Origin of the sequence: Starkeya sp. ORNL1 (assembly GCF_012971745.1) — a bacterium.
In the GTDB taxonomy this organism is placed as follows: domain Bacteria; phylum Pseudomonadota; class Alphaproteobacteria; order Rhizobiales; family Xanthobacteraceae; genus Ancylobacter.
Genome location: NZ_CP048834.1, coordinates 5,014,884 through 5,471,126, shown reverse-complemented (window position 1 = coordinate 5,471,126; position 456,243 = coordinate 5,014,884). Strand labels below are relative to the sequence as shown.

The window sequence follows — 456,243 nt, the reverse complement described above, 5'->3', positions numbered from 1 at the left end:
CCCCTGTCGCGCAACCTGGCAATCGCGGAGCGAACAACCGAACGCGATACCTGGAACTGCTGGGTGAGCTCGCTTTCGGTCGGCAGCTTGCCTTCGTAAGGGACGCGGCCTTCTTCGATCCAGGTCAGCAACGAACGGTACACCACATCGCTGCGGCTCCCCTCACGCAGCGGAGCGGTAATGTCGGGAAGGTCTGTCATGACCACAGGCGGCCTCGATTCCATGCCGCAACTGCTAACACATTTCGCTGAAATTGGGCAAGCGCCGTAACAAATTGAGCACAAATTAATTGACAACTCATGCAACGCCCGTAATTTGGCGCTCGATTTGTTACATGCCAGCGAGTGAGGGCTCCTTGAAGAAGATCGCTATCTCGGACCTCCGGAGCCAGCGCTGGTACAATGCGCCAGCCATGCGCACCTTCAATCACCGCTCCCGCACCTTCCAGATCGGCTACTCCAAGGGCGATTTCGAGAACAAGCCTGTCATCGCCATCGTCAATACCTGGAGCGACTTCAACCAGTGCCATTCGCATTTCAAGCAGCGTGTGGAGGAAGTGAAGCGCGGTGTGTGGCAGGCAGGCGGGTTTCCCATCGAGGTTCCGGCTATCTCGCTCAGCGAGCCGATGATGAAGCCGACGACCATGCTCTACCGAAACCTGCTCGCCATCGAGACCGAGGAGGTGCTCAGGGCGCACCCGGTCGACGGTGCGGTGCTGATGGGCGGCTGCGACAAGACCACTCCCGGCCTGCTGATGGGTGCCTTCAGCATGAATCTGCCCTGCATCTTCGTGCCGGCCGGACCGATGCTGAACGCGCGATGGCGCGGCCATACGCTGGGCAGCGGCAGTGACAACTGGAAGTTCTGGGATGAGAAGCGAGCCGGCAACATCACCGACGCGCAGTGGCAGAGCATGGAGGAATCGATCGCCCGCTCGCCAGGCCACTGCATGACCATGGGTACGGCCTCGACCATGACGAGCGCGGCGGAAGCACTCGGCATGACACTGCCCGGTGCGGCCTCGATTCCTGCGCCCGATTCCAACCATGTGCGGATGGCGTCGGATTCCGGTCGCCGCATCGTCGAGATGGTGTGGGAGGACATGCGGCCGAAGAGCTTTGTCGACATGAGCTCCTTCGAGAACGCGGTCGGCGTGGTGATGGCGCTCGGCGGCTCGACCAATGCGGTCATCCATCTGATCGCCATGGCGCGGCGGCTATCGATCCCGCTCGACCTGGAGACCTTCGACCGCATCTCGCGGCGAACGCCGGTTCTGGCCAATCTGCGTCCGTCCGGCAAATTCCTCATGGAGGACTTCTATTATGCGGGCGGGCTGCGTGCACTGATCCGCAATATGCTCAGTCTGCTGAACGGCGATAGCCTTACCGCCAATGGCCGGACACTCGCGGAGAACGTCGCCGACGCGGACTGCTTCGACGCGGACATTATCCGGCCCCTTGAAAACCCGATCCTGGCCGAGGGTGGGCTGGTGGTGCTCAAAGGCACGCTCGCTCCGCGCGGCGCGGTGATCAAGCCCGCAGCGGCGACGCCCGCCTTGATGAAGCACCGGGGCCGGGCGGTCACTTTCTCCAGCCGCGACGATCTCGCCAGGCGCATCGACGATCCTGACCTCGACATCACCGAGAACGATGTGATCGTGCTCAAGGGCGCGGGACCAGTCGGCGCGCCGGGCATGCCCGAATGGGGCGCCCTCCCCGTGCCGAAGAAGCTGCTCCAGAAGGGGGTGCGCGACATGCTGCGAATCTCCGACGCGCGTATGAGCGGAACCAGCTTCGGTGCCTGCGTGCTGCACGTATCGCCCGAAGCCGCGCGCGGCGGCCCGCTGGCGCTGGTCGAGGACGGCGACATCATCGAGATCGACGTGGCCGAGCGGCGGCTCGACCTGCTTGTGGCTGAAGAGGAACTCTCTCGCCGCCGCGCCGCCTGGCGCGAGCCGCCACCTTACTACTCGCGCGGCTATGGCGCGATGTTCGCGAAACACGTGACTTCAGCCGACGAGGGCTGCGACTTCGATTTCCTCGGCCCGGCCGGCGAGACGCCGGAGCCCAAGATCTACTGACTTACGAGACCTGCTGAATTTCAGGGACGCCCGATGACGAGCGAAGCCGACAAGTCCATTAACGACCGCCTCAAGCGCTGCGGCACCGCCACTATCTCGACCGTGCTGACCAAGCGCGGGCTAAACCACGCCTTCATGTATGGCGTCGCGCCGCTGCCGGGTTCCAAGCCGCGGATGGTAGGGCGAGCCTTCACCATGCGTTCGGTGGCCATGCGCGAGGACAAGCTCGCCGCCGACAAGGCGATGGACCCCAGGCTGAACCTGCAGCGCCGCGCCACTGAGGAATGCGGCGTCGGCGAGGTGCTGGTGATCGACTGCCGCGGCGACGTGAACGGCGCGAGCGGCGGCCTCATGCTGTTCGAGCGCATGCGCGTGCGTGGCTGCGCCGGCGTCGTCTCGGACGGTGGTGTGCGCGATGCATGGGAGATCGCCGAAAGCGGCTTTCCGGTCTACGCCCGGGCCGTGTGCCCGCCCAACAGCACGCTCGCCCACCGCTTCGTCGAGCTGAACGTGCCGGTGACCTGCGGCGGGGCGGCGGTCTATCCCGGTGACTTCATCGCCGCCGATCCAGACGGCGTAATGGTGATCCCGCAGGAGATCGCAGACGATATCTCCCGCGAGGCGCTCGCCTATGAGCAGCAGGAGGAGTTCATTCTGCAACGCCTGCGCGCCGGCGCCTCGATCTACGGCACATATCCGCTCGAAGAGGCGGGACTTGCCGACTACGCGGCCTGGCGCGCGGAGCGCGACAAGGGTTGACTGGCATGGTGATGCGGCCAGCGTAGCAGCATCGCCGGCGTCCATCGTGCCAGGGGGAGGAGCGCAGCCGGTGACCGTGAACAATACCAACAGCGTCGTCCCGGCGACGGCGCCGCTCCTTTCGGTGCGCGACCTCTCCGTCCGCGCCGGCGCATTGCCGCTGGTGCACGGCGTCAGCTTCGACCTCGAGCCCGGCACAATGACCGCGCTGGTCGGCGAATCGGGCAGCGGCAAGAGCCTGACGGCGCAGGCGATCCTTGGCCTGCTCGATCGCGATGTCTATGCGGTCGCTGGCACCGCGATGGCCTTCCAGGGCGACGCGCTCGGCTTCGACGGGAGGCGCCTGCCGAAGGGCTTCCACGGCCAGCTCACCGGCTATGTCATGCAGGATCCTTCCTCGGCGCTCGACCCGACTATGACGGTCGGCCGTCAGATCGCGGAGATGTTCGTTGTCCATCGCGGCATGGACCGGCGCTCGGCCCTGCGTGAAGCGACCCGCATGCTCGACCTTGTGCGCATCCCCAGTGCCGCCTCGCGCATCGGCGACTACCCGCACCAGTTCTCCGGAGGCATGAAGCAGCGTGTGCTGATCGCGATGGCGGTAGCGCTGTCGCCCCGCCTTCTGATCGCCGACGAACCAACCACTGCTCTCGATGTGACAGTGCAGGCCGATATCCTTGCCCTGATCGACGATCTGCGTCGGCAGCTGCAGATGGCCGTGCTCATCATCACGCATGATTTCGGCGTGGTGTACCAGTGCGCCGATCGGGTTTTGGTGATGTATGCCGGCAAGCTGGTGGAAGGCGGGGCGACGCTGCAGATCACCGAGAATGGCCGCCATCCCTACACGCGGGGGCTGATCGCCTCGATCCCGGACCTCGATGATCTCGATCGCGCCGTGGTGGCCATCCCCGGCCATCCGCCGCGACCGGAACGGAGCTGGGACGACAGCTGTGCTTTCCAACCGCGCTGTTCATTCAAGGCCGCGCGCTGTGTCGCCGAGCCGCCCGAACTGGAGACACTCGATGACGGGGCTCTGGTGCGGTGCTTCGAATGGCTGCGAGTTGCCCAGGAGCGCCTGACATGACCGCAGCCTTGGCTATCGAGCACTTGAGCTTCGGTTACCCGACGAGCGGCCTCGTCTCGGGCACCGGCGTTGTGGTCAAGGCGCTGGACGATGTCTCGTTATCGGTCGAGCCAGGCCGGGTACTCGGCATCGTCGGCGAATCCGGCAGCGGCAAGAGCAGCCTGCTTCGCGCCATTGTAGGTCTCAACCGCGGCTATACCGGCACGATCTACTACCGAGGCGAGCCGATCGACCACGCCGCGAGTGCCGTACGGCGATCCGACTTCCGCGCCGGGGTGCAGATGATCTTTCAGGATCCCGGCGGCAGCCTCAATCCATTCAAGACCATACGCCAGACGCTCACCGCGGCGCTGGCCCGAGCGCCATCGCCCAAGGTCGGCTCCGGCCAGCTCGAAGCCCTGCTGCATCAAGTCGGCATGAACGTCTCTGCGCTGGACCGTCGGCCCTCCGAATTCTCCGGGGGCCAGCTGCAGCGGCTCGCAATCGCGCGAGCCCTCGCCTGCGATCCGTCGGTGCTGCTTTGCGACGAGCCGACCTCCGCGCTCGACGTGTCGATCCAGGCGCAGATCCTCGACCTGTTCGGCCGGCTGAAGGGCGAAGGCCGGGCCTTCATCTTCGTCACCCACAATCTCGGCGTACTCGGCCACGTCGCTGATACGATCGCGGTGATGTATCGCGGCCGCATCGTGGAGGTCGGGCCGGCGCGCGAGCTGATCGCCGCACCGAAGCAGGCCTACACCGCCGCCCTGATCGCCGCGTCGCCGCGCCTCAAGCATCGTGGCCTGCTGCTGGAGAATGCCCGGCGCCGGCTCGCCTCCGCGCAAGCGGGAGCCGTGTCATGATCACCTTCCTCGGTTCGCGACTGTTCAACGCGGCGGCGACGCTGGTCGCAGCGGTGATCGCAACATTCGTCATGATCCGCATAGCACCAGGCGACCCGGTGCTGGTGCTGCTCGGCGACCTCGCCACGCCCGACCAGATCGCGGCGGCGCGCATCCAATACGGCCTCGACCGGCCGATCTACGAGCAATTGCTGATCTATCTCGGCAAGGCCTTCACGCTCGATTTCGGTAATTCGGTCATCCAGGGGCGTCCGGCGATCGAAATAGTCGCGCAGCGCATGATGGCGACGCTGACGCTCGGCGCGGTAACCTTCGCCCTGGTCATCGCGGTGGCCGTGCCCCTCGGCCTCGCGGCTGCACTCTGGCGCGACCGTTGGTTCGACCGCGCCACCTCAAACACCTCGCTGGTGGTGCTCGGAATTCCCGATTTCTGGCTGGGGCTGGTGTTCATCCTCGTCTTTGCCCGCTGGCTCCAGATCCTGCCGAGCTCAGGCTGGTCATCACCGAGCTCGATGGTGCTGCCGGCGGTCACCCTGGCTCTGCCGCTGATCGCGGTAAATATGCAGCTGATGCGAAACGAGGCGATTGGCGTGCTGAAAGCCAACATGGTGAGGATCCTGCGCGCCAAGGGAATCCCGACGGCACGCATCATCAGCCACCATGTGCTGCGCAATGCGCTCCTGCCGGTACTGACTGTCGGCGGCGTGCAGTTCGGCCACCTGCTTGGCGGCGCGGTCATCGTTGAGACCGTGTTCGGCTGGCCCGGTCTCGGGAAAGAACTCATCACGGCGATCAGCTATCGCGACTATGCAGTGGTGCAAGCCTGCATCTTCGTCATGACGTTCCTGGTTGTAGCGGTAAACTTCGCGGTCGATGTCGGCTACCGGATCGTCGACCCGCGCCTGCGGCGGAGCTAATCCTTGACGGCGACAACCCTCCCCTCTCCCAAGGCAATGCTCCGTCTGGCGCCGACCGAATGGCTGGCGCTGGGCTTTGTCGCCCTCTTCTTCCTGGTCGGACTCGCGGGCCCGTATCTGATCGACTTCAACCCGGCGGCAACCGATACGGCCGCCCGGCTGAAGCCACCCTTCACGGCGTTCGCCAATGGCAGCATTGCCTGGTTCGGCACCGACGCGGTCGGCCGCGACGTGGCAAAGCAGGTGATCTATGGCGCGCGCGTCTCGCTCGTCGTGGGCTTCACCTCGGCCGCGCTTGCCACCGTCTTCGGCGTCGTGGTTGGCGTCTGGGCGGGATGGGCCGGCCGGCGCACCGAGCAGTTCCTGATGCGCATCGTCGACATCCAGCTCGCCTTTCCCTCGATCCTGATCGCGGTATTCCTCGCGGCCTTTATCCAGCCGAGCCTGCTGTCGGTGATCCTCATTCTCGCCATCACCCGCTGGGCCGTAGTGGCGCGCGTTGCCCGCGCGATCACAGCGCGCACGCTGGCCAAGAGTTACGTCGAAGCCGCCATCATTTCGGGCGAGAGCACATGGCGGATCGTGCGCGACTGCATCCTGCCCAATCTGTGGATCCCCCTGCTTATTCTGATGTCGGCTGAACTCAGCCTCATCATCCTGGCCGAGGCTTCGCTCGGCTTTCTCGGCCTGGGGACACCGATCGACGTGCCGTCCTGGGGCCGCATCATTTCGTCGGGCCGCAATTATCTCGCCAATGCGTGGTGGATTGCGACGCTGCCAGGGCTGGTTATCGTCGTTGTCGTCGTGTCGATCGGCGTGGCCGGCGAAGTGCTGCGGCGGCGGCTCGCCCGCGGCGTCTCGGCATCGCCATAGGCGAGCAGGCGCGCGGCGAGTTTCGATTTCAAAGGGAGCGGGACTGACGTCAACAGCACCCATAGCGGTATTCTCGGATCGCAAGGCGCGACGTGCTCGACGTATTTTCTTCGTGAGCTCCTTACCGCGCGCTGAGCACCTCCGCGCCGGGCTCCAAACCCGCTTGGACGGCCTGAGAGGCTAAGAGGCCACCGACTGCTTCCGGTATGCGTCCGGTCAAAACGTCCGAGCATCCCAACGCAGAATGCGCTCGACGAGGAATTGTTTTGATTTCAATGGCTTAGGAATGGTGGGCGCGACAGGGATTGAACCTGTGACCCCTACGATGTCAACGTAGTGCTCTCCCGCTGAGCTACGCGCCCATTCCGTCTTCTCGTCGAGCGGGGCTCCCCTATAACGAGTCGCTCGCCCGCGCGCAAGGCGCTCCGAACGCCTCATTCACACCCGTTTAGCTCACGCCGCCAGCATCTTGCCGACCTCGTTGACGAGATCGCGCAGATGGAACGGCTTGGAGAGCACCTTGGCATCCTTCGGCGCCTGGCTGTCGGCGTTCAGCGCCACCGCGGCGAAGCCGGTGATGAACATCACCTTGATGTCGGGATCGAGCTCGGTCGCCCGCCGGGCGAGCTCGATGCCGTCCATCTCCGGCATCACGATGTCGGTCAGCAACAGCTCGAACGGCTCCTCGCGCAGCCGGTCATAGGCCGACTTGCCATTGTCGAACGAGACGACGTCGTAGCCTGCATTCTCCAGCGCCTTCACCAGGAAACGGCGCATGTCATTGTCGTCTTCGGCGAGCAGGATTTTCGTCATCCCCCAACCACCTCTCGTCCCTTCGCGGTTCGCACGCCCGCACATGTGCTTGCGCGCGAATCGACGCGCGATGCCCTCGGCGTGATTAGCACATCGCGCCTGTGCTGGTGGTTGCTTCTTGGTCGCCATTTCGTGGCCATTTTCTTGCGATCACAAGCGCAAAGCCGGCAGCGCATCGGCATTCCGCGCCCGGCGAGGGCGTGCTAGACAAGAGGGATACGCGGCGAACCGCACCGGACCTCGTGTCCCGCAGTTCGCTCGTCTTGCGCAACCCGGGCATCAGGTGATCGGCCGGCTCTATGATGGCTGTCGTCGCGGAGATGATCGACCCGCCCTTCGAGGTGGCTGAGCCGTCGACGATCGCGGCACCCTTCCTGTTCAACTCCCCGCACAGCGGCATCATCTATCCCAAGGCCTTCGTCGAGCAGGCGCGCCTCGACCTGCAGAGCCTGCGCCGCTCCGAGGACACCTTCGTCGACACGCTGTTCAGCGCTGTGACCGAAGTGGGCATGCCGTTCATGCGTGCGCATTTCCCGCGCTGCTATGTCGATGTGAATCGCGAGCCCTATGAGCTCGACCCGCGCATGTTCGAAGGCCGCCTGCCGGCCTACGCCAATACCCGCTCGATGCGGGTCTCCGGCGGCCTCGGCACCGTGGCCCGCATCGTCGGCGAGGCGCAGGAGATCTATGGCCGCCGCATCCCGGTGGACGAGGCGATCACCCGCATCGAGAATTTCTACAAGCCCTATCACCGCGCCCTGCGACGGATGATGGTGCAGATGCAGCGCGGCTTCGGCCTCGCCGTGCTGATCGATTGCCACTCCATGCCCTCGAACACCGGCCACCGCGACGAGCGGGCGCGTACCGATATCGTGCTCGGCGACCGCTACGGCACCAGTTGCGCCGGCGTCATTACCGACGTGCTGGAACTGGAGCTGCGCCGGCGCGGCTTCGCGGTGGTGCGCAACAAGCCTTATGCTGGCGGATTCATCACCGAGCATTACGGCAACCCCGCCTCCGGCATGCATGCCGTGCAGATCGAGATCAACCGTGCGCTTTATATGGATGAGCGCAGCTATCAGCCCTCCCCGCGCTTCGACGAGGTACGCCGCAACCTCCTCGAAGTTGCCGAGGCCCTGATGAAAATCGACCAGCTGCACCTCGCGCCGCTGCGCACCGCAGCCGAATAATCATTTCATTGCAAACACTTAAGCCGGATCCTACGAAATTTTGATCGGGCGATGCGAAATGCCGCACAAGAGCCTTGCAATTTGGACATGAGAGATATACGAATTCTGCACGCTCGGTTCAGCCGAACGCTTCCCCCTCAAAATATTGGGGCCAGACCGCGGAGTTTTCAGCGGCAGGGAAACGTCGGCTCAAGCGTGCGGAGCCCGCCTTGAGGCGCTCGGTGACGTCGCAGTGAGAGTTCGGCCGCAACAAAGAGCCGACCCGCGAGACGTAGCGCTGAAAAGAAAGGGGCCGCTCACGCGAACGGAGCGGCCCAAGTCTAGGGAGGAAACGCCCAAGGAGGGCAGTACGGAGCGACGCCAATCGCTACCGTACGATCTGCAAGATGCGTGTGCATTGCGGAATAATCAAGGCATATCGCGCATTCCAGGCGCACCACCCCAGCGATAGCCGGAAAGGTGTGACTTTATTGCCGCGAGCATGCTTCCGCTTTTACCGCCGAGCCCCGGGATCAAGACCTGCGGCTCGGCGTATTTCTTTGCAATATCAAGAATGACCCGTGTCTCGCCGGGGATAACCGGGGACGACACTGCGGAAGCTCCGAAAATTCGGCTGATCGTGCGACAAATTGGCAATCGCAGCCAGAAGGTGCCCTGCCACCCACGCTGAAGGGGACAGCACCGGCAGCACCCCGCGCCAGGGACCGCCCAAAAAAGAAAGGGGCCGCTCACGCGAACGGAGCGGCCCAAGTCTAGGGAGGAAACGCCCAAGGAGGGCAGCGGGCACGACGCCAATCGCGCACCGCATTGCAGCAATATGCCATTGTGGCGTACAAAATACAAGGAAAAAAGCGAAAGAAATGAAAGTAGCAGTCAACCGCTGAAGCGCGAATGCGCTAAAACGCGCGCCAGACGCGCGAGACGCCTTCCCTTCCCTGAGGGACGCACCTAGGCTTTCCTAACCCGGCAGGACATCCGTCGCAACAGGAGGTGGCCGAGCCTCACGCGATCTTTCCCAGCCATCGGAACTCAAGCATTTATTGCCGGAATCCAAGCACTTGGCAGAAAAGAAAGGGGCCGCTCACGCAAGCGGAGCGGCCCAAGTCTAGGGAGGAAACGCCCAAGGAGGGCGGCGGGAACGCGACGCCAATCGCGTCCTCGCGCTGCAAGAATATGGCAGCACGGCTTCCCGATAGCAAGTCTTAGGCATGCCCAATTGCGCGGCAGGGCGAGATGGCAGCCATGCGCCAGACGCCGGGCTCTGCGCCGTCGCTTCGCCTTCGTTCACGATCTTGGCCTTCGCGCGCGAAGAGGACGTTGCCGTCGCCCGCAGCGGCGGATAAGGAAATCGGCCAACGCGCGAACTGGGGCGCGAACCGGGGGAACGACATGGGCGCCGTGGACTTCGAAGCCTTCGTCCATGAGCTTGCCGATGTCTCCGGCCAGGCGATCCTGCCCTTCTTCCGCACCGCGCTCGGCGTCGAGGACAAGAGCCGCGGCGCCGCCTTCGATCCCGTCACCGCTGCCGACCGCGCCGCCGAACAGGCGATGCGCGCGCTGATCCGGCGCAATTTCCCGGGTCATGGCGTCATCGGCGAGGAATACGACAATGAGCGCCCCGACGCCGAGTTCGTCTGGATGCTCGATCCGATCGACGGCACCAAGTCCTTCATCGCCGGCATGCCGGCCTGGGGCACGCTGATCGGCCTCGTCCGCAATGGCCGGCCGGTCTACGGCATGATGCACCAGCCCTTCATCCGCGAACGCTTCTACGGCGATGGCGACGGCGCCCGCTATCGCGGACCCGCAGGCGAGCGCAAGCTCGGGGTGCGCGCCTGCGGCAGCCTCGGCGATGCGCTGATGGTGACGACCAGCCCGCGCTTGATGAACGAGGCGGACCGCGCCCGCTTCGAAGTGGTCGAGGAGCATGTGCGCATGTCCCGCTATGGCGGCGACTGCTACGCCTATTGCATGGTCGCCGCCGGCCATGTCGACCTCGTCATCGAGACCAATCTGCAGGACCACGACATCGTGCCGCTGATCCCGATCATCGAAGGCGCGGGCGGCATCGTCACCGATTGGTCGGGTGATCCGGCCGTGGGCGGCGGGCGTGTCGTCGTTTCCGGCGACCGCCGGGTGCACGATGCCGCGCTGGAGATGCTGGCGAAGGGCTAGAAGAGGCGCCCGTTAGAGCATGTTCCGCAAAAGTTGGAAGACTTTTGCGATCAGAACATGCTCCAACTCATTGAATCTAGAGCACTATCTTATCGCTCGGATGACTCCATCCGAGCGATAAGATAGTGCTCTAGCCTCTGAAGTCCGCACTGCCCGGGATGAAGGCGTCGAACGCGGCGAAGAGCTGCTCGCGATAGACATCCCGCTCCTGGAGCAATTCGTGCCGCGCCCCCGGCACCACCAGGTGCGCGCCGGCGATCAGCCGGGTGCCGAGATGCTCGATGGCGCTGGTGGAGACCACCTGGTCGGCGCCCGCCGCGATCATCAGCAGCGGCTGCCGGATGGCCCTCGCCGTCGCCGGATCGGCGAGCCGGTCCATCAGGTCGAACGCCGCCTTCACCCAGCCGATGGTCGGCGCACCGACATCGAGCTCGGGATGCTCGCGCGAGATAGCGAGGTTGCGCTCGTAGCGCACCCGGTCGGAAGAGAGCTTGTTGCCCTCGAACGGCTTGTTGGTGGCGTGCTGCGAGGCCCCCGCCGGCACATAGAAGCCGCCGAGGCCGAGCGCACAGAGCAGCCGCGAGGTGCGCCGCGCCGCTTTCTCATGGGTCAGCAGCGCGATCTCCAGCATCGGCGCCACCAATACCATGCGCTCGAACCAGCGCCGGCCGAGCCGCGCGGTGTCGAGCAGTACCGCCGCGCCCATGGAATGGGCGAGCGCGAAATAGGGCGGCGGGCAATCCGGCATCATCACGTCGCGCACGAAAGCCTGCAGGTCGAGCTGGTGGTCGGCGAAATCCGGCACATGGCCCTTCATCGGGTCACGCAGCAGGCGCTGCGAACCGCCCTGCCCTCGCCAGTCCAGCACCGCTACGCCGAAGCCGCGGCGGCGCAGGTCCGTCACCGTCTCGAAATATTTTTCGATCTTTTCGGTGCGCCCGGGGAACACGCATACCGTGCCGAGCCGCGGCGCCAGCGGCTGCCAGCGCGCATAGCGCAGCGCGACGCCGTCCGCCGTCGTGACACTGCCGCACACCGCCCCATCGGGAACAGGATTTGCCGTCGTGGGGTAGAGCTTCATCAAGGGACAATGGTCACGGGAGCAAGTGGGGGAACAGGCGGGGAAATCGAGCGATACACGGAGCCGCAATGGCTCACAAGCGCGATAGCACCATCGTCCCCGGTCGGGGCAGCCGCTCAGTAACGCTTGTCGCCATAGCCGATGACCTTCATGCCGCTGATGGCGCCCGAAGCGGCGTCGACGACGAGCTGCACGCGCTCGCCCCGCGGGCCATTGGCTTCGAGGATGATGGTGGTGCCGCGCTGCTTCACCACGGTGATCTGCGAGAAGCCGCGGTTGCGCAGCATGTTGACGGCGCCATTGGCATCCATGCTCTGCGCGGCAGCGGCGCCGCCGCTGGGCGGGGCCTGGGTTTCATAGGGTGCATACGGTCCGAGAGCAGGCTTGCCGGGTGTCGGCGCAACAGTCATGCCGCCCCAGGGGCCGCCGACTGTGATGCCGATGCCCTGGGCCAATGTCGGCGCGGCGCCGAGCGCCCCGCTCAAGAGCAGCACGGTCAACGCCAACGCGGCCGATACGCGTGCCGCCACCGTCCGGATACCTCCCACGCCCGACCCCTCGCCGGCGCAGAATCGTCCTGCGAAAACAAGGGCCAGCCTTCCAGTTAGGGACGATGCGCTGAACATGAACCGAAGCGGCCGTTCATCGACCGTTCATCTAGAGTGAGGCGGGATATCGCCCGCGGAGCTGCGGAAACCGAGGCTCCGCATTGTTGGGGCGGTGTATACAATCCGTGCCCTGAACAGCGTCCGAAGCCCCCCTTCACCCGCCATTCATTGGCCGGGCAAGGTTGTGGCGCGGATGTGCGCTCCCGCCTTGCTTTCATCACAAGGTCAGCACAATTGACCTAATTCAGCCGATGAGAAGCTGCGTGCGCGGCTGTGCGCGATGCCTCTTGCGAAGGCGTTTTCCACAACCCATTTCGAGATTGCACCGGCCAATCGGCGGTGCGTAACCGGGCCCTGCTCAGGCGAGAGGGCTCATCGCATGTCGCTTCACAGGAGGATATGCCATGCGCAGTTTTGATCTTTCCCCGCTCTATCGTTCCACGGTCGGTTTCGACCGACTGTTCTCGCTGCTCGACCAGGTCGGCGGCGTCGATGTCGCCAACACCTATCCGCCCTACAACATCGAGCGGACCGGCGAGAACGCCTACCGCATCACCGTTGCCGTCGCCGGCTTCACCGAGCCGGAGCTTGGTATCGAGGTGAAGGAGAACACGCTCTCCATTCGCGGCGAGAAGCAGGCGCAGGATAGCGCCAAGTCGTCCGACGTGCTCTATCAGGGCATTGCCGCGCGAGCCTTCGAGCGGCGCTTCCAGCTTGCCGACCATGTCGAGGTACGCGGCGCCAGCCTGGAGAACGGGCTGCTCCATGTCGATCTCGTCCGCGAGATCCCCGAGACGCTGAAGCCCCGCACCATTCCGATCAATGGCGGGACGGCGAAGGTCATCGAGGCCAAGGCCGCGTGACCACCGCGTGATCGTGGGCTGATCGAGCCCGAACAACCGTCATGGCGCCCCGGTCTCAGGCCGGGGCGCTTTTATTTTGGAGATTCCGTCGCCTCTTGCGGCCGTCATCCCGGCCGAAGCGAAGCGCAGAGCCGGGATCGCAAGAAGGTAGAGAACGTCGCGCGATCCCGGATACGGCCCGGCGGCCGTTCCGGGATGACGACAACAAAGCGGCGAGACTCAATTCGACGAGGTCTTGGGCTTCGCCTCGGCCGGCTTCTTGGTCGCATCGCGCGAGAGCACGGAAGCCGTGCCCGCCGAGACCGAACCCGCCGGCGTTGCGGTGCCCGCACCGGTGCCCTTCTTCGCATCGGCCACCACTGGGGGGGCCTCCGGTGTCGGGACCGCCACGCCGGGAATCACCCGCACCGGCGTCTCCGACTTCGACGCCTCGGACTTCGACGCCTCGGACTTCGACGCCTCGGACTTCGACGCCTCGGACTTGGGCGTCTCCGGCTTGGCAGCGGTCTCCTTGGCCGGCGGGGCCGCAGGCTTTGCCTCAGCCGGCTTGGCTTCGGAAGGCTTGGCTTCGGAAGGTTTGGCTTCCGCCGGCTTGACCTCCGCTGGCGTGGTCTCCGGCTTCACCTCGGTGGAGGTCGATGGCGCGCCGCCGGGGGCGGTCGCGCCAGGCGGCGCGTTGATGCCGGGCGAGGCAGCGCCTTCATTGTCGCCGGGAGACAGCGGCGGCAGCGGCGCGGCCGGCGGCAAGGCGGCGGTCTTCGGGGCCGGTGGCTTCTTTGGCGGATTGCGCAATGGAGCCGGCGGCAAAGGCGTCCGCTCGGCGCGATCATTGCCGATCGGGCGCATCGAGAGAACCTCGCCGGAATAGCGGTCGATCCGCACCCGCAGCCGGACGCCGTCGCCGTCTGTCGCCTCGGTGACATAGGCATTGCCGGCGACCCGCGCGGGATTGATCGAGACAAAGCCCATGGAGCGCAGCATCGGCCGCACATCGTTCGCCGAAAACTCCGGCGCCGGCGCCCGGTAGCGGCGATAGCCGCGCGGCGGGCCGTAATCATAGCCCGGCGCGTCATCATAATAGGGCGAAAAGAATTGCGCCGCGGCCGGCGTCGGCGCGCCAGCGACGAGGCCGCCGAGCAACAGTCCGAAAGCCGGCACGGCGAGGCCGGACAACGTCAGGAATCGCGGCCGCATCGCGGCCCGGCGGCGAACGGAAAGTGACGATGTCGACATGATTGCGCTGTCTTCCAATGGGGAGAGCGTTGCCCATCTTAACTATAGCCGGGAATGCGGCGCCGCTGAGACGCGGCGGCAGCCGATACCCATGCCGGGGGATTCGGCGCAACGGCGTTGCGCTGCACTGCCGCACAGCATACCGTTCGTTTCAAAGAGAGGACCCTTGCCGCAACAAGAGCGAATTTCGCTGCGCCGCACAGGCGCATCGGCGCTTGTGCGCGAGCGGCAATTCTGGCATCTTCGCGATTAATAGGGCAGTCTTGCTGTCCTATAGCAGGCAATCCGACCAGCCGGATGATACCGGCGGCGGCATAAGCCTCGCCGGAGGTGCCTTGCCGGGTTGCGGTAACGCCTCTGCCGGACAGACGATAGCAGCCTTGGGATCCAGGGCGACTTATGGAGATGATGATGAGCGAGGAATTCGGCGGCAACGTCGCGCGCAACGTCGGAGAGGGTGCGGTTCGTCCGGCCACGACGGGCCGTGCCGCCGCCAAAGACGCTCCCCTCACCGTCATCGACCCCGGCCTGCCGGCCGCATTCGGCCTTTATGATCCGCGCAACGAGAAGGATTCCTGCGGCGTCGGCTTCATTGCCGACATCAAGGGCCGCAAGTCGCACAAGATCATCCAGGACGGCCTGCAGATCCTCCTGAACCTGGAGCATCGCGGCGCGGTGGGCGCCGACCCGCGCGCCGGCGACGGCGCCGGCATGCTGGTGCAGATCCCGCACAAGTTCTTTGCCAAGGAAGCGTCGAAGCTCGGCTTCACGCTGCCCGAACCGGGCCACTACGCCGTCGGCCACATCTTCATGCCGCGCGATGCGGAAGGCCAGGCCATCATCCGCGAGACGCTTGAGCGCGTGGTCGCCGAGGAGGGCCAGGTGTTCCTCGGCTGGCGCGACGTGCCGACCGACAATTCCCATCTCGGCCACACCGTGCTGCCGACCGAGCCCGGCCATGCCCAGATCTTCATCGCCCGCGGCGAAGGCACGCCGGATGAGGACGCGTTCGAGCGCCGCCTGTTCATCCTGCGCAAGGTGATCTCGAACATCATCTATGACGCCGGCGACCCGCGCACCAAGGGCTATTACCCGGTGTCGCTGTCCTGCCGGACCATCGTCTACAAGGGCATGTTCAATGCCGACCAGCTCGGCACCTATTATGCCGACTTCCACGATGAGGATTTCGAGAGCGCGGTGGCGCTGGTCCATCAGCGTTTCTCGACCAACACCTTCCCGGCGTGGTCGCTGGCCCATCCCTACCGGATGGTGGCGCACAATGGCGAGATCAACACGCTGCGCGGCAACGTCAACTGGATGGCGGCGCGCCAGGCGTCGGTGGATTCCGAGTTGTTCGGCAACGACATCTCCAAGCTCTGGCCGATCTCCTATGAGGGCCAGTCCGACACCGCGTGCTTCGACAATGCGCTGGAATTCCTGACGCAGGGTGGCTACGGCCTCGCCCACGCGGCGATGATGCTGGTGCCTGAGGCCTGGGCCGGCAACCCGCTGATGGATGAGGAGCGCCGCGCCTTCTACGAGTACCACGCCTCGATGATGGAGCCGTGGGACGGGCCCGCCGCCATCGTCGCCACCGACGGCCGCCAGATCGTCGCGACGCTGGACCGCAACGGCCTGCGTCCGGCGCGCTATCTCGTCACCTCCGACGACACCATCGTGCTCGCCTCGGAAATGGGCGTGCTTACCTTCCCGGAAGAGAAGATCGTCACCAAGTGGCGGCTCCAGCCGGGCAAGATGCTGCTGGTCGACATGGTGGAAGGTCGCCTCGTCCCCGACGAGGAGATCAAGACCGAGCTCGCCCGTGCGCATCCGTACAAGGAATGGCTGAAGCGCACCCAGCTGGTGCTGGAAGACCTGCGCGCCGTCGAGGCCCGCGAGGTGCGCACCGACGTGTCGCTGCTCGATCGCCAGCAGGCCTTCGGCTACAGCCAGGAAGACCTCAAGCTGCTGATGGCGCCGATGGCGACCACCGGGCAGGAGGCGGTCGGCTCCATGGGCACCGACACGCCGATCTCGCCGCTGTCGCGCAGGTCGAAGTCGCTGTTCACCTATTTCAAGCAGAACTTCGCCCAGGTGACGAACCCGCCGATCGACCCGATCCGCGAGGAGCTCGTCATGAGCCTCGTCTCCTTCATCGGGCCGCGGCCGAACATCTTCGACCTGGAGGGCAATGCCCGCCGCAAGCGGCTCGAGGTGCGCCAGCCGATCCTGACCAATGCCGACCTCGAGAAGATCCGCTCCATCGGCTTCATGGAGGAGCGCTTCGACACCCGCACGCTCGACATCACCTACCCGTCCGACAAGGGCGCGGCGGGCATGGGCGATGCCGTCGAGCGGCTATGCGAGCGCGCCGAGGCCGCGGTCCATGGCGGCTACAACATCATCATCCTGTCGGATCGCCTGACCGGGCCGGATCGCATCCCGATCCCCGCGCTGCTGGCCACCGCGGCCGTGCACCATCACCTCATCCGCAAGGGCCTGCGCACCGCCGCCGGCCTCGTTGTGGAGACGGGCGAGGCGCGCGAGGTGCATCATTTTGCCTGCCTCGCCGGCTATGGCGCGGAAGCGATCAACCCTTACCTCGCCTTCGAGACGCTGATCGCCATGCGCGACGACATCCCGGAGGAGGTCGACGAGTATGAGATCGTCAAGCGCTTCATCAAGTCGGTCGACAAGGGCCTGCTCAAGGTCATGTCCAAGATGGGCATCTCGACCTACCAGTCCTATTGCGGCGCGCAGATCTTCGATGCGGTCGGGCTGAACACCGATCTGGTGAAGAAGTACTTCTTCGGCACCGCCTCGACCATTGGCGGCGTCGGCCTCGCCGAGATCTCGGAGGAGACCGCGATGCGCCACCGCGACGCCTTCGGCGACGCGCCGGTCTATCGCACCTCGCTGGATGTCGGCGGCGAATACGCCTTCCGCCTGCGCGGCGAGGAGCATGCCTGGGATCCCGAGACCGTCGCGGTGCTGCAGCACGCGGTGCGCGGCAATGCGCAGGACAAGTACCGCAGCTTCGCCAAGCTGGTGAATGATCAGGGCCACAAGACCCTGAACATCCGTTCGCTGTTCCGCATCCGCACCGCCGAGGAACTCGGCCGCAGCTCGATCTCGATCGAGGAGGTCGAGCCCGCTGCCGACATCGTCAAGCGCTTCGTCACCGGCGCCATGTCGTTCGGCTCGATCTCGCGCGAGGCGCACACCACGCTCGCCATCGCCATGAACCGCATCGGCGGCAAGTCGAACACCGGCGAAGGTGGCGAAGAGGCCTCGCGCTTCAAGCCGCTGCCGAACGGCGACAGCATGCGTTCGGCGATCAAGCAGGTGGCTTCCGGCCGCTTCGGCGTGACGGCGGACTATCTCGTCAATGCCGACATGATCCAGATCAAGATGGCGCAGGGTGCCAAGCCCGGCGAAGGTGGCCAATTGCCCGGCCACAAGGTCGATGCGGTGATCGCCAAGGTGCGCCATTCGACCCCCGGCGTCGGCCTCATCTCGCCGCCGCCGCACCATGACATCTATTCGATCGAGGATCTCGCCCAGCTCATCTACGACCTGAAGAACGTCAACCCCGAGGCCGACATCTCGGTGAAGCTGGTCTCCGAGGTCGGCGTCGGCACGGTCGCGGCCGGCGTCGCCAAGGCGCGCGCCGACCACATCACCATCTCCGGCTTCGAAGGCGGCACCGGCGCCTCCCCGCTCACCGCCATCAAGCATGCCGGTAGCCCCTGGGAGATCGGCCTTGCCGAAGCGCACCAGACGCTGACGCTGAACGGCCTGCGCGGTCGCATCGCGCTTCAGGTCGATGGCGGCCTGCGCACCGGGCGCGACGTCATCATCGGCGCGCTGCTGGGCGCCGACGACTTCGCGTTCTCCACCGCGCCGCTCATTGCGGCGGGCTGCATCATGATGCGCAAGTGCCATCTCAACACCTGCCCGGTCGGCGTCGCGACGCAGGACCCGGTGCTGCGCAAGCGCTTCAAGGGCGCGCCGGAGCACGTCATCAACTACTTCTTCTTTGTTGCCGAGGAAGTGCGCGAGCTGATGGCGGAGATGGGTGCGCGCACCTTCAACGAGCTGATCGGCCAGTCCGAATGGCTCGACAAGCGCGCCGCCATCGACCACTGGAAGGCGAACGGCCTCGACTTCACCCGCATCTTCGCCAAGCCGAATGTCGGCCCGGACGTCGCCATCTTCCATTCGGAGCGGCAGAACCATCCGATCGCCCATGTGCTCGACCGCAAGCTGATCGCCGAAGCGATGCCGGCGCTCGAGACCGGCGAGAAGGTGGTGATCGAGACCACGATCAAGAGCATCGACCGCTCGGTCGGCGCCATGCTCTCCGGCGAGGTGGCCAAGCGCTATGGCGATGCCGGCCTGCCGGAGGACACGATCGAGGTGAACCTGACCGGCACCGCCGGCCAGGCGTTCGGCGCCTTCCTCGCCACCGGCATCTCGGCGACGCTGGTCGGCGAAGCCAATGACTATGTCGGCAAGGGCCTGTCGGGCGGGCGCATCGTGGTCCGTCCGCCGGATCACAGCAGCATCGTGCCGGAGAACTCGATCATCGTCGGCAACACCGTGCTATACGGCGCGACCTCGGGCGAATGCTACTTCCACGGCGTCGCCGGCGAGCGCTTCGCGGTGCGCAACTCCGGCGCCATCGCGGTGGTCGAGGGCACTGGCGACCATGGCTGCGAGTACATGACCGGCGGCATCGTCGTGGTCATCGGCCAGACCGGGCGCAACTTCGCGGCCGGCATGTCCGGCGGCGTCGCCTATGTGCTGGACGAGGACAACTCGTTCAAGAACCGCTGCAACCTCTCCATGGTCGATCTGGAACCGGTCGAGGAGGAAGAAGACCTCCTGGAGCGCCTCCACCACCATGGCGGCGACCTGGAGTTCAAGGGCCGCATCGACATCATGGCCAATATGGGCCATGGCGACGAGGAGCGGCTCCACCAGCTCATCGCCCAGCATCTGCACTACACCGGTTCGAAACGGGCGCAGACCATCCTCGACAACTGGGCCGAGTACCGCGGCAAGTTCGTCAAGGTGATGCCGGTCGAGTACCAGCGGGCGCTGCGCGAGATGGAAAAGGCGCGCAGCCTGCAGGCGGCGGAGTAATCCGGGCCGCCATAGCTGGCAAATCGTCTCAGGTCGTCATCCCGGCCGAAGCGTAGCGTAGAGCCGGGATCGCTCTCCGATTTCCTGCGATCCCGGATACCGCCTGTCGGCGGTTCCGGGATGACGGCCTCGGTATCGAGGTGAGTTTCTGGGCGCGGCGGTGTGCCGCGCCCATTTCCCCAATTGGCATGATTGATGTATCTGCACCGGGAGGTGGAATGCCTCCAAGGTGGCGGTGCTCCGCGAAAGAGGGCGCGATGGGTAAGGTTACGGGTTTTCTGGAGATCGATCGGCGCGAGGCCAAGTATCAGCCGGCGTCCGACCGCATTCGCCATTTCCGCGAATTCACCTTGCCGCTGCCCGACGCCGAGGTCGCCAACCAAGCCTCGCGGTGCATGGATTGCGGTATTCCGTTCTGCCACGGGCCGAACGGTTGCCCGGTGCACAACCAGATCCCGGATTGGAACGACCTCGTCTATAGCGGCAATTGGGAAGAGGCGGCGCGCAACCTCCATTCCACCAATAACTTCCCGGAATTCACCGGCCGCATCTGCCCCGCGCCGTGCGAGGAAGCCTGCACGCTGAATCTCGAGGACGTGCCGGTCACCATCAAGACGGTGGAACAGGCCATCGCCGACAAGGCGTGGAAGTCAGGCTGGATCAAGCCCGAGCCGAACCCGCACAAGACCGGCAAGAAGGTCGCCGTGGTCGGCTCCGGCCCGGCCGGCCTTGCCGCCGCCCAGCAGCTCGCCCGCGCCGGGCATGACGTCCATGTCTTCGAGCGCGAGCCGAAGGCCGGCGGCCTGCTGCGCTACGGCATCCCCGACTTCAAGATGGAAAAGCACTATATCGACCGCCGCGTCGCCCAGATGGAGGGCGAAGGCGTCACCTTCCACTACGGCGTGCATGTCGGCGTGACGAAGTCGGTCGAGGAACTGATGGCGAGCTTCGAGGCGGTACTGATGTGCGGCGGTGCCGAGCATCCGCGCGACCCGCGCCTGCCCGGCCAGGAGCTCGAAGGCGTGCAGTACGCCATGCCCTATCTGGTGCAGCAGAACCGCCGCATCGGCCATGAGGATGTCAGCCGCGAGCAGCCCATCCTCGCCGCCGGCAAGCATGTGGTGGTGATCGGCGGCGGCGACACCGCGTCCGACTGCGTCGGCACCGCCTTCCGCCAGGGTGCGCTCTCGGTGCACCAGCTCGACATCCGCCCGGTGCCGCCGATGAAGGAGGACAAGCTGGCGGTGTGGCCCTATTGGCCGACCAAGTTCCGCACCTCCTCCTCGCAGGCCGAAGGCGCCGAGCGCGAGTTCGCGGCGGCAACGCTGGGGCTGGAAGGCAAGAAGGGCCGCGTCACCGCGGTGCGCTGCGCCCGCGTCGACAATAAGCGCCAGCCGATTCCGGGCACCGACTTTCTGCTCAAGGCCGATCTCGTCTTCATCGCGCTCGGCTTCTCCCATCCGGTGCACCAGGGCATGCTGGAAGAGGCCGGCGTCAGCCTCGACGGGCGCGGCAATATCTCGGCGAACGAGGACGACTACGCCACTTCGGTGCCGAAGCTGTTCGCCGCCGGCGACATGCGCCGCGGCCAGTCGCTGGTGGTGTGGGCCATCCGCGAAGGCCGCCAGGCCGCGCGCTCGGTGGACATGTTCCTGATGGGCGCGTCCGTCCTGCCGCGGTAGAGGACACTCCTGCTCCCTCTCCCGCTCACGGGGGAGGGTTGGGGTGGGTGCCTCTCCGACAGCGTCCGGCTGTTTCCCCCTCCCGGCTCGCGCACGCTCGCCACCCTCCCCGCAAGCGGGAGAGGGAAGAATCCTTACGGCGTCGTCGTGGTCCCCGCAGTTCCGGGAGACGGAGCCGGCGTTGCCGGTGCTGCTCCGGTTGCAGGCGCCGCAGCAGCCGGCGCGGACGGTGCGCCCGGCGGCGTCCAGCGGAAATCGTCGGCGCGACCATTAACCGGGCCTAGCGGCTCGCCGCTGACCAGCACGCGCGAGGCGGCGGTGTCGGGGATGCGCGCCGGCTCGCCGGGCCTTGCCCCGCCGGCGAGCGTCTTCGCTGCGCCGGTGGCGCCGGCGCCAGTAAGCTGGATGAGCATCGGCAGGCTGCTGCCGGTGGCCGGCGACGCCCCCGCAGCAGCAGTGGCCGTCGGCACCGCGCCGCCATTCAGCAGCTTGCCCAGCGAGCGATCGACGAAGAAAGCGAGCTTGCGCCCGCCCGCGCGGGTGAAGCCGGTGCCGTCCGCAGTACGCAGCCGACGCCGCTGGCCGTCCACCGCCGGGCCGGACATAAGGAACTTGCCGTTCTCGTCGACAAAGCCATCCCACACATCGGCAAACACCAGACCGGCCTTCTCGACATGCTCCTTGAGCAACTCATTAAGCTTGGCGTTGCGATCGCTCGCCTTGTTGTCGTCGACCGGCGGCAGGCCAACGACGACCACCGGGCGGCCGTGATTCTTCAGCACGGTGAGCAGTTCATCGAGCCGTTTGCCGTAGATTTCACGCCAGCGCTCGTCGAACAGTTCTGCCTTGCCCAGTTCGTCGGTGATCGGGCGCAGGTCATTGCTGCCGGCGAACACCACGATGGCGGTGGCCTCCTGCGAGCTCGCCAGTGCCGGCACGGCTCCGAGCCAGTTGAACTGGCTGGCCGGGCCGAAGCCGGATGCGCTCTCGGCCTTGCCGATCACCGCGATGCCGCCGCGCTCGGCGGCGAAGGCGTCCGCCAGCCCTTGTGCCAGCGGAGTGGCATATTCGTCGCCGATCACCAGCACGACATCGGTGATCTTCACCGAATTGTCCTTGCGCGCCGCCTCGATGGACGCGAACACCGTCCCGCGCGGCTCGGTCGGCTGCTCGGCCTGGACCGGCGCCACACGCCGCGGGCGCACCGGTTCGCCACCGCCTGCCGACGGCAGGTAATCCTGCCCGCGGCGCGGCACGGCATAGCGCGGCGGCGGCGGATCGTCGTTGCCGCGGAAGAGCTCGAACAGCGGGAAGAGCGGGTGCCATTGCTGCGGCTGGCGCTGCTGCGGCGGCGGAGCCACCTGCTGGCGGCCCGGGGCCTGCTGGCGCTGCGGGCGGGTTTGCTGCTGCGGCGCGTTGCGCGAGGAGCCGATTTCGGCCGGCGGGCGGAACCAATCGGATTGAGCGAAGCTTGGCGAACTGGCGAGGAACAGCAGGCCAGCGCCAAGCAGCCCACCCTCAAGCCACGCGTTTCGCCCGATCCCTCGCATCCGCCATTACCACCTGGTGCGTTCGTTCATACACCAGCGGTGGACCATTATCGCGGCCGTTTCAAGACCCTGCGCGTGCGCGCTCCAGCACTTCGCCGCTCGGCAGGCCGTCGGGGAGCAGTCCGGCGCGCATCTGGAAGTCCCGCACCGCCACCCGAGTCTTCTGGCCGAGGACGCCGTCGGTGGTACCGACATCATAGCCGCGCGAGGCGAGGCGCTGCTGGAGTTCGACACGCTCCGCCCGGCTCAGCGGCTTCTGGTCGGTCGGCCATTGCTGCACGAAGGCGTCGCCGCCGCGCAGCCGGTCGGCGAGATGGCCGATGGCGAGCGCGTAGGAATCTGCCGGATTGTAGCTGAGGATGGCCTTGAAATTCTCGGTCATCAGGAAGGCCGGTCCCTTGGCACCCGCCGGCAGCAGCAGATAGGCGGTATCGGCGCCGCGCGAGAAGGCCCGCCCCTCAGGACGCCTGATGCCGAGCGCCGCCCATTCAGCGAGCGGCTTCTTCACGCTCTTGTCGGCAAGCAGGTAGTTGAAGCCGCGCGGCAGCACCACCTCATAGCCCCAGCTCTTGCCGGCGACCCAGCCGCCGCGCCGCAGCTTGTTGGCGGTCGAGGCCATGGCATCGGCGACGGAATCGACGATGTTGCGATGGCCGTCGCCGTCGAAATCCACCGCATCGCGCTGGAATGCGGTCGGCATGAACTGGGTGAGGCCGAAGGCCCCGGCCCAGGAGCCGCGCAGATGGCTCTCGGGAATGTCGCCGCGATCGACGATCTGCAGCGCGGCGATGAATTCGTCGCGGAAATAAGCCTGCCGGCGCCCGACGCAGGCGAGCGTGCCGGTCGCGTTCAGCACCGAATAGGAACCGCGCGCCGCGCCGTAATTGGTCTCGATGCCCCAGATCGCGGCGACCACATAGGGGTCGACCCCATAGGTGCGCCCGACCGCGTCGAACACCGCACGGTTCTGCGCCATGGCCTCGCGGCCCTTGGCGATGCGGCTGTCGGCGACCAGCATCTGGACATAGTCGCCGGTGGAGCGGGTGAATTCCGGCTGCGTCTCCAGCTTTGCCATGATCGACATGTCGGGTGTCATGCCGGCCGTCAGGCGATTGAACCCGGCGGCCGACACGCCGCGCTGCTGTGCCAATGGGGCGAGCGAAGCGATGCAACGCGAGAAATTCGCCTCGTCACGGGCGAGCGCCTGCGGCGCCATGTCGGGATGGCTGGAGTGCACCGCGACGGCGGGAGCTGGCTGCGCCGCATAGGAGCGCACCTGCGCGGGGGCCGGCAGCGCGCCGGTGATATCAGGCCCGGCCGAGCAGGCACCGAGCGCCAGCGCCCCGACAAGGCTGGTCGCCAACAGGCCCAGACCGGCAGCCGGTTTTCTGGCCGCGGACGCACGAACACGCATGACGCCTACCCTTACGCAATACACGTCAGGAGTTAGGCGTCCGCATGGTTGCGGCGAGATTAACGGAAAGCGGAAATTTCGAAGTTTGGTTAGCGGCTGTTCATGCCGCGCTCGGCGTCAGCATCCTTCGAGGCTCGCTACGCTCGCGCCTCAGGATGACGTCGCTTTTTAAAGAACCACGTCATCTTAAAGAACCACGTCATCCTGAGGTGCCCGGCGCAGCCGGGCCTCGAAGGATGCTCAAGCAGATGGCCTCACCCATTCCTTTCCGACAGCCGCCGCTCCCAGGCGAGCGCGTGCTCGACGATGGTCGGCAGGTCGTCGAGCTTCGGCGTCCAGCCGAGTTCGCTGCGGATGCGCGTCGCTTGCGCCACAATGGCGGCGGGATCGCCGGCGCGCCGGCCGGAGACCTGCACCGGGAAATCGACGCCGGAAACGCCCTTCACCGTGTCGATCACCTCGAACACCGAATAACCCCGGCCATAGCCGCAATTCAGCACCGCGCTGGCGCCGCCGGCCCTGAGGTGGCGCAGCGCGTCGAGATGGGCGCTGGCGAGATCGCTGACATGGATATAGTCGCGCACGCAGGTGCCGTCCGGCGTCTCGTAATCGGTGCCGAATACCTGCATGCCCGGCCGCTTGCCGAGCGCGGTCTCTGCCGCGACCTTGATGAGATGCGTCGCGCCGGCGGTCGACTGGCCGGAGCGGCCGAGCGGATCGGCGCCGGCGACATTGAAATAGCGCAGCGCCACATAGCCGAGCGGATGGGCGACGGCGGCATCCGCCAGCATCCATTCGCTCATCAGCTTGGAGCGGCCATAGGGCGAGATCGGTGCCAGTGCGGCGTTCTCGGCCACCGGATCGGCGCCGATCATGCCGTACACCGCGGCGGTCGAGGAGAAGATGAAATGCGGCACCCCGGCCGCCACCACCGCCTCGATCAACGCCCGCGTCTTCACCGTGTTGGCGAGATAATAGCCGAGCGGGTCGGCGACCGATTCCGGCACCACGATGCGCGCGGCGAAATGAATGACGGCCTCGATCCGATGCTCCCGCACCAGGCGGCGCACCAGTTCGCCGTCCGAGACGTCGCCCGAGACCAGCGTGGCAGCGGGATGTACCGCCCAGTCGAAGCCGGTCGAGAAATCATCGAGCACCACGACGTCGTGGCCGGCATCGATCAGAGCGAGCACCATGTGGCTGCCGATATAGCCGGCGCCACCCGTCACCAGAACCGTCATGGACCTCTCGTCAGTCTTGCGCGTTATTTCGAAGTGAAAGCAGTTTTAGGATCAATGCGACGTCTTGCCGGGCCCGCTTTGGCGCGACGACGCCAACGGAAACCGCAATACACGCTTTGTCAAACGACGCACAATAGCAGTAAGCTCAGTCACCTACTGCGGCATAACTGCCGCTGTCATGCCTTCGCCATCCTGGCAGCTTTTTATCCGTCCGTTCCATCAGCTCAATCGGTGTCAGCATCTTATGGCAAGCCCCATCCGCAAAGCGATCCTGCCTGTCGCCGGCCTCGGCACCCGCTTTCTGCCCGCCACCAAGGCGGTTCCCAAGGAAATGCTAACCGTCGTTGATCGGCCAGTGGTCCAGCACGTCGTCGACGAGGCGCGCGCTGCCGGCATCGAGCACATCGTCTTCGTCACCGGGCGCAACAAGGCGGTGATCGAAGACCATTTCGATCGCCAGTACGAACTCGAGGACACGTTGAAAGAGCGCGGCAAGCTCAAGGAACTCGATGCGCTGCGCGCCGAGACCATGGGTCCCGGCATGACCAGCTTCACCCGCCAGCAACTGCCGCTCGGCCTTGGCCATGCGGTGTGGTGCGCCCGTGACATCATAGGCAACGAGCCGTTCGCCTTGCTGTTGCCGGACATGCTGCACATGTCGCGCGGCCGCAATGGCTGTCTCGCCCAGATGGTCGACGCCTATGCCAAGACCGGCGGCGGCAACCACATTGCGGTCTATGAGGTGCCGGACGACCAGACCAACCAATACGGCATCGTCGGCCAAGGCGCGAATATCGGCGACGGCGTGTTCAAGATCTCAAAGATGGTCGAGAAGCCGGCTAAGGGTACTGCGCCTTCTAATCTCGCCATCTCCGGCCGCTACATCCTGCAGCCGGAAATCTTCGATCTGCTGGAGAACCAGGAGCGCGGCGCCGGCAACGAGATCCAGCTCACCGATTCCATGCTGAAGCTGGCGGAAGAGCAGGAGTTCTACGGCGTCACCTTCGACGGCGCGATCTATGATTGCGGCTCCAAGCTCGGCTTCCTGATGGCCAACGTCGCCTACGCGCTGGCGCGCCCGGATATCAGGGGCCCGTTCCGTCACGAACTGAACGCGCTGCTAGCGGCAAACCAGCGCGCCGCCGAGTAACTCCCGGGCATCATCCCGACAGTCCCCCTCCCCGCTTGGCGGGAGGGGGCTAAAGGATCAACGCTGCAATCTCAGCCCGACGGTCACGACATTTGCCGTGTAGTCGTCGCCCGGCACCGACGAGTTGAGCCGCAAATGGCTCACATTGCCGGTGAGTTCGGCATAGCGGTTTATCTTGTAGATAAGCCCGGCGCCGACCGTGAAGGTGCCCTGAGTGAGCCCGGAGCCCTCATAATCGTCCATCCTATAGGCAACCGAGGCGGTGCCGATCAGCCAGCGGCGGAAGGCGTGCTCGACCTCCAGGCTGACTTCATGGATGAAGTCGCCCGAGGCATTGGCATAGGTGGTCTCGCCGACTGCGGTGCGCGCGGCGAGTTCCACCGTCGTCAGCCCGGTGGCTTCCCAGCGCAGCGAGGCGTCGGCCACCAGGCCGCCAATGTTCTCGAGCTGCGGATCGACATATTCGCGCCACGTATAGCCGACCGAGGCAGCACCGGTGAGCAGCCCGCTCAACCGAAAATCCGAACCGACCGTGGCGGTGATGCCGCGAGAATCGCGATTGAAGCCGGAGGAATCCGGCACCACGTCATAGACGCGGTGGTCCGCCACGATCTGCGCGAACGGCTTCACGCCAGGCATCAGCTCATAGGCGCCGCGCAGCCGCACCCCATAGCCGGTGACATTCTGGTCCGCCTGGCTCGCCGTGGTGCCGTCGGTGAGCTCGGCCGGCGCGTGGTCCTCGCGCTCGATGATGCCGGCGACCGTCGCCTCGAAGCGGTTGAAGCGGCGGGTGAGGCCGAGATCGATGCCGCTCTGATAGACCAGAGGCGGGTTCTTGGCGCCGGCCACCGCGTCGACCGAGCCGGCCGCCTCGGTGGTGATGGCGCCGCGCACCACGGTGTCGATGCGGGTCAGCGAATCGACATCGATCCGGCTGCGGATGGTGCCCTCGGCCTCCGGCCGGTTATTGCCGTCGACATTGTAGAAGCGGGTATAGCCGCCGCGCAGTTCGATATCGAGCGCGTGGCGCGACCAGTCCGAGCGCGCCGCGAGGCCGCCGCCGACTTCCGTGAAGCTTGAGCCGGCGCCGTTCGGCACCCGCAGCGCATTGCTGTCATAGCCGCCGCGCATCTCCGCATAGGGCGTGACGATGAATGTGCCGACCCTGAGCCCGACCGGCGCGAACGGATCGTCCTCGGCTGCCGCACGGCGTCGCTTGCGCAACGGCGCCGTGGAAAGGCTGGGGCCGCTGTCGGGCAGCGTCAGCGTGTCGAGCGGCTGTTCGATATCGGGCAGCACGTCGAGCGCGCCGACGCCTTCGCTGGAGAGCCCCTCGCCCGCCGTCGAGCTGGTGTCGGTGTGCGCGGTGACCGAACCGCGCAACGCAGTGCTGGCATTTGCTTGATCATTGCCGGCATCGCCCTGGTCGACCCCGCCGCGCAGCGTGGTCGCATCGTCCGTGCCGCGCAATTCCTGCGCATGCGCCGCTCCCGCCGCCGCGCACAGCGCGACGCCGAGCGCAGCAAAGGCGCTCAGAACAGAGGGACTGCGCGTCAAGAACCGATATCCGCTTTGCCGGGGCGAGAGACAGATTCGACCGTGCGCTTTTATGGTTAATGGGTGGTTTCCAGAGCGACGTCAGGCGGCGCGTACATGAAGCGTCGCACCTTCGACGCGCTCCACCACGACGCGACTGCCGGTGGGCGCATCCGTGCCTTCGATGCGCCAGACCGTGTCGTCGACACGCACCCGCCCGACCCCACCGCTGATCGGTTCGTCGAGCGTGAAGGCGCGCCCCACCAGCGCCTCGGCGCGGCGATTGAGGAAGGGCCGGTCGCTTGCCTTATCGGCCTTCGGTCGGATGCGGTAGCCGATCAGCACCGCGACCAGCGCGAAGGCGGCGAACACCACGATCTGCACCTGCCAGCCGGTATCGAGCGCGAGCGCGAACAGCCCGGTGGCCGCAGCCGCGAAGCCGAGCCACAGCAGATAGGTGCCCGGCGCGGTGAGTTCGCCGATCATCAGCAGGCCGGCAAGGATGAACCAGTTCCACAGCCCGAGCTGTTCGATGAAGGACATGGCGCTAGACCGCGGGGCCGGTCGGGCGACGCACCACGGTGGAGCCGGCCTTCGGAGCATCCGGTCCGAACGCGCCCTTGGCGATTTCGGCGATGCCGGCGAGCGAACCGATGATAGCGGTCGCCTCATAAGGCAGCATCAGCACCTTCTGGTTGGGCGAGGTGATGATGCCTTCCAGCGCCTTCACGTATTTCTCGGCGATATAGTAGTTCAGCGCCGCCGGGTCGCCGGCCGCTACCGCGTCCGACAGCATCTGCGTCGCCTTGGCGTCGGCCTCGGCGAGGCGCTCGCGGGCCTCGGCATCGCGGAACGCGGCTTCGCGCCGGCCTTCGGCCTCGAGGATCTGCGACTGCTTCTCGCCCTCGGCGCGCAGAATTTCGGACTGCCGCTGGCCCTCCGCCTCCAGCACCACCGCGCGCTTCTCGCGCTCGGCCTTCATCTGCCGCGCCATGGAGGAGACGAGATCGGCCGGCGGCACGATGTCCTTGATCTCGATGCGGGTGATCTTCACGCCCCAAGGCGAGGCCGCGGCATCCACCACCTTCAACAGCCGCTCATTGATCTCGTCGCGATGCGAGAGCAACTGGTCGAGGTCCATCGAACCCATGACGGTGCGGATATTGGTCGTCGTCAGCGCCATGATCGCGAGGTCGAGGCGCGCGACCTCATAGCTGGCGCGGGCGGCGTCGAACACCTGGAAGAAGGCGATGCCGTCCACCGTGACGGTGGCATTGTCCTTGGTGATGACGTCCTGCGTCGGGACGTCCAGCACCTGTTCCATCATGCTGATCTTGGTGCCGATGCGGTCGACGAAGGGCATGATGAGATTGAGGCCCGGTGACAGCGTTCCGGTGTAGCGGCCGAATCGCTCGACGGTATACTGGTAGCCCTGCGGCACCGTCTTGACGCCGGCAAAGATGGTGCCAACCACCAGCACAAGAATGACCAGCGCGAAAATATCGAGGCCGAGAGGCAACATGAGGCGATTCTCCGCAAGCGGCGCGAGTGTGCCGTCTCGGCCCACCAACGACAAGTGACGAAGAATGTAAGCAGGAACCGCGACATGCCGCCGACATTGCGAGATTAGAGCGATTTCATGCCATTTTCACTGGCGCGAAGCATCATCCGCAGCCAGACTGCGCGCGCTGGCAATCCAAGGGCAACTTCATGCGGCTGATGAGGCTTGTGCTCCTCGCGGCGACCCTCGCTTTGACGGGAAGCCTCAGTGCGCGTGCCGGCACGGTTACCATCGCGGCGACCACCTCGCTGCAGGATTCCGGCCTGTTCGCCTACCTGCTCCCGAAATACACCGCGCTTACCGGCACCAAGATCGATGTCGTGTCGCGGGCCTCCGCCCAGGCGCTGCTGGTGGCGGAGCATGACGGCGCCGACCTCGTGGTGGTGAACGAGCCCGACGCGCTGACGCGCTTCGTCGACCAGCGCCACGGCGTCTACCGGCGCCGGCTGATGGCGAATGATTTCCTGATTGCCGGCCCGCGGTCCGATCCGGCCAAGGTCGCGCGCACCAAGGACGGCGCCGCCGCGCTGCGTGCCATCGCCCAGGCACGCGCGCCCTATGTTTCGCGCGCCGACAATTCCGGCACCCACACCAAGGAGCAGAAGCTGTGGGCGCGTGCCGGCATCAATCCCAAGGCCCGCACCGGCAACTGGCTGCGCGAGACCGGGCTCGGCATGGGCGACACCCTGGAGATCGCCGACAAGCTCGGCGCCTACATATTGACCGACCGCGCCACCTTCGTCGCGCGCCGCAACCGGCTGAAGCTCGACGTGCTGGTCGAAGGCGATCCGGACTTCTACAACCCCTATGAGATCGTGATGGTCTCGCCGCTGCGGCACCCGCGCGGCAATGCCGAGGAGGCGAAAGCCCTGCTCGACTGGCTGACCGGCAAGGACGGCCAGGCGGCCATCGGCGATTTCAAGGTCGACGGCACGGTGCTGTTCCACCCCAGCGTGGAATAGCGTTGGTCAGCGGCCTCCGGTCGTGATCCCGACCTCTCCATGTCGTCATCCCAGCCGAAGCGCAGCGTAGAGCCGGGATCGCAAGAAGGTGTTGCTCGCTACCTTCGTGCGATCCCGGATCGGCCTGCGGCCGTCCGGGATGACGACTGCGTGGATGAGAAAGAAAAGAAAAAAGGCGCGGTCGTCGCCGGCCGCGCCCTTCATTCCGATCAGGCAGTGCTCAAGCCGCCTCTTCGACCGCCGGGCGGGTGTCGAACAGCAGCTCGTTCGCGCCCTTCTCCACCCGCACCACGTCGCCATCCTTCACCGTGCCGGCGAGGATGCGGCCGGCCAGCGGATCCTGCAGCAGTTTCTGGATCACGCGCTTCAGCGGGCGCGCGCCATAGGCGGCGTCGTAGCCCTTCTCGGCGAGGAAATCCCGTGCCTCGGGGGTCAGCTCCAGAGTGATCTTGCGATCCTCCAGCAGCTTGCGCAGCCGCGCCGCCTGGATATCGACGATGGCGCCCATCTGGTCGCGGCGCAGGCGGTGGAACAGCACGATTTCGTCGACGCGGTTGAGGAATTCCGGGCGGAAATGCGCCCTCACCGCTGTCATCACCTCGTCGCGCACCGCTTCGCTGTCCTGTCCCTCCGGCTGGTTCACCAGGAACTCCGAACCGAGGTTCGAGGTCATGACGATCAGCGTGTTGCGGAAGTCGACCGTGCGGCCCTGCCCGTCGGTGAGCCGTCCGTCATCGAGCACTTGCAACAGGACATTGAACACGTCCGGATGCGCCTTCTCGATCTCGTCGAACAGCACCACCTGGTAGGGCCGGCGCCGCACCGCCTCGGTTAGTGCGCCGCCCTCCTCATAGCCGACATAGCCGGGAGGCGCGCCGATCAGCCGGGCCACCGCGTGCTTCTCCATGTATTCCGACATGTCGATGCGCACGAGCGCGGTGTCGTCGTCGAACAGGAACGCCGCCAACGCCTTGGTCAGCTCGGTCTTGCCGACGCCGGTCGGGCCGAGGAACATGAAGGAGCCGATCGGCCGGTGGGGATCCTGCAATCCCGCCCGCGCGCGTCGCACGGCCGTCGAGACGGCCTCCACCGCCTCCCGCTGGCCGATGACGCGCTTGGCCAGCTCGTCCTCCATCCGCAGCAGCTTCTCCTTCTCGCCGGTCAGCATCTTGTCGACCGGCACCCCGGTCCAGCGCGAGACCACGCCGGCGATGTGATCGGGCGTCACCGCCTCCTCGACCATGCCAGCCGGCGTGGAGCCGTCCTTCGCCTCGATCGCGGCGAGCTTCTTCTCCAGCGCCGGGATCTTGCCATAGGCAAGCTCGCCGGCCTTCTGGTACTCGCCGGCGCGCTGGGCGTTGGCGAGTTCGGTGCGCGCGGCTTCCAGCTCGCTCTTGAGCTTCTGCGCGTCGCCGAGCTTCTCCTTCTCCGCCTTCCAGCGCTGGGTGATGGAGGTCGACTGCTCCTCGAGCTCGGCCAGTTCCTTCTCCAGCTTCTTCAGCCGGTCCCGGGAGCCGGCATCGGTCTCCTTCTTCAGCGCCTCCTGCTCAATGCGCAGGCGCACGATCTCACGGTCGATCGAGTCCAGCTCCTCGGGCTTGGAATCGACCTGCATGCGCAGCCGTGAGGCCGCCTCGTCCATAAGGTCGATCGCCTTGTCGGGCAGGAAACGGTCGGTGATGTAGCGGTTCGACAAGGTCGCCGCCGCCACCAGCGCGCTGTCGGTGATGCGCACGCCGTGATGCAGCTCGTACTTCTCCTTGATGCCGCGCAGGATGGAGACGGTGTCCTCCACGCTCGGCTCATTGACGAAGACCGGCTGGAAGCGGCGGGCCAGCGCGGCGTCCTTCTCGACATGCTTGCGGTACTCGTCGAGCGTGGTGGCGCCGACGCAGTGTAATTCGCCACGCGCCAGCGCGGGCTTGAGCAGGTTCGAGGCGTCCATCGCCCCGTCCGCCTTGCCGGCGCCGACCAGCGTGTGCATCTCGTCGATGAACAGGATGATGCCGCCTTCCGCCGCCTCGACCTCGGACAGCACGGACTTCAGCCGCTCCTCGAACTCGCCGCGATACTTCGCGCCGGCGATCAGCGCCCCCATGTCGAGCGCGAGCAGCTTCTTGTCCTTCAGGCTCTCCGGCACGTCGCCATCGACGATGCGCAGCGCGAGGCCCTCGACGATGGCGGTCTTGCCGACGCCGGGCTCGCCGATCAGCACCGGATTGTTCTTGGTGCGCCGGGACAGCACCTGGATGGTGCGGCGAATCTCCTCGTCACGGCCGATCACCGGGTCGAGCTTGCCCTCGCGCGCCGCCTCGGTGAGGTCGCGGGCATATTTCTTGAGCGCATCATAGGCGTTCTCCGCGGTCGGGCTGTCCGCGGTGCGGCCCTTGCGCAGTTCCTCGATGGCGGTGTTGATCTTCTGCGGCGTGGCGCCGGCCTTGATGAGAATCTTGCCCGCCTCGCTGTCCTTCTCCAGCGCCAGCGCGAGCAGCAGCCGCTCGACGGTGACATAGCCGTCGCCGGCCTTCTTCGCCGCCTGCTCGGCGGCGTCGAACACCCGCGCGGTGCCGGGCGCCAGATAGACCTGGCCGGCGCCGGAGCCCTCCACCTTGGGCAGCTTCTTCAGCGCCGCTTCGGTCTCGGCCAGCACCATGCGCGGATCGCCGCCGGCGCGCGCGATCAATCCGGCGCACAGGCCCTCCGGATCATCGAGCAGCACCTTCAACAGGTGTTCGGGCGTGAATTGCTGGTTGCCCTCGCGCAGCGCAAGCGACTGCGCCGACTGCACGAATCCGCGTGCGCGCTCGGTATAGATGTCGAAGTTCATATCTCTTGCCTCCTGGCCCCCCGCTCGCCCCCTGGAGGCACGAACGGTCGTTCGGGACAGCGGCGCCCGTATCCCGGCCGCCGCGGCGGACCCCGTTACAGCAATCCGCCTCGCCTCATGTAGTGTGGCGGATCGGCAACGGAAGGGCTTTGAGCGAGGTCAATTATACCGTCCTCGCAAATATTGCTTCTTCCCTCTCCCGCACGCGGGGGAGGGTGGCCCGCCGTAAGGCGGGTCGGGATGGGGAAGCGGCAAGGCGTCGGGGAGGCCCCCTCCCCGCCCCTCCCCCGCAAGCGGGAGAGAGAGAAGACGCCCGTCCACCCGCAATCTCAGCTCGGCCTCTCCGCCAGCATCATGTAGTTGACCGAGAGGTCCCCCGCCCGCCGCCATTCGTCGGCCAGCGGGTTGAAGATCACCCCTTCGCGGTCGATGACCTCCAGCCCGCCGGCGGCCATCGCCGCCTCCAATTCGTCCGGGGTGACGAATTTGCGCCAATCATGGGTGCCGCGCGGCAGCCAGCCCAGCACATACTCCGCGCCGACGATGGCGAGGGCGAAGCTGCGCTTGGTGCGGTTCAGCGTCGCCGCACACATCAGCCCGCCCGGCTTCACCATCTCGGCGGCCCGTCGGATGAACAGCGACACGTCGGCGACGTGCTCCACTACCTCCATCGCCAGCACGGCGTCGAAGCGCTCACCGGCATCTGCCAGCGCCTCCGCCGTGGTCGCGCGATAATCGACGCTGACGCCGCTCTGCTCGGCATGGAGGCTCGCGACCGCAATGTTCCGCTCGGCCGGATCGATGCCGACCACCGACGCCCCCATCCGCGCCAGCGGCTCGCTGAGCAGGCCGCCGCCGCAGCCGATGTCGAGCAGCCGCAGGCCTTCCAGCGGGCGCATCGCCCGTGGATCACTGCCGAAATGCATGACCAGCTTCTCGCGCAGATAGCCCAGCCGGACCGGATTGAAGGTGTGCAGCACCTTCATCGTGCCGCGCGGATTCCACCATTGTGCGGCCAGCGCGGCGAAGCGCTCGACTTCGCGGGGATCGACGGTGGTTTCGGCAGGATGCGGCATGATGGCCTCTCGCGAGGGATTCCAAGGTCGTGAGCCGGCGTTGCGGGCCGGGCGCGACGCCGATATGTATACGCGCCTTTCGGCCGGGGAACCCCCTATTCCCCCGGCCTCGAAGAAAAGAACAAGCGGTACGGTCTGGAATCCATGGCACGTCTGGTGATGAAGTTCGGCGGCACGTCCGTCGCGAACGTGGAGCGCATTCGCAACGTCGCGCGCCACGTCAAACGCGAGGTCGAGGCCGGCCACCAGGTCGCGGTCGTGGTCTCCGCCATGTCCGGCAAGACCAACGAACTGGTCGCCTGGTGCCGCGAGACCGCGCTGCTGCACGATTCGCGCGAATATGACGCCATCGTCGCCTCCGGCGAGCAGGTGACGTCTGGCCTGCTCGCCATCGCGTTGCAGGATCTCGGCATCCCCGCCCGCTCCTGGCAGGGCTGGCAGCTGCCGATCTCGACCGACGACGCCCACAGTTCGGCGCGCATCCTCGACGTCAATGGTACGGAGCTGATCCGCCGCTTCAGCGAGAGCGGCGAGGTGGCGGTGATCGCCGGTTTCCAGGGCATGCACCTGCCGTCCGGACGCCTGACCACGCTCGGCCGCGGCGGCTCCGACACCAGCGCGGTGGCAGTCGCCGCCGCCATCAAGGCCGATCGCTGCGACATCTATACCGATGTCGACGGCGTCTATACAACCGATCCGCGCATCGTTCCGAAGGCCAAGCGGCTGGACAAGGTGGCGTTCGAGGAAATGCTGGAAATGGCGTCGCTCGGCGCCAAGGTGCTCCAGGTGCGCTCGGTCGAGCTCGCCATGGTGCACAAGGTGCGCACGTTCGTGCGCTCCAGCTTTACCGACCCGGATGCGCCGGAACTGCGCACCAACGGCGATCCGCCGGGAACCCTGATCTGCGACGAGGAGGAAATCGTGGAGAGTGAAGTCGTCACCGGCATTGCCTTCGCGCGTGACGAGGCTCAGGTGAGCATACGACGCGTGGCCGACAAGCCGGGGATCGCCGCCGGCATCTTCGTGCCGCTCGCCGAAGCCCACATCAATGTCGACATGATCGTCCAGAACATCTCGGCGGAAGGCTTCACCGACATCACCTTCACCGTGCCGACCGCGGACTTCGAGCGCGCCAAGGCGGCGCTCCAGGCGGCGCGCGAGAACATCGGCTTCGAGACCATCGAAGGCGCCACCGACGTGGTGAAGATCTCCATCATCGGCATCGGCATGCGCTCGCACGCCGGCGTCGCTGCCCGCGCTTTCCGGGCGCTGGCCGAGCGCGGCATCAATATCCGCCTCATCAGCACCTCGGAGATCAAGATATCGGTGTTGATCGACGCCGCCTACACTGAGCTTGCCGTCCGGACTCTCCATTCGGTATACGGGCTCGACGCCTGAAAAATTAGTGAGCCGGCACGAAGCATGCTTCGCGCCGGATGAGTGAAACTCCGGGTTGCGGTTCCCGGAAACCGAGGACGGCCGATGCGAGGCGCGCTCGGCGGCCCGCGCGTGCTTCTGAGGCGACTTCGCGAGGTCATGGCGGAGCCGGTCAGCGCGCAGGACCGCCTCGACAAGATCGTGGTGCTGATTGCCGCCAACATGGTGGCCGAGGTGTGCTCGGTCTATGTGCTGCGCGTCGACGGCACCCTCGAACTCTACGCTACGGAAGGCCTGAACCGCACCGCGGTGCATCTCACCGTCATGCGCATCGACGAGGGCCTGGTCGGCACCGTGGCCCGCGAGGCCGAGCCGGTGAGCCTCTCCAACGCGCAGGCGCACCCCGCCTTCTCGTATCGCCCGGAGACCGGCGAGGAGATCTACCACTCCTTCCTCGGCGTGCCGATCCTGCGCGCCGGCAACACGCTCGGCGTGCTGGTGGTGCAGAACCGCGCCCACCGCACCTACACCGAAGAAGAGGTCGAGGCGCTGCAGACCACCGCCATGGTCCTCGCCGAGATCATCGCGTCGGGCGAGCTCACCGCCATGGCCCGGCCCGGCGCCGAGCCGGCGGCGCGGCGCCCGCTCCACATCAAGGGCCTCGCGCTCTCCGAAGGCATCGGCCTCGGCCATGTCGTGCTGCACGAGCCGCGCATCGAGGTGACCAAGGTCATCGCCGATGACGTGCCGGGCGAGCTTACCCGCCTCGACGAGGCGATCGAGACGCTGCGCTCCTCGATCGATGCCATGCTGGAGGACGAGGGCGTCGCCCGCGTCGGCGAGCATCGCGAGATCCTCGAAGCCTATCGCATGTTCGCCAATGACCGTGGCTGGACCCAGCGCATGCGCGAGGCGGTGATGACCGGCCTCACCGCCGAAGGCGCGGTCGAGCGCGTGCAGTCGGACACCCGCGCCCGCATGCTGCGCATGACCGATCCGTACCTGCGCGAGCGCATGCACGACATTGACGACCTCGCCAATCGGCTGCTGCGCCAGCTCACCGGTCGCGCCGGCGGGCCGGAAAAGAGCCAGATCCCGGACAACGCCATCATCGTCGCCCGCAATATGAGCCCGGCGGCGCTGCTGGACTATGACCGCGCCCGGGTGCGCGGCGTCATCCTCGAAGAGGGCGCGGCCACCAGCCACCTCACCATCGTCGCGCGTGCCCTGAACGTCGCCGCGGTCGGTCATGTCGAGAACATTGTCGGCCTGGTCGATCCGGGCGACGCGGTGATCGTCGACGGCATCAGCGGCGAGGTGCATGTGCGCCCGCCGGCCGATGTCGAGGCGGCCTATGCCGAGAAGGTGCGCTTCCGCGCCCGGCGGCTGGAGCGCTACGCCGCGCTGCGCGACGTGCCGAGCGTCACCAAGGACGGCGTGCCGATCGAATTGCACCTGAATGCGGGCCTGCTGGTCGACCTGCCGCACATCGCCGAGACCGGCGCGGTCGGCATCGGCCTGTTCCGCACCGAACTGCAATTCATGATCGCCTCGGCCTTCCCGCGCACCAACGAGCAGCTGAAGCTCTATCGCTCGGTGCTCGACGCCGCCGGCGACCGCCCGGTGGTGTTCCGCACCCTCGACATCGGCGGCGACAAGGTGCTGCCCTATATGCGCGCCATCGAGGAGGAGAACCCGGCGCTCGGCTGGCGCGCCATCCGCCTCGGGCTCGACCGGCCCGGCTTGCTGCGCAGCCAGATCCGCGCGCTGCTGCGCGCCGCCACCGGGCGCGAGTTGCGCCTGATCTTCCCGATGGTCTCGGCGGTTGAAGAGTTCGACCGCGCCCGCCATATCGTCGAGCGCGAATTGACCCATCTGCGCCGCCACGGCCATGATTTGCCGGAACGCGTGCTGGTCGGCGTCATGCTGGAAGTGCCGGCGCTGCTGTTCCAGCTCGAGGAATTGTTCTCCAAGGTCGATTTCGCCTCTGTCGGCTCGAACGATCTGGTGCAGTTCCTGTTCGCCGCCGACCGCGGCAATCCGCGTGTCGCCGATCGTTTCGATTCGCTCTCTCCCGCCTCGCTGCGGGCGCTGAAGCTGGTCGCCGATGTCGCCGCCAGGCACGGCAAGCCGGTGACGCTGTGCGGCGAGATCGCCTCGCACCCGCTGGAAGCGCTGGCGCTCGCTGCCATCGGCTATCGTAAGCTCTCGGTCTCCCCGGCCTCGTTCGGGCCGGTGAAGGCGATGCTGCTGGAACTCGACCTTGCCGCGGCGTCCGCTCTGGTCGCGCCGCTGCTCGCCAACGGCGCCAGCCAGGGGTCGGTGCGCTCCCGCCTGAAGGCGTTCGCCGAGGCCGCGGGCCTGCCGCTCTAGCGACGGCGCGTTCGCTTTATTCCTGCCGTTTCAACGTCTGACTTTGTGATCGTCATGTTGCCCGATGCCCGCCTCGACCAGTTGCTCGCCCGCCATGCGGAGATCGAGCATGCGCTGTCCGCCAGCCCGGACGCGGAGGCCTATGTCCGGCTGTCGCGCGAGTTCGCCGACCTCACGCCGCTGATCGAGCGCGTCAAGGCGCTGCGGGCCGCCCAGCGTGAACAGGTCGATGCCCGCGCGCTCATCGACGACCCCTCGACCGATGCCGAGATGGCAGCGCTCGCCTATGCCGAATCGCAGGAACTCGATGCCCGCATCGAAGAACTGGTGCGCGAGGTGCGGCTCGCGCTGCTGCCCAAGGACGCCATGGACGAGCGCGGCGTCATCCTCGAAGTGCGCGCCGGCACCGGCGGAGACGAGGCGGCTTTGTTCGCCGGCGACCTGTTCCGCATGTATGAGCGCTTTGCCGCGCTCAATGGCTGGTCGGTCGAGGCGCTCTCGATGAATGAGGGCACCGCCGGCGGCTTCAAGGAAATCATCGCCGCCATCCATGGCCGCGGCGCCTATGCCAAGCTGAAGTACGAATCCGGCGTGCACCGCGTGCAGCGCGTGCCGGACACCGAGGGGTCGGGGCGCATCCACACCTCCGCAGCCACCGTCGCCGTGCTGCCCGAAGTCGAGGACGTCGATATCGACATCGACGAGGGCGACCTGCGCATCGACGTGTTCCGCGCCTCAGGCGCCGGCGGCCAGCACGTCAACAAGACCGAAAGCGCGGTGCGCATCACCCACATGCCGACCGGCGTCGTGGTCGCGGTGCAGGACGAGCGCTCGCAGCACAAGAACAAGGCCCGCGCCATGGCGTTGCTGCGCGCCCGGCTCTATGACGCCGAGCGCGAGAAGCGCGACAGCGCCCGCGCCGCCGACCGTCGCGGCCAGGTCGGCTCCGGCGATCGCTCCGAGCGCATCCGCACCTATAATTTTCCGCAAGCCCGCGTCACCGACCACCGCATCGGCCTGACGCTGCACAAGCTGCCGGAAATCCTTGCCGGCGAAGGCCTTGGCGAACTGGTCGAGGCGCTCACCACCGAGCATCAGGCCGCGTTGCTCGCGGAAGCCGAATCCGGCTGGGCGCAGGCGTGACCAGGCGTGTCGCGCTGGTTGCCGAGATGATGCGCCGGCTCGCCGGCGTCGAGACGCCGGAACGTGAGGCCCGGCATCTGCTGAAAGCCGTGCTCGGGTTTTCCGACATCGAGTTCATCGCCCGCCCTGATGCGCCAGTGTCCCCGCAGCACACCGCGCAGGCTCTCGACCTCGCTTCCCGTCGCGCCAATGGCGAGCCACTGGCACGTCTCATTGGCCGCCGCGAATTCTGGAGCCTGGACTTCGCCCTGGCGCCGGAGACGCTGGTGCCGCGCCCGGAGACCGAGACCCTGGTGGAAGCGGCGCTGGCCGTCTTCCCCGACCGCGGTGCCGCATTGCGCGTGCTCGATCTCGGCACCGGCACCGGCGCCCTCCTCGCCGCCTTCCTCAGCGAGCGCCCGAACGCCCTGGGCATCGGCGTCGATCTCTCGGACGGTGCCGCTCGACAGGCCCACGCCAACCTGGCGTCGCTCGGCCTGGCGAATCGCAGTGCCATCATCGTCGGCAATTGGGCCGAGGCGATAAAGGGCGGCTTCGACCTTGTGCTTTCCAACCCGCCTTACATATCAAGGGGTGAGATAGTCGCCCTCGATACGGAGGTGCGCGTTCACGATCCGCTTCTGGCGCTCGACGGGGGTGACGACGGCCTTGCTGCCTATCGCGCTATTGCCCGCGTCTTGCCCCGCCTGTTGCGCGAGGGCGGCCGGGCGATCCTGGAACTCGGTATCGGACAGGAAGCGGAAGTCGCGCATCTGCTGGAACACGTCGGCTTGCCGCCGGACGGTCCGGCGCGCCGCGACCTTGGCGGCATTCCCCGCGCCATCGTTACGATTGCTGCACCGGTTTGCGTGCCCTGCGGCAAAAAAGGGCTTGGAACGCCGGATCGAACCGATTAGTGTTGTTTGCAGGAATCGTCCCCAGACCCCATCCGCCACTGCGAGATTTGAACGTCGGCTCTTCAAATCGAGTGGCGTCTGGCAATGTCGTCCGCACATGTTGCGATGGCGTGCCGGGGTCCGAGCGGGATGAATGCTTCACCGGTTTGTCGTGTACAGCTCGGCGGTAGCACGACGAAGCATGGGGGTTGACCGTTGCGCGACTATCGTGCGCCGGTCGAATCTTCGATTGGTCTCAGTCCTGTGGTTTCGATCCTTGATCGCAACCCGTGGCTGCGATGCAACGAACGATGCCTTCCCATGACACGAGGCTCGATGGTCGGCGACAGTCGACGGTCGGCCGGCGCCTTCGGGCGGCGGCGGTCCGTTCCTGTGGCACCAACGGGCAGCAAATGTCTGCGCCCCTCGTCGCTGGACTTGATGAGGCGATTGACCCGCTTGCGCGCGGCATCGGTACGGATTAGCCCCCGGCCGGCCACGACAGGCACCAGAGATCAGCTCGATGCGAAATAATAACCAGCAGAAGCGTATGCGTGGCCGCAACAACAACCGTCGCAGCCAGAACCCGCTCACGCGTGTCTATGAATCGAACGGCCCGGATGTGAAGGTGCGCGGCACTGCGCATCACATCGCCGAGAAATACCAACAGCTAGGCCGCGATGCGCAGGCCTCCGGCGACTATGTCGCTGCGGAGAACTACCTGCAACACGCCGAGCATTATTTCCGCATCATCGCCGCGGCGCAGGCGCAGTTCGGCGTCCAGGGCCAGCCCTTCCAGCGCTCGGACGAGGACGACGACGAGTTCGACATGGACGAGGCCGGGAGCTTCGAGGGCGGCGGCCAGCCGTTCCAGCAGCAGCCCTACGGCCAGCGCGAAGGCGGAAACCGCGATAATCGCCAGGATCGTGACAATCGTCAGGATCGCGATAATCGCCAGGATAGCGGGATGCGCCAGGATCGCGACAATCGCGAGCTGCGCGGCGACCGTGATGGCAATCGCGACAATCGCGATCGTGACGGCAATCGCGACAACCGCGACCGCGACGGCAATCGCGACAGCGGCCAGCGCGATTTCCAGCCCCGCGAGCACCAGCAGCGCGACAATTATCGCGACGGCAATAATGGCCCGCGCCGCGACAATCGGCAGGATCGCGACAACCGCGGCGACCGGGACAATCGCGAACTGCGTGGCGATCGCGACAACCGTGATCGTGACAATCGCCAGGACCGGGACAATCGCGATCGCGACAACCGCGACCGCGCCCCGCGCGAGGCGCGCGAAGGCGGCGAGCACCAGCCGCGTGATTACCGCGAGCCGCGGGAGAATCGCTGGCAGCGTGGCGAAGGCCGCCCCCAGCGCGAAGCGCGCGACGAGGTGCCCTATCGGGATCCGGCCCAGCAGCCGCAGCCTTCGCTCGGCCCGGACGTGGAAGCCGAGATCGGCCTGCCCGCCTTCATCACCCAGGGCGGCGTAGCGCCCACCCCGATCGAGGTGGCTGCCGCCCCGGCGCCTGCCCCGGTTCCCGCGCCCGCCCCGGCTCCCGAGCCCGTCGCGGTGAGCGAGACCCCGGCCAGCGAGCCGCCGGCTGCAGAGGCGGCGCCGGAAGGCGAAGTCGCGGAGAAGGAAGTCCGTCCCCGCCGCCGCCGCTACCAGCGCCGCACCACCACTGAGGCCGCCGAGGGCGAGGCCCCCGCGGCCCCGGCCGAAGCCGGCGAGTAAGCCGGGACGCATCGAATGAAAAAAGGCCCGGACAGCGTCCGGGCCTTTTGATTTATGGAGCACGCCAGAACGTCGAGCACGCCAGTACGTCGATCGCATCAGGATGTCATGGCCTCGTCTCCTTCCTCGCGCCAAGCAGCGCCTTCAACTCTTCGCCTCGCCGCAGGAGACGCGGGGAATCGACCTTCCGGGCGATGGACTGGACCGTGCCGAGTTCCAACTCAGCGCCAATATCGTCGTCCAGCTGGGCGAGCAGCGTCGCGAGCGACAGCCCGGCGTCGGCGGCATTGATTGCCGAGCCGATCTCGTTCCAGAGCGAGCACGCAATCTGCAGCTCGCGCACTGCCTCGCCTGGACGATCGTCCGCAATGAAAAGCTCCGCCTTGGCTTCGGCCGTCAGTGCCTGGATTGACGCCATCGGCCAGCGGCGTGGCTGCGTCTCCAGCTCGGCGATAATCTCCTTCGCTCGCTCTGCCCGCCCGGTCCGCGCCGCCACCTTTGCCAATGTGGCGAGGAGCAGCCCACGGCGCTGCAAGGCCGGCCAGCCGGTCCCGAGCAGGGAGCGTTCGAGGCCACGATAAGCGGCTTCCGCCTGCCCCTGCTTGAGCTGCAGGAGTGCAAAACCCGGCTGTGGATCCCAGCCCACCGCATGGGCAGCGCGATAGGCGGCTTCGGCCTCGACGAGGTCTCCCGCGGCGAGATGGATGTCGCCCAGAACGCGCAATGCGTCACCCGTCGCCCAGGGTGCGTCGGTCGCGAGCTGATCGAGGGCGTCGCGCACCATCTGCTCCGCCTGCTTCAGCGTACCCTGCACGCCGAGAACCTCGGCCCGATGCAGTCGGCACGAGCCGGTGAGATTCTCCAGCCCGCAGGCGCTGCACCAGCGTTCATAGCCCAGGGTCCACTGGTCGGCTCGCGTCCAGTCACCAAAATTCCGACAGGCCCAAAGGATGTTGCAATAGAGGATTCCGCCGACCACGGGATCGATGTCGCTCGACAGACCGAGCGCCGCGGCGAAATCCTGATCCTCCAGTCCCGAGCCGGTCTCCCCCAGGCAAAGCTTGAAGAAGCCGCGATAGACCAGGCCAAGCGACTCCACGACCGGATCTTCGAGATCCCTGCCGACTGTGTAGGCCTGTTCGGCAAGGACGAGTGCCCGCTCCGGCTCGCCCTCCGCGGCTGCGACACGCGATCCCATCCAGCACCAGAGGCCGTATTCGCGGCTGGTACTGGCTGCACCGATCAACGCCGCAGCACGCGTGTGCCAGCCCTTGGCGACCGCCAGTTCGCCTCTTTCCAGGTGGATTCTGGCAAGCGCGACCGCCGGATGAGCCGCCCGCAGGCGTTGCCCGGCCATGCCGTAGGCCGCGACCGCACGTGTCAGGGGTGGAACGGCGTCCCTCGGCCGCCCGCAGCACTCGATGGCGAGCGCCCATTGCTCGAGATCGGCGGCCAGCAGTTCGTCGGCAGCGTCCGCCTCGGCGAACGAAGCCGCCGCGTCATGCCACTTCCTGGCGGAGACCGCCGCCCGTGCAGCCAGGATTTTCACCCCCGCCTGCCGTCCAGGCTTGGGAGAATGCGCGGCCGACGGATCTGCGGAATCCGGCATCCGGTCCGAAACGGCCGACGGATCGAGGCAAAGCCGATATCCGAACCGCGGCAGGCTGCGGAGCGCCGCTTCCATGTCTCCCTGGCGCAGGATGGCGCGAGCAAGGCTTGCCACGCGCTGCAAGGAGGCCTCGGTCACGGTGACACCCGGCCATAGCGTATCGAGCAATTCTGCCTTGCTCAGAGCCCGGTCCTGATGTCGCAGGAGAATGGCGAGGAAATCGAACACCAGAGGCTGCGGCCCGAGGTCCTTGCCGGCGAGACGAAGGCCGCGAGCTTCCTCGTTCAGCTCGAACGCGCCGAAACGATAGACGCCCATCGACCCCGCCTCCCATGGCAAATCGGCAAATGATCAGAAGAACATGAGAGTGGCGTAAGGACGCCCGGCTGTCCCTCTTGTCATCTTCAACCTGCCTCGCGGGCGAAGCTACCGGAAAACCCCGGGAGCAACGAGAGCCTCGCACAGGAGAGAAAAATGGACCTCTATGTCATCCGCCGGCCCGGCGCCTGGGCCGATCTTCAGGAACTCGAAGCCGCCGGCGCCAAATCGGCAAGGATCGGCAACGACGAGATGAGTGACCGTGTCCGCTGGATAAAGAGCTACGTGGTTCACGAGCCGGACGGGCGTATCGGCACGTTCTGTATCTATCAGGCGCGCGATCCGGAATCGATTCGCGAGCATGCCCGCAGGGTCGGCATGCCCGGCGAGGATTTCTATCGCGTGGCCACGACCGTCATCGTCCGCGACGACCCCGCGGAAGCGAGCGCGGCGGCGTGAACTTTCGGTGCCCGGAAATCCTCATCCCCGGGCATCCACCTCCTTGAGAGGGAACAACCGCGGATGGCCGGGACAAGCCCGGCCATGACACGGGGAATGATTACGTCCGCTGCCGCCACCCGGCGGGGTGGACGGAACCCCTCAGTAGATCAGCCGCACCTGGTCGCCTTCGGCGATCAGCCCGCCTTCCAGGATCTCGGCGAAGATACCGCACTGCATGTGCCCGAAATTGCGCATCAGCGTGCCCGGGATGTCCAGATCGCGCTTCGCCGTCACCGGATCGACATTGGTCGCCGCGCAGCGGACGATGCGGTCGGACACCTTCAGCCGCACATTATTGCCGACCTGGATAGTGTGGCCGACCAGTTCGAACTCCTCCCACGCCTCCAGCCCCTCGAGATAGAGGTTGGCGCGGAAACGCAGCGGGTCGACCGGCGCGCCCAGCATGTCGCCGAGCGCGCGGCAGCTGGCGAGATTGATCAGCGAGACATAGCCTTCGGTGGTGTCGACGAAGCGGAAGCCACCCGGCGCCTCCAGCACGCGCGGTGCACCACGCAGCTCGTAGCGCACATAGCGCTGGAAGAACGCCTCGATTGCCGCGCGGCCCTCGGGCGTCTTGAGGTCGCCACGCACTGCTTCGGCGTCTTCATGCCGGATAACGAGCGTCGAGGTCTCGTCCTCATAGCGCGCATCGAGTGCGGCAAGCCGCTCATTGCGCATCAGCATCAGGAACTTGATCTTCGGCTGGAACGCTGGCGCCTCCGGATCGAAGCCGGATACGCCGTTCTCGATCGCGAACATACGGTCGCCGGGGAAATATTCGCCGGCCTTGAGCTCGATGAGCTCCAGCCGTTCCGGCGTCAGCCCCTTGACCGGATAGCGATAGAGCGCGTCAACGGTGGCGAAGGCCTCGGAGGCCGTCGGCGCCGGAGCGGGTTCGGAGATGATGGGTTCGTCAATCGATTCGGTCATTGCACGCACCATATTAGGTTCACCGGGTCTCGTCAGCCGCTCCGCGGCGCGAGTCCTGCATTTCGGCCCTTCCCTCGGGCCGCGAATCCGTATGAATTCACTCTGACTTGTCCCGGGGAAAACCAGGGAACCGACCATGCCAAGGCTGTTTACCGCGCTAGAAATCCCTCCAGACATCGGCGCCACCCTCGCGAGCTTGCGCGGTGGCATTCCGGGAGCCCGCTGGATATCCCCTGAATTTTACCATGTGACATTGCGCTTCATCGGCGATGTCGACTACGCGGTCGCCCGCGATGTCGCCTCCGCGCTGGATGAAGTCGAGCGATTCGGCTTCGAACTGGCACTCGACGGCGTCGACCAGTTCGGCAATCACAAGCCCCGCGCCATCTTCGCCGCGGTGAGGTCCAATCCGGCGCTGACCGAATTGCAGGCCGAGCAGGAGCGGCTGATCAAGCGCGTCGGCCTGCCGCCGGAGGGGCGCAACTACAAGCCCCATGTGACGCTCGCGCGGTTGCGCGACAGCGCACCTAGCCAGGTTGCCGAATACCTCTCCATCCGTGGCTTCTACCGCAGCCCAACCTTCGAGGTGCCGCGCTTCGTGCTGTTCTCCTCCCGCGATTCGGTCGGCGGCGGCCCCTACAAGGTGGAAGCCTCCTATCCGCTGATGTGAGTGTGCAAACGGTCGTCGCAGCAATTTTCGATGCGAATCATCCACTACTTGCGAAGCGGGACACGCGGGGCCATTTCCTGTCGCGATTGGAGGAAATCATAGATGGCCGCTGCCTCGCAGGAATTTGACAATCGCTCCTACGCTTCGGACAAGCGCCAGGTGAAGTCGGGTTTTTGGCGCAAGCTCGGTTCCGTCGGCGCACGCCTGCCGTTCGCCGAGGATGCCACGGCCGCCTATTATTGCGCGCTCGACCGGGCGACGCCGTTGCGGGTGCGTGCGCTGTTGTTCGGCGCGCTGGCTTATTTCGTGCTGCCGCTCGACACCATTCCCGACGTGCTGCCGGCGCTCGGCTTCACTGATGACGCTGCGGTAATCGCCACCGCGCTCAACCTGCTTGCTGCCCATATCCGGCCCGAACATCGCGAGGCCGCGCGGGGCGCACTGGAGCGGCTGCGTGCCGGCAAGGCACGCTGAGCTGTTCGCAACAATCGCCGTTTACGCACAGAGGGTTCACAGTGGCGGCGACGCCGGTTATCCCTTAAGTGGGGACGAGGGAATCGTGCGCCGCCGCCCTGCGGACAAGCGCAATCGGGGGAGATCGACCATGGCCCGTCGGATCGTGTGCGCGGCACTCGCCGGCTTGGCATTCGCAGCTCTCGGCGTCGGTGCCGCAGCAGCCCAGGGTGCGCCAAAGCTGGTCGCGCAATTCGGCGACTGGGGTGTCTATATGGACCAGAGCGGTCAGGGCAAGATCTGCTACGCCCTCTCCCAGCCCAAGACACGGGTGCCCGAGGCGCTGAAACGCGACCCGGCCTATTTCTTCATCAGCACCCGCACCGCGGAGAATGTGAAGAATGAGGTCAGCGTCATTGTCGGCTTCCCGATGAAGGAGGGTTCCGATTCCACCCTCGCCATCGGTCCGGCCAACTTCACCCTCTATACGCGCGAGACCGGCGCCTGGGTGCGCAACGTCGCCGAGGAGGCACGCCTCGTCGACACCTTGCGCAAGGGCAAGGACGTGGTGGTGAAATCCACCTCGCGGCGCGGCAATGTGACCACCGACACCTATTCGCTCAACGGCGTATCGGCGGCAATCGACCGCGCAGCGCAGGAGTGCCGTTGACCTGTATGCTACCTTGATACTGCCGCTGAGAGGCCCACCGATCAGCCAGTGCCCTGTCCGCCCGGGTGGTTTTGTCCGGGCGATTCGCCCGAGCCATCAGAGGTGCAGATGCCGCTCGAGATTCGCCTGATCCCCTGTCTCGCCGACAATTATGCGGTGTTGCTGCGTGACTCCGCGACCGAGACGACCGTTGTCGTCGATGCGCCGGAAGTCGCGCCTATCCTCGCCGCGCTCGATCAGGAAGGGTGGAACCTCACCCACATCCTGGTCACTCATCACCACACCGATCACATTGCCGGCGTCCAGGCGCTGAAGGAGCGTTTCGGTGCCACCGTGATCGGACCGAAGGCCGAGCGCGACACCATCCCCGGGCTCGACTTCGCCGTGGTGGACGGTGATCCGGTCGCGATCGGCGGCCTCGTTGGCCGCGTGCTCGAGACCCCCGGTCACACCAAGGGGCACATCGTGTTCCTGTTCGAGGACGAGCGGCTGCTGTTCTCCGGCGATACGCTGTTCGTCATGGGCTGCGGGCGCCCGTTCGAGTGCGATCCGCCGGTGCTGTGGGAATCGCTGCTGCGCCTGCGGGCTTTGCCGGACGACATCGCCGTCTATTGCGGCCATGAATACACCCTCTCCAATGCCCGCTTCGCCGCCAGCGTCGATCCGGACAATGCCGAGTTGCTGGAACGCCTGCGCGATGTCGAAGCCAAGCGCGCCATCGGCAAGCCGACGCTGCCGACCACCATCGGCCTGGAGAAGGCGACCAATCCCTTCCTGCGGGCCGACGATGCCGAACTCGCCGAGCGTATCGGCCTTCCGGGTGCCGAGCCCGGCGTGGTCTTCACCGAGTTGCGCTCGCTGAAGAACAGTTTCCGGGGCTGAGGAACAGTGGAGGCCGAGCCATGACCGGCTTGCCGGACGCCGCGCAGGTCATCGCCCGCCTCGGCCTCGTGCCGCATCCGGAAGGCGGGCATTTCCGCGAGACCTTTCGCGATCCCGCGCGCATCGAGGATGGCCGCTCGGCCTCGACCGCCATCTATTTCCTGCTCGCCGCCGGCGAGCGCTCGCACTGGCACCGCGTCACCAACGCCGTCGAGGTCTGGCACTGGCATGCCGGCGCGCCGCTCGCCCTGATGCTGGCGAAGTCGGATGCCGGCCCGGTGGAGCGCCTCGTCCTAGGCCCGGATGTGCTCGATGGCGAAGAGCCGCAGCGTGTCGTGCCGCGCGGCTGGTGGCAGGCGGCGGAAAGCCTTGGCGCCTGGACGCTGGTCGGCTGCACCGTGGCGCCGGGCTTCGAGTATGCCGGCTTCGAACTGGCAGCGCCGGGCTGGTCTCCAGGCTAGCTTTTCCGGCTGTTCCTGGCGAGCAGCGTCGCCACCAGGGCGCCGCCGACGATGAGCGCGCAGGCCACCGCCAGCGTCCAGCTCGCGGCCGCATAGCCGGCTACGACCAGCAGCAACGTCGACAGCACCGGCGCAGCATAGGAAGCGACGCCGAGCAGGCGAATGTCGCCACGCTTCATGCCGATATCCCAGGCATAGAAGGCCAGACCGACCGGGCCGATGCCGAGCGCGGCAACGGCGATCCATTGCGTCGCGCCCACCGGCCAGACCGCCGGCTCGAAGGCGAGATGGCACAGCACCGAAAGCGCCGCGGTTATCAGGCAGAAGCCGGCGACCACCTCGGTCGGCACATTGTGGAAGCGCCGCGAGAGCACGGAATACGTCGCCCACACCACGGCGCACACCGCAGCGGCGGCATAGCCCGGCAGATATTCAGGCGCGAAGCCGAGCCCGCCGGCCTTGCCGGCCAGCAACACCACGGTGCCGGCAAGCCCCATCACGGCGCCGATGATATGCGGCGCGCGCAGGCTCTCGCCCGGCAGCAGCGAGGAGAGCAGCACGATCAGCAACGGCCAGAGATAGGCGATCAGCCCGGCCTCGGCCGGTGGCGCCAGCTTCAGCGCCGAAAAATAGAAGAAATGGTAGCCGAACAGGCCGCCAACGCCGTGCAGCCACACCGGCCAAGGCTGGCGCAGCACCTCGAGCCCCACCCCGCGCACCAGCGCCGCGATGAGGCCGACCGTGCCGCCAATGGCGAAGGTGAGCGTGGTGAGCAGGAAAGGCGGCACCGCGCCGGTGGCCGAGGTGGCAAGCGCCAGCGTCGACCAGAGCAGGATCGCGGTGAAGCCGATAAGGGTGGCGGAAGTGCGGGTCATGAAACGCGGCAAGGATACGCGATACGGTACGCGGAACGCGAGGGAAGGAGCGCTCCCCATACACCAAGGTACTCCACATACGAAGGCCTGCCGCGCCGCACGCGGCAATGCCTCCTCAAAACGACGCGCGCACAAGCAACGCGTCGCCGGCCTCACACCATGTATTGCCCGCCATTGGCGGTGAGGGTCGAGCCGGTGATGAAGCTCGCCTCGTCCGAGGCGAGGAACACCACGCAGCGCGCCACCTCGTCCGGCTCGCCCAGCCGCCCCGCCGGAATGAGCGGCAGCACGTTCTTGTCGAGCACTTCCTGCGGCATCGCCTTCACCATCTCGGTGGCGATGTAGCCGGGGCAAATGGCGTTCACCGTGATGCCCTTCTTGGCATTCTCCTGCGCCAGCGCCTTGGTGAAGCCGATCTCGCCGGCCTTGGCGGCGCAGTAATTGGTCTGCCCCACTTGGCCCTTCTGACCGTTGATCGAGGAGACGGTGACGATGCGCCCGAAGCTGCGCTCGCGCATGCCCTCGATCACCTGGCGGCACATGTTGAACATCGAGTTCAGATTGGTGTTGATGACGGCGCCCCATTGTTCCGGCGTCATCTTGTGCAGCATGCCGTCGCGGGTGATGCCGGCATTATTGACCAGCACCTCGACCGGACCGAGCTTGGCCTCGACCTCGGCGACGCCGGCCTTGCAGGCCGCGAAATCCGAGACGTCCCATTTGAAGGCGGCAATGCCGGTGGCGGCGGTGAACTGCGCCGCCGCCTCTTCATTGCCGGCATAATTGACGGCGACCGAATAGCCCGCTGCTTTCAGCGCAGTCGCAACGGCGGCCCCGATCCCGCGGGTGCCGCCGGTCACCAACGCAACTCGACCCATGTGCACTTCCCCCTCAGACATGCCCTCCCGGCATATCGCCGGCTTGTACGGCTTTTTCATTGGAGGACAAGGCGCAAGGGCTGTCCTAAGCTCGACGCCTTGTCGCAGGCTGCATATCCAAATACCGCACGCTTCAGTTGCGCTCGACGCACATGGCGATGCCCATGCCGCCGCCGATGCACAGCGTCGCCAGCGCCTTCTTGGCGTCGCGCTTCTGCATCTCGTAGAGCAGCGTCGTCAGCACGCGCGCGCCGGAGGCCCCGATCGGATGGCCGATGGCGATGGCACCGCCATTGACGTTCACCCTCGCCGGATCCCAGCCGAGTTCGCGGTTCACCGCGCAGGCCTGCGCCGCGAACGCCTCATTGGCCTCGATAAGATCGAGGTCGGCGGCGCTCCAGCCGGCCTTCTCCAGCGCGCGGCGCGAAGCCGGGATCGGCCCGGTGCCCATGATCGCCGGATCGACGCCGGCCTGCGCCCAGGAAACGATGCGGGCGAGCGGCGTCTTGCCAGCGGCGGCGGCCTTGGATGCGGTCATCAGCACGACGGCGGCGGCGCCGTCATTGATGCCGGAGGCGTTGCCGGCGGTCACCGTCCCGTCCTTGGCGAAGGCCGGGCGCAGCTTGCCCATGGCGTCGATCGTGGCGCCGTGGCGCGGATACTCGTCGTCGGCGACGATGATGTCGCCCTTGCGCGAGGCGATGGTGACCGGCACGATCTCGTCCTTGAAGCGCCCGGACTTCTGCGCCGCCTCGGCCTTGTTCTGCGAGCGAACCGCGAACTCGTCCTGCTCATCGCGGGTGATCTGCCACTGCCGGGCGATATTCTCGGCGGTGTTGCCCATGTGGTAGCCATTGAAGGCATCCCACAGGCCGTCCTTGATCATGGTGTCGACCATCTCAAGGCCGCCCATCTTGGTGCCGTTGCGCAGATGCGCGCAGTGCGGCGCCTGGCTCATGGATTCCTGGCCGCCGGCGACCACGATGTCGCTGTCGCCGTTCATCAGCGCTTGATAGCCGAGCGCCACTGCGCGCAGGCCGGAGCCGCACAGCATGTTGACGCCCCAGGCCGGGCTCTCGATCGGGATGCCCGCGGCGATCGAGGCCTGGCGCGCGGGGTTCTGTCCGGCGCCGGCAGTGAGGATCTGGCCCAGTATGGTCTCGGTCACCGCGGCAGGCTCGACGCCGGCGCGCTCGAGCGCGGCGTTGATTGCAACCCTGCCGAGCTCATGGGCGGGAAGCGACGAGAGCGCGCCGTTGAAGGCGCCGACGGGCGTGCGCGCCGCGCCGACGATGACGATGTCGTCTTTCATGAATGCCGTCCTCCGGGATTACGGGCAGACCGGCCCCGTGGGAACCGGCGTTGTTGCTTATGTGTGGCCGCATGGTGGGAGGCTCAAGTGACCCGTGTCAATGCCGTCGCGAGGTGCCTCATGTCGACAATTTTGTGCGTCGAACAATCCTGTAGCGGTCGGTCTGGAAACGTCCTAGTGTTTCAAAGGGAAACGACTAAGGCGACAGGATAACATGGCAAAATCGACCGAGCCCGTCACCATCAAGAAGTATGCGAATCGCCGCCTCTACAATACCGGCACGAGCACCTACGTGACGCTCGAAGACCTCGCCCTGATGGTGAAGAACGGTGAGGATTTCGTCGTCTACGATGCGAAGACCGGGGAAGATATTACGCACTCGGTTCTCACCCAGATCATCTTCGAGCAGGAAGGTAAGGGGCAGAACCTGCTGCCGATCAACTTCCTCCGGCAGATCATCCGCTTCTATGGCGACAGCATGCAAATGCTGGTGCCGCGTTATCTGGACATTTCCATCGAGAACTTCACGCGCGAGCAAGAGAAGTTTCGCGATCAGGTGGCGAAGACCTTCGGCGGCGTTCCGAGCTTTGCAGCCTTCGGCGCAATGGAAGAGCAAGTGCGTCGCAACATGGAGATCTTCGACCGCACCATGAAGATGTTCATGCCCAATGGCCGCGCCGAAGACAGTGCGATTCCGGCGGAAAAGTCCGACGATCTCGACGAACTCAAGCGTCAGGTCGCCGAGATGCAGAAGCGGCTCGACCGCATTGGCGAGAAGGGCGAGAACAAGGGCTGAAAGGCCGCCGCCATTCTCTTGGCTATCGTCATCCCGGAACGGCCGCAGGCCGTACCCGGGATCGGATGACGTTGCGGAGAGCGATCCCGGCTCTCTGCCTACATCTCAGGGATGCAGCGGACGGGGCCGCTCGGCCGCAAGGCCTATCAGTGCGCCCTGGAGATAGTCGCAGCCCCATTGGGCAAGCTGCTCCGCGGTAGCCTCGTCCGGCACCCATTCGGCCACCGTCTGCATCCCCATGTGCCGCGCCAGATCGAGCAGCGTGCGCACGAAGAAGCGGTCATCCTCGGATTCCATCAAGGCGCGGATGAAGCTGCCGTCGAGCTTCAGCATGTCGACGCCAAGCCGGCGCAGATTGCGGAACGAGGTGTAGCCGGCGCCGAAATCGTCCATCGCCACCGTGCACCCGATCTCGTGCAGCCGGTGGACGAAGCGGCGGGTCACCTCGACATCATGGATCGCGGCGGTCTCGGTCAACTCGACGACGAGACGGCCAGCCAGGCCGCGCCGGCCGCGTTCCTCCAGCAACGCCAGCCAGGCCCGGTCATTGACCGTGCTTGGCGAGACATTGACCGAGAGCCGCATCTCCGGATTGGCCACCAGCACGTCGAGCGCCAGTTGCAGCACGCGATTGTCGACAAGCCGCATCAGCCCGAACTTTTCGGCGATGGGCACCACGGCAGCGCCGCTGAGCAGGCCGCCATCAGCGCCCTCGACGCGGACCAGGCATTCATGCAGCACGATGCGGCGCGAGGCCGCCTCGGCTATGGGCTGGAAGGCCAGCATCACCCGGCTGCCGGCGAGCGCGGTGACGATGTCGTCGGTCAGTCGCAGATTGGCGCGCCGCGCTGCTTCGCGCTCGACGCTCGGCTGATAGGGCTGGTAGCTGCCGCGCGCGAAGGTCTTGGCGTGCTCCAGCGCATCCTGCGCGTGGGTGAAGATCTCCGGCACCGCGCGGGCATGGCGCGGCGCGATCACCCCGCCCGCCGTCACCGAGACCGCCACCGCCCCGCCGCTGGTCTGCAGCGCATCGTCGACCACCGCCGAGATGAAGCGCTGCGCTGCGGTCGCCATGTCTTCCGGCGAGCAGTCCCGGAGTACGATGGCGAACTTGTTGCCGGAGAAGCGGCCGATCTCGTCATGGGCGCGCATCCGCGCCCTGAGGCGCTGGCCGACCATGTCGATGACCTCGTCGCCGACCTCGAAGCCATAGGCATCGTTGAGCCGGCCGAGATGGTCGACGCCGATCAGCAGGAAACCGAACTGGCTGCGATAGCGGGCCGCATCCGCCAGCCGCTCGCTGAGCAGCTGCGCCAGATGCTGGCGGTTGATGTGGCCGGTCTGCACGTCGATCCGCGCCGCACGGTCGAACTCGCGCTGGCCGAGATTCTGCGTGCCGATGCGGCGCACCACGCCCTCGACCCGCGCCGGCCTGTGGTCCGGCCCGGCGAACCAAATGCCGCGGTCCTCCAGCCAGACCGGCTCCTGCACGCCGTCGACCGATCGCAGGCGGTAGATGGTCTCGAAGCGGCAGCCGGTGCCGGCATCCAGATTCTTGTCGGCCATCACGGCCTCGACGCGGCTGCGCCCACCCTCTGGATCGACCAGCAAGGCATAGTCGGCGCCGCTCGCAATACTGCCAATGTCGGCGACGCCGAGCACCTCGGCCGCATAGGCATCCCAGATGAGCCGGTCCGGCACCACCGTCCATTGATAGGCGGCGCCGCCGCTCTCGCCGACAATGCGGGCGACGACGTGGGGTGTCAGCGCGGCTGCGCGGGAAGCGTCGGAATCAGAAGCACTCGGCAAAGACATCTTGGTCCGTATCAGGGAAGCCCCGGCCCGGGGACAGTCCCCTCTTACACGGTGATTTCGGCCCGGCGAGCAAAACCAGTGTCACCGCGAGCGATTTCCGCCGCAAGCGTTAACACTCCATGATGGCACTATGATACCGACAGGCATCGCCCTATTCGGGACGCTCGATGGCGAAATCGCGGCGCGCGACACGGATCGAGATCGAATAGCCGGCGACGATGTCGAGCAGCATCAGCGCGAGCAGAATCGCGAAGGTCGAGGTCGCCGCCGGCGCCACCAGAAGGAACTCCACCAGGGCAGCCACGAACACCAGGGTCGAGAGCATGTGGTCGACGATGGAGCGCGTCGAGGCGCTGGTCGCCTTCACGATCTCGAAGAACAGGAACGCCAGCGACAGCACGATGAAGACGTCGCTCAACGTGACGTCCCAGCTCACGCCGGACACCATCGGAACGCTGAACAGCACGTTGGCCCAGGCATAGCCCGGCGTGATGAAGGCAAGGATATTGTAGATCGCGAGCGGAATGATGAGCAGCGGAACGGTCGCGATCATCGGGGCCCCAGCAGGTTGTCGGGAAGGTAGCCGCTAACAGTCATCTACACGGCGTGCAGGGAAGCGGCCTTGCGGCCGCATCCAGATCCGCGCACCGGGGCGTGGCGCCCCGGATCGGGCTCACGCCCAGGCCAGGCTCACGCCTCGGCCTTAACCTTCAGCACCTGCCGGCCGCGATACATGCCGGTCTTTAGGTCGAGGTGGTGCGGACGGCGCAGCTCCCCCGAATCCTTGTCTTCGACATAGGTCGGCTGCTTCAGGGCGTCGGCGGAACGGCGCATGCCGCGGCGCGACGGGCTGGTCTTCTTCTTAGGAACGGCCATAGTCTCAACTCCTGTGCCGGCGTGTTCCATCGCCCGCAAGGGCGGCCGGTGCCGGATAGCGCATGTTCGGAGTGCGGGCTTATACAGTCTCGCGCCTTGAAGCGAAAGGGGGCGGGGAAGCGAAAGCAGACCCCGGCATCCGCGAGCCTCATCGGCCGGTGCCAAGGCACGAGGTGAGCTCGCCGCCCTCCGCCGGAATCCGCGCCTGCAGCCGCGCGGCGAGGCGCGACATCCCGGCCCCCGGCTTGGCCGCATCGCGTCGGTGCGGATTCGGCAGCATCACCGCGAGCAGCGCCGCCTGCCGGGCATTCAGTTCGCCGGCCCCCTTGCCGAAGGCGCGGCGCGACGCCGCCTCGATGCCGAACTCGCCGTTCGGGCCCCATTCGGCGATGTTGAGATAGACCTCCATCTGCCGTCGCTTGCTCATGACGAAATTGATGTAGAGCGCCAGCGGGAATTCGAGTCCTTTGCGGATCACACTGCGCCCGTTCCACAGGAACAGGTTCTTGGCGAGTTGCATGGTGATGGTGGAAGCGCCGCGCGACGCGTCGAGCCCGTCGCTCTCGTCAATGACATTGTTCAGCTCGACGAGGTCGACGCCCATATGCTGGCAGAAGCGCGCATCCTCCGAGGCGAGCACGCTCCGCACCAGCACCGGCGCGACGCGATCGAGCGACACCCAGTCGCGCACCACCGGCCGCAGTGTCGCCCAACGCGCCAGCATCAGCGTCGAGACCGGCGGCACGATGTTGTAGACGATGGTCAGCACCAGCGGGATGAGCGCGAGCAGCAACGCCGCTTTCGCGATCTTCCTCACCCATCTGCCGATCATCCGCCACTCCCCCGCCCGGCCCTTACCTAACGGCCGCGCACGGCTCTCGCCAACCCCGTGGCGTCACAAGCACTTGACCGCAACCCCGGTCTGCGGCACGCAGCCGCAGCAACCGGGCGATCACGTGATGACCGACAGCCTTACCGAGACCCTAGCCGCCACCGCCGACGCCGTCGCCGACTATATGGATCGCGCCATCACCGATACGGGAACGGCGAGCGCGCGCCTCGCGGACGCCATGCGCCATGCCGCGCTCGGCGGTGGCAAGCGGCTGCGCCCCTTCCTCGTCGCCGAGAGCGCTGCCCTGTTTGGCGTGCCGCGTGCCGGCGCCATGCCCGCCGCCGCCGCGCTGGAATGCGTGCATTGCTATTCGCTGGTCCATGACGACCTGCCGGCCATGGACGACGATGATCTGCGCCGCGGCCTGCCCACGGTGCACCGCGCCTTTGACGAGGCAACCGCTATCCTCGCCGGCGATGGCCTGCTGACGCTGGCCTTCGACATCCTCGCCCGCGAGGACACCCATCCGGACCCGGCCGTGCGCGTCGCGCTGATCGCCGGCCTCGCCCGTGCCGCCGGCACGCAGGGCATGGTCGGCGGCCAGATGCTGGATCTCGCCGCCGAGGGCCGATTCGACGATGCCGGCCGCGGCCGGCTGGGTGTGAACGACGTCGCGCGCCTCCAGGCGATGAAGACCGGCGCACTGCTGCGCTATGCCTGCGAGGCCGGCGCGCGGCTCGGCGGCGCGTCCGAGGCGGAGCGCGCAACGCTCGATACCTATGCGCTGGCGATCGGCCGCGCCTTCCAGATCGCCGACGACCTGCTCGATGTCGAGGGCGACGCCGGCGCGGTCGGCAAGGCAGTCGGCAAGGATGCCGAGGCCGGCAAGGCAACATTTGTCGAGCTTTTCGGCGTCGCCGGCGCCCGCGCCGAGCTTGGCCGACTGGTTGCGGAGGCGGAAGCGGCGCTCGCGCCCTTTGGCCCGCGTGCAACACTTCTTGACCAAGCGGCGCGATTCATCGCCAACCGGCGTAATTGACGGTATCCACCCCTCGACGCGGCGCCGTCTTGTGTCCATCTTATAGGTGACGTAAGCGTCGCGACGCGGCGGGTGCGTCGCTTGGAGGTTAAAATGCGTTTCGCCTCGTTCGCCATTGCCGCTGTTATCGCGGCTGCTGCTGCGGTTCCGGTCCAGGCTCAGGACGGATCGAGCACGCGCCTCATCATCCGCAAGCCGCCGCCGAAGTCGTATCTCGATCCCGGCACCGTGGTGAAGCCCGGCAGCATGCCGTATCTGAACTATATCGACACGCAGGCGATGCGTTATCCCTCGTACGGCAGCGACAGTTCCATCACCGGCAGCCGCTATCCGCTTCCGGATCGCTACTACCTGCCGGGTTACTGATCCCCGGCATCAGCTTTCAGATGGCAGGGCCGGGCCGTGAACATCCTTCTGGCCTTCGCCCCCTTCCTCGCCTTTGCCCTGATTGATCGCCTCGTCGGCGCGACCGAAGGTCTCGTCGCCGCGGCGATTATTGCTTTGGCGATGGTCATTCGCGACCGCGTCAACGGCCGCTCCCCCAAGATACTGGAAATTGGCACCGCCCTGCTGTTCGGCGGGCTCGCCGCCTATGCGCTGTTCGTCAAGCCCGACTGGTCGATCCTCGGGGTGCGGCTGCGCGTCGATGCCGGGCTGCTGTTGATCGTGCTGGCGACGATTGCGCTGCGCCAGCCCTTCACGCTGCAATATGCCCGTGAAAGCGTGGCGCCCGAGCTGTGGGACAGCCCGCAATTCCTGCGCACCAATTACGTCATCACCGCCGTCTGGGCGCTGGCCTTCGCCGTGCTGGTGATCGCCGACCTGGTGTTGATCTACCGGCCGGACATCCCACCGAAATTCGGCATCTTCGCCACCGTGCTGGCGCTGCTCGGCGCGGCGCGATTCACCAGGAGCTATCCGGACCGGGTGCGGGCGAACGCGGCCTGAGCGACGCGCCCCCTCTCCCCGACGGGGAGAGGAATATAGGCCGGGCGCGGCCTACTTCGCCCCGCCGAGCTCGGCGAGAATCGCATCGCCCATGCCGCTGGTGCCGACCACCGTGGTGCCTTCGGACTTGATATCGTTGGTGCGGTAGCCCTTGTCGAGCACGCCGGCGATCGCCGCATCGATGCGGTCGGCGGCCTCAGAGAGACCGAACGAATAGCGCAGCGCCATGGCGAGCGAGCCGATCATCGCGATCGGATTGGCGAGGCCCTTGCCGGCAATGTCGGGGGCGGCGCCGTGCACCGGCTCATAGAGCGCGCGGCGCTTGCCGGAAATCTCCTCGACGCCGCCGAGCGAAGCCGACGGCAGCATGCCGAGCGAACCGGTCAGCATCGCCGCGACGTCCGAGAGGATGTCGCCGAACAGGTTATCGGTGACCAGCACGTCGAACTGCTTCGGCGCCCGCACCAGCTGCATGGCGCACGAATCGGCCAGTTGGTGCTCCAGCGTCACGTCGCCGAACTCCGCACCGTGAACCTCGCTCACCACCTGCTTCCACAGCACGCCGGACTTCATGACATTGTGCTTCTCGGCCGAGACCACCTTGTTGCGGCGGGTGCGGGCGAGCTCGAAAGCGACGCGGGCGATGCGCTCGATCTCGTAGGATTCATAGACCTGGGTGTCGACGGCGCGCTTCTGGCCGTCGCTGAGGTCGGTGATGGACTTCGGTTCGCCGAAATAGACGCCACCGGTCAGTTCGCGCACGATCAGCATATCGAGCCCGTCGACCAGCTCGCGCTTCAGGCTGGAGGCATCGGCCAGCGCTGGGTAGCAGATCGCCGGACGCAGATTGGCGAACAGCTGGAGATCCTTGCGCAGCCGCAGCAGGCCGGCCTCGGGGCGCGCCTCATAGTCGACATTCGCCCATTTCGGGCCGCCGACCGCGCCAAGCAGGATGGCGTCGGCCGCCAGCGCGCGCACCATCGCCTCTTCGGAGATCGGAATGCCATGCACATCATAGGCGGCGCCGCCGACCAGATCCTCTTCCACCGCGAAGGAGGCGAGGCCCGTGGTCTCGAGCCAGGCAATGACGCGCTTCACCTCGGCCATCACCTCGGTGCCGATGCCGTCGCCGGGAAGCAGCAGGAGCTTATGGGTCGCCATGTCCATCCTCGCCTGAAAGTGCGCGTCGCTATTGGCCGCGAGTGCTAAAGGCTGGCGCCTCGGCTGGCAAGATGAGCGCTCCATAAAGAACCGCCGGCCCTTGCGGACCGGCGGCGGGAGGAGCAATGCGCCGGGGTGCCCGACGGGATCAGAAGGTCTTCTTCGTCATCTCGCCGGCAATGTAGTCGGCCTGCCGGATTGCCAGCGCGACGATGGTCAGCGTCGGGTTCTCGGCGCCGCCGGTGGTGAACTGGCTGCCGTCGGAGATGAACAGGTTCGGTATGTCGTGGGTCTGGCCGTGCTTGTTGACCACGCCGTCGCGCGGCTTCTCGCTCATCCGGTTGGTGCCGAGATTGTGCGTCGAGGGATAGGGCGGCGTCGGAATGGTGCGCGTCGCGCCCACCGCCTCATACATCGCCGAACCCTGCTTGTAGGCGTGGTTGCGCATGGCGATGTCGTTGGGGTGGTCGTCGAAATGCACGTTCGCCACCGGCATGCCGTTCTTGTCCTTGACGTCGGTGTTGAGCGTGACGCGGTTGGTCTCCTGCGGCATGTCCTCGCCGACGATCCACAGGCCGGCCATGTTGACATAGCCGTCCATCGCCGAGCTGAAGGAGCGGCCCCAGCCGCCGGGGTCCATGAAGGCGGCCATGAAGGGCACGCCGATGGAAAGCGTCTCCATCTCATAGCCGCCGACGAAGCCGCGCTTGGTATTAGGCGTCGCCTCGTCGCGCACGATCCCGGCCATGGTGGTGCCGCGATACATGTGCACCGGCTTCTCGAAGATGCCGTACACCGAGCCCGTCATATGGCGCATGTAGTTGCGCCCGACCTGGCCGGAGGAATTGGCGAGGCCGTCCGGGAACATCGCGCTTTCGGAATTCAAGAGCAGCCGCGGGCTCTCGATCGAGTTGCCGGCGACCGCGACGATGCGGGCCTTCTGGCGCTGCGTCTTGCCGTCCTTGTCGACATAGACCACGCCGGTCGCCTTGCCCGACGCATCATGCTCGATCTTCACCACCATGCATTGCGGGCGCACTTCGAGATTGCCGGTCGCCTCGCCGCGCGGAATCTCCGCGATCAGCGTCGACCATTTCGCACCCGACTTGCAGCCCTGGAAGCAGAAGCCGATCTGCTGGCAGGAACCGCGATCGTGGCGCGGCTCGCTGTTGATCGCCATGCGCCCGGTCGAGACCTCCTTGTAGCCGATCTTCTTGGCCCCGGCCTCGAACACCTTGAAGTTGTTGTTGCCCGGCAGGCCCGGAATGCCATTGGTCCGGGTCACCCCCATCCGGTCCTCGGCCTGCGCGTAATAGGGCTCCAGCTCGGCGAGCGTGATCGGCCAGTCGAGCAGGTTCGCGCCGTCGATATTGCCATAGGTGCTGGCGGTCTTGAATTCGTGCGGCTGGAAGCGCAGCGAGGCGCCGGCCCAGTGCACGGTCGAGCCGCCGACCGACTTCACGATCCAGGCCGGCAGGTTCGGGAAGTTCTTGTGCACCCGCCATGTACCGGACGTGGTGCGCATGTCGGTCCAGGCGAGCTGCGCGAAGCTCTCCCACTCGTTGTTGACGAAGTCTTCCATACTGTGCCGGGCGCCGGCCTCGAGGATCACCACCTTCACGCCCTTGAGCGCGAGTTCGGTGCCGAGCGTGCCGCCGCCGGCGCCGGAGCCGACGATGACGACGAGTGAATCATCATTCAGATCGAAGGGTGCAGCCATGTTCGCGTCCTCCCCTCAAAGCCAGGCAATGTCGTTGAAGCCGCGGTCGATATAGCCGCCCTTGTCGGCCGAGGCGCCCTCGTATCCGAAGATCGGCCACACCTCCTCCTGGTTGTAGAGGCTGACCACCATGCCGCCCCTCACCTTCTGGAAGAAGGCGCCGTCCTCGATCTGCCGCAGGATCGCGACGCGCTGGTCTTCCCAACCGAGATCGGCGTAGCCCACGCCGTATTTCGCCTTGGCGAGCGTATCGAGGGTGAGGACGCCGTCTTCCACCAGCGCCTTGAGCGCGGGATCGGTGGCGCCGGTCTCATAGACTTTCATGGCGATGGCGTAGTTGCGGTCGGGAATGCGGTCGTGCGGATAGATGTCGCGCGCCATCACGATCAGCGTGCGCATGGTCTCCGGCTTGAGATTGGTGACCTCGAGGCCCCAGGCCTCGTTCGGGTTCATCACCGCCGCGCCCGTCACCATGAGGGCGCCGGCACCGAGGCCAACCTTGACCGCTCCGGCAAGAAGCGCGCGGCGCGAAGGTCCGCGCGCGTCGATGATCGTCGTCATTGCTTCCTCCTGATATTATATTTTAGTTGTTTTGTCGTCTTTACTTGTAGCGCAGGCTTTATTTGTAGCGTCCGCGGCTCTGCAGCACCTCTATCTTGTAGCCATCGGGATCGGTGACGAAGAAGAACTTCGCGAGCAGCGAGCCCTCGCGGAAGAATTCCTTGACCGGATTGGGATTGAGCCCGAGCTCGATGAAGCGGGCATGCTCGGCGTCGAGATCATCGACGGCGAAAGCGATGTGCCCGTAGCCGTCGCCGAGAGTGTAGGGCTCGGTGCGGTCGTGATTGACGGTCAGCTCGACCTCGAAGTCGGCCGCGTCATTGCGCAGATAGATCAGCGTGAAGCCGTCAAAGCCGAAGCGGTCGGCAATCTTCAGTCCGAACGCCTTGCCGTAGAAATCCACCGAGCGCGCTTCGTCGAGCACCCGGATCATCGAATGAATGGCCTTGGCCAATATGCACCTCCTTCGGCGAGAATCCGCCAATCGAGAGGATGCTAGGCCGCGCCCGCGAGGCGTGGTGGTAGACCGCTAGCACATTGCCGCGCGGCCCCTTGTGAGGCGGGCGTGGCGGAGCCTCATTCAGCGGCCTGCAATTCGCTCGCGCACGCCCGGCGCGCCATCTCGCGCGGCGCGCTGGGCGCCTTGCCGCGCACTTCGCCGAGATAGATCAGGCAGGAGCAGCGCAGCAGCGAGGCGAAATTACTCACCTCCCCATGCAGTTCCAGCACCTCGTCATGCAGCGTGGTGACGAACTTGCCGAGACTCATGCCCTGATGGGCGGCGACCTCTTCGAGGATGGCCCAGAACGCCGCTTCCAGCCGGATCGACGTCGAATGGCCGCCGATCCGCACCGATCGCGTCTGGCTCTCATAGGTCTCGGGCGCTTGGCCCGCGAAGATGTGGCACATGGGGCGTCTCCCGGAACGTCCGATTATAGTTTCGAACGATTCCACTCCCGGAAGACGTGGATGTAAAGCCGGAAAACAGTCTAGGTCGCGCACTCATTGAGCGCGCGCGCGATCCGACGAAAGGTCGTCGAGCGCGACCCCGCTTGATGATGACTCCGTACCGGCTCAATCAGCCGTCACCTCGTGCGCGGCCTGGCGCCATAGCCCGCCATGAAAAGCGCGACACCGCTCTCGATCGCGATGTCAGCCCTCTGCTTCGTCAGCGGTTCGAGACCCAGCAGGCCGATCAAGGGGACGTCGACCGAAATGAGCTGGAGAAACTGCATCGCTGCAAGCTTCGGGTCAGGAATGGCCATGTCTCCCCTCTCGCTCGCGTCGCGCAGGAAGCTTTCGATCCTCTCCTGCAGGACCTTCGGGCCCGACTCGTAGAAAATGCGTCCGAGTTCGGGAAACCTCGGCACCTGGGCGATGATGCTGCGGTAGAAGGCGAGCGCGTCGCCGGTCGCGAACATCGCCATGAAATTCTGCGCGATGGTCCGCAGCACCTCCTCGACATCGTCGGAAGCCGAGGCCGACTCCCAGATCGCCTGTGCGGTCTGTCCGCACTTGTCGCTGACCAGGGCCGCGAACAGCGCCTCCTTGCTGGGGAAATAGGCATAGAGCGTTGCCTTGGAAACCTTGGCCTCCTTCACGATCGCGTCCGTGCTGACGGTGTCGTAGGGCTGGTCGAGGAAGAGCGCATGCGCCGCCTCCAGCAGCTGCCGCACCTTGGGATTGGTCCGGTCGGGCCAGGCGGCAAGACCAGCCGCGCTCGCCGGAGCACCAGCGGGATCCGCGTCAGCGCCAGGGTGCTGCATTGTCGAAGGATGCCGGATCATGGCGTGCCACTGCGAAAAAATTGAACTGTACCGTACAGTTTATCATTGACCTCCCGCACGACTTGCGTCAAGTGTCGTCGCTGAACTGTACGGTACAGTACATGGCCATACGAGGCTTCATGCGCAAGCGTCTCCCGATTTCTCCAAGGCCCTCCACGCGTGAGCCGCGCCGGTTGGGCCCGCTCATCGCCTGCCTCGTCTCGGCCACCGCACTGTCCGCCTGCGGGGAAGCGGCCAGCGCTCCGCCGCAAGCGCACGAGATGGTCAAGGTGCAGACCGTGTCGTTTCAGCCGATCGCCCGCACGGTGTCGCTGACCGGGACCATCGCCGCACGCATCGAGAGCAAGCTTTCGTTTCGCGTTGCCGGCCGGATCGCCGCGCGCAAGGTCGACGTGGGTGACCACGTGAAGGCCGGCGACGTTCTGGCGACGATCGAGACCCCGGAGCAGGAAGCCGATGTGCAATCCGCCAGGGCCACGCTGCGGGCCTCCGAGGCGACGCTGGTGCAGGCGCAGAGCAGTTTTGCCCGTCAGAAGCAGCTGATCGCGAGCGGCTTCACGACACGCAGCAATTTCGATTCAGCCCAGGAGCAGTTGCGCAGTGCCGAAGGGGCGGTCGAGTCCGCCCGCGCGGATGTCGGCACGGCGGAGCAACAGCTCTCCTTCACGATTCTGAAGGCCGACGCCGACGGCGTGATCACCGCGCGCGATGCCGAGGCCGGCCAGGTCGTCGCGGCAGCACAGACGGTCTTCACCTTGGCGCGCGACGGCGCGCGCGACGCGATCTTCGATGTCTATGAAGCCCTGCTCGCCGATACGCCTCCCAGCGATCGCGTCGAGATCCGGCTGCTTTCTGATCAGGACGTGGTCGCCACCGCCGTCGTGCGCGAGGTCTCGCCTACCTTCGACGCGGCGACGGGCACCGTTCGGGTGAAGATGTCGCTGATCGACCCGCCGGCCGCCATGGGTCTCGGCGCCGCCGTGTTCGGGAGCGGCAAATGGGCAGCGAAGAATCTGATTCCGCTGCCCTGGACATCGCTTTCCGCAGGCGAAGCCGGACCGACGGTGTGGGTCGTCGATCCGAAGACCAACGCCGTGTCGCAGCGCCCGATCACCGTCGACCACTACGGGACGGGACAGATCCTGGTCAGTGCCGGGCTGAAGCAAGGCGAGACCGTCGTGACCGCCGGCGGCCAGTTCCTGCGTGCGGGACAGGTGGTCGCCATTGCCTCGGGAGAGCCCTCATGAATCTTCGTCCAGCTCTCGTCGGCCTCCTCGCTCTGGTCGCGCTCAGCGGCTGTTCGCCGAACGAAGCGGCTCCAGCGCCGCCGACGCGCCCCGTGCTGTCCGTCGTGGCCACGCCTCGGGACGACGCAACCATCAGCTTCACCGGTACGGTCCAGCCTCGCTTTTCCCGCGATCTCGGCTTTCGCGTGCTTGGCCGCGTGGTCGCGCGCGACGTCGATGTCGGGCAGACGGTCAAGGCCGGCCAGCTTCTCGCCTCGCTCGATCCGATGACGCTCAGTCTCGCGGTCCGGCAGATCGAAGCGGAACTTGCGAAGGCGGAGGCTCAACTCGTCTACGCGACCGCCACTAAAGATCGCAAGAAAGCGCTTCTCGCCCAGAAGGTCGCCTCGCAAGCCGATCTCGACACCGCCGAGGAGGCTCTCGCCACCGCGAACGCCGCCGTGGTGCGTGCGCGCGCCGGCCTCGACAAGGCGAAGGAGCAACTGTCTTACACCCGCCTCGTCTCCGACACCGACGGCATCGTCACCGCGGTGAACGCCGAGGTCGGCCAGACGGTCAATGCCGGCGACACCGTCGTCACCGTGGCGCAGGCCGAGATACGCGAAGCCATGGTCGACGTTCCCGACGAGATGGCGCAGTCGCTGAAGGTGGGGGACCCGTTTGCGACGACGCTCCAGGTCGACCCCGGCATAGCGGCACGCGGACGCGTGCGCGAAATCGCGCCGCAGGCCGACGCCGCAACCCGGACGCGGCGCATCCGCATCACGCTCGATGCACCGCCGCCGACCTTCCGCATCGGGACGACCGTCACCGCGACCCCCAGCCGGACTGAACTCGCCTCCATCGACTTGCCGCCCTCCGCATTGCTGAAAGCCGATGGCCGTTCGTTCGTCTGGGTCGTCGACGAGAAGGCCCTGACCGTGTCGCGCAAGCCCGTGGAGGTCGCGAGCGATCTCGGTGGAACGCTTCGGATAAAGAGCGGAATCGACGCGGGAGCCCGGGTCGTGACCGCCGGTGTGAACAGCCTCGCCGAAGGCCAGAGGGTCAGGATCGACCCGGAGATGATCCCATGAACGGCTTCAACCTGTCGGATTGGGCGCTGCGCCACCGTTCGCTCGTCTGGTACTTCATGCTCATAGCATCGGTCGCCGGCGTCCTCGCCTATTTCAATCTCGGCCGTGAAGAGGATCCCAACTTCACGATCAAGACGATGCTCATCACCGCCACCTGGCCCGGCGCGTCGATCGAGGACACGGCCACGCAGGTCACCGACCGGATCGAGAAGAAGCTCGAGGAGATCACCACCCTCGACTACACCAAGAGCCAGACATCGCCAGGCCGGACCACGATCTTCCTGAACCTGCGCGACACCACGCAGGGGCGTGCCGTCACCGACACCTGGCTGCGGGTGCGCAACATTCTTTCCGATATCAAGGGCGACCTGCCCGCGGGCGTGCAGGGCCCGTTCTTCAATGATGATTTCGGTGATGTCTACGGCAACATCTACGCCTTCACGTCGGATGGCCTCACCCAGCGCCAGCTACGCGATTATGTCGAAGCCGCAAGGGCCAGGATCCTTGAGGTGGCGAATGTCGGCAAGGTCAACCTGGTCGGCGCGCAAGACGAGATCGTCTATCTCGAATTCTCCACCCAGCAGATGGCGGCGCTCGGCCTCACGCAGCAGACCATCATCAACGCGCTGAGCGCGCAGAACGCGGTCTCGCCGTCCGGCACGGTCGAGGCCAACGGCGAGCGGGTTTCAGTCCGCACCAACGGGCAGTTCGGGTCGGAGAAAGACCTGAGCAAGGTCAATCTCTGGATCAATGGCCGTTTCTTCAGGCTATCGGACGTTGCGACCATAAGCCGAGGCTATGTCGACCCGCCGACGTCGCTGTTCCGCTACAACGGGCAGCCCGCCATCGGGCTCGCGATCGGCATGAAGCCCGCCGCCAACCTGCTCAAGTTCGGGGAGGCGTTGGTCGAGGAGATGCGCCAGATCGAGGCTGAGCTTCCCATCGGCGTCGAGGTCCACCAGGTCTCGGACCAGCCGCACGTGGTCGAAGAGGCGGTCGGCGGCTTCACCCGGGCGCTCGCCGAGGCGATAGCGATTGTCCTCATCGTGTCGTTCATCAGCCTCGGCATGCGCGCCGGCCTCGTCGTCGCCCTGTCGATCCCGCTGGTGCTCGCCATCACCTTCGTGGCGATGCAGTATTTCGGCATCTCACTCCAGCGCATCTCGCTCGGCGCGCTCATCATCGCGCTCGGCCTGCTCGTCGATGACGCCATGATCGCAGTGGAGATGATGGTCTCCCGCCTCGAAGTCGGCGACACGCTCGAGAAAGCGGCGACCCACGTCTATTCCTCCACCGCCTTTCCCATGCTCACCGGCACGCTTGTCACGGTCGCGAGCTTCATTCCCGTCGGCCTCAATGACAGCAGCGCCGGCGAATTCACCTTCACGCTTTTTGTCGTCATCGCCGTTTCGCTGGTCGTGTCATGGATCGTCGCGGTGGTCTTCACGCCGCTTCTCGGCGTAGCCTTGCTGCCAAAATCCATGAAGAAGCATCGCGAAGAACCCGGGCGGTTCACGCGTCTCTTCCGGTCCATCCTGTACGCCTGCGTCCGCTTCAAATGGCTGACGATCGCGGCCACGCTCGCCCTTTTCGTCGGCTCGCTTGTCGGCATGGGATTCGTGCAGCAGCAGTTCTTCCCGTCGTCCGACCGGCCGGAGGTGATCGTCGACTGGACGGCGCCGCAGAACGCCTCGATCACCGAGACCCGAGCGCAGATGGACCGCTTCGAAGCGAAGCTGCAGGGCGATGACGACATCACCTTCTGGTCGTCCTATGTCGGCGAAGGCGCCCAGCGCTTCGTGCTGTCCTACGACGTGCAGCCGGCAAGCCCCAATTTCGGGCAGGTCGTCATCATGACCAAGGGGCTTGAAGCGCGCGATCGCGTCATCAAGCGCCTGAAGGCGATTGGCGAGCAGGAGTTCATCGGCACCGACGTCTTTGTTCACTCGCTCGACATCGGGCCGCCGGTCGGCCGCCCGATCCAGTACCGGGTCAGCGGTCCCGATGTCGCAAAGGTCCGCGCTTATGCCCGGGAGGTCGCCGGCATTGTCGGTGCCAATGCGAACACCGATCGCGTCACCTATGACTGGAACGAACCGGCCCGCGTGGTGAAGATCGACATACTGCAGGACAAGGCGCGTCAGCTCGGCGTCACCTCGCAGGACGTCGCGACGGTGCTGAACGGCGTCGTCGGCGGATCGACGGCGACGCAGATTCGGGACTCCATCTACCTCGTGAGCGTGGTCAGTCGCGCACGCTCGACCGAGCGCGCCTCGATCGAAACCCTGGAGAATCTTCAGATTCCGGCCCAGAACGGCCGGTCCTTTCCACTCGCCGCGATCGCGACGTTCCACTATGAGCTGGAGCAGCCCATCCTGTGGCGGCGCAATCGGATCCCGACGATCACCGTCAAGGCGGCCCTGACCTCTTCGGTCCAGCCGGCAACCGTCGTTGACCAGATCAAGCCCGAGCTGGACGCGTTCATCGCCAGGCTGCCGCCTTCCTACCACGTCGTCACCGGCGGCGCGGTCGAGGAGAGCGCCAAGGGTCAGGGCCCGATTGCCGCGGTCGCGCCCGTCATGTTGATCATCATGGCCACGCTCCTGATGTTCCAGCTCCAGAGCTTCCAGCGTCTGTTCCTGGTGGTGGCGGTGGCGCCGCTCGGCCTGATCGGCGTCGTCGCAGCCCTGCTCCCCTCGGGCGCACCGCTGGGCTTCGTGGCGATCCTTGGCGTGCTGGCACTCATCGGCATCCTGATCCGCAACTCTGTCATCCTGGTCGTTCAGATCGAGCATCTGATCCAGGAAGGCCATGCGAAGTGGGATGCGGTCCTCGAGGCGACCGAACACCGGATGCGGCCGATCATGCTCACGGCCGCGGCGGCCTCGCTCGCGCTCATCCCGATCTCGCGCGAAGTATTCTGGGGACCGATGGCCTACGCCATGATGGGCGGGATCATCGTCGGTACGGTGCTGACGCTGCTATTCCTGCCGGCGCTCTACGTGGCGTGGTTCCGGATCAGCGAGACCGAACACGCGGCGATCGCCGACGAAGCGACGGCGCCCGGACGGCCCGATGAAGTGGTGCCGGCATGACCGCAGCGGGAAGCGCCCGACACATCGGGGCGCGCGGCGGCCGGGGCTCGCCCCATCAGCGGCGAATCCGCGCCGTCACCTCGATCTCGATCTTCATCTCCGGCTTGAGCAGGCCGGCGACGATCAGCATCGAGGCCGGGCGGATCTCGCCGAAATAGGCGCCGAAGATCGGGAACAGTTGTTCGGCATAGGCGGGGTCGGTGATCACGTAGTTGGCCCGCACCACATGGGCGAGCGAGGTGCCGGCCTCCTCCAGCACGGCAATGATGGTGCGGAACGCATTGTGCGCCTGCTCCTCGACGGCGTCGGGCATGCGCATGGTGGCGTAGTCATACCCGGTGGTGCCGGCGACGAACACATAGTCGCCGTCCACCACCGCCCGCGAATAGCCGGCGGCCTTCTCGAAAGGCGAGCCGGTCGATATCAGCCGACGCTCACCCATCGCCGCCCCTCGCGCCTCAGGCCCAGGGCCGCTCGGCGGCGAGCCGGGTCTCGTAGGACTGGATGACGCCAGCCTTGGCCTCGGTGAGGCCGATATCGTCGAGCCCGTTCAGCAGGCAATGCTTGCGGAACGGATCGATCTCGAAGCTGATCGTGCCGCCGTCCGGCCCCTTGATGGTCTGCGATTCCAGATCGACCGAGACCGTCGCGTTGGAGCCGCGCGAGGCGTCGTCGAACAGCGCCTGCAGCTGTTCATGCGTCACCTTGATCGGCAGGATGCCGTTCTTGAAGCAGTTATTGTAGAAGATGTCGGCGAACGAGGTGGAGATCACGCAGCGAATGCCGTGGTCCAGCAGCGCCCACGGCGCGTGCTCGCGCGAGGAGCCGCAGCCGAAATTGTCGCCGGCGATCAGGATCTGGGCGTTGCGATAGGCCGGCTTGTTCAGCACGAAATTCGGGTTCTCGCTGCCATCCTCATTGTAGCGCAGCTCATAGAACAGGCTCTTGCCGAGGCCGGTGCGCTTGATCGTCTTGAGGTACCGCGCGGGGATGATCATGTCGGTGTCGACATTGACGAGATGCAGCGGCGCCGCGACCCCGGTCAGCGTGGTGAACTTGTCCATGGCAGTACCTCCTAAGCAGTGCCGCAGGGCGGCCCCGGCTGAATAGCAAAGCCGGCGTGCGAATCCTAGCATTTGCACGTTTCAAATCTATCCGGCCTGCGCCTCGATCCGCTCCATATCGTCATCGGAGAGGCCGAAATGGTGGCCGATCTCGTGGATCAGCACATGGGTGACGATCTTGCCGAGCGTCTCGTCGTGCTCCGCCCAGTAATCGAGGATCGGCCGGCGATAGAGGAAAATCATGTTGGGCATGGCGAAGGTCTGGGTGCCGTAGCCTTGCGCCAGCCCGACGCCGTGGAACAGGCCGAGCAGGTCGAACTCGCTCTCCGCCTCCATGCGCTCCATCACCTCTTCGGTGGGGAAATCATCCACCTGCACCACGACATTGCCGCACATGGCGCGAAAGCGCTCGGGCAGGCGCGCATAGGCGGCTTCGGCCATGACCTCCATTTCGGCCAGGGTCGGGGCTTTCATGCGGCGCAACGCGCCGATTTCGTCTGGCATGGTCTCGCTCAAGATACGCCTCAGCGCAGATAGGTGAGAATGAGATAGGCAGCGAGCACGATGCACGCCAGCACCGCCAGGGATCGGCCGATGCGCCGCCCCCAGACTTCCATGGGGTCGTCCTCAGGGGGGAAAAGGTGCGGTTCGCGGGCCATGCGTGAGCCTAACCTTCCGCACGCTTTCAGGCCACCTGGCATTACGGCAGTTCGAAGGCTCCGCCGCGCCGGCGCCGCCTTGGTGAACGCTGGCTGAACACCGCTCTCAAGCACCGTTCAGCCTGCGCTCGCTACATTCGTTTTCACACTCACACGAAGCGCCCCAGAGCGGGCCGGACGAGGACCAGACCATGCTTCGCAAGCTCACCATTTCGGCGGCGCTGGTCGGCATCCTCGGCGCGGCTGTGCTCCTGGCTCCCGCTTCCTCGACCACCGGCGCCCTCAGCGCCGCCTCCATCGACGCCACCCAGATCGAGGCGCCGGTGTTCTCCAACGTGGTCGTCAATAATAATAACGGGTGACCACTAACCCATCGGAACATAAGCGACGACAGCACGTTCAAGGTAAGCGTCAACTGCTCCCTTGGCGCGCTGGTTCCTGGAACGGGGGGCGGAAAGCTCGTTCGAGGAGTGCGTACCATGAAGTCCCTCTACACGCTCGGCGTCGCGGCGGGTTTCACCGTCCTTGCCGCCGGCTTCTTAACTCCTGTGAGCGCCGCACCCGCGGCTCCCATTGCCATCAAGCAGGCCCTCGGAGAAGCGCCGAGCAACGTGGTCGACGTCCGCCACGGCGGTGGCGGCGGGCACGGCTGGGGTGGTGGCGGCGGCGGCATGCGCTGGCGTGGTGGTCACTGGGGCGGTGGCGGTGGTCACTGGGGCGGTGGCGGCCGGCGCTGGGGTGGCGGTGGCTGGAATCGCGGCTGGCACGGCAATCGCTGGTATGGCGGCCGACGCTGGTATGGCGGCGGCTATGGCGGCGGCTGGTACGGCGGTGGTTGGGGCTGGGGCTTTCCGCTGGTCGTCGCGCCCTATGCCTACAACAACGGTTACTACAACAACGATTGCGGCTATGTGACCGTCCGGCGCTGGGTAAATGGCCGCCGCGTGTGGGTTCGCCGGTATCAGTGCTGGTAAATCGGCACATTTCCTCTCGGAAAGCCCGGCCTCGCGCCGGGCTTTTTATTATGCTGTGCTGCAACCTCCCGGTATTGTGACGAATTAACGTAACGTAAGTACAGGAGACAAAACACCATCGCCGCTCCATTTCCTGTTTGCTCCCGGATGGGGCGCAATCAGGAGTAAAGTCGATGGAAATCGGAGCATCTCGTATTGCCGGCGGGCTGGCGGCTGGGATCCTGGCTGTCGCCTTTGTTGCCGTGCCGCTGGGCACCGCTGAAGCCCGGGTGGGCGGAGGCGGCGTGCACGCTGGTGGCAGGGCCTGGGTGCACGGTGGCGCTGGCTGGCACGGCGCGGGCTGGCACGGCGCGGGCTGGAATCGTGGCTGGCACGGTAACTATGCCCGCTATGGGCGCTATGGCCGGTACGGCCGGTATGGCTACGGCTATGGCTATCCTTTGGCGGCCGGTGTTGCCGCCGGCGCGCTCCTCGCAGCGCCCTATGCCTATGGCAACAGCGGCTACTATGGCACTGACAATTATGGCGACGGTTACTATGGTGGCACGAATTGCCGGACCGAGATGGTACCGCACGGCAATATTCACACGCGCTATTTCGTACAAGAGACGGTCTGCAATTGAGGCATGAAGGGAACCGGCGGCGCGATGCCGCCGGTTTCTTTGAGGCTGCAAGTGCTGGACGTCTTTGAAAACTTGGCCGTGTGCGGCGGCTTTAATGGCGGGGTCTTGCCGGCTCCCATTTTTGTGACCATCTGACGATAGGTAAGAACCGGCGACGAGCCGCCTTCCACTCTCCATCTTTCTCCTGACGGGGCACACCAGGAGTTCGTTCGATGGAAATGAAATCGTCTCGTATGGTCGGCTGGCTATCGGCAGGCGTCCTCGCTGTCTCGCTCGCGGTCGTGCCGCTGAGTTCCGCTGAAGCCCGCATGGGCGGCGGTGGTGGTGGTGGTGGTGGTGGCATGCATGGCGGCTTCGGCGGAGGCGGCTTCGGTGGAGGCGGTTTCGGCGGCGGCACGCCGTGGATCCATGGCGGTGGCGGCGGAGGCTGGGGCGGACATGGCGGTGGCTGGAACGGCGGCGGCTGGAACCATGGCTTCCACGGCCATTACGGTCATTACGGCTATGGCTACAGCCCCTTCTTCTATAGTCCCTTCGCCCTAGGCTATGGCGACGACTATTACGACAACGGCTATTACGGCAACGGCTACTACGGCCCGTCCTGCCAGACCGTCGTGGTGGCGCGGGGCACGCCCCACCACCGCTATTATGTGCGCCAGAATGTCTGTAACTGATCGCACAAACGAGAAGGCCGGGGCATGACCCCGGCCTCCACTGGATACGTAGCTCGCAGATGCCTGGCGCGCTGACCGCGCGGCGTCAGCTGGCGCGGGGCCAGGTGCGGACGTCGACGAAGTGACCGGCGATCGCCGCGGCCGCGGCCATGGCCGGCGAGACCAGATGGGTGCGGCCCTTGTGGCCTTGCCGACCCTCGAAATTGCGGTTCGAGGTGGAGGCGCAGCGCTCCTCCGGGCCGAGCTTGTCGGGGTTCATGGCGAGGCACATCGAGCAGCCCGGCTCGCGCCACTCGAAGCCCGCCGCCAGGAACACACGGTCGAGCCCTTCGGCCTCCGCCTGCAGCTTCACCAAACCCGAGCCAGGCACCACCATGGCATTCACATTGGCGTGGACGCTGTGGCCGCTAACGATCGCCGCAGCCGCCCGCAGATCCTCGATGCGCGCATTGGTGCACGAGCCGATGAACACCCGGTCGAGCGCGATGTCGGTGATCCGGGTGCCGGCGGAAAGCCCCATATAGGCCAGCGCCCGCTTCTTCGCCTGGCGCCGGTCCTCGTCCGCGATCAGCTCCGGATCCGGCACCCGGCCTTCGACCGAGATAACGTCCTCCGGGCTGGTGCCCCAGCTCACGATCGGCGGCAGGGCGCTGCCGTCGAGCCGCACCACATGATCGAAATGGGCGCCCTCGTCGGAGCGCAGCGAATCCCAATAGCGGCGCGCCGCATCCCAGTCCGCGCCCTTCGGTGCGCGCGGGCGACCCTTCACATAGGCGTAGGTGGTGTCGTCCGGCGCCACCATGCCGGCGCGGGCGCCGCCCTCGATCGCCATGTTGCAGACCGTCATGCGGCCTTCCATGCTGAGGTTGCGGAACACCTCGCCGGCATATTCGATCACGTAGCCGGTGCCGCCGGCGGTGCCGGTGGCACCGATGATGGCGAGCGTCACGTCCTTCGCCGTCACGCCGTCCGGCAATCTGCCGTCGACGATGACATGCATGTTCTTGCTCTTCTTCTGGATCAGCGTCTGGGTGGCGAGCACATGCTCCACTTCCGAAGTGCCGATGCCATGGGCCAGCGCGCCGAAGGCGCCGTGGGTCGAGGTGTGGCTGTCGCCGCACACGATGGTGGTGCCCGGCAGGGTGAAACCCTGCTCCGGCCCGACGACGTGGACAATGCCCTGCCGGCTGTCGAGCTCGTTGAAATATTCGACACCGAAATCGCGCGCATTGGCGGCGAGCGTCTCGACCTGGAGGCGGCTCTCCGGCTCGTGGATGCCGCCTTGGCGGTCGGTGGTCGGCACATTGTGGTCGACGACGGCCAGCGTCTTGCTCGGGGCATGCACCTTGCGGCCATTGGCACGCAGGCCCTCGAACGCCTGCGGGCTCGTCACCTCGTGCACGAGATGGCGGTCGATATAGAGCAGGCAGGTACCGTCGGGCTGACGGTCGACGACGTGGTCGTCGAAGATCTTGTCATACAGGGTACGGGGAGCGGACGTGCTCATCTTGGTCGTCTCACGAAAACGTCGGGAATGGAAAGCGGATGGCAGAACGCAGCCGGGAGCAGGCGCACTCCGGGCGGCGCTCAGCTAAGCTGTGCGGCGGCGCAGGCGGTGAAGCGGCCGAAGAAGCGCGCCGGCAGGCGCACATGGTCCGGCACCGCGGCAAACCCGATGGTGGTCGGCAGATGGCGGCGCACCTCCGGCCGTGCGCCAGCGCACACCCGGTCCCTCGCCTTCATCGCGGCTTCCACCTCGTTCATCATGGAATGCTTCTAGCAAGTCTGCGGTGGCGACACAAATGCCGTGTCGGTGACGATCCGCCGGGGGCATGCCGTGGGCGCATGTCTTCCACGCCGCGCGCAGGCGCAACCCGCTGGAAGCACAGTTGTAATAAAGTATTTCAGCAAGCAGGCGCCGCGGGCATGGCAAATTCCCCTGCGAAAATAATGACTTGGCGAACCAGATGCCGCACCGTTAGACTTATCCCAGCGTCATGCTGGAGGCGAAAATGCGTCCGACGGATATCGTCCTCTTCGCAGCGGCCATAGGCGCTCTTGCCCTTGCCGTGGAGGGGCACAACCGCACCGACATTTCAGCGCAAGACGTCAAGCCCGAGCACAGCAACCTCATCACCTGCCCGATGCGCCAGCCGGACTTCGCGACGGTGATGCATGCGGCTTTCGTCGGCGACGGCACGCTGATCGTCGAGCAACAGACAAGCACGCGGGTGAGTCACATCAAGGACTGCTGAGGCGAGGTCGCTCTGCTTCAACATCCTTCGAGGACCGGCTTTGCCGGGCACCTGAGGATGAGGCTGCTTTTATGAGGACCACCTCATCCTGAGGTGCTCGCGCAGCGAGCCTCGAAGCATGCTCGCCCCAAGCGCATGGGCCCGTCAAAGCAAAATGGCCGGGACAAGCCCGGCCATTGGAATCTCGATGCGACGCCGGAGCGATCCGGCAGACGATCACTCGGCGGCAGTGACGGCCGGGCCCTTGGCCTTGCCCTTGACCGTGCCGGGCTTGTCCTGGCGCTCGGCGATACGGGCCGACTTGCCGCGGCGGTCACGCAGATAATACAGCTTGGCGCGACGCACCTTGCCGCGACGGACAACCTTCAGGCTGTCGATGTTCGGCGAATAGAGCGGGAAGACGCGCTCGACGCCCTCGCCATAGGAGATCTTGCGAACAGTGAAGTTCTCATTGATCCCGCCGCCGGAGCGCGCGATCACCACGCCTTCATAGGCCTGGACGCGGGTGCGCTCGCCTTCCTTGACGCGGACGTTCACGATCACCGTGTCGCCCGGCTGGAAGTCCGGAAGGGTCTTTACGGCGGAGAGCTTCTCGATCTGCTCGGCATCGAGCTGCGCGATAATATCAACCATTTTATCACCTCAGGCGAACGTCACCGCGAGCGGGCGTCCGCATCTTGCTGTTTTCAGTTGGAACAGTGATGGCGCGCCCTATACGCGAAGTCGCGCCGCTTGTCATTCCCTATTCGTCGCAGAACCGTCATGCGCAAGTGCCTCATGCGCCTGCCACAAGTCCGGCCGGCGCTCGCGGGTGGCGGCCTGCGACTGCGCACGCCGCCATTTGGCGACCTTCGCGTGATCCCCGGAGGTAAGCACCTCGGGAATTCCCTGCCCCTCGAACACCGCCGGCCTTGTATATTGCGGGTATTCCAGCAGCCCGTCGGAGAAGCTCTCCTCGGTGCCGGATTCCGGATGGCCCATCACCCCCGCCAGCAGCCGGACGCAGGCGTCGAGCAGCACGAAAGCGCCGATCTCGCCGCCGGAGAGCACGACATCGGCGATCGAGACCTCCTCGAGCCCACGCGCCGCGACGAGGCGCTCGTCGACCCCCTCGAACCGCCCACAGACGATGACGACCCCCTCCCCCGCCGCCAGTTCGCGCACCCGGGCCTGCGTCAGTGGGCGGCCACGCGGGGTCATCAGCAGGCGCGGGCGGGTATCACCTTCGGGCGCGGCGGCATCGACGGCACGCGCCAGCACGTCGACCCGCATCACCATGCCCGGCCCGCCGCCGGCCGGCGTATCGTCGACCGAACGGTGGCGGTCGGTGGCATGATCGCGCGGATCGATGGCCTCGACGCTCCACGCCGTACCGAGCGCGCGCCCGGCCAGCGAGAGGCCGAGCGGGCCCGGAAACATCTCCGGGAAGATGGTGAGAACGGAGGCGCGCCACATGAGCTGCCCCTATTCCCGGTCCGCTTCCGGCGGCGGCTCGTCTTCCCTGGCCCATTCCGCCGGATTGATCGTCACCGTGCCGCCCTTGATGTCGACCGCCGGCACCACGGCCTTGGTGAACGGCAGCATCAGGGTCTTGCCCTTCTCCGTCGGCGCGATTTCGAGAATGTCGTCGGCGCCAAAATTGTGCACGGCGACGACGGTGCCGAAGGCCGCGCCCTCGACGGTCACGGCCGCCAGGCCGATCAGGTCGGCGTGGTAGAAATCGTCCTCGTCCTCGATCGGCGGCAATTGCGTGCGCGTGACATGGAGGCCGACATTGGTCAGCGCCTCCGCCGCCTCGCGCGTGTCGACGCCTTCCAGACGGGCGACGAAATGCTCCTTGCCCGGCCGCATCGTCGTGATGCGGAATTTCCGCTTCCCGGTCTCGTCGGTGAGCGGGGAATAGCGGCGCAGCGCCTCGGCATCGGCGCCGAACACGAACAGCCGCACCTCTCCCCTCACGCCATGCGGCGCGCCGATGCGGGCGAGGAGGATGCGGTCGGTGGGCATTGGCGTCGCTCGGGGGCGGGCATCCTTCGAGGCTCGGGCAATGCCCGAGCACCTCAGGATGACGTTGCTTTTAGAACCACGTCATCCTGAGGTGCGAGCGAAGCGAGCCTCGAAGGATGCTGAAGCAGGGCGCCGCAGCACCCCGCTCAGACATCACTCGGTCGGGGCAGCAGCAGCCTCGGCGGCCTTGGCGGCAGCGGCGGCGCGCTCCTGCGCCTTCTTGCCGGGCACGGCCTTCTCCGGATTGTTGCGGACTTCGCGCTTCTTGATGTCGAGGCCATCGAGGAAACGGGCGACGCGGTCGGTCGGCTGCGCGCCCTTGGCGAGCCAGGCCTTGGCCTTCTCGACATCGAGGGTGAAGCGGTCGGCGGCGTCCTTCGGCTTCAGCGGATCGAAGGTGCCGATCTTCTCGATGAAGCGGCCATCACGCGGCGAGCGCGAGTCGGCGACGACGATGCGGTAGTAAGGACGCTTCTTGGCGCCACCACGGGCGAGACGGATCTTGAGGGACATTGTTCTTTCCTTTCAGGTACGTACGTTCGTTGAGAGCTATTTCTTCTTCGGCGGGAAGCCCGGCAGCCCGGGAAGGCCGCCCGGCTTCGGGCCGAGGCCCGGCAATCCGCCCGGAAGTCCGGGAAGGTTGCCGGGGAATTTCGCGGGGAGACCGCCGGGCATGCCGCCATTGGGCAGCCCTCCCGGCATCTTTTCCGCCATCTGCTTCAGGGCTTCCGGCGAGGGCATGCCGCCGCCCATGCCGAACATGTTGGCGAGGCCGGCCATCGGGCCGCGCTTGCCGGCGGGCCCGCCCATCATCTTCATCATGTCCGCCATCTGGCGGTGCATCTTCATCAGCTTGTTGACGTCTTCGACCTTGGTGCCAGAGCCGGCGGCAATGCGCTTGCGGCGCGAGCCGTCGAGCACCTTCGGATTGCGCCGCTCCTTGCGGGTCATCGAATCGATGATCGCCTTCTGGCGCTTGATCATGCGGTCGTCGAGACCGGCATTGGCCATCTGGTTCTTCATCTTGCCGACGCCGGGCAGCATGCCCATCAGCCCGCCAAGGCCGCCGAGCTTCTCCATCTGCTCGAGCTGGCCGCGCAGGTCCTCAAGGTCGAAATTGCCCTTGCGCATCCGCTCGGCGGCGGCCATCGCCTTTTCGGCGTCGATGTTCTCGACCGCCTTCTCGACGAGGGAGACGACGTCGCCCATGCCGAGGATGCGGCCGGCGACGCGGCGGGGATCGAAATCCTCCAGCGCGTCCATCTTTTCGCCGGTGCCGATCAGCTTGATCGGCTTGCCGGTCACCGCGCGCATCGAGAGCGCGGCGCCGCCGCGCCCGTCGCCATCGGCGCGGGTCAGCACGATGCCGGTCAGCCCGACGCGCTCGTCGAACGCCTTCGCGGTGTTCACCGCGTCCTGGCCGGTGAGGCTGTCGGCGACCAGCAGCACTTCGTGCGGACGCGCCGTCGCCTTCACCTCGGCGACCTCGGCCATCAGCGCCTCGTCGAGCGTGACGCGGCCGGCGGTGTCGAGCATCACGACGTCGAAGCCGCCGAGGCGCGCAGCCTCCATGGCGCGGCGGGCGATCTGCACCGCGCTCTGCCCGGCAACGATCGGCAGCGTTTCGACGCCGACCTGCTTGCCGAGGGTAGCCAGTTGCTCCATCGCCGCCGGGCGGCGAGTGTCGAGCGAGGCCATCAGCACCTTGCGGTTCCCCCGCTCGGTGAGGCGCTTGGCGATCTTGGCGGTCGAGGTGGTCTTGCCCGAGCCCTGCAGGCCGACCATCAGGATCGGCACCGGCGGCGCGGCCTCCAGATCGATCGGCTTGGCATCGGAGCCGAGTGTCGCCACCAGCTCGTCATGGACGATCTTGACGACCATCTGGCCGGGGGTGACGGATTTCACCACCTCGGCGCCGACCGCGCGGGCGCGCACCTTGTCGATGAAGGAGCGCACCACGTCGAGCGCGACGTCGGCTTCGATCAGCGCGCGGCGTACTTCGCGCATGGCCTCGTTCACGTCGGCCTCGGAGAGAGCGCCGCGCTTCTTCAGCCGGTCCAGTATGCCGCCAAGGCGGTCACTGAGTGAATCGAACATGCGTCCGTTTGCTCCATGCTCCCGTAATCGAGGCAAAGCCGAAAAACGCCCGAGGGCGCACAGCGCTGTCGGGCGGGAACCTCCGGTCTCAAGGGCCGGGCGGCGGGACGGCTCGCAAGGATGAGCGAGAATGAAGGCGGGTTACTAATCGCCGGATGTGGCGAAGTCAAGGAAAGCCGGCCTTCCCCTGCGCGCGCGACCACGCCTGCCTTGCGCGCGACGGCGGCTTCGGGCACATCCAACGCGCCTTCCCGCCACCATGCCTTCCCGCCAGCGCGCAGGATACTTCCGAGGATCGCCGATGTCCGCAGCCAAGGCCACGCCCGTCTCCCCGCTCGCCCCGAAGACGACGCCCGAGGTCGGGGAAGTCGCCGGCGTGCGCTTCGCCACCGCCGAGGCCGGCATCCGCTACAAGGGCCGCACCGACGTGCTGCTGCTGGCGCTCGACAAGGGCACCACGGTCGCCGGCGTCTTCACCCGCTCGAAGTGCCCGTCCGCCCCGGTCGAATGGTGCCGGGCGCAGCTTGGCGGCGGCAAGGCCCGCGGCCTCGTGGTGAATTCCGGCAACGCCAATGCCTTCACCGGCAAGAAGGGCCGTGTCGCCACCGAACTCACCGCCAAGCTCGCGGCGAAGGCGCTTGGCTGCAAGCCGAGGGAGATCTTCCTCGCCTCCACCGGCGTCATCGGCGAGCCGCTCGACGCCACCAAATATGAAGGCGTGCTCGACGAGACCGCCACCCGCCTCGCGCCATTGCCGTGGATCGAGCCGGCGCGCGCCATCATGACCACCGACACCTTCCCGAAGCTCGCCACCGTGAGCGTCGAGATCGACGGCGTGCCGGTCACCATCGCCGGCATGGCCAAGGGCGCCGGCATGATCGCGCCGGACATGGCGACCATGCTCTCCTTCGTCTTCACCGATGCGCCCATCGCCGCGCCCGTGCTCCAGGAATTGCTGTCGAAAGGCGTCACCGACAGCTTCAACGCCGTGACCATCGACGGCGACACCTCGACCTCCGACACCCTGCTCCTGTTCGCCACCGGCGCCGCCAAGGGCATCAAGGAGGTCAAGGACGCCAAGGACGCCCGCCTCAAGGCCTTCCGCAAGGCGCTGCAGGGCGTGCTCGCCGACCTCGCGGAACAGGTCGCCCGCGACGGCGAAGGCGCCCGCAAGCTGGTGCGCATCGCCGTCACCGGCGCCACCTCGAAGCGCTCGGCGCGGCGCATCGCCATGTCGATCGCCAATTCGCCGCTGGTGAAGACCGCCATTGCCGGCGAGGACGCCAATTGGGGTCGCGTCGTCATGGCGGTGGGCAAGGCCGGCGAGCCGGCCGACCGCGACCGCATCGCCATCCGCTTCGGCACCATCCAGGTGGCCGCCGAGGGCGCGCGCGATCCGAGCTATGACGAGCAGGAGGTCTCCACCTACATGAAGGGCGACGTCATCGATCTCGGTGTCGATCTCGGCCTCGGCAAGGGTGCCGACCGGGTGATGACCTGCGACCTCACCAAGGAATATGTCGCCATCAATGGCGATTATCGTTCCTGATATCGGGAAATAACCCGCATTTCGGATAATTCGGGCAGCGTGGCGTTAATATCTTGCCGGTAGCCTATTGGGGTCGTTCGTGAAACTCGTTCTGGTAGCCGCCTGTGCTCTGGTCGATGCCGACGGCCGCGTGCTCATCACCGAGCGCCCGGCCGGCAAGGCTCTGGCCGGATTGTGGGAATTCCCCGGCGGCAAGGTCGAGGCTGGCGAGCGGCCGGAGGAGACGCTGATACGCGAGTTGGCGGAAGAACTTGGCATCGTCGTCAAGGAAGCCTGCCTCGCGCCGCTGACCTTCGCCAGCCACACCTATGCGGACTTCCAGCTGCTGATGCCGCTGTGGATCTGCCGCCGCTGGGAAGGACTGGCGCAGGGCCGCGAAGGCCAGCGTCTCGCTTGGGTGCGTCCCAGCAAGCTGCGGGACTATCCCATGCCGCCGGCCGACGAGCCGCTGATACCGGTAATCGTCGACATTGTCGGGTCCGGGGGTGTCGGACTGCCTTGAGTGGAGTGGGCCACAATGGTGCCGTGCCGGAATCTGCCCGATGAGCCCGGATTCTCGGGCAAGCTGAGGGATTTCTGGCGCGACGAGGGCGCAGCCACGTCCATCGAATATGCCATCATTGCCGCAGGCATCAGCACTGTCATCGCCGGCGCGGTCTATTCGCTCGGCGACGCCGTCAACGAGCAATATTACGTCAAGATCCTCGCCGCGGTGCGCGCGGTGCAGCCGGCCAATCCGGCCAATCCCTGACCGCCGATCTTAATCCGCCCCGCCCGGCTTCAACGGGATTTCCCGCGCGCCCAGCGCATCCGCCAGCCGGTGCTTGGCCGAACCCGGGCGCAGCGGCTGCTGCTGGCTCTCATGCGGCGCCCAGCCGGATATCCAGACGATCTCGAACGTCGCCCGCAGCCGCCCGTCCGGATCGGTGAAGCGCTCGGCATAGACCTCCACCGCGCGCGCCAGAGTCTCGCGCCGGAGCGGCGCGCGCCGCCGGGCGCTGAGCGGGTTGGCCGCGCCCATGCGGCGCAGATCGGCGAACAGCGCGAACGGATCGGCATAGCGCACCACCACGCGGTCGACATCGGTGACCGGCAAGGCAAAGCCGGCGCGTTGCAGCAGCCCGCCGAGGTCGCGCAGATCGGCGAACGGCGCGACGCGCGGCGAGATGCCGCCGACCGTATCGCTCTCGGCGATCGCAAAGCTCTCGCGCAGTTCGTTGAGCGTGCCGCTGCCGAACAGCGCGGCGAGCAGCAGCCCATCCGGCCGCAGGGCGCGGCGGATCTGCGCCAGCGCGCCCGGCAAGTCGTTCACCGTCTGCAAGGCGAGCGCGGAGACCGCGAGATCGAACGCGACCGGCGCCAAAGGCAGCAATTCCGGATCGGTGACGACATCGACGTCGGCCCGCTCGCCGGGACCGAAGGCATAAAGCCGGCCGACGCTACCGGTGAGCGCGTGCCGTACTGCTTCCCCGGCGGTGCCGATATCGGCCGCGACCTCGAACTGCCGCTTCACCGCCGTCAGCCGGTCGGCAAGATCCTCCGCCACCCGGTCGAGCAGGAAGGTCGCCGGCCCGAGCCGGAGTGCGCGCCGGCGCCGGGCCGTGAGCGCGCGGGCATCGAATATGTCGGGAGCGGACATTGGCTGCCTCGGCTGTTGCGCGCGTCTTAGTCCTCCCGCCCGTCCCGGTCAAAGCATGCTAGGCTCGGTACATGGATACGGAGGCACCCGCACCACCGCTCGCTACGCGCCTGCGCCATGGCACGGCCATGGCAATGCTCAAGCTCGGCCGTGGCATTGCCGACCTTGTGCTGCCGCCCGGCTGCATCGCCTGCCGCGCCGCGGTGAGCGATCCCGGTGCCCTGTGCGCCGCATGCTGGCGCCGGCTGGAATTCATCACGCCGCCACTGTGCGAACGGCTCGGCACGCCCCTGCCCTATGACTCGGGCAGCCGAATCTCCCCTGGAGCGCTGGCCCAGCCGCCGGCCTACAGCCGCGCCCGCGCCGCCGTGACGTTCGGCGAGGTCGCCCGCGATCTGGTGCACGCGCTGAAATATGCCGACCGCATCGAGCTCGCCGCCCCGCTCGGTGGGCTGATGGCGCGGGCCGGCGCCGAATTGCTCACCGAGGCGGACGCGCTGGTTCCGGTGCCGCTGCATCCGCTGCGGCTGTGGCGGCGACGCTTCAATCAGTCGGCAGCGCTGGCGATGGCGATCAGCCGCAGCGCCAATGTTCCGGTGCGCACGGGGTGGCTGGAACGGCGGCGCGCGACGATCCCGCAAGTCGGCCTCGACCGTGCCGCCCGCGCCGCCAATGTCGCCGGCGCCTTCGTCGTCCCGGAGGAAATGGTGGGCGAGGTACGCGACGGCCGCATCGTCGTCGTCGACGATGTGCTCACAACCGGCGCCACGCTCGACGCCTGCGTCAAGGCGCTGAGCCGCGCCGGCGCCGCCGAGGTCGATGTGTTGGTGTTCGCACGGGTTGTTGACGACGCGTCCACGCCCATATCATAGGCTACCCCTTCAACACCAAGCGCCCGGTGCCCGATGTCAGCGGTCGAAATCTATACGACGAGTTCCTGTCCCTATTGCCACGCGGCCAAGGACCTGCTGCGCCGCAAGGGCATCGAATTCTCCGAGATCAATGTGACGGGCGACGCCGAAGGCCGCGCGGCGATGACCCGGCGCGCCCATGGCCGCAGCAGCGTCCCCCAGGTCTTCATCAGCGGCAACCATGTCGGCGGCTGCGATGACCTCTATGCTCTCGACGAGGCCGGCGAACTCGACCCGTTGCTGGTCGCCGACTGATTGTCTCATTTGCGTACGGAGAACAGCATGAGCGCCCCCGACACCCGCCAGGCCGCCGCATCGCAAGGCGCGCCCTTCAAGGCCGCTTTGGTGCAGATGCGCACGGCAAAGAACGTGGGGGCGAATGTCGAGGCGGCGAGCGCGCTGATCCGCCAGGCGGCGGCCGAGGGCGCCAGCTACATCCAGACCCCGGAAATGACCGGCACCATGGAGGAAAACCGCGCCGCGCTGTTCGCCATCCTGCATGAGGAGGAGAGCGATCCCGCGCTCGCTGCCTTCCGCACGCTGGCGGAGGAGCTGAAGGTGCATCTGCATGTCGGCTCGCTGGCCGTGCGGGCGAGCGAGCACCGTGCCGCCAACCGCTCCTATCTCATCGCGCCGGACGGCTCGATCGCCGCGCGCTACGACAAGATCCACATGTTCGACGTCGATTTGCCCAATGGCGACGTCTATCGCGAATCCACCGCCTACCGCCCGGGCGAGATTGCCGTGCTGGCCGATCTTCCAGAGATCCGGCTGGGCTTCACCATCTGCTACGACCTGCGTTTCCCGGCGCTGTTCCGCGCCCTGGCCGAGGCCGGCGCCGGCATGATCGCGGCGCCTGCCGCCTTCACCCGCCCGACCGGCGAGGCGCACTGGCACATATTGCTGCGCGCCCGTGCCATCGAGACCGGTTCCTATGTGCTGGCGGCCGCGCAGGGCGGCAAGCACGAGAATGGCCGCGAGACCTTCGGCCACAGCCTCATCATCGACCCCTGGGGCACCATCCTCGCCGAGGGCGGCACCGAGCCCGGCATCATCACCGCCGAGATCGACCCCGCCAAGGTGGCGGCGGTGCGCACGCGCATCCCCTCGCTCGACCATGGCAGGCGCTTCGAATTGGTGCCGCCCGGCGAGGTGACACGGCTGCGGGTCGCCGGTGACGCAGCATGATCCGCTATCAGCTACGTTGCGACGCCGACCACGATTTCGAGAGCTGGTTCCGCGATTCCGCCGCCTATGAGGGCCAGCGCAAGAAGAAGCTGGTCGCCTGCCCGGTCTGCGGCTCCGCCAAGGTGGAGAAGGCGATCATGGCGCCGGCACTTGGCCGCGGCACGAAGAAGTTCGCGCAAGACGCCAACTCTGCGCCAGCTTCCGCCCCCGTCGAGACAACGGCCGCCGAGGCTCCACAGCCGGTAGCGCTGATCTCCGAGAAGGAGCGCGAACTGCGCGAGATGCTGCGCGCGGTGCGCGAGCACGTGGTGAAGAATTCCGACTATGTCGGCGACGAGTTCGCCACGGTCGCCCGGCAGATGCACGAGGGCGAGGTCGAGAAGCGCTCCATCTATGGCGAAGCCAGCGCCGAGGAAGTGAAGTCGCTGATCGAGGACGAGATCGAGATCCACCCGCTGCCGAGCCTGCCGGACGAGCGGAATTAGGCGCTCTGCTGCAGCATCCTTCGAGGCCCGGCCAAAGCCGGACACCTCAGGATGACGTCGTTTTTAAAGCCACGTCATCCTGAGGTGCGAGCACTAGCGAGCCTCGAAGGATGTTGCAGCAGGGCGACCTACCCTACCCGCCCGCCGCCATCGCCTTGGCGATCTCCGGCATGAGCCGCGTCCGCAACCCGTCCTCGTCGATCGGGCCGACATATTTGTAGGCGATGCGCCCGTCCTTGCCGACGATGAAGGTCTCCGGCACGCCATAGACGCCCCATTCGATCGCGGCGCGGCCATTGGCATCGACGCCGACCGCGGCGAACGGATTGCCGAAGCGGCCGAGGAAACGCCGGGCATTCTCGGCATCGTCCTTGTAGTTCAGGCCGACGAGGCGGAAGCCCTGCTGCTTCGACAGTTCGACCAGCAGCGGGTGCTCGTCGCGGCACGGCGCGCACCAGGAAGCGAACACGTTCAGCACCGTCACCTGGCCCTTGAGCACCGCGGACTCCAGCCCCGGCACCGGCGCGCCGTCGCGGGCGAGCCCGTCAAGCGCGGGCAAATCGAGCACCGGTGCCTCATGGCCGATCAGGGCGGACGGCAGGCGCGAGGGATCGCCGGAGAACAGGCGGCCATAGAACAGTGCCGCCAGCGCCGCGAAGGCGATCAGCGGCAGCAGCACTAGCAGCCGCCGTCGCGGCGGTGCCGGCTGGCCTTCGATAGGGGTCTGGGCGGGCGCTTCGCTCATTGCCCCTCCTCGCGGCCGGCGGAGCGGCGGCGCACGCCGCGCGCATCCATTTCGTCGAGCGAGCGGCGCACCGCGCGGCCGTCGAGCATGATCCAAGCCACCAGCGCAGCCAGCACCGCCGCCGAGCCGGCATAGGCGGCGAGGATGAAGGAGGCGTGTTCCCCGAGCATGGCTTTACCTCAGGCGAACGCGGCTTCGGCGGCGGCCCTCGCTTCGAGCGAGCGCAGCCGGCGGCGCAATATCTCGTTGCGCATCGCCATCAGATGCAGCGTCAGCATCAGCAGCGTGAAGCCGATGGCGGTGAGCAGCAGCGGCCACAGCAGGCTCGGATCGATGGTCGGTCCGCCCAAGCGAAACACCGAGGCCGGCTGGTGCAGCGTGTTCCACCAGTCGACCGAGAATTTCACGATCGGCACATTGACGAAGCCTACCAGCGTCAGCACCGCCGCCGCGCGCCCGGCCTGGTTCGGATCCTCGACCGCCGAGCGCAGTGCCAGCAAGCCGAGATAGAGCAGCAGCAGCACCAGCATCGAGGTCAGCCGCGCATCCCACACCCAATAGGTGCCCCACATCGGCCGACCCCAGAGCGAGCCGGTGAGCAGGCACAGGAAGGCGAATACCGCCCCGATCGGGGCCATCGCCTTGTGCGCGACATCCGCCAGCGGATGCCGCCACACCAATATGCCGAGCGCGGACAAGGCCAGCGCCGTGTAGCCGAGCATGGCGAGCCAGGCGAACGGCACATGGATGTACATGATCTTCACGGTCTCGCCCTGCTGGTAGTCGGCAGGGGCGCGGAAGGCGAGCACGAAGCCCGCTGCCAGCACGATGGCGCTCGCCGCCGCGAGCCACGGCAGCACCCGCCCGGAAAGGGCGAGGAAACGGGTCGGGTTCGCGAAGTCCATCAGCGCCATGGCGCGGTTCTAATCGGCTGCAGGACGGGGGGCAACTCACGCATCCTGCGGCACAACGCGGATGTGATGGCCGTAACGGTAATCAACGGAGGTGTGATGGGCGGACGCGCCCTCGCCGGATGAATGCCCGGTGAATGCCACGTTCAGCCTCGATTCCTGAGGCCGTCCCTAGCTTGACGACACGATGGCGTGATTCCCGGGGCCCTTCCGGTTTGGAAAATGGGCTCTAAGTCTCGCCGTGCCCAGTAAGCAGACGGTGCCCCGGGCGGGGGCCTCCGGAAGACGGAGACAAACTGATGCCGGCGACCCAATCGAGCTCAACCGCGGCTGTTCTGCGCGTCCGTCGCGCCAATCCCACCGACCTTACCGATGTTCGCCGCCTCCAGGCGGCATCGCTGCGCGGCTTTGCGCGTCGCGTGCATGGCGAGGAGGTGATCGAATCCCTCATTCCGCGCATCGGCACCTTCGACGCCGAGCTGGTGTCCGACGGCACCTTCTTCATCGCCGAAATCGAGGGCGAGGCGGTGGCCTGCGGCGGCTGGTCGATGCGCGAGCCGAGCTACATGGGCAGCGAGATCGAATTGCCGACCACGGCCGGCGGCGTTGATGTGCCGCACGTCCATGGCGTGTTCGTGCATCCGCTCTTCATCCGCTACGGCATCGGCTCCGCCTTGCTGGAGCGCATCGATGCCGACCTGCGCACCCAGGGCTTCGCCCGTGCCCGGGTGGCGGCGACGCTGGCGGCCGAAGGCTTCTTCGCCGAGCGCGGCTGGCGCCGCCAGGGCGCGGTGTTCGGCGCGCTGGACGGCGGGTTGATCTTCGTCGCCATGGGCATGGAAAAGCGCTTCGCCTCGGACCTGCGTTTGGCGGCTTAATTCCCAAAGTCGTCATCCCGGACGGGCCGCAGGCCCGATCCGGGATCGTAGGAAGGTGATGCGCGGGACTTCACGCGATCCCGGCTCTCCGCTGCGCTCCGGCCGGGATGACGACCCAGCAGGGGTCGCTATGGATTGAACCGTCCCGTCGCCGCGGCGAACAGTTCGCCCAGCATGTCCAGGCGCCCTCTCATGCCGCTGATCTTGGTCGGCGTGGCCTCGCCCACCGGGTAGCGGCGGGCGACCGGCACCTCCGTGGTGCGCAGGCCCAGCCGCGCCGCGCGCACGGTCAGATAGAACAGCAACTCATAACGCACGAACACGTCGCGAAACGGCGCCACGCGCGGATCGGCGAGGTAGCGCGCCGAGTAGGCGCGGAATCCGTTGGTCGTGTCGGTGTACCAATGCCCGGCGGCAAGGCTCAGCACCGGCGCATGGATCAGCCGGCCGGCGAGATGGCGATCCCGCGGCGTGTTCTCGGCGACGCCGCCGGCGACATAGCGCGAGCCCTGCACATAGTCATACCCCTCGTCGAGCTTCTCCAGGAACAGCGGGATGGCATCGACGCCATCCTTGCCGTTGCCGTCGACAGTGACGACGCCGTCATAGCCCTCGTCCAGCGCGAAGGCATAGGCGATGCGCAGCTGCGCGCTCAATTTGCCAGGCGCGGTCTTGGTCAGCAGCGCGCGCACGCCGACGAAACGCAGGAAATCGGGATCGAGCGAGCCGTCGGTCGAGCCGCCATCGGCGATGACGATGTCGCATGCCGGGGCAAGTTCGGCGATTTGCCGAAGCTGGCGGCGGATGCGCTCGCCCTCATTGATGACCGGGATCACCAGCACATGGCGGTGCTGCTTGGGCCCCAGGATGTCGGTGCGATGCGCCGGGATGGCACGACTGGGCGTATCGGTGCTCATAGAGGATCGGCCCCAGCGGCCAGCACGGCGGACGGCATGTAGAGTTCGGAGATCAGTTCGGCGGCGCCCGCCGCCGCGTCTTCCCATGCCCCCGCCGCCTTCATCTCCGCCGAGATCCAGCCATCATAGGAGGCTTCGCCGAGCGCCGCGGCGATCGGACCATGGTCGACGCCGGAAGCGCCGAGCGCGGCGAGTTGCGGCTCGCTGACATGGAAATGGCTGGCAAAGGGCGCCGCTTCGACGATCACCGCCGGGTCCTCCTGGTTGAGGAACATGGTCCCGGTGTCGATCTGCAGCCGAACGCCGGGATGGTGGATCGCCTTCACCAGATCCAGCGCCTCGCGGGTCGTGGTGGCGAACTTGCAGCCATAGACCGGCGCATTGGCCTCGAAGGCGAGCGTGGTGCCCTCATCGGCGAACAGCGGGGCCAGGTAGCCGAAGAAGTCGGCCGCGATCCGGAACGCGGCATCGGGCGCCAGATCCCCCGGATTGCGCACCCCCGGCGCGCCGAACACGCAGGCCCCCGCCCCCAGCGCACCGGCTACCCGCGCCACTTTGGCGAGATGATCGCGCAGCCGCGTTCTCGCCTCCTCGGCGCCGAACAACGCAACGCCGCTGATGCCGAACAAGATGCCCTGCATGGCGACGATGCGAAGCCCTTCGCCCTCGATCGCGGCGCGCGTCTCGGCAAGGCGCGCCGGCGCCGCCGGCCAGCCCGGCACCGATTTGCCCGGCGCGATTTCGATGCCGGAGTATCCCAGCCGGCTAAACACCTCACAGGCCGCCGGGTCACTTACGCCGTCCGGCAGCAGGATGTTCGAGATCGCCATTCCCTTCACGATGTCGCCCCGGCCTTGACCGCCTCGATGCCGCGCTCGTCTGCGACGAAGCCGCAAATGGTGTCGAGACACTTCTGCGCCGACATGATGAACGCCCCCTCCCCGCCGAATGCCTGGGCATGCCGGGTGCCGACACGGTACTCCGGCGCCGGATACTTCTCCTCCCCGACCACGACGCCGGGGAAGTCGCACTCGATGATCTCGCGCATCCGCACCGGCTCGGTGAACAGGTTCACCAGCTTGAGCCCGACGCGCCGCGTGGTGCCGATATCGGCCCACAGCCGCGAGACCGGATACCACTGGAACAGCCCAGCCGGATTGATGAGATCGGTCTGGTTGTGGTGCAGCAGGTCGTAGATGGCGTTCTTGCGCAGCCCGGGCCCGAACAGCGCCGGCAGCCGCACGATGCGCACCAGCGGGAACGTGTCCTTGGCCCACTCTTCCAGCTCGTAGCGGTGGCGGCCATAGGCATGGTTCGCCGCCGGGTCGATCGCGGTGGCCTCGTCGCCGCCGGCGGCCGGGTCGGGATAGACGTCGATGGTGGAGATCAGGATGAGCTCGCCGATCTTCGCCGCGCCGAGCGCGTCGGTCAGCAGCTTGATGCCGGCGCGGTCCGCCTCGGGATCGCGGTTCGCCATCCATTTCACCGCGGAGACCCCGGCGCAGACCACAAGGTCGAAGGAGCGCCCCGCCATCTCGTTGATGTTACGGCTGTTGTAGCGTTCGTCGAACACCGTCGCCGCGTCGAGATTGGAGCCGACGAAGCCGGTATGACCGATCAGTGCCGTGATCATGTCAGTCGCCTCCCGTGGTTGCCGCCTCAGGCGCGCCGAGCCGGAACGCGCCGGTCTCATCAACAACGTTCAGCCGGCTGGAACGTGCCGTGCGCTCGCTGCGCAATTCGCGCACCACGGTGCGTCGGCGCCGCCCGCCAGTAGCGGCATGGATCTGCACGACATATTCCGACAGCAACCAGAACATCAGCGAAAACAGGAACATCATCCCCGCCATCTGCAGCGACAGCGTGGTCCAGCCGGCCTCGACGTTCGGCTTCAGCAGGAACACCAGCACCACATAGGCCGCATAGAGTAGCGACAGCGCACTCGCCAGCATGGCGAACAGCCCGAGCATCCGCACTGGCGTCGCACCGAGGCTGATGGCGAGCCGCACTGCCTTGCTCGCGCGAGCAGCGAGGGAGGAGACCTGCTCCGGCTCCGGCGACGTCTCCGCCACATCAACCTCTGTAGCGGCAAATCCCGGCCCGCAGGTGCGCGCCTTCAGCAGCAGTTCGGCATTCTGCCGGGAGAGCAGATAAAGCGCCGCCTCACGCTGCATCAGCCCCAACTCGACCGGCGAGGGCTTCAAGGCAGCGCCGGTCATCGAGGACAGGAATTGGTAGGCGGCACGGTGGATGAAGGTGTCATGCACCGCCACCGCGCGGTCGAACACCGCATCATAGCCGGCGCGTATCCGCTCCACCGCCTCCGGCACCGCTGCGACCGCGGCTTCGGTGAGCGAGAGCAGAAGCACATGGTCGCACACCGCATTCTCCATGCCGACCATGCTGGCGACTTCACTGTCGAGCCATTCGGCAAGCACCAGGCAGGTGGCGTCCGGTAGCGTGGCGACCAGGCTCTTCAGCTCGCGAACACCCGCGCCCGAGCCGTCGGCGACCAATATGGTCTCGACATCGGTGAAGTTCTCGCCGAGCACCGCCAGCAGCCGGTCGAGAAGCGCGCGATCCGGCAGCGTGTCCCTCACCACCAGTATCAGCGAGACCGAGGTCAGGCGTTCGCGTCTCATGCGCTCTCTTTCCATTGGTGGGCGCGCAGCATCTCCAGCACATCGTAGATGTTGTCGATCTTCGACCCCATGACACTGAGGATGCGCGGGCTGGCGACGCAGGTCTCGGCGAGGATCGGCCGGCCGTCATCATCCTCATTGCGCAGGAGGACGGTCTTGATCTCGAAGATGGAACGCACCGGCTCGACCTTCGCCAGCACGGGCAAGAAGCGCGCCGCATCGCGCAGCATTGCCATGGCATTGCTGCGGGTGGGCAGAGCATTGCCATGGCCCGGCTCGGTCCAGGCTTCGTGCGGGGTGTAGCGCACATGGCTGAGCGAATGCAGCTTCGCCGCCGGAAACGGCATGGTGGAGAAGAACGGCCCGTCCATCACCGTGATGCCGACGTCGGCGATATCGCGCGGCGGCGGGATCAGCAGCATCTCGGCCAATTCGCGCTTGAGGCGTGCTTTCACCGGGATGCCGACATCGTCGAGCGCCGCGTAGGTGCAATTGACGACAAGTCCGGCCTCGATGGTCTCGCTTGGCAAGGTCACGCGGACCGGTCGCGCCGGCGCGGCGATGGGCTCGACCCTCACCGGCGTCCCCAGCCGTACATCGACATGGACGTCGGCGAGCCGCTGCGCGGCGGAGCGCGCCAGCGCCACCGCGTCGAAGGCCAGTTCGCGGGTGAGGAAGGCGGCTTCGATCAGGTCGGGATCGAACAGCCGCGCCAGCGCCGCCGGCGCCTCGCGGCACAGTACGCCGATCTTGCCGCAGAAGCTGGCGAACTGCCCGGCATTGACCCGCGAGGTCGCGGCGATGGCGTAGAGCTTCACCATGTCGGTGCGCACGGCGAAGCCGTAATCGGCGACGAAGCGTTCGAAATTCGCCCGCGAGCGCTCGGCGGTCGAGAGCGAGCGGGGATAGTGGTAGCCGTTATGCACCCGCGCCTGGTTCACATAGGAGGCGCGGCGCAGCAGGCCGGCCTCCCGCTCGCACAGCATCACACGCGCAAAGCCGAGGCGGCGCAGTTCGACCGCGATCTCGCAGCCGAAGAACCCACCACCGATGACCAGCGCGTCGACGCTTCCCATGCGCCTAACCCGCCGCCGTCCGGTAGGTCCATAGCGAGTGGCAGGCATAATTGAAAATCGGCACGGTGGTGAGGATCACCAGGCTGACGAGCAGATGGTGCACGCCGAGCGAGGCGAGGCCCAAAGCCATCAGCCAGTTCAGCACGAAGCCGGCGCCGACCACGATCCAGAAGCGGGTGAAGGTGCGCGCGTCCATCGCCGCTTCGAAGGTCCACAGGCTGTTGCCAGCATAGGACACCAGCGTGCCCAGAATGAAGCCGGCGATGGCCCCGGTCACGATGCCGCGCCCGAGCCCGTCGACCATCAGCGACATCATGCCGACATAGGCGAGGCTGCTCGCCACGCCGACGACGAGGAACCGCACGACACGCCGCTGCAGCAGGGCTTTCGCAGTCGAGATGATCGGTTCCATGGGGCTTTGGAATGTTGGGGCTGGCGGGTGTTTTGCAGACTATCCGTTAAAAATCCCGCCGCGCGATCGGCGAGATGTCGCGCGATGATTAACGGGTTGTTGGGGAAGGCGCTCTGCTTGAGCATCCTTCGAGGCTCGCTACGCTCGCACCTCAGGATGACGTGGTTATTTAACGCTACGTCATCCTGAGGTGCCCGCCGCAGGCGGGCCTCGAAGGATGCCCACCGCCGTGTCCCCAAAACGATTTGAGCGCGCCCCGTGAGGGAACGCGCTCAAGCATTCGTCTCACCCGAGCAGCGGCGAGCCCACCAGCCCGCCGCCTCGCGTCACATCACGGCTTCGGCGCTTGTGCCGGGGCGGCCGGCGCGTCGGTCTTCGGAAGCAGGTCGGCCGGGCTCGGCGCGGCGGTGGTCTTTTCCACCTTGGCAGCGTCGCGGACCTTCTGCACCGCCTCGGCCTGCGCCTTCTGGGCGAGGAACTGCTCGATCTGCGGCTTCACGTCATCGAAGCTCGGCAGCGGCTTCTGGCGCTTGTCCTCGAGCTTGATGACATGCCAGCCGAACTGCGTCTTCACCGGCTCGGAAACCTCGCCCGGCTTCATCGCGAACGCCTTGTCGGCGAATTCCGGCACCATCTGGTCCTTGGTGAAGTAGCCGAGATCGCCGCCATTCTCCTTGCCCGAGGGATCCTCGGTGAGCGCGGAGGCAAGCTTGGCGAAATCCTCGCCCTTCTTCAGCTTGGCTTCCACGTCCTTGGCCTTGGCCTCGGCGGCAGCCGACGCCTTCTCATCCTTCGGATCCTCGACGCGGAACAGGATGTGGCGGGCGCGCACTTCCTCTTCCGGCTTCTGCTGCTTCAGCGCTTCGTCATAGGTCTTCTTCAGCTCGGCATCGCTCACCGCCGCCTTGGTGGCCTTGGAGAGCGCGGCCTGCATCAGCAGGCGCTTCTTGGCGAAAGCGAGCTGCTGGGCAAATTCCGGCGCCTGGTCGAGCTTGTCGGCCTCGGCCGACTGGGCGAGCGCGGTGAGGTCGATCAGGAAGCCGAGCACATATTCCTGGCGGGCCGGCCCCTGGAGCTGCGGCGGCAGGCTGCCGCCGAGCTCGTCCTCGGCGATGGTGAGGTCGGACTTCTTGATCTCGATGCCGTTCACCCGCGCCAGCACGGGATCGGCGTCAGTGGCTCCGGGGGCAGGCGCAGCGGCCGCCGGCGGAGTGGCAGGCGCCGGGCTCTGTGCATGGGCGGGCAGCGCGGCGACGCCGAGCGCGGCGGCGCTAAGAAGCGCGGCGGCGAACGCGGCACGCGGGGAACGGAATGTCATGGATGCCTGTCCTTGGAGGTTTGCGGTGGTCCGCGTTTCGGGCGGCGAAAGCTGGCCCAGTCCGGCCGGCGTTGCAAGCGGGGGGTGCAGGAGGCGCGCCCTTCTGGCAAGCACGCCCGCCCGCGATTGACAACCCCCAAACCCGTTCATAAGTGTGGCACGCCGCGCGGGCCCTCCCGCGCGCTCGCATTTATGTTACCGGACCGCGCTATCACACGCACCCGGCATGACCGACGGACCCATTTCGGCCGCAAATGCCGTCTCGATCGGTTGGCTGACCGGTTGATCGCTAAACGGGGCTCGGCGGCCCGTCACCGCCGCGCCCTTCTCTGCCCCGACGGGACGTGGATTGGAAGCACGATGCTCGGCGCCATTGCGCGAAAGCTTTTCGGATCGGCCAATGACCGCCGGGTGCGCGGTTACCAGCCGAAAGTCGCCGCCATCAATGCCCTGGAACCGGAAGTCGCGGCGCTGTCCGACGAAGCATTGCGGGCGCGCACTGACGCCTTCCGCAAGCAGCTCGCCGAGGGCACCGACCTTGAAGACCTCCTGGTGCCGGCCTTCGCCACGGTGCGCGAGGCGGCCAGGCGCGCGCTCGGCCAGCGGCATTTCGACGTCCAGCTGATCGGCGGCATGGTGCTGCACGAGCGCGGCATCGCCGAGATGCGCACCGGTGAAGGCAAGACGCTGGTGGCGACCACCACGGTCTATCTCAACGCGCTGACCGGCAAGGGCGTGCACGTCGTCACGGTGAACGACTACCTCGCCAAGCGCGACGCCGAATGGATGGGCCGGGTCTATAAATTCCTCGGCCTCACCGTCGGCATCATCGTCCACGGCATGGACGACGACGAGCGCCGCGCGGCCTATGCCTGCGACGTCACCTACGCCACCAATAACGAGCTCGGCTTCGACTATCTGCGCGACAACATGAAGTACGAGCTCGGCGCCATGGTGCAGCGTCCGCACCATTATGCCGTGGTCGACGAGGTGGACTCGATCCTGATCGACGAGGCGCGCACCCCGCTCATCATCTCCGGCCCGCTCGACGACCGCTCGGAGTTCTACAACACCATCGACACCTTCATTCCCCGGCTGTCGAAGGAGGACTACGACGTCGACGAAAAGCAGCGCTCGGTCTCCCTCACCGAAGCCGGCATGGAGAAGATGGAGCAGCTGCTGCGCGATGCTGGGCAGCTGAAGTCCGACAGCCTCTACGACATCGAGAACGTCTCGGTGGTGCACCATGTCAACCAGGGCCTCAGGGCCCACACGCTGTTCCAGCGCGACAAGGACTACATCGTCCGCAATGACGAAGTGGTCATCATCGACGAGTTCACCGGCCGCATGATGCCGGGCCGCCGCTATTCCGAAGGCCTCCACCAGGCGCTGGAAGCCAAGGAGCGCGTGCAGGTCCAGCCGGAGAACCAGACGCTCGCCTCCATCACCTTCCAGAACTATTTCCGCATGTACGAGAAGCTGGCGGGCATGACCGGCACGGCCAACACCGAAGCGGCCGAGTTCGGCGATATCTACCGCCTGGAAGTGATCGAGATCCCGACCAATCTGCCCGTCGCCCGTGTCGACGACGATGACGAGGTCTACCGGACCGCCGGCGAAAAATACAACGCCATCATCGAGTTGATCGACGACTGCAAGAAGCGCGGCCAGCCGGTGCTGGTCGGCACCACCTCGATCGAGAAGTCCGAACTGCTCGCCGAACTTCTGAAGAAGCGCGGCTTCAAGCAGAAGGACTTCACCGATCCGGACGCCTTCCGCCCGCTCTATGACGGCGACCAGGGCCAGACCGAGGACAAGGTGTTCGCGGTGCTGAACGCCCGCCACCACGAGCAGGAATCCTACATCGTGGCGCAGGCCGGCGTGCCCGGCGCCATCACCATCGCCACCAACATGGCCGGCCGCGGCACCGACATCCAGCTCGGCGGCAATGCCGACATGCGCATCGGCCACGAGCTTGCCGACATGCCGGAAGGCGAGCAGCGCAACGCGGCCGAGCAGGCGATCCGCGACGAGATCGCCAAGCTGAAGAAGCGGGCGCTCGAGGCCGGCGGGCTCTATGTCATCGGCACCGAGCGGCATGAAAGCCGCCGTATCGACAACCAGCTGCGCGGCCGCTCCGGCCGCCAGGGCGACCCCGGCCATTCGCATTTCTTCCTGTCGCTCGAAGACGACCTGATGCGCATCTTCGGCTCCGACCGGCTCGACGGCATGCTGCAGCGCCTCGGCCTGAAGGAAGGCGAGGCCATCGTCCATCCCTGGATCAACAAGGCGCTGGAGAAGGCGCAGCAGAAGGTCGAGGCGCGCAACTACGACATCCGCAAGAACCTGCTGAAATACGACGACGTCATGAACGACCAGCGCAAGGTGGTGTTCGAGCAGCGCGTCGAGCTGATGCAGGACGAGGACGTCGCCGAGACGGTCGCCGAAATGCGCCATGGCGTGGTCGAGGACCTCGTCACCAAATATGTGCCGCCGACCGCCTATCCCGAGCAGTGGGACACGGCAGGCCTCGCCGAGGAGCTGCGCCGCGTGCTCGGCCTCGATCTGCCGGTGGTCGACTGGGGCCACGAGGAAGGCATCGCCGACGAGGAGATGCGCGAGCGCATCCTGCGCCGGGCCGACGAAGCGATGGCCGCCAAGGTCGCGCAATACGGCCCGGACATCATGCGCTATGTCGAGAAATCGATCCTGCTGCAGACGCTGGACCATCTCTGGCGCGAGCATCTGGTCACGCTCGACCATCTGCGCCAGGTCATCGGTCTGCGCGGCTATGCCCAGCGTGATCCGCTGAACGAGTACAAGTCGGAAGCCTTCCAGCTGTTCGAGGCAATGCTCTCCAGCCTGCGCGAGGCGGTCACCGCCCAGCTGATGCGCGTCGAGGTCGTCACCCAGCCGCCGCCGATGGACGAACTGCCGCCGATGCAGGCGCACCATCTCGATGCCGACACCGGCGAGGACGAGTTGCTGTCCTATACGGACGCCGAGATCGCCCGCGAGGCGACGCTGGCTCCTGCCGCCGACGCGGCGTCGCCGCGGCGCGATCCGAACGATCCCTCGACCTGGGGCCGCGTCGGCCGCAACGAGGCGTGCCCCTGCGGCTCCGGCAAGAAGTTCAAGCACTGCCACGGCCGGTTCGCGTAAGGTTGGCCGGCGCCTAGAGCCCTTCCCGTTCGGATGGAAACATCCGAACGACAAGAAAGCGCTCTAGATTCAATAAGCTGGAGCAATTCCTCTTCGATCAGATGATTCCATCTGATCGGGAAATGCTCTAGCGCGACCGGTCCACGGCAAATCGGATGTCGTCATCCCGGGCGGCCGAAGGCCGATCCGGGATCGCGCGCCGAAAGAGGTCCACCTTCGTCACGTGATCCCGGCTCTCCGGCTGCGCCTCCGGCCGGGATGACGCCTTCGATATTCTCGTCTCGCGGGGGACAAATCGGCTCCAGCCGCTGTAGCGTGCGTCCCTCCTCTCGGAGGCTCGCCCGTGCCGCACTGGCAAACCGACATCCATGCCTGCGAGGCGCGCTTACGCGATGCCGCGCTTGCCGGCGACGTCGCCGCGCTCGATGCGCTATTGGCCGACGACCTCGTCTTCACCAACCAGAACGGCCAGGTTCTGAACAAGCAGGACGATCTCGACCTGCACCGCAACGGAATGCTGCGGCTGGAGAGCCTGGCTTTCTCGGAGTATCGGCTGCGCCGGCTCGACGAGGCCCATGTGCTGGTCACGCTGCGGGCGGACGCCGAGGGCCGTGCCGGTGGCCAACCCTTCACGGCGGCACTGCGTTTCACCCGCGTCTGGCAACGCCAGGACGACAGGAGCCACGGCGGCGCCTGGCAAATCATCGCCAATCATTGCTCGGCGGTGGCGTAAGGCGATCCCCAAGCCGTCCCCGTGGGCCTTCGTCCGGCCGGAGGCGTAGCCGTAGAGCCGGGATCGCACGAAGGTAGAGAACCTCACGCGATCCCGGATACGGCCTGACGGCCGTTCCGGGATGACGACAAATGCCGGGAAAAGAAACTACTGCGAGAAGCCGCCGGTCGAGCGGATCGCGGCGCCTGGCAGTTGCTGGGTGCCATAAAGCGGCTGATCAGCGCTGGGCGCCGGCTGCGCGGTAGCGACCGGCCGCGGCGCGGCCGGGGCGGTGGAGACCGGCTTCGGCGCGGCGGCGGGAACCGACGGGCGGGCCGGCGGAATCGGCACCGCAGTCGGCAGCACGGCAGCTTGCGCGGGAGCGTCGGCGGCCGGCGCCGTCATCGCCACAGGCGGCGGCGCAGCAGCGGGTGCCGGGGCCGGATCACTCTGGCCGAACCACTTGCCGAGCGAGAAGCCTGAAGACGCGGCCGGTGCCGGCGTGGTCGAAGCGGTGCTGGCCGGCTCGCTGCCGCCGCCGAACAGCTTGGTCAGGAAGTTGCCGCCACCCGAGGAATTGTCGATCGAGGCGACCCGTGCGGTCGGCTGCGCCTGCGCGCCGGAATTGGCGAACAGCACGGTCTCAGAGCGCGATCCGCCCGGCGCATCGGTTGGACGCGGCGGCGGCATCGGCACGCCGGAACGCACGCCGGTGGCAAGCGCGACGCTGGCCTCGGCGGTCGGAGCGGCAGGCGACGCGGCAGCCGGCCCGGCGTCGGCGGTCTGGATCGGCGGCGTATCGGTGGCGGTCGGCTGGCCCGGCGGGCGCACATTCGGCGGCAGCGTGCCGGGGGTGCGCACCAGGCTGTCCGGATTCTGCACCTTGGCCAGGAACACCTTGTGCATGCCGCCATCGGTGCCGGTCTTGACCGGCGCCAGCGGCGTGCGCGGCGCCAGCGAAGCGACCTGCGCGTCATCCTGCGTACGCTTGGTCGCGATCTCCTGCTCCAGGTCCGCCGGCTCGGTGGAAGCCGGGCACGGGCCTGTCGGGTTGAACTTGGCGTTCGGGTCGGTCGGCGTCTCGTTGAAGACGTAGCGCTTCTCGCAGACATCGACCTTGGGCGGCGCCTTGGTGATCTCGAAGGTGTCGTAGCCTTCCTTGATCATGCGCCAGAAGGCCATGTTCGGGTTGTTGCGATGCCGCGCCATGTTGGTCGGCGTCATCCGGAACGGATAGGCCTGCACCTGGAAGGAACGCTGTCCGCCGGTGAAGCTGTCGCGACCGAGCGCAAAGATCTCCTGGATCTGCTCGTCGGTCATGGCATAGCAGCCGGAGGACGAGCAGTCGCCATGCACCATCAGATGCGCGCCGGTACGGCCCCAGGCTTTGTCATAGGCGTTGGGATAGCCCATGTTGAAGGCGAGGTAGTAGCTGGAGTTCGGGTTCATCTGCCCGGGGGTGATGGTATAGAAGCCTTCCGGCGCCTGCCGGTCACCTTCCGTCACCTTGGGTCCGAGCTCGCCCGACCAGCGGCAGATCGGGTAGGTCTTGAGCAGTGCGTAATCGCCGTCCTTGGTCTGCTTCCAGACCTCAAGCTCCGACTCTTCCTTGAAGATGCGCACCGTGATCGGGCTGGTGGGCGTCATGCCCTTCTTCTCGATCAGCGCGACGGTCTCCGGCGCGAGCGGGCGCATCGCCTTGGCACCGACACCACCACCCGAGCCGTTGCAGGCGGCCAGCGCCAGCGCACCGACGCCAATGAGCAGGGCCGCGCGCAGCCTTCCGGCCAGCCCGGTGCGGGAGAAGAGGGAAGCTTCCGTGCGGCTCAACGCAGAACTCCTCAGTCCGACCCGTGAGGCGATGAGCTTAATGAATAAAGCGTTATCCTTGACGGCTCGTTACCGCAAGTGCAGCAAGGACACGCCGTCAAAGCTTCAATAGGCACGTCCTACAACCCCCTGCCGATGGCAAGGAATTTCTCCCGCCGCGCCTTGCGCAGCGCCGCCGGATCGAGCCCTGCGAGATCGGTGAGCGCCGCCTCGATGGCGTCGGCCGCCGAATCCATCGTCGCCTCGGGATCGCGGTGTGCGCCGCCCGGCGGCTCGGAGATGATGGAATCGATGATGCCGAAGCGCGAAAGATCCTGCGCGGTGATGCGCATATTGGTTGCGGCTTCCTGCGCCTTCGCGGTGTCGCGCCACAGGATCGAGGCGGCACCTTCCGGCGAGATCACGCTGTAGATCGCATGTTCCAGCATCAGCACCCGGTTCGCGGTGGCGATGGCGATGGCCCCGCCCGAGCCACCCTCGCCGATGATGACGGCGACATTGGGAACGCCGAGCGACAGGCAGGCATCGGTCGAGCGGGCGATTGCCTCGGCCTGGCCGCGTTCCTCGGCGTCGAGGCCGGGAAAGGCGCCGGCGGTATCGACCAGCGAGATCACCGGCAATGAGAAGCGGTCGGCAAGCTCCATCAGCCGCACCGCCTTGCGGTAGCCCTCGGGCCGCGCCATGCCGAAATTATGCTTGATGCGGGTCTCGGTGGTGGAGCCCTTCTCATGGCCCATCACGCACACAGCCTGCCCCCGGAAGCGGGCGAAGCCGCCGAGGATGGCCTCGTCCTCGCCGAACTTGCGGTCGCCGGCGAGCGGGGTGAAATCCTCGAACAGATGCGCGGAATAGTCGGAGAAATGCGGGCGCGAGGGGTGGCGGGCGACCTGCGTCTTCTGCCAGGGGGTGAGATTGGCATAGAGCTGGGCCAGCGCCTCGCGGGCCTTGACCTCCAGCCGGCCGATCTCCTCGCCGATGGCGACGGCGTCGCCCTGCTCGGAGAGCGTCTTCAGTTCCTCGAGCTTGGCCTCCAGCTCGGCCACGGGCTTTTCGAAATCGAGGTAGCTGCGCATGTGCTGTCGGCGGGCTCGCATACGGACGTGATGAGGGCGGCGGTGATCCGCCCGGTTCGAAGGCGCGCGAAGCTGTGCCCCGAGAGGGTGGCGGCGTCAAGGCGGACGGTGACGACGCAAATCGCGCTTTCCGCCGCGCGCGTCTACCGCGCCAACTCGCGCGACAGATACTCCACCAGCGCCCGGACCTTCGCGGAAGGGTGCGGGCCGGCGGGATAGACCGCGTGCACCGCCAGCGGCGCCACCTCGAAATCGCCCATCACCCGGACCACGTCGCCGGAAGCCAGGTCGTCGCGGCACATCCATTCCGAGACGAGGGCGACGCCAAACCCGGCACGGACGCAAGCCATCATTCCCTCGCTGGAATCGATGCTGATCCGGGGTTCGAGTTCGATCGAGACCGCAGCGCCGTTGCGCATGAAGCTCCAGCCGCGCCGCGAGGCGGGCCCCGGGCCGAAGATACAGTCATGGCCCAGCAAGTCCGACGGCACTATGGGTTGGCCGCGTGCAGCGACATAGCGTGCGGAGGCCACCGGAAACCGGGCCCCGACAGCAAGGCGCCGCGCCCCGAATCCCGACGATGTGAGGTCGCCGAGCCGGATCGCCACGTCGACGCCCTCGGCAATGAGGTCAGTGCGCGCGTCGGCTATGACAAAGTCGAGTCGCAGCAAATGGTTAGCGGCAAGGAACGGCTGCAGCAACGGGATTACGATGCGCACCCCGAACGTGACCGGCATGGCGACGCGGATCAGCCCGCGCAGGCTGTCGATGCCGCGTGCGGCGTCCTCCGCCGCCTCGAGATCGGCGAGCACCTGCTTGGCACGCTCCAGGAAGGTAGTGCCTGCCTCGGTCGGCGCCACCCTCCGCGTGGTGCGCAACAGCAGCTTAATCCCGAGCCGCGCTTCCAGTTCGTTGACGATGCGCGAAACTGAGGGCTGCGACAGGCCCAATTCCCGGCCAGCGCGCGAGAAGCTGCCGCTCTCGGCCGTGCGGACAAAAACCGTGAGTTCCTGAAGCCGATCACTCATTTGACTAGCATATAAATGTTCTTCGAAGTGGGCACATTCTCCCATTTGTATGGATGAACCATCCTCCCGGCCATCGCAATAGCAAACCGGGAAACAATCCCATGGCCCTTCAAGACACGCTGAACGCCTTCCGCGCCAATTTCGAAGCCGGCGGGCCGCCCTATAACGCGCCTGGCTGGATCCACGAACCGATGCACCGCGCCACCGACGAGTTGATCGCGTCCGGCCTTGCCGGGCATGCGCTCAAGGCCGGCGACGTGGCGCCCGCCTTTACGCTCCAAGATGCCGAGGGTAACGCCGTCGCATCGCAGGACCTCCTCGCCCACGGCCCGATGATCGTCACCTTCTATCGCGGCGTATGGTGCCCCTATTGCAACTTCGACCTGCAGGCGATCCAAGCGGCCTTGCCAGACTTCGAGGCGCGCGGCGCCCGGTTGGTTGCCGTCTCGCCGCAGACGCAAGCCAATAGCCGCCGCTCGATGCGCGACAACAAGCTCAGCTTCCCGATCCTGTCCGATCCGGGCAACGAGGTCGCCGCCAGCTTCGGCCTGCGTTTCGGGCTGCCGGATTATCTGATCGACCTCTACAAGAACGTCTTCAAGAACGACCTTGCCGTAGCCAATGGCGATCCGAGCTGGACCTTGCCGATGCCGGCCCGCTTCGTCATCGCCACCGACGGCACCATTGCCTATGCCGAGGTGAATCCGGACTACACCCGTCGGCCCGACCCGTCCGAATTGCTGCCGGTGCTGGACCGGATGCGAACGGCAAGCCCGGCTTGAGTCGATCCCCCGGGCGGCAACGCGGTATTGTCGGATGGCCGGGCTTGACCCGGCCATCCCCAAATTCCGGCACCAGCGTTCAGCCTGGGGATGACTGCCGCCTCGAATGGCAGGCGTCCTTGATGCTCACCCCTCGCCCAGCGGGTGCAGATCGCGCACCAGGCTCTTCAGCCGCTCGTCCAGCACATGGGTGTAGATCTGCGTGGTCGAGACGTCAGCGTGGCCGAGCAGCGTCTGCACCACGCGCAGGTCCGCGCCATGGGCCAATAGATGACTGGCAAAGGCGTGGCGCAGCACGTGCGGCGAGAGCTTGCCGGGATCAAGCCCGGCGGCCAGCGCGAGGTCTTTCAAATCGAGCCCGATCTGCTGGCGGGTGATGTGCCCGCTTGCCGCCACCGAGGACGGGAACAGCCAGCGCCCCGCGGTGCCCTGCTTCGAGGCCGCCAGCGCGGTGCGCCACGCCGCCATCGCCGCCTTGGCCGGCTCGCCGAGCGGGACCATGCGCTCCTTGTTGCCCTTGCCACGCACGATAATGGCATCGCCCGAGGCCCGCGCGGCGGTCGCCGGTAGCGCCGCGAGCTCGGAGACACGCAGCCCGGTGGCATAGAGCAGCTCGATGAAACAGGCGACGCGGACCCGTCGCGCGGTCTCGCCGGGCGGGATCTCCGCCTCCGCGATCCGCGCATGGGCGGTAGCGATCAGCCGGCTGACCTCGTCGAGCGTCAGTACCTTGGGCAAGGGCCGGCCGCGCTTCGGGCCTTCCAGCACAGCGGCGGGGTCCTCGCCGCGATACGCTTCGAGATAGAGAAAGCGATGCAGTTGCCGGATGGCGGACAGCCGCCGCGCCACGCTCGCGGTGGCAAAGCCGCGCCGGGTCAGATCCGCGAGATAGCCGCGGATCGCGTCGGTGCCGGCGTCAGTGACATCAACGCCTTCGGACGCCAGGAATTCCTCATAGTCGGCGAGGTCGCGGCCATAGGCTTCCAGCGTGTTGGCGCTCGCCCCGCGCTCGGCCGCCAGCATGTCGAGGAACAGTGCGACCGGACCACGGGCCGGCCGGCTCACTTGGCGAACCGCTCCTGCGGGACATTGACGCTCATCTCGCGCGGGTGCGGCTCGACCAGATTGGCGAACGACCACAATACGCCATAGACGGCGGCGCCGATCAGCCCAAGGATGACGAGAAGTCGGATCAGGCTGGGCATGTCGGGCTCAGATAATGGCGGGCATCGGACGTGGAACACGGCATCGTCGAATCGAGGACGCATGCCCGTGCTCATGCTAGAGCATGATGCCGGAAAGCGCGATGCGGTTTTCCGGCGCTTTGCTCTAACATATTGGAATTGATCACATTCATGAGTTCGGATCAATTCGACGAAAATTCTTCGCGATCGGGCGTCCTTCACCCTGTCGGCGAAAGCCGGGAGGCGCGAATTGCCTCGCTCCGCCGTGGATGATACGTCCGCGTTTTCAATCAGGGGCCGGACGGTCGGCATCATGATCGCCTTCGCCAGTGAACCCGAGGACGAGAAGGCAGCGCGGCTGCGGGCACAGCTCGGCGCGCGCTCGGTGGTGCTCGTCGGCATGATGGGCGCCGGCAAATCCTCGGTCGGCAAGCGCCTCGCCCGCCGGCTCGGCCTGCCTTTCGCCGACGCCGATAACGAGATCGAGAGCGCGGCCGGCATGTCGATCCCCGACATCTTCACCCATCATGGCGAGCCGGCCTTCCGCGACGGCGAGCGGCGCGTCATCGCCCGCCTGCTGGAGGGCGGCCCGCTGGTGCTCGCCACCGGCGGCGGCGCCTTCATGAACGCGGAGACGCGGGCGCGCATCGCCGAGCACGGGCTCTCGGTCTGGCTGAAGGCCGATCTCGACGTGCTGTTGCGCCGGGTGCGTCGCCGCGACGACCGCCCGCTGCTGAAGAGCGACCCGGAGGCGACGCTGACCCGGCTGATCGACGAGCGTTACCCGGTCTATGCCGAGGCGGCGGTCACCGTCCATTCGCGCGAAGTGCCGCACGACACCATGGTCGAGGAAGTCGTCGACGCACTCGCGCTCCATCTCGATGCGGCCGCCTTGGCCGGAGGACAGTCATGATGCGCGCCGACGACAAGCCCCTGCCGCAGGACCCGTCGACGTATGTGCGGGTCGGTCTCGGCGCGCGTGCTTATGACATCATGATCGGCCCAGGCCTCCTCAAAGAATGCGGCGAGCGCATCGCCCGGCTGCGCCCCGGCGCGCGGATCGGCATCGTCACCGACGAGAATGTCGCCGAACGGCACCTTTCCACCGTGATTGCTTCGCTGGAAGCGGCGGGGCTGGAGCCGCGCGTCGTCACCGTGAAGCCCGGCGAAGGCTCCAAGAGCTTCGACACCTTCCGCCAGGTGCTGGACGAACTCATCGCCGCGCGCATCGAGCGACGCGACCTGGTGCTGGCGCTCGGCGGCGGCGTGGTCGGCGACCTCGCCGGCTTTGCCGCGGCAGCGCTCAGGCGCGGTGTTGATTTCGTGCAGGTGCCGACCAGCCTGCTGGCCCAGGTGGATTCCTCGGTTGGCGGCAAGACCGGCATCAATTCGCCGCTCGGCAAGAACCTGATCGGCGCCTTCCACCAGCCGATCCTGGTCATCGCCGACACCGACGTGCTCGACACCCTGCCCTTGCGCCAGTTCCGCTCCGGCTACGCCGAGGTGGCGAAATACGGGCTGATCGACAATGCCCCGTTCTTCGCCTGGCTGGAGCGCAAATGGGGCGATGTGTTCGCCGGCGGCCCGGCGCGCATCGAGGCCATTGCCACCAGTTGCGCCGCCAAGGCCGACGTCGTCGCCCGCGACGAAAAGGAGACCGGCGACCGCGCGCTCCTGAACCTCGGCCACACCTTCGGCCATGCGCTGGAGGCCGGTGCCGGCTTCTCCGACCGGCTGTTCCACGGCGAAGCGATCGCCGTCGGTATGGCGCAGGCGTTCCGCTTCTCCGCGAGCCAGGGCCTGTGCGCTCCCGAGGACGCGACACGGGTCGTCGCGCACTTCAAGGCCGTCGGCCTGCCGACGCGCATCGCCGATATTCCCGGCGAATTGCCGGACACCGACGGGCTAATGGAGCTGATCGCGCAGGACAAGAAGGTCTCGCGCGGCGCTTTGACCTTCATATTGGCGCGCGGCATCGGCAAGAGCTTCATCGCCCGCGACGTCGATCCCGCGCTGGTGCGGACCTTCCTCGACGCGGAACGTCGATGACCGCAGCCCTCGCCCGGCTCCGCGGCGCGCTGGCTGCCCGGCTGGCGCGCGAGCCGCGCCGCCCGCCGCCGGAACCCGCCGCTCCGACCGCGGCGGAAGAAGTGCAACAGGCCATCGCGCAGCTTCAGCTGGCCGGGCAGCTCAGTAATGACGACCGCGACATGGTCGCCGGCCTGCTCAATCTGCGCGAGCTCGAAGTCTCCGACATCATGGTCCACCGCACCAAGATGGCGACGCTAGATGCCGGCGAGCCGCCGGGCGAGATCGTGCGCGAGGTGCTGGCCTCGCCCTTTACCCGCCTGCCGATCTGGCGCGATAGCCCGGAGAACATCACCGGCGTGCTGCACGCCAAGGACCTCTTGCGCGAATTGCAGGCGCTGGGCGGCGATGTCGCGCGCCTCGACCTCGACAAGATCGCCCTGCCCGCCTGGTTCGTGCCGGACAACACCCTCGTCACCGACCAGCTCAAGGCGTTCCGCCGCCGCAAGCAGCATTTCGCCCTCGTCGTCGACGAGTATGGCGAGGTGATGGGGCTGGTGACGCTGGAGGACATCCTGGAGGAGATCGTCGGCGACATTGCCGACGAGCACGACAAGGCCTTCACCGGCGCCCGCCGGCATCCGGACGGTTCGGTGAGCGTCGAGGGGTCGGTCGCGATCCGCGACCTCAACCGCGCCATGGGCTGGCATCTGCCGGACGAGGAGGCAACCACCATTGCCGGCCTCGTCATCCATGAGGCCCGCATCATCCCGGAGCCGGGCCAGACCTTCCTGTTCCACGGCTTCCGCTTCCAGGTGATGCGCAAGCAGCGCAACCGCGTCACCCTGCTGCGGGTGATGCCGCTCGCACCGAAACGTGTGCTGTCGGCATCGCCCGGCGCCGCATCGGGCCGCCTCTGATATCTGGAATAAAGCGCCTTCGCGCCTATATCTTGGGAGCTACTCTCCCGGCGCTTTCGCCTCGATGGCGAGGGCGTGCAGCCCGCGGGCGATTTCGTCCGCGAGCAGCCCGTTCACCACCCGATGCCGCGCGATGCGGCTCTGGCCGCGGAACGCCTCGGCGACGATGCGCACGCGCAAGTGCGTGAGCTGGCCCGGACGATGCCCGCCATGGCCTTCATGGCGATGGCTCTCGTCTTCCAGTTCGAGGACGCTCGGCGACAGTTCGGCGAGCGCTGTGCGCACGCGAGCCAGCGTCTCGGCGACGGCGTTATCGGAAGGATTGGAGTGGCCGCTCATGTGCGATGCGGTATCGCGCGGGTCACACCGCGTCAATATCACCATTACGCATGGGTGACGTCGTGACGGTTTCTTGTATACCTCCCTTCGCACCCTCATAATCCCGGTCATGAAGCTCGACTCCCCCATATTCGATCGCGTCCGCGTCAAGCCGGACAAGGATCGCCGCCTGAAGGCCGAAGGCCCGACCTGTGAATGGGTCGGCTGCGACCAGGCGGCGACGCATCGCGCGCCCAAGGGGCGGCACCGCGAAAACGAGTTCTGGCGGTACTGCTTCGACCACGTGCGCCTGTACAACCAGTCGTATAATTATTTCGCCGGCATGCCGGACGACGCCGTCGCCGCCTATCAGAAGGACGCGCTGACCGGCCACCGGCCGACCTGGAAGATGGGCCAGAATGGCGGCTCGCGCGGCGCCGAGCGCGTACGCGAGAGCATTCCCGAGGGCGGCTTCGCCGATCCATTCGGCGTGTTCGGCGAAATGGGCGGCCAGGCCCGTCCCGAGGCCGAGCCGCCGCGCGAGAGCCGGATGGTCCGCAATGTCGAGCGCCGCGCACTGGAAACGCTGGGTGTCGAGCTCGGCGCCACCGCCGAGGAGATCAAATCCCGCTTCAAGACGCTGGTGAAGAAGTACCACCCGGACGTGAATGGCGGCGACATTTCGACCGAGGACCGCCTGCGCGACGTCATACAGGCCTATAATCACCTGAAGAGCGCCGGCTTCTGCTAGGGCCCTTGCCGTTCGGATGAACCATCCGGGCGACAAGAAAGTGCCATGCATTCAATAAGCTGGAGCGTGTTCACGGAACATGCTCTAGAGCGCATGACGAAACTGTACGAAGGACCGCGTGGCTGCGCGGCAACGGAGGAAGAATGACCGCGACGCTCACTCAGGCCGCTCCGGTTCCCGACATGAAGGTGTCGGTCCGGCAGGTTTTCGGCCTCGACATCGACCTCGACGTTCCCGCCTACGCCGAGCCCGATGCCTATGTGCCGGACCTCGATCCGGATTACCTGTTCGACCGCGCCACCACGCTCGCCATCCTTGCCGGCTTCGCGCACAACCGCCGCGTGATGGTCACCGGCTATCACGGCACCGGCAAGTCGACCCATATCGAGCAGGTCGCCGCCCGCCTCAACTGGCCGTGCGTGCGCGTCAATCTCGACAGCCACATCAGCCGTATCGACCTGATCGGCAAGGACGCCATCGTGGTGAAGGACGGCGTGCAGGTCACCGAGTTCCGTGACGGCATCCTGCCCTGGGCCTACCAGAACAACGTCGCCCTGGTGTTCGACGAATATGACGCCGGCCGGCCGGACGTGATGTTCGTGATCCAGCGCGTGCTGGAGAGCTCCGGCCGCCTGACGCTGCTCGACCAGAACCGCGTCATTCGCCCACACGCGGCGTTCCGGCTGTTCTCCACCGCCAACACCATCGGCCTCGGCGACACCACCGGCCTCTATCACGGCACCCAGCAGATCAACCAGGCGCAGATGGACCGCTGGTCCATCGTCACCTCGCTGAACTATCTGCCCCATGACAAGGAAGTCGACATCGTCTCGGCCAAGGCGAAGCACTTCCAGACCACGGAAGGCCGCGACACCGTCTCTCGCATGGTGCGCCTCGCCGACCTGACGCGTCAGGCTTTCATCAATGGCGACCTGTCGACCGTGATGAGCCCGCGCACCGTCATCACCTGGGCCGAGAACGCCGACATCTTCAAGGATCTCGCCTTCGCCTTCCGCGTCACCTTCCTCAACAAGTGTGACGAGCTGGAGCGCACCCTTGTCGCCGAGTTCTACCAGCGCTGCTTCGGCAAGGAGCTGACCGAGTCCGCCGTCAACGTGGCGCTGAGCTGACGGAACCACGACTTGCTCCCTCTCCCCGTGGGGGAGAGGGCTGGGGTGAGGGGGGACGGCGCGCAAACGTCCACCACCCTCCCCCTCACCCGGCGGCTGCGCCGCCGACCTCTCCCCGTTGGGGAGAGGTAATTCGAGCCCCTGAGCGGAACACCATGATCCCGTCCAACCGCAATCCGCGCACCCCGCCCAAGGAATCCCCGACCGAGCCGCTGAAGCGCGCCGTCTCCGGGTGCCTGCGCGCCATTGCCGGGGAAAAGGACATCGAGATCAGCTTCGGCAATGAGCGCCCCGGCTATGCCGATGGCCGCGCCCGGCTGCCGGAGCCGGCCCGCCGCCTCACCCGGCAGGACGCCGCGGTGCTGCGCGGCCACGCCGATTCCATGGCGCTGCGCCTCGCCTGTCATGACCCGAAGGTGCACAGGAAGCTGGTGCCGGTCGGCCAGACCGCGCGCGCCGCCTTCGACGCCGCCGAGCAGACCCGCTGCGAGGCAATCGGCGCGCTGCGCATGGACGGCGTCGCGCTCAATCTCACCGCGATGCTGGAGGACCGCTACCAGCGCGCCAATTTCTCCAATCTCGCCGACCGTTCGGATGCGCCGATCGAGGATGCGCTGTCGCTGATCCTGCGCGAGCGCCTCACCGGCATGGCCCCGCCCGCCTCGGCGCGTGAGCTGGTGAACCTGTGGCGCGGCTTCGTCGAGGAGCGCGGCGCCGAGGCGCTGTCCGAGCTCGCCGATTCCACCGCCGACCAGCGGCGCTTCGCCGAGGCGATGCGCGATCTCCTGTCCTCGCTCGGCATGGGCGAGGACATCGCCCCGTTCGACGAGGACAACGACCCCTCGACCGACGCCGACGACAAGCGCGACGACGATTCCGGCAAGGGCAGCGACACCGAGCAGGACGAGAACACCGAGGGCAGTACCGAGGTCGACACCGAGCTCTCCTCCGACCAGACGCCGGAGGAAAGCGAGGAGCAGGAGGAGCGCCAGAGCTCCGAGATCTCCGACGATCCGGAACTGGGCGAGGCCGACGAATCCTCCGAGCCGTGGCGCCCGCAGAATCTCTCGCCGCCCGAGCCGCGCCCGCCGGAATACCACCCCTTCACGCCGCGCTTCGACGAGACGGTGAACGCCGACGAACTGTGCGATCCCGAGGAGCTCTCGCGGCTGCGCTCCTATCTCGACAAGCAGCTGGTGCATTTGTCCGGTGTCGTCGCCCGCCTCGCCAACCGCCTGCAGCGCAAGCTGATGGCGCAGCAGAGCCGCGGCTGGGAGTTCGACCTGGAAGAGGGCATGCTCGATCCGGCGCGCCTGCACCGCGTCATCATCGACCCGATGCAGCCGCTGTCCTTCAAGCGCGAGCGCGACACCGATTTCCGCGACACCGTGGTGACGCTGCTGCTCGACAATTCCGGCTCGATGCGCGGCCGTCCGATCACCGTCGCCGCCGCCTGCGCCGACATCCTCGCCCGCACGCTAGAGCGCTGCGGCGTGAAGGTCGAAATCCTCGGCTTCACCACCAAGGCGTGGAAGGGCGGGCAGGCCCGCGAAGCCTGGCTCGCCTCCGGCAAGCCGGGCGCGCCCGGCCGGCTGAACGATCTGCGCCACATCATCTACAAGGCGGCCGACGCCCCTTGGCGGCGCGCGCGAAAGAATCTCGGCCTGATGATGCGCGAGGGCCTGTTGAAGGAGAACATCGACGGCGAGGCGCTCGACTGGGCGCACAATCGCCTGCTCGCCCGCAACGAGTCGCGGCGCATATTGATGATGATCTCCGATGGCGCGCCGGTGGATGATTCCACGCTGTCGGTGAACCCCGGCAATTATCTGGAGCGGCATCTGCGCTGGGTGATCCAGCAGATCGAGAACAAGTCGCCGGTGGAGCTGATCGCCATCGGCATCGGCCATGACGTGACGCGCTACTACAAGCGCGCCGTGACCATCGTCGACGCCGAGGAACTCGGCGGCGCCATGACCGACAAGCTCGCCGAACTGTTCGACGAGCGTGCCGAGAAGAAGCGCGCCGCCAGCAAGGCCAAGGGAGCCGGCGGGCGGCGGCTCAACTAGCCGCCCCTTGAACTTTCCGCGACGCTCCCCATCTAGGCTTCATCCCCCAGAACAGGGCTTCCGGTTCGAAGGCGCTTCGTCAGCGCCGCGCCGGATGTGAGCGGGTCAGGACGGATGTACTCCGGCTCGCTCTTTCCCTCCGGTCGCCTGACGAGCGACCGGGCCTCTGGCGGGATTGGATTTGGTTGACAGCACTGATCGACCGTCACGCGCGGCTTGAGCATCCTTCGAGGCTCGCTGCGCTCGCACCTCAGGATGAGGTTGGTTCTTTTAGAACGCCCTCATCCTGAGGTGCCGGCCTTCAGGCCGGCCTCGAAGGATGCTGAAGCTATCGTCATCACACCCCGAATGGCGGCGACCGTCTCGCGGCAGCCGGTGCTTCCTCGATGGCGGTGCCGGGGCCGGGATCGTCCGGCAGATGTGGCTCGGCGACCACTTTGGCGGCGGCAGCCGGCATCACCACCGGCCGGACCGGCGCGGCAACCGGCGGTTCGGGTGCGAGCGGCGGCGCGCTGGCGGCCGGGGCGAGCGCGGAGATGTCGCGCGGCGTCTCGGCACCCGGTGCATCCGTCTTGGTCGGCGTCGCGGCGGGCGCCGGCGTCTCCGACAGCACGGGCCGCGCCTCGATCGCAGCCGCGATCGCCGCCTTCACCCGCTCCGCCTCGTGCTCCAGCATCGGCGTCGAGGTGACGCCCGGCGGCGTCATCCAGGCGAAGGCGTCCAGCCGGCCGCTCAGCGGCGAGATCGGCGACCAGCGCTCGGCGACGATGCCGTCCGCCACCCAGGCCGGGTCGCGCGGCGCCCGCACCGCACGTGCGGTCCATTCGCGCGCCTTGCCGACATCGCCATTCTCTGCCGCTTCCAGCTCCGCCATCAACAGGCACAGACGCTGCGTCGCCGTATCGGTGAGCGGCGCCAAAGCGGTGCGCGCGGTGGCGAAATCCTGCGCGTCGAGCGCGGCGCGGGCCAGCACCATGGCGCTCTCGGCATGGGCCGGCGCGCGGGCAGTGAGGTTGCGCACCCGCTTCAGCCGCTCGCGGGCGGCGTCGCCGGGGCGCAAATGCAGATAGGTTTCGCCGAGATCGGGATGCGGGGTTACGGCAAAGGCGGTCTCGATGATCTTCGCCGCCTTGCGCGGATCACCCGCCGCGCCCAGCAGCCGGCCGGCCACTTCCGCCGCCGGCACCAGGGTCGGCGCAAGACGCACCGCCTCGATGGCGCGCTCGCGCGCCGCCGCGGGATCGGAAAGCTCCAGCGCGGTCGCCTGCGCCGCCAGCAGCACGGCACGCCGGCGGCGGTGGGCCGCGCGGTCGAGCCCGCCATGCGAGGCCTCGCGCTCGAGCACGGCGAGCGCGCCGGAAAAGTCGCCGGCAATACACCGTGCTTCGATTACCGCGTCGGAGGCCCAGGCGAGGCCCGGCTCCTGCCGTGCCGCTTCCTCCGCCGTGAGCAGCGCCGCGCCGGCATCGCCGCGCCGCCGCGCCTCGACATGCAGGCCGCGCAAGCCGAGCAGGCGTGTCGTCGGATTCTCGGTCATGGCGCGGAACGCCGTCTCGGCGCCTTCGGTATCACCCGCCAACTGCGCCGCCTGCGCCGCCAGCAGGCGCGCGAGCGGTTCATGGCCGAGCAGACGGTCGGCATCGGCGGCAGCACGCCGCGCGCCGGGCAGGTCGCCCGAGCCGACGGCGACCAGGCCGCGTGACACCGCCGCCCAGCCGCGCGTGGCGCGCCGGTTGCGGAACGCCATGGCGACGATATCGGGCGAGCGGAACACCAGCCGGATCAGCGACCAGATCAGGATCGCGCCCGCCATCGCCGCGAGCAGCGCGCTGGCCGCGACCATGACGCTGGTCTGGATGTGCCAGCCCTGCCAGACGATGGCGACCTCGCCGGGCCGATCGGCCAGCCAGGCGACGCCGAAGGCGACCAGCGCAAGGACGAGGAGATAGACGACAAGCCGTATCACGGTGCGCTCCCGGCGAGTTGGGCGAGGATCTGCCGGTTCAGGGTGTCGATGTCGGCGAGCGCCTTCTGGCGCGCCGCGATGTCGGCGAGGACCGGCTGGGCCGCGTCGCGCGCGCCGGCGGGCAGCGCCGCGATCTCCTGGGCGGCGCCGGCCATGTCGTCGCGCAGCAGCGCCGCGGCGACCCTTGCAGAGGCGGCTTCCGCTTCGCTGGTGCTCGCCGGATCGGCCTGTTCGACCCGGCGCACGCTGACGAGGCCTTCGGCGCTACGCGACAGCCGGGTGAAGAACCCCTCATCGGCCGGCGCTGGCGCGGCGGGTTGATCCGCGGACGGTGCGGCGGGAACTGCCGGCGCCTCGACCTTGGTGGCCAGCCGCTTGAGCAGAGCCGGACCGGAGGGAAAGCCGCCGGCGGCATAGGCGTCGAGCGGCTGCAAGGCGTCGGCCTGGGGCCCGAGCAGATTGCGTGCCGCCGCGAGCTCCGCCGCGAAGGGGGAACCGCGCAGCACCGCCTCGCGCAAAGCGCCGAGCGCGGCAAGCTGCGCCGCACCCCTGGCAGCGGTCTCATTGGCCTTCGCGACATCTGCGACGCGCTGCTCCAGCGCCGTCAGCTTCTCGCCGAGCGCCGTCACCGCATCCGGCGAGACGGTGGGCCGCTCGGCGGCAGTGCTGGCAGTCGTGCTGGCTTGCTTCGCCAGTGCCTCTACCGCGTCAAGCCGGGCAGTGAGTTCGGGCGACTGCGCGGCGCTCGCCTCGCTCGCCCGCTTCGCCAGAGCCTCCACCGCGTCGAGCCGGGCAGTGAGTTCAGGCGACGGAGCGGCGCTCGCCTCGCTCGCCCGCTTCGCCAGCGCCTCCACCGCATCGAGGCGGGCGTTGAGCTCAGGCGACACAGCCGCAGGCGCTTCGCTCGCCGACGCAGGCGCCGCGGATTGCGGCGCAGGCGCGGATTCCAGCGCCGTCACCTTGCCCTGCACGCCATCCAGCGTCGCGTTGAGCGTGTCTAGCCGCTGGCCGAGCGCCGCCACCGCCGCGGAGCCGTCGGCAGCCTGCGGGCGCGCTTCGAGCGCATCGGTGCGCTGGCGCAGCTCGACGGTGCGCGCCTCGAGATCGGTGAGGGAATCGAGGCTATCGGTCGCCCCGAAGAAGGACAGCGCCACCATCGTGGCGATGGCACCGCCGAGCAGACCGGAGAGCAGCGCGATGATGAGGCCGGCCAGAAAGCCAAACGACCCCCTCGCTTTCGGCGGCGGCACGGCAGGCGGCGGCTCAGTCGCTTCCGGCGCCGCATCGGTGCCCCGCGCTGTGTCCGCGTGCGGCGGCTCGCCCGCCCCGTTCTCGCTGGGGGCCTCGGGCGCCGCCACTTCGGGCGACGGCGCTTCGGGCGGGGTTGCTTCCGGCGGGGTCAGATCCTTGGCGGCAAGGTCGATCACGGTTGGCGGCCGGCGACGGGCGCGCCCGCCGACCTCACGCAACGCCTCGTCCTGCGCAGGGGTTTCCGCGCGCGGCGAAGCGTCTGCCTGTGGGGGCTGGCCCGAGGAGGGTCCGCCTGCCGGGTCGTCTGTCGCCACTGCACACCTCACCGATCAAGAACGCCGATCTGGAGCCATCCGGGATAGACCGGCCAACCATCCTCTGCAACCATCGTGTCGGCGGTATGGTTTCACGTCTCCAGCAAGGCGAGCAATGCATCCTCGTTCGGTGCATCGGCGACGACGGCTGGCGCCCCGACCGCGCGAAGTGGCGCCGCCACTTTGGAAGAGAAGCAGAGATGGCAGATGCGCGCGAATTCCGGCTGCAGCCCGGCGCGCAGCGCGTGGCCCGCGAGTGTCGCCGCGGTGCGCGGCGAAAAATGCAGGGCTGCGTCGATCTGCCCGCCCGCCAGCGCGGCACGCGTCGCCTCCATAAGGCCAGTCGCCGGTACCGCGCGGTAGATGGTGAACAGCTCGACCGTGATGCCGGCGCCGGCAAGTTCGGCAGCGAGATCGACCGCCCGGTCCTCACCGGCGACATGTAACAGCCGCGACCCGGCCGGCACCTCGTGGCGCAGCAACCTGGCCAGCGCCGCCCCATCCCCATCGGCCACCGTTACTCGCGCAAAGCCGGAAGGAGCGGCAGCCGCGGTACGCCTGCCGACGGTGTAGAGCGGCGTAGCGCGCAGGGCATCGAGTTCCGGCCGCGCAGCCAGCGCGCGGGCGCCATTCACACTGGTCAGCACCACCCCGTAGAAGGCGCCGGGCGGCAGCCGCGCATCGTCAAGCGGCGCCACAATCAGCATCGGATCGACGATCGCTTCATGCCCGGCCGCTTCCAGTCGCCGCGCCGTTGTGTCGGCATCCGGCTGCGGGCGGGTGACGAGCACGCGCATCGGGCTCAGGCCAGCATGTGAGCCGGGGCGCGGGCACGCACCTCGCGCCCGGCATCCGCGCCGAGGCTGGCCGCATCCGCGACATCGCCCTCGCGTGCCGTCTCGATGGCTTCGCGTCCGTCGTTCGACAGCAGCAGGCCGCGAAACGCGATGCGCCCGCCAACCACCGTGGCCAGCCCGCCGATCGGCGTGCGGCAGGAACCGTCGAGCTCGGCGAGGAAGGCGCGCTCCAGCGTCACCGCGGCAAAGGTCGCCGCATCGGTCATCAAGGCGAGCGCTGCGGCGCAATGCTCGTCGCCGATCCGCCCCTCGATGGCGATGGCGCCCTGCCCCACGGCGGGGAGGAACGCCTCGGTATCGAGCACGCAGGTCGCCTTGTCCTGAAGGCCGAGCCGGGTCAATCCGGCGAGCGCCAGCAGCGTGGCGTCGAATGTGCCCTCGGCAACGCGGGCGAGCCGCGTCTGCACATTGCCGCGCAGCAGCCCGATGGCGAGGTCCGGCCGCAGCCGGCGCAACTGCGCCTCGCGCCGCAAGGAGGCGGTGCCCATTTTCGCGCCCTGCGGCAGGTCGTCGAGTGAGGATCCCTCGCGCAGGATCAGAGCGTCGCGCACATCCGCCCGCGGCAGATAGCCGGCGATGTGCAGCCCATCGGGCAGCACCGTCGCCATGTCCTTGGCGGAATGCACCGCGAGGTCGATGCGGCCGCCAACGAGGGCGTCCTCGATCTCCAGGGTGAACAGCCCCTTGCCGCCGGCCTCGCTCAGGGCCCGGTCGGTGATAGCATCGCCGGAGGTGCGGATCACCTCGATGGCGACCGCATCCGCCTCCCATTGATGGGCGGCAAGGAGGGCATGGCGCACGGCATGGGCCTGCCAAAGCGCGAGCGGACTGCCGCGCGTGCCGATACGGAGCTTTGTAAGCGATTGCATCATAAGGTCATGCGATGATAGCGGTTCATGCACGGCCCCAAACACCTCCCGGCGTACAAAGTCAATGAGTGACCTCCTCCTGCTCGGCATCGAGACCACCTGCGACGAAACCGCCGCGGCGGTGGTGCGCCGGCGTCAGGGCGGCGTCGGCGAGATATTATCGAATGTGGTGCTCTCGCAGGTCGACGACCATGCGGCCTATGGCGGCGTGGTGCCGGAAATCGCCGCCCGCGCCCATGTCGAGGTACTCGACCGCGTCATCGAGCGCGCGCTGGCGGAAGCCGGTGTCGCCCTGCGCGATCTCGACGGCATCGCCGCCGCGGCCGGACCGGGGCTGATCGGCGGTGTCATCGTCGGGCTCACCACCGCGAAGGCGATCGCGCTGGCCTCCGGCAAGGCGCTGATCGCGGTGAATCACCTGGAAGCCCATGCGTTGACCGCACGCCTCACCGACGGCGTCGGCTTCCCCTATCTGCTGCTGCTGGTCTCCGGCGGCCACACCCAGCTGGTCGCGGTACGCGGCGTCGGCGATTACGAGAAGCTCGGCGGGACCATCGACGACGCCATCGGCGAAGCCTTCGACAAGACCGCCAAGATGCTCGGCCTGCCCTATCCGGGTGGGCCCGCGGTCGAGCGCGCCGCGCAAAGCGGCGATCCCGTGCGCTTCAGCTTCCCGCGCCCGCTCGCCGGGCGGCCGGAGCCGGATTTCTCGCTCTCCGGCCTCAAGACCGCGGTGCGGGTCGAGGCGCTGAAGATCGCGCCGCTGTCCGAAAAGGATGTCGCGGACCTCTGCGCCTCGTTCCAGAGCGCCGTGGTCGACATGATCGCTGACCGGGTACGGCTCGCCCTGCGGATCATGCGCGAGCGCGGCGAGAAGCCGACGGCGCTGGTGCTCGCCGGCGGCGTCGGCGCCAACCAGGCGGTGCGCAAGATATTGCACAAGGTGGCGACCGAGGGCGGCACCCGCCTCGCCGTGCCGCCGCCGGAACTGTGCACCGACAATGGCGCGATGATCGCCTGGGCCGGCGCCGAACGGCTCGCGCTCGGCCGCAAGGATAGTCTCGAATTCGCGCCGCGCGCCCGCTGGCCGCTGGAGGAGACCGCCCCGGTCGACGAAGAGCAGCCGGCCTGATGGCTGCCCCGATCCGCAACGTCGGCGTGATCGGTGCCGGCGCCTGGGGCACCGCGCTCGCCAATGCCGCGGCGCGGGCCGGGCGGACGGTGTTTCTCTGGGCGCGCAATCCCGGTCTCGTCAACGAGATGCGCACGAGCCGCCGCAACGAAGCGCATCTGCCCGGCGTGACGCTCGCCGCCACGGTCCATCCGACCATCGACCTTGCCGAGGCCGCCGCCTGCCAGGCTGTCCTGCTGGTGGTCCCGGCCCAGGCCAGCCGCGACGCCGCGACCCTGCTGGCGACCCATCTGCGTCGCGACACACCGGTCGTCACCTGCGCCAAGGGCATTGAGCGCGGCACGCATCTGTTCATGACGCAGGTGATCGAGGACGCCTGCCCGCAGGCGATACCGGCCGTGCTCTCCGGCCCCAGCTTCGCCGCCGACGTCGCCGCCGGCCTGCCGACCGCGGTGACACTGGCGGCGAGCGACGCCGCACTGGCGGAGTCGCTCGCGAGCGCGCTCGGCTCCGCCTCGTTCCGGCTCTATCACAGCGATGATGTGCGCGGCGTCGAGATCGGCGGCGCGGCCAAGAATGTGCTCGCCATCGCCGCCGGCATCGTCGCCGGGCGCAACCTCGGCGCCAGTGCCGGCGCCGCCCTGGTGGCACGCGGCTTTGCCGAATTGGCGCGGCTGGGACGTGCCTTCGGTGCACGGCCGGAGACGCTGACCGGGCTTTCCGGCCTCGGCGACCTCATCCTCACCGCCTCCACCGCGCAATCGCGCAATTTCGCGCTCGGCCTCGCGCTGGGACGCGGCGAGCCGGCGCCGGCCAGACTGGCCGAGGGCGCCTCGACCGCCGCGGTGCTGGTCGAACTCGCCACGCAACATCATGTGGAAATGCCGATCGCGGCGGCGGTGGACAGCATCATTGCCGGGCGCTGGGATATAGATCAGGCCATCGGCGCGCTGCTGGCGCGCCCGCAAAAGGCGGAGGGGTGAGAATGGCGCATTGGCTCTACAAGTCCGAACCCGTCAAATGGTCCTGGGACATGCAGGTCGCCGCTGGGCCCAAGGGCACGCACTGGGACGGCGTGCGCAACCACCTCGCCAAGCAGCAATTGCTCGCCATGAAGAAGGGCGAGCACGGCTTCTTCTACCATTCGAACGAGGGCAAGGAGATCGTCGGCATCGTCGAGGTGATCAAGGAGGCCTATCCCGATCCCGGCGACGAGAAGGGCGTGTTCGTCATGGTCGACCTCAAGGCGGTGAAGAAGCTGCCGCGCCCGGTGAGCCTCGCCGAGATCAAGAACGAGCCGCGCCTCGCGGAGATGGCACTCCTGAAATATTCCCGCCTCTCGGTGCAGCCGGTCACCGACGCCGAATGGAATATCGTGCTGGAGATGGCGGGCGCCAAGCGCTGAGGCTTCGTTCCCAGACATCAGAACCGCCTCATCCTGAGGTGCCGCCACAGGCGGCCTCGAAGGATGTTCACGCCGAGCATCCTCTGCTTCACCATCCTTCGAGGCTCGGGCTTCGCCCGGGCACCTCAGAGCCTGACTCAAAATTCGACTTATCCGTTGAAGGAACCACCTTTCCACCCCCATCCCCGGACTTGATCCTGGGATCCAGACTTCAACCGGGTGCATGCGGTGGGGCTGGATCCCCGGATCAAGTCCGGGGATGAGGGCCAATTGGAGTTTTCGGTCAGGCTCTCAAGATGAGGTTGTCGGTGAGCAGGACCCTCGGGGCATGGAACCGCAAGGAACCGCGCGCCGTTTCATCTGCAACGGAAATGGCGACGCGAGGACGCCATGTACGTCGCCTTCGAGATTCTCACCGTGCTGATCGTCGCCTGCGCCATGGCCCCGGCGCTCGCCCATGTGCTGGAACTGCCGGGCAAGATGCGGCTCGATGAGCCGCGATACCGCACGGTACAGACCATCTATCATCCCGGCTTCACCATTGCCGGCGCCGCCGAGCCCGCGGGAATCATTGCCACCTTCCTGCTCGTGCTGGCGACCCCACTCGGCTCCACGCGGTTCTGGCTGATTCTCCTCGCGCTCGCCGCGCTCACCTTCATGCAGTTGATCTTCTGGCTGGTGACCCAGCCGGTGAACCGGCACTGGTTGCGGGAGACGCAGCTGAGCGGTTCGGCCAAGCGCTTCTTCGGCACTGAAAGCCACGATGCCGCCGGCGCGGCGGAACCGCACTGGAAGGAGCTTCGCAGCCGCTGGGAGCGCTCGCATCTGATGCGCGCGGCAGCCGCGATGCTCGCCCTCATAGTCCTCACCACGGCCGTCGCGCTTTAGAGCGTACCAGCCGATTGGGCTTGACGGCGGAAGCATTGGTCCCGATCAAGCCGGTCATGCCCACATTGATGTCGGACCCGACCGTCTTCATCCGCACCGAGACGCTGTTGCGGCCGGTGCCGCTGGTGCCGGAAATCACGCTCCACCTCGCTGACGAGGCGCTCCCGATCTGGCAGCGCACCGAGGAGGAACTGGGTGAGATAGGCCTGCCGCCACCCTTCTGGGCCTTTGCCTGGGCCGGCGGGCAGGCGCTCGCCCGCCATGTGCTGGACCAGCCCGAGATCGTCGGGGGCCGCCGCGTGCTGGATTTCGCCTCCGGCTCCGGCCTCGTCGCCATCGCCGCCGCCAAAGCCGGCGCCGCGCGGGTCGAGGCCTGCGACATCGACGGCTTCGCCCACGCCGCGATGCTGCTGAACGCGAAGGCCAACGGCGTCTGCCTGCATGTGCTCACCGACGACATTGTCGGCGAGGATCTCGGCTGGGACGTCGTGCTCGCCGGCGACATCGCCTATGAGCGCGACACTGCGGCGCGGGTATTCGCCTGGCTGGAGGCCCTCGCCGGCCGTGGCGCTGCGGTCTGGATCGGCGATCCCGGCCGCTCCTATCTGCCGCGCGAGCGGCTGGAAAAGGTTGCGGACTATGGCGTGCCGGTCAGCCGCGAGCTGGAGGATGCCGAGATCAAGCGTACCTCGGTCTGGCGTCCTGCCCCGCTTTAGCCGGACGTATGAAAGACCAAAGTCGGCATGGCCGCGCCTTGTCCGCCGTCGGCCACCTCCCCATAATCGCTACACATGAAACGCGGCCGAGTTCGCGAACGGAAGGGAAGAACGCCATGTCCGAGCACAAGATTTACGATGTACCCTCGGTGTGGGCGGCGCGCGCCTTCCTCGATGAGGCCGCCTACCAGGCGAAGTACGACGCCTCGATCCGCGATCCCGACGCCTTCTGGCGTGAGGAAGGCAAGCGCATCGACTGGTTCAGGCCCTATTCCAAGGTGAAGAACACCTCGTTCGCGCCCGGCGCGGTCTCGATCAAATGGTTCGAGGACGGCACCACCAACATCGCCTGGAACTGCATCGACCGGCATCTCGAGGCGCGCGGCAACCAGGTCGCCATCATCTGGGAAGGCGACGATCCCAATGAGTCGCGCCACATCACCTACCAGCAGCTGCACGACGAGGTGTGCCGCTTCGCCAATGTGCTGCGCAACCGCAATGTCGAGAAGGGCGACCGCGTCACCATCTACATGCCGATGATCCCGGAAGCCGCCTATGCCATGCTGGCCTGCGCGCGGCTCGGGGCGGCGCATTCCGTGGTGTTCGGCGGCTTCTCGCCGGACAGCCTCGCCGGGCGCATCCGCGATTGCGGCTCCAAGGTCATCATCACCGCGGACGAAGGCGTGCGCGGCGGCCGCAAGGTACCGCTGAAGGCCAATGTCGACGCCGCCATCGCCAAGGTCGGCGGCGATGTCGACATCGAGCATGTCGTGGTGGTCAAGCGTACCGGCGGCGCGGTGGAGATGAAGCCGGGCCGCGATGTCTGGTATCACGCCGCCGCCGATCTGGTCACCAATGAGTGCCCGGCCGTCGAAGTCCACGCCGAGGACCCGCTCTTCATCCTCTATACATCAGGCTCGACCGGCCTGCCCAAGGGTGTGCTGCACACCACGGGCGGCTACCTGGTCTATGCCTCGATGACCCACCAATACGTCTTCGACTATCATGAAGGCGACATCTACTGGTGCACGGCCGATATCGGCTGGGTCACCGGCCACAGCTACATCGTCTATGGCCCGCTGGCGAACGGCGCTACCACGCTGATGTTCGAGGGCGTGCCGAACTATCCGTCGAACTCCCGCTTCTGGGAGGTGATCGACAAGCACAAGGTCAATATCTTCTACACCGCGCCGACCGCGATCCGCGCGCTCATGCAGGCCGGCGACGAGCCGGTGAAGAAGACCTCGCGCTCTTCGCTGCGGCTGCTCGGGTCGGTCGGCGAGCCGATCAATCCGGAAGCCTGGGAATGGTATCACCGCGTCGTCGGCGAGGATCGGTGCCCGATCGTCGACACCTGGTGGCAGACCGAGACCGGCGGCATCCTCATCACCCCCCTGCCCGGCGCGACCAGGCTGAAGCCCGGCTCGGCGACGCGGCCGTTCTTCGGCGTCGTACCGGAGATCGTCGACGCCGGCGGCGTCGTGCTGGAAGGCCCCTGCGAGGGCAATCTATGCATCGCCGACAGCTGGCCCGGGCAGATGCGCACGGTCTATGGCGACCATGAGCGCTTCATGCAGACCTATTTCTCCGCCTATCCGGGGCACTACTTCACCGGCGACGGCTGCCGGCGCGATGAGGACGGCTATTACTGGATCACTGGCCGGGTCGACGACGTCATCAATGTCTCCGGCCACCGCATGGGCAGCGCGGAGGTGGAGAGCGCCCTGGTCGAGCATCCGAAGGTGTCGGAAGCCGCGGTGGTCGGCTATCCCCACGACATCAAGGGCCAGGGCATCTACGCCTATGTGACCTTGATGGCCGGCGAGGAACCCAGCGAGGAGTTGCGCAAGGAGCTGGTGGTGTGGGTGCGCAAGGAGATCGGCCCGATCGCCTCGCCGGACCTGATCCAGTTCGCCCCCAGCCTGCCCAAGACCCGCTCGGGCAAGATCATGCGCCGCATCCTGCGCAAGATCGCCGAGGACGAGTTCGGCAATCTCGGCGACACCTCGACGCTCGCCGACCCGACCGTGGTCGACGACCTGATCTCCAACCGGCAGAACAAGAAGGCCGCCGGGGTGGCGTGATCATTCAAGAGTGTCATCCCGGACGGCCGCAGGCCGATCCGGGATCGTAGGAAGGTGAAGCACGGGACTTCACGCAATCCCGGCTCTTCGCCCTACGGGCTCCGGCCGGGATGACGACGCGATTGGAAGCGGCAATAGTCAGCCCCGCACCAGATCCCCGAGCAGGCTCGCCGCCACCGAGAGCTTCGACACGGTGAGCCCGGACCCGGCGATCTCGTGCATGGCGTTGCGGGCGCGCTCGACCTCGCTGCCGCGGGCCTCGGCCCACTTCGCCACGCCCTCGACGCCCGGACCGTAATTCGCCAGCACCTCGGAAGTGAGCCGGCGAACCGCTATCTCGAATGAGGCCAGCGCGCGCTCCAGTGCCAGCCGGTCATAATAGTCCGGCGCCGAAATCCCGCGCGCCTGGCCGAGCAGCCGGTCGAGCCGGAAATGCAGGCCGATCGCGAAAAAGGTCTCGGCGGCATCGGGGATCGAGGCGCCGGAGCGGTCGGCGATCATCACGATGTCGGTCGAGTTTTCGATCGCCGGCAGCCGCGCCACGCGGTGCGCCAGATCCTCCGGCACGCCGGCCTGCACCCAGGCGGCGACGCGGGCGTCATGCTGGCTGCGGGTCTCCTCGGCGAGCAGTTCGCGGACCACGCCGTGGAGCACCTCGCCGACCGGCTTGATGCCCGCGGCATAATGCGCGACCAGCGCGTCGAGCCCGGTGCGCAGATCGACATTGCGCAGGAACCACACGGTGCGGTCGAGCACCAGCTTCTGCACCGCGGCGTAGAGCTCGAGTTGCACCGCGCCCGGCACCTTGGTGTCGAGCGCATCGATCTCGGCGCTGAGCTCGGAGAGGTCGAAGCCGTCCCAGGTTGCCGCGAACGCCTTGGCGATGCCGCCGGCTTCCGCCCCGGTCTCGTCGGTGATGCGCGCGGCAAACGCCGGGCCGCCATGATTGATGATGGCATTGGCGAGCCGGGTGGCGATGATGTCGCGCCGCAGCCGGTGCTGCTCGATGCCATCCAGGAACCGCTCTTGAAGCGCGGTCGGGAAATAGGCCGTCAGCTCGCGGGCAAGATAGGGATCGTCCGGAATGTCGGTGTCGGTGAGGTCGGACTGCAGCGTGAGCTTGGCATAGGCCAGCAGCACCGCGAGTTCCGGGCGGCTCAGCCCCTCGCCGCGGCCACGCCGCTCGGCAATCTCGGTGTCGGACGGCAGGAACTCCACCGTCCGGTCGAGCAGGCCGCGCGCCTCCAGCGCCTGCATCAGGCGCTGATGGAAGCCGAGTTCGTCATGCGCCTGCCGCTCGGCGAGCGAGAGCGCCAGCGTCTGCAGATAGTTGTTGCGCAGCACGAGGTCTGCGACCTCGTCGGTCATGCTGGCGAGGAAGCTGGCGCGGGCCGGCGCATCGAGCCGCCCGTCGCGCACCGCCGGCACCAGCGCGATCTTGATGTTGACCTCGACGTCCGAGGTGTTCACGCCGGCCGAATTGTCGATGGCGTCGGTGTTGAGCCGCACACCACGACGCGCCGCCTCGATGCGCCCGCGCTGGGTGACACCAAGATTGGCGCCCTCGCCGATCACCTTCGCACGAACGTCCGAGCCGGTGATGCGGATGGCGTCGTTGGCACGGTCGCCGGCCTGCGCGTCGGTCTCGTTCGACGATCGGATATAGGTGCCGATGCCGCCGAACCAGAGCAGGTCGACCGGCGCCTTGAGGATGGCGCTCATCAATTCGGCCGGTGACGCCGCCGCCTTGTCGAAGCCGAGCGCGGCGCGGATCTGCGGGGACAGCGGGATGCTCTTGGAGGCGCGCGGGAAGACGCCGCCACCTTCCGAGATCAGCGACTTGTCATAGTCCTGCCAGGAGGAGCGCGGCAGCGCGAACAGCCGCTGGCGCTCGGCCAGCGAGGCCACCGGATCCGGGTTCGGATCAAGGAAGATGTCGCGATGGTCGAAGGCGGCGAACAGCCGGATGGTGTTCTCCAGCATCATGCCGTTGCCGAACACGTCGCCCGACATGTCGCCGACGCCGACAACGCTGAACGGCGCGGTACGGATATCGACATCCATCTCGCGGAAGTGCCTGCGCACCGCTTCCCAGGCGCCACGGGCGGTGATGCCCATCGCCTTGTGGTCGTAGCCGACCGAGCCGCCGGAGGCGAAGGCGTCGCCGAGCCAGAAGCCGCGGGCTTCCGACAGGCCATTGGCGATATCGGAGAAGGTCGCGGTGCCCTTGTCGGCGGCGACGACGAGATAGGGATCGTCCTCGTCGTGGCGCACCGTGGCAGCCGGATGCACGATCTCGCCGCCCTCGATATTGTCGGTGACGTCCTGCAGGCTGCCGACGAACAGCTTGTAGGCGGCGATGCCCTCATTCTGGATCGCCTCGCGCGGCCCGGCGGGAAGCTGCTTCGGCACGAAGCCGCCCTTGGCGCCGACCGGCACGATGACGGCGTTCTTCACCTGCTGCGCCTTGACCAGGCCCAGCACCTCGGTGCGGAAATCCTGCGGGCGGTCGGACCAGCGCAGGCCGCCGCGCGCGACGCGGCCGAAGCGCAGATGCACGCCCTCGACCCGCGGCGAATGCACGAAGATCTCGAACAGCGGGCGCGGCAGCGGCAGGCCCTCGACCTTGCCGCTGGCGAACTTCACCGCGATGGTCGAGCGCGGCTTATCATTGGTGTCGGTCTGGTAGAAGCTGGTGCGGATCGCCGCCTCGATGAGGTTGGCGAACAGCCGCAATATGCGGTCCTCGTCGAGGCTGGCAACCTCGGTGAGCGCCGCCTCGATACGGGCCTTGACCTCGGCCTCGCGCTCGGCGCGGCCGGCTTCGCCTGCCGGGTCGAAGCGCGCGGTGAACAGCGCGACCAGGTCGGCGGCGATCTTGGGATGAGCGTTCAGCGTCGCCCACAGATAGTCCTGGCTGAAGGGCGTGCCGACCTGGCGCAGATAGCGCGCGAAGGTACGGACCAGCGCGATCTCGCGCCATTGCAGGCCGGCATTCAGCACCAGAGCGTTGAAGCCGTCGCTCTCGGTGGCGCCGGAGAGCACTGCCATGAGGCAGGCATGCAGCCGTGTCTCCAGGGCGTCGAGCGCGATCGCCCCGCCGCCGCGCCGCGCCAGCACCATGTCATGGACAAAGGCGGTCTCGGTGCCTTCCGGACGCACCGTGAAGGTGCGCTCGTCGACCACGGTGAAGCCCATGGCTTCGAGTTGCGGCACGCGCTCGGAGAGCGGGCGCGGTTTGGCGTGGCTCAACACCTTCAGCCCGACCCGGGTACGGTTCGGCCCCTGCTCGCCCTCGGCGGCATGGAAATGCGCGCGGATGGGGTGCTTGGGACTGAGCCGCTCGATCAGGCGCAGGTCCGCGAGCGCGTCCTGCGGCGCATAGCCGGCCTGGTAGCCAGCGGGGAACGCCCCGGCATAGCGGGCGTGCAGCGCATTGGCCCGCTCCGCCGGATAGACCAGCGCCAGGGCCTCGGTGAAGCCGTCGTCCCAGGTGCGGACGATGGCGGAGACGGCATCTTCCAGCTCGTTGCGGTCGGGGCTCAGCGCCTCCTCGCGCACCCGCTCGATGATGAAGTGCACGCGGGTCAGCGGGCCATCGAGGAAGAGCGGGCGGAACTCGGCGACGCGGCCGCCGAACGCCCGCGCCAGATAGGCGCCGACCCGCTCGCGCGCCTCGCTGTCGTAGCGGTCGCGCGGGATATAGGCGAGCACCGAAACGAAGCGGTCGAAGCGCTCGCGCCGCGCCAGCACACGCACGCGCGGCCGTTCCTCGAGCTGCATGATGGCGAGCGCGAACTGGAACAGCTCATCATCGTCGATCTGGAACAGGTCGTCGCGCGGATAGCTGTCGAGCACATTGACCAGCGCCTTGCCGGAATGGCTGGCGGGGTCGAAGCCGGCACGCGCCAGCACCCGGCGCGCCTTGCGGCGCAGGTACGGAATGGCGCTGCTCGGGCTGGTATAGGCCATGGAGGTGAACAGGCCGGCGATGCGCAGTTCGCCCACCAGTTCGCCCTTGTCGTCGAAGCGCTTGAGGCTGACGACGTCCATCCACACCCGGCGATGCACGCGGGAGACGACATTGGACTTGGAGACGATCAGCAGCACCGGCTCGCGCAGGAAGGCGGCGAGGCGTGGGCCGGTGGTCATCGGCTCGCCGGCGCGGCGGAACAGCCGCAGCGATGGGTCGCGCAGCAGGCCAAGGCCGGTCTCGTCGACCGCATTGATCTCCGGGCCTTCCGGCTTGTTGTCGATCTCATAGTCGCGGCAGCCGAGGAAGGTGAACTGCCCGGCCAGCAGCCATTCGACGAAGGCGGTCGCCTCCGCGATCTCGTCTTCGGGGAGCGGCGGCGGGTTGGCGCGCATGTCGGCCAGCGCCGCCTGCACCCGGGCCAGCATCGGCTTCCAGTCGTCGACGGTGACGCGCACGTCGCCGAGCATGTCCTTCAGCGCGGTCGCCAGCGCCTCGCAGCGCTCATCGGCGATGCGGTCGACATGCAGATGGATCAGGCTCTCGCGCCGGCCGCGGGCTTCCGCGTCCGGGACCGAGGGCGCACCGAGCAGGTGGCCCGAGGCATCGCGCTCCACGGCGAGGATCGGATGGGCGACGAGGCGCACGCGCACGCCTTGCGCGGTCAGTTCGTCCATCACCGAATCCAGGAGGAACGGCATGTCGTCATTGACGATATCGACGACGGTGATGGCCGCCAGCCGGTCGCCCTCCTTGATGCTTGCCGGCGAGGCGACGCGGATATCGGGCGCGCCCGGTCGGCGCTGGGCGAGGTGCGCATAGCTGTCGCGCGCGAGGCCGGCGAGTTCGTGGGCGTTGTAGACGAGGATGTCCTCGGCGGCGGTACGCCCGAACAGCGCTGGCACAAAGCTGGAGGGCACATCGCCGTCCGTCGCCTTCAGGATCAGCGCAGCCTGCTCGACCAGCGTACGCGCGGCGCGCTCCTCGTCACTCGCAAGGAACCCTTCGATGCCCATGGACGTCCTCCTTCGGCTGCGCTCGCGTTCACGCGGGTTTTATGCGCGGGTTTCGCCGAAGGAAGCACTTACGCCGGACGTTTCTGTGACGGTATTTGCATAAACAGCAATCAACAGCACGAAATTTGCGCAGAATTTGCGGTAGTCAGTGCCGGAAGTGGCGGATGCCGGTGAACACCATGGCGACATTGGCCTCGTCGGCGGCGGCGATCACCTCGTCGTCGCGGATCGAGCCGCCCGGCTGGATCACCGCGGTCGCCCCGGCGTCGATCGCCGCCCGCAGCCCGTCGGCGAATGGGAAGAAGGCATCGGAGGCGACGACGCAGCCGCGCGTCAGAACATCCGTCTGGCCGGCGGCTTCGGCGGTCTCCACCATCTTCAGCGCGGCGATGCGGGCGGAATCCACCCGGCTCATCTGGCCGGCGCCGATGCCGATGGTGGCGAGGCCGCGCGCATAGACGATGGCGTTCGACTTGACGTGCTTGGCGACGCGGAAGGCGAAGCGCAAATCCGCCAGTTCCGCCATGGTCGGCGAGCGCTTGGTGACGACCTTCAACTCCATGTCGTCGACCACGGCATTGTCGCGGGTCTGCACCAGCAGGCCGCCGGCGACCGATTTCATGCCAAGGCCCGGCGCGCGCGGATTGGGCAGCCCGCCGGTGACCAGCAAACGCAGGCTCTTCTTGGCGGCGACGATGGCGGCCGCCTCGTCGGTGGCGGCGGGGGCGACGATCACTTCAGTGAAGATCTCGACGATGGCCCGCGCGGCTTCCACGTCGAGCGTGCGGTTCAGCGCCACGATGCCGCCGAACGCCGAGGTCGGATCGCAGGCCAGTGCCTTGCGATAGGCGGCTTCCAGCGTCTCGCCTTCGGCGACGCCGCACGGATTGGCATGCTTGACGATGACCACCGCGGCGGCGCGCTCGGGATCGAACTCGGCCACCGCCTCGAAGGCGGCGTCGGTGTCGTTGAGATTGTTGTAGGAGAGCGCCTTGCCCTGCAGCTGGTGGGCGCTGGCGACGCCGGGGCGGGAATCGCCGCCGAGATAGAAGGCGGCATCCTGGTGCGGATTCTCGCCGTAGCGCAGCGACTGCGAGAGCTTGCCGCCGAACACCCGGCCGGCCGGCGCGATCTCGCCGGTGACGGTGGCGAACCAGTCGGAGATGACGGCGTCATAGGCGGCGGTGCGGGCGAAGGCGACCTGGGCGAGGCGGCGGCGGGTGTCGCGCGTGGTACCGCCCTGCTCCTCGAACTCCTCGGCCACCGCGTCATAGTCGGCGGGGTCGACGATGACGGCGACGTCCTCGTGGTTCTTCGCCGCGGCGCGGATCATGGCCGGCCCGCCGACATCGATATTCTCGATGCATTCCTCGAGCGTGCCTTCCTTCGCCACCGTCGCCTCGAACGGATAGAGGTTCACCACCACGAGGTCGATGGGCTTTATGCCGTGCTCGGACATCGCTGCCTGGTGGTCGCTATCGGCGCGCACCGCAAGGATGCCGCCATGGATGCGCGGATGCAGCGTCTTCACCCGCCCGTCCATCATCTCCGGCGAGCCGGTCACCTCGGAGACGTCGGTCACCGGCAGTCCGGCCTCGGCGATCGCGCGAGCGGTGCCGCCGGTGGAGACCAGTTCGACACCCTTGGCGGCGAGCCTTTGGGCGAAGGCGACGAGCCCGGTCTTGTCGGAGACCGAGAGCAGAGCGCGGGAAATGGGACGGACATCGGTCGACATGGCGGCAGCACGGCTTGTGGCGGGAGAGCCGCGACTAACACGGATGGCGGCCGGCGTGAACCGTCGCCCGTACTAGTTTCCCAACCCCAGCGGCGTCATCCCGGCCGGAGGCGTAGCCGCACGGCCGGGATCGTAGGCAGGTGAAGAACGTTTTCGCGATCCCGGATCGGCCTGCCGGCCGTCCGGGATGACCACAACCCACAGGTTAGATATGCGGCAGCTTCGGCTCATCCGCGCGGATGAAGGTCCAGACCACGCGGGGCTGATAGCGCCCGCTCCCCGTGATCACGATCTGCGCGCTGCGGCGCGGGCCGCCATTGGCGGCGAGATAGACGCTCTCCTCGATATCCACCGCCACATTGGGCGCGGTGAAGATCCATTTCTCGCCGGTGGGCAGTGCGATCAGCACGGTATGGCCGTCGGCCAGCCGGTTCGCCGCGACCGAAGGGTGCAGATGGAAGCGCACCGCGTAATTGTCGGCCTCGTTGCCGGTGAATTCCTCGCCATGGGCGACGCGGAACATGTCCTCGCCGTCGAGGCGGGTGCCGTCCGGCGCGAGGCGCCAGGAGCGCTGGTGCACCACGCCGAGGCGCTTGGCGTAGCCGTCATGCGTCGCCCGCACGATCTGCGCGCCGTCGCGCTGCTTGCGCTCGACCTGCACCTCGCCCGGTCCTTCGAGGATCGGCGTGCCGCACAGCCGCATCATCGCACCGCCGCCGACGAAACGGCAGGAGGAAGTGCCTTCAAGGGTCGCGGTCGATTGCGCCGCGGTCTGCCGCGCCGCCGGCAGCCACGCCTCGCGGCTGATCGCCGGCATGCCGCAATTGACCACGATGCGGTTGCGGCCCGAGGAGAATTCGAAGGAAAGGCAGCCGGCATGGGCGTCATGGCTGATGGCGATCGGCGGCGGCCGGCCGGTATCGGCGATGACGACGCTGCCCGCGGCCTCGATGCGCTGATAGCCCGAATGCGGCGCGTTGGAGACTGGGGTACCGCGCGCATCGTCATAAGCCAGCACGGTGGCGAGCGAATCTGCCGGCGTCGGCCCCATGCCGTTGAAATGTGCGAACGCGCCGTCGCCGTGCCGGAAGAAGCGCAGCATCGGCATCATGCGGTCGATGGCGTTGATCAGCGCAGGCGGCGGCGGCAAATTGCGCGCATGGAAGGCCTGGCGGATCGGCAGCAGGTCCAGCAGCAATTCGATCAGCACGCCGGGATTGCGGCTGACATGCCCGCCATCGGGCAGGATCTGGCGATCGAGCTCTTCGGCCAGCCGCCTTGTGGCGGTGCGCAGCAGCCGCGCCTGGTCGGCCATGCACAGCGCCGCCAGGCACAGCGTCATGGTCGCGAGCAGGCGGGTATAGCCCTCCTGGGTGTCCGGCTCGATGTTCTTGAGATAGCGCACCTGCTTTGTCAGGCTGCGCATGAAGCGGCGATAGAAGGTCTGGTCGGCGTCCTGCAGGATCAGCGGCGATTGCGTCAGCCAGCTGATGATCCGCCGCGCCGCGACTTCCGGCTCGGCGCCGATCGGATCGCGCCGGCCGCGCAGCATGATCCAGTCGTTCACCAGCGCCCGCGCATTGGCCCGCGCCAGCGCGGTGCCGGCGGCGCGCAGATGGCGCAGCCAGGCAAAGGATAGCAGCGCCTCGCCCCATTCGCGCGAGGGATGCGGGATCTCGAACGGCGAGCGGCCATCCGTGCTCGCCACCTTGCCGGCGAAGGCGAAGCGGCCGGAATAGATCTCGCCGGCCCGCGTGGCGTCGCCGGTACGCATGTCCTGCGGCGCGATGAGCAGCCGCGAGGGCACCGGGATGGTGGCGATTCGCCATGGCAAAGACGGCTTGCCCATGGCGCGTGCGCGCACCATGCGCCAGCCGAAACCGGTGACGAACCACGCCAACCGGGCACGCTCCGCATAAATGTCGCGGGACGACATGTCCGTGTCCTCTACCGCTCGCGGACTCGTCGTCCGCCCCCGATGGAACAGCTTAGTCGTGCAACAGTCTCCGGCAACTGCATTGAACCGCTATCAACATGCATGATTCACGCCTTGCGGCCAAATTCACGCTTTACGCAACCGTGCCGCGAAGAATCCGTCGAGCCCGGACTGCCGAGGATCCGGGTCCGGCAGGTGCACCGGCAAAGTGCGCAGGAAGCCCGCCGGAGTCAGCCACTCGGCGGCGATGCCGTCCTCACCTGGGCCAATCGATTCGATCCGGTAGTCGGGCCGATTCGCCAGCAGCCGCTCGACCTGGCGCTCGCCTTCCTCCAGCTCCAGCGAGCAGGTCGAATAGACCAGCAGCCCGCCCGGCTTCACCAGATCCGCGGCGCGATCGATGAGGCGCGCCTGCAGGCTGACGAGGCTGGCAATGTCCGCCGGCCGCTTGGTCCAGGCCACGTCTGGATGGCGGCGGATGGTGCCGGTGGCGGAACAGGGCGCATCCAGCAGCACGGCATCGAACTGCTCATATTGCCGCATCGGCCGCCATTGCGTCGCGTCCGCCTCGACGATGGCCGCCTCGAGGCCAAGCCGTGCGAGGTTCTGCTTGAGCCGCTTCAGGCGCGGACCGGAGCGGTCCACCGCGGTGACCTCGGCGCCACTGGCTGCCAATTGCGCGGTCTTGCCGCCGGGCGCGGCGCACAGGTCGGCGATGCGCATGCCTGGCGCGGCACCGATGAGCCGCGCGGGAATAGCCGCGGCGGCGTCCTGCACCCACCAGGCGCCTTCAGTGAAGCCCGGCAGCGCGGTGACATTGCCGGCCTCGGTGAGGCGGATCGAGCCGGTCGGCAGCAGCCGGCCGCCGAGCTTTTCCGCCCAGAGGGCCGGATCGGCCTTCGCGGTAATGTCGAGCGGCGCTTCGACGCGCGAGGCCATCGCGATCTCCCGCGCCAGCGCGCCGCCATAGGCCGCGCTCCAGCCGTCGCGCAGCCATTCCGGCACGTCGAGATAGGGATCGAGCGCATCAAGGCCCTTGGTGCCCTCGCGCACCAGCCGGCGCAGCACGGCATTGACGAGGCCCTTGAAGCCGGCGGTCGCCGGCGCTTCCCCGGCCAGCGCGACCGTGGTGTCGACAGCGGCATGGTCCGGCACGTCCATCAGCGCGATCTGCGCGGCGCCGACGAAGAGCAGCGTGTCGACCCGCGCGGCGCTGGCCGGCAGCGGCTTCTCCAGCAGGGAGCGCACCAGTGCCCGCAGCGTGCCGAGCCGGCGCAGCACCGTCGAGGCGATCATGCGGGCGAGTGCGCGGTCGCGATCCTCGAGGCCGCGCGTCAGCCGCTCCATCGCCTCTTCCAGCGGGCGGCCATTGGCCAGCACGGCGTCGATCGCGTCCGCCGCGGCGCGGCGGGCGGCGAGTCCTTGAGCGTCGGTCTGTGGTGATTCTCCCATAATGGTCGAACTAGAGCCCTTTCCGTCCGGATGGAACCCATCCGGACGATAAGAAAGTGCACGAGCTTAAGGCCGAGCATGTTCTGATCGCAAAAGTCATTCAACTTTTGCGGAACATGCTGCGCTTGTCGTGGGGAACACAACCGCGGGTCGGGGCTTGTGAAACGGCGTGGGATTGGTTCCTATCGCCCCCTCAACGCCCACCCGCGCGCAAGCGCGCAAGACCAGACGACGAAGGTTTCATGGCCAATAACGTCCTGATCGCCGATATCGGCGGCACCTCCTCCCGCCTCGCCCTTGTCGGCGCCGACGGCGTTCCGCACGAGGTGCGCATCCATCGCAATGACGAGTTCGCCGGCTTCGAGCAGTTGCTCGCGCACGATCTCGCTGAGCGCGGGGCGACCGTGGTGGCCGCGGCGCTCGCCATCGCCGGCCCCAGCGAGGACGATCATGTGAAGCTGACCAATCGCGACTGGTCGCTGTCCAAGATTGCGATGCGCGAGAAGTTCGGCTGGCAGGACTTCGTGGTGGTGAACGATTTCGAGGCACTGGCCTACGGAGTGCCGGCGCTCGGCTCTGCGGACCTGCTTGGCGTGGGCGGCGGTCACGCCGCCGAAGGCGCGCCGATGCTGGTATGCGGGCCGGGCACCGGCTTCGGCGTAGCCGGCCTCGTCCGCTCCGGCGGCGAGTTGATCGTCGTCAGGGGCGAAGGTGGCCATTGCCGGCTGGGCGCCACCAATGCGCAGGAGGCTCGCCTGCTCGCCCATCTGGTACGCGCCCTCGGCCCGGTGGTGGTGGAGCACGCGCTCTCCGGCTCCGGCCTCGCCCGCATCCACACCGTGCTCAGCGGCGACCGGCTGGCGCCGGAGGCGGTGATCGCCGCCGCTCTGGCCGGCGAGGAGACCGCTGTCGAGACCTGCCAGATCTTCCTGCGGCTGTTCGGCCGGATCGCCGGCGACCTGGCGCTGACCTTCGATGCGCGCGGCGGCGTCTTTCTCGCCGGCGGGGTGGCGACCGGTCTCGCGCCGCTCTTCACCGCTTCGCCGTTCCGCGAGGCGTTCGAGGAACACCCGCCCTTCGGCCCACGCCTGATGGCAACGCCGGTGCAACTCATCATCCATCCGACGCCCGGCCTGATCGGCATCGGCCAGGTGGCGGCGAAGATCAGCCAGCGGCTAGCTTCGTAAATTCCGCGTCGTCGGCCGCGGCCTCGACGGTCGCGGCATCGAGGCCGAGCGCGTCCAGTGTCGCGTGGAAATGGCTCGGCAGCGGCGCGCGCACGTCGAGCGGCGGCTTCCTGCCTTGCGGCAGCACCACGCGGCGCGAATGCAGATGCAACCGCAGCCCGCCCGGCAGGCGCGAGGCGCCGCCATAGATCTGGTCGCCGAGGATCGGGTGGCCGATGGCGTCGAGATGCACGCGCAACTGGTGGGTGCGCCCGGTGAGCGGCGACAGCGCCACCACGGCGAGCCCGTCCCCGGCGCCGATCAGCCGCCATTCGCTGATCGCCTGCTGTCCCTTGGGATCCACCGCCATCCACCAGCCGCGATGCGGCGAGCGCTTGGCGAGCCTGAGCTCGATGCGCCCCGACGTCTCCTTGGGCACGCCGCGCACCACCGCCACATAGGTCTTGCCGACCGTGCCATTGGCGAAGGCCTTGCCGAGCTCGGCCAGCGCCTTGCGATGGCGTCCCAACACCAGGCAGCCCGAGGTGTCCTTGTCGAGCCGGTGCGCCAGTTCCGGCGCATGGGGCAGGCCGAATTGCAGCTCGGCGAGATGGTCGGCCAATGTTACGCCGCCCTTCGGCCCCTTGTGCACCGGCAGGCCGTAGGGCTTGTCGATGACCAGCACCATCCCGTCGCGGTGCAGGATGCGGGCGGCGATGTCGATGGGATCAGCGGGAGAGTTCATCGCCCGGTCACATCACAAAGCGTGGGCGGCGTCGAGCCTGATGCCTACAGCTTTGGATTCTCCGTGACCGAGGCACCTTTGCGCCACCTCCGCGTTAACGGCCATGTGCGTCATTCCTCAGGGAGGCTTTGATGGATACCAGGACGGAGATCATCGACCTCGAAAAGCGCTTCTGGCAGACCATGATCGACCGCGATGTCGATACCGCCGTCGGCCTCATGGCGGACACCTGCATCGTCACCGGCGCGCAAGGCGTCGCCAGCATCGACAAAGCGACCTTCGCCCGGATGATGAAGGGCGGCAAATGGGATCTGCATGCTTTCTGGTTCGACGAAATACAGGTTGCCTCGCCCTCACCGGACGTCGCCATCATCGGCTACAAGGTTCGGGAGAAGCTGACGGTGGACGGCCAGAAGCTCACCATGGAGGCCGCCGACGCCTCGACCTGGGTCCGTCATGACGGCAAGTGGCTGTGCACGCTGCACACCGAATCGGTGCTCGGCGACCCCTTCGGCCGCGACCGCAAGGCGGCTTAGGTCTCCGGAGGGCCCTATGCGCCCTCATCCCCGGGCTTGACCCGGGGATGCGGGTCTATTGATCAGCTCTTCCGCAGTTCTTCCTGCACATCGAGCGTGCTGCGCACGCCGATATCGTCGAAATGCTCCTCGATGAACCGGTCGGCCGCCTCGCGCCCGATGTCGCGCAGAAACTGCAGGAACTCCCATTCCGCATTCATCTTGGTCGAGGCGTCGAGCGCGATCAGCTTCTCGGCACCGTCGATGCGGTGCAGGCGCAGATCGCGGTAGCCGGCCATGCCGTCGCCCTTGCGGTCGAGATTGCCCTGGCCGAGCAGGCGGGTCACGAATTCCGCAGCACGCAGCTGGGCGAGCAGCGAGGCGTTGAAGGTGATTTCGTTCAGCCGGTCCTGGATGTCGCGCGCGGTGCGCGGCGTCTCGCGGCGGATGATCGGGTTGATCTGAACCAGTAATATGTCGTCGGTCTTCACCGCATTGTAGAATGGGAACATGGCGGGGTTGCCCATATAGCCGCCGTCCCAATAGGGCACGCCGTCGATCTCGACCGCCTGGAACATGAAGGGCAGGCAGGCCGAGGCCATGATCGCCGCGGGGGTGAGCTGGTGCTTCGAGAAGATGCGCACCTTGCCGGTATGCACATTGGTGGCGCTGACGAAGACATGCACATGGGCGCAGGACTGCACCGCGTCGAAATCGACATGCTCGGCGATCAGATCCATCAGCGGATTGATGTTGAGCGGGTTGAAATCGTACGGCGACAGGAACCGGCTCGCCATGTCGAAGGCGATATAGGCCGGGTTGGCGTTCAGCGACCACTGCCCCATCAGCCGATCGAGCAGCGTGCGCTGCAACGGGCTGGCGCGGCCGGCGCGGGAGACGTCGCGCCAATAGCCGGCGAGCGCGGCGCGCGCGCCTTCATTGCCGCCATGAGCGAGGCCTGAGGCCAGCACCGCCGCATTCATGGCGCCGGCGCTGGTGCCGGATATCCCCTCGATCTCGATGCGGCCGTCTTCCAGCAGCCGGTCGAGCACGCCCCAGGTGAAGGCGCCATGTGCGCCGCCACCCTGGAGCGCCAGATTGAGCGGCTTCAGCTTGGGCGAGACCGGCGCCGGGGCCTTGGTCTTGACTGCTTCTTCGCCGACCGGGCCGTGGACCGAGATGGCGCTGGCGACGGTCTCGACCTTGGACTCAGCGGCGGCCTGCTCCACCGCCGCAGGCTTGCTCGCGGCGGACTTTTTCGGAGCCGGCGGCTTGGCCGCTGGAGCCTTGGGCGCCATCGTCTCGTCGACAATCGTCTTGGCCGCGGTCGTCTTGGACAAGGTCGTGTTGGTCCCGGTCGTCTTGGCCGCGATCGTCTTGGCCCCGGTCGCCTTGGGCGCAGCCCTCTTGGCCGCAGCCACCTTGGCGGCGGGTTCCGGCGCCACCGGTTGCTGCGCGGCCGCCTTCTCGACCGCCGGCTTGCTGGCGGCGGCCCGGGCCGTAATGCGGCGTCCCCGCACCACCGGCCGTCCCCGCTTCGGCTTCCCGGTCTCCGCCATTATTCAGCGACCCAGCCGCCGTCGATCTGCTGCATCGAGCCGGTGATCGACCGTGCCGCGTCCGACGCGAGGAACACGGCAAGCGCCGCGACTTCCTCTACCGTGATGAACTCCTTGGTCGGCTGCGCCGCCAGGATCACGTCGTGCTTCACCTGCTCCTCGGTCATGCCGCGGGCCTTGGCGGTGTCGGGAATCTGCTTCTCCACCAGCGGCGTCCACACATAGCCGGGGCAGATGGCGTTGCAGGTGATGCCGAAGGTGGCGGTCTCCAGCGCCACCGTCTTGGTGAGCCCGGCGATGCCGTGCTTGGCCGCGACATAGGCGGATTTGAACGGCGAGGCGACAAGGGCGTGCGCCGAGGCGGTGTTGATGATGCGCCCCCATTTGCGCGCCTTCATGCCGGGCACGGCGGCGCGGGTGGCATGGAAGGCGGCCGAGAGGTTGAGCGCGATGATGAGGTCCCATTTGTCGGCCGGGAATTCTTCGATCGGCGCGACATGCTGCACGCCGGCATTGTTCACCAGCACGTCGACCGAGCCGAACGTGTCCTCGGCGAACTTGATGAGCGCCGCACACTCGGAGCCCTTGGTCAGGTCGGCCGCGTTATAGGCCACCTTCACGCCATGCTCGGCCTCGATGCCGGCACGCAGCTTCTCGATCTCGCCGGCATCGCCGAAACCGTTGAGCACGATGTTGCACCCTTCCCCCGCAAGCCCCTTGGCGATGGCGAGGCCGATGCCGCTGGTCGATCCGGTGACGACGGCGGTCTTTCCCTTCAGCATGCGCTTCTCCTCGAGGTGGAACGGTGGGCAACGGGACGTGAGGTAGAGAACGTTGCGGACGCCGGCGGGCCTGCCCATATCGGCGCTGCGACGTGGAATGTCGCGACGCAATACGGTATCACGCTCTCGTCCGCTGCAAAGATGCCGGCAAGGAAAGAACCGGGTCATAAGCCGGTCAAGGTTTCCTGATCCATATGGCTCGACTACGATGATGCCATGACGCCATTAGACACCGCACGTCCGGAGACGATCGGGCACGACCACGATCACGGCGCTTGCGTCAGCGACGCGCTGGCGCGGGCCGAGGCGTGCTGCGATGTCCGCGGCGTACGGCTCACTCCGCTGCGCCGCCGGGTGCTGGAGACGCTGGCCGACAGCCATGTGCCGCTCGGCGCCTATGAGCTGGTGGACCGGCTCGGCAGCTCCGGCGAGAAGCCGCCGCCGATGTCGGTCTATCGCGCGCTGGATTTCCTGGTGGCGGAGGGCCTCGCCCACCGCATCGAGAGCCGCAACGCCTATCTCGCCTGCGGGCGCGCGCATGGCAGCGAGGACGTCATCGTCTTCCTGATCTGCGAGCGCTGCGGCCAGGCTGCCGAGGTCGCCTCGCACGCGGTCGGCCGCGACCTCGCCTGGGCGACCCGCGCCGCCGGCTTCACGCCGCGCACCCCGGTGATCGAGATCGCCGGCACCTGTTCACGGTGCCAGGCCGGTGCCGTTACTGATCCTTCGCGCGGTGCCGGTTGACCGCGCGCCTCGCCACGCCTACTCCGTCCGCGCCTCATTGTGAGATGTCCGTATGAACGCTGTCGTCGCCCCCGAGCTTGAAGCCGCCGGACCAGCGGACCGGCGCCGGACCGTGCCGGTGATGGTCGGCAACATTGCGGTCGGCGGCGGCGCCCCGGTCGTGGTGCAGTCCATGACCAACACCGACACCGCCGATGTCGAGGCCACGGTGCGCCAGACCGCGGCGCTCGCCCGCGCCGGTTCGGAACTGGTGCGGCTGACGGTCGACCGCACCGAATCTGCCGCGGCGATCCCGCATATCAAGGAGAAGCTGCTGAAGATGGGGCTCGATGTCCCGATCGTCGGCGACTTCCACTATAATGGCCATATCCTGCTGGCCGAGCATCCGGACTGCGCCGCCGCGCTCGACAAATACCGCATCAATCCCGGCAATGTCGGCTTCGGCGAGAAGCGCGACCGGCACTTCACCACCATCGTCGAGCTGGCGCTGAAGCACGACAAGCCGGTGCGCATCGGCGCGAACTGGGGTTCGCTCGACGACGACATGCTCACCCGGCTGATGGACGAGAACGCCGCGCTGCCGCGTCCGGCGGACGCCCGCGCCGTCACCCGCGAGGCGCTGATCCGCTCGGCGCTGCTCTCCGCGGCGCTGGCCGAGGAGATCGGCATGGCACGGGAGAGGATCATCCTCTCCGCCAAGGTGTCGGCGGTACAGGACCTGATCACCGTCTATTCCGAGTTGGCCCGCCGCGCCGACTATGCGTTGCATCTCGGCCTGACCGAAGCCGGCATGGGCTCGAAGGGCATCGTCGCCTCCACCGCGGCGATGGGCGTGCTGCTGCAGCAGGGCATCGGCGACACCATCCGCGTCTCGCTGACCCCGGAGCCCGGCGGCGACCGCACCCGCGAGGTGACGGTGGCGCAGGAGATGCTGCAGACCATGGGCCTGCGCACCTTCGTGCCGCTGGTCGCCGCCTGCCCCGGCTGCGGCCGCACCACCTCCACCACCTTCCAGGAACTGGCCTTCGAGGTGCAGGACTTCATCCGCACCAGCATGCCGGAATGGAAGCGGCATTATCCCGGCGTCGAGGCTTTGAACGTCGCGGTGATGGGCTGCATCGTCAACGGCCCCGGCGAGAGCAAGCATGCCGATATCGGCATCTCGCTGCCCGGCACCGGCGAGTTCCCGACCGCGCCGGTCTATATCGACGGCAAGAAGGCGATGACGCTGCGCGGCCCGACGCTGCGCGAGGATTTCAAGAAGATCGTCACGGACTATGTCGCACGCCGCTACGGCGTGGTGCGGGCCGGGGCGGCGGAGTAGGCAAGCCCCTTCTGCTTCATCATCCTTCGAGGCCCGGCTTTGCCGGGCACCTCAGGATGACGTTGCTGTTAACGGAACCACGTCATCGTGAGGTGCGAGCCTGCTCGGGTCTTGTCCTTGGCAAGCCAAAAGAAAGAATCCCGAGCCTCGAAGGATGCCCACGCAGTGCAGCGCTGACTACCTGCCCCCTTGCCCCACCGTTGCCTCCCCACCACTTTCAGCGTAAAAGCGCGCCCTCCCGCGCCTGTGCAGGGCCGGGCGTCTGTCTGATCCGGAGAATATGATGGGCTACAAGGTCGCCGTCGTCGGCGCCACTGGCAATGTGGGCCGCGAAATGCTCGACATCCTCGCCGAACGGGGCTTCCCCGCGGACGAGGTCATTGCTCTCGCCTCGCGCCGCTCGGTCGGCACCGAGGTCTCTTTCGGTGACAAGACGCTCAAAGTCAAAGCCCTGGAAAACTACGACTTCTCCGACACCGACATCTGCCTGATGTCGGCCGGCGGCGATGTGTCGAAGCAGTGGTCGCCGAAGATCGGCGCCCAGGGCTGCGTGGTGATCGATAATTCCTCGGCCTTCCGCTACGATTCCGACGTTCCGCTGGTCGTGCCGGAAGTGAATGCCGACGCGGTGAAGGGCTTCACCAAGAAGAACATCATTGCCAACCCGAACTGCTCGACCGCGCAGCTCGTCGTCGCGCTGAAGCCGCTGCACGATCTGGCGACCATCAAGCGTGTCGTGGTCTCGACCTACCAGTCCGTCTCCGGCGCCGGCAAGGACGCCATGGACGAACTGTTCACCCAGACCCGCGCCGTGTTCGTCTCGGACCCGGTGGAGGCCAAGAAGTTCCCGAAGCGCATCGCCTTCAACGTCATCCCCCACATCGACGTCTTCATGGAAGACGGCTTCACCAAGGAAGAGTGGAAGATGATGGCGGAGACCAAGAAGATCCTCGATACGAAGATCAAGCTCACGGCCACTTGCGTGCGCGTGCCGGTCTTCGTCGCGCATTCCGAAGCGGTGAACGTCGAGTTCGAGAAGCCGATCACGGTGGAAGAGGCGACCTCGGCGCTGCGCAATGCGCCGGGTATCCTGGTGGTCGATAAGCGCGAGCCCGGCGGCTACATCACGCCGTACGAGGCGGCGGGCGAAGACGCCACCTACATTTCGCGCATCCGCGAGGATGCGACGGTGGAGAACGGCCTCGCCTTCTGGTGCGTGTCGGACAATCTGCGCAAGGGCGCGGCGCTGAACGCGGTGCAGATCGCCGAATGCCTCGTCAACCGCAAGCTGCTGGCGCCGAAGCAGAAGGCGGCGTGAGTAGAACGCTCCGCCTCGAAGGACAAAGACGGTGAAAGCCGGGGCAACAGCCTCGGCTTTTTCTTTGGTGACAACGCCAAACGGGCGACGTCATCCTGAGGTGCCGCCCGTGGGCGGCCTGGAAGGATGCTGAAGCAGAGCGACGGCCATCGCCGATGAGCATCCTTCGAGGCTCGCTTCGCTCGCACCTCAGGATGACGTGGTCCCGACACCCTTCCGGACACGATCATCCGAACGACAAGAAACTGCTCTAGAGAGCGCTCCCATAGGTCAACCATGGCCCGGACACGAGGAACGTGCGTGATCGTCTTCCCCAACTTCCCCTCCCGAAACGGTGAACGCACCATCACCTTTCCGCCGCACTCGGGCCGCACCACGACGCGGGATGTATCTTGGCAGGATGAATCGGGGGAGATGCCGTGCTGAATCGCGTCGCCACACTCGCCTGCGCGCTCACGCTCAGTGCCGGCCCGGCGCTCGCCCACCCTCATGTCTGGGTGGATGTGCGCTCGCAGCTCGAATATGGCCCGGACGGCGCCTTGACCGGCGTGCGCCATGTCTGGACCTTCGATGAGGGCTTCTCCGCCTTCGCGCTGCAGGGCCTGACCGAGGGCGAAGGCGGCAAGCCGAGCGACACGGTGCTCAAGGAGCTTGCCCAGACCAACATCGATTCCATGAAGGAATTCGACTATTTCACCTTCGCCCAGCGCGGCAAGGAGAAGCTCGCCTTCGCCACGCCTCGGGACTACGGCCTGACCTATGACGGCACCGCGCTGACGCTGCATTTCATCTTGCCGCTGGCCAAGCCGATCGCCAGCGCCGGCACCACCACGCTCGACGTCTATGACCCGACCTATTTCGTCGCCTTCGCGCTGGCCGACGAGAACCCGGTGAAGCTGGAGGCGGCGCCGAAGGGCTGCACGCTCGGCCTCCACCGCCCGGACCCGGCGGTCGGCGGCTCGACGCAGACGCTTTCCGAGAGCTTCTTCAACGCCTTGACCACGTCGAGCCAATTCGGATCGCAATTCGCCAACCGCGCCACGGTGACTTGCCCGTGAGCCCCATCACCCGGCGTGCCCTCGGCTGCGCTTGTGTCGCAGCGCTTGCGCTCATCGCCGGCGCGGCGGCGGCCCATGCGGCCGGCCCGTTCGGCGTCGGCCCGAGCGCTGCGGAGCCGCAGCAGATCGGCGGAATCACCGGCTATATCCTCGGCAAGCAGGCGGAATTCTACCGGCTGCTGACCGGCGCGGTGCGCGCCGCCAAGGCCGACGGCAGCGCCTTCGGCACGCTTGGCGCCATCTCGTTCGCCTATGGGGTGTTCCACGCCGCCGGCCCCGGCCACGGCAAGGCGGTGATCTCCTCCTATCTGCTGGCCAATGAGGCGACGCTCAAGCGCGGCGCCGGCCTCGCCTTCGCCAGCGCGCTCGCCCAGGCGCTCGCCGCCATCCTCATCGCCGGCATCTTCGCCGTGGTGCTCGGCGCCACTGCGCTCGCAACCCAGCGCGCGGTCTCCCTGATCGAGATCGCCGCCTATGGGCTGATCGTCGTGATGGGCGTGCGCCTGGCTTATGTGAAGGGCCGCGCCCTCCTCGCCGCCTGGCGCGGCACCCCGGCACATCTCCACGGGCCAGACTGCGATTGCGGCGATGCCCATGCCCATATGCCGGCGCCGGAGGACCTGCCGAAGGAAGACGGCTGGCGCGCCTGGTGGAGCGCGGTGCTCTCGGTGGGCCTGCGCCCCTGCTCCGGCGCCATCTTCGTGCTGGTGTTCGCCCTCGCCCAGGGCATCTTCTGGGTCGGCGCTGCCTCCACGCTGCTGATGGGGTTCGGCACGGCGCTGACGGTCACCGCCATCGCCGCCATCGCGGTGTTCGGCAAGCGCATCGCGGTGCGGCTTGCCGCCAACCGGCAAGGCAATGGCGGCGCTGTCCTGCTGCGCGGCGTCGAATTCGCGGCGAGCCTCGCGCTCATCGCCTTCGGCCTTGCCCTCCTCACCGGCTACATGGCGAGCGAGCGTCTCGCGCTCGGCTGACGCAACACGCCTGTGACTTGCACGCACATGACTTGACGTCCGCTCCCACGCGTCCACTATTCGCTCATACGAGGTGCCGGCGAACGGCACCCGCAGAGGAAACGCCAACGGACCACGGCCGGGCTGATGCCCACGCCGCGAATCGGGAGGAAGAGGCAGGCGACGGCGTCGCTGGCCGTGACAGGCCGAAACCATCAGCAGCGCCCCACCCCGCATCACTGTTCCGTTCACGGCAAGGCCGCCGGTCGACATCGAGAGGTGGACCGCATGATGTCTTTCGCCGCCGGCCCCGCGCCCATGGCTGCCTTTGGCGGCGTTGGCCTCGCCCCGGATATTCCGGGCGGCCATCACACCGGCCAGCATTATTTCGACGGCAACGAGACGCGCCCGGCGGCTGATCGCGAGCAGGAGCTGATGGCGCGCCTGCCGAACCTGGTGCGCAGCGCCAAGGTGGCGAAGGGCTGGGCCTGGATGCTCTCCAGCTTCGAGAGCCGGGCGATCTTCTCCCGCGAGGCGCTGGCGAAGCTCCCGGTGTTGCGCCGGCGCGACCTCGCCTTGATGCAGGCCGGCAAGCCGCCCTTTGGCGGGCTGGTGCCGGAGCCGGTCTCGGCCTTCAAGCGCATCTTCGCGGCAGCCGGCACCTATGATCCGGAAGGCGCCGGTTACGACACCTGGCGTGCGGCACGCGCGCTGTTCGCCGCCGGCATCCGCAAGGGCGACCTCGTGGTCAATTGCCTCTCCTACCACCTCGCGCCCTCGGGCTTCATCGTCGATTCCGGCTGCCGGGCGCTGGGCTGCCCGGTGATCCCGGCCGGTCCCGCCGAATTCCAGGAAGAGCTCGATGCGCGAGTCGAGATCATCGCCCATCTGGAGCCGGTCGCCTATGCCGGCACGGCCGAGCTCGCGGTGCGCCTGATCGAGCGCGCGGAAGCGGCCGGGCGGCCGCTTTCCTCGCTGCGCGTCGCCTTCGTGCCGGAGGGCGAGACCGAGCCGGCGGCACGCGGCGCGCTCAATGCGCGCGGCATCGCGGTGTTCGAGGCGATGACCACGCCGGAACTCGGCGTCATCGCCTTCGAGACCGAGGCGCATGACGGCTTCGTGCTGAATGAGGGGCTGGTCGCCGAGATCGTACGCCCCGGCACCGGCACGCCGGCGACGCCCTTCGAGCAAGGCGAACTGGTCGTCACCTCCTTCGACCCGCACCACCCGCTGATCCGCCTCGCCACCGGCCAGCTCACCACCGAGCGACCCGGTATCTCGTCGTGCGGACGCACCAATCTGCGGCTCTCGGGCTGGCAGGGTGCAGCGACGCCGCGCGGGTGAGGAAGGCCAAGTGCCTTCCCACTTCCCTCTCCCCCACAGAACTCGGCTGTTACCGAGTTCTGCATTCCAGAAGATCAAAGTCGGATACATCCGACTTTGACGGGAGAGGTGGCCCGCGTAGCGGGTCGGTGAAGGGCGACGCGGCTGCCGAGTTCCGAGCCCCCTCACCCCAACCCTCTCCCCCTCGGGGAGAGGGAGAAGGTCTCAGTCCTTCATATAGTCGTGCACCACGGTGCCGAGGCCGAGGGTGAGGTCCGCCTTGCAATGCAGGGCGGAGACCACTTCGAGCACCGGCAGCTTGGCGACGTCGGCGATGGCGTGCGGGAACAGGCCGAGCGCGGCCGGGCCGGTCCAGGCCTCCTTCAGCGTGACCTCCTCCAGATAGTATTCGACCAGTTCGCAGATCCGCGTCGTGCCATCGACATGCGGAATGATCTTGACGAGATAGCTCGGGGTGAGCATCGACTTCAGCACCGCGTCATGGTCGGCCTTGCGGTGCTTGTAGCCCATGGTGCCGGAGGCGCAGAGCACGCTGCCATAATAGAGGCTCGCCACCAGCACGTCGCTCTCCACCGCGATCTTGGGCTTGGCCAGCTTCTTCGGAAAGCCCCAGATCTCGCGGCCGCCGGCGATCGGCGCGTCGTCGTCGAGATACATGGAATGCACATAGCCGCCGGCCTTGCCGTTGAAGGTGACGGGGATCACCTGCCCGGTCTCGGTATAGTCACCGAAGCCGGTCGAATCCGGCATGCGGATGAACTCGTACTTCACCAGCGGCTCGGTGATCTTGAGCGGCTCGGGCACCACCTTCTCCAGCGCCGCCGGATCGGTGCGGTAGGTGATGATGAAATATTCGCGGTCGAAGAAGCGATAGGGTCCCGGCGGATAGGAAGGGCTGGTCAGCGGCATGGAAGTCGCCGTCTTGCGCACGTCTTCGATCTTCATGGGGATATCCTCGATGCGGGCGGTGCCAGATTAGGCAGGTTTTCCGCATTGCAACAGACCCCAGCATTCGCGACCGCACGATGACGGGACCTGGAAACGAAAATGCCCGGCGCAAGGCCGGGCATTCGATGTGTGGAACCGAGCGATGCTTTACCGGGCTCAGAACTTGTAGACGAGGCCGCCCTTCACCGCATTGTACTCGGTCTCGTCGGCGAACTGGCCTTCATAGCTGATGTTCAGCGACAGGCCGGTGCTGATGCCGACATCGAGGCCGGCACCGACGACGAGGCTGTCCTCGGCGATCGGCGTGCCCGCCACGGTGAAGCCGGCACCCGTAGCCGAGAACGCCATCGCCATTTCCGGGGTCACGCCGTCAAAGGCATGGCGCCAGGCCAGCGACGCATGCGGGGTGACCGCCGCGCCCGACATCTCGAAGGTGGTCGCCACGCGCGCACCGAGCGTGGTGTAGGTGGTGTCGAAGTCGAGGCCGTCCGAGGTGAGGCCGGTGATCGGTGCGTTCTTCTCGGTGAAGCCGTCGGTCTCGATCCGGCTCCAGGCGATCTGCGCGAACGGCTCCAGGGCAGCGTTGGCCACCTGGAACACGTAGGCGGCCTCGGCGAACAGGCTTGCGGTGGAGCCGTCATAGGACGCGGTCGGCTTCTCGGTGACGTCGCCGACCACCACGGTGCGGTGGCTGTCGAGCTCGCTCCAGCCATAGGAACCGCCGCCGCGGACCTTGAAGGCATCGAAGCTGGCGCCGGCATAGGCGGCGATCAGCACGGTGTCGGCGTTCACGCTGGAGGAGCGATCATCGACATCGCTTTCGGCGGAGGAATAGCCGCCGGCAAGACCGAAGGTGAAGTTGTTCATGGTCACGTCGGCGCCGGCAAGGAAGCCGCCGACCGTGCCGTTGACCGCGGCCGCGTTGCCGTCGCTATTGGCGTCGATCCACTGGCCGAAGCCCTGCGCCCAGGTCGCATAGACCGGACCGACCGGCGCCGCCGGCGCCTTCAGCGCCTTGAAGGCAGCGGGTTCCGGCGCCTTGGTCGCATAAGCGGTGGCCGGGCCGTCGGCATTGAGCGCGGCGAGCGCGCCGGAGGTGCCCACCGGAGCCTGGCGCAGGCGGCTGACCAGCGTGTCGGTCACCAGCGTGTTCTGGCTGAACAGCACCGCGCCGACCGAAGCGTGCGCTTCGCCCGAGAGCAGGTCGAACGCCCGCTGCGCTTCTTCGGTGGTCGAGACCAGGATGTTGTCATAGACCTTCCAGCCTGGGCCGCCCGCCTCGACCGCCCCCCCGACGGAGCGCTGGTTGCGCGTGGCGCCGATGCTGGAGAATGTGACGTCGTTGCGGTTCAGCATCAGATAGACGGTGGTCTCGTCATAGCTGAGCGTCGGAGTGAGGAAGGCGAAGTCGGAGACAACGTCGCCGAACGCGCCGTCAATGCCGCCTTCCGAAGTCAGGATGGTGTAGCGGGTGCCATAGGTGAAGTCGCTGCCGACGGCGTCGACCAGTACCTTGGCATCCTCGTCGATGGTGGTCTCGCCCTTGACGATGATGAGGTCGCTCTCGCCGCCGGCGGTCGCGGTCACTTCATATTCGGCCAGCTCGTTGAAGGCCGCATTGCCGTTGATGGTCAGCGTGCCGACCTCGCCAGCGGCACCCGGCGCGATCAAGGCGCGGCCGCTGTTCGTGAGGCCGCCAATGATGCCGTTGCCGCGCAGCGTGCCGCGAATGTCGCCATAGACCGCGGCGCCTTCGAGCGTCACCACCGAGTTGCCGAGATCGGCGTCGTCGAGGATCAGCGTGCCCCAGCTGACGCGGGTCGAGCCGGCGAAATCGGTCGAGCCGGTGAAGGTAACGCCGGCGCTCACCGCGACGTACAGTTCCTCGAAGTTGCGATAGGTCTTGGTGTTGCCGACCTCGTCGAGATTGAAGCTGCCGCTGTCGCCGAAGGCGAGCTGGTCGCTGCCGGTGCCGCCGTCGACGATGCCGCTGACGCTGCTGCCATTGTAGCGGATGAAGCTGTCGTTGCCCGCTCCCATGTCGACCGCGGTGCCGTTGCCGCCGACGATCGAGCCGTAATTGTAGAAGATGTCGCCATACTCGCCGACCAGCTTCACGCCGAAGCCGTTCTCGCCGGTGATCGAGCCGTGATTGGTGATGGTGGTGGCGGCGACCGCCGAGCCGTCATTGCCGTCGTCGATCAGGATGCCGTTGTCCTTGCCGTAGATCAGCGAGTCGGCATCGGCATTGGTGATGGTGCCGCCGCCCATGGCGACGCCTTCGGACTTGTTGAGCTGGCCGTCCTTCGAGCCCTTGGCGCCGAGGCCCTTGATGGTGCCGTAATTGATGACGGTACCCGCAAGGTCGATATCGACGCCGTCGCCGTCGCCATTGGCCGAGACGCTGTCGATGCGGCCCTCGATGGTGCCGTAGTTCCAGACGACGCCGGTGCCGTCCGAGCCGACGCCGGAGCCGTTGAGGCCGACGATCGAGGCGTTCTCGTAGTTGGTGACATTGATGTATTGGCCGGCAGTGACGCCGTGGCGCGAGCCGGTGATGGTGGCGCCGGAATAATTGTCGACGGTGCCGCCGAGATCGTCGCCGAAGTCGACGCCGTCGGCCTTGTTCACGTCGGTGTCGACGGTGTTCAGGCTACCGCCGACCACGTCGCCGTAATTGGCCAGCCGGCCGCCGGCGCCGAGGCGCACGCCGTCATCATGCTGGCCGTCAATGGTGCCGGTGCTGTTGTTGGTGACGAAGGTATAGCCGTTCGTCACCGCGCGCAGGTCGAGCGCCTGGCCGGTCGCCGAGCGGATGGTGCCGGAATTGGTGATGGTCACCGTCGAGCCGCTGGCCAGCGGGCTGTTGATGCGGATCGCGTCATTGCTCGAACTGATGAGACCGTCGACTTCGTTATTGATGGTGATGTTGCCGGTGACGTTGTTCGCCGAATCGATGGCCCGGGTCGTCGCCGTCACGGTGCCGAGATTGGTGATGACCACGCCGGCGCCGGTGGCATTGCCGTTCCAGGTGATGGCGGTGCCGGTGACATTGAGCTCGGCGCCTGCGCCGATGACGCCAGTCTCGACGCCCTGCAGCGTCTGCGGGTTGGTCTCCGTGCCGGCAATCGAGAAGGTGCCGGCGAGCGCGGGCAGCGGCGCCATGGTGAGGCAGCCGGCCGCGAGCAGCGCAATGCGGCTCGTCGACGAGAACATCGTGGTCATGTGAAATCCCCAGCTTTGCACAGAACCGGAGGCCCCAATTACCCCTCCGGAAAGTCAGAACTGGTTGGCTAGAGAGCCCACATGACAGTCGGGCGACAGCTCCGACGGAGCGCCGGAGATTCATTGGTACGAGAATGATTCAATAATCTGCTGTGGCGAAGCGGCAACGTTGTACGGATTCCGGGATCAATTTCCGGCCGCAAATACAAAGCCGGCTAAATTTGATCTCAGAGCACCAGCAATCCGCCCTTGCCGTCCTCGGTGCCGATCGCCACCGCCCCCCCGTCCGGGCGCCAGGCGAGAGCGGTCACCGCGCCGCCACCAGGGGCGCGGATCAGGATTTCCGCGGCATCGGCAATGCGCACCATGAGCGCGAGGCCGTCTTCATAGCCGACCACGACCACCTCGTCCTTGGGATGCGCGGCGACCGCGGAAACGCGGACATCGCGCGGCGCCAGCATGGTCGGCGGCTTGCCCATCGGCCCCTCCTTGGAGGCGAACGGCCAGAGGATCGCCTCGGTCGCGCCCGAGGTGACGAGGAAGCGCCCGCCCGCGGTGAACTCCATGGAGCGCACGCGCGAAGGGTAGCCGCTCATGCGCATATGCGTGCCCTCGGGCAGCTTCCAGCCATGCAGCGCCGGCTCCTGCATGGTGGTTACAAGGAAGCGCGCCTCGGGATGCCAGATGACGCCACGATGCGAGCCCTTCCATTCAAGGAATTCGGGCTTGGCCACCGCATTGGGAAACCACAGGCTGGCCCCGCCATAATGCGCCACGGCGAGCCTTGTGCCCTTCGGTGCGAAGGCGAGGCCGCCGACGGTGGAGGGGAAGTCGAACGACTTGGCCTCGCCCTTGCCGGGACGGAAATGCGCGGTCTTGCCGGCGGAGAAGGCGACGGCGCCGTCCGGCCCGCTCGCCACCTGGTCGATCCAGCGGCCCTTCTGCTCGAACAGCGCCTCGAAGGTGCCGTCGCCTTTCGTCGCCACCACGCGCCCGTCATCACCGCCGGTCAGCACGCGGCGCGCATCGCCGGCGACGGAGAGGATGGTGCCGTTGTGCGCGGCGAGGCGCTGCTCGTTCTCGCCATCGGCAAGGACGATCTCGCCGGTGGCGAGCGCGAACACGGCCTGCGTGCCGAGGAAGCGCACGCCCACCGCCTCGCCGCCGAGATCGACGTCGCGAAGCTTGGAGGTGAGCGAAGCGGGGAGCGATGAGGCGGGCATGGGCAGCTCGGCGTCGAGGAGGTGAGACGCCGGGTTAGCGGAATTTGCGCGCGGCGTCACGTTTGTGGCTCGTACTCACCTCTCCCGCACAACGTCATCCTGAGGCGCGAGCCAAAGGCGAGCCTCGAAGGATTTTGAGGCAGAGGGCCATCGGGGACGGGCATCCTTCGAGGCCCGGCTTAGGCCGGGCACCTCAGGATGACGTCCTCCTTCGACAAGACCCTCACGCCACGCAGGCGCGGAACCCCTGCTCCAGTGCGTTCTTGTCGAGCTTGCGCCCGATGAAGACGATGCGGCTGTTCTTCGGCTCGTCCGCGCGCCACGGGCGCTGGTGATCGCCGTCGAGGATCATGTGCACGCCTTGGAACACGAAGCGGTCCGGATCGTCCTTGAAGGCGAGGATGCCCTTGGAGCGCAATATGTTCGGCCCTTCCGTCTGCGTCAGTTCCTGGATCCACGGGAAGAACTTGTCCGGGTCCAGCGGCTTGTCGCTCGAAAAGGAGAAAGACTGCATCTCCTCGTCGTGGAAGTGCTTGTGGCCGCCTTCCAGAAAATCGGGGTCGATGGCGGTGATGCGGTCGAGGTCGAAGGCGCCCTGCCCCAGCACCTTGTCAATGGCGATATCCGAGCGCTGGGTGCGGTGGATGCGCGCGAACGGGTTGATCGCCCGGATGCGCATCTCGACATCCTTCAGCTCGGTCTCGGAGACGAGGTCGGTCTTGTTGAGCAGGATGACGTCGGCAAACGCGATCTGGTTCTTCGCCTCGGGGGCGTCCTTCAGCCGGTCCTTCAGCCATTTGGCGTCGGCGACGGTGACGACGGCGTCGAGCGTGGTCTTGGCGCCCACCGTCTCGTCGACGAAGAAGGTCTGCGCCACCGGCGCCGGATCGGCAAGGCCGGTGGTCTCGACGATGATGCCGTCGAAATCGCCCTTGCGCTTCAACAGCCCGTCGATGATGCGGATCAGGTCGCCGCGCACGGTGCAGCAGATGCACCCGTTGTTCATCTCGAACACTTCCTCGTCGGCGCCGACCACGAGGTCGTTGTCGATGCCGATTTCGCCGAACTCGTTGACGACGACGGCGAACTTCTTGCCGTGCGGCTCGGAGAGGATGCGGTTGAGCAGCGTCGTCTTGCCGGCACCGAGATAGCCGGTGAGCACGGTGACGGGGATCTTGGCGGGCTGCGGGATCTTGTCGGCCTGGGCGTCGGGCATGATAAACCTCGATATGTCTCCACAAACGTCATGCCCGGGCTTGTCCCGGGCATCCACGTCCTTGGCTGGGAGCGTTCGTGGATGGCCGGGACAAGCCCGGCCATGACGACTGACGACTATTGAAGGCGAACTGCTCAGCTCGACAGCGCGGCCGAGAATTCGCGGATATTGTTGCGCATCAGGTCGATGTAGGTGCTCGCCGGGCCTTTGTCATCGGACAGCGCGTCGGAATAGAGCGTGCCGCCGACCTTGGCCCCGGACTCCTTGGCGATGCGCTCGGCAAGCCGCGGATCGGAAATGTTCTCCAGGAACACCGCCGGGATCTTATCCGCCTTGATCTGGCGGATGATCCGGGCGACGTCCTTGGCGGACGCCTCGGTATCGGTGGAGACGCCTTGCGGCGCAAGCAGCGTCAGCCCATAGGCCTGGCCGAAATAGCCGAAGGCATCGTGCGAGGTGATGATGCGACGCTGGCCGACGGGAATGCGGGCCATGGTCTCGCTTACTTCCCTGTCGAGATCGGCGAGCTTGGCGAGATAGGCGTCGGCCTGCGCATTATAGGCGTCCTTGCCGGCAGGGTCGGCGGCGATCAGCGCGTCGCGGATATTGCGGGCATAGATCTGCACGTTCTTCACCGACTGCCAGGCGTGCGGATCGAGCGCGCCATGGTCGTGGCTCTTGTGCGCGGAGGCGTCCGCCTCGTCGTCGTCCTGCGGCTCGCTTTTGGTGCGGTAGCGCGGGGTCACCCCCTCCGTCACCACCACCAGCTCGGCCTTGCCGCCGGAGGCCTTGGTGAGGCGTTCCATCCAGCCCTCGAGCCCGAGGCCGTTCTCGAACACGATGACCGCACCGGCCACCGCCTTCGCATCCGCCGGCGTCGGCTGATAGACGTGGGTGTCGCCGTCCGGCCCGACCAGGGTCTTAACCGCGACGCGATCGCCGCCGACCTGCTTCACGATATCGCCGAGGATGGAGAAGGTGGCGACCACCGGCAGCGGGGATGCGGCAGATTGGGGCGCCGCGGACTGGGCGGCGGCCGGCGAGACGAGCGCCGCGGCGAAGGCGACGGCCAGAGCGGTTCTGCGGGAAATCATGCGAACTCCTGTGGTGATTCAGGCTTCGAGATGGCGGCGCGGCGCGAGGCGGGGAATGAGCCCGCCGACCGGCCCGAGAAAGACGGACAGCGCGTAAGCGCCGCCGGCGACGAGGATGATGGCGGGCCCGGAAGGCGCGCCGGAATGATAGGAGACCAGCAATCCCACCGCGCCGGAGCCGGCGGCGATCAGGCTCGCCAGCGCGACCATCGAGGTGAGGTCGCGCACCCAGAAGCGGGCGGCGGCGGCCGGCAGCATCATCAGCCCGACCGCAAGCAGCGTGCCCAATGCATGGAAGCCGCCGACCAGGTTCAGCACCACCAGGCCCAGGAAAGCGAGGTGCGAGGGCGCGCCCGCCCGGCTGACCGAGCGCAGGAAGCCGGGATCGACGCATTCCAGCACCAAGGGGCGCCACAGCACGGCGAGCATCAGCACGGTGATGGAACTGATGGAGACGATGAGCAGCAGCGTCGCGTCGTCGAGCGCCAGCACGGTGCCGAACAGCACGTGCAACAGGTCGACATTGGAGCCGCGCAGCGAGACCAGCATCACGCCGAGCGCCAGCGAGGTGAGGTAGAAGGCGGCGAGCGCCGCGTCCTCCTTCATGTCGGTAGCGCGGGCCACCGCGCCTGCGCCCAGCGCCACCGCGAAGCCCGCCACCAGCCCGCCCGCGGTCATGGCGAACAGGTTGAGCCCGGCGGCGAGAAAGCCGACCGCCGCGCCGGGCAAAATGGCATGGGCCATGGCGTCGCCGGTGAGACTCATGCGTCGCAGCATCAAGAGCACGCCGATCGGCCCGGCGCCGGCGGCGAGCGCAAGCACGCCGACCAGCGCCCGGCGCATGAAATCGAACTCGGCGAACGGCGCGATCAGGAGATCATAGAGGTTCATGCCGCGATCCCCGGCGCGCAGGCGTGGGCGGCTTCGTCCCAGGCCTCGCACATGCGCCGCGCCTGCAGCAGGTTCTCGGCCGTCAGCACTTCGGCGGTCGTGCCCCAGGCCACCTTGGAGCGCGCCAGCAGCAGCACCTCGCGGAAATGCTCGCGCACCAGATCCATGTCGTGCAGCACGGCGATCACGGTGCGGCCCTCGCCGTTCCAGCGCTCGATCAGCGCCACGAGGTCGGCGACGGTGCCGGCATCGAGCGCGGTGAAGGGCTCGTCCAGCAGGATCAGCCTCGCGTCCTGGAGCAGCAGGCGGGCGAACAGCGCGCGCTGCATCTGCCCCCCGGACAGCGTGCCGACCGGGCGCGCCTCGAAGCCCTCCAGCCCGACAGCGGAAATCGCCGCTTCGATCTTCTCGCGGTCGGCGCGCTTCACCCCGCCGAACAGGCCGAGGCGATGCCACAGCCCCATGGCGACGAGGTCATAGACCGGGATCGGAAAGCTGCGGTCGAGTTCGGCCGCCTGCGGCAGATAGGCGATCTCCTCTGCCGAAAACGCGGTACGATTGATGGTGCCGGAGAGCGGGCGCAGCGCGCCGGCAATCCCCTTCAGCAGCGTCGACTTGCCGGCGCCGTTCGGCCCGCACACCGCGAGCAGCGCGCCGTCCTTCACCTCGCCGTCGAGATGGTGCACCGCCGGATGGCGGTCATAGCCGAGCGTGAGGTCGCGAAATGCCAGCACGCTCATGACGCGCCTCCATAGATCACCCACAAGGCGAGCACCCAGACGACAATGGCGACGGGCAGCGCCACCGCGAGCCGCTGCAATAGCGAAGCGCGCAGCAGCGAGGGCGGCACCGAGGCGCGGTGCACGTTCCTGGCCGCGGGCGCATGGCTGTGCGGATGTCCGTGGTCATGATCACGGTCGTGTCCGCCGGTGGGAATGCGAGGCGAAACAAGGGTCGGCGCGTTGCTCATGCGGTCTCCGCAAGCCGGTGGCGAGCGGAGTGATACAACATATCAATTCGCCCTGTCCAGCCGTTTGATATGTTGTATCAGCCAACTTTGCCATACCCGGCAACCGCTTGCGTTAGCCCTGCGCCGAATTGATGCGGTGCAGCACCTCGACGCCGCCTCTCCCGCGACATATAGGAAGCGCCACTTCGTTCCGGACGCTCGGCCGGACCCCTGCGACGCCCCCGCTTTCGGAAAACCACGCCCTTCGGAGCCCATTGATATGGACATTTCGCGCGTCACGGCCGGAGACAACCCGCCGGATGAGATCCACGCCTTCATCGAGATCCCGCTCGGCGGGCAGCCGGTGAAGTATGAGCTCGACAAGGATTCCGGCGCCCTGATGGTCGACCGCTTCCTGCACACCGCGATGTTCTATCCCGGCAATTACGGCTTCATCCCGCAGACGCTGGCCGATGACGGCGACCCGCTCGACGTGCTGGTGCTGGCCCCGGTCTCGCTGGTGCCGGGCTGCGTAGTGCCGTGCCGTCCGATCGGAGTCTTGATGATGACGGACGAGAAGGGCGCCGACGAGAAGATCCTCGCCGTGCCGGCCGACCGCGTGCACCCCTTCTATGCCGGAGTGCGCAGCTATAGCGAACTGCCGCCGCTGGTCATCGAGCAGGTGGCGCACTTCTTCACCCACTACAAGGATCTCGAGCCCGGCAAGAAGGTCTCGGTCGCCGACTGGGCACCCCCGGAGCTCGCCAAGGACATCATCCGCAAGTCGATCGCGGCTGGCGCGAAGAAGTAGTCTTCGGCGTATTCAGTTCGAGACGCGTGATGGCCGGGCTCGTCCCGGCCATTTTCGTTCTGGGGTTGATCTGCTTCAGCATCCTTCGAGGCCGGCCGCTGGCCGGCATCTCAGGATGACGTGGTTATTAAAAGCAACGTCATCCCGAGGTGCGAACGCAGTGAGCCTCGAAGGATGCCCATCGCCGCACAACCCGCTCTTTCCTCAGCAATTTCACGCCCCTTCGAAATTCCCCCTCGCCATTCCAGCGCGCCTCGCTACTCTTTCGCAAAACGCCGGCCGCCAAGAGCCGGTTCGGGTTACGCTTTCGGGGAGGAATCGAGATGGTCGGCATCAGGATGGTCCGCATCAGGACGGCGGCGCTCGCCGCGGTGCTCGCACTCTCAGCACTGGCGTCGGCGAGGGCCTCGGAAATCATCAATGTGCTCACCGGCGGCACCTCCGGCGTCTATTATCCGCTCGGCGTCGCGCTGGCCAAGATCTATGCCGACAAGATCCCGGATGTGCGCCCATCGGTGCAGGCGACCAAGGCCTCTGTCGAGAATCTCAACCTGATCCAGCAGGGCAAGGGCGAGGTCGCCTTCACGCTGGCCGACAGCCTCGCCCAGGCGTGGGCGGGCAATGAGGAGGCCGGCTTCAAGACCAAGCTCGGCAAGCTGCGCGCCATCGCCGGCATCTATCCGAACTACATCCAGATCGTCGCCTCCAAGGAAAGCGGCATCAAGACGCTCGCCGACCTCAAGGGCAAGCGGCTCTCTGTCGGCGCGCCGAAGTCCGGCACCGAACTGAACGCCCGCGCCATCCTCAAGGCCGCCGGTATCAAGTACGAGGACCTCGGCAAGGTGGAGTATCTGCCTTTTGCCGAATCCGTGGAGCTGATGAAGAACCGCCAGCTCGACGCCACGCTGCAATCGGCCGGTCTCGGCGTCGCCTCGATCAAGGATCTCGCCACCTCGGTGCCGATCACCGTGGTCGAGGTGCCGGCCGCGGTCATCGCCAAGGTCGGCGTCCCCTACCAGGCCGTGACCATTCCGGCTGGCACCTATTCCGGGCAGGACACGCCGATCTCCACCGCCGCGGTGCAGAACTTCCTCGTCACCCGCGCCGATGCCAATGACGACCTGGTCTATGAGATGACCAAGGCGATGTTCGAGAACCTGCCGGAAATGGCCGCCGCCCAGGCCGCTGCGCGCTCGATCAAGCTGGAGGACGCCGCCAAGGGCTCCCCAGTGCCGCTGCATCCGGGTGCGGTGCGCTATTACAAGGAAAGGGGCGTCGGGCTCTGAGGCTGATCGCCCACCACCCGTCGCCTTGGAAGATGCCCCCCACCGCGCCGGCCACCGCATGAGCCTCGTCTGCCTCACTGCTGCCGGCACCACGGTGAAGCTCGCCGCGGTGGTCACGCTGGTGTGGACGCATTCGGTGCAGAAGACCCGCTGGGAGGAGGACTGGCGCGCGACGCCGGCCGGCCTCGTCATCACCGAGGCCCGCATACAAGGCTCCGGCGCCGGCATGGACCCAGCGGACGATGCGGTGCTGAGGGATGGCACCTGGCACTGGACGCCGAAGCTGCCGCCCCAGCAAGCCGTCGAACTGCGCCGCTCGGGCGCGACGGCGGACTGGAGCGTTTGTTACTCTGGGACGTGCCGGCTGATGGGGGAATTGCTGCCGGCCAATGCCGACCCGGTGACGCTTACGATGTGCGAGTGACACTCGGCTTGAGCATCCTTCGAGGCTCGCTGCGCTCTCGCCTCAGGATGAGGTTCATTTTTACGAGCAACCTCATCCTGAGGTGCCCGGCAAAGCCGGGCCTCGAAAGATGCTCAAGCAGAGCCACGCTCAGCCCAGCGGCCCCGGCGACAGGCGGGACAGCTCGAAGCGGTGCACGTCGGACAGCAATTCGATGAACGCCCGCGCGCCGAACTTGGCGCAGGCGGCGCCCTTCTCGGCGGTGCCCTCGCCGGCATCGCCGATGGCGCCCTCAGGCGAAATGTCCTGCGCCATCCAGCCGAAGCCGGCCGGCGTGCCGGCGCGCAGATAGGCGAATTCCTGCTCCATGCCGAGCGTCGCCGCCGGGAAATCGGCGATCTTGTCGGTGCGCACCACTTCGGGGCGGAACGCCTGCATCAGCGCCGTCTCGATGCCACCGGCATGGATGCCGTGCACCCGCTCGCGCTCGCTGAACAGGCCTTCCGGATAGCCGAAGCGGTGCCAGGAAATCGTCACCGCCAGCATGCCGAGCCGGGCGCGCAAATCGCGGGCCACTATGTCGATCATCGGCACATTGCCGCCGTGCGAGTTCACCAGCACCAGCTTGCGCACCCCGGCGCGGTGAACGCTCTCGCCGATCTCGGTCCAGGCGCGGATCACCGTCTCGGCGGACAGCGACAGCGTCCCGGGAAAGCCGACATGCTCGTTCGACTTGCCGATGGCCTGCATCGGCAGGAACACCGCCGGCAGATCGTCCGGCAGCAATTCCATAGCCGCGTCGAGATAGCCCTGCCCGATCATCGCGTCGACGCCGACGGGAAGGTGCGGACCATGCTGCTCCACCGCCGCCACCGGCAGCACGGCGATCCATTCCGCGGTATCGCCATTGGCGAAGTCGGGCCAGGTCAGTTCGGTCCAGAAGCGTTTCGGGGGCATTTGGGCACCAATAGCCGCACACTGTATCTTGGCGCCTGTCATAAAGCCCGGCCATGGCAAAACTCAAGCAATGCTTGAGTGTGGCTCAAGCCCGGCTCTAGCCGACCTTGGCCGCCAGCGCCTCTATTTCGACCTTGAACACCTCGCGCGCGAAGCCGGAGACGATCATCAATGTCGAGGCTGGCGGCGGATCCGCGATGAAGCGGTCGCGCGCCGCCATATAGGCGGGAAGATGAACGCGATCCGTGACATAGGCGTTCAGCCGCACGATGTCCCTCGGTGCCATGCCGGCCTCCGCAAGGCAGGCGGCAATGGCGCGAAAGCAGAGATCGGCCTGCGCTTCCGCACTCTCCGGCACGGCATCATCGACGCCGATGCCGAGCTGGCCGGAGATGAGCAGCAGCCGCGCGCCCGCCGGGATCTCCACGGCATGGCTGTAGCGGGCGAATGGCTTGCGGATGGCGGCGGGGATGAAATGACGCAGCATGACAACGACGGTAAGCATGACGTCATCGGATCGCAACCGCGACACCGGCCGACAGCGCATTTTCCGCAAAAGTGAAGCGCTTTTGCGACAAGAAAATGCTCCATCGTATTGAATATAGAGCACTTTCTGATCGTTCGGATGAATTCATCCGAACGGAAGGGGCTCTATGTGCATCTGCTTTGCGCTCGCCTAATATGGTGGCACAACCGCCCCGCTTCCCGCTGCTTTGCGCCGACAGGAGACGCTGATGCGCTTCGCCTTCCGCCCCCTCGCCGCCTTCCTCGCGCTGGGTCTCGCCGTCTTCGCCGGGCCCGCCTCGGCCGCTGACAAGGTGACGTTCGGCACCAATTGGGTGGCGCAGGCCGAGCATGGCGGCTTCTACCAGGCGGTGGTCGACGGCACCTACGCGAAATACGGCCTCGACGTCACCATCCTGCCCGGCGGCCCGCAGGCCAATAACCGCCTGCTGCTGCCCGTCGGCAAGATCGATTTCTATATGGGCGCCAACATGCTGCAGGCCTTTTCCTCGGTGCAGGAGAAGATCCCGACGGTCATCGTCGCCGCCATCTTCCAGAAGGACCCGCAGGTCTTCCTCGCCCATCCCGACGTGGCGAAGTTCGAGGATCTGAAGACCCGCACCATCTTCGTCTCCAAGGAAGGCATCGCCACCTATTATCAGTGGCTGGTGGCGGATTACGGCTTCAGCGAGAAGCAGGTGAAGCCCTACACCTTCAACGCCGCGCCATTCCTCGCCGACAAGAACAGCGCCATGCAGGGCTACATCACCTCCGAGCCTTATGCGGTGGAGAAGCAGGGCGGCTTCACGCCGAAGCTGTTCCTGCTGGCGGACTATGGGTTCGACACCTATTCCACCACCATCGAGACCCGCACCGAACTGGTGGCGCAGAACCCCGACCTGGTGCAGCGCTTCGTCGATGCCTCGATCATCGGCTGGTACAATTATCTCTATGGCGACAACGCCAAGGCCAATGCGCTGATCAGGCGAGACAATCCGGAGATGACGGATGAGATGATCGCCTTCTCCATCGACAAGATGAAGGCGTATGGCATCGTCGATTCCGGCGAGGCGCTCAATCTCGGCATCGGCTCAATGACCGACGCCCACATCAAGAGCTTCTTCGACAAGATGGTGCGGGCCAAGGTGGTGAGCGGCGATATCGACTATAAGGCGTCCTACACCACGAAGTTCGTGAACAAGGGCGTCGGCAAGGAACTGCGGAAGTGAGGGCGGCGGGCTACCCGAACGCCCGTATATTCCCGTCATGGCCGGCCTTGTGCCGGCCATCTCGATTCCCGATGCGCTGTCCGGAATCGAGATCCCCGGCACAAGGCCCGGGATGACGTACATTGATAACGTTCGCAAAGAGCCTGTTCTGCGTCCGAAAGTCCGCTTGATGCCCCCTTCCCCTCTCCTCACCCTCGACGGCATCGGCAAGTCCTTCCCGAACGGCGTCACCGCGCTGGAGGGGCTGGATATTGCGGTGCGTGAGGGCGAGTTCCTCTCGCTGCTCGGCCCGTCCGGTTGCGGCAAGTCGACGGCGCTGCGGCTGATCTCCGGCCTCGCCGAGCCGACCGCTGGCACCATCCGCTGGAATTCCGGCACCCGCGGACGCCCGTCCATCGGCTTCGTGTTCCAGGAGCCGACCCTGATGCCGTGGGCCAGCGTGTTCGGCAATGTGCATCTGCCGCTCAAGCTCGCCGGCCAGTCGAAGCGCGCGGCGGAGCCCGCCATCATGGAGGCGCTGGAACTGGTCGGTCTCGCCGGCTTCCGCGACGCTTTTCCGCGCGAACTGTCCGGCGGCATGAAGATGCGCGTCTCCATTGCCCGCGCATTGGTGACCAAGCCCCGCCTGCTGCTGATGGACGAACCCTTCGCCGCGCTCGACGAGATCACCCGCTTCAAGCTGAATGACGACCTGCTCGAAGTGTGGCAGCGGCTGCACTGCACCGTGATCTTCGTCACCCATTCGGTGTTCGAATCGGTGTTCCTGTCCTCGCGCATCCTGGTGTTCCGCGCCCGGCCGGGGCGGATCGCGGCGGAACTGGAGATCGATCCGGGCCAGCCGCGCGACGAGACGTTCCGCACCTCGCCGGAATATGCCGCGCTGTGCCGGCGCACCTCGCAGGCGCTCGCCGCGGCGATGGGCGCCAGCCCACCGGAGCCCACTCTGGCGGAGCCCGCCTGATGCGGGCGTTCCGGTTCCTGTTGCCGGTCGCGGTGCTCGCCATCGTCATCTATGGCTGGGACCTGATCGTGCGGCTCAATCATCTGCCGCCTTATGTCCTCCCCTCACCCGGTCTCGTCCTGGAGACGCTGTGGAAGGACCGCATCGTTCTGTTCGATTCCTTCCTGGTGACACTGCGGGTGACGCTGCTGGCGCTTCTTGCTGCGGTCATTGGCGGCGTCGCGCTCGCCTTCGTCTTCGCCTCATCGCGCATCGTCGAATTGTCGCTGTTCCCGATCGCGGTGATCCTTCAGGTCACCCCCATCGTCGCCATCGCGCCGCTGATGCTGATCTATCTCCAGCCGGATACCGCCGTGCTGGTCTGCGCCTGGGTGGTGGCCTTCTTCCCCATTCTCGCCAACACGACGCTGGGGCTGAACTCGGTCGATCCGAATCTGCGCGACCTGTTCGCGCTGTCGGGTGCCGGCCCGTTGCAGACGCTGACGCTGCTGCGCGCGCCCTCGGCGCTGCCCTATTTCCTCGGCGGGCTGCGCATTGCCGGCGGGCTTGCGCTGATCGGCGCCATCGTCGCCGAGATCGCCGCCGGCTCGGCGGGACAGGGCTCGGGGCTTGCCTTCCGCATCGTGGAATCCGGCTACCGCCTCAACATACCCCGCATGTTCGCGGCGCTGCTGCTGATCTCGCTCGCCGGCATATTGATCTATTTTATCCTCAGCCTCGTCTCCTGGCTTGCGCTCAGGCGCTGGCACGAGAGCGAGTTGCCGCAGCGCAGGTGAACAGCGTGCCCCCCGAACCCATTATCGACCTCTCCGCGCCACCCGCCTTCTTCGTGCTCGCCGATGCACGGGCGCCGTCCTGCCTGGTGCCCGGTATATACGGCCAACCAGACCGCGAGGGGCTGGTGGCAATCGACATCGTCGTCACCCATGGCGGCATTGCCGAGGTGCATCCCGCCGGCACGCCGGATCCGATGCCGCGCGTCGAGCTCGGCGGCCGGCTGGTGCTGCCAGGCCTCGTCGACGCCCACACCCATCTCGACAAGGGCTTCATCTGGCCGCGAGCGCGCAATCCGGACGGCACCTTCGCCGGCGCCTTGCGCACCTCCGATGCCGACCGCGAGGCAAACTGGACCAGCGAGGACGTCCGCCGCCGCATGGATTTCGGCCTGCGTTGTGCCTATGCGCACGGTACGGTGGCGATCCGCACCCATCTCGATTCCATCGGCAAGCAGACCGCCATTTCCTGGCCGGTGTTTGCGCAAGCCCGCGCGCAATGGGCCGACCGCATCGCGCTGCAGGCGGTAAGCCTCACCACCATCGACCACGTGCTCGACGACGCCGAATTTCAGCCGATGCTCGATGCGGTTGCCTCCACCGGCAGCATCCTCGGTGCCGTCACCTATATGACGCCGAGCCTCGATGCCGGGCTGGAGCGGGTGTTCGACGCCGCCGAGCGCCTCGGTCTCGACCTCGACTTCCATGTCGACGAGACGGCAGACCCGACCGCCCGATCCCTGCGCCGCATCGCCGAAGTTGCCAATCGGCGCCGGTTCGAAGGCCGCATCATGGTCGGCCATTGCTGCTCGCTGGCACGCCAGGACGAGGCGGAGATCGACCGCACGCTCGACGAGATGGCCACCACCCGCATCTCCGTCGTCTCATTGCCGATGTGCAACATGTACCTGCAGGATCGCGTGCCGGGCCGAACCCCACGGTGGCGCGGCGTCACGCTGCTGCACGAGATGAAGGCCCGCGGCATCCCGGTCATGGTCGCCAATGACAATGCGCGCGACGCCTTCCATGCGTATGGCGACCTCGACCTGGTCGAGACCTATCGCGAGGCGACCCGCATCCTGCATCTCGACCATCCGGTGGGCGACTGGCCGCGCATCGTCACCAGCACCCCGGCCGACGTGATGGGCTATAACAGCCTCGGCCTGATCGCCCCCGGCCGGCGCGCCGATCTCCTGCTGTTCCGCGCCCGCAGCCTCAACGAATTCCTCGCCCGCCCGCAATCCGACCGCATCGTGCTGCGCGGCGGGCGCGCCATCGACACCACGCCCCCCGACTATGCCGAGCTCGACGACCTGATGGAGCCGCGGAATGTTTAGCCCCCAACCGGCCCTCATCCCCAGGCTTGACCCGGGGATCCAGACTTCGACCGGGTGCATGCGGATGGGCTGGATCCCCGGGTCAAGCCCGGGGACGAGGGTGAAGCAATGAGCGCCCGCTACGACATCGCGGCGCTGCGCGCCAGGCTGGACGGCATTCGGTTCGAGGACAATCCCGCGCTCATTCGGCAGAAGAGCCGCGACTTCTACTGGTACTCGCCGACGTTGAAGCGCCAGCTCGACGACGTTTCCGCCGACATCGTCGCCTTTGCCAGGAGCGAAGCCGACGTCGTGCGCATCCTCGCGGCATGCTTCGCGCTCGGTATTCCGGTGACGCCGCGCGGCTCCGGCACCGGCAATTACGGCCAGGCCATGCCGCTCGCCGGCGGCGTGGTGCTGGACCTTTCCGGCATGGATCAGGTGCTTGAGATCGGTCAGGGTTTCGTGCGCGCCGAAGCCGGTGCCGTGCTGGCGAAGATCGATGAGGCGACCCGCACCGATAGCCGGCAGGAATTGCGGCTCTCGCCTTCCACCTACAATACCGCCTCGATAGGCGGCTTCATTGCCGGCGGCTCCGGCGGCATCGGCTCCATCACCTGGGGCGGATTGCGCGATCTCGGCAACATCATCCGCCTGCGCGTCGTCACCATGGAGGCGAGCCCGCGCGTGCTCGACCTCACCGGTGAGGACCTGCAGAAGGTTTCCCACGCCTACGGCACCAACGGCATCATCACCGAGGCAACGGTGCCGCTCGGCCCGGCCTATGAGTGGATCGAGGCGATCATCGGCTTCGACGACTTCGGCCGCGCGAGCGCCTATGGCAATGCACTCGGCGAGCATGATGCCATCCTCAAGAAACTGGTCTCTGTGATCGCCGCGCCGATCCCGCAGGACTATTTCCTGCGCCACCGTAAATATGTGCCGGCGGGAAAGCATGTGGCACTCATCATGGTGGCGCCGTTCGCCCGCGATGCATTCGCCGCCTTCAACGCACGCTTTGGCGGCGAGACGCTGTTCCGCTCCGACCTCGCCACGGCCGACGAGATGAAGGGCCTGCCGCCGGTCTATGAATTGTCGTGGAACCACAGCACGCTGCGCGCACTGCGCGTCGATCCGTCGATCACCTATCTCCAGGTGCTCTATCCCTTCCCCGATCAGCTCGATCTCGTTGCCCGCATCCATGAGCGGTTTGGCGCCGAACTGCCGGCGCATCTCGAATTCGTGCGCTTCGACGGCAAGGTGACGTGCTTCGGCCTGCCGCTGGTGCGTTTCACCACCGAGCAGCGGCTCGCAGAGATCATTGCCATCCATGAGGAAATGGGCGCGCCGATCTTCAACCCGCACCGCTATACGCTCGAGGAAGGCGGCATGAAGCAGACCGATGCCATACAACTCGCCTTCAAGCGCGAGGCCGACCCGAACGGCCTGCTCAACCCCGGCAAGATGATCGCCTGGGAGCATCCGGATTTCGATTTCGAAACCGGGCGGACCTATCTGTTTCCCGGCCTTTCGGGTGGCCGTTGATGCGCGCGCTCGTGGTTTATTGCCATCCGGTTCCCGAGAGCTTCAATGCCGCAGTGCGTGACGCCGCGATCCGCGGCCTCACCAATGCCGGCTATGAGATCGATCTGCTCGACCTCTATGCCGAGGGTTTCGACCCGGTGATGTCGGCGGAGGATCGCCGCAATTATCACACGCCAGAACTCAACCGCCTTCACGTCGCCGATCATCTCGAACGGGTGAAGCGCGCCGACGCGCTGGTGTTGGTGTATCCGACCTGGTGGTACAGCCAGCCGGCCATGCTCAAGGGCTGGATCGACCGCGTGCTCGTGCCGCACGAGACCTTCGGCATGCCCGGCACGCTGCGCGGGCTCGACCGCAGGCTGACCAATATCCGTCTGCTGGCGGCGGTGACGACGCTGGGCTGCCCGTGGTTCTGGTGGCTATGGATCGGCCAGCCTGGTCGGCGTATCCTGTTCGCCGGCATTGGCGAGATCATCCATGCGAAGGCGCGCCGGCTGTGGCTCGGCCTGCATTCCATGGATACGGCAAGCGCGGCGGCCCGCGCCGCTTTTCTGGTTCGGGTGGAACGGCGTTTCGCCGGCTTAACAAATATCGGGGCGGATTCGGTTCAGACGGCATCAACGGAGCAATGAGAAATACCCCTGGAATCAAGGCGCTGAAGCAGGACCGACCGCTCCGGCCGCAGGCAGAGGTAATCTTTGACGGCGAAGCGATTTACAGTCATCTTCCGGTTGTCGTCAGCCGAATAAATACCCGGAGCGCTTTCCGTTCGGATAACATCCGAACGACAGGAAAGTGCTCTGGCTTTACGAGGTGGAGCATATCCTGATCGCAGAAGTGGCTTCATCTTTGCCGGATATGCTCTGGGTCGGACGGGGGAATCGGCCATGAAAGAAGGTTTCGACAAGACCATCGGTCACAGGCTGCATCATGCGGCCCGGCTGCAGCGTGCGCTTGCCGCACGCCATCTCGCCGAACTGGGGCTGTTCCCCGGCCAGGAGACGGTGCTGAAGCTTCTCCTGGAGGATGACGGCCGCACCATGACCGAGCTGGCGAGCGCGCTCCGCGTGCGCCCGCCCACCGCGTCGAAGACCGTCGGCCGCCTCTCTGCGCAGGGGCTGCTCGCCCGCCGCGCAGCCGGCGGCGAAGGCGATGGCCGGCTGGTCCGGGTGTTCCTCACCGATGAAGGCCGCACGCGTGCAGCGGCGATCGACGGTGTCTGGGACAAGATCGAGGACACGATGGGCGACGGCCTCGACGGCAAGGAGCGCAAGCGCCTGCGCAAGCTGCTGCGCCGCATCGAGAAGAACCTCGCCGCCAAGCTCGGCACCAAGCTCGGTACTGCCGACACCGACGCCGAGGACGAAGCCGAGGCAGCCGAAGAGATCGCGTGACGGCTCTTCTGCCGATTTCGTCATCCCGGCCGGAGCCCGCAGGGCGGAGAGCCGGCATCGCTCACCAGTGTTTGCGCGATCCCGGATCGGCCTTCGGCCGTCCGGGATGACGTCCCGCTGGAAGGCGTCCCTCGAAAGGCCGGCTCGCCCGCTCGCGGGCGATGCTTTATAGCGAAGGCCCGCATGCCTTTCCGGCAGTGCCTTCCGGATTGCTTACCCGTGAATCAACCGTCCACCGCCGCCGCCGGCCACAGCCTGTCGGACGCAGCTGATCCAAAGGTACGCCTTGCCGGCATCGGACTGATGTGCGCGGCACTCTTCTTCTTCGCCGTGCTCGACGCCACCGCCAAATGGCTCACCGACAGCATCAGCGCGGCCGAGATCGTCTGGGTGCGCTACACCGGGCAGTTCGTGCTGACCTGTTTCGTCGTCAATCCCTGGACCATGCCCGGCGTGTGGCGCACCTCGCGGCCCTGGCTGCACATTGTGCGCTCGCTGTTCCTGTTCGGCATTACCTTCGCCAACTTCGTCGCGCTGCGCTATCTCCAGCTCGACCAGACCATATCGATCACCTTCTCGATGCCGTTCTTCGTGGCGCTGCTTGCCGGCCCGATACTCGGCGAATGGATCGGTCTGCGGCGCTGGATTGCGACCATGGTCGGCTTTGCCGGCATATTGGTCATCGTCCAGCCGAGTGCGGCAGGCGTGCATCCGGCGATGCTGGCCTCACTCGCCGCCGCGCTGTGCTACGCGCTCTACAACATCACCACGCGCCTGCTCGCGGCCACCGAGTCCACCGCGACGCTGATGTTCTATTCCTCGGCGATCGGCACCTTGCTCAGCACCTTGCCGCTGCCCTGGTTCTGGACCGCGCCGACGGAAGCCTCGGTCATCATCAACATGGCGCTGACCGGCCTTTATGGCGGCGCTGGCCATCTGTTGCTGGTGCTTGCCCACCGCCGGGCGCCGGCGGCGGTGCTGGCGCCGTTCCTCTATATGCAGATCATCTGGATGGTGCTGTTCGGGTGGCTGTTGTTTGCCCAGGTGCCAAGCCACTGGACACTGATCGGCGCCGCCATCGTGGTCGCCTCCGGCCTTTATCTCATCAACCGCGAGCGCACGCTCCACGCCGACAAGGCGATCGAAGCGACGGTAACCGAATAATCACCCTTGCAAGCGTCGCCGGATTTCGCGACCTATATGCATTCTTGATTAGGGGATCGGCATGGCAGGCGACGCAGACCGGATCGAACTTCTCCAGACCGGCCCGATGATGCCGATGATCGAGGCACAGCTCGCGAACCGGTTCCTCGTCCATCGGCTCGATGCGGACGACGCCGAAGCCGTGCTGAATGAGGCTGGCCCACGCATCCGTGCGGTCGCCACCGGCGTCGGGGCGACCGGCAACGGCAAGTACCGGGTGACGCGCGAATTGCTGGCGCGGCTGCCCAAGGCCGAGATCGTCGCCAATTTCGGCGTCGGCTATGACGCGGTGGACGTCGTGGCGGCGGCCGAGCGCAGCATCGTCGTCACCAATACGCCCGGCGTGCTCGACGACGACGTCGCCGATCTCACCGTCGCGCTGCTGCTCGCCACCATCCGCCAATTGCCGCAGGCCGAGCGCCATCTGCGCGCCGGCAAGTGGCTGCAGGGCGGCTTCCCCCTCACCGCAACACTGCGCGACCGTACCATCGGCATCATCGGCATGGGCCGCATCGGCAAGGCGATCGGCCGCCGCCTGGTCGGCTTCGGCCGCCCGATCGCCTATCACAGCCGGCGCCCCGCCCATGACGTGCCCTATCGCTATTATGGCGACTTGCTGGAAATGGCGCGCGAGGTCGACGTGTTGATCGCCATCGTTCCCGGCGGCGCCGAGACCCAGCACATGATCAATGAGGAAGTGCTCGCCGCGCTCGGCCCGACCGGCATCCTCATCAATGTCGCCCGGGGCTCTGTTGTCGACGAGGAAGCGCTGATCCGGGCGCTGGCGAACGGCACCATCGCGGCGGCCGGCCTCGACGTCTATGAGAACGAGCCCCGCGTGCCGGATGCATTGATCGCCATGGAGAATGTCGTGCTGCTGCCGCATGTCGCCTCGGCGACGCATCTGACGCGGCGCGCCATGGGCCAGCTCGTGGTCGACAATCTCGTCGCCTGGGCGGAAGGGCGCCCGCCGCTGACGCCGGTGCCGGAGACACCGTTGCGCGGGTGAGTGCGTGACCGTTCGCAACCGCGGTGCTAGCTTCCCTCCCGTTTCGAACGAGCGGAGCCGCGGCCCGACAATGCGTCCGATTGCCCTGATCGCTGCCGCCGTCACCGCAGCCCTGGCCCTGCTTGCCGCAGCACCCGTGCAGGCACAGGACAAGCCGGACCCGACCCAGCTCGCCGCGGCCTATCAACTCGCCAATGCCGATGGCGACCGCGTCTGTGCCATGACGCTGAAACCGGACGCTGCGGGCGCGGCCTTTGCCGTCAGCTTCGACAAGGCCGCCTGCGCCGACGCCATCGCCTTCACCGGCGACGTCACCGCCTGGACTCCGGGCCCCGGCGATTCCATCCGGCTGCTGGGCGCCAAGGGCGTGCTGATTGCCGAGTTTACCGAAGGCGTCGGCGGCAATTGGGAAGCGCTACGCGAGGGCGACGGCGTCTATTTCCTGACCAATCCGAGCCTGGCCGATCCCGCCAAGCAGGCGCAGCCTGCGGATTTGTTCGGCAGCTGGAACGCCGCGCGCACCGCCGGCAAGCCGGTCTGCCGCATGGAGTTCAAGCAGGACGTGACCGACGATGGCGGCTACCAGCTGGCGCTGGCGCCGGACTGCGACGCCGGGATCGTCCGCTTCGGCCCGGTAAGCTGGCGGTTGGAGCGCGGCGACCTGGTGCTGGCCTCCGCCAAGGGCGAGACGCTTCGCTTCGCGCTGCAGGAGGAAGGCGGCTGGGCCAAGGTTCCCGAAAGCAACCGCCCGCTGCTGCTGACCAGGACCGACGCCCCGCCCGAGGATCCGGCGCCTTCCGTTGGGACGGGTCCTTAGCGCGCCGTCCAGCCGCCATCGATGCGCAGGCTGTCGCCGGTGACGAAGCGTGCTGCCGGCGAGGCGAGGAACACGATGGCCTGCGCGATGTCCTCCGGGACCGGGAGCGCGCCCAGCGGCACCATGTCATAGACGAAGCGCCGGAATTCCTCGTCGCGGAACATGCCCTCGGTCATCGGCGTGACGACGAAGGTCGGCGCCACCGAGACCACGCGGATACCGCGTGGCGCCAGTTCCACCGCCATCGCCTTGGTCAGCCCTTCGACCGCGTGCTTGGTCATGCAATAGACGGTGCGCTTGGGCGAGCCGACATGGCCCATCTGCGAGGACATGTTGATGATGACGCCGCCGGACTGCATCGCCCGCGCCGCGGCACGGGCGACCTTGTAGACCGAGCGGATATTGAGGTCGATCATCCAGTCGAGCGTCTCGTCATCGACATCGACCATCAGCTTCGGGCGGTTGCCCCCGGCATTGTTGACCAGGATGGCGAGGTCTCCCATCGCCTCGATCTGCGCATGGAAAGCGGGATCGAGCACATCCGCCGCCAGCGGCGTCACCGCGCCGCCCGCCTCGTCGGCCAGCGATTCGAGGTCGGCCAGCGTGCGCGATACCGCCACCACCTGCGCGCCGGCCTCGGCCAGCGCCAGCGCGGCAGCACGCCCGATGCCGCGCCCGGCCCCGGTGACGAGCGCCTTCTTGCCTGCGAGCACGCCCGCCATCGCTCAGTCCTCACTCTCGCGCGGCGTGGTCATGCCTTTCAGCACCGCGAACAGCGAGGCGGTGTCCTGCTTGCCGCGCCCTTCCGCCAGGGCGGCGAAATAGAAAGGCAGGCTCGCCGCCATCAGCGGGGTGGGCGAGCGCATCTCGCGAGCGAAATCGATGATGAGTTCGAGATCCTTGACATAGATGTCGTGCTTCATCGTCGCCGGCTCGTAGCGGCCTTCGATCATCAAGGGCGCGCGCACCTCGAACATGCGCGAATTGCCGGCCCCGGAGCGGATCGCCTCGAACACCATGTTGAGATCGAGCCCGGCGCGCTCGGCGAGCAGCAGCGCCTCCGCAGTCGACAGATTGTGGATGGTGACCAGAAGGTTGGCGATGTATTTCAGCTTCATGCCAGTGCCGAAGGCGCCCGCATACCGCACATCGCGGGCGAAGCCCTTGAACGCCGTTTCCACCTTGCGGAACGCCGCCTCGTCACCGCTGGCATAGACCGCGAGGTCGCGCACCGCGGCCTGCGCCCCGGTGCCGCTGACCGGACAGTCCAGCACCTCGACGCCGACCGCCGCCAGCGCGGTGCGGCAGGCCTCCTTCGCCTCCAGCGGCAGCGTGCCCATCTCGCAGACCACCGCACCGGCGCGGATTCCGGCGACGAGTTCCGCGGTGACCTTCTCCAGCGCCTTCACCGAGGGCAGCGCGAGCAGGATGATATCGGCCGCCTTCGCCACCTCGCGGGCCGAGGCCGCGAGCGTGCCGCCGCGCGATTTGAGGTCGTCGAGCGCCGGCTGCGCCACGTCGGTGCCGACGATGGCGAAACCGGCTTCAAGGAGGTTCTTCGCATAGGCCGAGCCCATGATGCCCAGGCCGACGATGCCGACGGTCCGCGCTCGCTTGTCGTCTTCAGCCGTCACGTGTTTTCACTCCGCAGGTCGGGGATTGGCGAGGAAGTTCGTCACCACCGCATCGAAGGCGGCGACGTCCTCCATATTGGCGATATGCGCCACGTCGGGGAGGATTTCGAATTGCGCGCCCGGGGTTGCCGCCGCCATGGCGCGCATCGCCTCCTGCGGGGCGCCGGTGTCGAGCGCGCCGACAATGTAGAGCGTCTCCGGCTCCAGCTGCGGCAGGCGGCGCAGATAATCGAGACCCTTCAGTGCCTCGGCGCAGCCGATATAGCCGACCGGCGAGGTGGCGAGTACCATGCGGGCGGCGCGATCGGCGATGTGCGGGCGATGCTCACGCGTCGCCGGGGTGAACCAGCGCTCCATGGTGCCGGCGAGCACGCTGCCCATGCCGCCGGCGGAGACCGCGGCGATACGCTGCTCCCAGCCGGCGACGAACGGTGCTGGCGCATCGGCGCGGGCATCGGCGCAGATCAGCCGGTCGACGCGCTCGGGATGATCGAGGCCGAGGCCGAGCGCGGTCATGCCGCCGAGCGAGAGGCCGAGAATGTCGGCGCGGCCCACCTTGAAATGGTCCATCACCGCGACGAGGTCGCCGACCAGCAGGTCGAAGCTGTACGGCCCCGCCGGCGCCGAGGATTTGCCGTGGCCGCGGGTGTCGTAGCGCAGCATGCGATGGGTGCGGGTCAGCGTCGGCACCTGGTCGTCCCACATGGTGAGATCGGCCGCCAGCGAGTTGGAGAGCACCAGCCAGGGCAGATGCTCCGGGCCGTCGACGCGCACATGGATGTCGGCGTCGCCGGCCCGGACGATGTCGCTCGCCCCGCTCATGCCACCGCCCCGCAAGCCCGTTGCGTGAAGAAGCCTGATTGCATTGCCGCCCTCCTGAGCCGTGTCGTCACGATTGCGCGAGACGCTAGCTGGGCGGCAGGCGCGGGCAGAAACCATAAGAACTGATGTCGGCAATCAGGAATGTTGATCGGCAACCGGGAGTGGGATTCCACGTTTATCGGCCCTCTCGGCGAACGGGACGGATTGACAAGGCGGCGAAGCTCGCCGACATTTATCGGACGATAAACAATCATCCGCAAGATGAAACATCGTCGGCAAACGGCGGTGCGGGAGGACTGAAGTGACGCCGGTTCCGGTCGCCTCTGCGCGACGCGGAGCAGTGCCGGCGTGCGCCCTCTCGCCCTGCCATCGCCCGAACTCACACAGTGAAACGGCAGGGAGATCCCATGGACATCAAGGTCGGCAGGGCCGCCATCGAAGAAGCCTCGAAGAAGCTTTCCAATTGGGGGCGCTGGGGCGAGGACGACCATAGCGGCACCCTCAATCACGTGACGCCGCAGGACGTGGTCGAGGCCGCCAGGCTGGTGAAGAAGGGCAAGGTGTTCGCGCTCGGCATCCCGCTCGATCGCGACGGGCCGCAGAACGGCCTGTTCGGCGGCCGCTTCAACCCGATCCACCAGATGCTCGCCACCGGCACCGACGCCATCTCCGGCCAGCAGGACTGGAACAAGATCCGCTACGCCGACGATACGCTGAACCTGTGCGTGCAGGGCGCCACCCACTGGGACGCGCTCGGTCATGTCTTCTATGAGGACAAGGCCTACAATGGCCATGACGCCAAGCTGATCGACTCGCGCGGCCTCTCGGTGCTCGGCATCGAGCATTCCAAGTCGAAGATGAGCGGGCGCGGCGTGCTTCTCGACATTGCCCGCTACCGCGGCGTCGACTGGCTGCAGGACGGCGAGAGCATTTCCAATGAGGAGCTCGACGCCTGCGCGAAGAAGCAGGGCGTGGAGATCCGCAAGGCGGACTTCGTCATCATCCGCACCGGCCAGATGGAACGCTGCCTCAAGGAGGGCGAGTGGGGCGGCTATGCCGGCGGCGACGCGCCCGGCGTGAAGTTCGAGAATTGCTACTGGTGCCAGGAAAAGCAGGTCGCCGCGATCTGCTCCGACACCTGGGGTGTCGAGGTGCGGCCGAACGAGACCGACGAGGCCAACCAGCCCTGGCACTGGGTGGTGATCCCGGCGATGGGACTGTGCATGGGCGAGATCTTCTATGTGAAGGAACTCGCCGAAGACTGCGCCGCCGATGGCGTCTATGAATTCTTCTTCTGCGGCCCGCCGCTCATCATCACCGGCGGCACCGGCTCGCCGATCAATCCGCAGGCCTTCAAATAGCGCCAGCCACACTCTTGCGGCGGCGGATCCACCGCCGCCGTTTCCCTGTCCTGATTATATCGGAGAGAGCCATGGCCGCCGCCCGAAAGGTCATTGTCACCTGCGCCTGCACGGGCGCGATCCATACCCCGTCAATGTCGCCGCATCTGCCGATCACGCCGGACCAGATCATCGCCGACGCGGTCGGCGCAGCGGAGGCCGGCGCGGCGATCCTGCATCTGCACGCCCGCAATCCGGAAACCGGCAAGCCCGACCAGACGCCCGAGGCGTTCGGCCGCTTCCTGCCGCAGATCAAGCAGCAGACCAACGCCGCCATCAACATCACCACCGGCGGCAGCCCCTACATGAAGGTCGAGGAGCGCGTGCTCCCCGCTGCGACCTACAAGCCGGAAGTCGCCTCGCTCAACATGGGCTCGATCAATTTCGGCCTCTACCATCTGCTCGACCGCTACAAGGACTTCAAGTTCGAGTGGGAGCGCCAGCATCTCGAAGCCACGCGCGACCTTGTCTTCCGCAACTCGTTCAAGGACATCGAGTATATTCTTGAGACCTGCTACGATAATGGCACGCGTTTCGAGTTCGAGTGCTACGACATCGCGCATCTCTATAATCTCAAACACTTTCTCGACCGCGGGCTGGTGAAGCCGCCGCTGTTCGTGCAGTCGGTGTTCGGCATTCTCGGCGGCATCGGCACGCATCCCGAAGACATCATCCACATGAAGCGCACCGCCGACCGGCTGTTCGGCGACAAGTATCGCTGGTCGGTGCTGGGTGCCGGCGCCTCGCAGCTGCGCATCGCCGCCATGGCCGCCTCGATGGGCGCCAATGTGCGCGTCGGGCTGGAAGATTCGCTCTGGCTTGGCCCGGGCCAGCTCGCCACTTCCTCCGGCGACCAGGTGCGCAAGGCGCGGCAGATCCTCGAAGGCATGGGGCTGGAGCTCGCGTCGCCGGACGAGGCGCGCGAGATCCTAGAGCTCAAGGGTCCGGACAAGGTGGCGTTCTGATATTGCGGGCCTGCGTGCTTCGAGGCCGCCCTGCGGGCGGCACCTCAGCATGACGTTGGTTCTATCCTCCGGGAGAGCCACGTCATCCTGAGGTGCGAGCGGCAAGCGAGCCTCGAAGGATGCCCACCGCAGAACGCACTTACTTGCTGGAGAACATGCATGCTGAACGCCGCGATCGTGGGAATGGGCTGGTGGGGGCGCACGCTGGTCGATTCCGTCCAGGGCAAGAGCGCCGACATACGCTTCACCGCCGGCGCCACCCGCACCCGCGAGAAGGCGGCGGAGTATGCGGAGAAGGCCGGCATCGCGTTGTTCGACAGCTATGAGGCGGTGCTGGCCGACACGTCGATCGATGCGGTGGTGCTGGCCACCCCGCATCTCGACCACGCCAGCCAGGTCGAAGCGGCGGCGCTCGCCGGCAAGGATGTCTTCGTCGAGAAGCCCTTCACCATGACGAAGGAAAGCGCGGAGGCCGCGGTGCGTGCGGTCGAGGCCGCAGGCGTCACGCTCGGCCTTGGCCATAATCGCCGCTTCCATCCGAACATGACGCGGCTGCGCGACATGGTGCGCGAGGGCGAACTCGGCACCATCCTCCATGTCGAGACGGTGATGAGCGGACCGAGCGGGCTGTTCCTGCCCAAGGGCATCTGGCGCACCGATCCGGAACAGTCACCCGCCGGCGGCATGACCGGCATGGGCATCCATCTGGTCGACGCCATGATCGACCTGTTCGGCGAGATCGAGACGGTCGCCTGCCAGAGCGTCAGCCGCGCCGCGCCGTCCGGCCTGCACGACACCACCTCGGTGCTGCTGCGCTTCCGCTCCGGCGCCACCGGCTCGCTGCTCACCATGAATGCGACGACGCCGACCTATCGCTTCGCTGCCTATGGCTCGAAGGGCGTCGCCGAGATCAGCAAGCCGTCGCTGGCGAGCTTCCTGTTCCAGCCTGCTCCCGATGGGCCGGTCTCGGCCAAACCGGTGCCGAAGCCGCTGGTGAGCTTCGAGGTGACCGACGCCGACACGGTGCGCGCCGAACTCGAAGCCTTTGCCCGCGCCACTGATGACGGAGCGCCCTACCCGATTTCCCATAGCGAGATGATCCACGGCGTGGCGGTGTTCGAGGCGATCGTCGCCGCCGTCGGCCAGGATCGCTTCATCCCTATCAATTGAGGACCGAGCATGAGCGAGACCGCGCGTAAAACCATGATCGTCACCGGCGGCTCGAAGGGCATCGGCGCCTCCATCTGCCGGGCCGCGGCAGCCGCCGGCTATAATGTCGCGCTCACCTACAAGGGCGACCTTGAGGGCGCCAGGGCGGTGGCCGGCGAGGTCGAGGCGGCGGGCGGCAAGGCGCTCATCGTCAATGGCGACGTCGCCCTCGAGGCCGACATCATCAGGCTGTTCGAGGAGGTGGACAGCACCTTCGGCGCACCCGACGTGCTGGTGAACAATGCCGGCGTGGTCGGCCCGCTCGGCCGCCTCGAACAGGTAAGCGCGCAGACGCTCAATGACGTCCTCGCCATCAATGTCACCGGCAGTTTTCTCTGCTGCCGCGAGGCGGTGAAGCGCATGTCGACCAAGCGTGGCGGACGCGGCGGCGTCATCGTCAACATGTCCTCGCGCGCCGCGGAACTCGGCGGCGCCGGCGAGTGGATCCACTACGCCGCCACCAAGGGCGCGGTCGACAGCCTGACCTTCGGCCTCGGCCGCGAGGTCGCCGGCGAAGGTATCCGCGTCAATGCGGTGGCGCCCGGCCTCATTGCCACCAACCTCCACGCCGCCGCCGGCGCCCCGGACCGGCTGGCGCGCCTCGGCCCCAACGTACCGATGGGACGGCCCGGCGAACCGGAGGAAGTGGCCGAGGTGGTGCTCTGGCTCGCCTCCCCGGCGGCCGCCTATGTGACCTCCGCCGTAGTGCCGGTCTCCGGCGGTCGGTGAGCGGCGGGGTCGGCACCACCTCCGTTCACGAAGATTTGGGACCGGAATCGCAGGTGGTGCGCAAGTCGCGCGCCGCCTGCATTCGTGCGTCTGCAAACTTGTCGGAAGACGATGTCGCGGTGCTTTCCTGCTCTATTCGAAAGAGTTGCGTTTCGTCTTTCCATCGTTGACATGATCGAAAATCTACAGGATTATCTACCGATAAATAAGCTACCGACGTCGCCCGGAAACCGGTGACGATCGGCGTATACCGACCGGCAGTGCCACCGCGACCGCAGTGGGAAGGCGGCGGAACCGCCCGGCGGACGCACCCAAAACAAGAAGCATCCCGGCAAGATCCGGGAGCGATGGGAGACGACGACCATGGCGAGAATAACGGGCGCAATTGCGTTCGCGGCGGCGCTTGCCGCGCTGACCTTCACCACCGCGGCCCCCGATGTGGCGAAGGCCGACCCGGTCAAGATCCGGATCGGCTGGTCCACCATGCCGGGCCACATGATCCCGGTGCTCTACTCCAAGCCGGAGATCCTCAAGCATTACGGCAAGAGCTACACGGTGGAGCCGATCCGCTTCCGCGGCTCCTCCCCGCAGATCGCGGCGATGGCGGCGGGCGAGATCGACATGGCCGCGTTCGGCGCGCTGACGCTGGCGCTCGCGGTGAACAATGCGCGGATCGACGCCAAGGTGGTGGCCGACATCATCCAGGACGGCGTCGGCGACTCGCATTCCGAGACCTTCATGGTGCGCGCCGATTCCGGCATCACCAAGCTGGAGGACATGAAGGGCAAGCGGATCGGCACCAATGCCATCGGCTCGGCCTCCGACACCGCGATCCGCGCCATGTTCCGCTCCAAGGGCATGCAGGACAAGCGCGACTTCACCATGGTGGAGGTCGCCTTCCCCAACATTCCGGCCATGCTCGACGAGGGCAAGATCGACCTCGGCACCGTGCTGCAGCCGATGTCCGGCCAGATGCTCGCCAGCGGCAAGTACAAGGTGCTGTTCACCTCGAAGGACGCCATCGGCCCGTCCGAGCTGGTCTTCCTCACCGCGAACGGCAAGTTCCTCGACGCCAACCGCGCTGCGCTGATGGATTTCTTCGAGGACCACATACGCGCCGTGCGCTGGTTTACCGATCCGAAGAACCATGACGAGGCGGTGAAGATCGTCGCCAACTTCATGCAGCAGCCGCCGGAGACGCTGTCCTACCTGTTCTCCAAGGACGACTATTACCGTGATCCCTTCATGGTGCCGAACCTCAAGACGCTGCAGGATAATATCAACCTCACCGTCGATCTCGGCCTGGCGCCGAAGGGCATCACCATCGACCCGAACTATGTCGACCTTTCCTTCGTGAAGGAGGCCCAGCGTCGCATCGAGGCCGGTCAATGATGATGGCTGCTCCCAAGTTGAAGCCCGCCCTCGAGGCCGCTCCCGGCGGCATCTCCATCAATGATGTGTCCCACACCTATGGTGGTCGCGCCACGCAGGGCGTGCTGGCGCTCGATCGCATCAATCTCGACATCCGCGATTGCGAGTTCCACGCGCTGCTCGGCCCGTCGGGATGCGGCAAGAGCACGCTGCTCTATCTCATTGGCGGCTTCATCCCGGTGCAGCAGGGTCAGATCATCACCGAGAAGGGCCCGGTCTTCGCACCGGGCCCGGATCGCAGCATCGTGTTCCAGAACTTCGCGCTGTTTCCCTGGAAGACGGTGAAGGACAATGTGCTCTACGGCCTGAAGAAGGCCGGCTTCAACGCCGCGGAGCGGGAAAAGCGGGCACAGGACTATATCGACATGGTCCATCTCACCGGCTTCGAGAACTCCTACCCCTCGCAGCTGTCCGGCGGCATGCAGCAACGCGCTGCCATTGCACGCACGCTCGCCATCGACCCGCGCATCCTCTTGATGGACGAGCCGTTCGGCGCGCTCGACGCGCAGACCCGGCGCGTCATGCAGGAAGAGCTGCGCGCGATCTGGCGGCGTACCCGCAAGACCGTGGTGTTCGTCACCCATGACGTGCAGGAGGCGGTGTTCCTCGCCGACCGCATCTCCATCATGAGCGCACGCCCCGGCCGCATCCAGCACATCATCGATGTCGACCTGCCGAAGGACCGCGGTGAGGAAATCCTCGAGGACCAACGCTTTATCCAGCTGAGCGAGCAGATCTGGCGGCTGGTGCGCGAACAGGCGGTGGCGGCGACGCGGGGGGCACACTGATGGCGGATGCGGTCATCACCCCTTCGCGCGGTGGCGGCACCAGCGGCGGCAACGGCGCGCTGTTCGGCCTCCTGAACGTGGCGCTGCGCTTCTCGCCGATCCTCGTCCTGTGCGTGCTGTGGGAGTTCCTCGGGCTGTCCGGCCTCGTCGCCAAGCAGATGCTGCCCGGCCTCGGCGAGATCGGCTCCGAATTCTTCCGCATGCTGTTCACCGGCGACCTGCTCTACAACACCGCGCGCTCGATCAGCCGCGCCGCGGCCGGGCTCGGCTGCGCCATCGTAGTCGGGATGCTGATCGGCCTGTTGATGGCGACGTTCCGTTCGGTGCGGCTGCTGCTCAACCCGATCGTGCAGATCTTCTACCCGATGCCGAAATCGGCGCTGATCCCGGTGGTGATGATCTGGCTCGGCCTCGGCGATTCCTCGAAAATCCTGCTGATCTTCCTCGGCTGCCTGCTGCCGGTGGTGGTCGGCACTTACAACGGCGCCCGCGGCGTGAACCCGTTCCTGCTGTGGTCCGCCGCCAGCCTCGGTGCCTCGCGCATCGAGGTGCTGCGCGAGGTGGTGCTGCCGGCGGCGATGCCGGACATCCTCAGCGGCTGCCGCACCGCGCTCGCCTTCTCCTTCATCCTGATGGTGAGTTCGGAGTTCGTCATTGCCACCGACGGCGTCGGCTACATGATCTCCTCGCTCGGCGATGGCGGTCTCTATCCCGGCATGTTCGCGGTGATCTTCTTCGTCGCCGCCATCGGCTTCGCGGCGGATCGCGGCTATGCGGTGCTGGTGCGCAGGCTGCTGCGCTGGAGAGAGGCATGATGCAGATGGCCGAGGCCCACCCGCTCGCGCACACGCCCGAGCAGAAGACCCCGCCGCCGCGCCGGCACATCTCGCCCAAGCTGGTCGACACCGGCGTGCAGATCGGGGTCATCGTTGCGCTGGCGGCGATCTGGGAGTTCGGCGCCCGCTATGGCGCGATCAACCCGTTCCTGCTGCCGCCGCTCTCCACCGTGCTGGAACGGCTCGGCGACGACGTCGCCACCGGCGCCGTCTTCATCGATCTTGGGCTGACGCTCTATCGCGCGCTGCTCGGCTTCTTTATCGGCGCCGTGGTCGGCATCCCGGTCGGCATCCTGATGGCGCGCTCGGCGCTGGTCCGCTGGTTCTTCGATCCACTGGTCTCCATCGGCTTCCCGATGCCGAAGATCGCCTTCCTCCCGATCTTCATCCTGTGGTTCGACATCTACGACACCTCGAAGATCATCATGGTGGCGTTCGCCTGCTTCTTCCCCATCGTCTCGGCGACCTATGCCGGCTGCATGGGCATCGACAAATGGCCGATCTGGTCGGCCCGCTCGATGGGCGCCAGGGACCGCGAATTGCTGTGGGAGGTCTACCTGCCCATGGCCATGCCGCAGATCCTGACCGGCCTCCAGGTGGCCCTGCCGACCGGCATGATCACCACCATCGTCACCGAGATGCTGATGGGCGGGCGCGGTATCGGCGGCACCATGATCATGGCCGGGCGCTTTGCCGATTCCGTCGGCGTGTTCGCCGGCATCGTCGAGATCATCATTCTCGGCTTCATCGTGGTAAAGAGCCTGGAACTGGTGCGCCGCCGCCTGCTGATCTGGCACCCGGAATCGCGGCGCTGAATCTGGCAGGCAGAGACCATGCGGACGAGCATTCCCGGCGCGACGCCGATTCCCTATGGCATCGACGCTGCGTCGCTCGCCCGCATCCTGCCCGGAGCTGGCGAGGCTCCGGCCGGCTTGCCGGTAGCCGTCGTCCGTCCAGGTGAGATGCTGCGCATCAACAATGCCGGGCTCGATCTACCGGCTCCCGGCATCGGCGAGCCCGATATGTCCGTGGCCGAGCGCGTCGCCGCTCATCTGACGCGCCTCGCCGGGGCGTGGAACGCGCCGGCGGCCCGTTTCATCGAGCGCTATTTCGCCTTCCTCGACCGGCAGATCGAGACTCATCGAAGCGAGTTGGTGGCCAGGCTCGCGCCGTTCGACGGCCTGTTCGCGCCGGAGGATTTCATCCATTCAGCCCCGCTGCCGCTGCCGCGCGCCTGCCTGTTCGCGCCGGTGGAGGCACATGGCGGAGAGCCAACGCCGGCGGATTATATGCAGGTCGATTTCGCCTTCTGGCTTGGGGCCGCGCCTGTCGCCCTCCTGGCCGCCCCCTCCCCGCTCACACCCGGCGCGGCGCGGCGGCGCGACGAGCGGCTGGCGGCGGCGGGGGTGACGGTCTTCGCCTGTGGCGCGACGGACTTGGCCGATGCAGAGTTCGGGCTGTTCGCGCGTGTCCTTCGCGAGCAAGGATGCCGGTTCTGGGAGGGCGAGGCTTTGCCCTCCGCCCCGGGGACGCGGGGACTGCCGGAATTTTGAAGCTCATCTGCGTGAGCATCCTTCGAGGCCGCCTGCGGCGGCACCTCAGGATGACGTGGTTAAAGGCGACGTCATCCTGAGGCGCGAGCGCAGCGAGCCTCGAAGGATACCCGCACAGCGCGCCCCCTCACCCCGCCATCGCCTCGCGATACCAGTCGGCGATCTCCTCGCCGGTCATCACCGCGGTCTTCTCCCGCGCCAGCACGTAATCCAGCAACTCCTCGAAATAGCGGATGCGGTGCGGCACGCCGGTCAGGTACGGGTGCGTGCTGATCGCCATCACCCTGGCGTTCTCCGCGCCCTCCTCCCACAGCCGGTCGAACTGGTCGATGGAGCGCCGCTTGAAGCCGTCCGACGGCTGGTGCTGCACGGCATGAACCACGATGTCGTTGGTCTCTACCGTATAGGGTACCGAGAGGATCGGGCCGTGCCGGGTGGCAAGCTCAAGCGGCAGGTCGTCGATCACCCAGTTGGCGACATAGCCGATGCCGGCCTCCTTCAGCAGGTCCAGCGTCTCCTCATTCTCGGTGAGGCCCGGGCTTTCCCAGCCTGGCGGAATCTTGCCGGTGAAGGCGCGGATGGTGTCCACCGTGTCGAAGATCGCCTTTCGCTGGTCTTCCAGATGATGCATCGGCCGCTGCACGAAGCCGTGGCCCATGAACTCCCAGCCGGCATCGCGCGCGGCCCCGGCGACGCGCTCATACGAGTTGATGACATTTCCATTGACCGCAAACGTGGCGCGGATGCCGCGCTTCTCCAGCGCGCTCAGGATGCGCCAGAAGCCGACCCGCATGCCGTATTCGTGCCAGGCCCAGTTCGGCAGGTCCGGCATCAAGGGCTGGCTCATCGGCGCCGGGAGCACGGTGCGCGGCTGCGGCCGCTCGATCGACCATTCCTCGACATTGACGATCACCCACACGGCGAGGCGGGCGTCGTTCGGCAGATGCAGTCTCGGCCGGTCCACGAACGCCTGATAGGGCGCGCGGTCGCTCAATTTGCTCATGATGCTGTCCGGGCATGTCACATGAAGAACGAACGGGCGGAGCTCATCGCCCCGCCCGGATAGGCTCGCTTATTTATCGTCCGATCACAAGCCCAGCAGCGCCTTCGCGGTGCCGCCCGCGATCTTGGCGCGGACTTCGTCAGAGAAGCCCTCGACGCTCAGCACATGGCCTACGGGGTCGTACTCGGCCATGTCGAACGGATAGTCGGTGCCGAGCACGATTTTGTCCGCTCCATAGGTCTCGACCAGGTATTTGAGCTGGTGCGGGGTGAACACCACGGTGTCGAAATAGACCCGGCGCAGATATTCGCTCGGCGGGCGCGGCAGGCTGCCATTGGAATCCTTGCGCGCGCCCCAGGCATGGTCGATGCGCCCGGAATAGGCGGGCAGGAAGCCGCCGCCATGCACCGCCAGCAGCTTCAGTTTCGGGTGCCGCTCCAGCACGCCGTCGAAGATGAGGTAGTGCAACGCCACCGTGGTCTCTAGCGGATTGCCGATGACATTGCTGAAATAGAAGCGGGTGAAGCGCTCGCCGCCGGTGAAGCCGTTGGGATGAATCATGATCAGCGCGCCGAGCTCCTCGGCCTTGGCGAAGACCGGCTCGAACTCGGGCGAAGACAGTTCGCGCCCGTCGACATTGGTGAGAAGCTGCACGCCCTTGAGGCCGAGCTCCTTCACCGCGCGCTCCAGTTCGCTGACGGCGGATGCGGGATCATGCAAGGCGACGGTGCCGAGCCCGGCGAGGCGATCGGGGCGCTTCGCCACGAAGGCGGCGACGCCGTCATTCACCATGCGCGAGGCGGGTACCGCGTATTCGGGATCGACCGTGTAGTAGCACTGGAACGGCGGCGGCGCGACGACCTGAATGTCGATGCCGAGCTTGTCGAGCACCTTCATGCGGTCGTCGATGTCGACCATCGCAGTGGCGCGATCCTGGTCCTGGCGCTGATTGACGGCGCGGGTTTCCTCGTTCGAGTACTTCGCCATCGCGATGGTGCTGACATCGAGATGCGGCTGGATGAATGCCGCCGCCTCCGGCACGCCGACATGGGCGTGGATGTCCACCGTCGTGGTGTTCAGCCGCGCCGGGCTCAGTGCGGGCGGGCGGGCCGAGGTCGGCCCATAGCGGTTCACATTGCCGCCGAGCGTCTCGGTATCGATGATGCTGTGGTCCATGAATGCGTCCTTGAACTGAGCGTCCTCGCAAGCGTCCTGCAGAAGGGCCGGCGGCGCGGGAGACCAGCGCCGCCGGCCGTCGATCACATGTCGCCGATCACATGTTCTTGGCTTTCCAGGCGGCGACGTCGGCCTTGACCTTGTCACGCGAGAAGTCGTTCGCCGGTCCGATGATCGAGGCGTCGAGGAAGGTCGCCGGATCGATCTCCGCCTTCAGCTCGCCGATCTTCACCAGCGGCGGCTGCACGGCCTTCCACACCTCCGGCTGCAGATCGCCGAGCTTCTTGGTGGTGGAATAGGCGAGCTCGATCGAGGCGTTGAGGAATTCCTGGCCGAAGGCGTCGTTCGGCCACTCTTCCGGCACCGCCTTCTTGCACATGGCGGCAAGCACGCCAGGGTCGATCTTGGCGACCTCCATGCCCTTGGAATAAGCGCGGAAGAAGCCTTCCATCGTCTTGCGCAGCTCATCCATCCGCGCAGCCGACACCACGAAGGAATTGGCCGGCTGCTCGGCCACTTCCGGCGGGGTGATGAGGCGGATCTTCATGCCGGCGGCCTGCAGCGACAGCCAGTCCGGCGTCGCGCCGGCGATCGCCGCCACGGTGCCGTTCTTCATGGCGGTGGCCTGCGTCGGGCCGGCATCACCCACCACCACCGTCTTCACATCCGAGATCGGAATGTTCTTGGTGTTGAGCGCGACGGTGAGGGTGACGAGGTCGCGGTCGCTGACGAGGCCGACGGTCTTGCCCTTCAGGTCGGCCACCGATTGCGCCGGGCTGTCGGCGAGCACGGCGATGCCTTCCGGTGCCTTCTGGTGGGCTTCATAGATGGTCTTGATCTTGATGCCGGCCTGCACCGCCTGGAAGGTCTGCGGCGCGTCGAGCATGGCGAGCTCGGCCTGGCCGTTCTGCACGAAGGCGACATAGGGAACCGTGGTCGAGGACGGCAGCAGATTGACCTCGATGCCCTCGTCCTTGAAATAGCCGAGCGCCTCGCCGGCGACGATCGGATAGAAATTCGCCGAGCGCGGCAGCGGCATGATGACATTGACGGTGCGCAGCTTCTGCGCCCCGGCCTCGGTGATGCCAGCGGGCAGCATCAGTGCCGCCAGCGCCACCGTGGCGAGACCGGCTGATAGTTTGCCAGCAATCATTTTAGATCCCTTCAACATGGCAAGTTCCTCCCATCGGCGCTTTGCGCGCCGTTTCATTGGACGTGGAATGTCAGGGTCGTCAGTCTGCGTGGCGGTCCCCAAACCCTTCCTTCGGATGAGCCATCCGAAGGAAGCGACTTTGGTTGCTGGAGCATGTTCTTCTCGCAAAAGTCTTCAACTTTTGCGGAACATGCTCTAGCGGGTCCGCCAAGCCTTGGCACGCTTCCGGCTCATCGCCGCCATGCGGGCGTCGTTGCGCCAGTAGACGAGGTGGTCGTCGACCTTCTCCATGGCCATGAAGAGCAGGTAGCCGACCACGGTCAGCATCACCAGCACGGCGAAGGAGGCGGCCATGTTCAGCGCGAAGCTGTAGCGCTGCATCAGTACGCCCATGCCTTCGCCGGCGGAGATGAATTCGCCGACGATGGCGCCGATCAAAGCCAGCGAGATCGCCGCCTTCAGGCCGGCCATGATGATCGGCATGGCGCTCGGCAGCATCAGGCTGAAGAAGATCTGGCTCTTCTTGGCGCCGATCGAGCGGAACATCTCGTGCGCGTCCTCATCGATATTGATGAGTCCGGTCAATGTATTGATGAAGGGCGGGAAGAAGCAGATCAAGGCGCCGATGGCGATCTTCGGGCTGGTGCCGAAGCCGAGCCAGGCGATGATGATCGGCGCCAGCGCGATGCGCGGAATGACCTGCAGCACGATCACATAAGGCGAGATGTAACGCCGGAAAGTCTCGCTGAGGCCCGCCGCGACCGCGAGCAAGATGCCGACCACCGAGCCGATGACGAAGCCCGCGAGCGCCTCCCACAGCGTGATGCCCATATGGTACCAGGCATTGCCACGCACGAAGAGCATGTCCCACAGCGCGACCACGATCGCGCTCGGCCGCGGCAGGATGAGCGAGTCGACCAGGCCGAAGGCGCTGGAGGCTTCCCAAACCGCGATGATCGAGAGGAACAGCGCCAGGTGGCGGGCGACACGCCCGAGCACGACGCCGCGCGGAGTTCCGGTATCTACGACGCCGGCAAAGGAATCATTCGTGGCAAGGCTCATCTCAATGCCCTCCCAGGATGGAACGGACTTCCGAGACCATCTCGTTGAAGGCCGGCGTCTGCATCAGCGAGATCTCGCGCGGACGGGCGAACGGCACATCGACGATCTTGGCCAGACGGCCGGGACGCGGCGTCATCACCATCACCTGGTCGGCGAGGAAGATGGCCTCGGAGATGTTGTGGGTGACGAAGAGCGTGGTTGCGTCGACATCGTCGACGATGCGCAGCAATTCGAGGTTCAGCCGCTCGCGGGTGAACTCGTCGAGCGCGCCGAACGGCTCGTCGAGCAGCAGGATCTTCGCCCCGGTCTGCAACAGGCGAGCGAGCGCGACGCGCTGCTGCATGCCGCCGGACAGCTGGCGCGGAAAGGCGAACTCGAAATCCTTGAGGCCGACGAGGCGCAGGAGATCGATGGCGCGCTCCTTGTCGGCGCCGGTCGGCGTGCCGCGAACTTCGGTGGGCAGCAGCACGTTCTCCACCGCCGTGCGCCATTCCAGCAAGGTCGGGCGCTGGAACATCATGCCGACATCGGGGGATGGCCCGTTCACTTGCCGGCCCAGCACGTCGAGGCTGCCGGAGGTCTTGCCGATCAGCCCGGCGATCAGCCGCAGCAAGGTCGACTTGCCGCAGCCGCTCGGCCCGACCAGCGAAACGAAGGTGCCGCGCTTGATGTCGAAACTGGCGCTCTCCAGTGCGACGACGTCGCGATTGAAGACTTTGGCCACCCCCGTGGCGGAGATGACGGCATCGTCGGCCAGCGGCGCTGGGGCCGTGCGGGCCGGGATGATGTTGGCGGCTAGAGCATTCATATATTCGGCTCCTCCTCGCCGAACGCGCAACCGGGTGCATTCGCCCGGAGCGGCGTTGGGACGACGTGGGTGTTTCCTGCGCCGATGCCGGGCTTCAAGCGGACCGGTCCTCGGCAGTTCCCTTTAGTTGATTGCTCGCGGGCGCCTTTGTTCGCAGGCGCCTTCTCTCGACCGGCGGTCGTCAGGCGACGATCGACCGGCTTTCCAGCGCACGCAGGATCTGGCTCTGCGATTTGCCGACGTGACGCCGCACCACCCGCGCCGCGGCATTGCCGTTGCGCGCCTGCAGCGCATCGATGATCTCATTGTGGTCGCGCAGCGGCCCTTCCGAGCCGCCGGGATCGCCAATGGCCGAGAGGCTCACCATGCAGAGCCGCTCATAGAGATCCATCACCCGCCGCGTCTCCTCCGCCAGACGGTGGTTCTGCGACAGCACGGCGAGATGGTGGTGGAAATTGCGGTTGTATTCCACGAACACGGGCACGGAGGAACGATCGGCATCGCGATAACGGTCGAGTGCCTTGAGCTCCGCATCGGAGGCGACAGTGGCGACCTTGCGCACGCAGGCGCTCTCCAGGATCTGCCGCAGTTCCAGCATGTCCTCGGCGTCCTTGATCGAGATCGGACGGACGCGATGCCCGCGCCGCGGCTCGATCTCGACGAGGCCTTCCAGCTCCAGCTTCTGCATGGCGTCGCGCACCGGCGACTTCGAGACCCCGAAGCGCACCGCCAGATCGGCTTCCCGCAGCTCGGCGCCGGGCCGGATCGAGCAGGAGAGGATCTCCCGCCGGACCAACTCATAGACCCTGTTGCGAACGAGGTTCATAGCCGAAGCGACCCTTCGTGGAATATCAGGAAGGCTATATTGATCGACCGATAACGTCAACATGACAGAGATGAGGAGATGCCACTTTCCCTAGGGAAACGTCGCTGCGATGCAGCATCACACAAGGAAATCAACGAACAAAGCACGCAAAATCAAACGTCTTGCGGCGTACTCGAAACGTCAGTCAGATATGTCAGTGCTTCTGTCTTGATGCATCGGTGCTTCTTCACTGAAGCAGGGTGATCGTCATGCCCGGGCCTGTCCCCGGCATCCACGACCGCAACGACGGCGCAACCGTGGATGGCCGAGACGAGCCCGGCCATGACGGCACTCGTCATGTTGCGCAAGAGCTGAAGCTTGAGCCGATGACCCGACTGTGTCCGGTCGCGGACGGGCAACGCCCGTCAGATGATCGCGAAACAGCCCTCGCGGCGTGCCCGCTTCCAGAGCCGGTAGCCGTAGAGCCACCATATGAAGGTGAGGAGCGACGCCATGACACGGTCATATATCATTTTACCTCAAGGTGTGATGACAGATCCGTCCGCTCGCATCCACCTGCACAAAGAAAAAAGGCCGGAGCTCATCGCTCCGGCCAGCCAGGGGAAGGGTCCAGATCGAGGGAAGTTTCAGCTGGCCTTCGCTGCCGCCCCGGCATAGGGGACATTGCCGCCGCCATAGCGGCGCACGCGCACATTCGCCTGCTCGGCATGGCCGAGGAAGCCTTCGAGCACGCACAGCCGCGAGCAGTATTCACCGACCATGGCGCTCGCCGCGTCGGTGGTAACCTTCTGATAGGTGCAGGTCTTGATGAACTTGCCGACCCACAGCCCGCCGGTGTAGCGCGCCGCGCGCTTGGTCGGCAGCGTGTGATTGGTGCCGATCACCTTGTCGCCATAGGCGACATTGGTGCGCGGGCCGAGGAACAGCGCGCCGTAATTGCGCATGTTGTTGAGGAAATAGTCCGGATCGGCGGTCATCACCTGCACATGCTCGGAAGCGATGCGGTCGGCCTCGCGCACCATCTCCTCCACGCTGTCGCAGACGATCACCTCGCCGAAATCGCGCCAGGAGGCGGAGGCGATCTCCGCGGTCGGCAGGATGGTCAGCAGCCGCTCCACCTCGGCCAGCGTCTCGCGCGCCAGCTTCTCCGAATTGGTCAGCAGGATCGCCGGCGAGGTCGGCCCATGTTCGGCCTGGCCCAACAGGTCGGTGGCGCAGATTTCGGCATCGACGGTGTCGTCGGCGATGACCAGCGTCTCGGTCGGGCCGGCGAACAGGTCGATGCCGACGCGGCCATAGAGCTGGCGCTTGGCCTCGGCGACGAAGGCATTGCCGGGCCCGACCAGCATGTCCACCGGCGCGACGCTCTCGGTTCCCAGCGCCATCGCCGCCACCGCCTGGATGCCGCCCAGCACGAGTATCTCGTCGGCGCCGGCGAGATGCATGGCGGCGACGATCGCCGGATGCGGCCCATTCTGGAACGGCGGCGCGGCGGCGACCACGCTCGGCACGCCGGCGACCTTGGCAGTGACCACGCTCATATGGGCGGAGGCGACCATCGGATACTTGCCGCCCGGCACGTAGCAGCCGACGCGTGCCACCGGCACGTTCTTGTGCCCGAGAATGACGCCCGGCAGCGTCTCCACCTCGAGGTCGGTGAGACAGGCGCGCTGCTTCTCGGCGAAATTGCGCACCTGCGCCTGCGCGAAGCGGATATCGTCGAGGTCGGACTTCGAGACCTTGGACAGCGCCGCCTCGATCTCTTGCGCGGAGAGGCGGAAGCTCGCCGGCGACCAATGATCGAAGCGCTCGGAATAGCGCCGCACCGCGGCGTCGCCCTCGGCCTCGATTTCCGCAAGAATCCCCTCGACGGTGGTGCGGACCTTGGCGTCGGCGTCGGCCCGCTCGGTTGCCGAGCGCGCGGTCTTCAGATGGCGAGCCATGATTTCCTCCCGGCGCTGCGAGCGCCTCTTATTTATCGAGTGAAAACTAAAGCGGACCCCGATGTCAAGCCGGACAGCGGGCTTGCCAAGCCGGTCGCAGAGGTTTATTTATCGACTGATAATTATAACCGGAGGACGCCATGAAGGCTACCGGCCTGAACCATCTGTCGATCGGCGCCAGGGACGTCGATGCCTCCGTCCGCTTCTATGCCGAGATGTTCGGCATGGAGCCGATCCCGACCTATAATTTCGGCTTCCGCACCCAGTATCTGCGCTGCGGCAACCAGCAGGTGCACATTTTCAGCTTGCCGGACGCGGCGACGCGCTACCAGCATTTCGCGATGAACGTCGATGACTTCATGGCGGTGTATGAGCGCGCCAGGGCCGCCGGCATCATCGACCACGAGACCTTTGGCAATGGCGTCAACGAGATGCCGGACGGCACGGTGCAGCTCTATCTGCGCGATCCCGGCGGCAATCTGGTCGAGGTCGATTGGCCCGATGTCACAACTCTCGACACGTCGCGTATCCCGGAACTGAAGCGCCTCGCCGATCGCTTCGAGCAGAAGGGCGAAAATCTTCAGGCAACTCTCTACCTCGGCCGCCGCGATGATGTCTGGGGAGATCGGGTATGACGACCCTCGCCTCCCCCGCCCTCATCCAGCCCGGCACCGTCCGGCGCCACGCCGAATTGCTGGCCCGCGCCACCGATCTCGCCGCCGTCCTCGCGGAGCGCGCCCCGCATGCGGAAGAGTTGCGCCGCCTGCCGCCGGAAAATGAGCGCGACCTGCACGAGGCCGGCCTCTACCGCATGCTGCAGCCCTTGAGCCTCGGCGGCGCCGAACTCGACTATACCTGCCTCATCACCATCGGCTCGGCACTCGCGGCGGGCTGCGCCTCCACCGCCTGGAACCTCACCAATCTCGCCAGCCATCACTGGATGCTGGCGATGTTCCCGCCGCAGGCGCAGGACCGCATCTGGGGCGAGGATCGCGACGCGCTGATCGCCTCCTCCTTCGTCTTCCCCGCCGCCAAGGTGGCGAAGGCACCGGGCGGCTATGTGCTCTCCGGCCGCTGGCCGTTCTCCTCCGGCGTCGATGTCTGCCAGTGGAACATGCTCGCCGGCATCGTGAGGGAAGAGGGCGGAGCGCCCGACCACCGCATCTTCCTGCTGCCGCGCAGCGACTATGAGATCCTCGACACCTGGCACGTCACCGGATTGAAGGGCACCGGCTCGCAGGATGTAGTCTGCAACGAGGTGTTCGTGCCGGAGGCGATGACCGTCCCGGTCGCCCACCTGAAGGGCGGCGTGACACCGGGCACCGAGCGCCATCCCGCCCCGCTCTATCGGCTGCCGGTGTTCGCTCTATTCCCGGCGATCCTCTCCGGCGTCGGGCTCGGCAATGGCGAAGGCGCGCTCAACGCCTTCGTCGATTCCACGAAGAAGCGTACCGCCAGCTATACCGGCGCGCGGCTGTCCGAACTGCAGAGCACGCAGATCCGCATCGGCGCGGCGGCGAGCAAGCTTTCGCATTCGCGGCGCGTCATGATCGGCATATGCGAGGAGGCGATGCGCGATGCCGAGCGCGGCCATGTGCCGGACATCGTCACCAAGCAGGCCTATCGGCGCGACCTTGCCTACGCCACCAATCTCGCCACCGCTGCCGTCGATGAGATCAATACCGGCAGCGGCGCGCAGGCATTGTTCCTCGCGGGCGCGCAGCAGCGCCGCTTCCGCGACGCACATGCTATAAGCGCGCATATTGCTTTCAGCGCCGACATGGCGAACGCTGCCTATGGCCGTGTTGCGCTCGGCTTTGAGACCGACAATCCCGTGGTCTGAAGGTTGCCCGTGGTCTGAAGGTTACCTGGGTTTGAAGGACGCAAGACAGGACACGATGGTATCCCGGCTCGACATTGATGCGGCACCAACCCTGCCGGACGACGCGGCAACGCCGCGTCGGGCGAGGATCAGTCCGCAGGAACGCCACAAGGAGTTCGTCCGCAAGGCGGTGGAGCTGTTCTCGGAGGTCGGCTTCGAGGCCGGCACGCGCGAACTCGCCCAGCGCCTCGGCGTCACCCAGCCGCTGCTCTATCGTTACTTCCCGAGCAAGGACGATCTGATCACCGCCGTCTATCGCGAGATCTATGTCGACCGCTGGAAGCCGCAATGGCGCGAGGCACTGCTCGACGAGAGCCGGCCGATCCGCGAGCGCATCCTCGCTTTCTATGAGGACTACACCAACACGATCTTCACGCCGGAATGGCTGCGCATCTATCTGTTCGCCGGCCTGCGCGGCGTCGACATCAACAAGCGCTATTCGGCGACTGTGGAGCAGGAGATCATCCGCCCGATCGCCACCGCCACCCGCAAGGCCTTCGGACTGTCCGAGAAGGAAGCGCTGACGGCGGAGGAGTTGGAGCTGTTCTGGACGCTGCAGGGCGGCATCTTCTATTACGGCGTCCGCGAGGTGGTCTACGGCTTCCAGATGCCGGTCGACCGCCCGACCATGATCCACAATTCGGTGGACACCTTCCTCGAAGGCGTCGCCTCGGTGCTCAAGCGGATTGCGAAGAAGCCGGCCAGGAAGCGGTGAGCCTTTATGCCGTCATCCCGGCCGCAGCCCGCAGGGCGGAGAGCCGGGATCGCGTGCCGCGAAAGGTGCCCCCTACCTTGCTACGATCCCGGATTGGCCCGCGGCCGTCCGGGGATGACGACGTTGGGGGCCTCCCGGCAAAAATTTCGAACATCCTGTTCTTGATTGAAAACCCGCGTCGCGACATTATGACGGTACGGCGTCCTTGCGGGCGCCTCCTATGCATTGGAGTTCGAACTCTTTGTCCCTGCAGCATGCAGTCGGCGGCGAAGACGATACCAGTACGCTGGGCGTCGAGATCTATTCGCGGCTGCGACGTGACCTGATCGCCGGCCACCTCCAGCCCGGCGAGCGGCTGCGTTTCCGCCAGCTCAGCGCCGCCTATGGCGTCGGCATCGCACCGCTGCGCGAGGCGCTGTCGCGGCTGGTGTCGGATCAGCTGGTGCGCTTCGAGGGACATCGCGGCTATACCGTCGCGCCGTTGTCGCTGCACGATCTGTATGACCTCTGCGCGCTACGCACCGAACTCAGCTGCAAGGCACTGCGCCAATCCATCGAGCGTGGCGACGATGATTGGGAGGCCGAGATCCTCGCCGCCCTGCATCGGCTGGAACGCAGCCCGCTGCCGCATTCGATCAGCGAGCGCAAGACCATCGACGAGTGGGAGCAGCGCCATGACCGCTTCCATTTCAGCCTGATCTCGGCCTGCAACTCGCCCTGGCTGCTGCATTTCTGCGGCGCGCTGTCCGATCATTTCCAGCGTTATCGGCGCGCCGTCATCGTCGTCACCTCTTCGTCCGAGGAACTACTGAAGCGCGTGCGCGACCAGCACCGTGCCGTCGCCGAAGCCGCCATCGCCCGCGACGCGGACGTCGCCACGGATATCCTCGCGCGCCATTTCCAGGGCAGCGTCGAGGTGGTAGCCCGAAACTATGAGGCGATCGCGCGGGACATCTCCGGACAGGTCGGCGCCTAGCCGGACTTGGATACCCCAACGCTCGTTATGGCCTTGTCCAGCCACGAAGCCGCCCGCGTTCATAAAACCCGCCCCTTGCATTGACTCATCCGCGATGTTCGAACATTCTTTATATTAACAATCATAGAGCTGCCCTGCAAACGATTGCACGCACTACGTGCAGGGCGCATATTGGGAGGATGACCGCCTATGCTCGCCGATGCCGCTGTGGATTCCGCCGGAAAGCCCGACCTCATCAATGGCATGCGCCTGATCGGGCATGATTTGCTCGCCGGTTTCGGCGGCGTCGGCGAGGGCATGTCGCTGCAGCGCGCGCCCGATGGCCGGCGCATCATGTGGATGGCCCATGAAGGCCCGCCGAAGAACTTCACCGGCGTCGATGTCACCGATCCGCGCAATCCCCGCGTCGTCGTGCAGACCGACCTGCCGCACAACAAGGTGCGCTCCAACTCGCTGGAGACGGTCGGCAACATCATGGCCGTCGCCTACCAGACCTATGAGCCGGGCCTGAAGCCGGCGGGCATCGAACTGTTCGATATCTCGGTGCCGGAGAATCCGCGCTCCATCAGCTTCTTCGATTGTTCCGGCCCCTATTCGCGCGGCGTCCACCAGGTGTGGTTCGTCGATGGCGAATATATCCATTGCGCTTCCGGCGCTGCCGATCTCAAGCCGCGCAACCAGAAGGACGACCAGGTCTACCGCATCATCGACGTGCGCGATCCCTCGAAGCCGATCGAGGCCGGCCGCTGGTGGCAGCCCGGCACCATGGACGGCGACGATGCCGCACCGCCGACTCGCCTCGCCATCGACAGCGGCGTGCGCGCCCACAACACCAATGTCTATCCGGAGCGTCCGGACCGCTGCTATCTCGGCTATATCGACGGCGGCGGCTATGTGATGGACATCTCCGACAAGTCGCGTCCGAAGGTGATCTCGGCGTTCAATCCGAACCCGCCCTTCCCCGGCTTCACCCACACGGTGATGCCGCTGTTCAGCCGCGAATTGCTGGTCGTCACCCATGAATGCGTGCACGACAACGGTCTCGACTGGCCGAAGCTCAACTGGCTGGTCGACGCCCGCAAGGAAGACAATCTCGTCCCGATCTCGACGCTGCCGATGCCGCCGGTCGAGGAATATGCCCGCAAGGGCGGGCGCTTCGGCTGCCACAACCTCCATGAGAACCCGCCGCGCGACACCGCGCTGCGCTCCGACACGCTGATCTTCTCGACCATGTTCAATGGCGGCTTGCGGGTCCACGACATCAACAACCCGCTCCAGCCTCGCGAGGTTGCGGCCTTCGTGCCGGCGACGCCGAAGGGTTCGCGTGCCGGTACCGCGCAGATCAACGACGTCTATGTCGACGAGAACGGCATCGTCTATTGCGTCGACCGCCACATTGGCGGGCTCTATGTGCTGGAACTCGACATCTGAGAATCAGCTCTTACTCCCCCTCTCCCCTCGGGAGAGGGGGAAGTCGCCATCGCGGCACGGCGATTGTGATTCTGAGCCAGACACTGAGGGCGGCACCATGACGGATGGCGCGAGCGCGATGATCCCGATCACGCTGGTCACCGGGTTTCTCGGCAGCGGCAAGACCACCTTGCTGAACAATCTGCTGCGCGACCCGGCGATGACGGACACCGCCGTCATCATCAACGAGTTCGGCGATGTCGCCATCGATCATCTGCTGGTGGAGAGCGCGGTCGAGAACGCCGTTGTGCTGCAGAGCGGCTGCATCTGCTGCTCGGTGCGCGGCGATCTCGTCGACACGCTGTCCGACCTCAAGGGCAAGGAGGCGCGGGGCGAGGTCCCGCCCTTCTCGCGCATATTGATCGAGACCACCGGCCTCGCCGACCCGACCTCCATCGTGCAACTGTTCGCCACCGAGCCGACTCTTGCCGGGCTGTTCCGGCTGCGGGCGGTGGTGACGACAGTCGATGCGGTGAATGGCGGCGCGCAGCTCGACGGTTTCGAGGAAGCGGGACGGCAGGTGGCGCTCGCCGACGTGCTGCTCGTCACCAAGGCCGACATTGGCGAGGCGGCGACGACCGCAGCGCTGTGCGAGCGGCTGCACCGGCTGAACCCGGGTGCCGAGATCGTCGAGGTTCTGCACGGGCACTTGTCGCCGGCAGACCTGTTCGAGCGCGCGCCGGAGGCGCCCTCAGGCGACGGAAGCAATGTCCAGCGCTGGCTGAAGGCGGAAGCATTCGAGCACGGCCACGATCATCACCACCATCATCACGATCACGATCACGATCACGACCATCACCACGGCCACAGCCACCACGACGCCGCGATCAAGGCCTTCGCCGTCACGCTCGACACGCCAATCGCGCGCGACGCACTACGCCGCTGGCTGAACTCGGTGCTGTCGCTGCGCGGCAACGACCTGCTCCGGATGAAGGGCATCGTCAATGTGAGGGGGGAGGACGGGCCGATGGTGGTGCATGCGGTGCAGCAGGTGGTGCATCCGCCGGTGCACCTCGCCGCCTGGCCGAGCGCGGATCACTCGACGCGCATCGTCTTCATCACCCGCAACATCTCGCAGGCCGCGCTCCAGCGCAGCCTCGAACTGCTCGCCGCACCAGACGCCGCCTAGTGTACTGGCGTCATCCCGGCCGCAGCCCGAAGGGCGGAGAGCCGGGATCGCGTGAAGTCCCGCTCGGCACTTTCAGCGATCCCGGATCGGCCTTGCGGCCGTCCGGGATGACGATATGTGCTAAGGCGTCCGGTCGAGTTTTCGCGGATCCATATCGTGTACGCAATATGCCGAACCCGCGACGCAGAAGCTTGCGCGCAGGTATCTGCCTATTGAGCGCAGTATCGAAGCGAAGGACATTGGCGTGACCTCCCGGATTATATTTTCCTGGAAGCTAGCCATAGATGCGACCAACAAGCAACCGCCTCGGCTTCGATAAGGATCAACTACCTTTCTTGAGGAATGTGTAGTCGGCCGAGTAGGGCACGCTCCGCAACGCTCCGGCCGTGTCGCACTGCCCGACGGCGACCCCGCCTTTGGTGTTGAGCCTCTGGACCGTCGTGACGCCGCTGAGCCTGCCGGTGCCGCGGCTCGACGCAACATCGAGCTTCAACCATGGAATGTCTTCCGGTGTCGCACCCGGAGCACGAGCGGCCTGCTTGCCGACCACCGCACTGCCGTCGAGCATTTCCCAGGTCGGACCGGCGTAATGCCGCCCAACCGTCTTGCCGTCGATGAGGAGTGTCGCGATCGGCTCGCGGAACTGCCAGACGAGTTGTCCGCCCGCATCGGCCTTGCAGTCGTAGATCTGGGCACCCTCGGCGTGAGCCGTGGCAATCAGGGTCTCGGTTGGAGCCGCGATCGCGTCCGGCACTTGCTGGGGCACCTGGGCGCTTGCGGTCGACGCCGCTGAAAGCGGCGCGAGAAGCGCAACGACGAATGCGGCGAGCGACGGCGTGTTCATGGCGATGGTTTCCCTCGGCTGCGTCAGTGGGTTGCCGGTGATACGCCGCATCTGTGGCGGTTTCGGGCGGTATGTAAGGGGGCGGAGCGCCATCCCAACGTATGGTCGGCCCACCCAGCATCCTCAGCTATGGTCGGCGTACCGAACAGCAATCGCATACCCTGGACGCCCTGGCTCGCCGCATCGCCCTTCCAAGGAGCAAAGTCATGAAGACCGTCGCGGACCAATTCGCCGAAACCCTCGCCGCCGTCGGCGTCAAGCGGATATATGGCATCGTTGGAGATAGCCTGAACGGCCTGACGGATTCGGTGCGTCGACAGGGCAAGATCGAATGGGTCCATGTCCGGCATGAGGAAGTTGCCGCCTTCGCCGCGGGGGCCGAAGCGCACCTGACGGGAGAACTGGCGGTCTGCGCCGGCAGCTGCGGCCCCGGCAACCTGCACCTCATCAATGGCCTCTTCGACTGTCAGCGCTCCCGCGTGCCCGTGCTCGCCATCGCCGCGCACATTCCATCGGCCGAGATCGGCAGCGGCTATTTCCAGGAAACCCGTCCGGAGGATCTGTTCCGCGAGTGCAGCCATTATTGCGAACTCGTCTCCGGCGCCAACCAGATGCCGCGCACGCTCGAAGTCGCCATCCGCGCGGCGGTTGGCAAGCGCGGCGTGTCGGTGGTGGTTATGCCCGGCGACGTGGCGCTGCAACCCGCCTCCGCCGCCCCGCCGCCCAAGATCGCGGGCCTGCTGCCGGCGGCGCCGGTCGTGATGCCGGCAAAGGCCGACCTTGAGCGACTGGCGGCACTGCTCAATGGCGGCGGGCGCGTGACCATATTGTGCGGCTCCGGATGCCAGGGCGCGCATGAGGAGTTGCTGGCACTCGGCGAACGTCTCAAGGCACCCATGGTGCACGCGCTGCGCGGCAAGGAGCACGTCGCGTGGGAGAACCCCTATGACGTCGGCATGACCGGGCTGATCGGCTTTTCGTCCGGCTATTACGCCATGCGCGATTGCGATGTCCTGCTGATGCTCGGCACCGATTTTCCCTATCGGCAATTCTATCCTGAAGGGGCCGGCGTGCGCATCGCCCAGGTCGACCTGCGCCCGGAGCAGATCGGCCGGCGCACCCCGGTGGATCTGGGCGTGGTGGGCGACGTTCGCGCGACGCTCAAAGCGCTGCTGCCGCTGCTTGATCTAAACACGGACGGCGCACATCTCGCGCAGGCGCAAGCGCATTATGCCAAGACACGCCGGGCGCTGGATGATCTGGCGGTGGGCGTGCCCGGCAAGAAGTTGCTCCATCCGCAGCAGGTCGCCAAGGCCATCAGCGATCACGCTGCGCAGGACGCCATCTTCACCTGCGACGTCGGCCTGCCGACGGTATGGGCCGCGCGCTACCTTGCGATGAACGGGAGCCGACGGCTTCTCGGCTCGTTCTGGCACGGCTCCATGGCCAATGCGATGGCACAGGCCATCGGTGCCCAGGCGGCGTTCCCCGGCCGGCAGACAATCTCGCTGTCCGGTGACGGCGGCTTCGCCATGCTGATGGGCGATTTCCTGAGCCTCGTGCAGCTCAATCTGCCGGTGAAGGTGGTTGTCTTCAACAACAGCTCGCTCGGCTTCATCGAGCTCGAGCAGAAATCCACCGGCTTTCTCGAAACCGGCACCGAACTCAAGAATCCGAACTTCGCAGCCATGGCCGAGGCGGTTGGCGTGCGCGGGATCCGGATCGAGGATCCGGCCGATGTCGATGCCGGGATCAAGGCCGCATTCGAGCATGACGGGCCGGTTCTGGTCGATGCCGTGGTGAACCGCACCGAGCTTGCCATGCCTCCTGCGGTGACGCTGGACATGGCGAAAGGCTTCACGCTCTACATGGTGAAAGCCGTGATGAACGGCCGCGCCGACGAAGTCATCGATCTCGCCAGATCCAATTTGTGGCGCTAGAGCATTTCCCGATCAGATGGAATCATCTGGTCGAAGAGGAATTGCTCCAGCTTATTGAATCTAGAGCCCTTATCGTTCGGATGTTCCATCCGAACGATAAGGGCTCTAGTCCGTCCACGGTCTCCCTCGATTGGGCCACCGCGCCGGTCAGCTGGATCGGGCAGCGGTCACCGGGCGCGATTGCGGCAATTGTCGCGCCCAATGGTCGGCGAACGCCCGGACCCGCTCGCTCATGTCGGCGCGGTTCGGAAATGACAAGCTCATCGTCACCGCGCCGGAAATGTTCGGAAGAGTGCGCCGCAGCCTGCCCTGCTCGACGTCCGGCATGCACAGCCCGACCGGCAGCACACCCACTCCATGTCCTGCCGTGGCAAGGTCTCGGATCAGGAGAAAATTGTTCGCCTGGATGGCCGGCTCGGCTGGAAAAGCGGCGCAGAAGACGCGACGCTCGAGGAAGCTGCGCATCTCGCGCGGCGGCACGATCAGCGTCCGCACCTCCGCGAGCGTTGTCGGCTCCCCATGCTGTTGAAGGTAGCCGGGGCTCGCGAACAGGCCGTATTCGGCCGCGAACACCGGGCGCATGACGGCGTCCTGAGGATTGGCGATCCCGATCCGCAGCGCGATGTCGATATTGTCCGACACGAGGTCGAGCAGCGCGTTGCCGAGGATGACCTCGAAGGTGACCCGGGGATGCCGGGCGCGGAAGCTCCCGATCGCCTCCGCCAGGAAGCGGGTGGGAAAATCCGCCGGCGCGGTCACGCGGATCGGACCTTTGAGCTCGCCACCGACCGCGCCAATCGAGGTGACCGTCTCGGCGAGCGCGCCAAGCGCCGCGGCCGCCCCGTCGAACAGCGCCCGCCCCTCCTCTGTCAGGGCAACGGCGCGGGTCGAGCGCTTGAACAACCGCACGCCCAAGGCCTCCTCCAGTGTCCGCACGCGCAGGCTGACGGTGGAACGCGGCATGCCGAGCCGGCGTGCCGCTGCCGAGAAACCGCCGGCCCGCACGACTTCGATGAATGTCCGGACGGCATTGAGGTCCATACTGTCCATCCTGCTGGACAGTGTAGATAGGAATTGCCCGCTGGAGCGCACAGCGGCCCCACCCAACTATGTCCCCATCGACACTTTGATGGAGACACATCATGAAAAGCGGCAGGATCGAGAGCAGCGACGTCGTGAGCTTCGCCGGCCTGACGACCGAGATCATCGCCGGCGACGACGGCAAGGTCACGGTCATGCGCATGACGGTGACGCCGAAATTCGGTGCACCGCCGCATATCTCCTATGACGAGGACAAGATCTTTCTCGTGTCCGCGGGAACGCTGCGCTTTACCGTGGGAGACAGCACTTTCGACGTTCACGCTGGCGACTTCGTGGCAGTGAAGGGCGGCGACGTCCACGGCTTCGTGAACCTGCAGCAATCCGATGCAATCCAGGTGCTGGTGTCGACGCCGGCGCGGCACCACGACTTCTTCCGCGCAATGGCGGCATTACCCGCCAATTACGATCCGGCCGAGCTCGAGGCGGTCTGCCGAACGTTCAACCAAAAGATCGTCGGCACGCTCCAGAAGGGCTGAGCCGCGCGCCGCGTGGTCGGCCGCAGTCGCCCGGCCGATGAGGGCGGAGCTCAGATCAGCCGCAGCCCCTTGAGGCTGGCGTGGCCGTCCTTGCCGACGATGATGTGGTCGTGCACCTCGATGCCCAGCGGCTTCGCCACATCGATGATGGTCTTGGTCATCTGGATGTCGGCGTTCGATGGTGTCGGGTCGCCGCTCGGATGGTTGTGCACCAGTATGACGGCGCTCGCCGCCAGTTCCAGTGCCCGCTTCACCACCTCGCGCGGATAGACCGGGGTGTGGTCCACCGTGCCGCGCTGCTGCACCTCGTCGGCGATCAGCTGGTTGCGCTTGTCGAGGAACAGGATGCGGAACTGCTCATGGTCGGCGAACGCCATGGAGGCGCGGCAATGCTCGATCACCGCGCTCCAGGAGGAGAGCACGGCGCGGGCGCGCACCTTGCCGCGGGTCACCCGCTCCACGGACGCGCCGATCAGCTTCAGCTCGGTGACGATGGCCTCGCCGACCCCCTTCACCTCGCGCAGCCTTTTTGGCGGCGCGGAGACGACCTCGGCGAAGGAGCCGAAATACTGGATCAGCTGCTTGGCGAGCGGCTTCACATCTGCCCGCGGCACGGCGCGGAACAGCACCAGCTCCAGCAACTCGTAATCCGGCAGCGCCTCGCCGCCGGCCTGGCGGAAGCGTTCGCGCAGCCGCTCGCGATGACCGACGAAATGCGGGACGGCCGCCTCGGCGAGACCGGCGCCGGATTTCGGACGCGCGATGTTCGGCTCGTCCTCGTCCGCGTCGTCCGCCGCAGCACTCATAGCGGCGTGCCGAACACCGGCTTGTGATAGCCCTTGGGCGACAGCGTGAAGATCTCGACGCCGTTCTCGGTGACGCCCACCGAATGCTCGAACTGCGCGGAGAGCGAACGGTCGCGGGTCACCGCGGTCCAGCCGTCGGAGAGCACCTTCACGTGCGGGCGGCCGAGATTGATCATCGGCTCCACGGTGAAGATCATCCCCGGCAGCAATTCGGGGCCCTCGCCGCGCCGGCCGACATGGACGACGTTCGGCTCGTCATGGAACAACTGGCCGAGGCCGTGGCCGCAGAAGTCGCGCACCACGCTCATATGGTACGGCTCGACGAAATCCTGGATCGCCGCGCCGATATCGCCGACATGGGCGCCCGGCCGGATCGCCTTGATGCCGCGCATCATCGATTCATAGGTGACGTCGAGCAGCCGCTCGGCCCGGCGCGGGATCGGCCCCACCGGGTACATGCGGCTGGAATCGCCATGCCAGCCATCGAAGATCAGCGTCACGTCGACATTGACGATGTCGCCTTCGCGCAGCGGCTTGTCGTTCGGGATGCCGTGGCAGACCACATGATTGATCGAGGTGCAGGTCGATTTGCGGTAGCCGCGATACATTAGCGTCGCCGGATAGGCGGCGTTGTCCATGCCGAACTCGAACACCAGCCTGTCGATGGCGTCCGTGGTCACGCCCGGTGCGACCATTTCGTGCACCAGGTCCAGCGCCTCGGCGGCGAGCCGCCCGGCGCGGCGCATGCCGGCGAAGCCTTCGGGCCCGTGCAGCTTGATATGGCCGGTCTTACGCAGCGGCGCATTTGCCGCTTCCACATAACTCATAGGCGGGAATTCCAAAGGTTTTGTTGGCAGGAATGTAAGCCATCCGGCGAGCGGCGCAACTGAGCGCGTGCCGGAAGATGCCTTTGAGGTTTCCGGATCCGCGCGGACCCGCCACGCCCCGGCCCGGGGGAATGCCGAGAAGACGCGGTTCCACGCATTACGCAATTGTCCGAAAAATAGTCGGCTAGCCGAATTGGTAGGCATGCCTCGAATTTGCGCAGCCGAATAATGCTTTGCCTCTTGGCGATATTCGCCCTTTCGCACCTCCGCTAGCCTCGACTGTACGACCGCAAATGTAACTGAAGGTTGTCATTTGCGGCCAGAGGTTACAGTGCGCATCTCATCTGTGTCGAAGGTATAGAATGTCTGCGAATCCCTTCCACCTTGCCTGGTTTCTTCAAGGCTCGAGCATTCAGGCCTGGGGTGAGCCCTGGACGGGCAATATCAGCGAGGACTGGATGGTCCCGGACATGTTCCTGGACCTGGTGCGCGGCATGGAACGCGCCTGCTTTGACTATATTCTGATCGAAGATTCGATCTATGTCGGCCAGAATTGGCGAAATTCGCGCGACATATTCCTGGAAGGCGGCATCTGCGTACCGCGTCAGGAACCGTCCGTTGTCGCAACCCTGATGGCCGCCGCCACCAAGCGGCTCGGCATCGTGCCGACGCTCTCGACCTTCGCCTACCACCCGTACCTCACCGCGCGCATCGTCGGCTCGCTCGACCAGGTATCCAGCGGCCGTGCTGGGTGGAACATGGTGACCGGCAGCTCCGACTTTTCCGCGCAGAATTTCGGCATGGACAAGCTCCCGGAGCATGACCAGCGCTATGTGATGGCGCAGGAATATATCGAGATCGTCAAGCAGCTCTGGGGTTCCTGGGAGCCCGGCGCCATCGTCGCCAATCGCGAGACCGGCGTGCTGATCGATCCTGCCAAGGTCCACACCATCGACTATGAGGGGCAATATTACCGCTCCCGCGGCCCGCTGAATTCCGGCCCCTGCCCGCAGGGCCTGCCGGTGATCGCGCAGGCCGGCGGCTCCCGGAGCGGGCGCACCATCGCGGCCACCCACGCCGACACCATCGTCGCCGCGCCGAACGGCATCGCCGCCATGAAGCAGTACCGCGACGATGTGCGTGCCCAGATGGCCGAGCTCGGCCGCGACCCGAACGATTGCAAGGTGCTGTTCCTGCTCTCGCCGATCGTCGCCGAGACCGAGGAACAGGCGCATTGGTACGCGGAGCAGCGCCGTGTTTCGGCGGAGAAGAACATCGAGGCGAGGCTCGCCCGCTTCGGCTGGAGCACCAATCTCGATCTCTCCGGCTGCGACCTCGACACCCCGGTCAGCCAGCTGACGCTGACCACCAATGGCCACCAGTCCAGCCTCTCGCAATTCCTCACGCGGGCCGGCGACAAGTCGCTGCGCCAGGCCATTATCGACCATGTCAGCGTCGGCTATTGCGTCGATGTGGTCGGCACGCCGGACAGCGTGGCGAGCCAGATGGACGAGATCATGCAGGAGGTCGGCGGCGACGGCTTCCTGCTGGTGCTCGGCGATGTCAGCCGCCGCTCGGTCGCCACCATCATGGACGGGCTGGTCCCGGTCCTGCAGCAACGCGGCCTCACCCGCCGTGCCTATGAGCATGCCCACCTGCGCGACAACCTCCTCGAATTCTGACCCCCTCCTTCCAGCCAAGGATTCACGCCGATGCATGCAAAGACGCTTAAGCCGGTTCGTTTCCTCCGCACGCTCGGCAGCCTCACGGCCGCTTCGTTGCTGCTGGCGGGCAGCCTCACCGGCGCCGAGGCCGAGAAGCTCCGGCTCGGCAATGAGGGCGTCTACCCGCCCTTCAGCATCGTCGATTCCGACGGCAAGCTCACCGGCATGGAGCCGGAGCTTGCGCGCGAGGTGTGCAAGCGCATGAAGGCCGATTGCGAGATCGTCGCCATGGATTTCAAGGCGCTGATCCCTTCCATGCTGCAGGGCAAGTTCGACATGATCGCGACCCAGATCGCGCCGACCCCGGAGCGCAAGGACAAGGTGCTGTTCCTGACGCCGATCGTCTACAACCCGGCAACCTTCATTGCGCCGAAGTCGAGCGACTACACCTATACCAAGGAAGGCATGGCCGGGAAGAAGCTGCGGATCGCCCTGCAGCGTGGCGCTTCGATGGTGAAGTACATCCAGGACCGCTTCGGCGACGAATTCACCTATGTTTATTACGACAACCCGGACCAGATGAAGCTTGACCTGCTGGCCGGTCGTCTCGACCTGGTCTTCGATTCCAAGATCAACTGGACGCTGGAGCTCATCGCCAAGCCCGAGGGCAAGGATTACAAGCTCACCGGCGGCGACCACTGGCTCGGCGACCCGGCGATCCCGGAAGCCGAGCGCGGCTATAGCTGGATCGTACCGAAGAAGAGCGAGGAACTGGCGAAGCGCGTCAACGCCACGCTCGCCGAGATCATCGCCGACTGCACCTATACCAAGATCCGCAAGAAGTGGGTTCCGGTGCCGACGATCACCGCCGAGGGCGCCTGCGTCGACAAGGTGAACTGAACCCTCTCGAAGCAGCAGCGGGGACAGCGCAATGAGCCTCTGGACGAGCCTCTCCGGGGCGCAGCTCTACGGCTATCTCGGCCAGCTCGCCGCGGGGGCGCTCGTCACCATGGAGCTGTTCCTGCTGAGCTTCGCGCTGGCGATGCTGTTCGGCATGCTGATTGCGATCGCGACACTCTCGGGCAGCCGCATCACCGAGGCGATCTGGCGCGTCTATGCCTCGATCTTCATGGGCGTGCCCTCGCTGCTGGTGATCTTCCTGATCTTCTATGGCGGCAGCGCCATGCTCACCGCCGTGCTCGGCGATCTGGCCCCCGACGTGTCGCCGTTCGGCGCGGGCGTCGCCGCGCTCTCCATCGTCTATGCCGCCTACATCGCCGAGCTGATCCGCGGCGCGGTCGGCAACCTGCCCAGGGGCCAGTTTGAAGGCGCCCGCGCGCTCGCCATCCCGCGCTTCATCATGTGGTGGCGGGTGATCATGCCCCAGGTGATGCGGCTCGCCCTGCCGGGCCTCGTCAATCTGTGGATGTTCATGCTGAAGGAGACGCCGCTGGTCTCGCTCGCCGGGCTGCACGATCTGGTGGGCGCGGCGAAGATCGCGGCCGGCGCCACCAAGGAGCCGTTCATCTTCTTCATCGCCACCGCGCTGTTCTTCATCCTGTTCAGCGGCCTCACGCTCAAGATCGCCGATGCACTGGAGATCCGGCTTGAGCGCGGGCGCGCGCGGGCGAAAGCATGAGCGGGCTCCCGATCGACCTTGCGCTCGCCTACGACAGTTTCCCGGCGCTGCTGCGCGGGCTGACGATGACGGTGGCGATCACCCTCCTCTCGCTCGCCTGCGGGCTGGTGCTGGCCTTCCCGATATGCTTCGCCCGTATGTCGGAGCGCGCCTGGGTCCGCCAGTTCGCGGGGACTTTCATCGTTTTCTTCCGCGGCGCGCCGGTGCTGATCCTGCTCTACCTCGTCTATTACGGCTTCGGCCAGATCGAGGCGCTGCGCAACGGTCCGCTCTGGCTGCTGTTCGGCAGCGCCTTCGGCTGCGCCATCGTCGCCTTCAGCCTCAACCACGCGGCCTTCATGGCCGAGGTGCTGCGAGGCGCCCTACTCGCCGTGCCGGCCGGCATGGTCGAGGCGAGCCAGGCGCTCGGCATCTCGCCGCGCAACGTCTTCCTCTATGTCCGCATGCCGCTCGCCATACGCTATGGGCTCAAAGCCTACCAAAACGAGGTGGTGAGCTTCATCAAGGGCACCGCCATTGTCAGCGTTGTCACCATCACCGATCTCACCGCGGTGGCGAACGGCATCTTCGAGCAGACCTATGATCCCTTCACCCCCATCCTGTGCGCCGCCGCGCTCTATTGGGCCTTCGTGAACACGGTGCGCCTCGGCTTCCGGGTGTGGGGCGATCATCTCGACCGGCACAATGTGGAAGAACCCGCCACGCGCACCGTCCGCAAGCCGCGCGCGATCCGCATCGGCAAGGAGGTGCTGTGAGCGCCCCCATGGATACGCGCCCAGTGGCCATCGCCATTGCGGGCCTGGAGAAATGGTACGGCACGCATCACGCGCTCGCCGGCATCGACCTCGACGTGCATCGCGGCGAGAAGATCGTGATTTGCGGGCCGTCCGGCTCCGGCAAGTCGACGCTGATCCGCTGCATCAATCGGCTGGAGCCGCACAGCGCCGGACGAATCCGGGTCAACGGCATCGAGGTGAGCGGTGATCCCTCCGCCATCCAGGATGTGCGGCTGGAAGTCGGCATGGTGTTCCAGCACTTCAACCTGTTTCCGCATCTCACCGCGCTGGAGAATTGCACGCTGGCACTCAAGCTCAATCGCGGCCTCGCCAAGGAACAGGCCGACAAGATCGCCATGAAGTATCTGGAGCGCGTGCGCGTTGCCGAGCAGGCGCACAAATACCCGGTACGCCTCTCCGGCGGCCAGCAGCAGCGCGTCGCCATCGCCCGCGCGCTGTGCATGGAACCGCCGATCATGCTGTTCGACGAGCCGACCTCGGCGCTGGACCCGGAGATGGTCAAGGAAGTGCTGGAGGTGATGGAGGAACTCGCCGGCGGCGGTGTCACCATGATCTGCGTGACCCACGAAATGGGCTTCGCCCGCCGCGTCGCCGACCGCTGCATCTTCATGAGCGAGGGGCAGATCGTGGAGAGCGCGCCGGCGGACGCCTTCTTCACCGCGCCGCGCACTGAGCGGCTACGGGAATTCCTTGCGCAGATATTGCACTAAAGACGACCTCATCCTGAGGTGCCCGGCAAAGCCGGGCCTCGAAGGATGCCCATCCCAGATGGCCGTCTTCTGCTTCAGCATCCTTCGAGGCTCGCTACGCGAGCACCTCAGGATGAGGTTCGTTTCCTAGACCGCCCCGAACCCGGCAAACGTCTTCCCGCGGAAGAACACCAGCGGCTCGCCCTCGCCAGACGCTCGCGCCGCCACCACCGTGCCGATGACGATGGAGATGCTGCCACGCTCGATCACGTCGTCGACCACGCAGTCGAACACGCCGAGCGCCTTGTTGAACACCGGCGCCCCGGTCGCCAGTTCGCCCCACTCGCCGGCAAGGAAACGGTCCGCACCCGAGAGCCCGGCCTTGCCGGAGAAGGCGTCGGCGACATGGCCGGCATCGGCGGGCAGGAAATTCACCGCGAAGTGCCGCTTGGCCAGCACACCAGCCAGCGCGCTGGTCTTCCGATCGATCGAGACCAGCATGGTCGCGGGATCCGCGGTGACATGCGAGGCGGAGAGGCCGAGGAAGCCGGCCGGGCCCTCATCGCTTTGCGCGGTGACGATGGTCATGCCGGTGGCCCGTTCGCCCAGCGTGCGCCAGAAGGTCTTCACGTCGATGGTGGTCAGGCTGTCGCCGGTGGTCATGCTGCCCTCGTTTCGATACCGCGCCGGTGTTCAGCCAAGCCGGTGGAATTTGCGCCCGAAATAGATCAGGCCACCCATGCTGCCGCCCTCATGGATCGCCAGCACCTCGCAGAACACCACATCGTGGGTACCGACCTCGGCGACCCGTGTCACGCGGCAATCGAAGGCGACAGTCGCTTCCCGCAAGACCGGCGCGCCGGTCACCAGCGTGGTCCAATCGCCGACCGCGAAGCGCTCGCCCATGTCCTTCACGCCGCCGGCAAAAGCCATGGACAGGTCCTCGTGCGGCCCGGCTACGGTGTTGACACACAGCACCTGGCTGCTGGTGATGACCGGATGCGACTGGCTGTTCTTGTTGATGCAGACCAGCAGTGTCGGCGGGCTGTCGGTGACGCTGCACACCGCCGAGGCAGTGAAGCCGCAGCGTCCATTCTCACTGATGCTGGTGATAATGTTCACCGCCGCCGCCAGCTTGGCCATACCATCGCGGAACAACTGGCGCTCGAGAGGCGGAAAGGCTTGGCCTCCCCGCAAAGACGTGTCGGAATTGGCCGAGCTCATCCCTGTCCCCTCATCGACGGTGCGCATGGGTCAGAACTCCCGCAAAGTCTCGCGAAGCGTGGTCTTGGTGTAGCTGGTGCGCGCCAGGCCGCGGCGCTGCAGCGCCGGGACCAGCCCCTCGCAGATGTCATGGATATATTGGCGGCTGATATTGACGGTGAAAGGCCGGGTGATCAGGAAGCCGTCACCGCCGACCTGCTCCATCACCTCGCCAAGCCGCTCGGCCACCTGGTCCGGCGTGCCGATCAGTCCGTCGAGGCCGCGCGACACCTGTTCCATGGTGAGCTGGCGCAGCGTCTTGCCGCTGCCCCACTGCGCGAAGGCGTCGAGCGAGCCCTGCTCGCCATTGGTGGTGAGCTTCGGCAATTCGGCGTCGAGGTCGAATTTGGAGAAGTCGATGTCGGTGATCGAGGAGATCATCGCCAGCGCCTTCTCGCAATAATCGGGGGCTGAGCGGATGCGCTCGGCCTTCTCCCACGCATCCTTCTCGGTCTCGCCGAGGATCGGCGCCACCACGAACAGCACCTTGATGTCGTCGGGGTTACGCCCCGCCGCCGCGGCGCGGGCGCGGACATCGTCGCGATAGGCCTTGAGGCCGGCGACACCCATGGACGGCGCGATGATGCTGTCCGCAGTCTCCGCCGCGAACTGCCGTCCGCGCGGCGAGCCACCGGCCTGCACGAAGGCCGGCCGGCCCTGCGGCGACGGTGCACAGTTCAGCGGGCCGCGCGACTTGAAGTACTTGCCCTCGAAATGAATCGGCCGCACCTTGGAGGCGTCGGCATAGGTGCCGCTCGCACGGTCGCGCACCACTGCGTCGGCGTCCCAGCTCCCCCACAATTTCAGGCAGAGCCGCACATACTCGTCCGCCATGTCGTAGCGCTCCTGGCGCGGCGGCAGTTCGGCGAGGCCGAAATTCTCGGCGGCGAGGTTCTCGCCCGACGTCACGATGTTCCAGCCGAAGCGGCCCTTGCAGACGCTGTCGAGCGTCGAGCACAGCCGCGCCAGCATGAAGGGCGGATAGGCCATGGTGGAGAACGTCGCCACCACGCCGAGACGGCTGGTGCTGGCACCGATCAGCGCCGCCAGCGGCGACGGGTCCGCCTTCGGCCCCATGATGTTGTGCTTCAGATAGATCTCGTTGCTGCCGCCATAGGCTTCCGAAATCATCAGCGTGTCTTCGAGCATGATGTAGTCGAAGCAGGCGCGCTCCATGGCCTTCGCCATGTCGATATAGAAGCCGCCATCCCACGGATCGCCGCCTCCGCCATTGAAGGCTCCAGACCATTCATCGACGGCGAAGTTGGTGAACCATCCGAGATGGAACGGCTTTTTCGACATGCAGCGCGGCCTCTTGTCTGATCGCCGACGCTAACCTCAGTTCCACCTCCGGAACCATCGCGAAAACAGGAAGCGTTGTTCTGCGGGAGGAATGCCAATTCCCTGTGCATCCGGGCACTTAGCGACCAATCGATAGGCAGCACGCCGTCCGGTCGACCACCCAAGGCGTAGCCGGCAATGGATGCGACCGCCTACCGCACCGCGGCAGGGGCATGCTGCGGCGCACATATTGCATGCTCACGCCCGCCTAGAGCATGTTCCGCAAACTCGAATGATTTTTGCGATCAGAACATGCTCCAGGGTTTTGAATCGAGAGCGCTTTCTATCGTTCGGATGATTTCATCCGAACGGAAAGAGCTCGAGGGCAGGCCAGACTGGATACGGAGATCAGGCAATGTCGAACATCAGCCGCATCTACGATATCGACCTGAAGCTGCTGCGCTGCTTCTGCACCATCGTGGAGGAGAAGAGCTTCACGGCGGCGCAGGCGGCGCTCAATCTCTCGCAGTCGACGCTGAGCGAGAATCTGAAGTCGCTGGAGATCCGCCTCGGCACCCGGCTGTGCCGGCGCGGGCCGAAGGGCTTCAAGCTGTTCCGCGAGGGCGAGGCGGTCTACCAGGCCGCCAAGGAGCTGTTCGCCTCGGTCGAGCGCTTCAAGCAGCGCGCCTCGAACGTCAATGAGAATGCCAGCTACGAGCTCTATGTCGGCATCCAGGACGGCATCGTCGAGAACCCCTCCGCGCGCATCCATGATGCCATCGAGCGCTTCTCGGAATATTATCCGAATGTGCGCTTCCGCGTGGAGGTGATGCTTGGCTTCCAGCTCACCGGCCGTGTCGCCGACGGCATGATGCATGTCGGCATCGGCCTCGTGAACGAGCAGTTCCCGCAGCTGTCCTATGAGCATCTGTTCGACGAGCAGGGCTATATGTGCTGCGGCGCCAAGCATCCGCTGTTCGCCGTGCCGGATGCCGAATTGACGAAGGAAGCCATCGATTCCGCCGCCTATGTCAGCCGCGGCCATCTCGAATATTACCACCCTGAGCGCACCCGCGACGTGGTCTCCAGCGGCGATATCGGGCTCGGCATCCAGTCGCAGCTGGCGCTTATACTGTCGGGCCGCAATATCGGCTATGTGCTCGACCACACGGCGGCGCCGTTCTTCAATGCCGGTACGCTCAGGGCGTTGCGGCCGGACCTGTTCCGGCTGGTGAACCCGGTCACCGCGATGATCGGGCCCGGTGCCACCGACTTCAAGCTGGCGCGCCGTTTCGTCGACTGCCTGGTGGATGTCCATATGGGCATTGGCGAGGGGCGGCACATACCGCAGCCGGCCTTCGCCGCCACGCGCGGCAAGGTGGTCGAGCGCGACGGCATCTACCACATCCAGAGCGCACGACGGGAAGGCGAGAAGCCGGTGGAGGCGCGGGCCCGCGGCTAGTAGAATTTTAGGTCGTCATCCCGGCCGCAGCGAAGCGGAGAGCCGGGATCGCGTGACGATGAGAGAATGTCTCGCGATCCCGGATATTGCCTCACGGCAATTCCGGGATTGTCTGTTGGAGATGATGCATTGTGGTGTTGGCCGGAAGCAGATCCGGGGCCGGCCAGCCCCGGATCTGCGCCCGCCGCTGCGGCCGTTCTGGGATCGGGCGATACGCCCGTCGTCATCAAGGTCCGGCGGCGGGCCGGCTTCGTGTGCTTGTTGACTTGACTGGGCCGCGCGAGCGCGCCCGCAGACAATCCGAAGCCGAGCGAGATCATGCCTCAACCCATCCCGCCGGCCAATGCCGGCCTGCGCATCCTGGGCGCCGATGTCGCCAAGGGCAGCATCGTCTTCCATGACGACCAAACCGGCCGCAGCTGGAGCGCGGCCAACACCCCCGAGAGCCTGGGCGCGGCGCTGGCGCCCTACGCCGGCTATGACTGGCTGATTTGCGAGACCACTGGCGGCTACGAGCGCGCGCTGCTCGAGACGGCGGCCGCGGTGGGCTTGCCGGCCGCCCGCGTGGACGCCGCCCAGGCGAAGGCCTTCATCGCCTCCCATGGCGGACGCGCCAAGACCGACCGGATCGACGCCGCCTGGTTGAGCCGGTACGGCCGCGAACGCGCCGCCACCCTGACGCCCTGGCAAGTGCCCAGCCGCGAACGCGAAGCCTTCGCCGCACGGCTGCGCCATCGTCAGGATCTGCTGGCCCAGCGCACCCAGGCCAAGAACCGGCGCGGCGCTCCAGGCGCCGAGCCGCTCCATCAATTGCTGGATCGGCAGATCCACTTCCTCACCAGCCAGATCGCCGAGATCGACCGCCTCATGGCCGAGCAACTCGACGCCGACCCCGACCTGGCGCGCCACGAGCAGATCCTGCGCGCCATCCCGGGCATCGGCCCGGTCGCCGCCCGCACCCTCATCGCCCTGCTGCCCGAACTCGGCCGGCTCGGCCCCAAACAGGCCGCCAGCCTCGCCGGCCTCGCTCCCCATCCCAGAGATTCCGGATCCGCCCGAAAATACCGAAGAATGACCGGCGGCCGCGCAGCCCTGCGCCCCGTGCTCTTCATGGCGGCGCTCTCCGCTGCACGCGCCCACCCAGCCTTGAGCGCCGTCTACCAGCGCCTCACCGCCGCTGGAAAACCAAAGCGCCTCGCCATCGCCGCTGTCGCCCGAAAGCTCGTCGTCATCGCCAACGCTACCCTGCGAGACGCTCAAATCCCCCAGCCAAACTGACTTGATGACGATAATGGGTTCTCACCCCAGCCGCTTGACCAGATGCACCAGCCGGCGGTCCGGCATCTGCTCGACCCGCTCGATGGAATAGCCCTTGCGGCGATACCAGTTGATGTTCGCCGACAGCGGCTCGCCGGTATAGAGCCGGATGGTGTCATAGCCGAGCGCGCGGGCGCGGGTCTCGCCGGCAACGAGCAGCGTGTTGCCGATGCCCTTGCCCTGCGCCATCGGCGCCGCGGCGAGGCTGTCGATCAGGAAATCCTCAGCGCGGGGCAGCAGGATCAGCGCGCCGGCAAGCCCCGTCGCGCTGTCCTGCACCCACACCTCGCGCTCGCGGAATACCTTTTTATAGTCCCACAGCAGCGGCACCGGCTCGACGCCGAGCAGCACACGATTCTTGGCATAAGCCGCGCGCTGCAGCGCTTCGATCGCCGGCAGATCGTCGAGATCAGCGCGGCGCAGCACATGCTCGCCGCCATCCAGCGTCGAGGCATTCAGCGCTCCGAGCGCGAGGCGCTGGCGGCCCTCGCTATCGAAATTCTCCGGCGCCAGCCAGGTCTCGAAGGCAAAGGCGCGCTGCGGCCAATCCTCGCCCAGCATGGCGAACCAGGCGGTGTCGCGATTGCGGCCCTTGACGATCATGTGCTTGCGGAAGATGCCCTCGAAGCGGAAGCCATAGCGCTCCGCGGCGCGGCGCGAGGGCGCGTTCAGCGCATTGCACTTCCACTCGTAGCGGCGATAGCCGAGTTCCTCGAACACGTACTTCGCCATGAGATACATGGCCTCGGTGCCGCCCGGGGTGCGCGACAGCGCCGGCGTGTAGAGGATGTTGCCGACCTCGATGACGCGGTGCGCCGGCTCGATGCGCAGATAGGTGGTATGGCCGACCGCGCGCCCGCTCGCCTTGTCGATGATGGCATAGAGCAGCGGGTCGTCCTTCTGCGCAGCGAGCACGTAATAGGAGGTGAACGCCTTTTCGCTCTCGAACGGCGCCGGGAACAGATAGGCCCAGAGCCGTTCGGCCTCCTCGCCGTGCGAGAGATGATAGAGTTCGGGAGCGTGGGTCGGCGCGTGGAACGGCACCAGCCGCACATAGCGGCCTTCAAGGTCGATACGCTCCGGGCGTTTGGCCGGGGTGGAATCCACCATCGGGCCGAGCGGAAGCGTCTCGGACGCCGCAAGGGATGACACTTCGCCGTGCATCATGTCTCCGGCCGCGTTGTGGCGCCTAAAAGCGCCCGTGAAACAGCACCAAGTCTTGAACCAGCGCCAAGTCCATGTGACAGGAATGCGAAAACTACAAGCGGTTTATGAGGAAGCCCGATGAGTTCATCCGCCCTGCGTGCGCGCCCCCACACCATCGCCGCCTTCGACCGCATCGGCGAAGAGAATGCCTTCGCCGTGCTGGCCCGCGCTACGGCGCTGGCGAGCGAGGGGCGCGACATCATCAATCTCGGCATCGGCCAGCCGGATTTCTCCACGCCGGCCCATATCGTCGAGGCGGCGGTGAAGGCGCTGCGCGACGGCCATCACGGCTACACCCCCTCCGTCGGCATCCAGCCGCTGCGCGAGGCAGTGGCGGCCGACGTCCACCGCCGGCTCGGCGCCGAGATCGACCCCGGCCGGCTGATGATCGTGCCGGGCGGCAAGGTGACGATGTTCGCCGCCATATTGATCTTCGGCGAGCCCGGCGCGGAGATCCTCTATCCGGATCCCGGCTTCCCGATCTACCGCTCGATGATCGAATTCACCGGGGCGACCCCGATCCCGGTGCCGATCCGCGAGGAGAACGGCTTCGGCTTCACGGCGGAGGAGGTGCTTGGCCTGATCACGCCGGCAACGCGTCTGCTCATTCTGAACTCCCCCGCCAACCCGACCGGCGGCGTGACGCCCAAGGCGGAGATCGACGCTCTGGTGGCGGGCCTCGCCGCGCATCCGCAGGTCGCCATCCTCTCCGACGAGATCTATGACCAGTTCCTGTTCGACGGCGAGGAGCACGCCACGCTGCTCGCCTATCCCGAGATCCGCGACCGGCTGATCCTGCTCAATGGCTGGTCCAAGACCTATGCCATGACCGGCTGGCGCATGGGCTGGTCGCTGTGGCCGGACGGGCTGTTCGAGGCGGCGCGCAAGCTTGCGGTCAATGCCTGGTCCTGCGTCAACGCCCCCGCCCAGTTCGGCGCGCTGGCGGCGCTGACCGGCCCGCAGGATGCGGTGGCGACCATGGTCGGCGAGTTCGACCGCCGCCGGCATTTGATCGTGGAAGGGCTCAATAGTCTTCCCGGCGTCTCCTGCGCGACGCCGAAGGGGGCGTTCTACGCCTTCCCGAACATCACCGGGACGCGGTGGAATTCGGCCAAGGCGCTCGCCTCCGCCTTGCTCGAAGACGCCGGGGTCGCCACCATAGGCGGACCGGACTTCGGGATTCACGGTGAAGGCTATATCCGTCTTTCCTACGCCAACTCCGCAGAGAATATCCGCAAGGCGCTGGAGCGCATGGGCAACTTCCTCGCGCAAGGACACGCCGCATGAGAGGAGCGAACGCCGCATGGGACGCCGCAACCGGCTGATCCTGCTAAGTTTCCCCCTCCTGGTCGTCGCTTGCGCATCAGCCTGGGCGCATGCCCCCGCGAACTGCAAGCGCGAAGGCGCGACGCCGCGCGACTATCTCGACTGCCTCGGCAATTCACAGAAGGACGGCGAGAAGCAGTTGGAGCGCACCATGGCCGGGGCGCTGGCGGCGATTCGCGCCGATGAGGCGATTTCCCAGGTCCAGCGCACCCGGTGGGCCAATCTGATGGAGGAATCGCAGAGCCGCTTCGTCTATTGGCGCAATTTTGAATGCCAGAGCATCGCGCCTTACGAGGGTGGCGCCGCCAAGCAGATGGTCGGCGGCCGGCTGGGCAGCGGCATCGGTGCGCTGGAGCAGCGCCTGGTCTGCCTGATCGAGCGCAATGATGCGCGCATCGCCGATATCTCCCGGCGCTATCCGCCGCCCGCCGGCTGGACCTATACCGAGCCCACCCCGCCCGCTGAGGTGCTGGCCCCCACGCCGCCGCCCCCTTCCGGCCCGGTCCGTGTCATCGAGATGCCGGGCCAGCCCTGAGACCCGCGACGCTTGCCCTTCGCGGCGAATGGGGCGAGTGTCCCGCCGCAAGCTGCCCTCGCGGCGCGAAGAAGGAAGGACAGCGTATGGCCCGGGTGATGACGATCGGCGAAGTTATGGTGGAGTTCGCCCGCGGCCCGGATGGACGCTACGGGCTCGCCTTCGGCGGCGACACCTTCAACACCGCGGTCTATCTCGCCCGCGCCGGGGTCGAGACCGGCTATGCCACCGCGCTCGGCGACGATGCCTTCTCGGACCGCATCTTCGCCGCCGCCAGCGGTGAAGGCATCGAGACCACGGCCATGCTGCGCGTGACCGGACGCATGCCGGGCCTCTATGTGATCGACACCGACCAGCGCGGCGAGCGCTCCTTCAATTATTGGCGCGACACCGCGCCGGCCCGCGAGCTGTTCGAACTGCCAGGCTGGGAGACCGTCGCCGAAGCGCTGGTGGAAGCCAGCATGATCTATCTCTCCGGCGTCACGCTCTCGCTCTATTCCAATGTCGGCCTCGGCCGCCTGCTGGCGACGCTGGAGTTTGCCCGCGAGCGCGGCAGCAAGATCGTGTTCGACGGTAATTTCCGCCCGCGCGGCTGGGCCGGCGATGTCGGGCGCGCCCGCGCCGTCTATGCCGAGGCGCTGAAGCGCTCCTCGATCGCGCTGCCGACCTACGATGACGAGGCGACGCTGTGGGGCGACGGCTCGCCCGCCGCGACCGCCGAGCGTATCGCCACCTTCGGGGTGAACGAGATCGTGGTGAAGAACGGGGCGAACGGCGCGCTGGTACGTGCCGCCGGCGTCTCGCATCTGGTGCCGATCCCGGAGCCGATCAAGGCCATCGACACCACGGCGGCCGGCGACAGCTTCAACGCCGCTTATCTCGCCGCCCGGCTCGGCGATGCCAGCCCCGAGGCGGCGGCGGAAGCCGGCCACGAGCTTGCCGGCCGCGTCATCCGCCACCGCGGCGCGATCATGCCCCGGCAGGTGAATGCCTGAGGCTGCCGATAGTTAGCCGCGAGCTCGGAGCGCTTCTGCGAACGAGTTGCAAGTCTTTGAAAATACTTGCATTTGAGGTGCCCTGCCGGTAAGCGGTCGCGTGCGGCGCGGGGCGTCCGCAAGGACAATCGAGAGCAGCGGCGAAGATGGATAAGACGCTCAGGATCGCGGGCATCAGCGTCGTTGTCAGCCTGGTCGTGCTCGGGCTGAAATTCCTCGCCTGGCGCATGACCGGGAGCATCGCGCTCTATTCGGACGCGCTGGAGAGCCTGGTCAATGTGGCGACCTCGGTCGCAGCGGTGATCGCGCTGCGCGTCGCCGCCAAGCCGGCCGACGCCGCCCATCCCTATGGCTATGCCAAGGCAGAGTATTTCTCCGCCGTCATCGTCGGCGCGCTCATCATCGTCGCCGCACTGTCGATCTTCCGCGAAGCTTATCTGGCGCTGCAGGCGCCGAAGGCGCTGGATGCCCCGCTGAACGGCCTGCTGGTCAACGGCCTGGCGGGCGTCTTGAACGCCATCTGGTGCTGGGTGCTGATGCGCGAGGGCCGCCGCGCCCGCTCGCCGGCGATCATCGCCGACGGCAAGCATTTGCTCACCGATGTCGTCTCATCCGCTGGCGTGCTCATCGGCGTAACGCTCGCCATCCTCACCGGCCTGCCGATCCTCGATCCGCTGCTCGCCGCGCTGGTCGCGCTGAACATCCTGTGGTCCGGCTGGAGCGTCATCAAGGAGAGTGTCGGCGGACTGATGGACGGCGCGGTGCCGGAAGACACGCTCGCCAAGATCCGCGCCCAGATCGCGGCGGAAGCGGTCGGCGCCATCGAGGCGCACGATGTGCGCACGCGCCACGCCGGGCGGGTGATCTTCGTCGATTTCCACCTCGTGGTGCCCGGCGACATGCCGGTGAGCGAAGCCCACGCCATATGCGACCGCATCGAAGAGGCGCTCCACCGCGAGGTGGAGGACATCTTCGTCAATATCCATGTCGAGCCAGAAGCCAAGGCCAAGCACGCCGGCATTCCGGTGCTCTGATTAGTGAGACGTCATCCCTAGGGTAAGACGTCATCCCGGCCCCACGGGTCTTGCCTCCGGCAAGCCCGAGGAGAGGCTCCGGCGAAGCCGTAGAGCCGGGATCGCGCGAAGTCCAGCCCACACCTTCTTACGATCCCGGATCGGCCTGCGGCCGTCCGGGATGACGACTGGTTGGAAGGCGGGATGACGACGAGGTGGAAGACTATCCGCCCGTCTTCAGCTTCGCGATCAGTTCGGCCGTCGGGTAGGAGTCCGCCGGCAGGCCGAGGCGCTGCTGTTCGGTGCGCACCGCGGCCCGCGTCGCCGCGCCCAACTTGCCGTCGACGCCGCCGACATGATGGCCGCGCGCGTTGAGCAGGCGTTGCAATTCCGCCACCTGCGCCATCGACAGCACCGCTATGTTGCCCTGCCCGCGCGAATAGGCCCCGGCGCCATTGAGCCGTGTGGCGAAATAGGCGGCGGAGGTGGCGTAGACCAGCGACTGGTTCCACTGCGTGTAGATGTCGAAGTTCGGATAAGCGAGGAAGGCCGGCCCGTTGCGGCCCATCGGCAGCAGCAGCGAAGCTCCCACTCCATCGGCCGGCAACGCACCGCCGCCCGCGCGCCGCACGCCCCAGCCGGCCCATTGCGAGCGCGGCAGCTTGATCGAGAGGTCGGCCTGCTCCCAAGGCAGGTTGGCCGGCACCTTCACCTCTTCCAGCCAGGGCTGGCCGCGCTTCCAGCCGAGCGAGACGATGTAATTGGCGGCCGAGGCCAAGGCGTCCGGGGTGGAGCGCAAGAGGTCGACCCGGCCGTCGCCGTCGAAATCGACGCCATAGTTCAGATAGTGGTCGGGCAGGAACTGGAACTGGCCGAGTTCGCCGGCCCATGGCCCGCGCATGGTCTGCGCGGTGAGATCGCCGCGATCGATGATCTTCAGCGCCGCGACCAACTGGGTGCGGAACATCTCCGGGCGCCGGCAATCATAGGCGAGCGTGGCGACCGAGCGCACCGTCTGCTTGTCCCCCATATTGGCGCCGAAATCGGTCTCCAGCCCCCAGAAGGCGACGATGATCGGCGCCGGTACGCCGAAGCGCTGCTCGATGCGGTCGAACACCGCGCGATTCTTGCGAATCAGCGCGCCGCCCTGCTCGATGCGATATTTCGCCACCATGCGGTCGGAGAACTGGAAGAAGCTCTGGCTGAACACGCCCTGCCCGCGGTCCAGCTTCACCACGCTGCCATCATAGCCGACGCCGTCGAGCGCGGAGGAGATGGTGCGGGCGGAGATGCCGTCGGCCGCCGCCTCGCGCTTGAACTCGGCGAGCCAGGCGGGAAAACCGGCACCACTGGAGCACGGCGCGGCGGACGCGCCCTGCGCCGCCAGCATCAAGAATGCGGCGACGCCCGCCACCAGCCGAACACGCATGCGCTTCCCCTGTCGATGATCGATCACGTCTCTATACGACAAGCGGGAGGCACGTGGCAGCGGGGTGGATGCTATTCGGCGGCCTGGGCGTGGTACGCGAGCGCGCGACGGACTTCGCGCGTGATGGCCGCGGGATCGTAGGGTTTGGCGATGAATGGGGCGGCCTTCAACTCGCCGGGCAATTCATCACGCCGCGAGGCGGAGACGAAGATGAAGGGCGTGTGCCTCTGGCGCAGCCGACGGGCGAGATCGTAGGTCTTGCCGTCCGCTACATCGATGTCGAGGATCGCCATGTCGATGTCATCAGCCGCACGCTCGGCAGCGGACACGCTGGCAACCGAGACGACCTCCGCCTCGGCCTCCTGCAAGACGATAGTCTCGAGGTCGAGCGCGACAAACATGTCGTCTTCGACGATCAGGATACGCGGCGTGCTCACATCTGCACTCCCTTGTTACGAAGGGATAAACCGGCTTCCCCCAGTGAGTTCCCGAGTGGCCCGCGGCGCAATGGTTTCATGAAAACATCGTTACGAATCCCTTTAAACTTTTAAGCAACGCGTGTGTGCGTTGACAGCCCGATCGATTGCCGCCGTAATGACCACGTTCCAAGGGGAGCCCCGTAGGGGGCTGAGAGATCGCCAGGGCGAGGCCGAAAGCCAAGCTGACGCGATGACCCTTCGAACCTGATCCGGGTCATGCCGGCGAAGGGATCGGAACCGAATGGCGCGCGCGGAATCTCCGCACCGCGCCGTTCCTCCCCAACGTCATCGCGCCCGGATCTCCGCAACCCATCGGTTCAGGAGATCCATCATGCCGACCAAAAATCCCGACACCCAGGACGCCACCGGCCAAGACACCATCGGCCAGGACGCCATCGGCGTCGCCACCGGGCCGATTCCCGGCTCGCGGCGCATCTATGCCGAATGCGCGGCGCGCGGCCTGCGCGTGCCGTTCCGCGAGATCCTGCTGCACCCGTCCGCGGGCGAGCCCAATCTCGCCGTCTATGACGCCTCCGGCCCCTATACCGACGAGGCCGCCAATATCGACATCCATGCCGGCCTCGCCCGCGCCCGCGACGCCTGGGTGCGGGCACGCGGCGATGTCGAGGAGTATGAGGGCCGCGCGGTGAAGCCGGAGGACAATGGCAATGTCTCCCCGGAAAAACTCGTGCCAACCTTCCCGGTCACCCGCCGGCCGCTGCGCGCACGCGGCGGTGCGGCGGTGACGCAAATGGCCTATGCGCGGGCCGGCATCGTCACGCCGGAAATGGAATATGTCGCCATCCGCGAGAACGGCCTGCGCGAGCGCATGGGCAAGTTGATCCGTGACGGCGAGGATTTCGGCGCTGCGATTCCCGACGAGGTGACCCCGGAATTCGTGCGCGACGAGGTGGCACGCGGGCGTGCCGTCATCCCCGCCAACATCAATCACGGCGAACTCGAGCCGATGGCCATCGGCCGCAACTTCCTGGTCAAGATCAACGCCAATATCGGCAATTCCGCCGTCACCTCCTCGGTCGCGGCCGAGGTGGACAAGATGGTGTGGGCGATCCGCTGGGGCGCCGACACCGTGATGGACCTCTCCACCGGGCGCAACATCCACAACATCCGCGACTGGATCGTGCGCAACTCACCGGTGCCGATCGGCACCGTGCCGATCTACCAGGCGCTGGAGAAGGTCGGCGGCGTCGCCGAGGACCTCACCTGGGAGGTGTTTCGCGACACGCTGATCGAGCAGGCCGAGCAGGGCGTCGATTATTTCACCATCCATGCCGGGGTGCGGCTGGCCTATGTGCCGCTGACCGCACGGCGCGTCACCGGCATCGTCTCGCGTGGCGGCTCCATCATGGCGAAATGGTGCCTCGCCCATCACCGCGAGAGCTTCCTCTATGAGCGCTTCGCCGAGATCTGCGAGATCATGCGGGCCTATGACGTCACCTTCTCGCTCGGCGACGGGCTGCGCCCGGGCTCCATTGCGGACGCCAATGACGCCGCGCAATTCGCCGAACTGGAGACGCTGGGCGAACTGACGAAGATTGCCTGGGCCAATGATTGCCAGGTCATCATCGAGGGCCCCGGCCATGTGCCGATGCACAAGATCAAGGCCAACATGGACAAGCAGCTCGCCGTCTGCGGCGAGGCCCCCTTCTACACGCTCGGGCCACTGACCACCGACATCGCCCCGGGCTACGACCACATCACCTCCGGCATCGGCGCGGCGATGATCGGCTGGTTCGGCACCGCCATGCTCTGCTACGTCACGCCGAAGGAGCATCTCGGCCTGCCGAACCGCGACGATGTGAAGCTAGGGGTCATCACCTACAAGATCGCCGCCCATGCCGCCGACCTCGCCAAGGGCCACCCGACGGCGCGGGCCTGGGACGACGCGCTCTCGCGCGCTCGTTTCGAGTTCCGCTGGGAGGACCAGTTCAATCTCGGCCTCGATCCGGAAACGGCCCGCGCCTTCCATGACGAGACGCTGCCGAAGGAGGCGCACAAGCTGGCGCATTTCTGCTCGATGTGCGGACCGAAATTCTGCTCGATGAAGATCAGCCAGGATATCCGGGACGCCGCGCTGAAGGCCGATGCCGCGCAGGGCATGGAGCGGATGAGCGAGGCATTCCGCGCCGGTGGCGGCGCGCTTTATCGCAACGTCGCGGCTGCGGAGTAGGTCTATCCTTGAACAGGCGTCATCCCGGACGGCCCATCGGGCCGATCCGGGATCGCCAACCGCTTTCACACACCCTCATCCCCGGGTCAGCCCGGGGATGAGGGCCACTTGGAATTTTCGGTCTGACTTGAAGGAGCCCGGTTGAAATGAGCACCATCCGTCCCACCGTCGCCGTCCTCGCCGTGGTGGCGCGGAGCGATCAGGTTCTGCTGGTGCGCCGCGCCAATCCGCCGGACCAGGGCCGCTGGGGCTTTCCCGGCGGGCGGGTCGAGCCGGGCGAGCCGTACCGCGAGGCGGCGCTACGCGAACTGGAGGAGGAGACCGGGATCGCGGCCGACGCGCCCGCACTCATCACCGTGCTCGACTTCATCGAGCATGATGGCGAGGGCGCCCTCGCCCATCATTTCGCGATGATCGCGGTCCGCTGCCGCTGGCTCGCCGGCGAGGGCCTCGCCGCCGACGACGCGCTGGAGACGCGCTGGTTCGACCTTGCGGAGATTGCGACGCTCGGCACCACGGCGAGCGTGAAGGTCGAGTTCCTGGCGAAGATCGTGCTCGATTCGCGCTGACAAACAAAAAGGGCGCCCCGAGAGGCGCCCTTTCCTTTTCGCAAAAGCGAGGCTCAGTGCCCGCCGGCCGTGGCCGGGGCCAGCGTGATGCCGTTGGCCTTGGCCCATTCCGCATTGGCGGCATGGTGCTTGATCAGCATCGGGCGCAGCACGAACAGTGCCGCGAACGCCGCCGAAAGGTCCATCGCCGCGACGGTGTAGAGCACGCTCGACCAAGTGCCGGTGGCTTCCATCAGGATGTTGCCGAACGGCACAAGGAGCGCCGCGACGCCCTTGGCGCAATAGAGCACGCCATAGATCTTGGCGACGTGCTTGGTGCCGAAGGTGTCGGCCGTGGTCGCCGAGAACAGCGAGTAGACCTCGCCCCAGGCCAGGAACACCATGCCCGAGAGGATGAGGAACGCCCACGGATTGTGGCCGAAGGTACCGAGCGCGACGATGCCGAGGCCTTCGATGGTGAAGGCGATGAACATGGTCTTCTCACGGCCGATATGGTCGGAGATCCAGCCGAACAGCGGACGCGAAATGCCGTTCATGACGCGGTCGAGCATCAGCGCGAAAGGCAGGGCCGCCATGGTGACGAAATAGAGGTTCACCTGGAAGTCCTTCACGCCGAGATCCTGCGCGATGACGCCGAGCTGGGCCACCGCCATCAGGCCGCCGGTGACCGTGCCGATGAACATCGCAGCCATCACCCAGAACACCGGCGAGCGCAGCGCCTCGGGGAGCGTGTAGTCGCGACGGGACTGGGCGAGCTTGCCGGAAGCCGGCACGAGGTCCTTCGGCGGCGCCTTCAGGAACAGCGCGGCGACGATGATGATGCCGCCCTGGATGAGGCCGAAGAACCAGAAGGTCTCGGACACGCCGCTGGTGGAGAGCATGTTGGCGATCGGCAGGATGGTCAGCGCCGAACCCGCACCATAGCCGCCGGCGGTAAGGCCGACCGCGAGGCCGCGCTTGTCCGGGAACCACTTGATCGCGGCGTTGATGCAGGTGGCGTAGACGCAGCCGACGCCGATGCCGCCGATGACCGCGCCCACATAATAGAGGGTCAGGCTGTCGGCATAGGAGTTCACCACCCACGACAGGCCGGTAAACAGGCCGCCGATCAGGACCATGACCCGGGGGCCGTACTTGTCGATGAAGTAGCCCTCGATCGGCGCCAGCCAGGTCTGGACCACGACGAAGATGGTGAAGGTGGTCTGGATCGCGGCGCGCGACCAGCCGAATTCCTTGGTGATTTCGGGGACGAACAGGGTCCAGGCGTACTGGATGTTGGCGGCGGCCACCATGCAGACGATGCCCGCGACCAGCTGCATCCAGCGGGTCTGTTCGGACACCGAGCCGGCCGTTGCGGTGCTCGACGTGCTCAAGGCGTTTCTCCTCTCCAAGATCAAGACTCAGCCGCGGATCGGCTTTTGCGGCCCTCGTTCCCCAGGGAACGGAGCCGTCGTTTGTTTTGGCCGCCGGGGCGAAATCATCGCCCCGCGGCAGTCACGAATGTCGGAGTTTGGCTCCGTGAGGTTGTTCGGTTGCCGCCCCCTCGCCTGCCGCTGCCGTAACGGCCAAACAGCCTGACGCAGGGTATACGGACCCGACCCGCTTGGGATGGATCATAATCGACAATATTATGTATGCCAAATCTATTTTTCGAGGCTACGCAACTCAAAAAGACCAAAGATATCGACCAATGATATTTCCATATCTTGGGTTCAAGTTCTGGCTCATCGTGTATTCGTACACGAATATTGATATATAATAGTTTAGTTTATAACATCTACGATGAAGCAACGTTGAGGCATATGGCCAGAGGCCTTGGGGCAATCGACTTTGGTTGAAGAGGCGGAAAATCTCCCGTCGCCCGACGAGGACGGGGATTCATCGCCGCGACTACATGCGATATCGGCTTCCGCCTGGCGCGGGCGATGACGGAAGCATGACGTTCCACGCCGGACAAACAAAAAGGGCGTGCCCGGAAGGACACGCCCCTGAAGTTCAGTCCGACAGAAACTCAGGCTGGCAGAAGCCAGGCTGATGGCGACCGCCTCATTCGGCGGGCACGGCGTCCAGCTTCTGCGCCTGCGCTGCGGCAGCGTGCGAGCGGCGCAACGGCTTCAGGATCACCAGCGCCATCAGAGCGGCGACGATGTTGAGCACCGCGGCGGAGACGAACACCGCGTGCCAGCTGCCGGTCGCGGTGGTGAGGATGCTGGTGAACGGCACGATCAGCGCCGCCGTGCCCTTGGCGGTGTAGAGCAGGCCGGCATTGGTGGTGGCGAACTTCGAGCCGAAGGCGTCGCCGCACATCGCCGGGAACAGCGAGTAGATCTCGCCCCAGGCAAAGAACACGATACCGGTCAGCACCACGAACAGCACCGGGTTATGACCGAGGATGCTGAGCGCATAGATGCCGACGCCCTCGATGGCGAAGGCCACGAACATGGTGTTCTCGCGGCCGATATGGTCCGACACCCAGCCGAAGAACGGGCGGGTGAGGCCGTTGAGCACGCGGTCGATGGCGGCGGCGAAGGTGAGCGCCGGCAGAGTGATGCCGATCAGGCTGACCGGCACGTCGGCGATGCCGAAATCCTTGGCGATCGGGCCGAGCTGGGCGGTCGCCATCAGGCCGCCGGCGGCCATCATGACGAACATCAGGTACATCACCCAGAACAGCGGCGTGGTCAGCATCTCCTTCGGCGAGAACTCGCGCGCGCTCTGCACGACCTTCGCCACCGCGGCGGCAACGTCGCTCTTCTTCGGCGCGACGAGGAACAGCGCGATCAAGGTGATGATGACGCCCTGGCCGATGCCGAAATACAGGAAGGCCGCCTCATAACCCTGATTCTTGATCATGTTCTGGATCGGAATCACGGTCAGCGCGGATCCGGCGCCGAAGCCCGCAGCGGTCAGGCCGGCAGCGAGGCCGCGCTTGTCCGGGAACCACTTCAGCGAGTTGCCGACGCAGGTGCCATAGACGGCGCCGGCGCCGATGCCGCCGACCGCCGCACCGACATAGAGCATGGCCAACGAGGTGGCGTAGGCGTTCAGCACCCAGGCGAGGCCGCACATGATGCCGCCGAACAGCACGACGATACGCGGGCCGTATTTGTCGACGAACCAGCCTTCGACCGGCACCAGCCAGGTCTCGGTCACGATGAAGATCGAGAACGCCACCTGGATCGCCGCGCGATCCCAGCCATGACGTTCCTGGATCGGATTCACGAAGAAGGTCCAGCCATACTGCATGTTCGCAATCATGCACATGCAGATGATGCCGAATACCAGCTGGAGCCAGCGCGCCTTATTCACAGATGACCCTGGGGAAGTACTCATGATGTCCTCGGATGTTTCCTAACGGAAGATGCAAGTTTTACGTATGTTGTTCTTATTGATTACGCACAGCTTCAGGCGACACTGACGCCGCGTGAGCATGGCATTCGGAGTCATATACTATGAATTACGCCTTACGCAAAATACTGTATGCCAGATTTTCGCAAATTTTTCGCTCCGTTACATGACGCAACGTCATCGACATTGAGCTCGAATGTGCGCAAACGACCGCAACGGAATGCCGAAAAGGCGGTGTACGGCCTCTGCGTCATATGCCGCGACCTGTAGGTCAGCCGACGCGCCTGCGCATATGGCGCACGCCATCACGTATGCCGGACACCGGCATATCACCCGGATGGACATTCATTTTATGTTGTATGATCCTGCACACGGCTGCGCGCCGGTGAAGAATCAGGCGCGAATGCATGAGAGCCCGATGTGAAGCGGGAACGGCCCCATAAAAAGCAGAACGCAAAACTGACGAGGAACCGCCGTGGAAGCCGCCGATACGCAGATGAGACTGAACATTGCCCCGCTCGCGGCGAATACGAGCCTGCGCACACTTGCCTATGATGCCATCAAGAAGGCCATCACCGAGATGGACATGTACGGCCAGGATGGCGACATCCGGCTGGATGAGCGGCAATTGTCGACCGATCTCGGCGTCAGCCGCACCCCGATCCGCGAGGCGCTCACCGTGCTGGAGCAGGAGGGCTTCGTACGCTCGGTGCCGCGGCGCGGCATCTTCGTGGTGCGCAAGTCCAAGGCCGAGATCATCGACATGATCACGGTGTGGGCGGCGCTGGAGAGCATGGCGGCGCGCCTCGCTACCGCCCGCGCCAGCGACCATGACCTCGCCAGCCTGCGCGACATGTTCCACGACTTCGAGGAGGGGGCGCCCTCCGAGCACATGAACGAGTACTCGGACGCCAATATCCGCTTCCACCAGACCATCATCGGGCTCTCCGGCTGCGCCATGATCGGCGAGATGACGGAGAACCTGTTCATCCACATCCGCGGCATCCGCGCGGTGTCGGTGCGCCAGGAGAATCGCTCCGAGCGCTCGCTGCAGGAACACCGCGCCATCATCGCCGCCCTGGTCGCCCGCGATGCCGACCTCGCCGAGCGCCTGGTGCGCGAGCACACGCTCGGCCTCGCCGCCCATGTCGAGAAGCACGGCAAGTTCCCGTCGTGACTTGAACTTGGATCGTCACACAATCCCGGGCCGGCCTTGCGGCCGTTCCGGGATGACGACCGATCGTTGCTCAGATCCCGAACGCAGGCGGATACGTCACCTGCCCGCTTTTGCCGTCCAGCGCCCTGGGCACCAGTTCCAGCGCCATGAATGCATCGACCGGAAACGGCGATTCGAAGCGGCGCGCCAGTTCCGGCGAGAAGCCGAAGCGCGGATAGTAATCCTCGTGTCCGAGCACGAACACCGCGGTGATTCCCCGTGCCGGCAGCGCCGCGAGCCCCTCCTCGATGAGCCTTGAACCGATGCCGCGGCGCTGGAATTCCGGCAGTACGGCGACCGGCGCCAGCGCCGCGGCCGCGACCGCCCGCCCATCGAGGATCACGCCCAACCGGCTGAACAGCACATGGCCGGTAACGGCGCCGTCGATCGTCGCGACCAGCGAGAGGAGGAACAAGCCGTCTTCCCGAAGCTGATCGACCAGTTCGGCCTCGAACGCGCCATCGAAGGCGGCCTGGTTGATCGCGTGGATCACCGCTCGGTCTTCCGGCGCTTCCGGGCGAAATTCGATCATGCCCCTTGGTAATGCAAACAACCGCACCGACGCACGTTTTCCTTCGCAACATCCGTGGTATACTGCATATTGACGTTGTCCCGGAGGGGCTCGAATGGCGCAGAATAAGGTAAACGACGTAGCGGCACGCTGTTGAAATTCGGCATACCAGATTGACACGTTGGTATTTGGTATGCCAATTTCCCGGAAATCCCGCGGGCGTCCCCGCCGAGGGCGTTCTCGTGAGCAACAAGGCAGGTGTGGGCACGAACGGGGCAGCGGTGAGCAAGCGTTGGCAGAGCGGCGAACATGGCCTGGCCATCGAGCGGCTGCCGGCGAAGGAGAGCTTCAAAAGCAAAGCTTACGCCGCCCTCAAGGAAGCCATCACCAGCATGAACATCTACGGCTCCAACGAGCCGTTGCTGCTGGACGAACGGGACATCTCGGAGCGGCTGGGCGCGAGCCGGACGCCGATCCGCGAGGCGGTGGCGATGCTGGAGCAGGAAGGCCTGCTTCGTGCCGTTCCCCGCCGTGGCATATTGGTGGTGCGCCGGACCAAGGCCGAGATCATCGAGATGATCGAGGCCTGGGCGGCACTGGAAAGCATGGCGGCCCGCCTCGCCACGCAGCGCGCGAGCGACGAGGCGATCGCCGGATTGAGGGTCTATTTCAAGGAGTTCGATCTCTCCCGGATCGAGCGCGAGCGGTGGGATGAATATTCGTCCGCGAATATCAATTTCCATCAGGCGCTGATCCGGCTGAGCGGCTCCAGCCTGCTCGCAGCGATGACGGATAACCTGTTCCTCCATGTTCGGGCCATCCGTCACCGCACGATCTTCGAACTGGACCGGGCGCAGCGTTCGGCGGCCGACCACGAGGAGATCATCCAAGCTCTCGAGGCGCGGGACGCGGACCGTGCCGAGCGGCTGGTCCGGGACCATACGCTCAAGCTCGCGAGGCATGTCGAGAGCCACGTGGATTTAGATTAGGGCGGCAGAACCCGCCGAATTGTCTTGGGAGGGAAATACGGGATGTCCGCAGTAGCACAGATTATCGACGTGAATAAACCCGAAGCCGGCGCCGAGCAGGATCTGACGGATGGCTTCCATCTCGTCATCGATGCGCTCAAGCTTAACGGCATCGACACCATCTATGGCGTGCCCGGTATTCCGATCACGGACCTGGGCCGCATGGCGCAGGCCGAAGGCATCCGCGTCATCTCCTTCCGCCACGAGCAGAACGCCGGCAATGCCGCCGCGATCGCCGGCTTCCTGACCAAGAAGCCCGGCATCTGCCTCACCGTCTCGGCTCCGGGCTTCCTCAACGGCCTGACGGCGCTGGCGAACGCCACCACCAACTGCTTCCCGATGATCCTCATCTCCGGCTCGTCCGAGCGCGAGATCGTCGACCTGCAGCAGGGCGACTATGAGGAGATGGACCAGCTCGCCATCGCCAAGCCGCTCTGCAAGGCGGCCTTCCGCGTGCTGCACGCCGCCGACATCGGCATCGGCGTTGCCCGCGCGATCCGCGCCGCGGTCTCCGGCCGTCCCGGCGGCGTGTACCTCGACCTGCCGGCCAAGCTGCTGTCGCAGGTCATGGATGCCGACGCCGGCGCCAAGTCGCTGCTCAAGGTGATCGACGCCGCCCCGGCCCAGCTCCCTGCGCCGTCGGCCGTCAAGCGCGCGCTTGACGTGCTGAAGAGCGCCAAGCGTCCCCTCATCATTCTCGGCAAGGGCGCGGCCTATGCGCAGGCCGACGACGAGATCCGCCAGCTCATCGAGAAGAGCGGCATCCCCTTCCTGCCGATGAGCATGGCCAAGGGCATCCTGCCCGACACCCATCCGCAGTCGGCCGGCGCGGCGCGCTCGACCGTGCTGAAGGATTCGGACGTCGTCCTGCTGATCGGCGCCCGCCTCAACTGGCTGCTGTCGCACGGCAAGGGCAAGACCTGGGGCGAGCCCGGCTCGAAGAAGTTCATCCAGATCGACATCGAGCCCAAGGAAATGGACTCGAACGTCGAGATCGTCGCCCCGCTGGTCGGCGACATCGGCTCCTGCGTCTCCGCTCTGCTAGAAGGCATTGACGGCAAGTGGGAAGCCCCCTCCACCGAGTGGACCGGCAACATCGCCGCCCGCAAGGAAGCCAACATCGCCAAGATGGCGCCGCGGCTGATGAAGAACTCCTCGCCGATGGACTTCCACAGCGCGCTCGGTGCGCTGCGCACCGTCATCAAGGAGCGTCCGGACGCCATCCTGGTTAATGAAGGCGCCAACACGCTCGACCTCGCCCGCGGCATCATCGACATGTACCAGCCGCGCAAGCGTCTGGACGTCGGCACCTGGGGCGTGATGGGCATCGGCATGGGCTTCGCCGTCGGCGCCGCCGTCGAGACCGGCAAGCCGGTGCTGGCGGTGGAAGGCGACAGCGCCTTCGGCTTCTCCGGCATGGAGGTCGAGACGATCTGCCGGTACAACCTCCCGGTCTGCATCGTCGTCTTCAACAATAACGGCATCTATCGCGGCACCGACACCGACCCGAACGGCCGGGACCCGGGCACGACGGTGTTCGTGAAGGACTCCCGCTACGACAAGATGATGGAAGCGTTCGGCGGCGTCGGCGTCCATGTGACGACCCCCGATGAGCTGAAGCGCGCCGTCGACGCGGCGATGGACAGCGGCGTCCCGACCCTCATCAACGCGGCCATCGACCCGGCGGCTGGCAGCGAGAGCGGCAATATCGGCAGCCTCAACCCGACCAGCGTCGTGAAGAAGAAGGCGTGAGCCACCCTAACCCGCGTGGACGGAGCTCAGCTCCGTCCACGCATCTGATTGTAAAACAATAAGAAACGGCCCCAATAAGCCGCGCGGTTCCAGAAAGAGAGGAAGACCCATGGGCAAGGCACTCGACGGAGTCCGCGTCCTCGACTTCACCCACGTCCAGTCCGGCCCGACCTGCACGCAGCTGCTGGCCTGGTTCGGTGCCGACGTCATCAAGGTGGAGCGTCCCGGCGAAGGTGACGTGACCCGCGCGCAGCTCCGCGATGTCCCGAATGCGGACAGTCTCTATTTCACCATGCTGAATTCGAACAAGCGTTCGATCACGCTCGACACCAAGAACCCGCAGGGGAAGAAGGTGCTCGAGGAACTGGTGAAGATCTGCGACGTCATGGTCGAGAACTTCGCCCCCGGCGCGCTCGATCGCATGGGCTTCACCTGGGAGCGCATCCAGGAGCTCAATCCCCGCATCATCCTCGCTTCCGTGAAAGGCTTCGGCGCCGGTCCGTTCGAGGATTGCAAGGTCTATGAGAACGTCGCCCAGTGCACCGGCGGCTCGGCCTCGACCACCGGCTTCCGCGACGGCCTGCCCATGGTCACCGGCGCGCAGATCGGCGACTCCGGCACCGGCCTCCACCTCGCACTCGGCATCGTCACCGCCCTCTATCAGCGCACCCTCACCGGCAAGGGCCAGAAGGTGCTCTGCGCCATGCAGGACAGCGTGCTGAACCTCTGCCGCGTCAAGCTGCGCGACCAGCAGCGCCTGCAGCGCGGCCCGCTGCGCGAATACAGCCAGTATGGCGAAGGCGTGCCGTTCGGCGAGGCCACCCCGCGTGCCGGCAACGATTCCGGCGGCGGCCAGCCCGGCCGCATCCTGAAGTGCAAGGGCTGGGAGCAGGATCCCAACGCCTATATCTATTTCATCACCCAGGCCCCGGTCTGGGAGAAGATCTGCGACGTGATCGGCGAGCCGACCTGGAAGGCCAATCCGGACTATGCGACGGCCGCCGGGCGCCTGCCTCACCTCAACGAGATCTTCACCCGCATCGAAGCCTGGACCATGGCCCATACCAAGTTCGAGGCCATGGAGATCCTCAATAAGCTCGACATCCCCTGCGGCCCGATCCTTTCCATGAAGGAGATCGCCGAGGACGAGTCGCTCTACGAGACCGGCACGCTGGTCGAAGTGGAGCACCCGGTGCGCGGCACCTACCTCACCGTCGGCAACCCGATCAAGCTGTCGGACAATGATGTCGCCGTCGAGCGTTCGCCGCTGCTCGGCGAGCACACCGACGAGATCCTAGCCAGCGTGCTCGGCCTCGACGGCGCTGCGATCGCCTCGATCAAGGCGTCCGGCGCGGTCGGCGAACCGGTGCGCCTCGCCGCGGAGTGAGCGATCGGCAGCCTTGGCGGACCGACGAAGCCGGCGGGAAGCGGGCCTGCTTCGATGGCTGCGGGAAGGTAGAAGATTGAACCGCCAAGGCGGCGGGACGGGCGCGGGATAAAAACCGCGCGATCCGCCCTGCCGACAGGCCGGATGGGTTGGCACTTCCTGAGCGGTGGCATATTGGAATACTGTATCAGGAATAAAGTTAAACGCTTGAAAGGGAATCGACCAAGATGACCAAGCCGCTTGAAGGCATAAAGATTATCGATTTCACGCACGTGCAAGCCGGTCCCGCCTGCACGCAGCTCCTTGCCTGGTTCGGCGCTGACGTCATCAAGGTCGAGCGTCCCGGTTCCGGCGACGTCACCCGCACCCAGCTCCGCCATGTGAAGGACGCCGACGCGCTCTACTTCACCATGCTGAACTCCAACAAGCGCTCCCTGACGCTGGACACCAAGACCCCCGAGGGCAAGGAAGTCCTGACCAAGCTGATCAAGGAATCCGACGTCATGGTCGAGAATTTCGGCCCGGGCGCGCTCGATCGCATGGGCTTCAGCTGGGAGAACATCCAGGGCATCAACCCGGGCATGATCCTCGCCTCGGTGAAGGGCTTCTCCGACGGCCACCACTATGAAGACCTGAAGGTGTACGAGAACGTCGCGCAGTGCGCTGGCGGCGCGGCCTCCACCACCGGCTTCTGGGACGGCCCGCCGACCGTGTCCGCCGCGGCGCTCGGTGACAGCAACACCGGCATGCACCTCGCCATCGGCATCCTCACCGCGCTGCACCAGAAGAACAAGACCGGCAAGGGCCAGAAGGTCGCCGTGTCGATGCAGGATTCGGTGCTGAACCTCTGCCGCGTGAAGCTGCGCGACCAGCAGCGCCTCGACGCCCTCGGCTATCTCGAAGAGTACCCGCAGTACCCGCACGGCGAGTTCTCGGACGTGGTTCCGCGCGGCGGCAATGCCGGCGGCGGCGGTCAGCCGGGCTGGGTCTTGAAGTGCAAGGGCTGGGAGACCGACCCGAACGCCTATATCTACTTCACCATCCAGGGCCATGCCTGGGCGCCGATCTGCCGCGCACTCGGCAAGCCGGAGTGGATCGACGATCCGGCCTACAACACCGCGCTCGCCCGCCAGGACAAGATCTTCGACATCTTCGCCTTCATCGAGAGCTGGCTCGCCGACAAGACGAAGTTCGAAGCCGTCGACATCCTGCGCAAGTTCGACATCCCCTGCTCGCCGGTGCTGTCGATGAAGGAAATCGCCAACGACCCGTCGCTGCGCGCCAGCGGCACCGTGGTCGAGGTCGAGCACCCGCAGCTCGGCAAGTACCTGACCGTCGGCAGCCCGATCAAGTTCTCGGACCTCGACGTGGAAGTGACCGCTTCGCCGCTGCTCGGCCAGCACACCAATGAAGTGCTCGCCGACCTCGGCTATTCGCAGGAAGAGATCACGAAGCTGCACGACGCCAAGGCGGTCTGACAATTTCGGTCTGACGCCCGGCTCTACCGGTCCCGAACCGACAGGCTCGGGACCGCTGCCTTCCGCCCTCGCCTCCACTGATGGTCGCGGCTTGCCGCGCCCGGTTATTGGCGACGGCTTACGAGCCTCCCGGAGCAGGACGCCTCTGGGACCTTGGCCCGGTCCGGCCGCAAGGCCGCGCCGGCACCAAGTCTCATGACGTTCGGTTCCTCCTAGGCGACTGCCGGCGCTTCACTGCGCCGGCAATTTTTTTGGGCGGGTGCAAGCGGAAGTCCTCCTGCTTGAGCATCCTTCGAGGCCCGGCTTTGCCGGGCACCTCAGAATGACGTCGCCTTCAGAAAGGACCACGTCACCCTGAGGTGCGAGCGCAGCGAGCCTCGAAGGATGCTCAAGCCGAGCGACGTCCCGATACCCGCGCGTTTCCCTGATCGCCGAAGCACTTTCTTCAGCCAACGGTGCTAGCGCTCGTCCACCGACAGCAAAACACTCGGCCAGGAGAACGAGGCGATGGCGACGACGCCCAGGCGAACGCACGTCCTCCCCTTCCTCGCCGGCCTGGTCGTTCTCGCTCTCTTGTGGTCGCTCACCGTTCAACTGCGCCGCGACCAGTTCGACGCCACGGTCGGCGCGCAGAATCTGGAAGCCACCTATCACGCGCTGCTGACGGTGACCGCGCTCGGTGAGAGCCCGCCGTCGCATCATTGGCTGCTGCCGACGGTCAGCCTCGGCCGGCCGGGCGACAAGGGCATTCCCTGGGGCGGCACCATCCCGACCGCGACCGGCGACTATGTCTATACCAGCTTCCAGCCCGCCGGCTTCCTCGCCCCCTATCTGACCTTCAAGCTGCTCGGCATCGCGCCGAGCGTTGAGAACCTCGCTCTGTTCAGCGCCAGCGTCGGGCTCGTCAGCTCATTGCTGCTGTTCGCCTTGCTGTACCGGTTGCTGGTCTATGCCGGCCGCGACCCATGGCTGGCCGCGACTGCTGCCGCCGCCGGATGCATCATCGGCCTGTTCAGCCGCGAAGCGCTGCAATCCTTCGGCGTGATCTATTGGGTGCATGAGCTCTACCAGCCGGTGCTCATCGTCTCGCTCTATGCCTGCTTCCGCTACCTCAAAGCCGAGCCGGCCGGCACGTGCGGCGCCTGGTTCGTCATCCTCATGGCGTTCGTCGGCCCGATGGTCGAATGGACCGCCTATGTGTTCAATGCCGGCCTCGTGCTGCTGCTGTGGTTCGCGGTCGACGAGCGCACAGCCTCGCGCCGCCTCGCGATCCGCATCGTGGTCGCGACCATGCTGGCCGGCCTCATCACCGTGCTGCATTTCAGCCTCGCCGCAGGCTTGCTGCCGACCCTGATGGCTTTCGCGCGGCGCTTCTTCAATCGCAGCGCCATGGCGTCGGGACAGGCCGGCAATCCCTTCGCGGAGTATGCGCTGTCCTACGGCCTGTTCCTGGTTGTGATCGCCGCACTGTTGCTGGTGCTGCTGCTGTGGCATCGCACCCACCGCCCCATCGCGAAACGCGAGCGCGTGCTGCTGCTGGTTTTCGCCCTCGCCGCGATCCCGCTCGCCGAGAACCTGCTGCTGCTCCAGCACGCCATGCAGTTCTCGTTCGACCGGCTGAAATTCATCATCCCCTCCGCCTTCATCATCGCCTTCGGATTTGCGGCGGCGCGGTTCTGGCTACGGGCGGCGATCGCGCTCGGCCTCGTCGTCGCGTCGATGCAGGGCTATCGGGCCTATCGCCACGACATCGATGCCCGCTCGGCCTGGATCGCCGCGGACACCGCCAACCGCGCGCTAGCGGGCGAGGTCGCGCGCGTCATCGATCCCGGCTGTGCCGTGCTGGTTTCCTCGCTCAAGGTGCGCGGCTATGCCAACCTGCTGTTCCACCGCGGCATCCATGAGCAACTGAGCCTGACCGACCTGCCCGGCCTCATCGAGGTGAGCCGTGGCTGCGGCGGCGTTTTCCTCGATGGCGAGGAAGCCTTCGTCGACCTGCCGCGCTACACAAGCGCAACCATCATCCGCGCCGACGGCACCACGACCAGGATCGAAGCGCCCTAGATTCGATAGCTTGGAGCATGTTCTCATCGCAAAAGTCTTCCAACTTTTGCGGAACATGCTCTGAGGCAACTGAAGCCGCCTGCCCTACCGCCCTGAATAGAGCATGGTCAGCCGCCGCGCCGCGGCGCCGACGCGCGCGCCGAGGTCGGTGATGCGCTCCGGCGGCATGCGCACCGTCGGCGCGGAAATGGAGAGCGCGCCCACCGGCTCGCGCCATTCGTCGAGCACCGCGGCGGCGACGCAGCGCATGCCCGGCGTGTGCTCCTCGTCATCGATCGAATAGCCGCGCTCGGCGATGGTGGTGAGCTCGGTCTGCAGCGCGCGCCGGCTCACATGGGTGTGCTCGGTGAAGCGCGGCAGCGAGTCATTGCCGAGCCACGCGCGGCGTGCCTCGGCATTCATCGCGGCGAGGATCGCCTTGCCGCCGCCCGAGGCGTGGATCGGCAAGGTGCCGCCGATGCGGAAGAAGGCGCGCACCGCCGCATGGCTTTCCATCTGCGCCACGCAGATGAGCTGCGGCCCATCGATCAGCGACAGGTTCACCGTCTCGTCCACCGCATGCGAGAGTTCGCGGATCAGCGTGCGGGCGATCTCCGGCAGCTTGCGGATGCGCAAATAGGTCGAGCCGATTCGGAACAGCCCGAGCCCCACCATCCAGTGCCCGCTCGCCGGCTCGTGGCCGACCAGCCCGCGCCGCTCCAGCGTCGTCAAAAGCCGGTGAACCGTCGAAGTCGGCAATTCGGCGCGCCGCGCCACCTCGCTCAGCGTCATGCCGTCGGACAGCGCCAGCACTTCCAGCAGCGCAATGGCGCGGTCCAGCGACTGCACCTCGCCGCCGGTTTCCGTGCTGCCGGCGTTTGCAGGACGGCCGCGGCGGCGGATCGTCGTCACGACGTCTGTCATCGAATTTCCATCCAAAGCTTCCCGGCGCGCACAGCCCGTGCCGGCACCGTCTTATAGGCTTTGCAGCATAAAGCCGCATCCGTCTTTTTTCTGCAAATTAGAAATCAATCCCGTATTGCGGAAATAGGACCGGCATGCGATGGTCCCGCCGGTTTCGGAAAACGTCGGCGATCCCGCCCGGCGCCGGCCCCGGCAGCGTCCCTGTAGCGCCCGGCCGCACCGAAGCCGCGATGATTGCTAACGCGCCAGGCTTGGGTAACCCGCACTTCTCCTTCGCAAGCGCCGTCCGCACCCGCCGACGGCCGGAAGCCGCGGGGAACCACACGACAAGGCGACGAGGAGGACTGGCCATGGCCAAGATGCGTGCCGTCGATGCTGCGATAAGGGTTCTGGAAAAGGAAGGCGTCACCACTGCCTTCGGCGTGCCCGGCGCCGCGATCAATCCGCTCTATTCCGCCATGCGCGCCCACGGCAAGACGCGCCATATCCTCGCCCGCCACGTCGAGGCCGCCTCGCACATGGCCGAGGGCTACACCCGCGCCAAGGCGGGCAATATCGGCGTGTGCATCGGTACCTCCGGCCCGGCCGGCACCGACATGATCACCGGCCTCTATTCGGCCGCCGCGGATTCGATCCCGATCCTGTGCATCACCGGCCAGGCTCCGCGCGCGCGACTCTATAAGGAAGACTTCCAGGCCATCGACATCGAATCGATCGCCAAGCCGGTCGCCAAGTGGGCGGTGATGGTGCGCGAGCCGGCGCTGGTGCCGATGGTGTTCCAGCAGGCGTTCCACGTCATGCGCTCCGGCCGTCCGGGCCCGGTGCTGATCGACCTGCCGATCGACGTCCAGCTCGCCGAGATCGAGTTCGACGAGGACACCTACGAGCCGCTCGCCGTCTACAAGCCGAAGGCCACGCGCAAGCAGGCCGAGAAGGCGATCGCCATGCTGAACGCGGCCGAGCGCCCGCTCATCGTCTCCGGCGGCGGCGTCATCAATGCGGATGCTTCCGACAAGCTGGTCGAGTTCGCCGAGCTGACCGGCGTTCCGGTCATCCCGACCTTGATGGGCTGGGGCACCATTGCCGACGACCACGACCTGATGGCCGGCATGTGCGGCCTGCAGACCTCGCACCGCTATGGCAATGCGACGCTGCTGGCCTCGGACTTCGTGTTCGGCATCGGCAATCGCTGGGCCAACCGCCACACCGGCTCGGTCGAGGTCTATACCAAGGGCCGCAAGTTCATCCATGTCGACATCGAACCGACCCAGATCGGCCGCGTGTTCGGGCCGGATCTCGGCATCGTCTCCGATGCCGGCGCGGCGCTCGACCTCTTCATCGAGGTGGCGAAGGAATACAAGGCCGCCGGCAAGCTGCAGAACCGCAGTGCCTGGGCCGGCGAGTGCCTCGACCGCAAGAAGACCATGCTGCGCAAGAGCCACTTCGACAACGTCCCGCTGAAGCCGCAGCGCGTCTATGAAGAGATGAACGAGGCGTTCGGGCGCAACACCCGCTACGTCTCCACCATCGGCCTGTCGCAGATCGCCGGTGCGCAGTTCCTCAAGGTCTATGAGCCGCGCAACTGGATCAATTGCGGCCAGGCCGGCCCGCTCGGCTGGACGCTGCCGGCCGCGCTCGGCGTGCGCGCCGCCGATCCCGATGCCGAGATCGTCGCGCTCTCCGGCGACTATGACTTCCAGTTCCTCATCGAGGAGCTCGCGGTCGGCGCGCAGCACAAGCTGCCCTACCTCCATGTCGTCGTGAACAACTCCTATCTCGGCCTGATCCGTCAGGCGCAGCGCGGCTTCAACATGGACTTCGAAGTCTCGCTCGCCTTCGACAACATCAATGCCGAAGAGAATGCCGGCTATGGTGTCGACCATGTCGCGGTCGCCGAGGGCCTCGGCTGCAAGGCGGTGCGGGTCTCCTCGCCGAACGAGTTCAAGGACGCCTTCGTCCGCGCCAAGGCGCTGATGGAAGAGCACCAGGTGCCGGTGGTGATGGAGTTCATCCTGGAACGCGTCACCAATATCGCGATGGGCGCCGAGATCGACGCCGTCAACGAGTTCGAGGAAGTGCTCGACATTCCGCTGGAAAGCGTCAAGGAAACGGCGTGAGGCATAAGGGGCGCTTTTCCGTCGCGTGACGTCATGCGTACGACGGATACGTGCTCCAGCCTTCAAGTCCGGGGCGTGTTCCACGGGACACGCCCCGCTAGCACCAGCTTTTCCCGGGTTCCTTTCAGGAGCGGTTCATGCCAAGTTTCGCCGCCAATCTCACCATGCTGTTCAACGAGGTGCCCTTCCTCGATCGTTTCGAGAAGGCCGCCGCTGCCGGTTTTGCCGGCGTCGAGTATCTCTTCCCCTATGATTTCGCCGTCGAGGATCTCGTCGCCAAGCTGAAGGCCAATGGCCTGAAGCAGGTGCTGCACAATCTGCCGGCCGGCAATTGGGGCGCCGGCGAGCGCGGCATCGCGATCTTCCCGGACCGCGTCGAGGAATTCCGCGCCGGCGTCGACAAGGCGATCACCTACGCGACCGCGCTCGGCTGCCCGCAGGTGAACATCCTCGCCGGCGTCGTTCCCGCCGGCGCCGACAAGGCCGAACTGCACAAGACCTTCGTCGAGAACCTGAAGTACGCCGCGCCCCGCATCAAGGATGCCGGCCTGAAGCTGCTGATCGAGCCGATCAATGTCCGCGACATTCCCGGCTTCTTCCTGAACTACACGAAGCAGGCCAAGGACATCATCGCCGAGGTCGGCTCCGACAACCTCTTCATCCAGTACGACATCTACCACATGCAGATCATGGAGGGCGATCTCGCCCGCACCATCGAGGCCAACCTCGCCCAGATCGCGCATATCCAGCTCGCCGATAATCCGGGCCGCAACGAGCCGGGCACCGGCGAGATCAATTACGAATTCCTGTTCCGCCATCTCGACGCCATCGGCTATGCCGGGTGGGTCGGCTGCGAATACAAGCCCAAGGGCGAAACCACGGCCGGCCTCGGCTGGCTGAAGACGCTCGGCGCCGCAGCCTGAACCGCTGCGCCGGATAAAAAAACCTGTCGCGAGCATGATGCCGAAAAGTGCGAAGCGGTTTTCGGGCGACATCATGCTCACGCTTTATAAAATCAATCACGTTCATGGATTTGGATCGAGCCGATCCAAATCCATCGTGATCTAGGAAAACGAGGAACAACGATGGCAAAGGTCGGATTCGTCGGTCTCGGCATCATGGGCAACCCCATGGCCGGTCACCTCATCGACGCGGGCCACGAGCTCTATCTCTATGACATCCGCCCGGTCCCGGCCGAGCTGACCGGCAAGGGCGGCGTCGCCTGCGCCAGCGGCACGGAAGTGGCGAAGAACGCCGACATCATCATCACCATGGTGCCGGACACCCCCCATGTCGCGGCCGCGCTGTTCGGTGAGGGCGGCGTCGCCGCCGGCCTTACCGCAGGCAAGATCGTCGTCGACATGAGCTCGATCGCCCCGGTCGAGACCAAGGAGTTCGCGAAAAAGATCAACGAGCTCGGCTGCGACTATCTCGACGCCCCGGTCTCCGGCGGCGAGGTCGGCGCCAAGGCCGCTTCGCTCACCATCATGGTCGGCGGCCCGGAAGGCGCCTTCGAGACGGTGAAGCCGCTGTTCGAGAAGATGGGCAAGAACATCACCCTGGTCGGCGGCAATGGCGATGGCCAGACCACCAAGGTGGCGAACCAGATCATCGTCGCGCTGAACATCCTCGCGGTCAGCGAAGCGCTGCTGTTCGCCTCCAAGGCGGGCGCCGATCCGGCCAAGGTGCGTCAGGCGCTGATGGGCGGCTTCGCCAATTCGCGCATCCTCGAAGTGCATGGCGAACGCATCGTGAAGCGCACCTTCGCGCCCGGCTTCCGCATCGAGCTGCACCAGAAGGACCTGAACCTCGCTTTGTCCGGCGCGCGCCAGCTGCAGCTTTCGCTGCCCGCCACCGCGGTCGCCCAGCAGCTGTTCTCCTCGGTCGCAGCCCATGGCGGCGCTGCGCTCGACCACTCCGCGCTGGTCAAGGCGCTCGAGCTGCTCGCCAACCACACCGTGGCGCCAGACGCGTGATAATGAATTCAGATTCCCGCACCGTTTCTCCCGCCTTCGCGGCGAGGACCAGTGCGGTGCAGCAATAAGACGACCCGCCCCGGCAGTGGAGCCCCACTGCCGGGGTAGTCATTTGATGGTGGCGGCGAACAATTGTTCTGGCCTTTACACCGTGGACACGCCGGCCTTTACAGACTTAACTTGACCACGCGGTGCCGACTGCACGTTTCATCGTTGACAGGGCAAGCAATCGAGCCGCGACGTATTATCACGGCAGCGTCATCTCGCTTGACACATGCCGAATTCTGCCCAATCATGGCATACAAAATACCAAACTAAGGGTGATCTGTCGCCAAGGGGCCGGTGACGGACACGCAGGAGGGAGCACCATGAAGGTTTGCATCTACGGTGCCGGCGCGATCGGCGGCTATGTCGGGGTTCAGCTCAAGCGGGCTGGCGTGGACGTCAGCCTGGTGGCGCGCGGCGCCCATCTCGAAGCCATGAAGGCCAATGGCCTCAAGCTGCTGATCGAGGACGAGGAGCGCGTCGAGCATATTCCCTGCTCCGACAACCCGGCCGATCTCGGCCCGCAGGATTACGTCATCGTCGCGCTCAAGGCGCACTCGGTGCCGGGCGTGGTCGACGCCATGCAGCCGCTGCTCGGCAATGACACCGCCATCGTCACTGCGGTGAACGGCGTTCCGTACTGGTACTATTACAAGCACGGCGACCAACTCGAGAACCGCACGCTGGAGAGCATCGATCCCGGCGCCAAGCAGTGGAACGGCCTGCGCCCCGAGCGCGCCATCGGCTGCATCGTCTATCCGGCGACCGAAGTGGTCGCGCCGGGCGTCATCAAGCACGTCTATGGCGACAAGTTCCCGCTCGGCGAGCCGTCCGGCGAGGTCACCGATCGCGTCACCAAGCTGTCCGAGGCGTTCGCTGCCGGCGGCCTGCGCGCCCCGGTGCTGCCGAACATCCGCGACGAGCTGTGGCTGAAGCTGTGGGGCAATCTCTGCTTCAACCCGATCAGCGCGCTGACCCATGCGACGCTCGATACCATCGCCTCCGATCCCGGCACCCGCGCCATCGCCAAGGCGATGATGCTGGAAGCGCAGGAGATCGCCATACAGTCCGGCGTCAATTTCCGCGTCAGCGTGGAGCGCCGCATCGACGGTGCCGGCGCGGTCGGGGCGCACAAGACCTCGATGCTGCAGGATCTCGAGCGCTCGCGCGCCATGGAGATCGACCCGCTCGTCACCGTGGTGCAGGAGATGGGGCGCCTTGCCGGCATCCCGACCCCGACCATCGACACCGTGCTCGCTCTCGTGCGTCAGCGCGCGCAGATCGCCGGCTGCTACAACTGACATTCGGCGGGACGCACAGATGGCGCATTGGGTTCGCTTCACCCGCACGGGCGCGGCCGGTTTCGGCACGCTCGACGGCGACAACATTTCCATCCACGCCGGCGACATGTTCGACGGCTCGCAGCCGACCGGCGAGCAGGTTGCCCTCGCCGAGGTCGAGCTGCTGGCGCCGGCCCAGCCGAGCAAGATCATCGCGCTGTGGAACAACTTCCACGCGCTCGCCGCCAAGCTGAACTCGCCGGTGCCAGCCGATCCGCTCTATCTGCTGAAGGCCGGCTCCTGCCTCACCACCCCTGGCGCCACCGTGCACCGGCCGGCTTCCTATGGCGGCAAGGTGGTCTATGAGGGCGAGCTCGGCATCGTCATCGGCAAGGCGGCGACCAATGTCTCCGAGGAAGAGGCCGAAGGCTGCATTTTCGGCTACACCTGCGTGAACGACATCACCGCCGCCGACATCATCAACAAGGATCCGACCTTCGCCCAATGGGTGCGGGCGAAGAGCTTCGACGGCTTCGGACCCTTCGGCCCGGTGATCGCCACCGATATCGATCCGTCGGCGCTGTTGGTGCGCACCGTGCTCAATGGCGAAGAGCGCCAGCGCTACCCGATCAGCGACATGGTGTTCTCGGCGCGCCAGCTGGTCAGCCGCATCTCGCACGACATGACGCTGCTGCCCGGCGACGTCATTTGCTGCGGCACGTCGATCGGTGTCGGCTCGATGAAAGAGCCTTCAAATACGGTCGACATAATCATCGAGGGCATCGGCACCCTCAGCAATACTTTTGTGCAGTAGCGAGTAGCGCAGTCGCACTGCAGCGCGCTATAGGGAAGAACGCGCCGTATCCCGGCAGCGGGCGGTCCGGAGCTTTGCTCTGGATTCGATAAGCTTGAGCACGTTCTGTTCGCAAAAGTCTCAAAGCTTTTGCAGGACATGCTCAAGCTCGCCCATGCCGCCCAGGCGTTTCGGAGGAGCGGGTTTAATGAATATCCACGAATATCAGGCCAAGGGGGTGCTCCGCGAGTTCGGAGTACCGGTGCCGGGCGGCGTCGCCATTACCGACGCGTCCGAAGCGGATGCAGCAGCGGCGAAGATCGCCGGTCCGGTGTGGGTGGTGAAGAGCCAGATCCACGCCGGCGGCCGCGGCAAGGGCAAGTTCAAGGAAGCTGATGCCGGCGAGAAGGGCGGCGTGCGCGTCGTCAAGTCCGCCGCGGAAGCCGCCGCCAACGCCAGGCAGATCCTCGGCAAGACGCTGGTGACGATCCAGACCGGCCCGGCCGGCAAGCAGGTCAACCGCGTCTATATCGAGGAAGGCTCCGACATCGACAAGGAGTTCTACCTCTCCGCTCTCGTCGATCGCGCCACCTCGCGCGTCTCCTTCGTGGTTTCCACCGAAGGCGGCATGGACATCGAGGAAGTCGCGCATTCGGCGCCTGAAAAGATCCATACCTTCTCCGTCGATCCCGCCACCGGCGTCATGCCGCACCATGGCCGCACCGTCGCGCAGGCACTCGGCCTCACCGGCGACCTCGCCAAGCAGGCCGGCTCGCTGGTCGAGAAGCTCTTTGCCGCCTTCGTCGGCAAGGACATGGCGATGCTCGAGATCAATCCCCTCGTCGTCACCAAGGGCGGCGAGCTGATATGCCTCGACGCCAAGATCTCCTTCGATTCCAACTCGCTCTACCGCCACCCGGACGTTCTGGCGCTGCGCGACGAGACCGAAGAGGACGCCAAGGAAATCGAGGCCTCCAAGTACGACCTCGCTTATATCGCGCTCGACGGCACCATCGGCTGCATGGTCAACGGCGCCGGCCTCGCCATGGCGACGCTGGACATCATCAAGCTCTATGGCGAGTCCCCGGCGAACTTCCTGGACGTCGGCGGCGGCGCCACCGAGGAGAAGGTCACCGCGGCCTTCAAGATCATCACCGCCGACCCGCAGGTGAAGGGCATCCTCGTCAACATCTTCGGCGGCATCATGAAGTGCGACGTCATCGCCCGCGGCGTGCTTGCCGCGGTGAAGGCGGTCGGCCTGCAGGTCCCGCTGGTGGTGCGCCTCGAAGGCACCAATGTCGAGGAAGGCAAGACGATCATCCGCGAGAGCGGGCTGAACGTCATTCCGGCGGACGATCTCGACGACGCCGCCCAGAAGATCGTCAAGTCCGTGAAGGAGGCCGCGTGATGTCCATCCTCATCAATAAAGACACCAAGATCATCACCCAGGGCTTCACCGGCAAGAATGGCACCTTCCACTCCGAGCAGGCCCTGGCCTATGGCTCGAAGGTGGTCGGCGGCACTTCGCCGGGCAAGGGTGGCAGCACCCATCTCGGCCTGCCGGTGTTCGACACCGTCGCCGAGGCGCGCGACAAGACCGGCGCCGATGCCTCGGTGGTCTATGTGCCGCCGCCGGGCGCAGCCGACGCCATCTGCGAGGCGATCGCCGCGGAGATCCCGCTGATCGTCTGCATCACCGAGGGCATTCCGGTGCTCGACATGGTGAAGGTGCGCCGCGCGCTGGACGGTTCCAAGTCCCGCCTGATCGGGCCGAACTGCCCCGGCATCGTCACCGCGGGCGAATCCAAGATCGGCATCATGCCGGCCAACATCTTCAAGCGCGGCTCGGTGGGCATCGTCTCGCGCTCCGGCACGCTGACCTATGAGGCGGTGTTCCAGACCTCGCAGGAAGGCCTCGGCCAGACCACCGCGGTCGGCATCGGCGGCGACCCGGTGAAGGGCACCGAGTTCATCGACGTGCTTGAGCTGTTTCTTGCCGATGACGAGACCCACTCGATCGTCATGATCGGCGAGATCGGCGGCTCCGCCGAGGAAGACGCCGCGCAGTTCCTGCGCGACGAGGCCAAGCGCGGCCGCAAGAAGCCGATGGTCGGCTTCATCGCCGGCCGCACCGCTCCTCCCGGCCGCCGCATGGGCCATGCCGGCGCCATCATCTCCGGTGGCAAGGGCGGCGCCGAGGACAAGATCGCGGCGATGGAAGCGGCGGGCATCACCGTCTCCCCCTCCCCGGCCCGCCTCGGCAAGACCCTGGTCGAAGTGCTGAACAAGCGCGCCGCGGCCTGAGCTTCCGGCACGACCAATAAAAACGCCCCGCGCTTCGCAGCGCGGGGCGTTTTGTCTTTTGCGGGTCCACTCGAGCGTCATCCCGGCCGTAGCGAAGCGCAGAGCCGGGGTCGTAAGAAGGTGAAGAACGTTCTCACGATCCCGGATACGGCCTGGCAGCCATTCCGGGATGACGAGCGAGGTATCTCAAACCGGGAAGGCTTCCGACGGCAGCGAGACGATCGATTCATCGCTCAGGGTGTGAACAAGGATCATCGTCATCCACGCATGGGCAACGACGAGCGCCGGCAGAACGGGAAAAACCGTCTGTAACATGCGTGGGCTCCAATCGATTGGCTTCTATTGCGCTGCAACATAGAAGGGTCGATCGGTTCGTGGTATACCAGATACGTTATACCAGACGTGCGCAGGGCGCATGTCCCTGCCAGCGAACAGAGGGACGCTCGGTTTCAGTATCCTTCGAGGCTCGCTACGCTCGCACCTCAGGATGACGTGGTGCTTATGGATGAACGTCATCCCGAGGTGCCCGGCAAAGCCGGAACTCGAAGGATGCTCAAACCGAACTACGGCAATGCTCAAGCAAAACCAGAGCGCCGCTCAAGCAGCGCTACGCGGGTGCTGCGACTACTGCTGCGCCGGCTGGTCTTGCGGCACCGGCAGGCCCCAGGCGGTGTAGGCCTGGCGGAACACCTGGTCGCCCGGCACGCCCTTTTCCAGCGCCAAAATGCCCCGGCGTCCATTGCTGAACACCATCGGCAGGTCGAGCCAGTTGCGGGTGATGAGCAGGCCGAGATTGCGTTGGCGATCCGCCTCCTGCGCGGAGAGGCCCACCAGGAAGAAGCCCGGCGTCACGCGGACGGCGAGACCGATGAGCGGCAGGCCCTGTGCCGATTCCGATGCCTTGGCGCGCATGCCGGGGACATTGGCGACATTGCCGAGATCGAAGTTCGGCGGCAGGTCGAATGTGATCTCGATGATGTGCGAGGCGGGCAGGCTCGCGTCCTGGTTGCGGCGTATGGTGAAATCGACCTTGAACTGGCGATCCGGGATCTCCACCGTGGCGTGAATGCCGAGATCCGGCGGCAAGCCGTTGCCCGGACTATAGGTTTCGGTCTTCCACACCACATTGCCGACGAACTGCTGCAAGCTCTGCTGCCCGCCGCCGGGATTCTCCTCGAACAGCACCGCGCGCTGCGCCACCATGGCTTGCGGGCCGCCCGATATCGTCGCCTGCGGCGTGGTGCGGCGCGCCGTGTCCGCCGCCTGATTGATGCGGTCGGTGGATTTCGGCACTTCCGGGGTCGCCGGCTTCGCCGCTTCCTGCTGCGGGGCCGCGGATGTGCCGGCCCGCATGTCGCGGATCAAGGCGATGATGTGCTCGCGCTGCGTATAGCCAAGCGCGCCAGCGCCTGCGACCACCGCCAATATGACGAGCAGCAGCACCAGCCGGCCCCAGCGGCCGCCGCCGCCGGAGACGGGTTCGTCATCCGCGACGTGACGTACCGGCGGTCTGGGACGGGCGCTCTCGCGCGTGGCGGGACGTTGCTCCGCCCGCATCTCTTCGCCGCGCGGCGGCGCGGCCGGCGCCTCGCTCGGGCGCCCTCGGCCTTCGCCGCGCGGCGCCAGCCCGGAACGGATCATGCCTGGCACCGGCTCGGCAGGCGCGCCGTGAGATGATTCGGTGTCCGGCGGCGCAGACGGGCCGGGACGCGCCGCGCCGTGGGGCGGCTCCGGCCGCTCCACCGTCGGACGCTCGGGTGGCAATCTTTCAGGTGGCGATCTTTCAGGCGGCAACCGCTCCGGCTGTGCCACGGCGCCCACCCGAGTCCCGCCGGCGGCAGCCGCCGCCATCGCGGAATATTCGGACTCGATACGACGCACCGCTTCCTCGAGCGCCAGGCGCTCGCGGGTCACCTCTTCGTCCGGCAGCGGCGGATCGGCGCCGCGCAGCTGGGCGAGCAGGGCCGAGCGGGCCCGCTCATAGACGGTGCGACGCGCCTCCCCGGTATTCTCGGGGAGCCCGGAGATCGCGCGCGCCAGCAGCGGGTAATAGTCGGCCATTACGCTTCGGTGTCACACCAGATCGGCGCTACAGCGCCGTTCAAGGTTCGAATGGGTTCTGCACGAGGATGGTGTCCTCGCGCTCGGGGCTGGTGGAGAGGAGAGCGACCGGACAGCCGATCAGTTCCTCGATGCGACGCACATATTTCACTGCCTCGCCCGGCAAGTCGACCCACGAACGCGCACCCGCGCTCGATTCCGACCAGCCTTTCAACGTTTCGTACACGGGTTCGACGCGCGCCTGCGCATCCTGCCCAGCCGGCAGGTAGTCGATCTCCTGCCCGTCGAGCCGGTAGCGGGTGCACACCTTGATGGTGTCGAAGCCATCCAGCACGTCAAGCTTGGTAAGCGCGATACCGTTGATACCGGAGGTGCGCACCGTCTGGCGCACCAGCACGGCGTCGAACCAGCCGCAGCGGCGGGCGCGACCGGTCACGGTGCCGAACTCGTGGCCGCGCTCGCCGAGCTTGCGGCCGGTATCGTCGAACAGTTCGGTCGGGAACGGCCCCTCGCCGACCCGGGTGGTGTAGGCCTTGGTGATGCCGAGCACATAGTCGATCGCACCCGGGCCGAGGCCGGAGCCGGTCGCCGCCTGCGCCGCCACCGTGTTGGACGAGGTGACGAAGGGGTAGGTACCGTGATCGACATCGAGCAGCGCACCCTGGGCACCCTCGAACAGAATCTTGGCGCCGCGACGGCGCTCATCGTCGAGCAGCGACCAGACGCGGTCCATATAGGGCAGCACCTGCGGCGCCAGCGCCAGCAACTCGTCGCGCAGCGCGGCGCCGTCGATCTCGTCGAGCGAAAGCCCGCGGCGCAGCGCATTGTGATGTGCCAATAGCCGCTCGATCTTGTCGTCGAGCGTTGCCGGGTAAGCGAGGTCCATCAGGCGGATGGCACGCCGGCCGACCTTGTCCTCATAGGCCGGGCCGATGCCGCGCTTGGTGGTGCCGATTCGCGTGCCGGCGGTGGCGTTCTCGCGTATGGCGTCGAGTTCGCGGTGCAGCGGCAGGATCAGCGCGACATTCTCGGCGACGCGCAGGCGCTCCGGATTCACCTCGACGCCTTGGGCGGAGATGCGGGCGATCTCGTCGATCAGCGCCTGCGGGTCGAGCACCACGCCATTGCCGATCACCGACAGCTTGGCGCCGCGCACCAGCCCGGACGGCAGCAGTGACAGCTTATAGGTGTTGTTGCCGACCACCAGAGTATGGCCGGCATTGTGTCCACCCTGGAATCGAACGACGACGTCAGCCTGCTCGCTGAGCCAGTCGACGATCTTGCCCTTCCCCTCGTCGCCCCACTGGGAGCCGACGACGACCACGTTCGCCACGCGCAACGCTCCTGATATCCGTGTGCGGCCCGGCATTTGCGTCGTGCCGGGGATAGGAACAGCTCCCGGCGAAGCAAGCGGGCCGGAGCCGGACCCCTCTTAAGCGATGCATATCGGCGAGGCAAGGAAATCGCTCCGGGTGCAATCGATACGTCTGCTGTTTTGCACTGTACCAAGGTAGGTCGCGGCGCCCTGGCGGGCGCGCCGGCGAATACACTGTATTGCGTCGGCGCAAGCAGAGTTGCCTTGCCAGATAGGCGGCGTTGCACGACATCTTGATGTGCCGGGCCGGAAATGGATGGCCGGAACCCTGATGGACATTTTTCATGGACACGCTCGCCACATCTGCCTCCGCCACCCTTCCCGCGGCTCTCGCGCTCGGCGCGGTACGTTTGCGGGTGCGTGATGCCGCCCGCACCGCGTCGTTCTATCGCGATGTGGTCGGGCTTAGTGCTCTCGGTGAGGAAGGCGGCGTCGTGCGCCTCGGCGTCGGCGACCGCGTTCTTGTCGAACTGGTCGAGTCGCCGAACGCGCCGGAGCGTCCGCGCGGCAGTACCGGCCTGTTCCATCTTGCCATATTGGTGCCGGACCGCCCGGCGCTGGCGGTGGTGCTGCGCCGCCTGGTGGCGCGCGGCGTCCGGCTCGGCGCCTCCGACCATATCGTCAGCGAGGCGCTCTATATCGATGATCCGGAGGGCAACGGCATCGAGATCTATCGCGACCGGCCCCGCGCCGAATGGCGCTGGCAGGGCGGCACCGTGGAGATGGCGACCGCGCAACTCGACCTGCGCTCGGTGCTGGCCGACCTGCCGGAAGGCGCTGGCCTCGAGGATCCAATGCCGGCGGCCACGGTGATGGGCCATGTCCATCTGAAGGTCGGCGACCTCGCCGCGGCGCGGCGATTCTATGTCGAGCGGCTCGGCTTCGCGGTGACGACCGACCGCTATCCCGGCGCGTTGTTCGTCTCGGCCGGCGGCTATCACCACCATCTCGGCCTGAATATCTGGGAAAGCCGCGGCCGCGGTCCCGCACCGGAAGGCGCGCTCGGGCTGGCGCACTACACCGTGGTGCTGCCGGATGCCGCTGCGGTCGGGGCGGTGCGGGCAAAGCTTGAAGGTGCGGGCGAGACGGTGCGCGGGATCGAGGGCGGCTTCACGGCCGCCGATCCCTGGGGGATCGAGGCGCGCGTAGTGGCGTCTGCCTGATTATCCCGGGCGTCATCCCGGCCGGAGGCGCAGCCGAAGAGCCGGGATCGCGCGAAGTCCCGCACAACACCTTCTTGCGATCCCGGATCGGCCTGCGGCCGTCCGGGATTGTCTGTTGGAGATGATGCATTGTGGTGTTGGCCGGAAGCAGATCCGGGGCCGGCCAGCCCCGGATCTGCGCCCGCCGCTGCGGCCGTTCTGGGATCGGGCGATACGCCCGTCGTCATCAAGGTCCGGCGGCGGGCCGGCTTCGTGTGCTTGTTGACTTGACTGGGCCGCGCGAGCGCGCCCGCAGACAATCCGAAGCCGAGCGAGATCATGCCTCAACCCATCCCGCCGGCCAATGCCGGCCTGCGCATCCTGGGCGCCGATGTCGCCAAGGGCAGCATCGTCTTCCATGACGACCAAACCGGCCGCAGCTGGAGCGCGGCCAACACCCCCGAGAGCCTGGGCGCGGCGCTGGCGCCCTACGCCGGCTATGACTGGCTGATTTGCGAGACCACTGGCGGCTACGAGCGCGCGCTGCTCGAGACGGCGGCCGCGGTGGGCTTGCCGGCCGCCCGCGTGGACGCCGCCCAGGCGAAGGCCTTCATCGCCTCCCATGGCGGACGCGCCAAGACCGACCGGATCGACGCCGCCTGGTTGAGCCGGTACGGCCGCGAACGCGCCGCCACCCTGACGCCCTGGCAAGTGCCCAGCCGCGAACGCGAAGCCTTCGCCGCACGGCTGCGCCATCGTCAGGATCTGCTGGCCCAGCGCACCCAGGCCAAGAACCGGCGCGGCGCTCCAGGCGCCGAACCGCTCCATCAATTGCTGGATCGGCAGATCCACTTCCTCACCAGCCAGATCGCCGAGATCGACCGCCTCATGGCCGAGCAACTCGACGCCGACCCCGACCTGGCGCGCCACGAGCAGATCCTGCGCGCCATCCCGGGCATCGGCCCGGTCGCCGCCCGCACCCTCATCGCCCTGCTGCCCGAACTCGGCCGGCTCGGCCCCAAACAGGCCGCCAGCCTCGCCGGCCTCGCTCCCCATCCCAGAGATTCCGGATCCGCCCGAAAATACCGAAGAATGACCGGCGGCCGCGCAGCCCTGCGCCCCGTGCTCTTCATGGCGGCGCTCTCCGCTGCACGCGCCCACCCAGCCTTGAGCGCCGTCTACCAGCGCCTCACCGCCGCTGGAAAACCAAAGCGCCTCGCCATCGCCGCTGTCGCGCGAAAGCTCGTCGTCATCGCCAACGCTACCCTGCGAGACGCTCAAATCCCTCAGCCAAACTGACTTGATGACGGCACGGGGCTGCGGCCTGCCCTCCCCATTGACGCCCCCTACCCCCGCGCCTAGACCGTTCGCCCGCCAATGGTGCCTTCCGGTCGTCTTATGTTCCGCCGCCTCCTCGATGCGCCCTATGTGCTGCTGACGCTGGTGCCGCTGCTGTGGGCCGGCAACATCGTGCTCGGGCGCTATGTGGTCGGCGCAGTGCCGCCGGTTGCCATCGCCTGGTTCCGCTGGACGCTGGCCTTCCTCATCCTGCTGCCGATCGCCTGGCGCGCGCTGCGCCAGGATTGGCCGGTGATCCGCCGCCATATGGGCGTGCTGACGCTGCTCTCGCTGTCCGGCATCACCCTCTACAACACGCTGTTCTATTGGGGCCTGCAATTCACCCCGGCGCTGAACGGTCTCTTGATGCAGTCGACCGCGCCGCTGCTGATCGCGCTGTGGGCGTTCGTGATTTCCGGAGAGAAGCTGCGGACGGGTCAGGCCCTCGGCATCGCCATCTCGCTCTGCGGAGTGCTCGTGATCATCTCGCGCGGCGATCTCAATGTGCTGATGCACATCCGCTTCGAGAAAGGCGACCTCTGGCTCATCGCCGCCATGATCCTCTACGCCTTCTACTCCGCGCTGCTGGCCAAGCGACCGAAGATGAGCCGGCTCGGCTTCCTCGCCTTCTCCATCGGCTGGGGCGCGGCGATGCTGACCCCGGCCTTCATCTGGGAGCGCATGGTCGGCCCCCCGCTGCATTTCGATCTGCTCACCGTGGCGTCCTTCGCCTATGTCTCGATCTTCGCCTCGGTGCTGGCCTATCTGTTCTTCAATCGCGGCATCGAGCTGGTGGGGCCTAATCGCGCGGCGCCGTTCTTTCACCTGATGCCGGTGTTCGGCTCGGCGCTCGCCATCCTGCTGCTCGGCGAGACGCCTCACCTCTATCACGCCGCCGGCTACGCGCTGGTGCTGACCGGCGTCGCCGTCGCCACCTTCGCCGGACGGCGAAGTGCCATCAGCCCAGTTCGTAGCTCGTGACGCCGTAAAGCCGATCCAACGCCACCGGACGGATCGGTCCGGTATACATGCGCGCGGTTTCGAACACCGGGGTAAGCCCGTGCCGCTCGGCGAGCCGCAGCGCCGCGCGGTTCGGCTCGGGTACATCGAGGAACAGCTCGGCGCCGGCCGCAACCGCCGCCAGCGCGACGAACATCTCCTCCGCGGCCGGCTCGTCCTCGGCGACCAGCGGACCGATCCTGAAGCCGGTGCGCGCCGGACGGATGACGCCCCATGCCGCCAGCCGCCCGTTGCGCATGAGCGCGCGGCCCTGGTGGCCCGGCGTCGCCAGCCACGCTTGCAGGAAGGCGGTGCGCGCGGCGGGGAATACCAGCGCGTCGCTCGCCTCGATCAGCGCAAACGGCACCTCGGCGAGCGGCACGCTGCGTCCGACGTCGCCCGCCGGCGCCGGCCCACTGTGCCGGATATTGCGATGGGAAAGCGTAAAGCCCTCCTTCGCGTAGTTCGCCTGCTGCGCCACGACGCCGTCAAGCCCGACCGTGCGGACACCGGCATGGGCACGCCCGGCCTGCCAGAGCCGCCAGCCTATGCCCCGCCCGCGCAGGTCCTCGCGCACGATGTAGAAGCCGAGGAAGGCGAAGCGCTCGTCATAATTGACCACCGAGATCACCGCCGCCGGCGCCCCGTCCAGTTCCGCGACGAGAAAGCCCTGCGCATCTACCGTGCCGAAGCAGGCTTCGTCGCGCAGGCCGGGATTCCAGCCCTCCTTTGCCGCCCACTCCGCCGCAAGCCGGATTTCCCCCTGTTGCAGGACGCGAATCTGTGGAAGCTCGGTCATTCGATGACACCCCGCATCGGAAATCGGAGAAGCCCATGATGATTGATGAACTCGCACTCGGCATCGCGGTGTGTCTCGTCGTGACGCTGGTTCATCTCATCGCTACCCTCATCCTGGTCGATTTCGTCGACCCTTACGAGAACAGGCTCACCAGCTATCCGCGCGCCCGGCTGATGATCGCGCTCAGCGTCGCCAGCATCGTGCTGCTCGCCGCCCATCTGCTGGAAGTCGGCGTATGGGCGATCGTCTATGACTGGAACGGCCTCGTTCAACACCGAGGAGATGCCTATTACTCCGCCTTCGTGAACTTCACCGCGCTCGGCTATGGCGACTCGCTTCAGGGCACCACCACCCGCCTGCTCGGGCCGATGGCAGCGGCCAGCGGCGTGTTGATGTTCGGCTGGTCGACGGCCCTGATGTTCCAGGTGCTGCAGCGCCACCTCCCGCACATCAGGCAGCACAAGACGCCGCAAGCCTGACCGGCCGGCGCCTACGGCGTGGACTTGCAGGAGGCTATCGGCGGCGCATTCTCGCCCTTGGTCACATCATAGAGATCGGCATTGTCGCCCTTGGTCCACCAGATGTACTGACCGCCGGCATATCGCGCGCCGGAACCGGCCATCACATTGGCGAGCACCACGAAGTCCTTCTTGAAGGCAATGGTCGCCAGCGCGATCGGCTGGGCGTTGAAATATTCCGCCTGCACCTTCAGCCCGCCATTGCAGCTATAGGCGACCTTCATCCGCTCGACCTTCTGCCCGCCCGGCAGCGGAATGGCGATGGTCGAATTCTGTCCCGCTGCAGGTCCGATGGCGATTTGCGCCGCCAGCAGGGTCGCGACAAGTGCAGTTCCGATCAGCCGCATGCCTTCCTCCCGGTATCGCCGGATCATGCCGGCTTGTGATGCTGGTGCCAGTGCCGCGCGATGTCGATGCGCCGCGGCACCCAGACGCGATCATGCGCGGCGATATGGTCGAGGAAACGCTGCAGCCCGACAATACGTCCCGGCCGGCCGACAAGCCGGCAATGCAGGCCGATGGAGAGCATCTTCGGCGCGCTCTCGCCCTCGGCATAAAGCGCATCGAAGGCGTCGCGCAGATAGGCGAAGAACTGCTCGCCGGAATTGAAGCCCTGCGCCACCGCGAACCGCATGTCGTTGGTGTCGAGCGTGTAGGGGATGGTGAGATGCGGCCCGCGCGGCCCCTCCACCCAATAAGGCAGGTCGTCGGCATAGGAATCGGAATCATAGAGGAAACCGCCCTCCTCCATGACAATGCGCTTCGAATGGGCCGAGGTGCGGCCGAGATACCAGCCGAGGGGACGCGCGCCGGTCACCTCCTCATGCAGCCGCAGCGCCGCGAGAAAGTCCTCGCGCTCGTCGTCATAGGAATGGTCGCGATAGTCGATCCATTTCAGCCCATGGCTGGCGATTTCCCAATCCGCTTCCTTCATCGCGGCGACGGCATCGGGGTTGCGGGCGAGCGCGGTGGCGACGCCATAGACCGTGACCGGCAGCTTGCGCGACGTGAACAGCCGCCATAGCCGCCAGAAGCCGGCACGCGAGCCGTACTCGTAGATCGATTCCATGTTCATGTGCCGCTGGCCGGGCCAGGCTTGGGCGCCGACGATCTCGGAGAGGAACGCCTCCGAGGCGGCGTCGCCATGCAGGATCGAATTCTCCCCGCCCTCCTCGTAATTGATGACGAACTGCACCGCGATGCGGGCCCCGCCCGGCCATTTCGGGTCCGGCGGGTTGCGGCCATAGCCGATGAGGTCGCGGGGATAGGGCGAGTCGATCTTGAACATCGGGTCACTCGAAGCGGCGTGGTCGATGAAGGCTAGAGCATGTCCCGCAAAAGTTGGAAGACTTTTGCGACCGGGACATGCTCCAGCTCATTGAAGTCAGGGCCCTATCCGCCACGATGAATCCCTCTGGGCGGATAGGGTTCTGACGGTTCTGCCTCCATGCGGAACTTTATCTCGCAACTGCGGTAAAAAACGCCACCCTGCCCCTCGACAAGCGGCCGGCCAGCGTTTCGAATGGCAGGCAACACAATCGTCCGGTGGTCCAGAATGTCGCTTCCCGATCCCAGTTTCCTGCTCGCTCGCGCGCCGGTGGTGCCTGTCGTCACCGTGCCGAGCGTTGCCGCCGCGGTGAAGCTCGCCCGTGCACTGGTGGACGGCGGCCTGCCGCTGATCGAGGTGACGTTGCGCACGCCGGTCGCACTGGAAGCCATCGCCGCCATCGCGCAGGAAGTGCCGGACGCCATTGTCGGCGCCGGCACGGTGACGCGCCCGGACCTGATCCAGAAATCGATCGATGCCGGCTCGCGCTTCCTGGTCAGCCCCGGCTGCCCGCCCGGCCTGATGGAGGCGCTCGCCGAAGCGCCGGTGCCGGTGATGCCCGGCTGCGCCACCGCGACCGAGGCGATGGCGCTCGCCGCCATGGGCTTTCCGGTGCTGAAGCTGTTCCCGGCGGAAGCGGTCGGCGGCGTGGCGCTGCTGAAATCGCTCGCCGGACCGCTGCCGGACCTGCGCTTCTGTCCGACCGGCGGCATCGGGCCGGACAATGTCGGGACTTACCTGGCTCTGCCGAACATCGTCGCGGTCGGCGGCTCCTGGGTGGCACCCAACGATGCCATCTCGGTCGGCGATTTCGCCAAGGTGACGGCGCTGGCCAAGGCGGCGTCGAAACTGCCGCGCGCGGCGTTTCCGGCGTAGAGCGCCTGCGTGCTTCGAGGCCCGGCGATGCCGGGCACCTCAGCATGACGTGGATTTTTCCGTCCCGATAAGAACCACGTCATCCTGAGGTGCGAGCAAAGCGAGCCTCGAAGGATGCTGAAGCCGAGCCGTCCGCCCCAGAAATCGAAATGGCCGGCACAAGGCCGGCCATGACGACATATTCGGACAGGACGTCGAGCCGCCCTCAGAAAACCAGCGGCCTGGCCTGCTTCACTGCCGGCAGCGCCTGCACCTTGGCGATGATCTCGGCCGGCACCGCGCCGTCGACCTCGACCAGCGCGATGGCGTCGCCGCCCTGGCGGTCGCGGCCGAGCGCGAAGGTGGCGATGTTCACGCCTGCGTCGCCCAGCAGGCTGGCGAAGCGGCCGATGAAGCCCGGCTTGTCCTCATTGGTCACATAGATCATCGACGGGCCGAACTCGGCATCGACCTTGATGCCCTTGATCTCGACAATGCGCGGGCGCCCATCGGCGAACACCGTGCCGGCGACCGAGCGTTCCATCTTGTCGGTGACGACGGTGAGCGTGACCAGGCTCTCGAAATCGCCGGTCACGTCGCGCGTCATCTCCTCGACGACGATGCCGCGCTCCTTGGCGATCGAGGGCGCCGAGACGACATTGATATCGGCCAGCGCCGGACGCAGCAGTCCAGCCACCGCCGCCGAGGTCAGCGCCTTCACCTTCAGCTCCGCCACCGCGCCCTCATAGGTGATGCGCACGGTCTTGATGTCGGTCTCGGTGAGCTGGCCGGCAAACGAGCCGAGCTTCTCGGCCAGCTCGATGAAGGGCTTCAGCTTCGGCGCCTCTTCCGCGGTGATCGAGGGGAAGTTCACCGCATTGGAAATGGCGCCGCGCAGCAGATAGTCGCTCATCTGCTCGGCGACCTGCAGCGCGACATTCTCCTGCGCCTCCGAGGTGGAGGCGCCGAGATGCGGCGTGCAGATCACGTTGGGATGGCCGAACAGCGGGTTGTCGGTCGCCGGCTCGGTGACGAACACGTCGAACGCCGCGCCCGCGACATGGCCGCTGTCGAGCGCGGCACGCAGCGCCGCCTCGTCCACCAGGCCGCCGCGCGCGCAATTGATGATGCGCACACCGGCCTTGGCCTTGGCCAGCGCCTCGGCGGAGAGGACGTTCTTGGTCTTCTCGGTCAGCGGCGTGTGCAGCGTAATGATGTCGGCGCGGGCGAGCAGGTCGTCGAGTTCGACCTTCTCGACGCCGAGGTCGAGCGCGCGCTCCGGGGAGAGGAAGGGATCATAGGCGACCACCTTCATCTTCAGGCCCAAGGCGCGATCGGCTACGATCGAGCCGATATTGCCGCAGCCGATGATGCCGAGCGTCTTGGCGGTGAGCTCGACGCCCATGAAGCGGTTCTTCTCCCACTTGCCGGCCTGGGTCGAAGCATCCGCCGCCGGTATCTCGCGGGCCAGCGCGAACATCATTGCAATGGCGTGCTCGGCGGTGGTGATGGAATTGCCGAACGGCGTGTTCATCACGATCACGCCCTTGGCGGTCGCGGCGGGGATGTCGACATTGTCGACCCCGATGCCGGCGCGGCCGATCACCTTCAGGCGCGTCGCCTGCTCCAGGATCTTCGGCGAGACCTTGGTGGCGGAGCGGATGGCGAGCCCATCATAGTCGCCGATGATCTCGGCGAGCTTGTCCTTGTCCTTGCCGAGATTCGGCTGGAAATCCACCTCGACGCCGCGATCCCTGAAGATCTGCACGGCGGCGGGGGAAAGAGCGTCGGAAATCAGAACGCGGGGTGCCATGGCAATCGGTCCGTAATGGTTGCGGTCTCCCGCCGCTGGCGGGAAGGGACGGCGAAGCGTTCGTGGGACGGGCAGCTTTTAAGCGGAGATACGCGGCTGGGAGGAGAAGCCATTCTCCGCGATCAAAAGCCGGAATGCCGGCCCCTTCGCCGTCCCCTCGCGTCAGCGGCGGGAACGAGCGTAAAGGGTCAGGCGGCCTTCTTCAGCGTCGCCTTGGCGTCGCCATAGGCCCAGTCGAGCCAGGGCAGCAGGGCCTCAACGTCGGAAGCCTCCACCGTCGAGCCGGCCCAGATGCGCAGGCCGGCCGGAGCATCGCGATACGAGCCGACATCGAGTGCAACCCCGGCCTTCTCCAGCGAGGCGGCGATCGCCTTGGCGAAGTTCGCCTGCTGGTCGGCGGGGAGCGCGGTCACTTCGGCGTCGGCGACCACGAGGCAGACGCTGGTGTTGGAGCGGGTTTCCGGCACCTTGGCGAGGAAATCGACCCAGTCGGTCTTCGCCACCCAGTCGGCCAGCACCTTGGTGTTGGCGTCGGCACGGGCCCGCAGGCCCTGCAGCCCGCCGATCGACTTCGCCCAGCCGAGCGCATCGAGATAGTCTTCGACGCACAGCATGGACGGGGTGTTGATGGTCTCGCCCTCGAACAGGCCGGCGATCAGCTTGCCGCCGCTCACCATGCGGAAGATCTTCGGCAGCGGCCACGCCGGGACATAGGTCTCGAGCCGCTCCACCGCACGCGGCGAGAGGATGAGCATGCCGTGCGCCGCCTCGCCGCCCAGCACCTTCTGCCAGGAGAAGGTGGTGACATCGAGCTTGTCGAACGGCAGGTCCTGCGCGAAGGCGGCCGAAGTGGCGTCGCAGATGGTCAGGCCAGTGCGGTCGGCGGCGATCCAGTCGCCGTTCGGCACCCGCACGCCGGAGGTGGTGCCGTTCCAGGTGAAGACCACGTCGTGGTCAGGATTCACCTGCGCGAGGTCCGGCAGGTCGCCATAGCCGGCCTTGAGGACGCGGGTGTCCTTGAGCTTCAGCTGCTTCACCACATCGGTGACCCAGCCTTCCGAGAAGCTTTCCCAGGCGAGCACATCGACCGGACGCTGGCCGAGCAGCGACCACAGCGCCATCTCGACGGCGCCGGTGTCGGACGCCGGCACCACCGCGATGCGGTAGTCGGCCGGGACTTCAAGGATTTCACGGGTAAGGTCGATGGCCCGCTTCAGCTTGGCCTTGCCGGCCTTGGCGCGGTGCGAGATGCCGAGCGGCGCGTCGCGCAGGCCATCGAGCGTCCAGCCGGGACGCTTGGTGCAGGGACCAGAAGAAAAACGGGGATTCGCCGGCTTGAGCGCCGGTTGCGCAGTAATCGTCATGATAGCCATCCTCTCAGATGGACGCCCCTCGGTGGGAAGGGGTGGCCCGTCGAGAGCGATACGCCGGAGCAAGGCCCGGCGTCAAGTGGGCTTTCAATCGATCAGGTAGCGGGCACCGATGCGCACTTCCTGGCTGCTCTGGTCGCGGACCTGGAGCTGGTTGTCGGCAGCGTCGCGGAAATCCATGTCGTCGATGGCGACATAGCGATAGCCGACGTCGATCGCCCAGTTCGGCGAGAGCGCGATGCTGGCGCCGGCCATCAGCCCCCAGGCAAAGGCCCATTGGCTGTCGAAATCGGCGGTGACGATACCGTCATTGACCCCGCTCGGGGTCACGCCCGCCGCGCCGATGCCGGCGCCGACATAGGGCGTGATACCGCTCCAGGTGCCCAGATCAAGATAGGCATTGGCAAGCAGAATCCAGCTGTCGGCGCTGCCGCTGAACGTCGTCCCGAGAGTATTTCCCGAAAAATCGGATTTGCTGCGATAGTCCGCCGTCACGTCGAAGCGCAGCCAGTCCGTCGCCTTCACGCCGAAGCCGAAGCCCGCGCTCCAGCTGTCGTCGAACGAGACGCCGCCGAGCTTGTACGGCCCCCAGGCGATGTCCTGCTCGGTGACACCCCCCACCGCGAGGCTCGGATTGTCATGCCAGACATAGCCGACGTCGCCGCGCAGGTACCAGTTGGAGCCGAATTCCTGCACCTCCGGCGGCGGCGCGAAGCCGATATCGGGCATGTCGGCGGCGAGCGCGGCACCCGGGAACAGCAGAGCGGCCAGCGCCAGGCACAGGCGAAGATCGGACATGGCTGCACCTCAACTCTTTGCGCCGCGGGCGGCAGAACGAAACCTCGAGCTACATGCTCGCCGTTTATGGTAAATATTTTGATAAACACGGCGTGGTTGCGAGATCTTCCGAAGACAAAACGGGCGCCGCACTGGCGACGCCCGTAGTCTTTTTCAGACGGTCAAGCACTGCTCAGTATTTCGACACCACGGTCCCGCCACCGAGCGCCCAGCGGAAGCCGACCTTGAGGTCGTGCGAGGTCAGGTCGTTGAAATAGAGCGGATTGTTGGGGACCGGGTTGCTGCCGTCGGGCAGCGTCGGATCGCCCGACGCCGCGTCGCCGAGATTCATGTAGCGATAGGCGAACTCGATGGTGAAGTCCGGCGTCACCCGATAGGCAAGACCGGCATAGAGCGCCCAGGCGAACTCCCATTGCGAATGGGAGCCGGCAATGCCGATGGCGCCCTCATTGTACGGGTCGATGTCGGTGAAATCGGAGATGGTGTTGCGCGAGGTGCCGATACCGGCGCCGACGAAGGGCGTGATGCCGTACCAGGTGCCGAGATCGACATAGGCGTTCACCAGGAACGTCCATTCCGACTTGTCGGCCTCATAGAAATTCTGGCCTTCATCATAGGTGTCGAAACCGCGGAAGCTCGCCTTGGAGCGATATTCGCCGGTGACGTCCATGCGGAACCAGTCATTGAACTGGTAGCCGACGCCGAGGGCGAAGAGCGGGGAAGCGTCGAAGCTCTTCTGGTGCACCTCGAAGCTGGGATTCTCGTCATACTCGATAGCGCCGAGGCTATCGACCTGCTGGTTGGTGAAACCGATGTCGCCGCGCAGGTACCAGCCGGAGGCCACCACTTCGACTTCGGGCGCCTTGTAGATCGGGGCTTCCGGCATATCGGCCGCGTGAGCTTGGCCGGCGACGGCGAGCGTGGCCATGGCGGCAAGCGCCGGGAACGCAAAGCTGCGCATGTCTCGTTCCTCTCCATTCCGGAGCGCGGCACAGGCAGCCCCGATACATTCGATGGAGCGAAAATCGCAGCGATTATTTAATGAGCGCTTAACCTTAACGCTTAACCACGTTTATTAGGCAGGTTTTTCGCGCCACTGAGCAAATGCAGCCACTTACCGTTGGAGAGCGGAGGCGAGAGCCCGCTCACGAGCGTCGAAATCTTAACAGAGACTTAAGCAACCAAGCCCGTCATCCTCGGGCTTGTCCCGAGGATCTCGATTCCCGATGTGCCCTCCGCAATCGAGATGGCCGGCACAAGGCCGGCCATGACGTCATTCTTGATGGATTGGTCTTCGCAGTCTCACCCCTGCTTCGCCGCGCGTGCCGCCGCTTCCAGATGCGGCGTCAGCGCCGGATCGAGCTTCAGGGCCAGCGCGAGCCGGGCGAGGAAGGCGCGTTCGGCGCTGACATCGGGGTCGATCGCCAGCAGCGCGGCGATATAGACCTCGGCGGCTTCCTCCGGCGAGGCGACCTCGCGGGCGATGGTCTCCACGCTCGCCGGGCTGGCCAGTTCCTGCGCCAGGAAGCGCTCGGCCTCATCCAGCGAGGCGCCCGGCCGCTCGTTCAGCTTGAGGGAGATCGCGGCACGCTCGGCATCGTCGATGTGTCCGTCGGCGAGCGAAGCGGCGATCATGGTCCGCAGCAACGTCACCGGCAGCTGCGATTGTGCCGCTTGCGCCGGATTGAAAGGCGAGTCCGGCGGCGGCAGCTGGGCCGGCTGCACAGGCGCGGTCGCCTGCGCCGGGGCGTTGCCCTGGCTGTAATTCTGGTACGCCTTGTAGGCGAGCGTGCCGACCAGCGCGAGGCCGCCGAGCGCGACCACATTGCCGCCCACCTTGCGCACCGACTTGTTGCCCATCAGCAGCGAGACCAGGGCACCGGCCGCCGCGCCGCTCGCCATCGAGCCGCCCTGCCCGCCGAGGAAATCCTTCGCCTTCGCCATCAGGTCGCCGCCGCCGGCCAGCGGTGCGCCGGCACTTTGCCAGGGCTGCGGCTGGTCGGTCGTGGCCGGCGGCGTGCCGCCTGCCTGCGGGGTGAGGAACTGGTCGAGAAGCCGCTTGGCGTCGAAATTCCTGGTGTCGAACATTGTCCATCCTGCTCGTTGCATCGCCCCGGCAGTTAGGTAAGGCACCATTCTTCCGCAAGGGAAGACAGCATGACGATTTCGTCAGGCGGCGGGCTTCTCCGCGGACGCAGCCTCGCGCATCATCAGGGCCACCAGCGCCACCACCGGCGGCAGCGCGAAGCACCACATGCCGCCGAACACGAACAGCAGCGCCGCGAGCCCGCAACCCAGCGCGAAGCCGCCGACGCTCATCGCCATGCGCGACAGCCGGCCATGCACCTTGTCAGCCTCCGCCGCCGGCACGCCGCGCATGAGATCGGCAAGGTCGATCATGATCTGCGTCGTGGTGCCGGTCATCAGCGTGGTCGGCGGCGCGCTGGCGAGGTGGAGGCGGTGCACCGCATTCTGGATCGCCATGGCCGAGACCAGGATCATCCCGGTGAGGATGGCGGAGGCGCCATCGCCGTCCGGGAACGGCCCGAGCGCCAGCGCCGCCACTGCGGCGAGCGCGAGCAGCGCCACCTTCAACCCGAGCAGCAGCCGAAGAGCAGGCCATTGCCTCGCTACGAAATAGTCGCCGAGCAGGCGCACCAGCACCACCACGATGCAGAACACCGGCAGCGCCAGCAGCTTGGCGAAGGCGCCGGTCGTGCCGTGCACCAGGGCCGCGCCGAAGGTGACGAAATTGCCGGTGACATGGGCGGTGAACAGGCCCTGCAGGGAAAGAAAACCGGCGGTGTCGACATAGCCACCGTTCAGGCTGAGCACGGCAGGCAGAGTGAGCTTCATGATGGGCCTCCGATGAGCGATGCATCTTCGGCGAGGCGACCGGCGCGGGCAATTCTACCGATGGAGCCGCGTGGGCGTGTCGCAGGACACGTCGCCCCGCGATGTCGCATCCGTACAACCCGGCCGCCGAATGAGTGCTCGCTTGTCACGCGGCGCCGGTAGAACATGCGGAAAATGAAACGGCTTTGCGTCGAGGAGGCCGACCCTTGCAGAGATTTTCAGGCTTCGAGTTGTTCCGCCGCGCGCTTGGCGGGCACCAGGGCTGGCAGCCGCAATGGCGCAATCCCGAGCCGAAGGCGGAATACGACGTCATCATCGTCGGCGCCGGCGGCCATGGCCTCGCCACCGCCTATTATCTCGCCAAGGAGCACGGCATCACCAATGTCGCGGTGATCGAGCGCGGCTGGCTGGGCGGCGGCAATACCGGGCGCAACACCACCATCGTGCGCTCCAATTACCTGTTCGACGAGAGCGCCGCGCTCTATGACCACGCCGTCAAGCTGTGGGAGGGCCTCTCCAGCGACCTCAATTACAACGTCATGTATTCGGCGCGCGGCGTGCTGATGCTCGCCCACAACATCCATGACATTCAGAGCTTCAAGCGCCATGTCCACGCCAACCGGCTGAACGGCGTCGACAATGAGTGGCTCAGCCCCGAGCAGTGCAAGGAATTCTGCCCGCCGCTGAACATCGCCCCCGGCATGCGCTACCCGATCCTCGGCGGTGCCCTGCAGCGGCGCGGCGGCACGGCGCGGCACGACGCGGTGGCCTGGGGCTATGCCCGCGGCGCGGATTCCCGCGGCGTCGACATCATCCAGAATTGCGAGGTCACCGGTATCCGCCGCGGTACTGACGGCGAGGTGCAGGGCGTCGAGACCTCGCGCGGCTTCATCCGAGCCGCGAAGGTTGGCGTCGTCGCCGCCGGCCACACCAGCGTGGTGATGAGCATGGCCGGCGTGCGCATGCCGCTGGAGAGCTATCCATTGCAGGCGCTGGTCTCCGAGCCGGTGAAGCCGGCCTTTCCCTGCGTGGTGATGTCCAACACCATCCACGCCTACATCTCGCAGTCGGACAAGGGCGAGATGGTGATCGGCGCCGGCACCGACGCCTATACCAGCTACTCGCAGCGCGGCGCGCTGCACGTCACCACCCACACGCTCGACGCCATCTGCGAACTGGTGCCGCAGTTCCGGCGGCTGCGCATGCTGCGCAATTGGGGCGGCATCGTCGATGTGACGCCGGACCGTTCGCCGATCATCGCCAAGACCCCGGTGAAGGGGCTCTATGTGAACTGCGGCTGGGGCACCGGCGGCTTCAAGGCGACGCCGGGCTCCGGCCACGTCTTCGCCCACACCATCGCCCGGGACGAGCCGCACGCCATCAACGCGCCCTTCTCCATGGAGCGCTTTCGCGACGGCTTCCTGATCGACGAGGCGGCCGCGGCCGCCGTCGCGCACTGAGAGGCGACCATGCTGATCATCAATTGCCCGTGGTGCGGCAAGCGTCCCGAGATCGAGTTCCGCTATGGCGGCGAGGCGCACATCGCCCGCCCCGCGGATCCGTCGACCATGTCGGACGCCGAATGGGCCGACTTCCTCTACAATCGCACCAATCCCAAGGGGAAGCACGCCGAGCGCTGGCGCCACATCCATGGCTGCGGCCGCTTCTTCAATGCGGTGCGCGACACCGTGAGCGACTTCTTCGTCGCCACCTACAAGCCGGGCGAAGCGCGCCCGGATGCGAAGGAGAGCGGACAATGATCCACCTTCTTCTCCCTCTCCCCGCACTGAACTCGGCTATTGCCGAGTTCAGCACTCCAGATGGTCGAAGTCGGATACATCCGACTTTGACGGAGAGGGTTGGGGTGAGGGGCCTTCGTCGGTACCCCAACGCCCTCCCCCTCACCCGCCGCTGCGCGGCGACCTCTCCCCGTCGGGGAGAGGTTAAGAAAGCGCGAGGCCCGAAGTCATGAGCGGCAAGTTCCGAGCCCCGGTCGGCGGGCGCATCGACCGGCTGAACCCGGTCACCTTCGCCTTTGACGGCGTCTCCTATCGCGGCTTCAAGGGCGACACGCTGGCCTCCGCGCTGATCGCGCATGGCGTTCATCTCGTCGGCCGCTCGTTCAAGTATCACCGCCCGCGCGGCATCATCTCCGCCGGCTCGGACGAGCCGAACGCCCTGGTCGGCGTCGGCCGCGAGGAATCCCGCTACACGCCCAATCTGCGCGCCACGCAGGTCGAGATCCATGACGGCATGATGGCGGAGAGCCAGAACCGTTGGCCCTCGCTGAAGTTCGACGCCGGTGCGATGAACGACCTCGCCGCGCCGTTCCTGCCGGCCGGCTTCTACTACAAGACCTTCATGTGGCCGGCGGGCGCCTGGAAGCGCTTCTACGAGCCGAAGATCCGCGCCATGGCCGGCCTCGGCCGTGCCCCCATCGTCGCCGACGCCGACCGCTACACCCAGCACTACGTGCATTGCGACGTGCTCGTCGTCGGCGCCGGACCGGCTGGTCTCGCCGCGGCGCTCGCCGCCGCCGAGAGCGGCGCGCGGGTAATGCTGTGCGACGAGCAGCAGGAACTCGGCGGCTCGCTGCTCGCCGAGACCAGCGCCACCATCGAGGGCAAGCCGGCGAGCGACTGGCTGGCGCGCACCGTGGCGAGCCTCGCGGCGCGAGACAATGTCACGCTGCTCACCCGCACCACCGCGTTCGGCTATTTCCCGCACAACATGATCGCGCTGGCCGAGCGCGTCACCGACCATATCCCCTCGCCCAATCCCAAGCTGCCGCGCGAGCGGCTGTGGCAGGTGCGTGCCCGCGAGGTGGTGCTGGCGACCGGCGCGCTGGAGCGTCCGCTGGTGTTCCCGGACAATGACCGCCCCGGCATCATGCTGGCGGATTCGGCGCGGACCTATCTCAATCGCTGGGGCGTGAAGCCGGGCTCGCGCGCCGTGGTGTTCACCGCCTGCGATTCCGGCTACCGCGCCGCGCTCGACCTCGCCGCCGGCGGCGTCTCCATTGCCGCCATCGCCGATCTTCGCGCGGCGCCGGAGGGCGAACTGCCGGCCCGCGCGCTCCGCGCCGGCATCGACATCCGCCCAGCGACCGTGGTGGTCGGCACCAAGGGCCGGCTGCGCGTCGGCTCGGCCCAGCTCGCCAAGGTCTCGCCGGAGGGGCTTGGCCCGGCCGACAGCATCGACTGCGACCTCGTGCTGATGTCCGGCGGCTTCACCCCGAGCGTGCATCTGTTCTCGCAGTCGCGCGGCAAGCTCGCCTGGAACAAGACCCTGCAAGCCTACGTGCCGGGCTCCTCGGTGGAGCGCGAGCGATCCGCCGGCGCCAGCCGCGGCATTTATGGCCTCGAGGCGGCATTGCAGGACGGCTATGCCCAGGGCGAAGCGGCGGCTGGTGTCGCCGCGCCGGCGCGCGGCTTCGCCACGAAGGCAATCGACGCCGGCACCGACGGCTTCATCGGCGCCACCCCGCACAACCGCAACCCGGCCTTCACCAAGGCCTTCGTCGACTGGCAGAACGATGTCACCTCGAAGGACCTGAAGCTGGCGACGCGCGAGGGCTTCCGCTCCATCGAGCACATCAAGCGCTACACCACGACGGGCATGGCCACCGACCAGGGCAAGACGTCGAACATGAATGCGCTCGGCATCGTCTCCGAAGCGCTCAAGACGCCAGTACCGCAGATCGGGCTGACCACCTTCCGCACGCCCTATACGCCGACCACCTTCGGTATCTTCGCCGGTTCCTCGCGCGGCGAGTTGTTCGACCCCGTCCGCACTACGCCGATCCATGACTGGGCGGCGGAGAACGGCGCGGCGTTCGAGGATGTGTCACTGTGGAAGCGCGCCTGGTACTTCCCCAAGCCCGGCGAGGATCTGCACGCCGCGGTCGCCCGCGAGTGCAAGGCGGTGCGCGACAGCGTCGGCATCTTCGACGCCTCGACGCTCGGCAAGATCGAGATCGTCGGCCCCGACGCCGCCGAGTTCATGAACCGCATGTACACCAATGCCTGGGCCAAGCTCGAACCCGGCCGGCTGCGCTATGGCGTGATGCTGCGCGAGGACGGTTTCGTGATGGATGACGGCGTGGTCGGCCGCATGGCGCCGGACCGCTTCCATGTCACCACCACCACCGGCGGCGCACCGCGCGTGCTGGCGATGATGGAAGACTATCTCCAGACCGAATGGCCCGACCTCGATGTGTGGCTCACTTCCACCACCGAGCAATGGGCGGTGATCGCGGTGCAGGGGCCACGCGCCCGCGAGGTGCTGGCGCCGCTGGTCGAAGGCATCGACCTGTCGAAGGAATCCATGCCGCATATGAGCGTGAAGGTGGGCCGCATCTGCGGCGTGCCGACCCGGCTGTTTCGTGTCTCCTTCACCGGCGAGCTCGGCTTCGAGGTGAACGTGCCGGCGGAGAATGGCCGCTTCGTCTGGGAAGCGATCTTCGCGGAAGGGCAAAAGCACGGCATCACGCCTTATGGCACCGAGACCATGCACGTGCTGCGCGCCGAGAAGGGCTATATCATCGTCGGCCAGGAAACGGACGGCACCGCGACGCCGGACGACGTCAATCTCGGTTGGGCTGTCGGCAAGGCGAAGAAGGACTTCGTCGGCAAGCGTTCGCTCGCCCGTGCCGCCATGTCTGCGCCGGACCGCAAGCAGCTGATCGGCCTGCTCACCACCGATCCCGCCATCGTGCTGGAGGAAGGCGCGCAGGTCGTCGCCGATCCGAAGGCGCCGGTGCCGGTACCGATGCTCGGCCACGTGACCTCGTCCTATCACAGCGCGGTGCTCGGCCGTTCCATCGCGCTCGCCGTGGTCAAGGGCGGGCGCGCCCGCATCGGCGAAAAGCTGAGCGTGCCGATGCCGGACAAGGTGATCGAGGTCGAGGTGACCGAGCCGGTCTTCTACGACCCCAAGGGAGAACGCCTCGATGCTTGACGTCTCCACCCGCCGCGCGCCGCTGACCGCGAGCCCGCTCGACACCCTCGCCCCCGCCGCCAAGACGGTGCCGGTGGCGAACCTGCGCGCGCTGCCGTCCGCGGCGCGGCTCGCCTTCCGCGGCCGCGAGGCCGCCATCGGCCGCGCCGGCGCGGTGTTCGGCGTCGAGCTGCCGCGCGAGGCCTGCCGTTTCAACAATTCGCAGGGCAAGTTCGCGCTCTGGCTGGGTCCGGACGAGTGGCTGCTGCTGGCGCCCGCCACGTCCGCGACCCCGATCTTCGAGGCGATGGACGCCGCGCTCGGCGACCTGCCGCACGCACTGGTCGACGTCTCGGCACGCAGCGTCGGCATCGAGATCTCGGGCAGCGAGGCGGCGCGGGTGCTGAACCATGGCTGCCCGCTCGATCTTCATGTGTCCGCCTTCCCTATCGGCATGTGCACCCGCACGCTGCTCGGCAAGGCCGAGATCGTGCTCATGCGCACCGGGGCGGACGTGTTCCAGATCGATGTCTGGAGGTCGTTCGCCAGCTATGTATGGAAGTTCCTCGAAGAGGCGCGGCGGGAGTTCGAGTGAGCTTCGTTGAACATGCACGGCTTCAGCATCCTTCGAGGCCCGGCTGTGCCGGGCACCTCAGGATGAGGTCGCGCGAAAAGAACGACCTCATCCTGAGGTGCGAGCGCAGCGAGCCTCGAAGGATGGTCAAACAGGACGACGCCCTCTCCTCATAACGCCCGGCGGAAACCCATGATCGGCGTGTTCGAGCTGTTCAAGATCGGCATCGGCCCCTCCTCTTCGCACACGGTGGGGCCGATGAAGGCGGCATTCGCGTTCGCCGACGCGCTCGCCTCCACGGGTACGCTCGATTCCGTCGCCCGTGTCGAGGTCGCGCTCTATGGCTCGCTGGCCTGGACCGGCAAGGGCCACGGCACCGACAAGGCGGCGATGCTCGGCCTTGCCGGCGAGGTGCCGGACACCATCGATCCCGACAATGCCGATGCCATCGTCGCCGAGGCGCGCAACCTGCAGCGGCTCGATCTCGCCGGCCGCCATCCGATCCGCTTCGACGCGATGACCGACATCGTCTTCGACGGCGTCTCCGATACGCCGAAGCACCCCAACACCCTCGCCTTCCGGGCCTATGACGCGAGCGGTGCGCTGATCGCGGAAGAACGCTGGTGCTCGATCGGCGGCGGTTTCATCGTACCCGAGGCCGAGGTCGGCCAGCCGACCCCACCCGCCGCGGCCAGCGTCCCCTACCCGTTCCGCAATGCCCGCGAACTGCTGGCCATGGCCGAGCGCGCCGGCCTTTCCATTGCCGATCTGGTCCTCGCAAATGAGCGCGCCCAGCGCCCGGCGGACGAAGTGGTGGCCCATCTCGACCGTGTTGTCGGCGCCATGATGTCCTGCCTCGATCGCGGCATCTCCACCGAGGGTGAACTTCCCGGTGGGCTGATGGTGAAGCGCCGCGCCAAGGCGATCCGCGACCGGCTGCTTGCCCGCAACGATCCCTCGCCGCACGAGATCATGGACTGGGTGAGCCTCTACGCCATCGCCGTGAACGAAGAGAACGCCGCCGGCGGGCGCGTCGTCACCGCGCCGACCAATGGCGCCGCCGGCGTGGTACCGGCGACGCTGCGCTATTATCGCGACCACACCCCCGGCGCCTCGCGCGAGGGCATGCACGTGTTCCTGCTCACAGCGAGTGCCATCGGCGCGCTGTTCAAGATGAACGCCTCGATCTCCGGCGCCGAGGTCGGTTGCCAGGGCGAGGTCGGCGTCGCCTGCTCCATGGCCGCCGCCGGGCTCGCCGCTTCTCTCGGCGCCACCAACGCGCAGATCGAGAACGCCGCCGAGATCGGCATGGAGCACCATCTCGGCATGACCTGCGACCCGATCGCCGGCCTGGTCCAGGTGCCGTGCATCGAGCGCAACGCCTTCGGCGCCATCAGCGCGGTGAACGCCGCCTCGCTTGCCCTGCATGGCGACGGCACCCATATCGTCTCGCTCGACAAGGTGATCGTCACCATGCGCGAGACCGGCCGCGACATGGCCTCGAAATACAAGGAAACCTCGCTCGGCGGGCTGGCAGTGAATCTACCGGAGTGTTGAGGCCCGCGTGGCTTCAGCACCCTTCGAGGCCCGGCGCTGCCGGGCACCTCAGGATGAGGTCGCTCTAAAAGGAAAACCTCATCCCGAGGTGCTCGCGCAGCGAGCCTCGAAGGATGCTCGAACAGAGCACCGATCCATCGCCTTTCATTGCCGAGTCCATTCGTAAAACTCATTTGTCCCGCGGCACCCGCTCCCCATATTGCAGCGCGACATGCCGCGAGCGCGCGGCGCGGGAGCCCACCCCATGGATGCTACCCCTTCACTGCCACCGGCCACGCTGGAGGCAGCGGCACGGCGCGACCGCCTTATCGGCATCGGCGCCGCGCTGTTCGCCGTCAGCATCTGGGGCGCCTGGATCGTCGCCACCCGGCATGCCGTCTCGGGGCATCTGCCGCCGGCGGCGGCCGGCTGGCTGCGCTTCGTCGTCACCGCGGTGGTGCTCGCCCCCGCCTGGTGGCGCATCGGCCTGATCCCGAAGACCGGCCGCCTCCCGTTCCTGTTCTGTTTCATGGGTTCGGGCGTCTGCTTCTTCCTGGTGGTCGGCAATGCGATGCGTTTCGTGCCCGCCGCCGATGTCGGGCCGCTGCTGCCCGGCACCATGCCGCTGGTGGTCGCAGTGGTCCTCGTCGCCTTCTTCGGCGAGAGGCTCAGCCGGCTGCGCATGATCGGCTTCGCCTGCATCGCGCTGGGCGTGCTGGCGCTCGGCGGGCGCGGCATCCTCGAATCCCACGATGGTTCCTGGCGCGGCCATCTGCTGCTCCTCACCGGCGCCGTGATGTGGTCGGGCTACACCATCGCCTTCCCGCGCGCCGGCATGAGTTCGGCCGAGATCGTCGGGCTGATCGGGATATGGTCGCTCATCATCCTGACGCCGTTCGGCCTGCCGCCGCTGATCGCGGCGTTTAACGCCGGCGAGGGTCTGGAAATCCTGGTGCAGCTCGGCATCCAGGGCGTCGGCGCGCTGGTGGCGCTGCTCGCCTTCGGTGTCGCCATCGAGAAACTCGGCTCCTCGCGCGCCGCAGCCTTCACCGGACTGGTACCGCCACTCGCGGCGCTGATCGCGGTGCCGGTGCTCGGCGAGCATCCGGACGCCGCGGCGATCACCGGCATCGTGGCGACCGGCCTCGGCGTCGCGCTGGCCAGCGGCGCGATCAGCGTGCGTCGCCCCTCTCGCGCACATAGTCGATAAAGGCGCGCAGCGGCGCCGGCAGCAGCCGGCGGCTCGGATAATAGAGGAACGGCCCTTCGAATTCCTGCCACCAGTCGGGCAGCACCGGCACCAGTGCGCCGCTCGCGAAGGAAGGCGCCAGCAACCATTCAAAGCTGCTGACGATGCCGAGGCCGGCGATGGCCGTGGCAAGCTGCAGTTCGATGTTCGAGGCGATCAGCGGGCCGCCCGGATTGACCCGCACGATCTCGCCATTGCGCTCGAACTCCCATGCCGGCAGCACGCCGCTCGGGAAGCGGTGGCGGATGCAGGCGTGATCCAATAGCTCGCGCGGATGCCGGGGTTCGCCGTGCACCGCCAGATAGGCGGGCGAGGCTCCCGCGGCGAAGCTCTGCCGGCGCGGGCCGATCGGCACCGCGATCATGTCCTGTTCCAGCCGCTCGCCGTAACGCACCCCGGCATCGAAACCGGCCGCCAGCACATCGACGAAGGTGTCCTCCGCCGCCACCTCCAGCGTGATGCCGGGGTGCGCCTTGAGGAACCCCTCCACCAGCCCCGGCAACACCATGCGCGCGACGATGATCGGCACATTGAGCCGGAGCGTGCCGGTCGGGCTGTCGCGAAAGCTGTTCACCGTGTCGAGCGCTTCAGAAACCTCACTGAGCGCGGGCAGCAGCCGGTCGAGCAGACGGGCGCCGGCCTCGGTCAGCGTCACGCTGCGCGTGGTGCGGTTGAGCAGGCGCACCCCGAGCCGCTCCTCCAGCCGGCGCACCGCCTCGCTCAAGGTCGAGGGCGACACGCCGCGCAGGCTCGCCGCGCCGCGGAAGCTCCGATGACGGGCGACATCCGCGAAGGCGCCGAGATCGGCGAGGTCAGGTTCCAGCATTGTTCGATATTCCGTACAGCCCGTGCTGTTCACGACGGATTATCGCACGAAGCCGGACGTAGCATAGTCATGGCCTTGATTTCGCCGGGCTCTGGCACGGCCAAAGGAGACACGACCATGGAACAGCGCAAACTCGGGGCAACCGGCCCCACCACCTCCGCCCTCGGCCTCGGTGCCATGGGCATGTCCGACTTCTACGGCCCGTCCGACCGGGCCGAGAGCATCGCCACCGTTCATGCCGCACTCGATGCCGGCATCACTTTGATCGACACCGGCGATTTCTACGGCATGGGCCACAATGAGATGCTGATCGCCGAAGCGGTGCGCGGACGCCCGCGCGACAGCTACCAGCTCAGCGTCAAGTTCGGCGCGCAGCGCGATCCCGCCGGCAACTGGCTCGGCCTTAATCTCCGCCCGGAGGCGATCAAGACCGCCCTTTCCTATTCGCTGAAGCGCCTCGACACCGACCATGTCGATATCTACCGCCCGGCCCGCATGCCGGCCGGGGTACCGGTGGAAGAGGTGGTCGGCACCATCGCCGACCTGGTGAAGGCCGGCTACGTCCGCCATATCGGCCTGTCCGAGGTCGGCGCGCAGACCATCCGCCGCGCCGCCGCTGTGCATCCGATCGCCGACCTGCAGATCGAATATTCGCTGATCTCGCGCGGCATCGAGGAGGCCATCCTGCCGACCTTGCGCGAACTCGGCATCGGCCTCACCGCCTATGGCGTGCTGGCGCGCGGCCTGATCTCCGGCCACTGGCAGGCGAAGCCGCTGGCGGCTGGCGATTTCCGCGCCCACAATCCGCGTTTCCAGGAGGGCAATGTCGACGCCAATCTCGCGCTGGTCGAGGCTCTGCGGAAAGTCGCCGAAGCGCGCGGCGCCAGCGTCGCCCAGGTCGCCATCGCCTGGGTGGCGGCGCAGGGCGACGACATCGTGCCGCTCGTCGGCGCCCGCCGCCGCGACCGGCTCACCGAGTCGCTCGGCGCGCTGGACGTGAAGCTGTCGGCAGACGATCTCGCCGCCATCGAGCGCGCCGTGCCCAAGGACGCCGCCGCCGGCACCCGCTACCCCGCCATGGCGATGGCGGATCTCGACAGCGAGCGGAAGTAGCAAGGCGTGTGAGCATCGAGGGACGTTGCTCTGCGTGAGCATCCTTCGAGGCTCGCTGCGCTCGCACCTCAGGATGAGGTTCATATTAAAAGCGACCTCATCCTGAGGTGTCCGGCTTCAGCCGGGCCTCGAAGGATGTTCACGCAGAGCAACGCCCTAGCCGTTCGTCCTTTGTTCGGCTACGCCCTTTCCCATGGTGCAACGTCCGATTCGCATCCTCGGCCTCGATCCCGGCCTCCGCCGTACCGGCTGGGGGGTAATCGACGTGCTTGGCTCCAAGCTCTCCTTCGTCGCCTGCGGCACCGTGCTGCCGCCCGAGGACGCACCCCTGGCTGTGCGTCTCGCGCATCTGCACGATGGGATCGCCGCCGTCATCCGCGCTCAGTTGCCGGAAGAGGCCGCGGTCGAGGAGACCTTCGTCAATGTGAATCCGGCCTCGACCCTGAAGCTCGGCCAGGCGCGAGGCGTCGTACTGGTCACCCCGGCACTCGCGGGCTTGCCGGTCGCCGAATATGCCGCGTTGCTGGTCAAGAAGACCGTGGTCGGCGCCGGCCGCGCCGAGAAGGCGCAGATCCGCATGATGGTGAAGGTGCTGCTGCCCCGCGCCGATTTCGAGACCGACGACGCCGCCGACGCGCTTGCCGTCGCTGTCACCCACGCGCAGCATAGGGGCGCGGCAGCGCTCAGGGCTGCCGTCATGGCGCGGTAGAGGCGGGCAATGCTGGAGCTTCTGGGGCTGATGCTGGCCGCACTGTTCACCGGGGCCGCGCTCTATGTGAACGTCGCCGAGCAGCCGGCACGCCTCACGCTGGACGACGCCAATCTACTGCGCGAATGGAAGCCCTCCTACAAGCACGGCTTCGCGCTGCAGGCGCCATTGGCTCTGATCGTCTTCCTCGTCGGCGCCGCCGCCTTCTGGCAGAGCGGCGACTGGCGCGCGCTGATGGGCGCCCTGCTGATGCTGGCCAACTGGCCCTATACGCTCCTGGTGATCTTCCCCACCAATAATCGCCTGCTGATGACGCAGGAAGCGAAGGCCGACGCCGGCACCCGTCGGCTGGTCGAGCGCTGGGGCTGGTTGCACATGGTGCGCACTGTCTTCGGCGCGGCCTCGATGCTGTGCTTCCTCTGGGCGGCGGCGACGGACGCATGATCGGCAAACTGAAGGGCATCGTCGATACCTATGCCGACGACCACGTCATTCTCGACGTGCAGGGTGTCGGCTATCTGGTGCATTGCTCCGGCCGCACCTTGCAGGCGCTGCCCCCGGTGGGCGAAGCCGCGGTGCTGTTCATCGAGACCTTCGTGCGCGAGGACATGATCCGGCTCTACGGCTTCGCCTCGGAAGCCGAGAAGGCGTGGTTCCTGCTGCTGCAGAATGTCCAGGGCGTCGGCGCCAAGGTGGCTTTGAACGTGCTCTCCACCCTCTCGCCGTCCGAACTCGCCAATGCCGTGGCGCTCGGCGACCGGGCGATGGTGGCGCGTGCCAACGGCGTCGGCCCCAAGGTCGCCGCCCGCATCGTCGCCGAATTGAAGGACAAGGCGCCGGGCTATGCCAGCATCGATCCGGTGGTGGCGCAGCTCGCCGGGCAACTGGAAGCCAGGCGCGCGCCGGCGCCGGTGTCGGACGCCGTCTCGGCGCTGGTCAATCTCGGCTATGCCCAGCTCCAGGCCAGCGCCGCCATAGCCGCAGCCGTGCGCGAAGCCGGCGAGGACGCGGACACCGCCAAGCTGATCCGGCTCGGGTTGAAGGAGCTGGCGCGGTGAAGGCATACGGACAATGAGCGCCACCCGCGTCATTACCCCGGAGCGGCGCGAGGAGGATGCGGCGGAGGCTTCGCTGCGCCCGCAATTCCTCGCCGAATTCATTGGCCAGGAGCAGGCACGGGCCAATCTCAGCGTCTTCATCAAGGCGGCCAAGGCACGTAATGAAGCGCTCGACCATGTGCTGTTCGTCGGCCCGCCGGGGCTGGGCAAGACCACGCTGGCGCAGATCGTGGCGCGCGAGCTGGGCGTCGGCTTCCGCTCGACCTCCGGCCCGGTGATCGCCAAGGCCGGCGACCTCGCGGCGCTGCTGACCAATCTCGAGGAACGCGACGTCCTGTTCATCGACGAGATCCACCGGCTCAGTCCGGCGGTGGAGGAAATCCTCTATCCGGCGATGGAGGATTATGAGCTGGACCTCATCATCGGCGAGGGCCCGGCCGCGCGCTCGGTGAAGATCTCGCTGTCGAAATTCACTCTGGTCGGGGCGACGACCCGCTCCGGCCTGCTCACCACGCCGCTGCGCGACCGCTTCGGCATACCGGTGCGGCTCAATTTCTACACGGTGGAAGAGCTGGAGCTGGTCGTCACCCGCGGCGCGCGGGTGCTGGGCATCCCGATTTCCAAGGACGGCGCCCGCGAGATCGCCCGCCGCGCCCGCGGCACGCCGCGCATTGCCGGCCGCCTGTTGCGCCGGGTCCGCGATTTCGCCCATGTGGCCGGTGCCGACACCATCGACCGCAAGGCCGCCGACCACGCGCTCAGCCATCTCGAAGTCGACCAGTCCGGCCTCGACCAGATGGACCGGCGCTATCTCACGGTGATCGCCATGAATTATGGCGGCGGGCCGGTCGGCGTCGAGACCATCGCCGCGGCGCTCTCCGAGCCGCGCGACGCCATCGAGGAGATCATCGAGCCGTTCCTCGTGCAGCAGGGCTTCCTCCAGCGCACCCCACGCGGGCGCGTGCTCACCGCCCACGCCTTCAAGCATCTCGGCCTCGCCGCGCCCCCCAGCTCCAACCAGATGCCGCTGTTCGATGAAGGTGGCGACTAGAGGTGGGGCGGCGAGTGACATCGACGCCGGCCTCCGCCTGATGTAAGTGCTCTTCACATGAGCTGGTCGAAGAATGACGGGCCGCGCGGCTATCATCATGGCAACCTGCGGGAAGCCCTGATGAAGGCGGCGCTCGACCTGATTGCCGAGCGCGGCCCAGCCGGCGCCACCTTCGCCGAGGCGGCGCGCCGTGCCGGGGTCAGCCCGGCCGCGCCCTACCGTCATTTTCGCGACCGCGACCAATTGCTGGCGGCCGTCGCCGCGTCCGGCTTCGAGCGTTTCGCCGACGCCCTGAAGGCGGGCTGGGACGAAGGCCGCCCGAGCCCGACGGAGGCCTTCGAGCGCATGGGCCGCGCCTATCTCGAATTCGCCCGTACCCATCCGGCGGACTATGTCGCGATGTTCGAATCCGGCATCGCCACCGATGCCGATCCCGCGCTCGCGCAGGCGGGCCAGCGCGCCTTCGGCGTGCTGCGCGAGGCCGCGGAGGTGCTGGTGGCGCAGATGCCGGCAGCCGGGCGCCCGCCGGCGCTGATGGTGGCGCTGCACATCTGGGCGCTGGCGCATGGTGTCGCTTCGCTGTTCGGCCGCGCCGACGGCGCACGGCGGCGCACACCGATGCCGCCGGAAGAGCTCCTGGAAGCCGGTTTTCTTATCTACCTCAAAGGCTTAGGCGACAAGCCCGAGTAAGTCGGCGCGGCCGATATTGACAACCGGCTTTGAGCTACCTAACTATGTAAATGTGTTTAACATTAACCAGGGACCGATGCCATGGAGCTTGCACAGAAGCTCGACTCATACGGCAAACCGGCCTGGATCGCCCTCACGGTCCTGGGCTTCATGGCCTGGTGGCCCCTGGGTCTGGCGATCCTGGCCTTCTCGATAGGGAGCGGACGCATGGGATGCAGAAGCAGGCAAACGGATTTCGCGCATTGGCAGGAACAGGGCCGCGACGCCGTTCGTAACGCCTTCGACGGGCGTTGGGGTCGTGGCGGCCAATGGGGCCGCGGCTTCCGCCCGAGCGGCAATCGCGCCTTCGACGAGTATCGCGAGGAGACACTGCGCCGGCTCGAGGACGAAGAGCGCGAGTTCAAGGATTTCCTTGAGCGCCTGCGTCAGGCCAAGGACAAGTCGGAGTTCGACCAGTTCATGGCCGACCGCCGCAACCGTCCGGCCACCCCGCCGCAGCCCCCGGCCGAGAACACCGGCAATTGAACTCTACGGATGGCCGGCCCCGCGCCGGCCATTTCGTTTTCGTGTCCAACGCGACGTCATCCTGAGGTGCGAGCCGTAGGCGAGCCTCGAAGGATGCTGAAGCAGAAGACGGCCATCTAGGACGGGCATCCGTCGAGGCCGCTTCGCGGCACCTCAGGATGACGTGGCCCTCCAAACCGCGCCCTTTGTTCACAAGGGGCGCGGTCTCGTTTATGAGGGCGCCATGAATGAGCGCCTCGATCTCCTGAAGTCCGATCCCTTCCTTGGCCTCGCCGGACGGCTGGTGCCGGGCGGCCATGTGCTGGCGGTCCGCGTCTATTACGAGGACACCGATTTCACCGGGATCGTCTATCACGCCAACTACCTGAAATTCATGGAGCGCGCGCGCACCGACCATTTGCGCCTGATCGGCGTCAGCCAGAGCGAATTGTTCGGGCAGGCGCTGGAGGAGGCTCCGGGCTTCGCCTTCGTGGTGCGCTCCATGAGCATCGACTTCCAGCGCCCCGCACGATTCGACGACGTGCTGGAGATCCACACCTCCCCGATCGAGGTCGCCGGCGCCTCCATCACCCTGCTGCAGCGGGTGATGCGCGGCAGCGAACTGCTGGTCGAGGGCAAGGTGAAGGTCGCCTTCGTGGCGCAAGGCCGCGCCCGCCGCATCCCCGATGCGCTCCGCGCCGCGATGAAGGCGGCCAAAGCCGAAGGCACACCCGCGCCCGCCGAAGGCACCCCGGTGCAAGCGCCGACCGCGACGTGACGCCGCGGTCTGTTGCGTGGCAGCAACGCTAACCGGCGATTAACCTTATCAAGGGCTAAATGACCGCGGTGCGGGCCTTTGCACGCCCAAGTTTCGTCGGATTCCCCGCAGAACACGGGCCGTGGGTGACGGGGCGTACGTGACGGAACGACGGGCGTCGTCGTGTCCGTGGATTTCGGAATGCCACACCTATCAAAGGGCGTTGGTGAGTATCTGCGTACCGGCCGCCGGCCGGGCGAACCGCCCGATTTGGGTGCCGAGGTTGAGGTCCTATGAATCCTGCCGATGTGGCGCAAACGGCGATGGCCGCCCCCAGTGCCGATCTGTCCCTGATCGGGCTGTTCCTTCAGGCCCACTTCATCGTGAAGCTGGTGATGGCGGGCCTCGTCATCGCCTCGGTGTGGGTGTGGGCGATCATCATCGACAAGACCATCCTGTTCACCCGCATGAAGCGGCAGATGGACCGTTTCGAGCAGGTGTTCTGGTCCGGCCAGAGCCTGGAGGAACTGTACCGCTCGCTGTCCGGCCGACCGAATCACTCCATGGCCGCGATCTTCGTCGCCGCGATGCGGGAATGGAAGCGCACCTATGAAGGCGGCGCCCGCTCCTTCACCGGGCTGACCCAGCGCCTCGACAAGGTGATGGACGTCACCATCTCCCGCGAGGTCGAGCGGCTGGAGAGCAAGCTGCTGGTGCTGGCCACCGTCGGCTCCGCCGGCCCGTTCATCGGCCTGTTCGGCACGGTCTGGGGCATCATGACCAGCTTCCAGTCGATCGCCGCCTCGAAGAACACCAGCCTCGCCGTCGTGGCCCCCGGCATCGCCGAAGCCCTGTTCGCGACAGCGATTGGCCTCGTTGCCGCCATTCCGGCGACGATTTTCTATAACAAGTTCATTTCCCAAGTGAATCGCCAGGCATTGCGACTGGAGGGCTTTGCGGACGAGTTCTCCGCCATCCTGTCGCGCCAGATCGACGAGCGGGGCTGACGCGCCATGGGGATGGCATCTGGAGGGGGAGGCGGCTGGCAGTCGCGGCGCTCACGCCGACGCGGCGGCGCGGCCGTCATGTCCGAGATCAACGTCACCCCGATGGTCGACGTGATGCTGGTGCTGCTCATCATCTTCATGGTGGCCGCGCCTTTGCTGACCGTCGCCGTGCCGCTGGACCTGCCGCAGACCGACGCCAAGGCGGTCGAGCAGGACCGTGAACCGCTTGTCATCTCCATCAACGACAAGGGGCAGGTCTTCCTGCAGGACACCGAGATCGACGTGACCGAGCTGGTGCCCAAGCTCCAGGCCATCGCCAAGGCCGGCTATGACGAGCGCATCTTCGTGCGCGGGGACCGGAGCGTCGACTACGGCACGGTGATGAAGGTGATGGGCCGCCTCTCCGGCGCCGGCTTCAAGCGTGTCGCCCTCGTCTCCCTGGTCGAGCAGGGGGGCTGAGCGACATGCGCGCGGGTATCGCCTCCTCCACCGCACTTCATGCCGGCATTCTCGGCTTCATGATCTTCTCCTTCGCCTCGCCGCATCCCTTCGATGTGCCGCCGGCGGAATCGATGCCGATCGACATCATCTCCGACGCCGAGCTGTCGCAGATGATGGCGGGCAAGAAGACCGCGCCGAAGGTCGAAGCGCCGAAGCCGGTGGTCGAGAAGGTCGATACCCCGAAGCCGGTCGAGAACCTCGACGACAAGCCGACCGACAAGCCCGAGGTCAAGGCCGCCAACGAGCCGGCGCCGCCGCCCCCTCCCCCGCCGGAGGTGAAGCCGCCCGAGCCCAAGCCGCCCACCCCGCCCAAGGCCGAGGTGAAGCCGCCGGAGCCGGCCCCGACGCCGCCGAAGGAAGCCGAATCGCTCAAGCAGAAGCCGCCCGAGAAGAAGGACGAGCCGAAGCCCGAGCAGGCCAAGATCCCGCCGCCGCCTCCCCCGGTGCCGCCGAAGAAGCCGCCACCGCCCAAGCAGGTGGTGCAGGCGCCGCCGAAGGAGCAGGACGAGCGCAAGTTCGACGCCAACCAGATCGCGGCGCTGCTCGACAAGCGCACGCCGCAGCGTACCTGGTCGGCCGGCGAGACCATCAACAACACCGCCTCATTGGGCGCGACCCGCGGTACCTCCGCGACCCTGTCGCAGACCGAGCTCGACGCCTTGCGGGCGCGGCTGATGGGACTGTGGAACCCGCCGGCCGGCGCCGCCAATCCGGAGGAGCTGATCGTCACGATCCGCATCCGCCTGAACATCGACGGCACGCTGGCCGGACCGCCGCAAGTGGTCTCCTCGGGCCAGAGCGGCTTCTACATGACCGCGAGGGAGAGCGCGGTCCGCGCCGTCTTCCGCGGCCAGCCCTTCGATATGCTGAACCCTTCCAAATACGACGCCTGGAAGGACATCGAGATCACCTTCGATCCGCGCGAAATGGTGCGCGGCTGACGCCGACGGCGAGAATTGTTTCGAGACATTGGACATGACCAGGTTCATCAACAAAGCCAGTTCCCTGCCTATCCCCGGCATCAGCCGCCGCACGGTGCTCACCGGTGCGGGCGCGCTCGGTGGCCTCTCGCTGCTCGGCGGCGGCGCGGCGCAAGCCGTGCTGAAGCTCGACGTCACCCAGGGCACGGTGCAGCCGCTGCCCATAGCCATCTCCGACTTCCAGGGCGGCGGCAGCCCGCAGGATGCCGAGGCCGGCAAGGGCGTCACCCAGATCATCACCAGCGACCTGCGCCGCTCCGGCCTGTTCGCCCCGATCGACCCGGCCGCCTTCGTCGAGAAGATCGCCAACCCGGACGCCTCGCCGCGCTTCCAGGACTGGCGCGTCATCAATGCCCAGGCCCTCGTCACCGGCCGCATGACCCGCCAGCCCGACGGCAGGGTGAAGGCGGAGTTCCGGCTGTGGGACGTGTTCGCCGGCCAGCAGCTGATCGGCCAGCAATACTTCACCCAGCCGGAGAATTGGCGCCGCGTCGCCCACATCATCGCCGATGCCATCTATGAGCGGCTCACCGGCGAGAAGGGCTATTTCGACACCCGCATCGTCTTCGTCGACGAGTCCGGCTCCAAGGAGAAGCGGGTCAAGCGCCTCGCCATCATGGACCAGGACGGCGCCAACGTGACCTATCTGACGCGCGGCGACGACCTCGTGCTGACGCCGCGCTTCTCGCCGACCAGCCAGGAAGTCACCTACATGTCCTATGGGCGCGGCGACCCCCGTGTCTATCTGCTCAATATCGAGACCGGGCAGCGCGAAGTGGTCGGCAATTTCCCCGGCATGAGCTTCTCGCCGCGCTTCGGGCCGGATGGCCAGAAGGTGATCCTCAGCCTGCAGCAGGGCGGCAATTCCAACATCTTCGTCATGGATTTGCGCTCCAAGGCAACGACCCGGCTCACCGACACCGCCGCCATCGACACCGCGCCCTGCTATTCGCCCGACGGCTCGCAGATCGTGTTCGAGAGCGACCGCGGCGGTACCTCGCAGATCTACCTGATGGGCGCCGACGGCTCGAACCAGCACCGCATCTCCTTCGGCGACGGGCGCTATTCGACCCCGGTCTGGTCGCCGCGCGGCGATGTCATCGCCTTCACCAAGCAGGCCAATGGGCGCTTCGCCATCGGCATCATGCGCACCGACGGCCAGGGCGAGCGCATATTGACCGAGGGCTACCACAATGAGGGCCCGACCTTCGCCCCGAACGGGCGGGTCATCATGTTCTTCCGCGATCCCGGCGGCTCGGCGGGCGCGCAGCTCTACACGGTGGATATCACCGGCTACAACGAGCAGCGCATCCCGACCCCGAGCTATGCCTCCGATCCCGCATGGTCGCCGCTACGCTCATGACCCCATGATGCGATTAACCTATTGGAAACCATAACGAACGGTTTCGCAAACATGGTGAATCCCGACGCTTTGCGGAAAGGTCTCGTAAAGGTTGACGGATCATTCATCTAGTGAGGAAACCGCAGGACCGGCCCACCCGGTCGCAGGAAAGTCAGGAGTCGCCGGTATGATCCAAATGATGCGCATTCTCGGCGGTAAGCGCGCCGCATTCATTGTCGGGCTCGCTCTGCTCGCCGCCGCCTGCGCCAAGAACCCGATGGACGGTTCGGGTGCCGGCGCTGCGCTCGGCTCGGCGCCTCCCGGCAGCCCGCAGGAATTCGTCGTCTCGGTCGGCGACCGCGTGTTCTTCGAGAGCGACCAGACCGACCTGACCCCGCAGGCCCGCGCTACCCTCGACAAGCAGGCGCAGTGGCTGCAGCAGTACAACCGCTACAGCTTCACCATTGAAGGCCACGCCGACGAGCGCGGCACCCGCGAATACAACATCGCGCTCGGCGCCCGCCGCGCCCAGAGCGTGCGCGACTATCTTGCCAGCCGCGGCATCAATGCGGGCCGCATGCGCACCATCTCCTACGGCAAGGAGCGTCCGGTCGCGGTGTGTAACGACATCTCCTGCTGGTCGCAGAACCGCCGCGCCGTCACCGTGCTGAACGCCGCCGGCTCCTGACGCACGCACAAGACCGTTTGAGAACCAAGCCGGCTCGCGCCACATCCGCGGGCCGGCTTCGTCTTTCCGGAGCCGGAATCCCATGCGGAAAGCGCTTCGAAAGTCACACTTTGGACGATATCCCTGCCGTATGCTGCGGCATGAATCCGGCGGACTGGAATCGCCGCCGGAAGTTACGTCGAAGCCCCCCGCTGTCGCCATGATTGTCCGCTTTACGCGCCCCCGCGCCGTGCTTCTCGCCGTCTCGCTCGCTGGCCTCGGTGCGCTCGCGCCCGCCGGCGCGGCCTTCGCGCAGCAGAACAACAACAATTTCTTCGGCAATCTGTTCAAGCCGCCAGGCCAGGTCGGCCAGCAGCAGCAAGGCGCGTCTCCCGAGAGCGATCCGGGCGAGCTCACCGTGCGCATCGACCGCCTGGAGAACCAGATCCGCCAGCTCACCGGCCAGATCGAGCAGTTGCAGTACCGCAACCAGCAGCTCGAAGGCCAGGTGAAGCGCTACGAGATGGAGCTGGACTACCGCAATGGCGGCACCGGCCAGCCCGGGGCAGCGCCCGGCGGCCCGGCCCCTGCCACGACCGCGGGCGGCGCTCCACCGATTCGCGCCGCGCCGGCCACCGGCGGCGGCGTGCCCTCGATCATGGCGCCCCCGGTCGGTGCACCGGCATCGACCCGCCGCTCCGATGCCTTCGATCCAAATGCCAATCCCGGCGCGCCCGGCATGCCGCAGCAGCTCGGCACCACGCTGCCGTCGCCGTCAACCGCTCCGGGCGGCCCGGTGGATGCCGGCGGGCCGCGCCCCGGCGGCGGCACGCAGGTCGCCACCCTGCCGCCGTCCAACAGCCCCAAGGACCTCTACGACCTCGCTTACGGCTATATAGTGCGGCAGGACTACGGCCAGGCCGCCGACGGCTTCCGCGCTTTCCTGCAACAATATCCGGCCGACCGCGCCGCCCCCGACGCCTATTACTGGCTCGGCGAGAGCGACTATCTGCGCCAGCAATACAAGGAAGCGGCGCAGAGCTTCCTGAAGGTCTCGACCGACTATCCGAACGCCACCAAGGCGCCCGACGCGCTGCTGCGGCTCGGCCAGTCGCTCGCCGCCATCGGCGAGACCGACGCCGCCTGCGCCACCTTCAATGCGGTCGGCAACAAATATCCCCGCGCCTCGTCGACGGTCCGCCAGGCGGTCGAGCGGGAGCAGAAGCGTGCCCACTGCTGAGGCGGCCCCGCTCGCTCCTGTCCCAAACCAGCTCGATCCGGAGCGGCTCCTTACCTCGTTCCAACGCCACGCGGGGATCCTGCTCGCCATCTCCGGCGGGCCGGATTCCACCGCGCTGCTGCTGCTCGCCGCCCGCTGGCGCGCTGCCCGCAGCGATGGCCCTCGCCTGTTCGCAGCCACCATCGATCACGGCTTGCGCCCCGAAGCGCGTCAGGAGGCCGAAGCGGTCGGCACCCTCGCCGCCGGGCTCGACATTCCCCACGCCATCCTGACCTGGAGCGGCGCCAAGCCGGCGCACGGCCTCCAGGAGGCGGCGCGCGCGGCGCGCTATCGGCTGCTCGCCACCCATGCACGCGCGCTCGGCGCCCGCGCCATCGCCACCGCCCACACGCTGGACGACCAGGCCGAGACCGTGCTGTTCCGCCTGATGCGCGGCTCCGGCATCAGCGGCCTTGCCGGCATCGCCTCCGAGCGGGCGCTGGACGAGCTTGCCTTGCTGCGCCCGTTGCTGGAGGTGCCCAAGGCCGCGCTGATCGCCCATTGCCGGGATGCCGGCGTGGCGTTCGTCGAGGACCCCTCGAACCGCAATCCGCGATTCGCCCGCGCCCGCCTGCGCGACATCCTTCCCCCGCTGGCCGCCGAGGGGCTGGACGCCGAAGCGCTGGCGCGGCTCGCCGCCCGCATGGCCCGCGCCGACGCCGCGCTGGAGGCGGCAACTGAAGCCGCGAACGCAACCATCCATCTCATTCCGCCCTCGGATGTGCTCATCCACCTCGACAAGGCGGCGCTGTTCGCCCTGCCGGACGAGATCGCGCTGCGCCTCATCGGCCGCGCCATCGACCGGGTCGGGCATGAAGGGCCGGTCGAACTCGGCAAGCTGGAAGCGCTGCAGGTCTGGCTCAAGGCCGCCGCCGATGCGCCGGGCGGCGCCCGGACCACCGCCCGAACCACCGCCCGAACCCTTGCCGGCGCGCTGGTCCGGGTGGAGGTAAAGTCGGTCTCGATGCGCCCCGCACCGCCCCGCCGCACGCCGATTTCTTCACTCTGACGCGAAATTGCGTAGGCACTCGCGGTGCCGTTCGGTCGCTACACCTTGGCAAGTACCGAGGCCGGACCTAAATTACGATGCGAAATGGGAGGGACCGCCAGCGCCGGCGGTACCGAGCACCGGTATCATCCGGTGCCGAGAGGACAATGATGAACGCGAATATCCGCAACTTCGCCCTGTGGGTGATTATCGTTCTCCTGCTACTGGCGCTCTTCTCGCTGTTCCAGAACCCGACGCAGCGTCAAGCCGCCAATGATGTCAGCTTCTCGCAGCTTCTGACCGAGGTCGACCAGGGCCGCGTGCGCGATGTCTTGATCCAGGGGCCTGAGATCTCCGGCACCTTCACTGACGGCCGCACCTTCCAGACCTATGCGCCCAACGATCCGTCGCTGGTGCAGCGCCTGTATGGCAAGGGCGTCTCGATCACCGCCAAGCCGCTCCAGGACAATGTGCCGTGGTTCGTCAGCCTGCTGATCTCCTGGCTGCCCTTCATCGCCCTGATCGGCGTGTGGATATTCCTGTCCCGCCAGATGCAGGGCGCCGGCGGCAAGGCGATGGGCTTCGGCAAGAGCCGCGCCAAGCTGCTGACCGAGGCGCATGGCCGCGTTACCTTCGAGGACGTCGCAGGAATCGACGAAGCCAAGAGCGACCTCACCGAGATCGTGGAATTCCTGCGTGACCCGCAGAAGTTCCAGCGCCTCGGCGGGCGCATCCCGCGCGGCGTGCTCCTCGTCGGCCCTCCGGGCACCGGTAAGACGCTGCTGGCCCGAGCCATCGCTGGCGAAGCCAATGTGCCGTTCTTCACCATCTCCGGCTCGGACTTCGTCGAGATGTTCGTCGGCGTCGGCGCCTCGCGCGTCCGCGACATGTTCGAGCAGGCCAAGAAAAACGCGCCCTGCATCATCTTCATCGACGAAATCGACGCGGTCGGCCGCCATCGCGGCGCCGGCCTTGGCGGCGGCAATGACGAGCGCGAGCAGACCCTGAACCAGTTGCTGGTCGAGATGGACGGCTTCGAGGCCAATGAGGGCATTATCCTCATCGCCGCGACCAACCGCCCCGACGTGCTCGACCCCGCGCTGCTGCGTCCCGGCCGCTTCGACCGCCAGGTCATCGTGCCGAACCCGGACGTCGTCGGCCGCGAGCAGATCCTGAAGGTCCATGCCCGCAAGATCCCGATCGCGCCGGACGTCAACCTCAAGGTGATCGCCCGCGGCACGCCCGGCTTCTCCGGCGCCGACCTTGCGAACCTTTGCAACGAAGCTGCCCTGATGGCCGCGCGCCGCAACAAGCGCATGGTCACCATGAGCGAGTTCGAGGATGCCAAGGACAAGGTGATGATGGGTGCCGAGCGCCGCTCGCTCGTCATGACCGAGGACGAGAAGATGCTGACCGCCTATCACGAGGGCGGCCATGCCATCGTCGCGCTGAAGGTTCCTGCCACCGATCCGGTGCACAAGGCCACCATCATCCCGCGCGGCCGTGCCCTCGGCATGGTCATGCAGCTTCCAGAGCGCGACAAGCTCTCGATGAGCTATGAGCAGATGACCTCGCGCCTCGCCATCATGATGGGTGGCCGTGTCGCCGAGGAACTGGTGTTCGGCCACGACAAGGTGACCTCCGGCGCCGCCTCCGACATCGAGCAGGCCACTCGCCTCGCCCGCATGATGGTCACGCGCTGGGGCTTCTCCGACAAGCTCGGCCAGGTGGCCTATGGCGAGAACAATGATGAGGTGTTCCTCGGCATGTCGATGCAGCGCCAGCAGAACGTCTCGGAAGCCACCGCGCAGACCATCGACAGCGAGGTCCGCCGGCTGGTCGACGAGGGCTATGCGGAAGCGACCCGCATCCTCACCGAGAGCAAGGGCCAGCTCGAGGCGCTCGCCCGCGGCCTGCTCGAATATGAGACGCTGTCCGGCGACGAGATCATCAACCTGCTCGACGGTCACCCGCCGGTGCGCGACACCACCATCGAGCCCGCCAATGTGCGCGGCTCCGTGGTGCCGACCGCCGGCAAGAACCGCCCGCGCCCGGACACCGGCATGGAGCCGCAGCCGCAGGCGTGAGCCTTGCGAGACTGACTGAATCGAAACGCCCGCTGCGATGAGCAGCGGGCGTTTTGTTTTGTCACAACGTCATCCTGAGGTGCCGCGAAGCGGCCTCGAAGGATGCCCATCCCCGATGAACGCCCACTGCTTCAACATCCTTCGAGGCTCGCTACACTCGCAGCTCAGGATGACGTGGCACATTTGAGTCACTCGCAGACTGCCGACCGCCCCTCACCCCTTCTTCTTCACCTTCTCCCGGTTGGTGAAGCGGGCATTTCCCAGCCCCGTTCCAACAGTGAGCACACCCCAGCGCTCGACATCCTGCATGAAGGGCAGCTGGCTCAACCCCTGCACCACCGCGTCATTGTGCAGGACGATGGCGGTGTCGGCGCCGGCGATGTGCGGGATCGCCTCGCGCAGCGCCGCCGGCAGGTTGAAGCGCCGGCTCTCCCAATTGCCCGGCAGGTTCTGCGCCCCGGTCTCGATGCCGCCGGCCTCGGTGATCTCGCCGGGGCAGCCTATGCCGATGAAGGGCGCGAGCTTGAGCTCCTGCTTTTCGGCATCGCCGATCAGGTCCTCCAGCATCGCCACCAGCCCGTCGATCGCCTTCTCGCGGTCGAGCTCCTCATCGGCGTGCCGCCACAATTCGAAGCGGCGCACCGACGCCTTGGACAGGTCCTCGCGCTTCTTCACGTTCAGCTCGACGATGCCGGCGCGCATATTGGTGCCGCCAATGTCGACGGCGAGGATGCTGTCATGGCCGGAGAACACCCAGCTTGGCGCCAGGTGCACCGCGCCGATCAGCCCGGCCTCGTCCGGATCATGCCGGATCGGGCGCAGCTCGATATCGATCTCGGCCGCGCGCAGCAGCAGTTCGGCGCGGGCGATGGCGATCGCGGTGAAGCGGTTGGCGCTCAGCCCACCGCCGAGGACGACACGCTGCGTGTCGCGCCATTCCTTGGTGCGCAGCAGGCGGCGCACCACGCGCGCCAGTCCCTGCGCATAATCCTCGGCCGCGCTCAGCACCATCGCCTGGTCGAACGGCTCGCCCTCCATCAGCAGGCGGTCGAGCTGCTGCTTCGACACCTTGCCGGTCATCGGCTCGCCGAACGGATCCTTGCGCCGCTGTGCCGCCAGCGCGCGCCAATGGTCGAGCGCCTCGAAGAAGGCGTCGCGGCGCGCGCGGTCGCCGATGAAGCCCTCTTCGTCGCGCAGCTGGCTGTTATAGCCATCGACGATCACCGATGGCAGCAGCGCGGCGCCGTGGCCTGCTATGGCGGGACCGGGGATAGCCGGAGCCGCCGCGTTGTTCTTCGCCATATGTGGGGGTACCTTCGCCTCGATGGATGCACAACGGCGCCATAGTGCGAATGGTTTCATGGCGTAAGCCATGTTTGGTTCCGCCTGCATCGAATGCAGTTAGGGAACAATTGGTAATGTCTGCTCATCATATGTGAACGCAGGCGTTGCAGGATCCGGCTAGAAGAACACCGGGGAATCGCCGGACGGAGGGCTTGGACATGACACGCAAATATTTCGGCACCGACGGTATTCGCGGCCGCGCCAACGGCGTCATCACTCCGGAACTCGCGCTGCGCGTTGGCATGGCCGCTGGCCTCGTCTTCCAGAATGGCGAGCACCGCCACCGCGTCATCATCGGCAAGGATACCCGCCTGTCCGGCTACATGATCGAGAACGCGCTGGTCGCCGGCTTCACCTCGGTCGGCATGGATGTGCTGCTGCTCGGCCCGATGCCGACGCCGGCGGTCGCCATGCTCACCCGCTCCATGCGCTGCGATCTCGGCGTGATGATCTCCGCCTCGCACAATCCGTTCGACGATAACGGCATCAAGCTGTTCGGGCCCGATGGCTACAAGCTGTCCGACGCCATCGAGGAGGAGATCGAGGCGCTGATCAGCGGCGATCTCTCCGCCCGCCTCGCCAAGCCCGCCGCCATCGGCCGCGCCAAGCGCATCGAGAGCGTGCATGCCCGCTATATCGAATTCGCCAAGCGCACGCTGCCGCGTAACCAGTCCTTCGACGGCATCCGCGTGGTGGTCGATTGCGCCCACGGCGCCGCCTATCGCGTGGCGCCGGAAGCGCTGTGGGAGCTCGGCTGCGACGTCGTCGCCATCGGCGACAAGCCGGATGGCTTCAACATCAATCGTGAGGTCGGCTCGACTGCGCCCGAAGCGCTGGCCGCGAAGGTGCGCGAAGTTCGCGCCGATATCGGCATCGCACTCGATGGCGACGCGGACCGGGTGCTGATCGTCGACGAGAAGGGCCATCTGGTCGATGGCGACCAGCTCATGGCGGTGGTTGCCGAAAGCTTCCGCGACGATGGCCGCCTCGCCAAGGCCGGCGTGGTGGCGACGGTAATGTCGAACCTCGGGCTGGAACGGCACCTCGCCTCGCTCGGCCTGTCGCTGGCCCGCACCCCGGTCGGTGATCGCTATGTGCTCGAGCACATGCGGGCGCACGGCTACAATGTCGGCGGTGAGCAGTCCGGCCACATCATCCTGTCCGACTATTCGACCACCGGCGACGGGCTGGTGGCGGCGCTCCAGGTGCTGGCCGTGGTGCAGCGGCTCGGCCGCCCGGTGTCGGAAGTGTGCCACCGCTTCGACCCGCTGCCGCAGATCCTGCGCAATGTCCGCTACAAGAGCGGCCGCCCGCTGGAATCCGACGATGTGCAGAAGGCGATCGCCGCCGCCGAGCTCAAGCTCGCCAATCATGGCCGCCTGCTGATCCGCCCGTCGGGCACCGAACCGGTGATCCGGGTGATGGGCGAAGGCGACGACCGCGTGCTGGTGGAATCGGTGGTGGACGACGTCGTCGAAGCGGTCGGTCGCGCGGCGGCGTGACTTTGATCCCGCTCCCAATTGGGGAGAGGGTTAGGGTGAGGGGTCTTGCCAGAACGGCGATCGTCGCGCCCCCTCACCCGGCGCCTGCGGCGCCGACCTCTCTCCAATGGGGAGAGGTAAATTACCCATCCAGCCTTCTCAGCAGCCCGCGATAGATCTCGTCGTCATCGCAGAGTCCGGCGAGCCGGCCGAGATTGTCGACCAGCAGGATCGGCAGCTCGGTGTGCCGCTTCAGTTCGATGGCGGCGCGCAGCTTGAGGTCGACCGGGGCTACGATGCAGTCGCAATCATGCGCCAGCTTGGCGTCGATGAGCCCAGCCTCGCCATCGGCAACGCCGAGCAGCCCTGCCCGCCCGCCGAGGTCGATCGAGACCGGCCGGTCCTCGCCATCGACCTTCACCCGGACCAGTCCGTTCTTGTCGAGCATCACCGTGTCGCCGTCGCGCGACAGGCTCGCCGCCGGGCGCATCACCGCGGTACCGCGCAGCACGTTCAGCGGGTTCATGTGCTTCACGAACTCGGCGACATAGTCATTGGCCGGCCGCAGCAATATGTCCTCGGCCGTGCCGGCCTGCACGATGCGCCCGCCTTCCATGATGGCGATGGTGTTGCCGAGCTTCAGCGCCTCGTCGAGATCGTGGCTGACGAACACGATGGTCTTCTGGATGCGCTTCTGCAGGTCGAGCAGTTCGTCCTGCAGCTTGTCGCGGATCAGCGGGTCGAGCGCGGAGAACGGCTCGTCCATCAACAGGATCTCGGCATCGGTGGCGAAGGCGCGAGCAAGGCCGACGCGCTGCTGCATGCCGCCGGACAGTTCGTGGGTGTATTTGTTCGCCCAGTTGGTGAGGCCCACCATGGCGAGCTTCTCGTCGACGATGCGGTTGCGCTCCGCCAGCGGGGTGCCGCGCAGCTCCAGCCCGAAGCCGACATTGTCGCGCACCGTGCGCCACGGCAGCAGGCCGAATTGCTGGAACACCATGGAGACGGTGTGCATGCGGATGTCGCGCAGCGTCTCCTCGCTGCACTTGGCGACATCGATCGCGGTGCCGCCACGCTCCACCAGCACCTCGCCGCGCGCGACCTCGTTCAGCCGGTTGATGGCGCGCAAGATGGTGGACTTGCCGGAGCCGGAAAGCCCCATCAGCACGCAGATTTCGCCGCGCTCGATCTTGAGGCTGACCCCGGCGGCGCCAAGCACCGCCCCGGTCTTGTGCAGGATCTCGTCGCGCGTGCCGCCCTTGTCGATGAGCGCCAGCGCGCCCTTCTGGTCGGTGCCGAAGACAATGTCGACGTTGCGGAATTCGACAGCAGCCACGGCTCAGCTCCTCTTCGAGCGGCGTTCGGGTTGCTTGCACACCCGGTCGAGCACGATGGCGAGCACGACGATCGCAAGGCCGGCCTCGAAACCCATGGAAATGTTCACCGAGTTCAGCGCCCGCACCACCGGCTTGCCGAGGCCGTCGGCGCCGACGAGCGCGGCGATCACCACCATGGAGAGGCTGAGCATGATGCATTGGGTGACGCCGGCCATGATGGTCGGCAGCGCATAGGGCAGTTCGATCTTGAACAGCAGCTGGCGCTTGGTGGCGCCGAACGCCTTGCCGGCCTCATAGAGATTGGTCGGCACCGAGGAGATGCCGAGATGGGTCAGGCGGATCGGCGCGGGAATGGCGAAGATCACCGTGGAGATCAGACCCGGCACCGCGCCGAGCCCGAACAGCACCAGCGTCGGGATCAGGTACACGAAGGTCGGAATCGTCTGCATCAGGTCCAGCACCGGGCGGATGGCGGTGTAGAGCCAGGGTCGGTGCGCGGCGGCAATGCCGATCGGCACGCCGAGCACGACGCACACCAGCGTCGCGCAGATCACCAGCGACAGCGTCTCGATGGTGGCCTGCCAATAGCCGAGATTTGCGACCAGCAGCAGCGCTGCCAGGATGAAGATGACGAGGCCGATCGAGCGGTGCATCAGCCAGGCGCCGAGCGCGAACAGCGCGATCAGCAGCAGCGGCGGCACGAAAAGCAGCGCCGCGGTGAGCCCGTCGATCAGGCCGCCGAGCACCAGCGAGATAAAGTCGAACACGCTCTGGCCGTGCTCGGTCAGGAAATCGACGAAACTCTTGAGCCAGCTTCCCAACGGGATCTTGTGCTCGGTCAGCCAGTCATACATCGAGAGCTCCCGGTGGGCAGACGGCGAGGGAAAGATTAAGCACTCCCGTCATGGCCGGGCTTGTCCCGGCCATCCACGGTCAGCACGACGCTCAGGCGTGGATGCCCGGGGAAAGCCGAAGCTCTTGACTTCGGCGTCTCTGGACAGACGGCGACTGGAAGTCGCCTTTGCCCGGGCATGATGACTTGCATCAGATCTTCAGGGCCTTCTTCACCGCATCCACCGCCGGCTTGCCGTCGATGGTGGTGACCCCGGCGAGCCAGGGCGTCCACACTGCGGGATTGGCCTTCAGCCACTTCTCCGCGCCCTTGGCCGGGTCCATGCCGTCGAACAGGATATAGCCCATCACCACATTCTCGAGCTCGAGCGAGAATTTCAGGTTCTTGATGAGCGCGCCCACATTCGGGCACTCGGTGACATAGCCGGCGCGGGTGTTGGTAAAGACGGTCGCGCCGCCATAGTTCGGGCCGAACACGTCGTCGCCGCCTTCGAGATACTTCATCGGATACTTGGTGTTCATCGGGTGCGGCTCCCAGCCGAGGAAGACGATGGCTTCCTTGCGCTTGGTCGCACGCTCGACCTGGGCCAGCATGCCCTGCTCGCTGGATTCGACCAGGTCGAAGCCCTTGAGACCGAACTTGTCGGCCTTGATCATGTCGAGGATCAGCCGGTTGCCGTCATTGCCGGGCTCGATGCCGTAGATCTTGTTGTTGAGCTTGTCCTTGAACTTGCCGATGTCGGCGAAGGACTTGAGGCCCGAATCATAGAGATAGGCCGGCACCGCCAGCGTGTATTTGGCGCCTTCGAGATTGACGCCGATGACGTCGACCGTCTTGTCCTCGCGATAGGGCTTGAGGTCGGCTTCCATGGTCGGCATCCAGTTGCCGAGGAAGACGTCGATGTCCTTGGTCTGCATCGACTTGTAGGTGACCGGCACCGACAGCACCTGGGTCTTCGTCGTATAACCGAGCGCGTCCAGTATGTAGGAGGTGATGGCGGTGGTGGCGGTGATGTCGGTCCAGCCGACATCGGCGAACTTCACCGCCTTGCAGGAGGCGGGTTCGGCCGCGCTCGCGTGCTGGCCGAGGGGGGCGACGAGGACGGCCGCGCCGAGGGCCAACGTCGTCAGAATCTTGTAGCTGCGCATCGTTCGCTGTTCCCGTTTGTCTGAACGCCGGTGCGATGCTGGCCGGGCCCTTCGACGCCGACGCATCGACCCATTATTCGGCGTTCCCGCCCCGCAAGGTACAGGAGGCGCCACGGCCCTTCGGGCTCTCTTGAACGGCTATTCAAAAGCGCTTTTACCAATTTGTCACGCGCAATTTTCCGTCATTCGCGCTTTATATTGAACGACTTTTCAGCATGCATAATACCAGACGCAACAAGGGTTAGGTGATCCCGGCGCGGCAGCGCCAGAGGGCGGCTTGACCCTTTCCGTCGGCCTGTCACATATGTATTGTCTGATCATTCAATTAGCGGCGGGCGACCCATGGACCACGCGCAAGCCCAGTATCCGAGGCCGATCGAGCCCGAGCCGCGCCGCCGCGAGAGCGAGGATGTGCGCCGCCGCCAGCTGATCGAGGCGACCATCGATTCGCTCGCCGAGGTCGGCTTCAACGCCTCGACGCTGGCGCAGATCGCGCGCCGCGCCGGCGTCTCACCGGGGCTGGTCGCCCATTATTTCGGCGACAAGGACGGATTGCTGGAGGCGACGCTGCGCTTTCTCGCCTCCCGCGTCGCCCGCGGCACCGCGGCGAAGCTGAACCTGGCGCGCACCGCGCGCCAGCGGGTGCTGGCGGTGGTCGAGGCAAATCTCGCACCCGAAGAGTTCGACCAGCACACCGGCAGCGTATGGCTCGCATTCTGGGGCCAGGCGCTGCATTCCGAACGGCTGCGGCGGGTGCAGAAGGTCTACCAGACCCGCATGCTCTCCAATCTGCGCCATGGCCTGAAAGCCCTGGTCACGCCGGATGATGCCGGCCGCATCTCCATCGCCATCGCCGCCATGATCGACGGGCTGTGGCTGCGCTCGACGCTGTCCGCCATCGGCGAGACCGACGCCGCGACCGCCCGTTCTATCGCCACGGCCTTCGTCGACGCGCAACTTGCCGCCGCCACCTCCCTCCCCGCGCCCAATGGACCGATCCCCATGAGCAGCCCCACCGCGCTCCACCAGAACCACATCGGCGGACGCTACGTGCCGAGCGCCGCCGGCGAGAGCTTCGAGACCGTCAACCCCGCCACCGGCGAGGTGCTAGCGCGCATCGAGATCGCCGGCGAGGCCGAGGTCGAGGCCGCCGTCGCCGCTGCCCGCAAGGGCCAGAAGATCTGGGGCGCGATGACCGGCGCCGAGCGGGGCCGCGTGCTGAAGCGCGTCGCCGATCTGCTGCGCGCCCGCAATGACGAGTTGGCCCGGCTGGAGACGCTCGATACCGGCAAGCCGATCCAGGAGACCAGTGTTGTCGACGTCATCTCCGGCGCCGACTGCATCGAATATTATGCCGGCCTCGCCGCCGGGATCGCCGGCGAGCACATCGATCTCGGCCCCAGTGCCTTCGGCTATACGCGGCGCGAGCCGCTCGGCATCGTCGCCGGCATCGGCGCCTGGAACTATCCGCTGCAGATCGCCTGCTGGAAGTCCGCCCCCGCGCTCGCCTGCGGCAATGCCATGATCTTCAAACCGGCCGAACTGACGCCGCTCACCGCGCTCAAGCTCGCCGAGATCATGGCCGAGGCCGGCGTGCCGGACGGCGTGTTCAATGTGGTGCAGGGCTTCGCCGACACCGGACGCCTGCTCACCCGCCACCCTGATATCGCCAAGGTCTCGCTCACCGGCGAGGTCGGCACCGGCAAGAAGGTGATGGCCGATGCCAGCGGCACGCTGAAATACGTCACGCTGGAACTCGGCGGGAAATCGCCGCTGATCGTGTTCGAGGATGCCGATATCGACGACGCGGTGTCCGGCGCCATGCTCGGCAATTTCTATTCGGCCGGCGAGGTCTGCTCCAACGGCACCCGCGTCTTCGTGCACGAGAAGGTGCGCGCCGCCTTCATCAAGAAGCTGGTCGCCCGCGTCGAGAAGATGGTGGTCGGCGATCCGCTCGACCCGGCGACGCAGGTCGGTGCGCTGATCTCGGCCGGCCATATGGAGAAGGTGCTTTCCTACATCGCCAAGGGCAAGGCGGAGGGCGCCAAGGCACTCACCGGCGGCGGACGCGTCGCCAAGGGCGCGCTCGGCAAGGGCTGGTTCGTCGCTCCCACCGTGTTCGACGGCTGCTCGGACGGCATGAGCATCGTGCGCGAGGAGATATTCGGGCCGGTGATGACGGTGCTCGCCTTCACCGACGAGGATGAGGTGATCGCCCGCGCCAATGACACCGAGTTCGGCCTTGCCGCCGGGGTGTTCACCAGGGATCTGGCGCGCGGCCACCGGGTCATCGGCCACCTCCAGGCCGGCACCTGCTGGATCAACCACTACAACATCACGCCGATCGAACTGCCGTTCGGCGGGGTCAAGCAATCCGGCCTCGGGCGCGAGAACGGCAAGGCGGCGATCGAGCACTACACCCAGCTCAAGAGCGTCTACGTCAATCTCGGGCACGTAGAGGCGCCGTATTGATGGTGCTTTGCTGATGGACCTCTTCGACTACATCATCATCGGCGCCGGCTCGGCCGGTTGCGTGCTGGCGGATCGGCTCTCCGCCGACGCGCGCAACCGCGTGCTCGTGCTGGAATATGGCGGCTCGGACCGCTCCATCTTCATCCAGATGCCGAGCGCGCTCTCCATCCCGATGAACATGTCCAGATACAACTGGATGTATGAGAGCGAACCGGAGCCGGGGCTCGGCGGCCGGCGCATGCATTGCCCGCGCGGCAAGGTGCTGGGCGGCTCCTCCTCCATCAACGGCCTCGTCTATGTGCGCGGCAATCCGGCCGATTTCGACCGCTGGGAGGAGGAAGGCGCCAATGGCTGGTCCTATGCCGATGTGCTCCCTTACTTCCGCCGCGCCGAGAGCCGGCGCGACGGCGGCAATGAATATCGCGGCACGGACGGCCCGCTCGCCACGCGCTATGGCGAACTGAAAAACCCGCTCTATGGCGCCTTCCTCGAGGCGGCCCAGCAAGCCGGCTATCCCGCGACCGACGACATTAACGGCCATGCCCAGGAGGGCTTCGGCCGCATGGACATGACGGTGAAGGACGGCGTGCGCTGGTCGGCCGCCAATGCCTATCTGAAGCCGGCTATGAAGCGTTCCAACCTCAAGGTCGAGACCCATGCCCGGGTCGAGCGCATCGTGTTCGAAGGCCGCCGCGCCGTCGGCATCGTCTATGAGCAGGGCGGCACGCGCCTGGAGGTCCGCGCCGACCGCGAAGTGATCCTCTCCGGAGGGCCGATCAACTCGCCGCAATTGCTGAAGCTCTCCGGTATCGGCCCGGCTTCGGAGTTGCGCGAGCACGGCATCAATGTGCTGGCCGATCGCCCCGGCGTCGGCGAGAATCTGCAGGACCATCTGGAGTTCTATTTCCAGATGGCGAGCACCCAGCCGATCACGCTCTATTCCTCCATGGGCCTCGTCGCTCGCGGCATGATCGGCCTGCGCTGGCTGCTCAGGAGAGATGGCCTCGGCGCCACCAACCATTTCGAGACCTGCGGCTTCATCCGCTCGCGACCGGGTGTGCCCTATCCGGACCTCCAGTACCATTTCCTGCCCCTCGCGGTGACCTATGACGGCAAGGGCCTCGCCTCGGAGCACGGCTTCCAGGCCCATGTCGGGCCGATGCGCTCCAAGAGCCGCGGCTGGGTGCGGCTCGCCTCGCCGGACCCGAAGGACAAGCCGCGCATCTTCTTCAACTATATGAGCCACGAGGACGACCGCGCCGAGATGCGCGCCTGCGTCCGCCTCACCCGCGAGATCTTCGCGCAAAAGGCGTTCGATCCCTATCGCGGCCGCGAGATCCAGCCGGGAGCGGACGTGGTGACCGACGAGGCCATCGACGCCTTCATCGCCGAGAAGGTGGAGAGCGCCTACCACCCCTCCTGCACCTGCAAGATGGGCGCGGGCTCCGACCCGATGGCGGTGGTGGATTCCGAAGCACGGGTGTTCGGGGTGGCGGGACTGCGCGTGGTGGATTCCTCGATCATGCCGTCCGTCACCACTGGCAATCTCAACGCCCCGACCATCATGCTGGCGGAGAAGGCGGCCGACCACATACTCGGCAAGCCGGCACTGGCACCGTCCAATGCGCCGTACTACGTGGCGGACAATTGGCAGACCGCGCAGCGGTGAACCGCCCTATGTCCACTCCTCACACGGTGTCATCCCGGACGGCCGAAGGCCGATCCGGGATCGTCCGCGGAATCCGGGTGCGTCTATCCTTGTCGATCGAAGAAGAAGGCCCACCTGGCCGCAGACGATCCCGGCTCTCCGCTACGCTGCGGCCGGGATGACGGTAAATGTTTTAGGATGAGGTCGTGTGGGGAGTTTTCAGCACCCCGATCTCGCGCAGGAAGGCGATGATCTCCCGCGCCGCTTCGTCCGGCGCCGGATCGACCAGCAGGCGACCGCCGCCGCTCGCCGCCTCGGTCGCGGCCTTCAGACGGTCCGCCGCCGAAGCCCCCGCCGCGGCCTTGGCGATCAGCTTCGGCCGCTTGCGATAGGCGCGCTCCTCGATCTCGCGGGCGGCCGCCGGCGCGCCGACGCCCGCCCGAACCTCAACCACGCCGCGCCGTGCCGCGCCATAGGCGAAGGGCAATGGCGCCGGAGCGGCCGGATGCACGGTAACGAGCGCCGGCAGCCGTACCGTGACGCGCCGCCGCGCTCCTTTGGGCAGCGCCTGCTCGACAATGAGCGTGCCATCCTCGCCGGGGTGCAGCGCCACGGCGTCGGCGACGATCGGCCGGCCGAGCCGGCGTGCCAGCACATAGGGCAACAGGCCGGAATCCTCGCCGCCCTGCCCGCAGCGCCCGGCCAGGATCAGGTCCGGTGCGTCGGCCCCGAGGGCAGTCACGAGGCTGTCCAGCGGGTCGCTCGCTTCCGGCAATTCGAGATGATTGATGCGCGGCAGGCCATGGCCGAGCGCATCATGCACCGCCGCGACGTCGGGCCCGGCATGGAGCCCGGCCATGTCTACCTCCAGCGAGCGCGCGAGGCGGATCGCCTGGAGTTCCACCGGCACCGGGCAGGCGCGGCCGGAGACCGGATGGCGCCCGGCGGACAGCAGCACGGTGATCCTCATGCGCCCTCCTCCGCCTGCAGCGCGGCGATGATGGCCGGCATCACAAGCTGCGCATCGGCAACCACGGCGAGGCCGGCGCGCTCGATCATCGCCGCGTGCAGATCGGTGTTCACCGCCACCACATGCTCGCATTTGGCCACGCCTTGCAGATGCTGCGGCGCGCCGGCAATGCCGAGGGCGAAATAGCAGGCTGCCTCCAGCACCGTGCCGGAAGCGCCGACCTGCGCGGCACGCGGCATCAGCCCGGCATCGCACACCACGCGGCTCGCGCCCGGCGTCGCCCCGAGTGCGACGGCCAGCGCGAGGAAGACGTCGAAATCACTGACGCCATTGCCGGCCGAGACCACGAACGCCGCTTCCGCCAGCGGCACGGTGGCCGGATCGGCGGGGATGAATGCGGCGGCGAGGATGCCGCGTTTCGCCTCGGCGCTGGGGAACGGAGCGTCGATCGTCCTCGCCTCATGGATCGTGCCGCCATGCGGCGCCACCGCATCGGCGGCAATGGTCAGCAGGCGCGGCGGCGCCAGGCGCTGTTCCACCCGCCGGCCGCGAGCCGCGCGCGTGACAACCTTGGCGGTCAGGCTCTCGGCGCCGGTGAATAGCGGCTCGCCGAGTTGCGCGGCGATACGGCGGGCGAGGTCACCGCCATCCGCCGTCTCGGCGAACAGCGCATGACGGACCTTGAGCGAAGCCAGCGTCCCACCAATCGCGTCGGCGCGGCCCTCGGGATCGAAATCTTTGGTCTCCGCGAGGACAAGGACGCGATCGGCACCTGCCGCGCCGAGCCCTTCGACCACACCGGGAACAATGGCCAGCACCGCCCCGCCACCAGCATCAGCCAGCACGCGCGCGGCGCCGAGCAGTTGCCGGTCGTGCGGGGTGAGACGGCCGCCGGGAGCATCCGGCACCGCCGCCACAAGGAAGGCCGGCTCGGCGATGATCCGGACCTGCGGCGCGGTCTCCACCACCGGCCGCTCCGGAGCAATGGCGAGGGCGGGGACACGCTGGGTGCGGTCGAGCCGCAGCCTTGCAGTGCCGGGTGCCGTCACCTGCCGCTGCTCGGCGCGCGGATCGCGGCGCGTGCGCTTGGCCGCCGGCGCGGCGGCCAGGTCGAAGCGCGGCCTGGTGCCGCCCTCCACGCCATGTGCCGCGCGCTCGGCGCGGGGATCGCGGCGCAATCGGCTCATGCCACGCTTTCCCGCGTCTTGTGCGTGGCGGGCGCCGCCTCCACCGCCATCAGCACCAGTTCGGCGATGTCGCGCACCTCGGGATGCGCGCCGGTGACACCTTCCAGCATCGCCGTGCATTGCGGGCAGGCCACCGCGACGATGCCGGCACCGGTCTCCCCCGCCTGCGCCATGCGCAGATCCGGGATGCGGCGCTCGCCCTGAATGTCGGTCACCGGCGCGCCGCCGCCACCGCCGCAGCACATCGAACGGCGGCCGGAGCGCTCCATCTCGACCCGCTCAACGCCGAGGCGATCAAGCAGCCGGCGCGGGGCGTCGAACTCGCCATTGTAGCGGCCGAGATAGCAGGGGTCGTGATAGGTAACGCGGGCTAATTCGAGCGCGCCGGGATCGAGGCGGCCCGCCGCCATCAGTTCGTCGAGGAAGGCGGCGTGGTGCACCACCTCGTAGTTTCCGCCAAACGCCTTGTACTCGTTGCGCAGGGCGTGCAGCGCGTGCGGATCGGCGGTGAGGATGCGGCGGAAACGGTAGCGCGCCAGCGTCGCGATATTGTCGTGGGCGAGCCGCTGGAAGCCCGCCTCGTCGCCGAGCCTTCGGGCGAGATCGCCGCAATCGCGCTCCTCGGCTCCGAGCACGGCAAAATCGACCTTGGCAAGCTGGAGCAGCTTCACCAGCGCCCGCAGCGTGCGGCCATAGCGCAGCTCGTAGGCGCCCTCGCCGAGCCAGAGCAATATGTCGGCCTCGCCTTTGTCCGCCATCAAGGGCAGCGGCGCGCCGGCGGCGAAATCGGTGCGGCCGGCAAGCGCGCGGCCGCCGATCTCGTCGGCGAAGCGCAGCTCCATCAGCGGCGCGGCGCCCTTCTCCGGGATGGCGCCGAGCTCCAGCGTCTGGAAGCGCCGGAGATCCACGATGGCGTCGACATGCTCGATCATCATCGGGCATTCCTCGACGCAGGCGCGGCAGGTGGTGCAGGACCACAGCGTGTCCGGATGGATCATCGCCGCGGCGCCGATCAGCGGCAGGTCCGGTCCGCCGCGCCCGGCCACCGGGCGCGCGTCGGGATAGGGGCTGCCGGCATAGGCAGCATTGCTGCCGCCCGGCTGCATCGCCGCGGCGAGATCCTGGATCAGCCGCTTCGGGTTCAGCGGCTGGCCGGCGGCAAAGGCCGGGCATGCCACCTCGCAGCGCCCGCACTGGATGCAGGCATCGAAGCCGAGCAGCTGGTTCCAGGCGAAGTCGGAAGGCGCTTCCGCGCCGAGCTTGGTGGCATCGAGATCGAGCGGCTTGAGCGCGGTCTCGCGCTGGCCTTCGAAACGCCCGGGACGGGGATGCGCGACGAGATGCGCGGCACCGGCAAACGCATGGCGCATCGGCCCGCGGCCGATCTGCAGCACGAGGCCCACGCCGGCCGCGGCCGCGAGCCACAGCCCGAGCCAGGCGAGCAGCCAGAGCGCGCCGCCGGTTGCAGCATCGAGCGCCACAAGGAGGGAGCCGCTGCCATAGGTGATCATCAGCCAGGGCAGCAATTGGAAGCGTCCGCCGGAGAGCCGCGCCGGCTTTGACGGGTAGCGCCGCCGCGCCACCATGGCGCCGCCGACGAGCATGGCCCCGAACAGCAGCGCGGCCAGCGCCCAATAGATTCGCCGGCCGCCGAGCCAGGGGAATGCCCCCAGCAGGACGAGCAGCGAGCCGCCGATCAGCCCGCCGGCGACCAGCGCGTGCATGCGCGCGGCGAAGGCGTCGCGCGCCACGACGTGGTGGACGTCGACGAGATAGCGCTTTGGCAAGGCAAGAAGGCCGCGCATCCAGTCGACCTTCGCCGCCCGCCCCACGCGCCACAGCAGCGCACGCCGTCCAGCCGTGACCACGGCGACGGCCGCGAGCACCCAGAGAACGAGGGAAAGGCTGAAGGCGGCGTCGGTCATTCTAACCCTATCAAGCAACCTCATCCTGAGGTGCCGGCTGCAAGTCCGCCTCGAAGGATGTTCCCACCGAGCAACCTTCTCCGGCTTGAGCATCCTTCGAGGCGAGCTGCGCTCGCACCTCAGGATGAGGGTGCACGGAAAAGGACCTCACAAATCCTTGCACAGCCTTAGTGAATCATAGATCGCGGCGTGGATGTTGCGGCCGGTCCAGGCGTCGCCGACGCGATAGAGCGCGAAGCCCTCCTGCCCGGTCCAGCGCTGCGGGCGGCCATGGACCAGCGCGTCAAGATCGGCTTCGCCATCATTCACCGAGCGGCCACGCAACTCCTCGAACAGGCCTTCCACCGGCAGCGTGCCGTAATCGACCACGACGCGGTCGACCACCCGCTCCTCCTCGGCGTCGGTCATGGTGTTGCGCAGCGCCGCGATCAAACGGTTGCCCTCCGGATAGATCTCGATCAGCTCCATGTTCGGCGTCATCACCACGCCGAGCTTGTAGAGCTCGCGCAGATGGATCGGCTGGTTGGTGGTGCCGACCTCCTCGGCAACCATGAGGTCGTGCGTCACCACCTCAACGAGGCAGCCCTTCTTCGCCAGCACCTCGGCGGTGGAGGCGGCGTTGTGGCCGCCGATCTCGTCATAGAGCAGCACCGTGCCGGTCGGCTCGACCTTGCCGGTCAGCACGTCCCAGGTCGAGACCACGTGCTCGTGGCCCCTGGCGTGGCCGGGATTGGGCAGGCCGCCGGTGGCCATGATGACGACGTCGGGGGCTTCTGCCAGCACGCGCTCCGGCGTCGCCTCGGTGGAGAGGCGGATATCGACGCCCTTCTTCTGGACCTGCGTGAACAGCCAGCGCGGAATGCCGGACAGCGCCTCGCGCCATGTCGCCTTCGCCGCGATGTTGATCTGGCCGCCGGCGCGATCCGACTTCTCGAACAACACCACCTTGTGGCCGCGCTCGGCGCATACCCGCGCCGCTTCCAGCCCGCCGGGACCGGCGCCGACTACCACCACCTTGCGGGCGACGTCGGCCTTCGGGATGACATGAGGCATGGTCGCCTCGCGCCCGGTCGCCGCATTCTGGATGCACAGCGCGTCGCCGCCGACATAGATGCGGTCGATGCAATAGCCGGCCCCGACGCATTGCCGGATGTCGTCCTCGCGCCCCTCGGAGAGCTTCTTGACGAGATGTGGATCGGCGATATGGGCCCGCGTCATCGCGATCATGTCGACATGGCCCTCGACAACGGCGCGGGCGCCGGTGGCGAGGTCGGTGACACGCTGGGCGTGGAAGATCGGCACCTCCACCTCGCGCTTGATCGCGCTCGGCAGGTACAGGAACGGCGCCACCGGGAACGACATGTTCGGCACCGAGACGGCGTGGCCGATATGATCGCGCGCCTGCCCGCCCAGAATGTTGAGGAAATCGACCAGCCCAGCCCGCGCATATCCCGCGGCGATAGCGACGCAATCCTCGTGGGAGAGCCCATCGGCGATCATTTCGTCGCCCGACATGCGCATGCCGATGACATAGTCGTCGCCCGCCGCCTCGCGCATCGCCTCCAGCACTTCCCTGCCGAAGCGCATGCGGTTCTCGAGCGAGCCGCCATACTCGTCGGTGCGCTCATTCACGCTCGGCGACCAGAACTGGTCGACGAGATGGCCGTGCGCCGCGGAGATCTCGCAGCCGTCGAGCCCGCCTTGCTTGCAGCGCCGCGCCGCATCGGCGAACGCCTTCACCACGCGGCGGATGTCGTTCTTGTCCATGGCGCGCGGAACGGTGCGCGAGGCCGGCTCGCGCCGCGCGGAAGACGAGATGGTGGGAAACCAGTTCTCGGTATCCCATTTGGTGCGCCGGCCCATATGGGTGAGCTGGATCATCAGCTTGGCGCCGTGCGCGTGGACCCGCTCGGCGAAGCGCTGGAAATGCGGGACCACGCTGTCGTCGGCGACCGAGATCTGCGCCCAGGGCGCCGCCGGGCTGTCGATGGCCACCGAGGAGGAGCCGCCGAACATGGTCAGCCCGATGCCGCCCTTGGCTTTCTCCTCATGATAGAGCTGGTAGCGCTCCTGCGGCTTGCCGTCCTTGCCATAGCCCGGCGCATGGCTGGTGCTCATCACCCGGTTGCGGATGGTCAGGCCCTTGATGGTCAGGGGTTTGAGCAGTGCCTCGGCATTGGCGATCATGATGGCGGCGCGCGCTCCCATACCCGGCCCCAAATATATGGTGGCACGATAGGTCCCGCGCGCAAGTCACAGACAGAAGGATTGCGCCATCAAGCCAGTAGCTTTGCGACCGCGATCACACCCGAGCGGGCAATGCGTCGCGCACGCGCGATTTGAAGCGTACCAGCGGCGGGCGCAGGCCTTGGTTCCACAGCACGCGGCGGATCGCGGGCGTGGTGCCGGTGAGCACCACCTTGACCCCGGCGCGGCGCATCTTGTGGGCGAAGGTCTCCAGCATCGCAGCGGCGGTAGAATCGAGGAACGGCACCGCCTCGAAATCCAGCACGAAGCGCTTCGGCAATTGCGCGATGTTGTCCAGCACGGTGCCGACAGTGGACGCGGCGCCGAAGAAGAAGGCGCCGGAAAGCCGATAGACCACAGTGTCGGGATCGACCTGCGGCGTGGTCGCGGCGTAGCCATTGGTCTCGTCGGCGACATCCTCGGCGGCGAGCGGCACGTCGATGTGCGCGTGCTCGACGCCGACCGCCAGCGACATGCGGTGCAGGAACAGCAGCGTGCCGAGCGTGAAGCCGACCACGATGCCCTCGGTGAGGTCGCGGAAAATGGTGAGCAGCAGCGTCGACAGCAGCACCAGCGCGTCGCCCCAGCCGGAGCGCAGCAGGGTGGCGATGGCGGTCTTCTCCGCCATGTTCCAGGCCACCACCGCCAGCAGGCCGGCCAGCGCGGCGAGCGGGATGTAGCTGGCGAGCGGTGCCGCCACCAGCATGAACAGCAGCAGGAAGCCGGAGTGCAGCATGCCGGCGATCGGCCCGCGGGCGCCGGCGCGGATATTGGTGGCGGTGCGGGCGATGGCGCCGGTGACGCAGATGCCGCCGAACAGCGCCGAGGCCATGTTGGCGACGCCTTGCGCCACCAGTTCGCAATTGGAGCGGTGGCGCCGCCCCGTCATGCCGTCGGCGACCACCGCGGAGAGCAGCGATTCAATGGCGCCGAGCAGTGCGAAGGCGGCGGCATCCGGCAGCACCGCGAACACCTTGTCGGGCGAGAAGTCCGGCAGCGCCGGCGCCGGCAGGCTGGAGGGGATGCCGCCGAACTGGGTGCCGATGGTGGCGACCGGCAGGCCGAACAGCGCCGCGGCAAGGCTGGCCGCCGCCACCGCTATCAGCAGGTTCGGCCAGCCCGGCGCGAGACGCTTGACGCCGACAATGATGCCGATGGTGAGTACCGAGAGGCCGAGCGCGGCGACGTTCAAGGTCGGCAGCGCATGGGTCAGCACTTCGAGCTTGGGGATGATCTCCGCCGGCTCCTTCACGCTGAGCGTCAGGCCGAGCAGGTCCTTGATCTGGCTGGAGAAGATGATGGTGGCGATGCCGGCGGTGAAGCCCACCGTGACCGGATAGGGGATGAACTTCACATAGGTGCCGAGCCGCAGCAGGCCGACCACGGTGAGGATGGCCCCGGCAAGGAAGGTGGCGAGCAGCATGCCTTCGATGCCGTGGCGCTCGATGGTGAGCGCCACCAGCACGATGAAAGCCCCTGCCGGCCCGCCGATCTGGAAGCGGCTGCCGCCGAGCAGGGAGACCACGAAGCCGCCGACGATTGCGGTGTAGAGGCCGCGTTCGGGCGTGGCGCCGGAGGCCATGGCGATGGCCATGGAGAGCGGCAGCGCGACGATGGCGACGGTCAGCCCGGCGAGGACGTCGGCGCGCAGGCCGGCGAGGCCATAGCCTTCGCGCAGTACCGTCACCAGCTTTGGCGTGTAGAGCTCGGCAAAACTCGGACCGGCCGGACCGGCCGGATGAGAGAGAGCAGTCATCGGAATTTTCGATTGCGAAGCAAGGGACGATAGATTTTGCGCCTGCGAACTTCGCCACGCAAGCGGCATCTTCCGCATATGAGCGGCGCCGTGCCATGCGCTGGATCAAGCTTCGCTCGATCAGGCGGTGCGGCGTTCTTCGCGTGGCGAACGGCCGAAGCGGCGGGCATAGGCCGTGGAGAAATGCGCGGCCGACTGGAAGCCGCAGGCGAGCCCGACATCGGTGACCGGCAGGGGCGAGAGGCGCAGCAATTCGCGGGCCCGCTCCAGCCGCAGCCCGAGCTGATAGGCCGCCGGGCTGGCGCCGAGATGGCGGCGGAACAGCCGCTCCAATTGCCGCGCCGAGACGTCGAGCCTCTCGGCCAATGCGGCGATGGCCAAGGGCCGCTCGATTGCCCCTTCCATCAGCCGCACCGCGCGGGCAAGGGTCGGATCGGCGAGCTGGCGCCGCGGACGCGCCTCACGCCTCGCGCCCGGCGCGCGGGCCGCGCGGTCTAGGATGAACTGCTCAGACACCTTGTCAGCCAGCGCCTTGCCACCCTGCGCCGCGATCAGTTCCAGCATCATCTCCAGCGGCGCCACGCCGCCGGTGCAGGTTAACCGGTCGCGATCGATGACATAGGCGTCCTCGACGAAGTCGATCTCCGGAAACTCCTCGCGGATCGCCGGCAGGTTCTCCCAATGGATGGCGCAGCGATAGAAATCCAGCAGCCCGGCATCGGCCAATACGAAGCTGCCGGTGCAGAGCGCGCCGAGCGCGGTGCCACGCCGGGCGAGCCGGCGCAGCGCATCCTCCAGCCCGGGTGCAACGGAATGGCGCACATCGATGCCGCCGCAGACCATGAGCAGATCGAGCGGGCCGGCGTCGGCGAGCGAGACGGTGGGCGTCAGGCTGAGGCCGTTGCTCGCCGGCACCGGCGCGCCGTCGAGCGTCACCACCCGCCAGGAATAAAGCTCGGTCTCGGAAGCATAATTCGCCATGCGCAGCGCCTCCAGCGCATTGGCGCAGGCGATCATCGAGTGGTTCGGCAAGGTGAGGAAGCCGATCCGGGTCAGGCTGGCGAGGCTGGCACTGGCGGCCATCGGCTCAATCCCGGTCCGGTTTCAGGACGTAACACTTGTTGAATGTGACCACGCGCGCTGACATGCCATTGAGGCAATGCCGCCGCAAAATCGCCGCGCGACGCACCGTGAATGAGACCATCGGTTTCGGGGAGGGAATGATGCGGCTGGATGCTGTTTCCGTACCGAGGATCATGCTTCAGGTCGGGTTCTGCGGTCTCTTGGTGGCTGGCACTTATCTTATCAGCCAGGAACGGCCGAAGGACAGCGCGCGCCTGCTGGCCGGGGTCGAGGACGGCCCGTTCACGCTCGGCACCAAGGGCGACCGCATGGTCGTCGCCCTGCACCAGTCGGCGGACGAAGCGCTGAAGCCGATCCAGGTGGCGATGGCGCCGGAGGCCGAGAAGCCTGCCGCGGTGGCGATGCCGCCGGCTGCAGCGCCGAAGCCGAAGCGCGTCACCGTCGTGGCACCGCCGGCGGCGACCGAGCATCGCGAAATCGCGCCGGCGCCGATTCCGGCCCAAGTCCCGCCATCGCCGGCTTGGACATCGCAACCCGCCCCGGCGCCTGCGCCGATCGCGGCGCAACCGGTCGTGCCGCCGCCTCCCTCGCCCAAGCCCAAGCCGCAGGAAACCTTCCTCGGCCTGCCGCCGATACAGACGCCGGCGGAATTCTTCGACAACACGGTCAAGGAAACCAGCGCCGCCTTCGGCAAGATGAAGCAGGCGATGGAGGATGCGTTCCGGTAGTCATCCCTCCTGCTAGACGTCATCCCGGACGGCCGCAGGCCGATCCGGGATCGCGCGCAGGAATAGGCGCACTCGCGTCACGCGATCCCGGCTCCCGCTTCGCTGCGGCCGGGATGACGATTCGAAAATTTACCGATCCACCACAAGGTCACTCGTCGGCTTCGAACAGCACAGCAGCACCATGCCGGCGTCGATCTCGCGCTGGCGGATGCCGCCCTGGTGCTTCATGTCGACCGTGCCGGAATTGAGCTTCGACTTGCAGGTGCCGCACAGCCCCTTGGAACACGACGAGGGCAGCCGCACCCCGGCGCGACGCGCCATGTCGAGCACGAACTTGTCGGAGGGCACCTCGATGGTCCGCCCGGTCTTGGCGAAGGTCACCTGATAGGTCGTGACCGGCGCGGCGACAGGCGCCTCGCCCATCGGCGCCGGCGCCTCCGCCTGCTTCGCGGCTTCCGCCAGTTCGGCGGCGGCGACTTCCAGCGCCACTTCGGGCTCGGCCGCCGCCAGCTCCTCGAAATTGAAGCTCTCTTCATGGTGGCGGGCCATGTCGAAGCCGGCCTCGCCGAGCATGGTCCGCACCGCCGCCATGAAGGGCGACGGCCCGCAGACGAAGATCTCACGCTCCATGAAATCGGGTGCCGTCAGCTTCAGCATCTGCAGCGACAGCCGGCCCTTCAGCCCGTGCCATGGCTCGCGCGGCGCATCGCCCTCGCACACCGGCGCGAACTTGAAGGCGCCGTTCTGGTTGCGCGCCATCAGTTCCAGTTCGTCGCGGAAGATGATGTCGGCCGGCGAGCGGGCGGCATGGACGAACACGATATCGCGCGGAATGGCGAGGTCGTGGAAGGTCCGGGCCATCGACATCAACGGCGTGATGCCGCTGCCGCCGGACAGGAACAGATACTTGCCCGCCGCATGGCGGAAGCAGGTGAAGTCGCCCATCGGCCCGACGGCGCGCAGTTCGGAACCGGGCTTCAGCGTGTCGTGCAGGAAGTTCGACACCGGCCCGCCCGGTACCCGCTTCACGGTGATGGAGATGGCGTGCGGGCGCGTCGGCGCCGAGGAGATGGTGTAGCAGCGATTGATCGCCTCGCCCGCGATCTCGAGGTCGAGCGTCAGGAACTGGCCGGGCTCATAGTGGAAGGCGGTCGGGTTCTTGGGTGCCAGCACGAAGGTCTTGACGTCGTGCGTCTCCTCGCGCACCGCCTGCACCACGAGGACATCGTCGGTGTCCGGATTCCAGGCGGGAAGCGCGGATCCGAGCCGGCGGGCGGCGACGTCCATCATGCGGGTGCTGGCGTCCATCGTCAGCGCCCGAGATGCTCGGCCATGCGGCCGACATACCAGTTGCAGAACTTCTCGACGAGCATCTCGGTGTGCGGCGAATAGGGGCCGGGCTCATAGGCCGGGCTGCGCGCGCCGTGCTGGCAATAGCCGACCAGTTCGGAATCCTGATCGTTGGTGGCTTCCCACACCGCGGTGAGGTTGGCGACATCGTAATCGACGCCTTCCACCGCATCCTTGTGCACCAGCCACTTGGTGCGCAGCAGCGAGCGCTCGGCATCGAGCGGCAGCACCGAGAACACCACGGCGTGGTCGGACATGAAATGGTGCCAGGAATTCGGCTGGGTCCAGAAATGCAACGCGCCGTGCTTGGGGTCGTTGATGGTGCCGAGCAGCTTCGCGCATGCCGCCTTGGTGTCGCCGGTGTGGCTCTCGCCGTCGCCGGCGAGCGGCAGGCGCTCGGTACGATACCCGGTCACCATGTCGTCGAGGTGCTCCACCATTTCCGACGGGAAGCCGCAGCTCTCCCATTCGCGGTGGCTGGTGGTGACGAGCTTGGCATATTCATCCGCCTCGGCCCGCTCGTGCTCGCCGAGTTCTTCCGGCGCGAAGCCGAAGCCATAGGCGAACAGCGGTACGGTGAGCTCGGGATGGTTGCCCGCGCAGTGATAGCACTCGCGGTTGTTCTCCATCGTCAGCTTCCAGTTGCCCGGCTCGATGATGTCCTTCTCGAACGCCACCTTGGCGTTGCGCAGATCGTGCGGCGCGAGATAGGGCGCCATCTTCGCCGCCATCACGTCGAAGTCGGCCGGCGGGTCGTCGGACAGGCAGATGAAGATCAGCCCTTCCAGCGAGCGCACATGCACCGGTTTCAGGCCATGGCAGGAGGGATCGAAATCCGCGCCCATATGCTCGGCGAACAGCAGCTTGCCATCGAGGCCGTAGGTCCAGGAGTGATAGCGGCAGACGATATTGCCGATCGTGGTCTTGTAGTCATGGATCAGCGGCGCGCCGCGGTGGCGGCAGACATTGTGAAAGGCGCGCAGGCCCATGTCGTCGTCGCGCACCACGAACACCGAGGTGCCGCCGATCTCGAAGCTCATCGCATCGCCCGGCTCCGGCACGTCGGGCTCGACGCCGACGAAGATCCAGTGGCGGTGGAAGATGATGTCGAGGTCGGCCTTGAAGACCTCCGGGCTGGTATAGAACGGCGCCTCCAGGCTGTAGCCCGGCTTGCGGCGGCGAAGCAGCGACTGCAACGGGGTATCGGTGGTGTCGAGCATGACCGTTCCTCCCTCGCGCGGCGTCCCGGCACGCGCCGTCTGGAATTGTTCGACGGAAGCACGATTGTGACTTTCACGGATGCGACACGGAATTTATTGCGAGCGACATTTTCGTTGCCGTTGTCTTCACGTTGCGACCCAGGCGGATGACGGCGAGGCTCACTCGAACAGGCGTTGCGCCGCCATGCTCTGCGCCGCCGGGCCGGGGCCGTGGGCGCGCGCGTCCGACGGCGTGAAGCCGTGCATCGCCTTGAACTGCCGCGAGAAATGCGCGCAGTCGGAGAAGCCGGCCTCCAGCGCGATGTCGGTCACCGAACGCACCGTGGTGTCGAGCAGGAAGCGCGCATAGCGCAGGCGCAGCCGCCGGTAGAATTCCGCCGGCCGCTGGCCCATCACCGTCTGGAACAGCCGCTCGATCTGCCGGGTCGAGAGCTGCAGCCGCCGGGCGATATCGGCGATCGGCAGCGGATCGGCCATATGCTGCTCCATCATGAGCAGCGCGCGGCGCACCCGGTCGTCGGCGACGAGATCGGCGATCGGCGGATGCGGCTGCGCATCGGTGCCGGGGCGCACGCGGTCGAGCAGCAGCACATGCCGGCTCTTCTGCGCCACCGAGCGGCCGATGTGCTTCTCCACCAGCGCCGCCGCAAGATCCGCCGCCCCGCCGCCACCGGCGCAGGTGATGCGGTCGCCGTCGATCACATAGAGCCGGTCGGCAACCGGGGTATGGTGCGGGAACTCCTCGAGGAAATCCTGATAATGGTACCAGCTGACGCAGCAGCGCCGGCCGGTCATCAATCCGGCGCGGGCCAGCACGAAGCTGCCGGTGCACAGCCCGACCAGCGGCACGCCGAGCTTCGCCGCTTTCTTGAGATAGGCGACGGTCTCGGCGTCGAGTTGCGGCCCGGTATGCAGTAGACCGCCGACCACGACGATGTAGTTGAACGCACTCGGATCGCTCAAGGGCCCGGTGGCCGAGACGGTGACGCCGCAGCTGGCTCGGATCGGGTCCGCCTTCGACGCCATGATCTGCCAGCGGGCAAGGATCGGCCGCGAGCGATCGCCCTCATCGGCGGCAAGGCGCAGATGGTCGACGAACAGCGAGAATGGCGACAGGGTGAAATTGTCGGTCAGGATGAAGCCGACATTCAGCGCCGGCGCGGCGGCGGGAGTGGCGCCGGAGCCGCGGAACTGGGCGGGTCGCTGCTCGTTCATGGCCTGCTCCGCCTGCTGGATCGAGGTCGAGCCTGGAATGATAGCAAAGAATGGGCCGGGACGTGCAAGTTGTGTGAGCGTGGCACTGGGTGGGCATCCTTCGAGGCTCGCTGACGCGAGCACCTCAGGATGACGTGGTTCTTTTTAAATACGACGTCATCCTGAGGTGCCCGGCAAAGCCGGGCCTCGAAGGATGCTCAAGCCGAGCAGCGCCAATTGACCCCCGCCGCCTCCGGGTCTAGCACCAACGCTCCTTCCACCGGCACTCCATCCCATGTCCTTCGATCTGGCCCTGTTCTGGGCCGCAGCCACCGCGCTCATCGGCGGCGTGACCCGTGGCTTTTCCGGCTTTGGCGGCGCGCTGATCTTCGTGCCGCTGGTGAGCGCGGCCTACGGGCCGGAGGTCGCCGTCCCGGTGCTGCTGATCATCGACAGCGTGCTGACTGCGCCGATCACCATCCGAGCGTTTCGCGAATGCAACTGGCGCCAGGTCGCCCCGCTTGCCGCGAGTGCGATCGTCGCCGTGCCGTTCGGCGTTTATCTGCTCAACCATGTCGATCCGGTGCTGCTGCGCTGGGCGCTGGCGATCCTCGCCTTCAGCCTGCTGGCGCTGTTGATGTCCGGCTGGCGGCATTCCGGGCGGCCGACCCTCCCCGCCACCATCGGCGTCGGGCTGGTGGCCGGCGTCTTCGGCGGCGCGGCGCAGATGTCGGGGCCGGCCGTCGTCGCCTATTGGCTCGGCGGGGGCCATTCGGCGGCGCAGGTGCGCGCCAACCTGTTCGGCTTCTTCGCCCTGGCGACGCTGGCGAGCGGCACCGCCTATGCGTGGACCGGCCTGTTCACGCTCGAGGTCGGCCGGCTGTCGCTGATCCTCGGCCCGCTTTATGCGATCGGCCTGTTCGCCGGGGCCTGGGCCTTCCGCGGCGCTTCCGACGCGCATTACCGCAAGGCGGCCTATACGGTCATCGCGCTCGCCGCGCTGGCCAGCCTGCCGCTGTTCGACGGGCTGCTGCGACCCTGAATGCGAACATCCTTCGAGGCTCGCTACGCGAGCACCTCAGGATGAGGTTCATCCTAAAATAAAGAACCACCTCATCCTGAGGTGCCCGGCAAAGCCGGGCCTCGAAGGATGCTGAAGCAGAGCGTCAGATCACGCACTCAGCTTCGCCATCAGCGATTCCGAGATCTCGAAATTCGCATAGACGTTCTGCACGTCGTCATTGTCTTCCAGCGTCTCGACCAGGCGAAGCAGCTTCTCGGCGGTCTCGTCATCGACCGCGATGGTGTTCTGCGGACGCCAGACCAGACCGGACTTCTTCGGCTCGCCGAACTTGGCTTCCAGCGCCTGCGCCACCTCGTGGAGGTTCTCGATGGTGGTCTGCACGCTGTGGCCGTCCTCCGAGGAGGTGACATCGTCGGCGCCGGCCTCGATGGCGGCTTCCAGCATGTCGTCCGCGGAGGCCTTGGCCGCGTCGAACTCGATGACGCCGACGCGGTCGAACATGAAGGACACCGCGCCGGTTTCCGCAAGATTGCCGCCGGACTTGGTGAAATAGGAGCGCACTTCGGAGGCGGTGCGGTTGCGGTTGTCGGTCAGCGCCTCGACGATCACCGCGACGCCGCCGGGGCCGTAGCCCTCATAACGGATCTCGTCATAATTCTCGGCGTCGCCGCCAGCCGCCTTCTTGACGGCGCGGTCGATATTGTCCTTCGGCATGTTCTCGGCGCGCGCGGCGAGGATAGCGGCGCGCAAGCGCGGGTTCATGTTCGGGTCGGGCAGGCCGAGCTTGGCGGAGACGGTAATTTCACGCGCCAGCTTGGAGAACAGCTTGGAGCGCACCGCATCCTGCTTGCCCTTGCGGTGCATGATGTTCTTGAACTGCGAATGCCCGGCCATCGCCGCCTCCACGTCGCGCGGTCGGATGCCCTGCCCTGCCGCGTCTGAACCTTAAGATCGGATGCCGCGGCTTATAGGCGGAAGCCCAAGCAGACGTAAAGCTTCCCGTAAAGATTGGCACGCGCAATCGCGCCGTGGAGCCTCAGGCTTCGAACACCGCGCGCAGCAGGCCGATCTGCCGGACCACGGCGTTGGGTTCAGCCGACGCCTCGGGGGCGCGATAGAGCGAGGCGTCGAGCCGCACGATGCGGCCCTGCAGCTCGCGCGTCTCCTCGATCAGGCCGCGCAGCCGCTCCGGCAGCAGGCGCGCTTCCTCGAGGTCCAGCGCTTCAGGGCGGCCGAGATCGACCTTGGCCTTCTCCCGCATCGCCTCGCTGCGGGTCAGTTCGCCCTCATTCACCGCGCGCTGCAGCAGCAGCCAGGAAGCCAGCTGCATCAGCCGGGTGGTCAGGCGCATGCTTTCACGGGCATAGGCCAGCGCGGCGCCACGGCCGAGCCCGCGGCTCTCCTCGCGGCCGGGGCCGTCGAGATAGGCGGCGGTCTGCTCGACCAGGCCCATGCCCTCGCGGAACAGGCCGCCAAAGGCCTGCGAGGTCACCATGCGCTCGCTGAAGCTCACCGTGCGCGCGCTCGATCGGTCCCTGAAGTCGGCCATTCGGTCCTGTCGTCTGCTTCGTCTGCCGCGCGAATCGTTCGTTGTAACGAATCTTAAACCATTCTTGCGAATGCCTCGCGCGCCTTTCGCTGTCCAGCACCGGGAACATGACGGTGCATCCCGGCTGTGGAGAACCGGCACAACAAAAAAGAGCCGCCCGAAGGCGGCTCGAAGGTGATGACAGGGAGGCGTCAAACAGAGTGGACAGGAGCCACTCGCGTCCAGAAATTGGACAGGCGCAGTAATGGACCGGAAAGCTTAATATGGCGTTAAGCCATTTCCTTCACGACCCGGAAAGCGTCGTCGTGCCATCCGCTTGCCTCCCGCGCCGTGGCGCGCCCTTCATTTCTTGAAGCAAACCGTCATTTTTTGAAGAACGCGTCTGCGGCCGCGCGCGATGCGCGCTTCGAGGCGAGCATGGCGCGCAGCCGCTCGATCTCCGCTTCCAGCGTGGCGACACGCTCCTCGATCTCGGTCTCCGACAAGGTCGAGAGATCGCCGCCGATCTCCAGTGCCGGACGAATGGGGCGCAGAATCTCCTCGTCCATCGCCATGACGTCCTCCTCTTCCCAAACGAAGCCGCCTTAACCGAACGGCATTTTACCTCAAACTAGTCTCCCACTCCCCTGGTTGCCAGCGAGTTGCCAGCCAACCCGGCATCACCTAGGACACGCCGGACTTCGGCTGAATGAGGAGAGGCCCGTGACCGATCTGCCCGCCACCATGACCGCGATCGCGATTCCGACTCCCGGCGGCCCGGAAGTGCTGGTGCCGGAAACCCGTCCGGTGCCCGCGCCGCGCAAGGGCGAGATCCTGGTCAAGGTGGCTGCTGCCGGGGTGAACCGGCCGGACGTGGTGCAGCGCCAGGGCTTCTATGCCCCGCCGCCCGGTGCGCCGGACATTCCCGGCCTGGAGATTTCCGGCGAGGTGGTGGCGCTGGGCGAGGGCGTCAGCCGTTGGGCGCTCGGCGACAAGGTGTGCGCGCTGGTCGCCGGCGGCGGCTATGCGGAATATTGCCTCGCCGAGGAGGGCTCGACGCTTCCCGTGCCCGCCGGGCTTACAATGCGCGAGGCGGCGGCGCTGCCCGAGACCTTCTTCACGGTGTGGACCAATGTGTTCGATCTCGCCGGATTGAAGGCGGGCGAGACCTTCCTGGTTCATGGCGGCAGTTCCGGCATCGGCACCACCGCGATCCAGCTCGCCAAGGCCTATGGCGCCACGGTGTTCGCCACCGCCGGCAGCGCCGAGAAATGCGAGGTCTGCCGCAGCCTCGGTGCCGATCTCGCCATCGACTACAAGACCCAGGATTTCGTCGCCGAGGTGAAGACCGCGACCGGCGGCAAGGGTGCCAATGTCATCCTGGACATGGTCGGCGGCTCCTATATCGCCCGCAATTACGAGGTCGCGGCGCCGCGGGGCCGCATCGTGCAGATCGCCTTCATGGAAGGCTCCAAGGTGCAGATCGACTTCATGCGGCTGATGCTGAAGCGGCTCTCCCATATGGGCTCGACCCTGCGCTCGCGCCCCGGCGCGGAGAAGGCGGCGATCGCCGCCTCGCTCAAGGAGCACGTCTGGCCGCTGATCGAAGCGGGCAAGGTGAAGCCGGTGATGGATTCCAGCTTTCCGCTCATCGAGGCCGCCAAGGCGCACGCGCGCATGGAGACCAGCGCGCATGTCGGCAAGATCATGCTGGATGTGGGGTGAGTTGCCCGGCTTGAGCATCCTTCGAGGCCCGGCTTTGCCGGGCACCTCAGGATGACGTGGTTATACACGCAACGTCATCCTGAGGTGCGAGCGCAGCGAGCCTCGAAGGATGTTGCAGCAGAACGCCGCCTTTCGTGACACCAGCCATCGGGGAGAACCGCTTCCACCCTCTGGCGTTCTCGGCCCTCCCGACTTACATTGTGACGGCGGGGCTGCGTGGTTCGTCAGGAGAACATATTCCCCGGGGCCTTATCGATCTCAAAGGGAGCTGTCCCTGACCGGACTCCTGGGTCCGGACACACGGCGCCCACCTACGTTGTAGGTTCCCGGGATCGATCACCAACGGCCATCGCGGCTCCGCACTTCTCTCATTTTTTCATGGCCCAGATCGCTTTAACCGTTCCCGACAAGGCTGCCCTGCGCTCCACCGCTCTCGCGCGGCGGGCCGGGCTTGACCCGGCCAGCCGCCAGCAACTGGCCGAAGCTGCCGCCGAGCACGCCATGGAATGGCTGGGCGATGTGGCCGGCGAAGCCGTCTCGCTCTTCATCGCCATCGGCTCCGAAATCCCGACCGCGCCTCTAGCACGGCGCCTGCGCGCCGCCGGCGCCCGGCTGGCGCTCCCGGTGGTGCGTGCCCCGAACCAGCCCTTGCTGTTCCGCGAATGGCGGGACGGTGTGACCCTGGCCCCCAGCCCCGGACCCGGCAAGACCGCCATTCCCGCGCCGCCCGAAAGCGCCGAGATGATCGAGCCGGATGTGCTGGTGGTGCCGCTCGCGGCGTTCGACGCCAGCGGCCACCGGCTCGGCTATGGCGCCGGTTTCTACGACCGCACGCTCGCCGAACTGCGCCAGCGCCGGCGGATCGAGGCGCTCGGCTATGCCTTCGCCATCCAGCAATTGCCGGCTTTGCCGGCCGAGCCCCATGACGAACGGCTCGACGCCATCGCCACCGACGCCGGCCTCATCCGCATCGCAGGGGCTCCCTGATGCGGATCCTGTTCCTCGGCGACGTGGTCGGCCGTGTCGGACGCCAGATGGTGAATGAGCACCTGCCCGCCCTGCGCGCGCGCTGGGCGCTCGATTTCGTGGTGGTGAACGGCGAGAACTCCGCCGGCGGCTTCGGCATCACCGAGGCCATCTATGACGAACTGCTCGCCGCCGGCGCCGACGCGGTGACGCTCGGCAACCATGCCTGGGACCAGCGCGAGGCCCTCGTCTTCATCGAGCGCGCACCGCGCCTGGTCCGCCCCGCCAATTTCCCGGCCGGCACGCCGGGACGCGGCGCCGCGCTGATCGAAGCACAGAACGGCGCGCAGGTGCTGGTGGTGAACATGATGGGCCGGGTCTTCATGGACCAGCTCGACGATCCGTTCGCCGGCATCGACCGCGAGCTGGACGCCTGCCCGCTGGGCATGGCGGCGGACGCCATCCTCGTAGATTTCCATGCCGAAGTGACCAGCGAGAAGCAGGCCTTCGGCCATTGGTGCGACGGGCGGGCCAGCATCGTCGTCGGCACCCACACCCATGTGCCGACCGCCGACCACCGGATCCTGCCGGGCGGCACCGCCTACCAGACCGATGTCGGCATGTGCGGCGCCTATGACGGCGTGATCGGCATGGACAAGGAAGAGCCGCTGCGGCGCTTCACCCGCAAGATCGGCTCGTCCCGCTTCGAGCCGGCGACCGGGCCCGGCACGCTGGCCGGCCTCGCGGTGGAGACCGACGCCGCTGGCCGCGCTGTGCGCTGCGCCCCGGTGCGGATCGGCGGCGCGCTCAACGAGGCGGTGCCGGACTTCTGGTGAGGCGCAACGCAAACCACCCCTGGCTCCTCATCCCGGGCAAAGGCGACCTGCGGTCGCCGTCTTTCGAGACGCCGAGGCAACAGCCTCGGCTTTGCCGGGGACCCAGACTTCGACCGGGCGCATGCGGAAGGGCTGGATCCCCGGATCAAATCCGGGGATGAGGGCCGAATCTGGATTTCCCGCCGCGTGCTGACGCACCGGATACTCTGCGGCACGACGTCGCTGGAATCGTTCCAAAACGAAAAGCCCCCGCGCCGCAGGCACGGAGGCTTTGAACCGTCGGAATATCCTCTCGCCCGAGCCGGCGCTTGCCGACGCGAAGCCCGTCCGTTCAGGACTTGAGGAAGCCCGCGAACTTCTTCTGGAACTTCGAGACGCGACCGCCACGGTCGAGCAGCTGCTGCGAGCCGCCGGTCCAGGCCGGGTGCGAGGTCGAATCGATATCGAGCTGAAGGGTGTCGCCCTCCTTGCCCCAGGTCGTGCGGGTCGTGTACTCGGTGCCGTCCGTCATCACCACCTTTACGAAGTGGTAGTCGGGATGGATGTTGCTCTTCATTGGTTGCATCCTCGCCGCCGCGTGGCCGGACCCGGAAAACCGGGAACCGCGCGGCGATCTTCAAAACGATCCTGCCGGAAATCCGCGCGGGTCTATAACTGAGACGCGAGCGTGACACAAGCCGAACTGCCAAGCCAAGCTGCGTCCATGTCGACAGCGTCTACCTCCGCAGCGTCCACCGCGGCGCCCGAGATGACTGCTCCGAAGCCCGCCCGCCAGCGCCTCAGGCCGCTCTGGGCGTTGTGGCCGCATGTGAAACGCTATCGCGGCCGCGCCATTGCCGCGGTCGGCGCGCTCGTCATTGCCGCCATCGCCACGCTGATCATGCCGGTGGCGGTGCGGCGGATGATCGATTTCGGCTTCGACGCCAATCATGCCGGCTATGTCGACCGCTATTTCGCCGTGCTGGTCGCGGTGGTCGGCGTGCTCGCCGCCGCATCCGGCGCGCGCTATTTCCTGGTGATGACGCTTGGCGAGCGGATCGTCGCGGATTTGCGCGCGGCCGTGTTCTCGCATTTGCTCGAGCTTGACGGGCGCTTCTACGACACCGCCCGTTCCGGCGAACTGATCTCGCGGCTCACCGCCGACACCACCCAGATCAAGTCCACGGTCGGCGCCTCCGCCTCGATCGCGCTGCGCAACATCGTGCTGTTCTTTGGCGCCGCGGTGATGATGGTGATCACCAGCCCGTGGCTCTCGGCGATCCTGCTCATCCTCATCCCGGCCATCGTCGCCGTGCTGCTCGGCTCCGGGCGCGGCGTGCGCAAACGCTCGCGCGCCTCGCAGGACACGCTGGCGGAAGCCTCCGCCTATGCCGCCGAGGCGGTCGGCGCGGTGCGCTCATTGCAGGCCAACACGGCGGAACGGGCCGCCGACGCCCTGTTCTCCGACGCTGTGGAAAAGTCCTACGACGCCGCCACCCGCGCCATCCGGGCGCGTTCCATGCTCACCGCCATCGGCTTGTTCCTGGTGTTCGGCAGTGTGGTCGGCATCCTCTGGGCCGGCGCCAATGCGGTGCTGGCCGGCACCATGTCGGCCGGCACGCTCTCCCAATTCGTGCTCTATGCGGTGCTGGCGGCGAGCGGGCTCGGCCAGCTCGGCGAGGTGTGGGGCGAGATTTCGCAGGCCGCCGGCGCCACCGAGCGCATCGCCGAATTGCTGGCGGTGGAGCCCGACGTCGCGGCGCCTGGCGATCCGCGCCCCCTCCCCGCCCCGCCACGCGGCGACGTCCGCTTCGAGGCGGTCTCCTTCGCCTATCCGACCCGCCCGGACATTTCGGCCCTCCATGACGTTTCGCTGGAGGTGAAGCCCGGCGAGCGCATTGCCGTGGTCGGTCCCTCGGGCGCCGGCAAGAGCACGCTGTTCCAGCTGCTGCTGCGCTTCTACGACCCCTCGTCGGGCCGGGTGCTGGTCGATGGCGTCGATATCGCGCAGGCCGATCCGCACGAGGTCCGTGCCCGCATCGCGCTGGTGCCGCAGGATGTCGCCATCTTCGCCACCTCGATCCGCGAGAATATCCGCCTCGGCCGGCCCGACGCCACCGACACCGAAGTCGAGGAAGCCGGCCGGCTTGCGCTGGTCGATGAATTCGTCGCCCGGTTGCCGGAGCGATGGGAAAGCGCGGTCGGCGAGCGCGGGGTGACGCTCTCCGGCGGCCAGCGCCAGCGCATCGCCATCGCACGGGCCATCCTGCGCCGCGCCCCGATCCTGCTGCTGGACGAGGCCACCTCGGCGCTCGACGCCGAGAGCGAGACCCTGGTGCAGAAGGCGCTCGACCGTTCGATGCAGGGCCGCACCACGCTGGTCATCGCCCACCGGCTGGCCACAGTGCTCTCCGCCGACCGCATATTGGTGATGGAGCAAGGCCGCATCGTCGAGGAAGGCACCCACGCCGCGCTTGTGGCCCGCGGCGGCCTCTATGCGCGCCTGGCGGCGCTGCAATTTGGCGGGCAGGCGGCGTAAATCCTGCCTCTTCCGAGCAAACAGCGTCATCCCGGCCGCAGCGAAGCGGAGAGCCGGGATCGCACGAAGGTGAAGGGCGTTTGCGCGATCCCGGCTCGGCCGTTCCGGCCGTCCGGGATGACGTCTATTGTTGGCCGAGGGAGGAAAGGAATTTCCCATACTCCGCCTCGTGCCGCCCCTCCTGGTTCGGCATTCCCGGCTTCGTCAGCATGCCACGCCGCGGCGGGATCCAGCTACGGATGGCCCGCCGTGGTCGCTCGTGCCAGGTGAGGTTGAAGGCGGCGTAGCGCGGGAAGAATTCCATCGCCGCATAAGGCAGATGGTCGTGCACCCACCACGCCATCGCCTCCCAGCGGCCGGTCGCCTCGTAATAGGGGATGAAGGCATTGACGATGATGCAGGCGGTGGCGCCCATGCAGCCTTCGGCGTCGCGCCGGTCCCAGATGTGGCCGGCATAATTCGCCTCGTTCACCGCGCAATTATAGCCCTGCTCGTTGCCGAACCGGTTCACCTCCGGAGAACGGTAGGCCGAGCGGATCGAGAGGCGGCCGAACCGCGCCTGCAACGGCTCCAGCAAATCCGCGCACAGCCGCCTGCCCGCGGCGATGGCAAGGTCCGGGTCGTCGGGGACATTCGGCAGCCCGTGGAAATTGGCGATCTCGGAATGCAGGAAATCGCGCAGGAAGAAGGAAGGCGACAGCCGCACCCGCCCCAACTCCTCAAGCCCCTTCACGCTGCCGGGCTTGCGCACGTCTACCCGCGCTCCATCACCAGGAAATCGGGCCGCCATTCCATCTGCAAGGTCGGCCTGCCGGAGAGCGGGTTGGCACCGCGCCCAGTCACGTTGAAGCCGATCTTGCCGTAGAAGCGTACCGCCCGGAGGTTCTCCTCATTGACCTCCAGCGTGATCGGCCGGCCAGCCTGCGCCGCCGCGTAATAGATCAGCGCCTCCGCCACCCCATGGCCCCATTGGCCGGGATGCACGGCGAGTTGGTCGACATAGCCGTTCGCCGGATCGATGGTGACGAAGCCGGCAAGCGCGCCGTCCTCCGTCGCCAAGGCAAGCTCGACCATGGCGCCGGCTTCGATCAGCGCGGCGAAATGGTCGATGAACCAGGCACGCCGGGCCTCGAAATCAATCTCCGGCATCGCCTCTCGCCAGCTCTCGACCCAGAGATCGGCCAGCTCCGGAAGATGCGCGTCAGTGAATGGCCGCAGCTCAACCGGGGTCGCTGCCATGATCGGCCCCACGCTCAGCGCTCGGTCAGCTTCAGCTCGATGCGGCGGTTGCGGGCGCGGGCCTCATCCGTGTCGGCGGTGTCGAGCGGCTGATATTCGCCGAAGCCGGCCGCCACAAGATGCGCCGGGCTGATGCCCTTGCCGATCAGATACTGCACCACCGCGATGGCGCGCGCCGAGGACAGTTCCCAGTTGGACGGGAATTGCGCGTTCGAAATCGGCCGGTTGTCGGTGTGGCCGTCGACGCGCAGCACCCAGGCGATGTCCGGCGGGATCTCCTTCTCCAGCGAGGCGAGCGCGCCGGCGAGCTGGTCGAGCGCCGCCCCCGCCTGCGGCTTGATCTGCGCCGAGCCGGGGTCGAAGAAGACCTCCGACTGGAACACGAAACGGTCGCCGACCACGCGGATGCCCGGCCGGTCGCCGAGGATGGAGCGCAGCCGGCCGAAGAACTCGGAGCGGAAGCGGGTCAGCTCCTGCACTCGCTGGGCCAGCGCGAGGTTCAGCCGGCGGCCGAGATCGGCCAGCTTGGCCTGGCTCTCCTTGTCCTTGCTTTCGGAGATGTCGAGCGCCTCTTCCAGCGCCGCCATCTGCCGGCGCAGCGCGGCAATCTGCTGGTTGAGCAGATCGATCTGGCTCAGCGCCTGCGCGGCGGCGTCCTTCTGCTTGGCGAGATCGGAGGCGAGCGCGTCTGCCCGGCCCTGCGCAGCGCTGCCGTCGTCCACCGGCGCCGGCGTGCCCGTCGCCTTCAGCCGGTCGCGCTCGGCCTCGGCCGACAACAGGCTGGAGCGCAGCGTGCCGAGCTCGCTCTCCGCCTCGTCGCGCCCGCCGCGCTCCAGCGCCAGAAGCTCCGTCAGCTCGCGGATTTGCGACTGCAGGCGCGCCATGGCGCTGTCCTTGCCGGACATTTCCTGCGTCAGGAAGAACTGGGTGATCACGAACACCGAGAGTAGGAAGATGAACACCAGCAGCAGCGTCGACAGCGCGTCGACGAAGCCGGGCCAGTAATCGATGGTGCGCTCGCGCCCGCGAGACCGCCCGAGCGCCATGGCCTAGACCCTCTCGCGGTCCGCCGAACGGGCGATGCGCTCCAGCAGCTTCTTGATCTCTTTCTGCTGCTCGGCCTGCGCCTCCACCCAGTCGCGCACCATCTGCTGCTCGCCGCGCATGTGCTGCACCAGGCCCTGCAGGCTCTCGGCGAGGTGGGCCATCGCCGCGGTGACGCGGTGCGAGCCGGCCTCGTTCATGGTCTTTTCCAGCTTCTCGATGGCCTGCGTGAGCTGGGCGTAGCTCGGCGGCGGCAATGCTGGCAGCGCGGCCGGCGGCGGCAGCGCGGCGGCAGCGGGCGGAACGGGCATGGGAACCGGAACCGGCGCGGGTATCGGCCGGGGGGCGGCCTCGAGCCCGAGATCGGCCACCGTGGTGGAGAGCCAGTCTTCGAGGTCGGTATAGAAGCGGTTCTGTGCCTGGCCGGCCTGAAGGTCGAGGAAGCCGAGCACCAGCGAGCCGGCAAGGCCGAACAGCGAGGACGAGAACGAGATGCCCATGCCGGCCAGCGGCGCGGCAAGCCCGGACTTCATATTCTCCAGGATCGATCCGGAATCCGGCCCGACATCGAGCGAGTTGATGACATGGGCAATCGAGGAGACGGTTTCCAGCAGACCCCAGAAGGTGCCGAGCAGGCCGAGGAAGATCAGCAGGCCGGTCATGTAGCGCAGCAGGTCGCGCGCCTCGTCGAGCCGGGTGCCGATCGATTCGAGGATGCCGCGCATGGTCATTTGCGAGATGGCCATGCGCCCGACGCGGTCGCCGAGCAGCGTCGCCATCGGCGCCAGCAGCACCGGCGCCTGGCGCACTTCGAGGCCGGGATCGGCGATACGGAAGCTGTTCACCCACTCAACTTCCGGCATCAGGCGCGAGACCTGGCGGAAGGCGAAGATGATGCCGATGAACAGGACGCCGAAGATGACGCCGTTCAGGCCCGGATTATTGAGGAAGGCCGCCCAGATCTGCCGGTACAGCACCGAGGCGAGTGCGCCGCACAACAGCACGAAGACGAGCATGCGGACCAGGAAGATCCGTGGCGAGGACAGCTTGATGAATGGATCCGCCGGATGCGCCATGCCGCTCGCCTGTTACCTCCGCTCCGCCGGGACACAACGCCCGGTTCACGGCGGCGACTATGCCACAGACGCTCGCAAATGGAACGGCTCGCGGCCGCTTTCCTTCAGGCGTTGCGGATCAGGGCGAGCAGATCGCGGCGGATGACCTCGTTGCCGGCGATGATGTCGCCCTTGGCGAGCATCTTGTCGCCGTCGCCGAGGTCGGAAACGTAGCCGCCCGCCTCGCGGACGATGACGATGCCGGCCGCCATGTCCCAGGCTTGCAGGTCGCGCTCCCAGAAGCCGTCGAAGCGACCGGCCGCTGTCCAGGCGAGGTCGAGCGCCGCCGAGCCGGTGCGGCGCAGGCCCGCGACCTTGGGCGCGATGGCGGCGAGTTCGGAGCGGAAGCCGGCGAGATCGCCGCGTCCCATGTGCGGCAAGCCGCAGCACAGCACGCTGTCGGCGAGATTGCGACGCGCCGCCACACGTATGCGTCGGTCGTTCATGAAGGCGCCGGCGCCCTTCTCGGCGATGAACAGCTCATCGGTGATGGGATTGAAGATCACCCCGGCCACCGGCACGCCGTCCCGCGCCAGCGCCAGCGAGATGGTGAAGAGCGGGATGCCGTGCAGGAAATTGGTGGTGCCGTCGAGCGGATCGACGATCCAGCGATGCGCCTCGTCGGTGCCGCCGACCTCGCCGCTCTCCTCCATCAGGAAACCGAAGGCGGGACGGGCCTTGGTGAGCTCTTCCTGAAGGATGCGCTCGGCCTTGCGGTCGGCATTCGAGACGAAATTGGCCGGCCCCTTGAGCGAAACCTGCAGGTTCTCCACCTCGCCGAAATCGCGGACGAGGGAGCGGCCGGCCTTGCGGACGGCCTGGACCATCACGGTCATGAGAGGCGAGCGGATCATGGCGGGTTCCGTGGCGCTGTGGGCGCCATGCGGCGCGCGGGCAAAGGGGTCGGACAAGGAATGTTGCCGTCCGTGTGCCTCCGAACGAAGCGCGGCGTCAAGGGCGGGCCGGGGGGAGCAGCCGCGCTCATTCGTCCGCGGCGCGTCCTTCCTGCCGATGAGGCCGAGGGCCGTGCACCCGCCGCGGCGGGATCCGGCCTTACGCTGCCCTCGGCATCAGGCCCAGCGCGCGGAACGGCTTGCCGGCCTTCAGGTGCGCCTCGATCTCCTCAAGCGTCAGGCCGGAAGTCTCCGGCACGTAGCGCGCGGTGAAGACCAGGCCGGCGACGCACACCAGCGCATAGATCGAGAACACGCCGGCCAGCCCGAGCGCCTGCAGCAGCACCGGGAAGGTGAGCACCACCAGGAAGTTGAAGGCCCAGTTGGTGAGCGAGGCAGCGCCCATGCCGAGGCCGCGCAGGCGCAGCGGGAAGATCTCCGACATCATCACCCAGGGCAGCGGGCCGAGCGCGATGGCGAAGGAGGCGATGTAGAGCACGAGGCCGATCAGCGACAGCCACTGCAGGTCCGGCGCGCCGGTGCCCGCCGCCACTGCGATCAGGCCGAGGCTCAGCGCCGCGCCGGCAAAGCCGATGAACATCAGCCGCCGCCGGCCGATGCGGTCGATCAGCGCCATGGCGACCAGCGTCATCACCACATTCACCGCGCCGATGCCGACGGTGGCGAGCAGCTGGTTGGCGGTGTCGCTGAAGCCGGCGCGGGCGAACACCGTCGGCGCGAAATAGATGACGGCATTGATGCCGGAGAGCTGCTGGAGCAGGAACAGCCCGGTGCCGACCAGCAAGGCCGGCCGGACGAGCGGACCGAACAATTCGCGCCAGCCTGCCGTGCTGGTCTCCGCCCGTGCGGCGAGCTCGATCGCCGCCAGTTCGCCAGTGACGCTCGGATCGCTCGCCCCCCGGCCCTGGACGTGGGCGATCACCTCGCCCGCCTCCTGCCGGCGCCCGCGCAGCACCAGCCAGCGCGGGGTGTCGGTGAGGAACGAGACGCCGGCGAACAGCAGGATGCCCGGTATCACCGCCGTGGCGAACATGATGCGCCAGGAATCGCCGACCCCGAAGTCGACGAGATAGGCGCCGAATATGCCGAGGGTGATGGCGAGCTGATAGATCGACACCAGCATGCCGCGCGTCGCCGCCGGCGCCATTTCGGAAATATAGAGCGGGGCGATCAGCGCCGCGACGCCAATGGCAAAGCCGAGCAGCAGGCGGCCCAGCGAGAGCACCAGGATGCTCGGCGCCAGCGCGCAGACCAGCGCGCCGATCACGAACAGCACCGCCGCGCCCATCAGCAGGCTGCGGCGGCCGAAGGGGGCGGCGAGCCAGCCGCCAACGGCCGCGCCTGCCAGCGCGCCGAGCGGCACGGTGGCGGTCATCAGCCCTTCTTGCAGCGGCGAGATGTCGAACTGGGCGTGGAGCGGTCCGAGCGCGCCGGCGATGATGCCTTCGTCATAGCCGAACAGCAGCCCGGCAATGGCCGCGACGCAGGCAATCACATAGATCATGGCGTTCCCCAGCCCGGATTCTGAGTCCCCCGGATACCGCGCAGTGAGACCGCGTCGCGCTGGATGTGCAACAGAAAACTCCTCGGTGGAGCGGTACCGAGCTGACGAACCGCCTTGGCCGAGCGTTCATGCAATCGCCAGGCGTGTCCCGAAGCCGATGAGCAAGGCCGCAAAGCCCCAGCGCTGCGCGAGCTTGGCCAGCCGATGACGTGCCAGCCAGTTGCCGAGCGTCGATCCGGTGAACGCATAGAGCACGTCGAAGGCGATACCGACGGTCACCAGGATCGCGCCCAGCAGCAGGAACTGCGCACCGACGCTGCCATGCTCCGGCCGTATGAACTGGGGCAGGAGCACCGAGCAGAACAACAGCGCCTTCGGATTGAGCAGATTGGTGAGCAGGCCGCGCATCACGGCGGAAGCATGGGAGCGCGGCCGGTCCGCTGGCCCGCCGGATTCATCCGGGAGCAGCGAGGGCGCACGCAGAATGCCGATGCCCAGCCATATGAGATAGGCGGCACCCGCGACACGGACGATGTCAAACGCGACAGGCGCGGTCCGCAGCAGCGCCGCGAGCCCCAGCCCGGCAAGCGCGACGTGCGCTGCGCGGGCAGCGGCAAGGCCGATCGCCGTCGCCAACGCCCGAGCGCGCCCCTGCGACGCCCCGGTTTGCAAGAGCAGGATCATGTCCGGGCCCGGAACCAGATAGGCCACGGCCAGCGCTCCGATGAAGATCCACAGTTCGCCCATGACACTCGAGCCTCGTTGGGTTGCGAGTGTCAGGCTAGTGCCAGGGAGCGAGGCATGTCCTTGCGAGTTGTGCCTCAGGATGGGCCATTCGTGATAGGATATGCCAATCTGGTTCGGCCAATGACGTGAATATGCCAAAACTGAAGCTCGACGCGATCGACCGGCGTATCCTTGCAGCCCTTCAGCGCGATGCCCGGCTGACCAATGTGCAATTGGCGGACGAAGTCGGCCTGTCGCCCTCGCCCTGCCTGCGCCGGGTCCGGATGCTGGAGGACGCCGGCGTGATTACCGGCTACCACGCCACGCTCGGGCGGAAGGAAGTCGGCCTCGGCCTCACGGTTTTCATTGGCGTCAAGGTCGAGCGGCACCATGACAAGGAGGCGACGGCCTTCCGGGAAGCCGTCGCGGGGCTCGCCGAGGTCGTGTCATGCCATCTGGTCTCGGGTGAAGCCGATTTCCTGTTGCAGGTCGTGGTTCCCGATCTCGCGGGGTATGAGCGGCTGCTGCTGGGAACGCTGCTCAAATTGCCCGGTGTCAGCGACATCCGAAGCAATTTCGCCATCCAGACCGTCAAGGCCCAGGCGCCGCTGCCGCTGAACCACCTGCCCGAAGGCTCGAAACAAAGCCCGGGGTGATCACTGGCGGCGGATCGCGCTTCAGCCCATGCCGACGGCGCCGGACGGGCTTGTGCCGAGGTCGCGGGCTATGCGCTCCAGCCGCTCCGCGGCGGTGATCACCGCGCCGGCCATGGCCTGCTCGCTCTGCTCCATGCGCTCAAGCGTCGCCGCGCGCGCGGCACGCTGGCTCTCCAGATCCTGCTCGAGCGTCCGGATCCGCCGTTTCGCCTCGGCGAGCTCGTCGGCAATGGTGATCGCCGCCATCACGCTGAGGCGCTGGTCGCCGATCTCGCCGAAGGCGCCGCGCAGCTGGTCGATGCGCGCATCGACATCCTGGGCGAGCCGGGTCAGGTGCTCTTCCTGCCCGTCGTCGCACGCCATGCGGTAGGCGCGTCCGGCAATGGTGACGGTGACGTGCGCCATGATGTCCGACCTTTATCGCTCTTGCGCGGCAAGCACCGCGCGGATCGTCTCCATCGCGCTGCCGAGCCGGCGGGAGACCTCGTGATTGGCGCCGGCGAGCTTCTCGGCACGCGCTTCGGCGCCGTCGAGCGCGGAGGCCAGGCGCGAGCGATCGGCACCGAGCGCATGAAGCTGCGCGGCGAGCGCGGCCTCCTGCCGCTCGACCTGCAAGCGACGCTCCACCGCGGACTCCAGCGCCTCGACCGCAGCGTAGAGACGCCGTGTCGCGGCCTCGATGGATGCCGTCTCGGCCATTGGCAGGGCTCCGTTCTCCCGATGGGCACGCGCTGAGTCGCGCAGCACCTTGTCACATTGAGCCCTGCCCAAGGAGAGCGTCAACCGGCACGGCGGCACCGCCATTTGGTGTCTATGCCGTGTCAAGACGTGATGTTATCACTCCCCGCCTGCCCCCTCGGAGAGATCAGCCCCATGTCGAACCGCGAGAAGCACGACCGCATGGCCAACGCCATCCGGGCCCTGTCGATGGATGCCGTCGAAAAGGCGAACTCCGGCCACCCCGGCCTGCCGATGGGCGCCGCCGACATCGCCACCGTGCTGTTCGGCAAGGTGCTGAAGTTCGATCCCACCGATCCGTCCTGGCCGGATCGCGACCGCTTCATCCTCTCCGCCGGCCACGGCTCGATGCTGCTCTATTCGCTGCTCTACCTCACCGGGTATGAGAGCATGACCATCGAGGACATCAAGCAGTTCCGCCAGCTCGGCTCCAAGACGCCCGGCCATCCGGAATACCACCACACCGTCGGCGTCGAGACCACCACCGGCCCGCTCGGCCAGGGCGTCGCCAATTCGATCGGCTTTGCGGTGGCCGAGCGCATGATGGCCGCGCAGTTCGGTTCCGACCTCGTCGACCACCACACTTATGTATTGGTCGGCGACGGCTGCCTGATGGAAGGCATCTCGGAAGAGGCCATCGAACTCGCCGGGCACCTCAAGCTCAGCAAGCTGGTGGTGCTGCACGACGACAACCACATCACCATTGACGGCTCGACCGCGCTCTCGGTGTCGACCGACCAGGTCGCCCGCTTCGAGGCCTCGAACTGGAACGCCACCCGCATCGACGGCCACGATCCCGACGCCATCCTCGCCGCCCTCGAGCGTGCCAAGACCAGCGACAAGCCGTCCTTCATCTCCTGCCGCACCACCATCGGCTTCGGCGCGCCGACCAAGGCCGGCACCAATGCGGCGCACGGCGCTCCGCTTGGCGCCGCCGAGATCGAAGGCGCCCGCAAGGCGCTCGGCTGGGAATATCCGCCCTTCGAGATCCCGTCCGACGTGCTGGACGCCTGGCGCCTTTCCGGCCTGCGCTCGCGCCAGGCCCACAAGGCGTGGAACCAGCGCCTGAGCGAGGCCGACATCGAGCGTCGCGCCGAGTTCGAGCGCCGCACCCGCGGCGACCTGCCCTCGAAGTTCGGCGAGACCATCTCCGCGGTGATCGCCAAGGCGCAGGCCGATGGCGGCGCGGTGGCCACCCGCAAATCCTCCGAGATCGTGCTGGAGGCCATCACCGCCGCGGTGCCGGAAATGGTCGGCGGCTCGGCCGACCTGACCCATTCCAACAACACCAAGACCAAGGCGACCGCCACCGCGGTGATGCCGCCGGACTACGCCGGCCGCTACATCAATTGGGGCATTCGCGAGCATGCGATGTGTGCCGGCATGAGCGGCATCGCGCTCCATGGCGGCCTGATCCCCTATGGCGGCACCTTCCTGGTGTTCTCCGACTATTGCCGTCCCTCGATCCGCCTCGCGGCGCTGATGGGCATCCGCGTCACCTACGTGTTCACCCATGATTCGATCGGCGTCGGCGAGGACGGCCCGACCCACGAGCCGGTCGAGCAGATCGCTGCGCTGCGCGCGATTCCCAACCTCCTGGTGTTCCGCCCGTGCGACACGGTGGAGACCGCGGAAGCCTGGAAGATCGCGATGGAGCACAAGACCGGCCCGACCCTGCTGGCGCTGACCCGCCAGAACCTGCCGCTGATGCGCCGCGAGGGCACCGAGCGCTGCCTCTCCGCCAAGGGCGCCTACGAGATCGTCGCCGCCTCCGGGCCGGCCAAGGTCTCGCTGTTCGCCTCAGGCTCCGAGGTCTCGCTGGCCGCCAAGGCCCGCGACATACTGGAGGCCGAGGGCATCCCGACCCGCGTCGTGTCGGTGCCCTGCTTCGAACTGTTCCTCGCCCAACCGGAAGAGACCCGCAAGCAGGTCATCGGCTCTGCCCCGGCCAAGGTCGCGGTGGAAGCCGCCATCCGCATGGGCTGGGACGAGATCGTCGGCTCTGACAGCGCCTTTGTCGGCATGACCGGCTACGGCGCCTCCGGCAAGGCGGAAGCGGTGTTCGCACATTTCGGCATTACCGCGGAAGCGGTGGCAACCGCCGCGCGCACTCGGTTGAAGAAGGCCGGTGCCTGACGCAGGACGCGAACAGTTATGCGCAGCGCGCAGGGCGAGCCCGCGAGCTGCGCAATTGTGCCGCGACCCCGAGTGAAGCGACTGGTGCCGCTGCGTTCATCAGGCTATGAGCCAAGGGCGCGGATGGTTCAGGGTATGGAACTCGCTCACTCGGGGATTTAACGCATGACGGTCAGGGTCGCCATCAACGGTTTCGGTCGCATCGGGCGCAACGTGTTGCGCGCCATCATCGAATCCGGTCGTACCGATATCGAGGTCGTTGCCATCAACGATCTCGGTCCGGTCGAGACCAACGCCCATCTGTTCCGCTATGACAGCGTCCATGGCCGCTTTGCCGGCGAGGTGAGAGTCGACGGCGACACCATCGATGTCGGCCGTGGCCCCATCAAGGTGACGGCGGTGCGCAATCCGGCCGAGCTGCCGCACGCCGCGCTCGGCGTCGACATCGCCATGGAATGCACCGGCATCTTCACCTCGAAGGAGAAGGCCTCGGCCCATCTCACCGCCGGCGCCAAGCGCGTCATCGTCTCGGCGCCCGCCGACGGCGCGGACCTCACCGTCGTCTATGGCGTGAACCACGACAAGCTGACGAAGGACCACCTCGTCATCTCCAACGCCTCCTGCACCACCAATTGCCTCGCGCCGGTGGCGAAGGTGCTGAACGACGCGGTCGGCATCGAGCGCGGCTTCATGACGACGATCCATTCCTACACCGGCGACCAGCCGACGCTGGACACCATGCACAAGGATCTCTACCGCGGCCGCGCCGCCGCGATGTCGATGATCCCGACCTCGACCGGCGCCGCCAAGGCGGTCGGCCTGGTGCTGCCGGAGCTGAACGGCAAGCTCGACGGCACCTCGATCCGCGTGCCGACGCCGAACGTCTCGGTGATCGACTTCAAGTTCGTCGCCAAGCGCGCGACCACCAAGGAAGAGATCAACGAGGCGGTGCAGCGCGCCGCGGCGCAGGAGCTGAAGGGCATCCTCGGCTACACCGCCGAACCGAACGTCTCGATCGACTTCAACCACGACTCCCATTCCTCAACCTTCGCGCTCGACCAGACCAAGGTGCTCGACGGCACGCTGGTGCGGGTGCTCAGCTGGTACGACAATGAATGGGGCTTCTCCAACCGCATGTCCGACACTGCGGTCGCGCTGGCGAAACTGATCTGAACGACGCCGTCGACCCTCTCGCCATGGGCGGGAGGGGTCGGATGAGGGGCTGGGGCGCCTCGGCGGAGCCCCCTCATCCCGCAACCCTCTCTGAGGGGAACGCCGGCCTGAACCGGTGGATAATGAGAAAAGCAGCCGCGTCAGCGGCCTCCTTCCCAGCGCGGCTCCTGCTCCGAGGCCATGCCCATGACCCACGCCAAGCCGAACGTCTCTACCTTCCGTACCCTCGACGATGCCGACGTCGCCAATAAGCGCGTGCTGGTCCGCGTCGATCTCAATGTCCCGGTCGAGGATGGCCGCGTCACCGACGACACTCGCATCCGGGCGGTGCTGTCGACGATCGGCGAGATCGCGGACAAAGGCGGCAAGGTGATCCTGCTCGCCCATTTCGGCCGCCCCAAGGGCGTCGATCCCAAGCTCTCGCTGGAGCCGATAGCCGGCGAAGTTGCCTCTCGCCTCGGCAGGCCGGTCGCCTTCTGTCCGGAGACCATCGGCGAGAAGGCCGAAGCCGCGGTCGCCGCGCTCAAGCCCGGCGAGGTACTGCTGCTGGAGAACACCCGCTTCGATCCGCGCGAGGAGAAGAACGATCCCGCCTTCGTCGCGGCGCTGGCGGAGCTCGGCGACCTCTATGTGAACGACGCCTTCGCCACCGCCCACCGTGCCCACGCCTCGACCGAGGGCATCGCCCATCATCTCCCGGCTTATGCTGGCCGCTGCATGCAGGAGGAGATCGAGGCGCTCGCCAAAGCGCTCGAGGCACCGGAGCGCCCGGTGATGGCGGTGGTCGGCGGCGCCAAGGTGTCGTCGAAGCTCGAATTGCTCGGCAATCTGGTGAAGAAGGTCGACCTGCTGGTCATTGGCGGTGGCATGGCCAACACCTTCCTGGCGGCTGACGGCACCGATGTCGGCAAGTCGCTGTGCGAGCATGACCTTGGCGCCACCGCCCGCTCCATCGTCGAGAAGGCGAAAGCCGCCGGCTGCGAGATCGTGCTGCCGGTAGATGCCGTGGTCGCCAAGGAGTTCAAGGCCCACGCCGACAACCGCGTGGTGCCGGTCGACGGCGTCGACAGCGACGAGATGATTCTCGATGCCGGCCCCACCTCGGTGGCCAATGTCGTCGAGAAGCTGAAGGGCGTGAAGACCGTGGTGTGGAACGGTCCGTTCGGCGCCTTCGAGCTCTCTCCCTTCGACATGGCGACGGTCGAGGTGGCGAAGGCGGCGGCCGAGCTTACCGATGCGGGCCGCGTGCTCTCCGTCGCCGGCGGTGGCGACACCGTGGCGGCGCTGAACCATGCCGGCGTCGCCGAACGCTTCACCTATGTCTCAACCGCGGGCGGCGCCTTTCTCGAATGGCTGGAAGGCAAGGCGCTGCCGGGGGTGGAGGCACTGCGCCGATAGCAACTCAAGTGACCGGTGCGGCGATGCGGCCGCTTCGTCATCAGGGGTGTGATAAAATATAATAGTATCGCACGCTGCGGAAGAACGGGCCGCAGCGTACGCTTCACGTCTCGATTGTGCGGGAGAGAGAGATGACGGCAAGCCTCGACGAAATCGCCTATAAACTGTGTGCGAATGGCAAGGGTCTGCTTGCCGCAGACGAGAGTTCTAGCACCATCAAGCGGCGTTTCGACGCGATCGGGGTCGAATCCACCTTCGACAACCGCCGCGACTACCGTGAAATGCTGTTCCGCTCCGACGAGGCGATGCGGGACTACATTTCCGGCGTGATCCTGTACGACGAGACCATCCGCCAGAACGCCAAGGACGGCACCCCGCTGGTGAAGCTGATCGAGGCCGCCGGTTCCATTCCCGGCATCAAGGTCGATCTCGGTGCCAGGCCGCAGCCGGGCGCTTCCGGCGAGACCATCACCGAGGGCCTCGACGGCCTCGGTGAGCGCTTCAAGGAGTATTACGAGCTCGGCGCCCGCTTCGCGAAGTGGCGTGCGGTGATCGATATCGGCACCCACATTCCGAGCTACACCTCGATCATCGCCAATGCGCAGGCGCTGGCCCGCTACGCGGCGCTGGCCCAGGCAGCCAACATCGTCCCGATCGTCGAGCCGGAAGTGCTGATGGACGGCGACCACGACATCGACCGTTGCTACGAGGTGACGGAGTGGGTGCTGAAGGAAGTGTTCCAGCAGCTCTTCTATGCCCGCATCCGGCTCGAAGGCATGGTGCTGAAGCCGAACATGGTGGTGCCCGGCAAGAAGTCGCCGAAGCAGGTCTCGGTGCAGGAAGTCGCCGAGAAGACCATTCGCTGCCTGAAGAATTGCGTGCCGTCGGCGGTGCCGGGCATCGCCTTCCTGTCCGGCGGCCAGTCGGACGAGGAGGCCACCGCCCATCTCGACGCCATGGTGCGCACCGGCGGCTATCCCTGGCCGATGACCTTCTCCTATGGCCGCGCCTTGCAGGCGGCACCGCAGAAGGCGTGGGCCGGCAAGCCGGAGAACGTCGCCGCCGGCCAGGCCGCCTTCACTCACCGCGCCCGGATGAACTACCTCGCCGCCCTTGGCCAGTGGAGCGCCGAGATCGAGCAGAAGAAGGCGGCCTGAGGCCGTCGCACCGAACTTCGGTGCGCTGAAACGACAACGCCGCCCGGGAGGGCGGCGTTTTTGTTTGCTCTCTCAAAGACTGTCATCCCGGAATGGCCGCAAGGCCATATCCGGGATTGCGTGCCGCAGGAGAGCCGTATGGTGAGCGATCCCGGCTCTCCGCCCTGCGGGCTGCGGCCGGGATGACACCTGGTTCAGCGCCGGAAGCCACCGCCGCCGAAACCGCCACCGTGGAAACCGCCGCCGCCGAAGCCACCACCGCCAAAACCGCGGTCGCCGCCGCCCCAGCCGCCGCCACCCCCGCGGTCGTCGCCACCCCAGCCGCGATCTCCGCCGCCGAAGTCGTCATAGCCGCCGCTGCGAGCGAAATTATCGACCCGCTGGTCGCCCATGTCCTGATATTGGCGCTGGTTGTCGAGCCGGCCGATCTGGTCGGCGTCGGTGTCCTTCTGCCAGCCGTCGATGGTCTGCTTCTGCCAGCCATTGTCGTTGCTGTACTGGTGGATGGTGCCGTCGTGGTCGGTGTAGACCTTGCCGTTGTTCCAGGCGACGGCATTGCCGGTCTTGGCATTGCCGGCGACACCCTTGCTGTCGACGCTGACCTTGCCGTTATTGTCGGAGATGCCGGTCTCCGAGGCATGGCCGGTGCCGGTGGTCGGGTTGTAGCCGGCGGACTGCCGGCCGGCATCGAAGTTGCCGCTATTCACATTACCTTCGATCCCGGCGCGCGAGCCGCCCCAGGCGCCGGTCGCCGGATTATAGTGCTGGCCCTCGCGGCCGGCGGCGTAATTGCCGGTCCACGGGTTGAAGGCGGCGGCGGAGCGGCCCTCGAAGGCAGTGCCGCGCCCGGTGGTGCCGTCCCAGTTGCGCGCCGACCATTCATTGCCGTTCCAGGCATTGTAGCCCCAGGCATGGTTGACGGTGGCGTAGCCGCCCCAGCGGCCATAGATGTTGGTCTGGTTCACATTGATGCTGGCCCACGGCCCGCCCCAGGGCCCATGGCCCCAATAGGGACCCCACCAGGGCGAATAGGCGCCCCAGGCGAAGCCGGCCGCGAAGCCGAAGGCAAAGCCCTCGGTCCAGGCGAAGGCGGCGTTATAGCCATAGGTCGCCGGGCAGCCGTACCAGTAGGTGCCGATATAGCCGACGCAATTATAGCCGGTGCCGTAGACCACGGTGCCGCCGGGCGCCAGCACCACGCCGAAATAGCCGGGCGTATAGCCGACCACCACCGCATCCGCGGTCGAGGCATAGATCCGCACATAAGTGACGTAGTGCAGCGGCGAGGAGGTCGGGATGGTGTAGATCGCCGCCGGCACGACGTCGGCGATGACCCACGGCCCGGCCGGCGTCTGCGAGACGAACCAGGCCCCCTGGAACACCGCATAATAGCGGTCCGGCGCCAGGCGGATTACCGGGATGCGGGTGTTCTCCGCATAGCTGAGGATCGTGCCCTGGATCGGCACGAACTTCGCCGTGCCGCCATCATATTGAAGATTGAGATCGGTATTGCGGGCGACGCTCGCGGTCTGCGGGATGGTGGCGGCGATGCGCGCCTCCTTCGCCTGCGGCGTGCCGGGCACCGAGACCAGCACGTTCGCCGCCGGGTCGGTGGCGGCGATCTTGGCGAAGTCGGAGGGCAGGCTGGCGCCGGGCACGAAGTCCCACGGCCCTTTCAGGTCGCGGCCCCTGAACCAGCGCCCGGAGATCAGCACGTAGTAATTATTGTTGCTCGGATCGAGGATCACGGCGTGGTCGGCATTGCTCATGCGCAGCAGCGAGGTGCCGTCGACCGGCACCATTTGCGGCTGGCCGCTGGTCACTACAACTTCGGTCGACGTGGTGGCGACCACGACCGCCGGCGGCTGTGCCGGCTTCTTGCCGTCGGCCGGCAGCATGCTCTCGGCCGCTTCCTCATAATTGGCAGTGCTGCCCGCGGCTTCGAGCGAGGGGCTCGGCGCGGCAGTGACCACCCAGCTGCCGTCGATGGCGGTCGCCTCGTACCAAGTGCCGGCGGCCTGCAAATGATAGACTCCGGAGGCGTCGAGCAGGATCAGCGGGCGGGTATTGATGACGCGCTGGAAGCCGGTCACGCCGTTCAGCGGCTGGAGCGCCGGCTTGCCGGAGATGAGCACCAGAAGCGTCGGGTTCGGGGTGAAGACGATCTTGGGCGGCGTGTTGTCGACCGGCTGGCTCAGCTGCTTCGACAGCGACTGCGAGGCGGCATAGCTGGTCATCAGATGATCGAGCGCGACCGTCATGCCCTGCGGCGGGATGCGGGACTGCAACGCGCTCATCAGCGTGGTGTCCTGCCCCGGCGCGGTCGGCACATCGACCTTCACCACGTCGATATTGGTGAGCTGCGCCAGCTTGGCCGCCTTGTCGACCGCAACGCGCGCGGTGAAATGGGCGATGCCATAGGTCGGGTTACCGGTCTTCGGCCCGACCGCGATGGCGGCGCGGCCAGTGAGCTGGTCGCCATTCCAGGTCTCGACCAGCGGCTGGTAGATCTGGAGCTGGCTGTCGCCGATATCGAAGCTGCGCGGCCAGGCGAGCGCGGCGGCGGCCTGCTGGCCGGGCGCGGAAGCTGCGGGCGCCTGCGCGGCGGCGGGCGGCGTGCCCTGCGCGAAGGCAGGAATCGAGAGCAGGGCAGGCGTGGAGAGCGCAGTCGTCAAGGCGAGCAGCGCGGCACGACGGACGGATGGCTTCAGCATGGTTCCCCCCAACGGCCGGCACGCAGCCGCGGCAGCGTGATTACCACCATCTTGCGAAGGCGGGAACCAATTGCGGTGCTGTAGCCGGCGCTAGCCTTAACAAGCTCGTCATTCCCCATCGGAGCCTGGAGCCAGTCCTGATCGCAAAACTCTTCCAACTTTTGCGGAACATGTTCTAGGAAGGACGCGCGCCGGCTCACCAACTGGCCGCGCTTTCGCCGCCATCATGCGGAACAGCTTGAGCATGGCCCGACCTGATACCGCACCGGCGCGCCCGCAACCGCGCCTCTATCTACTCACGCCGCCGCTCGACGGCACGGATCGTGACGCCGTCCTCGCCGCCATCCGCGCCGCGGGAAAGGTGGCCGACATTGCCGCCGTCCTGCTGCGCCCCGGCACGGCGGACGCCGCTGCGCTGGCGCCACTGGTGGCGAGCGCCCACGCCATCGGCGCCGCCTGCCTCATCGAGGGCGACGTCGCACTCGCCGATCGGCTCGGCACCGACGGCGCGCATCTCGACAGCACCAATGCGCTGAAGGCGGCGCTTCCCATGGTCCGCCCGCATGGCATTGCCGGCGTCGGCGGGCTGCGCACCAAGCACGACGCCATGACCGCCGGCGAGCTCGGCGCCGACTATGTGATGTTCGGCGAGCCCGATGCCGCCGGCCGCCGGCCGGCCTTCGATACCACGCTGGAGCGTACCGACTGGTGGGCGCAGCTGTTCGAACCGCCCTGCGTCGCCTTCGCCGCATCGCTGGACGAGGTCGAGGCACTCGCGGAAGCCGGCGCCGACTTCATCGCCATCGACCTCCTCGCCTTCACCGGGGAGGCGCTTACTGCCGTCTCCGCCCGCCTCGCCTGGGCGAGCTGATGCGACGCCGGCTCGCGCCCCTCTTCGCCTGCGCCGCGCTCAGTGTGGCGGCGACCGGTGGATACGCACAGACGCCGCCGACCAAGACGCCCGCCAAGCCCGGCGCCACGGCGCCCTCGAACGCTCCGGCAAATCCGCCCGCCGCCGCGCAAAATCCCGCGCCGACCGATCCCACCACCGATCTCGCTTACGGCGCCTATCAGCGTGGGCGGTTCGTCACCGCCCTCGACCTCGCCGCCAAGCGCGCCAAGGCGGACAATGATCCGGTGGCGATGGTGCTGATCGCCTCGCTCTACACCCAAGGCTATGGCGTGCGCGAGGATGCCGCCAAGGCCCGCCAATGGTACCAGGCCGCCGCGGCACGGGGGAGCGCCGACGCGCTGTTCTCGCTCGGCGTGATGAAGCTGAAAGGCCAGGGCGAGACCGCCGACCGTCCAGGAGCCGCGAAGCTGTTCCAGCAGGCCGCCGACAAGGGCAATGCCGCGGCGGCCTATAATCTCGCTTTGCTTTATCTGGAAGGCGAGGCGGTGCCGCGCGAGCCGGCCACTGCCGCCAAGCTGTTCCGCATCGCCGCCGACCAGGACCAGCCGGACGCGCTCTATGCGCTGGCCACGCTCTATCGCGACGGCAATGGCGTGGCGAAGGACATCAATGAGTGTGCCCGCCTCTTGCAGCGGGCCATGCTGCTCGACCATGTGGTGGCCACCGTCGAGTACGCCATCATGGTGTTCAACGGCAATGGCGTACCGAAGGACGAGGCTGCCGCCGCACTGCTGTTCCGCAAGGCCGCGCTCGCCGGCAACGCCATCGCGCAGAATCGGCTGGCCCGCATCCTCTCCGCCGGCCGCGGCATGCCGCAGGATAAGGTGGCGGCGGCGACCTGGCATCTGGCCGCCAGGGCGCAGGGCCTGAAGGACGACATGCTCGACAAGATGCTCACCGCGCTCACCCCGGCCGAGCGCGCCCAGGCGGAGGCGAAGCTGCGCATCTGGACCGGCCAGAGCGCCTCCTGACGTTTCGGAAATCCGGAGTAAACGCCCGATTTTTCAGGAAAATTTTACAAGCGGTGGCGCCGGCGCTGGGTTCTCCCATTCACCATGTCGGGGAGAAACCACGCGACGCTTTCCAACGCGCCATTCTTGGGACACTCTTCGGCGCCTTGCTCCCGCCGCGCCGCGCCGTTACTCATCGTGGCGCGGCGCGGCCCGGGAACGGCGTCAGACCGTTCCGGGCCAGCTTTCGAGGTGTTTGTTGGGCATCGTGCGTCGTCTCCTTGCCAGCCCGCTGGCCGTGTTAATGGCCGCCCTCAGGGAGGCGCGCCCGGCTACGCTCATGCTTGCGCTCGCTCTCGCGGCAGCGCTGCCGCCGCCGGCGGCGCACGCGGTGGAGGCGATCGCGATCCGGCTCGACGCGCTGGTGGTCGATCTCGCCCCGGCGATCGAACGCCACAACAGCGACAATGACCGCATCCAGATCTCGACCGCGCCCGGCGCCGACGGCATCGTGCGCCGCATCGAGGTGCGTGCCGTGGCGCCGAGCCCGAACGGCAGCCAATGGGCGGTGTTCGCGCTCGCCAACAACACCGACGAGCAGGTCGACCGGCTGATCGTCGCGCCGCACTATCGCATGGTCGGTTCCGGTGTGTTCTGGCCCGACCTCGGCAATCGGCGCGTCGTCAACATCACCGCCAGCCAGGGCTTCCGGCCGGAGCGCCAGAGCGCGCCCGATGCAGACGTCTTCCTCGTTACCCTCGATCCCGGCACTACGGTAACGCTGGTCGCCGAGATGACCGGCCCGGATCTGCCGCAGCTCTATCTGTGGGAGCCGGAGGCCTTCAAGGACAAGGTCAACAGCTTCACGCTCTATAATGGCATCGTCATCGGCATTGCCGGCCTCTTGGCGCTGTTCCTCACCATCCTGTTCGTGGTGAAGGGCTCGGTGATGTTCCCGGCCGCTGCCGCCCTGGCCTGGGCCGTGCTCGGCTATATCGGCCTCGATTTCGGCTTCTGGAGCAAGGTGTTCGGCATATCGCCGCTGGCCCAGCAATTCTGGCGGGCGGCCGGCGAGGCGATGCTGGCGGCGACGCTGGTGGTGTTCCTGTTCGCCTATCTCAATCTCAATCGCTGGCATGTGCGCTATGCCCATATCGCGGTCGGCTGGCTGGTGTTCCTCGCCGCCCTGATCGGCCTCGCTTTGCTCGATCCGTCGGCTGCGGCCGGCATCGCTCGGCTGTCGCTGCTCGCCGTCTCCTTCATGGGCTTCGGCATGGTGGTGTGGCTCGCCTTCCACCGCTATGACCGCGCCGTGCTCATCATCCCCACGCTGTTCCTGCTGGTGGTCTGGGTGATCACCGCCGGCATGGCGGTATCGGGCTATATTGGCAACGACCTCGTTGCCCCGGCGCTGCTCGGCGGCCTGGTGCTGATCGTGATGCTGATCGGCTTCACCGTGATGCAGCACGCGTTCGCCGGCCTCGGGGCCATTGCCGGCTCGACGCAGGAGCTGGAGCGCCGCGCGCTCGCCGTCGCCGGCTCAGGCAACATCGTCTGGGACTGGGACGTCGACACCGACCGCATCCATGTCAGCCCCGAGGTCGAGCAGCTTCTCGGTCTCAAGCGCGGCTCGCTGGAGACCGAAGCCGCCGGCTGGCTGGAAGTGATCCACCCCGGCGACCGCGACCGTTTCCGCGCCACCCTCGACGGCGTGCTGGACCAGCGCCGCGGCCGCATCGACCAGGATTTCCGGCTGCGTGCGCAGGACGGGCATTATTTCTGGTTCAACCTGCGCGCCCGTCCCGTGGTCGGCACCGACGGCGAGGTGGTGCGCTGCATCGGCACGCTGTCCGACGTGACCGAGAGCCGCACGGCGGAGGAGCGCATGCTCCACGACGCCGTGCACGATAACCTCACCGGCCTGCCGAACCGCGAGCTGTTCCTCGACCGGCTGTCCTCGGCGATCGGCTTCGCCCGTGCCGACGAGACGCTGAAGCCCACCGTGATGCTGGTCGATCTCGACCGCTTCAAGCAGGTGAACACCAGCCTCGGCATGGCGGCCGGCGATTCCATCCTGCTCACCGTTGCCCGGCGCCTGATGCGGCTGATGAAGCAGCACGACACGCTGGCCCGTCTCGGCGGCGACCATTTCGGCCTGATCCTGATGTCGGAGCGCGATGCCGAGCGCATCACCGCCTTCGCCGACACGCTGCGCCGGACCTTGCGCGCCCCCATCACCTTCGGCGACCGCGAGATCTTCATCACCGCCTCGATCGGCCTGGTGCTGGCCGACGGCAGCAAGCGCGATCCCGGCGAAGTACTGAAGGACGCCGAGCTCGCCATGTTCTTCGCCAAGCGCGTCGGCGGCGACCGCATCGAGGTGTTCCGCCCGGCGATGCGCAACCACAAGCTCGACCGGCTGACGCTGGAGAGCGACCTGCGCCAGGCCATCGAGCGCGACGAGATGACCGTGCTCTACCAGCCGGTGGTGCGCCTTGCCGACCGCAAGGTTGCCGGCTTCGAGGCCTTGGTGCGCTGGAACCACCCCAAGCTCGGCACGCTGGCGCCGGATGACTTCATCGGCATCGCCGAAGAGACCGGGCTCATCGTCGATATCGGCCTGTTCGTGCTCGACAGCGCGGCCCGCCAGCTCGGCGCCTGGCAGCGCAACATGCGCGGCGACCCGGTCTTCGTCTCGGTCAATGTCTCCTCGCGCCAATTGCTGCGGCACGACCTGATCCAGGACCTGAAAGCGGTCATGGCCCGCAACGTCGTCGCCAACGGCACGCTCAAGCTGGAACTGACCGAATCGCTGGTGATGGAGAATCCGGAATATGCCGCGCAGATGCTTCACCGCATGCGCGAGCTTGGCGCCGGCCTCTCGCTCGACGATTTCGGCACCGGCTATTCCTCGCTCGCCTATCTGCAGCGCTTCCCGTTCGACACCATCAAGATCGACCAGAGCTTCGTGAAGGGGCTGGGCCGCTCCGGCGCCAAGGCGCAGCGGCCGGTCATTCTCGGCTCCATCGTCAATATGGCGCACGATCTCGGCATGGACATCGTCGCCGAAGGTGCGGAGACCGAAGCCGCTGCCGAGGCGCTGGCCAAGCTCGGCTGCAAATATGCGCAGGGCTATCTGTTCGGCGAGCCGATGACCGCGGAGGACGCCCGCAAGGCGTTCCAGCCGGAGGTGCAGCCGACCTCGCTGCTGGAGCGCAGCCGCCTCGGCAGGGCGAAGCCGGCCCCCAGGGCTGCCAAACCCGGCGCAGGCGTCGCCACCGCCACCACCACCACCGCCACCGCCACCGAGGAAGCGGAGCAGCCCCAGCCCGCGCCGGCGCGGGTGCCGCCTGCTGCGGCTAAACCGGCCGCGCAGCGCCCCCGTCCCCCGCAGCGTCCGGTGGCCGAAGAGGAAGAGCCCGAAGCCGCGCCGGCGGAAGACGACGCCCCGCCGCCCAAGGCCGCCTCGCAGGGGTGAGTTGCACGGCTTGAGCATCCTTCGAGGCCCGGCTTTGCCGGGCGCCTCGGGATGACTCTGCTTTTTACAGAACCACGTCATCCTGAGATGCGAGCAAAGCGAGCCTCGAAGGATGCTCAAGCAATGCGCAGCTCAGGGCCTCACGCGTGCCCGGCCTCGCTCGACAGCATGCCCGGGTGGATGCCGATCTTGCGCAAGGCGAGTTCGTATTTCGCCGAAGTGTCGGCCTCGAAGATCAGCGAGCGGTCGGCCTGGCAATGCAGCCAGCCATTCTGCTGGATCTCGTTCTCCAGCTGCCCCGGCGCCCAGCCGGCATAGCCGAGCGCGAGGATCGCGTTCTCCGGTCCGCCGCCGGCCGCGATCGCTTTCAATATGTCGAGCGTCGCGGTCAGGCAGACGCCGGTATCGATCGGCAGCGTCGAATTCTCGATAAAAAAATCCGCGCTGTGCAGCACGAAGCCGCGGCCGGTTTCCACCGGTCCGCCGCGCAGCACCTTCACCGTGCCGGCTCGCGACGGCAGGCGGATCAGCTCGGCCTCCGGAATCACGTCGAGCTGCACCAGCAGATCCGGGAAATTGATGTTGGCGGCGGGCTGGTTGACGATGATGCCCATCGCCCCTTCCGAAGAGTGGGCGCACAGATAGATCACGGCCCGCGCGAAGCGTTCGTCGCGCATTCCGGGCATCGCCACCAGCATCTGCCCGTCCAGGAACTCGCCGCCGGGCGTGTCGTCAGTCGGGTGTCCGATCCTCATAGGGAAAGCGTAAACCCAAAGGGCGCTTTTTCAAGGAGGTGCGCTGCACAATGACTCAAATGTCGAAGGGTTCACAGCAAAGTGCAGGCGCTGTAGCTTCCCGCCGCGCAGCGGACAGGATATCGCCAACGCCATGGTCCTGAAGCTCGTTTCGACGATTCCATTGTCCCTCGCCGCGTTGCTGGCCGGCGTGGCGTCGCCGGCACACGCCGGCATGGAATCCGACTGGTCGGCGCCGTCCGGCACCGCGGTGCGCCTCCTCGCCGGCGCGAGCGACGGTACAACGCTCGCCGGCGGCATCGAGATCCGCCTCGCCCCCGGCTGGAAGACTTATTGGCGCTATCCCGGCGACAGCGGCATCCCGCCGCGCTTCGACTGGTCGGGCTCGGAGAATGTCGGCAGCGTCGCGTTGTCCTGGCCCGCCCCGCAGCGCTTCGGCGATGGCGACGGCAATTTCTCCATCGGCTACAAGCACGACGTCATCCTGCCGGTGCGCATCGCGCCGAAGGACGCCGCGCAGCCGGTGAAGCTGCGGCTCGATCTGGAATTCGCGGTCTGCGAGAAGATCTGCCAGCCGGCACATGCCGCACTCGCGCTCGATGTGCCGGCAGCCGGCGCGGCCCCCTCCCCCGATACACTGATCGCGGCCGAGGCCGCACTGCCGCGCCGCGCCGCGCTGGGCGCCAGCGGGGCAGTCGGCATCGACACGGTAAAGCTCGAGAGCAAGGCAGTGCGTATCGAGGCCCGCGTCGCCAGCGCCGAGAAGGGCGTAGACCTGTTCGTCGAGGGGCCCACTGATGGTTGGGCCCTGCCCTTGCCGACGCTCAAGCACGTCAAGGATGGCCGCGCCGAATTCCTGATGCCGGTCGACGGCGTGCCCAAGGGCGCCAGCATCGCCGGTGTGCCGTTGCGCTTTACCCTGATCGACGGCAACCGCGCCGTCGAGGTCGAGGCCCCGCTTTCCGCGCCGTGATACGGCTTCCCGCGCGGCGGGAAATGACTATGCTGCCGTCCGACCAAGGTGGGGTGCTCAGGCGGAGCGCCCTCGCCTGCGGGTCGCTCCGCACTCGATAAAATTCCGCGCACGAAAGGACATCCCATGACGATCAAGGTCGGCGACATGCTGCCGAGCGCCACCTTCCGCGTCGCCACTGCCGACGGGCCGGTGCCGAAGTCCAGCGAAGAGGTCTTCAAGAACAAGAAGGTGGTGCTGTTCGCGGTGCCGGGCGCCTTCACCCCGACCTGCCACAAGAATCATCTGCCGAGCTTCGTCGCCCGTGCCGACGAGATTCTGGCGCGCGGCGTCGACACCATCGCCGTCACCGCGGTGAACGATCCCTTCGTGCTCGCGGCCTGGGAATCGGCGTCCAACACCGGCGGCAAGATCGTGTTCCTGTCTGACGGCAATGGCGAGTTCGCCAAGGCGATCGGCATGGATTTCGACGCCTCGGCCGCCGGCCTCGGCCTGCGCTCGAAGCGCTACTCGATGCTGGTCGAGGACGGCGAGGTCATGGTGCTGAACGTCGAGGACGTGCCGAGCAAGGCCGACAAGACCAATGCCGACGTGCTGCTGACGCAGATCTGAGCCGCGACGCTTCGGCTCCCTCTCCAAACGACGTCATGCCCGGGCTTGTCCCGGGCATTCACGTCTTTGGACCAAGGCACAACGATGGATGGCCGGACAAGCCCGACCATGACGAGCGGCGAGACGCCTACCCGCCCACGGTCGAGGGCACTCCCTCACGCGATGATATCCGGGAAAATCTGGTCCTCGACGAAGCCGATGCGATCCTTGAGCTGCAGCTTGCGCTTCTTGAAGCGCGCAAGCTGCAACTGATCGCAGCCCGGCATGGCCTGCAGGGCCTCGATTGCGTTGTCGAGATCGCGGTGCTCCTGGCGCAGGCGCTCGAGGAGAGCCTTCAGCTCGCGTTCCTCATCCGCCGTCATGTTCACGAACGCCCGACCTGCCTTCCGACTCGCCGCTCGCACACGGCCAAGCGGGAGTATCACCCCCCTGCCCCGCCGCCGCAATATGCCGGTGAGCCGCATGGCAACGACATCTCCCGGATGCTGCATTGCAGCGACTCGTTTCGTCGACAGCGGGTGCGAGCCGTGACAGACTAATGACGTTCACTTCGAGACAGGGAGAGATTGTCCATGTCCATGCAGGCGCATGTCGCGGAGCTGGAACGGCGCCACCAGGCGCTCGATAGGGAGCTCCGCGAAGAACTGAACCATCCCGCCTCCGATGACGCCAAGATCACCGATCTCAAGCGTCGCAAGCTTCAGCTCAAGGACCAGATCAACCGATTGCGTAGCGGCGAAGACGTGACGCTACACTGATTTGCGAGAAACGGGGCGTATTTCCCCGCGTTTCGGCCGCACGGCCGACGACGAGAACCGCCGGCCCGCGTGCCGGCGGTTTTTCGTTCCGACGACGTCGCCACAGACGATGCCGGGCGGATAGATCGAGAAGACAAATATGTCGAAGAACCGCGCCAAGACGAGCACCGACGCCACGCCGAGCCGCTACCCCGCTACCTATATGCGGGCGGAGGCCGACCCGGAAAGTTTCTGGCGCGAGGCGGCCCGGGCCATCGACTGGATCGCCGAGCCACGCGACATTTTCGAGCCCACCCGCGGCGTCTATGGCCGCTGGTTCGTCGGCGGCCTGTGCAATGTCTGCTACAACGCCGTGGACCGCCATGTCAGCGCCGGCCGCGGCACCCAGGCGGCGATCCTCTATGACAGCCCGGTCACCGGGGTGAAACGCACCATCACCTATTCCGAGCTGCTGTCGGAGGTGCGCACCATCGGCGCCATGCTGCGCGACCTCGGCGTCGAGAAGGGCGACCGCGTCGTCATCTATATGCCGATGGTGCCGGAAGCGATGTTCGCCATGCTGGCCTGCGCCCGCATCGGCGCGGTGCATTCCGTGGTGTTCGGCGGCTTCGCCGCCATGGAACTGGCGAGCCGCATCGACGACGCCAAGCCGAAGGTGGTGCTCTCCGCCTCCTGCGGTGTCGAGCCGACCCGGCTCGTGCCCTACAAGCCGCTGCTCGACCAGGCGCTCGCGCTATCGTCGCACAAGCCGGAAGCCTGCATCATCCTGCAGCGCCCCGAATTGGAAGCCGAGCTTCAGCCCGGCCGCGACCGCGACTGGGCGAAGCTGCGCGATCGCGCGGCGGCGGGCGGGCGCGGCGTCGATTGCGCCCCGGTCGGCGCCACCGATCCGCTCTATATCCTCTACACCTCCGGAACCACCGGCAAACCCAAGGGCGTGGTGCGCGACACCGCCGGCTACATGGTGGCACTGCGCTGGTCGATGGAGGCGCTCTATGGCGTGAGGCCGGGCGAGGTTTATTGGTCGGCCTCGGATATCGGCTGGGTGGTCGGGCACTCCTACATCGTTTACGCCCCGCTGCTCGCCGGCTGCACCACCGTGCTCTATGAGGGCAAGCCGGTGGGCACGCCGGATGCCGGCGCGTTCTGGCGCGTCGTCGCGGAATACGGCGTGGTGGCGCTGTTCACCGCCCCGACCGCGCTGCGCGCCATCAAGAAGGAAGACCCGGAAGGGCGGCTGATGCGTGACCACGACATCTCCACCTTGCGCACCCTGTTCCTCGCCGGCGAGCGCGCCGATCCCGACACGGTGCGCTGGGCGCAGACGAAGCTGGGCGTGCCGGTGGTGGATCATTGGTGGCAGACCGAGACCGGCTGGGCCATTGCCGGCAATCCGGTCGGCCTCGGCCGGCTGCCGGTGCCGGCAGGCTCGACCGGCGTGCCGATGCCGGGCTACCGCGTCGATATACTGGACGAAGCGGGCCACCCGGTGGAGGCGAACCGCATGGGCGCGGTGGCGATCAAGCTGCCGATGCCGCCCGGCTGCCTGCCCACGCTGTGGGAGCAGAAGGAACGCTTCGTCGAGACCTACCTCACCGAGTTCCCCGGCTACTACAAGACGGCGGATGCCGGTTTCCGCGACCCCGACGGCAACCTGTTCATCATGGGTCGCACCGACGACATCATAAATGTCGCCGGCCACCGGCTTTCCACCGGCGGCATGGAAGAGGTGCTGGCCTCGCACCCCGACGTCGCGGAATGCGCGGTGATCGGCGTGCATAACGAGATCAAGGGCGAGGTGCCTTGCGGCTTCGTGGTGCTGAAAGCCGGCGTCGCACGGGCGCCCGACGAGATCGAGCGCGAGATCGTGGCGATGGTGCGCGAGCGCATCGGCCCGGTGGCGGCATTCCGCCTCGCCATCACCGTGGCGAGGCTGCCGAAGACCCGTTCGGGCAAGATATTGCGCGGCACGATGAAGAAGATCGCCGATGGCGAGACCTGGGCGATGCCGGCGACGATCGACGATCCCGGCACGCTGGGCGAGATCGCCGACGCTTTGAAGACCCGCGGCTTCGCCCTGCAGATGCCTGCAGCTTAGCTCGGCGTCTTCTTCTGCTTCAGCATCCTTCGAGGCCCGGCTTTGCCGGGCACCTCAGGATGAGGTCGATTAGAAAGACAACCTCATCCTGAGATGCGAGCGCAGCGAGCCTCGAAGGACGCTGAGGCAGAGCGCGCCAGAATCAAAATGGCCGGGACAAGCCCGGCCATGACGAATGGAACAGCAGACTACAAAGAGGATCACTCCTCCTCGCCGCCCTCGCTCTTCTTCGAGCCGCCGAGCTTGGCGAACACGGTCTCGAGGTCGAGCGGCTCGTCCTTCTTGCGCGACGGCGGCGAATAGGGTTCCTCCGGCTCGGCATGCGCCGTCGTGACGTCGGCCGGGAGCAGCGTCGCACCCTGCTCGCCCACGGGCTGCGCCGGACGGTCCTTGGAGGAGCGCTGCACCTCGATGTCGAGGTCGATCTGCGAGCACAGGCCGAGCGTCACCGGATCCATCGGCGTCAGGTTCTGCGCATTCCAGTGGGTGCGCTCCTTGATCGATTCGATGGTGGTCTTGGTGGTGCCGACGAGGCGCATGATCTGGCTGTCCTTCAGCTCCGCATGGTTGCGCAGCAGCCAGAGAATGGCGTTCGGCCGGTCCTGGCGCTTCGACACCGGAGTGTAGCGCGGCCCGCGGCGGCGCTTCGGCTCCGGCAGGCGGACCTTGGATTCCAGCAGCTTCAGCCGGTGGTTCGGGTTCTTCTCGGCGCGGTCGATCTCGTCGCGGGAGAGCTGGCCGGTGGTGATCGGATCGCTGCCCTTGATGCCCTGCGCGACTTCGCCGTCCGCAATGCCCTTCACCTCCAGCGGGTGGAGATTACAAAAAGCCGCGATCTGCTCGAAGCTGAGCGCTGTGTTTTCCACCAGCCAAACGGCGGTGGCCTTCGGCATCAGGGGTGCGTTCGCCATGGCGCGCGTCTCCTTAAGAAATCACTCTTGTTGCTTCGGTTTGCGCAAAGACTCTCGTGCTCCGCCCGACCCTTCTGGGGGCGGAGCCTCGGACCGTCTCGCGATGACCGGGATGGAACGAATATAAGCGTGCATGCGCGCTCGTGCAATTGGCATGCGCGCCGCGCGCTTGACAGCGCCTGCCGCGCCACCCATGACGTTGGCCGAACCGCCCACGGACACTGCGATGCACGCTTCCGAAAAGCCATCCCTGCGCGTCCTGCTGTGCGCGCCGCGCGGCTTCTGTGCCGGCGTGGTGCGCGCCATCGACGCCGTGGAGCAGGCGCTCGCGCTTTACGGTGCGCCGGTCTATGTGCGCCACGAGATCGTCCACAACAAATATGTCGTCGAAGGCCTGAAGGCGAAGGGCGCCATCTTCGTCAAGGAACTGCACGAGGTCCCGGACGGCACCACGGCGCCGGTGATCTTCTCCGCGCACGGCGTGGCCAAATCGGTGCCGGAAGAAGCGGCGGCGCGCAATTTCCTCGCCATCGACGCCACCTGCCCATTGGTGACCAAGGTGCATCGCGAGGCCAGCGTGCACTACAAGCGCGGCCGCGAGGTGGTGCTGATCGGCCATGCCGGCCACCCGGAAGTGATCGGCACCATGGGCCAGTTGCCGGCCGGTGCGGTGAAGCTGGTGCAGACGCCGGCAGATGCGCGCGCCTTCACTCCCCGCGACCCGGAGAACTTCGCCTATACGACGCAGACCACCCTCTCCATCGACGATACCGCCGAGATCGTCGCCATATTGCAGGAGCGCTTCCCGTCCATGGCGGGACCGCACAAGGAGGACATCTGCTACGCCACCACCAACCGCCAGGAGGCGGTGAAACGGGTGGCGCCGCAGGTCGACGCCTTGATCGTGGTCGGCGCCCCGTACTCCTCCAATTCCCAGCGCCTGCGCGAAGTGGCGCTCCGCGAGGGCTGCCGCGTCTCCGCACTGGTGCAGCGGGCGAACGAGATCGACTGGTCGGTGTTCGGCACCATCTCCTCGCTCGCCGTGACCGCGGGCGCCTCGGCGCCGGAAGTCCTCGTCGAAGAGGTGCTCGACGCCTTTGCCGAGCGCTTTGCGCTCCAGATCGAGACCGTGCACACCGCGCACGAGGATGTGTTCTTCCCCCTGCCCCGCCAGCTCCGCCCGGATGCGGCGGAGTGATTCCGCGGCGGAATAGCTGAAAGACCATTATGGCCGTCTATACCGACGTCTCCCCGGAAGAGCTGGAAGCCTTCCTCGCGACCTATGACATCGGCCGGCTGCGCGCCTTCAAGGGCATTGCGGAAGGCGTCGAGAACTCGAACTTTCTCCTCCAGACCGAAGCCGGCAGCTTCATCCTGACGCTCTATGAGAAGCGGGTGAACCCGGCCGACCTGCCCTTCTTCATCGGCCTGATGGAGCATCTGGCGAGCCGCGGCATCGATTGCCCGCAGCCGGTGAAGAACCGCAAGGGCGAGGCGCTCGGCACGCTGGCCGGCCGGCCCTGCGCCATCGCCACCTTCCTGATCGGCACCTCGGTGCGCCGCCCCAAGGTGGCGCACTGCGCCGCGCTTGGCGAGACACTGGCCGGGCTGCACAAGGCCGGCGCCGGCTTTGCCATCCGCCGCACCAATGCGCTCTCCGTGCAGGGCTGGCGGCCGCTGTTCGAGGCCGCCGGCGCACGCACCGATACGGTGGCGACCGGCCTTCAGGCGCTGATCGCCGACGAACTCGGGACGCTGGAGGCCAATTGGCCGACCGGCCTGCCGGCCGGCGTCATCCATGCCGACCTGTTCCCGGACAATGTGTTCTTCATCGACGACAAGCTGTCCGGCCTGATCGACTTCTATTTCGCCTGCAACGACCTCTTGGCCTATGACATTGCCATCTGCCTCAATGCCTGGTGCTTCGAGCCGGACGGCGCCTACAACGCCACCAAGGGCCGCGCGCTGCTCGCCGCCTATGGCGCGGTGCGCCCGCTGGAGCCGGCCGAGGTCGAGGCACTGCCGCTGCTGGCCCGCGGCGCCGCGCTGCGCTTCCTGCTGACCCGCCTCGTCGACTGGCTGAACGTGCCGCCCGGCGCGCTGGTGCGCCCGCACGATCCGCTGGAATATCTGCGCAAGCTGCGCTTCCACCGCGGCGCGCAGAGTGCCCGCGACTACGGGATCGCAGCGTGAGCACCGGCACGGCGCGCATCTTCTCCGACGACACCACCAAGGGCACCGTCGCGATCTGGACCGACGGCGCCTGCTCCGGCAATCCGGGCCCCGGCGGCTGGGGCGCCATATTGCGCTATGCCGGCACCGAGAAGGAGCTGTCCGGCGGCGACGCCCCCACCACCAATAACCGCATGGAGCTGATGGCGGCGATCTCCGCGCTGGAAGCGCTGAAGCGGCCCTGCACGGTCGATCTGCACACCGACAGCGAATATCTGCGCAACGGCGTCACCAAATGGCTAGCGGGCTGGAAGCGCAATGGCTGGCGCACCGCCGACAAGAAGCCGGTGAAGAACATCGACCTGTGGGAGCGCCTCGATGCCGCGCTCGGCCGCCACGAGATTCGCTGGCACTGGGTGAAGGGTCATGCGGGCGACGAGATGAACGAGCGCGCCGACGAACTCGCCCGCGCCGGCATGGCGCCGTTCAAGCGCGCGCGGGGCGAGGCTGGGGGCTAAAGTCACCACGTTATCCTGAGGCGCTCGGGCAAAGCCCGAGCCTTGAAGGATGCCCACTCTCGATGGCCGTCTTCTGCTTGAGCATCCTTCGAGGCTCGCTAGTGGCTCGCACCTCAGGATGACGTCGCTTTTGCGGGTAATTGACCGCATCTGATTGACAAAACCCCTGCCCCTCCGCTATCAGCCGGGCCTCGAATTAAAGCTGGCGGATCGGGGCGCGGCCATGGAGGCGCCGTCTCATGCGCAGGCGCAATCGATCCGAAGGTAGTGTCATGAAGATCCGCAACTCGCTCAAGACCCTGCTCGGCCGTCACCGCGACAACCGTCTGGTGCGCCGCAAGGGCCGCGTCTACATCATCAACAAGACCCAGAAGCGCTTCAAGGCGCGTCAGGGCTGAGCCTTCCACGCGCCCGTTGCCGCGCTTCACGATTGCGCGGCCGCACTGCAGCATGGATTGACGAGGGCGCCATTGCTCCTAAACTCGGGAGCATGCGCGCCCTTTTTGCTGTCCTCATCCTGACGCTGGCGCCGGCTGGCGCTTTTGCCCAGACCGACGCTCCCAGGCCCATGCCGCCCGTGCTGCGGTCGGATCCCGGCATGAAGCCCGGCGCCGACAAGGCCGATCCGGGCAAACCCGCCGACGGCAAATCGGCCGACAACAGATCGCTTCCCAAGCCGGCCGAGGTTGATCACGTCAAGCGGCTCGATGCCCTGTTCGAGGCGCTGAAAGTGGCGCCGACCAAGGAATCGGCCAAGGCGATCGCCGATCGCATCGATGTCGCGCTGATCCCTTCGAACAGCGACACCGCCGACTTGCTCATGTCCCGCGCCGCGCTCGCCACCGAGGCCAAGGATTTCGACCTCGCCATCCAGTTGCTGGACGGGGTGCTCGCCGTGGTGCCGGACCATCTCGAAGCCTGGAACAAGCGCGCCACGGTCTTCTATCTCAAGGAAGACTTCTCCGATTCGCTGGCCGACCTGCGCCAGGTGGTGGCGCGCGAGCCGCGCCACTACGGCGCCTGGGCCGGCATCGCGCTGATCTGCAAGGATGTTGGCGACGAGAAGCATGCGCTCGAGGCCGCCCGCCGCGCGCTCGCCATCTATCCGCAGCTCGAGCAGATGAAGGACATGGAGAAGGAGCTGGCCATCAAGGTCGAAGGCCGGCCGATCTGACCTCTCCCCCAAGCAAAGTGTCATCCCGGCCAAGGCGAAGCCGCAGAGCCGGGATCGTAGGACGATGAAAACCGTTTTCGCGATCCCGGATATTGCCTGCAGCAATTCCGGGATGACGACCAAATCTCAAACCCGCTCGTAATCGGCGAAGCTGAAGGCGAACTCGTCCTTTTCGCCCTGGATCGGCCCTTCGCGGCCGACTTCCCGCCACGCCGCGCGGTCGAACGCCGGGAACGACACGTCGCCTTCCGGCCTGCCATGCACCTCGGTCAGCCTCAGCCGGTCCGCCAGCGGCAGCGCCTGCGCATAGATGTCCGCGCCGCCGATCACCGCCGCCTCGTCCACGCCGAGCCTTGAAGCCTCCGCCTCGGCCAGCAGAAGCGCTTCATCGAGCGAGCCGGCCAGCAGCACGCCCTCCGGCACCGGATAGGTGCCGTCGCGGGTGATGACGATGCTGGTGCGTCCCGGCAGCGGGCGGCCGATGGAGGCGAACGTGCGCCGGCCCATCAGGATCGGCTTGCCCCAGGTGATGGCCCGGAAGCGCTTGAGATCGCCGGAGATCCGCCAGGGCAGTTCGTCGCCACGGCCGATGACGCCGTTCTCGGCGACGGCAGCGACAAGGGCGAGCCGCACGCTCACGCCGGCCGTCCGAGCAAGGCGAGTGCCGTATCCGCCGCCGCAAGCCCGCTGAGATGGGCGCCGTGCGCGGTGGAATAGGCATGGGTCGAGACCGCCTCGCCGGCGAACAGCACCTTGTCGTCGAGGCTCTGCGACAGCCGCGCCCGCATATGCGCAAGGCCCGGCAGCGCACAGCTATAGGCGCCGCCGATCAGCGGGTCAGTGACCCATGCCGTGGTCGCGGTGCCGGCAATGTGGGCGCGCAGGTCCGAACCAAAGGCATCGACCAGCGCACTGAGCCCGAAATCGACCATCGCCGCCGGGCCCGCCGCGACCAGTTCGGCGGCGTTCTCGCCAGCGAGTTGCCCGATCGCCATCGGATGGCCGAACGGATGAAGCGTGAAATTGATCGGCGCCCGCGTGGGATGGCGAAGATCGATGGTGTCGCAATAGTCGGTCGATGCCGGACCGAAGACGTCGCGATCGAAATGGAAGGCGACCTTTTCGGCAGCACCCAGCGGCAGCGCGGCGAAAGCTTCCGCGAGATCGACAGGCAATGCCGGCGCGAAGTCGATATGGCCGTTGGCGACGACGCTGGTGGGCACCGCAAGAATGGCGACGCGCGCCCGTACCGTGCCGTGCGGCGTGTCCGCGGCGATACCGGCGCCAGACCAGTCGAGCCGCGTCACCGGGCAATCCAGCGTCACCGCAAGGTCCGGCGCCGCCGCGTTGGCCACCGCTGCCACCAGCGCCCCATAGCCCTTCTCTACCGGATAATTCTCGCCGGTGTCGGTATAGGCGGCGAAATCCAGCGTGGAGAGCCGCTCGGCGTCCGCCGCCGACATCAAGGAGAGCCAGTGCCGGGTCAGCCGCAGCCAGGGCGTGGAACGGTCCATCACTTCGCTGGCGGCGACGTCGCGGCCCTCGTCGCCGGCCCGCTTCACCGCCTCGAACACCCCGCCGATGGCGGCCCAGACCGCGTTGCGCTCATCCACGGTGGCCCAGCGGTCGCCGAGATGGGTGTCTCGGGCCTGCCGGCTGCCGCGCTGGAGATAGATGAAGCCGAGTTCGTCGGCGAGCTTGCGCAGCGGATTGACCGAGGCCGAGTGCAGCCAGTGGCACCCGCGATCCCACGCGACGCCGAAAGCGGCAGTGTCGGTGAAAGCGCGCCCGCCGATGCGGCCCGCCGCCTCCAGAACCGCGACCTTCCTGCCGGCGCGATACAGCCGCGCCCCGGCGGCAAGGCCGGCGGCCCCGGCGCCGATCACCACGGCATCGAACATGTCGCTCACGGGAGGCTATTTCTTGCGGAACGCGTCAAGGCGCACGACCTGGGCGCCGCCGGGCGTCGCCTCGTCCTTCGCGGGAGCGTCCTTGGAGGTAGCGTCCTTGCCGGAGTCCTTCACGGCAGCATCCTTTGCGGCCGGCTCTTTCACCGGCGCTTCCTTGCCGGCCGCCTTCGCCGCCGGTTCGGGAGCCTTCCGCTCCGCCGGCTTGGCTTCGGTTGGCTTGGCCTCGGTTGCCTTTACAGCAACCGGCTTGCTGGCGACCGGCTTCAGCGCCGTGGCGGGTTCAGTGGGCCGCACAGGGCGGGCGGTGGAACTCGTCGCCGGCACCGACGTGGTGCGTGCGCGCCCCACCCGCTCGGGTGCGGCGGGCGGCGCTGCCTCTTCGCCGCCTTCCTCATCCTCGTCGCCGGGAGGCGGCTCGAATTGCAGCCCGAACTTCACCGACGGGTCGTAGAAGCTGGTCAGTGCCTCGAATGGAATGTGCAGGCGTTCCGGCACATTGCCGAAGGACAGCCCTACCTCGACGAACTTGTCGGTGACGACCAGATCCCAGAACTGGTGCTGGAGCACAATCGTCATCGTCGTGGGATGGCGCTCCTTCAGCCGCGCGGACAGCCGCACGCCCGGCGCCTGGGTGTTGAAGCCAATGAAGAAATGATGCTCGCCGGGCAAGCCATCCCGTGCGGCATCGGTCAGCACGCGGCGAACGACGTCGCGCAGCGCGTCCTGCACCAGAAGATCATAGCGGATCAGATCGACACTCATGCCGCCAATGAACCCGATTCCGGCGCCGACCGAAAGCCGCCTCTGCATGCGGCGAGTAAAATGAGTGGAGGCTTCTGTTGCCAGGTGCCTCCGAACCCCGCCTCACGGTGCTACCCGCTAGGACTTATTTTCCGTAGATCAAACCGCTCACGCGGCCTGAGCAACCGGAGCATAGTTGTCGTTGGCAACTATATGTTTGGTCCGATGACGGCGGTACCATGCCGAGCGAAAGAACACCCTTTACGCCCTCGTCGATCCTGTTTCGCCCCCGCCGCAGCCCACCCCGCGGGATGGGTTCTGGTGGAGGCGCCGGGTACTGCCCCCGGGTCCGAAGGGTTTATTCCGATGACCGTTTATCGCCATAGCCGACTTGCGCCGGCCCTTCGAATATAGGGGGAGCACGCCTCCGAGGGAAGGCCCTCGCCGCCCCGCGCGCAGCGACCGCCCCGCTTGCGCCGCGAAAATACCCACGCCATGCCCTCACTGGCGTGGAACACGTGCCGCAATGGAACATTCTTCTCGCACCTGGGGGCGCAGACAGGGAAGGAGAAGAAACATGTGGATTTCCAGGGCGACCATCGGCGGCCTCGCCGCCGCGGCTGGTTTCGGTGCGCTGGCGCTGACGCCCGCACAGGCCACCGATCTCTATTACGGTTCCGGGCCGGCCCCGGTCTATGAACCGGCCCCGGTCTATGTCGAGCCGGCGCCGGTCTATGAGGCGTATCCCCAAGGTTACGTGGTGGCACCGGCTCCGCGGGTCATCGTCCGTCCGGCGCCGCGGCATGTGATCGTGCGCGAGGTCGAACCCTATCGCCGCGACATCTATGTGCGCGACGTCCCGCTGCCGCCCGCCCCGGTCGGCGGCTATTATGAGGGCGGCTATGATAACGGCTACCCGGACGACGCTTATGGCGACGACTGCCGGCCGGTGACCCGCGAGACCCCTTCGGGCCGCGTCATAGCGGTGGGCAACACCTGCGACTGACGCCTGCAACCGTGCATGACCAGGGGCGGGCTCTAGATGTGTCCGCCCCTTGCGCCTACCATATGTGGCGAAACGGCACGGATGAATCGGCAGCGCTCCTATGCGGCAATATCACGAGCTTCTGGAACGCGTCCTGCGCGAGGGCACGCGCAAGGCGGACCGCACCGGCACCGGCACGCTCTCGGTGTTCGGCCACCAGATGCGCTTCGACCTCAGCGAGGGTTTCCCGCTGCTGACCACCAAGAAGCTGCACACCCGCTCCATCGTGCATGAATTGCTGTGGTTCCTCGCCGGCGACACCAACATCGCCTATCTCAAGGCGAACGGTGTCTCGATCTGGGACGAATGGGCGGACGAGAAGGGGAATCTCGGCCCGGTCTATGGCCATCAATGGCGCTCCTGGCCGACGCCGGAAGGCGGAGTGATCGACCAGATCGCCGGGGTCGTCACCGACATCCGCCGCAATCCGGATTCGCGCCGGCTGATCGTCACCGCCTGGAACCCGGCCGACGTGCCGAGGATGGCGCTGCCGCCCTGCCATCTGCTGTTCCAGTTCTATGTCGCCGACGGCAGGCTGTCCTGCCAGCTCTATCAACGCTCGGCCGATGTCTTCCTCGGCGTGCCGTTCAACATCGCCAGCTATGCGTTGCTGACCCACATGGTGGCGCAGGTCACCGGCCTGCAGCCGGGCGACTTCGTCCACACGCTCGGCGATACGCATCTCTATGTGAACCATCTGGAGCAGGCCCATCTCCAGCTCTCGCGCAGCCCGCGCCCGCTGCCGCAGCTCAAGCTGAACCCTGATGTGACCGACCTCTTCGCCTTCCGCTTCGAGGACATCGCGATCGAGGGCTACGATCCGGCACCGGCCATCAAGGCGCCGGTGGCGGTTTAACACGTTCATGTCCCTCGCCATCCGCCCTGCCCGCCCCGGCGAAGCCGCGCTGGTGTTCGCGTTCGTCCGCGAGCTCGCCGATTACGAGCAGTTGCTGCACGAGGTCGACGCGACCGTCGCGGACATCGACCGGGCGCTGTTCGGCGAGACCCCGCGCGCCTTCTGCGACATTGCGGAATGGGATGGCCAGCCGGCCGGCATCGCGCTGTGGTTCTATAATTTCTCGACCTTCCGCGGTCGGCACGGGCTCTTCCTGGAAGACCTGTTCGTGCGTCCGGCCTGGCGCGGCCGTGGCATTGCCACGGCATTGATGAAGCATCTGGCCAGGCGTTGCGTGGATGAAGACCTCGCCCGCTTCGAATGGTCGGTGCTCGACTGGAACGAGCCGGCGATCAAGTTCTATCGCTCGATCGGCGCGGTGCCGCTGGATGATTGGACCATCCAGCGCGTCAGCGGCGATGCGCTGCGCAAGCTGGCAACCTCGTAGCCCGCCCCCAAAAGAAAAAACCGCCGGCGCGAAGCCGGCGGTTTGCAGTTGCGAGCGGGGTGCTCGGGGGTCCGAAAAGAAGGGGTAGGTCAGAAACGGTCATCGACGTGGTCAGCGCCGAATTCATGAGTGCACACTAGCGGTCGCCGACTGAACCAAATCTGAGGCCGTCGTTCATCCGCCGTTTATCTTCAGAGGCGTTCCTCGCCCTGATCGTCGCCGTCGCCGCCGCGCGGGCGGTGGTGCCAGTCGCGGCCGGGACCGTCACGACCCGGGCCGTCATGGCGGAAATCGCGAAAGCGCTGCGGGCCGTGGTCGCGCCAGCCGCCGTGCTGCGGGCCGCCCCATTCGGCGAAGCGGGGGAATTGCGCGTGGCGCAGCAGTATGTTGAAGCGGTGCTTCTGCGCGTCGTCGAGGCTGGCATAAAGCGGGTCGGCGGCGTCGACCAGCTTCTTCAGCCCGTCGCCGGTCTGTACCAGCGCGTCGGCGCGGTTGCGCATGTTGCCGAGCATGTCGGGGCGCTCGCCGCGCTCACGTTCGCGGAACGCCTCGATGCGGGCGGCGCGGCGATCGATCCGCTGCTGGGCGAGATCGTGCAGCGCCTGCTCGACCGCCGGCCAGAGCTTCGCCTGGTCGGCGTTCATGCGCAGGCCGGCTTTCAGCGCGGCGATGCGGGCATCGGAGAAGGCGGCGGCATTCTCGGCGATCTCAGCGGCGCTGGGGCGCTCGCGCTGCGGATCGCCGGTGCGCGGCGCGGTGGCGGCGATGCCGAAGGTGGCGCTGGCCAGCAGCGCGGCGGCAGTGGCGGCAATGATGGTCTGCTTCATCGGTCTCTCTCCTGAAGAAAGCATGACCGATGGTGCGGCGATTACGTGCGAGTCTCAAATGAAACTTCGGTAATGATGAAGTTCATCTTTGTGCCGTAAAGATGAAGCGTTTCTGAATATGTTCTTTGGCGCCCGGCTTCAGCATCCTTCGAGGCCGGCCGCTGGCCGGCACCTCAGGATGAGGATGTTCCTTGAAAAGTGACCTCATCCAGAGGTGCGAGCGCAGCGAGCCTCGAAGGCTGCCCGCATAGAGCGCATCGACCGCGCCTCACTCCGGCGCGATCATCTTCTCCGGGCGCACCACGGCGTCGAACTCCTCGTTCGTCACATAGCCGCCGCCGACCGCTTCCTCGCGCAGCGTGGTGCCGTTCTTGTGCGCGGTCTTGGCGATCTTCGCCGCGTTGTCGTAGCCGATCTTCGGCGCCAGGGCGGTGACCAGCATCAGCGAGCGCTCCAGCGCCGCCTTGATGTTGTCCTCGCGCGGCACGATGCCGACGACGCAATTCTCGGTGAAGCTCACCGCCGCATCCGCCAGCAAGCGCACCGACTGCTGGAAATTATAGGCCATCACCGGATTGTAGACGTTCAGCTCGAAATGGCCCTGGCTGTTGGCGAAGGTGAGCGCGGCATTGTTGCCGAACACCTGCACGCAGACCTGGGTCAGCGCCTCGCACTGCGTCGGGTTCACCTTGCCCGGCATGATGGAGGAGCCCGGCTCGTTCTCCGGCAGCGACAACTCGCCGAGGCCCGAGCGGGGGCCGGAGCCGAGCAGGCGGATGTCGTTGGCGATCTTGAACAGCGAGGTCGCCACCGTGTTGATGGCGCCGTGCGCGAACACCATGGCGTCATGCGCGGCGAGCGCCTCGAACTTGTTGGGCGCCGAGGTGAAGGGCAGTTGGGTGATGGCGGCGATGCGTTCCGCCACCATCTCGGCGAAGCCCACCGGCGCATTGAGGCCGGTGCCGACTGCGGTACCGCCCTGGGCCAGTTCCATCAGCGCCGGCAGCGTCTGCTCGATACGCATGATGCCGTTCTCGACTTGCTGGGTATAGCCGGAGAATTCCTGCCCCAGCGTCAGCGGGGTCGCGTCCTGGGTATGGGTGCGGCCGATCTTGATGATGTGCGCCCAGGCATGCGCCTTGTCGTTCAGCGCATTGCGCAGTTCCTGAAGCGCGGGAATCAGCCGGAGCACGACCTCCTCGGCCGCGGCGATGTGCATCGCCGTCGGATAGGTGTCGTTCGACGACTGGCTCATATTCACGTGATCATTGGGGTGGACCGGCTTCTTCGAGCCCTTCTCACCGCCGAGCATCTCGATGGCGCGGTTCGAGATCACCTCATTGGCATTCATGTTGGACTGGGTGCCGGACCCGGTCTGCCACACCGCCAGCGGGAAATGCGCATCGAGCTTGCCCTCGATCACTTCCTGCGCGGCGCGGATGATCACCTCCGCAATGGCGGGATCGAGCCGGCCGAGGTCGCGATTCACTTCCGCCGCGGCGCGCTTCACGATGCCGAGCGCGCGCACCACCGGCAGCGGCTGCTTCTCCCAGCCGATCTTGAAATTGCCCAGCGAGCGCTGCGCCTGCGCGCCCCAATATTTGTCGTTTTCTACCTCAATCGGGCCGAACGTGTCGGTCTCAATACGGGTGGTGCTCATGGAGATTCTCGCAATGCGTCCGTCGGCGGGGCGCTGGTGGGAAAGGCGCCGCTCGTTTAGCACGCGTGCCGTGACTGCGGAACGGTGTCCCACGAGGAATGGCGCTGCCCGCCGTGCTCGACGGATGCCTGGCAGCTGGTTGTTCACATAAGCGTGACAGCGTGACGGCTTTTCCTACAGCCAAGCTGGAATAATTCAAAACACAAAATAAACGCATCGAAAATGCAAATATCAATGAGGCAATTCCGCGGAATAGCTCGTGATTCTCACTTTGGACAGCAAAAATGGGTCCTGTATTCTGAGACGGAAAAAGATCTATAATGCGGTAAGTCCATGCCACGGCTTACCGCATGCTGGGCTCTCACTTGCTGTGCCGAACTAGGAACGTATCGACATGGCTGAGATCATTAATCTGCGCCGAGTCCGCAGGCGCAAGGAGCGCGACGCCAAGGAACAAACTGCTGCGGAGCAGCGTTTGAAGTTTGGGCGCACGAAGGTCGAGCGCAGGGCGGACGTTGCTCGCGAGGAAGTCCGCGAGCGTGCGTTGGACGGACATAAGCGCGTACGAGAGGACGAGAAATGAAGAGTCCCGTGGTGAAGCGGTCGATTGTGATTGCCGGGCACAAGACCAGTGTCAGCCTCGAAGACCAGTTCTGGGATGCGCTCAAGGAAATCGCGTCGAGCCGCCGCAGTACATTGTCGGAGATTGTCGCCTCGATCGATTCGCGGCGTAACCAGGGCAATCTGTCTTCCGCCATCCGGCTTTACGTCCTCGCCTATTTCCGTAATCCGCCCGGTGCGCGGGAAGCTGGCGAGCATGGCGAGAAGGGCATGTCGGCGCGCTCTCCGGTGGTGTGATTCGATCTACCGTTGCGTAAGCGGCCCGTCTTCCCATATGACCTCCCGCGTCGGCGGCGTTCGTCGCGGTGCGGGGTCACGTTGTGTCCCGGTGCCTCGTCACCTATAACCGCCGTCGTCGTGCCTCCCGGCGACGGGAGGACGTTCGTCTTTTTGCACGAGAGTCGTCCTTGAGGTTCTGCGCTCCCGCGCAACCCGGGTAGTCTCGGGTGCGCAATCTGGGAGTTGACCGCGCAATGTCGTGGAAGAACCAAAGCGGCGGGCCATGGGGTGGTGGCGGGCCGCGCGGTCCCTGGGGCAGCGGGCCGCAATCGTCAGGTCCCAATCCCCCGGATCTCGAAGACCTCATCCGTCGCGGCCAGGACCGGCTGCGCACCATCATGCCGGGCGGCTTCGGCAGCACCAAGGGCATCATCGTCGTCGTCGCGCTGGTCGCGGTGGCCTGGCTGCTGTCGGGCTTCTACCGCGTGCAGCCGGATGAACAGGGCGTGGTGCTGCGTTTCGGCAAGTTCGTGGCCACCTCCAATCCCGGCCTCAACTACCATCTGCCCTACCCGATCGAGACCGTGCTGACCCCCAAGGTCACGCGCAACAACCAGATCGACATCGGCACTCGCTCGGGTGACGACCCGCGCCGCGGCACCGCCATGCGCGACGTGCCGCAGGAGAGCCTGATGCTCACCGGCGACGAGAACATCGTCGACGTCGATTTCGCGGTGTTCTGGGTGGTGAAGCCGGCGGCCCCGGGCTCGACCGAGGACATCGGCGCGGCCAACTACCTGTTCAACGTCCAGAACCCCGAGGGCACCATCAAGGCGGTGGCCGAGAGCGCGATGCGCGAGGTGGTGGGCCGCACCAACATCCAGCCCATCCTGACCGGTGCCCGCCAGACCATCGAGCAGGACGTGCAGGAACTGATGCAGCGGACGCTCGATTCTTATAAATCCGGCATCCTGATCACCCAGGTGCAGATGCAGAAGGTCGATCCGCCCTCGCAAGTGATCGACGCCTTCCGTGACGTGCAGGCCGCCCGCGCCGACGCCGAGCGCCTGCAGAACGAAGCGCAGGCCTATGCCAACCGCGTCGTCCCGGAGGCACGCGGCGAGGCTTCGCGCATCACCCAGGGTGCGCAGGGCTACAAGGAACGCGCCATCATCGAGGCGCAAGGCCAGTCCGCGCGCTTCCTCAGCGTGCTCGGCGAATATGAGAAGGCGCCCGACGTCGTGCGCCAGCGCATCTATCTCGAAACCATGGAACGCGTGTTCGGCGGCATGGACAAGATCATCATCGATCCCTCCACCGATCGCGGCTCGGGTGTCGTGCCTTACCTGCCGCTCGGCGCGCTCACCGGCCGGCCGCAGACCACCCCGGCGCAGCCGGGCCAGACCACGCAGGGGACCACGCGATGAGAAGCGTTTTCGGCATGGGCGCCGCGATCGTCGCGGCCGTCATCCTCATCGCCCTCTATTCGGCGCTGTTCAGCGTCTACCAGACCCAGCAGGCGCTGGTGCTGCGCTTCGGCGAGCCGGTGCGCATCATCGACCAGCCCGGCCTCAACGCCAAGATTCCGCTGATCGACAGCGTGATCTTCCTCGACAAGCGCATCCTCGACCTCGAGAACCCCTCGCAGGAAGTGATCGCGTCCGACCAGAAGCGCCTCGTGGTGGATGCCTTCGCGCGCTACCGCATCACCGATCCGCTGCGCTTCTACCAGGCGGTCGGCACCATCGAGGGTGCCAATTCGCGCCTTGCCATCGTACTGAATTCGGCGCTGCGCCGCGTGCTCGGCGAGAGCACCTTCATCCAGGTGGTGCGGGACCAGCGCGAGGAGCTGATGAACCGCATCCGCGACCAGGTGAATCGCGAGGCGGCAGGCTTCGGCATCTCCGTCATCGACGTGCGTATTCGCCGCGCCGACCTGCCGGAGGCCAACAGCCAGGCGGTGTTCCAGCGCATGCAGACCGAGCGCCAGCGCGAGGCTGCGGAGATCCGCGCCCAGGGCGCCCAGGCCTCGCAGGGCATCCGCGCCAATGCCGACCGGCAGTCCACCATCATCGTCGCCGAGGCCACCTCCACCGGCGACAAGCTGCGCGGCGAGGGCGAAGCCGAGAAGAACCGCATTTTTGCCGAGGCCTATGGCAAGGATAAGGGCTTCTTCGACTTCTATCGCTCCATGCAGGCCTACGAGGCCGGCCTCAAGGGCGACGACACCCGCATGCTGCTGTCGCCGGATTCCAGCTTCTTCCGCTTCTTCCGCGATCCGGCTGGCGCTGCCAAACCGGCGCCCGCGCCGGCGGCGGGGGCTCCTGTGACAACGCCTGCCAACTGACGCCGGGGCGCGATGTCGGACCTCGTCGTCGCGCTCGGCCTGGTGCTCGTCATCGAGGGGCTGGCGCTTGCCGCCATGCCCGGCGCCATGCGCCGGGCCATGGAGGCGATCGAGCGCCTGCCCGACGTGCCGCTTCGCCTCGCCGGCCTCGGCGGGGCGCTGCTCGGCCTGCTCATCGTCTGGCTCATCAGGGGCTAGGGAACATTCCGCGCGCCCGCGTCCGGCGCGCATGACGATTGCCGCGGCGGCTCATAACTCGCACGCTTTTGGCTTGCATCGCCCAACTTCCCGGTCCAGCGTTCCGTCGAGTGAGCAGCGCCGGACTGGATGAGCGGCGCGAAGGAGGCACCATGACCCAAACCGCCAAGCACCGCCCCACTGACACGCGGCGCCGGCTCCACAATCTGGTGTCGTGCCTTCTCGTCGTCGGCACCGTCGTGCTGCCGCCCGTCGTCAGCCACGCCGCTGCGACCAAAGGTCCGGACACCGTCGCCGACACCGCCGCTTTGGTGATGGATTCGGTGGTCAATATCTCCACCTCGCAGACGGTGGCGCCCTCGCGCAGCGTGCCGACCCCGCAACTGCCGCCCGGCTCGCCGTTCGAGGAGTTCTTCGAGGAATTCTTCAAGCGCCGCCAGCAGCAGGGCGATGATGGCGACGACACGCCGCGCCGCGTCTCCTCGCTCGGCTCCGGCTTCGTCATCGATGCCGGCGGCTTGATCGTCACCAACAACCACGTCATCGCCGACGCCGACGAGATCTACGCCAATTTCAATGACGGCTCGAAGCTGAAAGCCGAGCTGGTCGGCCGCGACACCAAGATCGACATCGCGCTCCTGAAGGTCACGCCGCTGCCCGACAAGCCGCTGAAGGCGGTGAAGTTCGGCGATTCCGACGGGCTGCGCGTCGGCGACTGGGTGATGGCGATCGGCAACCCGTTCGGCCTCGGCGGCACGCTCACCGTCGGCGTCATCTCGGCGCGCAACCGCGACATCAATAGCGGGCCCTACGACAATTTCCTGCAGACCGACGCCGCCATCAATCGCGGCAATTCCGGCGGCCCGCTGTTCAACATGGAAGGCGACGTGATCGGCATCAACACCGCCATCATTTCGCCCTCGGGCGGCTCGATCGGCATCGGCTTCGCCGTGCCGTCCAACACTGCGTCCGCCGTCGTCGCTCAGCTGCGCCAATATGGCGAGATGCGGCGCGGCTGGATCGGCGTGCGTATCCAGTCGGTCACCGACGAGATCGCCGAGAGCCTGTCGCTCGGCAAGCCGCGCGGGGCCCTGGTCGGCGGCCTCACCGATGACGGCCCGGCCGCCAAGGGTGGCATCAAGCCCGGCGACGTCATCATCAAGTTCGACGGCAAGGATGTGCGGGACATGCGCTCGCTGCCGATCATCGTCGCCGACACGCCGGTCGACAAGGATGTCGAGGTGGTGGTGGTCCGCAAGGGCAAGGAAGAGACGTTGCGGCTGAAGGTCGGCCGGCTCGAGGAGAGCGACAAGGCCGAGCAGGCCGCGCTCACCAAGAAGGAGCCCGCGGACACCACGCCGAAGGCGCCGACGACCCGCCTGCTCGGCCTCGATCTGTCCGAGATCACCACGGAACTGCGCGGCAAGTTCAAGCTGAAGGACGACGTCAAGGGCGTCGTCGTCACCTCGGTCGATGGTACCTCGCAGGCTGCGACCAAGGGGCTGAAGCCCGGCATGGTCATCGTCGAGGTCAATCAGGAAGCCGTGGCCAAGCCCGCCGACATCCAGAAGCGCATCGACGCCTTGAAGAAGGAAGGCCGCCGCTCGGCGCTGCTGATGGTCTCGGATGCCGACGGCCAGGTGCAGTTCACCGCGATCCCGATCGAGTGAGGGCCTGACCTACCTTTACCCGCCAGTGTCATCCCGGAACAACTGGGTGGGTGGGATTACTGCGGCGCCTTCGACGGCGGCAGCGGGGCCTGGCTCGGCATTTTCTGCCCCTGTTCGGTCAACTGCACCGTCCAGCTCTTCTGCTCGTGGGTGTCCACCTCGAAGAAGCCGGTTCGGTCGAAGCCGCGGGCGAGGCAATCCTCGATGCCGCGAATGGTGAACTCCTTCTCGCGGGTGCACATATAGGCCTTGCCGGCCCATTCCCCGCCGAGGTCGTAATCCACCGCATAGACATAATAGTAGCGGGCGACGAGGTCGCCGCGCAGCAGCGTCTCGCAGCTGTTCGCGGCGACGTTCCACCAGCCTTCGGTGGACCAGGCATCGCCGTCCTTGTAGCCGACGGCGATGCCGACCCGGCTGGTGGTGCGGTTGCACAGCCGGAAGTCCGCGGCAGCCGGCGTCGGCGCCAGAATCGCCAACACCGGAACCGCGGCCAATGCCGCCAGCCCGAGCCGCAGGCCGCGCGCGCGCAGGCGTCGCGCGACGTCAGCCGTCCACGAATACGGCACGGAAATCATTGACATTGGTGCAGGTGGGGCCGGGCGTCAGCAGGTCGCCGATCCTCTCGAAGAAACTCGTCGAGTCGTTATTGGCGAGGAAGCTGGCGGGATCGAGGCCGAGTGCGCGCGCGCGTGCCAGCGTATCCGGCACCACGAAGGCGCCGGCCGGGTCGCTGGCATCGCCGCCGCCGCCATCGGTGCCGTCGGTATCACCCGCCACCGCGTAGATGCCGGGCGCGCCGGCCAGCGCCTCGGCGAGCGCCAGCGCATATTCCTGGTTCGGCCCGCCGCGGCCCTGGCCGCGCATGGTGACGGTGAGCTCGCCACCGGAGAGCAGCACCACGCGCTTGCCGGCGCCCTTCAGCTCGAGGGCTTTCACCGCCTGCGCCGCCGCCACCTCGCGGGCCTCGCCCTCGAGATTGTCGCCGATCAGGATCGGCTCGATGCCGGCGTCGCGAGCCATCTTCTCGGCGGCGACGAAGGAATCCGCCGGGCGGGCGATGAGGTGGTATTCGGAATTGGCGAAGGCGGGATCGCCGGGCTTCGGCGATTCATTGGCGCCGTCGCGCAAGGCGACCGCGATGGAGCTCGCCGGCTCAATGCGGAAGCGGGTCAGCACGTCGCGCGCTTCCGCCAGCGTCGTCGGATCCGGCACGGTGGGGCCGGAGCCGATCACCGCGGGATCGTCACCCGGCACGTCGGAAATCGCCAGCGTCACCACCCGTGCGGGCTGGGCGAGCGCGGCGAGCCGGCCGCCCTTGATGCGCGACAGGTGCTTTCGCACCGTGTTGATCTCGGTGATGTTGGCGCCGGAGCGCAGCAGCGCCCGCGTCAGCGCCCGCTTGTCGTCGAGTTCGACGCCGAGCGCCGGCGCGATCCAGTTCGCCGAGGCGCCGCCCGAGAGCAGCACCAGCACGAGGTCGTCCGCCTGCGCACCCGCCGCGAGGTCGATCGCCTTCTGCGCGGCGGCGAGGCCGGCGGCGTCCGGCACCGGATGGCCGGCTTCCACCATCTCCAGCCGCCGCGTCGGGCGGCCATAGCCGTGCCGGGCGACGCCGATGCCGGCGAGCCGAGCGGGATCGAAGCCGAGGTCATCGAGATAATGCGCTTCCGCGACTTCCAGCATCGAGCCCGCCGCCTTGCCGGCCGCGAGCAGGATCAGCCGCCCATTGGCCGGCGGCGGCGGCAAGGCCGGCGGCAGGCAAGTGGAGGGATGTGCCGCCGCCACCGCGGCCGAGAACAGGGCTTCCAGGAACACGCGCGGCGAATTATCGGTCATCGTCACCCCACTGCCCGGTTTGTTCGGGCGCCCCTCATCTTGCGTGCGGTCATCCGCATGGCCAGTGCCGCACGACGCGAAACGGGCGTATTCCTATGGCACCCGAAGCCGCACGTCACTAGCCTCCTGTCACATATCGCCCTTCCCGGCCATGATGCTTCGCCGCACCGAGGATGACACCGCCGTGGACGACGCCTTGGATTTGGCCGATGCACCGACGCCGGCACACAGTGCTGGCGATGTCTTCCACCCGGTGGAAGACATTCCCGGCGCGGCCGATACCGGCATCCTGCTGCTGTGCGACCACGCCTCCAATGCGCTGCCGCCGGAATATGGCTCGCTCGGCCTGCCGGCCTCGGAGCTGGCGCGCCATATCGGCTACGACATCGGCGCCGCCGGCGTCACCCGGGCGCTGGCGAAGCGGCTCGGCTGTCCGGCGGTGCTGTCGCACTTCTCGCGCCTGCTGATCGATCCGAACCGCGGCGAGGACGACCCGACGCTGGTGATGCGGCTCTCCGACGGCGCCATCGTGCCCGGCAACCGCCATGTCGACACCGCCGAGGTGGACCGCCGCATCGCCCGCTTCCACCGCCCCTATCACCGCGCCATCGAGCACGAGATCGATGCCGCGCTGGCCAGCGGGACCATCCCGGCATTGTTCTCGGTGCACAGCTTCACCCCGGTGTGGCGCGGCATGCCCAGGCCCTGGCATGTCGGGCTGTTGTGGGACCTCGATGAGCGCTTCACGCGGCCGCTGATCGAAGCCCTGGAGGCCCCCGGCGACCTCATCGTCGGCGACAACGAGCCCTATGACGGCGCGCTGCGCAATGATTGCCTCTATCGCCATGGCACCGCCCGCGGCCTGCCGCACGTGCTGATCGAGATCCGCCAGGACCTGATCGCCGACGACGCGGGACAGCTCGCCTGGGCAGAGCGCCTCGCCGACCTCTTGCCCGCCGTCCTGGCACGCCCCGAACTGCACGAGCAGACGTTCTACGGCTCGCGCACCGGCCTCGTCGTGCCTATCTCAGCCTGAGTTTCGCCGCAGGAGGCCTGCCATGCCCGACTTTGACGATCAGTCCCGCCTGGAGCTGGAGGCCGCGGTGTTCCGCCGGCTGGTGGCCCATCTGCGCGAGCGCGCCGACGTGCAGAACATCGACCTGATGAACCTCGCCGGCTTCTGCCGCAATTGCCTCTCCAACTGGTATCTCGACGCGGCCAAGGAGCGTGGCCTGCCGCTTTCCAGGGATGACAGCCGGGAGATCGTCTACGGCATGCCCTATGAGGACTGGAAGGCGCTGAACCAGGCCGAGGCCAGCCCGGAGCAGAAAGCGGCCTTCGCCCGCTCGTCCGCCGAGCCGCATTAACGGTGCACAGCGCCGCCCCCGTGCTTGACGCGCGGGTGAAATCCGGGCCCTGATTTCGGCCCTTTTTCACGCCCGAAAGGGCGTCGCCTAGCCGGAGACCGCATGTCCGATCTGCCCAATGACCAGCCCTTGTCCGATGCCGCCGCCGGCTTCGCCAAGGACCAGCTCAAGTCCTTCATCGAGCGCATCGAGCGCCTGGAGGAAGAGAAGAAGACCATCGCCGACGATATCAAGGACGTCTTCGCCGAGGCCAAGGGCAACGGCTTCGACACCAAGGCGCTGCGCGAGATCTTGAGGATCCGCAAGCAGGACGCCGACCAGCGCGCCGAGCACGAGGCCATCGTCGACCTCTATCTGCAAGCGCTCGGGATGGTCGACTGAGCGCGGCCTCGTTCTCCACCCTTCGGCGTCATCCCGGCCGAAGCGAAGCGTAGAGCCGGGATCGCGTGACGATAGAGAACGTCACGCGATCCCGGATATGGCCTGGCGGCCATTCCGGGATGACGACATCTCTTGAAAATCAACGCGGCGGCGGCAGGTTGTCCGTGGTGCCGGTGCCGGCCATGGAAAGCTTCTTGGCGCGCTTCGGCAGCACCGGAGCGCTCTCGACCGGCGTGCTGTGGACGGGCGTACTGCGGACATGCGCCGCGCTCGCCACCACCGGGATCGCCACCACCGCGGCACCTTCGAAGCGCGTGGTGACGAGGCCGCTCGAAGCATCGCGGCTGAAGCGGGCATCCACCACCTGGCGCGGCGGCGCGACGAACGCGCCGAAGCGGCGCAGTTCCGGGGTACGCAGCGTGGTCTCGGAAGCAACCGTCGGGCTGCTGAACAGCCGGCGAATCTCTGCCTGCGTCGCCGCCGAATGCGGCTGCGGCTGCGGTGCGCTGGTTCCGCGCATGCCGGCGGGCAGCGCCGCAGGCTCATTGGAACGGCCGGGCGCCGGGCGGGCGACGACGAATTCGCCGGCCGAGGCATAGGACAGCGTCGGACCGCCGGTGGCGGAATCCGAACCGTGGACGATCAGCGCCGGGAAGCCGCCGGCCTGGGATTGCACAGCAGGCGCGGCGCGGGCGACAGGCGCCTGCGCGGCGGGAACCTGGGCAACCGGTGCGATGGCGGCCGGCTCAGCCGAAGCGACAACCATCGGTGCGGCAGCGGCACGTGCCGGGGCGATGCCCGGACGAGACGCCGGCAACGGCATGGCGGGACCGTCGGCGGCGGCAACCGTGGTCGGCGCCGCCGGGCGAACCGGCGCTTCGCCGGGCCGCATCATCGGCAGCGGCACGGCGGCCGCCTGCATTGCGGAGGACTGCGCCGGCGCCACGGCGGCAAGCGCTGCCACGGCTTCGGGCGAACGGCCCATCGGGTTGCGAACCGGCAGCGGCACATTGGCGTTGGCGACGACGCTGGCGGCGGCATTCACCGCCGGTGCCGGCTGGGCCGCGGCGACCTGCGCCGGCGCGGCCTTGGCATTGGCCGGCGCCTCGTCATCATCCGCAGCCGACGCCGTCTGCGCGGCACCGGCCTGTGGCGCGGCGCTCTCCTCGTCGTCGTCGCCACTATCCTTGCTGAACAGCGCCGCGAAAATATTCTTCTTCGAACCCGACGGCGTCGCCGAAGCGAAGGCCGCGCCCGCGCCGCCCGGCCGGCTGCCGCGGCTCTCCACCTGAGCCAGCGCCGCCGCATAGCCCGGCATCGGCTTGCCGTCGGCCGGGATGTGCACGGTCTTGCCGTCCGGGAACACGCGGACCAGTTGATCGCGCGTCATGCGCGGCCAATGGCGGATGCCGCCGGTATCAAGATGCACGAAGGGCGAGCCGGAGGTCGGGTAGAAGCCGACGCCGCCGCGCTGCAGTCGAAGACCGGCCTCGCGAATCTTGGCGAGCGGCACGCCCGGAATATAGAAATCCATCGCCTTGCCGAGCATATGCTGGCTCATCTGCGCGACGCCGCGGGAGCGGGCGCGCAGCATGGCGTTGGTCGCCGGCGAACGGTAGCCGCCGATCACCTCGATCGGCGCGGTGGCATCAACGTCGCGATAGACTTCCCAGACGATGTCGAACAGCGCCGGGTCCATCTTGGTCGGCTCCTTGCGGCGCCAATCCTGCAACAGGACATTGAGCTGCTGGAGCGCGGCCGGGTCGTAGCGGCCATTGCGCTTGAAGGTGACGGTGGCGCTTTCGCCGGAATGGACGTGATGGAGGCTCAGCGTGCGGGTATCGCCGTTGGCGACCGCATCCTGCAGCATGTCGGCACCGCATATCGTGGCGACCGCGGCAAGCGCGGCAGCCTTGATGAGGCGGGACGAGCGAAGGAAGCTGAAATTCCGCACTACCACTAACCCGAAGCCAAACGTTTCCTTTGGACGGCGCGGCCCGTGGGTCACGCCGGACATGGTGAACATAGTCTTGTCGGGTTTGGTTAAGGGCCAGTTACGACCCACCCCCCTTTAGTCCTGGCTCAAACCGCTAAGGGCACAGTGTGGCAAAAACGTGCTGGATCACGACTTTCAAGCTAGATGCCGATTCTATCGACAGAATTTCCGTTACCGTGACATTAACGTCGCAACAAGGGTGGCGTGCGGCGTGCCGCGAATCACTATTTCCGCTGGCACGCACCTTGCGTCACGGGCCTTGCGAAACGCTGCGGGGACATTAGCTCGCAATATTCGCCCCCACGCTTCCGTCTCTGTGTCGAAGGCCAGGTGCCGATGAGCTTTCCTGCCACCCTGATCGATCTCGCCGGCTTCATTGCGCTGCTCCTCTGGGGCACGCACATGGTGCAGACCGGCGTGCAACGTACCTTCGGTCCGAGGCTGCGCTCGATCCTCGGCCATGCGCTCGGCGATCGCTTCCGTGCCTTCGTTGCCGGGCTCGGCGTCACCACTTTGCTCCAGAGCAGCACCGCGACGGGGCTGATGGTGACCGGCTTTGCGGTCGGTGGGCTGGTCGATCTGGTGCCGGCGCTCGCCGTCATGCTCGGCGCCAATGTCGGCACCACGCTCATCGTGCAATTGCTGTCCTTCGACATCTCCGCGGTCTCGCCGGCGCTGATCCTGATCGGCGTGCTGATGTTCAGGCGCGATTCCTCCACTCAGACCCATGATCTCGGCCGCGTGCTGATTGGCCTTGGCCTGATGCTGCTGGCGCTCAACCAGTTGCTCGACCTGTTGCGGGACTTCGAGGACGCGCCGAGCCTGCGCCTGCTGCTCGGCGCCATCTCGACACTGCCGGTGCTCGACGTGCTGCTCGCCGCCGGCCTCACCTGGGCCGCGCATTCGAGCGTCGCCGTAGTGCTGCTGGTGATGTCGCTCGCCGCCAATGGCGTGGTGCCGCCGAACGCCGCCTTCGCCTTGGTGCTCGGCGCCAATCTCGGCACCGCCATCAATCCCCTGATCGAGGGACCCGCCGGCGACGGTCCGGCGGCCAAGCGCGTGCCGCTCGGCAATCTCCTCACCCGGCTGATCGGTATCGGCATCGTGCTCGTCGCGATGCAGCCGATCGGCCGCTTCATGGTGACGTTCCAGCCGGACGATGCTCGCGCCGTGGCGGACTTCCACACGCTGTTCAACATCGTCACCGCGGTGGTGTTCCTGCCGCTGCTGGGGCCGCTGGCGCGCCTGCTGCGCCGCCTGCTGCCGGACGCTCCCGCCGCGGCCGACCCCTCGCGCCCGCTCTATCTCGATCCGGCGGCGAAGGAGATTCCGATCATCGCGCTGGGTGGAGCCGCCCGCGAGGCGCTGCGGCTCGCCGACTTTCTCGAAGCGATGCTGGTCGGCGCCCGTGACGCGCTGGCCGAAGGCGACCGCCGCCTGATCGCCGAGACCAGGCGCCGCGACGACGTGCTGGATCGGCTGAACATCGCCATCAAGTCGTATCTGACCTCGATCGACCCGGACGAACTGGGGCCGAACGACCATCGCCGGCTCAACGAGATCCTCGCCTTCGCGATGAATCTCGAACAGGCCGGCGACGTGGTCGACCGCCATTTGCTGCCGCACGCCTCCAAGGGGTTGAAGCGCGGGCTCGACTTCCCCAAGGAGAGGCAGGCGGAGATGAGCGAACTGATGAACCGCCTCATCGCCAATCTCAGGACCGCGGCCTCGCTGCTGATGACCGAGGATCCGCGCGCCGCGCGGCTGCTGGCGGACGAGAAGGTGGCATTCCGCGAGGCGGAATCCCGCGCCACGCTGCAGCATTTCGAGCGGTTGCGCGGCAGCCGGCTGCCGGTCGCGCAGGCGAGCGCGCTCTATCTCGACTTGTTGCGCGACATGAAGCTGATCAACAGCCACATCGTCGCCGCAGCCGCCTATCCGGTGCTGGAGCGCAGCGGCGAATTGCTGGCAAGCCGCGTCGCCAGCGGGGAGTGACAGGCTCGGCTGCCCGCGCCTGAGTTCGGCGCGCCGTTGAACCGTAGCCGGTGAAAAGCCCACTTCCATCGTCATGGCCGGGCTTGTCCCGGCCATGACGGTCTCCGGCGCTGTCAGGAATCGAGATCCCCGGCACGAGGCCGGGGATGACAGGGTGATCTTGGAATTAAGGCGTGGGTTCTCAGCGCGCCGGGGTCGTCGTCGCGCCACGGTCGGCCATGCGGCGGGCGCCGTCGAGGCCGAGCATCAGCTTGGTCTGCGCGTTGATGCCGTAGAGGTCCTCGCGCGACACCAGCGATCCGGCCTCGTTCACGAAGGTGGTGAAATAGACCAGGTGGACCGGGAAGCGCTGCTTCAGGTTCACATATTTCTCGTTGCCGCCAAGCTGCTTCGAGATGCGGCCCTGCGACCACGGATCCTGCGGCATGCCGAGCGCGAAGATCGCCTCGCCGAACTTCAAGGGCTCGTACACCCGGACGCAGCCATGGCTGTAGGCACGGCGGTCATTGGCGAACAGCGAGCGGCTCGGCGTGTCGTGCAGATAGACCGAGTGCTTGTTCGGGAACATGAACTTGATGCGGCCCAGCGCATTGCGCTCGCCCGGCGGCTGGCGGAACGCATAGCCCTGCGTGCCGCGGCTCCAGTCGACCATGCTGGGATCGACCACCCGGCCATTGCGCACCACGTCGATGCCCTGGCGTGCCAGATAATAGGGATCGGCGGCGAGGCGCGGCAGCATCTCCTTTTTGGCGATGCCGGGCGGCACGTTCCAGGAGGGATTGAAGACGATGTATTCCATGTCGTGCGTCAGGATCGGGGTCTGGTTCTCCGGCTTGCCGACGACGACCTTGGTCTCGTGGAACGGCTTGCCGTCCTTCACGATGCGGACCATGAATTCCGGGATGTTCACCATCACATAGGTCTGCGCCATGTCGTGCGGCAGCCAGCGCCAGCGCTCCATATTGGCGATGATGTCGCCGACCCGGCGCTCGCCGGTGTCGTTCATGGCGCTGATGGTGCCCTTGCCGATGATGCCGCTCGGCGGCTGGCCGGTCTTGGCCTGGAACGACTTAACCGCCTCGACCAGATCGTGATCATAGACCAGGTTGTCGGCCTCGCCCGGCAGGCCGAGCCGCGCGCGCAGGATCGGCACCCGCGGATCGCTCATGTTCGGGCGCAGCACCTTGCCCTGCGGCACTTGCGGCGGCGCCACCGCGCTCTGCTCGGGACGCATCTCCGCCAGCTTCGCCTTGAGGGCGGCATAGCCGGGATATTGCGGGGCGAAGCCCGCCAGCGCGCCGCGCACATTCGGCGTGGTCGTCACCAGCGCCAGCACCGCGGCCGGATCCGGCGGGGTCAAAGTGGGATCGACATTCTCCGAGATGCGCGCCGGGTTGAAGCGGCCGACCTGCATATGCCGCGCATAAGCGAGCGTGGCTGCGGCAAGCCGCAATTCGGTACCGGCGACGTCGGCGTCGGTGGCGTCCGCCTTCGGCGCGGCCACCGCATAATCGGCGGGAGACAGGCCGTCGGCGGCGGAAGTGGCGAACACCGCCAGCACCGCCTTGCCGAGCGGGGAGATTTCGTGGCCGGCGGTGAATACCTGCGTGCCGCCGCGGGCCGCATAGAACGCCGCGAGCGCCTCGCGCTCGGCCTTCTGCGTGACGATGGCGTCGAGCGCCTTGCCTTCCAGCAACGCCGACACCTGCATCGCGACCGGGTCGACGACCACGGGCTCCGGCGTCGCGGCAACAGCGGCCGGCTCGGAAGCCGACGGCGCAGCGGCCGGCGCCGGCGCCTCGGCAGTCGCCGGAGCGGTCGTCATGGCCGGCGCTGCAGCCGGCGCTTCAACCGCAGCATTCTGCGGCGCGGTTGTCTGCGGCGCGGGAGTCTGCGGCGCCGGCTCGGCCACTACAGGTGCGAGCGGCGCGGGTGCAATCGATGCGGGCGCGGTCGGCGCAGGCGGTGCCGCTTCAGCGGTGGCAGCGGCCGGCTGATGAGTCGCCGCCCCGGCTTCCGCCGCGGTCGGCTCCGGAGCCGTGGGGGCCGGCACGGCGGCAACCGGATCGGAGGTGGAAGGTGCCGCGCCATCGGAGGTGCCCATGCCCGCGCTGTCGGTGGTCTCGACCGAACCTCCCGCGGCGTGCGGGGCGCTCTCTTGCGGTGCCGGCAAATCGGGGCCTTGCTGAATTTCCGGTCCCCGTTGAACGGTATTTTCCTGTGCCTGTGCCACGAGCATCGGCAGCGCCAGCCCAAGGGCGGCGACCGAAAGCGACAGCGCGGCAACCGCGGCTATCGCCGTGCCCGAAAGAAGCTTCAGCCGGCCAGACATGACTTTCTCCGTTCCATCGTCCGTCGCGATGCTTTCATCGGCTGCGCGCCCTGAACCCTTTCTGAACAATGTCCCTCTCCGTACAACTCACGAAGCCGGCACAGCGTTCAAAAACCCACATACGTCACTCCGGTGCCACACGCCGCTTGCGATCCGGCACCATTTCTTGCCTAGGTCGCCTCGTCGAGCCCAAGCTCGGCGAGCTTTCGATAGAGCGTCGAGCGGCCGATCTTCAGCCGCCGCGCCGCTTCGCTCATCCGCCCGTCATGGTGGGCGATGGCGAATCGGATGATCTCGGCCTCCAGCTCGTCGAGCGGTCGCATCCGCCCGTCCATGTCGAGCATAGCCAGCATCGGCGAATCCGCCGGCACTATGTCGGGGGCGGCCTCGATCGCCGGGGCGGTCTCGATCGTCTTGGCCGGCGCCGCGGCACCATTGTGCCGCATGCGCCGCACCTCGCGCTTCAGTGCCGCCTGCGCCAGCGCATTGGCGAGCGACACCTGGAGGCGCTCGATCGCAACCGGCTGCACCACGAAGTCGCACGCCCCGGCCCGCACCGCGGCAACCGCCGCATCGACACTGCCATGGACGGCCTGCACGATGACCGGCGTCTCGATGCCGAGCGCGCGCAGCCGGGCGAGCACGCTCATGCCGTCGAGACCCGGCATGGTCAGGTCGAGCACGACGCAATCGACTGGCGCGGCGTGGACGTCGGACAACCGGCGCACCGCCGCCTCGCCACCGTCCGCGGTAAGCGGCTCATGGCCGAGCCGGCGCAGCATCGCCTCGATGAGGCGGCGTTGCACCGGATCGTCGTCGACAACGAGGACACGGGCGATCATGCAGCATCCGGCGGTGTGATTGCGTGCCAATGTGGGACGCAAACGTAAACGCGTCATTAACCTTGGCAAAACCGCGGCAACGCCGTTTTCCCGCTTGCCGCAGGGGCGGCGATTCCTATAATCCGCGCCTTCTTTTTCGGGGAAAGCACGCGAAATGACCGCGTCGACGACCGCGACGGCGCCGCCGGTCGCCATCATCATGGGAAGCCAGTCCGACTGGGAAACCATGCGCCACGCCGCCGAGACGCTGGACGCGCTCGGCGTCGCGCACCGCACGCTGATCGTCTCCGCCCACCGCACCCCGGAGCGCATGTTCGAATTCGCCAAGGGCGCGCGGGCTGCCGGCTACAAGGTGATCGTCGCCGGTGCCGGCGGCGCGGCGCATCTGCCGGGCATGGTGGCCTCGCTCACCTCGCTCCCGGTGCTCGGCGTGCCGGTGGAGAGCAAGGCGCTCTCCGGCCAGGACAGCCTCTATTCCATCGTGCAGATGCCCGCCGGCATTCCCGTCGGCACGCTGGCCATCGGCAAGGCGGGGGCGACCAACGCCGCCTTGCTGGCCGCCGCCGTGCTGGCGCTCTCCGACGATGCGCTCGCCGCACGCCTCGACGCCTGGCGCGCGGCGCGCACCGCCGCCGTGAACGAGCACCCGGTCTGATGCTGAAACCCGGCTCCACCATCGGCATTCTCGGCGGCGGCCAGCTCGCCCGCATGATCGCACTTGCCGCCGCCCCGCTCGGCCTCAAGGCGCACATCTTCGCCCCCGAGGCAGGCAGCCCCGCCTTCGAAGTCGCGGCCGCCTACACTGAGGCCGCCTATGATGACGAGGCGGCGCTGGAGCGCTTTGCCCGCGCCGTCGATGTCGCGACCTACGAGTTCGAGAACGTGCCGGTCGCCACCGCCGAATTCCTCAGCGAGAAGGCCCCGGTGCATCCCGGCGCCCGCGCGCTCGGCATCACCCAGGACCGGCTGGTGGAGAAGAGCTTCATTGCCGGGCTCGGCATCGAGGTGGCGCCGTTCGCCGCAGTGAACGATGCCGCCGAGCTGGAGCATGCGCTTGCCCATATCGGCCGCCCCTCGGTGCTGAAGACCCGCCGCTTCGGCTATGACGGCAAGGGCCAGGTGATGCTGCGCGAGGCCGACGAGGCCGACACCGCCTTCGACGCCATCGGCCGGCACCCGGCGGTCCTGGAAGGCTTCGTGCCGTTCGTGCGCGAGGTCTCGGTGGTGGCGGCGCGGCGTGCCGACGGTGCGTTCGCGGCCTATGAGGTGACGGAGAACGAGCACCGCCACCACATCCTGCACCGCTCGACGGTGCCGGCGAACGTGACGCCCTCAGCCGAAGCCAGCGCCCATGCCATCGCCCGCCGCATCGGCGATGCGCTCGGCTATGTCGGGGTGTTCGCGGTGGAGCTCTTCGTGGTCGGCGAGGGCGTGGATCAGCGCATCGTCGTCAACGAGATCGCCCCACGGGTCCATAATTCCGGCCATTGGACGCTGGACGGCGCCGAGACCAGCCAGTTTGAGCAACATGTTCGCGCCATCGCCGGCTGGCCGCTCGGTTCGCCGGCGCGACGTGGCGTACGGGTCGAGATGACCAATCTGATCGGCAGCGAGGCCGACCACTGGCACAAGGTGCTGGAGGAGCCCGGCGCGCACCTGCACCTGTACGGCAAGGCCGAAGCCCGCCCCGGTCGCAAGATGGGGCATGTGACGCGGGTGTTCTGGGGCTGAGCGCGCTCTGCGTGAGCATCCTTCGAGGCTCGCTACGCTCGCACCTCAGAATGACGTGCTTATAAAAACGACGTCATCCTGAGAGCCTGACCGAAAACTCCAATCGGCCCTCATCCCCGGACTTGATCCGGGGATCCAGCCCCTCCGCATGCACCCGGTTGAAGTCTGGATCCCCGGATCAAGTCCGAGGATGAGGGTGGAAAGGTGGCTCCTTCAACGGATAAGTCGAATTTTGAGTCAGGCTCTGAGGTGCCCGGCATAGCCGGGCGTAGAAGGATGCTGAAGCAGAGGGTGGGTGCCCCGCTCACGTCATCGTGCACGCGCTGCCGTAACCGCGTCCGCACCGCCGTCGTATCTGGGGTATTCACGTCCCCACTCCAGCACGGCATCCTGTTCCCATGCCCTTTCTTCGCGAACGCAACGGCAAGCTCAGCCCTGAGAAGATCATCGCTTTCATCGGCGTGCTGCTGCCGCTCGGCTGGCTGCTGTGGCGCGCGCTCGGCGGCGAATTCGCCGGTGCATTCTCCGGCCCGCCAAGCCTCGGAGGACCTGGTCTCGGCGCCCCGGGCCTGGGTGGCCCCGGTTTGGGCGGTCCTGGTTTAGGCGGTGGCGGCCTTGGCGGCGGAGGACTAGGCGGCGGAGGATTGGGCGATGGTCCGGCACTGGGTGCCCGCCCCATCGTCGAGGTCATCCGCTATATCGGCGAATGGACCATCCGCCTGCTGCTGATCACGCTGGCGGTGACGCCCGCGCGCCGGCTGTTCAACTGGCCGAAGCTGCTCTCGGCGCGCCGCACCCTCGGCGTCGCGGCGATGAGCTATGTGCTCATCCATTTCGGCCTCTACATCATCGACCTCAATGGCGACCTCGCCATGGTGGCGCGCGAGATCGTGCTGCGCATCTATCTCACCATCGGCTTCATCGCGTTGGTGGGTCTTGTCGCGCTCGGCTCCACCTCGTGGGACGGCGCGGTGCAGCGCCTCGGCTCGGAGCGCTGGAACCAGCTGCACATGCTGGCCTATCCGATCACCGCGCTCGGCATCCTGCACTTCTTCATGCAGCAGAAGCTTGACGTCACCGAGCCGACCCTGATGGCCGGCATGTTCGTCTGGCTGATGGGCTGGCGCATCGCCCAGCGCTTCAATCGCGGCACCGACAGCCTCGCGCTCGTCGTGCTGGCGCTGGCCTCCGGCGTGCTCACCGCGCTGCTCGAGGCCGGCTGGTATCTCGCCGCCACCGGCGTCGATCCGAAGCTGGTGCTGGAGGCCAACCTCGCCTTCGATTATTCGATTCGCCCGGCCTGGTGGATCGCCGGCCTCGGCCTCGCCATCGCGCTGGCAAGCCGCCTCGCGCTGCAAGTGCGCCCGCTGCCGGCGCGGCGCCCGGCGCGGGCCTGAGGGCACCCGGCGCTGATACCGGGCTCTCTCCCTCTCCCCGTCGGGGAGGGGGAATTGAGCGCAGAGCTCTAAGGAAACGTCTCCCTGAACACCCGTGCAGCCTCTTCGGGCGTGAGGTGCAACCAGCCCTCGAACTGGTGGCGGAACCAGGTGTCCTGCCGCTTGGCATAGCGCCTGGTGTCTTGGACCCCGCCGGCCGCCGCGTCTTCCAGCGTGATCCCCCCGGCGAGATAGCGCGCCAGCCATGGCACGCCATGCGCCTTCAGCACCGGTCGGTCCGCCGGTAACTCGCGTGCCAGCAGCGCCCGCACCTCCTCCAGCGCGCCCTGCCCCAGCATCGCGTGGAAGCGCCGGGCGATGCGCTCGCGTGAGGCGTCGCGCTCGACGTCGAGGAAGATCTTCAGCGCATTCGCCGCATCGATCACTGCCGGCCCGGCGGCCTGCGCCTGCCAGCGGGCGAGCGGGCGGCCGGTGGCCTCAAACACCTCCAGCGCCCGCATCAGCCGCTGCGTATCGGATGAGCGCAGCCGCGCCGCCGTCTCCGGATCGAGCGCGACGAGCCGGGCGTGCAGCTGCGGCGCGGTCTCGCCGCGCCCCCGCACCCGTGACCGGATCTCTTCCGGGATCGAAGGAATGGCGGAGAGCCCCTCGGTCAGCGCCTTGAAATAGAGCCCGGTGCCGCCGATCAGGATCGGTAATTGGCCCGCGGCCTCGGCTTCAGCGATGGCCGCCTTCGCATCCTCGACCCAGCGCGCGGCAGAATACTCCTCGGCGCCGTCGACATGGCCGTAAAGGCGATGTGGCGCGCGCGCTTCCTCCTCCACGGTCGGCCGCGCGGTGAGCACCCGCAGGTCGCGATAGACCTGCATGGAGTCGGCATTGATGACGGCGCCCCTGGCACGCTCGGCAAGGCCGAGCGCCAGGGCCGACTTGCCGCTCGCCGTCGGCCCTGCAATAAGCACCACCCGCGGGGCCAAATCCTGTCTCCGTATCTATTTCCAGTTCCCTTCTTGCCCGGCCCGTAGTCGCCGGCAACCCCTGATGCCATGCAGCACTCGCACGTCGCCGTCCTGATCTCCGAGCCCGGCGCCCGGGCACTGTCCGCCGCGGTCCTTGCCGCGGCCCGCGCTGCGCTTGCCGACGCCGGCGAGCCGCGCATCCTCGACAAGGGTGTCGCCGCCGAGATCCCGTGCGTAGCCGGTGCCGATATCGACGCGCTGCGCGCCGCTTTGGCGCCGGCACCGCTCGATGTCGCCATCCTGCCCGCGGAGGGGCGGCGCAAGAGGCTGTTCCTCGCCGATATGGATTCCACCATGATCGGCCAGGAATGCATCGACGAGCTGGCCGACTATGCCGGCATGAAGCCGCATGTCGCCGCCATCACCGAGCGCGCCATGCGCGGCGAGATCGCCTTCGAGCCGGCGCTGCGCGAGCGCGTCGCGCTGCTCAGGGGCCTGCCGCTTTCGGTGGTGGACGAGGTGATCGCCAAGCGCATCCGCCCCACTCCCGGCGGCGCGGCGCTGGTGCGCACCATGAAGGCACACGGCGTCTATACGATGCTGGTCTCGGGCGGCTTCACGCTGTTCACCGGCCCGGTCTCGGCCGCCATCGGCTTCGACGCCCACCGTTCCAACCTGCTGCTGGTCGACAGCGGCCGCTTTGCCGGCACGGTCGCCGAGCCGATCCTCGGCCGCGAGGCCAAGCTGGCGACGCTGATCGAACTACGGACCGAACTCGGCCTTGCCGCGTCGGAGACGCTGGCGGTCGGCGACGGCGCCAATGACCTCGCCATGCTCGGCGAGGCCGGCCTCGGCGTCGCCTATCACGCCAAGCCCCAAGTCGCCGCCAGTGCCCATGTGCGTATCGACCACGGCGACCTCACCGCCCTGCTCTATCTGCAGGGTTACGCACGCGAAGAATTCGTCGCCTGAGCGGCTTCTCGTAACTCAGCCCTGCCGCGAACAGTGCCCATTATTAACGCCCTCATGGCCGGGCTTGACCCGGCCACCCAGACTTCAGCCGGGTACGTGCGGGTGGGCTGGATCCCCGGGTCAAGCCCGGGGATGAGGGACGATTGGGAATTATCAGCCGGTCAAGAGACCTATTGCGGCACTGTCGCCGGCGGCCGCAGCGGGCGGTCCGGGCCGATGGTGATCGGCGGCGGCAAGGGCGGCAGCATCAGGTCCGGCAAGCCGAAATCCGGCTGGTCGACCGGCTCCCGCGTCGCCGGCGGCTGCACAACGCGAGCGCGCCGCGGTTTCGGCGGTGCCGCAGCGGGGGGCGGTGATGCGGCCGGCCTCACGGGCGTCGGCTCGGCGGCGACGGCTGGCGGAGGCGCGCCGGGCGCGGGTGTCGGCATTGGCGCTACCGCTGGCAACTGAGGGGGAGCCGCAGGAGGAGCGGCAGCCGGCGGCGCCACAACAGGTGCCATCGGTGCCGGAACCGCGGCAGTCGGCGCAGCTGGCGCGGGCGGCGCCGCGGACGAGCCGTCCGGTGCGTCGGTCGAACGGCCGGCATCCATCACCGGGGAGCGGCCATATTCCGCTTCCAGCCGCTTGGTCTCACGCTCCAGCGCCCGCATGTTGATCGCCGCGCCGAGCGCCGCGGCATCGAGCCGCCGGTCCGGATTGGCGATCGGCCCGCGCCATTGCACCGTCACCGATGGCGGCGCGGTGGCACGCGGATCGGCGGCGTCTTCCATCTCCACCGAGGCATCGATGGCAAGCCGTGCCAGATCGAGGCTGCCGTCGAGCGCGAAGCGCTGGGTGCCGAGGGCGACGCGCGCGGTGCCGGTCTTCGCCACGCCGTTCAGCACGCTGAGCGAAGCATCGACCCTCGGCAGGTCGAGCGGCCCGCGCGACAGTGCGTCGGCGACCAGCTGCGCCAGCTTGCGGCCGTCCGGCGGCGCGCCGCGCTCAGTGGCCAGCATCACATATTGCAGGCTGCGCGGATCGGCGCCGTTCAGCTCGAAATCGTCGATGGCAAGGCTGCCCTGCCCGGCCAGAGATTGCGCCAGCAGCGCCGGCGATCGGCCCGAGCCAGCAAGGTCGAGCCCGATCGTGACCTTGCCGTCCAGCGCCGGCTTGGCGCTCACCATGGTAAGCAGGGTGGTGAGATCGGCGCCGGTGAGTGCGAGATGGCCGTCTGCCGCCAGCACCTCGCCGCGGCGCGCCAGCTTCAAGGTTCCGGACAGCATGCCGCCGGCGAAGCGGCCCGACAGGTCCTCGATGGCGGCGCTGCCGGGTGCCAGCCGTGCCCTGAGCCGGGCATCGGCCAGCGGCAGGCCGACCGGCATGTCAAGCCGGCCCACAGTGAGTGACACCGTGGCGGCGAGGTCCGGCAACGGCTGCGGCCCGAACCGTCCATCCGGCCAGGCGCCATTGCCACCGGCGCGGCCGGCGACCAGCGCCAGCGCGCGGCCGAGGGACCAGCGATCGAGCCTGATATCGGCGTCCACCGGCTCCGGCCGGTCGGGCCCGTAGCCGAGCGAGCCTTCGATCTTGCCGCCGGACAACGTGCCGACGAGCCCGTCGATCCGCCACGTCGCCTCGGGACGGGTGAGCGTGCCGGCGAGGTTCACCGGCACCGCGCCGACACCGTCGGCCGCCGCGGCGACGACCGGGAACAGCTTGGCGAGATCGGCGGTGGCGAGCGAGACCTGCAGCGTGGGACGCCAGTCGCCGCCCGTGTCCTTCGTGAGGTCGCCGCGTGCGGTGAGGTTCGCCCCGGCGAGCAGCAGTTGCGCATCGAGCTTCGGTGCGAGGGTGGCGTCGAGGCGCGCCGGGCCGAGCTTCGGGCGCAAGCCGGGCACCCCGAAGCGGCCGAGCAGGTCGGCGCCGTCGGCGATGTCGAGCGTCAGCTTGCCGCTTTGCTCCCCGCCACCAAGGCCGAAGGCGGCGGTGCCGCTCAGCCCGCCGAGCCGCCCGCTGGCGGTGATGTCGGAGCGCCCGTTGGCGGCGGCGAGCTTGAGAGTGAGGTCGACCGGCGCCAGCACCGGGGAGAGCCTCAATGCCAGCGCATCGAGCCCGGCCGGCCCGAAGGTCTGCGCCAGCACCGCAAGCCCGTCGGCCTTGGCGCCAGTGAGGCGCGCCTCGAAGCCGCCATCGAGCTGGTCCGCGCTCGCGAGCCGGCCCTTGCCGGTAACGTCGAGCCCACTGAGATTGCCGATACCGAGCCGGTCGATGGACAGCCCGCCATTGCTCGCCGCAAGCGTCAGGCCAAGCTTCGCCGCCGGCAGGCCGGAAAGCCGGACATTGGTGCCGTCAAAGGCGAGCGCGACGTCCACTGCATCGCGCCCGCTTGCCAGCAGCCGCCGCGCCGGTGGCAGCAATGCATCGAGATCGACGCCGTCGCCCTTCAGGGTCGCATCCAGCTTGCCGCGTCCGCCGGCGTCCGGATAAGCGTAGCCCGCGGTTCCGGTCAGCCGCAGCGTCCCGAGCCCGAGCGCCAGATTGTCCAGCCGGACCCGCGCCGGGCCGGCGGCGATGGTGCCCTTCAGGCTCGCCGCGCCGGGCGGCAGGCCGGCGAGCAGCGTCGCGGCATTGGGCGAGGCCCAGCCGGCGAGCGTCGGCAAATCCTCGGCATCGATGGCGAGATCGCCGGCGAACAGGCTGTCGGCAGCGCCGCGCGGCACCCGGCCGGTTACCTGCACCGCGGCACGGCCGGGCAGCTTGGCGGCGAACGTCTTTACCTGCCAGCCATTGCCCGACCAGCCGAGATCGGCCTTCAGTTCGCGCACCGGCGCGCCGCCGATCAGCACGGTGTCGCTGGAGAGGGTGAGATTGCCGGCGGTGGTCAATTCCGCCAGCGGGGCCAGCGCCTGCGCGATATCGGCGAGCGCGGCGAGCGGCGCTGCGCCGACGGTCATGGTGTTGAGGTCGATCTGCCGCGCACCGAGCGCGAGATCGAGCCGCATCGGCGCGTGTGCCTGCGCCGGCGCCCCCGGAATGGCCGCAAGCTTGCCGGTCCCGGTGAGTTCGACCGGACGATCGCCTCCGCCGAGGCTCAAGGTGAGGTCCTGCGCCTCGATGCTCTCGCGGGTGGCGCGCGCCGTGCCGGCCAGGCTCCAGCCGGCACGTGCGAGCGGCGTCGCGGCGTCCTTGACAGGCTTGACCGTATAGGAGGAACGCCCCTCGAACGCCGGCTGGCCGCCGGCGAGGCGCAGCGTACCGTCCGCTTCGAAGCCGCTCGGCGCATTGGTGCCGCCCAGCACGACGCGCAGCTTCGACGAGCCGTCGGCCGCGGGCACGCCCAGCAGCAGCTTGACGATCTGCCGGTGCCCGTCGCTCTCGATCTCGCCATCGAGCTTGACCGGGCCGGTCGGGCTGCCGATCTCGCCCTTGAGATCGACGTCGGACAGCGCGAAGGAACGGCCGGTGGCGCGGTCGAGCACGTCCAGCGTACCGCTCTCGATGGCGAGCTCGGTGATGCTGAAGCCGCCGGGGGTGCGTGCGCCGGTCGGCAGCGCGATCCTGCCGGTGGCGTCGAGCACGAGACGCACCTTCGGCTTCACCACGGTGAGATGATCGGCGGCGAGTTCGCCCTTGAGCAGCGAGCCGAGCGCAAAGCTGCCGCGCAGCTCGGTGGCGGTGACCCCGGTGCCGACGCCGTCGGCGCCGATGGAGACGTCGTGCAGCACCAGCTTGGGTATGGGCAGCAGCTCGGCCGTGATCGGCCCGCGGATCACCACCGGCGCGCCGACGGCGCGCGCCGCCTGCGTCTCGAACGTGGCGCGCCACTGCGACCAGTCAATATAGGCCGGCGCCGCGAAGGCCGCGACGATGGCAAGGATGACGGCCGTTGCGAGCGAGAGCAGGACGGTCTGCACCCATCGTCTCCATGAACCGGCCGTGGCCGGGCGGAATGAACCGGCAGCAGCGCCGGGATGATCTTAGGGAACCCGATCAGTCTAGGGGAGGATTTTGGCCGGATTCATGATGTTCTGCGGATCGAGTGCCTGCTTGATCGCCCGCATGGCATCGAGCGCCGCGGCGCCATGCTCGGCTTCCATATATTTGCGCTTGCCCTGGCCGACGCCATGCTCGCCGGTCGAGGTGCCGCCCATGGCGAGCGCCCGCTCGGTGAGGCGGCCGACGAACGTCTTGACCCGCGCCACCTCCATCGGATCATCCATCATGATCAACGGCATGGTGTGGAAATTGCCGTCGCCGACATGGCCGACGATGGGCGCGATCAGCCCCATCTCCTCGATGTCGCGCTTGGTCTCGTCGACGCATTCGGCAAGCCGCGACAGCGGCACGCAGACATCGGTGGCCAGCGCCTTCGAGCCTGGGCGCAGCGGCAGCGCCGCCCAATAGGCATCATGCCGCGCCTGCCACAGTTTCGTGCGCTCCTCCGGCCGCGTCGCCCAGTTGAAGTCGCCGCCGCCATACTCCGCGGCGATCTCGCCGAAGCGCTCCGCCTGCTCGGCGACGCCGGCCTCGGTGCCGTGGAATTCGACGAACAGCGTCGGCTGCTCGACGAGCGTGAGCTTGGAATAGGCGTTGCAGGCCCGCACCTGCACCTCGTCCAGCAATTCGATGCGCGCCACCGGAATGCCGGACTGGATGGTGGCGATCACCGCATCGCAGGCCGTGCGGATGGTCGGGAAGCCGCAAATGCCGGCCGAGATCGCCTCGGGAATGCCGTGCAGCCGCAACGTCAACGCGGTGATGATGCCGAGCGTGCCTTCCGCGCCGATCAGCAGGCGGGTCAGATCATAGCCGGCGGAGGACTTCTTCGCCCGTCGCGCCGTGGTGACGATCTCGCCATTCGCCAGCACCGCGGTCAGCGCGATGACATTGTCCCGCATCGTGCCGTAGCGCACCGCATTGGTGCCGGAGGCGCGGGTCGAAGCCATGCCGCCGAGCGAGGCATCGGCGCCCGGATCGATCGGGAAGAAAAGGCCGAGGTCGCGCAGATGCTCGTTGAGCTGCTTGCGGGTGACGCCGGGTTCGACCGTGCAGTCGAGATCTTCCGTGTGCACCGACAGCACCCGGTTCATCCGCGACAGGTCGATGGAGATGCCGCCGAGCGGCGCATTCACCTGGCCTTCCAGCGAGGAGCCGGTGCCGAAGGCGATGACCGGAACGGCGTATTTCGCGCAGGCGCGCACGACTTTTTGAACATCCTCGGTGCTCTCGGCGAACACCACGGCGTCCGGCGCTTCGTTCGCCAACCAGGTGACCGTGTTGGCGTGCTGCTCGCGGATCGCGCGCCCGGTCGCCAGCCGGTCGCCGAAGTGGCTGGAAAGGCTGGCGATAACCGCTTCCACTGCGCTTTGCGGCGCGGTTTCCCCGGTGCGTTCCTCGACGAGTTCCGCCATGGCTGCTCCTCCTGCCCCGTATTCCTGTCCGGTTTATATGACGGCGTGCCTATACCGCATCGGACGTTTCGCCGCCGCCTCACGCGACGTTTCCACCAACAGGACGTCACATAAACCATGCCATCGTAAGATTTGAGTCATTCAATGGCCATTTGGGCAGGTGACGAGTGCATGGAAACTCGGCACAATGCCTTCCAATAGGGCATTCTCAACCAATCTCCGACCTCCGACAGGGGTGTGTCATGTTAGACGGGATCGACTTCGAGCCCGTATTCTTTGCTCCTTTCGTCTCGTCCGTGATGACGGTCGAGCCGAACTGGGTTGACTATAACGGGCACCTGAATTCGGCCTATTATGGCCTGCTGTTCGACCGCGCGGTGGACGAGGCGGTGTTCCTCGTGGGCCTCGGGCCGCATTATGTGGTGCGTCGTGCGGCCTCCTTCTTCACCGCGGAGTCGCATCTGCGCTTCCTGCGCGAGTTGCGCGCAGGCCAGGAGGTGCGGGTCGCTCTGCGCCTCGTCAATTACGACGACAAGCGGATGCACCTGTTCCAGGAGATGCACCACGCCCGGGAGGGCTGGACCGCGGCGACCTGCGAGCAGATCGCGCTGCATGTCGACATGGAGACGCGCCGCGTGACGCCGTTCCCGGACGACGTGCTGGAGCGGCTCGCCTTGATGAAGGCAGCGCACGGCGCCTTGCCTGAGCCCGATGGCCTCGGCCGGCCGTTGAACATGCCAGTCCGTCTGTCATAGGGCCTGCGCAGTTCGCAAACCCTGGGCGTCATCCCGGACGGCCAAAGGCCGATCCGGGATCGCGCAAACGCTCTTCACTGTGTCGCGATCCCGGCTCTCTGCGGAGCCTGTCCTCGGGGTTGCCGTAGCCAAGACCCGTGGGCTGCGGCCGGGATGACCCTCGTCATGGCGTCTCCAGACGCCCCATTCCATACCCCCGTGGCATACCAGCGCCGCGGGGCTGCCATGAGCGCATTGCGCTTTTTGTGCAGCGCCGTTGGTTTATGTTGCACTGCATAAAAGGAGGGGCCGATACCCTTCCCAAAGCAGGAGCAAACTCATGACCGTCGCATATTTTGACGAGTCCCGCGCGAACACCAAGGTACCCGCCGCGGCCCGCCCGGCCCGGGGTTTCTGGGGTCGCATTCTCGACCGGGTGATCGAGGCGCGTATGCAGCAGGCCGAGCGTGAGCTCGCCCGCCACCGCCACTTCGCCAGGTTCGATCCCAATTCCACGGCTCTGGTCTCGATCTGGCACCGCCCGCTCGGCGACTGATCGCTTCAGCCTCGCCGCACCGGCCTCTGCTGCCGGGCGGAGAGCTCCAGCGTGGTCCAGCCCTCAATGGTGCGCTTGCGCTTGAGACGCAGCCCTTGCGCCCGATAGGCCGCAAGCGCGCTCATCGCCTGTGGCGCCAGCAGGCCTGACAGCACCACCGTGCCGCCCGGCGCCAGCAGCGGGCGCATCGGCTTGGCCAGGCCCTTCAGCGGCCCGAGCAGGATGTTGGCGAGGATCAGGTCGAACCGCCCGGTCCGCCGGAATTCCCGCGCGCCCAGCCCCGGCGCGTGCAGGAATGTGATCTCGGCGCTTGCCTTGTTGAGCCGCGCATTCTCCCGCGACGTCACCACCGCCACCCGATCAATGTCGCTCGCCAGCACCGGGCGATGGAACAACCGCGCCGCCGCGATCGCGAGCACGCCGGTGCCGGTGCCGACATCGAGGGTGCGCCGCGGCTTGCCGCGCTTGGCCTGCGAGACGATGGCGTGCAGGCACCCCTGGGTGGTGCCGTGATGTCCGGTGCCGAAGGCCAGCGCCGCCTCGATCTCGATGCCGATGCGGTTCGGCGCGATGCGGCCGCGATCATGCGAGCCGTGCACCACGACGCGCCCGACCGCCACCGGCGCCAGTCCCTCCAGCGAAGCGGCGACCCAGTCCTTCTTGTCGAGCGTGGCGAACACCGCGGCATCCGCCGCCTGGGGCGCGACGATGCGCACCAACTCGCGCACGTTCGCCTCGTCCGGCGCCTCGCCGAAATAGACCTCCACCGCCCAGCTCTCGCCTTCCTCGAAGGCGGCGGTGGCGACCTCGGCCGGATCGAAGCTCTCGGCAATCAGATCGGCGATGCCCCGCGCTTCGCGCTCCGGGGCGGAGACCCGCATGATGTGCGTGGCGCCGTTCGGCGGCAGTCCTTCGAGCATTCCGATCCTCACATCTGCGCCCGCAGCGGAGCGGTTTAGTGCCAGATGAGCGGGCGGAGTGCCAGCATGTTTGCGGGGACGGTCCTCACCCCCGCTCGACGAAGCTGTCCAGCACCTTCTTCTCGCCGGCCTTGTCGAACTGCACGGTGAGCTTGTTGCCTTCCACGCCCACCACCTCGCCATAGCCGAACTTGATATGGAACACCCGCTCGCCGACCGCGTAGAGCGGCTCCGAGCCGGTGGACTTGGCGACCAGCTGACCCTCGATCACCCGCCCGCCGCCACCGTTCCGAGCTCCACCGCTCCACGTCCCGCCGCTGCCATAGCGCGAGGCCGGCTCGGCGAAGTTGCCGCGCTCGCGCGCCGCCTGGGCGCGCTGCCAGCCCGGCGTCGAATAGGAGGAGCCGAAGGTCTCGGCATTGTCGAAACGGCTCGGCCCATAGCCGTAGCGCCCGGCCTGTCCGCCGCCCCAGCCCTGGCCACCCTTGGATTCCGTCACCTCGACATGGGCGTCGGGCAGCTCGTCGAGGAAGCGGCTCGGCACGCTCGACTGCCACAGCCCGTGAATGCGCCGGTTGGAGGCAAAGAACACCTTGGCGTGACGCCGCGCCCGCGTCAGGCCGACATAAGCCAGCCGCCGCTCCTCTTCGAGACCGGCCTTGCCCTGCTCGTCGAGCGCGCGCTGGTGCGGGAACAACCCCTCTTCCCAGCCCGGCAGGAACACGATGTCGAATTCCAGCCCCTTGGCGGAGTGCAGCGTCATGATGCTGACCGCCGCCGCGCCGTTGCCGCCCTCGGTGTCCATAACGAGCGAGATATGCTCGAGGAATCCGACGAGGTTCTCGAACGGCTCCATCGAGCGCACCAGTTCCTTGAGATTGTCGAGCCGGCCCGCGGCGTCCGCCGAACGGTCCTTCTGCCACATCTCGGTATAGCCGCTCTCGTCCAGCACGATCTCGGCGAGCTCGCTCTGCGGCAGGCGCACCATCTGCTCGCGCCAGCGCTCGAACGAGACCACGAGGTCACGCAGCGCGAGCCGCACCTTCGGCTTCAGTTCCGAACTCTCGACCAGCTGGCGCGCGGCTTCCTGCAAGGGCACGCCGGCGCCGCGGGCATGCTCGTGGAGCTGGCGCAGCGCCGCATCGCCGAGCCCGCGCTTCGGCACATTGACGATGCGCTCGAAGGCGAGATCGTCGGCCGGTGAGGCGACGCAGCGCAGATAGGCCAGCGCATCGCGGATTTCCGCCCGCTCATAGAAGCGCGGGCCGCCGATTACCCGGTAGTTCAGCCCCAGCGTGACGAAGCGATCCTCGAACTCGCGCATCTGGAACGAGGCACGCACCAGTATGGCGACCTGGTTCAGGCTCTCGCCATGGCGTTCGAGCTGCTCGATCTCCTCGCCGATGGCGCGGGCCTCTTCCTGGCTGTCCCAGGCGCCGGTGACGGTGACCTTCTCGCCGATCTCACCTTCGGAGAACAGCGTCTTGCCGAGCCGGCCCTCATTGTGGGCGATGAGATGCGCGGCGGCGCCGAGTATGTGGCCGGTGGAGCGGTAATTACGCTCCAGCCGGATCACCTTGGCGCCGGGGAAATCGCTCTCGAAGCGCAGGATGTTGTCCACCTCGGCGCCGCGCCAGCCATAGATCGACTGGTCGTCATCGCCGACGCAGCAGACATTCCTCGAGCCCTGCGCCAGCAGCCGCAGCCAGAGATACTGCGCAGTGTTGGTGTCCTGATACTCGTCGACGAGGATATAGCGGAAGCGCTTGTGGTATTCCGCCAGCACGTCGGGATTCTCGCGCAGCAGGCGGATGCCTTCCAGCAGCAGGTCGCCGAAATCGACCGCGTTCAGCGCCTTCAGCCGCGCCTGGTAATCGGCATACAGCTTCTGCCCGCGCCCATTGGCAAAGGTGGCGCCCTCGCCGGCCGGCACCTGCTCGGGGCTGAGGCCGCGATTCTTCCAGCCGTCGATGGTGTTGGCCAAAAGCCGCGCCGGCCAGCGCTTCTCGTCGATGCTCTCGGCCTGCAGCAGCTGCTTCAGCAGGCGGATCTGGTCGTCGGTGTCGAGGATGGTGAAGCCGGATTTCAGCCCCACCAGTTCCGCATGCCGGCGCAGCATGCGCACGCCGATGGAGTGGAAGGTGCCAAGCCACGGCATGCCCTCCACGGCATCGCCGACCATGGCGGCGACACGCTCCTTCATCTCCCGCGCCGCCTTGTTGGTGAAGGTCACGGAGAGGATCTGCGAGGGAAAGGCGCGGCCGAGCGAGAGAATATGGGCGATGCGGGTGGTGAGCGCCCGGGTCTTGCCGGTGCCCGCTCCCGCCAGCACCAGGACCGGCCCGTCAAGCGTCTCCACGGCTTCGCGCTGCTCGGGATTCAGCCCGGCGAGATAATGCGCCGAAGCGGCGGAAGCCGGCGCTGACGCGGCCAGGGCGCGCGCGGCGATGCCGCCGGCGCGCGGCGCATGGGCCGGCGCAGGCACGCCCTTCCCCGCCGCAGCCGCGTTCGTTCTCGCCGCGGGAGCTTGCGGCAGGTCGAAGGGGATATCGAACGGCGGCTCGTCGCTGGACCGCTTCTTCAAGGGATCGGCCAAAATGGTCCTTGGGCTGTCACGTGATTCTCAACGTGAACAAAATGGCACCGGCATGTCGGTTTGGCGAGGGTGCGGCCGATACTAAGGCCGCGGCAGCACCTTCGTGGTGGCGGAGTCCTTGTCCGGCGCCATGCCGAACCAGCGCTTGTGGATGCGCGCCAGCGTGCCGTCCTGCTTCATCCGGGTGATGGCGGCATCGACCTTGGCGGTGAGCGGCGAATCCTTGGCGAGCGCGATGCCGTAGCGCTCCTGGCTGGGAAGCCGCGCGATCACCGCGAGATCCGGGCGCTTCAGCAATTGATAGAGCAGCGTCGGCAGGTCGCCGACATAGGCGTCGATAGCGCCCGCTTCGAGCAGCCGGACGCCATCGGACGAGCCCTGCGAGAAGCTGGTGCGTCCGAAACCATAACGCTGGGCATTCGCCGTCACCCAGCGCTCACTGGTGGTGCCGGAGGTCACGCTGACGTTCTTGCCGGCGAGGTCCCCTACGTCGCGCATGCCGGACTTCTTCATCACCAGCACGCCCTGCGCCGTCTCATAATAGGATTGGGTGAAGTCGATATAGGCAAGGCGCTCCGACGTGATGCTGATCGAGGAAACGGCAAGGTCGATCCGGTTCGATGCCAGCGCGGTGAAGAGATCGCGAAACGCCATGCTCTGGAAGTCGACCGGGCGGCCGAGGCTGCGGCCGATCTGCTGGACGAGATCGATATCGAAGCCTACGATCTCGCCCTTGTCGTTGCGGAACCCCCACGGCATATTGTCGATATAGGTGCCGACGCGCAGCGGCTCGCCTTGTGCACAGGCGGCAGTCGGAACGAACGAAAGCCCAAGCGCGCTCCCGCACATGGCAAGGAGCAGGCCGAGCACCAGCGCCCGCACACCGACCAGCATCGAACACCTGCAAGCTTGAGCCGGCGCACCGCGATTGACGCTGCCAGCGAACCGCCCGATGCTGGTGCAAGATGTCTCTCCCGTCCAGCCGGATTTCTCCGATGTTTTCAGGTCTTTATGTCATGACGGCACTGGCCGGCGCGCTATACGTGCTCTCGCCCGGCCCGGCCTTCCTGGCGTTGTTCGCGCTTTCCGCAGCCCATGGCCGGCCGGCCGGCGCCCGCTTCGTTTCCGGCCACCTGATCGGCGACGTGTTCTGGGGCACGCTGGCCTTCGCCGCCATCATCGGGGTGAGCCAGCTCGGCCCGACGCTGTTCGACATTCTCGGCATTGCCTGCGGGCTCTATCTGGTCTGGCTCGGCTTCAAGGCGGTCACCGCCAAGGCCGGCGCGGTCGCCCCGGTGGGCGCCAACCGGCCGATCGTTGCCGGCGTGCTGTTCGGCCTCACCAACCCGAAGGCCTATCCGGTCTCGGTGGCGATGTTCACCGCGCTGACCGCGAGCTACACCGCCGGCCTCACCTGGGCGGATGCGCCCTATCTGATGGCCGCCGCCTTCGCCGGCTTCGTCGCCGCGGATATCCTGCTGGTCTATATGGCCGGCCTCGCCCCGGTGCGGCGCTTCTTTCTGCGCCACGGGCTTGCCGTGACCCGCGTCGTCGGCGTGATATTCATCGCCTTCGGCGCCAAGTCCCTGGTCGATGCCGGCCGTTCCATCAGCGCGCGGGCCTGATCGTGTTCGAAGCCAAGTTCCAGAGTTTCGATGACGCCGCCGACCCGGCGCGCGGCACCGCCCATCTCGCCAAGCTGCGCGCCGAGCTCGACCGCCGCGGCCTCGACGGTTTCATCGTGCCGCGCGCCGATGCCCACCAGAACGAATATGTGCCGCCCAGCGACGAGCGCCTCGCCTGGCTCACCGGCTTCACCGGCTCGGCCGGCGTCGCCATCGTGCTGCGCGACAAGGCGGCGGTGGTGGTCGACGGGCGTTATACGCTGCAGGCCGCCGACCAGCTCGACCCCGCCTCCTATGTCGTGGTGCCGCTGGGCGACACCCCGGCGGAGCGCTGGCTGGAGCTGAACCTGCCGGCAGGCGGCCGCTTCGGCTATGATCCCTGGTTGATCACCATCGACGGCGTCGACAAGCTGCGCCGCGCGGTGACCAGTGCCGGCGGCACGCTGGCGGCGGTCGACAGCAATCCGCTCGACGCGGTGTGGGAGGATCGTCCGGCGCCTCCGACCGCGCCGGTCGTCATCCGCTCCCCGGCTCTGGCCGGCGAGAGCGTCGCGGACAAGCTGGCGCGCATCCGCGACAAGCTCCGCGACGAGAAGCTCGACGCCGTGGTGCTGTCCGATCCGCACGGCGTCGCCTGGACCTTCAACATACGCGGCGGCGATGTCGCCTTCACGCCCCTGCCGCTGTCCTGGGCCATTGTCCCGGCGGAGGGCCAGCCGACTTTGCTGATCGATGGGCGCAAGCTCTCCAATGAGGTACGCCACGAACTGGCGTCCCATGCCGAGATCGTCGAGCCCGCTTTTCTCGACCGCGCCATCGACCTCATTGCCTCCTCCGGGGCCACCATCCGGCTCGACCAGGCGACCGCGCCGGCGCTGCTCGCCGCGCGCATCGAGGCGGCGGGCGGCAAGGTGTTGAAGGGCACCAGCCCGGTCGCGTTGCTGCAGGCCTCGAAGAACGCCGCCGAGATCGCCGGCATGCGCGCCGCGCATCGCCGCGACGGTGCCGCGCTCGCCCGCTTCCTGCATTGGTTCGATGTCGAGGCGCCCAAGGGCCACCTCACCGAGATCGCTGTCGTCGAGGCGCTGGAGACCTTTCGCCGCGAGACCGGCGCGCTGAAGGACGTCTCCTTCCCCAGCATTGCCGGCGCCGGCCCGAACGGCGCCATCGTGCATTACCGCGTCAGCCGCGCCACCAATCGCCCGGTGAAGTCGGGCGAATTGTTCCTCATCGATTCCGGTGCGCAATATGAGGACGGCACCACCGACGTCACCCGCACGCTCCCGGTCGGCGAGCCGACAGCCGAGATGCGCGACCGCTACACACGGGTGCTGAAGGGCCACATCGCCATTGCCCGCTCGGTGTTCCCGCTCGGCACCACCGGCGCGCAGCTCGACCCCTTCGCTCGCCGCGCGCTCTGGGAGGCCGGGCTCGATTTCGACCACGGCACCGGGCACGGCGTCGGCGCCTATCTTTCGGTGCATGAGGGCCCGGCGCGCATCTCCAAGCTCGGCACCACGCCGCTGGCGCTCGGCATGGTGCTCTCCAACGAGCCGGGTTTCTACAAGACCGGCGGCTTCGGCGTGCGGCTGGAGAATCTCGAACTCGTGGTCGACGGGCCCGCGCCCGAGGGTGCGGAGCGCACGCTGCTCGCCTTCGAGACGCTGACGCTCGCCCCGTTCGACCGCCGGGTGATCGCGCGCGACCTGCTCTCCCCCGAAGAGATCGCCTGGCTCGACGCCTACCATGCCCGCGTGCGCGAGGAGATCGGCCCGCTGGTCGAAGACAAGGTGCGCGACTGGCTCAACGCGGCGACGCGACCGCTTTAATTCATGAGGTCGTCATCCCGGACGGCTGAAAGGCCGATCCGGGATCGCAGGAAGGTTAGACGCACTTTCGGCACGCGATCCCGGCTCACGCCTTCCGCGTGTCCGGGATGACGCCAACGTTCACAAATCGCGAATACATGCGGCGGTTCAATGGAACCATCGCTGACGACCCGCGTTTCCCCGACAGCCTGATCGCAGGGACTGGAACGGAGGCGACGCCATGTCCACTATTCTGATCATTATTTTGATCCTGATACTTGTCGGCGCGCTACCCAGTTGGGGTTACAGCCGCGGCTGGGGCTATGGCCCGAGCGGTATCGTGACAATACTTCTGATCGTCTTGATCGTGATGATGCTGACAGGACGAATATAAGCCGCGCCTCGTACAGAACTTTCGCGACTGACGTGATGGCCGGCCGCGCGCCGGCCATTTCGCTTTAACCGGCCCCCGCCAGTTCCAGCCACTCATCCTCGCTCAGCACCGCGACGCCGAGTTCGCGGGCCTTGGCAAGCTTGGAGCCGGCATCGGCGCCGGCCACCACATAATCCGTCTTCTTCGACACCGAGCCGGCGACCTTGGCGCCGAGGCGTTCCGCCATCGCTTTCGCCTCGTCGCGGGTCATCTTTTCCAGCGCGCCGGTGAACACCACGGTCTTGCCGGCGACCGCGCCACTGGCGGCCACCACTTCCAGCGGCTCCGGCGTCACTTCCTTCAAGAGTGCGTCGACCGCCGCCTCGTTGTTCGGCTCGGCGAAGAAATCGACCACCGCCTCGGCCACCACCGCGCCGATGCCCTCGGTGGCGACCATCTCGGCCCAGGCCTCGTTGCCTTTCGGATGCTCCTCGCCCGGCGGCACCGCATTGAGCGCCGCCTCGCGCAGCGCCTCGATGGTCCCATAATGGCGCAGCAGCCGCTTGGCATTGGTCTCGCCGACATGGCGGATGCCGAGCGCATACAGGAAGCGGTTCACCGGCACCTGCCGCCGCACCTCGATGGCAGCGAACAAATTGCGCGCCGAGGTCTCGCCCCAGCCGTCGCGATTCTTCAGCCGGGTCAGCGCTGCCGGGTCGGCATCGCGGGCGGCCAGCGTGAAGATGTCGGCCGGCTGCTTCACCAGCCCCCACTCATAGAACGCCTGCACCTGTTTCTCGCCGAGCCCCTCGATGTCGAAGGCGTCGCGCGAGACGAAATGGCGGATGCGCTCCACCGCCTGCGCCGCGCAGATCAGCCCGCCGGTGCAGCGCCGCACCACCTCGCCATCCTCGCGCACCGCATGGCTGTGGCAGACCGGGCAGAGGGTGGGGAATTCGTAAGGCTTCGCATCCGCCGGCCGGCGCTCGAGCTCGACACCGACCACTTGCGGGATGACATCGCCGGCGCGCTGGATCGTCACCCAGTCGCCCTCGCGTATGTCGATCCCGCCGCGGATCGGCTCGCCGCCACCGCCAATGCCCTTGATGTAGTCCTCATTGTGCAGCGAGGCGTTCGACACCACCACGCCGCCCACCGTGATCGGGGTCAGCTTGGCGACCGGGGTGAGTGCGCCGGTGCGCCCCACCTGGATCTCGATGCGCTCCAATTGGGTGATCGCCCGCTGTGCCGGGAATTTGTGCGCCAGCGCCCAGCGCGGCGAGCGCGAGACGAAGCCGAGGCGGCGCTGCAGCGCGAGGCTGTCGACCTTGTAGACCACGCCGTCAATGTCGTAGCCGAGGCTGGCGCGCTGCTCCTCGATGCTGTGGTAGTGCGCCAGCAGTTCTTCGGCGGTGCGGCAGACCACGGTTAGCGGATTGGTCGGCAGGCCCCAGCGATTGAAGGCGGTGATGACACCGGACTGCGTGTCCGCCGGAAGGCCGCCCTCGCTCACCTCGCCCCAGGCATAGGCGAAGAAGCGCAGCGGCCGGCTGGCGGTGATCTTTGGGTCGAGCTGGCGCAGGCTCCCCGCCGCCGCATTGCGCGGATTGGCAAACAGCGGCTTGCCGGCCTCTTTCTGGCGCTCATTGATCGCGGCGAAATCGGTGTGGCCCATATAGACCTCGCCGCGCACCTCGAACACCGCCGGCACGTCCTTCGCCTTCAGATGCTGCGGCACCTCGGAAATGGTGCGCACATTCTGCGTGACGTCCTCGCCCTCGAAGCCGTCGCCGCGGGTCGCCGCGACAATGAGCCGGCCCTCCTCATAGCGCAGCGAGCAGGACAGCCCGTCGATCTTCGGCTCCGCGGTCATCGCGACCTCGGCATCCGTCGCGAGCCCAAGGAAGCGCCGGATACGGGCGACGAACTCTTCCACCTCCTCGGCGGCGAAGGCATTGCCGAGCGAGAGCATCGGCACCGCGTGGCGGATCTTGGCAAACTTCGAGGACGGCGCGGCGCCGACCTTCTCGGAGAGGCTGTCCATTCCCTTCAGTTCCGGGAAGGCATCCTCGATCGCCTCATAGCGCCGGCGCAACGCGTCATATTCGGCGTCGGAGACGGTCGGCGCGTCGTCCTGGTAATAGCGCTTGTCGTGCCCGGCGATCTCCTCGCCCAGCCTTGCATGCTCCTTCGCCGCCTCGTCGGCGGTGAGGGCGGCGACATCGATCTCGGTGGTGCGTGCGGTGTCCGTGGCCATGACAGGCTATTTAACGGATTCTGCGCCCTTGAGCAGCCGGTCCGCGGCTGCTCGCGCCTCCGAAGTGACTTCCGCGCCGGAGAGCATGCGCGCGATTTCCTCGCGGCGATGATCAGGGGCGAGCGGCGCGACGCGCGTCGCCACCCGGTCGAGATCGGCCAGCGCCTCCTTGGCGATGCGGAAATGATTGCCGGCGCGCGCCGCCACCTGCGGCGCATGGGTCACGGCAACGACCTGCACCCGCTCGGCGAGGCGCTTCAGCCGCGCGCCGATCGCATCCGCCACCGCGCCACCGACGCCGGTGTCGATCTCGTCGAAGACGAGGGTCGGCGCCGAGCCCTTGTCGGCCAGCACCACCTTCAGCGCCAGCAGGAAGCGGGCGAGTTCGCCGCCGGAGGCGACCTTCATCATCGGGCCGGGGCGGGTGCCTGGATTGGTGCGCACCCAGAACTCGATGCGGTCGTAACCGTCGGCCTGGCCTTCCACCTCGTCGGTCTGGACATCCGTGGTGAAACGGGCACGCTCCAGCTTCAAGGGCGGCAGTTCGGCATTCACCGCCTCGTCGAGCGCGGCGGCAGCCTCGTGCCGGCGCCGCGACAGCTCGCCGGCGGCACGGCGATAGATCGCCTCCGCCTCGGCGACGCGGGCATCGAGCCCTTTCAGCCGCTCGGCGCCATGGTCGAGCGCATCGAGCGAATCGGCAAAGCGCGCAGCGACGGTCGGCAGATATTCGACCGAGCAGGCGTATTTCCGCGCCGCAGCGCGCAGAGCGAACAGCCGTTCCTCGATCTTCTCCAGCTCACGCGGATCGAAATCGGTCTCGGCCAGCGCCGCGTCGAGATACAGGCGGGCCGATTCCAGCGCATTCAGCGCCACGTCGATCGCCTCCACCGCCGGACGCACCAGCTTCTCCGCCTCCCCTGCCCGCCGCTCCAGCCGCCGCACCGTGGAAGCGAGGCCGGGCACCGGCGAGGCCGAGCCGGAGATGGCGTCCTGGGCCTCCGCGAGATCGGTGGCGATCTTCTCGAAGCGCATCATCTCGGCGCGGCGATCGGCAAGCCGCGCCTCCTCGCCGGGCTCGGGCGAGAGCTTCTCCAGTTCCTCGACGGCATGGCGGATGTAATCGGCCTCGCGGCCGGCCTCGGTGAGCCGCGCACGCTCGGTCTCGGCTTCGGAGCGTGCTGAGCGCAGGGTACGCCACAGCGTGCCGACCTCGGCCGCGGCGTCGCTCAGCCCGCCATAGGCGTCGAGCAAAGAGCGGTGCGATGCCGGATCGACCAGCGCACGGTCGTCGTGCTGGCCATGGATCTCCACCAGCCGCCGGCCGAGCGAGCGCAGCATCTGCGCGGAAACCGACTGGTCATTGACGAAGGCCCTGGTCCGCCCGTCGGCATGCTGCACCCGGCGCAGCACCAGCGAGCCTTCATCCTCGATGCCGGCCTCGGCCAGAAGCGCGCGGGCGGGATGATCGGTGGCGATGTCGAATTCCGCCGTGACCTGGCCCTGCGCCGCACCCTGACGCACCAGCGAGCCGTCACCGCGCCCGCCAAGGGCGAGGGTGAAGGCGTCGAGCAGGATCGATTTGCCGGCACCGGTCTCGCCGGTCAGCACGGTGAGGCCGGGCTGGAAGGCAAGGTCGAGCCGCTCGATCAGCACGATGTCCCGGATCGACAGGGCGGCGAGCATGAGAGGGCTCCGGAACGAATCCGCAACAGGCGGTCGACACCTTCTAGCAGTTCACGCCCGCAAGCGCCCAGCCCCGGGCTAGCTGCTAGAGCCCTTTCCGTTCGGATGGAAACATCCGAACGACAAGAAAGTGCTCTAGATTCTATAAGCTGGAGCAATTCCCCTTCGATCAGATGATTCCATCTGATCGGGAAATGCTCTAGCCGGCGCTGAGGCCCATCTTCTTGAACGCCTTGGCGATCCAGGAGGCTTCGTTCATCTTCGGATCGACGCCGCGGCTCTGGACCAGCTTGTAGGCGTCCTTGTACCAGGGGCTGTCCGGGAAATTATAGCCGAGCACGGCGGCCGAGGTCTGCGCCTCGGGCATGATGCCGAGCGCCATATAGGCTTCGGTGAGGCGGTACAGCGCTTCCTCGACGTGGCGCGTCGTCTGGTATTGCGTGACGACGACCTTGAAGCGGTTGATGGCGCCGGTGTAGTTGCGCTGCTCCAGATAATAGCGCCCGATCATCATCTCCTTGCCGGCGATCTGATCCTGCGCGACCGTGAGCTTCTTCTTGGCACTCACGGCATATTCGGAGGTCGGATATTTGCGCACGACGTCCTGCAGCGCCTGGATGGCGGCCTGCGTTCCCTGCTGGTCGCGGGTGACATCGGGGATCTGGTCGTACATCGCCGAGGCCAGCAGGAACTGCGCATAGGCCGCGTCCGGGCTGCCGGGATGCAGCGCGATGTAGCGCTTCGCGGCGGCGATGCACTCGGTGTACTCGCCGCGCGTATAATTCACATAGGCCATCATCAGCAGCGCCTTGCGCGCCCATTCCGAATAGGGCTGCTGACGATCGACGTCCTCGAAGCGCTTGGCCGCTGCGTCGTAGTCTTCCTTGTTCATGAGGGTCAGGCCCTCATTGTAGATCTTCTCCGCCGGCTCGTCGTTGATGACGATATCCTCGTCATCCTTCTTGTCGAACAGGCCGGCGCAGCCGGCCAGGCTGAGGCCGAGCATGGCCAGCGCGACAAGCCGCACGGCGCCGCGAGGGCGGTTGTGTTCGGGCAAAGCGCCCTGCGAGAGGTTGAGAAGACGCATCACGAAATTCTGCCCCGCTCCCGAGCTGTTCGCCGCGCACGATGAATAACCATCTGTGCGAAACCCCGGATAGAGCGGCTAAAGCGGCTTTCGGTCGGGAATAAGGCGAGAGCCGCCAGGCATGTGGTGGAAGCGCCGAGGTGTTGCCGATCGGCCAGCCTGGCGCGCGGCGCCGAGGCCGCCCTCACAGTTCCGGTGCGTAGGCCGGCACCGCCACCGCGACACCGAAGCCGGCATGGCCGCGCAGATTGCGGCGGGCGGGCAGCCGGGCCTCGACGATCTCATAGGCCGAGCGGTCGGCGAGCAGGGCATCGACCACGGCGAAGTTCAGCCGGTGGCCGCCACGATACGAGCGGTAGCGCGCCATCATCGGCATGCCGCCGAGCGCGAGGTCGCCGACCGCATCGAGTGCCTTGTGGCGCACGAACTCGTCGGCGTAGCGAAGGCCATTCTCATTCACCACGCGCTCGTCATCGAGGCAGATGGTGTTGTCGAGCGAGGCACCGAGCGCGTAGCCGGCCTGCCAGAGCTTCTCGACATCGCGCATGAAGCCGAAAGTGCGGGCGCGGGCCAGTTCCTTGCGGAACACCGACGGGGTGAGCGTCGCGGCGTAGCGCTGGCGGCCGATGGCGGCGTGGGTGAAGTCGATCTCGATCTCGACGCGGAAGCCGGCATCGTAGGGCGAAAGTTCGCCGAAGCCCTGCTCGGTCTCGACCCGCACCGGCTTGAGCACCTTGAGATAGCGGCGGGCGCGATTGGTTTCGACGATCCCAGCCTCGTCGCAGGCGGAGACGAAGGCTTCGGCGCTGCCGTCGAGGATCGGCACTTCCGGCCCGTCGATCTCGACGAGGGCGTTGTCGATACCGAGGCCGGAGAAGCAGGCCAGCAGATGCTCGACAGTGGAGACGGCAGGACCGGCTTCATCGCGCAGCACGGTGGCGAGGTCGCTGCCGCGGACGGCGCGGTGCGAGGCGCGGACGGACTGGGAGGAGTCGGAACGGCGGAAGAGGATGCCGGTATCCGCCGGTGCGGGGGCGATGCTGAGGCGGGCAGCCTTGCCGGAGTGGACGCCAACGCCCGCGAGTGCGACGCTATCAGCGATCGTCGTCTGCCTTACAGCATTCATTCCAGACCCAGAAGAACGACACGACGCGTCTCCGCGGCGTTCCGCTCTCTCCCCAAAACTGCCCCGTAACCATCATCTTTGAGCCGCAGGATTTCAGTGTCGGAACCGAATCACCGCCTGCGACTTGTTGTTGTCAGCACGTTACCGATGGGGTGGTTTCGGGCCAAATCACGGTTGTTTACCGTCTGTATCCGTTGCCCAAATAACACACAAATAATACTAACCAAGCGTTTACAATAAGTTACGCCCGGAGCAAGCTCCGGGCGTTTGGTCATCTCGGCGGCTTTGTTACGCCATGTTTCAGGTCGCGACGGGTTTTAGCCCTGGCGACGCAGGAAGGCCGGGATGTCGAGATGATCGTCCTCGGCCGGGCGGGCCGCCACCGGGCGGCCATGCTGGTCCATCCGCGCGCCCTGCGGGCGCTTGGCGAATTCCGAACCGGCCTCGGGACGCATGTCGGCGAGCGGGCGAGCCTCCGGATGGGCGGGAGCCTGCTGCTGCGGCGCGCGGCGCACCATCGGGCGCAACTCGGCCGGCGGATCGACCTCCTCCTCGTCCTCGCGACGGCCGAGGCCGACATTGGCGAGGCGCTGGAGCAGGGTCATCCGCTTCTTCTCGGCATGCTGCGCATGATCCGGCAGTTCACCGCGAGCGGCGCGAATCTGGTTCTGCGCCGGCATCGGCAGCTCGTCGACGCGCGGCATGCGCGGCACGCGGCTGTCGGTGCGCTCGGCCTGCGGCGGGATGAAGGGCTGGTGCGAATCATCCTCGTAGTGCGCGGGCGCCGCCTGCTGCTCGGGCTCGACATAGAGCGCGGGCTTGGGAGCCTGCTGGCGGATGGTGACGTCGTCGATCGCCGCCTGCGCGTACTGCTGGGCCGGTGCCTGGTGGTGGGCCTCGGTGGCATAGACATGCTCGCCGCGCGAAGGCTGGGCGAAGGTCGGCTCGAAGCTCTCATTGCCGGCGTAGTCGTCGGCCAGCGCCGAGGCGACCGAGCGCAGCGCCGCATCGCGGCGCGCCTCGACCGCGGCGCGGCCGGCATTGGAGACCCGGCGCCCGCCGATATCGGCGAGGTTGGACAGGCCGTGCGGGATCTGCTCGGGGATCACCGCCGGGTCGATTCCGGTGGCGACCACGGACACGCGGATCAGACCTTCCAGCGTCTCGTCGAAGGTTGCGCCGAGGATGATGTTGGCGTCCGGATCGACTTCCTCGCGGATGCGGGTCGCCGCCTCGTCCACTTCGAACAGCGTCAGGTCCTTGCCGCCGGTGATGGAGATCAGCAGGCCGCGGGCGCCGCGCATCGAGACTTCGTCGAGCAGCGGGTTGGCGATCGCAGCTTCGGCGGCGTGCAGCGCGCGCTTGTCGCCTGAGGCTTCGCCGGTGCCCATCATCGCCTTGCCCATCTCGCGCATCACGGCGCGGACGTCGGCGAAGTCGAGGTTGATGAGGCCTTCCTTCACCATCAGGTCGGTGATGCAGGCGACGCCGGAATACAGCACCTGGTCCGCCATGGCGAACGCATCGGCGAAGGTGGTCCGCTCGTTCGCCACCCGGAACAGGTTCTGGTTGGGGATGACGATCAGGGTGTCGACGCCCTTCTGGAGCTCGCCGATGCCCATCTCGCCGATGCGCATGCGGCGCTGGCCCTCGAAGTGGAAGGGCTTGGTGACGACGCCGACGGTGAGGATGCCGAGCTCGCGGGCCGCGCGAGCGATGACGGGAGCAGCTCCGGTGCCGGTGCCCCCGCCCATGCCCGCGGTGATGAACACCATGTGGGCGCCGGCGAGGTGATCGCGGATCTCGTCGAGCGCCTCTTCGGCGGCGGCGCGGCCGACTTCCGGCTGCGAGCCGGCGCCGAGGCCTTCCGTCACCGCGACGCCCATCTGCACGATGCGCTCGGCCTTGGACAGGGTGAGCGCCTGCGCGTCGGTGTTGGCGACGACGAAGTCGACCCCCGACAGGCCTGCCGTGATCATGTTGTTCACGGCGTTGCTGCCGGCGCCACCCACACCGAAGACGGTGATGCGAGGACGCAGTTCACGGATATCAGGCATCTGGAGATTGATCGTCATCGCTATCGTCCCTTTACGCCGGCGGGCCCAAGACCCGTCTCGTTCCCTGTAGTGCCGGTTCCGCCGGCGCGGCTGGAGTGGTTCACGTCAGAAGGCCTCCCGTAGCCAGTGCCCGACGCGCGAGAAGTAGCCGTCCGCGCCCGCATCGCCGGCGCGGCGTCGCCCTGCCTCGAAATGCTCGAGGCCGGCGACTTGCGGATAAACCAGAAGGCCCGCCGCTACCGCGAACGGCGCGCCGCGCGCCGCCTCCGGCAGGCGGGAAATGCCGAGCGGGCGGCCGATGCGCACCTGCGGGCCAAGGATCTGGCCGACGATCTCGGCAAGACCGGTAAGTTGCGAGGCGCCGCCGGTGAGCACGATGCGCCGGCCCGCGTCCGCGGCATGGCCGGAGGCGACCAGGCGATCGCGCACCAGTTCCACGATCTCCTCGACGCGCGGGCGGATGATGCGCACCAGCTTCGATTTCGGCATCGCCTGCGGCAGGTCGCGCTCGTCGTCCGAAATCGAGGGGACGGTGAGCATCTCGCGCTCGTCGGAGCCGATGGCGGTGACGCCGCCATGCAGCACCTTCAGCCGCTCGGCATCGGCGACGCGGGTGGAAAGACCGCGCGCCACATCATTGGTGATGTGCTGGCCGCCGACCGCGATGCCGTCGACATGGACGAAATGGCCGTTGGCGACCACCGAGACGGTGGTGGTGCCGGCGCCGAGGTCGATCAGCGTCACGCCGAGTTCGGCCTCGTCGTCGGTGAGGGTGGAGAGCGCGGCGGCATAGGGCGCCGCGACCATCGCCTCGACACCGAGATGGCAGCGCTCGATGCAGAGCAGCAGGTTGCGCACCGCGGAGACGTCGCCGGTGACGACATGCAGGTCGACGCCGAGCTGGCGCCCCAGCATGCCGCGCGGCTCGCTGATGCCGCTCACCGCATCGATCTTGTAGCCGACCGGGAGCGCGTGCATCACCGCCCGGCCATCGCCGACCGCGAAGGTGGAGGCGGCGTCGAGCACGCGCCGGATGTCGCCCTCGGCGACCGCCGGCTCCGGCAGGTCGACTTCGGCGACGTAATGCTCGGAGGCGAGCCGCCCGCCGGCGATGGAAACCACCACCGAGGCGATCTGCATGCCGGCCATGCGCTCGGCAGCATCCACCGCGTGGCGAATCGCCTGCTCGGCGCGGTCCATGTCGACCACGGCGCCGCCCTTCATGCCATGGGCGCGGGTGTGGCCGATGCCGAGGATCTCCACCGTGTGGGTGCGACGGCGCAGCATGTCGCTGGCGTCGCGCGGCTTCAGCCGGGCGATCAGGCAGACGATCTTCGACGTGCCGATATCGAGCACGCCGACCACGCTGGTACGGCGGGCCGGCAATGGGCGCATCTTCGGGGCGACTTCGAACGCGCGGCGGGGCCTCATGTATTGCCCCCCTTCTTGGCGGCCTTGGCCTTTGCCTTGAGGTCGGCCTGGCGCGCTTCATAGGCGGCGTCGGAGAGGCGGACCGAAACCCGGTCCGGCAGGCGCAGATCGATCACGGTAATGTCCCGGGTTAGGATCTGCTTGTCGCGGTCGAGCATGGCGAGCTGCGCCAGGCTGTCGTCGACGCCCTTCTCGGGCAAGCGCACGTCGATGCCGTTGCGCATCTTCAGCGTCCAGCGGCGGTTGGCGACGCGAATCGCCGCGCGCACCTGGCCGCGTACGCCAGGCACCTGTTGTAGCGCCTCGACGATCTCGACGACATGCTTCTGCGCACCGTCGCCGACGACGATAGGCAGGCTCACATAGCGCGGATCGTCGGAATAGGGCGCGATCACCGTGCCGTCGCGGGCGATGACATTGATCTTGCCGTCCTTCTGCCAGAGCGCGAAGCCCTCGCGCTCGACCAGCTGGATGTCGAGGCGGTCGGGATAGAGCTTCTGCACCGTGGCGCGCTTGATCCAGGCCAGTTCTTCCAGCCGGGTGCGCGCCAGTTCGGCGTCGAGGAACGGCAGCGAGGAGGTCGGCTTGATGCCGGCGGTGGCGAGAATCTCGCTAGGGGTGACGTGATTCTGGCCGGACAGATTGATGGTCTTGATCTTGAAGCCGGCGATGTTGGCGGCAACGTCCGCCACATCGCGGCCGGATTCCATCACCGCCGGGAGGCGGCCGCCCTGGTAGGCGCCGTAGATTCCGGTCGCGGCAAGGAAAGCGGCGAGCAGCCACTTGCCGCCGCCATCGGTGAGATAGGAGCCGGACAGGCTCACCATCAGCCGCTTGGCACCGATCACCAGCCGCGCCGGCAACCGCACGCCGCCATCACCCCGCCGCACGGCCGCAGGCCGCGCCGAGCGGCGCTGGGCGGCGCGCGCACGCGCCTCGAACTCCGAGGATGCGCCCGCCCCTCCCCCTGCCGGCGTCTGCCGGGGGGTCAGCGGTCGAGCGATGCGTCCTCCACCATCCATCTCACTAGCTCGCCGAACGAATGGCCCGCATGGGCCGCCAGCTCTGGCACGAGCGACGTCTCGGTCATCCCGGGTTGCGTGTTGACCTCCAGACAGACCAGGCCGGATTCGTCTCCGGTCCGGTCGTCGTAGCGGAAATCCGACCTGCTGATCCCCCGACAGCCGAGCGCGCGGTGCGCCGTGAGGGACAGCATCCGGACCTTTTGGTAAATATTAGGTAAAATTTTAGCAGGCAGAATGTGGCGCGAACCGCCCGGGGCGTATTTTGCCTCGTAATCATAGAACCTTAGGTCGGATTGAATTTCTATGACGCCGAGCGGGACATCGCCCATGACGGCGCAGGTCAGCTCCAATCCGGGGATATAACGCTCGGCAAGAAGCAAATCACCGTGCGTCCAGTCGGGACGCGTTAACTCTTGCGGAGGATGATCCATGTCCTCCCGCACGATGAAGACGCCGACCGAGGAGCCTTCCGCAACGGGCTTCAGCACATAGGGGCGCGGCAGCGCGTGCTCCCTCGCCGCCTCGAAGCGCGACACCGACCGCCCCTCCGCCACCGGGACGCCATGGGCGGCCATGATGATCTTGGCCTGCACCTTGTCCATGGCGAGCGCCGAGGCAAGCACCCCCGAATGCGAATACGGGATCTGCAGGATCTCCAGCACGCTCTGCATCATGCCGTCTTCGCCAGGCCGGCCATGCAGCAGGTTCAGCGCCACATCGGGCTTGAGGCGGCCCAGCACCTCGGCAATGTCGCGACCGACATCGATCTGGGTGATGCGGTAGCCGGCACCGAGGCTGTCCAGCGCCGCGGCGCAGGCCGCACCCGAGCGCAGCGACACCTCGCGTTCGGCCGACCAGCCGCCCATCAGGACGGCGACATGCTTCGACATGGCTTTCTCCCCGGGTCGCGCCTTCAGGACAGCGGCACGCCGATCCGCTTGATCTCCCATTCCAGCTCGACGCCGGAATTCTGCTTCACCCGGCGGCGCACCTCCTCGCCGAGCCCCTCGATCTCGGCCGCCGTGGCGCCGCCGGTATTGATCAGGAAGTTGCAGTGCATCTCCGACACCTGCGCCGCGCCGACCTTGAGCCCGCGGCAGCCGGCGGCATCGACCAGTTGCCAGGCCTTGTTGCCGGGCGGGTTCTTGAAGGTGGAGCCGCCGGTCTTCTCGCGGATCGGCTGCGAGGCTTCGCGCGCCGCGGTGATCCGGTCCATCTCCGCGAGGATGGCGGCGGGCTCGCCCGGCCGGCCCTGATAGAGCGCCGAGGTGAAGATGAAGTCCGCCGGCGCGCCGGAATGGCGGTAGTGGAAACCGAAATCGCCGTTCGCCAGCACATGGCGCGCCCCAGTGCGGTCCACCGCCCGCGCCTCGATCAGGCAGTCCTTGGTCTCGCCATGGTGCGCACCGGCATTCATGCGCAGGGCGCCACCAATGCCGCCAGGAATGCCGCGATAGAAGGCGAGGCCATCGATGCCGGCATCCGCCGCCGCCTTGGCGACCCGCACGTCGGGCACCGCGGTGCCGACCCGCAGCTTGTGACCGTCCTCGACCGTAATCTCGTTGAAGCCGCGCCCGAGCCGGATCACCACGCCCTCGACCCCGCCGTCACGAACGATGAGGTTGGAGCCGAGGCCGACCACGGTGACCGCGATGTCCGCCGGCAGATGCGCGAGGAAATAGGCGAGGTCGTCCTCGTCGGCCGGCGAGAACAGGATTTGCGCCGGTCCGCCGACCCGGAACCAGGTGAGCTCGGCCAATGGCTGATTCGCGATCATCCGCCCGCGCAAGGCGGGCATGAGGGCGGAGAGCTGGGGGATGAGATCGGGGAAAGTCATGGAGATAAACTGCAACCACCTGATACGATCACGAGCCTGATCGGTATTGCTGCAGCATGCTTTCAACAGCAATCTCTAAGGCATCGAGATCAGTTTCGTAGATATTCCACAATATTTCGGCATCGAGCTTGTTGTAAGCATGCCTGATGTGATTACCTAGGTCTGCAATCTGTCTCCACGGAATGTTCGGCGCCACGGAGTCCTTCCATTCGGAAGGAACATGTCTTGATGCTTCGCTGAGGATTTCCAAGAATCTCTCAAAGGCCGCCCGCGTTACCGCGTCGGTGCGCATCGTATCGAATGATCGACCGTCGAGCAGGGCACGGATGTTGCCGATGCTCTGTTTCATATCTTCAAGACGAAAGATCGAACGCTCGCTCATTGGAAAATCTCGATGGCGTCACGTTCCAGCGTCCGCTTGAAGCCTTCGTCGAGGCTACGCCTCATGAAGATGTTTGCGGGAAGCCCGGTCTCATCTTCGATCTCTTGGGCCACGCTGACGAGGTCGATCAGCGAGAACCGGGAATTAGGCGCAACGTCAATGGCAACGTCGATATCGCTGTCCGGACGATTGTCGCCACGGGCGCGTGAGCCGAACAGCGCCAGCCGCGTCACACCCTCCGCTCGCAGCCGAGGCTCGAGGGTCGAGAGAGACCGGATCAGTTGGTCGCGCGACATCGACATCCCAACAAAGTTAGCACGACTCTCCTCAGGCCTCAGCTTTCGCCAGTTGCTCGGGCAGCGCGTAGGCCCACTGCGTGATGTTCCCGGCGCCGAGGCAGACCACATAGTCGTCGGGCCTGGCGAGGCCCTTCACCAGGCCGGCCAGCGCATCGGGCCCCGGCAGCGCGATCACCGAGCGGTGGCCGCGGGCGCGCAGCGCGTCGACCAGATGGTCGCGGTCGATCCCCGGGATCGGCGTCTCGCCGGCGGCATAGACCTCGGCGACGATGACGTGGTCGGCATCGTTGAAGCAGGTGGCAAACTGGTCGAACAGCGATTGCAGCCGCGTGTAGCGGTGCGGCTGGACCACCGCGATCACCTGCCCCTCGGTCGAGGCCCGTGCCGCGCGCAGCACGGCGGCGATCTCCACCGGGTGGTGGCCGTAATCGTCGAAGATGGTGACGCCGTTCCAGGTGCCGGTGCGGGTAAAGCGCCGCTTCACCCCGCCGAAGCCGGCCAGCGCCGAGCGGATCCGCTCGTCGGGAATGCCGAGCTCGCGTGCCACCGCGACCGCCGCGGTGGCGTTCAGCGCATTGTGGTGGCCGGGCATCGGCAGCACCAGGTCGCGCAACTCGTGCACCACCGCGCCGTCGCGGTCGCGGAACAGCACGCTGAACTTGCATTGCCCGCCGCGCAGGTCGATGTCGGTGATGCGCACATCGGCCTGCGGGTTGGCGCCATAGGTGATGACGCGGCGATCCTCGACGCGCCCGACCAGGGCCTGCACCACCGGATGGTCGGTGCACATCACCGCGAAACCGTAGAACGGCACATTCTCGACGAAGGCGCGGAAGGCGTCCTTCACCGCATCGAAGGTCTTGAAGTGGTCGAGGTGCTCGGGATCGATATTGGTGACGATGGCGACCTCGGCGGGCAGCTTCAAGAAGGTGCCGTCGCTCTCGTCGGCCTCCACCACCATCCAGTTGCCGCCGCCGAGCCGGGCATTGGTGCCATAGGCATTGATGATGCCGCCATTGATGACGGTCGGGTCGAGCCCGCCGGCATCGACCAGCGTCGCCACCAGCGAGGTGGTGGTGGTCTTGCCGTGGGTGCCGGCGATGGCGACGCAGCTCTTCAGCCGCATCAGCTCGGCCAGCATCTCGGCGCGCCGCACCACCGGCAGGCGCTTGGCCCGCGCGGCCACAAGCTCAGGATTGTCGCGCTTGATGGCGGATGAGACCACCAGCACCTCGGCACCGTCGAGATTCTCGGCGGTGTGGCCGATGCGGACCGCGATGCCCTTCTCGGTGAGGCGCTTTACATTGGCGCTCTCGGCGACGTCGGAGCCCTGCACCGTATAGCCGAGATTGTGCAGCACCTCGGCAATGCCGCTCATGCCGATGCCGCCGATGCCGACGAAATGGATGGGGCCGAGTGACAGCGGAAGCTTCATGCGCGCGTGATCCTAAAGGCGGCGGGCGCCGACCCGCTGGAACTGCGGAGGAATAGACGAGCCGTGCCGCCGCGTCATCCCCAGCCCCCTAGACGGTAATTCTGGCGATGCGGATGACGAGGTCGGCGAGCCGCTCCGCCGCGTCCGCCCGGCCCATCGCCTTGGCTGCCTCGGCCATGGCGGCAAGCTGGTCCGGCCGGTTGGCGAGGCGGGTCAGTTCCTCGGCGAAGTGCTGCGGGGTGAACTCGTCCTGCGGCATCAGCAGCGCGCCGCCGGCATTGGCGATCGCGGTGGCGTTGGCAAGCTGGTCCTGGTCGAGCGCATGCGGCAGCGGCACCAGCACCGAGGGGCGGCCGATGACGGCGAGCTCGGCCACGGTCGAGGCGCCGGAGCGGCCGACCACGAGGTGCGCTTTCGCCATGCGCGCCGGCAGGTCCTTGAAGAACGGTGCCAGCTCGCAGGCGACGCCGAGCCGCGCATAGGTGGCGCGGACCAGGTCGATGTCCTCCGGCCGGCTCTGCTGGGTAACCCGCAGCCGCGCCCGCACTTCCGGCTGCAGCCATTCGAAGGCAGCAGGCACGATCTCGCTCATGATGCGGGCGCCCTGGCTGCCGCCGAACACCAGCAGTTCGAACGGCTCGCCGGCCTGCGGCGCCTTGAACGACAGGCCTGCCGCTTCGCGCACCGCGGGCCGCACCGGATTGCCGGTGTGGTAGGCCTTGGCCTTGAGGCGGGGATTGCCGTCGCATATGCCGGGATAGCCGGTGGCGATGGCGGTGACATACGGCGCCAGCAGCGCATTGGCCCGGCCCATCACCCCGTTCGCCTCGTGGATGAGGGTGGGACGGCGCGCCAGCGCCCCTGCCATCAGCGGCGGCACAGTGGGATAGCCGCCGAAGCCGATCACCGCGGCCGGCTTGAGGTGCCGCATCAGCTTGAGGCCCATGCCGACGCCGGTGCCGAGCGCGATGGCGGTGCGGAACAATGCCATGGGCGAGCGCCCGCGCACGGTGTCGGCCGGCAACACGTGCAGCTTGCGCGCCGGGAATTGCCCGGCATAGCGCGCCGCGCGCTCGTCGGTGGCAAGGTCGACCAGTATGCCGCGCGCGCTGAGCGCGCCGGCCAGTGCCTCGGCTGGAAACAGATGGCCGCCGGTGCCACCGGCGGCGATCAGCACGATGGGCGCCCCGGTCTGAGGCGTATCGGCCTGGGGCTTCTCGGCGGTGGGCTGGTCGAGGCTCATGGCGGTTCCGTTCAGGGCGTCACGTCAGGCGGGCTCCGCATCAGGCAGGCTTGGCCCCGAGCCTGGTACCGAGGCGTTCGAGCTCGGCGAGCGTCGCACTCTTCGGGCGCCGGCGCGTTAGCGCGATCAGCATGCCCATGCCATAAGCCAGCGACAGAAGCGAGGAGCCGCCATAGGAGACGAAAGGCAGCGTCATGCCCTTGGCCGGCATCAGGTGCAGATTGACCATCATGTTGATGGCCGATTGCAGGCCGAACAGCATGGCGAGGCCGGAGACCGCGAAGCGGATGAACGGGTCCTCGTTCTCCATGGCGTGGAACAGCGCCCGGAGCACGATGAAGGCGAACAGCCCGACCAGCATCAGGCACAGGATGGCGCCGAACTCCTCGCCGGCCACCGCGAAGATGAAGTCGGTATGGCCGTCCGGCAATATCCGCTTGAAGGTGCCCTCGCCAGGCCCCTGCCCGAACCAGCCACCATGCAGGAAACTGTCGATGGCGAGGTCGATCTGGTAGGTGTCGCCGGAATCCGGATTGAGGAAGCGATCGATGCGCTGGGTAACGTGCGGCACCATCGTATAGGCCGCGAACAGGCCGAGCGCGCCGACGCCGCCCAGCCCCACCACCCAGATGATGCGCAGCCCGGCAAGAAAGAACAGGCTGCCCCACACCAGCGAGACCAGCATGGTCTGGCCGAAGTCCGGCTGCAGCACCAAAGGCGTGATGACGACGCCGAGCAGGCCGAAGGCCAGCACCTGGCCCGGCATTTCCGGCCGCCGCACGCTCTCCGAGAACAGCCAGGCGGCGATAATGACAAAGCTGGGCTTGAGGAATTCCGAGGGCTGGATGGTCATGCCGGCAAGCGTGATCCAGCGCCGCGAGCCCTTGACCTCGGCGCCCATGACCAGCGTGGCGAATAGCATCGCCAGGAACACCAGGAACAGCACCAGCGAGAGGCGCCTGATCGCGCGCGGGGACAGGAACGAGGTGCCGATTAGCACGAATAGCGCCGGGATCAGGAAGATCACCTGGCGGTTCACGAAATGGAACGGATCGGCGATGCCGAGGCGCGCCGCGACCGGCGGACTGGCGGCGAGCGCCAGCACGATTCCGGTGACCATCAGCGCGGCGAGCGCCCCGAGCAGCAGACGATCAACGGTCCACCACCATTCGCCCAGCACCGTCCGTTCGGCACGCGACATCATGGTACGCAAAACTCCGGCAGAGGGCGGGGTGGCGGATTGGCAAGCGTTATCGGCGGGCGGCGTGGCCCGTTCGGTAAATATCGATGAGTTAGGGTTGATGCGGGGTTAAGGGCGAAGGGAGATTTTCCGCGCCTTGTCCACTCCGGAGCGATCAAGAAGCGTGTCCGAGCGGAGCCAGCAGACGCCAAAGCCGAATAGGCCTTTACGTGCTGGTATCGACATCGTCCCAATCCGAACCGTCCGGGTCGATAAGCCAGTTCAGCGCGTAGTGCCGTTCCATCGTCACACCGGGCGCAAGGCTTCCAACAGGTGTTACCCGGTCGAGGCCAGCCTGACGGATGGCCCAGGCGCAGCGGTAGATCAAATCCGCCTCGTCCAGCAACTCCCTTGCCGAACGCGTGCCATTTGCCGTGAGATTGGCGCTATCTCGGACCGTCTCGGTAAGCATCGGTACGTCGCACAGGTGGGACGGAAGCCCCAGCGGGCCTTGGACGAAATTCAGCGACCAGAACAGTACCCAAGCCGCTTCGTAGCGCCACACGAACTGGAGGCGATCATGCTCGCTCGGGTCGGGATCGTCGATGAAGACCAGTTCCAACGGTGAGAACAGCGGCCTGATACCGCGCTCCTCGACGATTCGCTCGATGATCTCCTGCTCAAGGCCTTCGCCCTTCACCGCAACGATGTTGAGCGCCAGTAGCCGCTCGGCGACCTCCCTTGGCGAGCGGACAAAGATCTCGCCTTCGGATTCGATAAGCGGCAAATGCGGATTGATGGATACGCCGGCTGCGCGCAACACCGCTTCGCTGCGTTGCTTGCGCGCGATCGTTTCGTCGAAGGAGTCCATCTCGGTCCGGTCCATCCTGGAAGGCTCAATACGCGTGGCGATGCGTTGCCCAGCCGGCGACTGCACCGAGGTCACTCTCAACAGTCGCGTCACCCAGGCCAGGCAGATGGCGCTGTGATCTTCTTGTCACTCGGCATCAGGGGTCTGGTTGAGATCTCGTATGCAATTCAGTCCGAAGGAGAGGCGTTGACGAGAGTGCGGAAATGGTCGCCCCTGACCTCGAAATTGGGAAACTGGTCGAAGCTGGCGCAGGCTGGTGAGAGCAGCACCACCGGGTGCTTCAGCCCGGAGGCTGCGGCATCGCGCGCGGCGGCCGGCACCGCGGCGTCGAGCGTACCCACGATTTCGTAGGGCACCTTGCCGTCCAGCGTGCGCGCGAATTCCTCGGCCGCGACGCCGATCAGATAGGCCTTCCGCACCCGCGGGAAATAGGGCGCCAGGGGCTCGATGCCGCCGGCCTTGGGCTTGCCGCCGGCGATCCAGAACACTTCCTCGAATGAGGAAAGCGCGCGCTCCGCGGCGTCGGCATTGGTCGCCTTGGAATCATTGACGAACAGCACGTCGCCGATGCGCCGCACCTCTTCCATGCGATGGGCGAGGCCCGGAAAGCTCTTCATCGCCACCGCGATGACTTCCGGCGCGAGGCCGAGCGCGCGGGCACTCGCGAAGGCGGCGGCGGCGTTCTGTGCATTGTGGGCGCCGCGCAGCGAGCCGATGCCGCCAAGCGGTAGAGTGAAGCGCGTGGCGCCGCCCTCGGCGACGATCAGCCGGCCACCCTCGTAGTAGATGCCGTCGGCCAGCGGCCGGCGCACCGAGACGCGCACCACATGGCCGCCGGCCCGCTCGGCGCGGTCGGCGATGGCCGCGCTCCAGTCATCATCGACGCCGACCACCGCGGTGCCGCCGGCTTCGACCCCGGCAATCAGCCGCTCCTTCACCGCGGCGTAGTGCTCCATGGTGCCATGGCGGTCGAGATGGTCGGGTGAGAGATTGAGCAGGATGCCTACGGACGGATCGAGCGTTGGCGCCAGGTCGATCTGGTAGGACGAGCACTCGATGACATGGACGCGGCCCGGCTTCGGCGGCTCCAGCCCGAGGATCGCCGGACCGAAATTGCCGCCGATCTGCACGTCGCGCCCGCCGACCCGCATCAGGTGCGCGAGCAGCGCCGTCGTCGTCGACTTGCCATTGGTGCCGGTGATGGCGGCAAAGTGCGAGCGCCGCGACGACAGCCGGCGCTCGCGGCAGAACAGCTCGATGTCGCCGACCACCTCGACCCCGGCATTGCGGGCGAGCCCGACGCTCCAGTGCGGAACGGGATGGGTCAGCGGCACGCCGGGCGCCAGCACCAGCGCCGCGACTGCGCTCCAGTCGAGGTCACGCAGGTCGCCGGTCGGAATGCCCTCCGCCGCCGCCTTGCCGACCGAGGCCTCGGCATCATCCCACGCCAGCACGTCCGCGCCGCCGGCGATCAGCGCACGGGCGGTGGCGAGCCCGGAGCCGCCGAGGCCGAACAGCGCGACCTTGCGATCGCGGAAAGAGGTGACGGGGATCATGATCGACTCGCAAGCTCGGGCGATACGGACACCCGTCTGGCTATCGCATTTTCACTGAGGAAGGAAACGCGGGATGGTCTAGAACTGGGCATCGCCAACCGGATACAGCCATGACCGACCTCGCTCCGCTCGGCTCCACCCTGCGCATCCTGCGGCCGCACGCCAACGTCCTTGCCTTCTATGATGGCCGCATCGACGGCGTGCGGGCTTATTCGGCGGAGCCGAACTGGCTGGACGACGGCGCCTATGCGCTGGGCGTCGCCTCTTTCGCCGTGGTCGATGGGCATGAGGCGCTGGTCTACGACACCCACATATCGCTCACCCATGCCCGGCTGATACGCCAAGCGCTGGAAGAGATGGGGGTCACCTCGATGCGGGTGGTGCTGAGCCACTGGCATGACGACCATGTCGCCGGCAATGAGGTGTTCGCCGATTGCGAGATCCTCGCCCATGTCCTGACCGAACGCGCGCTGATCGCCCATCGCGAGGAAATGGAGAACGCCGCGCCGCCGATCCGCCCGCTGATCATGCCGACGCGGACCTTCGAGGGCCCGCTCGACCTCACCATCGGCGGAGTGCGGGTCGAACTGCGCCATGCCGAGATCCACAGCAATGACGGCGTGCTGCTCGGCCTGCCGGATCTTGGCCTGCTGCTGGTCGGCGATACGCTGGAGGACACCGTCACCTATGTCGCCGAGCCCGACCGGCTCGAGGTGCATCTTGCCGAGCTCGATCGCATCGCCTCATGGGGCTATCCGCGCCTGCTGCCGAACCATGGCGATCCCGACGTGATCGCCGCCGGCGGCTATGGCCCGGAGCTGATCGCGGCGACGAAGCTCTATGTGGAGAAGCTGGTCCGCGCCCGCACCGATCCGGCGCTGGCCGGGCAGGACCTGAAGACCTTCGCCGCCGACGCCCTCGCCAGCGGCGGCGCGTATTATTTCGCGCCCTATGAGGAGGTCCACGCCCGCAATATCCAGACGGTGCGCGGGGAGTAAGACCGAGTTGTCATCCCGGACGGCCGTCAGGCCGATCCGGGATCGCAGGAAGGTGTTGCTCGGAACTTCACGCGATCCCGGCTCTCCGCTTCGCTGCGGCCGGGATGACGGCCTCTCTCACTCTGGCATTGCTCCAGCAATGCCGGAGCATTGCTCAAGCCCAACCTCAGCGCAGCTTGAGCGTCGACAGGCCGATCAGCGCCAGCACCACCGCGATGATCCAGAAGCGGATCACGATCTGCGGCTCGGTCCAGCCGAGCTGCTCGAAATGGTGGTGGATCGGCGCCATCTTGAAGACGCGCTTGCCGGTGAGCTTGAACGAGACCACCTGCACGATCACCGACACCGCTTCCAGCACGAACAGGCCGCCGATGATGCACAGCACGATCTCGTGCTTGGTGGCGACCGCAATGGTGCCGAGCAGGCCGCCCAGCGCCAGCGAGCCGGTGTCGCCCATGAAGATCTGCGCCGGCGGGGCGTTGAACCATAGAAAGCCGATGCCGGCTCCGATGATCGCCCCGCATATCACCGCCAGTTCACCGACGCCGGCGACGTAGTGGATCTGCAGGTAGTCGGCGAACAGCACGTTGCCGGACAGATATGAGATCATGCCGAACGAGCCCGCCGCCACCATCACCGGCACGATGGCGAGGCCATCGAGGCCATCGGTGAGGTTCACCGCATTGCCGGCGGCGACGATGACGAAGGCACCGAAGATGACGAAGAAATAGGAGAGGTCGAGCAGCAGGTCCTTGAACAGCGGGAAGGCCACCGAGGTGGAGAGCGGCATCCGCCCGACATTCATGATCACCACCACTGCGGCGCCCGCGATCAGCGCCTCGATGGCGAGGCGGGAGCGGCCGGAGAGGCCGTTATGGGTCTGCTTGGTGACCTTGAGATAGTCGTCATAGAAGCCGATCAGCCCGAAGCCGATGGTGACGAACAGCACCACCCAGACATAGGGATTACTGAGATTGGCCCACAGCAGCGTCGCCACCATCAGGCCGGAGAAGATCATCAGCCCGCCCATGGTGGGCGTGCCCTTCTTGGTGAGCAGGTGCGATTGCGGCCCGTCGGTGCGGATCGGCTGGCCCTTGCCCTGCTTCAGCCGCAGCATGGCGATGATCGCCGGCCCGAACATGAAGACGAACAGCAGCGCGGTGATGATCGCACCGCCGGTCCGGAAGGTGATGTAGCGGAAGACATTGAGAGCCGGGACGCTTCCCTGGAGCTCGGCCAGCCATTGCAGCATTGCTTCAACCTTCCGCAGGCACGCTGTTCGCGCGAAAACGTTCGGCAAGCGCACGGGCGAGAGGCCCCATGCGACTGCCATTGGAACCCTTTACCACCAGCACGTCGCCGGCGCGCAGCGCGTCCGCCACCAGCGGCAGCAGCGCCGCCGCATCGGGCGCGCAGGCGCCGCGCCGGTTCGGCGGCAACGCGTCCCACAGCGCATGCATCAGCGGACCGGCACAGAAGACGAGATCGGCGGATGAGCCGACGGCGCCCGCCAGATCGCGGTGCATCGTCTCGCCGCCCTCGCCCAGTTCCAGCATGTCGCCCAGCACGGCGATGCGCCGGCCACGGCCCTCGACCGGGATGCGGCCCAGCACGTCGAGCGCGGCGCGCATCGAGGCAGGATTGGCGTTGTAGCTCTCGTCGATCAGCAGCGCCTGGCCGCCCTTCACCGCGAGCGGCGTGCGCACGCCCCGCCCCGGCGGCGGCCCGAGCGAGGCCAGCGCCAGCGCGGCAAGGCAGAGATCGGCGCCGGCGAGCTTGGCCGCCGCCAGCACCGCGAGCGCGTTCTGCACGATGTGCCGGCCGGGCAGCCCGACCTTGAAGCTGATGGTCTGGCCGAGGATGTCGGCGGTCGCGGTCGAGCCGTCCGGCTGCAAGGCGACGCTGAGCAGGCGGGCCTGCGAGCCCTTGTGCTCGCCGAAACCGACAATCTTCGCGATGCCCGCGGCCTTTGCCGCGGCGCGCAACCGGGCGAATTGCGGATTGTCGCGGTTCAGCACCGCCGCACCGCCGGGCTCGATGCCGGAAAATATCTCCGCCTTGGCGTCGGCAATGGCCTCGATGCCGGAGAACTGCGCGATGTGCACCGGTTCGATGGTGGTGATGATCGCGATGTGCGGGCGCACCATGGCGGTAAGCGGCGTGATCTCGCCGGGATGGTTCATGCCGAGCTCGAACACGCCGTAGCGCGCGCCGCGCGGCAGCCGCGCCAGCGAGAGCGGCACGCCCCAGTGATTATTGTAGGAGGCGGCGGAGGCGTGGGTCGGGCCGTCGGCACCGAGCGCGAACAGCAGCGCTTCCTTGGTGGTGGTCTTGCCGACCGAGCCGGTCACCGCGACGATGCGCGCGCCGCTGCGCTCCCGCGCTGTGCGCCCGGCATGCTCCAGCGCCCTGAGCACGTCCTCGACGATCAGCAGCGGCGCATCCGCCGGCAGCTCGGCGACCCGCTCGCTAGCGACGATGCTCAGCCCGGCGCCACGGCCGGTCGCGGCCGCGACATAGGAATGCCCGTCGCTATTGTCGCCCTTGATGGCGAAGAAGGCGTCGCCCGGAGCGAGCGTGCGGCTATCGATGGAGACGCCATTGATCGCCACTGCCGGCGCGCCGCGTAGCGTGCCGCCGGTTGCCGTGGCGAGTTCGTCCGGCGTCCAGAGCGGAGGCCCCTCCGCATGCACGTTCATTGATCGCGTCCCCCGAGCGCCTCGACCGCGCAGTCGCGGTCCGAGAATGGAAGCGTCCGGTCGCCGACAATCTGGCCGGTTTCGTGACCTTTGCCCGCAATCAGCAGTACATCCCCAGTTTGCAGCAGCCCGATGCCGGCGCGGATGGCTTCCGCGCGGTCACCGATCTCGCGCGCGCCGGGCACGGCCGCCAGTATCTCCTTGCGGATCATCGCCGGGTTCTCGCTGCGCGGATTGTCGTCGGTGACGATGACGAGGTCCGCCTTGTCGCCGGCGATGCGGCCCATGATCGGGCGCTTGCCGCGGTCGCGGTCGCCGCCGCAGCCGAACACCACGATCAGCCGGCCGGTCACATAGGGCCGGAGCGCCGCCAGCGCGGTGGCCAGCGCATCGGGCTTGTGGGCGTAGTCGACGAAGACGCCGGCACCGTTCCTGGTGCCGACCAGTTCGAGCCGCCCCGGCACGCCTTCGAGCTTGGGCAGCGCGTTGAGGGCATCGGCCGCCGGCGTGCCGGTCAAGATGGCAAGGCCGGCCGCCACCAGCGCATTCGCCGCCTGGAAGGCGCCGACCAGCGGCAGCAGGATGCTGCGCTGCTTGCCGGCGACCTCGACCAGCAGCCGCTGGCCGAGCCCTTCGTCGGTGCGCTCCAGCAGCGCGATACCGGCGCCGGTGATGCCGATGCCGAGCACTTCGAGGCTGTGATGCGCGGCGATTTCAGCCGCGTGGCTGCCCTCGTCGGTATCGACCCAGACCGCCGCCCCGCCGCCACGCGGCACCAGTTCGGAGAACAGCCGCATCTTGGCGGCGAGATAGGCTTCCATCGTCGGGTGGTAGTCGAGATGGTCGCGCGACAGGTTGGTGAAGGCCCCGGCCGAGATCCGCACGCCGTCGAGCCGGTGCTGGTCGAGGCCGTGGGACGAGGCCTCCAGGCACAGATGGCTCACGCCCTCGCTGACCAGCGTGTCCAGCGTGTGGTGCAGTTCGATCGGGTCCGGCGTCGTCAGCGAGCCATAGACCGCGCCGGCGGGCGCCACTACGCCGAGCGTGCCGAGGCTGGCGCTGGCATGGCCGTTCGCCTGCCAGATCTGCCGGGTGAAGGCGGCCACCGACGTCTTGCCGGAGGTGCCGGTGACGGCAGCGATGGTACCCGGCTGGCGCGGATAGGCCCGCGCCGCCGCCAGCGCCACCGCGCGCCGCGCATTGCCGACCCGCACATAGGCGATCTTCGGATCGAGCCCATCGGGGCGCTCGCCCTCCCCCACCACGGCGCGGGCGCCATGCGCGACAGCGTCGGCGATGAATTGCGTGCCATTGGCCTTGGACCCGGCAAGCGCGAAGAACACGTCGCCGGGCACCGCCTTGCGGCTGTCGAGCACCGGCCGACCGACGCTGAGCGTGGCGTCCGCGGCGCCATAGTCGGCGTCCGGGCCGATCAGGGCACCGAGGGAAAGCGGGTTGGATCGCGAGGCGTCGGACATGAAGGCGCTGTTCCGGCGGACCGCCATACGAAGCGGCATGGCGTCTGAATTAGACGGATAGCCGATTCCCGCGCAAGTTACGTAGAGGGAAATCCGGTGGACGTCACACTGCTTCAGCATCCTTCGAGGCTCGGACTTCGCCCGAGCACCTCAGGATGAGGTTCATCCATAAGCGCGACCTCATCCTGAGGTGCTCCGCGCAGCGGAGCCTCGAAGGATGCTCGCGCGGAGCGAGTGACCTCACTCCGGCCTGGACTGCGCCACCTGGTAGCCGGTGAGCAGACTTTCCACCGGCGGCAGATTGGTGCGCGGCATCTGGCCGAGCAGCGGGGCGATGCGGGCCATGATCTTGCCGGTGGTGGGGCCGGCATTCCAGCCGGCAGTGGCGAAGCCGTAGGTCTCCTTCAGCCCCTGCGGCTCGTCGAGCATGACGAGGATCAGGTACTGCGGGTCGTCCATCGGGAACACGCCGGTGAAGGTGGTGAGCAGCCGGGTCTTGGAATAGCGCCCGCCGATCACCTTCTCCGCGGTGCCGGTCTTGCCGCCGGGATTATAGGGGCCGGCGAACTCGACCAGCTTGGAGGCCGAGCCCTTCACGGCGTTGAGCCGCATCAGATAGCGCATCTTGGCGCTGGTCTCGGGCTTGATGACGCGCTTGGCCACCGCCATCGCTTCATCAGGCGTGCGCTTCATGAAGGTCGGCGGGATCAGCCAGCCGCCATTGACCAGCGCATTCACCGCCATCACCGCCTGCAGCGGGGCCACCGCGAGGCCGTGGCCGAAGGCGATGGTCGCGGTGTTCAGCTCGCCCCAGCGTTTCGGCACGATCGGAGCGGCGCTTTCCGGCAGCTCGGTGCGCAGCCGGTCGAGCTGGCCCAACTTCTCCAGGAACGCCTTGTGGGCGTCGACGCCGCACAGCAGCGCCATGCGCGCAGTGCCGACATTCGAGGAATAGGTGAACACCTCCGGCACGCTCAGCATGCGGTTCTGCGCGTGGTAGTCATGGATCCTGAAGCGGCCGAAGCTGAGGGCGCCGCGGGCATCCATCATCGAATTGAGATTGACCTTGCCGCTGTCGAGCGCCATGGCGAAGGTCAGCGCCTTGAAGGTCGAGCCCATCTCGAACACGCCGGTGGTGAGGCGGTTCAGCGTCTTGGGATCGAGCGCCTTGGCCGGCTCGTTGGCGTCGAAATCGGGCAGCGACACCATGGCGAGGATCTCACCGGTGCGCACATCGACCACGGTGCCGGCGGCGGCGATGGCGCGGAACTTCTCCTTCGCGGCGGCCAGTTCGTCGCGCACCACGTGCTGCACGCGCAGGTCGATCGACAGGTCCACCGGCTCCTGCTGGCGGTCGGTGGCGAGGCCGGCGAGGTGCAGTTCGGCAAGGCCGCGATTATCGACCCACTTTTCGAGGCCGGCGATGCCCTGATTGTCGATATTGGTCGAGCCCAGCACATGGCCGGCGAGGTTGTTGCCGGGATAGACGCGGCGGTTCTCGCTCATGAAGCCGATGCCCGGCAGGCCGAGCTTGTAGATCTCGCGCTGCTGCTGCGGTGTGATCTCGCGCTTCAGCCAGACGAAGCCGCGCTTGGAATCGAGCCGGGTGCGGAACTCGTCGGCATTGGCGTCCGGCAGCACCGCGGTCAGCGATTCCACCGCCTCGTCGACATCGATGAGGCGCTTCGGCTCGCCATAGAGCGAAGAGGTCTTCACGTCGGTGGCCAACACCAGGCCGTTGCGGTCCAGTATGTCCGGCCGCGCCGAGGCGACGGCGTCGGAATTCACCGCGCGGCGCGTCAACGCGCTCTCCGGCGCCGAGGCATACATGGCAAGGCGGGCGCTGATGGTGCAATAAACGCCGCCGAACACCAGCATGCACAGCAGGATGCGGGCGCGGGCCACGGCGTTGGGCTCCGGCCGGCCGCGGCCGGCGGCGCGGCGGACGATGCCGGGCAGCGCGCGGACCGGGCTCAGCAGACGCTCCGTGATCGTGCGGACGAGCGGCGACATCTCAGCGGGTCCTCTCGTGATAGCGGCCGACCGAGGCCGGCGGCAACAGCGGCGCCTCCGAGGTCACCGGCGCGGTATGCAAAGGCTGGCCGGAGGGGGCCGGCATGGCCGGGCCGGGCGAGGCCTGTCCCATCACCCCGGCCGATGGCATGGCGTCAAGCGGCAGCGGCGGGCGTGACGGCGCCGCCTGCTGCACCGGCACCGCCGGCCGCGCGGCCTGCGGCGGCGTGGTGGACGTGCCGGCGGAGGGTTTGGCCGTGCCCTTGCCGGTCTTGTCGGCGGGCGAGATCGAGCCGGTGATGGTCGGCCCGTCGACCAGCGCCTCGATCATGCCGCCGAGCACGTCGCTGCCCTGCTCGGGCTTGGCCGGCAGGCTGGCGAGATTATCCATCCGGTCGACATCCAGCGGCTGCATGTCGAGATGGTTCTCGGCCAGCGCCTGGATGCGGTCCGGCGAGGTGCGCCGCGCCCATTCGGCATTGAGGATGGCCATGCGGTCGCGCTCGGCACGGATGTCGCTGCGGAGCCGCGCGATCTCCTGCGCCTCGAAGGTCGAGGAATATTTCAGGTGATAGACCGCGCCAGCCGCAGCCAGCAGAGCGAACACCGAGACGAGGTTCAGGACGCGGAACATGACAAGCGAACCTCAGCGGCGCGAAGGGGCGTTCGAACGTCGGGAATCGGGGTCGGGCAACGGCGGCAGCAGGCCATCGAGATCGGCCCCGCTGTACGCAGGCGCGTCGAGGCGTTCCGCGGCGCGCAGCTTGGCGGAGCGCGCGCGCGAATTCTCCGCAGTCTCGACCTCGGACGGCTCGACCGCCCCCTTGGCCACCAGCCTGAAGCTCGGCGCGGCGGCATTGACCGCCGGCATGTGGCGCGAGCCGGCGGCGGCCCGGGAGCGGTTGGCGAAGAAGCTCTTGACGATACGGTCTTCCAGCGAATGGAAGGTGACCACCACCAGCCGCCCGCCGGGCTTCAAGACACTCTCGGCGGCGATCAGCGCGCGGGCAAGCTCGCCCAGTTCGTCATTCACCGCGATGCGCAATGCCTGGAAGGTGCGCGTCGCCGGATGCGGCTCGTGCGGCTTGGCCCACACCACCTTGGCCACGATCTCGGCAAGCTGGAGCGTGCGCACGATCGGCGCCTCGGCCCGCGCCTTGACGATCGCCTTGGCAATGCCGCGCGAGTGGCGCTCCTCGCCGAAGCGATAGATCAGATTGGCGAGCTCGGCCTCCGGCAGCTTCGCCACCAGGTCGGCCGCGGAGACGCCGGAACTCGACATGCGCATGTCGAGCGGCCCGTCGCGGCGGAAGGAGAAGCCGCGCTCGCCCTCGTCGAGCTGCATGGAGGAGACGCCGATATCAAGCACCACGCCGTCCACCTGCGGCGCGCCGAGCATGCGCGCCACCTCGTCGAGATTGCCGAAGCGGTCCTCGGAAATGACCAGCCGGCCGGGATACGCCAGCACGAGTTCACCGCCCGCAGCGATGGCGCTGGGGTCGCGATCGATGGCGATGACGCGGCATTCGGCGGCTTCGAGGATGGCGCGTGTGTAGCCCCCCGCGCCGAAGGTGCCGTCAATGTAGGTTCCGGCGTCCTTCGGCGCGAGGTGGGCGACGACCTCGCCCAACATAACGGGGAGATGGCGGGCCGGTCCGCCAGCGGTCTCCGATCCCGGAGTGCCGCGGCCCGCCATCATTCCCGTCCGTCGCGGAACTCCCGCGCCGCCCCCTGGTTCCCGAGTTCCTGCTTCAAGGCGCGTACCTTCGCAGTGGCCTCCGCGAGGTGCGCCCGGAAAGCGCCCGGTTCCCAGATCCGAAAACTCGTACCCTGGCCGACCAGCACCGCTTCCGTGGCGATGGCGGCATGCGCCTTCAGGCTTTCCGTCAGCATCACGCGTCCCTCCGGGTCGATCTTCAATGCCTCGATCGAACCGTAGAGCGCCGAAGCCAGTTCCTCTCGCGCCTCCGAATAGGGCGGAAAGCGGCCGACCAGAGCGTCGATCCCCGCCATCAGCGCCTGCCCACCGGCGTCGAGCGCCGGCCGGTCGAGGCTCGGATGGCAGTAAAGCTGCTCCAGCCCATCGCGGCCGATGAGTGCCCGGAACGCTGCCGGAATCGAGATCCGCCCCTTCGCGTCGAGCCGCATCGCATAGGTCGATACGAAGCGATCCATGAAGCCGCGCGATCCCAGCCTGTCCGTCGGTCTGCCCCAACCCGCCAAAATTCCACGGCGAGTCGCCGGGTGCCGCGCGGCACCCTTCGGCTTCGCTGTAAGAACGTCTGGACGGGATGAATTGGGATAGCATGGGATGGTATGGGCGTCAATGAAATCACAATGGGGCGGCAGCCCGACGCATGCGCCGATGCCACCGTGTTTGATCACCGCCATTAACGCTCTCTGAACCTTAAGAATCGGTTGAATCTCGAAGGGTCCGGCGTTTAGCTGCCCACCATGGAGCCACTTCTCGACGTCTTCACCGCCGATTCGCCGCTGGTCGCCGAGGTCCTGCCCTCGCCGAATCATGGCGAGCGCCTGGGCGTCGAGAGGCCGGACATGCTGGTGCTGCACTATACCGGCATGGCCTCGACCGAGCGGGCGGTGGCGTGGCTGCGCGATCCGGCGCGCTCGGTCTCCGCGCATTACCTGGTCTATGAGGACGGGCGGATTATCCAGATGGTGCCGGAAGCGCGGCGCGCCTGGCACGCCGGCGCGTCCTTCTGGGATGGGGTGAACGACCTCAATTCGCGCTCCATCGGCATCGAGATCGCCAATGGCGGCCACGATCATGGCTATCCGGATTTTCCTGCCGCCCAGATCGAGGCGGTGGCCGCGCTCGCCAGCGACATCGTCAGCCGTCGGGCCATCGCGCCCGCCCGCGTGCTCGCCCATTCCGACATCGCACCACGTCGCAAGACCGACCCCGGCGAGAAATTTCCGTGGGAAGCGCTCTACCGCGCCGGCGTCGGCCATCTGGTGCCGGAAGCACCCGTGACGGACGGCCGCTTCTTCATGCGCGGCGAGCACGGCCAGCCAATCGAGGCCTTGCAGGCCATGCTGGCACTCTATGGTTATGGCGTACCCATTTCCGGCACCTATTGCGAGGAAACGGAAGCGGTGGTCACCGCCTTCCAGCGGCATTTCCGGCGCGCCCGGGTCGACGGCATCGCCGATGTCTCGACATTGACGACGCTCTACGAGCTGGTGGCGTCACGCCCCGACCCTGTCGACACTTCCGGGGCATAATACTTTAGTCTTATCTTTCGCGCCATCATTGTTCGCCACACGCGGACTGTGCGCAACGATGTGTCCCGATCGTTGCAGTTGCGCAACATTACAGGCGCCAGCCGAGCGGGTGCTGAGCGTAGTTCCGAAAGTCGAACTTGATCGAGCCTCATTCGGAACAGATTTCCCGTGCCAATGCCCGGCCTCCAATAAAACTGAACAAGGGTTTCGGGAAGAATGGTGCATAAGAAGCTTGGTTACGCGTCCATTGTGTTCGCCTTGATTGTCTCCGCCGGCACGGGGAGTGCCCTTGCAGGGCAGCGGCCGGCAAACTCCACCAAACTAGACGATACTGGTTCTTCCAGCGTTGCCGCGATCGTCGATCGCGAGGCCCGTGCGAACGGCATTCCAATCGCCCTTGCCCGCGCCGTGGTGCGCATCGAGAGCAACTGGAATGCCGGCCTCACTGGCGGCGCCGGGGAAGTCGGGCTGATGCAGATCAAGCATCCTACGGCGAAGGGCATCGGCTATGAGGGCTCGCGCGCCGCGCTCTATGATCCCGCCACCAATGTGAAATGGGGCATGCGCTACCTCGCCGGCGCCTATCGCATGGCAGGTGGCGACACTTGCGGCACCGTGATGCGCTATCAGGGCGGCTATGGCGCCAAGCGCATGTCAGGCGCGGCTCGCACCTATTGCAGCAAGGCCCGGACCATCATGGCCTCCAACTGACGGCTTCGCGCGCGCTTCGTCTCGCCGCGAAGGTTTCGCGTCCGGCTTGACGGGCGCGCGCGTCTCCTCCATGTGCTCCGTGCCAGCCGGCCGGACGGCCGCGTCATCCGCAAGGATGCCGAGGAAAGTCCGGGCTCCACGGATACACGGTGCCGGATAACGTCCGGCGGGGGCGACCCCAGGGAAAGTGCCACAGAAATCAGACCGCCGCGGGTCCGCCCGCGGCAAGGGTGAAACGGTGCGGTAAGAGCGCACCGCGCTTCCGGTAACGGCGGCGGCACGGTAAACCCCACCGGGAGCAAAGTCGTATAGGGGCGGCACGGCCATCGGTTCGCCGATGCCAGGTCCTGTTTCCGGATCGCCGCCCGGGTTGACTGCTAGAGGCGCCGGGTAATCGGCGTCCCAGAGGAATGGTCGTCACGCGGGAGCAATCCCGCCTTACAGAACCCGGCTTACAGGCCGGCTGGCACTTTCATCTTCTTCTGCTTGAGCATCCTTCGAGGCCCGGCGTTGCCGGGCACCTCAGGATGAGGTCGCTTTGTAAGTACGACCTCATCCTGAGGTGCCGCCGCGGGCGGCCTCGAAGGATGCTCAAGCAGAGCACCTTTGCCCGCATTCCCCCGCCCTGCTATTCCGGCCTCCCCTTCACGAGGAGCCGTCGCCATGCCGATCCGCATCATCCTTGCAGGCGCCACCGGCTGGGTCGGGCGTGCGCTCGTCCCCGCCATCGCCGCCACCGATGATCTCAAGCTCGTCGCCGCCGTCGCCCGCGGTGCCGCCGGCCGCGATCTCGGCGAGGCGCATGGCGGCGCGCCCAATGGCGTGCCGGTGTTCGCCAGCGTCGCCGACGCCCTCGCCATCCCCGCCGACGTGCTGATCGACTACACCAAGCCCGACGCGGTGAAGGCCAATGCGCTCGCTGCCGTGGCAGCCGGCCGCCATGTCGTGGTCGGCACGTCCGGGCTCGGCGCCGCCGACTATGCGGAGATCGACGCGGTCGCCAAGGCACATGCGGTAGGCGTGCTCGCCGCCGGCAATTTCTCCATCACCGCGACGCTGCTGAAGCGCTTCACGCTGGAAGCGGCGAAGTATGTCGCCGATGTCGAGATCATCGACTACGCCTCGGCGAAGAAGCCGGACGCGCCCTCCGGCACCGGCCGCGAGCTGGCAGAAACCTTGGCCGCCCAGCGGCAAGCGGCGACCAGCCGGCCGATCTCCGAAGTCTCCGGCGTGCCGGAAACGCGCGGCGGCGCTTTCGGCGAGGGCGCCACCGAGGTGCGGGTGCACGCGCTACGCCTGCCCTCCTTCGTGCTCTCGGTGGAGAGCATCTTCGGCGCACCGGACGAGCGGCTCACCATCCGCCACGACGCAGGTTCGTCCGCCGCGCCCTATGTCGCCGGCACGCTGCTCGCCGCCCGCAAAGTCTCCGGATGGACCGGCGTGCGCCGCGGCCTCGATACGCTCCTCGACTGAAGATCGGCTGGACTGAAGATCGGCTGGACTGAAGATCGGCTGGGCTGAAGATCGGCTGGATTAATCCTCGCCCGGCACTGCTTCCGGCCGGTCGATCGGCGCGATGAAGCTGAACGGCTTCTTCGCCGCCGGCTTCGGCTCGGGCGCGTAGCTGCGCGTGGAGCCGGTCACCAGCGGATCGGCACCGCGCTGCCATTTCACCAGCGGCACGCCCGCTGGCGGTAGCGGCCCGCTCGGCGGCGGATAGCGCGGCGTCTGCGGCGGATACGAATTCGCCGGGTAAGGCTGCTGTGGATAGCCGTTCGAGGGCATCGAGGCCGGCGGCAGGTAGCCGGGATCATAGCCGCCGGGATAGCCCGCGGGCTGCGGCTGTTGCTGCCGGCGGGGCTGCGGCTGATAGCTCGGATCGACGCCGTGGCCGTAGTCCGACGGCCCCGGTTCGCCTTCCGGCGAGACTTCCATAGGCCCGCCATTCGCGGCGGCCGGCTCCGCTTGCGGCGGATAGGACGAGCCCATCCCGGGATTTTGCGAGGGATACTGCGACGGATACTGTGAGGCCATGGGCGGCCCCAGAGGCGGCTGCGGCACGCGCGGTGCCGGCTGGCAGATGCCGCGCCCGGAGGTGCGGCGCATCAGGTCCACATGGATGTGGTTGTAGTGATAGATGTTGGACCCGGGCGCCAGCACGGTGGTGAAGCGCTCGCAGGCGCTCGCCTGCACGGTGCGCAGGAAACCCTGCTCCTCCGGCGCGCCCTTCCAGCCGGTCTGCACCACCACCTCGCGGCCATCGGCCAGCGTGAAGGCGGCGATGTCGAGCGCATTGCCATAGGCATGCTCAGAAATCTTGCCGGTGCGCGCACCGTTCATGTTGCGGCAGGAATAAGCGGAGATCTGCTTGATCTTGACCACCGGCTGGCCGAACCAGGCCATGGCGGCGGGCTGCACGCTCTCGATCATCCAGCGGTCGAGCGAGGCGGTCACCGGGCAGGCAAGCGTCGCCGCCGGCGTCACCGCAACCTGTCCTTCGGCGAGGCCGGAGACCTTGAACGGATGATCCATGCCGCAGGTGCCGGCGCCGTCAATCTCGCGGATCGGAATGGTGTAGGCGGAGGACTTGACGAGGCCCTCCGCCAGACACCGTTCCTCAGCTTCCGCGCGCCAGGGTTCCCGCTGTTCAAACGAGAATTGGCAACCGGACAGCCCCAACAGGACGAGCGGGGCTACGCAAAACCAGAAAACGCCGCGCGTCATGCAAGTAAAATGCGGGGCGTTTGGTTGACATCGCGTTAAGCATGAGCGGCGGGCGGCAACGGCCCGCAGGAAAACGCGAAATCGACCGCTGGGAGTGTAGGCGGTACGTGCGTGCCGATGCTTCGACGCCGGGCTTCACGCACGCAGAACGTCCTCATCCTGAGGTGCGAGTGCAGCGAGCCTCGAAGGATGCTGAAGCAGAGGAAGGCCATCGAGGACGGACATCCTTCGAGGCCCGGCTATCGCCGGGCACCTCAGGATGAGGTCGCTTCAGATCGGCTCACACCGCGCGCATGCGCCAGACGATGTCGCCGACATCGTCCACCACCAGCAGCCCGCCCTTTTTATCGATGATCACGCCGACCGGGCGGCCAAGCGCCTTGCCCTCCGTCGAGCGGAAATCGCCGAGAACTTCTTCCGGCGGACCGGAAGGCTTGCCGTCGGTAAAGGGGATGAAGATCACACGGTAGCCGGAGGGCGGATTGCGGTTCCACGAGCCGTGCTGGCCGATGAAGACGCCGCCGCGGAAGCGCTCATGCAGCCGGCCATCATCGGCGAAGCAGAGGCCGAGCGAAGCGGTGTGCGAGCCCAGCGCATAATCCGGCTTGATCGACTTGGCGACGAGGTCGGGGCGCGGCGGGCGCACCCGCTCGTCGACGATCTGGCCGAAATAGCAATAGGGCCAGCCATAGAAGGCGCCGTCCTTCACCGAGGTCATATAGTCCGGCACCAGATCGTCGCCGATCTCGTCGCGCTCGTTCACCGTGGTCCAGAGTTCGCCGCTGACCGGGTTCCAGTCCACGCCCACCGGATTGCGCAGCCCGCCGGCGAACAGGCGGCTGACGCCGGTGACGCGGTCGATCTCCAGGATCGCGGCGCGGTTCACCTCCTCCTCCATGCCGTACTCGGCGACATTGGAGTTGGAGCCGACGCCGACATAGAGCTTGGAGCCGTCCTTGTTGGCGACAAGGCTCTTGGTCCAGTGGTGGTTGCGCCCCGACGGCAGGTCGCAGACCTTCACCGGTGCCGCATCGATGCGGGTCGTGCCATCCACATAAGGGAAGCGCACCAGCGCATCGGCATTGGCGACATAGAGCTGGTCACCGACCAGCGCCATGCCGAACGGCGAATGGAGGTTCTCCAGGAAGGGCAGCTTGATCTCGGCGATGCCGTCGCCGTCGGCGTCGCGCAGCAGCGTGATGCGGTCGGCGCTTGGCCGCCCGGCGCCGGCCCGCGCCATGACGAAATCCTGCGCCCACCAGCGGAAGCTCCAATTGGCGGGCGGGCGAGCCGGGCCATTGCTCTCGGCGACGAGGATGTCGCCGTTCGGCAATTCATACACCCAGCGCGGATGGTCGAGCTTCGAGGCAAAGGCTTCGACCGCAAAGCCCTTTGCCGGCGTCGGCTTCTTGCCTTCCGGCCAGCCGACCGCCGGCGCGATCTTCATGATCGGGATCAGGGTCGGCTTCGGCTTGGGCAGGTTCGGGCTCGCCCCATAGCCGGCTTCCTCGGATAGCGCCGGCTGCTTGCGGGCCTCGGTGAGGAAATGTGCGATGCTTGTGATCGCCGTGGCGATGAATCCGCCGGTCTTCTGGTCTGACATGCCCGTTCTCCTCGCCCCGACCGACCCGTGATCCCAAAAAATACGGCGATGTGCAATCGAGCACATCGCCGTATCCGGTTCACGAAGGCTCTAGCGGCGGATCTGGCCGAGCAGCAGCTCGTTGACGCGGCTGGCCTTCTCCATCTGCACCATATGGCCGGCGCCCTCGATCACTTCGACCTTAGCCGCCGGGCCGAGCGCGCCGGCATGCGCGGCCGGTATGACGCGGTCGCCCGCGCCAAAGATGATGAGCACCGGCGGCAGGCTGCCGGCCTCGCCGGCGAGCTGGTCGGTCTGGCGACCGCCGGGGAACAGCTTGGCGGCGAGTGCGGAGAGGGCAGTGTCCACACCGTCGATGCGCTTGTACTTCAGCACGTCATCGACCAGCTGGCGGCTGACGAGGCCGGGGTCCTCGAACAGCTGTTCCAGCACCGGCTTCAGGTCGCGCCGGGAGGTGGAGGAAACAAAGCCGTCTATGTAGCCGGCATTGATATCCGGCCCGAGTCCGGCCGAGCTGATCAGGGCAAGCGAGGCCACCCGGTCCGGATGGTCGATGGCGGTGCGCAGCGCCACCGCGCCGCCCATCGAATGGCCGACAAGGTGCGCCTTGGCGATGCCGAGCGCGTCCATGAAGCCGAGCAACGCGGCTGACAGCCCCTTGAGGCTGGCATCCTTGAGCGCCTTCCCCGACTGCCCGTGACCGGGCAGATCGAGCGCATAGACGGTGCCGGCGCCGGTCAGCGCATCGATATTGAACAGCCAATTGTCGAGGTCGCCACCGAAGCCGTGGATCAGCACCACGGTCTCGCCGCCCTCACCGCGTTTGGCGTAGCGCAGCCGCCCGGCCGGGGTCTCGACGAACTCATAGCTCGGGCCGGCTTCCTCGCTTTCCTCGTCATCGGCAGCGGGTGCCACATAACCCGCGACGAAGGCGTCGATGTCGGCGTCCGGCACGTCGTCGTCCGCCAGCACGCCGAGCAGCGCCTTGATCGGATAGACAGTGTCCGGCTCGCCCAGCACGCGGCGCAGCGTGCCGGCGTCGCCGGCCTCGACCACCCCGGCGATCTTCTCGGTCTCGACCTCGAGCAATTCCTCGCCGACCGCGACCTTGGAGCCCGGCCGCTTCAGCCAGCCGGTCACCTTGCCCTCGGACATCGACAGCCCCCATTTGGGCATGACGATGGGTTTAATGCGTTCATCCAGCATCGTTGTTTCCTCAGGTCAGAATCTCGGTCGACCGTCATCCCCGGCCTTGTGCCGGGGATCTCGATTCCCGACACGCATCAGAGGCCGAGATCCCCGGGACAAGCCCGGGGATGACGACCGCCTAGGAATGCGGCCTCGCCCTCATGCCGCGAGGGCGCGGGCGTTGGTCTTGGCGACCGCGGCGGCAATGACGTCGGCGGAGGGGATGTAGAGGTCCTCCAGCGCCGGCGAGAACGGCACCGGCGCATGCGGCGCGGTGACCATTTGCGGCGCCGCCTTCAGTGCGCCGAACGCCTCCTGCGCCACGAAGGCCAGCACGTCGCCGGCGATCGAGCAGCGCGGATGCGCCTCGTCGACCACCACCAGCCGGCCGGTCTTCTCCACGCTCTCGATGATGGTGTCCCAATCGATCGGGGAGAGCGTGCGCAAATCGATCACCTCGGCCTCGATGCGGTTGGCGGCGAGCTTGGATGCCGCCTCCAGCGCCTTGTGCACCATCAGCCCATAGGCGACGATGGTGACGTCCTTGCCCTCGCGCACCACGTTCGCCTCGCCGAACGGGATGGCATAGGCCTCCTCCGGCACATCTTCCAGCAGCCCATAGAGGTTCTTGTGCTCGCAGAAGATCACCGGATCATCGTCGCGGATCGACTGGATCAGCAGGCCCTTGGCGTCATAGGCGTTGGACGGGCACACCACCTTCAATCCCGGCACATGGGTAAAGAGCGGGGTCAGCATCTGCGAGTGCTGGGCGGCGGCGCGATAGCCGGCGCCGACCATGGCGCGGATCACCACCGGCGTCTTGGCCTTGCCGCCGAACATGTATTTGAACTTCGCCGCCTGGTTCAGGATCTGGTCGAAGCACACGCCCATGAAGTCGAGGAACATCAGTTCCGCCACCGGGCGCATGCCGCAGGCCGCCGCGCCGATGGCGGCGCCGATATAGGCGCTCTCCGACAGCGGCGTATCCATCACGCGGTTGCCGTGCTTGCCGTAGAGCCCCTTGGTGACGCCCTGCACGCCGCCCCAGGCGTCCATCTCGCCGGGCGCGCCGGAGCCGCCGACGATGTCCTCGCCCATGACGATGACGGTGGGATCGCGGCGCATCTCGAGGTCCAGCGCCTCATTGATCGCCTGCTTCATGCTGATCTTGCGGGCCATGGTTTTTCCTCCGGATCTTCTTGATGTCAGTAGGCGACATAGACGTCGGTGGTGAGCTCGCGCGCCGTCGGCAGCGGTGCCGCCTTGGCGGAGGCCACCGCATCGTCGATCAAAGACGCCACCTCGCGGTCGATCATGTTGAGCTCGGCGTCGACGATCACGCCGGCCTGCGTCACCCGGCTCGAGAACATCTTGATGCAGTCGCGATTGGCGCGGTTGTAGTCGTTCTCGCCCTTGGCCTTGTAGGTCTGGGCATCACCCTCGAAATGGCCGAAAAAGCGGATCATCTTGCATTCCAGCAGCGCCGGTCCGCCGCCTTCCCGGGCGCGCTTGATGATCTCGCCGGCCGCTTCATGCACCGCGAAGAAATCGGTACCGTCCACAGTCACGCCCGGCAGCCCAAAGCCCGAGGCGCGGTCGACATAGCTGTCCACTGCCGTGGCGTAGTCGACCGAGGTGGCTTCGGCATAGCCGTTATTCTCGACCACGAAGACCACCGGCAGGTTCCAGATGGCGGCAAGGTTCATGCTCTCCAGAACCGTGCCCTGGTTGGAGGCGCCGTCGCCGAAGAAGGTGATGCCCACCCCGCCATCGCCGCGGAATTTTGCAGCTAGGCCGGCGCCGCAGATCAGCGGCGCGCCGGCGCCGAGAATGCCATTGGCGCCCATCATGCCCTTGGAGAGGTCGGCAATGTGCATCGAGCCGCCCTTGCCGCGGCACGAGCCGGTCGCCTTGCCATAGATCTCCGCCATCATCTCGTGAACGTCGACGCCCTTGGCGATGCAATGGCCGTGGCCGCGATGGGTGGAGGCGATGCGGTCGACATCGGTGAGGTGGCTCATGATGCCGGTCGCGCAGGCTTCCTCACCGGCATACAGATGGACGAAGCCGGGAATGTCGCCCTTGGCGAACTCCACATGCAGCCGCTCCTCGAACTCGCGGATGGTCCGCATGGTCTTGTAGGCCGCGAGCAGTTCTTCCTTGGACAATGGGAAGGGATTGTTCGACATGCTGGTTTCCTCCTGAGTTTTTATGGTTGGGAGACGAGGCTGCGCACGCCCTCGCGCATCAGGCCGTGGGCGGCAGCAAAGCGCATGACGGCGCCGACGTTGACGGTCTGGAATGCGTTGTCGTGCAAGGTGATGGCGACACCCTGATGGGCGTCGAAGAACAGCTCGCGCTCGCCATCGAGCGCGATAGCGCCGGCACCCAACACGGGCGCAAAGGTGACGCCGGCCGGCATGCGCCGCCACGCCTCGATGCCGATGGCTTCCACTAGCCCCGGCCCGATGGGCGCACGCACCACCGATGTGGCGACGTCCGCGGGCGCGAGCGCCACATGCAGCCCACCCGGCTCGTCGCGGCCGACCGGCTCGACTAGGCCGGCAATGGCGGCCATGCCGATCACCTCGGGATCGGCGAAGGTGACGAACAATTCGCGGAAGGTCTCGGTGCGCCACAGCGCCCGCGCCCCGACATAACGGTCGGTGACGATGGCGACATCGACCAGCGCGATCTCCGGCGGCTCGCCGTCGACGCTGACATGGATGGTCTTGTTCTGCGCGAAGGCGACGGCCTTCGGGACAAGGCCGGAGACGGCCAGCCCGGTCGCCATGCCGGTGATGGTCGGCTCGCGGTGTTCGGGAAAGGCATTGTTGGTGCCGGTGGAGATGCCGGCGATCGGCACCGCGCCGCATTCGCCGACCACCGCGCGATGTGTGCCGTCGCCCCCGAGCACGATGATGGCGGCGACACCGCGCTCATGCATCGCCTTGGCCGCGCGGCGGGTATCCTCGACCGTGCCGGTGACCTTCATGTCGAGGAAGGAGAGCTTCGGGAAGCGCGCCTCCTTGAGAGCGAGCGAGCGCTCTATGCCGCGGGTGACGTGGTGCATGATGCCGCCGCGCTCGGGCATCATCACCACCTCGTCGACACCGGTCGCACGCAGCGCCGCCAGCGCCCGCAGCACGATGTTGGCGCGGTCGGTGACCTGCAGGCTGCTGGCATTGGCGACGACCCGGCGAATGTCGCGCGCCGACACCGGATTGGCGATGATGCCGACCAGCGCCGCCATCGGCGCTACCGGCGCGCGGGGAAAAGCACCCCGCTCCGTGGCGTTGCCCGTCTGTATCCCATGACGATCCTCCCGAGATCGTTCCTCGTGCGCGGTGCAAACGCTTTTCGGCCGGCGGATGTATCCCCGCTTCACGCCGGCGCCCGCACCTCGCAGACCCAGTCTAGCTCACAGCCACGATACCGGTGGAAAGTTTTTCACTCATAGTCTCAGCCCGCGGCCCGCACCGTCTCGGCGACCAGCCGGCCGGCGAGCGCGGCGGCCTCCAATTGCGGGAGATGGCCGACTTGCGGCAGCCGGTGGAGCGCGACATGGCCCGGCAGCAGGTCGGAATGCTCGGGCGGAATGATGGGATCCTCGCGCCCGACAATGATGCGCACCGGTCCGCCGAAGCGCGCCAGCGCCTCGCGCACCGAGAACAGCTGGGTACTACCCGCGAAAATCCCCGCGGCGAGCCGCGCCTGGTTGGCGGCGACATTGGTGCCGTCGCGCCCACTGAGGGTGGCGCGCACCATGGCACCCGGCAGGTTCGCCGGATCGCGCACCAGAATGGTCATCCAGCTCTTCAGCGCCGGCTCGCTAGTGGCGGCGAGGAAGCCGGCGATGAAATCGCCATTGATCTTCGGTCCGAGACCAGCCGGTGCGATCAGGCTGAGCGAGCGCACATTGAGGCTGCCGCTAGCGGCAAGCGCCGTCGCCACGGCGGCGCCGAGCGAATGACCGACCAGATGGAGGCGTGTGAGCCCTGCCGCCGTCAGCGCCGCCGCGACGCTGTCCACCAGCATGTCGAAATCGGCGATCGGCTGGTCCACCAAGGCGCCGTGCGCCGGCAGATCGAGCGCCAGCATCGGATTGCCGACCCCGACATGCGGTACGAAAGGCCGCCAAGCCGCAAGTTCTGCGCCAAAGCCATGGAGGAACACCACGGGATCGCCGGTACCGTTCTGCAAGGTCTTGATGGCGAGCCGGCTGGCGTCTGCGGTGACCGCGGCAACCGGCGCAGGCGCCACGGGCGCAACTGGCGCGTTACCGCGCGCCGCCAGCGCCGCATCGATGTCGCGCTTCACCACCGCGCCTTTGGTGCCGGTGCCGGCAAGACGCGACAAGTCGAGCCCGGCCCGTGCCGCCAGTCGCCGCGCCAGCGGCGAGGAACGGTGCACCTCGTCCGACCGCGCCTCAGTCACCGCAATGGCTGGCATGACTTCAGCAATGCTGTGGCTCGGCTCCAGCTCGGCTTTGGCAAGGCTTTCGCCGGGCTGGCCGAGGAACATCAGCGGCTCCAGCACGGTGGCGAGATCGCCGACCTTGTAGAGCACGTCGAGCACCACCCCGGAATCGAAGGCCTCGACCTCGAAGCTCGCCTTTTCGGATTCCACCTCGGCGACGACGTCGCCTTTCTTCACCGTGTCGCCCGGCTTGACGAACAGCCCAACGACCTTGCCTTCGGTGAGGTCCTGGCCGACCTGCGGCACCAGAATGGGATTTGCCATCTTGTCTCTCCGCCCCGTCTCTCTCCGACCCTTTGCCCGGTGCTATTCGGCAGCGAGGGCGAGCGGCTTGGCGTGCAGGCTGCGCAGCGCGGCGGCGACGATGTCGTCCTTCTGCGGCACGCTGGCTTTTTCCAGCTCCAGATTGAACGGGATCGGAATGTTGAGGCCGGCGACGATCTCGATCGGCGCGTCAAGGTCGTAGAACGCCTCCTCCTGGATGATCGAGGCGATGTCGGAGGCAACGCCGCCACGGCGCACCGCTTCCTGCACGATGACGGCGCGGTTGGTCTTGGCCACCGATTTGAGGATCGCTTCCTTGTCGAGCGGCACCAGCGTGCGCGGGTCGATAACCTCGGCCTCGATGCCGGACTTAGCGAGTTCGTCCGCCGCCTCCAGCGTGCGCGGGATCATGTTCGACCAGGCGATGAGGGTGACGTCCTTGCCCGGCCGCTTGATGTCGGCCTTGCCGAATTCGACGATGTGCTCGCCGTCCGGCACCAGCCCCTTGGTCATGTAGAGGTGCTTGTGCTCCAGGAACATTACCGGATCGTCCTGGCGCAGCGCGTATTTGAGCAGGCCCTTGGCGTCGGCGGGCACCGAGGGCATCACCACCTTGAGGCCGGGTATGTGGTAAAATAGCGCTTCGAGGCTTTGCGAATGCTGCGCGGCGACGCCGCCGCCGGTGCCGCCCTGGGTGCGCATCACGAACGGCACGCGGCCCGAGCCGCCGGTCATCAGCCGGAACTTGGCGGCCTGGTTGACGATCATGTCCATGCCGAGCATGGCAAAATCGATATAGAGGATCTCGACCACCGGCCGCGCTCCGGCAATGGCGGCGCCGACACCGACGCCGATCATGCCGGCTTCCGCGATCGGCGTGTCGCGCACCCGCCCCGGGCCGTATTTGGCGAGCAGGCCTTCCGTCACCTTGTAGGAGCCGCCGCGCTCGGCGATGCCCTCGCCGATAATGAAGACGTCGCTGCTGCGCGCCATCTCCTCGTCGAGCGCCTCGCGCAAGGCGTCACGGTACATGATCTCGCGCATGCTCATGGCGTCTCTCCCGGCCGAGTGTTCTTAGTATTGGGCGACGAATTCGTGGAATTCGGCCACGGTCAGTTCGCGGCTCGACTTGGCAAAATCGACCGCTTCCTCGAACTCACCCTGGATCTCAGCCTCGATGGCGGTGATTTCGCCGGCATCGATGCCGGACATCTGCACCAGCGCGTCGCGGGCGCGGTCCACCGGATCGCGGGCCTTGTAATAAGCGAGGCGATCCTCCGGCATGTACTTGCCGGGGTCGTTCACGTGGTGGCCCATATGGCGGTAGGTCTTGGCCTCGATGAGCACCGGCCCTTTGCCGGCCCGGCAGGTCGCGGCCGCTTCCTCGGTCAGGCGGTAGACCGCGAGCGGGTCGTTGCCGTCGACCTGATGGCTCTCCACCCCAATGGCGAGGCCGCGCTTGTAGAGGTCGGTGTCGCGGGTGGATTCCTCGATGCGGGTCGAGACGGCGTAGCCGTTATTCTCGATGACGAGGATGAAATTGAGGTTCCAGATCGCGGCGAGGTTCAGCGATTCCAGGAAGGTGCCGTTGTTCGAGCCGCCATCGGTGGTGAAGGTGACGGTGACCGCGTCCGAACCCTTGATCTGGTTGGCGAGCGCCGCGCCGACGCCGAGCGGCGTGCCGGCGCCGACAATACCATTGGCACCGAGATTGCCCTTGGTGATGTCGGCTATGTGCATCGAGCCGCCATAGCCCTTGCAGTAGCCGCTCTCCTTCTGCAGCAGTTCGGCGACCATGCGACGGATATCGGCGCCCCAGGCGATGCAGTGGCCGTGGCCGCGATGGGTGGAGGCGATGAAATCGCCCTCGCGTAGCGCCGCACAGACCCCGGTGGCGATGCCTTCCTGGCCGAGATAGGGGTGGAAATAGCCGCGCACCAGGCCCTGGCGATAGAGTTTGATGCCTTCGGTCTCGAAGACCCGGATCTTGTAGGCGGTGCGGAAAATTTTTTCCAGAAGTTCGCGAGAGGGTGCGTTCGACTTTACAGGCTGGGCATCCATCGCGTCGACCCGCTGCTCAGGTTGCTATGCAAAACATAGGCTTGCTGCCAAAGTTCTTAGCATTGGCGCGGCTGCACTGTCGAGGAAAAAAGTTTCACCGCTGCCTTCCAGCGGAGCGTGTCGGAGCACCTGCGGAATGCACCTTCCGGATCGGAAATCACCTCCCGCCAGTGCAATCGATTGGATTCACCAGACTTTTCTCCATCACGCCGTTTCGGGCTGGACGCTGCCACGAAGCACGATTGTAGAAAATTGCTTCCGAACTAGCGCTCCGCTACTCTCGACCGTCGGTCACGGGAGCATGATGTCGTCCGAAAGCCGCTTCGCACTTTTCGGCATCATGCTTTAGCGACGACGCATCGCGGACGCGTATTTCGGCATAGGCAGCATGACGCAGCACGACGGCGATCAGGTTCAGACCAAAGGCGATCTTCTGCACCGGATTCAGGAGCGTTACGGCAGCCTGCGAAAATCGGAGCGCATCGTCGCCGACTATCTGCGCAACCGTGCCGGCACGCGGCTCGACAGTTCCATCACCGAGCTCGGCCGTACTCTTGGAGTGAGTGAGGCGACCATCAGCCGGGTCAGTCGCGCGCTCGGCTATGAGGGCTTCCCGGACATGAAGCTGTCGCTTGCCGAGGGCTCGCGCAGCCGCAACTCCTTCGCCAATATCCCGATGGAGATCGACGAGAACGATTCCCTCGTCACCACCAGCGGCAAGCTCGCATCGCTGCTCTGCGTCAGTCTCCAGGGCACCCAGCGCCTGCTCGACGGCGAGCGCATCGAGCGCGCGGTCGACGCGCTGCACCGGGCGAAGAAGATCGTGTTCGTCGGGGTCGGCGGCGCCGCCTCGATCTGCGACGAGGCTGCCCATCTCTTCATCAAGGCCGGCATCGACGCGGTGAGCTATTCCGACGGCTATACCCAAACCATCGCCGCCGCGACCATGACGCCGGAGAAGGTGATGGTAGGCGTCTCCCACACCGGTACCACCGAGACCGTGGCGACCGCGCTCCAGCTTGCGCGCGAGAAGGGCGCCACCACCATCGCCATCACCAGCGACGCCGCCTCCGGCGTCGCCAAGGCGGCGCAGATCGTGCTGACCACCTGGAATTCGGCGACGCCGCTGATCCCGCTCTATGGCGATTTCCTTGAGGGGCGCATCAGCCAGCTGTTCCTGATCGACCTGCTGTATCTGGGCCTGCTGTTCCGCGCCGGCGAGGAGACGGGGCGGCATCTGAAGGCGACCGGTTCGGCGCTGGAGAAGCATTACATGCGCAAGGTGCCGGACGAGCGGTGAGGGTGGCTTTGCGTGAGCATCCTTCGAGGCCGGCCTTTGGCCGGCACCTCAGGATGACGTGGTTCTTTTAGAAGCGACGTCATCCTGAGGCGCGAGCGCAGCGAGCCTCGAAGGATGCTCACGCAGAACCGTCCACCAAAGTCCGGCACTCCGCCAGCCCGATCCGCCCCGTATCAAGATCCGGCACCACACGGTCGGCCAGCGAGAAATCCTCATCCGCCGTGTAGGATGAGACGGTGACGATGCACGCCATGCCCGCCGCCTTCGCTGCGTTGAGGCCATTATTGCTGTCCTCGATGACGACGCAGCGCGCCGGATCGAGCCCGAGCGTCGTCGCCGCCAGCGTGTAGATCGCCGGATCCGGCTTCTTCCTCGGCACGACGTCGCCGGCGAAAACGGTGATGTGAGCAGAGCGCTCCGCCCCAAGCATCACATCGACCACCGCTTGCACCGCGCGCTCGTTCGAGGTCGAGCACACGGCGATCTTCAACCCCGCCGTGATCGCCTCGTCGATGATGCGGGCGATGCCGGGGCGCAGCGGCAGGCCGCCGGTCTCGATCAGCTTCATGAACAGATCGGTCTTCAGCAGATGAAGCCCGCTGATCAGCGCAGTCCGCTGATCCTCGCTCACCGGCCAGCCATCCGCGTCGAAATAGCGGGTCATGCGCTCCTTGCCGCCGGCGGTCTTGAGGAGCTCGGCGTAGCGCTCCACCGACCAGTCGGCATTGAGCCCGGCCCCGGTGAAGGCCTGGTTGAAGGCGACGCGGTGGCCGTCGCGCTCGGTATCGACCAGCACGCCGTCGCAATCGAAGATCAGCGCCTGCATCATGCCGCGGCGCCTTGCGCGGTGACGCCGGCCTTCCCGGCCGAGCCGAAGGTGCGGATCATGTCCAGCACGTCGCCCTTCATCGCCTCATACTGGCTGGTGATGAAAGGCAGTGGCTCCTCCAGCTTCGGCTTCTCCTGGCGCAGCTTGACGAAGCCCTCGATGAAGCGGTGCTTGTGCATGGTGGAGATGTTCACCTTGGCGCAGCCGCCGGCGATGCAGCGATGGAATTGCTGCTCGGTGAGCCCGGTGCCGCCATGCAGCGCGATCGGAATGTCGACCTGCGCGGTGATCCGCTCCAGCAGTTCATAGGCGATCTTCGGCTCGCCCTTGTAGAAACCGTGCGCGGTGCCGATGGCGGGAGCGAATACCGCGAGCTTCGGCATCTCCCGGCAGAAGGCGATGCACTCGTCGAAATTCGCCAGGATGGCGGCATCCTCGGCGACGAACTTGTCGTCCTCGACGCCGCCGATGGCGCCGATCTCCGCCTCCAGCCCGATGCCGGCGGCCTGCGTCAGTTCATAGACCACACGGGATTTCGCGACATTCTCCTCGAACGGCAGCGAGGAGCCGTCGAACATCACCGCGGTCCAGCCGGCATCGATGCAGCGCTTGATCACCTCGACATCGGAGCAATGGTCGAGATGCAGCGCCACCGGCACGGCGACGTCCTCGGCCAGCATTCGCACCCAATTGGCGATCGGCTTGTAGCCCCAATGCTTCACCGTCTTCACCGAGACCTGCACGATGATCGGCGCGTCGAGGTCCGCTGCGCCCTCGACGATGGAACGGGCCGAGTTGTAGTCGATCATGTTGAAGGCGGCGACACCGTAACGCCCTAGCTGTGCGGTCTTCAGCATCGGGCCCATGGGGACGAGCGGCATCGGGGTCTCCTTCCTGAACGAATGAGGCGGGCGCGGCGGGGAACGTCGGGTTGCCGCCGCGCCCGGAAAAGCTGGGTTCAGATCGTGGTCTCGGCGACGTATTTCGGATGGAACAGCCGGGTCTTGCCGGAGGCCTTGGCCTCGGTGTCATAGACCGTGCCCCTGGGTGCCGAGACGATCTCGAGCTGCGCGCCCCACGGCGCCATGAAGTAGCACCAGGTGAGGCCAAGGTTCGGGCCTTCGGTGTAGGCGGTCGGCTCGCCCAGCACCTTGACGCCATTCTCGCGCAGGAAGGCGATGGCGCTGTCCATGTCGTCGACATAGAAGGCGAAGTGGTGCCCGCCAATGTCGCTGTTCTTCGGCGGCGTCTTCACCTGGTCGGGCGCCTCGTACTGGAACACCTCGAGATTGGTGCCGTTGCCGCAGCGCAAATAGCGGAATTCCTTGATGACGCAGCGTGGATCGACATTGAGATGCACTTTCATCCAGTCATCGTCCGCCTTGAAGTCGGTCGCGGCGGTGTAGAGCGTCTCGGCGCCGAGGATCTTCTCGAAGAAATCGCAGGCTTCATTGATGTCGGGCACCGTGAAACCGACGTGCTCCATGCCCCGCATTCCGGGTATCGGCATTGTCTTCTCCCTGATGGTCTTTTCTGATCGGTCAGTAGTAGCGCGCCGAGAAGTCCGCCAGTTTCTGGTATTGGCCGGCGGAGGCTATGGCCTCGTAGAGACCGCGATAGATCTGGTGCTGGTCGTCATAGAGCGTGTGGTTCATCTGCTTCGGCTCGAAATCGGCCTCGACCTGCACCATGGCGCCGACCGCCTCCTCGATGGATGAGAAGGCCCCTGCCCCGAACGCGCCGAGAATGGCGGCGCCGAGCACGGTGCATTCGCGTTCGCGCGTCACCCGCGCCGGCAGGCCGATGATGTCGGTCATGATCTGCACGAAGCCATTGGACTTGGTGCCGCCGCCGGTGAGCCGGAAATCGGTGATGCCGCCGTCAATGTCCGACTGGAAGGCGTTCACCACCATCTTCATCTCGTGGGCGCAGCCCTCCAGCAGTGCGCGGATCAAATCCGGCCGGCTGTGATAGATGCCGATCCCGAGGAAGCCGCCGCGCGACACCGCGTCGTAATAGGGCGTCACCTGACTGGTGAGGAATGAGTGGAACATCAGCCCCTTGGCGCCTGGCGGCGATTTCGACGCCTCCTCGACCATGATGGAATAGGGGCTGCGGCCGGAACGCACGCTCTCCGACACATCGTCGGAACCCAGCGTGTTGCGCCACCATTTCAGGCAGGCGCCGAGCGAGAAGGCGGCGCCCTCGATGTCCCAGGCATTCGGCACACCATGGCCGCCCCACCACAGGTTCCGCCCCTTGATGCGGTCGAGGCCATCAAGATGGGCCACCATGACGCCCGAAGTGCCGACGGTGAATTCCGCCATGCCCTGCTTGATGACGCCGGCGCCGATGGCGGCGCATTGCTGGTCGCCGGCACCGCGGCACAGCGGCGTGCCCTCCGGCAGGCCGGTTGCCTCCGCCGCCGCCCGCGACACCTTGCCGGCATAGCCGGAGGGGATGCCGACCGGTGGCAGCCGGTCGCGGCCGATGCCGCACAACGCCAGCACGCGGTCGCTCCAGTCGAGCTTGTCGATCTCCATCATGCCGTTGAGGGTGAGCGAAGCGGGATCGGTCTCCCACGCCTCGGCGCCGAGCCGATAGAGGAAATATTCCTGGCCATTCGCGAACCAGCGGGTCTTCTCGAAGCGCTCCGGCTCATTGTCGCGCAGCCAGGCGATCTTGGCCGCCGCCCAGAGCGGGGAAAGCTGCATGCCGGTATGGGTGTGATAGTCCCGGGGTGAGATCTCCTCGCCGAACAGTGCCTGATAGGCCACCGCACGCCCGTCATTCCAGACGATAGACGTGCCGATCGGATTCTTGTCGGCGTCGAGCGTGATGAAGGTGCCGCGCTGGCTGGAAAAGCCGATCGAGGCATAGGCATCCGCAGGTAAATTTGCCGCGCTGGTCGCCTGCTGCGAGGCTGCGCAAATGCCCTCCCACACCGCATCGACATCCTGCTCGCTCCAGGCGGGGCGCGGCGAGACGCACGGATATTCCTTGTAGCCGTGTCCCAGCTGGTTGCCGTGCTCGTCGAAGATCATCACCGTGCAGCCGGTGGTCCCCGCGTCAATGCCAACGAAGGCTCTTCTGGCTTTGGCGTTCATTGTTCCGTCCCGTGGTCTTATTGATTTTCGGCAACCCAATCCGTCAGCAGTTCCAGAAAGGCCCGGCGGTCTTCCGCTTCGTCCTCGCTGAGAGTCGCCAGCAGGCGGCCTTTTTGGAAGATCACGTCCTCGACGCGGGTCTTCACCCCGTAAGGTTCCAGCGCGAGGCGGGTGTCGCCCTCCCCGGCCCAGCCGGCATTCACCGGAAAGCCGAGCGGCGCCATCACGTCCGGCCAGGTGGCGTCGAGCTTCAACTCGCGCACCGGACCGCGCCAGACCACGTAATTGTGGAAGTCGTGGATGCCGCCACTACGCACCCAGCGCCGGAGCGGCTCCGACATGGTGTCGACCTCGGGCATGCCGGCAGCGAAGTCGCCTTCGACGATCTCGACATCGGCGATCTCGCCAACCCGGCGCAGCAGGTCGCGCAGCAATATGTGCTTGCCGGAGCAGGAGCCCTCATTGTTGTCGAGCACCGCTTCCGGCGTGCGGTTGCCGCGCGAGGCGTAGCGGATGTTGCGCACGGCGTGGAAGATGGCCGGCACATCCGGCTTGCCGCCCGCCGGGGCGATGCGCTCAAGGAAGGCGTCCAGCTTGGTGGCATAGAGCGAATAGGCTTCCACGGCCGGTCACTCCGTGTCGAAGCGGCGCGTGAACTGGCGCATGGCGAAAATCCTCCCTGAAAGGATTTTTCTTGATTGTGCTTATCGGCGGCAAATCTGGCACAGAAGCCCAAATGCGCCTAGGGGAAACAATACCATTCGTGAAAGAATTTTTCTTGTATTTGGCATTATAGGGCAGGAAACGGCATGAAAGCGTGCCGAGCTTGGCACTATGGCACTCCAGTTTGAAAATTTCTTTATTCTTGCTCCACCACGTCATCCTGAGGTGCGAGCGCAGCGAGCCTCGAAGGATGCTGAAGCAGAAGGCGGCCATCGGGGATGGGCACCCTTCGAGGCCGCTTCGCGGCACCTCAGGATGACGTTGGCATTCGCACGACCTCAGAAATAAGCCCGCCCCGTCTCCACCGAGAAGGCGTGCCACTTCTCGCGGTTCACGGTGAGATAGCAGGCATCCCCCGGCGCGCCGGCGAATTCGGTGGAGGTCTTCACCCGCACCCGCGCATCGGAGAGCTGGACGTCGACCAGCATGTCGCCGCCGAGCAGTTCGGTGATGAAGATGCTGCCCTCGATGCTCGGGCCTTCCGGCTTCACCAAAGTGATGGCCAGGGCATCCGGCCGCACGCCCATGCGCACCGTGCCGGCATGGCCGGCGGCATCGAGCGTGGCCGTCTGCGCCGCGGTGACCGGAATGGTGAAATTCGGATGCGCGAACACCAGCGCGTCGTTCTCACGCCTCACCTGACAGGTGAGGAAATTCATCGCCGGCTCGCCGACAAAGCCCGCCACCCAGGCATTGACCGGGGTGTTGAAAATGTCGCGCGGCGTGCCCCATTGCTGGAGCTCGCCCTCATACATCACCGCGATCTTGTCGGCCATCGACAGCGCTTCCAGCTGGTCGTGAGTGACATAGATCATGGTGGTGCCGAGCGAGCGCTGCAGGTGCTTGATCTCGCCGCGCATATGGGCGCGCAGCTTGGCGTCGAGATGGGCGATCGGCTCGTCGAACAGGAACAGTTTCGGCTCGCGCACGATGGCGCGGCCAATGGCGACGCGCTGCTTCTGCCCGCCGGACAATTCCTGCGGGCGGCGATCGAGCAGATGGTCGATCTCCAGCAACCGCGCCGCGCCGATGACGCGCTCCTTGATGGTCGCGGCATCCATGCCCCGCAGCCTGAGCGGATTGGCGATGTTGTCGAATACGCTCTTGTGCGGATAGAGCGCGTAATTCTCGAACACCATGGCGATGTCGCGATCCTTCGGCGCGAGATCGTTCACCCGGTGGCCGTCGAACAAGATGTCGCCGGCGCTGATGTGCTCGAGCCCGGCGAGCATGCGCATGGTCGAGGACTTGCCGCAGCCGGAGGGGCCGAGGATGCTGACGAAACTGCCGTCGGCGCATTCGATATTGAGGTCCTTCACGGCGGGCGTCTGGCCGTAATATTTCCAGACATTGTTGATCGATATCGACGCCATGGTTCCTCCGGAGTGTTCCTGAGCGGCGGGCGAACCGCCGGCTGTTATTCCTTCACCGCGCCCATGGTCAGGCCCGTCACTAGATAGCGGCGGATGACAAGGCCGAGCAGCATCATCGGCAGCGTGGTGACGACACCGGCGGCCATGATCGCGCCCCACTGGATGTTCTGCGGCTGCACCAGTTCGCGCGTCGCCACGGGAAGCGTCTTCGCTCCGCCCGAGCCGATGATGGCGGCGAACAGGAAGTCGTTCCAGGCGAACAGGATGCACAGCACCACGAAGGCGCCGATGCCGGGTGCCACCAGCGGCAGGATGGAGCGGAACGCCTGGAAGCGGGTTGCGCCATCCACCATCTGCGCTTCCTCGATGGCGTAGGGCACATTGTCGAAGAAGCCCTTCAGGATCCATATGGCGAAGGGCAGATTGAAGGTCGAATAGGCGAGGATCAGCCCGGGCAGCGTGCCCACCAGTTCCAGCGAGCGGAAGATCGCATAGAGCGGCACCATCACCGCGACCACCGGGGCCATGCGGGTGGAGATGATCCAGAAGAACAGGTCACTCTTGCCGCGGAAATCGATGCGCGACAGGCTATAGGCCGCCATCGAGCCGAAAATCACCGAGACGATGGCCGAGCCGCCGGCCGCCATCAGGCTGTTCAGCATGTATTGGCTGAAATTGCCGTCGACGAACAGGCTGACATAGTGCTTCAGCGTCGGGGTGAATTGGAAGAACACCGACACCCCGGCCCAGTCGCCGACCGCCGGTATCTTGAACGCCTCCAGCAGATCCTTGAAGGAGGACATGAACATGATGAAGATCGGCAGCAGCGTCCAGACCAGATAGAGCCCGATGAACACCGCCGAGAAGATGTTGAAAGCCTTGGTGAATCCGGATTCGTAGCGAACGACTTCGCGCGAGGCCATGGCTCAGCCCTTCTTCACTTGCGGCCGGTCGAATACGCGGACCAGGATCATGCCGAGGATGATGGTCACCACCAGCAGCGTGAGCGCGATCGCTGCGCCGCGGCCGAGCTTGAAGAATTTGAACGACACCTCGAACAGATAGATCGGCAGGATCTTGGTCGAGTTCGCCGGCCCGCCACCGGTGAGCACCAGCGCGGAATCGATGAAGCGGAAATTGTCCATGAAGCGCAGCAGGAAAGCGATCAGCAGGACGGGGTAGAGGTTCGGCAGCGTCACCGAGATGAAGTTGCGGAACGGCGAGGCGCCGTCGACCATGTTGGCCTCCAGCTGATCCTGCGGCACGCGCTTGAGGCCGGCGAGCGTGATCAGCGTGATCAGCGGCGTCCATTGCCAGACATCGACGATGACGATGCCAAGCATGGCGGTGCTGGTGCTGGCAAGGATCGAAGCGCCGCCGAGGAAGCCGAGGCTCTGGAACAGCCAGTGGTACCAGCCGAACGTGCCATTATAGAGGAACAGCCAGACCAGGCCGGCGACCGCGGGCGCCATCATCATCGGCATCAGGAAGGCGGTGACGAGGAATTTCTCGAACCGCGAATTATTGATGATCACCGCCAGGAAGATGCCGATGCCGAGCTGCAGCGACAGGCACATGGCGCTGTATTTCATCAGCAGCACCCAGCCGTCGAGATAGCGCGAGTCGGTGAACAGCCGGGTGTAATTGGCGAAGTCGTTCCACTCCGAGGTGCCGATATCGGCATCCTGCAGGCTCATGATGATGAGCCAGAAGAACGGATAGAGCGAGATGAAGGCGAGGATGATGATCGCCGGCGCCATCAGATAGAAATAATAGCGCTTGGAGGCGGTTGGATTGAGCTTCGTCGGCGCCGTGGCGGTGGCTTCGAGCGGCCGCGCTTCGACCTCGGTGGACACCGCGCGGACCCGGAACAGCTTGTCCGCCTTGTCGGTGGGGACCGGAACGCCCTCTGCGCGGCGGGTCGCCATCTGCACCGCTGTCATCTCCACCATGATGATTGCGCACTCCTGAGCCGACTTGAAGATGCCGCGCACGGCACCCTTCGGAGACTATGACGCCGGCGGCGCGAACGGGTGCCGCCGGCGTCGCTGAACAGGATGGGAAGAGCGGGTCAGACCCTGTTCAGATTATTGAGCTGCGACTGGAGCGATTTGGCCGTCTCCTCCGCCGACTGCGAGTTGGAGAGCAGCTTCTGCGTCTCCGAGGCGATGAGCGTGTGGTACTCGTTCGCTTCGGGGATCTTTGGGCCAAGCACGAAATGCGGGTCCTTGATGCCGTAATCATAGACGGCGTCGAAGGTCAGCGCGTTCGGCATCTTGGTCGGGCGCTGGCGCGCCGCCTTGACGTCGGGCAGCGCGACCACCGACTTGCGGGTCGGCGTGCCGCCGAGGCCCTTGAGCACGTCGTACTGGATGTTCTTCGAGGTCGACCAGATGGCGAAGATATAGGCCGCGCGCTGCAGGTCCTTCGAGGCGTTCTTGTTGATGCCGATGCCGCCAATGCCGCAATTGCAGCCATTGACTGCCGGCCCGCCATTGGTGATCCAGCTCGCCTCCCCTTTCGGGCAGGGCGCATAGCCGGTCTTGCCGCCCGAGGCGCGCGACTTGGTCGGATCCTCGATCGACGCAGCAAACTCGTGATACTGCACCTGCATCGCGATGTTGCCGGACTGGTAGACGCTGTTCAGTTCCAGCGTGCCGTTGGCGAGGTTGTCCGGGTGCGAGACGTCGGCGAGATCCTTGAACTTCTGCAGCATCAGGATCGACTGCTTGTCGCCCCAATTGGTCTTGCCGGGGGTCTTGCTGCCGATCTTGTCGTCGATCGGGAAGTCGATCCAGCGGCCATGGGCGAACATCACCCGCTGGATGTCGAGCTGCGTCGTCCAGGCGAAGGTGCCCTGGTGCTGGGCGTAGCCATAGGGCACGTCCTTGCCGCTCTCCTTCAGCTTCTTGAAGAAGGTGGCGATGTCGAGGACGTTCTTCCAGGTCGTGTCCTTGGTGAATTCCAGCCGATACTTGTATTCGGCCTCGAAATCCTTGCCGTGCTGCTCGAACAGGTCCTGCCGGTAGAAGGTCAGCGCCACCGCAGCGTCATAGGGCAGCGCCACCACCTTGTCGGCGCTGTAATAGCGCCCGCAGGCGGTGAGGAAATTCTCGAACCAGACGTCGTCCTTGTAGCCTTCCGGGTCCTGCGGCAGCGTCGCATCGCCGAACATCGGCGAGAGGTCGACGTAATAATCCGCGAACGGTGCGCCGATCGGCTTGTCCTGTACGTAGTTCAGCACATAGTCCGCCTTGCCGCCGCGCAGATCGATGCCGACCTTCTGCTGCACCACCGGCAGGTCGTCGGTCATGATCTCCACGGTGATGCCGGTGAGATCGTAGAATTCCTTGATCTTGTCGCGGATGGCGAAGGATGGCGGGGTGTTCTCCGACATGAACACCAGCTTCGAGCCGGAATACTGCTTCCACTTGGCGTCGTCGGACGAGGCCGCCTGGACCGGCGTGCGCATGATGACGGAGTTGAGGCCGACACCCAGCGACCCAGCGCCGAGCAGTGAGGCCGCGCCGCCGCCGAGCTCAAGGAATTTACGACGGTTGATGCGCGTATAAAGGGCGTTCTTTGGCGTATAGAACATTCATTCCTCCCCACCGGACGGGTCTGTCGCCCGCTCCGGATTATCGCTCTTGTTTCCTCTACTTCGGCACAGGCGAGCGCGCCGTCGCCTCCCGGGAACGACGCGATTTTCAACTGGGGCGACTGCGGTTTTTGTTATGCAGCGGTCCGCGCGTGTTGGAGAAACCATAGCCGCAGGGCGGAGGTTTTGTAAATTATTTTTTTCTCGAAACGACTTATCGTGGTCGACCTTATACAGGCCAGATTCCGCAGCATTGATATTGCTTGTCTTTTGTCTGGATCAAGTTTTCAGTCGCTTGGTCCGGCGCATATTTCGGCAAAGGGACGCCGTCTTTGGAAATCTCTTACAAGAACGCGCGGCGGTAGATTCCGGCCGCGATGCCGAGCGCGACGACGATCAGCGCCGCCGCGAGAGCGAACGTCACCTGCATGCCGGAGGCAACCGCTTCCGGACCAGCCGTCGTGATGTCGGCGGTCATCGAGGCGAGCGCGAACACCGCGCCCATGAGCGATGCACCGGTGATCAGCCCGAGATTGCGCGACAGGCTGAGCATGCCGGACATGACACCCCGCTGGTCCGCTTGCACATCCATCATGACGGCGGTGTTGTTTGCGGCCTGAAACAGCTGATAGCCGGGGGTCAGGACCGCGATGGCGGCAACATAGCCGGCGACGCCGAACATCGCCGGGAGCACCGATAGGGCAACGGAGCCGGCCGCCATCGCGGTGAGCCCGACGACGACCACGAACGGCGCGCCCGAACGGTCGACGATGCGACCCGCCGGCACACCGCTCAGTACCGATATGATCGGGCCGATCGACATGACGATGCCGACAAGCGCCGCGTCGAGCCCGAGCGCACGCGAGAGATAGAATGGCCCGACCACGAGCGTCGCCATCATCACGGTCGAGACCAGCGCGCTCATCGCGAGGCTCGCGCGCAGTGCCGGATCGCGGAACATCGTCAATCGGATCAAGGGCGACGGGGCTCTCGCCTCGGCAAACACGAAGAGGGCTGTTCCGCAGCCGGCGGCCACCAGCAGGCCGACATTGAGCAGGCCGAAACTGCCGCGCCCGATCGTCATGGCGAGTGCATAGGCCGCAAGCGTGAGCGCCAGCAGCAGCGTGCCCACGTGATCGAAGCCGGCCCGATCGGTCTTCGGCCCCCGCCGATCGAGCGGCAGATAGCGATCGGCGAGCAGCAAGCCCAGGAGACCCAGCGGGACATTGACGAGGAAGATCGCCCGCCAGCCGAGGCCAGCGATCAGCACGCCGCCAAGCGATGGTCCGAGCGCGGTGCCGATCGCCGACATCGTCCCGAGCAGCCCCATGGCGCTCCCCAGCCTGGCCTTCGGAACCGTCTCGCCGACCAAAGCGATGGCGAGCGCCATCATGATGGCCGCGCCGAGGCCCTGCACGGCCCTCGCGGCGATCAGCAGCCCGAGCGAGGGCGCGAGGCCGCACAGCACCGAGGCCATGGTAAACAGGGCAATTCCGACAAGCAGCAGCCGGCGGCGGCCGATGAGATCGCCGAGCCGTCCGACGCTGACGATCAGCGTGGTGATGGCGAGGAGATACGCCAGCACGATCCACTGCACCTGCTGGAACGAGGCGTCGAACGCCAGTGCCATGGTCGGCAGGCCGACATTGGCGATGCTGGTGCCGAGCGAGGCCAGCAGCATGGCGAGCGCAAGGCTGGCGAGCGCCCACCGGACAGCAGGCGTGCGTTCCGCACTTTCCGCCGTGGCTTCGTGCGGCACTGCATTGATCGGCTTCAACATGAACTCCGTTCGCCGGCGCCCCCGAAATGGAGCTGCCGGAAACCTAGTCCTGCACCAGACATGGCGGAACGCGCAGCATTTGCAGCTTATTCGTGCGTCTGACGCCACATCACGATCAAACTGTCCTATGGTCGACGCATGTCGCATCCCGATCTCAATCTGCTGGTCACCCTCGATGTGCTGCTCACCGAAGGCAGCGTGGCGCGCGCCGCGACAAGGCTACGGCTGAGTCCGTCGGCGATGAGCCGCGCCCTGGCGCGCTTGCGGGAAGCGACCGGCGATCCGCTCCTGGTCCGGGCCGGGCGCAGCCTGGTGCCGACACCTCGTGCGCTGGAACTGCGCGAGCGCGTGGGCCAAATCGTCGAGGACGCGAGAGCCGCGCTGCGTCCGGCCACGACGCTCGACCTGACACGGCTGGTGCGGACATTCACGCTCAGGAACCGCGACGGCTTTGTCGAGAATTTCGGGCCGGACCTCATTGCCCGCGTCAGCGAACAGGCACCACGCGTGCGGCTGCGCTTCGTGCCGAAGCTGGACAAGAACAGCACGTCACTGCGCGACGGCAGCGTCGACCTGGAAACCGGCGTCGTGGGAAAGACGACGGGTCCGGAGGTGCGTGCGCAGGCACTGTTCCGTGATCGGTTCGTCGGGGTCGTGCGCATCGGGCACGCGCTGAGCGAGGGCGAGATCACGCTCTCGCGCTATGCGACCGGTCGGCACATCAGCGTTTCGCGGCGCGGCCTCGACAAGGGACCGATCGACGAGGCTATGGAACCTTCTGGGCTGAAGCGGGAGATCGTGACGGTGGTCGGCAGCTTTTCCGAAGCCCTGGCCCTGGCGCGTGCCTCCGACCTGATCGCCAGCGTTCCGGAACGCTACACGGGAAACCTGCGCGATGGACTGCACAGTTTCCCGCTGCCGGTCGCAATACCGGACCACACCGTGTCGATGCTCTGGCACCCCCGGCTGGATGCCGATCCCGCGCATCGCTGGCTGCGCGGGTGCGTTCGCGATGCCTGCACGGCGATGCGCTGAAGGGCGGCCTCACCGTTCCTGTTGTGACATGCGCCACATCAGCCGGTCCTGCATGCGATCAGGGAGCAGGCGGCCGATCAGCAGGAACCAGCGCGCTCCGCCGCCGGCCGGATAGCGCGTGCGCGGCCGCCGGGCCGTCACCGATGTGGCGATGATATCGGCGACCACGACCGGCTCCGAGGCGAGATTGGATGTGCCCGCCCATTCGTGCATCTTCGCATGACGGCGGGCATAGGGGGCATAAGCGCTCTCGCCCGACATGCGCAGCAGGCTTTCATGGGCAATGCCGCCCCATTCGGTGCGGATGGCGCCCGGCTCGATGACGATGACGTCGATGCCGAACGGGATCAGCTCCATGCGCAGGCAGTCGCTCAGGCCTTCCAGTGCGTATTTCGTGGCGTGATACCAGGCGCCGAACGGCTCGCCGCTCTTGCCGCCGATCGAGGTGACATTGACGATCTTGCCGGATTTCTGTGACCGCATCATCGGCAGCGTCAGCTGGATCAGGCGGGCGGCGCCGAACAGATTGACCTCGAACTGGCGGCGACCTTCCTCGAGCGGCACATCTTCCAGCGCGCCATAGGAGCCATAGCCGGCATTATTGACCAGCACGTCGAGCCGGCCGGTCTCGCTTTGGATGCGCTCCGCCGCGGCGACGATCGAGGCGTCGTCGGTGAGATCGAGCGTGATCAGCCGCGCCCCGGCGCTCGCGAGGCCCGCCATGCGGTCGATCCGGCGCGCCGCCGCATAGACGATATAGCCATCCGCCATCAAACGCTTCACGGTCGCCTCGCCAATGCCCGACGAGGCCCCCGTCACCAATGCCGTCCTGTCCATTCACGCACGCTCCACATAAGAGGGAGCAGGTTCTATAAGTCTGGACCAAGGTCCATGGTCAAGGATGCGGTGAGGGAGATGACGGCATGCTGATCTCGGAGTTCGCACGCGCGACCGGGCTGAGCACGGACACGGTGCGCTTCTATATTCGCCGCGGCCTGTTGGCGCCGGACTGCAATGGCAAGGGCGGGCGCAATCCGTACCAGATCTTCACCGCAGAGCACGTGCAGACGGCGCGGCTGATCCGCATGGCGCAGTCGCTCGGCATGTCGCTGAAGGAGATCGCCCTGATCGGTGAGGAGCACCGCACCGGCGGCATCAGCCGCGAGCGCAGCATCGAAATCATGAGCGACCAGCTCGCCCGGCTGGAGCGCAAGGCCGCCGAGCTGGACGCGATGGCCGGTTATCTGCGCGCCAAGCTGGCCTGGCTGAACGGAGGCGAGAAGGGACCGGAACCGGACTTCGCAGCCTATGTGAAGGGCGGCGATGCACCGAGTTGCCACGCTTAGCGGCAGGCTGGTCGGGCGGGCAAGCCGCGCTCCATTCAGCCGCTTTATTAAGTTGTGTGGTACTTAGTGAAGGATCAGTGGATGGTTCGGCGGATCTCCATCTGGCAGCCGGGTGCAACAGATGCGCATTTGTCTCGCATTGGCAGCTGTCTTGGTCCTCGCGTCCGGCGCCTCGGCCGCGGAGTACGGCCGGCCGGCTGCGATCCTGGTCAGTCCGATTCACGAGGCCCAGACCGTCCGCGGCGACGATGGCATGGACCACGTCGAATACGAACTTCTCGTCGTCAGCGTGTTCCCTGAGCCGGTGACATTGTCGAGCGTTACCGTGCTCGATCCCGCCGGCAAGGAACTGATGCGGATCGAAGGGAATGGCCTTGCCGCCGCGACCCAGACCCTGTTCGCGAAGACGGCGACGCCGGTCATTCCCGCCTCTGCCGCGGTCTCGGTCGACGTAGACCTGATCCTGCCGCCCGACACGGCGCCGGCAAAGGTCAGCCACCGGATCGCGTACACGCTCGCGGCGGACTCACAGCTCGCTCTGATGATCGGCAACCCTGAGGTCGATGGCCCAGACGTCGCGATCAACCGCCAACCGGCCATCGTGATCAAGCCGCCCCTTGCCGGGAACGGCTGGTTCGCCACCAGCGGTTGCTGCAAGCCCAACGTCCACAGGGATCTTCGAATCTCGATAGACGGCCGCCGCATCGAGACCGCCGAAACCTTCGCAGTCGACTGGGCCCGGGTCAGGGACGGCAGAATCTTCGATGGCGACGGCAAGAAGGTCGAGCAGCATTATGCCTTCGGAGCGGACGTCCTCGCGGTTGCCGACGGGACTGTCGTATCGGTCCAGGACGGCATGACCGACGAGGCGCCGTTCCAGTCGATGATCCCGAAAAGGATCTCGGACTATGGCGGCAATCATGTGATCCTCCAGATCGCCCCGAATGTCTTCGCGCTCTATGCGCATCTGCATCCGGGCAGCCTCACGGTGAAGGTCGGCGACGCGGTGAAGGCCGGGGCGCCCATCGCAAGGATAGGGAACACCGGCCCCTCCGAAGGCCCGCATCTGCATTTCGGTCTCGCGGACAAGCCCGATTTCTTCACTGGGCGAAGCCTGCCGTTCGTCTTCGACAATTTCACATTGGTCGGCACGGTGGATATGGCCGCCTCAGAGGGCGATCGACTGGTGATCTCGCCGGGTTCGCGGCAGGTTCGGTCCGCATATCCGCTCTATGGCGGCATCCAGAATTACCCCTAGAGCCGCACCTTAACGCGCGAGCGGCGCCAGTAGAGATCGGAGCCGCTCCCCTCGACCCTGGCAACGGCGGCAGAAGTCGGCTCAATAGCTCAACCACTTGGCAGCCGCCATTCGATGGCCGGTTGTGCTAGCATCCGGCCAATACTGCGCTGCCGCGTGATGGGGAATGCCATGACGACGCTGCGGGAACAGGCCAGGAATGTCACCGTGGCGCTGGATCAGGCGCTACAGGGCGAGCCGGGCACGTTCGACGCCGAGGGCGCTGCGGCGATCATCGAGAAGGCGCTGAGGGGCGCCGCCCGTGCGCAGGAAGACAAGGCGCGCCGGCAGCTGAAGGAGGCCGAGGCCGCAGCCTCGGAACGCCTGGCGCAGCTGCTTAGCTCATCGCCCGCGGTGATCTACAGCTTCAAGGCCGCCGACGATTTCGCCCCGACCTTCGTCAGCGACAACATCCGGAATGTATTCGGCTACGAGCCGGCCGAATATCTCGAGGACGCCTCCTTCTGGAGCGACCGCGTCCATCCGGACGACCTCGCCCGGGTCGAGGAGGCGGTCGCGAAATTCTTCCAGAACGGCGTCCACGCCGTGGAATATCGCTTCCGCCGCAAGGACGGCACCTATTGCTGGGTGAGCGATGAGCAGCAACTGATCCATGGCCGGAACGGCAAGCCGCCGGAGATCGTCGGATCCTGGAGCGACATCAGCGCGCGAAAGCTCGCCGACGAGGCGAGGCAGGCCGCGCATGCCCGCCTCGCCCAGTTGCTCGCGAGCTCGCCGGCGGTGGTCTACAGCTACAAGGCGGCAGGCGATTTCGCCCCCACCTTCATCAGCGAGAATATAAAGGACTGGCTCGGCTACGAGCCGCGGGAATATCTGGAAGATCCGGACTTCTGGCGACGCTGCGTGCACCCCGACGATCTGGCGGATGCCGAGGCGACCTCCTTCCTGCTGTTCAAGAACGGCCGCTGCACCTTCGAGTACCGGTTCCGGAAGAGGAACGGCGCCTATTGCTGGGTGGTCGACGAGCAGCGCCTCATTCGCGACGCAGCCCGCCAGCCGGTCGAGGTGGTCGGCTCCTGGGCCGACATCACCGAGCGCAAGGACGCGGAAGCCGCCGTAGCGGCCGCCCACCAGCGGATCGAGCATCTGCTCGCGCGCTCCCCCGCGGTGATCTACAGCTTCAAGGCATTCGGCGACTATGCGCCGAGCTTCATCAGCCGGAACCTGAAGGATCTCCTCGGATACGACCGCGAGGAGTATCTCGCCACAGCCGACTTCTGGCGCGCCCGCGTGCATCCCGAGGACAGCGAGCGCATCCTCGGCGAGTATGAGCGGCTGTTTGCCGAGGGGCACCTCAGCGTCGAATACCGCTTCCGCAAGAAGGACGGCACCTATTGCTGGATCAGCGACGAACTGCAGCTGATCCGCGACGAGGCGGGCGATCCGCTGGAAGTGGTGGGCTCGTGGAACGACATCACGGCGCGCAAGCAGATCGGCGAAGCGCTGGTGGCCGCGCAGGATCGCATCGGCCGCCTGCTGTCGTCAGCACCTTCGGTGATCTACAGCTACCGGGCGAGCGGTGATTTCGCCCCCACCTTCGTCAGCCAGAATATCCGCGAATGGCTCGGCTATGAGCCGCGTGAGTATCTCGAGAACGCCGATTTCTGGCGACGCTGCGTCCACCCCGACGACCTCGTCGCGACCGAGGCGGAATCCGTGCTGCTCAACAAGACCGGCCGCCATACATCCGAATATCGGTTTCTCAAGAAGGACGGCACCTATTGCTGGGTCAATGACGAGCAGCGCCTGATCCGCGATGAGAGCGGGCAGCCGGTCGAGGTGGCCGGTTCATGGAGCGACATCACCGAACGCAAATGCGCGGAAGAAGCCGCGAAGGCGGCGCACGAGCGGATCGAGCATTTGCTCTCGAGTTCGCCGGCGGTGATCTACAGCTTCAACGCAACCGGCGACTACGCACCCACTTTCATCAGCCAGAACGTCAAGGATCTGCTCGGCTATGAGCGTGAGGAATACCTCAACAATCCCGACTTCTGGGAGAGCCGCATCCATCCGGAGGATCGTCCGCGCATCCTCAAAGCCTATTCCCGTCTCTTCGAAGAGGGACGCCTCAGCAGCGAATATCGTTTCCGCAAGAAGGATGGCAGCTATTGCTGGGTCAGCGATGATCTGCAGGTGATCCGGACCGAGGACGGCGAGCCGGTCGAAGTGGTCGGCGCCTGGAGCGACGTCACGCAGCGCAAGCAACTCGGCGAAGCCCTGGCTGCGGCGCAGGAGCGCCTCGTTCACCTCCTGGCTTGCGCCCCGGCAGTGATCTACAGCTTCAAGGCAAGTGGCGACTTTGCACCGACCTTCATCAGCGAGAACATCCGCGACTGGCTCGGCTACACACCGCAGGAGTATCTCGAACATCCCGACTTCTGGCGACGCTGCGTGCACCCGGAGGACCTCCCGGGCGTGGAGGCCAAGTCGGTCGCACTGTTCGAGAAAGGTCGCCACACCATCGAGTACCGGTTCCTCCGGAAGGACGGGGCCTATTGCTGGGTGATCGACGAGCAGCATCTGATCCGCGACCGGGACGGAGAGCCGGTCGAGGTGGTAGGTTCGTGGAGCGACGTCACGGCGCCGAAGGAAGCAGAGATCGCGTTCCGCAGGAGCGAGCAGCGCCTGAGCGACGCCATCGAGTCGCTTTCGGAGGGCTTTTCCCTCTACGACGCGCAGGATCGCCTGATCATCTGCAACAATGTCTATGGCGAGCTTCTTTATCCGGGCCTCGGTACACCGACGCCCGGCACCTCGTACGAGGCGCTCATCTCCAACGCGGTGAAGCGGGGGCTCGTGGAAGATGCCAAGGGCCGGGAACCGGAATGGATCGCCGAACGCCTGGCGAGGCACCGCGAGCCAGGCGAGCCGCATACGCAGCGCCGCGCCGATGGCCGCTGGATCCAGGTGAGCGAGCGCAAGACGACGGAGGGCGGCACCGTCGCCGTCTACACCAACATCACCGAGATCAAGCGCGCCGAGGAGGAGTTGCGCGAGGCCAATCGCAAGGCGGCGCTCGCCAACCAGCTGGTGAGCGAGCAGAAGCGGGAACTGGAGGTGCTCTCGACCAAATTGTCGAAATACCTGTCACCGCAAGTCTATTCATCGATATTCAGCGGCCGGAGCAGCGTCGAGATCGCCTCGAACCGCAAGAAGCTGACCGTGTTCTTTTCGGACATCGCGGACTTCACCGCGACCACCGATAGCCTTGAATCCGAAGAACTGACGTCCCTGCTCAATGACTATCTGACCGAGATGTCGCGGATCGCGCTCGAACACGGCGCGACCATCGATAAATATATCGGCGACGCGATCCTCGCCTTCTTCGGCGATCCGGAAACGCGAGGCGTCCGGGAAGACGCTTTGGCTTGCGTCAACATGGCTGTCGCCATGCAGCGCAAGATGCGGGATCTCCAGTTCCAATGGCGCGATGCTGGCCTGGAAAAGCCGTTCCAGCTGCGCATCGGCGTCGGCACCGGCTACTGCACGGTCGGCAATTTCGGCAGCGAGGACCGCATGGACTACACCATCATCGGCGGCCCGGTGAACCTGGCGTCCCGCTTGCAGTCCTTCGCCGAGCCCGGCGGCATACTGCTGAGCCACGAGACCTATTCTCTGGTCAGGGATGCCTTTCTGACCGAGGAGCGGCCTCCCGTACAGGCCAAGGGCTTCAATGAGGCGGTCCGCAACTACGCTGTCATCGACCGGCCGGACGAAGTGCAGCAGCCGGACAGGGTGATCCGCGAGGAACAGGCCGGGATGCGGATCTTTCTCGATCTGCAGAAGCTGGACAGGGCGAGCGCGGTCCGCACCCTGAAGAGCATGCTGTCCCGGCTTGGGGAGTAGCGGGGGAACACCTACGGTCGCGCTCAGTGTCGCAAGCAAGTGCGGCCCGTGAACGCGATCTCCGATCTGCGCCTCAGCCTGCAAACCCCGCCGGACCTCGCGGCCGGCCCCCAGCCTTGTCCTTACGTCATTTAGCAATGGTCAACAGGCGCAGCCCATGCTACGTAACTGCAACTCATTCGCATTTGCAGGAGTCGCCTATGGTTGAAGCGGCAGCTTGGTTGCGCGAACGGCTAAGCCGACGCGTGGTGCTGGCAGGTGGGCTGGCGGCGGCTGGCAGCACGGCGATCTGTGCGAGCGGTGCTTCCGGACAATCGGAACACGCCATGCATGCAGGCGCCGTGGTCTCCGATGCAAAACCTGCCCCAGCTCATCTCGAAGCGCACGGGGCAATGATCACGGTGGGCGAGGTCGACGATGCCCGCAACGGCTTCGATCCGGCCAAGCTCCTGACCGACTGGGACACCGGCACGGTATCCCGGCTACCGGACGGGCGGACGCTCAGAACTTTCGAGATTGTCGCCGAGGACAAGGAGATCGAGATCGCCCCCGGCGTGATGTTCCCGGCCTGGACCTATAATGGCCGGGTGCCCGGGCCCTCGCTGCGGGCGACCGAAGGCGACCGGCTGAAGATCATCTTCAGGAACCACGGCTCGCATCCGCATTCCATGCATTTCCACGGCATCCATGCGGCGCGCATGGACGGCGTTCCGGGCGCGGGCCTCATCGGTCCGGGCGAGGAATTCGTCTACGAGTTCGACGCGAAGCCCTTTGGCTGCCACCTCTATCATTGCCACGCGCTGCCGCTGAAGCGGCACCTTCACAAGGGCATGTATGGCGCCTTCGTCATCGATCCCGATCCCGCCCGCCATCCCGAGCATGAGGCCGTTGCCCGTTCGCGTCTGCTCGGCACGCCGGAGAATGCCGGATGGCAGGAGTTCGTGATGGTGATGAATGCTTTCGACACCAATTTCGATGGCGAGAACGAGGTCTACGCCGTCAATACGGTGGCGCACGCCTATGCCAAGAAGCCCATAAGGATTCTGAAGGACAAGCCGGTTCGCGTCTACCTCGTCAACGTGATCGAGTTCGATCCGATCAACTCGTTTCATCTTCATGCGAATTTCTTCGACTACTACAATCAGGGCACGACCTTGACGCCGACGCTGAAGACCGTCGACCTCATCACCCAGTGTCAGGCCGAACGCGGCATCCTTGAGTTCCACTTCAAGGAGCACGAGCCCGGCCTCTACATGTTTCACCCGCATCAGTCCGAGTTCACCGAACTCGGCTGGGTCGGCATGTTCGATGTCGTGGAGGCGGTGTCGTGAACGAAGCTGTCCGGCCGGGCTCCGCCGCCACGACGACGGTTCCGATCGGCCGCTCCGGCCGAGCCGCGTTGTTCTGGATCATTGTCCCGCTCGCTGTGCTCAGTCTGGCGGTCGCCTGGCTGATCGCCGCCGACCCGTTGTCGGGCTTCCGCAATGGCGCACCGCCGGTCGAGAAGCTGACCTTCGAACGCACGATCCTGGGCGCGGATGGGATCCGCCTCCTGGTCCGCGCCGGCGGCTCGCAACCCATGACGATCGCGCAGGTCCAGGTGGACGATGCCTATTGGCAGTTCACACAGGCCCCGTCGGGGCCGATCGCCCGTGGCGCCACCGCCTGGATTCAGCTGCCCTTCCCCTGGGTGGTCGGCGAGGCGCATGCCGTCAAGATCGTCACCAACACCGGCACCACGTTCGAGCATGAGATTGCCGTCGCCGTCCCGACGCCAACCGCCGATTCGATGAGCCTCTTGTCCCAGGTTGCCCTTGGTATCTTCGTCGGCATCCTTCCCGTCGCCATCGGCCTCATGTTCTATCCCGCGCTCCGGGGCATCGGCCGGAATGGCATGGCCTTCCTGCTCGCTTTGACGATGGGGCTTCTCGCCTTCCTGCTGGTCGATGCCGTGGAGGACGCTCTCGAACTCGCCGGCGAGGCAGCGGCCCTGTTCCAGGGGCCGGTGATGGTCGTCCTCGCCGCGACCGCCAGTTTCCTCCTGCTGATGGCGGTCGGCCGTCGCCATGGCACACCGACCGGGCTGGCGCTCTCGACCTTCATCGCGCTCGGCATCGGCTTGCACAATCTCGGCGAGGGGCTAGCGATCGGCGCGGCTTTTGCTTCGGGAGCAGCGGATCTCGGCATCTTCCTGGTGCTCGGCTTCACGCTGCACAACATCACGGAAGGCATCGGCATTGCCGCTCCGATCCTGAAGGTGCGCCCGCCGCTTTGGGCCTTCGTGGGCCTCACGCTGCTCGCAGGCGGGCCGGCGGTCGCCGGCCTGTGGGTCGGCAGCCTCGCCTATGCGCCGCAATGGTCGGCGCTTGCGCTGGCGATCGGTGCCGGCGCCATCCTGCAGGTGATCGTCGAAGTCGGATCGCTGCTCATGCGCGGCAGCGGCGAGAAGCCGGGTTCCATCCTCACGCCGGCCACCATGACCGGGCTCGCAGCAGGCGTCGGGCTGATGTACGTGACGGCGATGCTCGTCAAGATCTGAGCGCAGTTGGAATGGTTGCGCGGCCGCGATTTGAACCTGTGACGTCATAATCTCATGACCGGGCTCGTCCCGGCCATGAGATTCTCATGAAGAAGTCCGCGGCTCACCAGGCCGGCAGGATGGCGCCCTTGAAGCGGGTCTCGAGGAACGCCTTCACCTCCGGCGACTGATAGGCGTCGACCAGCTTGCGGATGGCGGGCTTGCTCTCGTCACCGGCGCGGACCGCGACGAAATTGCCGTACGGGTTCTCGGTGCGGCTCTCCTGCACCAGCGCGTCCTTGCGCGGATCGAGCTTGGCACCGAGCGCGTAATTGGTGTTGACCACGGCGCCGTCGAGATCGGGAAGCTGTTTCGGCAGCAGCGCGGCGTCGAGTTCGCGGAACTTCACCTTCTTCGGATTGTCGGTGACGTCGAGCACGGTCGGCTGCAGGCCCTTGCCCGAAGCGAGCTTGATCAGGCCGTTGGCGGCGAGGAGGTTGAGCGCCCGCCCGCCATTCGAGGGATCGTTCGGGATGCCGATCTGCGCGCCTTCAGGCAGATCCTTGAAGCTCTTGTGCTTCAGCGAATAGAAGCCGATCGGCTCGACGATGGTGAAGCCCGCAGGCACGATCTTGTAGCCCCGCGCCGCGATCTGCGCATTCAGATAGGGCTGGTGCTGGAAGGCATTGGCGTCGAGATCGCCGCGCGACAGTGCCTCATTGGGCAGCGTGTAGTCGGAGAAGGTGACGATCTGGATCTCGAGCCCGTCCTTGGCCGCGACCTTCTTCGCCACCTCGGCGATCTCCTCCTCCTCGCCGCCGATGACGCCGAGCTTGACCTTTTCGGCGGCCGCCGCGGGCAGCGCGACCGCAAGCGTGGCAAAGGCGGTGGCGGCGGCGAGGCCGAGCCAGCGCCGGGATATGTCAGACATGTGTTCTCTCCCGATTGTGCGGCGCATCGCGCTGCGTCGACCCAGCACAACCGGCGAACGAAGAATAGTCTATTGAATTTATGGAATACTACCTATGCATATTTGTTGGGCGCCACGCTCAGGCAATGGGCAGATTGGTGCGATTCCAATAGTCTACTAATTCAGTTGACATTTCGCCAGAGCGCCTGTAGTGCTCGTTCTGTCGATGGTGGCGCCGGTAGGTGCCGCCATGACCGCGGGATTTGAAACCCGGCAGCTTGCACCGCGTCACCCTTGCTAAAGCGCCACGAGCGATGTCGTGGTCGGGCTAATCAGGAGCTGAACCATGACTCAATCGTGTTGTACCCGTCCCCGCCGGCCTTGAGCCGCCTCTCGCTTTCCATGTAGAGCCGTGCCGGATCGCACATCCGGCCTTCGGGACGAATGCAATGACCTCTTTCTCCATTGACGCGCGCCATGCGTGGGCCGACGCGCATGTCGAGCCTTCGATCGACGATATCCTGGCCGATCCCATCATCCATCTGGTGCTGCGCCGCGACGGCCTGACGCCGGGCGCCGTCAAGGCGCGCCTCGACCAGGAACGCCGGCGCCTCGGTTTCCTGCCGCAGGAGCTCGGCCG

General features: G+C 66.8%; 413 protein-coding genes, 1 tRNA gene, 3 other RNA genes, 2 pseudogenes and 1 riboswitch (2 of these 420 running past the window's edge). Of the genes and pseudogenes, 214 read left to right on the top strand and 205 right to left on the bottom strand.

From position 1 onward, the window contains the following. Window positions 1-200, bottom strand: the beginning of a protein-coding gene (locus G3545_RS25765) for a GntR family transcriptional regulator (RefSeq protein WP_170017033.1). It extends 547 nt beyond the left edge of the window; 200 of the gene's 747 nt are visible here — the first part of the coding sequence; its start codon is at window positions 198-200; its stop codon lies beyond the left edge, outside the window. A gap of 134 nt (window positions 201-334) precedes the next feature. On the opposite strand from G3545_RS25765, the gene araD reads away from it, so the two are divergent. The 6 genes from araD to G3545_RS25735 all read left to right on the top strand — a co-directional run bounded on the left by araD (window position 335) and on the right by G3545_RS25735 (window position 6,558). After that, entirely contained in the window at window positions 335-2,080 is a 1,746-nt protein-coding gene (araD, locus tag G3545_RS25760; protein ID WP_170017031.1) for an L-arabinonate dehydratase, read from the top strand. Window positions 2,081-2,113: 33 nt separating this feature from the next. Further along, a complete protein-coding gene (locus tag G3545_RS25755) occupies window positions 2,114-2,839 on the top strand; it encodes a ribonuclease activity regulator RraA (RefSeq protein ID WP_170017029.1) in 726 nt (241 codons plus the stop codon). Between the two features lie 70 nt (window positions 2,840-2,909). After that, on the top strand, window positions 2,910-3,926 hold the full coding sequence (locus tag G3545_RS25750; RefSeq protein WP_170017027.1) for an ABC transporter ATP-binding protein: 1,017 nt from the start codon (window positions 2,910-2,912) through the stop codon (window positions 3,924-3,926). Further along, the gene (locus G3545_RS25745; protein WP_170017025.1) at window positions 3,923-4,768 is read left to right on the top strand and encodes an ABC transporter ATP-binding protein; all 846 of its coding nucleotides are present in this window, start codon (window positions 3,923-3,925) and stop codon (window positions 4,766-4,768) included. Before G3545_RS25750 ends, G3545_RS25745 begins: the two co-directional genes overlap by 4 nt. Continuing rightward, on the top strand, window positions 4,765-5,685 hold the full coding sequence (locus tag G3545_RS25740; RefSeq protein WP_170017023.1) for an ABC transporter permease: 921 nt from the start codon (window positions 4,765-4,767) through the stop codon (window positions 5,683-5,685). Before G3545_RS25745 ends, G3545_RS25740 begins: the two co-directional genes overlap by 4 nt. 3 nt (window positions 5,686-5,688) lie before the next feature. After that, window positions 5,689-6,558, top strand: coding sequence for an ABC transporter permease (locus tag G3545_RS25735; protein ID WP_170017021.1), 870 nt, complete (start codon window positions 5,689-5,691; stop codon window positions 6,556-6,558). A 287-nt stretch (window positions 6,559-6,845) separates the two neighbouring features. Here the strand turns inward: G3545_RS25735 and G3545_RS25730 are convergent. Continuing rightward, window positions 6,846-6,920, bottom strand: a tRNA-Val gene (locus G3545_RS25730). A 91-nt stretch (window positions 6,921-7,011) separates the two neighbouring features. Beyond that, window positions 7,012-7,371, bottom strand: coding sequence for a response regulator (locus G3545_RS25725; RefSeq protein ID WP_170017019.1), 360 nt, complete (start codon window positions 7,369-7,371; stop codon window positions 7,012-7,014). A 299-nt stretch (window positions 7,372-7,670) separates the two neighbouring features. On the opposite strand from G3545_RS25725, the gene G3545_RS25720 reads away from it, so the two are divergent. Together G3545_RS25720 and hisN are read left to right on the top strand one after the other, a co-directional pair. Next, window positions 7,671-8,561 carry an N-formylglutamate amidohydrolase gene (locus tag G3545_RS25720; RefSeq protein WP_170017017.1) on the top strand — a complete coding sequence of 297 codons (891 nt, stop codon included), beginning with the start codon at window positions 7,671-7,673 and terminating at the stop codon, window positions 8,559-8,561. Between the two features lie 1,389 nt (window positions 8,562-9,950). After that, the gene (hisN, locus tag G3545_RS25715; RefSeq protein ID WP_170017015.1) at window positions 9,951-10,736 is read left to right on the top strand and encodes a histidinol-phosphatase; all 786 of its coding nucleotides are present in this window, start codon (window positions 9,951-9,953) and stop codon (window positions 10,734-10,736) included. A 130-nt stretch (window positions 10,737-10,866) separates the two neighbouring features. Here hisN and G3545_RS25710 read toward each other — a convergent pair whose 3' ends face one another. Beyond that, window positions 10,867-11,817: an alpha/beta hydrolase gene (locus G3545_RS25710; protein ID WP_170017013.1), complete on the bottom strand. Its 951-nt coding sequence runs from the start codon at window positions 11,815-11,817 to the stop codon at window positions 10,867-10,869. A 116-nt stretch (window positions 11,818-11,933) separates the two neighbouring features. Further along, complete coding sequence (locus G3545_RS25705) at window positions 11,934-12,347, bottom strand: hypothetical protein (protein WP_170017011.1); 414 nt, start codon at window positions 12,345-12,347, stop codon at window positions 11,934-11,936. A 482-nt stretch (window positions 12,348-12,829) separates the two neighbouring features. Here G3545_RS25705 and G3545_RS25700 point away from each other — a divergent pair, with 482 nt between their 5' ends. After that, the gene (locus G3545_RS25700) at window positions 12,830-13,288 is read left to right on the top strand and encodes an Hsp20 family protein (protein ID WP_170017009.1); all 459 of its coding nucleotides are present in this window, start codon (window positions 12,830-12,832) and stop codon (window positions 13,286-13,288) included. 219 nt (window positions 13,289-13,507) lie between these two features. Here the strand turns inward: G3545_RS25700 and G3545_RS29800 are convergent, their stop codons facing one another. Beyond that, complete coding sequence (locus G3545_RS29800) at window positions 13,508-14,482, bottom strand: hypothetical protein (protein WP_246702959.1); 975 nt, start codon at window positions 14,480-14,482, stop codon at window positions 13,508-13,510. Between the two features lie 450 nt (window positions 14,483-14,932). Between G3545_RS29800 and gltB the strand changes: the two genes are divergently transcribed. Together gltB and G3545_RS25685 are read left to right on the top strand one after the other, a co-directional pair. Beyond that, the gene (gltB, locus tag G3545_RS25690) at window positions 14,933-19,669 is read left to right on the top strand and encodes a glutamate synthase large subunit (RefSeq protein WP_170017005.1); all 4,737 of its coding nucleotides are present in this window, start codon (window positions 14,933-14,935) and stop codon (window positions 19,667-19,669) included. Window positions 19,670-19,926: 257 nt separating this feature from the next. Next, entirely contained in the window at window positions 19,927-21,351 is a 1,425-nt protein-coding gene (locus tag G3545_RS25685) for a glutamate synthase subunit beta (protein ID WP_170017003.1), read from the top strand. Between the two features lie 134 nt (window positions 21,352-21,485). On the opposite strand, the gene G3545_RS25680 is transcribed toward G3545_RS25685, so the two are convergent. From G3545_RS25680 to galE, 3 genes are all read right to left on the bottom strand, one after another. After that, a complete protein-coding gene (locus tag G3545_RS25680; RefSeq protein WP_170017001.1) occupies window positions 21,486-22,901 on the bottom strand; it encodes a GDSL-type esterase/lipase family protein in 1,416 nt (471 codons plus the stop codon). Window positions 22,902-22,962: 61 nt separating this feature from the next. After that, complete coding sequence (locus tag G3545_RS25675; protein ID WP_170016999.1) at window positions 22,963-24,315, bottom strand: lytic murein transglycosylase; 1,353 nt, start codon at window positions 24,313-24,315, stop codon at window positions 22,963-22,965. A gap of 254 nt (window positions 24,316-24,569) precedes the next feature. Continuing rightward, window positions 24,570-25,556, bottom strand: a complete 987-nt coding sequence (gene galE, locus G3545_RS25670; protein WP_170016997.1) for a UDP-glucose 4-epimerase GalE — start codon at window positions 25,554-25,556, stop codon at window positions 24,570-24,572. Window positions 25,557-25,800: 244 nt separating this feature from the next. On the opposite strand from galE, the gene galU reads away from it, so the two are divergent. Then, window positions 25,801-26,706 carry a UTP--glucose-1-phosphate uridylyltransferase GalU gene (galU, locus tag G3545_RS25665; protein ID WP_170016995.1) on the top strand — a complete coding sequence of 302 codons (906 nt, stop codon included), beginning with the start codon at window positions 25,801-25,803 and terminating at the stop codon, window positions 26,704-26,706. A 57-nt stretch (window positions 26,707-26,763) separates the two neighbouring features. Here galU and G3545_RS25660 read toward each other — a convergent pair whose 3' ends face one another. From G3545_RS25660 to G3545_RS25650, 3 genes are all read right to left on the bottom strand, one after another. After that, entirely contained in the window at window positions 26,764-28,263 is a 1,500-nt protein-coding gene (locus G3545_RS25660; protein ID WP_170016993.1) for an outer membrane beta-barrel protein, read from the bottom strand. A gap of 81 nt (window positions 28,264-28,344) precedes the next feature. Then, complete coding sequence (locus G3545_RS25655; RefSeq protein WP_170016991.1) at window positions 28,345-28,785, bottom strand: NfeD family protein; 441 nt, start codon at window positions 28,783-28,785, stop codon at window positions 28,345-28,347. A 4-nt stretch (window positions 28,786-28,789) separates the two neighbouring features. Further along, window positions 28,790-29,764 (bottom strand): SPFH domain-containing protein, encoded by a 975-nt coding sequence (locus tag G3545_RS25650; RefSeq protein ID WP_170016989.1) that lies wholly within the window; start codon window positions 29,762-29,764, stop codon window positions 28,790-28,792. A gap of 197 nt (window positions 29,765-29,961) precedes the next feature. Between G3545_RS25650 and G3545_RS25645 the strand changes: the two genes are divergently transcribed. Next, complete coding sequence (locus tag G3545_RS25645) at window positions 29,962-30,765, top strand: substrate-binding domain-containing protein (protein WP_170016987.1); 804 nt, start codon at window positions 29,962-29,964, stop codon at window positions 30,763-30,765. Window positions 30,766-30,985: 220 nt separating this feature from the next. On the opposite strand, the gene clpB is transcribed toward G3545_RS25645, so the two are convergent. Together clpB and ubiG are read right to left on the bottom strand one after the other, a co-directional pair. After that, window positions 30,986-33,592, bottom strand: a complete 2,607-nt coding sequence (clpB, locus tag G3545_RS25640; protein WP_170016985.1) for an ATP-dependent chaperone ClpB — start codon at window positions 33,590-33,592, stop codon at window positions 30,986-30,988. Window positions 33,593-33,921: 329 nt separating this feature from the next. Beyond that, entirely contained in the window at window positions 33,922-34,668 is a 747-nt protein-coding gene (gene ubiG, locus G3545_RS25635) for a bifunctional 2-polyprenyl-6-hydroxyphenol methylase/3-demethylubiquinol 3-O-methyltransferase UbiG (protein WP_170016983.1), read from the bottom strand. Between the two features lie 144 nt (window positions 34,669-34,812). Here ubiG and G3545_RS25630 point away from each other — a divergent pair, with 144 nt between their 5' ends. The 5 genes from G3545_RS25630 to G3545_RS25610 all read left to right on the top strand — a co-directional run bounded on the left by G3545_RS25630 (window position 34,813) and on the right by G3545_RS25610 (window position 42,177). Further along, window positions 34,813-36,066, top strand: a complete 1,254-nt coding sequence (locus G3545_RS25630) for an aspartate kinase (RefSeq protein WP_170016981.1) — start codon at window positions 34,813-34,815, stop codon at window positions 36,064-36,066. A gap of 84 nt (window positions 36,067-36,150) precedes the next feature. Continuing rightward, the gene (gene ptsP / locus G3545_RS25625) at window positions 36,151-38,418 is read left to right on the top strand and encodes a phosphoenolpyruvate--protein phosphotransferase (RefSeq protein ID WP_170016979.1); all 2,268 of its coding nucleotides are present in this window, start codon (window positions 36,151-36,153) and stop codon (window positions 38,416-38,418) included. A gap of 48 nt (window positions 38,419-38,466) precedes the next feature. After that, entirely contained in the window at window positions 38,467-39,561 is a 1,095-nt protein-coding gene (gene prfA / locus G3545_RS25620; RefSeq protein WP_170018280.1) for a peptide chain release factor 1, read from the top strand. 29 nt (window positions 39,562-39,590) lie between these two features. Further along, window positions 39,591-40,457, top strand: coding sequence for a peptide chain release factor N(5)-glutamine methyltransferase (prmC, locus tag G3545_RS25615; RefSeq protein ID WP_246702566.1), 867 nt, complete (start codon window positions 39,591-39,593; stop codon window positions 40,455-40,457). 502 nt (window positions 40,458-40,959) lie between these two features. Next, the gene (locus G3545_RS25610; RefSeq protein WP_170016977.1) at window positions 40,960-42,177 is read left to right on the top strand and encodes a DUF4167 domain-containing protein; all 1,218 of its coding nucleotides are present in this window, start codon (window positions 40,960-40,962) and stop codon (window positions 42,175-42,177) included. 106 nt (window positions 42,178-42,283) lie between these two features. On the opposite strand, the gene G3545_RS25605 is transcribed toward G3545_RS25610, so the two are convergent. Further along, window positions 42,284-44,104: a winged helix-turn-helix domain-containing protein gene (locus G3545_RS25605; protein ID WP_170016976.1), complete on the bottom strand. Its 1,821-nt coding sequence runs from the start codon at window positions 44,102-44,104 to the stop codon at window positions 42,284-42,286. A 156-nt stretch (window positions 44,105-44,260) separates the two neighbouring features. Here G3545_RS25605 and G3545_RS25600 point away from each other — a divergent pair, with 156 nt between their 5' ends. Continuing rightward, complete coding sequence (locus tag G3545_RS25600) at window positions 44,261-44,563, top strand: nickel-binding protein (RefSeq protein ID WP_170016974.1); 303 nt, start codon at window positions 44,261-44,263, stop codon at window positions 44,561-44,563. Between the two features lie 141 nt (window positions 44,564-44,704). Here the strand turns inward: G3545_RS25600 and G3545_RS25595 are convergent, their stop codons facing one another. Further along, window positions 44,705-45,535, bottom strand: a complete 831-nt coding sequence (locus tag G3545_RS25595) for an MOSC domain-containing protein (RefSeq protein WP_170016972.1) — start codon at window positions 45,533-45,535, stop codon at window positions 44,705-44,707. Between the two features lie 136 nt (window positions 45,536-45,671). Between G3545_RS25595 and thpR the strand changes: the two genes are divergently transcribed. The 5 genes from thpR (at window position 45,672) to G3545_RS25570 (ending at window position 48,671) form a co-directional block, all read left to right on the top strand. After that, the gene (gene thpR, locus G3545_RS25590; protein ID WP_170016970.1) at window positions 45,672-46,205 is read left to right on the top strand and encodes an RNA 2',3'-cyclic phosphodiesterase; all 534 of its coding nucleotides are present in this window, start codon (window positions 45,672-45,674) and stop codon (window positions 46,203-46,205) included. 102 nt (window positions 46,206-46,307) lie between these two features. Beyond that, window positions 46,308-46,679, top strand: a complete 372-nt coding sequence (locus tag G3545_RS25585; RefSeq protein ID WP_170016968.1) for a YkvA family protein — start codon at window positions 46,308-46,310, stop codon at window positions 46,677-46,679. Between the two features lie 130 nt (window positions 46,680-46,809). Further along, window positions 46,810-47,328 carry an invasion associated locus B family protein gene (locus tag G3545_RS25580; RefSeq protein ID WP_170016966.1) on the top strand — a complete coding sequence of 173 codons (519 nt, stop codon included), beginning with the start codon at window positions 46,810-46,812 and terminating at the stop codon, window positions 47,326-47,328. A gap of 108 nt (window positions 47,329-47,436) precedes the next feature. Beyond that, window positions 47,437-48,210, top strand: a complete 774-nt coding sequence (gene gloB / locus G3545_RS25575; RefSeq protein WP_170016964.1) for a hydroxyacylglutathione hydrolase — start codon at window positions 47,437-47,439, stop codon at window positions 48,208-48,210. Between the two features lie 20 nt (window positions 48,211-48,230). Then, a complete protein-coding gene (locus G3545_RS25570) occupies window positions 48,231-48,671 on the top strand; it encodes a cupin domain-containing protein (protein WP_170016962.1) in 441 nt (146 codons plus the stop codon). On the opposite strand, the gene G3545_RS25565 is transcribed toward G3545_RS25570, so the two are convergent. The 3 genes from G3545_RS25565 to G3545_RS25555 all read right to left on the bottom strand — a co-directional run bounded on the left by G3545_RS25565 (window position 48,668) and on the right by G3545_RS25555 (window position 51,736). Next, on the bottom strand, window positions 48,668-49,546 hold the full coding sequence (locus tag G3545_RS25565; protein WP_170016960.1) for an EamA family transporter: 879 nt from the start codon (window positions 49,544-49,546) through the stop codon (window positions 48,668-48,670). The genes G3545_RS25570 and G3545_RS25565 overlap by 4 nt on opposite strands. A 152-nt stretch (window positions 49,547-49,698) precedes the next feature. Beyond that, window positions 49,699-50,424, bottom strand: coding sequence for an acetoacetyl-CoA reductase (phbB, locus tag G3545_RS25560; protein ID WP_170016958.1), 726 nt, complete (start codon window positions 50,422-50,424; stop codon window positions 49,699-49,701). Between the two features lie 133 nt (window positions 50,425-50,557). Further along, on the bottom strand, window positions 50,558-51,736 hold the full coding sequence (locus tag G3545_RS25555) for an acetyl-CoA C-acetyltransferase (protein ID WP_170016956.1): 1,179 nt from the start codon (window positions 51,734-51,736) through the stop codon (window positions 50,558-50,560). Window positions 51,737-51,950: 214 nt separating this feature from the next. Between G3545_RS25555 and phaR the strand changes: the two genes are divergently transcribed. Then, window positions 51,951-52,532 (top strand): polyhydroxyalkanoate synthesis repressor PhaR, encoded by a 582-nt coding sequence (phaR, locus tag G3545_RS25550; protein WP_170016954.1) that lies wholly within the window; start codon window positions 51,951-51,953, stop codon window positions 52,530-52,532. A gap of 105 nt (window positions 52,533-52,637) precedes the next feature. Here phaR and G3545_RS25545 read toward each other — a convergent pair whose 3' ends face one another. The 4 genes from G3545_RS25545 to G3545_RS25530 form a co-directional block, all read right to left on the bottom strand. After that, the gene (locus G3545_RS25545) at window positions 52,638-54,341 is read right to left on the bottom strand and encodes a bifunctional diguanylate cyclase/phosphodiesterase (protein WP_170016952.1); all 1,704 of its coding nucleotides are present in this window, start codon (window positions 54,339-54,341) and stop codon (window positions 52,638-52,640) included. A gap of 157 nt (window positions 54,342-54,498) precedes the next feature. Then, window positions 54,499-54,900 (bottom strand): hypothetical protein, encoded by a 402-nt coding sequence (locus G3545_RS25540; protein ID WP_170016950.1) that lies wholly within the window; start codon window positions 54,898-54,900, stop codon window positions 54,499-54,501. A gap of 137 nt (window positions 54,901-55,037) precedes the next feature. Next, window positions 55,038-55,223 carry a 50S ribosomal protein L32 gene (gene rpmF, locus G3545_RS25535; RefSeq protein ID WP_170016948.1) on the bottom strand — a complete coding sequence of 62 codons (186 nt, stop codon included), beginning with the start codon at window positions 55,221-55,223 and terminating at the stop codon, window positions 55,038-55,040. Between the two features lie 148 nt (window positions 55,224-55,371). After that, window positions 55,372-56,055: a transglycosylase domain-containing protein gene (locus tag G3545_RS25530; RefSeq protein ID WP_170016946.1), complete on the bottom strand. Its 684-nt coding sequence runs from the start codon at window positions 56,053-56,055 to the stop codon at window positions 55,372-55,374. Window positions 56,056-56,182: 127 nt separating this feature from the next. On the opposite strand from G3545_RS25530, the gene G3545_RS25525 reads away from it, so the two are divergent. The 3 genes from G3545_RS25525 to G3545_RS25515 all read left to right on the top strand — a co-directional run bounded on the left by G3545_RS25525 (window position 56,183) and on the right by G3545_RS25515 (window position 58,042). Further along, window positions 56,183-57,094, top strand: a complete 912-nt coding sequence (locus G3545_RS25525) for a polyprenyl synthetase family protein (RefSeq protein WP_170016944.1) — start codon at window positions 56,183-56,185, stop codon at window positions 57,092-57,094. Window positions 57,095-57,187: 93 nt separating this feature from the next. Continuing rightward, entirely contained in the window at window positions 57,188-57,460 is a 273-nt protein-coding gene (locus G3545_RS25520) for a hypothetical protein (protein WP_170016943.1), read from the top strand. Between the two features lie 36 nt (window positions 57,461-57,496). Beyond that, entirely contained in the window at window positions 57,497-58,042 is a 546-nt protein-coding gene (locus tag G3545_RS25515) for a hypothetical protein (RefSeq protein ID WP_170016941.1), read from the top strand. Between the two features lie 51 nt (window positions 58,043-58,093). Here G3545_RS25515 and leuB read toward each other — a convergent pair whose 3' ends face one another. The 6 genes from leuB to G3545_RS25485 form a co-directional block, all read right to left on the bottom strand. Next, window positions 58,094-59,203 carry a 3-isopropylmalate dehydrogenase gene (leuB, locus tag G3545_RS25510; RefSeq protein WP_170016939.1) on the bottom strand — a complete coding sequence of 370 codons (1,110 nt, stop codon included), beginning with the start codon at window positions 59,201-59,203 and terminating at the stop codon, window positions 58,094-58,096. Between the two features lie 148 nt (window positions 59,204-59,351). Further along, a complete protein-coding gene (locus tag G3545_RS25505; protein WP_170016937.1) occupies window positions 59,352-60,923 on the bottom strand; it encodes a GMC family oxidoreductase in 1,572 nt (523 codons plus the stop codon). 15 nt (window positions 60,924-60,938) lie between these two features. Next, window positions 60,939-61,484, bottom strand: a complete 546-nt coding sequence (locus G3545_RS25500; protein ID WP_170016935.1) for a Twin-arginine translocation pathway signal — start codon at window positions 61,482-61,484, stop codon at window positions 60,939-60,941. A gap of 58 nt (window positions 61,485-61,542) precedes the next feature. Continuing rightward, complete coding sequence (locus G3545_RS25495) at window positions 61,543-61,938, bottom strand: VOC family protein (RefSeq protein WP_170016933.1); 396 nt, start codon at window positions 61,936-61,938, stop codon at window positions 61,543-61,545. A 122-nt stretch (window positions 61,939-62,060) separates the two neighbouring features. Then, entirely contained in the window at window positions 62,061-62,393 is a 333-nt protein-coding gene (locus tag G3545_RS25490) for a ribbon-helix-helix domain-containing protein (RefSeq protein WP_170016931.1), read from the bottom strand. 176 nt (window positions 62,394-62,569) lie between these two features. Next, the gene (locus G3545_RS25485; protein WP_170016929.1) at window positions 62,570-63,271 is read right to left on the bottom strand and encodes a TetR/AcrR family transcriptional regulator; all 702 of its coding nucleotides are present in this window, start codon (window positions 63,269-63,271) and stop codon (window positions 62,570-62,572) included. A 119-nt stretch (window positions 63,272-63,390) separates the two neighbouring features. On the opposite strand from G3545_RS25485, the gene G3545_RS25480 reads away from it, so the two are divergent. The 3 genes from G3545_RS25480 to G3545_RS25470 are packed head-to-tail and all read left to right on the top strand — an operon-like array spanning window position 63,391 to window position 68,686. Further along, window positions 63,391-64,518, top strand: coding sequence for an efflux RND transporter periplasmic adaptor subunit (locus G3545_RS25480; protein ID WP_170016927.1), 1,128 nt, complete (start codon window positions 63,391-63,393; stop codon window positions 64,516-64,518). Further along, window positions 64,515-65,591 carry an efflux RND transporter periplasmic adaptor subunit gene (locus G3545_RS25475; protein ID WP_170016925.1) on the top strand — a complete coding sequence of 359 codons (1,077 nt, stop codon included), beginning with the start codon at window positions 64,515-64,517 and terminating at the stop codon, window positions 65,589-65,591. Before G3545_RS25480 ends, G3545_RS25475 begins: the two co-directional genes overlap by 4 nt. Then, the gene (locus G3545_RS25470) at window positions 65,588-68,686 is read left to right on the top strand and encodes an efflux RND transporter permease subunit (protein ID WP_170016923.1); all 3,099 of its coding nucleotides are present in this window, start codon (window positions 65,588-65,590) and stop codon (window positions 68,684-68,686) included. Before G3545_RS25475 ends, G3545_RS25470 begins: the two co-directional genes overlap by 4 nt. Window positions 68,687-68,741: 55 nt before the next feature. Here G3545_RS25470 and G3545_RS25465 read toward each other — a convergent pair whose 3' ends face one another. The 3 genes from G3545_RS25465 to G3545_RS25455 form a co-directional block, all read right to left on the bottom strand. Continuing rightward, window positions 68,742-69,128, bottom strand: coding sequence for a RidA family protein (locus G3545_RS25465; RefSeq protein WP_170016921.1), 387 nt, complete (start codon window positions 69,126-69,128; stop codon window positions 68,742-68,744). A gap of 16 nt (window positions 69,129-69,144) precedes the next feature. Beyond that, complete coding sequence (gene leuD, locus G3545_RS25460; protein ID WP_170016919.1) at window positions 69,145-69,750, bottom strand: 3-isopropylmalate dehydratase small subunit; 606 nt, start codon at window positions 69,748-69,750, stop codon at window positions 69,145-69,147. 87 nt (window positions 69,751-69,837) lie between these two features. Next, window positions 69,838-70,254: a metallopeptidase family protein gene (locus G3545_RS25455; RefSeq protein WP_170016917.1), complete on the bottom strand. Its 417-nt coding sequence runs from the start codon at window positions 70,252-70,254 to the stop codon at window positions 69,838-69,840. A gap of 346 nt (window positions 70,255-70,600) precedes the next feature. On the opposite strand from G3545_RS25455, the gene G3545_RS25450 reads away from it, so the two are divergent. From G3545_RS25450 to G3545_RS25435, 5 genes are all read left to right on the top strand, one after another. Next, window positions 70,601-70,771, top strand: coding sequence for a hypothetical protein (locus G3545_RS25450; RefSeq protein ID WP_170016915.1), 171 nt, complete (start codon window positions 70,601-70,603; stop codon window positions 70,769-70,771). Window positions 70,772-70,888: 117 nt separating this feature from the next. After that, on the top strand, window positions 70,889-71,383 hold the full coding sequence (locus G3545_RS25445) for a hypothetical protein (RefSeq protein WP_170016913.1): 495 nt from the start codon (window positions 70,889-70,891) through the stop codon (window positions 71,381-71,383). 173 nt (window positions 71,384-71,556) lie between these two features. Further along, window positions 71,557-72,006: a hypothetical protein gene (locus G3545_RS25440; protein WP_170016911.1), complete on the top strand. Its 450-nt coding sequence runs from the start codon at window positions 71,557-71,559 to the stop codon at window positions 72,004-72,006. Between the two features lie 3 nt (window positions 72,007-72,009). Then, window positions 72,010-72,141 (top strand): hypothetical protein, encoded by a 132-nt coding sequence (locus G3545_RS29950; RefSeq protein ID WP_281411691.1) that lies wholly within the window; start codon window positions 72,010-72,012, stop codon window positions 72,139-72,141. An 83-nt stretch (window positions 72,142-72,224) separates the two neighbouring features. Further along, complete coding sequence (locus tag G3545_RS25435) at window positions 72,225-72,680, top strand: hypothetical protein (RefSeq protein WP_170016909.1); 456 nt, start codon at window positions 72,225-72,227, stop codon at window positions 72,678-72,680. 85 nt (window positions 72,681-72,765) lie between these two features. On the opposite strand, the gene leuC is transcribed toward G3545_RS25435, so the two are convergent. Both leuC and G3545_RS25425 read right to left on the bottom strand, forming a co-directional pair. After that, window positions 72,766-74,187, bottom strand: a complete 1,422-nt coding sequence (gene leuC / locus G3545_RS25430; protein ID WP_170016907.1) for a 3-isopropylmalate dehydratase large subunit — start codon at window positions 74,185-74,187, stop codon at window positions 72,766-72,768. Between the two features lie 80 nt (window positions 74,188-74,267). After that, window positions 74,268-74,447 carry a hypothetical protein gene (locus tag G3545_RS25425; RefSeq protein WP_170016905.1) on the bottom strand — a complete coding sequence of 60 codons (180 nt, stop codon included), beginning with the start codon at window positions 74,445-74,447 and terminating at the stop codon, window positions 74,268-74,270. A 245-nt stretch (window positions 74,448-74,692) separates the two neighbouring features. Between G3545_RS25425 and G3545_RS25420 the strand changes: the two genes are divergently transcribed. Then, window positions 74,693-74,935 (top strand): hypothetical protein, encoded by a 243-nt coding sequence (locus G3545_RS25420; RefSeq protein ID WP_170016903.1) that lies wholly within the window; start codon window positions 74,693-74,695, stop codon window positions 74,933-74,935. Window positions 74,936-75,151: 216 nt separating this feature from the next. On the opposite strand, the gene rplS is transcribed toward G3545_RS25420, so the two are convergent. From rplS to ffh, 5 genes are all read right to left on the bottom strand, one after another. Next, the gene (gene rplS, locus G3545_RS25415) at window positions 75,152-75,568 is read right to left on the bottom strand and encodes a 50S ribosomal protein L19 (protein ID WP_170016901.1); all 417 of its coding nucleotides are present in this window, start codon (window positions 75,566-75,568) and stop codon (window positions 75,152-75,154) included. Between the two features lie 102 nt (window positions 75,569-75,670). After that, the gene (gene trmD / locus G3545_RS25410) at window positions 75,671-76,390 is read right to left on the bottom strand and encodes a tRNA (guanosine(37)-N1)-methyltransferase TrmD (RefSeq protein ID WP_170016899.1); all 720 of its coding nucleotides are present in this window, start codon (window positions 76,388-76,390) and stop codon (window positions 75,671-75,673) included. 9 nt (window positions 76,391-76,399) lie between these two features. Beyond that, the gene (gene rimM / locus G3545_RS25405) at window positions 76,400-76,942 is read right to left on the bottom strand and encodes a ribosome maturation factor RimM (RefSeq protein ID WP_170016897.1); all 543 of its coding nucleotides are present in this window, start codon (window positions 76,940-76,942) and stop codon (window positions 76,400-76,402) included. 153 nt (window positions 76,943-77,095) lie between these two features. Continuing rightward, window positions 77,096-77,455: a 30S ribosomal protein S16 gene (rpsP, locus tag G3545_RS25400; RefSeq protein ID WP_170016895.1), complete on the bottom strand. Its 360-nt coding sequence runs from the start codon at window positions 77,453-77,455 to the stop codon at window positions 77,096-77,098. Window positions 77,456-77,491: 36 nt separating this feature from the next. After that, entirely contained in the window at window positions 77,492-79,039 is a 1,548-nt protein-coding gene (gene ffh / locus G3545_RS25395; RefSeq protein WP_170016893.1) for a signal recognition particle protein, read from the bottom strand. Window positions 79,040-79,340: 301 nt separating this feature from the next. Here ffh and argJ point away from each other — a divergent pair, with 301 nt between their 5' ends. The 3 genes from argJ (at window position 79,341) to G3545_RS25380 (ending at window position 81,339) form a co-directional block, all read left to right on the top strand. Beyond that, window positions 79,341-80,588 (top strand): bifunctional glutamate N-acetyltransferase/amino-acid acetyltransferase ArgJ, encoded by a 1,248-nt coding sequence (gene argJ, locus G3545_RS25390; protein ID WP_170016891.1) that lies wholly within the window; start codon window positions 79,341-79,343, stop codon window positions 80,586-80,588. 67 nt (window positions 80,589-80,655) lie between these two features. After that, window positions 80,656-81,090 carry a (deoxy)nucleoside triphosphate pyrophosphohydrolase gene (locus tag G3545_RS25385; RefSeq protein WP_170016889.1) on the top strand — a complete coding sequence of 145 codons (435 nt, stop codon included), beginning with the start codon at window positions 80,656-80,658 and terminating at the stop codon, window positions 81,088-81,090. A gap of 15 nt (window positions 81,091-81,105) precedes the next feature. Beyond that, the gene (locus G3545_RS25380; protein WP_170016887.1) at window positions 81,106-81,339 is read left to right on the top strand and encodes a Flp family type IVb pilin; all 234 of its coding nucleotides are present in this window, start codon (window positions 81,106-81,108) and stop codon (window positions 81,337-81,339) included. 9 nt (window positions 81,340-81,348) lie between these two features. Here the strand turns inward: G3545_RS25380 and G3545_RS25375 are convergent, their stop codons facing one another. After that, a complete protein-coding gene (locus tag G3545_RS25375) occupies window positions 81,349-82,227 on the bottom strand; it encodes a methyltransferase domain-containing protein (RefSeq protein ID WP_170016885.1) in 879 nt (292 codons plus the stop codon). A 71-nt stretch (window positions 82,228-82,298) separates the two neighbouring features. On the opposite strand from G3545_RS25375, the gene G3545_RS25370 reads away from it, so the two are divergent. Genes G3545_RS25370 through G3545_RS25355 form a run of 4 tightly spaced genes read left to right on the top strand, consistent with a single transcriptional unit; the run spans window position 82,299 to window position 84,811 of the window. Next, window positions 82,299-83,099, top strand: coding sequence for a ComF family protein (locus G3545_RS25370; protein WP_170016883.1), 801 nt, complete (start codon window positions 82,299-82,301; stop codon window positions 83,097-83,099). A gap of 33 nt (window positions 83,100-83,132) precedes the next feature. Beyond that, window positions 83,133-83,393 (top strand): glutaredoxin 3, encoded by a 261-nt coding sequence (grxC, locus tag G3545_RS25365; RefSeq protein ID WP_170016881.1) that lies wholly within the window; start codon window positions 83,133-83,135, stop codon window positions 83,391-83,393. Between the two features lie 27 nt (window positions 83,394-83,420). Further along, entirely contained in the window at window positions 83,421-84,326 is a 906-nt protein-coding gene (locus tag G3545_RS25360) for a carbon-nitrogen hydrolase family protein (protein WP_170016878.1), read from the top strand. Continuing rightward, on the top strand, window positions 84,323-84,811 hold the full coding sequence (locus G3545_RS25355; RefSeq protein ID WP_170016876.1) for a DUF1178 family protein: 489 nt from the start codon (window positions 84,323-84,325) through the stop codon (window positions 84,809-84,811). The genes G3545_RS25360 and G3545_RS25355 overlap by 4 nt, the downstream gene beginning before the upstream one ends. A 133-nt stretch (window positions 84,812-84,944) precedes the next feature. Here the strand turns inward: G3545_RS25355 and G3545_RS25350 are convergent, their stop codons facing one another. From G3545_RS25350 to G3545_RS25340, 3 genes are read right to left on the bottom strand one after another with little or no spacing between them, the layout of a single operon-like run. Then, the gene (locus G3545_RS25350; RefSeq protein WP_170016874.1) at window positions 84,945-85,556 is read right to left on the bottom strand and encodes a DsbE family thiol:disulfide interchange protein; all 612 of its coding nucleotides are present in this window, start codon (window positions 85,554-85,556) and stop codon (window positions 84,945-84,947) included. After that, window positions 85,553-85,726 (bottom strand): heme exporter protein CcmD, encoded by a 174-nt coding sequence (gene ccmD / locus G3545_RS25345; RefSeq protein WP_170016872.1) that lies wholly within the window; start codon window positions 85,724-85,726, stop codon window positions 85,553-85,555. Before ccmD ends, G3545_RS25350 begins: the two co-directional genes overlap by 4 nt. Window positions 85,727-85,735: 9 nt before the next feature. Continuing rightward, a complete protein-coding gene (locus tag G3545_RS25340; RefSeq protein ID WP_170016869.1) occupies window positions 85,736-86,470 on the bottom strand; it encodes a heme ABC transporter permease in 735 nt (244 codons plus the stop codon). Window positions 86,471-86,766: 296 nt separating this feature from the next. Between G3545_RS25340 and G3545_RS25335 the strand changes: the two genes are divergently transcribed. Continuing rightward, window positions 86,767-87,345 (top strand): GNAT family N-acetyltransferase, encoded by a 579-nt coding sequence (locus G3545_RS25335; protein ID WP_170016867.1) that lies wholly within the window; start codon window positions 86,767-86,769, stop codon window positions 87,343-87,345. A 128-nt stretch (window positions 87,346-87,473) separates the two neighbouring features. Here G3545_RS25335 and G3545_RS25330 read toward each other — a convergent pair whose 3' ends face one another. From G3545_RS25330 to G3545_RS25300, 7 genes are all read right to left on the bottom strand, one after another. Further along, the gene (locus tag G3545_RS25330) at window positions 87,474-88,262 is read right to left on the bottom strand and encodes a glycosyltransferase family 2 protein (protein ID WP_170016865.1); all 789 of its coding nucleotides are present in this window, start codon (window positions 88,260-88,262) and stop codon (window positions 87,474-87,476) included. Further along, a complete protein-coding gene (locus G3545_RS25325) occupies window positions 88,259-89,092 on the bottom strand; it encodes a sugar phosphate isomerase/epimerase family protein (protein WP_170016863.1) in 834 nt (277 codons plus the stop codon). The genes G3545_RS25330 and G3545_RS25325 overlap by 4 nt, the downstream gene beginning before the upstream one ends. A 5-nt stretch (window positions 89,093-89,097) precedes the next feature. Continuing rightward, window positions 89,098-89,895 carry an NAD(P)-dependent oxidoreductase gene (locus G3545_RS25320; RefSeq protein WP_170016861.1) on the bottom strand — a complete coding sequence of 266 codons (798 nt, stop codon included), beginning with the start codon at window positions 89,893-89,895 and terminating at the stop codon, window positions 89,098-89,100. A gap of 1 nt (window position 89,896) precedes the next feature. Then, on the bottom strand, window positions 89,897-90,904 hold the full coding sequence (locus tag G3545_RS25315; RefSeq protein ID WP_170016859.1) for a hypothetical protein: 1,008 nt from the start codon (window positions 90,902-90,904) through the stop codon (window positions 89,897-89,899). After that, window positions 90,901-91,980: an FAD-dependent oxidoreductase gene (locus tag G3545_RS25310; RefSeq protein ID WP_170016857.1), complete on the bottom strand. Its 1,080-nt coding sequence runs from the start codon at window positions 91,978-91,980 to the stop codon at window positions 90,901-90,903. The genes G3545_RS25315 and G3545_RS25310 overlap by 4 nt, the downstream gene beginning before the upstream one ends. 4 nt (window positions 91,981-91,984) lie before the next feature. Next, window positions 91,985-92,392: a GtrA family protein gene (locus G3545_RS25305; RefSeq protein ID WP_170016855.1), complete on the bottom strand. Its 408-nt coding sequence runs from the start codon at window positions 92,390-92,392 to the stop codon at window positions 91,985-91,987. A gap of 331 nt (window positions 92,393-92,723) precedes the next feature. Further along, entirely contained in the window at window positions 92,724-93,710 is a 987-nt protein-coding gene (locus tag G3545_RS25300; RefSeq protein WP_170016853.1) for a peptidylprolyl isomerase, read from the bottom strand. 360 nt (window positions 93,711-94,070) lie between these two features. Here G3545_RS25300 and secA point away from each other — a divergent pair, with 360 nt between their 5' ends. Both secA and G3545_RS25290 read left to right on the top strand, forming a co-directional pair. Then, a complete protein-coding gene (gene secA, locus G3545_RS25295) occupies window positions 94,071-96,872 on the top strand; it encodes a preprotein translocase subunit SecA (protein ID WP_170016851.1) in 2,802 nt (933 codons plus the stop codon). A gap of 343 nt (window positions 96,873-97,215) precedes the next feature. Further along, window positions 97,216-97,605 carry a nuclear transport factor 2 family protein gene (locus G3545_RS25290; RefSeq protein ID WP_170016849.1) on the top strand — a complete coding sequence of 130 codons (390 nt, stop codon included), beginning with the start codon at window positions 97,216-97,218 and terminating at the stop codon, window positions 97,603-97,605. Between the two features lie 147 nt (window positions 97,606-97,752). Here the strand turns inward: G3545_RS25290 and G3545_RS25285 are convergent, their stop codons facing one another. From G3545_RS25285 to G3545_RS25275, 3 genes are all read right to left on the bottom strand, one after another. Then, window positions 97,753-99,414, bottom strand: coding sequence for a murein L,D-transpeptidase family protein (locus tag G3545_RS25285; protein WP_170016846.1), 1,662 nt, complete (start codon window positions 99,412-99,414; stop codon window positions 97,753-97,755). 119 nt (window positions 99,415-99,533) lie between these two features. Continuing rightward, entirely contained in the window at window positions 99,534-100,487 is a 954-nt protein-coding gene (locus tag G3545_RS25280; RefSeq protein WP_170016844.1) for an acetyl-CoA carboxylase carboxyltransferase subunit alpha, read from the bottom strand. Window positions 100,488-100,630: 143 nt separating this feature from the next. Next, the gene (locus tag G3545_RS25275; protein WP_170016842.1) at window positions 100,631-101,515 is read right to left on the bottom strand and encodes a LysR family transcriptional regulator; all 885 of its coding nucleotides are present in this window, start codon (window positions 101,513-101,515) and stop codon (window positions 100,631-100,633) included. A 101-nt stretch (window positions 101,516-101,616) separates the two neighbouring features. Between G3545_RS25275 and G3545_RS25270 the strand changes: the two genes are divergently transcribed. Further along, a complete protein-coding gene (locus G3545_RS25270) occupies window positions 101,617-102,297 on the top strand; it encodes a peroxiredoxin-like family protein (RefSeq protein ID WP_170016840.1) in 681 nt (226 codons plus the stop codon). A gap of 126 nt (window positions 102,298-102,423) precedes the next feature. Here G3545_RS25270 and G3545_RS25265 read toward each other — a convergent pair whose 3' ends face one another. Together G3545_RS25265 and G3545_RS25260 are read right to left on the bottom strand one after the other, a co-directional pair. Continuing rightward, on the bottom strand, window positions 102,424-103,362 hold the full coding sequence (locus G3545_RS25265) for a site-specific tyrosine recombinase XerD (protein ID WP_281411690.1): 939 nt from the start codon (window positions 103,360-103,362) through the stop codon (window positions 102,424-102,426). Further along, window positions 103,359-103,502 carry a hypothetical protein gene (locus tag G3545_RS25260; RefSeq protein WP_170016838.1) on the bottom strand — a complete coding sequence of 48 codons (144 nt, stop codon included), beginning with the start codon at window positions 103,500-103,502 and terminating at the stop codon, window positions 103,359-103,361. Before G3545_RS25260 ends, G3545_RS25265 begins: the two co-directional genes overlap by 4 nt. A 292-nt stretch (window positions 103,503-103,794) precedes the next feature. Here G3545_RS25260 and G3545_RS25255 point away from each other — a divergent pair, with 292 nt between their 5' ends. The 3 genes and pseudogenes from G3545_RS25255 to G3545_RS25245 form a co-directional block, all read left to right on the top strand. Continuing rightward, window positions 103,795-104,394 (top strand): shikimate kinase, encoded by a 600-nt coding sequence (locus G3545_RS25255; protein WP_170016836.1) that lies wholly within the window; start codon window positions 103,795-103,797, stop codon window positions 104,392-104,394. Continuing rightward, window positions 104,391-105,530: a 3-dehydroquinate synthase gene (gene aroB, locus G3545_RS25250; RefSeq protein ID WP_246702565.1), complete on the top strand. Its 1,140-nt coding sequence runs from the start codon at window positions 104,391-104,393 to the stop codon at window positions 105,528-105,530. The genes G3545_RS25255 and aroB overlap by 4 nt, the downstream gene beginning before the upstream one ends. Window positions 105,531-105,682: 152 nt before the next feature. After that, a pseudogene (locus G3545_RS25245) lies at window positions 105,683-106,429 on the top strand (transporter associated domain-containing protein); the annotation flags it as partial. A gap of 39 nt (window positions 106,430-106,468) precedes the next feature. Here G3545_RS25245 and G3545_RS25240 read toward each other — a convergent pair. Continuing rightward, window positions 106,469-106,768, bottom strand: coding sequence for a BolA family protein (locus G3545_RS25240; RefSeq protein ID WP_170016832.1), 300 nt, complete (start codon window positions 106,766-106,768; stop codon window positions 106,469-106,471). Window positions 106,769-106,877: 109 nt separating this feature from the next. Between G3545_RS25240 and G3545_RS25235 the strand changes: the two genes are divergently transcribed. The 3 genes from G3545_RS25235 (at window position 106,878) to cobT (ending at window position 110,697) form a co-directional block, all read left to right on the top strand. After that, entirely contained in the window at window positions 106,878-107,498 is a 621-nt protein-coding gene (locus G3545_RS25235) for a DnaJ domain-containing protein (protein WP_170016830.1), read from the top strand. A 143-nt stretch (window positions 107,499-107,641) separates the two neighbouring features. Beyond that, the gene (gene cobS, locus G3545_RS25230; RefSeq protein ID WP_170016828.1) at window positions 107,642-108,628 is read left to right on the top strand and encodes a cobaltochelatase subunit CobS; all 987 of its coding nucleotides are present in this window, start codon (window positions 107,642-107,644) and stop codon (window positions 108,626-108,628) included. 155 nt (window positions 108,629-108,783) lie between these two features. Next, a complete protein-coding gene (gene cobT, locus G3545_RS25225; protein WP_170016826.1) occupies window positions 108,784-110,697 on the top strand; it encodes a cobaltochelatase subunit CobT in 1,914 nt (637 codons plus the stop codon). Between the two features lie 337 nt (window positions 110,698-111,034). On the opposite strand, the gene G3545_RS25220 is transcribed toward cobT, so the two are convergent. The 4 genes from G3545_RS25220 to hemC form a co-directional block, all read right to left on the bottom strand. Continuing rightward, entirely contained in the window at window positions 111,035-112,663 is a 1,629-nt protein-coding gene (locus G3545_RS25220) for a heme biosynthesis HemY N-terminal domain-containing protein (RefSeq protein ID WP_170016824.1), read from the bottom strand. Next, window positions 112,660-114,228: a hypothetical protein gene (locus tag G3545_RS25215; protein WP_170016822.1), complete on the bottom strand. Its 1,569-nt coding sequence runs from the start codon at window positions 114,226-114,228 to the stop codon at window positions 112,660-112,662. The genes G3545_RS25220 and G3545_RS25215 overlap by 4 nt, the downstream gene beginning before the upstream one ends. A 92-nt stretch (window positions 114,229-114,320) precedes the next feature. Continuing rightward, window positions 114,321-115,025 carry a uroporphyrinogen-III synthase gene (locus G3545_RS25210; protein ID WP_170016820.1) on the bottom strand — a complete coding sequence of 235 codons (705 nt, stop codon included), beginning with the start codon at window positions 115,023-115,025 and terminating at the stop codon, window positions 114,321-114,323. 5 nt (window positions 115,026-115,030) lie between these two features. Next, the gene (gene hemC / locus G3545_RS25205) at window positions 115,031-115,957 is read right to left on the bottom strand and encodes a hydroxymethylbilane synthase (protein ID WP_170016818.1); all 927 of its coding nucleotides are present in this window, start codon (window positions 115,955-115,957) and stop codon (window positions 115,031-115,033) included. 61 nt (window positions 115,958-116,018) lie between these two features. On the opposite strand from hemC, the gene tsaD reads away from it, so the two are divergent. The 6 genes from tsaD to acs all read left to right on the top strand — a co-directional run bounded on the left by tsaD (window position 116,019) and on the right by acs (window position 122,179). After that, complete coding sequence (gene tsaD, locus G3545_RS25200; protein WP_170016816.1) at window positions 116,019-117,086, top strand: tRNA (adenosine(37)-N6)-threonylcarbamoyltransferase complex transferase subunit TsaD; 1,068 nt, start codon at window positions 116,019-116,021, stop codon at window positions 117,084-117,086. Continuing rightward, entirely contained in the window at window positions 117,086-118,069 is a 984-nt protein-coding gene (locus G3545_RS25195) for an NAD(P)H-dependent glycerol-3-phosphate dehydrogenase (protein ID WP_170016814.1), read from the top strand. Before tsaD ends, G3545_RS25195 begins: the two co-directional genes overlap by 1 nt. Window positions 118,070-118,071: 2 nt before the next feature. Beyond that, complete coding sequence (locus G3545_RS25190; protein WP_170016812.1) at window positions 118,072-118,491, top strand: EVE domain-containing protein; 420 nt, start codon at window positions 118,072-118,074, stop codon at window positions 118,489-118,491. A gap of 390 nt (window positions 118,492-118,881) precedes the next feature. Next, window positions 118,882-119,379, top strand: a complete 498-nt coding sequence (locus G3545_RS25185; protein ID WP_170016810.1) for an anthrone oxygenase family protein — start codon at window positions 118,882-118,884, stop codon at window positions 119,377-119,379. Window positions 119,380-119,435: 56 nt separating this feature from the next. Further along, a complete protein-coding gene (locus G3545_RS25180; protein ID WP_246702564.1) occupies window positions 119,436-120,095 on the top strand; it encodes a methyltransferase in 660 nt (219 codons plus the stop codon). Between the two features lie 116 nt (window positions 120,096-120,211). Then, window positions 120,212-122,179 (top strand): acetate--CoA ligase, encoded by a 1,968-nt coding sequence (acs, locus tag G3545_RS25175; protein ID WP_170016808.1) that lies wholly within the window; start codon window positions 120,212-120,214, stop codon window positions 122,177-122,179. Between the two features lie 138 nt (window positions 122,180-122,317). Here the strand turns inward: acs and G3545_RS25170 are convergent, their stop codons facing one another. The 4 genes from G3545_RS25170 to rsmB all read right to left on the bottom strand — a co-directional run bounded on the left by G3545_RS25170 (window position 122,318) and on the right by rsmB (window position 132,291). Beyond that, on the bottom strand, window positions 122,318-127,168 hold the full coding sequence (locus G3545_RS25170; protein ID WP_170016806.1) for an NAD-glutamate dehydrogenase: 4,851 nt from the start codon (window positions 127,166-127,168) through the stop codon (window positions 122,318-122,320). Between the two features lie 145 nt (window positions 127,169-127,313). Next, window positions 127,314-128,903, bottom strand: coding sequence for a bifunctional phosphoribosylaminoimidazolecarboxamide formyltransferase/IMP cyclohydrolase (gene purH, locus G3545_RS25165; RefSeq protein WP_170016804.1), 1,590 nt, complete (start codon window positions 128,901-128,903; stop codon window positions 127,314-127,316). Window positions 128,904-129,108: 205 nt separating this feature from the next. Next, complete coding sequence (locus tag G3545_RS25160) at window positions 129,109-130,839, bottom strand: heparinase II/III family protein (protein ID WP_170016802.1); 1,731 nt, start codon at window positions 130,837-130,839, stop codon at window positions 129,109-129,111. A gap of 126 nt (window positions 130,840-130,965) precedes the next feature. Continuing rightward, window positions 130,966-132,291, bottom strand: a complete 1,326-nt coding sequence (rsmB, locus tag G3545_RS25155; RefSeq protein ID WP_170016800.1) for a 16S rRNA (cytosine(967)-C(5))-methyltransferase RsmB — start codon at window positions 132,289-132,291, stop codon at window positions 130,966-130,968. Window positions 132,292-132,533: 242 nt separating this feature from the next. Here rsmB and G3545_RS25150 point away from each other — a divergent pair, with 242 nt between their 5' ends. Beyond that, window positions 132,534-133,478, top strand: a complete 945-nt coding sequence (locus tag G3545_RS25150; protein ID WP_170016798.1) for a glucokinase — start codon at window positions 132,534-132,536, stop codon at window positions 133,476-133,478. Here the strand turns inward: G3545_RS25150 and G3545_RS25145 are convergent. Then, a complete protein-coding gene (locus G3545_RS25145; protein ID WP_170016796.1) occupies window positions 133,456-134,202 on the bottom strand; it encodes an RNA pseudouridine synthase in 747 nt (248 codons plus the stop codon). The two genes, G3545_RS25150 and G3545_RS25145, sit on opposite strands and share 23 nt — an antisense overlap. A gap of 131 nt (window positions 134,203-134,333) precedes the next feature. Here G3545_RS25145 and G3545_RS25140 point away from each other — a divergent pair, with 131 nt between their 5' ends. Then, entirely contained in the window at window positions 134,334-134,738 is a 405-nt protein-coding gene (locus G3545_RS25140; RefSeq protein WP_170016794.1) for a nuclear transport factor 2 family protein, read from the top strand. Window positions 134,739-134,800: 62 nt separating this feature from the next. Here the strand turns inward: G3545_RS25140 and G3545_RS25135 are convergent, their stop codons facing one another. Next, window positions 134,801-136,276 carry a patatin-like phospholipase family protein gene (locus G3545_RS25135; protein ID WP_348644601.1) on the bottom strand — a complete coding sequence of 492 codons (1,476 nt, stop codon included), beginning with the start codon at window positions 136,274-136,276 and terminating at the stop codon, window positions 134,801-134,803. Further along, complete coding sequence (locus G3545_RS25130) at window positions 136,276-137,058, bottom strand: 3-hydroxybutyrate dehydrogenase (RefSeq protein WP_170016792.1); 783 nt, start codon at window positions 137,056-137,058, stop codon at window positions 136,276-136,278. Before G3545_RS25130 ends, G3545_RS25135 begins: the two co-directional genes overlap by 1 nt. A gap of 216 nt (window positions 137,059-137,274) precedes the next feature. Here G3545_RS25130 and G3545_RS25125 point away from each other — a divergent pair, with 216 nt between their 5' ends. The 6 genes from G3545_RS25125 (at window position 137,275) to G3545_RS25100 (ending at window position 143,799) form a co-directional block, all read left to right on the top strand. Then, window positions 137,275-137,802, top strand: coding sequence for a transcriptional repressor (locus G3545_RS25125; RefSeq protein WP_170016790.1), 528 nt, complete (start codon window positions 137,275-137,277; stop codon window positions 137,800-137,802). 52 nt (window positions 137,803-137,854) lie between these two features. Continuing rightward, the gene (ispG, locus tag G3545_RS25120) at window positions 137,855-139,126 is read left to right on the top strand and encodes a flavodoxin-dependent (E)-4-hydroxy-3-methylbut-2-enyl-diphosphate synthase (protein ID WP_170016788.1); all 1,272 of its coding nucleotides are present in this window, start codon (window positions 137,855-137,857) and stop codon (window positions 139,124-139,126) included. A 283-nt stretch (window positions 139,127-139,409) separates the two neighbouring features. After that, the gene (locus G3545_RS25115) at window positions 139,410-140,444 is read left to right on the top strand and encodes an aspartate-semialdehyde dehydrogenase (RefSeq protein WP_170016786.1); all 1,035 of its coding nucleotides are present in this window, start codon (window positions 139,410-139,412) and stop codon (window positions 140,442-140,444) included. 419 nt (window positions 140,445-140,863) lie between these two features. Then, the gene (locus G3545_RS25110) at window positions 140,864-141,502 is read left to right on the top strand and encodes a DUF1007 family protein (protein ID WP_170016784.1); all 639 of its coding nucleotides are present in this window, start codon (window positions 140,864-140,866) and stop codon (window positions 141,500-141,502) included. Continuing rightward, window positions 141,499-142,476: a nickel/cobalt transporter gene (locus G3545_RS25105; protein ID WP_170016782.1), complete on the top strand. Its 978-nt coding sequence runs from the start codon at window positions 141,499-141,501 to the stop codon at window positions 142,474-142,476. The genes G3545_RS25110 and G3545_RS25105 overlap by 4 nt, the downstream gene beginning before the upstream one ends. A gap of 267 nt (window positions 142,477-142,743) precedes the next feature. After that, on the top strand, window positions 142,744-143,799 hold the full coding sequence (locus G3545_RS25100) for a phenylacetate--CoA ligase family protein (protein WP_170016780.1): 1,056 nt from the start codon (window positions 142,744-142,746) through the stop codon (window positions 143,797-143,799). 204 nt (window positions 143,800-144,003) lie between these two features. Here G3545_RS25100 and G3545_RS25095 read toward each other — a convergent pair whose 3' ends face one another. The 8 genes from G3545_RS25095 to G3545_RS25060 all read right to left on the bottom strand — a co-directional run bounded on the left by G3545_RS25095 (window position 144,004) and on the right by G3545_RS25060 (window position 153,366). Beyond that, window positions 144,004-144,744: an acetoacetate decarboxylase gene (locus tag G3545_RS25095; RefSeq protein ID WP_170016778.1), complete on the bottom strand. Its 741-nt coding sequence runs from the start codon at window positions 144,742-144,744 to the stop codon at window positions 144,004-144,006. Between the two features lie 159 nt (window positions 144,745-144,903). Then, window positions 144,904-147,972, bottom strand: coding sequence for an autotransporter domain-containing protein (locus tag G3545_RS25090; RefSeq protein WP_170016776.1), 3,069 nt, complete (start codon window positions 147,970-147,972; stop codon window positions 144,904-144,906). A gap of 227 nt (window positions 147,973-148,199) precedes the next feature. Further along, the gene (locus G3545_RS25085) at window positions 148,200-149,195 is read right to left on the bottom strand and encodes a WD40 repeat domain-containing protein (protein ID WP_170016774.1); all 996 of its coding nucleotides are present in this window, start codon (window positions 149,193-149,195) and stop codon (window positions 148,200-148,202) included. 223 nt (window positions 149,196-149,418) lie between these two features. Further along, a complete protein-coding gene (locus G3545_RS25080) occupies window positions 149,419-150,411 on the bottom strand; it encodes a GTP-binding protein (protein ID WP_170016772.1) in 993 nt (330 codons plus the stop codon). A 134-nt stretch (window positions 150,412-150,545) separates the two neighbouring features. Continuing rightward, window positions 150,546-151,505, bottom strand: coding sequence for a metal ABC transporter substrate-binding protein (locus G3545_RS25075; protein WP_170016770.1), 960 nt, complete (start codon window positions 151,503-151,505; stop codon window positions 150,546-150,548). Window positions 151,506-151,523: 18 nt separating this feature from the next. Then, window positions 151,524-152,396: a metal ABC transporter permease gene (locus tag G3545_RS25070; RefSeq protein ID WP_170016768.1), complete on the bottom strand. Its 873-nt coding sequence runs from the start codon at window positions 152,394-152,396 to the stop codon at window positions 151,524-151,526. After that, on the bottom strand, window positions 152,393-153,136 hold the full coding sequence (gene aztA / locus G3545_RS25065) for a zinc ABC transporter ATP-binding protein AztA (RefSeq protein ID WP_170016766.1): 744 nt from the start codon (window positions 153,134-153,136) through the stop codon (window positions 152,393-152,395). The genes G3545_RS25070 and aztA overlap by 4 nt, the downstream gene beginning before the upstream one ends. Next, complete coding sequence (locus tag G3545_RS25060) at window positions 153,133-153,366, bottom strand: hypothetical protein (protein WP_170016764.1); 234 nt, start codon at window positions 153,364-153,366, stop codon at window positions 153,133-153,135. The genes aztA and G3545_RS25060 overlap by 4 nt, the downstream gene beginning before the upstream one ends. 259 nt (window positions 153,367-153,625) lie before the next feature. Between G3545_RS25060 and ppa the strand changes: the two genes are divergently transcribed. The 3 genes from ppa to G3545_RS25045 all read left to right on the top strand — a co-directional run bounded on the left by ppa (window position 153,626) and on the right by G3545_RS25045 (window position 155,866). Beyond that, the gene (gene ppa, locus G3545_RS25055) at window positions 153,626-154,156 is read left to right on the top strand and encodes an inorganic diphosphatase (protein WP_170016762.1); all 531 of its coding nucleotides are present in this window, start codon (window positions 153,626-153,628) and stop codon (window positions 154,154-154,156) included. Window positions 154,157-154,494: 338 nt separating this feature from the next. Beyond that, the gene (locus G3545_RS25050) at window positions 154,495-155,442 is read left to right on the top strand and encodes a TAXI family TRAP transporter solute-binding subunit (protein WP_170018274.1); all 948 of its coding nucleotides are present in this window, start codon (window positions 154,495-154,497) and stop codon (window positions 155,440-155,442) included. A 58-nt stretch (window positions 155,443-155,500) separates the two neighbouring features. Further along, window positions 155,501-155,866, top strand: coding sequence for a DUF1850 domain-containing protein (locus G3545_RS25045; protein ID WP_170016760.1), 366 nt, complete (start codon window positions 155,501-155,503; stop codon window positions 155,864-155,866). Window positions 155,867-155,995: 129 nt separating this feature from the next. Here G3545_RS25045 and G3545_RS25040 read toward each other — a convergent pair whose 3' ends face one another. Both G3545_RS25040 and G3545_RS25035 read right to left on the bottom strand, forming a co-directional pair. Further along, entirely contained in the window at window positions 155,996-156,802 is an 807-nt protein-coding gene (locus G3545_RS25040; RefSeq protein WP_170016758.1) for a creatininase family protein, read from the bottom strand. A gap of 97 nt (window positions 156,803-156,899) precedes the next feature. Continuing rightward, window positions 156,900-157,289: a RidA family protein gene (locus G3545_RS25035; RefSeq protein ID WP_170018273.1), complete on the bottom strand. Its 390-nt coding sequence runs from the start codon at window positions 157,287-157,289 to the stop codon at window positions 156,900-156,902. A 247-nt stretch (window positions 157,290-157,536) separates the two neighbouring features. Between G3545_RS25035 and G3545_RS25030 the strand changes: the two genes are divergently transcribed. The 10 genes from G3545_RS25030 (at window position 157,537) to G3545_RS24985 (ending at window position 167,553) form a co-directional block, all read left to right on the top strand. Next, entirely contained in the window at window positions 157,537-158,535 is a 999-nt protein-coding gene (locus G3545_RS25030; RefSeq protein WP_170016756.1) for an ABC transporter substrate-binding protein, read from the top strand. A gap of 169 nt (window positions 158,536-158,704) precedes the next feature. After that, window positions 158,705-159,496, top strand: coding sequence for an ABC transporter ATP-binding protein (locus G3545_RS25025; protein WP_170016754.1), 792 nt, complete (start codon window positions 158,705-158,707; stop codon window positions 159,494-159,496). Further along, window positions 159,496-160,272, top strand: a complete 777-nt coding sequence (locus G3545_RS25020; protein ID WP_170016752.1) for an ABC transporter permease — start codon at window positions 159,496-159,498, stop codon at window positions 160,270-160,272. The genes G3545_RS25025 and G3545_RS25020 overlap by 1 nt, the downstream gene beginning before the upstream one ends. Before the next feature lie 20 nt (window positions 160,273-160,292). Further along, window positions 160,293-161,606 (top strand): cytosine deaminase, encoded by a 1,314-nt coding sequence (locus G3545_RS25015; protein ID WP_170018272.1) that lies wholly within the window; start codon window positions 160,293-160,295, stop codon window positions 161,604-161,606. A gap of 108 nt (window positions 161,607-161,714) precedes the next feature. Further along, window positions 161,715-163,130, top strand: coding sequence for an FAD-binding oxidoreductase (locus G3545_RS25010; RefSeq protein ID WP_170016750.1), 1,416 nt, complete (start codon window positions 161,715-161,717; stop codon window positions 163,128-163,130). Continuing rightward, complete coding sequence (locus G3545_RS25005; protein ID WP_170016748.1) at window positions 163,130-163,762, top strand: NAD(P)H-dependent oxidoreductase; 633 nt, start codon at window positions 163,130-163,132, stop codon at window positions 163,760-163,762. Before G3545_RS25010 ends, G3545_RS25005 begins: the two co-directional genes overlap by 1 nt. Before the next feature lie 255 nt (window positions 163,763-164,017). Beyond that, window positions 164,018-164,524 carry a MarR family transcriptional regulator gene (locus G3545_RS25000; protein WP_170016746.1) on the top strand — a complete coding sequence of 169 codons (507 nt, stop codon included), beginning with the start codon at window positions 164,018-164,020 and terminating at the stop codon, window positions 164,522-164,524. A 219-nt stretch (window positions 164,525-164,743) separates the two neighbouring features. Further along, window positions 164,744-165,688: a DMT family transporter gene (locus tag G3545_RS24995; RefSeq protein WP_246702563.1), complete on the top strand. Its 945-nt coding sequence runs from the start codon at window positions 164,744-164,746 to the stop codon at window positions 165,686-165,688. A gap of 61 nt (window positions 165,689-165,749) precedes the next feature. Further along, window positions 165,750-166,736, top strand: coding sequence for a 2-hydroxyacid dehydrogenase (locus G3545_RS24990; protein WP_170016742.1), 987 nt, complete (start codon window positions 165,750-165,752; stop codon window positions 166,734-166,736). Window positions 166,737-166,806: 70 nt separating this feature from the next. Then, window positions 166,807-167,553, top strand: coding sequence for a protease inhibitor Inh/omp19 family protein (locus tag G3545_RS24985; RefSeq protein WP_170016740.1), 747 nt, complete (start codon window positions 166,807-166,809; stop codon window positions 167,551-167,553). On the opposite strand, the gene G3545_RS24980 is transcribed toward G3545_RS24985, so the two are convergent. The 3 genes from G3545_RS24980 to G3545_RS24970 are packed head-to-tail and all read right to left on the bottom strand — an operon-like array spanning window position 167,550 to window position 170,009. After that, window positions 167,550-168,275: an SDR family oxidoreductase gene (locus tag G3545_RS24980; RefSeq protein ID WP_170016738.1), complete on the bottom strand. Its 726-nt coding sequence runs from the start codon at window positions 168,273-168,275 to the stop codon at window positions 167,550-167,552. The two genes, G3545_RS24985 and G3545_RS24980, sit on opposite strands and share 4 nt — an antisense overlap. Window positions 168,276-168,278: 3 nt before the next feature. After that, a complete protein-coding gene (locus G3545_RS24975; RefSeq protein WP_170016737.1) occupies window positions 168,279-169,187 on the bottom strand; it encodes an NAD(P)-dependent oxidoreductase in 909 nt (302 codons plus the stop codon). Window positions 169,188-169,193: 6 nt separating this feature from the next. Next, window positions 169,194-170,009 (bottom strand): alpha/beta fold hydrolase, encoded by an 816-nt coding sequence (locus G3545_RS24970; RefSeq protein ID WP_170016735.1) that lies wholly within the window; start codon window positions 170,007-170,009, stop codon window positions 169,194-169,196. 407 nt (window positions 170,010-170,416) lie between these two features. Here G3545_RS24970 and G3545_RS24965 point away from each other — a divergent pair, with 407 nt between their 5' ends. From G3545_RS24965 to G3545_RS24925, 9 genes are all read left to right on the top strand, one after another. Continuing rightward, window positions 170,417-171,370 carry a cyclase family protein gene (locus G3545_RS24965; RefSeq protein WP_170016733.1) on the top strand — a complete coding sequence of 318 codons (954 nt, stop codon included), beginning with the start codon at window positions 170,417-170,419 and terminating at the stop codon, window positions 171,368-171,370. Window positions 171,371-171,441: 71 nt separating this feature from the next. Then, window positions 171,442-172,374 (top strand): 3-keto-5-aminohexanoate cleavage protein, encoded by a 933-nt coding sequence (locus G3545_RS24960; protein ID WP_170016731.1) that lies wholly within the window; start codon window positions 171,442-171,444, stop codon window positions 172,372-172,374. A gap of 159 nt (window positions 172,375-172,533) precedes the next feature. Then, window positions 172,534-173,544 carry a Gfo/Idh/MocA family oxidoreductase gene (locus tag G3545_RS24955; RefSeq protein WP_170016729.1) on the top strand — a complete coding sequence of 337 codons (1,011 nt, stop codon included), beginning with the start codon at window positions 172,534-172,536 and terminating at the stop codon, window positions 173,542-173,544. A 9-nt stretch (window positions 173,545-173,553) separates the two neighbouring features. Further along, entirely contained in the window at window positions 173,554-174,312 is a 759-nt protein-coding gene (locus G3545_RS24950) for an SDR family oxidoreductase (protein ID WP_170016727.1), read from the top strand. A gap of 363 nt (window positions 174,313-174,675) precedes the next feature. Continuing rightward, window positions 174,676-175,704: an ABC transporter substrate-binding protein gene (locus G3545_RS24945; RefSeq protein WP_170016725.1), complete on the top strand. Its 1,029-nt coding sequence runs from the start codon at window positions 174,676-174,678 to the stop codon at window positions 175,702-175,704. Between the two features lie 2 nt (window positions 175,705-175,706). Next, entirely contained in the window at window positions 175,707-176,531 is an 825-nt protein-coding gene (locus tag G3545_RS24940; protein ID WP_246702562.1) for an ABC transporter ATP-binding protein, read from the top strand. Beyond that, window positions 176,531-177,346, top strand: coding sequence for an ABC transporter permease (locus G3545_RS24935; RefSeq protein WP_170016722.1), 816 nt, complete (start codon window positions 176,531-176,533; stop codon window positions 177,344-177,346). Before G3545_RS24940 ends, G3545_RS24935 begins: the two co-directional genes overlap by 1 nt. Next, complete coding sequence (locus tag G3545_RS24930) at window positions 177,343-178,182, top strand: ABC transporter permease (protein ID WP_170016720.1); 840 nt, start codon at window positions 177,343-177,345, stop codon at window positions 178,180-178,182. The genes G3545_RS24935 and G3545_RS24930 overlap by 4 nt, the downstream gene beginning before the upstream one ends. An 18-nt stretch (window positions 178,183-178,200) precedes the next feature. Then, window positions 178,201-178,920 (top strand): hypothetical protein, encoded by a 720-nt coding sequence (locus G3545_RS24925; protein WP_170016719.1) that lies wholly within the window; start codon window positions 178,201-178,203, stop codon window positions 178,918-178,920. A gap of 127 nt (window positions 178,921-179,047) precedes the next feature. Here G3545_RS24925 and G3545_RS24920 read toward each other — a convergent pair whose 3' ends face one another. From G3545_RS24920 to hisD, 7 genes are all read right to left on the bottom strand, one after another. Then, window positions 179,048-179,923 carry a polysaccharide deacetylase family protein gene (locus G3545_RS24920; RefSeq protein WP_170016717.1) on the bottom strand — a complete coding sequence of 292 codons (876 nt, stop codon included), beginning with the start codon at window positions 179,921-179,923 and terminating at the stop codon, window positions 179,048-179,050. A gap of 84 nt (window positions 179,924-180,007) precedes the next feature. Next, on the bottom strand, window positions 180,008-181,099 hold the full coding sequence (locus G3545_RS24915) for an amidohydrolase family protein (RefSeq protein WP_170016715.1): 1,092 nt from the start codon (window positions 181,097-181,099) through the stop codon (window positions 180,008-180,010). A 97-nt stretch (window positions 181,100-181,196) separates the two neighbouring features. Next, window positions 181,197-182,252 (bottom strand): ABC transporter substrate-binding protein, encoded by a 1,056-nt coding sequence (locus G3545_RS24910; RefSeq protein ID WP_170016713.1) that lies wholly within the window; start codon window positions 182,250-182,252, stop codon window positions 181,197-181,199. Between the two features lie 195 nt (window positions 182,253-182,447). Continuing rightward, entirely contained in the window at window positions 182,448-183,314 is an 867-nt protein-coding gene (locus tag G3545_RS24905) for an ABC transporter permease (RefSeq protein WP_170016711.1), read from the bottom strand. A 1-nt stretch (window position 183,315) separates the two neighbouring features. Next, window positions 183,316-184,122, bottom strand: a complete 807-nt coding sequence (locus G3545_RS24900) for an ABC transporter ATP-binding protein (protein ID WP_170016709.1) — start codon at window positions 184,120-184,122, stop codon at window positions 183,316-183,318. Between the two features lie 181 nt (window positions 184,123-184,303). Further along, complete coding sequence (locus G3545_RS24895; protein WP_170016708.1) at window positions 184,304-184,948, bottom strand: GntR family transcriptional regulator; 645 nt, start codon at window positions 184,946-184,948, stop codon at window positions 184,304-184,306. Between the two features lie 626 nt (window positions 184,949-185,574). Beyond that, a complete protein-coding gene (gene hisD / locus G3545_RS24890) occupies window positions 185,575-186,891 on the bottom strand; it encodes a histidinol dehydrogenase (protein ID WP_170016706.1) in 1,317 nt (438 codons plus the stop codon). 140 nt (window positions 186,892-187,031) lie between these two features. On the opposite strand from hisD, the gene G3545_RS24885 reads away from it, so the two are divergent. From G3545_RS24885 to G3545_RS24860, 6 genes are all read left to right on the top strand, one after another. Further along, entirely contained in the window at window positions 187,032-187,526 is a 495-nt protein-coding gene (locus G3545_RS24885; RefSeq protein WP_170016703.1) for a VOC family protein, read from the top strand. Then, window positions 187,523-188,734, top strand: a complete 1,212-nt coding sequence (locus G3545_RS24880) for an acyl-CoA dehydrogenase family protein (RefSeq protein ID WP_170016701.1) — start codon at window positions 187,523-187,525, stop codon at window positions 188,732-188,734. The genes G3545_RS24885 and G3545_RS24880 overlap by 4 nt, the downstream gene beginning before the upstream one ends. Before the next feature lie 55 nt (window positions 188,735-188,789). Further along, a complete protein-coding gene (locus G3545_RS24875; protein WP_170016699.1) occupies window positions 188,790-189,488 on the top strand; it encodes a TetR/AcrR family transcriptional regulator in 699 nt (232 codons plus the stop codon). Between the two features lie 241 nt (window positions 189,489-189,729). Next, window positions 189,730-190,464: an FCD domain-containing protein gene (locus tag G3545_RS24870; RefSeq protein ID WP_170016697.1), complete on the top strand. Its 735-nt coding sequence runs from the start codon at window positions 189,730-189,732 to the stop codon at window positions 190,462-190,464. A gap of 189 nt (window positions 190,465-190,653) precedes the next feature. Beyond that, entirely contained in the window at window positions 190,654-191,895 is a 1,242-nt protein-coding gene (locus G3545_RS24865; protein ID WP_246702561.1) for a hypothetical protein, read from the top strand. Between the two features lie 97 nt (window positions 191,896-191,992). Next, complete coding sequence (locus G3545_RS24860; protein WP_170016695.1) at window positions 191,993-193,063, top strand: GTP-binding protein; 1,071 nt, start codon at window positions 191,993-191,995, stop codon at window positions 193,061-193,063. A 322-nt stretch (window positions 193,064-193,385) separates the two neighbouring features. Here G3545_RS24860 and G3545_RS24855 read toward each other — a convergent pair whose 3' ends face one another. Next, on the bottom strand, window positions 193,386-193,958 hold the full coding sequence (locus tag G3545_RS24855) for a DUF3455 domain-containing protein (protein ID WP_246702560.1): 573 nt from the start codon (window positions 193,956-193,958) through the stop codon (window positions 193,386-193,388). A 155-nt stretch (window positions 193,959-194,113) separates the two neighbouring features. Between G3545_RS24855 and poxB the strand changes: the two genes are divergently transcribed. Further along, a complete protein-coding gene (poxB, locus tag G3545_RS24850; protein WP_170016694.1) occupies window positions 194,114-195,847 on the top strand; it encodes a ubiquinone-dependent pyruvate dehydrogenase in 1,734 nt (577 codons plus the stop codon). Between the two features lie 147 nt (window positions 195,848-195,994). Here poxB and G3545_RS24845 read toward each other — a convergent pair whose 3' ends face one another. Next, a complete protein-coding gene (locus G3545_RS24845; protein ID WP_170016692.1) occupies window positions 195,995-196,939 on the bottom strand; it encodes a LysR family transcriptional regulator in 945 nt (314 codons plus the stop codon). 83 nt (window positions 196,940-197,022) lie between these two features. On the opposite strand from G3545_RS24845, the gene G3545_RS24840 reads away from it, so the two are divergent. Continuing rightward, window positions 197,023-197,424 carry a cupin domain-containing protein gene (locus G3545_RS24840; protein ID WP_170016690.1) on the top strand — a complete coding sequence of 134 codons (402 nt, stop codon included), beginning with the start codon at window positions 197,023-197,025 and terminating at the stop codon, window positions 197,422-197,424. Window positions 197,425-197,474: 50 nt separating this feature from the next. Here the strand turns inward: G3545_RS24840 and radC are convergent, their stop codons facing one another. Together radC and map are read right to left on the bottom strand one after the other, a co-directional pair. Further along, the gene (gene radC, locus G3545_RS24835) at window positions 197,475-198,230 is read right to left on the bottom strand and encodes a DNA repair protein RadC (protein WP_170016688.1); all 756 of its coding nucleotides are present in this window, start codon (window positions 198,228-198,230) and stop codon (window positions 197,475-197,477) included. Next, window positions 198,227-199,057, bottom strand: coding sequence for a type I methionyl aminopeptidase (gene map, locus G3545_RS24830; RefSeq protein WP_170016686.1), 831 nt, complete (start codon window positions 199,055-199,057; stop codon window positions 198,227-198,229). Before map ends, radC begins: the two co-directional genes overlap by 4 nt. A 362-nt stretch (window positions 199,058-199,419) precedes the next feature. Between map and G3545_RS24825 the strand changes: the two genes are divergently transcribed. From G3545_RS24825 to G3545_RS24805, 5 genes are read left to right on the top strand one after another with little or no spacing between them, the layout of a single operon-like run. Beyond that, the gene (locus G3545_RS24825) at window positions 199,420-200,739 is read left to right on the top strand and encodes an NtaA/DmoA family FMN-dependent monooxygenase (RefSeq protein WP_170016684.1); all 1,320 of its coding nucleotides are present in this window, start codon (window positions 199,420-199,422) and stop codon (window positions 200,737-200,739) included. Window positions 200,740-200,769: 30 nt separating this feature from the next. Then, window positions 200,770-201,621 carry a transporter substrate-binding domain-containing protein gene (locus G3545_RS24820; protein WP_170016682.1) on the top strand — a complete coding sequence of 284 codons (852 nt, stop codon included), beginning with the start codon at window positions 200,770-200,772 and terminating at the stop codon, window positions 201,619-201,621. 31 nt (window positions 201,622-201,652) lie between these two features. Continuing rightward, a complete protein-coding gene (locus G3545_RS24815) occupies window positions 201,653-202,360 on the top strand; it encodes an ABC transporter permease subunit (RefSeq protein ID WP_170016680.1) in 708 nt (235 codons plus the stop codon). Beyond that, window positions 202,357-203,115 carry an ABC transporter permease subunit gene (locus G3545_RS24810; RefSeq protein ID WP_170016678.1) on the top strand — a complete coding sequence of 253 codons (759 nt, stop codon included), beginning with the start codon at window positions 202,357-202,359 and terminating at the stop codon, window positions 203,113-203,115. The genes G3545_RS24815 and G3545_RS24810 overlap by 4 nt, the downstream gene beginning before the upstream one ends. An 8-nt stretch (window positions 203,116-203,123) precedes the next feature. Then, window positions 203,124-203,867 (top strand): amino acid ABC transporter ATP-binding protein, encoded by a 744-nt coding sequence (locus tag G3545_RS24805; RefSeq protein WP_170016676.1) that lies wholly within the window; start codon window positions 203,124-203,126, stop codon window positions 203,865-203,867. A gap of 126 nt (window positions 203,868-203,993) precedes the next feature. On the opposite strand, the gene G3545_RS24800 is transcribed toward G3545_RS24805, so the two are convergent. The 3 genes from G3545_RS24800 to G3545_RS24790 form a co-directional block, all read right to left on the bottom strand. Then, window positions 203,994-204,509 (bottom strand): flavin reductase family protein, encoded by a 516-nt coding sequence (locus G3545_RS24800; RefSeq protein ID WP_170016674.1) that lies wholly within the window; start codon window positions 204,507-204,509, stop codon window positions 203,994-203,996. A gap of 30 nt (window positions 204,510-204,539) precedes the next feature. After that, window positions 204,540-205,004 carry a flavin reductase gene (locus G3545_RS24795; protein ID WP_348644600.1) on the bottom strand — a complete coding sequence of 155 codons (465 nt, stop codon included), beginning with the start codon at window positions 205,002-205,004 and terminating at the stop codon, window positions 204,540-204,542. Window positions 205,005-205,100: 96 nt separating this feature from the next. Beyond that, window positions 205,101-206,411, bottom strand: coding sequence for an NtaA/DmoA family FMN-dependent monooxygenase (locus G3545_RS24790; RefSeq protein WP_170016672.1), 1,311 nt, complete (start codon window positions 206,409-206,411; stop codon window positions 205,101-205,103). 394 nt (window positions 206,412-206,805) lie between these two features. On the opposite strand from G3545_RS24790, the gene G3545_RS24785 reads away from it, so the two are divergent. Together G3545_RS24785 and G3545_RS24780 are read left to right on the top strand one after the other, a co-directional pair. Continuing rightward, complete coding sequence (locus tag G3545_RS24785; protein WP_170016670.1) at window positions 206,806-207,852, top strand: LysR family transcriptional regulator; 1,047 nt, start codon at window positions 206,806-206,808, stop codon at window positions 207,850-207,852. 318 nt (window positions 207,853-208,170) lie between these two features. Then, on the top strand, window positions 208,171-209,130 hold the full coding sequence (locus tag G3545_RS24780; protein ID WP_170010893.1) for a transposase: 960 nt from the start codon (window positions 208,171-208,173) through the stop codon (window positions 209,128-209,130). A 21-nt stretch (window positions 209,131-209,151) separates the two neighbouring features. Here the strand turns inward: G3545_RS24780 and G3545_RS24775 are convergent, their stop codons facing one another. After that, window positions 209,152-210,333, bottom strand: a complete 1,182-nt coding sequence (locus G3545_RS24775; RefSeq protein WP_170016668.1) for a GNAT family N-acetyltransferase — start codon at window positions 210,331-210,333, stop codon at window positions 209,152-209,154. Between the two features lie 120 nt (window positions 210,334-210,453). Here G3545_RS24775 and G3545_RS24770 point away from each other — a divergent pair, with 120 nt between their 5' ends. The 4 genes from G3545_RS24770 to G3545_RS24755 all read left to right on the top strand — a co-directional run bounded on the left by G3545_RS24770 (window position 210,454) and on the right by G3545_RS24755 (window position 214,265). Then, window positions 210,454-211,662 (top strand): pyridoxal phosphate-dependent aminotransferase, encoded by a 1,209-nt coding sequence (locus tag G3545_RS24770; protein ID WP_170016666.1) that lies wholly within the window; start codon window positions 210,454-210,456, stop codon window positions 211,660-211,662. Window positions 211,663-211,678: 16 nt separating this feature from the next. Further along, a complete protein-coding gene (locus G3545_RS24765) occupies window positions 211,679-212,236 on the top strand; it encodes a lysozyme inhibitor LprI family protein (protein WP_170016664.1) in 558 nt (185 codons plus the stop codon). A gap of 86 nt (window positions 212,237-212,322) precedes the next feature. Next, window positions 212,323-213,231, top strand: coding sequence for a sugar kinase (locus G3545_RS24760; protein WP_170016662.1), 909 nt, complete (start codon window positions 212,323-212,325; stop codon window positions 213,229-213,231). 146 nt (window positions 213,232-213,377) lie between these two features. After that, on the top strand, window positions 213,378-214,265 hold the full coding sequence (locus G3545_RS24755; protein ID WP_170016660.1) for a cation diffusion facilitator family transporter: 888 nt from the start codon (window positions 213,378-213,380) through the stop codon (window positions 214,263-214,265). Between the two features lie 202 nt (window positions 214,266-214,467). On the opposite strand, the gene G3545_RS24750 is transcribed toward G3545_RS24755, so the two are convergent. Both G3545_RS24750 and G3545_RS24745 read right to left on the bottom strand, forming a co-directional pair. Next, window positions 214,468-215,673: a lytic murein transglycosylase gene (locus tag G3545_RS24750; RefSeq protein WP_170016658.1), complete on the bottom strand. Its 1,206-nt coding sequence runs from the start codon at window positions 215,671-215,673 to the stop codon at window positions 214,468-214,470. Window positions 215,674-215,744: 71 nt separating this feature from the next. Then, entirely contained in the window at window positions 215,745-216,110 is a 366-nt protein-coding gene (locus G3545_RS24745; protein WP_170016656.1) for a response regulator, read from the bottom strand. A 161-nt stretch (window positions 216,111-216,271) separates the two neighbouring features. After that, a riboswitch (TPP riboswitch) is annotated at window positions 216,272-216,401 on the top strand. Between the two features lie 82 nt (window positions 216,402-216,483). Between G3545_RS24745 and thiC the strand changes: the two genes are divergently transcribed. Then, the gene (gene thiC, locus G3545_RS24740; protein WP_170016654.1) at window positions 216,484-218,343 is read left to right on the top strand and encodes a phosphomethylpyrimidine synthase ThiC; all 1,860 of its coding nucleotides are present in this window, start codon (window positions 216,484-216,486) and stop codon (window positions 218,341-218,343) included. Between the two features lie 146 nt (window positions 218,344-218,489). Further along, window positions 218,490-218,912 (top strand): NUDIX hydrolase, encoded by a 423-nt coding sequence (locus tag G3545_RS24735; RefSeq protein ID WP_170016652.1) that lies wholly within the window; start codon window positions 218,490-218,492, stop codon window positions 218,910-218,912. Between the two features lie 53 nt (window positions 218,913-218,965). Here the strand turns inward: G3545_RS24735 and oxlT (G3545_RS24730) are convergent, their stop codons facing one another. Together oxlT (G3545_RS24730) and oxlT (G3545_RS24725) are read right to left on the bottom strand one after the other, a co-directional pair. Beyond that, window positions 218,966-220,231, bottom strand: a complete 1,266-nt coding sequence (oxlT, locus tag G3545_RS24730) for an oxalate/formate MFS antiporter (protein WP_170018268.1) — start codon at window positions 220,229-220,231, stop codon at window positions 218,966-218,968. A gap of 727 nt (window positions 220,232-220,958) precedes the next feature. Beyond that, window positions 220,959-222,245 carry an oxalate/formate MFS antiporter gene (oxlT, locus tag G3545_RS24725; RefSeq protein WP_170016650.1) on the bottom strand — a complete coding sequence of 429 codons (1,287 nt, stop codon included), beginning with the start codon at window positions 222,243-222,245 and terminating at the stop codon, window positions 220,959-220,961. Window positions 222,246-222,756: 511 nt separating this feature from the next. Between oxlT (G3545_RS24725) and G3545_RS24720 the strand changes: the two genes are divergently transcribed. Further along, on the top strand, window positions 222,757-223,437 hold the full coding sequence (locus G3545_RS24720) for a GntR family transcriptional regulator (RefSeq protein ID WP_170016648.1): 681 nt from the start codon (window positions 222,757-222,759) through the stop codon (window positions 223,435-223,437). Window positions 223,438-223,507: 70 nt separating this feature from the next. Here the strand turns inward: G3545_RS24720 and G3545_RS24715 are convergent, their stop codons facing one another. Beyond that, window positions 223,508-224,167, bottom strand: coding sequence for an N-acetyltransferase (locus G3545_RS24715; protein WP_206151337.1), 660 nt, complete (start codon window positions 224,165-224,167; stop codon window positions 223,508-223,510). Between the two features lie 101 nt (window positions 224,168-224,268). On the opposite strand from G3545_RS24715, the gene G3545_RS24710 reads away from it, so the two are divergent. From G3545_RS24710 to G3545_RS24690, 5 genes are all read left to right on the top strand, one after another. Further along, window positions 224,269-224,976, top strand: a complete 708-nt coding sequence (locus tag G3545_RS24710) for a GntR family transcriptional regulator (protein WP_170018266.1) — start codon at window positions 224,269-224,271, stop codon at window positions 224,974-224,976. Between the two features lie 42 nt (window positions 224,977-225,018). Further along, window positions 225,019-226,767, top strand: a complete 1,749-nt coding sequence (gene oxc / locus G3545_RS24705) for an oxalyl-CoA decarboxylase (RefSeq protein WP_170016646.1) — start codon at window positions 225,019-225,021, stop codon at window positions 226,765-226,767. Window positions 226,768-226,876: 109 nt separating this feature from the next. Further along, complete coding sequence (frc, locus tag G3545_RS24700) at window positions 226,877-228,154, top strand: formyl-CoA transferase (RefSeq protein WP_170016644.1); 1,278 nt, start codon at window positions 226,877-226,879, stop codon at window positions 228,152-228,154. A gap of 227 nt (window positions 228,155-228,381) precedes the next feature. Beyond that, entirely contained in the window at window positions 228,382-229,632 is a 1,251-nt protein-coding gene (gene frc, locus G3545_RS24695; RefSeq protein ID WP_170016642.1) for a formyl-CoA transferase, read from the top strand. A gap of 507 nt (window positions 229,633-230,139) precedes the next feature. Next, window positions 230,140-231,696, top strand: coding sequence for a hypothetical protein (locus tag G3545_RS24690; RefSeq protein ID WP_170016640.1), 1,557 nt, complete (start codon window positions 230,140-230,142; stop codon window positions 231,694-231,696). A gap of 84 nt (window positions 231,697-231,780) precedes the next feature. Here the strand turns inward: G3545_RS24690 and G3545_RS24685 are convergent, their stop codons facing one another. Next, a complete protein-coding gene (locus G3545_RS24685; protein WP_170016638.1) occupies window positions 231,781-232,599 on the bottom strand; it encodes an IclR family transcriptional regulator C-terminal domain-containing protein in 819 nt (272 codons plus the stop codon). 350 nt (window positions 232,600-232,949) lie between these two features. Between G3545_RS24685 and gcl the strand changes: the two genes are divergently transcribed. The 7 genes from gcl to sucD all read left to right on the top strand — a co-directional run bounded on the left by gcl (window position 232,950) and on the right by sucD (window position 241,114). Continuing rightward, window positions 232,950-234,716, top strand: coding sequence for a glyoxylate carboligase (gcl, locus tag G3545_RS24680; RefSeq protein ID WP_170016636.1), 1,767 nt, complete (start codon window positions 232,950-232,952; stop codon window positions 234,714-234,716). 137 nt (window positions 234,717-234,853) lie between these two features. Continuing rightward, window positions 234,854-235,639: a hydroxypyruvate isomerase gene (hyi, locus tag G3545_RS24675; protein WP_170016634.1), complete on the top strand. Its 786-nt coding sequence runs from the start codon at window positions 234,854-234,856 to the stop codon at window positions 235,637-235,639. A 162-nt stretch (window positions 235,640-235,801) separates the two neighbouring features. Continuing rightward, window positions 235,802-236,692 carry a 2-hydroxy-3-oxopropionate reductase gene (locus tag G3545_RS24670; RefSeq protein ID WP_170016632.1) on the top strand — a complete coding sequence of 297 codons (891 nt, stop codon included), beginning with the start codon at window positions 235,802-235,804 and terminating at the stop codon, window positions 236,690-236,692. A 368-nt stretch (window positions 236,693-237,060) separates the two neighbouring features. After that, the gene (locus tag G3545_RS24665; RefSeq protein WP_170016630.1) at window positions 237,061-238,038 is read left to right on the top strand and encodes a 2-dehydropantoate 2-reductase; all 978 of its coding nucleotides are present in this window, start codon (window positions 237,061-237,063) and stop codon (window positions 238,036-238,038) included. Window positions 238,039-238,057: 19 nt separating this feature from the next. Next, window positions 238,058-238,831 carry a fumarylacetoacetate hydrolase family protein gene (locus tag G3545_RS24660; protein ID WP_170016628.1) on the top strand — a complete coding sequence of 258 codons (774 nt, stop codon included), beginning with the start codon at window positions 238,058-238,060 and terminating at the stop codon, window positions 238,829-238,831. A gap of 187 nt (window positions 238,832-239,018) precedes the next feature. Further along, window positions 239,019-240,218: an ADP-forming succinate--CoA ligase subunit beta gene (gene sucC, locus G3545_RS24655; protein WP_170016626.1), complete on the top strand. Its 1,200-nt coding sequence runs from the start codon at window positions 239,019-239,021 to the stop codon at window positions 240,216-240,218. Beyond that, the gene (sucD, locus tag G3545_RS24650) at window positions 240,218-241,114 is read left to right on the top strand and encodes a succinate--CoA ligase subunit alpha (RefSeq protein ID WP_170016624.1); all 897 of its coding nucleotides are present in this window, start codon (window positions 240,218-240,220) and stop codon (window positions 241,112-241,114) included. The genes sucC and sucD overlap by 1 nt, the downstream gene beginning before the upstream one ends. A gap of 186 nt (window positions 241,115-241,300) precedes the next feature. Here the strand turns inward: sucD and G3545_RS29945 are convergent, their stop codons facing one another. From G3545_RS29945 to G3545_RS24640, 3 genes are all read right to left on the bottom strand, one after another. Next, entirely contained in the window at window positions 241,301-241,429 is a 129-nt protein-coding gene (locus G3545_RS29945; RefSeq protein ID WP_281411688.1) for a hypothetical protein, read from the bottom strand. Window positions 241,430-241,738: 309 nt separating this feature from the next. Next, complete coding sequence (locus tag G3545_RS24645) at window positions 241,739-243,175, bottom strand: hypothetical protein (RefSeq protein ID WP_170016622.1); 1,437 nt, start codon at window positions 243,173-243,175, stop codon at window positions 241,739-241,741. A gap of 40 nt (window positions 243,176-243,215) precedes the next feature. Continuing rightward, window positions 243,216-244,508, bottom strand: coding sequence for an adenylosuccinate synthase (locus G3545_RS24640; RefSeq protein WP_170016620.1), 1,293 nt, complete (start codon window positions 244,506-244,508; stop codon window positions 243,216-243,218). A gap of 326 nt (window positions 244,509-244,834) precedes the next feature. On the opposite strand from G3545_RS24640, the gene G3545_RS24635 reads away from it, so the two are divergent. From G3545_RS24635 to G3545_RS24625, 3 genes are all read left to right on the top strand, one after another. Continuing rightward, window positions 244,835-245,713 carry a VOC family protein gene (locus tag G3545_RS24635; RefSeq protein WP_170016618.1) on the top strand — a complete coding sequence of 293 codons (879 nt, stop codon included), beginning with the start codon at window positions 244,835-244,837 and terminating at the stop codon, window positions 245,711-245,713. Between the two features lie 318 nt (window positions 245,714-246,031). Beyond that, window positions 246,032-246,991, top strand: a complete 960-nt coding sequence (locus G3545_RS24630) for a transposase (RefSeq protein WP_170010893.1) — start codon at window positions 246,032-246,034, stop codon at window positions 246,989-246,991. 99 nt (window positions 246,992-247,090) lie between these two features. Then, a complete protein-coding gene (locus G3545_RS24625) occupies window positions 247,091-248,011 on the top strand; it encodes a DMT family transporter (protein ID WP_170016616.1) in 921 nt (306 codons plus the stop codon). On the opposite strand, the gene G3545_RS24620 is transcribed toward G3545_RS24625, so the two are convergent. Then, a complete protein-coding gene (locus G3545_RS24620) occupies window positions 247,989-248,828 on the bottom strand; it encodes a GNAT family N-acetyltransferase (protein WP_170016614.1) in 840 nt (279 codons plus the stop codon). The two genes, G3545_RS24625 and G3545_RS24620, sit on opposite strands and share 23 nt — an antisense overlap. 35 nt (window positions 248,829-248,863) lie before the next feature. On the opposite strand from G3545_RS24620, the gene G3545_RS24615 reads away from it, so the two are divergent. Beyond that, complete coding sequence (locus G3545_RS24615; protein WP_246702559.1) at window positions 248,864-249,307, top strand: ion channel; 444 nt, start codon at window positions 248,864-248,866, stop codon at window positions 249,305-249,307. An 11-nt stretch (window positions 249,308-249,318) separates the two neighbouring features. Here G3545_RS24615 and G3545_RS24610 read toward each other — a convergent pair whose 3' ends face one another. Next, entirely contained in the window at window positions 249,319-249,693 is a 375-nt protein-coding gene (locus tag G3545_RS24610) for an MliC family protein (RefSeq protein WP_170016611.1), read from the bottom strand. A 23-nt stretch (window positions 249,694-249,716) separates the two neighbouring features. Continuing rightward, window positions 249,717-250,634: an allantoinase PuuE gene (gene puuE, locus G3545_RS24605; RefSeq protein ID WP_170016609.1), complete on the bottom strand. Its 918-nt coding sequence runs from the start codon at window positions 250,632-250,634 to the stop codon at window positions 249,717-249,719. Window positions 250,635-250,901: 267 nt separating this feature from the next. Here puuE and eda point away from each other — a divergent pair, with 267 nt between their 5' ends. Then, window positions 250,902-251,549 carry a bifunctional 4-hydroxy-2-oxoglutarate aldolase/2-dehydro-3-deoxy-phosphogluconate aldolase gene (eda, locus tag G3545_RS24600; protein WP_170016607.1) on the top strand — a complete coding sequence of 216 codons (648 nt, stop codon included), beginning with the start codon at window positions 250,902-250,904 and terminating at the stop codon, window positions 251,547-251,549. A 205-nt stretch (window positions 251,550-251,754) separates the two neighbouring features. Here the strand turns inward: eda and serA are convergent, their stop codons facing one another. The 6 genes from serA to G3545_RS24570 all read right to left on the bottom strand — a co-directional run bounded on the left by serA (window position 251,755) and on the right by G3545_RS24570 (window position 258,365). Then, window positions 251,755-253,341: a phosphoglycerate dehydrogenase gene (gene serA, locus G3545_RS24595; protein WP_170016605.1), complete on the bottom strand. Its 1,587-nt coding sequence runs from the start codon at window positions 253,339-253,341 to the stop codon at window positions 251,755-251,757. 188 nt (window positions 253,342-253,529) lie between these two features. Then, the gene (locus G3545_RS24590; protein ID WP_170016603.1) at window positions 253,530-254,705 is read right to left on the bottom strand and encodes a phosphoserine transaminase; all 1,176 of its coding nucleotides are present in this window, start codon (window positions 254,703-254,705) and stop codon (window positions 253,530-253,532) included. Between the two features lie 93 nt (window positions 254,706-254,798). Next, complete coding sequence (locus tag G3545_RS24585; RefSeq protein WP_170016601.1) at window positions 254,799-255,509, bottom strand: outer membrane protein; 711 nt, start codon at window positions 255,507-255,509, stop codon at window positions 254,799-254,801. A gap of 172 nt (window positions 255,510-255,681) precedes the next feature. Then, window positions 255,682-256,470, bottom strand: a complete 789-nt coding sequence (locus tag G3545_RS24580) for an outer membrane beta-barrel protein (protein ID WP_170016599.1) — start codon at window positions 256,468-256,470, stop codon at window positions 255,682-255,684. Between the two features lie 341 nt (window positions 256,471-256,811). Next, window positions 256,812-257,597 (bottom strand): DUF533 domain-containing protein, encoded by a 786-nt coding sequence (locus G3545_RS24575; RefSeq protein ID WP_170016597.1) that lies wholly within the window; start codon window positions 257,595-257,597, stop codon window positions 256,812-256,814. Window positions 257,598-257,678: 81 nt separating this feature from the next. Continuing rightward, a complete protein-coding gene (locus G3545_RS24570) occupies window positions 257,679-258,365 on the bottom strand; it encodes a YoaK family protein (protein ID WP_170016595.1) in 687 nt (228 codons plus the stop codon). Window positions 258,366-258,571: 206 nt separating this feature from the next. Here G3545_RS24570 and G3545_RS24565 point away from each other — a divergent pair, with 206 nt between their 5' ends. The 6 genes from G3545_RS24565 to G3545_RS24540 all read left to right on the top strand — a co-directional run bounded on the left by G3545_RS24565 (window position 258,572) and on the right by G3545_RS24540 (window position 266,623). Next, window positions 258,572-259,825 carry a sarcosine oxidase subunit beta family protein gene (locus G3545_RS24565; protein WP_170016593.1) on the top strand — a complete coding sequence of 418 codons (1,254 nt, stop codon included), beginning with the start codon at window positions 258,572-258,574 and terminating at the stop codon, window positions 259,823-259,825. Window positions 259,826-259,834: 9 nt separating this feature from the next. Further along, window positions 259,835-260,125, top strand: a complete 291-nt coding sequence (locus G3545_RS24560; protein WP_170016591.1) for a sarcosine oxidase subunit delta — start codon at window positions 259,835-259,837, stop codon at window positions 260,123-260,125. A 208-nt stretch (window positions 260,126-260,333) separates the two neighbouring features. Beyond that, entirely contained in the window at window positions 260,334-263,324 is a 2,991-nt protein-coding gene (locus G3545_RS24555) for a sarcosine oxidase subunit alpha (protein WP_170016588.1), read from the top strand. After that, a complete protein-coding gene (gene soxG, locus G3545_RS24550; protein ID WP_170016586.1) occupies window positions 263,317-263,898 on the top strand; it encodes a sarcosine oxidase subunit gamma family protein in 582 nt (193 codons plus the stop codon). Before G3545_RS24555 ends, soxG begins: the two co-directional genes overlap by 8 nt. Window positions 263,899-264,069: 171 nt before the next feature. Further along, window positions 264,070-265,434 (top strand): L-serine ammonia-lyase, encoded by a 1,365-nt coding sequence (locus G3545_RS24545; protein ID WP_170016584.1) that lies wholly within the window; start codon window positions 264,070-264,072, stop codon window positions 265,432-265,434. A 244-nt stretch (window positions 265,435-265,678) separates the two neighbouring features. Next, a complete protein-coding gene (locus tag G3545_RS24540) occupies window positions 265,679-266,623 on the top strand; it encodes a DMT family transporter (RefSeq protein WP_170016582.1) in 945 nt (314 codons plus the stop codon). Here the strand turns inward: G3545_RS24540 and G3545_RS24535 are convergent. Then, the gene (locus G3545_RS24535) at window positions 266,586-267,488 is read right to left on the bottom strand and encodes a LysR family transcriptional regulator (RefSeq protein ID WP_170016580.1); all 903 of its coding nucleotides are present in this window, start codon (window positions 267,486-267,488) and stop codon (window positions 266,586-266,588) included. The genes G3545_RS24540 and G3545_RS24535 overlap by 38 nt on opposite strands. A 117-nt stretch (window positions 267,489-267,605) precedes the next feature. Here G3545_RS24535 and G3545_RS24530 point away from each other — a divergent pair, with 117 nt between their 5' ends. The 16 genes from G3545_RS24530 (at window position 267,606) to ftsH (ending at window position 282,221) form a co-directional block, all read left to right on the top strand. Then, the gene (locus tag G3545_RS24530; RefSeq protein ID WP_170016578.1) at window positions 267,606-268,601 is read left to right on the top strand and encodes an aldo/keto reductase; all 996 of its coding nucleotides are present in this window, start codon (window positions 267,606-267,608) and stop codon (window positions 268,599-268,601) included. 193 nt (window positions 268,602-268,794) lie between these two features. Further along, window positions 268,795-269,310 carry a crossover junction endodeoxyribonuclease RuvC gene (gene ruvC, locus G3545_RS24525; RefSeq protein WP_170016576.1) on the top strand — a complete coding sequence of 172 codons (516 nt, stop codon included), beginning with the start codon at window positions 268,795-268,797 and terminating at the stop codon, window positions 269,308-269,310. A 9-nt stretch (window positions 269,311-269,319) separates the two neighbouring features. Then, window positions 269,320-269,754, top strand: coding sequence for a DUF1772 domain-containing protein (locus G3545_RS24520; RefSeq protein WP_170016574.1), 435 nt, complete (start codon window positions 269,320-269,322; stop codon window positions 269,752-269,754). Further along, window positions 269,751-270,368, top strand: a complete 618-nt coding sequence (gene ruvA / locus G3545_RS24515) for a Holliday junction branch migration protein RuvA (RefSeq protein ID WP_170016572.1) — start codon at window positions 269,751-269,753, stop codon at window positions 270,366-270,368. The genes G3545_RS24520 and ruvA overlap by 4 nt, the downstream gene beginning before the upstream one ends. Window positions 270,369-270,381: 13 nt before the next feature. Continuing rightward, entirely contained in the window at window positions 270,382-271,419 is a 1,038-nt protein-coding gene (ruvB, locus tag G3545_RS24510; protein ID WP_170016570.1) for a Holliday junction branch migration DNA helicase RuvB, read from the top strand. Between the two features lie 57 nt (window positions 271,420-271,476). After that, window positions 271,477-272,109 (top strand): TetR/AcrR family transcriptional regulator, encoded by a 633-nt coding sequence (locus G3545_RS24505; protein ID WP_170016568.1) that lies wholly within the window; start codon window positions 271,477-271,479, stop codon window positions 272,107-272,109. 81 nt (window positions 272,110-272,190) lie between these two features. Further along, window positions 272,191-272,634: a DUF2852 domain-containing protein gene (locus G3545_RS24500; protein WP_170016566.1), complete on the top strand. Its 444-nt coding sequence runs from the start codon at window positions 272,191-272,193 to the stop codon at window positions 272,632-272,634. A gap of 223 nt (window positions 272,635-272,857) precedes the next feature. After that, complete coding sequence (gene ybgC / locus G3545_RS24495) at window positions 272,858-273,391, top strand: tol-pal system-associated acyl-CoA thioesterase (protein ID WP_170016564.1); 534 nt, start codon at window positions 272,858-272,860, stop codon at window positions 273,389-273,391. A 272-nt stretch (window positions 273,392-273,663) separates the two neighbouring features. Further along, window positions 273,664-274,377 carry a protein TolQ gene (gene tolQ / locus G3545_RS24490; RefSeq protein ID WP_170016562.1) on the top strand — a complete coding sequence of 238 codons (714 nt, stop codon included), beginning with the start codon at window positions 273,664-273,666 and terminating at the stop codon, window positions 274,375-274,377. A 6-nt stretch (window positions 274,378-274,383) separates the two neighbouring features. Next, window positions 274,384-274,836, top strand: a complete 453-nt coding sequence (tolR, locus tag G3545_RS24485) for a protein TolR (protein ID WP_170016560.1) — start codon at window positions 274,384-274,386, stop codon at window positions 274,834-274,836. Between the two features lie 5 nt (window positions 274,837-274,841). Then, window positions 274,842-275,819 (top strand): cell envelope biogenesis protein TolA, encoded by a 978-nt coding sequence (locus tag G3545_RS24480; protein ID WP_170016558.1) that lies wholly within the window; start codon window positions 274,842-274,844, stop codon window positions 275,817-275,819. A gap of 34 nt (window positions 275,820-275,853) precedes the next feature. After that, window positions 275,854-277,221: a Tol-Pal system beta propeller repeat protein TolB gene (gene tolB / locus G3545_RS24475; RefSeq protein ID WP_170016556.1), complete on the top strand. Its 1,368-nt coding sequence runs from the start codon at window positions 275,854-275,856 to the stop codon at window positions 277,219-277,221. 166 nt (window positions 277,222-277,387) lie between these two features. Then, complete coding sequence (gene pal, locus G3545_RS24470) at window positions 277,388-277,888, top strand: peptidoglycan-associated lipoprotein Pal (protein WP_170016554.1); 501 nt, start codon at window positions 277,388-277,390, stop codon at window positions 277,886-277,888. A 199-nt stretch (window positions 277,889-278,087) separates the two neighbouring features. Beyond that, window positions 278,088-279,107 (top strand): tol-pal system protein YbgF, encoded by a 1,020-nt coding sequence (ybgF, locus tag G3545_RS24465; protein WP_170016552.1) that lies wholly within the window; start codon window positions 278,088-278,090, stop codon window positions 279,105-279,107. Then, window positions 279,094-280,155 (top strand): tRNA lysidine(34) synthetase TilS, encoded by a 1,062-nt coding sequence (tilS, locus tag G3545_RS24460; protein WP_246702558.1) that lies wholly within the window; start codon window positions 279,094-279,096, stop codon window positions 280,153-280,155. Before ybgF ends, tilS begins: the two co-directional genes overlap by 14 nt. A gap of 149 nt (window positions 280,156-280,304) precedes the next feature. Then, entirely contained in the window at window positions 280,305-282,221 is a 1,917-nt protein-coding gene (gene ftsH, locus G3545_RS24455; RefSeq protein WP_170016547.1) for an ATP-dependent zinc metalloprotease FtsH, read from the top strand. Window positions 282,222-282,434: 213 nt separating this feature from the next. Here the strand turns inward: ftsH and G3545_RS24450 are convergent, their stop codons facing one another. Continuing rightward, complete coding sequence (locus tag G3545_RS24450; protein ID WP_170016545.1) at window positions 282,435-283,523, bottom strand: ROK family protein; 1,089 nt, start codon at window positions 283,521-283,523, stop codon at window positions 282,435-282,437. A 200-nt stretch (window positions 283,524-283,723) separates the two neighbouring features. Between G3545_RS24450 and glmM the strand changes: the two genes are divergently transcribed. Continuing rightward, window positions 283,724-285,067, top strand: a complete 1,344-nt coding sequence (gene glmM, locus G3545_RS24445) for a phosphoglucosamine mutase (RefSeq protein ID WP_170016543.1) — start codon at window positions 283,724-283,726, stop codon at window positions 285,065-285,067. 121 nt (window positions 285,068-285,188) lie between these two features. Here the strand turns inward: glmM and choV are convergent, their stop codons facing one another. The 3 genes from choV to G3545_RS24430 all read right to left on the bottom strand — a co-directional run bounded on the left by choV (window position 285,189) and on the right by G3545_RS24430 (window position 288,384). Further along, window positions 285,189-286,382, bottom strand: a complete 1,194-nt coding sequence (gene choV / locus G3545_RS24440; protein ID WP_170016541.1) for a choline ABC transporter ATP-binding protein — start codon at window positions 286,380-286,382, stop codon at window positions 285,189-285,191. A 3-nt stretch (window positions 286,383-286,385) separates the two neighbouring features. Further along, entirely contained in the window at window positions 286,386-287,237 is an 852-nt protein-coding gene (gene choW, locus G3545_RS24435; protein WP_170016539.1) for a choline ABC transporter permease subunit, read from the bottom strand. 190 nt (window positions 287,238-287,427) lie between these two features. Then, the gene (locus tag G3545_RS24430; protein ID WP_170016537.1) at window positions 287,428-288,384 is read right to left on the bottom strand and encodes a choline ABC transporter substrate-binding protein; all 957 of its coding nucleotides are present in this window, start codon (window positions 288,382-288,384) and stop codon (window positions 287,428-287,430) included. Between the two features lie 342 nt (window positions 288,385-288,726). Between G3545_RS24430 and betI the strand changes: the two are divergent. From betI to betA, 3 genes and pseudogenes are all read left to right on the top strand, one after another. Continuing rightward, window positions 288,727-289,344, top strand: a pseudogene (gene betI / locus G3545_RS29795) (transcriptional regulator BetI); the annotation flags it as partial. A 42-nt stretch (window positions 289,345-289,386) separates the two neighbouring features. Next, window positions 289,387-290,856, top strand: coding sequence for a betaine-aldehyde dehydrogenase (gene betB / locus G3545_RS24425; protein WP_246702939.1), 1,470 nt, complete (start codon window positions 289,387-289,389; stop codon window positions 290,854-290,856). 13 nt (window positions 290,857-290,869) lie between these two features. Next, entirely contained in the window at window positions 290,870-292,525 is a 1,656-nt protein-coding gene (gene betA, locus G3545_RS24420) for a choline dehydrogenase (RefSeq protein ID WP_206151336.1), read from the top strand. Window positions 292,526-292,697: 172 nt separating this feature from the next. On the opposite strand, the gene G3545_RS24415 is transcribed toward betA, so the two are convergent. From G3545_RS24415 to G3545_RS24390, 6 genes are all read right to left on the bottom strand, one after another. Beyond that, complete coding sequence (locus tag G3545_RS24415) at window positions 292,698-293,474, bottom strand: electron transfer flavoprotein subunit beta (protein ID WP_170016532.1); 777 nt, start codon at window positions 293,472-293,474, stop codon at window positions 292,698-292,700. Beyond that, a complete protein-coding gene (locus G3545_RS24410) occupies window positions 293,471-294,661 on the bottom strand; it encodes an electron transfer flavoprotein subunit alpha/FixB family protein (RefSeq protein ID WP_170016530.1) in 1,191 nt (396 codons plus the stop codon). The genes G3545_RS24415 and G3545_RS24410 overlap by 4 nt, the downstream gene beginning before the upstream one ends. Continuing rightward, window positions 294,658-296,586, bottom strand: coding sequence for a (Fe-S)-binding protein (locus G3545_RS24405; protein WP_170016528.1), 1,929 nt, complete (start codon window positions 296,584-296,586; stop codon window positions 294,658-294,660). The genes G3545_RS24410 and G3545_RS24405 overlap by 4 nt, the downstream gene beginning before the upstream one ends. 147 nt (window positions 296,587-296,733) lie before the next feature. Then, window positions 296,734-298,773, bottom strand: coding sequence for an NADH:flavin oxidoreductase (locus G3545_RS24400; RefSeq protein ID WP_170018264.1), 2,040 nt, complete (start codon window positions 298,771-298,773; stop codon window positions 296,734-296,736). Between the two features lie 115 nt (window positions 298,774-298,888). Continuing rightward, entirely contained in the window at window positions 298,889-300,589 is a 1,701-nt protein-coding gene (locus G3545_RS24395; RefSeq protein WP_170016526.1) for a SulP family inorganic anion transporter, read from the bottom strand. 120 nt (window positions 300,590-300,709) lie between these two features. After that, window positions 300,710-301,672 carry a GlxA family transcriptional regulator gene (locus tag G3545_RS24390; protein WP_170016524.1) on the bottom strand — a complete coding sequence of 321 codons (963 nt, stop codon included), beginning with the start codon at window positions 301,670-301,672 and terminating at the stop codon, window positions 300,710-300,712. Between the two features lie 203 nt (window positions 301,673-301,875). Here G3545_RS24390 and G3545_RS24385 point away from each other — a divergent pair, with 203 nt between their 5' ends. After that, window positions 301,876-302,400: a hypothetical protein gene (locus G3545_RS24385; RefSeq protein ID WP_170016522.1), complete on the top strand. Its 525-nt coding sequence runs from the start codon at window positions 301,876-301,878 to the stop codon at window positions 302,398-302,400. Between the two features lie 129 nt (window positions 302,401-302,529). On the opposite strand, the gene G3545_RS24380 is transcribed toward G3545_RS24385, so the two are convergent. The 3 genes from G3545_RS24380 to G3545_RS24370 form a co-directional block, all read right to left on the bottom strand. Continuing rightward, the gene (locus G3545_RS24380; protein WP_170016520.1) at window positions 302,530-303,708 is read right to left on the bottom strand and encodes a hybrid-cluster NAD(P)-dependent oxidoreductase; all 1,179 of its coding nucleotides are present in this window, start codon (window positions 303,706-303,708) and stop codon (window positions 302,530-302,532) included. A gap of 2 nt (window positions 303,709-303,710) precedes the next feature. Next, entirely contained in the window at window positions 303,711-304,970 is a 1,260-nt protein-coding gene (locus G3545_RS24375) for an aromatic ring-hydroxylating dioxygenase subunit alpha (protein ID WP_170016518.1), read from the bottom strand. Between the two features lie 159 nt (window positions 304,971-305,129). Further along, window positions 305,130-306,185: a GlxA family transcriptional regulator gene (locus tag G3545_RS24370; RefSeq protein WP_170016516.1), complete on the bottom strand. Its 1,056-nt coding sequence runs from the start codon at window positions 306,183-306,185 to the stop codon at window positions 305,130-305,132. Between the two features lie 274 nt (window positions 306,186-306,459). Here G3545_RS24370 and G3545_RS24365 point away from each other — a divergent pair, with 274 nt between their 5' ends. Continuing rightward, the gene (locus G3545_RS24365) at window positions 306,460-307,206 is read left to right on the top strand and encodes a sulfite exporter TauE/SafE family protein (RefSeq protein WP_170016514.1); all 747 of its coding nucleotides are present in this window, start codon (window positions 306,460-306,462) and stop codon (window positions 307,204-307,206) included. Between the two features lie 129 nt (window positions 307,207-307,335). Here G3545_RS24365 and G3545_RS24360 read toward each other — a convergent pair whose 3' ends face one another. The 3 genes from G3545_RS24360 to G3545_RS24350 form a co-directional block, all read right to left on the bottom strand. Then, a complete protein-coding gene (locus G3545_RS24360) occupies window positions 307,336-308,082 on the bottom strand; it encodes a YebC/PmpR family DNA-binding transcriptional regulator (protein WP_170016512.1) in 747 nt (248 codons plus the stop codon). 142 nt (window positions 308,083-308,224) lie between these two features. Beyond that, window positions 308,225-308,737, bottom strand: coding sequence for a DUF1465 family protein (locus G3545_RS24355; RefSeq protein WP_170016510.1), 513 nt, complete (start codon window positions 308,735-308,737; stop codon window positions 308,225-308,227). A gap of 362 nt (window positions 308,738-309,099) precedes the next feature. Continuing rightward, window positions 309,100-309,291: a DUF1192 domain-containing protein gene (locus G3545_RS24350; RefSeq protein ID WP_170016508.1), complete on the bottom strand. Its 192-nt coding sequence runs from the start codon at window positions 309,289-309,291 to the stop codon at window positions 309,100-309,102. Between the two features lie 148 nt (window positions 309,292-309,439). Between G3545_RS24350 and G3545_RS24345 the strand changes: the two genes are divergently transcribed. The 4 genes from G3545_RS24345 (at window position 309,440) to G3545_RS24330 (ending at window position 312,243) form a co-directional block, all read left to right on the top strand. Next, window positions 309,440-310,441, top strand: a complete 1,002-nt coding sequence (locus tag G3545_RS24345; protein WP_170016506.1) for an NAD(P)H-quinone oxidoreductase — start codon at window positions 309,440-309,442, stop codon at window positions 310,439-310,441. A gap of 206 nt (window positions 310,442-310,647) precedes the next feature. After that, a non-coding RNA gene (gene ssrS / locus G3545_RS24340) (6S RNA) lies at window positions 310,648-310,803 on the top strand. Window positions 310,804-310,819: 16 nt separating this feature from the next. Further along, entirely contained in the window at window positions 310,820-311,428 is a 609-nt protein-coding gene (locus G3545_RS24335; protein WP_170016504.1) for a 5-formyltetrahydrofolate cyclo-ligase, read from the top strand. After that, window positions 311,428-312,243 carry a TIGR00282 family metallophosphoesterase gene (locus G3545_RS24330; RefSeq protein ID WP_170016502.1) on the top strand — a complete coding sequence of 272 codons (816 nt, stop codon included), beginning with the start codon at window positions 311,428-311,430 and terminating at the stop codon, window positions 312,241-312,243. Before G3545_RS24335 ends, G3545_RS24330 begins: the two co-directional genes overlap by 1 nt. A 331-nt stretch (window positions 312,244-312,574) precedes the next feature. On the opposite strand, the gene rpmE is transcribed toward G3545_RS24330, so the two are convergent. Next, window positions 312,575-312,799 (bottom strand): 50S ribosomal protein L31, encoded by a 225-nt coding sequence (gene rpmE, locus G3545_RS24325; RefSeq protein WP_170016500.1) that lies wholly within the window; start codon window positions 312,797-312,799, stop codon window positions 312,575-312,577. A gap of 192 nt (window positions 312,800-312,991) precedes the next feature. On the opposite strand from rpmE, the gene G3545_RS24320 reads away from it, so the two are divergent. After that, window positions 312,992-314,761, top strand: coding sequence for an ABC transporter transmembrane domain-containing protein (locus G3545_RS24320; protein WP_246702557.1), 1,770 nt, complete (start codon window positions 312,992-312,994; stop codon window positions 314,759-314,761). A 124-nt stretch (window positions 314,762-314,885) separates the two neighbouring features. Here the strand turns inward: G3545_RS24320 and G3545_RS24315 are convergent, their stop codons facing one another. The 7 genes from G3545_RS24315 to G3545_RS24285 all read right to left on the bottom strand — a co-directional run bounded on the left by G3545_RS24315 (window position 314,886) and on the right by G3545_RS24285 (window position 321,324). Next, window positions 314,886-315,512: a hypothetical protein gene (locus tag G3545_RS24315; RefSeq protein WP_170016496.1), complete on the bottom strand. Its 627-nt coding sequence runs from the start codon at window positions 315,510-315,512 to the stop codon at window positions 314,886-314,888. A 2-nt stretch (window positions 315,513-315,514) separates the two neighbouring features. Then, the gene (locus tag G3545_RS24310) at window positions 315,515-316,000 is read right to left on the bottom strand and encodes a GNAT family N-acetyltransferase (RefSeq protein ID WP_170016494.1); all 486 of its coding nucleotides are present in this window, start codon (window positions 315,998-316,000) and stop codon (window positions 315,515-315,517) included. 14 nt (window positions 316,001-316,014) lie between these two features. Beyond that, entirely contained in the window at window positions 316,015-317,046 is a 1,032-nt protein-coding gene (locus tag G3545_RS24305; protein WP_170016492.1) for a peptidoglycan -binding protein, read from the bottom strand. A gap of 3 nt (window positions 317,047-317,049) precedes the next feature. Then, the gene (locus G3545_RS24300; RefSeq protein ID WP_170016490.1) at window positions 317,050-318,120 is read right to left on the bottom strand and encodes a flagellar motor protein MotA; all 1,071 of its coding nucleotides are present in this window, start codon (window positions 318,118-318,120) and stop codon (window positions 317,050-317,052) included. Between the two features lie 104 nt (window positions 318,121-318,224). Further along, on the bottom strand, window positions 318,225-319,013 hold the full coding sequence (locus G3545_RS24295; protein ID WP_170016488.1) for an inositol monophosphatase family protein: 789 nt from the start codon (window positions 319,011-319,013) through the stop codon (window positions 318,225-318,227). Window positions 319,014-319,212: 199 nt separating this feature from the next. Further along, a complete protein-coding gene (locus tag G3545_RS24290; RefSeq protein ID WP_170016486.1) occupies window positions 319,213-320,577 on the bottom strand; it encodes a sugar porter family MFS transporter in 1,365 nt (454 codons plus the stop codon). A gap of 126 nt (window positions 320,578-320,703) precedes the next feature. After that, on the bottom strand, window positions 320,704-321,324 hold the full coding sequence (locus G3545_RS24285) for a LysE family translocator (protein WP_170016484.1): 621 nt from the start codon (window positions 321,322-321,324) through the stop codon (window positions 320,704-320,706). A 131-nt stretch (window positions 321,325-321,455) separates the two neighbouring features. On the opposite strand from G3545_RS24285, the gene G3545_RS24280 reads away from it, so the two are divergent. Beyond that, window positions 321,456-321,959: an Lrp/AsnC family transcriptional regulator gene (locus G3545_RS24280; RefSeq protein WP_170016482.1), complete on the top strand. Its 504-nt coding sequence runs from the start codon at window positions 321,456-321,458 to the stop codon at window positions 321,957-321,959. A gap of 21 nt (window positions 321,960-321,980) precedes the next feature. On the opposite strand, the gene G3545_RS24275 is transcribed toward G3545_RS24280, so the two are convergent. Continuing rightward, complete coding sequence (locus G3545_RS24275; protein ID WP_170016480.1) at window positions 321,981-322,364, bottom strand: cell division protein ZapA; 384 nt, start codon at window positions 322,362-322,364, stop codon at window positions 321,981-321,983. Window positions 322,365-322,376: 12 nt separating this feature from the next. Next, window positions 322,377-322,658, bottom strand: a complete 282-nt coding sequence (locus G3545_RS24270) for a DUF4164 domain-containing protein (RefSeq protein ID WP_170016478.1) — start codon at window positions 322,656-322,658, stop codon at window positions 322,377-322,379. A 174-nt stretch (window positions 322,659-322,832) separates the two neighbouring features. On the opposite strand from G3545_RS24270, the gene tkt reads away from it, so the two are divergent. From tkt to G3545_RS24250, 4 genes are all read left to right on the top strand, one after another. Beyond that, window positions 322,833-324,833 carry a transketolase gene (gene tkt / locus G3545_RS24265; protein ID WP_170016476.1) on the top strand — a complete coding sequence of 667 codons (2,001 nt, stop codon included), beginning with the start codon at window positions 322,833-322,835 and terminating at the stop codon, window positions 324,831-324,833. 165 nt (window positions 324,834-324,998) lie between these two features. Continuing rightward, window positions 324,999-326,006, top strand: a complete 1,008-nt coding sequence (gene gap / locus G3545_RS24260) for a type I glyceraldehyde-3-phosphate dehydrogenase (protein WP_170016474.1) — start codon at window positions 324,999-325,001, stop codon at window positions 326,004-326,006. A 186-nt stretch (window positions 326,007-326,192) separates the two neighbouring features. Next, window positions 326,193-327,404 (top strand): phosphoglycerate kinase, encoded by a 1,212-nt coding sequence (locus G3545_RS24255; RefSeq protein ID WP_170016472.1) that lies wholly within the window; start codon window positions 326,193-326,195, stop codon window positions 327,402-327,404. 131 nt (window positions 327,405-327,535) lie between these two features. Continuing rightward, window positions 327,536-328,561 (top strand): class I fructose-bisphosphate aldolase, encoded by a 1,026-nt coding sequence (locus G3545_RS24250; protein WP_170016470.1) that lies wholly within the window; start codon window positions 327,536-327,538, stop codon window positions 328,559-328,561. Window positions 328,562-328,755: 194 nt separating this feature from the next. On the opposite strand, the gene G3545_RS24245 is transcribed toward G3545_RS24250, so the two are convergent. After that, a complete protein-coding gene (locus G3545_RS24245; protein WP_170016468.1) occupies window positions 328,756-331,275 on the bottom strand; it encodes a carbohydrate-binding family V/XII in 2,520 nt (839 codons plus the stop codon). Between the two features lie 244 nt (window positions 331,276-331,519). Between G3545_RS24245 and G3545_RS24240 the strand changes: the two genes are divergently transcribed. The 3 genes from G3545_RS24240 (at window position 331,520) to G3545_RS24230 (ending at window position 336,616) form a co-directional block, all read left to right on the top strand. Further along, window positions 331,520-332,146: a thiamine phosphate synthase gene (locus tag G3545_RS24240; protein WP_170016466.1), complete on the top strand. Its 627-nt coding sequence runs from the start codon at window positions 331,520-331,522 to the stop codon at window positions 332,144-332,146. After that, window positions 332,146-333,159: a tetratricopeptide repeat protein gene (locus G3545_RS24235; RefSeq protein WP_170016464.1), complete on the top strand. Its 1,014-nt coding sequence runs from the start codon at window positions 332,146-332,148 to the stop codon at window positions 333,157-333,159. The genes G3545_RS24240 and G3545_RS24235 overlap by 1 nt, the downstream gene beginning before the upstream one ends. Before the next feature lie 319 nt (window positions 333,160-333,478). Continuing rightward, entirely contained in the window at window positions 333,479-336,616 is a 3,138-nt protein-coding gene (locus G3545_RS24230; protein ID WP_246702556.1) for an EAL domain-containing protein, read from the top strand. A 140-nt stretch (window positions 336,617-336,756) separates the two neighbouring features. Here the strand turns inward: G3545_RS24230 and G3545_RS24225 are convergent, their stop codons facing one another. Then, the gene (locus G3545_RS24225) at window positions 336,757-337,371 is read right to left on the bottom strand and encodes a YqgE/AlgH family protein (RefSeq protein WP_170016461.1); all 615 of its coding nucleotides are present in this window, start codon (window positions 337,369-337,371) and stop codon (window positions 336,757-336,759) included. A 133-nt stretch (window positions 337,372-337,504) separates the two neighbouring features. Here G3545_RS24225 and G3545_RS24220 point away from each other — a divergent pair, with 133 nt between their 5' ends. Both G3545_RS24220 and G3545_RS24215 read left to right on the top strand, forming a co-directional pair. Further along, the gene (locus G3545_RS24220) at window positions 337,505-338,344 is read left to right on the top strand and encodes a protein-disulfide reductase DsbD domain-containing protein (RefSeq protein ID WP_170016459.1); all 840 of its coding nucleotides are present in this window, start codon (window positions 337,505-337,507) and stop codon (window positions 338,342-338,344) included. A gap of 126 nt (window positions 338,345-338,470) precedes the next feature. Beyond that, entirely contained in the window at window positions 338,471-338,956 is a 486-nt protein-coding gene (locus G3545_RS24215) for a peroxiredoxin (protein ID WP_170016457.1), read from the top strand. A gap of 155 nt (window positions 338,957-339,111) precedes the next feature. Here G3545_RS24215 and G3545_RS24210 read toward each other — a convergent pair whose 3' ends face one another. Then, the gene (locus G3545_RS24210) at window positions 339,112-339,318 is read right to left on the bottom strand and encodes a DUF465 domain-containing protein (RefSeq protein ID WP_170018263.1); all 207 of its coding nucleotides are present in this window, start codon (window positions 339,316-339,318) and stop codon (window positions 339,112-339,114) included. 210 nt (window positions 339,319-339,528) lie between these two features. Between G3545_RS24210 and G3545_RS24205 the strand changes: the two genes are divergently transcribed. Next, the gene (locus G3545_RS24205; protein WP_170016455.1) at window positions 339,529-339,714 is read left to right on the top strand and encodes a DUF465 domain-containing protein; all 186 of its coding nucleotides are present in this window, start codon (window positions 339,529-339,531) and stop codon (window positions 339,712-339,714) included. Between the two features lie 139 nt (window positions 339,715-339,853). Beyond that, window positions 339,854-341,812: a propionyl-CoA synthetase gene (locus tag G3545_RS24200; protein ID WP_170016453.1), complete on the top strand. Its 1,959-nt coding sequence runs from the start codon at window positions 339,854-339,856 to the stop codon at window positions 341,810-341,812. Window positions 341,813-342,012: 200 nt separating this feature from the next. Here the strand turns inward: G3545_RS24200 and G3545_RS24195 are convergent, their stop codons facing one another. Beyond that, entirely contained in the window at window positions 342,013-342,723 is a 711-nt protein-coding gene (locus G3545_RS24195; RefSeq protein ID WP_170016451.1) for a cell cycle transcriptional regulator TrcR, read from the bottom strand. A gap of 226 nt (window positions 342,724-342,949) precedes the next feature. Between G3545_RS24195 and ispH the strand changes: the two genes are divergently transcribed. The 5 genes from ispH to G3545_RS24170 all read left to right on the top strand — a co-directional run bounded on the left by ispH (window position 342,950) and on the right by G3545_RS24170 (window position 346,587). Next, window positions 342,950-343,921, top strand: coding sequence for a 4-hydroxy-3-methylbut-2-enyl diphosphate reductase (ispH, locus tag G3545_RS24190; RefSeq protein WP_170016449.1), 972 nt, complete (start codon window positions 342,950-342,952; stop codon window positions 343,919-343,921). Between the two features lie 29 nt (window positions 343,922-343,950). Then, window positions 343,951-344,916, top strand: coding sequence for a homoserine kinase (locus G3545_RS24185; RefSeq protein ID WP_170016447.1), 966 nt, complete (start codon window positions 343,951-343,953; stop codon window positions 344,914-344,916). Continuing rightward, window positions 344,913-345,413 carry a ribonuclease HI gene (gene rnhA / locus G3545_RS24180; RefSeq protein WP_170016445.1) on the top strand — a complete coding sequence of 167 codons (501 nt, stop codon included), beginning with the start codon at window positions 344,913-344,915 and terminating at the stop codon, window positions 345,411-345,413. The genes G3545_RS24185 and rnhA overlap by 4 nt, the downstream gene beginning before the upstream one ends. Window positions 345,414-345,685: 272 nt before the next feature. Continuing rightward, complete coding sequence (gene ykgO / locus G3545_RS24175; RefSeq protein WP_029353131.1) at window positions 345,686-345,811, top strand: type B 50S ribosomal protein L36; 126 nt, start codon at window positions 345,686-345,688, stop codon at window positions 345,809-345,811. 92 nt (window positions 345,812-345,903) lie between these two features. Continuing rightward, the gene (locus tag G3545_RS24170; RefSeq protein ID WP_170016443.1) at window positions 345,904-346,587 is read left to right on the top strand and encodes a tetratricopeptide repeat protein; all 684 of its coding nucleotides are present in this window, start codon (window positions 345,904-345,906) and stop codon (window positions 346,585-346,587) included. Between the two features lie 126 nt (window positions 346,588-346,713). Here the strand turns inward: G3545_RS24170 and G3545_RS24165 are convergent, their stop codons facing one another. The 4 genes from G3545_RS24165 to ssrA form a co-directional block, all read right to left on the bottom strand. Beyond that, a complete protein-coding gene (locus G3545_RS24165; RefSeq protein WP_246702555.1) occupies window positions 346,714-347,226 on the bottom strand; it encodes a dihydrofolate reductase in 513 nt (170 codons plus the stop codon). After that, entirely contained in the window at window positions 347,223-348,488 is a 1,266-nt protein-coding gene (locus G3545_RS24160) for an FAD-dependent oxidoreductase (protein WP_170018261.1), read from the bottom strand. The genes G3545_RS24165 and G3545_RS24160 overlap by 4 nt, the downstream gene beginning before the upstream one ends. A gap of 15 nt (window positions 348,489-348,503) precedes the next feature. Next, complete coding sequence (locus tag G3545_RS24155; RefSeq protein ID WP_170016441.1) at window positions 348,504-349,259, bottom strand: ClpXP protease specificity-enhancing factor SspB; 756 nt, start codon at window positions 349,257-349,259, stop codon at window positions 348,504-348,506. Between the two features lie 63 nt (window positions 349,260-349,322). After that, window positions 349,323-349,678, bottom strand: a transfer-messenger RNA (tmRNA) gene (ssrA, locus tag G3545_RS24150). A gap of 137 nt (window positions 349,679-349,815) precedes the next feature. Here ssrA and G3545_RS24145 point away from each other — a divergent pair. The 3 genes from G3545_RS24145 (at window position 349,816) to G3545_RS24135 (ending at window position 351,626) form a co-directional block, all read left to right on the top strand. Further along, complete coding sequence (locus G3545_RS24145; protein WP_170016439.1) at window positions 349,816-350,244, top strand: hypothetical protein; 429 nt, start codon at window positions 349,816-349,818, stop codon at window positions 350,242-350,244. Window positions 350,245-350,344: 100 nt separating this feature from the next. Further along, the gene (locus tag G3545_RS24140; RefSeq protein ID WP_170016437.1) at window positions 350,345-351,139 is read left to right on the top strand and encodes a thymidylate synthase; all 795 of its coding nucleotides are present in this window, start codon (window positions 350,345-350,347) and stop codon (window positions 351,137-351,139) included. A gap of 7 nt (window positions 351,140-351,146) precedes the next feature. Continuing rightward, a complete protein-coding gene (locus G3545_RS24135) occupies window positions 351,147-351,626 on the top strand; it encodes a GNAT family N-acetyltransferase (protein WP_170016435.1) in 480 nt (159 codons plus the stop codon). A 191-nt stretch (window positions 351,627-351,817) separates the two neighbouring features. Here the strand turns inward: G3545_RS24135 and G3545_RS24130 are convergent, their stop codons facing one another. Both G3545_RS24130 and fumC read right to left on the bottom strand, forming a co-directional pair. Further along, window positions 351,818-352,453, bottom strand: a complete 636-nt coding sequence (locus tag G3545_RS24130) for a Spy/CpxP family protein refolding chaperone (RefSeq protein WP_170016433.1) — start codon at window positions 352,451-352,453, stop codon at window positions 351,818-351,820. 268 nt (window positions 352,454-352,721) lie between these two features. Continuing rightward, the gene (fumC, locus tag G3545_RS24125) at window positions 352,722-354,113 is read right to left on the bottom strand and encodes a class II fumarate hydratase (protein WP_170016431.1); all 1,392 of its coding nucleotides are present in this window, start codon (window positions 354,111-354,113) and stop codon (window positions 352,722-352,724) included. Between the two features lie 394 nt (window positions 354,114-354,507). Between fumC and G3545_RS24120 the strand changes: the two genes are divergently transcribed. The 6 genes from G3545_RS24120 to G3545_RS24095 all read left to right on the top strand — a co-directional run bounded on the left by G3545_RS24120 (window position 354,508) and on the right by G3545_RS24095 (window position 359,168). Next, window positions 354,508-354,696 (top strand): DUF4169 family protein, encoded by a 189-nt coding sequence (locus tag G3545_RS24120; RefSeq protein ID WP_170016429.1) that lies wholly within the window; start codon window positions 354,508-354,510, stop codon window positions 354,694-354,696. Further along, the gene (locus G3545_RS24115; protein WP_170016427.1) at window positions 354,693-354,971 is read left to right on the top strand and encodes a ribbon-helix-helix domain-containing protein; all 279 of its coding nucleotides are present in this window, start codon (window positions 354,693-354,695) and stop codon (window positions 354,969-354,971) included. The genes G3545_RS24120 and G3545_RS24115 overlap by 4 nt, the downstream gene beginning before the upstream one ends. Window positions 354,972-355,207: 236 nt before the next feature. Beyond that, window positions 355,208-356,380, top strand: coding sequence for an FtsH protease activity modulator HflK (hflK, locus tag G3545_RS24110; protein ID WP_170016424.1), 1,173 nt, complete (start codon window positions 355,208-355,210; stop codon window positions 356,378-356,380). After that, window positions 356,377-357,300, top strand: coding sequence for a protease modulator HflC (locus tag G3545_RS24105; protein WP_170016422.1), 924 nt, complete (start codon window positions 356,377-356,379; stop codon window positions 357,298-357,300). The genes hflK and G3545_RS24105 overlap by 4 nt, the downstream gene beginning before the upstream one ends. Window positions 357,301-357,312: 12 nt before the next feature. Continuing rightward, entirely contained in the window at window positions 357,313-357,498 is a 186-nt protein-coding gene (locus tag G3545_RS24100; protein WP_170016420.1) for a DUF2065 family protein, read from the top strand. A gap of 152 nt (window positions 357,499-357,650) precedes the next feature. Beyond that, window positions 357,651-359,168, top strand: a complete 1,518-nt coding sequence (locus G3545_RS24095) for a Do family serine endopeptidase (protein WP_170016418.1) — start codon at window positions 357,651-357,653, stop codon at window positions 359,166-359,168. Window positions 359,169-359,224: 56 nt separating this feature from the next. Here the strand turns inward: G3545_RS24095 and G3545_RS24090 are convergent, their stop codons facing one another. Together G3545_RS24090 and G3545_RS24085 are read right to left on the bottom strand one after the other, a co-directional pair. After that, window positions 359,225-359,746, bottom strand: coding sequence for a DUF1036 domain-containing protein (locus G3545_RS24090; RefSeq protein ID WP_170016416.1), 522 nt, complete (start codon window positions 359,744-359,746; stop codon window positions 359,225-359,227). Beyond that, window positions 359,715-361,007 carry a glycerate kinase gene (locus G3545_RS24085; protein WP_170016414.1) on the bottom strand — a complete coding sequence of 431 codons (1,293 nt, stop codon included), beginning with the start codon at window positions 361,005-361,007 and terminating at the stop codon, window positions 359,715-359,717. Before G3545_RS24085 ends, G3545_RS24090 begins: the two co-directional genes overlap by 32 nt. 154 nt (window positions 361,008-361,161) lie before the next feature. Here G3545_RS24085 and G3545_RS24080 point away from each other — a divergent pair, with 154 nt between their 5' ends. From G3545_RS24080 to G3545_RS24070, 3 genes are all read left to right on the top strand, one after another. Beyond that, window positions 361,162-362,043, top strand: coding sequence for an N-formylglutamate amidohydrolase (locus G3545_RS24080; RefSeq protein WP_170016412.1), 882 nt, complete (start codon window positions 361,162-361,164; stop codon window positions 362,041-362,043). A 22-nt stretch (window positions 362,044-362,065) separates the two neighbouring features. Then, entirely contained in the window at window positions 362,066-362,374 is a 309-nt protein-coding gene (locus G3545_RS24075; RefSeq protein WP_170016410.1) for a DUF1244 domain-containing protein, read from the top strand. Window positions 362,375-362,476: 102 nt separating this feature from the next. Then, window positions 362,477-362,755 (top strand): DUF2312 domain-containing protein, encoded by a 279-nt coding sequence (locus G3545_RS24070; RefSeq protein WP_170016408.1) that lies wholly within the window; start codon window positions 362,477-362,479, stop codon window positions 362,753-362,755. 139 nt (window positions 362,756-362,894) lie between these two features. Here G3545_RS24070 and G3545_RS24065 read toward each other — a convergent pair whose 3' ends face one another. After that, window positions 362,895-364,709: a DUF882 domain-containing protein gene (locus G3545_RS24065; RefSeq protein WP_246702554.1), complete on the bottom strand. Its 1,815-nt coding sequence runs from the start codon at window positions 364,707-364,709 to the stop codon at window positions 362,895-362,897. 378 nt (window positions 364,710-365,087) lie between these two features. Here G3545_RS24065 and G3545_RS24060 point away from each other — a divergent pair, with 378 nt between their 5' ends. Next, complete coding sequence (locus G3545_RS24060) at window positions 365,088-366,746, top strand: Na/Pi cotransporter family protein (protein WP_170016406.1); 1,659 nt, start codon at window positions 365,088-365,090, stop codon at window positions 366,744-366,746. Window positions 366,747-366,927: 181 nt separating this feature from the next. Here G3545_RS24060 and G3545_RS24055 read toward each other — a convergent pair whose 3' ends face one another. Next, complete coding sequence (locus G3545_RS24055) at window positions 366,928-369,078, bottom strand: L,D-transpeptidase family protein (protein ID WP_246702553.1); 2,151 nt, start codon at window positions 369,076-369,078, stop codon at window positions 366,928-366,930. 170 nt (window positions 369,079-369,248) lie between these two features. Then, on the bottom strand, window positions 369,249-369,920 hold the full coding sequence (locus G3545_RS24050) for a response regulator (RefSeq protein WP_170016404.1): 672 nt from the start codon (window positions 369,918-369,920) through the stop codon (window positions 369,249-369,251). Between the two features lie 154 nt (window positions 369,921-370,074). On the opposite strand from G3545_RS24050, the gene purE reads away from it, so the two are divergent. The 3 genes from purE (at window position 370,075) to G3545_RS24035 (ending at window position 373,048) form a co-directional block, all read left to right on the top strand. Beyond that, on the top strand, window positions 370,075-370,575 hold the full coding sequence (gene purE, locus G3545_RS24045) for a 5-(carboxyamino)imidazole ribonucleotide mutase (protein ID WP_170016402.1): 501 nt from the start codon (window positions 370,075-370,077) through the stop codon (window positions 370,573-370,575). Then, window positions 370,575-371,651, top strand: a complete 1,077-nt coding sequence (locus G3545_RS24040; RefSeq protein WP_170016400.1) for a 5-(carboxyamino)imidazole ribonucleotide synthase — start codon at window positions 370,575-370,577, stop codon at window positions 371,649-371,651. The genes purE and G3545_RS24040 overlap by 1 nt, the downstream gene beginning before the upstream one ends. 398 nt (window positions 371,652-372,049) lie before the next feature. Then, window positions 372,050-373,048 (top strand): protein-methionine-sulfoxide reductase heme-binding subunit MsrQ, encoded by a 999-nt coding sequence (locus G3545_RS24035; protein ID WP_170016398.1) that lies wholly within the window; start codon window positions 372,050-372,052, stop codon window positions 373,046-373,048. A gap of 68 nt (window positions 373,049-373,116) precedes the next feature. Here the strand turns inward: G3545_RS24035 and miaA are convergent, their stop codons facing one another. Next, window positions 373,117-374,025: a tRNA (adenosine(37)-N6)-dimethylallyltransferase MiaA gene (miaA, locus tag G3545_RS24030; protein WP_170016396.1), complete on the bottom strand. Its 909-nt coding sequence runs from the start codon at window positions 374,023-374,025 to the stop codon at window positions 373,117-373,119. A gap of 69 nt (window positions 374,026-374,094) precedes the next feature. On the opposite strand from miaA, the gene serB reads away from it, so the two are divergent. Further along, window positions 374,095-374,979 (top strand): phosphoserine phosphatase SerB, encoded by an 885-nt coding sequence (gene serB, locus G3545_RS24025; protein WP_170016394.1) that lies wholly within the window; start codon window positions 374,095-374,097, stop codon window positions 374,977-374,979. A gap of 170 nt (window positions 374,980-375,149) precedes the next feature. On the opposite strand, the gene G3545_RS24020 is transcribed toward serB, so the two are convergent. Together G3545_RS24020 and G3545_RS24015 are read right to left on the bottom strand one after the other, a co-directional pair. After that, window positions 375,150-378,875, bottom strand: a complete 3,726-nt coding sequence (locus G3545_RS24020) for an AsmA family protein (RefSeq protein ID WP_170016392.1) — start codon at window positions 378,873-378,875, stop codon at window positions 375,150-375,152. An 81-nt stretch (window positions 378,876-378,956) separates the two neighbouring features. Then, a complete protein-coding gene (locus tag G3545_RS24015; protein WP_170016390.1) occupies window positions 378,957-380,372 on the bottom strand; it encodes an FAD-linked oxidase C-terminal domain-containing protein in 1,416 nt (471 codons plus the stop codon). Between the two features lie 242 nt (window positions 380,373-380,614). Between G3545_RS24015 and G3545_RS24010 the strand changes: the two genes are divergently transcribed. Next, window positions 380,615-381,127 carry a thioesterase family protein gene (locus G3545_RS24010; protein ID WP_170016388.1) on the top strand — a complete coding sequence of 171 codons (513 nt, stop codon included), beginning with the start codon at window positions 380,615-380,617 and terminating at the stop codon, window positions 381,125-381,127. Between the two features lie 319 nt (window positions 381,128-381,446). Continuing rightward, complete coding sequence (locus G3545_RS24005) at window positions 381,447-381,662, top strand: hypothetical protein (RefSeq protein WP_170016386.1); 216 nt, start codon at window positions 381,447-381,449, stop codon at window positions 381,660-381,662. Window positions 381,663-381,667: 5 nt separating this feature from the next. Here the strand turns inward: G3545_RS24005 and G3545_RS24000 are convergent, their stop codons facing one another. The 3 genes from G3545_RS24000 to G3545_RS23990 all read right to left on the bottom strand — a co-directional run bounded on the left by G3545_RS24000 (window position 381,668) and on the right by G3545_RS23990 (window position 386,072). Then, window positions 381,668-382,582, bottom strand: coding sequence for a 50S ribosomal protein L11 methyltransferase (locus tag G3545_RS24000; RefSeq protein WP_170016384.1), 915 nt, complete (start codon window positions 382,580-382,582; stop codon window positions 381,668-381,670). Between the two features lie 85 nt (window positions 382,583-382,667). Then, window positions 382,668-385,067: a UvrD-helicase domain-containing protein gene (locus tag G3545_RS23995; protein WP_246702936.1), complete on the bottom strand. Its 2,400-nt coding sequence runs from the start codon at window positions 385,065-385,067 to the stop codon at window positions 382,668-382,670. Between the two features lie 192 nt (window positions 385,068-385,259). After that, entirely contained in the window at window positions 385,260-386,072 is an 813-nt protein-coding gene (locus tag G3545_RS23990) for a transporter substrate-binding domain-containing protein (RefSeq protein ID WP_170016381.1), read from the bottom strand. A 101-nt stretch (window positions 386,073-386,173) separates the two neighbouring features. Here G3545_RS23990 and G3545_RS23985 point away from each other — a divergent pair, with 101 nt between their 5' ends. From G3545_RS23985 to G3545_RS23975, 3 genes are all read left to right on the top strand, one after another. Continuing rightward, complete coding sequence (locus tag G3545_RS23985) at window positions 386,174-386,803, top strand: LysE family transporter (RefSeq protein WP_170016379.1); 630 nt, start codon at window positions 386,174-386,176, stop codon at window positions 386,801-386,803. Between the two features lie 2 nt (window positions 386,804-386,805). Next, window positions 386,806-388,632, top strand: coding sequence for an aminopeptidase P family protein (locus G3545_RS23980; RefSeq protein WP_170016377.1), 1,827 nt, complete (start codon window positions 386,806-386,808; stop codon window positions 388,630-388,632). A gap of 220 nt (window positions 388,633-388,852) precedes the next feature. Beyond that, window positions 388,853-389,005, top strand: coding sequence for a DUF3309 domain-containing protein (locus tag G3545_RS23975; RefSeq protein WP_170016376.1), 153 nt, complete (start codon window positions 388,853-388,855; stop codon window positions 389,003-389,005). 64 nt (window positions 389,006-389,069) lie between these two features. Here G3545_RS23975 and ligA read toward each other — a convergent pair whose 3' ends face one another. From ligA to murD, 16 genes are all read right to left on the bottom strand, one after another. Beyond that, window positions 389,070-391,241 (bottom strand): NAD-dependent DNA ligase LigA, encoded by a 2,172-nt coding sequence (gene ligA, locus G3545_RS23970; protein ID WP_170016374.1) that lies wholly within the window; start codon window positions 391,239-391,241, stop codon window positions 389,070-389,072. A gap of 6 nt (window positions 391,242-391,247) precedes the next feature. Next, entirely contained in the window at window positions 391,248-392,927 is a 1,680-nt protein-coding gene (gene recN, locus G3545_RS23965) for a DNA repair protein RecN (protein ID WP_170016371.1), read from the bottom strand. A gap of 199 nt (window positions 392,928-393,126) precedes the next feature. Next, complete coding sequence (locus G3545_RS23960; protein ID WP_170018257.1) at window positions 393,127-394,014, bottom strand: outer membrane protein assembly factor BamD; 888 nt, start codon at window positions 394,012-394,014, stop codon at window positions 393,127-393,129. 184 nt (window positions 394,015-394,198) lie between these two features. After that, complete coding sequence (lpxC, locus tag G3545_RS23955) at window positions 394,199-395,140, bottom strand: UDP-3-O-acyl-N-acetylglucosamine deacetylase (protein ID WP_170016370.1); 942 nt, start codon at window positions 395,138-395,140, stop codon at window positions 394,199-394,201. A 317-nt stretch (window positions 395,141-395,457) separates the two neighbouring features. After that, on the bottom strand, window positions 395,458-397,215 hold the full coding sequence (ftsZ, locus tag G3545_RS23950) for a cell division protein FtsZ (protein WP_170016369.1): 1,758 nt from the start codon (window positions 397,213-397,215) through the stop codon (window positions 395,458-395,460). A gap of 87 nt (window positions 397,216-397,302) precedes the next feature. Continuing rightward, entirely contained in the window at window positions 397,303-398,628 is a 1,326-nt protein-coding gene (ftsA, locus tag G3545_RS23945; RefSeq protein ID WP_246702552.1) for a cell division protein FtsA, read from the bottom strand. Continuing rightward, entirely contained in the window at window positions 398,625-399,497 is an 873-nt protein-coding gene (locus G3545_RS23940; RefSeq protein WP_246702551.1) for a cell division protein FtsQ/DivIB, read from the bottom strand. Before G3545_RS23940 ends, ftsA begins: the two co-directional genes overlap by 4 nt. A 119-nt stretch (window positions 399,498-399,616) precedes the next feature. Beyond that, window positions 399,617-400,543 (bottom strand): D-alanine--D-alanine ligase, encoded by a 927-nt coding sequence (locus tag G3545_RS23935; protein WP_170016366.1) that lies wholly within the window; start codon window positions 400,541-400,543, stop codon window positions 399,617-399,619. A gap of 23 nt (window positions 400,544-400,566) precedes the next feature. Beyond that, complete coding sequence (gene murB / locus G3545_RS23930; RefSeq protein WP_170016365.1) at window positions 400,567-401,490, bottom strand: UDP-N-acetylmuramate dehydrogenase; 924 nt, start codon at window positions 401,488-401,490, stop codon at window positions 400,567-400,569. A 28-nt stretch (window positions 401,491-401,518) separates the two neighbouring features. Continuing rightward, window positions 401,519-401,872, bottom strand: a complete 354-nt coding sequence (locus G3545_RS23925; protein WP_170016363.1) for a HepT-like ribonuclease domain-containing protein — start codon at window positions 401,870-401,872, stop codon at window positions 401,519-401,521. Then, window positions 401,869-402,168, bottom strand: a complete 300-nt coding sequence (locus G3545_RS23920) for a nucleotidyltransferase domain-containing protein (protein ID WP_246702550.1) — start codon at window positions 402,166-402,168, stop codon at window positions 401,869-401,871. The genes G3545_RS23925 and G3545_RS23920 overlap by 4 nt, the downstream gene beginning before the upstream one ends. 31 nt (window positions 402,169-402,199) lie before the next feature. Then, the gene (gene murC, locus G3545_RS23915; protein WP_170016359.1) at window positions 402,200-403,606 is read right to left on the bottom strand and encodes a UDP-N-acetylmuramate--L-alanine ligase; all 1,407 of its coding nucleotides are present in this window, start codon (window positions 403,604-403,606) and stop codon (window positions 402,200-402,202) included. A gap of 88 nt (window positions 403,607-403,694) precedes the next feature. Then, window positions 403,695-404,849: an undecaprenyldiphospho-muramoylpentapeptide beta-N-acetylglucosaminyltransferase gene (murG, locus tag G3545_RS23910; protein WP_170016357.1), complete on the bottom strand. Its 1,155-nt coding sequence runs from the start codon at window positions 404,847-404,849 to the stop codon at window positions 403,695-403,697. Window positions 404,850-404,889: 40 nt separating this feature from the next. Further along, on the bottom strand, window positions 404,890-406,053 hold the full coding sequence (ftsW, locus tag G3545_RS23905) for a putative lipid II flippase FtsW (RefSeq protein WP_170016355.1): 1,164 nt from the start codon (window positions 406,051-406,053) through the stop codon (window positions 404,890-404,892). A gap of 202 nt (window positions 406,054-406,255) precedes the next feature. Beyond that, window positions 406,256-406,900, bottom strand: a complete 645-nt coding sequence (locus G3545_RS23900) for a DUF4272 domain-containing protein (RefSeq protein WP_170016353.1) — start codon at window positions 406,898-406,900, stop codon at window positions 406,256-406,258. Window positions 406,901-407,067: 167 nt separating this feature from the next. Continuing rightward, window positions 407,068-408,456 (bottom strand): UDP-N-acetylmuramoyl-L-alanine--D-glutamate ligase, encoded by a 1,389-nt coding sequence (gene murD, locus G3545_RS23895; RefSeq protein WP_170016351.1) that lies wholly within the window; start codon window positions 408,454-408,456, stop codon window positions 407,068-407,070. A gap of 110 nt (window positions 408,457-408,566) precedes the next feature. Between murD and G3545_RS23890 the strand changes: the two genes are divergently transcribed. Beyond that, on the top strand, window positions 408,567-409,454 hold the full coding sequence (locus G3545_RS23890; protein ID WP_170016349.1) for an MBL fold metallo-hydrolase: 888 nt from the start codon (window positions 408,567-408,569) through the stop codon (window positions 409,452-409,454). A 166-nt stretch (window positions 409,455-409,620) separates the two neighbouring features. Here G3545_RS23890 and mraY read toward each other — a convergent pair whose 3' ends face one another. The 7 genes from mraY to G3545_RS23855 form a co-directional block, all read right to left on the bottom strand. Continuing rightward, window positions 409,621-410,706: a phospho-N-acetylmuramoyl-pentapeptide-transferase gene (gene mraY, locus G3545_RS23885; protein WP_170016347.1), complete on the bottom strand. Its 1,086-nt coding sequence runs from the start codon at window positions 410,704-410,706 to the stop codon at window positions 409,621-409,623. Between the two features lie 4 nt (window positions 410,707-410,710). Next, the gene (locus G3545_RS23880; protein WP_170016345.1) at window positions 410,711-412,153 is read right to left on the bottom strand and encodes a UDP-N-acetylmuramoylalanyl-D-glutamyl-2,6-diaminopimelate--D-alanyl-D-alanine ligase; all 1,443 of its coding nucleotides are present in this window, start codon (window positions 412,151-412,153) and stop codon (window positions 410,711-410,713) included. Continuing rightward, the gene (locus G3545_RS23875; RefSeq protein ID WP_170016343.1) at window positions 412,150-413,631 is read right to left on the bottom strand and encodes a UDP-N-acetylmuramoyl-L-alanyl-D-glutamate--2,6-diaminopimelate ligase; all 1,482 of its coding nucleotides are present in this window, start codon (window positions 413,629-413,631) and stop codon (window positions 412,150-412,152) included. The genes G3545_RS23880 and G3545_RS23875 overlap by 4 nt, the downstream gene beginning before the upstream one ends. Window positions 413,632-413,871: 240 nt before the next feature. Next, the gene (locus G3545_RS23870; protein ID WP_170016340.1) at window positions 413,872-415,644 is read right to left on the bottom strand and encodes a penicillin-binding protein 2; all 1,773 of its coding nucleotides are present in this window, start codon (window positions 415,642-415,644) and stop codon (window positions 413,872-413,874) included. A gap of 1 nt (window position 415,645) precedes the next feature. Continuing rightward, window positions 415,646-416,278, bottom strand: a complete 633-nt coding sequence (locus G3545_RS23865) for a hypothetical protein (RefSeq protein WP_170016338.1) — start codon at window positions 416,276-416,278, stop codon at window positions 415,646-415,648. A gap of 12 nt (window positions 416,279-416,290) precedes the next feature. Continuing rightward, entirely contained in the window at window positions 416,291-417,340 is a 1,050-nt protein-coding gene (gene rsmH / locus G3545_RS23860; protein ID WP_170016336.1) for a 16S rRNA (cytosine(1402)-N(4))-methyltransferase RsmH, read from the bottom strand. Continuing rightward, entirely contained in the window at window positions 417,340-417,819 is a 480-nt protein-coding gene (locus G3545_RS23855; RefSeq protein WP_170018255.1) for a division/cell wall cluster transcriptional repressor MraZ, read from the bottom strand. Before G3545_RS23855 ends, rsmH begins: the two co-directional genes overlap by 1 nt. 279 nt (window positions 417,820-418,098) lie before the next feature. Between G3545_RS23855 and G3545_RS23850 the strand changes: the two genes are divergently transcribed. The 4 genes from G3545_RS23850 to dapB all read left to right on the top strand — a co-directional run bounded on the left by G3545_RS23850 (window position 418,099) and on the right by dapB (window position 421,074). Further along, entirely contained in the window at window positions 418,099-418,890 is a 792-nt protein-coding gene (locus G3545_RS23850; RefSeq protein WP_170016334.1) for an N-acetylmuramoyl-L-alanine amidase, read from the top strand. Window positions 418,891-419,109: 219 nt separating this feature from the next. Continuing rightward, the gene (locus G3545_RS23845; RefSeq protein ID WP_246702549.1) at window positions 419,110-419,601 is read left to right on the top strand and encodes a lytic transglycosylase domain-containing protein; all 492 of its coding nucleotides are present in this window, start codon (window positions 419,110-419,112) and stop codon (window positions 419,599-419,601) included. 82 nt (window positions 419,602-419,683) lie between these two features. Beyond that, an RNA gene (gene rnpB / locus G3545_RS23840) (RNase P RNA component class A) lies at window positions 419,684-420,072 on the top strand. 192 nt (window positions 420,073-420,264) lie between these two features. Next, window positions 420,265-421,074, top strand: a complete 810-nt coding sequence (gene dapB, locus G3545_RS23835) for a 4-hydroxy-tetrahydrodipicolinate reductase (RefSeq protein ID WP_170016330.1) — start codon at window positions 420,265-420,267, stop codon at window positions 421,072-421,074. 60 nt (window positions 421,075-421,134) lie between these two features. On the opposite strand, the gene G3545_RS23830 is transcribed toward dapB, so the two are convergent. The 9 genes from G3545_RS23830 to G3545_RS23790 form a co-directional block, all read right to left on the bottom strand. Beyond that, a complete protein-coding gene (locus G3545_RS23830) occupies window positions 421,135-422,325 on the bottom strand; it encodes an extensin family protein (protein ID WP_170016328.1) in 1,191 nt (396 codons plus the stop codon). A 280-nt stretch (window positions 422,326-422,605) separates the two neighbouring features. Further along, window positions 422,606-423,928 carry a sorbosone dehydrogenase family protein gene (locus G3545_RS23825; protein WP_170016326.1) on the bottom strand — a complete coding sequence of 441 codons (1,323 nt, stop codon included), beginning with the start codon at window positions 423,926-423,928 and terminating at the stop codon, window positions 422,606-422,608. Window positions 423,929-424,018: 90 nt separating this feature from the next. Further along, window positions 424,019-425,134 carry an acetoin dehydrogenase dihydrolipoyllysine-residue acetyltransferase subunit gene (locus G3545_RS23820; RefSeq protein ID WP_170016324.1) on the bottom strand — a complete coding sequence of 372 codons (1,116 nt, stop codon included), beginning with the start codon at window positions 425,132-425,134 and terminating at the stop codon, window positions 424,019-424,021. A 141-nt stretch (window positions 425,135-425,275) separates the two neighbouring features. Beyond that, complete coding sequence (locus G3545_RS23815) at window positions 425,276-426,295, bottom strand: alpha-ketoacid dehydrogenase subunit beta (RefSeq protein ID WP_170016322.1); 1,020 nt, start codon at window positions 426,293-426,295, stop codon at window positions 425,276-425,278. 26 nt (window positions 426,296-426,321) lie between these two features. Continuing rightward, window positions 426,322-427,305, bottom strand: a complete 984-nt coding sequence (locus G3545_RS23810) for a thiamine pyrophosphate-dependent dehydrogenase E1 component subunit alpha (RefSeq protein ID WP_170016320.1) — start codon at window positions 427,303-427,305, stop codon at window positions 426,322-426,324. Between the two features lie 20 nt (window positions 427,306-427,325). Beyond that, window positions 427,326-428,369, bottom strand: coding sequence for an NAD(+)/NADH kinase (locus tag G3545_RS23805; RefSeq protein WP_170016318.1), 1,044 nt, complete (start codon window positions 428,367-428,369; stop codon window positions 427,326-427,328). A 209-nt stretch (window positions 428,370-428,578) separates the two neighbouring features. Next, window positions 428,579-429,859 carry an acetoin dehydrogenase dihydrolipoyllysine-residue acetyltransferase subunit gene (locus G3545_RS23800; RefSeq protein ID WP_170016316.1) on the bottom strand — a complete coding sequence of 427 codons (1,281 nt, stop codon included), beginning with the start codon at window positions 429,857-429,859 and terminating at the stop codon, window positions 428,579-428,581. A 42-nt stretch (window positions 429,860-429,901) separates the two neighbouring features. After that, entirely contained in the window at window positions 429,902-430,903 is a 1,002-nt protein-coding gene (locus G3545_RS23795; protein ID WP_170018254.1) for an alpha-ketoacid dehydrogenase subunit beta, read from the bottom strand. Between the two features lie 30 nt (window positions 430,904-430,933). Beyond that, window positions 430,934-431,920 (bottom strand): thiamine pyrophosphate-dependent dehydrogenase E1 component subunit alpha, encoded by a 987-nt coding sequence (locus G3545_RS23790; RefSeq protein WP_170016314.1) that lies wholly within the window; start codon window positions 431,918-431,920, stop codon window positions 430,934-430,936. Window positions 431,921-432,308: 388 nt separating this feature from the next. On the opposite strand from G3545_RS23790, the gene G3545_RS23785 reads away from it, so the two are divergent. Continuing rightward, window positions 432,309-433,220 carry a MurR/RpiR family transcriptional regulator gene (locus G3545_RS23785; RefSeq protein ID WP_170016312.1) on the top strand — a complete coding sequence of 304 codons (912 nt, stop codon included), beginning with the start codon at window positions 432,309-432,311 and terminating at the stop codon, window positions 433,218-433,220. Between the two features lie 118 nt (window positions 433,221-433,338). Here G3545_RS23785 and G3545_RS23780 read toward each other — a convergent pair whose 3' ends face one another. The 10 genes from G3545_RS23780 to G3545_RS23735 form a co-directional block, all read right to left on the bottom strand. Then, window positions 433,339-434,049, bottom strand: coding sequence for an HAD family hydrolase (locus G3545_RS23780; protein WP_170016310.1), 711 nt, complete (start codon window positions 434,047-434,049; stop codon window positions 433,339-433,341). Continuing rightward, entirely contained in the window at window positions 434,046-434,930 is an 885-nt protein-coding gene (locus G3545_RS23775) for a class II fructose-bisphosphate aldolase (RefSeq protein ID WP_170016308.1), read from the bottom strand. The genes G3545_RS23780 and G3545_RS23775 overlap by 4 nt, the downstream gene beginning before the upstream one ends. Before the next feature lie 77 nt (window positions 434,931-435,007). Then, window positions 435,008-435,559 (bottom strand): VOC family protein, encoded by a 552-nt coding sequence (locus tag G3545_RS23770; RefSeq protein WP_170016306.1) that lies wholly within the window; start codon window positions 435,557-435,559, stop codon window positions 435,008-435,010. 31 nt (window positions 435,560-435,590) lie between these two features. Further along, window positions 435,591-437,156: an FGGY family carbohydrate kinase gene (locus G3545_RS23765; protein ID WP_170016304.1), complete on the bottom strand. Its 1,566-nt coding sequence runs from the start codon at window positions 437,154-437,156 to the stop codon at window positions 435,591-435,593. A 17-nt stretch (window positions 437,157-437,173) separates the two neighbouring features. After that, window positions 437,174-437,779: a transglutaminase domain-containing protein gene (locus tag G3545_RS23760; RefSeq protein ID WP_170016302.1), complete on the bottom strand. Its 606-nt coding sequence runs from the start codon at window positions 437,777-437,779 to the stop codon at window positions 437,174-437,176. 378 nt (window positions 437,780-438,157) lie between these two features. Further along, window positions 438,158-439,252 carry an ATP-binding cassette domain-containing protein gene (locus tag G3545_RS23755; protein WP_170016300.1) on the bottom strand — a complete coding sequence of 365 codons (1,095 nt, stop codon included), beginning with the start codon at window positions 439,250-439,252 and terminating at the stop codon, window positions 438,158-438,160. Window positions 439,253-439,296: 44 nt separating this feature from the next. Then, window positions 439,297-440,175 (bottom strand): carbohydrate ABC transporter permease, encoded by an 879-nt coding sequence (locus G3545_RS23750; protein ID WP_170016298.1) that lies wholly within the window; start codon window positions 440,173-440,175, stop codon window positions 439,297-439,299. 3 nt (window positions 440,176-440,178) lie between these two features. Beyond that, entirely contained in the window at window positions 440,179-441,204 is a 1,026-nt protein-coding gene (locus G3545_RS23745; protein WP_170016296.1) for a sugar ABC transporter permease, read from the bottom strand. A gap of 119 nt (window positions 441,205-441,323) precedes the next feature. Further along, the gene (locus G3545_RS23740; protein ID WP_170016294.1) at window positions 441,324-442,850 is read right to left on the bottom strand and encodes an extracellular solute-binding protein; all 1,527 of its coding nucleotides are present in this window, start codon (window positions 442,848-442,850) and stop codon (window positions 441,324-441,326) included. A gap of 343 nt (window positions 442,851-443,193) precedes the next feature. Continuing rightward, a complete protein-coding gene (locus G3545_RS23735; RefSeq protein ID WP_246702548.1) occupies window positions 443,194-444,630 on the bottom strand; it encodes an MFS transporter in 1,437 nt (478 codons plus the stop codon). Between the two features lie 138 nt (window positions 444,631-444,768). Here G3545_RS23735 and G3545_RS23730 point away from each other — a divergent pair, with 138 nt between their 5' ends. Further along, window positions 444,769-445,665: a LysR family transcriptional regulator gene (locus G3545_RS23730; protein ID WP_170016289.1), complete on the top strand. Its 897-nt coding sequence runs from the start codon at window positions 444,769-444,771 to the stop codon at window positions 445,663-445,665. Between the two features lie 9 nt (window positions 445,666-445,674). Here G3545_RS23730 and G3545_RS23725 read toward each other — a convergent pair whose 3' ends face one another. Next, window positions 445,675-446,502 (bottom strand): oxidoreductase, encoded by an 828-nt coding sequence (locus tag G3545_RS23725; protein WP_170016287.1) that lies wholly within the window; start codon window positions 446,500-446,502, stop codon window positions 445,675-445,677. 86 nt (window positions 446,503-446,588) lie between these two features. On the opposite strand from G3545_RS23725, the gene G3545_RS23720 reads away from it, so the two are divergent. The 5 genes from G3545_RS23720 (at window position 446,589) to G3545_RS23700 (ending at window position 454,714) form a co-directional block, all read left to right on the top strand. Beyond that, entirely contained in the window at window positions 446,589-447,011 is a 423-nt protein-coding gene (locus G3545_RS23720; RefSeq protein ID WP_170016285.1) for a MerR family transcriptional regulator, read from the top strand. Between the two features lie 151 nt (window positions 447,012-447,162). Next, window positions 447,163-448,269, top strand: a complete 1,107-nt coding sequence (locus G3545_RS23715; RefSeq protein ID WP_170016283.1) for a M23 family metallopeptidase — start codon at window positions 447,163-447,165, stop codon at window positions 448,267-448,269. Between the two features lie 171 nt (window positions 448,270-448,440). Beyond that, entirely contained in the window at window positions 448,441-452,175 is a 3,735-nt protein-coding gene (locus G3545_RS23710; RefSeq protein ID WP_170016281.1) for a PAS domain-containing protein, read from the top strand. Between the two features lie 200 nt (window positions 452,176-452,375). Then, window positions 452,376-453,506 (top strand): multicopper oxidase domain-containing protein, encoded by a 1,131-nt coding sequence (locus G3545_RS23705; protein WP_170016279.1) that lies wholly within the window; start codon window positions 452,376-452,378, stop codon window positions 453,504-453,506. A 44-nt stretch (window positions 453,507-453,550) separates the two neighbouring features. Next, window positions 453,551-454,714: a metal transporter gene (locus G3545_RS23700; RefSeq protein WP_170018253.1), complete on the top strand. Its 1,164-nt coding sequence runs from the start codon at window positions 453,551-453,553 to the stop codon at window positions 454,712-454,714. Window positions 454,715-454,817: 103 nt separating this feature from the next. Here the strand turns inward: G3545_RS23700 and G3545_RS23695 are convergent, their stop codons facing one another. Continuing rightward, window positions 454,818-455,624: a MetQ/NlpA family ABC transporter substrate-binding protein gene (locus tag G3545_RS23695; protein WP_170016277.1), complete on the bottom strand. Its 807-nt coding sequence runs from the start codon at window positions 455,622-455,624 to the stop codon at window positions 454,818-454,820. Between the two features lie 428 nt (window positions 455,625-456,052). On the opposite strand from G3545_RS23695, the gene G3545_RS23690 reads away from it, so the two are divergent. Beyond that, window positions 456,053-456,243 carry the 5' portion of a hypothetical protein gene (locus G3545_RS23690; protein ID WP_170016275.1) on the top strand. It continues 10 nt past the right edge of the window, so only the first 191 of its 201 coding nucleotides appear in the window; it begins with the start codon at window positions 456,053-456,055; its stop codon lies beyond the right edge, outside the window.

Bases quoted from the DNA above. Each gene is read 5' to 3' on its own strand.
- G3545_RS25675 (WP_170016999.1), bottom strand. From the start codon at position 24,315: ATGCGTGTTCGTGCGTCCGCGGCCAGAAAACCGGCTGCCGGTCTGGGC.
- G3545_RS25465 (WP_170016921.1), bottom strand. From the start codon at position 69,128: ATGGGTGAGCGTCGGCTGATATCGACCGGCTCGCCTTTCGAGAAGGCC.
- G3545_RS24925 (WP_170016719.1), top strand. From the start codon at position 178,201: ATGCGGACGAGCATTCCCGGCGCGACGCCGATTCCCTATGGCATCGAC.
- G3545_RS23900 (WP_170016353.1), bottom strand. From the start codon at position 406,900: ATGGACTCCTTCGACGAAACGATCGCGCGCAAGCAACGCAGCGAAGCG.
- betB (WP_246702939.1), top strand. From the start codon at position 289,387: ATGAGCAGCCCCACCGCGCTCCACCAGAACCACATCGGCGGACGCTAC.
- G3545_RS24350 (WP_170016508.1), bottom strand. From the start codon at position 309,291: ATGGCGATGGACGAGGAGATTCTGCGCCCCATTCGTCCGGCACTGGAG.
- G3545_RS24930 (WP_170016720.1), top strand. From the start codon at position 177,343: ATGATGCAGATGGCCGAGGCCCACCCGCTCGCGCACACGCCCGAGCAG.
- G3545_RS24635 (WP_170016618.1), top strand. From the start codon at position 244,835: ATGGACACGCTCGCCACATCTGCCTCCGCCACCCTTCCCGCGGCTCTC.
- G3545_RS23705 (WP_170016279.1), top strand. From the start codon at position 452,376: ATGGTTGAAGCGGCAGCTTGGTTGCGCGAACGGCTAAGCCGACGCGTG.
- G3545_RS25030 (WP_170016756.1), top strand. From the start codon at position 157,537: ATGCGCTTCGCCTTCCGCCCCCTCGCCGCCTTCCTCGCGCTGGGTCTC.
- G3545_RS23750 (WP_170016298.1), bottom strand. From the start codon at position 440,175: ATGGCCTCGCGCGAAGTCGTTCGCTACGAATCCGGATTCACCAAGGCT.
- G3545_RS25140 (WP_170016794.1), top strand. From the start codon at position 134,334: ATGGATACCAGGACGGAGATCATCGACCTCGAAAAGCGCTTCTGGCAG.
- G3545_RS24985 (WP_170016740.1), top strand. From the start codon at position 166,807: ATGCGTCCGATTGCCCTGATCGCTGCCGCCGTCACCGCAGCCCTGGCC.
- murG (WP_170016357.1), bottom strand. From the start codon at position 404,849: ATGAGCCTCGACCAGCCCACCGCCGAGAAGCCCCAGGCCGATACGCCT.
- ybgF (WP_170016552.1), top strand. From the start codon at position 278,088: ATGATTGTCCGCTTTACGCGCCCCCGCGCCGTGCTTCTCGCCGTCTCG.
- rsmB (WP_170016800.1), bottom strand. From the start codon at position 132,291: ATGGGAGAATCACCACAGACCGACGCTCAAGGACTCGCCGCCCGCCGC.
- G3545_RS23850 (WP_170016334.1), top strand. From the start codon at position 418,099: ATGGAGCCACTTCTCGACGTCTTCACCGCCGATTCGCCGCTGGTCGCC.
- G3545_RS24280 (WP_170016482.1), top strand. From the start codon at position 321,456: ATGCCAAAACTGAAGCTCGACGCGATCGACCGGCGTATCCTTGCAGCC.
- G3545_RS25040 (WP_170016758.1), bottom strand. From the start codon at position 156,802: ATGCCCCCGAAACGCTTCTGGACCGAACTGACCTGGCCCGACTTCGCC.
- G3545_RS25605 (WP_170016976.1), bottom strand. From the start codon at position 44,104: ATGGGCGTCTATCGTTTCGGCGCGTTCGAGCTGAACGAGGAAGCTCGC.
- G3545_RS24395 (WP_170016526.1), bottom strand. From the start codon at position 300,589: ATGACTGCTCTCTCTCATCCGGCCGGTCCGGCCGGTCCGAGTTTTGCC.
- G3545_RS24855 (WP_246702560.1), bottom strand. From the start codon at position 193,958: ATGCGGCGTATCACCGGCAACCCACTGACGCAGCCGAGGGAAACCATC.
- G3545_RS24920 (WP_170016717.1), bottom strand. From the start codon at position 179,923: ATGAGCAAATTGAGCGACCGCGCGCCCTATCAGGCGTTCGTGGACCGG.
- leuB (WP_170016939.1), bottom strand. From the start codon at position 59,203: ATGGCGACCCATAAGCTCCTGCTGCTTCCCGGCGACGGCATCGGCACC.
- G3545_RS25505 (WP_170016937.1), bottom strand. From the start codon at position 60,923: ATGGCTGCACCCTTCGATCTGAATGATGATTCACTCGTCGTCATCGTC.
- G3545_RS25300 (WP_170016853.1), bottom strand. From the start codon at position 93,710: ATGACATTCCGTTCCCCGCGTGCCGCGTTCGCCGCCGCGCTTCTTAGC.
- G3545_RS24915 (WP_170016715.1), bottom strand. From the start codon at position 181,099: ATGGACCACAGCATCATCGATACCGAGACGCTCGGCGGCAATGTGAAC.
- G3545_RS24375 (WP_170016518.1), bottom strand. From the start codon at position 304,970: ATGCTCGACACCACCGATACCCCGTTGCAGTCGCTGCTTCGCCGCCGC.
- leuD (WP_170016919.1), bottom strand. From the start codon at position 69,750: ATGGACAAGTTCACCACGCTGACCGGGGTCGCGGCGCCGCTGCATCTC.
- G3545_RS24210 (WP_170018263.1), bottom strand. From the start codon at position 339,318: ATGACGGCGGATGAGGAACGCGAGCTGAAGGCTCTCCTCGAGCGCCTG.
- G3545_RS24885 (WP_170016703.1), top strand. From the start codon at position 187,032: ATGAAGGCTACCGGCCTGAACCATCTGTCGATCGGCGCCAGGGACGTC.
- G3545_RS24825 (WP_170016684.1), top strand. From the start codon at position 199,420: ATGTCTGCGAATCCCTTCCACCTTGCCTGGTTTCTTCAAGGCTCGAGC.
- G3545_RS25610 (WP_170016977.1), top strand. From the start codon at position 40,960: ATGCGAAATAATAACCAGCAGAAGCGTATGCGTGGCCGCAACAACAAC.
- G3545_RS23740 (WP_170016294.1), bottom strand. From the start codon at position 442,850: ATGTTCTATACGCCAAAGAACGCCCTTTATACGCGCATCAACCGTCGT.
- pal (WP_170016554.1), top strand. From the start codon at position 277,388: ATGATCCAAATGATGCGCATTCTCGGCGGTAAGCGCGCCGCATTCATT.
- G3545_RS23865 (WP_170016338.1), bottom strand. From the start codon at position 416,278: ATGTTCCGCGTCCTGAACCTCGTCTCGGTGTTCGCTCTGCTGGCTGCG.
- ruvC (WP_170016576.1), top strand. From the start codon at position 268,795: ATGGTGCAACGTCCGATTCGCATCCTCGGCCTCGATCCCGGCCTCCGC.
- G3545_RS24670 (WP_170016632.1), top strand. From the start codon at position 235,802: ATGGCAAAGGTCGGATTCGTCGGTCTCGGCATCATGGGCAACCCCATG.
- ispH (WP_170016449.1), top strand. From the start codon at position 342,950: ATGCACGCTTCCGAAAAGCCATCCCTGCGCGTCCTGCTGTGCGCGCCG.
- thpR (WP_170016970.1), top strand. From the start codon at position 45,672: ATGCCAAGGCTGTTTACCGCGCTAGAAATCCCTCCAGACATCGGCGCC.
- G3545_RS24560 (WP_170016591.1), top strand. From the start codon at position 259,835: ATGCTGATCATCAATTGCCCGTGGTGCGGCAAGCGTCCCGAGATCGAG.
- G3545_RS23925 (WP_170016363.1), bottom strand. From the start codon at position 401,872: ATGAGCGAGCGTTCGATCTTTCGTCTTGAAGATATGAAACAGAGCATC.
- trmD (WP_170016899.1), bottom strand. From the start codon at position 76,390: ATGTGGCGCGCCTCCGTTCTCACCATCTTCCCGGAGATGTTTCCGGGC.
- grxC (WP_170016881.1), top strand. From the start codon at position 83,133: ATGTCAGCGGTCGAAATCTATACGACGAGTTCCTGTCCCTATTGCCAC.
- hisN (WP_170017015.1), top strand. From the start codon at position 9,951: ATGGGCGCCGTGGACTTCGAAGCCTTCGTCCATGAGCTTGCCGATGTC.
- G3545_RS24400 (WP_170018264.1), bottom strand. From the start codon at position 298,773: ATGATCGCCAATGCCGAGGCACTGCTCAAACCCCTGACCATCAAGGGC.
- rpmF (WP_170016948.1), bottom strand. From the start codon at position 55,223: ATGGCCGTTCCTAAGAAGAAGACCAGCCCGTCGCGCCGCGGCATGCGC.
- G3545_RS24390 (WP_170016524.1), bottom strand. From the start codon at position 301,672: ATGGCCGCCAGTGCCAGCCTCGCCAGCCTGACCCGGATCGGCTTCCTC.
- G3545_RS25555 (WP_170016956.1), bottom strand. From the start codon at position 51,736: ATGAAAGACGACATCGTCATCGTCGGCGCGGCGCGCACGCCCGTCGGC.
- G3545_RS25025 (WP_170016754.1), top strand. From the start codon at position 158,705: ATGCCCCCTTCCCCTCTCCTCACCCTCGACGGCATCGGCAAGTCCTTC.
- G3545_RS24945 (WP_170016725.1), top strand. From the start codon at position 174,676: ATGGCGAGAATAACGGGCGCAATTGCGTTCGCGGCGGCGCTTGCCGCG.
- prmC (WP_246702566.1), top strand. From the start codon at position 39,591: ATGCGCCGGCTCGCCGGCGTCGAGACGCCGGAACGTGAGGCCCGGCAT.
- G3545_RS25085 (WP_170016774.1), bottom strand. From the start codon at position 149,195: ATGCCCGCCTCATCGCTCCCCGCTTCGCTCACCTCCAAGCTTCGCGAC.
- G3545_RS23890 (WP_170016349.1), top strand. From the start codon at position 408,567: ATGACCGACCTCGCTCCGCTCGGCTCCACCCTGCGCATCCTGCGGCCG.
- G3545_RS25380 (WP_170016887.1), top strand. From the start codon at position 81,106: ATGGTGCCGTGCCGGAATCTGCCCGATGAGCCCGGATTCTCGGGCAAG.
- tolB (WP_170016556.1), top strand. From the start codon at position 275,854: ATGACCAGGTTCATCAACAAAGCCAGTTCCCTGCCTATCCCCGGCATC.
- argJ (WP_170016891.1), top strand. From the start codon at position 79,341: ATGTCCGCAGCCAAGGCCACGCCCGTCTCCCCGCTCGCCCCGAAGACG.
- G3545_RS23920 (WP_246702550.1), bottom strand. From the start codon at position 402,168: ATGTCGCGCGACCAACTGATCCGGTCTCTCTCGACCCTCGAGCCTCGG.
- hflK (WP_170016424.1), top strand. From the start codon at position 355,208: ATGTCGTGGAAGAACCAAAGCGGCGGGCCATGGGGTGGTGGCGGGCCG.
- ruvA (WP_170016572.1), top strand. From the start codon at position 269,751: ATGATCGGCAAACTGAAGGGCATCGTCGATACCTATGCCGACGACCAC.
- G3545_RS24780 (WP_170010893.1), top strand. From the start codon at position 208,171: ATGCCTCAACCCATCCCGCCGGCCAATGCCGGCCTGCGCATCCTGGGC.
- G3545_RS24405 (WP_170016528.1), bottom strand. From the start codon at position 296,586: ATGACCGACGCCGCCTTCAGCCTTTCCCTCGTTCTCTGGGTGCTCGCG.
- G3545_RS24530 (WP_170016578.1), top strand. From the start codon at position 267,606: ATGGAACAGCGCAAACTCGGGGCAACCGGCCCCACCACCTCCGCCCTC.
- G3545_RS23810 (WP_170016320.1), bottom strand. From the start codon at position 427,305: ATGTCGAACAATCCCTTCCCATTGTCCAAGGAAGAACTGCTCGCGGCC.
- G3545_RS25425 (WP_170016905.1), bottom strand. From the start codon at position 74,447: ATGATGAACGAGGTGGAAGCCGCGATGAAGGCGAGGGACCGGGTGTGC.
- G3545_RS25700 (WP_170017009.1), top strand. From the start codon at position 12,830: ATGCGCAGTTTTGATCTTTCCCCGCTCTATCGTTCCACGGTCGGTTTC.
- lpxC (WP_170016370.1), bottom strand. From the start codon at position 395,140: ATGAATGCTGTAAGGCAGACGACGATCGCTGATAGCGTCGCACTCGCG.
- oxc (WP_170016646.1), top strand. From the start codon at position 225,019: ATGTCCGCAGTAGCACAGATTATCGACGTGAATAAACCCGAAGCCGGC.
- G3545_RS29800 (WP_246702959.1), bottom strand. From the start codon at position 14,482: ATGCGGCCGCGATTCCTGACGTTGTCCGGCCTCGCCGTGCCGGCTTTC.
- acs (WP_170016808.1), top strand. From the start codon at position 120,212: ATGTCCGAGCACAAGATTTACGATGTACCCTCGGTGTGGGCGGCGCGC.
- G3545_RS23780 (WP_170016310.1), bottom strand. From the start codon at position 434,049: ATGATGCAGGCGCTGATCTTCGATTGCGACGGCGTGCTGGTCGATACC.
- G3545_RS24820 (WP_170016682.1), top strand. From the start codon at position 200,770: ATGCATGCAAAGACGCTTAAGCCGGTTCGTTTCCTCCGCACGCTCGGC.
- G3545_RS24860 (WP_170016695.1), top strand. From the start codon at position 191,993: ATGACGGATGGCGCGAGCGCGATGATCCCGATCACGCTGGTCACCGGG.
- G3545_RS25090 (WP_170016776.1), bottom strand. From the start codon at position 147,972: ATGACCACGATGTTCTCGTCGACGAGCCGCATTGCGCTGCTCGCGGCC.
- G3545_RS25330 (WP_170016865.1), bottom strand. From the start codon at position 88,262: ATGAGCACCGATACGCCCAGTCGTGCCATCCCGGCGCATCGCACCGAC.
- G3545_RS24205 (WP_170016455.1), top strand. From the start codon at position 339,529: ATGTCCATGCAGGCGCATGTCGCGGAGCTGGAACGGCGCCACCAGGCG.
- ftsA (WP_246702552.1), bottom strand. From the start codon at position 398,628: ATGAGGCCCCGCCGCGCGTTCGAAGTCGCCCCGAAGATGCGCCCATTG.
- G3545_RS25375 (WP_170016885.1), bottom strand. From the start codon at position 82,227: ATGTCCGCTCCCGACATATTCGATGCCCGCGCGCTCACGGCCCGGCGC.
- G3545_RS24145 (WP_170016439.1), top strand. From the start codon at position 349,816: ATGTGGATTTCCAGGGCGACCATCGGCGGCCTCGCCGCCGCGGCTGGT.
- G3545_RS25595 (WP_170016972.1), bottom strand. From the start codon at position 45,535: ATGACCGAATCGATTGACGAACCCATCATCTCCGAACCCGCTCCGGCG.
- G3545_RS23695 (WP_170016277.1), bottom strand. From the start codon at position 455,624: ATGTCTGACATATCCCGGCGCTGGCTCGGCCTCGCCGCCGCCACCGCC.
- G3545_RS24040 (WP_170016400.1), top strand. From the start codon at position 370,575: ATGCTGAAACCCGGCTCCACCATCGGCATTCTCGGCGGCGGCCAGCTC.
- G3545_RS24245 (WP_170016468.1), bottom strand. From the start codon at position 331,275: ATGCTGAAGCCATCCGTCCGTCGTGCCGCGCTGCTCGCCTTGACGACT.
- G3545_RS25570 (WP_170016962.1), top strand. From the start codon at position 48,231: ATGACCGGCTTGCCGGACGCCGCGCAGGTCATCGCCCGCCTCGGCCTC.
- G3545_RS23830 (WP_170016328.1), bottom strand. From the start codon at position 422,325: ATGACGCGCGGCGTTTTCTGGTTTTGCGTAGCCCCGCTCGTCCTGTTG.
- G3545_RS25755 (WP_170017029.1), top strand. From the start codon at position 2,114: ATGACGAGCGAAGCCGACAAGTCCATTAACGACCGCCTCAAGCGCTGC.
- G3545_RS24050 (WP_170016404.1), bottom strand. From the start codon at position 369,920: ATGATCGCCCGTGTCCTCGTTGTCGACGACGATCCGGTGCAACGCCGC.
- G3545_RS24275 (WP_170016480.1), bottom strand. From the start codon at position 322,364: ATGGCGCACGTCACCGTCACCATTGCCGGACGCGCCTACCGCATGGCG.
- G3545_RS24960 (WP_170016731.1), top strand. From the start codon at position 171,442: ATGGCCGCCGCCCGAAAGGTCATTGTCACCTGCGCCTGCACGGGCGCG.
- G3545_RS25320 (WP_170016861.1), bottom strand. From the start codon at position 89,895: ATGATCACGGCACTGATCGGTCATACCGGCTTCGTCGGCTCCAATCTC.
- G3545_RS24965 (WP_170016733.1), top strand. From the start codon at position 170,417: ATGGACATCAAGGTCGGCAGGGCCGCCATCGAAGAAGCCTCGAAGAAG.
- G3545_RS24220 (WP_170016459.1), top strand. From the start codon at position 337,505: ATGGTCCTGAAGCTCGTTTCGACGATTCCATTGTCCCTCGCCGCGTTG.
- G3545_RS25020 (WP_170016752.1), top strand. From the start codon at position 159,496: ATGCGGGCGTTCCGGTTCCTGTTGCCGGTCGCGGTGCTCGCCATCGTC.
- G3545_RS25485 (WP_170016929.1), bottom strand. From the start codon at position 63,271: ATGATCCGGCATCCTTCGACAATGCAGCACCCTGGCGCTGACGCGGAT.
- G3545_RS25530 (WP_170016946.1), bottom strand. From the start codon at position 56,055: ATGATCGGCAGATGGGTGAGGAAGATCGCGAAAGCGGCGTTGCTGCTC.
- G3545_RS24140 (WP_170016437.1), top strand. From the start codon at position 350,345: ATGCGGCAATATCACGAGCTTCTGGAACGCGTCCTGCGCGAGGGCACG.
- G3545_RS23785 (WP_170016312.1), top strand. From the start codon at position 432,309: ATGACGCAGCACGACGGCGATCAGGTTCAGACCAAAGGCGATCTTCTG.
- map (WP_170016686.1), bottom strand. From the start codon at position 199,057: ATGAGTTATGTGGAAGCGGCAAATGCGCCGCTGCGTAAGACCGGCCAT.
- G3545_RS24940 (WP_246702562.1), top strand. From the start codon at position 175,707: ATGGCTGCTCCCAAGTTGAAGCCCGCCCTCGAGGCCGCTCCCGGCGGC.
- G3545_RS24735 (WP_170016652.1), top strand. From the start codon at position 218,490: ATGAGCACCATCCGTCCCACCGTCGCCGTCCTCGCCGTGGTGGCGCGG.
- G3545_RS25600 (WP_170016974.1), top strand. From the start codon at position 44,261: ATGGACCTCTATGTCATCCGCCGGCCCGGCGCCTGGGCCGATCTTCAG.
- G3545_RS24555 (WP_170016588.1), top strand. From the start codon at position 260,334: ATGAGCGGCAAGTTCCGAGCCCCGGTCGGCGGGCGCATCGACCGGCTG.
- G3545_RS25275 (WP_170016842.1), bottom strand. From the start codon at position 101,515: ATGAGTGATCGGCTTCAGGAACTCACGGTTTTTGTCCGCACGGCCGAG.
- G3545_RS25650 (WP_170016989.1), bottom strand. From the start codon at position 29,764: ATGTTGCCTCTCGGCCTCGATATTTTCGCGCTGGTCATTCTTGTGCTG.
- G3545_RS23720 (WP_170016285.1), top strand. From the start codon at position 446,589: ATGCTGATCTCGGAGTTCGCACGCGCGACCGGGCTGAGCACGGACACG.
- G3545_RS24060 (WP_170016406.1), top strand. From the start codon at position 365,088: ATGAGCTTTCCTGCCACCCTGATCGATCTCGCCGGCTTCATTGCGCTG.
- glmM (WP_170016543.1), top strand. From the start codon at position 283,724: ATGACACGCAAATATTTCGGCACCGACGGTATTCGCGGCCGCGCCAAC.
- G3545_RS24800 (WP_170016674.1), bottom strand. From the start codon at position 204,509: ATGACCACCGGCGACAGCCTGACCACCATCGACGTGAAGACCTTCTGG.
- G3545_RS25360 (WP_170016878.1), top strand. From the start codon at position 83,421: ATGAGCGCCCCCGACACCCGCCAGGCCGCCGCATCGCAAGGCGCGCCC.
- fumC (WP_170016431.1), bottom strand. From the start codon at position 354,113: ATGAGCACCACCCGTATTGAGACCGACACGTTCGGCCCGATTGAGGTA.
- G3545_RS25480 (WP_170016927.1), top strand. From the start codon at position 63,391: ATGCGCAAGCGTCTCCCGATTTCTCCAAGGCCCTCCACGCGTGAGCCG.
- G3545_RS25100 (WP_170016780.1), top strand. From the start codon at position 142,744: ATGATGTCTTTCGCCGCCGGCCCCGCGCCCATGGCTGCCTTTGGCGGC.
- G3545_RS24770 (WP_170016666.1), top strand. From the start codon at position 210,454: ATGAGTTCATCCGCCCTGCGTGCGCGCCCCCACACCATCGCCGCCTTC.
- G3545_RS25720 (WP_170017017.1), top strand. From the start codon at position 7,671: ATGATGGCTGTCGTCGCGGAGATGATCGACCCGCCCTTCGAGGTGGCT.
- G3545_RS25350 (WP_170016874.1), bottom strand. From the start codon at position 85,556: ATGAGCGAAGCGCCCGCCCAGACCCCTATCGAAGGCCAGCCGGCACCG.
- G3545_RS23880 (WP_170016345.1), bottom strand. From the start codon at position 412,153: ATGAACGTGCATGCGGAGGGGCCTCCGCTCTGGACGCCGGACGAACTC.
- tolR (WP_170016560.1), top strand. From the start codon at position 274,384: ATGGGGATGGCATCTGGAGGGGGAGGCGGCTGGCAGTCGCGGCGCTCA.
- G3545_RS25050 (WP_170018274.1), top strand. From the start codon at position 154,495: ATGGTCCGCATCAGGACGGCGGCGCTCGCCGCGGTGCTCGCACTCTCA.
- oxlT (WP_170018268.1), bottom strand. From the start codon at position 220,231: ATGCAGCTGGTCGCGGGCATCGTCTGCATGGTGGCCGCCGCCAACATC.
- G3545_RS25180 (WP_246702564.1), top strand. From the start codon at position 119,436: ATGCCCACATTGATGTCGGACCCGACCGTCTTCATCCGCACCGAGACG.
- G3545_RS25450 (WP_170016915.1), top strand. From the start codon at position 70,601: ATGCTTCGCAAGCTCACCATTTCGGCGGCGCTGGTCGGCATCCTCGGC.
- G3545_RS24535 (WP_170016580.1), bottom strand. From the start codon at position 267,488: ATGCTGGAACCTGACCTCGCCGATCTCGGCGCCTTCGCGGATGTCGCC.
- G3545_RS25270 (WP_170016840.1), top strand. From the start codon at position 101,617: ATGGCCCTTCAAGACACGCTGAACGCCTTCCGCGCCAATTTCGAAGCC.
- G3545_RS24360 (WP_170016512.1), bottom strand. From the start codon at position 308,082: ATGGCCGGGCATTCGCAGTTCAAGAACATCATGCACCGCAAGGGCAAG.
- G3545_RS25585 (WP_170016968.1), top strand. From the start codon at position 46,308: ATGGCCGCTGCCTCGCAGGAATTTGACAATCGCTCCTACGCTTCGGAC.
- murB (WP_170016365.1), bottom strand. From the start codon at position 401,490: ATGACTTTCCCCGATCTCATCCCCCAGCTCTCCGCCCTCATGCCCGCC.
- G3545_RS24810 (WP_170016678.1), top strand. From the start codon at position 202,357: ATGAGCGGGCTCCCGATCGACCTTGCGCTCGCCTACGACAGTTTCCCG.
- hemC (WP_170016818.1), bottom strand. From the start codon at position 115,957: ATGATGCAATCGCTTACAAAGCTCCGTATCGGCACGCGCGGCAGTCCG.
- ykgO (WP_029353131.1), top strand. From the start codon at position 345,686: ATGAAGATCCGCAACTCGCTCAAGACCCTGCTCGGCCGTCACCGCGAC.
- G3545_RS23825 (WP_170016326.1), bottom strand. From the start codon at position 423,928: ATGTCAGACCAGAAGACCGGCGGATTCATCGCCACGGCGATCACAAGC.
- G3545_RS25190 (WP_170016812.1), top strand. From the start codon at position 118,072: ATGGCGCATTGGCTCTACAAGTCCGAACCCGTCAAATGGTCCTGGGAC.
- secA (WP_170016851.1), top strand. From the start codon at position 94,071: ATGCTCGGCGCCATTGCGCGAAAGCTTTTCGGATCGGCCAATGACCGC.
- rimM (WP_170016897.1), bottom strand. From the start codon at position 76,942: ATGCCCACCGACCGCATCCTCCTCGCCCGCATCGGCGCGCCGCATGGC.
- G3545_RS24585 (WP_170016601.1), bottom strand. From the start codon at position 255,509: ATGTCCGATCTTCGCCTGTGCCTGGCGCTGGCCGCTCTGCTGTTCCCG.
- G3545_RS24660 (WP_170016628.1), top strand. From the start codon at position 238,058: ATGGCGCATTGGGTTCGCTTCACCCGCACGGGCGCGGCCGGTTTCGGC.
- G3545_RS25335 (WP_170016867.1), top strand. From the start codon at position 86,767: ATGCCGGCGACCCAATCGAGCTCAACCGCGGCTGTTCTGCGCGTCCGT.
- G3545_RS24790 (WP_170016672.1), bottom strand. From the start codon at position 206,411: ATGTCGAAAAAGCCGTTCCATCTCGGATGGTTCACCAACTTCGCCGTC.
- G3545_RS23820 (WP_170016324.1), bottom strand. From the start codon at position 425,134: ATGCTGGATGAACGCATTAAACCCATCGTCATGCCCAAATGGGGGCTG.
- G3545_RS23765 (WP_170016304.1), bottom strand. From the start codon at position 437,156: ATGAACGCCAAAGCCAGAAGAGCCTTCGTTGGCATTGACGCGGGGACC.
- sucC (WP_170016626.1), top strand. From the start codon at position 239,019: ATGAATATCCACGAATATCAGGCCAAGGGGGTGCTCCGCGAGTTCGGA.
- G3545_RS24500 (WP_170016566.1), top strand. From the start codon at position 272,191: ATGGAGCTTGCACAGAAGCTCGACTCATACGGCAAACCGGCCTGGATC.
- G3545_RS24615 (WP_246702559.1), top strand. From the start codon at position 248,864: ATGATGATTGATGAACTCGCACTCGGCATCGCGGTGTGTCTCGTCGTG.
- G3545_RS24805 (WP_170016676.1), top strand. From the start codon at position 203,124: ATGGATACGCGCCCAGTGGCCATCGCCATTGCGGGCCTGGAGAAATGG.
- soxG (WP_170016586.1), top strand. From the start codon at position 263,317: ATGCTTGACGTCTCCACCCGCCGCGCGCCGCTGACCGCGAGCCCGCTC.
- G3545_RS25520 (WP_170016943.1), top strand. From the start codon at position 57,188: ATGCGTTTCGCCTCGTTCGCCATTGCCGCTGTTATCGCGGCTGCTGCT.
- G3545_RS24005 (WP_170016386.1), top strand. From the start codon at position 381,447: ATGACCGTCGCATATTTTGACGAGTCCCGCGCGAACACCAAGGTACCC.
- G3545_RS25305 (WP_170016855.1), bottom strand. From the start codon at position 92,392: ATGGAACCGATCATCTCGACTGCGAAAGCCCTGCTGCAGCGGCGTGTC.
- G3545_RS24590 (WP_170016603.1), bottom strand. From the start codon at position 254,705: ATGACGATTACTGCGCAACCGGCGCTCAAGCCGGCGAATCCCCGTTTT.
- G3545_RS24255 (WP_170016472.1), top strand. From the start codon at position 326,193: ATGACCCACGCCAAGCCGAACGTCTCTACCTTCCGTACCCTCGACGAT.
- G3545_RS25440 (WP_170016911.1), top strand. From the start codon at position 71,557: ATGGAAATCGGAGCATCTCGTATTGCCGGCGGGCTGGCGGCTGGGATC.
- G3545_RS25160 (WP_170016802.1), bottom strand. From the start codon at position 130,839: ATGTCGTCCCGCGACATTTATGCGGAGCGTGCCCGGTTGGCGTGGTTC.
- G3545_RS23775 (WP_170016308.1), bottom strand. From the start codon at position 434,930: ATGCCGCTCGTCCCCATGGGCCCGATGCTGAAGACCGCACAGCTAGGG.
- G3545_RS24690 (WP_170016640.1), top strand. From the start codon at position 230,140: ATGGCGACGACGCCCAGGCGAACGCACGTCCTCCCCTTCCTCGCCGGC.
- G3545_RS23815 (WP_170016322.1), bottom strand. From the start codon at position 426,295: ATGGCCCGCAAGATCAGCATGAAGCAGGCGATCAATGAGGCGCTGGAC.
- oxlT (WP_170016650.1), bottom strand. From the start codon at position 222,245: ATGAGTACTTCCCCAGGGTCATCTGTGAATAAGGCGCGCTGGCTCCAG.
- G3545_RS24085 (WP_170016414.1), bottom strand. From the start codon at position 361,007: ATGACCGATAATTCGCCGCGCGTGTTCCTGGAAGCCCTGTTCTCGGCC.
- G3545_RS24320 (WP_246702557.1), top strand. From the start codon at position 312,992: ATGACTGCTCCGAAGCCCGCCCGCCAGCGCCTCAGGCCGCTCTGGGCG.
- G3545_RS29950 (WP_281411691.1), top strand. From the start codon at position 72,010: ATGAAGGGAACCGGCGGCGCGATGCCGCCGGTTTCTTTGAGGCTGCAA.
- G3545_RS25000 (WP_170016746.1), top strand. From the start codon at position 164,018: ATGAAAGAAGGTTTCGACAAGACCATCGGTCACAGGCTGCATCATGCG.
- mraY (WP_170016347.1), bottom strand. From the start codon at position 410,706: ATGCTGCAATGGCTGGCCGAGCTCCAGGGAAGCGTCCCGGCTCTCAAT.
- G3545_RS25315 (WP_170016859.1), bottom strand. From the start codon at position 90,904: ATGAGACGCGAACGCCTGACCTCGGTCTCGCTGATACTGGTGGTGAGG.
- G3545_RS24000 (WP_170016384.1), bottom strand. From the start codon at position 382,582: ATGCTCGAAGGACTGCCGCCGAACGGCGCCACGCACATCATGCGGGTC.
- G3545_RS25035 (WP_170018273.1), bottom strand. From the start codon at position 157,289: ATGCTGCGTCATTTCATCCCCGCCGCCATCCGCAAGCCATTCGCCCGC.
- G3545_RS24240 (WP_170016466.1), top strand. From the start codon at position 331,520: ATGGCCCGACCTGATACCGCACCGGCGCGCCCGCAACCGCGCCTCTAT.
- araD (WP_170017031.1), top strand. From the start codon at position 335: ATGCCAGCGAGTGAGGGCTCCTTGAAGAAGATCGCTATCTCGGACCTC.
- G3545_RS24015 (WP_170016390.1), bottom strand. From the start codon at position 380,372: ATGGCGGAACTCGTCGAGGAACGCACCGGGGAAACCGCGCCGCAAAGC.
- G3545_RS24935 (WP_170016722.1), top strand. From the start codon at position 176,531: ATGGCGGATGCGGTCATCACCCCTTCGCGCGGTGGCGGCACCAGCGGC.
- cobT (WP_170016826.1), top strand. From the start codon at position 108,784: ATGATCCCGTCCAACCGCAATCCGCGCACCCCGCCCAAGGAATCCCCG.
- rsmH (WP_170016336.1), bottom strand. From the start codon at position 417,340: ATGGCGGGCCGCGGCACTCCGGGATCGGAGACCGCTGGCGGACCGGCC.
- G3545_RS25655 (WP_170016991.1), bottom strand. From the start codon at position 28,785: ATGTCCTTCATCGAACAGCTCGGGCTGTGGAACTGGTTCATCCTTGCC.
- phbB (WP_170016958.1), bottom strand. From the start codon at position 50,424: ATGGGTCGAGTTGCGTTGGTGACCGGCGGCACCCGCGGGATCGGGGCC.
- G3545_RS24200 (WP_170016453.1), top strand. From the start codon at position 339,854: ATGTCGAAGAACCGCGCCAAGACGAGCACCGACGCCACGCCGAGCCGC.
- G3545_RS24300 (WP_170016490.1), bottom strand. From the start codon at position 318,120: ATGGCGCATCCGGCGGATCCATTCATCAAGCTGTCCTCGCCACGGATC.
- G3545_RS24225 (WP_170016461.1), bottom strand. From the start codon at position 337,371: ATGAGGATCGGACACCCGACTGACGACACGCCCGGCGGCGAGTTCCTG.
- gap (WP_170016474.1), top strand. From the start codon at position 324,999: ATGACGGTCAGGGTCGCCATCAACGGTTTCGGTCGCATCGGGCGCAAC.
- ccmD (WP_170016872.1), bottom strand. From the start codon at position 85,726: ATGCTCGGGGAACACGCCTCCTTCATCCTCGCCGCCTATGCCGGCTCG.
- G3545_RS24130 (WP_170016433.1), bottom strand. From the start codon at position 352,453: ATGAAGCAGACCATCATTGCCGCCACTGCCGCCGCGCTGCTGGCCAGC.
- G3545_RS23875 (WP_170016343.1), bottom strand. From the start codon at position 413,631: ATGTCCGACGCCTCGCGATCCAACCCGCTTTCCCTCGGTGCCCTGATC.
- G3545_RS24290 (WP_170016486.1), bottom strand. From the start codon at position 320,577: ATGATCTATGTGATTGCCTGCGTCGCGGCCATTGCCGGGCTGCTGTTC.
- purE (WP_170016402.1), top strand. From the start codon at position 370,075: ATGACCGCGTCGACGACCGCGACGGCGCCGCCGGTCGCCATCATCATG.
- G3545_RS24620 (WP_170016614.1), bottom strand. From the start codon at position 248,828: ATGACCGAGCTTCCACAGATTCGCGTCCTGCAACAGGGGGAAATCCGG.
- G3545_RS24195 (WP_170016451.1), bottom strand. From the start codon at position 342,723: ATGGCGAACGCACCCCTGATGCCGAAGGCCACCGCCGTTTGGCTGGTG.
- G3545_RS25470 (WP_170016923.1), top strand. From the start codon at position 65,588: ATGAACGGCTTCAACCTGTCGGATTGGGCGCTGCGCCACCGTTCGCTC.
- G3545_RS23935 (WP_170016366.1), bottom strand. From the start codon at position 400,543: ATGTCGAAGCATGTCGCCGTCCTGATGGGCGGCTGGTCGGCCGAACGC.
- G3545_RS24095 (WP_170016418.1), top strand. From the start codon at position 357,651: ATGACCCAAACCGCCAAGCACCGCCCCACTGACACGCGGCGCCGGCTC.
- G3545_RS24115 (WP_170016427.1), top strand. From the start codon at position 354,693: ATGAAGAGTCCCGTGGTGAAGCGGTCGATTGTGATTGCCGGGCACAAG.
- ppa (WP_170016762.1), top strand. From the start codon at position 153,626: ATGGACATTTCGCGCGTCACGGCCGGAGACAACCCGCCGGATGAGATC.
- leuC (WP_170016907.1), bottom strand. From the start codon at position 74,187: ATGAGCACGTCCGCTCCCCGTACCCTGTATGACAAGATCTTCGACGAC.
- G3545_RS25325 (WP_170016863.1), bottom strand. From the start codon at position 89,092: ATGGCGATCTCGAACATCCTGCTGCCGGACGGCGTAAGTGACCCGGCG.
- G3545_RS24815 (WP_170016680.1), top strand. From the start codon at position 201,653: ATGAGCCTCTGGACGAGCCTCTCCGGGGCGCAGCTCTACGGCTATCTC.
- G3545_RS24505 (WP_170016568.1), top strand. From the start codon at position 271,477: ATGAGCTGGTCGAAGAATGACGGGCCGCGCGGCTATCATCATGGCAAC.
- clpB (WP_170016985.1), bottom strand. From the start codon at position 33,592: ATGAACTTCGACATCTATACCGAGCGCGCACGCGGATTCGTGCAGTCG.
- G3545_RS25685 (WP_170017003.1), top strand. From the start codon at position 19,927: ATGGGTAAGGTTACGGGTTTTCTGGAGATCGATCGGCGCGAGGCCAAG.
- G3545_RS24760 (WP_170016662.1), top strand. From the start codon at position 212,323: ATGGCCCGGGTGATGACGATCGGCGAAGTTATGGTGGAGTTCGCCCGC.
- G3545_RS25745 (WP_170017025.1), top strand. From the start codon at position 3,923: ATGACCGCAGCCTTGGCTATCGAGCACTTGAGCTTCGGTTACCCGACG.
- G3545_RS24380 (WP_170016520.1), bottom strand. From the start codon at position 303,708: ATGGACGCCAGCACCCGCATGATGGACGTCGCCGCCCGCCGGCTCGGA.
- G3545_RS24270 (WP_170016478.1), bottom strand. From the start codon at position 322,658: ATGGCCGAGACGGCATCCATCGAGGCCGCGACACGGCGTCTCTACGCT.
- G3545_RS24010 (WP_170016388.1), top strand. From the start codon at position 380,615: ATGTTAGACGGGATCGACTTCGAGCCCGTATTCTTTGCTCCTTTCGTC.
- G3545_RS23790 (WP_170016314.1), bottom strand. From the start codon at position 431,920: ATGGATGCCCAGCCTGTAAAGTCGAACGCACCCTCTCGCGAACTTCTG.
- purH (WP_170016804.1), bottom strand. From the start codon at position 128,903: ATGTCGACCGATGTCCGTCCCATTTCCCGCGCTCTGCTCTCGGTCTCC.
- gltB (WP_170017005.1), top strand. From the start codon at position 14,933: ATGAGCGAGGAATTCGGCGGCAACGTCGCGCGCAACGTCGGAGAGGGT.
- G3545_RS24685 (WP_170016638.1), bottom strand. From the start codon at position 232,599: ATGACAGACGTCGTGACGACGATCCGCCGCCGCGGCCGTCCTGCAAAC.
- G3545_RS24100 (WP_170016420.1), top strand. From the start codon at position 357,313: ATGTCGGACCTCGTCGTCGCGCTCGGCCTGGTGCTCGTCATCGAGGGG.
- G3545_RS23855 (WP_170018255.1), bottom strand. From the start codon at position 417,819: ATGGATCGCTTCGTATCGACCTATGCGATGCGGCTCGACGCGAAGGGG.
- G3545_RS25115 (WP_170016786.1), top strand. From the start codon at position 139,410: ATGGGCTACAAGGTCGCCGTCGTCGGCGCCACTGGCAATGTGGGCCGC.
- G3545_RS23755 (WP_170016300.1), bottom strand. From the start codon at position 439,252: ATGGCGTCGATATCGATCAACAATGTCTGGAAATATTACGGCCAGACG.
- sucD (WP_170016624.1), top strand. From the start codon at position 240,218: ATGTCCATCCTCATCAATAAAGACACCAAGATCATCACCCAGGGCTTC.
- G3545_RS25310 (WP_170016857.1), bottom strand. From the start codon at position 91,980: ATGGGAAGCGTCGACGCGCTGGTCATCGGTGGTGGGTTCTTCGGCTGC.
- frc (WP_170016644.1), top strand. From the start codon at position 226,877: ATGGGCAAGGCACTCGACGGAGTCCGCGTCCTCGACTTCACCCACGTC.
- serA (WP_170016605.1), bottom strand. From the start codon at position 253,341: ATGGCACCCCGCGTTCTGATTTCCGACGCTCTTTCCCCCGCCGCCGTG.
- G3545_RS24520 (WP_170016574.1), top strand. From the start codon at position 269,320: ATGCTGGAGCTTCTGGGGCTGATGCTGGCCGCACTGTTCACCGGGGCC.
- G3545_RS24355 (WP_170016510.1), bottom strand. From the start codon at position 308,737: ATGGCCGACTTCAGGGACCGATCGAGCGCGCGCACGGTGAGCTTCAGC.
- recN (WP_170016371.1), bottom strand. From the start codon at position 392,927: ATGCTCGCCGCCCTGTCGATCCGGGACATCGTGCTGATCGAGCGGCTC.
- gcl (WP_170016636.1), top strand. From the start codon at position 232,950: ATGGCCAAGATGCGTGCCGTCGATGCTGCGATAAGGGTTCTGGAAAAG.
- G3545_RS25195 (WP_170016814.1), top strand. From the start codon at position 117,086: ATGGCTGCCCCGATCCGCAACGTCGGCGTGATCGGTGCCGGCGCCTGG.
- ptsP (WP_170016979.1), top strand. From the start codon at position 36,151: ATGCGAGGCGCGCTCGGCGGCCCGCGCGTGCTTCTGAGGCGACTTCGC.
- G3545_RS24480 (WP_170016558.1), top strand. From the start codon at position 274,842: ATGCGCGCGGGTATCGCCTCCTCCACCGCACTTCATGCCGGCATTCTC.
- G3545_RS24625 (WP_170016616.1), top strand. From the start codon at position 247,091: ATGTTCCGCCGCCTCCTCGATGCGCCCTATGTGCTGCTGACGCTGGTG.
- ispG (WP_170016788.1), top strand. From the start codon at position 137,855: ATGAACGCTGTCGTCGCCCCCGAGCTTGAAGCCGCCGGACCAGCGGAC.
- G3545_RS23745 (WP_170016296.1), bottom strand. From the start codon at position 441,204: ATGGTGGAGATGACAGCGGTGCAGATGGCGACCCGCCGCGCAGAGGGC.
- G3545_RS24170 (WP_170016443.1), top strand. From the start codon at position 345,904: ATGCGCGCCCTTTTTGCTGTCCTCATCCTGACGCTGGCGCCGGCTGGC.
- G3545_RS25130 (WP_170016792.1), bottom strand. From the start codon at position 137,058: ATGCTGAAGGGAAAGACCGCCGTCGTCACCGGATCGACCAGCGGCATC.
- G3545_RS25135 (WP_348644601.1), bottom strand. From the start codon at position 136,276: ATGGCGGAGACCGGGAAGCCGAAGCGGGGACGGCCGGTGGTGCGGGGA.
- galU (WP_170016995.1), top strand. From the start codon at position 25,801: ATGGCAAGCCCCATCCGCAAAGCGATCCTGCCTGTCGCCGGCCTCGGC.
- radC (WP_170016688.1), bottom strand. From the start codon at position 198,230: ATGAGTGCTGCGGCGGACGACGCGGACGAGGACGAGCCGAACATCGCG.
- G3545_RS25255 (WP_170016836.1), top strand. From the start codon at position 103,795: ATGATCGCCTTCGCCAGTGAACCCGAGGACGAGAAGGCAGCGCGGCTG.
- G3545_RS24035 (WP_170016398.1), top strand. From the start codon at position 372,050: ATGCCCTTTCTTCGCGAACGCAACGGCAAGCTCAGCCCTGAGAAGATC.
- G3545_RS25355 (WP_170016876.1), top strand. From the start codon at position 84,323: ATGATCCGCTATCAGCTACGTTGCGACGCCGACCACGATTTCGAGAGC.
- G3545_RS25445 (WP_170016913.1), top strand. From the start codon at position 70,889: ATGAAGTCCCTCTACACGCTCGGCGTCGCGGCGGGTTTCACCGTCCTT.
- G3545_RS25170 (WP_170016806.1), bottom strand. From the start codon at position 127,168: ATGGGCATCGAAGGGTTCCTTGCGAGTGACGAGGAGCGCGCCGCGCGT.
- G3545_RS24880 (WP_170016701.1), top strand. From the start codon at position 187,523: ATGACGACCCTCGCCTCCCCCGCCCTCATCCAGCCCGGCACCGTCCGG.
- G3545_RS25235 (WP_170016830.1), top strand. From the start codon at position 106,878: ATGAAGCTCGACTCCCCCATATTCGATCGCGTCCGCGTCAAGCCGGAC.
- frc (WP_170016642.1), top strand. From the start codon at position 228,382: ATGACCAAGCCGCTTGAAGGCATAAAGATTATCGATTTCACGCACGTG.
- G3545_RS25475 (WP_170016925.1), top strand. From the start codon at position 64,515: ATGAATCTTCGTCCAGCTCTCGTCGGCCTCCTCGCTCTGGTCGCGCTC.
- G3545_RS25010 (WP_170016750.1), top strand. From the start codon at position 161,715: ATGAGCGCCCGCTACGACATCGCGGCGCTGCGCGCCAGGCTGGACGGC.
- betA (WP_206151336.1), top strand. From the start codon at position 290,870: ATGGACCTCTTCGACTACATCATCATCGGCGCCGGCTCGGCCGGTTGC.
- G3545_RS23805 (WP_170016318.1), bottom strand. From the start codon at position 428,369: ATGGCGGCGCTGGTCGGCATCATCGCCAATCCGGTGTCGGCGCGCGAC.
- G3545_RS24075 (WP_170016410.1), top strand. From the start codon at position 362,066: ATGCCCGACTTTGACGATCAGTCCCGCCTGGAGCTGGAGGCCGCGGTG.
- hisD (WP_170016706.1), bottom strand. From the start codon at position 186,891: ATGGCTCGCCATCTGAAGACCGCGCGCTCGGCAACCGAGCGGGCCGAC.
- G3545_RS24080 (WP_170016412.1), top strand. From the start codon at position 361,162: ATGCTTCGCCGCACCGAGGATGACACCGCCGTGGACGACGCCTTGGAT.
- G3545_RS24785 (WP_170016670.1), top strand. From the start codon at position 206,806: ATGTCGAACATCAGCCGCATCTACGATATCGACCTGAAGCTGCTGCGC.
- G3545_RS24215 (WP_170016457.1), top strand. From the start codon at position 338,471: ATGACGATCAAGGTCGGCGACATGCTGCCGAGCGCCACCTTCCGCGTC.
- G3545_RS25565 (WP_170016960.1), bottom strand. From the start codon at position 49,546: ATGACCCGCACTTCCGCCACCCTTATCGGCTTCACCGCGATCCTGCTC.
- rpsP (WP_170016895.1), bottom strand. From the start codon at position 77,455: ATGTCCCTCAAGATCCGTCTCGCCCGTGGTGGCGCCAAGAAGCGTCCT.
- hyi (WP_170016634.1), top strand. From the start codon at position 234,854: ATGCCAAGTTTCGCCGCCAATCTCACCATGCTGTTCAACGAGGTGCCC.
- G3545_RS24950 (WP_170016727.1), top strand. From the start codon at position 173,554: ATGAGCGAGACCGCGCGTAAAACCATGATCGTCACCGGCGGCTCGAAG.
- G3545_RS24610 (WP_170016611.1), bottom strand. From the start codon at position 249,693: ATGCGGCTGATCGGAACTGCACTTGTCGCGACCCTGCTGGCGGCGCAA.
- G3545_RS24295 (WP_170016488.1), bottom strand. From the start codon at position 319,013: ATGATCCGCTCGCCTCTCATGACCGTGATGGTCCAGGCCGTCCGCAAG.
- G3545_RS24070 (WP_170016408.1), top strand. From the start codon at position 362,477: ATGTCCGATCTGCCCAATGACCAGCCCTTGTCCGATGCCGCCGCCGGC.
- puuE (WP_170016609.1), bottom strand. From the start codon at position 250,634: ATGTTCAAGATCGACTCGCCCTATCCCCGCGACCTCATCGGCTATGGC.
- G3545_RS24330 (WP_170016502.1), top strand. From the start codon at position 311,428: ATGCGGATCCTGTTCCTCGGCGACGTGGTCGGCCGTGTCGGACGCCAG.
- ftsW (WP_170016355.1), bottom strand. From the start codon at position 406,053: ATGATGTCGCGTGCCGAACGGACGGTGCTGGGCGAATGGTGGTGGACC.
- poxB (WP_170016694.1), top strand. From the start codon at position 194,114: ATGAAGACCGTCGCGGACCAATTCGCCGAAACCCTCGCCGCCGTCGGC.
- G3545_RS24105 (WP_170016422.1), top strand. From the start codon at position 356,377: ATGAGAAGCGTTTTCGGCATGGGCGCCGCGATCGTCGCGGCCGTCATC.
- cobS (WP_170016828.1), top strand. From the start codon at position 107,642: ATGACCGCGACGCTCACTCAGGCCGCTCCGGTTCCCGACATGAAGGTG.
- G3545_RS25260 (WP_170016838.1), bottom strand. From the start codon at position 103,502: ATGCCCAGCCTGATCCGACTTCTCGTCATCCTTGGGCTGATCGGCGCC.
- G3545_RS23770 (WP_170016306.1), bottom strand. From the start codon at position 435,559: ATGCCGATACCCGGAATGCGGGGCATGGAGCACGTCGGTTTCACGGTG.
- aztA (WP_170016766.1), bottom strand. From the start codon at position 153,136: ATGAGCGTGCTGGCATTTCGCGACCTCACGCTCGGCTATGACCGCCAT.
- G3545_RS24450 (WP_170016545.1), bottom strand. From the start codon at position 283,523: ATGGCGAAGAACAACGCGGCGGCTCCGGCTATCCCCGGTCCCGCCATA.
- G3545_RS24910 (WP_170016713.1), bottom strand. From the start codon at position 182,252: ATGATTGCTGGCAAACTATCAGCCGGTCTCGCCACGGTGGCGCTGGCG.
- G3545_RS25060 (WP_170016764.1), bottom strand. From the start codon at position 153,366: ATGAGCAACGCGCCGACCCTTGTTTCGCCTCGCATTCCCACCGGCGGA.
- G3545_RS29945 (WP_281411688.1), bottom strand. From the start codon at position 241,429: ATGTTACAGACGGTTTTTCCCGTTCTGCCGGCGCTCGTCGTTGCCCAT.
- G3545_RS23795 (WP_170018254.1), bottom strand. From the start codon at position 430,903: ATGCGCGAGATCATGTACCGTGACGCCTTGCGCGAGGCGCTCGACGAG.
- G3545_RS24905 (WP_170016711.1), bottom strand. From the start codon at position 183,314: ATGAGCCTTGCCACGAATGATTCCTTTGCCGGCGTCGTAGATACCGGA.
- G3545_RS25420 (WP_170016903.1), top strand. From the start codon at position 74,693: ATGCGTCCGACGGATATCGTCCTCTTCGCAGCGGCCATAGGCGCTCTT.
- G3545_RS25095 (WP_170016778.1), bottom strand. From the start codon at position 144,744: ATGAAGATCGAAGACGTGCGCAAGACGGCGACTTCCATGCCGCTGACC.
- G3545_RS23990 (WP_170016381.1), bottom strand. From the start codon at position 386,072: ATGCTGGTCGGTGTGCGGGCGCTGGTGCTCGGCCTGCTCCTTGCCATG.
- G3545_RS25075 (WP_170016770.1), bottom strand. From the start codon at position 151,505: ATGATTTCCCGCAGAACCGCTCTGGCCGTCGCCTTCGCCGCGGCGCTC.
- galE (WP_170016997.1), bottom strand. From the start codon at position 25,556: ATGACGGTTCTGGTGACGGGTGGCGCCGGCTATATCGGCAGCCACATG.
- ftsZ (WP_170016369.1), bottom strand. From the start codon at position 397,215: ATGACGATCAATCTCCAGATGCCTGATATCCGTGAACTGCGTCCTCGC.
- G3545_RS24865 (WP_246702561.1), top strand. From the start codon at position 190,654: ATGCTCGCCGATGCCGCTGTGGATTCCGCCGGAAAGCCCGACCTCATC.
- G3545_RS24755 (WP_170016660.1), top strand. From the start codon at position 213,378: ATGGATAAGACGCTCAGGATCGCGGGCATCAGCGTCGTTGTCAGCCTG.
- G3545_RS24750 (WP_170016658.1), bottom strand. From the start codon at position 215,673: ATGCGTGTTCGGCTGGTGGCGGGCGTCGCCGCATTCTTGATGCTGGCG.
- G3545_RS24055 (WP_246702553.1), bottom strand. From the start codon at position 369,078: ATGTCTGGCCGGCTGAAGCTTCTTTCGGGCACGGCGATAGCCGCGGTT.
- G3545_RS24545 (WP_170016584.1), top strand. From the start codon at position 264,070: ATGATCGGCGTGTTCGAGCTGTTCAAGATCGGCATCGGCCCCTCCTCT.
- G3545_RS24645 (WP_170016622.1), bottom strand. From the start codon at position 243,175: ATGGCCGACTATTACCCGCTGCTGGCGCGCGCGATCTCCGGGCTCCCC.
- G3545_RS25080 (WP_170016772.1), bottom strand. From the start codon at position 150,411: ATGCCCGACGCCCAGGCCGACAAGATCCCGCAGCCCGCCAAGATCCCC.
- G3545_RS25580 (WP_170016966.1), top strand. From the start codon at position 46,810: ATGGCCCGTCGGATCGTGTGCGCGGCACTCGCCGGCTTGGCATTCGCA.
- G3545_RS25540 (WP_170016950.1), bottom strand. From the start codon at position 54,900: ATGATCGCGACCGTTCCGCTGCTCATCATTCCGCTCGCGATCTACAAT.
- thiC (WP_170016654.1), top strand. From the start codon at position 216,484: ATGCCGACCAAAAATCCCGACACCCAGGACGCCACCGGCCAAGACACC.
- G3545_RS25005 (WP_170016748.1), top strand. From the start codon at position 163,130: ATGCGCGCGCTCGTGGTTTATTGCCATCCGGTTCCCGAGAGCTTCAAT.
- G3545_RS24135 (WP_170016435.1), top strand. From the start codon at position 351,147: ATGTCCCTCGCCATCCGCCCTGCCCGCCCCGGCGAAGCCGCGCTGGTG.
- G3545_RS25125 (WP_170016790.1), top strand. From the start codon at position 137,275: ATGACGCCATTAGACACCGCACGTCCGGAGACGATCGGGCACGACCAC.
- choW (WP_170016539.1), bottom strand. From the start codon at position 287,237: ATGTATGACTGGCTGACCGAGCACAAGATCCCGTTGGGAAGCTGGCTC.
- G3545_RS24305 (WP_170016492.1), bottom strand. From the start codon at position 317,046: ATGGCGCTCGGGCGGTCTCGCGGGCGCGAGCGCACCATCGATTACTGG.
- G3545_RS24155 (WP_170016441.1), bottom strand. From the start codon at position 349,259: ATGAGTGTCGATCTGATCCGCTATGATCTTCTGGTGCAGGACGCGCTG.
- ruvB (WP_170016570.1), top strand. From the start codon at position 270,382: ATGAGCGCCACCCGCGTCATTACCCCGGAGCGGCGCGAGGAGGATGCG.
- rpmE (WP_170016500.1), bottom strand. From the start codon at position 312,799: ATGAAGAGCAACATCCATCCCGACTACCACTTCGTAAAGGTGGTGATG.
- ffh (WP_170016893.1), bottom strand. From the start codon at position 79,039: ATGTTCGATTCACTCAGTGACCGCCTTGGCGGCATACTGGACCGGCTG.
- G3545_RS24575 (WP_170016597.1), bottom strand. From the start codon at position 257,597: ATGTTCGACACCAGGAATTTCGACGCCAAGCGGCTTCTCGACCAGTTC.
- G3545_RS24895 (WP_170016708.1), bottom strand. From the start codon at position 184,948: ATGAACCTCGTTCGCAACAGGGTCTATGAGTTGGTCCGGCGGGAGATC.
- G3545_RS25725 (WP_170017019.1), bottom strand. From the start codon at position 7,371: ATGACGAAAATCCTGCTCGCCGAAGACGACAATGACATGCGCCGTTTC.
- G3545_RS24410 (WP_170016530.1), bottom strand. From the start codon at position 294,661: ATGAGCCGATTGCGCCGCGATCCCCGCGCCGAGCGCGCGGCACATGGC.
- G3545_RS25645 (WP_170016987.1), top strand. From the start codon at position 29,962: ATGAGGCTTGTGCTCCTCGCGGCGACCCTCGCTTTGACGGGAAGCCTC.
- G3545_RS24185 (WP_170016447.1), top strand. From the start codon at position 343,951: ATGGCCGTCTATACCGACGTCTCCCCGGAAGAGCTGGAAGCCTTCCTC.
- G3545_RS24980 (WP_170016738.1), bottom strand. From the start codon at position 168,275: ATGGCGGGCGTGCTCGCAGGCAAGAAGGCGCTCGTCACCGGGGCCGGG.
- G3545_RS25240 (WP_170016832.1), bottom strand. From the start codon at position 106,768: ATGAGCGGCCACTCCAATCCTTCCGATAACGCCGTCGCCGAGACGCTG.
- G3545_RS24335 (WP_170016504.1), top strand. From the start codon at position 310,820: ATGGCCCAGATCGCTTTAACCGTTCCCGACAAGGCTGCCCTGCGCTCC.
- G3545_RS25045 (WP_170016760.1), top strand. From the start codon at position 155,501: ATGAGCCTCGTCTGCCTCACTGCTGCCGGCACCACGGTGAAGCTCGCC.
- G3545_RS24540 (WP_170016582.1), top strand. From the start codon at position 265,679: ATGGATGCTACCCCTTCACTGCCACCGGCCACGCTGGAGGCAGCGGCA.
- G3545_RS24235 (WP_170016464.1), top strand. From the start codon at position 332,146: ATGCGACGCCGGCTCGCGCCCCTCTTCGCCTGCGCCGCGCTCAGTGTG.
- G3545_RS23960 (WP_170018257.1), bottom strand. From the start codon at position 394,014: ATGCGTCTTCTCAACCTCTCGCAGGGCGCTTTGCCCGAACACAACCGC.
- aroB (WP_246702565.1), top strand. From the start codon at position 104,391: ATGATGCGCGCCGACGACAAGCCCCTGCCGCAGGACCCGTCGACGTAT.
- G3545_RS25740 (WP_170017023.1), top strand. From the start codon at position 4,765: ATGATCACCTTCCTCGGTTCGCGACTGTTCAACGCGGCGGCGACGCTG.
- eda (WP_170016607.1), top strand. From the start codon at position 250,902: ATGTCGCTTCCCGATCCCAGTTTCCTGCTCGCTCGCGCGCCGGTGGTG.
- murD (WP_170016351.1), bottom strand. From the start codon at position 408,456: ATGATCCCCGTCACCTCTTTCCGCGATCGCAAGGTCGCGCTGTTCGGC.
- G3545_RS23800 (WP_170016316.1), bottom strand. From the start codon at position 429,859: ATGGCAAATCCCATTCTGGTGCCGCAGGTCGGCCAGGACCTCACCGAA.
- G3545_RS24875 (WP_170016699.1), top strand. From the start codon at position 188,790: ATGGTATCCCGGCTCGACATTGATGCGGCACCAACCCTGCCGGACGAC.
- G3545_RS24970 (WP_170016735.1), bottom strand. From the start codon at position 170,009: ATGAGCGGGGCGAGCGACATCGTCCGGGCCGGCGACGCCGACATCCAT.
- phaR (WP_170016954.1), top strand. From the start codon at position 51,951: ATGGCAAAATCGACCGAGCCCGTCACCATCAAGAAGTATGCGAATCGC.
- G3545_RS24285 (WP_170016484.1), bottom strand. From the start codon at position 321,324: ATGGGCGAACTGTGGATCTTCATCGGAGCGCTGGCCGTGGCCTATCTG.
- tolQ (WP_170016562.1), top strand. From the start codon at position 273,664: ATGAATCCTGCCGATGTGGCGCAAACGGCGATGGCCGCCCCCAGTGCC.
- G3545_RS23735 (WP_246702548.1), bottom strand. From the start codon at position 444,630: ATGTTGAAGCCGATCAATGCAGTGCCGCACGAAGCCACGGCGGAAAGT.
- G3545_RS25210 (WP_170016820.1), bottom strand. From the start codon at position 115,025: ATGCGCGTGCTCGTCACCCGCCCGCAGCCGGATGCCGACACAACGGCG.
- G3545_RS25500 (WP_170016935.1), bottom strand. From the start codon at position 61,484: ATGACGACGATCATCGACGCGCGCGGACCTTCGCGCCGCGCGCTTCTT.
- G3545_RS25455 (WP_170016917.1), bottom strand. From the start codon at position 70,254: ATGCCAGACGAAATCGGCGCGTTGCGCCGCATGAAAGCCCCGACCCTG.
- G3545_RS25630 (WP_170016981.1), top strand. From the start codon at position 34,813: ATGGCACGTCTGGTGATGAAGTTCGGCGGCACGTCCGTCGCGAACGTG.
- G3545_RS25145 (WP_170016796.1), bottom strand. From the start codon at position 134,202: ATGAACTCTCCCGCTGATCCCATCGACATCGCCGCCCGCATCCTGCAC.
- ftsH (WP_170016547.1), top strand. From the start codon at position 280,305: ATGAACGCGAATATCCGCAACTTCGCCCTGTGGGTGATTATCGTTCTC.
- gloB (WP_170016964.1), top strand. From the start codon at position 47,437: ATGCCGCTCGAGATTCGCCTGATCCCCTGTCTCGCCGACAATTATGCG.
- G3545_RS24630 (WP_170010893.1), top strand. From the start codon at position 246,032: ATGCCTCAACCCATCCCGCCGGCCAATGCCGGCCTGCGCATCCTGGGC.
- G3545_RS25370 (WP_170016883.1), top strand. From the start codon at position 82,299: ATGGATACGGAGGCACCCGCACCACCGCTCGCTACGCGCCTGCGCCAT.
- G3545_RS25340 (WP_170016869.1), bottom strand. From the start codon at position 86,470: ATGGCGCTGATGGACTTCGCGAACCCGACCCGTTTCCTCGCCCTTTCC.
- G3545_RS23725 (WP_170016287.1), bottom strand. From the start codon at position 446,502: ATGGACAGGACGGCATTGGTGACGGGGGCCTCGTCGGGCATTGGCGAG.
- G3545_RS24120 (WP_170016429.1), top strand. From the start codon at position 354,508: ATGGCTGAGATCATTAATCTGCGCCGAGTCCGCAGGCGCAAGGAGCGC.
- rplS (WP_170016901.1), bottom strand. From the start codon at position 75,568: ATGGTTGATATTATCGCGCAGCTCGATGCCGAGCAGATCGAGAAGCTC.
- G3545_RS24720 (WP_170016648.1), top strand. From the start codon at position 222,757: ATGAGACTGAACATTGCCCCGCTCGCGGCGAATACGAGCCTGCGCACA.
- G3545_RS24580 (WP_170016599.1), bottom strand. From the start codon at position 256,470: ATGCGCAGCTTTGCGTTCCCGGCGCTTGCCGCCATGGCCACGCTCGCC.
- G3545_RS25680 (WP_170017001.1), bottom strand. From the start codon at position 22,901: ATGCGAGGGATCGGGCGAAACGCGTGGCTTGAGGGTGGGCTGCTTGGC.
- G3545_RS25525 (WP_170016944.1), top strand. From the start codon at position 56,183: ATGACCGACAGCCTTACCGAGACCCTAGCCGCCACCGCCGACGCCGTC.
- serB (WP_170016394.1), top strand. From the start codon at position 374,095: ATGCAGCACTCGCACGTCGCCGTCCTGATCTCCGAGCCCGGCGCCCGG.
- G3545_RS25710 (WP_170017013.1), bottom strand. From the start codon at position 11,817: ATGAAGCTCTACCCCACGACGGCAAATCCTGTTCCCGATGGGGCGGTG.
- dapB (WP_170016330.1), top strand. From the start codon at position 420,265: ATGCCGATCCGCATCATCCTTGCAGGCGCCACCGGCTGGGTCGGGCGT.
- G3545_RS24250 (WP_170016470.1), top strand. From the start codon at position 327,536: ATGACGGCAAGCCTCGACGAAATCGCCTATAAACTGTGTGCGAATGGC.
- G3545_RS23730 (WP_170016289.1), top strand. From the start codon at position 444,769: ATGTCGCATCCCGATCTCAATCTGCTGGTCACCCTCGATGTGCTGCTC.
- G3545_RS25070 (WP_170016768.1), bottom strand. From the start codon at position 152,396: ATGAACCTCTATGATCTCCTGATCGCGCCGTTCGCCGAGTTCGATTTC.
- ligA (WP_170016374.1), bottom strand. From the start codon at position 391,241: ATGGCCACGGACACCGCACGCACCACCGAGATCGATGTCGCCGCCCTC.
- tkt (WP_170016476.1), top strand. From the start codon at position 322,833: ATGTCGAACCGCGAGAAGCACGACCGCATGGCCAACGCCATCCGGGCC.
- G3545_RS24430 (WP_170016537.1), bottom strand. From the start codon at position 288,384: ATGCGCAGCTACAAGATTCTGACGACGTTGGCCCTCGGCGCGGCCGTC.
- G3545_RS25280 (WP_170016844.1), bottom strand. From the start codon at position 100,487: ATGCGCAGCTACCTCGATTTCGAAAAGCCCGTGGCCGAGCTGGAGGCC.
- G3545_RS25435 (WP_170016909.1), top strand. From the start codon at position 72,225: ATGAAATCGTCTCGTATGGTCGGCTGGCTATCGGCAGGCGTCCTCGCT.
- G3545_RS24160 (WP_170018261.1), bottom strand. From the start codon at position 348,488: ATGTTCGATGCCGTGGTGATCGGCGCCGGGGCCGCCGGCCTTGCCGCC.
- G3545_RS24990 (WP_170016742.1), top strand. From the start codon at position 165,750: ATGGCAGGCGACGCAGACCGGATCGAACTTCTCCAGACCGGCCCGATG.
- ybgC (WP_170016564.1), top strand. From the start codon at position 272,858: ATGAATGAGCGCCTCGATCTCCTGAAGTCCGATCCCTTCCTTGGCCTC.
- G3545_RS25490 (WP_170016931.1), bottom strand. From the start codon at position 62,393: ATGTGCCACATCTTCGCGGGCCAAGCGCCCGAGACCTATGAGAGCCAG.
- G3545_RS24090 (WP_170016416.1), bottom strand. From the start codon at position 359,746: ATGATTTCCGTGCCGTATTCGTGGACGGCTGACGTCGCGCGACGCCTG.
- G3545_RS24570 (WP_170016595.1), bottom strand. From the start codon at position 258,365: ATGAAGCTCACTCTGCCTGCCGTGCTCAGCCTGAACGGTGGCTATGTC.
- G3545_RS24900 (WP_170016709.1), bottom strand. From the start codon at position 184,122: ATGAATGCTCTAGCCGCCAACATCATCCCGGCCCGCACGGCCCCAGCG.
- G3545_RS24370 (WP_170016516.1), bottom strand. From the start codon at position 306,185: ATGAACGAGCAGCGACCCGCCCAGTTCCGCGGCTCCGGCGCCACTCCC.
- G3545_RS24665 (WP_170016630.1), top strand. From the start codon at position 237,061: ATGAAGGTTTGCATCTACGGTGCCGGCGCGATCGGCGGCTATGTCGGG.
- G3545_RS23710 (WP_170016281.1), top strand. From the start codon at position 448,441: ATGACGACGCTGCGGGAACAGGCCAGGAATGTCACCGTGGCGCTGGAT.
- tsaD (WP_170016816.1), top strand. From the start codon at position 116,019: ATGAGTGACCTCCTCCTGCTCGGCATCGAGACCACCTGCGACGAAACC.
- G3545_RS23975 (WP_170016376.1), top strand. From the start codon at position 388,853: ATGTCCACTATTCTGATCATTATTTTGATCCTGATACTTGTCGGCGCG.
- G3545_RS25150 (WP_170016798.1), top strand. From the start codon at position 132,534: ATGGCCAATAACGTCCTGATCGCCGATATCGGCGGCACCTCCTCCCGC.
- G3545_RS23985 (WP_170016379.1), top strand. From the start codon at position 386,174: ATGTTTTCAGGTCTTTATGTCATGACGGCACTGGCCGGCGCGCTATAC.
- G3545_RS24765 (WP_170016664.1), top strand. From the start codon at position 211,679: ATGGGACGCCGCAACCGGCTGATCCTGCTAAGTTTCCCCCTCCTGGTC.
- G3545_RS25185 (WP_170016810.1), top strand. From the start codon at position 118,882: ATGTACGTCGCCTTCGAGATTCTCACCGTGCTGATCGTCGCCTGCGCC.
- G3545_RS24365 (WP_170016514.1), top strand. From the start codon at position 306,460: ATGTCCTTCGATCTGGCCCTGTTCTGGGCCGCAGCCACCGCGCTCATC.
- murC (WP_170016359.1), bottom strand. From the start codon at position 403,606: ATGAAGCTTCCGCTGTCACTCGGCCCCATCCATTTCGTCGGCATCGGC.
- G3545_RS24775 (WP_170016668.1), bottom strand. From the start codon at position 210,333: ATGCACGGCGAAGTGTCATCCCTTGCGGCGTCCGAGACGCTTCCGCTC.
- G3545_RS24310 (WP_170016494.1), bottom strand. From the start codon at position 316,000: ATGGCAGCGACCCCGGTTGAGCTGCGGCCATTCACTGACGCGCATCTT.
- G3545_RS24955 (WP_170016729.1), top strand. From the start codon at position 172,534: ATGCTGAACGCCGCGATCGTGGGAATGGGCTGGTGGGGGCGCACGCTG.
- ubiG (WP_170016983.1), bottom strand. From the start codon at position 34,668: ATGCCGCATCCTGCCGAAACCACCGTCGATCCCCGCGAAGTCGAGCGC.
- G3545_RS24230 (WP_246702556.1), top strand. From the start codon at position 333,479: ATGCTTGCGCTCGCTCTCGCGGCAGCGCTGCCGCCGCCGGCGGCGCAC.
- G3545_RS23870 (WP_170016340.1), bottom strand. From the start codon at position 415,644: ATGTCGCCGCTCGTCCGCACGATCACGGAGCGTCTGCTGAGCCCGGTC.
- G3545_RS24415 (WP_170016532.1), bottom strand. From the start codon at position 293,474: ATGAGGATCACCGTGCTGCTGTCCGCCGGGCGCCATCCGGTCTCCGGC.